Annotated in this window: 340 protein-coding genes, 5 tRNA genes, 1 rRNA gene, 1 other RNA gene, 1 pseudogene and 1 riboswitch (1 of these 349 cut by a window edge); of the genes and pseudogenes, 127 read left to right on the top strand and 221 right to left on the bottom strand. The window is 52.6% G+C overall.

What is annotated here, in order from left to right; all coding sequences use genetic code 11:
* Positions 1-34: 34 nt before the first annotated feature.
* Positions 35-150: ribosomal RNA gene (rrf, locus tag DOQ08_RS05475) — 5S ribosomal RNA — on the top strand.
* Positions 151-210: 60 nt separating this feature from the next.
* Here rrf and DOQ08_RS05470 read toward each other — a convergent pair.
* From DOQ08_RS05470 to DOQ08_RS05440, 7 genes are all read right to left on the bottom strand, one after another.
* Entirely contained in the window at positions 211-3,063 is a 2,853-nt protein-coding gene (locus tag DOQ08_RS05470) for a bifunctional diguanylate cyclase/phosphodiesterase (protein WP_114333848.1), read from the bottom strand.
* A gap of 18 nt (positions 3,064-3,081) precedes the next feature.
* A complete protein-coding gene (locus DOQ08_RS05465; protein ID WP_114333847.1) occupies positions 3,082-4,317 on the bottom strand; it encodes a hypothetical protein in 1,236 nt (411 codons plus the stop codon).
* Positions 4,314-4,766 (bottom strand): type 2 periplasmic-binding domain-containing protein, encoded by a 453-nt coding sequence (locus tag DOQ08_RS15940; RefSeq protein ID WP_114333846.1) that lies wholly within the window; start codon positions 4,764-4,766, stop codon positions 4,314-4,316. Before DOQ08_RS15940 ends, DOQ08_RS05465 begins: the two co-directional genes overlap by 4 nt.
* Positions 4,767-4,795: 29 nt before the next feature.
* Entirely contained in the window at positions 4,796-7,120 is a 2,325-nt protein-coding gene (locus tag DOQ08_RS05455; RefSeq protein WP_114333845.1) for a xanthine dehydrogenase family protein molybdopterin-binding subunit, read from the bottom strand.
* Positions 7,113-7,616 carry a (2Fe-2S)-binding protein gene (locus DOQ08_RS05450; protein WP_114333844.1) on the bottom strand — a complete coding sequence of 168 codons (504 nt, stop codon included), beginning with the start codon at positions 7,614-7,616 and terminating at the stop codon, positions 7,113-7,115. The genes DOQ08_RS05455 and DOQ08_RS05450 overlap by 8 nt, the downstream gene beginning before the upstream one ends.
* A gap of 36 nt (positions 7,617-7,652) precedes the next feature.
* A complete protein-coding gene (locus tag DOQ08_RS05445) occupies positions 7,653-8,939 on the bottom strand; it encodes a cytochrome c (protein WP_114333843.1) in 1,287 nt (428 codons plus the stop codon).
* A gap of 119 nt (positions 8,940-9,058) precedes the next feature.
* Entirely contained in the window at positions 9,059-9,985 is a 927-nt protein-coding gene (locus DOQ08_RS05440) for a LysR family transcriptional regulator (protein WP_114333842.1), read from the bottom strand.
* A 113-nt stretch (positions 9,986-10,098) separates the two neighbouring features.
* Between DOQ08_RS05440 and DOQ08_RS05435 the strand changes: the two genes are divergently transcribed.
* Positions 10,099-10,545 carry a DoxX family protein gene (locus DOQ08_RS05435; protein ID WP_114333841.1) on the top strand — a complete coding sequence of 149 codons (447 nt, stop codon included), beginning with the start codon at positions 10,099-10,101 and terminating at the stop codon, positions 10,543-10,545.
* A gap of 77 nt (positions 10,546-10,622) precedes the next feature.
* Positions 10,623-11,603, top strand: coding sequence for a glutathione S-transferase family protein (locus DOQ08_RS05430; RefSeq protein ID WP_114333840.1), 981 nt, complete (start codon positions 10,623-10,625; stop codon positions 11,601-11,603).
* Between the two features lie 57 nt (positions 11,604-11,660).
* Here DOQ08_RS05430 and DOQ08_RS05425 read toward each other — a convergent pair whose 3' ends face one another.
* The 4 genes from DOQ08_RS05425 to DOQ08_RS05410 form a co-directional block, all read right to left on the bottom strand.
* Positions 11,661-12,824, bottom strand: coding sequence for a heme biosynthesis HemY N-terminal domain-containing protein (locus DOQ08_RS05425; protein ID WP_133297158.1), 1,164 nt, complete (start codon positions 12,822-12,824; stop codon positions 11,661-11,663).
* Positions 12,825-13,095: 271 nt separating this feature from the next.
* The gene (locus tag DOQ08_RS05420) at positions 13,096-13,545 is read right to left on the bottom strand and encodes a hypothetical protein (protein WP_114333838.1); all 450 of its coding nucleotides are present in this window, start codon (positions 13,543-13,545) and stop codon (positions 13,096-13,098) included.
* Positions 13,542-14,198: an anti-sigma factor family protein gene (locus tag DOQ08_RS05415; protein WP_133297157.1), complete on the bottom strand. Its 657-nt coding sequence runs from the start codon at positions 14,196-14,198 to the stop codon at positions 13,542-13,544. The genes DOQ08_RS05420 and DOQ08_RS05415 overlap by 4 nt, the downstream gene beginning before the upstream one ends.
* A 10-nt stretch (positions 14,199-14,208) precedes the next feature.
* Positions 14,209-14,796 (bottom strand): RNA polymerase sigma factor, encoded by a 588-nt coding sequence (locus tag DOQ08_RS05410; RefSeq protein WP_114333836.1) that lies wholly within the window; start codon positions 14,794-14,796, stop codon positions 14,209-14,211.
* 272 nt (positions 14,797-15,068) lie between these two features.
* Here DOQ08_RS05410 and DOQ08_RS05405 point away from each other — a divergent pair, with 272 nt between their 5' ends.
* The 7 genes from DOQ08_RS05405 to DOQ08_RS05375 all read left to right on the top strand — a co-directional run bounded on the left by DOQ08_RS05405 (position 15,069) and on the right by DOQ08_RS05375 (position 26,740).
* Complete coding sequence (locus DOQ08_RS05405; protein WP_114333835.1) at positions 15,069-18,032, top strand: hypothetical protein; 2,964 nt, start codon at positions 15,069-15,071, stop codon at positions 18,030-18,032.
* Between the two features lie 132 nt (positions 18,033-18,164).
* Positions 18,165-20,057, top strand: a complete 1,893-nt coding sequence (locus tag DOQ08_RS05400; protein ID WP_114333834.1) for a DUF1302 domain-containing protein — start codon at positions 18,165-18,167, stop codon at positions 20,055-20,057.
* Between the two features lie 34 nt (positions 20,058-20,091).
* Entirely contained in the window at positions 20,092-21,447 is a 1,356-nt protein-coding gene (locus tag DOQ08_RS05395; RefSeq protein ID WP_406565345.1) for a DUF1329 domain-containing protein, read from the top strand.
* A gap of 76 nt (positions 21,448-21,523) precedes the next feature.
* Positions 21,524-22,066 carry a hypothetical protein gene (locus tag DOQ08_RS16235; RefSeq protein ID WP_114333832.1) on the top strand — a complete coding sequence of 181 codons (543 nt, stop codon included), beginning with the start codon at positions 21,524-21,526 and terminating at the stop codon, positions 22,064-22,066.
* A 141-nt stretch (positions 22,067-22,207) separates the two neighbouring features.
* Positions 22,208-23,767, top strand: coding sequence for a mucoidy inhibitor MuiA family protein (locus tag DOQ08_RS05385; protein WP_114333831.1), 1,560 nt, complete (start codon positions 22,208-22,210; stop codon positions 23,765-23,767).
* A gap of 131 nt (positions 23,768-23,898) precedes the next feature.
* Positions 23,899-25,872: a diguanylate cyclase domain-containing protein gene (locus DOQ08_RS05380; protein ID WP_114333830.1), complete on the top strand. Its 1,974-nt coding sequence runs from the start codon at positions 23,899-23,901 to the stop codon at positions 25,870-25,872.
* 28 nt (positions 25,873-25,900) lie between these two features.
* Positions 25,901-26,740 (top strand): putative RNA methyltransferase, encoded by an 840-nt coding sequence (locus tag DOQ08_RS05375; protein ID WP_114333829.1) that lies wholly within the window; start codon positions 25,901-25,903, stop codon positions 26,738-26,740.
* Positions 26,741-26,765: 25 nt separating this feature from the next.
* Here DOQ08_RS05375 and DOQ08_RS05370 read toward each other — a convergent pair whose 3' ends face one another.
* The 3 genes from DOQ08_RS05370 to DOQ08_RS05360 are packed head-to-tail and all read right to left on the bottom strand — an operon-like array spanning position 26,766 to position 29,052.
* Positions 26,766-27,458 carry a pseudouridine synthase gene (locus DOQ08_RS05370; RefSeq protein ID WP_114333828.1) on the bottom strand — a complete coding sequence of 231 codons (693 nt, stop codon included), beginning with the start codon at positions 27,456-27,458 and terminating at the stop codon, positions 26,766-26,768.
* A 13-nt stretch (positions 27,459-27,471) separates the two neighbouring features.
* On the bottom strand, positions 27,472-28,182 hold the full coding sequence (locus DOQ08_RS05365; RefSeq protein ID WP_114333827.1) for a DUF3581 family protein: 711 nt from the start codon (positions 28,180-28,182) through the stop codon (positions 27,472-27,474).
* 9 nt (positions 28,183-28,191) lie between these two features.
* Positions 28,192-29,052 (bottom strand): PA4780 family RIO1-like protein kinase, encoded by an 861-nt coding sequence (locus DOQ08_RS05360; protein WP_114333826.1) that lies wholly within the window; start codon positions 29,050-29,052, stop codon positions 28,192-28,194.
* A gap of 166 nt (positions 29,053-29,218) precedes the next feature.
* Between DOQ08_RS05360 and DOQ08_RS05355 the strand changes: the two genes are divergently transcribed.
* The gene (locus tag DOQ08_RS05355) at positions 29,219-30,457 is read left to right on the top strand and encodes a sensor domain-containing diguanylate cyclase (protein WP_264756343.1); all 1,239 of its coding nucleotides are present in this window, start codon (positions 29,219-29,221) and stop codon (positions 30,455-30,457) included.
* An 82-nt stretch (positions 30,458-30,539) separates the two neighbouring features.
* Here DOQ08_RS05355 and DOQ08_RS05350 read toward each other — a convergent pair whose 3' ends face one another.
* The 6 genes from DOQ08_RS05350 to DOQ08_RS05325 form a co-directional block, all read right to left on the bottom strand.
* Positions 30,540-30,746, bottom strand: a complete 207-nt coding sequence (locus tag DOQ08_RS05350) for a cold-shock protein (RefSeq protein ID WP_011784828.1) — start codon at positions 30,744-30,746, stop codon at positions 30,540-30,542.
* Between the two features lie 258 nt (positions 30,747-31,004).
* On the bottom strand, positions 31,005-32,564 hold the full coding sequence (locus DOQ08_RS05345) for an FGGY-family carbohydrate kinase (protein ID WP_114333824.1): 1,560 nt from the start codon (positions 32,562-32,564) through the stop codon (positions 31,005-31,007).
* 1 nt (position 32,565) lies between these two features.
* Positions 32,566-34,146 carry a glycerol-3-phosphate dehydrogenase/oxidase gene (locus DOQ08_RS05340; protein ID WP_114333823.1) on the bottom strand — a complete coding sequence of 527 codons (1,581 nt, stop codon included), beginning with the start codon at positions 34,144-34,146 and terminating at the stop codon, positions 32,566-32,568.
* A 7-nt stretch (positions 34,147-34,153) separates the two neighbouring features.
* Positions 34,154-35,758, bottom strand: coding sequence for an FAD-binding oxidoreductase (locus DOQ08_RS05335; protein ID WP_114333822.1), 1,605 nt, complete (start codon positions 35,756-35,758; stop codon positions 34,154-34,156).
* 117 nt (positions 35,759-35,875) lie between these two features.
* The gene (locus DOQ08_RS05330) at positions 35,876-36,535 is read right to left on the bottom strand and encodes a transglutaminase-like cysteine peptidase (protein WP_114333821.1); all 660 of its coding nucleotides are present in this window, start codon (positions 36,533-36,535) and stop codon (positions 35,876-35,878) included.
* An 8-nt stretch (positions 36,536-36,543) separates the two neighbouring features.
* Positions 36,544-37,200 carry a type II secretion system protein N gene (locus tag DOQ08_RS05325; RefSeq protein WP_114333820.1) on the bottom strand — a complete coding sequence of 219 codons (657 nt, stop codon included), beginning with the start codon at positions 37,198-37,200 and terminating at the stop codon, positions 36,544-36,546.
* A 205-nt stretch (positions 37,201-37,405) separates the two neighbouring features.
* Here DOQ08_RS05325 and gspE point away from each other — a divergent pair, with 205 nt between their 5' ends.
* From gspE to gorA, 10 genes are all read left to right on the top strand, one after another.
* The gene (gene gspE / locus DOQ08_RS05320) at positions 37,406-38,914 is read left to right on the top strand and encodes a type II secretion system ATPase GspE (RefSeq protein WP_114333819.1); all 1,509 of its coding nucleotides are present in this window, start codon (positions 37,406-37,408) and stop codon (positions 38,912-38,914) included.
* A gap of 3 nt (positions 38,915-38,917) precedes the next feature.
* On the top strand, positions 38,918-40,129 hold the full coding sequence (gspF, locus tag DOQ08_RS05315; RefSeq protein WP_114333818.1) for a type II secretion system inner membrane protein GspF: 1,212 nt from the start codon (positions 38,918-38,920) through the stop codon (positions 40,127-40,129).
* 73 nt (positions 40,130-40,202) lie between these two features.
* Complete coding sequence (gene gspG, locus DOQ08_RS05310; RefSeq protein WP_114333916.1) at positions 40,203-40,655, top strand: type II secretion system major pseudopilin GspG; 453 nt, start codon at positions 40,203-40,205, stop codon at positions 40,653-40,655.
* A gap of 6 nt (positions 40,656-40,661) precedes the next feature.
* On the top strand, positions 40,662-41,192 hold the full coding sequence (gene gspH, locus DOQ08_RS05305; protein WP_114333915.1) for a type II secretion system minor pseudopilin GspH: 531 nt from the start codon (positions 40,662-40,664) through the stop codon (positions 41,190-41,192).
* A complete protein-coding gene (gene gspI, locus DOQ08_RS05300) occupies positions 41,186-41,563 on the top strand; it encodes a type II secretion system minor pseudopilin GspI (RefSeq protein WP_114333817.1) in 378 nt (125 codons plus the stop codon). The genes gspH and gspI overlap by 7 nt, the downstream gene beginning before the upstream one ends.
* On the top strand, positions 41,560-42,300 hold the full coding sequence (gene gspJ / locus DOQ08_RS05295) for a type II secretion system minor pseudopilin GspJ (protein ID WP_114333816.1): 741 nt from the start codon (positions 41,560-41,562) through the stop codon (positions 42,298-42,300). Before gspI ends, gspJ begins: the two co-directional genes overlap by 4 nt.
* Entirely contained in the window at positions 42,297-43,304 is a 1,008-nt protein-coding gene (gene gspK / locus DOQ08_RS05290) for a type II secretion system minor pseudopilin GspK (protein ID WP_114333815.1), read from the top strand. The genes gspJ and gspK overlap by 4 nt, the downstream gene beginning before the upstream one ends.
* Positions 43,305-43,306: 2 nt before the next feature.
* Positions 43,307-44,614 (top strand): type II secretion system protein GspL, encoded by a 1,308-nt coding sequence (gspL, locus tag DOQ08_RS05285; protein WP_114333814.1) that lies wholly within the window; start codon positions 43,307-43,309, stop codon positions 44,612-44,614.
* A 3-nt stretch (positions 44,615-44,617) separates the two neighbouring features.
* Positions 44,618-45,151, top strand: a complete 534-nt coding sequence (gene gspM, locus DOQ08_RS05280; protein ID WP_114333813.1) for a type II secretion system protein GspM — start codon at positions 44,618-44,620, stop codon at positions 45,149-45,151.
* A 35-nt stretch (positions 45,152-45,186) separates the two neighbouring features.
* A complete protein-coding gene (gene gorA / locus DOQ08_RS05275; protein WP_114333812.1) occupies positions 45,187-46,548 on the top strand; it encodes a glutathione-disulfide reductase in 1,362 nt (453 codons plus the stop codon).
* Here the strand turns inward: gorA and DOQ08_RS05270 are convergent.
* From DOQ08_RS05270 to DOQ08_RS05260, 3 genes are read right to left on the bottom strand one after another with little or no spacing between them, the layout of a single operon-like run.
* The gene (locus DOQ08_RS05270) at positions 46,526-48,037 is read right to left on the bottom strand and encodes a sensor histidine kinase (protein ID WP_114333811.1); all 1,512 of its coding nucleotides are present in this window, start codon (positions 48,035-48,037) and stop codon (positions 46,526-46,528) included. The genes gorA and DOQ08_RS05270 overlap by 23 nt on opposite strands.
* Entirely contained in the window at positions 48,030-48,977 is a 948-nt protein-coding gene (locus DOQ08_RS05265; protein WP_227537495.1) for an ABC transporter substrate-binding protein, read from the bottom strand. Before DOQ08_RS05265 ends, DOQ08_RS05270 begins: the two co-directional genes overlap by 8 nt.
* Positions 48,974-51,202 (bottom strand): TonB-dependent receptor plug domain-containing protein, encoded by a 2,229-nt coding sequence (locus DOQ08_RS05260; RefSeq protein ID WP_114333810.1) that lies wholly within the window; start codon positions 51,200-51,202, stop codon positions 48,974-48,976. Before DOQ08_RS05260 ends, DOQ08_RS05265 begins: the two co-directional genes overlap by 4 nt.
* Before the next feature lie 127 nt (positions 51,203-51,329).
* On the opposite strand from DOQ08_RS05260, the gene DOQ08_RS05255 reads away from it, so the two are divergent.
* Positions 51,330-51,959, top strand: a complete 630-nt coding sequence (locus tag DOQ08_RS05255) for a J domain-containing protein (RefSeq protein WP_114333809.1) — start codon at positions 51,330-51,332, stop codon at positions 51,957-51,959.
* On the opposite strand, the gene DOQ08_RS05250 is transcribed toward DOQ08_RS05255, so the two are convergent.
* From DOQ08_RS05250 to DOQ08_RS05215, 8 genes are all read right to left on the bottom strand, one after another.
* Positions 51,912-52,934, bottom strand: coding sequence for a bile acid:sodium symporter family protein (locus DOQ08_RS05250; protein ID WP_114333808.1), 1,023 nt, complete (start codon positions 52,932-52,934; stop codon positions 51,912-51,914). The genes DOQ08_RS05255 and DOQ08_RS05250 overlap by 48 nt on opposite strands.
* Before the next feature lie 2 nt (positions 52,935-52,936).
* Positions 52,937-54,433 carry a flavin-containing monooxygenase gene (locus DOQ08_RS05245; protein WP_114333807.1) on the bottom strand — a complete coding sequence of 499 codons (1,497 nt, stop codon included), beginning with the start codon at positions 54,431-54,433 and terminating at the stop codon, positions 52,937-52,939.
* Positions 54,434-54,554: 121 nt separating this feature from the next.
* Positions 54,555-55,676: a sulfate/molybdate ABC transporter ATP-binding protein gene (locus tag DOQ08_RS16140; RefSeq protein ID WP_114333806.1), complete on the bottom strand. Its 1,122-nt coding sequence runs from the start codon at positions 55,674-55,676 to the stop codon at positions 54,555-54,557.
* Between the two features lies 1 nt (position 55,677).
* Positions 55,678-56,535 (bottom strand): sulfate ABC transporter permease subunit CysW, encoded by an 858-nt coding sequence (cysW, locus tag DOQ08_RS05235; RefSeq protein ID WP_114333805.1) that lies wholly within the window; start codon positions 56,533-56,535, stop codon positions 55,678-55,680.
* Entirely contained in the window at positions 56,536-57,408 is an 873-nt protein-coding gene (gene cysT, locus DOQ08_RS05230) for a sulfate/thiosulfate ABC transporter permease CysT (RefSeq protein ID WP_114333804.1), read from the bottom strand. It abuts the gene before it with no gap.
* 9 nt (positions 57,409-57,417) lie between these two features.
* Positions 57,418-58,419, bottom strand: coding sequence for a thiosulfate ABC transporter substrate-binding protein CysP (gene cysP / locus DOQ08_RS05225; protein ID WP_114333803.1), 1,002 nt, complete (start codon positions 58,417-58,419; stop codon positions 57,418-57,420).
* Positions 58,420-58,531: 112 nt separating this feature from the next.
* Positions 58,532-59,500, bottom strand: a complete 969-nt coding sequence (locus DOQ08_RS05220; protein WP_114333802.1) for a beta-ketoacyl-ACP synthase III — start codon at positions 59,498-59,500, stop codon at positions 58,532-58,534.
* Between the two features lie 81 nt (positions 59,501-59,581).
* Positions 59,582-60,637, bottom strand: a complete 1,056-nt coding sequence (locus DOQ08_RS05215; protein WP_114333801.1) for an NAD(P)-dependent alcohol dehydrogenase — start codon at positions 60,635-60,637, stop codon at positions 59,582-59,584.
* A gap of 120 nt (positions 60,638-60,757) precedes the next feature.
* On the opposite strand from DOQ08_RS05215, the gene DOQ08_RS05210 reads away from it, so the two are divergent.
* From DOQ08_RS05210 to DOQ08_RS05200, 3 genes are all read left to right on the top strand, one after another.
* Positions 60,758-61,336, top strand: a complete 579-nt coding sequence (locus tag DOQ08_RS05210) for a hypothetical protein (RefSeq protein ID WP_227537494.1) — start codon at positions 60,758-60,760, stop codon at positions 61,334-61,336.
* Positions 61,337-61,454: 118 nt separating this feature from the next.
* On the top strand, positions 61,455-62,939 hold the full coding sequence (locus DOQ08_RS05205; protein WP_114333800.1) for a malate:quinone oxidoreductase: 1,485 nt from the start codon (positions 61,455-61,457) through the stop codon (positions 62,937-62,939).
* Positions 62,936-63,853: a pirin family protein gene (locus DOQ08_RS05200; protein WP_114333799.1), complete on the top strand. Its 918-nt coding sequence runs from the start codon at positions 62,936-62,938 to the stop codon at positions 63,851-63,853. The genes DOQ08_RS05205 and DOQ08_RS05200 overlap by 4 nt, the downstream gene beginning before the upstream one ends.
* A 24-nt stretch (positions 63,854-63,877) precedes the next feature.
* On the opposite strand, the gene DOQ08_RS05195 is transcribed toward DOQ08_RS05200, so the two are convergent.
* A complete protein-coding gene (locus tag DOQ08_RS05195) occupies positions 63,878-65,206 on the bottom strand; it encodes an ATP-binding protein (RefSeq protein WP_114333798.1) in 1,329 nt (442 codons plus the stop codon).
* Positions 65,193-65,858, bottom strand: coding sequence for a response regulator transcription factor (locus DOQ08_RS05190; RefSeq protein WP_114333797.1), 666 nt, complete (start codon positions 65,856-65,858; stop codon positions 65,193-65,195). The genes DOQ08_RS05195 and DOQ08_RS05190 overlap by 14 nt, the downstream gene beginning before the upstream one ends.
* Before the next feature lie 170 nt (positions 65,859-66,028).
* Here DOQ08_RS05190 and DOQ08_RS05185 point away from each other — a divergent pair, with 170 nt between their 5' ends.
* From DOQ08_RS05185 to DOQ08_RS05175, 3 genes are read left to right on the top strand one after another with little or no spacing between them, the layout of a single operon-like run.
* On the top strand, positions 66,029-66,556 hold the full coding sequence (locus DOQ08_RS05185) for a cupredoxin domain-containing protein (protein ID WP_114333796.1): 528 nt from the start codon (positions 66,029-66,031) through the stop codon (positions 66,554-66,556).
* A gap of 42 nt (positions 66,557-66,598) precedes the next feature.
* On the top strand, positions 66,599-68,323 hold the full coding sequence (locus DOQ08_RS05180) for a copper resistance system multicopper oxidase (protein ID WP_114333795.1): 1,725 nt from the start codon (positions 66,599-66,601) through the stop codon (positions 68,321-68,323).
* Between the two features lie 47 nt (positions 68,324-68,370).
* A complete protein-coding gene (locus tag DOQ08_RS05175) occupies positions 68,371-69,069 on the top strand; it encodes a copper resistance protein B (protein ID WP_264756352.1) in 699 nt (232 codons plus the stop codon).
* A gap of 7 nt (positions 69,070-69,076) precedes the next feature.
* Here DOQ08_RS05175 and DOQ08_RS05170 read toward each other — a convergent pair whose 3' ends face one another.
* Entirely contained in the window at positions 69,077-70,348 is a 1,272-nt protein-coding gene (locus DOQ08_RS05170; RefSeq protein WP_114333793.1) for a tyrosine-type recombinase/integrase, read from the bottom strand.
* Positions 70,349-70,588: 240 nt separating this feature from the next.
* Between DOQ08_RS05170 and DOQ08_RS05165 the strand changes: the two genes are divergently transcribed.
* Together DOQ08_RS05165 and DOQ08_RS16215 are read left to right on the top strand one after the other, a co-directional pair.
* The gene (locus DOQ08_RS05165; protein WP_206074775.1) at positions 70,589-72,304 is read left to right on the top strand and encodes a protein adenylyltransferase SelO; all 1,716 of its coding nucleotides are present in this window, start codon (positions 70,589-70,591) and stop codon (positions 72,302-72,304) included.
* Positions 72,305-72,513: 209 nt separating this feature from the next.
* A pseudogene (locus DOQ08_RS16215) lies at positions 72,514-72,630 on the top strand (LysR family transcriptional regulator); the annotation flags it as partial.
* Positions 72,631-72,772: 142 nt separating this feature from the next.
* Here the strand turns inward: DOQ08_RS16215 and DOQ08_RS05150 are convergent.
* From DOQ08_RS05150 to DOQ08_RS05135, 4 genes are all read right to left on the bottom strand, one after another.
* Positions 72,773-73,222 (bottom strand): DUF1499 domain-containing protein, encoded by a 450-nt coding sequence (locus tag DOQ08_RS05150; protein ID WP_114333792.1) that lies wholly within the window; start codon positions 73,220-73,222, stop codon positions 72,773-72,775.
* A 204-nt stretch (positions 73,223-73,426) separates the two neighbouring features.
* Positions 73,427-74,149 (bottom strand): RNA polymerase sigma factor, encoded by a 723-nt coding sequence (locus DOQ08_RS05145; RefSeq protein ID WP_165823613.1) that lies wholly within the window; start codon positions 74,147-74,149, stop codon positions 73,427-73,429.
* A gap of 14 nt (positions 74,150-74,163) precedes the next feature.
* Positions 74,164-74,607, bottom strand: coding sequence for a plastocyanin/azurin family copper-binding protein (locus tag DOQ08_RS05140; RefSeq protein ID WP_206074774.1), 444 nt, complete (start codon positions 74,605-74,607; stop codon positions 74,164-74,166).
* A gap of 86 nt (positions 74,608-74,693) precedes the next feature.
* Entirely contained in the window at positions 74,694-75,107 is a 414-nt protein-coding gene (locus DOQ08_RS05135) for a hypothetical protein (RefSeq protein WP_114333790.1), read from the bottom strand.
* Positions 75,108-75,217: 110 nt separating this feature from the next.
* Positions 75,218-75,357: riboswitch (yybP-ykoY riboswitch) on the top strand.
* A 37-nt stretch (positions 75,358-75,394) separates the two neighbouring features.
* On the opposite strand from DOQ08_RS05135, the gene DOQ08_RS05130 reads away from it, so the two are divergent.
* On the top strand, positions 75,395-75,952 hold the full coding sequence (locus DOQ08_RS05130) for a manganese efflux pump MntP (protein WP_114333789.1): 558 nt from the start codon (positions 75,395-75,397) through the stop codon (positions 75,950-75,952).
* Positions 75,953-75,965: 13 nt separating this feature from the next.
* Here DOQ08_RS05130 and DOQ08_RS05125 read toward each other — a convergent pair whose 3' ends face one another.
* A complete protein-coding gene (locus DOQ08_RS05125; protein WP_114333910.1) occupies positions 75,966-76,823 on the bottom strand; it encodes a DMT family transporter in 858 nt (285 codons plus the stop codon).
* 286 nt (positions 76,824-77,109) lie between these two features.
* Between DOQ08_RS05125 and DOQ08_RS05120 the strand changes: the two genes are divergently transcribed.
* The 6 genes from DOQ08_RS05120 to nhaD all read left to right on the top strand — a co-directional run bounded on the left by DOQ08_RS05120 (position 77,110) and on the right by nhaD (position 84,368).
* A complete protein-coding gene (locus DOQ08_RS05120; protein ID WP_114333788.1) occupies positions 77,110-79,218 on the top strand; it encodes a TonB-dependent receptor family protein in 2,109 nt (702 codons plus the stop codon).
* Complete coding sequence (locus tag DOQ08_RS05115) at positions 79,218-80,144, top strand: ABC transporter substrate-binding protein (protein ID WP_227537492.1); 927 nt, start codon at positions 79,218-79,220, stop codon at positions 80,142-80,144. The genes DOQ08_RS05120 and DOQ08_RS05115 overlap by 1 nt, the downstream gene beginning before the upstream one ends.
* Positions 80,144-81,145, top strand: coding sequence for a FecCD family ABC transporter permease (locus DOQ08_RS05110; RefSeq protein WP_114333787.1), 1,002 nt, complete (start codon positions 80,144-80,146; stop codon positions 81,143-81,145). Before DOQ08_RS05115 ends, DOQ08_RS05110 begins: the two co-directional genes overlap by 1 nt.
* 4 nt (positions 81,146-81,149) lie before the next feature.
* Positions 81,150-82,193 (top strand): FecCD family ABC transporter permease, encoded by a 1,044-nt coding sequence (locus tag DOQ08_RS05105; RefSeq protein ID WP_114333786.1) that lies wholly within the window; start codon positions 81,150-81,152, stop codon positions 82,191-82,193.
* Positions 82,194-82,199: 6 nt separating this feature from the next.
* On the top strand, positions 82,200-83,000 hold the full coding sequence (locus DOQ08_RS05100) for an ABC transporter ATP-binding protein (RefSeq protein WP_114333785.1): 801 nt from the start codon (positions 82,200-82,202) through the stop codon (positions 82,998-83,000).
* 114 nt (positions 83,001-83,114) lie between these two features.
* Positions 83,115-84,368: a sodium:proton antiporter NhaD gene (nhaD, locus tag DOQ08_RS05095; protein ID WP_114333784.1), complete on the top strand. Its 1,254-nt coding sequence runs from the start codon at positions 83,115-83,117 to the stop codon at positions 84,366-84,368.
* A gap of 52 nt (positions 84,369-84,420) precedes the next feature.
* Here the strand turns inward: nhaD and DOQ08_RS05090 are convergent, their stop codons facing one another.
* Positions 84,421-84,963, bottom strand: coding sequence for a porin family protein (locus DOQ08_RS05090; RefSeq protein ID WP_114333783.1), 543 nt, complete (start codon positions 84,961-84,963; stop codon positions 84,421-84,423).
* 242 nt (positions 84,964-85,205) lie between these two features.
* On the opposite strand from DOQ08_RS05090, the gene DOQ08_RS05085 reads away from it, so the two are divergent.
* Positions 85,206-86,624 (top strand): TrkH family potassium uptake protein, encoded by a 1,419-nt coding sequence (locus DOQ08_RS05085; RefSeq protein WP_114333782.1) that lies wholly within the window; start codon positions 85,206-85,208, stop codon positions 86,622-86,624.
* A 22-nt stretch (positions 86,625-86,646) separates the two neighbouring features.
* Here the strand turns inward: DOQ08_RS05085 and DOQ08_RS05080 are convergent, their stop codons facing one another.
* Positions 86,647-87,852 carry a 1-acyl-sn-glycerol-3-phosphate acyltransferase gene (locus DOQ08_RS05080; protein WP_114333781.1) on the bottom strand — a complete coding sequence of 402 codons (1,206 nt, stop codon included), beginning with the start codon at positions 87,850-87,852 and terminating at the stop codon, positions 86,647-86,649.
* A gap of 160 nt (positions 87,853-88,012) precedes the next feature.
* Here DOQ08_RS05080 and recQ point away from each other — a divergent pair, with 160 nt between their 5' ends.
* Positions 88,013-89,881, top strand: coding sequence for a DNA helicase RecQ (recQ, locus tag DOQ08_RS05075; protein WP_114333780.1), 1,869 nt, complete (start codon positions 88,013-88,015; stop codon positions 89,879-89,881).
* Here the strand turns inward: recQ and DOQ08_RS05070 are convergent.
* Positions 89,872-90,426, bottom strand: a complete 555-nt coding sequence (locus DOQ08_RS05070) for a YiiD C-terminal domain-containing protein (RefSeq protein ID WP_114333779.1) — start codon at positions 90,424-90,426, stop codon at positions 89,872-89,874. The genes recQ and DOQ08_RS05070 overlap by 10 nt on opposite strands.
* Positions 90,427-90,599: 173 nt before the next feature.
* Between DOQ08_RS05070 and DOQ08_RS05065 the strand changes: the two genes are divergently transcribed.
* Positions 90,600-91,529, top strand: coding sequence for an ABC transporter substrate-binding protein (locus DOQ08_RS05065; protein WP_206074773.1), 930 nt, complete (start codon positions 90,600-90,602; stop codon positions 91,527-91,529).
* A gap of 45 nt (positions 91,530-91,574) precedes the next feature.
* On the opposite strand, the gene DOQ08_RS05060 is transcribed toward DOQ08_RS05065, so the two are convergent.
* Positions 91,575-93,464, bottom strand: coding sequence for a methyl-accepting chemotaxis protein (locus tag DOQ08_RS05060; RefSeq protein ID WP_114333778.1), 1,890 nt, complete (start codon positions 93,462-93,464; stop codon positions 91,575-91,577).
* 187 nt (positions 93,465-93,651) lie between these two features.
* Between DOQ08_RS05060 and DOQ08_RS05055 the strand changes: the two genes are divergently transcribed.
* From DOQ08_RS05055 to DOQ08_RS05045, 3 genes are all read left to right on the top strand, one after another.
* Positions 93,652-95,187: a bifunctional GNAT family N-acetyltransferase/carbon-nitrogen hydrolase family protein gene (locus tag DOQ08_RS05055; protein WP_114333777.1), complete on the top strand. Its 1,536-nt coding sequence runs from the start codon at positions 93,652-93,654 to the stop codon at positions 95,185-95,187.
* Between the two features lie 103 nt (positions 95,188-95,290).
* Positions 95,291-95,689 (top strand): hypothetical protein, encoded by a 399-nt coding sequence (locus DOQ08_RS05050; protein ID WP_114333908.1) that lies wholly within the window; start codon positions 95,291-95,293, stop codon positions 95,687-95,689.
* Between the two features lie 41 nt (positions 95,690-95,730).
* The gene (locus DOQ08_RS05045; protein ID WP_114333776.1) at positions 95,731-96,366 is read left to right on the top strand and encodes a helix-hairpin-helix domain-containing protein; all 636 of its coding nucleotides are present in this window, start codon (positions 95,731-95,733) and stop codon (positions 96,364-96,366) included.
* Here the strand turns inward: DOQ08_RS05045 and senB are convergent.
* On the bottom strand, positions 96,363-97,334 hold the full coding sequence (gene senB, locus DOQ08_RS05040; RefSeq protein ID WP_114333775.1) for a selenoneine biosynthesis selenosugar synthase SenB: 972 nt from the start codon (positions 97,332-97,334) through the stop codon (positions 96,363-96,365). The genes DOQ08_RS05045 and senB overlap by 4 nt on opposite strands.
* Before the next feature lie 170 nt (positions 97,335-97,504).
* On the opposite strand from senB, the gene DOQ08_RS05035 reads away from it, so the two are divergent.
* The 4 genes from DOQ08_RS05035 to DOQ08_RS05020 all read left to right on the top strand — a co-directional run bounded on the left by DOQ08_RS05035 (position 97,505) and on the right by DOQ08_RS05020 (position 101,251).
* A complete protein-coding gene (locus tag DOQ08_RS05035) occupies positions 97,505-98,377 on the top strand; it encodes a putative selenate ABC transporter substrate-binding protein (RefSeq protein WP_454544843.1) in 873 nt (290 codons plus the stop codon).
* A complete protein-coding gene (locus DOQ08_RS05030; protein ID WP_114333773.1) occupies positions 98,377-99,027 on the top strand; it encodes a phosphonate ABC transporter ATP-binding protein in 651 nt (216 codons plus the stop codon). The genes DOQ08_RS05035 and DOQ08_RS05030 overlap by 1 nt, the downstream gene beginning before the upstream one ends.
* A 17-nt stretch (positions 99,028-99,044) precedes the next feature.
* Positions 99,045-100,511, top strand: a complete 1,467-nt coding sequence (locus DOQ08_RS05025) for a PhnE/PtxC family ABC transporter permease (RefSeq protein ID WP_114333772.1) — start codon at positions 99,045-99,047, stop codon at positions 100,509-100,511.
* A 122-nt stretch (positions 100,512-100,633) separates the two neighbouring features.
* Positions 100,634-101,251: a hypothetical protein gene (locus DOQ08_RS05020; RefSeq protein ID WP_227537489.1), complete on the top strand. Its 618-nt coding sequence runs from the start codon at positions 100,634-100,636 to the stop codon at positions 101,249-101,251.
* Here the strand turns inward: DOQ08_RS05020 and DOQ08_RS05015 are convergent.
* Together DOQ08_RS05015 and DOQ08_RS05010 are read right to left on the bottom strand one after the other, a co-directional pair.
* Positions 101,244-101,540, bottom strand: coding sequence for a hypothetical protein (locus DOQ08_RS05015; protein ID WP_114333770.1), 297 nt, complete (start codon positions 101,538-101,540; stop codon positions 101,244-101,246). The two genes, DOQ08_RS05020 and DOQ08_RS05015, sit on opposite strands and share 8 nt — an antisense overlap.
* A 37-nt stretch (positions 101,541-101,577) precedes the next feature.
* Positions 101,578-101,979: a hypothetical protein gene (locus DOQ08_RS05010; RefSeq protein ID WP_227537488.1), complete on the bottom strand. Its 402-nt coding sequence runs from the start codon at positions 101,977-101,979 to the stop codon at positions 101,578-101,580.
* Between the two features lie 183 nt (positions 101,980-102,162).
* On the opposite strand from DOQ08_RS05010, the gene DOQ08_RS05005 reads away from it, so the two are divergent.
* The 3 genes from DOQ08_RS05005 to DOQ08_RS04995 are packed head-to-tail and all read left to right on the top strand — an operon-like array spanning position 102,163 to position 104,369.
* Positions 102,163-103,083: an ABC transporter ATP-binding protein gene (locus DOQ08_RS05005; RefSeq protein ID WP_114333768.1), complete on the top strand. Its 921-nt coding sequence runs from the start codon at positions 102,163-102,165 to the stop codon at positions 103,081-103,083.
* Between the two features lie 24 nt (positions 103,084-103,107).
* The gene (locus tag DOQ08_RS05000; RefSeq protein WP_114333767.1) at positions 103,108-103,869 is read left to right on the top strand and encodes an ABC transporter permease; all 762 of its coding nucleotides are present in this window, start codon (positions 103,108-103,110) and stop codon (positions 103,867-103,869) included.
* Complete coding sequence (locus tag DOQ08_RS04995; protein WP_114333766.1) at positions 103,866-104,369, top strand: DUF192 domain-containing protein; 504 nt, start codon at positions 103,866-103,868, stop codon at positions 104,367-104,369. Before DOQ08_RS05000 ends, DOQ08_RS04995 begins: the two co-directional genes overlap by 4 nt.
* Here the strand turns inward: DOQ08_RS04995 and DOQ08_RS04990 are convergent, their stop codons facing one another.
* From DOQ08_RS04990 to DOQ08_RS04980, 3 genes are all read right to left on the bottom strand, one after another.
* Positions 104,370-105,152 carry an enoyl-CoA hydratase gene (locus tag DOQ08_RS04990; protein ID WP_114333765.1) on the bottom strand — a complete coding sequence of 261 codons (783 nt, stop codon included), beginning with the start codon at positions 105,150-105,152 and terminating at the stop codon, positions 104,370-104,372.
* A 70-nt stretch (positions 105,153-105,222) separates the two neighbouring features.
* Positions 105,223-106,923, bottom strand: coding sequence for an assimilatory sulfite reductase (NADPH) hemoprotein subunit (gene cysI, locus DOQ08_RS04985; RefSeq protein WP_114333764.1), 1,701 nt, complete (start codon positions 106,921-106,923; stop codon positions 105,223-105,225).
* Positions 106,923-108,722: an assimilatory sulfite reductase (NADPH) flavoprotein subunit gene (locus tag DOQ08_RS04980; RefSeq protein WP_114333763.1), complete on the bottom strand. Its 1,800-nt coding sequence runs from the start codon at positions 108,720-108,722 to the stop codon at positions 106,923-106,925. Before DOQ08_RS04980 ends, cysI begins: the two co-directional genes overlap by 1 nt.
* A gap of 283 nt (positions 108,723-109,005) precedes the next feature.
* On the opposite strand from DOQ08_RS04980, the gene DOQ08_RS04975 reads away from it, so the two are divergent.
* From DOQ08_RS04975 to DOQ08_RS04965, 3 genes are all read left to right on the top strand, one after another.
* Positions 109,006-110,235 (top strand): NAD(P)/FAD-dependent oxidoreductase, encoded by a 1,230-nt coding sequence (locus tag DOQ08_RS04975; protein WP_114333762.1) that lies wholly within the window; start codon positions 109,006-109,008, stop codon positions 110,233-110,235.
* Positions 110,236-110,366: 131 nt separating this feature from the next.
* Positions 110,367-111,794 carry a hypothetical protein gene (locus tag DOQ08_RS04970; RefSeq protein ID WP_206074772.1) on the top strand — a complete coding sequence of 476 codons (1,428 nt, stop codon included), beginning with the start codon at positions 110,367-110,369 and terminating at the stop codon, positions 111,792-111,794.
* A gap of 99 nt (positions 111,795-111,893) precedes the next feature.
* Positions 111,894-113,105: a GGDEF domain-containing protein gene (locus DOQ08_RS04965; RefSeq protein WP_114333761.1), complete on the top strand. Its 1,212-nt coding sequence runs from the start codon at positions 111,894-111,896 to the stop codon at positions 113,103-113,105.
* A 6-nt stretch (positions 113,106-113,111) separates the two neighbouring features.
* On the opposite strand, the gene DOQ08_RS04960 is transcribed toward DOQ08_RS04965, so the two are convergent.
* The 6 genes from DOQ08_RS04960 to DOQ08_RS04935 all read right to left on the bottom strand — a co-directional run bounded on the left by DOQ08_RS04960 (position 113,112) and on the right by DOQ08_RS04935 (position 116,020).
* Positions 113,112-113,438 carry a hypothetical protein gene (locus tag DOQ08_RS04960; RefSeq protein ID WP_114333760.1) on the bottom strand — a complete coding sequence of 109 codons (327 nt, stop codon included), beginning with the start codon at positions 113,436-113,438 and terminating at the stop codon, positions 113,112-113,114.
* Positions 113,439-113,555: 117 nt separating this feature from the next.
* On the bottom strand, positions 113,556-113,972 hold the full coding sequence (locus tag DOQ08_RS04955; protein ID WP_114333759.1) for a GNAT family N-acetyltransferase: 417 nt from the start codon (positions 113,970-113,972) through the stop codon (positions 113,556-113,558).
* A gap of 103 nt (positions 113,973-114,075) precedes the next feature.
* Entirely contained in the window at positions 114,076-114,363 is a 288-nt protein-coding gene (locus tag DOQ08_RS04950; protein ID WP_098420643.1) for a HigA family addiction module antitoxin, read from the bottom strand.
* A gap of 10 nt (positions 114,364-114,373) precedes the next feature.
* Positions 114,374-114,652, bottom strand: coding sequence for a type II toxin-antitoxin system RelE/ParE family toxin (locus DOQ08_RS04945; RefSeq protein WP_114333758.1), 279 nt, complete (start codon positions 114,650-114,652; stop codon positions 114,374-114,376).
* Between the two features lie 130 nt (positions 114,653-114,782).
* Positions 114,783-115,259, bottom strand: a complete 477-nt coding sequence (locus tag DOQ08_RS04940; protein WP_114333757.1) for a hypothetical protein — start codon at positions 115,257-115,259, stop codon at positions 114,783-114,785.
* 83 nt (positions 115,260-115,342) lie between these two features.
* Positions 115,343-116,020 (bottom strand): SAM-dependent methyltransferase, encoded by a 678-nt coding sequence (locus DOQ08_RS04935; protein ID WP_114333756.1) that lies wholly within the window; start codon positions 116,018-116,020, stop codon positions 115,343-115,345.
* Between the two features lie 625 nt (positions 116,021-116,645).
* Between DOQ08_RS04935 and DOQ08_RS04930 the strand changes: the two genes are divergently transcribed.
* The 6 genes from DOQ08_RS04930 to DOQ08_RS04905 all read left to right on the top strand — a co-directional run bounded on the left by DOQ08_RS04930 (position 116,646) and on the right by DOQ08_RS04905 (position 123,083).
* Complete coding sequence (locus DOQ08_RS04930; protein WP_206074771.1) at positions 116,646-117,692, top strand: HIT domain-containing protein; 1,047 nt, start codon at positions 116,646-116,648, stop codon at positions 117,690-117,692.
* An 8-nt stretch (positions 117,693-117,700) separates the two neighbouring features.
* The gene (locus DOQ08_RS04925) at positions 117,701-118,906 is read left to right on the top strand and encodes a tyrosine-type recombinase/integrase (RefSeq protein WP_114333755.1); all 1,206 of its coding nucleotides are present in this window, start codon (positions 117,701-117,703) and stop codon (positions 118,904-118,906) included.
* A 75-nt stretch (positions 118,907-118,981) separates the two neighbouring features.
* Positions 118,982-119,839 carry an OST-HTH/LOTUS domain-containing protein gene (locus tag DOQ08_RS04920; protein ID WP_114333754.1) on the top strand — a complete coding sequence of 286 codons (858 nt, stop codon included), beginning with the start codon at positions 118,982-118,984 and terminating at the stop codon, positions 119,837-119,839.
* A gap of 248 nt (positions 119,840-120,087) precedes the next feature.
* The gene (locus DOQ08_RS04915; protein WP_133297156.1) at positions 120,088-120,786 is read left to right on the top strand and encodes a hypothetical protein; all 699 of its coding nucleotides are present in this window, start codon (positions 120,088-120,090) and stop codon (positions 120,784-120,786) included.
* Between the two features lie 118 nt (positions 120,787-120,904).
* Positions 120,905-121,102 (top strand): helix-turn-helix transcriptional regulator, encoded by a 198-nt coding sequence (locus DOQ08_RS04910; RefSeq protein WP_114333752.1) that lies wholly within the window; start codon positions 120,905-120,907, stop codon positions 121,100-121,102.
* Between the two features lie 217 nt (positions 121,103-121,319).
* On the top strand, positions 121,320-123,083 hold the full coding sequence (locus DOQ08_RS04905) for a replication endonuclease (RefSeq protein ID WP_165823611.1): 1,764 nt from the start codon (positions 121,320-121,322) through the stop codon (positions 123,081-123,083).
* A 44-nt stretch (positions 123,084-123,127) separates the two neighbouring features.
* Here DOQ08_RS04905 and DOQ08_RS04900 read toward each other — a convergent pair whose 3' ends face one another.
* The 3 genes from DOQ08_RS04900 to DOQ08_RS04890 all read right to left on the bottom strand — a co-directional run bounded on the left by DOQ08_RS04900 (position 123,128) and on the right by DOQ08_RS04890 (position 126,124).
* Positions 123,128-125,170 carry an NERD domain-containing protein gene (locus DOQ08_RS04900; RefSeq protein ID WP_133297155.1) on the bottom strand — a complete coding sequence of 681 codons (2,043 nt, stop codon included), beginning with the start codon at positions 125,168-125,170 and terminating at the stop codon, positions 123,128-123,130.
* A 134-nt stretch (positions 125,171-125,304) separates the two neighbouring features.
* Positions 125,305-125,391, bottom strand: a tRNA-Leu gene (locus DOQ08_RS04895).
* A gap of 112 nt (positions 125,392-125,503) precedes the next feature.
* A complete protein-coding gene (locus DOQ08_RS04890; protein WP_114333749.1) occupies positions 125,504-126,124 on the bottom strand; it encodes a class I SAM-dependent methyltransferase in 621 nt (206 codons plus the stop codon).
* 188 nt (positions 126,125-126,312) lie between these two features.
* Here DOQ08_RS04890 and DOQ08_RS04885 point away from each other — a divergent pair, with 188 nt between their 5' ends.
* Genes DOQ08_RS04885 through cydC form a run of 4 tightly spaced genes read left to right on the top strand, consistent with a single transcriptional unit; the run spans position 126,313 to position 132,027 of the window.
* Positions 126,313-127,758: a cytochrome ubiquinol oxidase subunit I gene (locus tag DOQ08_RS04885; RefSeq protein WP_114333748.1), complete on the top strand. Its 1,446-nt coding sequence runs from the start codon at positions 126,313-126,315 to the stop codon at positions 127,756-127,758.
* A complete protein-coding gene (gene cydB / locus DOQ08_RS04880) occupies positions 127,758-128,759 on the top strand; it encodes a cytochrome d ubiquinol oxidase subunit II (RefSeq protein WP_114333747.1) in 1,002 nt (333 codons plus the stop codon). Before DOQ08_RS04885 ends, cydB begins: the two co-directional genes overlap by 1 nt.
* Positions 128,760-130,433 carry a thiol reductant ABC exporter subunit CydD gene (cydD, locus tag DOQ08_RS04875; protein ID WP_114333746.1) on the top strand — a complete coding sequence of 558 codons (1,674 nt, stop codon included), beginning with the start codon at positions 128,760-128,762 and terminating at the stop codon, positions 130,431-130,433. It begins immediately after the preceding gene.
* Entirely contained in the window at positions 130,426-132,027 is a 1,602-nt protein-coding gene (gene cydC / locus DOQ08_RS04870) for a thiol reductant ABC exporter subunit CydC (RefSeq protein ID WP_114333745.1), read from the top strand. The genes cydD and cydC overlap by 8 nt, the downstream gene beginning before the upstream one ends.
* A gap of 4 nt (positions 132,028-132,031) precedes the next feature.
* Here the strand turns inward: cydC and DOQ08_RS04865 are convergent, their stop codons facing one another.
* Complete coding sequence (locus tag DOQ08_RS04865) at positions 132,032-133,270, bottom strand: saccharopine dehydrogenase family protein (RefSeq protein WP_114333744.1); 1,239 nt, start codon at positions 133,268-133,270, stop codon at positions 132,032-132,034.
* Between the two features lie 167 nt (positions 133,271-133,437).
* On the opposite strand from DOQ08_RS04865, the gene DOQ08_RS04860 reads away from it, so the two are divergent.
* Positions 133,438-133,767: a hypothetical protein gene (locus DOQ08_RS04860; protein WP_114333743.1), complete on the top strand. Its 330-nt coding sequence runs from the start codon at positions 133,438-133,440 to the stop codon at positions 133,765-133,767.
* Positions 133,768-133,778: 11 nt separating this feature from the next.
* Positions 133,779-134,234, top strand: a complete 456-nt coding sequence (locus DOQ08_RS04855; protein ID WP_114333742.1) for a hypothetical protein — start codon at positions 133,779-133,781, stop codon at positions 134,232-134,234.
* Between the two features lie 27 nt (positions 134,235-134,261).
* On the opposite strand, the gene DOQ08_RS04850 is transcribed toward DOQ08_RS04855, so the two are convergent.
* Both DOQ08_RS04850 and DOQ08_RS04845 read right to left on the bottom strand, forming a co-directional pair.
* Positions 134,262-135,203, bottom strand: a complete 942-nt coding sequence (locus tag DOQ08_RS04850; protein WP_114333741.1) for an electron transfer flavoprotein subunit alpha/FixB family protein — start codon at positions 135,201-135,203, stop codon at positions 134,262-134,264.
* Positions 135,204-135,953, bottom strand: coding sequence for an electron transfer flavoprotein subunit beta/FixA family protein (locus DOQ08_RS04845; protein WP_114333740.1), 750 nt, complete (start codon positions 135,951-135,953; stop codon positions 135,204-135,206).
* A gap of 327 nt (positions 135,954-136,280) precedes the next feature.
* Between DOQ08_RS04845 and DOQ08_RS04840 the strand changes: the two genes are divergently transcribed.
* Positions 136,281-137,933, top strand: a complete 1,653-nt coding sequence (locus DOQ08_RS04840; protein ID WP_114333739.1) for an electron transfer flavoprotein-ubiquinone oxidoreductase — start codon at positions 136,281-136,283, stop codon at positions 137,931-137,933.
* A gap of 115 nt (positions 137,934-138,048) precedes the next feature.
* On the opposite strand, the gene DOQ08_RS04835 is transcribed toward DOQ08_RS04840, so the two are convergent.
* From DOQ08_RS04835 to DOQ08_RS04805, 7 genes are all read right to left on the bottom strand, one after another.
* A complete protein-coding gene (locus DOQ08_RS04835) occupies positions 138,049-138,510 on the bottom strand; it encodes an FKBP-type peptidyl-prolyl cis-trans isomerase (protein ID WP_114333738.1) in 462 nt (153 codons plus the stop codon).
* 200 nt (positions 138,511-138,710) lie between these two features.
* Positions 138,711-139,277: a DUF1285 domain-containing protein gene (locus tag DOQ08_RS04830; protein ID WP_114333737.1), complete on the bottom strand. Its 567-nt coding sequence runs from the start codon at positions 139,275-139,277 to the stop codon at positions 138,711-138,713.
* A 33-nt stretch (positions 139,278-139,310) separates the two neighbouring features.
* Entirely contained in the window at positions 139,311-140,207 is an 897-nt protein-coding gene (locus tag DOQ08_RS04825; protein WP_114333736.1) for a radical SAM protein, read from the bottom strand.
* 44 nt (positions 140,208-140,251) lie between these two features.
* Positions 140,252-140,701, bottom strand: a complete 450-nt coding sequence (gene sixA / locus DOQ08_RS04820; RefSeq protein ID WP_114333735.1) for a phosphohistidine phosphatase SixA — start codon at positions 140,699-140,701, stop codon at positions 140,252-140,254.
* 27 nt (positions 140,702-140,728) lie between these two features.
* The gene (locus DOQ08_RS04815) at positions 140,729-141,760 is read right to left on the bottom strand and encodes an NAD(P)H-dependent glycerol-3-phosphate dehydrogenase (RefSeq protein ID WP_227537520.1); all 1,032 of its coding nucleotides are present in this window, start codon (positions 141,758-141,760) and stop codon (positions 140,729-140,731) included.
* Positions 141,761-141,840: 80 nt separating this feature from the next.
* Positions 141,841-142,332, bottom strand: coding sequence for an STAS domain-containing protein (locus tag DOQ08_RS04810; protein ID WP_114333733.1), 492 nt, complete (start codon positions 142,330-142,332; stop codon positions 141,841-141,843).
* A 15-nt stretch (positions 142,333-142,347) separates the two neighbouring features.
* Positions 142,348-143,556 (bottom strand): PP2C family protein-serine/threonine phosphatase, encoded by a 1,209-nt coding sequence (locus DOQ08_RS04805; protein ID WP_114333732.1) that lies wholly within the window; start codon positions 143,554-143,556, stop codon positions 142,348-142,350.
* 114 nt (positions 143,557-143,670) lie between these two features.
* Between DOQ08_RS04805 and DOQ08_RS04800 the strand changes: the two genes are divergently transcribed.
* Positions 143,671-145,149 carry an HD domain-containing protein gene (locus DOQ08_RS04800; protein WP_114333731.1) on the top strand — a complete coding sequence of 493 codons (1,479 nt, stop codon included), beginning with the start codon at positions 143,671-143,673 and terminating at the stop codon, positions 145,147-145,149.
* Between the two features lie 14 nt (positions 145,150-145,163).
* On the opposite strand, the gene DOQ08_RS04795 is transcribed toward DOQ08_RS04800, so the two are convergent.
* The gene (locus tag DOQ08_RS04795) at positions 145,164-146,180 is read right to left on the bottom strand and encodes an NAD(P)/FAD-dependent oxidoreductase (RefSeq protein WP_114333730.1); all 1,017 of its coding nucleotides are present in this window, start codon (positions 146,178-146,180) and stop codon (positions 145,164-145,166) included.
* An 8-nt stretch (positions 146,181-146,188) separates the two neighbouring features.
* Here DOQ08_RS04795 and DOQ08_RS04790 point away from each other — a divergent pair, with 8 nt between their 5' ends.
* From DOQ08_RS04790 to DOQ08_RS04745, 10 genes are all read left to right on the top strand, one after another.
* Positions 146,189-147,151, top strand: coding sequence for an acyl-CoA desaturase (locus DOQ08_RS04790; protein WP_114333729.1), 963 nt, complete (start codon positions 146,189-146,191; stop codon positions 147,149-147,151).
* Positions 147,148-147,618 (top strand): nuclear transport factor 2 family protein, encoded by a 471-nt coding sequence (locus DOQ08_RS04785; protein WP_114333728.1) that lies wholly within the window; start codon positions 147,148-147,150, stop codon positions 147,616-147,618. The genes DOQ08_RS04790 and DOQ08_RS04785 overlap by 4 nt, the downstream gene beginning before the upstream one ends.
* A complete protein-coding gene (locus DOQ08_RS04780; RefSeq protein ID WP_114333727.1) occupies positions 147,615-148,403 on the top strand; it encodes an SDR family NAD(P)-dependent oxidoreductase in 789 nt (262 codons plus the stop codon). The genes DOQ08_RS04785 and DOQ08_RS04780 overlap by 4 nt, the downstream gene beginning before the upstream one ends.
* Before the next feature lie 26 nt (positions 148,404-148,429).
* Complete coding sequence (locus DOQ08_RS04775; protein ID WP_114333726.1) at positions 148,430-149,695, top strand: NAD(P)/FAD-dependent oxidoreductase; 1,266 nt, start codon at positions 148,430-148,432, stop codon at positions 149,693-149,695.
* A 2-nt stretch (positions 149,696-149,697) separates the two neighbouring features.
* Entirely contained in the window at positions 149,698-150,582 is an 885-nt protein-coding gene (locus DOQ08_RS04770; protein WP_114333725.1) for a DUF1365 domain-containing protein, read from the top strand.
* Positions 150,570-151,844 carry an SAM-dependent methyltransferase gene (locus DOQ08_RS04765; protein WP_114333724.1) on the top strand — a complete coding sequence of 425 codons (1,275 nt, stop codon included), beginning with the start codon at positions 150,570-150,572 and terminating at the stop codon, positions 151,842-151,844. Before DOQ08_RS04770 ends, DOQ08_RS04765 begins: the two co-directional genes overlap by 13 nt.
* Entirely contained in the window at positions 151,841-152,365 is a 525-nt protein-coding gene (locus tag DOQ08_RS04760; protein ID WP_114333723.1) for a DUF2878 domain-containing protein, read from the top strand. Before DOQ08_RS04765 ends, DOQ08_RS04760 begins: the two co-directional genes overlap by 4 nt.
* Entirely contained in the window at positions 152,362-153,099 is a 738-nt protein-coding gene (locus tag DOQ08_RS04755) for a hypothetical protein (RefSeq protein WP_227537487.1), read from the top strand. Before DOQ08_RS04760 ends, DOQ08_RS04755 begins: the two co-directional genes overlap by 4 nt.
* Positions 153,100-153,187: 88 nt before the next feature.
* Positions 153,188-154,000: an exodeoxyribonuclease III gene (xthA, locus tag DOQ08_RS04750; RefSeq protein ID WP_114333905.1), complete on the top strand. Its 813-nt coding sequence runs from the start codon at positions 153,188-153,190 to the stop codon at positions 153,998-154,000.
* 17 nt (positions 154,001-154,017) lie between these two features.
* On the top strand, positions 154,018-154,647 hold the full coding sequence (locus tag DOQ08_RS04745; RefSeq protein WP_114333722.1) for a TetR/AcrR family transcriptional regulator: 630 nt from the start codon (positions 154,018-154,020) through the stop codon (positions 154,645-154,647).
* 8 nt (positions 154,648-154,655) lie between these two features.
* On the opposite strand, the gene DOQ08_RS04740 is transcribed toward DOQ08_RS04745, so the two are convergent.
* On the bottom strand, positions 154,656-155,078 hold the full coding sequence (locus tag DOQ08_RS04740) for a phasin family protein (RefSeq protein ID WP_114333721.1): 423 nt from the start codon (positions 155,076-155,078) through the stop codon (positions 154,656-154,658).
* Between the two features lie 350 nt (positions 155,079-155,428).
* Here DOQ08_RS04740 and DOQ08_RS04735 point away from each other — a divergent pair, with 350 nt between their 5' ends.
* The 4 genes from DOQ08_RS04735 (at position 155,429) to hemH (ending at position 157,944) form a co-directional block, all read left to right on the top strand.
* Positions 155,429-155,866 carry a YeeE/YedE family protein gene (locus DOQ08_RS04735; RefSeq protein ID WP_114333720.1) on the top strand — a complete coding sequence of 146 codons (438 nt, stop codon included), beginning with the start codon at positions 155,429-155,431 and terminating at the stop codon, positions 155,864-155,866.
* A 4-nt stretch (positions 155,867-155,870) separates the two neighbouring features.
* The gene (locus DOQ08_RS04730) at positions 155,871-156,296 is read left to right on the top strand and encodes a DUF6691 family protein (RefSeq protein WP_114333719.1); all 426 of its coding nucleotides are present in this window, start codon (positions 155,871-155,873) and stop codon (positions 156,294-156,296) included.
* Between the two features lie 77 nt (positions 156,297-156,373).
* The gene (locus tag DOQ08_RS04725) at positions 156,374-156,808 is read left to right on the top strand and encodes a TIGR01244 family sulfur transferase (protein WP_114333718.1); all 435 of its coding nucleotides are present in this window, start codon (positions 156,374-156,376) and stop codon (positions 156,806-156,808) included.
* A 23-nt stretch (positions 156,809-156,831) separates the two neighbouring features.
* Positions 156,832-157,944: a ferrochelatase gene (hemH, locus tag DOQ08_RS04720; RefSeq protein ID WP_114333717.1), complete on the top strand. Its 1,113-nt coding sequence runs from the start codon at positions 156,832-156,834 to the stop codon at positions 157,942-157,944.
* Between the two features lie 26 nt (positions 157,945-157,970).
* On the opposite strand, the gene DOQ08_RS04715 is transcribed toward hemH, so the two are convergent.
* The 8 genes from DOQ08_RS04715 to glpK all read right to left on the bottom strand — a co-directional run bounded on the left by DOQ08_RS04715 (position 157,971) and on the right by glpK (position 165,905).
* Positions 157,971-158,192 carry a hypothetical protein gene (locus DOQ08_RS04715; RefSeq protein WP_114333716.1) on the bottom strand — a complete coding sequence of 74 codons (222 nt, stop codon included), beginning with the start codon at positions 158,190-158,192 and terminating at the stop codon, positions 157,971-157,973.
* Positions 158,193-158,328: 136 nt separating this feature from the next.
* Complete coding sequence (locus tag DOQ08_RS04710) at positions 158,329-160,077, bottom strand: ABC transporter substrate-binding protein (RefSeq protein ID WP_114333715.1); 1,749 nt, start codon at positions 160,075-160,077, stop codon at positions 158,329-158,331.
* Between the two features lie 99 nt (positions 160,078-160,176).
* The gene (locus DOQ08_RS04705; protein ID WP_114333714.1) at positions 160,177-160,452 is read right to left on the bottom strand and encodes a DUF2160 domain-containing protein; all 276 of its coding nucleotides are present in this window, start codon (positions 160,450-160,452) and stop codon (positions 160,177-160,179) included.
* A gap of 11 nt (positions 160,453-160,463) precedes the next feature.
* Entirely contained in the window at positions 160,464-161,270 is an 807-nt protein-coding gene (locus DOQ08_RS04700; protein WP_114333713.1) for a carbohydrate ABC transporter permease, read from the bottom strand.
* Positions 161,271-161,280: 10 nt separating this feature from the next.
* Entirely contained in the window at positions 161,281-162,147 is an 867-nt protein-coding gene (locus DOQ08_RS04695) for a carbohydrate ABC transporter permease (RefSeq protein WP_114333712.1), read from the bottom strand.
* Positions 162,147-163,247 (bottom strand): ABC transporter ATP-binding protein, encoded by a 1,101-nt coding sequence (locus tag DOQ08_RS04690; RefSeq protein WP_114333711.1) that lies wholly within the window; start codon positions 163,245-163,247, stop codon positions 162,147-162,149. Before DOQ08_RS04690 ends, DOQ08_RS04695 begins: the two co-directional genes overlap by 1 nt.
* Complete coding sequence (locus DOQ08_RS04685; RefSeq protein WP_114333710.1) at positions 163,247-164,341, bottom strand: ABC transporter ATP-binding protein; 1,095 nt, start codon at positions 164,339-164,341, stop codon at positions 163,247-163,249. Before DOQ08_RS04685 ends, DOQ08_RS04690 begins: the two co-directional genes overlap by 1 nt.
* 91 nt (positions 164,342-164,432) lie before the next feature.
* Positions 164,433-165,905, bottom strand: coding sequence for a glycerol kinase GlpK (gene glpK, locus DOQ08_RS04680; RefSeq protein WP_114333709.1), 1,473 nt, complete (start codon positions 165,903-165,905; stop codon positions 164,433-164,435).
* A gap of 213 nt (positions 165,906-166,118) precedes the next feature.
* On the opposite strand from glpK, the gene DOQ08_RS04675 reads away from it, so the two are divergent.
* Positions 166,119-166,877 (top strand): DeoR/GlpR family transcriptional regulator, encoded by a 759-nt coding sequence (locus DOQ08_RS04675; protein WP_114333708.1) that lies wholly within the window; start codon positions 166,119-166,121, stop codon positions 166,875-166,877.
* A 135-nt stretch (positions 166,878-167,012) separates the two neighbouring features.
* Positions 167,013-168,500 (top strand): glycerol-3-phosphate dehydrogenase, encoded by a 1,488-nt coding sequence (gene glpD / locus DOQ08_RS04670; RefSeq protein ID WP_114333707.1) that lies wholly within the window; start codon positions 167,013-167,015, stop codon positions 168,498-168,500.
* 122 nt (positions 168,501-168,622) lie between these two features.
* On the opposite strand, the gene DOQ08_RS04665 is transcribed toward glpD, so the two are convergent.
* Positions 168,623-168,713: transfer RNA gene (locus DOQ08_RS04665), tRNA-Ser, on the bottom strand.
* Positions 168,714-169,003: 290 nt separating this feature from the next.
* Between DOQ08_RS04665 and DOQ08_RS04660 the strand changes: the two genes are divergently transcribed.
* The 5 genes from DOQ08_RS04660 to DOQ08_RS04640 all read left to right on the top strand — a co-directional run bounded on the left by DOQ08_RS04660 (position 169,004) and on the right by DOQ08_RS04640 (position 171,224).
* The gene (locus tag DOQ08_RS04660; protein WP_114333706.1) at positions 169,004-169,723 is read left to right on the top strand and encodes a Bax inhibitor-1/YccA family protein; all 720 of its coding nucleotides are present in this window, start codon (positions 169,004-169,006) and stop codon (positions 169,721-169,723) included.
* Between the two features lie 103 nt (positions 169,724-169,826).
* Complete coding sequence (gene tusD, locus DOQ08_RS04655) at positions 169,827-170,237, top strand: sulfurtransferase complex subunit TusD (RefSeq protein WP_114333705.1); 411 nt, start codon at positions 169,827-169,829, stop codon at positions 170,235-170,237.
* Between the two features lies 1 nt (position 170,238).
* On the top strand, positions 170,239-170,589 hold the full coding sequence (locus tag DOQ08_RS04650; protein ID WP_114333704.1) for a DsrE family protein: 351 nt from the start codon (positions 170,239-170,241) through the stop codon (positions 170,587-170,589).
* Positions 170,590-170,601: 12 nt separating this feature from the next.
* Positions 170,602-170,895 carry a sulfurtransferase complex subunit TusB gene (gene tusB / locus DOQ08_RS04645; protein WP_114333703.1) on the top strand — a complete coding sequence of 98 codons (294 nt, stop codon included), beginning with the start codon at positions 170,602-170,604 and terminating at the stop codon, positions 170,893-170,895.
* Between the two features lie 2 nt (positions 170,896-170,897).
* Positions 170,898-171,224, top strand: a complete 327-nt coding sequence (locus tag DOQ08_RS04640; RefSeq protein ID WP_114333702.1) for a TusE/DsrC/DsvC family sulfur relay protein — start codon at positions 170,898-170,900, stop codon at positions 171,222-171,224.
* Positions 171,225-171,295: 71 nt separating this feature from the next.
* Here DOQ08_RS04640 and DOQ08_RS04635 read toward each other — a convergent pair whose 3' ends face one another.
* Positions 171,296-172,342 (bottom strand): DUF445 domain-containing protein, encoded by a 1,047-nt coding sequence (locus DOQ08_RS04635; RefSeq protein ID WP_227537486.1) that lies wholly within the window; start codon positions 172,340-172,342, stop codon positions 171,296-171,298.
* Positions 172,343-172,731: 389 nt separating this feature from the next.
* Positions 172,732-173,319, bottom strand: a complete 588-nt coding sequence (nfuA, locus tag DOQ08_RS04630; RefSeq protein WP_114333701.1) for a Fe-S biogenesis protein NfuA — start codon at positions 173,317-173,319, stop codon at positions 172,732-172,734.
* A 241-nt stretch (positions 173,320-173,560) separates the two neighbouring features.
* Here nfuA and metH point away from each other — a divergent pair, with 241 nt between their 5' ends.
* The 4 genes from metH (at position 173,561) to DOQ08_RS04610 (ending at position 180,014) form a co-directional block, all read left to right on the top strand.
* Positions 173,561-177,259, top strand: coding sequence for a methionine synthase (metH, locus tag DOQ08_RS04625; protein WP_114333700.1), 3,699 nt, complete (start codon positions 173,561-173,563; stop codon positions 177,257-177,259).
* Positions 177,260-177,273: 14 nt separating this feature from the next.
* Entirely contained in the window at positions 177,274-177,516 is a 243-nt protein-coding gene (locus DOQ08_RS04620; RefSeq protein WP_114333699.1) for a DUF2970 domain-containing protein, read from the top strand.
* Between the two features lie 346 nt (positions 177,517-177,862).
* Positions 177,863-179,515, top strand: a complete 1,653-nt coding sequence (locus tag DOQ08_RS04615) for a nitrite/sulfite reductase (protein WP_114333698.1) — start codon at positions 177,863-177,865, stop codon at positions 179,513-179,515.
* Complete coding sequence (locus DOQ08_RS04610; RefSeq protein WP_114333697.1) at positions 179,508-180,014, top strand: DUF934 domain-containing protein; 507 nt, start codon at positions 179,508-179,510, stop codon at positions 180,012-180,014. The genes DOQ08_RS04615 and DOQ08_RS04610 overlap by 8 nt, the downstream gene beginning before the upstream one ends.
* Positions 180,015-180,081: 67 nt before the next feature.
* Here the strand turns inward: DOQ08_RS04610 and sohB are convergent, their stop codons facing one another.
* A complete protein-coding gene (sohB, locus tag DOQ08_RS04605) occupies positions 180,082-181,134 on the bottom strand; it encodes a protease SohB (protein WP_114333696.1) in 1,053 nt (350 codons plus the stop codon).
* 231 nt (positions 181,135-181,365) lie between these two features.
* On the opposite strand from sohB, the gene DOQ08_RS04600 reads away from it, so the two are divergent.
* Entirely contained in the window at positions 181,366-181,680 is a 315-nt protein-coding gene (locus DOQ08_RS04600) for an SCP2 sterol-binding domain-containing protein (RefSeq protein WP_114333695.1), read from the top strand.
* Between the two features lie 74 nt (positions 181,681-181,754).
* Here DOQ08_RS04600 and DOQ08_RS04595 read toward each other — a convergent pair whose 3' ends face one another.
* The 4 genes from DOQ08_RS04595 to DOQ08_RS04580 form a co-directional block, all read right to left on the bottom strand.
* Positions 181,755-183,461 carry a chemotaxis protein gene (locus tag DOQ08_RS04595; RefSeq protein WP_114333694.1) on the bottom strand — a complete coding sequence of 569 codons (1,707 nt, stop codon included), beginning with the start codon at positions 183,459-183,461 and terminating at the stop codon, positions 181,755-181,757.
* Positions 183,462-183,615: 154 nt separating this feature from the next.
* Positions 183,616-184,326, bottom strand: a complete 711-nt coding sequence (gene dnaQ, locus DOQ08_RS04590; protein ID WP_114333693.1) for a DNA polymerase III subunit epsilon — start codon at positions 184,324-184,326, stop codon at positions 183,616-183,618.
* Positions 184,327-184,365: 39 nt separating this feature from the next.
* Complete coding sequence (gene rnhA, locus DOQ08_RS04585) at positions 184,366-184,809, bottom strand: ribonuclease HI (protein WP_114333692.1); 444 nt, start codon at positions 184,807-184,809, stop codon at positions 184,366-184,368.
* Positions 184,809-185,609, bottom strand: coding sequence for a class I SAM-dependent methyltransferase (locus tag DOQ08_RS04580; protein ID WP_114333691.1), 801 nt, complete (start codon positions 185,607-185,609; stop codon positions 184,809-184,811). Before DOQ08_RS04580 ends, rnhA begins: the two co-directional genes overlap by 1 nt.
* 103 nt (positions 185,610-185,712) lie before the next feature.
* Between DOQ08_RS04580 and gloB the strand changes: the two genes are divergently transcribed.
* From gloB to DOQ08_RS04545, 7 genes are all read left to right on the top strand, one after another.
* Complete coding sequence (gene gloB, locus DOQ08_RS04575; protein WP_114333903.1) at positions 185,713-186,507, top strand: hydroxyacylglutathione hydrolase; 795 nt, start codon at positions 185,713-185,715, stop codon at positions 186,505-186,507.
* A 176-nt stretch (positions 186,508-186,683) separates the two neighbouring features.
* Complete coding sequence (locus DOQ08_RS04570) at positions 186,684-188,378, top strand: LysM peptidoglycan-binding domain-containing protein (protein ID WP_114333690.1); 1,695 nt, start codon at positions 186,684-186,686, stop codon at positions 188,376-188,378.
* A gap of 12 nt (positions 188,379-188,390) precedes the next feature.
* Positions 188,391-190,220 carry an extracellular solute-binding protein gene (locus tag DOQ08_RS04565; protein WP_114333689.1) on the top strand — a complete coding sequence of 610 codons (1,830 nt, stop codon included), beginning with the start codon at positions 188,391-188,393 and terminating at the stop codon, positions 190,218-190,220.
* Positions 190,221-190,266: 46 nt separating this feature from the next.
* Positions 190,267-191,352: a microcin C ABC transporter permease YejB gene (locus DOQ08_RS04560; RefSeq protein ID WP_114333688.1), complete on the top strand. Its 1,086-nt coding sequence runs from the start codon at positions 190,267-190,269 to the stop codon at positions 191,350-191,352.
* A 5-nt stretch (positions 191,353-191,357) separates the two neighbouring features.
* Entirely contained in the window at positions 191,358-192,377 is a 1,020-nt protein-coding gene (locus tag DOQ08_RS04555; RefSeq protein ID WP_206074785.1) for an ABC transporter permease, read from the top strand.
* A gap of 1 nt (position 192,378) precedes the next feature.
* On the top strand, positions 192,379-193,977 hold the full coding sequence (locus DOQ08_RS04550; RefSeq protein ID WP_114333686.1) for an ABC transporter ATP-binding protein: 1,599 nt from the start codon (positions 192,379-192,381) through the stop codon (positions 193,975-193,977).
* A 67-nt stretch (positions 193,978-194,044) separates the two neighbouring features.
* Entirely contained in the window at positions 194,045-194,830 is a 786-nt protein-coding gene (locus DOQ08_RS04545) for an enoyl-ACP reductase FabI (protein WP_114333685.1), read from the top strand.
* Positions 194,831-194,883: 53 nt separating this feature from the next.
* On the opposite strand, the gene DOQ08_RS04540 is transcribed toward DOQ08_RS04545, so the two are convergent.
* Both DOQ08_RS04540 and DOQ08_RS04535 read right to left on the bottom strand, forming a co-directional pair.
* On the bottom strand, positions 194,884-195,297 hold the full coding sequence (locus DOQ08_RS04540) for a PilZ domain-containing protein (RefSeq protein WP_227537484.1): 414 nt from the start codon (positions 195,295-195,297) through the stop codon (positions 194,884-194,886).
* A complete protein-coding gene (locus DOQ08_RS04535; RefSeq protein ID WP_114333683.1) occupies positions 195,297-197,135 on the bottom strand; it encodes a DUF1631 family protein in 1,839 nt (612 codons plus the stop codon). The genes DOQ08_RS04540 and DOQ08_RS04535 overlap by 1 nt, the downstream gene beginning before the upstream one ends.
* 178 nt (positions 197,136-197,313) lie before the next feature.
* On the opposite strand from DOQ08_RS04535, the gene DOQ08_RS04530 reads away from it, so the two are divergent.
* Positions 197,314-198,387, top strand: coding sequence for a 3-deoxy-7-phosphoheptulonate synthase (locus tag DOQ08_RS04530; RefSeq protein ID WP_114333682.1), 1,074 nt, complete (start codon positions 197,314-197,316; stop codon positions 198,385-198,387).
* A 62-nt stretch (positions 198,388-198,449) separates the two neighbouring features.
* Here DOQ08_RS04530 and cobA read toward each other — a convergent pair whose 3' ends face one another.
* From cobA to leuC, 20 genes are all read right to left on the bottom strand, one after another.
* Entirely contained in the window at positions 198,450-199,298 is an 849-nt protein-coding gene (gene cobA, locus DOQ08_RS04525; RefSeq protein ID WP_114333681.1) for a uroporphyrinogen-III C-methyltransferase, read from the bottom strand.
* Positions 199,295-200,569 carry a serine--tRNA ligase gene (serS, locus tag DOQ08_RS04520; RefSeq protein ID WP_114333680.1) on the bottom strand — a complete coding sequence of 425 codons (1,275 nt, stop codon included), beginning with the start codon at positions 200,567-200,569 and terminating at the stop codon, positions 199,295-199,297. The genes cobA and serS overlap by 4 nt, the downstream gene beginning before the upstream one ends.
* 113 nt (positions 200,570-200,682) lie before the next feature.
* Positions 200,683-202,017, bottom strand: coding sequence for a replication-associated recombination protein A (locus DOQ08_RS04515; protein WP_114333679.1), 1,335 nt, complete (start codon positions 202,015-202,017; stop codon positions 200,683-200,685).
* On the bottom strand, positions 202,017-202,664 hold the full coding sequence (lolA, locus tag DOQ08_RS04510) for an outer membrane lipoprotein chaperone LolA (RefSeq protein ID WP_165823607.1): 648 nt from the start codon (positions 202,662-202,664) through the stop codon (positions 202,017-202,019). Before lolA ends, DOQ08_RS04515 begins: the two co-directional genes overlap by 1 nt.
* A 10-nt stretch (positions 202,665-202,674) precedes the next feature.
* The gene (locus tag DOQ08_RS04505) at positions 202,675-205,245 is read right to left on the bottom strand and encodes a DNA translocase FtsK (protein ID WP_114333678.1); all 2,571 of its coding nucleotides are present in this window, start codon (positions 205,243-205,245) and stop codon (positions 202,675-202,677) included.
* Positions 205,246-205,268: 23 nt separating this feature from the next.
* Positions 205,269-206,492, bottom strand: coding sequence for an O-succinylhomoserine sulfhydrylase (locus DOQ08_RS04500; RefSeq protein ID WP_114333677.1), 1,224 nt, complete (start codon positions 206,490-206,492; stop codon positions 205,269-205,271).
* A gap of 27 nt (positions 206,493-206,519) precedes the next feature.
* Positions 206,520-208,061, bottom strand: coding sequence for an amidophosphoribosyltransferase (purF, locus tag DOQ08_RS04495; RefSeq protein WP_114333676.1), 1,542 nt, complete (start codon positions 208,059-208,061; stop codon positions 206,520-206,522).
* 34 nt (positions 208,062-208,095) lie between these two features.
* On the bottom strand, positions 208,096-208,665 hold the full coding sequence (locus DOQ08_RS04490) for a CvpA family protein (protein ID WP_114333675.1): 570 nt from the start codon (positions 208,663-208,665) through the stop codon (positions 208,096-208,098).
* Between the two features lie 93 nt (positions 208,666-208,758).
* On the bottom strand, positions 208,759-209,433 hold the full coding sequence (locus tag DOQ08_RS04485; RefSeq protein WP_114333674.1) for an SPOR domain-containing protein: 675 nt from the start codon (positions 209,431-209,433) through the stop codon (positions 208,759-208,761).
* A gap of 90 nt (positions 209,434-209,523) precedes the next feature.
* Positions 209,524-210,828, bottom strand: a complete 1,305-nt coding sequence (folC, locus tag DOQ08_RS04480; RefSeq protein ID WP_114333673.1) for a bifunctional tetrahydrofolate synthase/dihydrofolate synthase — start codon at positions 210,826-210,828, stop codon at positions 209,524-209,526.
* Positions 210,812-211,738: an acetyl-CoA carboxylase, carboxyltransferase subunit beta gene (gene accD / locus DOQ08_RS04475; RefSeq protein WP_114333672.1), complete on the bottom strand. Its 927-nt coding sequence runs from the start codon at positions 211,736-211,738 to the stop codon at positions 210,812-210,814. Before accD ends, folC begins: the two co-directional genes overlap by 17 nt.
* 38 nt (positions 211,739-211,776) lie before the next feature.
* Complete coding sequence (gene trpA / locus DOQ08_RS04470; RefSeq protein WP_114333671.1) at positions 211,777-212,586, bottom strand: tryptophan synthase subunit alpha; 810 nt, start codon at positions 212,584-212,586, stop codon at positions 211,777-211,779.
* Positions 212,587-212,603: 17 nt separating this feature from the next.
* Complete coding sequence (gene trpB, locus DOQ08_RS04465) at positions 212,604-213,812, bottom strand: tryptophan synthase subunit beta (protein ID WP_264756349.1); 1,209 nt, start codon at positions 213,810-213,812, stop codon at positions 212,604-212,606.
* The gene (locus tag DOQ08_RS04460; RefSeq protein ID WP_114333669.1) at positions 213,805-214,434 is read right to left on the bottom strand and encodes a phosphoribosylanthranilate isomerase; all 630 of its coding nucleotides are present in this window, start codon (positions 214,432-214,434) and stop codon (positions 213,805-213,807) included. Before DOQ08_RS04460 ends, trpB begins: the two co-directional genes overlap by 8 nt.
* On the bottom strand, positions 214,431-215,339 hold the full coding sequence (gene truA / locus DOQ08_RS04455) for a tRNA pseudouridine(38-40) synthase TruA (protein ID WP_114333668.1): 909 nt from the start codon (positions 215,337-215,339) through the stop codon (positions 214,431-214,433). Before truA ends, DOQ08_RS04460 begins: the two co-directional genes overlap by 4 nt.
* 86 nt (positions 215,340-215,425) lie before the next feature.
* Positions 215,426-218,611, bottom strand: coding sequence for a FimV/HubP family polar landmark protein (locus DOQ08_RS04450; RefSeq protein WP_114333667.1), 3,186 nt, complete (start codon positions 218,609-218,611; stop codon positions 215,426-215,428).
* A 282-nt stretch (positions 218,612-218,893) separates the two neighbouring features.
* A complete protein-coding gene (asd, locus tag DOQ08_RS04445; RefSeq protein ID WP_114333666.1) occupies positions 218,894-220,009 on the bottom strand; it encodes an aspartate-semialdehyde dehydrogenase in 1,116 nt (371 codons plus the stop codon).
* 119 nt (positions 220,010-220,128) lie between these two features.
* Positions 220,129-221,202, bottom strand: coding sequence for a 3-isopropylmalate dehydrogenase (gene leuB / locus DOQ08_RS04440; protein ID WP_114333665.1), 1,074 nt, complete (start codon positions 221,200-221,202; stop codon positions 220,129-220,131).
* A 16-nt stretch (positions 221,203-221,218) separates the two neighbouring features.
* On the bottom strand, positions 221,219-221,866 hold the full coding sequence (gene leuD / locus DOQ08_RS04435) for a 3-isopropylmalate dehydratase small subunit (protein ID WP_114333664.1): 648 nt from the start codon (positions 221,864-221,866) through the stop codon (positions 221,219-221,221).
* Between the two features lie 17 nt (positions 221,867-221,883).
* Positions 221,884-223,302 carry a 3-isopropylmalate dehydratase large subunit gene (leuC, locus tag DOQ08_RS04430; protein ID WP_114333663.1) on the bottom strand — a complete coding sequence of 473 codons (1,419 nt, stop codon included), beginning with the start codon at positions 223,300-223,302 and terminating at the stop codon, positions 221,884-221,886.
* Positions 223,303-223,799: 497 nt separating this feature from the next.
* Here leuC and DOQ08_RS04425 point away from each other — a divergent pair, with 497 nt between their 5' ends.
* On the top strand, positions 223,800-224,702 hold the full coding sequence (locus tag DOQ08_RS04425) for a LysR family transcriptional regulator (RefSeq protein WP_114333662.1): 903 nt from the start codon (positions 223,800-223,802) through the stop codon (positions 224,700-224,702).
* A 19-nt stretch (positions 224,703-224,721) separates the two neighbouring features.
* A complete protein-coding gene (locus DOQ08_RS04420; RefSeq protein WP_206074770.1) occupies positions 224,722-225,165 on the top strand; it encodes a hypothetical protein in 444 nt (147 codons plus the stop codon).
* Between the two features lie 2 nt (positions 225,166-225,167).
* On the opposite strand, the gene DOQ08_RS04415 is transcribed toward DOQ08_RS04420, so the two are convergent.
* From DOQ08_RS04415 to DOQ08_RS04370, 10 genes are all read right to left on the bottom strand, one after another.
* Positions 225,168-226,307 carry an MFS transporter gene (locus DOQ08_RS04415; protein ID WP_114333661.1) on the bottom strand — a complete coding sequence of 380 codons (1,140 nt, stop codon included), beginning with the start codon at positions 226,305-226,307 and terminating at the stop codon, positions 225,168-225,170.
* Positions 226,308-226,325: 18 nt separating this feature from the next.
* A complete protein-coding gene (aroC, locus tag DOQ08_RS04410; protein WP_114333660.1) occupies positions 226,326-227,420 on the bottom strand; it encodes a chorismate synthase in 1,095 nt (364 codons plus the stop codon).
* A gap of 35 nt (positions 227,421-227,455) precedes the next feature.
* Positions 227,456-228,361 (bottom strand): 50S ribosomal protein L3 N(5)-glutamine methyltransferase, encoded by a 906-nt coding sequence (prmB, locus tag DOQ08_RS04405; protein WP_114333659.1) that lies wholly within the window; start codon positions 228,359-228,361, stop codon positions 227,456-227,458.
* Between the two features lie 81 nt (positions 228,362-228,442).
* Positions 228,443-229,663, bottom strand: a complete 1,221-nt coding sequence (locus DOQ08_RS04400; RefSeq protein ID WP_114333658.1) for a patatin-like phospholipase family protein — start codon at positions 229,661-229,663, stop codon at positions 228,443-228,445.
* A gap of 2 nt (positions 229,664-229,665) precedes the next feature.
* Positions 229,666-230,580, bottom strand: a complete 915-nt coding sequence (locus DOQ08_RS04395) for a DUF4892 domain-containing protein (RefSeq protein ID WP_114333657.1) — start codon at positions 230,578-230,580, stop codon at positions 229,666-229,668.
* Positions 230,573-231,493 carry an alpha/beta fold hydrolase gene (locus DOQ08_RS04390; protein WP_114333656.1) on the bottom strand — a complete coding sequence of 307 codons (921 nt, stop codon included), beginning with the start codon at positions 231,491-231,493 and terminating at the stop codon, positions 230,573-230,575. Before DOQ08_RS04390 ends, DOQ08_RS04395 begins: the two co-directional genes overlap by 8 nt.
* A gap of 11 nt (positions 231,494-231,504) precedes the next feature.
* Positions 231,505-231,855: a PilZ domain-containing protein gene (locus tag DOQ08_RS04385; RefSeq protein WP_114333655.1), complete on the bottom strand. Its 351-nt coding sequence runs from the start codon at positions 231,853-231,855 to the stop codon at positions 231,505-231,507.
* A gap of 106 nt (positions 231,856-231,961) precedes the next feature.
* Positions 231,962-232,993, bottom strand: coding sequence for a DNA polymerase III subunit delta' (gene holB, locus DOQ08_RS04380; protein WP_114333654.1), 1,032 nt, complete (start codon positions 232,991-232,993; stop codon positions 231,962-231,964).
* Positions 232,990-235,077, bottom strand: a complete 2,088-nt coding sequence (locus DOQ08_RS04375; protein WP_114333653.1) for a transglutaminase TgpA family protein — start codon at positions 235,075-235,077, stop codon at positions 232,990-232,992. Before DOQ08_RS04375 ends, holB begins: the two co-directional genes overlap by 4 nt.
* A complete protein-coding gene (locus tag DOQ08_RS04370; protein ID WP_227537482.1) occupies positions 235,074-236,027 on the bottom strand; it encodes a DUF58 domain-containing protein in 954 nt (317 codons plus the stop codon). The genes DOQ08_RS04375 and DOQ08_RS04370 overlap by 4 nt, the downstream gene beginning before the upstream one ends.
* Before the next feature lie 308 nt (positions 236,028-236,335).
* Between DOQ08_RS04370 and DOQ08_RS04365 the strand changes: the two genes are divergently transcribed.
* A complete protein-coding gene (locus tag DOQ08_RS04365) occupies positions 236,336-236,950 on the top strand; it encodes a hypothetical protein (protein WP_114333652.1) in 615 nt (204 codons plus the stop codon).
* A 133-nt stretch (positions 236,951-237,083) separates the two neighbouring features.
* Here the strand turns inward: DOQ08_RS04365 and DOQ08_RS04360 are convergent, their stop codons facing one another.
* Entirely contained in the window at positions 237,084-238,049 is a 966-nt protein-coding gene (locus DOQ08_RS04360) for a DUF6160 family protein (RefSeq protein WP_114333651.1), read from the bottom strand.
* 185 nt (positions 238,050-238,234) lie between these two features.
* Positions 238,235-238,822 carry a hypothetical protein gene (locus DOQ08_RS04355; protein WP_114333650.1) on the bottom strand — a complete coding sequence of 196 codons (588 nt, stop codon included), beginning with the start codon at positions 238,820-238,822 and terminating at the stop codon, positions 238,235-238,237.
* Positions 238,823-239,195: 373 nt separating this feature from the next.
* Between DOQ08_RS04355 and pabB the strand changes: the two genes are divergently transcribed.
* Positions 239,196-240,362, top strand: coding sequence for an aminodeoxychorismate synthase component I (pabB, locus tag DOQ08_RS04350; protein ID WP_227537481.1), 1,167 nt, complete (start codon positions 239,196-239,198; stop codon positions 240,360-240,362).
* Positions 240,363-240,404: 42 nt separating this feature from the next.
* Here pabB and thrH read toward each other — a convergent pair whose 3' ends face one another.
* On the bottom strand, positions 240,405-241,019 hold the full coding sequence (gene thrH / locus DOQ08_RS04345; RefSeq protein ID WP_114333648.1) for a bifunctional phosphoserine phosphatase/homoserine phosphotransferase ThrH: 615 nt from the start codon (positions 241,017-241,019) through the stop codon (positions 240,405-240,407).
* A gap of 209 nt (positions 241,020-241,228) precedes the next feature.
* On the opposite strand from thrH, the gene DOQ08_RS04340 reads away from it, so the two are divergent.
* On the top strand, positions 241,229-241,954 hold the full coding sequence (locus DOQ08_RS04340; RefSeq protein ID WP_114333647.1) for a phosphoadenylyl-sulfate reductase: 726 nt from the start codon (positions 241,229-241,231) through the stop codon (positions 241,952-241,954).
* Between the two features lie 61 nt (positions 241,955-242,015).
* Here the strand turns inward: DOQ08_RS04340 and cysB are convergent, their stop codons facing one another.
* Positions 242,016-242,993: an HTH-type transcriptional regulator CysB gene (gene cysB, locus DOQ08_RS04335; RefSeq protein WP_114333646.1), complete on the bottom strand. Its 978-nt coding sequence runs from the start codon at positions 242,991-242,993 to the stop codon at positions 242,016-242,018.
* A gap of 215 nt (positions 242,994-243,208) precedes the next feature.
* On the opposite strand from cysB, the gene DOQ08_RS04330 reads away from it, so the two are divergent.
* Entirely contained in the window at positions 243,209-245,953 is a 2,745-nt protein-coding gene (locus DOQ08_RS04330; RefSeq protein ID WP_114333645.1) for a LuxR C-terminal-related transcriptional regulator, read from the top strand.
* A 248-nt stretch (positions 245,954-246,201) separates the two neighbouring features.
* On the opposite strand, the gene dinG is transcribed toward DOQ08_RS04330, so the two are convergent.
* Genes dinG through DOQ08_RS04305 form a run of 5 tightly spaced genes read right to left on the bottom strand, consistent with a single transcriptional unit; the run spans position 246,202 to position 253,035 of the window.
* Positions 246,202-248,379, bottom strand: coding sequence for an ATP-dependent DNA helicase DinG (dinG, locus tag DOQ08_RS04325; RefSeq protein WP_114333644.1), 2,178 nt, complete (start codon positions 248,377-248,379; stop codon positions 246,202-246,204).
* The gene (locus DOQ08_RS04320; protein WP_114333643.1) at positions 248,379-249,083 is read right to left on the bottom strand and encodes a general secretion pathway protein GspB; all 705 of its coding nucleotides are present in this window, start codon (positions 249,081-249,083) and stop codon (positions 248,379-248,381) included. The genes dinG and DOQ08_RS04320 overlap by 1 nt, the downstream gene beginning before the upstream one ends.
* A 3-nt stretch (positions 249,084-249,086) precedes the next feature.
* Positions 249,087-250,778 (bottom strand): ExeA family protein, encoded by a 1,692-nt coding sequence (locus DOQ08_RS04315; RefSeq protein WP_114333642.1) that lies wholly within the window; start codon positions 250,776-250,778, stop codon positions 249,087-249,089.
* A gap of 5 nt (positions 250,779-250,783) precedes the next feature.
* Positions 250,784-252,271, bottom strand: coding sequence for a DUF3336 domain-containing protein (locus DOQ08_RS04310; RefSeq protein ID WP_114333641.1), 1,488 nt, complete (start codon positions 252,269-252,271; stop codon positions 250,784-250,786).
* 20 nt (positions 252,272-252,291) lie between these two features.
* The gene (locus DOQ08_RS04305; RefSeq protein ID WP_264756348.1) at positions 252,292-253,035 is read right to left on the bottom strand and encodes an MlaA family lipoprotein; all 744 of its coding nucleotides are present in this window, start codon (positions 253,033-253,035) and stop codon (positions 252,292-252,294) included.
* Positions 253,036-253,166: 131 nt separating this feature from the next.
* Between DOQ08_RS04305 and DOQ08_RS04300 the strand changes: the two genes are divergently transcribed.
* A complete protein-coding gene (locus DOQ08_RS04300) occupies positions 253,167-253,574 on the top strand; it encodes an acyl-CoA thioesterase (protein ID WP_114333639.1) in 408 nt (135 codons plus the stop codon).
* Between the two features lie 6 nt (positions 253,575-253,580).
* On the opposite strand, the gene DOQ08_RS04295 is transcribed toward DOQ08_RS04300, so the two are convergent.
* The 3 genes from DOQ08_RS04295 to DOQ08_RS04285 form a co-directional block, all read right to left on the bottom strand.
* The gene (locus tag DOQ08_RS04295; RefSeq protein ID WP_114333638.1) at positions 253,581-254,702 is read right to left on the bottom strand and encodes a beta-ketoacyl-ACP synthase III; all 1,122 of its coding nucleotides are present in this window, start codon (positions 254,700-254,702) and stop codon (positions 253,581-253,583) included.
* A gap of 129 nt (positions 254,703-254,831) precedes the next feature.
* Complete coding sequence (hrpA, locus tag DOQ08_RS04290; RefSeq protein WP_114333637.1) at positions 254,832-258,764, bottom strand: ATP-dependent RNA helicase HrpA; 3,933 nt, start codon at positions 258,762-258,764, stop codon at positions 254,832-254,834.
* A gap of 139 nt (positions 258,765-258,903) precedes the next feature.
* Complete coding sequence (locus DOQ08_RS04285; RefSeq protein ID WP_114333636.1) at positions 258,904-260,580, bottom strand: long-chain fatty acid--CoA ligase; 1,677 nt, start codon at positions 260,578-260,580, stop codon at positions 258,904-258,906.
* 166 nt (positions 260,581-260,746) lie between these two features.
* Here DOQ08_RS04285 and DOQ08_RS04280 point away from each other — a divergent pair, with 166 nt between their 5' ends.
* Positions 260,747-261,232 carry a MaoC/PaaZ C-terminal domain-containing protein gene (locus DOQ08_RS04280; RefSeq protein ID WP_114333635.1) on the top strand — a complete coding sequence of 162 codons (486 nt, stop codon included), beginning with the start codon at positions 260,747-260,749 and terminating at the stop codon, positions 261,230-261,232.
* Between the two features lie 4 nt (positions 261,233-261,236).
* On the opposite strand, the gene DOQ08_RS04275 is transcribed toward DOQ08_RS04280, so the two are convergent.
* The 22 genes from DOQ08_RS04275 to DOQ08_RS04170 form a co-directional block, all read right to left on the bottom strand.
* Positions 261,237-262,199: an AgmX/PglI C-terminal domain-containing protein gene (locus tag DOQ08_RS04275; protein WP_114333634.1), complete on the bottom strand. Its 963-nt coding sequence runs from the start codon at positions 262,197-262,199 to the stop codon at positions 261,237-261,239.
* Positions 262,192-262,680, bottom strand: coding sequence for an ExbD/TolR family protein (locus tag DOQ08_RS04270; RefSeq protein WP_114333633.1), 489 nt, complete (start codon positions 262,678-262,680; stop codon positions 262,192-262,194). Before DOQ08_RS04270 ends, DOQ08_RS04275 begins: the two co-directional genes overlap by 8 nt.
* Positions 262,677-263,207 (bottom strand): ExbD/TolR family protein, encoded by a 531-nt coding sequence (locus tag DOQ08_RS04265; RefSeq protein ID WP_114333632.1) that lies wholly within the window; start codon positions 263,205-263,207, stop codon positions 262,677-262,679. The genes DOQ08_RS04270 and DOQ08_RS04265 overlap by 4 nt, the downstream gene beginning before the upstream one ends.
* A gap of 42 nt (positions 263,208-263,249) precedes the next feature.
* The gene (locus DOQ08_RS04260; RefSeq protein WP_114333631.1) at positions 263,250-263,897 is read right to left on the bottom strand and encodes a MotA/TolQ/ExbB proton channel family protein; all 648 of its coding nucleotides are present in this window, start codon (positions 263,895-263,897) and stop codon (positions 263,250-263,252) included.
* A gap of 28 nt (positions 263,898-263,925) precedes the next feature.
* The gene (locus DOQ08_RS04255; RefSeq protein ID WP_114333630.1) at positions 263,926-264,276 is read right to left on the bottom strand and encodes a hypothetical protein; all 351 of its coding nucleotides are present in this window, start codon (positions 264,274-264,276) and stop codon (positions 263,926-263,928) included.
* Positions 264,273-264,767 (bottom strand): tetratricopeptide repeat protein, encoded by a 495-nt coding sequence (locus DOQ08_RS04250; protein WP_114333629.1) that lies wholly within the window; start codon positions 264,765-264,767, stop codon positions 264,273-264,275. The genes DOQ08_RS04255 and DOQ08_RS04250 overlap by 4 nt, the downstream gene beginning before the upstream one ends.
* The gene (locus tag DOQ08_RS04245; RefSeq protein ID WP_114333628.1) at positions 264,760-267,591 is read right to left on the bottom strand and encodes a tetratricopeptide repeat protein; all 2,832 of its coding nucleotides are present in this window, start codon (positions 267,589-267,591) and stop codon (positions 264,760-264,762) included. Before DOQ08_RS04245 ends, DOQ08_RS04250 begins: the two co-directional genes overlap by 8 nt.
* Positions 267,588-269,300: a tetratricopeptide repeat protein gene (locus DOQ08_RS15975; RefSeq protein ID WP_206074769.1), complete on the bottom strand. Its 1,713-nt coding sequence runs from the start codon at positions 269,298-269,300 to the stop codon at positions 267,588-267,590. Before DOQ08_RS15975 ends, DOQ08_RS04245 begins: the two co-directional genes overlap by 4 nt.
* 360 nt (positions 269,301-269,660) lie before the next feature.
* A complete protein-coding gene (locus tag DOQ08_RS04235; protein WP_114333627.1) occupies positions 269,661-270,839 on the bottom strand; it encodes a vWA domain-containing protein in 1,179 nt (392 codons plus the stop codon).
* A 22-nt stretch (positions 270,840-270,861) separates the two neighbouring features.
* A complete protein-coding gene (locus tag DOQ08_RS04230; protein ID WP_114333626.1) occupies positions 270,862-271,704 on the bottom strand; it encodes an AAA family ATPase in 843 nt (280 codons plus the stop codon).
* 30 nt (positions 271,705-271,734) lie between these two features.
* Positions 271,735-273,516 (bottom strand): hypothetical protein, encoded by a 1,782-nt coding sequence (locus tag DOQ08_RS04225; protein WP_406565337.1) that lies wholly within the window; start codon positions 273,514-273,516, stop codon positions 271,735-271,737.
* Between the two features lie 174 nt (positions 273,517-273,690).
* Positions 273,691-274,035, bottom strand: a complete 345-nt coding sequence (locus tag DOQ08_RS04220) for a hypothetical protein (RefSeq protein ID WP_114333625.1) — start codon at positions 274,033-274,035, stop codon at positions 273,691-273,693.
* A complete protein-coding gene (locus DOQ08_RS04215) occupies positions 274,035-274,481 on the bottom strand; it encodes a YcgN family cysteine cluster protein (RefSeq protein ID WP_114333624.1) in 447 nt (148 codons plus the stop codon). Before DOQ08_RS04215 ends, DOQ08_RS04220 begins: the two co-directional genes overlap by 1 nt.
* Positions 274,478-274,771 carry a YcgL domain-containing protein gene (locus DOQ08_RS04210; RefSeq protein ID WP_114333623.1) on the bottom strand — a complete coding sequence of 98 codons (294 nt, stop codon included), beginning with the start codon at positions 274,769-274,771 and terminating at the stop codon, positions 274,478-274,480. The genes DOQ08_RS04215 and DOQ08_RS04210 overlap by 4 nt, the downstream gene beginning before the upstream one ends.
* Positions 274,768-275,919 carry a ribonuclease D gene (locus DOQ08_RS04205; RefSeq protein WP_114333622.1) on the bottom strand — a complete coding sequence of 384 codons (1,152 nt, stop codon included), beginning with the start codon at positions 275,917-275,919 and terminating at the stop codon, positions 274,768-274,770. The genes DOQ08_RS04210 and DOQ08_RS04205 overlap by 4 nt, the downstream gene beginning before the upstream one ends.
* A gap of 14 nt (positions 275,920-275,933) precedes the next feature.
* The gene (gene recR / locus DOQ08_RS04200; RefSeq protein WP_114333621.1) at positions 275,934-276,536 is read right to left on the bottom strand and encodes a recombination mediator RecR; all 603 of its coding nucleotides are present in this window, start codon (positions 276,534-276,536) and stop codon (positions 275,934-275,936) included.
* 35 nt (positions 276,537-276,571) lie between these two features.
* Positions 276,572-276,895, bottom strand: a complete 324-nt coding sequence (locus DOQ08_RS04195) for a YbaB/EbfC family nucleoid-associated protein (RefSeq protein WP_114333620.1) — start codon at positions 276,893-276,895, stop codon at positions 276,572-276,574.
* Positions 276,896-276,899: 4 nt separating this feature from the next.
* Positions 276,900-278,804: a DNA polymerase III subunit gamma/tau gene (dnaX, locus tag DOQ08_RS04190; RefSeq protein ID WP_114333619.1), complete on the bottom strand. Its 1,905-nt coding sequence runs from the start codon at positions 278,802-278,804 to the stop codon at positions 276,900-276,902.
* A gap of 71 nt (positions 278,805-278,875) precedes the next feature.
* Positions 278,876-279,913, bottom strand: coding sequence for a lipase secretion chaperone (locus DOQ08_RS04185; RefSeq protein WP_114333618.1), 1,038 nt, complete (start codon positions 279,911-279,913; stop codon positions 278,876-278,878).
* Positions 279,914-279,963: 50 nt separating this feature from the next.
* Positions 279,964-280,908 carry an esterase/lipase family protein gene (locus tag DOQ08_RS04180; RefSeq protein WP_114333617.1) on the bottom strand — a complete coding sequence of 315 codons (945 nt, stop codon included), beginning with the start codon at positions 280,906-280,908 and terminating at the stop codon, positions 279,964-279,966.
* A gap of 176 nt (positions 280,909-281,084) precedes the next feature.
* Positions 281,085-281,181: signal recognition particle sRNA small type (gene ffs, locus DOQ08_RS04175), an RNA gene on the bottom strand.
* Positions 281,182-281,260: 79 nt separating this feature from the next.
* On the bottom strand, positions 281,261-282,022 hold the full coding sequence (locus DOQ08_RS04170) for a 2OG-Fe(II) oxygenase (RefSeq protein ID WP_114333616.1): 762 nt from the start codon (positions 282,020-282,022) through the stop codon (positions 281,261-281,263).
* A 106-nt stretch (positions 282,023-282,128) separates the two neighbouring features.
* Between DOQ08_RS04170 and DOQ08_RS04165 the strand changes: the two genes are divergently transcribed.
* From DOQ08_RS04165 to DOQ08_RS04125, 9 genes are all read left to right on the top strand, one after another.
* The gene (locus DOQ08_RS04165; RefSeq protein WP_114333615.1) at positions 282,129-283,049 is read left to right on the top strand and encodes a D-hexose-6-phosphate mutarotase; all 921 of its coding nucleotides are present in this window, start codon (positions 282,129-282,131) and stop codon (positions 283,047-283,049) included.
* Between the two features lie 52 nt (positions 283,050-283,101).
* A complete protein-coding gene (locus DOQ08_RS04160) occupies positions 283,102-283,917 on the top strand; it encodes a lysophospholipid acyltransferase family protein (RefSeq protein ID WP_114333614.1) in 816 nt (271 codons plus the stop codon).
* The gene (locus tag DOQ08_RS04155) at positions 283,917-284,855 is read left to right on the top strand and encodes an SDR family oxidoreductase (RefSeq protein ID WP_114333613.1); all 939 of its coding nucleotides are present in this window, start codon (positions 283,917-283,919) and stop codon (positions 284,853-284,855) included. Before DOQ08_RS04160 ends, DOQ08_RS04155 begins: the two co-directional genes overlap by 1 nt.
* Before the next feature lie 106 nt (positions 284,856-284,961).
* Entirely contained in the window at positions 284,962-287,097 is a 2,136-nt protein-coding gene (gene prsK / locus DOQ08_RS04150) for an XrtA/PEP-CTERM system histidine kinase PrsK (RefSeq protein WP_114333612.1), read from the top strand.
* Positions 287,098-287,219: 122 nt separating this feature from the next.
* Positions 287,220-288,605 (top strand): PEP-CTERM-box response regulator transcription factor, encoded by a 1,386-nt coding sequence (prsR, locus tag DOQ08_RS04145; protein WP_206074768.1) that lies wholly within the window; start codon positions 287,220-287,222, stop codon positions 288,603-288,605.
* A 48-nt stretch (positions 288,606-288,653) separates the two neighbouring features.
* The gene (locus DOQ08_RS04140; protein ID WP_114333611.1) at positions 288,654-291,359 is read left to right on the top strand and encodes a tetratricopeptide repeat protein; all 2,706 of its coding nucleotides are present in this window, start codon (positions 288,654-288,656) and stop codon (positions 291,357-291,359) included.
* Between the two features lie 111 nt (positions 291,360-291,470).
* Positions 291,471-293,435 carry a PA14 domain-containing protein gene (locus DOQ08_RS04135; RefSeq protein ID WP_114333610.1) on the top strand — a complete coding sequence of 655 codons (1,965 nt, stop codon included), beginning with the start codon at positions 291,471-291,473 and terminating at the stop codon, positions 293,433-293,435.
* A 145-nt stretch (positions 293,436-293,580) separates the two neighbouring features.
* Positions 293,581-294,249: a PEP-CTERM sorting domain-containing protein gene (locus DOQ08_RS16035; protein ID WP_227537479.1), complete on the top strand. Its 669-nt coding sequence runs from the start codon at positions 293,581-293,583 to the stop codon at positions 294,247-294,249.
* A 37-nt stretch (positions 294,250-294,286) separates the two neighbouring features.
* On the top strand, positions 294,287-295,369 hold the full coding sequence (locus DOQ08_RS04125; RefSeq protein ID WP_227537478.1) for a glycosyltransferase: 1,083 nt from the start codon (positions 294,287-294,289) through the stop codon (positions 295,367-295,369).
* On the opposite strand, the gene DOQ08_RS04120 is transcribed toward DOQ08_RS04125, so the two are convergent.
* The 31 genes from DOQ08_RS04120 to DOQ08_RS03970 all read right to left on the bottom strand — a co-directional run bounded on the left by DOQ08_RS04120 (position 295,338) and on the right by DOQ08_RS03970 (position 332,503).
* The gene (locus tag DOQ08_RS04120; RefSeq protein ID WP_227537515.1) at positions 295,338-296,825 is read right to left on the bottom strand and encodes an exosortase/archaeosortase family protein; all 1,488 of its coding nucleotides are present in this window, start codon (positions 296,823-296,825) and stop codon (positions 295,338-295,340) included. The genes DOQ08_RS04125 and DOQ08_RS04120 overlap by 32 nt on opposite strands.
* 71 nt (positions 296,826-296,896) lie before the next feature.
* Positions 296,897-298,015: a GNAT family N-acetyltransferase gene (locus tag DOQ08_RS04115; RefSeq protein ID WP_114333608.1), complete on the bottom strand. Its 1,119-nt coding sequence runs from the start codon at positions 298,013-298,015 to the stop codon at positions 296,897-296,899.
* Positions 298,015-298,914 (bottom strand): glycosyltransferase, encoded by a 900-nt coding sequence (locus tag DOQ08_RS04110; protein ID WP_114333607.1) that lies wholly within the window; start codon positions 298,912-298,914, stop codon positions 298,015-298,017. The genes DOQ08_RS04115 and DOQ08_RS04110 overlap by 1 nt, the downstream gene beginning before the upstream one ends.
* 35 nt (positions 298,915-298,949) lie before the next feature.
* A complete protein-coding gene (locus tag DOQ08_RS04105) occupies positions 298,950-299,831 on the bottom strand; it encodes a glycosyltransferase (protein ID WP_114333606.1) in 882 nt (293 codons plus the stop codon).
* Positions 299,831-300,883 carry a hypothetical protein gene (locus DOQ08_RS04100; protein ID WP_114333605.1) on the bottom strand — a complete coding sequence of 351 codons (1,053 nt, stop codon included), beginning with the start codon at positions 300,881-300,883 and terminating at the stop codon, positions 299,831-299,833. The genes DOQ08_RS04105 and DOQ08_RS04100 overlap by 1 nt, the downstream gene beginning before the upstream one ends.
* Positions 300,876-302,804 (bottom strand): asparagine synthase (glutamine-hydrolyzing), encoded by a 1,929-nt coding sequence (gene asnB / locus DOQ08_RS04095; protein WP_114333604.1) that lies wholly within the window; start codon positions 302,802-302,804, stop codon positions 300,876-300,878. Before asnB ends, DOQ08_RS04100 begins: the two co-directional genes overlap by 8 nt.
* Before the next feature lie 3 nt (positions 302,805-302,807).
* Positions 302,808-304,322, bottom strand: coding sequence for an oligosaccharide flippase family protein (locus tag DOQ08_RS04090; protein WP_114333603.1), 1,515 nt, complete (start codon positions 304,320-304,322; stop codon positions 302,808-302,810).
* Positions 304,319-305,437, bottom strand: coding sequence for a glycosyltransferase family 4 protein (locus tag DOQ08_RS04085; protein WP_165823605.1), 1,119 nt, complete (start codon positions 305,435-305,437; stop codon positions 304,319-304,321). The genes DOQ08_RS04090 and DOQ08_RS04085 overlap by 4 nt, the downstream gene beginning before the upstream one ends.
* The gene (locus DOQ08_RS04080) at positions 305,437-306,681 is read right to left on the bottom strand and encodes an O-antigen ligase family protein (protein ID WP_165823603.1); all 1,245 of its coding nucleotides are present in this window, start codon (positions 306,679-306,681) and stop codon (positions 305,437-305,439) included. Before DOQ08_RS04080 ends, DOQ08_RS04085 begins: the two co-directional genes overlap by 1 nt.
* A 167-nt stretch (positions 306,682-306,848) precedes the next feature.
* Positions 306,849-307,910, bottom strand: coding sequence for a polysaccharide deacetylase family protein (locus DOQ08_RS04075; protein ID WP_114333600.1), 1,062 nt, complete (start codon positions 307,908-307,910; stop codon positions 306,849-306,851).
* 6 nt (positions 307,911-307,916) lie between these two features.
* The gene (locus DOQ08_RS04070; RefSeq protein ID WP_114333599.1) at positions 307,917-309,038 is read right to left on the bottom strand and encodes a glycosyltransferase; all 1,122 of its coding nucleotides are present in this window, start codon (positions 309,036-309,038) and stop codon (positions 307,917-307,919) included.
* On the bottom strand, positions 309,038-309,928 hold the full coding sequence (locus DOQ08_RS04065) for a glycosyltransferase family 2 protein (RefSeq protein WP_227537477.1): 891 nt from the start codon (positions 309,926-309,928) through the stop codon (positions 309,038-309,040). The genes DOQ08_RS04070 and DOQ08_RS04065 overlap by 1 nt, the downstream gene beginning before the upstream one ends.
* Positions 309,929-309,953: 25 nt before the next feature.
* The gene (locus tag DOQ08_RS04060; RefSeq protein ID WP_165823601.1) at positions 309,954-311,222 is read right to left on the bottom strand and encodes a glycosyltransferase; all 1,269 of its coding nucleotides are present in this window, start codon (positions 311,220-311,222) and stop codon (positions 309,954-309,956) included.
* 171 nt (positions 311,223-311,393) lie between these two features.
* The gene (locus tag DOQ08_RS04055; protein ID WP_114333596.1) at positions 311,394-312,704 is read right to left on the bottom strand and encodes a hypothetical protein; all 1,311 of its coding nucleotides are present in this window, start codon (positions 312,702-312,704) and stop codon (positions 311,394-311,396) included.
* Entirely contained in the window at positions 312,691-313,722 is a 1,032-nt protein-coding gene (locus tag DOQ08_RS04050; protein WP_114333595.1) for a glycosyltransferase family protein, read from the bottom strand. Before DOQ08_RS04050 ends, DOQ08_RS04055 begins: the two co-directional genes overlap by 14 nt.
* A complete protein-coding gene (locus DOQ08_RS04045; RefSeq protein ID WP_114333594.1) occupies positions 313,719-314,831 on the bottom strand; it encodes a glycosyltransferase in 1,113 nt (370 codons plus the stop codon). Before DOQ08_RS04045 ends, DOQ08_RS04050 begins: the two co-directional genes overlap by 4 nt.
* Positions 314,828-315,274 (bottom strand): hypothetical protein, encoded by a 447-nt coding sequence (locus DOQ08_RS04040; RefSeq protein ID WP_114333593.1) that lies wholly within the window; start codon positions 315,272-315,274, stop codon positions 314,828-314,830. The genes DOQ08_RS04045 and DOQ08_RS04040 overlap by 4 nt, the downstream gene beginning before the upstream one ends.
* Positions 315,275-315,400: 126 nt before the next feature.
* Positions 315,401-316,153, bottom strand: a complete 753-nt coding sequence (locus DOQ08_RS04035; protein ID WP_114333592.1) for an FkbM family methyltransferase — start codon at positions 316,151-316,153, stop codon at positions 315,401-315,403.
* A gap of 26 nt (positions 316,154-316,179) precedes the next feature.
* Complete coding sequence (locus DOQ08_RS04030) at positions 316,180-317,337, bottom strand: glycosyltransferase family 2 protein (protein ID WP_114333591.1); 1,158 nt, start codon at positions 317,335-317,337, stop codon at positions 316,180-316,182.
* Complete coding sequence (locus DOQ08_RS04025; RefSeq protein WP_114333590.1) at positions 317,334-318,233, bottom strand: XrtA system polysaccharide deacetylase; 900 nt, start codon at positions 318,231-318,233, stop codon at positions 317,334-317,336. Before DOQ08_RS04025 ends, DOQ08_RS04030 begins: the two co-directional genes overlap by 4 nt.
* Positions 318,234-318,263: 30 nt before the next feature.
* Positions 318,264-319,553, bottom strand: coding sequence for a porin family protein (locus tag DOQ08_RS04020; RefSeq protein WP_227537476.1), 1,290 nt, complete (start codon positions 319,551-319,553; stop codon positions 318,264-318,266).
* Complete coding sequence (locus DOQ08_RS04015; protein WP_227537475.1) at positions 319,546-320,340, bottom strand: P-loop NTPase family protein; 795 nt, start codon at positions 320,338-320,340, stop codon at positions 319,546-319,548. Before DOQ08_RS04015 ends, DOQ08_RS04020 begins: the two co-directional genes overlap by 8 nt.
* Positions 320,340-321,857, bottom strand: a complete 1,518-nt coding sequence (locus DOQ08_RS04010; protein ID WP_114333589.1) for an XrtA system polysaccharide chain length determinant — start codon at positions 321,855-321,857, stop codon at positions 320,340-320,342. Before DOQ08_RS04010 ends, DOQ08_RS04015 begins: the two co-directional genes overlap by 1 nt.
* A gap of 37 nt (positions 321,858-321,894) precedes the next feature.
* A complete protein-coding gene (locus DOQ08_RS04005; RefSeq protein WP_114333588.1) occupies positions 321,895-322,539 on the bottom strand; it encodes an XrtA/PEP-CTERM system exopolysaccharide export protein in 645 nt (214 codons plus the stop codon).
* 64 nt (positions 322,540-322,603) lie between these two features.
* Positions 322,604-324,016 (bottom strand): TIGR03013 family XrtA/PEP-CTERM system glycosyltransferase, encoded by a 1,413-nt coding sequence (locus DOQ08_RS04000; protein WP_114333587.1) that lies wholly within the window; start codon positions 324,014-324,016, stop codon positions 322,604-322,606.
* Positions 324,017-324,190: 174 nt separating this feature from the next.
* Positions 324,191-325,675: a 2-methylcitrate dehydratase gene (gene prpD / locus DOQ08_RS03995; protein ID WP_114333586.1), complete on the bottom strand. Its 1,485-nt coding sequence runs from the start codon at positions 325,673-325,675 to the stop codon at positions 324,191-324,193.
* A gap of 49 nt (positions 325,676-325,724) precedes the next feature.
* Positions 325,725-326,903, bottom strand: a complete 1,179-nt coding sequence (gene prpF / locus DOQ08_RS03990; RefSeq protein ID WP_114333585.1) for a 2-methylaconitate cis-trans isomerase PrpF — start codon at positions 326,901-326,903, stop codon at positions 325,725-325,727.
* A 107-nt stretch (positions 326,904-327,010) separates the two neighbouring features.
* Positions 327,011-329,635: a Fe/S-dependent 2-methylisocitrate dehydratase AcnD gene (gene acnD / locus DOQ08_RS03985; RefSeq protein WP_114333584.1), complete on the bottom strand. Its 2,625-nt coding sequence runs from the start codon at positions 329,633-329,635 to the stop codon at positions 327,011-327,013.
* Between the two features lie 111 nt (positions 329,636-329,746).
* Positions 329,747-330,880 (bottom strand): bifunctional 2-methylcitrate synthase/citrate synthase, encoded by a 1,134-nt coding sequence (gene prpC, locus DOQ08_RS03980; protein WP_114333583.1) that lies wholly within the window; start codon positions 330,878-330,880, stop codon positions 329,747-329,749.
* Positions 330,881-330,921: 41 nt separating this feature from the next.
* A complete protein-coding gene (prpB, locus tag DOQ08_RS03975) occupies positions 330,922-331,806 on the bottom strand; it encodes a methylisocitrate lyase (protein ID WP_114333582.1) in 885 nt (294 codons plus the stop codon).
* Between the two features lie 16 nt (positions 331,807-331,822).
* Positions 331,823-332,503, bottom strand: coding sequence for a GntR family transcriptional regulator (locus DOQ08_RS03970; protein ID WP_114333581.1), 681 nt, complete (start codon positions 332,501-332,503; stop codon positions 331,823-331,825).
* Between the two features lie 231 nt (positions 332,504-332,734).
* On the opposite strand from DOQ08_RS03970, the gene galU reads away from it, so the two are divergent.
* On the top strand, positions 332,735-333,571 hold the full coding sequence (gene galU / locus DOQ08_RS03965; RefSeq protein WP_114333580.1) for a UTP--glucose-1-phosphate uridylyltransferase GalU: 837 nt from the start codon (positions 332,735-332,737) through the stop codon (positions 333,569-333,571).
* A gap of 4 nt (positions 333,572-333,575) precedes the next feature.
* Here the strand turns inward: galU and DOQ08_RS03960 are convergent, their stop codons facing one another.
* Positions 333,576-333,992 (bottom strand): helix-turn-helix domain-containing protein, encoded by a 417-nt coding sequence (locus DOQ08_RS03960; RefSeq protein WP_114333579.1) that lies wholly within the window; start codon positions 333,990-333,992, stop codon positions 333,576-333,578.
* Between the two features lie 215 nt (positions 333,993-334,207).
* On the opposite strand from DOQ08_RS03960, the gene DOQ08_RS03955 reads away from it, so the two are divergent.
* Together DOQ08_RS03955 and DOQ08_RS03950 are read left to right on the top strand one after the other, a co-directional pair.
* On the top strand, positions 334,208-335,167 hold the full coding sequence (locus DOQ08_RS03955) for a DMT family transporter (protein ID WP_114333578.1): 960 nt from the start codon (positions 334,208-334,210) through the stop codon (positions 335,165-335,167).
* Between the two features lie 45 nt (positions 335,168-335,212).
* A tRNA-Val gene (locus DOQ08_RS03950) sits at positions 335,213-335,289 on the top strand.
* Between the two features lie 19 nt (positions 335,290-335,308).
* Here the strand turns inward: DOQ08_RS03950 and DOQ08_RS15935 are convergent.
* Positions 335,309-335,446 carry a hypothetical protein gene (locus DOQ08_RS15935; RefSeq protein WP_165823599.1) on the bottom strand — a complete coding sequence of 46 codons (138 nt, stop codon included), beginning with the start codon at positions 335,444-335,446 and terminating at the stop codon, positions 335,309-335,311.
* 48 nt (positions 335,447-335,494) lie between these two features.
* Here DOQ08_RS15935 and DOQ08_RS03945 point away from each other — a divergent pair, with 48 nt between their 5' ends.
* On the top strand, positions 335,495-337,489 hold the full coding sequence (locus DOQ08_RS03945) for an LTA synthase family protein (protein ID WP_114333577.1): 1,995 nt from the start codon (positions 335,495-335,497) through the stop codon (positions 337,487-337,489).
* On the opposite strand, the gene DOQ08_RS03940 is transcribed toward DOQ08_RS03945, so the two are convergent.
* The 7 genes from DOQ08_RS03940 to DOQ08_RS03915 all read right to left on the bottom strand — a co-directional run bounded on the left by DOQ08_RS03940 (position 337,486) and on the right by DOQ08_RS03915 (position 344,595).
* Positions 337,486-338,790 carry a sensor histidine kinase gene (locus tag DOQ08_RS03940; protein WP_114333576.1) on the bottom strand — a complete coding sequence of 435 codons (1,305 nt, stop codon included), beginning with the start codon at positions 338,788-338,790 and terminating at the stop codon, positions 337,486-337,488. The two genes, DOQ08_RS03945 and DOQ08_RS03940, sit on opposite strands and share 4 nt — an antisense overlap.
* Complete coding sequence (locus DOQ08_RS03935; RefSeq protein WP_114333575.1) at positions 338,787-339,506, bottom strand: response regulator transcription factor; 720 nt, start codon at positions 339,504-339,506, stop codon at positions 338,787-338,789. Before DOQ08_RS03935 ends, DOQ08_RS03940 begins: the two co-directional genes overlap by 4 nt.
* A gap of 148 nt (positions 339,507-339,654) precedes the next feature.
* A complete protein-coding gene (locus tag DOQ08_RS03930) occupies positions 339,655-342,312 on the bottom strand; it encodes an Ig-like domain-containing protein (RefSeq protein ID WP_114333574.1) in 2,658 nt (885 codons plus the stop codon).
* A 57-nt stretch (positions 342,313-342,369) separates the two neighbouring features.
* Positions 342,370-342,651 carry an Ig-like domain-containing protein gene (locus DOQ08_RS03925; RefSeq protein WP_114333573.1) on the bottom strand — a complete coding sequence of 94 codons (282 nt, stop codon included), beginning with the start codon at positions 342,649-342,651 and terminating at the stop codon, positions 342,370-342,372.
* Positions 342,652-342,663: 12 nt separating this feature from the next.
* Positions 342,664-343,107, bottom strand: coding sequence for a hypothetical protein (locus DOQ08_RS16175; RefSeq protein WP_227537474.1), 444 nt, complete (start codon positions 343,105-343,107; stop codon positions 342,664-342,666).
* Positions 343,043-343,963, bottom strand: a complete 921-nt coding sequence (locus DOQ08_RS03920) for a hypothetical protein (RefSeq protein WP_227537473.1) — start codon at positions 343,961-343,963, stop codon at positions 343,043-343,045. The genes DOQ08_RS16175 and DOQ08_RS03920 overlap by 65 nt, the downstream gene beginning before the upstream one ends.
* 455 nt (positions 343,964-344,418) lie before the next feature.
* Positions 344,419-344,595 (bottom strand): DUF2897 family protein, encoded by a 177-nt coding sequence (locus DOQ08_RS03915; protein ID WP_114333572.1) that lies wholly within the window; start codon positions 344,593-344,595, stop codon positions 344,419-344,421.
* A gap of 143 nt (positions 344,596-344,738) precedes the next feature.
* On the opposite strand from DOQ08_RS03915, the gene DOQ08_RS03910 reads away from it, so the two are divergent.
* Positions 344,739-345,533 (top strand): RluA family pseudouridine synthase, encoded by a 795-nt coding sequence (locus tag DOQ08_RS03910; RefSeq protein WP_114333571.1) that lies wholly within the window; start codon positions 344,739-344,741, stop codon positions 345,531-345,533.
* Here the strand turns inward: DOQ08_RS03910 and DOQ08_RS03905 are convergent.
* Genes DOQ08_RS03905 through dapA form a run of 5 tightly spaced genes read right to left on the bottom strand, consistent with a single transcriptional unit; the run spans position 345,521 to position 350,118 of the window.
* Complete coding sequence (locus DOQ08_RS03905) at positions 345,521-346,528, bottom strand: NAD-dependent epimerase (protein WP_114333570.1); 1,008 nt, start codon at positions 346,526-346,528, stop codon at positions 345,521-345,523. The two genes, DOQ08_RS03910 and DOQ08_RS03905, sit on opposite strands and share 13 nt — an antisense overlap.
* Before the next feature lie 48 nt (positions 346,529-346,576).
* On the bottom strand, positions 346,577-347,311 hold the full coding sequence (locus tag DOQ08_RS03900; RefSeq protein WP_114333569.1) for a TIGR04219 family outer membrane beta-barrel protein: 735 nt from the start codon (positions 347,309-347,311) through the stop codon (positions 346,577-346,579).
* Positions 347,312-347,346: 35 nt separating this feature from the next.
* Positions 347,347-348,060, bottom strand: a complete 714-nt coding sequence (purC, locus tag DOQ08_RS03895; protein ID WP_114333568.1) for a phosphoribosylaminoimidazolesuccinocarboxamide synthase — start codon at positions 348,058-348,060, stop codon at positions 347,347-347,349.
* A 44-nt stretch (positions 348,061-348,104) separates the two neighbouring features.
* A complete protein-coding gene (gene bamC / locus DOQ08_RS03890) occupies positions 348,105-349,205 on the bottom strand; it encodes an outer membrane protein assembly factor BamC (RefSeq protein WP_114333567.1) in 1,101 nt (366 codons plus the stop codon).
* A gap of 34 nt (positions 349,206-349,239) precedes the next feature.
* The gene (dapA, locus tag DOQ08_RS03885; protein ID WP_114333566.1) at positions 349,240-350,118 is read right to left on the bottom strand and encodes a 4-hydroxy-tetrahydrodipicolinate synthase; all 879 of its coding nucleotides are present in this window, start codon (positions 350,116-350,118) and stop codon (positions 349,240-349,242) included.
* 74 nt (positions 350,119-350,192) lie between these two features.
* On the opposite strand from dapA, the gene DOQ08_RS03880 reads away from it, so the two are divergent.
* Positions 350,193-350,660: a peroxiredoxin gene (locus tag DOQ08_RS03880; protein ID WP_114333565.1), complete on the top strand. Its 468-nt coding sequence runs from the start codon at positions 350,193-350,195 to the stop codon at positions 350,658-350,660.
* Here the strand turns inward: DOQ08_RS03880 and DOQ08_RS03875 are convergent, their stop codons facing one another.
* A complete protein-coding gene (locus DOQ08_RS03875) occupies positions 350,661-351,740 on the bottom strand; it encodes an AI-2E family transporter (RefSeq protein ID WP_114333564.1) in 1,080 nt (359 codons plus the stop codon).
* A gap of 15 nt (positions 351,741-351,755) precedes the next feature.
* Positions 351,756-351,983 carry a sulfurtransferase TusA family protein gene (locus DOQ08_RS03870; protein WP_114333895.1) on the bottom strand — a complete coding sequence of 76 codons (228 nt, stop codon included), beginning with the start codon at positions 351,981-351,983 and terminating at the stop codon, positions 351,756-351,758.
* A 169-nt stretch (positions 351,984-352,152) separates the two neighbouring features.
* On the opposite strand from DOQ08_RS03870, the gene DOQ08_RS03865 reads away from it, so the two are divergent.
* Entirely contained in the window at positions 352,153-353,622 is a 1,470-nt protein-coding gene (locus DOQ08_RS03865) for a M48 family metalloprotease (RefSeq protein ID WP_114333563.1), read from the top strand.
* Between the two features lie 18 nt (positions 353,623-353,640).
* Here the strand turns inward: DOQ08_RS03865 and nadA are convergent, their stop codons facing one another.
* The 14 genes from nadA to aspS form a co-directional block, all read right to left on the bottom strand.
* A complete protein-coding gene (gene nadA, locus DOQ08_RS03860) occupies positions 353,641-354,705 on the bottom strand; it encodes a quinolinate synthase NadA (protein ID WP_114333562.1) in 1,065 nt (354 codons plus the stop codon).
* A gap of 153 nt (positions 354,706-354,858) precedes the next feature.
* A tRNA-Lys gene (locus DOQ08_RS03855) sits at positions 354,859-354,934 on the bottom strand.
* Between the two features lie 60 nt (positions 354,935-354,994).
* A tRNA-Lys gene (locus DOQ08_RS03850) sits at positions 354,995-355,070 on the bottom strand.
* 118 nt (positions 355,071-355,188) lie between these two features.
* The gene (gene ybgF, locus DOQ08_RS03845; protein WP_114333561.1) at positions 355,189-355,953 is read right to left on the bottom strand and encodes a tol-pal system protein YbgF; all 765 of its coding nucleotides are present in this window, start codon (positions 355,951-355,953) and stop codon (positions 355,189-355,191) included.
* Positions 355,954-355,978: 25 nt separating this feature from the next.
* Positions 355,979-356,560 carry a peptidoglycan-associated lipoprotein Pal gene (pal, locus tag DOQ08_RS03840; RefSeq protein WP_114333560.1) on the bottom strand — a complete coding sequence of 194 codons (582 nt, stop codon included), beginning with the start codon at positions 356,558-356,560 and terminating at the stop codon, positions 355,979-355,981.
* 48 nt (positions 356,561-356,608) lie between these two features.
* Complete coding sequence (gene tolB, locus DOQ08_RS03835; protein ID WP_264756347.1) at positions 356,609-357,871, bottom strand: Tol-Pal system beta propeller repeat protein TolB; 1,263 nt, start codon at positions 357,869-357,871, stop codon at positions 356,609-356,611.
* Between the two features lie 74 nt (positions 357,872-357,945).
* Entirely contained in the window at positions 357,946-358,926 is a 981-nt protein-coding gene (gene tolA / locus DOQ08_RS03830; RefSeq protein ID WP_114333894.1) for a cell envelope integrity protein TolA, read from the bottom strand.
* Positions 358,927-359,001: 75 nt separating this feature from the next.
* Entirely contained in the window at positions 359,002-359,448 is a 447-nt protein-coding gene (gene tolR, locus DOQ08_RS03825; RefSeq protein ID WP_114333558.1) for a protein TolR, read from the bottom strand.
* A gap of 31 nt (positions 359,449-359,479) precedes the next feature.
* Positions 359,480-360,169 (bottom strand): protein TolQ, encoded by a 690-nt coding sequence (gene tolQ, locus DOQ08_RS03820; protein ID WP_114333557.1) that lies wholly within the window; start codon positions 360,167-360,169, stop codon positions 359,480-359,482.
* A 36-nt stretch (positions 360,170-360,205) separates the two neighbouring features.
* The gene (ybgC, locus tag DOQ08_RS03815; protein WP_114333556.1) at positions 360,206-360,607 is read right to left on the bottom strand and encodes a tol-pal system-associated acyl-CoA thioesterase; all 402 of its coding nucleotides are present in this window, start codon (positions 360,605-360,607) and stop codon (positions 360,206-360,208) included.
* Between the two features lie 16 nt (positions 360,608-360,623).
* Positions 360,624-361,655, bottom strand: coding sequence for a Holliday junction branch migration DNA helicase RuvB (gene ruvB, locus DOQ08_RS03810; RefSeq protein ID WP_114333555.1), 1,032 nt, complete (start codon positions 361,653-361,655; stop codon positions 360,624-360,626).
* 143 nt (positions 361,656-361,798) lie between these two features.
* The gene (gene ruvA / locus DOQ08_RS03805; RefSeq protein ID WP_114333554.1) at positions 361,799-362,428 is read right to left on the bottom strand and encodes a Holliday junction branch migration protein RuvA; all 630 of its coding nucleotides are present in this window, start codon (positions 362,426-362,428) and stop codon (positions 361,799-361,801) included.
* Positions 362,429-362,461: 33 nt separating this feature from the next.
* A complete protein-coding gene (gene ruvC, locus DOQ08_RS03800; RefSeq protein WP_114333553.1) occupies positions 362,462-362,989 on the bottom strand; it encodes a crossover junction endodeoxyribonuclease RuvC in 528 nt (175 codons plus the stop codon).
* Positions 362,990-363,062: 73 nt separating this feature from the next.
* Complete coding sequence (aspS, locus tag DOQ08_RS03795) at positions 363,063-364,862, bottom strand: aspartate--tRNA ligase (RefSeq protein WP_114333552.1); 1,800 nt, start codon at positions 364,860-364,862, stop codon at positions 363,063-363,065.
* Between the two features lie 334 nt (positions 364,863-365,196).
* Between aspS and fabR the strand changes: the two genes are divergently transcribed.
* Positions 365,197-365,823 (top strand): HTH-type transcriptional repressor FabR, encoded by a 627-nt coding sequence (fabR, locus tag DOQ08_RS03785; protein WP_114333550.1) that lies wholly within the window; start codon positions 365,197-365,199, stop codon positions 365,821-365,823.
* On the opposite strand, the gene DOQ08_RS03780 is transcribed toward fabR, so the two are convergent.
* The 8 genes from DOQ08_RS03780 to guaB form a co-directional block, all read right to left on the bottom strand.
* Positions 365,824-366,246, bottom strand: a complete 423-nt coding sequence (locus DOQ08_RS03780) for an HIT domain-containing protein (protein WP_114333549.1) — start codon at positions 366,244-366,246, stop codon at positions 365,824-365,826. It abuts the gene before it with no gap.
* Positions 366,247-366,259: 13 nt separating this feature from the next.
* Positions 366,260-367,606, bottom strand: a complete 1,347-nt coding sequence (locus tag DOQ08_RS03775) for a UDP-glucose dehydrogenase family protein (RefSeq protein WP_114333548.1) — start codon at positions 367,604-367,606, stop codon at positions 366,260-366,262.
* 32 nt (positions 367,607-367,638) lie between these two features.
* Positions 367,639-368,628 (bottom strand): UDP-glucose 4-epimerase GalE, encoded by a 990-nt coding sequence (gene galE, locus DOQ08_RS03770; RefSeq protein WP_114333547.1) that lies wholly within the window; start codon positions 368,626-368,628, stop codon positions 367,639-367,641.
* 6 nt (positions 368,629-368,634) lie between these two features.
* Complete coding sequence (gene tadA / locus DOQ08_RS03765; RefSeq protein WP_114333546.1) at positions 368,635-369,138, bottom strand: tRNA adenosine(34) deaminase TadA; 504 nt, start codon at positions 369,136-369,138, stop codon at positions 368,635-368,637.
* A gap of 166 nt (positions 369,139-369,304) precedes the next feature.
* On the bottom strand, positions 369,305-371,374 hold the full coding sequence (locus DOQ08_RS03760) for a sensor domain-containing protein (RefSeq protein WP_114333545.1): 2,070 nt from the start codon (positions 371,372-371,374) through the stop codon (positions 369,305-369,307).
* Positions 371,375-371,697: 323 nt separating this feature from the next.
* The gene (locus DOQ08_RS03755) at positions 371,698-372,312 is read right to left on the bottom strand and encodes a PEP-CTERM sorting domain-containing protein (protein ID WP_114333544.1); all 615 of its coding nucleotides are present in this window, start codon (positions 372,310-372,312) and stop codon (positions 371,698-371,700) included.
* Positions 372,313-372,501: 189 nt separating this feature from the next.
* A complete protein-coding gene (guaA, locus tag DOQ08_RS03750; RefSeq protein ID WP_114333543.1) occupies positions 372,502-374,079 on the bottom strand; it encodes a glutamine-hydrolyzing GMP synthase in 1,578 nt (525 codons plus the stop codon).
* 65 nt (positions 374,080-374,144) lie between these two features.
* Positions 374,145-375,608, bottom strand: coding sequence for an IMP dehydrogenase (gene guaB, locus DOQ08_RS03745; RefSeq protein ID WP_114333542.1), 1,464 nt, complete (start codon positions 375,606-375,608; stop codon positions 374,145-374,147).
* A gap of 214 nt (positions 375,609-375,822) precedes the next feature.
* On the opposite strand from guaB, the gene xseA reads away from it, so the two are divergent.
* Positions 375,823-376,905, top strand: the 5' portion of a protein-coding gene (gene xseA, locus DOQ08_RS03740) for an exodeoxyribonuclease VII large subunit (RefSeq protein ID WP_114333541.1). Its footprint extends 267 nt past the window's final position; 1,083 of the gene's 1,350 nt are visible here — the first part of the coding sequence; the start codon lies at positions 375,823-375,825; the stop codon falls past the right edge of the window.

Genomic DNA, 376,905 nt, shown 5'->3' with positions numbered 1-376,905 from the left:
TTCCATCTCGTCCCCCAGTGATCAAACCGTTTTGTCTGACGACCATAGCGGCTTGGAACCACCTGATCCCATCCCGAACTCAGAAGTGAAACAAGTCTGCGCCGATGGTAGTGTGGCACTTGCCCATGTGAGAGTAGGTCATCGTCAGACTCTTAATACCTAAAACCCCAGCTTCGAAAGAGGCTGGGGTTTTTTCATTTCTTCTGTAAATCAGCCTTTCGATTTCTTCGATTGCCCGAATCCTGTCGCGCAAAGCATATCGTCCAGTTCTGGTAGTGGCCGACCAATATAATATCCCTGTGCGTAGGCAACGCCGAGTTCTTGCAGTTTATAGAGGGTCTCGGCATCTTCCACAAATTCCGCAATGGTCTTCATGCCAAAGGCATTGACCATGTTGGTTAGGCTTTCAACGAACACCTGATTGTCGGGGTTATTTTGCAGATCTAGGATGTAAGAACCATCCAGTTTCACGTAACTGAGGGGTAGTTTCTTTAGATAACTGAATGACGAAAAGCCAACGCCGAAGTCATCTAACGCGACGAGCACGCCTGCATCGCTGATTTGTTGAAGGTTGTTGAGCACCATTTGGAAGTTTTCGATATAGGCGGTTTCTGTAAGCTCTACAACAACGTAGCGGGGTTCAACCCGGTGGGTTTTGAGTGTCCCCAAAAGGGTTTTCGGAAAGTCGGCCGATTGCAAAGTAGGGGCCGAAATGTTGATTGATAGCGTGTAGTCGGCGCCGGTTTTATGGTCGGTTGCAAGTTTCTTGATTGCGTTATCCAGTACCCATTCATCCACTAGTCGGATGAGCCCCATGCGCTCTGCCGCAGGAATAAAATCACTGGGGTATACCGCATTCCCGGCGAGATCTTTCAGCCTTAGAAGTACCTCATAATGACTGACGGTAGCTTCTTCTATCGCATAAATGGGTTGATAGTTAAGTTGGAACAGGTCGGTACGTTTAAGTGCTAGCTTTAATAGTGACGTAAGGTCGTGATCGCGCCTTAGGTTGGCTAGATCGTTGTTGTCGGGGTCAAAAATCTGCCATTGCCCGTTACCTTTTTTCTTGGCCTGGTACATGGCCATATCGGCATGAACAATGAGTTCTTGCTCGCTCTTTCCATGTGCATTGACCAGTGCTGCGCCTATGCTTACGTTGTATTCGATCGTTCTGTCTTCGTTGTCCAATATCACCTGTCCGTTCAGGTTTCGGGACAACTTCTCCAGGAAACTCTCAAGCTGCTGCGTGTCTATATGCGGTAAGATGATGGTGAATTCGTCGCCTGCCAAACGGCTGATTGAATCGCTAGCCCTCACGCTGGCACCTAGGGTTTTGGCAATTTGGATCAACACGGTATCGCCGACAGGGTGGCCATAAAGGTCGTTAATCTGTTTGAATCGATTAACATCGATAAAAATGACGGCGCCGCTTTTTTGGGTGTCGAGCAGGTTATGCAAATCGTGTTGGAAACATCTTCGGTTGCCGATGCCGGTAAGCGGGTCGTTATTGGCTAACCATTCTAACGCTTCTTCGTCCCGCTTCCGCTGGGTCAGATCAATGCCAATGGCGAGAACAGTGTCCCGACCTTTCTCATCTTCAACGATAGAGCGGGTCCAGTCGAAGTAGATGGTTACGCCCTGATCATTGACGAATTCGGCATCGAACTGAATAACTTCGCAGTCTCCCTTTCGCAGATGGTCCAATTTTCTGTGGTAGTCTACGGTGGCCGCATCGCTCGTAAACAAACGGGAAAAATTGCTCAGCGGACGTTTGAACTCCTTATCGAATCGCCCGTTGCTGGTACGAATCTCACCACTGGGTGTCATCGTGACGATGAACAAATGTGAACTGTCGATCAGCCTCTCGAGAAACGCTCTGGAACGCGACAGCATCGCAATCTGGCCTTCCAGAGAGAGGCTTTTTTCTTCTACTTCAAGGTGCAGGGTTTCCAGTTCACGGATGACATAACGGGTACTGCTTTCCAGCTGGGTCACTTCGTCTCGAAAATAGACCTGGCGCTTTGCTACTTTCTCCAGTGCCTCACGATACTGGTGCTTGGGTAACAAGGTAAGCGCCTGTACAACAGCCGTAAGGCGCCTAAGGGGCGTTAGCATGAAGAACAGCAGCACCATTTCGGAAATAATCAGTGCGAAAAGACCAATGACGACACTGGAAGTCAGAGTACTGATCAGCAGTTGGTGTTGCTGGGTTTGGTTGCTGACGGTCAGTAATATAGGTTTTTCCCCATAGGCCCAGTAATCGGCAAGATTGAGCTTATCGAACAAAAGGCGCGAACCGTTATGCTCGACCTCTCCGTTCGTGACCTCTGAAAAGGCTGTGCGCTCCTGGATCTGGCGAAGTTGCGCGAGTGATTCTTTAAAGTTGCTTGCAGCCCAAATTCGGAGCCGCCAGTTGTCGAGTATGCGTGTTTCTTCTCCGGAAGATTCGGTAATCGGAGGCAACAGTACGGCCAGATCCTGGCCAGAAATCTGATGAAAACGCAGGATGATGTCGGCCATGTTCTGAGCGCTCACGATCAGAGCCTCTTCACCACTGTTCAGGACAAAGGGCTCTACCACGAACTGCGAGCAACCGGTAAAACAGAACAGAAAGGAATCCGGAGAGCTTTCTCTGTTTGTCTTCATTGCTACCGAGATGGCCTCTTCGAGGGCCTTGGTGTTTCGAAATAGCTCGTGGTTGTAACCACTGGCAATATGAGTGCCATCCGTGCCGTATATCCCAATGAAATCGAGGCCGGTGTTGATGTTCAGTTGGCTCCACTCCTGTTGGAGAGCATCGGCTAGGGCAGAAGGCGCCTCTTTAAAGTTTGCTCCCTGAATGGCTGGAATTTCAGCGATTAGCTGGGACAGCTGAGATAGTCTCAGGAAATTATCATCCAGCAACTGCATCAGTAGCTGCTGTTGCTTTATGTGGTTTTCCTCAACGCGGTTATCATAGGTTTTCAGGGTGTTATACACATGGTGTGAAACCCAGGCACCGGTTATCAACAAAAATACGAGGCTCAGAAAGATTACCGCTTTCCATTTGACGCTCATGAACATGATCGTGCTTCCTGCGGATCAGAATTGGTAGTTCAATGACAGTACATAGTAGTTCCAGTACTTTTGAATCTGTTCGTTTTCAATGCCCTTGAAGTCGGGTAACCAAGCGGTTCCTTCGTTAAAACTTGCTTGTCCGATCAACAACCAATCATCAGCAAATTTCCACTGGCCGCTGACGGTCCAGCCTTTACCGTAGCTTCTATGCGGATTGTATTCGAGGCTGCTCTTACCATCGCCGAACTTCAGTTCTTCGTAGCGAACCAGCCAGGTTGTGCGGGTCGTCGCCAACCATTCAGCCTGAACGTAAAATCCATGACTTTTCTCGCCGTTCTCTACGGGCGAACCGACAATTTCACCGTCGAACTCGGCATCGAGGTGGAGATACTCCGAGGTGAGTATCCAGTCCTTGAGGCTGTATTGCACAGAGAAGGTCGCCAGAAGTGCTTCAAATTCTGCCGCTGTAATGTACCGGTGTCGGTTAGCCTGTACGTCGCCTGGCGGTGACATCATCATCCGCTGTTGTGCTTCTGCAACAGAGAGGGACGTATCAAAGTCGATGGTTGTCGATACAACGCTGGCACCGAGACGCAGATCGCGCAAAGCGGAAGGTATAAAATTAAGATTCAGCAGATAGATAGGCACATCGTCCGCGTCACCGTCTTCGAGAGGATAACCAAACGTAAAGTACTCGAAGTCTTCGCTATCGATTCCTCTACGGCCAATCGTGGCTTCCCATGTGAGCTGATTGTCGTAGATCAGCGCCGAACCGTATAAATTCAACCCGTCTGTAGACAGGAGAGGGTCGCGGAATGCGTCAAAATAAATGGAATCCGGCACGTTGTAGCCCGGTCGTGCTGATGGAATGTCTCGAATGGAATTGTAAAACCCGATGTTGTTTTTAACCCTCCCGACTCGCACTCCAAAAGCTGCATACTGATTGCTCCAAATCAGGTAGTCCGCTAAAAGGAAATCTACGCGAACATCACCGTCATCCAATTCGTCCCGTTGACGGCTGAGGATCTGGCCGGCGAATCGCAATCCGGAATGAAACTCGATATAACCGTTGAGGCCGATCTCACGGAATTTGACTGAGCCGTTATTGGCATCGTTTCCGGCATAGGGGTTGTCCGGGCTATACAAGGCTGCCTGATTCACAAACCCGTGTACGTGTATGGCCTCGTGAAATTCATGCGCACTGGAGTGGGTGCAAATCATAAACATGAGCATAAGCAGGTTTAATTGGTGTTTTCTCATTGTTTTTTCTCTCCCAGCACGTGCACATTCTCAACCGGGTAATCTGCCGAAAGGTAACCGATTGCTCCTGGCGTGGTTCGAATTTTCAGGTACATGTCACGTTCGGAGTTGACGACTGTTGGGGGTTTGCCTGTGCCGGTAAACAGCATGCGATTCCATATACGATCCATCTGATGAGCCTGGATTTTCAGGTGATTGACCACAAATTCCCTGTGTTTGGGATCCGTGCTCGGTAAAACAAAAACCTGAATCGGTGTGCCGTTCGGCCAGCGTCGGATTTGCATCGCGAATATTTGATTCAGGTACGATGTGTCAAAATTTCGGGTGGGAACGTCGTTGCTGATCAGCACTTTCGTTTCTGCGAAAGCACCCCCGCCAGAGAACAAGCCGATACACAAAGCCAGTGCAAAAGCAGGGGGTATCCGGTGCCATTTAAAATATTTTCGCATTATTGTATTTTCACGTTAGTAAACGATCGTTATGCGTTTAAAGCTTTGCGTACCGCCTCTGGCGTAATGGGGATTTCTCTTATTCTCACGCCGATAGCGGCGTGAATGGCGTTGGCGATAGCCGGTCCGGTTACTGTGGTTGCCGGTTCACCCAACCCGACGGGCACTTCGGTGCTATCTATAAACTCAAGTTCCATCTCGGGTACGTCTCTGATGCGCATAGGCGTGTAGGTATCCAGGTTTCTATCAACAGGCTCACCTTTCTCATACCGAGATCCTTCATGGAGCGCCATGCTTGCTCCCCATAATGCAGCGCCCTCAACTTGAGCCCGGGCACCATCGGGGTGAACGACTGTGCCTGCATCGGTTACCAGCGTCAGTTTCTCAAGTTTCACGTGGCCGGTATCGCGGTTTACATGGACTCTGGCCACACAGGCCGTCCATGTCGGCATATTGCGCTCCTGGCCGTAAGACGTGGCTACGCCGAGGCCGGTATCTTTTGGGAGATCTTGCCCCCAGCCTGAGAGTTCGCGAACACGCCGCAAAACGTTCGCTTGGCGAGATGCTCCGCCGACCGAATTGGGTGCTTCACCGGCGTTTTTACCCTCGGTTTTGAGCAGTTCCAGCCGGAATTCGATCGGGTCTTTATTGGCATGGCGAGCTGCCTCGTCCATAAAAGATTCAAGAGCGAAGTTAATCCAACCGGATCCGACAGACCTCAACCAACCGGGTCGGAAGGTTGCATTGGCAAGGTCGTTTGAAATGGCGCGTACGCGGTGTGGCCCCACGGTATACCAATGCGCAGCGCCCTGAATTGAGAAAGGATCATACGGTTCATCGTTTGCTCCTTTGGGCATAAAGAAGGGGGCCATCACTTCGGTTGGCCAACCTGCAGTGGCGTGATGCTCCATGCCTGAGGGTTTGCCGTTATTATCGAACGCCATACGCATGCGCTGATAAGACGCAGAGCGGGGGGAGTCAAAGCGCGTATCGTCTTCTCGTGTGAAGACCAGCTTGACCGGCTTACCCAGTTTTTTCGAGGCGAGGGCGGCTGGTACCGCGTAATCTCCGTTCAGTCGGCGCCCGAATCCACCGCCCAACATATAGGTACGCATAACCACCTTGTCTTCTTTTACTCCCAATGCCTTTGCGAGTACCGGAATGATCAAGGATTGCCATTGATTTCCGGTATGAATCTCCCAAACGCCCTCTTTTTCATAAGCCAGCGCATTCACCGGTTCCATTTGGACGTGGAGAACGGTGTGAGTGATGTAGTCCTGCTCAATGATATCCGCTGCGTCGTTGAAGGCTTCGTCTACGCCATCGTCCGGGAACATGATGGAGCCTTTGTCCGACGACTCGATCAGTTTCACGCCATGATCGAGAATGTCTTGCTCGCTGACATCGGCGGTATCTCCAGCGGCCCAATCGACCTTAACTTTCTCCGCGGCTTTATTTGCGGCATGGAATGAATCGGCAATAACCACGGCCCAGCCCGGGACTGTGTCGGTCGGATCCTCCAGAACGATGGTTTGTTGATAGCCTTTTATGGATTTGGCTGCGCTGTCATCAATGTTGTTAATGGTCGCGCCATAACGAGTGGGTGGAATAAGAGGTCGGCCATAAACCATACCGTCTACTTTTGCGTCCAGGCCGTAGCGGCTGGCACCGTCGGTTTTATCCGGTATATCCAATGCCCGGGATTCACGGCCAATGAGACGACGCTGGGTTGCCGGTTTGATGGGCATCTTCTTGAGGTCGTCTGCGGTGTAGGTACGGCTAAGATCGCCGCGGCTAACGATGTCGCCATAACTGATGGATTGATCGCCCGCTATAATTTGGCTGTTGCGAGCTTCGCATTGATCCGGGCTCACGCCGAGCAAGCGTGCCCCTTCTTCGATGAGGGCTATACGTCCGGCTGCACCGGCCTGACTCAGCGGTGTGAAATTTTCCCAAACAGACCAGCTGCCTCCGGTTACCATCAATCCCCATTTAGGGTCGCTGTCCACATGATTGAGTTCTACCATGGACCAGTCAGCTTCAAGTTCATCAGCGACGATGCGGGCGAGGGCAGTACCGACATGCTGCCCCATTTCGGCCTCGGCGATGTTAACGATAATGCGCCCGTCTGGCTCAATTTGATACCAGATAGTGGGCTCGAACGTACCGTCCTTAACCACATCTTCGGGTTGCGCAAAACTAAGGCCAGCACGGAAAAACGCTAGGGTAAATCCGGCTCCGGCAGCTCCAATCAGAAAACCGCGACGACTAACCCGCATGCCTTCATCGGAATCCTGGTCAGCTTTTGTTTTAACGCCTTCAGGCTGATTGAGATAACGATAGAACTTACTCATTAGCTGCAGCTCCTGTTTCCTGTGCGGTGTTGCCGCTGGTATTCATCTCTTTGGCGGCCATCTTGATGGCTTTGCGAATGCGCACATAGGCCATGCATCGACACAGGTTTCCTCCCATGGCGTTATTGATCTGCTCGTCGGTTGGGTTAGGGAAATCTTTCAACATGGCAGCCGCCTGCATGATTTGACCGCTTTGGCAGTAACCGCACTGGGGCGTTTGAGTTTCAATCCATGCTTTTTGGAGCGGGTGTTGTCCGTCAGGGTGCAAGCCTTCAATGGTGGTGATGGTTGCGCCAGATACTGCCGCCACCGGAGTAATGCAAGAACGAGTCGCACGGCCATTGACCAGTACGGTGCATGCTCCGCACATCCCGATACCGCACCCGTATTTTGTGCCGGTCAGGTCAAGGTCATCCCGCAGAGCCCAGAGAAGGGGAGTGTCGTTTTCAATATCAACGGTCACGGGCTGACCGTTGAGTTCGAATTCTGTAGCCATTCTACTTGCTCCGTTTCATGGTTACTTTGTCTGGGTTTAGGGGCGCTGGTCGCGAACCTGTTGCTCTAAATTTGCCCAGGCGGGCTGGTCAGTGTGGGTAGCCCTCAGATACGCCAGCAGGCTCGCAATTTGACGGTCGCTCAGAGCCTCACCGAAACCTGGCATCATTGCTTCCGCTATGCCTTCTTTAAGCGATACGCCATTTAGCGTTACCCGGATGAGATTGACCGGAGTGGGCGCGCTGATGGCGCTATTCAACGCCATGTCTGGGCGCAGAGTGTTGGGAGTTTCCGGTTCGTTATAATGGCAGGCAGCGCAAGCGTAGGTGAACAAGCGCTCGCCTTCATCCATCACGGTTGACGGGTTTTGGGTGTTCTGAACGGTGCGAATAGCGCTGGCTGAACGCTCGCTCGCTTGCTGCTCACCGGGTGCTTGGGCCAGATCGCTGAGCCAAACGGCTAAAGCTTTAAGATCGCTGTCTGGCGCTCGCTTTAATCCGTCATGAACAACATCCGCCATTGACCCGACTGCAACTCCGTGGAACGGAGAGCCACCGTTTCGCAGGTACTGGTAGGCTTCTGTTTCCGTCCAACCTGCCGGTGTAGGGTTGCTGGCATTCAGAGCCGGCGCGTACCAGTTGTTAATGATGGCGCCTTCCCATGCTTTGCCCGTATCTTCAGCTCCAAGCGCATTGCGCGGAGTGTGACAAGCACTGCAATGGCCCGGCCCTTCGGCGATGTAAGCACCACGGTTCCACTCGTCGCTTTTACTGGAAACGGTTTCGTAGCGGCCTTCATCAAAGAACAATAACTTCCAACCAGCAAGCAGTAGCCGAATGTTAAAAGGGAATTCCAGGGTGTTCTCGGGTGGCTCAGCCTGAATGGCTTGGCGAGACATCAGATAAGCGTATAAATCGGAGATGTCGTCATCCGGCAGTTTGGTGAAATGGGTATATGGAAATGCAGGGAATAGGTGCGAGCCTGATCGCGATACGCCTTCTCGCATGGCTCTGGAAAAGGCGCTTTCTGACCATTGGCCAATTCCAGTTTTGGGATCTGGCGTAATGTTAGTGGAATAGAGAGTGCCGAAAGGCGTCGGCATCGCGCGCCCGCCCGCAAAAGGCTTGTTTGCATCAGTTGTGTGGCAGGTTTCGCAATTGCCTAGCCCTGCCAGCACTTCGCCACGCCTGATTTGCTCGTCACTGAATGCGCCAGGATTGGCGGTGTTAATAGGGTCTATGGACGATTCCCAGGCAATTAAAAGGAAAATGCCGAGAGCCAGAGCGCCGAACGCGAGCAAGCCTCCAAGGATTTTTTTAAACACTGCTGTTCTCCTGTCTGGGCCTGATGGCGTTGCTTGGTGCACACCAGGCCGATGAGTGGCGACGGGATTTGAACAATAAGTGTAGTTAAAAATGAAGAGCTTGCAGGACTTTGGTGATATTAATCTTCCTTCGCCTTGACGATAACGCCGTGTTCCGGATCAAAATGCATTTGTTTTAAGCGGTCGACAAACCACTTCAGGCCTTTACCGGTGTTACCGCGGGGCCACGCAACCGAAATTTCAGAAGGTGGGCGAGGTGCGTCCAGAGTCAGAATCTCCAGCCGGCCATCGGCCAGTTCCTCGGTAATCCTGTGGTGCGGCAAATAGCCAACGCCAAGCCCTTTGCACTGCGCGTCGATTTTATGGTCGATGGTTGGAACGATGATTCTACTTCGGCCGTCAAGCAACCCCGATGAGCGCGCTGGTAGGTGTCGTGAACTGTCGGCTACGATAACGGTGGGGTAGTCTTGAATCGCGCTGGTCGGGATCGGCTGGGGCAATTCGGTCAGCGGGTGCCCCGAAGCTACCGCAAAATCGAAACCGACATGGCCTAATGAATGGATCGAAAAACCTGAAGATGGAGGGGCACCCGAAGCGCCGATGACTAAGTCGCATCGATCGTCGCTTAGGGCATCCCAGCTGCCGCCAAGAACCTCTTCTGTCAGTATCATCTCGGTTTTGGGCTGAATATGCTGGAATTCTTCGATGAGTTTGTAGAAAGGGGCGCAGTCAAGCACGCTGTCGATAGCAATTCGCAGCTCCACTTCCCAGCCATCAGCGGCCCTTCTGGCCATGGCAGTCAATTCATCGGTTGCCTTAAGAATTTGCCGACCTTGCTCCAAAACCAGTCGCCCGACCGGGGTGAGTTCCGCTTTACGCCGGCTTCGATCGAAGAGCGGGACACCCAGATCTTCCTCCAGCTTGTTGACCGTGTATGAAATTGCAGACGGTACCCGGAAAAGCTCTTCGGCGGCGGCAGCAAAACTGTGCCTACGCTCGATTGCGTCTAAAGTGAGCAGGGCATCCAGTGTAATCGGGGAAATCATAGTTCAGTTTTCCTGATGATATGTATCAAATCGTTCCGCTATTTTCTTAAAGTTCCAGAAACTATAGTACTTCCATCGAACAACGCAATTGAACTTTAAATGGAGATCACATCATGAACAACACACTCATTCAGCGCACTCTTGAAACCAACGATAGCCTGGCCGGTTTGGCACTTCGTATTCCTGCCGGCATTATATTTATTGCACACGGTGCCCAAAAGTTGTTTGGTGCATTCGGTGGATACGGTCTGGAAGGTACGGGGCAGTGGATGGCTTCTATCGGCCTTGAACCAGGTTACTTGATGGCGCTGGGTGCGGGTAGTGCTGAGTTCTTCGGTGGTATTGCGCTCTTGCTTGGCCTGCTGACCCGTCCCGCGGCCTTTGTGCTGGCCATTACGATGCTGGTAGCCATTTTGACGGTTCACGTGTCTAACGGGTTGTTTATGAGCAACAACGGTTATGAGTTCGGCCTTGCCCTGATCAGCATTTCGGTAGCCTTGCTGTTCAGTGGCGGTGGAAAGCTCTCATTGGATCGCAAGTTGCAAAGCTTGCTGAAGTAATCCGCCGGATTTGTTAGCTCGGGCTAGGGGCTGGTTGTCCTTGGCCCTTTTTATTTAAACGACAGAGGAGCCAAACAATGGGACTTCTTGTAGAGGGCAAATGGGTTCATCAGTGGTATGACACGAAATCTACTAACGGTCGCTTTGCCCGAAGTGAATCGCAGTTTCGTAACTGGGTAACTGCCGATGGCAGTGCCGGGCCAACCGGTGAGTCAGGCTTCAAAGCGGAAGCAGGCCGCTATCATTTATACGTTTCTCTGGCTTGTCCTTGGGCACACAGGACACTGATATTTCGCAAGCTGAAAGGGTTGGAATCGATGATTTCGGTGTCCGTCGTCAACCCGCTGATGCGCGAGCACGGCTGGACCTTCGATCCAGACGAAGGGGTGGTGCAAGACCCGATTCATAAAGCTCAGTTTATGCATCAGATCTACACCGCGGCCGATCCTGAATACACCGGGCGGGTAACGGTGCCCGTTTTGTGGGATAAGAAAGAAAACCGTCTGGTCAGCAATGAGTCAGCCGATATCATTCGGATGTTTAACTCTGCGTTCGACGGTATAGGTGCCAATCCGGGTGATTATTACCCCGAAGTGCTGCGAGTTGAAATCGATAGCATTAACGCTGAAGTCTACGATCAGGTGAATAACGGCGTCTACAAAGCAGGCTTTGCGACAACCCAGGAAGCCTACGAACAAGCGGTGTACCCTTTGTTTGAAGCTTTGGATTCCTTAGAGCAACGTTTATCGACCCAGCGTTATCTGGTAGGTGATACCCTTACCGAAGCCGACTGGCGCTTGTTTACTACGTTGATTCGTTTTGATGCGGTATATCACGGACACTTCAAGTGCAATCTCAAACAAATTGCAGATTATCCGAATCTGACCGATTACATACGAAAGCTTTATCAGTGGCCGGGCGTGGCTGAAACGGTTGATATGCAGCACATCAAGGATCACTACTATCGCAGTCACGGAACGATCAACCCGACAGGTGTCGTTCCGGTGGGGCCGGCGTTTGATTTCGATGCACCCCACAACAGAGCTCAGCTTGGCTAAGCCCAGTTGTTGAGTAATTAGAAGAGAACGGCTGTGGCACGTCTAGTGCCGCAGTCGCTACAGGCGAACGTTAACACCCAGCGTAACGGTTTCCCGGTCGTACTGGTAACGATCAATGTTGCTTTCGTTACTGAGTCGGCCAAGCTTAGTGGTGACGGCGAAGGTGTGGTCAAACTGGTATTGAGCGTTCAGATGATAGGTTAGCCGTTGGTCTGATCTCGTTATGGTTTCGCCGCTGTTAAATCGGTGTGCATGGGTGTAATCGCTTTGTCTGAAGCTCGCATCAGTGCCAACCGTAAAGGCACGGGTTATTGCATAGGAAAGCTTGAAACCTAACGTGTGCCTCATCGGAGATACGCTGAAAAACTCATCCCCGATGTCTCGATCTTTCCGATCGTTAAAATCAAACCGATACTGCAATTCACCCGACCAGTCGCCGTATCGCGCCCGATAACGGGTATCCAGCCGATAATGCTGGCCTTCGTACGCCTCAAATTGTGGCTTGTCGGCGAAGATTTGTTCAGCCTCGAGTTTAATCTGGCACCGTGCACTCAGCGATCTGGTAGAGCAGGATGGTGTAATCCACGCTGCGACCAGTCGAGCTCTTTGTTCCCGGGATGAATCGGCTAACCAAAGCTGGTCCCCCTCAAGGCCTAAGCTCATTCTGTTACGACCCGCATCATGATTCCAGGCGGTACCAAGTCGAAGCAGGTGCGTGTTGAAGTCGTCTTCTTCGAAATAATCCCGAATATAGAACTGAGCTTTCCATTTGATGGCATTTTTGCCGTCTTGATAGGCGTAACCTGAAGCGGCACCGATCGACTCGAGAAAGCCGTCTTCAAGCGTGCTGGCGGCCGTGTCCGGAAATAAACCTAAATTGTCTTCATAACCTGCGGCTAGCGACAAAAATGCCTGCCATTGCTTGGGCGCGGGGGGCGTGCTGCCGAGTTTTTGGAGCTGAGCGTGGGCGAGCTTAGTGAGTTTGGGTTGATCACTATTGGCGGCCACTACCTTGAAGTGATTTCTGGCCGTTGCTGAGTCGCCTTCAGCCAGTGCAATTAATCCCAAATTATAATGCGCTAAAGACGACTGCTTTGTGCCAACAAGCTGTGCAAACGCTTGTCGCGATCGACCGTATTCGGCCAGTTTGTAGTAGACCACGCCAAGGTTGTAGCTTAGAGAGAGTGACTTGACGCCTTTATTCTGGGCGGATTCGAGCAATTGTCTCGCTAAGGCTAAATCCCCTTGTTGAAAGGCCTGCACGCCAGAACGAAAATTCTGTTTTCCATCTTCAGGGTTGCCTGCCGCAACCGCGGAGCACACGCTCAAACCAAGAGTGAAAAGCAAAGATTTAGTGAGTCGAGACGACAAAAGAAGATCCCTTAATACTGGCAAGGTGCTGGCGCATTAAGGGATAGCTTATCGTATTAGCCGTGAGAAAGAGAAGGTACTTGTAGATCGCAGGTATTTTTCGTGATCGATCTCTGAAATATCAGGGCGTTGTTGTTTGCGGCAATTCGACCGGTGTATCGATGGGTAATTCCAAATCGGGATCCGGAAGATTGTCCGTAGGCAACTCAATGCTGGGCAACTCCGGCTCCGTCAATTCCAGTTCCGGCAAATCAGAGGGCTGCTCTTCAGGCAGTTCTAATTCGAGAGCGTCTCGGGTTTCCCGCGCCTCGGAAGCAAGAGACTCCTGCATTTCTAGAGCTTCGTTTTTGAAGTCGTCGATGTCGGGTGTTTCAAAGGATTCTCCAAGTGTCAGCTCGTTAACCGAATCTGGAAGTTCCATTTCCTGGACAAAGGAATCATCTAATGATTCATCGTCCATCACCATGCGCATGGTTACATCCAGATCCGGTTCGGCATTAGCCGCCCCAGAGCCGAGCGCCAAGCCCAATGCAAAGGCTGCGTAGATAAGTGGGTTTAGCTTAGTCATCATGTTGACGGCTCCTTTGTCTTGCCGATGTCGGCACGGAAGGTTTTCCTCTTGTTGCCATCATCGAGGTGTGCAACCAGCGTGCCTGCACCGGGGAAAAGTACGTTCAGCGGAAGCGCTAATAAGTTGTCGCCGGGCTTTAAATCAACCTTCCAGCTCACACGGTGCCGGCCGGGGAAAGGGGTCAGCTCCATATTGGGAGGCAACTCCAGCGTAAGGGTTACGTTTTCCACGGCTTCGTGAGAATTGAAGGCCAGTTTTACTGTTTGTTGCTTCGGCGTTGTGCCGGTCGTTCCTACCGAAGAAACTGACTCCTGCGCGACGACAGGTTGGTTTTCCGGGGTAGGGGTGGACAATTCGCCCCCAATAAAGACACCAACCACCAGCGCTGCGGCTATGGCACCGCTCCACGCAGGGATATGCCAGTGACGGTTGCCGGTCTTTGATTCGCCACCGGTGGCCGCCGCTAACACCCGGCTTTCAAAATCACGGGTAGGCTCCGGTATGGCCATGCCTTGGAGGCCTGCCTGGAGCTCCTGAGCTGCGCGCAATGCGCGTGCGCATGCAGTGCACGTGTCTGCATGCTGCTTCATGTCGGCCGTCAGGTCGCACTTGGCTTCAGTATCGATGTTGGTAATAAAAGTTTCGCAGTTCATTTTGTCCACCTTACTGAAGCTCACGTTGCCCACCTTCAAAAGGTTCCAGTTCTGCTTGTAAAAATTTTCGAAGCGTGGCCCGAGTGCGATGTAACCGAGATTTAATGGTGCCTACAGCCACTTCCAGAACCTCAGCAATGTCATCTTGCCGCCAGTCGTCCACATCGTGAAGAAGTATAAGTGTGCGCTGGTCTGGTGTCAGTTGGTTCAGTGCACGAGTCAACGCGACATTGTTTGAAGCCTGGGCCATGCCGGTAATGGGGTCGGCTGCATCGCTTGGCAAAGTGTCCAGGTAAGGCGTTGCCGATTCGGTGTCGTCCATTGCGCTGGTATTCACTTCCCGACCGGCCGGGCGTTTGCGGATTGAATCAACAAATTGGCGGTACAGCACCCGGTTTAGCCAAGGGCGTAACTGATCCACCGCCTCAAGCTCATCCAATTTTGAATACAGCTTCACCACCACATCTTGTACCAGATCTTCTGCATCGTGCTGCCGGCCCGTCAACCGATACGCGAAGGCATACATGGCTTTTAGATGTGGTTGTACAAGACGCTCGAAACGCTTTGATTTGGACTGGCGAAAAGGAAGCAGGGCCAATCGGGTACCTCAGTGATGCGCCGCTGAAAAATAACAGAGCGGTGATTGTTTTAGTTCTGAGCCTATAGTACCAGTCTGAGCGCTTTCAGGGTATCCGGATGGATAAAAAATTTTTCCAGAATTTTTATCTACCAATCAATGAGTTAATTACACAACTGGGCGGGAGCTGCGCGAAAAACTTGAAAAATCGGGAACCTTTGGCATTAGACCAACGTGGGGGCTACTAAAGGCGCATAAGATGCCGAATTACAAGAAACCCCGAGGTATAAACTATGTTCATCCGCAATGCCTTAATTGCCGCTATCTCTACGGCTTCACTGGGACTCACTGGCTGCTTGGACAGCGGTGGTCAAACCAATAAAAATGCTAACCCGGTTTACAAAATTAACGGCGGACCGAGCGTAGAGCGCGGTACCCACCCTTTATTTTCTCCTCTGGATACAGAATTCGTCATTCCGAGCGACGCGCTTTTTTATCTGAGTGATGTTGATGACGGCACCATGCTGAACGGCACCGATCCAGCTAACCCGGTGACCCAAGGTATCGGTTATCTTGACGGTGCGTCGGTTCTCGCTCCTATCGATATTAAGATCAGTGCCAGCCTGGACGCCGGGCAAACTCTGGATGCGAACGAATTTATCTTGTCCGAGGATGGCAAAACCATCCCGAACCCGAATCAGAATGTCTTCCTGATCCCCGTTGATTATGCCGGTGGCGATCCGCTGGAAAAGCTGGACGGCGAAGCGCCCGGTCTGACGACTGCCGCACGTTACCGGCAGGCGCTGAGGCTTCAGGAAGCAGGGGATACTGCCGGAGCTGAAGCAATTTTCGCCGAGCTGCGCGCCGAAAAGCTGCGTGTTGAGTTGTTAGATATCGACGGCGGCACGGACAATCTGATCCGCGTATTGCCACTGACACCGCTGTCCGAAAAGACTCAGTACGTATTGGCCTTAAGTGACTCGATTGTAGACGCTGAGGGTAAGCCACTGGTCGGTTCTGTTACTTACCAAAGTGTTGCCAACCCAGATCGCGTACTGTCGAATCCGCTGTATCAGCCATTCCGCGATGCCATGTTGCCAGCCCGCAAACTGGCTGCTGATTACTTCGACTTCAAGCGTGAGCACGAAGCATCGGCCGGCTTTAAAGCAACCTTCGCTGACATTCCATACGCCACCATGATTACCACCACGGCAGTGGATGATGTGCTGCTGGCGAATGCGGCGCCGGTCACTTATTTCAAGGAAATGTTGACCATCGAGCAGCGTAAGAGCGATCTGCAAAAGCTGTTTGACGGGTTTTATAACCTGAGCGGCCAAACGCTGGCGGAAGGGAGTGCAGCCGAGCAAAACTTGAACGCACAGCTATATGCAGATCTAACCGACTCAAGCTTTGAATATTATGATGCCGAGCTGGCCGCAATTCTGGAGGCCGCAAATGCGAACGGTGTTGCTGTGGCTTACGGCGATGTCATCGTCAACGCAGAGCGCGATCGCCGCTTGGCCCACGCTATTCAGGCAGCCGCAGCGCAAGCCAGTGACGAAAATATGGATGTTTCCGCAGATGCTCAGAGTATGGCGGATGCAGCTGATGTAATGCTGGATACGCCTAAGCCCAGAACAGTTAAGGTTTTCAGTCAGCGCCCCGGTGGTGATGTTAACCCGGCGCTGGAACAAGATCCTACGGGTGTGACACCGATAAACATTCGTGTTTATGAAGGCGAGATTACTCTGCCTTATTTCCAGGCATTGCCCGAAGATGGTGACGGGTCCGTGCTTAAAACCAGTAATTGGTTGCCAGCCGATTTTAGCGCTGACAATTCTCTTGATCAGGCCCCGTCTGATCGCATCAGTTACCGGTTCCCGTTTGCCGCTAAAACGGCTGATACCATCGTGCCAATTGTGGTTGCCGCTCCGTCAACGACGTCGCCAACTCCGACCAATGGTTTCCCGGTGATCATCTACCAGCACGCAGCTACTCAGGACCGGTCGGCGATTCTGCCGATGGCGACAGCAGCAGGCCTCACGTGTATCTCTAATACAGCTGACGATTGCTTTGTGACGATTGGTATCGACCAACCGTTGCACGGCATTTTTGAAGAAGATGGCGGAGCCGTCGGTCTAAGCCCAATTTCGACTCAGGCGGGCGCCTCTGCTGAAGCAACAGAGCGTCACTTCGGATTTGCGGCTGACGCGGAATTGAACGCAGTGCCCGCTGCGAGCCTTGAAGAGCCAGGCTCTGGAGATTTGTTCCTCAACTTCGCGAACTACGCCAATACCCGCGACAACATGCGCCAGAGTGCGATCGATTTACTCAACGTGAACGCATCGTTGCAAAATCTTGAAGATGCCATCAATGCGTGCTCCACGTGTGACAATACTCTGAACATCGACCCAACCCGCGTTTACTTTATGACGCACTCCCTCAGTGGCATGGGTGGTGCGGCAGTGCCTCACCTTACTAACGTGGCAATCGACGAAGGCAACAATACCGACTTGAACCGCATCCAGGCTTCTGTGTTCTTTAACACTGGTGGCAATTTCACGCGCCTGATCGAGAACTCTCAATCGGTAGCCCCTCGCGTATTGCCGGGTCTGGATGACGCTTCCGATGGCCTGCTTGCGCAAGGTCGTACCGAGTTGAATATCTACTTCAACGTGTTCCAGGCGCAACTGGATTCGGTTGATCCAACGGCATTCGCACCGTTCTATAAAGAGCAGCCTGTGCTATTGACTGAGATCGCGGGTGACCCGGAAGACCCTGAGAAGCCCACCGATAACACCGTTCCGAATGCCGCTGATGAAGAAGCTGCTTTGCCACCGCTTGAAACCACAATTGCCGAGACCGGTTTTGTGATCAAAGGGGAAAACATGCCGCTGGCGGGGACTGACCCTCTGGCCGCTGCGATGGGTGCTTCAGCCATAAAGGCTAGCAGCAATACCTTACCGGTCATTACCCGTTACACCGAAGGTGCGCATGGCAACCCCATTTCTGCCGGTACTAAGAGCGCTGAACCGTACTCCTCGAGTGCAGTCTTTAGTGAGATGACCGCACAGATGCTTGAGCTGTTTACTGACGGCACCGTCTCTGTTGACAACGGCTGTGTGGTTCAAGGAGTTGCCGGCAGCAACTGCGACGATCCCGAAAACAGTGATCCAGGTGAAGAGCCCGGTGACGGAAATGGAGGAGGAGACGGTGGTGACAATGGCCAGATCCCCATTCCGATTCCAGGGTTTTAATCAAAACACGTGATAACAGCGCCGCGAATATTCGGCGGCGCTCATAAATCTCTCACAACGACAACGATAACCAAGGCGTGTAACCCGCTTGACGGGGACGCTTGCGCCAGAAAAATGTGCGGAGTAACTGCAATGACAACAAAAAAGTCCATTTTAGCGAGGTCTATTCAGCTAGCGCTGACGACCCAGATCGCGTGCCTTGCACCAACCGCAGCCGCTTTCGACTTCAGTTTCTACGAGATTGATGCATCGTTCAGCACCACACTGACAGTGGGCACCGCCTACCGGCTGGAAGACCAGGATCCCGACCTGATCACTCAGGGTAACTTGGGGCCGGAGTATGCCTACAGTGATACTGGTGCATCTTCCAATAACTTTGATGACGGTAACCTTAACTTCAAAAAGGGCGACCCGTACTCAACCATCGCACGTGGTCGTAGTGAGTTGTTCCTGGACTATGTTCCAGATAGCGATGTACTGACCCGTGTCGGCTTCTTGGGCCGGGCCAGTTATTACTACGATTTCGAGCTTAAAGATAACGAGCGCGCCGTTGACCCCGTTGGTCAGCAACGTGAGCTGAACCCGGAAGCGAAAGATAACGCGTCCGGAATCGACTTGCTGGATGCGTATGTTTTCACAGACTGGCAAGTAGGGGACGTTCCGGTAGCGGTACGCTACGGTCGTCAGGTGGTTAACTGGGGCGAAAGTACCTTCATCCTGGGGGGCATTAACGCCATAAACCCCATTGACGTTCCGGCGTTTCGTGCGCCCGGTGCGGAGCTTAAAGACGTGCTTCTTCCGGTCGAGATGCTCTATACCTCGGTCGGGCTAACGCCGGAAGTAACCGTAGAAGCCTTCGTCCAGACGGATTGGGAACCGTTCCGCATCGATGACTGCGGCACCTTCTTCTCTACGGCCGACGTTGCCGCTGATGGATGTGGCCCGGTATTGCTGGCTGGACAAGTTCCGGATTCACAAGCCTTTAACGAAGGCTTTATCTCACCTCGAATCGGTGACAGAGAGCCTGGCGATAAGGACCAGTTCGGTGCAGCGGTGCGTTGGTATGTTACCGAGCTAGAGGCCGACGTGGGCTTCTACTACACCCGGTATCACAGCCGCCTGCCGTACATTAGCGGTGTGGTGAACAACCCGGCTTCGCCTGAAGGCAGCCAGATGCGCGACGACAGCAAAGAGGACTCGCGCTTCCCGAGCTACTTTATCGACTATCCCAAGGGCATCGATCTGTTCGGCGTGAGCTTTAACACCACGTTGCCCACCGGTACGTCCTTGGGCGCGGAGTATAGCTACCGCCCGAACATGCCCATTCAGTGGAATACCTTTGAGCTGATTTACGGTGGTCTGCAGCAGCGTGGGCCGGATGGACAAGTGATCAGTAAGCTGGAGAAGCGTGAGCAAGCCAAGGGTGGCAATTACGCAGGTAAAGCGGTGGATGGCTACGACCGTTATGGCGTATCCCAGTTCCAGACCACTCTGATTCATTTTATTGATCAGATTATGGGGGCAGACCGTTTCATCATCGTGGCCGAACTTGGTGCCACTTATGTACACGACCTGCCTGACTTGTCGGAAGCCCGTTATGGCCGCTCTGGCATGTTCGGTGTGGGACCGGTTCCCCTCGACGGGCCCAACTTCTCTGGCGATTTCTGTAGCCAGGGCACAGACAGTGAGAAACGCCTTAACATTAATGCCACAAATTGCACGAATGATGGTTTCACCACGGATTTCTCGTGGGGCTACCGTGCACTGTTTGTTTGGGACTACCCAAGTGCAGTGGCCGGTGTGAACTTGCGTCCTAAGCTGTTCCTCTCGCACGACGTTGAAGGTTATGCGCCGGATCCCGGTGGCAACTTCAAAGAAGGCAACAAGTCGGTAGGGCTTGGCTTGGATGCGACCTATCAGAATGCCTATAAGGCTTCCATCAGTTACACCAACTATTTCGGTGGCGATTTTAACGAAACCAACGACCGCGATTTCGTGGCCGCTTCAATCTCTTACGCATTTTAATACCCGGGAACTCAAGGAGACCTGACCCATGAAAATGATACGAACGTTCTTATACAGCGCAGTAGCCAGCGCTATGTTGGCTGGAGGCTCGGCTTCTGCCGCCGTGTCGCAGGATGAAGCCGCCAAGCTTGGCGATTCACTGACCCCCATGGGTGCGATCAAGGCAGGTAATGGCAACGAAATTCCTGCTTGGGACGGTGGTTTGGTAACCCCACCGGCAAACTACAAAGGCGATGGCCGCTACGTTGACCCGTTCCCGAACGACAAAGAATTGTTCCGAATTGATCAATCGAACGTTGACCAATACGCCGACAAACTGACCCCGGGTCAGGTTGCGATGATCAAAACTTACGACAGCTATTTCATTCCGGTGTACGAAACCCGCCGGACCGGTGCCTACCCGGAAGTTGTTCAAAATAAAACCAAAGAAAATGCCACGAACGTTTCACTTATCGAGAGCGGCAACGGACTGAGCAACTACCAGACTGCGATACCGTTCCCGATTCCCCAAAACGGTCTTGAGGCAATCTTCAACCATATCACTCGCTACCGTGGCGGCTCCGTAACCCGTAACGTCGCGCAGGTGACTCCTCAGCCCAACGGTGATTTCAGTGCCGTTAAGTTCACCGAGTCGTTCACCGAGCGAGTCCAGTTGAAGGATTATGATCCGTCTGAAGACGAGAACGTAATGTTCTACTTCAAGCAGACCATCACAGCACCGTCTCGATTGGCTGGTAACGTGCTGCTGGTGCACGAAACCATTAACCAGGTTAAAGAACCGCGTCGTGCGTGGTTGTACAACTCAGGCCAGCGTCGTGTTCGTCGTGCCCCGAGTGTTGCTTATGACGGGCCAGGTACTGCAGCTGACGGCCAGCGTACGTCAGACAACCTTGATCTGTATAACGGTGCGCCGGACAAGTACAACTGGGAGCTTAAGGGCCGTAAAGAACTTTACATCCCTTACAACTCCTACCGTATGGCGAGTGAAAACCTTAAGTACAAAGACATCATTAAGCCGGGTCACGTGAATCAGGAACTGGCGCGCTACGAGCTGCATCGTGTATGGCACGTAACTGCGACCCTGAAAGACGGCGAACGTCACGTGTACAAAAAGCGTGACTTCTATATCGATGAAGACACCTGGCAGATTGCCGTGGTTGATCACTACGACGGCCGTGACAACCTCTGGCGTGTAGCGGAAGCTCATGCGATGCAGGTTTATGATGCGCGCATTCCGGCATACGCCTTTGAAACACTGTATGACCTTTTGTCTGGTCGCTACCTGGTGATGGGTATGACCAACGAAGAGAGCGATCCGTACTCGTACGGTGTCGAGCGCAGCTCGCGGGAATACACCCCGGCTGCTCTGCGCCGCGCCGGTGTTCGTTAATCGGTTGACTGAGTGAAGCAGGCCCCGCCCGGTGTACGCATCGGTCGGGGCCCCTATCCAAGGTAGGAGTTCACCAATGTACATACTCGATATACAAGCAAGTGGCACCGGTGCCGAAAGTTATCCGGCTGAGATTGCTTGGTGCCGTATGGACGGATCTGAGTCTTATTCCACTCTCATAAATCCCGATAGTGTGGATGGCTGGAAAGCATGGAGTCATCATGCAGCGCGTTACGGGCTGACAAGACAAGAGTGTTGCGAGCGAGGTGACACGGTCGCCTACGTAGCAAGACGTGTTGGGGATCTATTAAAAGACTATCCGGTTTATTCTGAATCTCCAATCCAAGACCAGCAGTGGCTCGATAAACTGTTCATGTCTGCAGGCAAACGATGTCCTGCAAAGCTGGTATCGATAGAGCACGCCGTGCCTTCCCCAAGACGACTCGAGCTGCATCGCTATCTCATGGCGCGCCGTGACGAGCACAATGCGGCCGCAAATAGCCTGCTTTTAGCTCGCGCTATACGACAAATCAAAGGCACGGCCACGCCTCGCAGCCGTAACCAAAGCGCTCTAAGTTCGCCCTTTAAGTGGTTGAAAGGTTTCTCGTTTGTAACCTGAGATTGCGTTTTTTAATCTCGTCCTGACGCTCGTTCTGCTATTCTTCCTTGCAACGCTCTGATTCCCATTGTCATCGCAAGCTTTTCTATTCACTAGAGTTTGCGTTGTTATTGAAATGGCTGCGAACACAAGGAACCTCCCATGAAAAAACTCAGCTTGCTGGCATTCGCGATCTCGATCTCGGCCACTCCGATGATGGCACTGGCAAAGATTACGGCGGCAACGCTGTATCCCTCTCATGCTGAGTTAACGTGGAAGGAGACTGGTCAGGTCAGTGCCGGGGCGGGAGCAATCGAAATCAAGGGGCTCCCATTGAGCCTGCAAGATCAGTCGTTACAGGTGATGCTCGAAGGTCTTCCGGGTGCGACGTTGCAACAGATTCAGGTGGTTAGAGCCGAGCGTGAAGAGTTCGTGGCCGAAGAAACCCGCCGACTACGGCAGGCGTTGTCTGAAGTAAATCTTCGGATCCAGGAGCACGAAGATCTCATTAGTGCCTGGAAGCAACAAGTCACCCTGATGAATCATGCGGCCGAATCACCTAATGAGGTAACTGCTTCGGAGTTGAGTAAGCTGGCAGTTGCCCTGAAAGAAACGACGCAGTCCGCGTTAGCGGAAATACGCCAAATACGGGAAAGCATGAAGGACGATCTGGCTTTGAAAGATCGTCTTACGCGCGAGCTTTCCCAAACTACTCAAAACGCAAAAGCGACCAAGAACGTGAAGGTGTATTATCGGGCACCGAGCAGTGGTTCGGTACAAATAAAACTTCGGTTCCAGACGTCCGAGGCCCGTTGGCACAGCGAATACAATGCGCGTTTGAACACGGAAGTGGGCACCGGCGGTGAACTAACCCTGGAACATATGGCGGTTGTCCAGCAGACGACGGGTACCGATTGGGACGATGTTCAAGTGCAGCTCGCAACCGCAAATGCCCGAAAGGGAACGTCCATGCCCCCCGTTAACCCATGGATTGTAACACCGGGTCAGCCTGAACGATTCCAGTCCAAGGCGTTCGCGCCGATGGCCGAAATGCGCGCAGGCTCGTCAATGGCCGATTCTGCAGTTGTTGAGCAAGCCAGCACGTTTACCCAAAGTTACCGCCTGCCTGAGCCGGTTCAGATTCCAAGTGATGCCTCCGGTCAACGCTTTAGAGTGGCGGACCACGTTCTGCCTGTCGAAGTAGCGGTGTGGTCTGCACCTGTATTGGACCCAACCGGTTACATCCATGCCAAAGGCGTATTCAAGGGTGAAGTGCCGATACCGGCAGGACAAACCACTCTGTATAGAGATGGCCAAAGTGTCGGCCAGTGGCATCTTGGCGAACTTTCACCCGGCGAAGACATTGCCCTGGGCTTTGGTGCTGATCAAGCAGTGAACATTACGGTGGTAAATGAGCTTGAGCGAACCGGGGAGGAGGGCATTTGGAAAAGCGAAAACGTTCAGCGTCGCCAGAATCGCTTTGATGTCACCAACCATCATGACAAACCCGTTCAAATTAAATTGTTCGACCGGATTCCAGTCTCGGAGCAAGACGTGCTAACCGTCAAACCCCTTACAATCAGTGAGCCTGTGCAACGTAACTTCGAGGACAAAAAGGGCGTTTTGGTTTGGGATCGTGAGGTGCCTGCAGGCGAAACGGTAAGTGTGAAATCCGGGTTCGAGATGCGGGTTCCGGAAGGAACCACATTGCCACGGCTGTGAATGTGAATTGAACGTCCAAGGGGTGGATGGGCCGGTTAAACACGCCTTTTCACCCTAAAATCCTGCATATTCACGTGTTATGCCTCATAATTGTTTAATCACTCCGCACGTTTAGGTTGTACGACTGCGCTATGGAAATTACCTTCTTGAAGGAAAAAGGATTCGTAAAATCAGCTCTGACAACCGGGCTTGTTTGCGTATTGGTATTTACGTTAATGGTCTACGGTGCGCTTCAATACCAGGCGGCGCTCCAAATCGACGATTTAAAAGTTGCGGAGCAGGCAAAAACCCGCATGACATCGGGGCTCCTTGAGCAAGTTTTCGAGTATACCGCGAATGATCTTCTTGCCATAGCAAGCTTGCCCGCAGCAGTTCGGTTCAATAGTGGTCGCTCTGAGGAGTGGAAAGAGGCGCTGCAAACGGTTTTTCGGGTTCAGCTGGCGCAAAAAAACGACTACAGCCAACTGCGATTTCTCGATCACGACGGCACGGAACTCGTCAGGTTAGAAAAGACCAACCAACGAGTTTTTAATAGACAAGACACTGCCATGCAGTTTAAAGGCGAGCGGTATTATGTCATCGAAACTGCCGCGCTCTCAGAGGGCGAAGTTTACGTTTCACCGCTGGATCTGAATGTCGAAAATGGGCAAGTCGAAGTGCCATATAAGCCCATGATCCGTTTCGGGACTCGGGTTGTCGATGAGGGATCAGGCAAGCAGGGTTTAGTCGTTCTGAATATGAAAGGTGAGGCGCTGCTGGACACCTTTGAGACGGGTATGGCTGGCTCTTATCCCGCGTTTCTCCTGAACGATGAAGGCCACATTATTGCCGGGCCAGATGAGAATGACGAGTGGGGCTTTATGTTTGGCCTTCCGTCGTCATTTGCCCGGGATTTTCCAGAAGCACTCGAACGTATTTTAACGGATGATTATGGCTGGATTGAAACAAGCAAAGGCCTCTTTGTTTACGAGACGGTCCATCCGTTGAAACAGTCCCAAAGTAGCCAATTGGCGGAGCAATACACCTGGAAGACGGTTTCGTTTATTCCAAGCTCGGCACTGCCATCGTCTACACTGTTGAGCCATTCTTGGGTGGTAGGCTTTTACATCATTGGCGTGCTTCTGACGCTTGTTATTTCTTTTTATACCCACTTCCTGATCCACAAAAGGCGTGAGCTTCGGCGTGCAAATGTACAGCAATCCAAACGATTCTGGAAGATCTCCAGTGTATTGGGTGATGGTTTGATTGTGATGGATAAATACGGCGTACTGACGTATATGAACCCGGAGGCGGAGCGGATATTAGGGTGGGACGCGAACGACCTTGTCCACAAGCGAGGGCATGAAGTATTCCATGTTCACGAGCAAGACAACCCTGATTGTTCCGTCATGGAGGTTATGAAAACACGCCAGCTTTACCGGAGCAAAGACGAAGAATTTCGTCGTAAAGACGAGTCAACCATACCGGTAATTCTCAATGCGGCACCCCTTACCAGCGATACCGGTGATGAAGGGGTAGTGATCTCGTTTCAGGACTTTTCGGAGATCAAAGAGTACCAGGAAACCATTCATAGCCTGGCTTTCCAAGACAGCTTAACCGGCCTTCCAAACCGTCGCGTGCTGGAAGATCGTATGCAGTTGGCTATCGCCTTATCAGGTCGCCACGCCCGTCACCTGGGATTGATGTTCCTCGATCTAGACCATTTCAAACAAGTCAACGATACGTACGGCCACGACGCAGGCGATATATTGCTCAAAGAAATCGCCGAGCGTTTAGAGCGCAACGTTCGGGAAACCGACACCGTCGTCAGAATGGGGGGCGATGAATTTATCGTGCTCCTGCCGGAGGTATCCTCTACAGAAAACGCAAAGGTGGTAGCCGAGAAAATTCTTGCTGCCGTATCACAACCTGTGGTGTTGCCTTTAGGGGTTGCGCGAGTGGGCGTTAGTATTGGTATCACAATAGCGCGGGGCGCGGGTTTAACAATTGAAGGCGTCATGCAAAGTGCTGACAAGGCTATGTATGAAGCTAAACGCAGGGGAAAAAACCAGATTTACGTGAACGAGTATCTTTTGCCGAGCAACGACGCTGACCGCCAAAGTTAAATGTCTTTCTTAGATTCAGGAATCACTCATGAGTGTTGTACCCTTCGAGCACCTGGCATGCCCGTTATGTGGCCTGCCTCTTTGTGGTGAGGAAAAAAGCTGGCGGTGTGAAAGTGGCCATAGTTTTGATGTTGCAAGACAGGGTTATGTCCATCTGCTTCCCGTACAGAAAAAACGCTCCAAAGATCCGGGTGACAGTAAGGCCATGGTTGCTGCGCGCCAGCGCTTTCTTGAAGCAGGGTATTATCAGCCGATTGCTGAAGCGGTAACAAAAGCAACCTTAGCAGGCGCTCCTGATGGTTCTGTCCTTAATTGTCTGGATGCGGGTTGTGGTGAGGGCTATTACCTTCGCGAGCTCGGGCGGAATACTGAGGGCACCGAGTTAACCTTGCTAGGTCTCGATATATCAAAGTGGGCGGTATTATCGGGTGCTCGGCAAGATCGGCGAGTTAGCTGGGTAGTGGGCAGTAATGCGAACTTGCCGGTGGTATCCAAATCACTAGACAGGATCTTATGCTTGTTCGGTTTTCCAGTGTACCCGGAATTCGCTCGGGTGCTCCGCCCGGGTGGGCGGTTGATTCAGGTGGATGCCGGGCAAGATCATTTGCGTGAACTCAGGCAAATCATTTATCCGGAAGTCCGAACCGAATCCAAGAAGGTCTCAGGCGCTCCTGAGGGTTTTCGCCGGATCGCGAGTGAAGATATTCGTTTCCCACTGCATCTGGCTGGTGCCGGGTCGATTGCTGACTTGCTCGCAATGACCCCTCATCTATATCGGGCAAGCCAAGAGGGCAGGGCAAGGGCTGCCGCTTTAGAATCTTTGTCTTTGACGGTTGATGTTTGCTTGCACACGTTCGAGCGGATTTGAACCACAAACAGCCCTATGGCCGGGTTCAGACAGAGGCGATTTCTTCGGCGGTGAGTAGTCTGTACTGACCAGGAGACAGATCGTCGTTGAGTTGTATATTACCCATGCGTTCCCGGTGAAGAGAAGTGACCCTGTTACCAACGGCGTGAAACATGCGCTTGACCTGATGGTATCGGCCTTCGTAAATTGTGATCCGGGCTTCGCACTCCTGAAGCTCTTCAATCTGAGCTGGCGAGGTGGTCAGTTGTTCGTATTCGAACCAGATGCCGTCTGCAAATCGTTGGTGAGTTTCTGCAGTGATCGGTTTTTCCGTCGTTACTCTGTAGACCTTGGGAATCTTGATGTGCGGCTCGGTCAGGCGACGAGACCAGTTACCATCGTTCGTCAGTATCAATAGACCGGTACTGGCACGATCCAGGCGACCACCTATGTGGAGTTCGTCCTGAAGCTCCGGCTCAATTAACTCAAGCACGGTCGGATGGGCATCGTCCACGGTTGCGCTTAGGTAGCCCGCGGGTTTATTGAGCATGAGGTACCGGGAAGGTCTGGCCGTTTGAATAACCTCGCCATCTACGGTCACCGCACAAAACTCGCTGACATCGTGACTCGGGTCCCTGCATAGGTTGTTGTTTACGGAAACACGACCCGTGGCAATTAAGGCGTTAGCGCGTTTGCGACTAACGCCGTTTTGATTGCTGACAATGCGCGATAGCTTCATGAGGCACGAACGGTTAAACGCCGGTTCCCTTAGCCTTTAGACGATAAAACTCTTCTATAACCTGTTCCATCGCATCGGCGCAGTATTCCCGCAGGCCGCCCAGCATAATGTGTTTGGATACGTCGCCCACCGCCTCACCGTTTGACAAAAATTTGTAATCCAGCGTGACGTTACCTCGTTTCCCGGCGGCTTCGAGCTTTGTGTTGCTCAACTCCAAATCCGGATTCGAGGTATTTAGTTGCTTAAGAGACAAGCTCATACTCTGGTACATCACCATCGGACGATCAGGATTGAACATCACGCCATGGGACTCCATGAGCGGCTTGAGTGTGTGGGGGAAGTTTTTGCCGGACGTGGAAACGTAGCACCGGATAAACTCCTCAACGGCTGTCTCGTCGAGCGTTCGTTCACCGCTGCGGCTTACTTCGATGTAGACCTTGCCGGCTTCGTCGCATACTTCTATCGTGCCATCTTCGCTTTCACGAAACTCAAGCGGCACCTCAGCGCCCAGCAGGTTCTGGAACGTGAAACTCATGGTGCTGGACAAGCCAAATCTGGACAACACAATGGCAAACAGGAGGTCACCGGGCACGCAGAATCGGCGTGCATCCACATCGTGGATCGGGTTGAAATCTCCGGCTATTTCCTTGGCAAAAAGGCTCGCCTGCCGCGCTGTAATAATGATGCGCTCGTTTTCTATAGAGTAAAAGCGGTCTAAAAACATAGTTTTCCTTTAGTCATTACCAGCTTCCGCCTCTTGCAGGCGTTCTTGGCGATCCCGTTCTTCTTCCTTAGCGGCTTCGATGATTTCGATAAGCTCGTCCACATCCGCACTTTTGGTGTTGTGTTCAAAGCAACCGGTAAGTTTGGTATCCGGGTAGAGTTCACCCGCTTCATACAGGGCCCAGATTTCTTTACCATAGTCCGTATTCAACAATTCCGGGGCAAAGCGCCCGAAATAACGGCACATGTTATCGATATCACGCTCTAGCATTCGTTCGGCGTTGTTGTTTCCCGAGGCGTTAACCGCTTGCGGCAGGTCGATGATAACCGGGCCGTCCGGGTCTACAAGCACGTTGAACTCAGACAGATCCCCGTGGATCAAACCGGCGCACAGCATACGAACCACATCGGAAATAACCTGAGCATGGTAAACCCTGGCTTGCTCCGGTGTTAGTACCACATCGTCTAATCTCGGGGCGGCTTTTCCGTCTTCATCCGCGATCATTTCCATCAACAGGACACCATCTACGAATCCGAACGGCTCGGGCACCCGAACGCCGGCTTGTGCAAGACGGTACAAGGCATCTACCTCAGCGTTCAGCCAGGCATCCTCCTGTTCTTTTTGGCCGTATCGTGTTTTCTTGCTCATCGCCCGGGCTCGACGGCTATTCCTGACCTTTCGGCCTTCCTGGTATTGAACAGCCTGCTTAAAACTGCGCTTTTGAGCCTCTTTGTAGACTTTCGCGCAACGAACACCGTCTCCACAGCGAACCACGAACACTTGAGCTTCTTTGCCGCTCATCAACTGATACAGCACTTCATCTACCATGCCGTCATCGACTAGGGGCTGTAATCGCTTGGGTATTTTCATAAAACTCGGAGCTGCCTGATTATGTCTGTTCGGAAAACCACGTTTGTCAGCATGTCTAAACGTATACTACCTCATAATGAAGCTGGTACTCTGCTGGTTGCGATAATCAGTTCATTATTCGGGCGTGCCTTGGTCAATGGATTCAATGATTCCTCCTGAGAGTTTTATGGATTTGCTGTTGGACGCCTTATTCATCGTCGACCGCGATGGCTATATTCAATACGTCAGTTCTGCGAGCTACCGGATTTTTGGATACCGACCAGAGGAAATGGTTGGCCGCCCCGTTCTGGATTTTGTTCATCCTGAAGACCAGCAACGAACAGCCGATGTTGTTCAAGAAATTTTGCAGGGTGATCTAAAGCCACACTTTGAAAACCGCTATATCCGCAAAGATGGCTCGACAGCTCACATTATGTGGTCGGCGCGGTGGTCAAGTGACAAGCAGGTCCGCGTTGCCCTGGCGCGAGACATCACCGAACGCAAACGGAGTGACGCCAGGCAGTCTGCTGTTTACGCGATTTCAGAAGCGGTTCATAGCGCGGATGATTTATCGTCACTGTTCAAGGCGATACACCGCATCGTTGATGGTTTGCTCGCAACGCCGAACTTTACGGTTGCACTTCTTGATCCTCGTGATGGGGGCATGGACGTTCACGATTTCTCTGATGGGCCAACGCTCGAGTCTCACTCTGAGCCAGTAGTAAAAAAGCTGTGCTTAGAGTTGATTCATTCGGGCCGCTCCAAACTTGTCCAATCTCACCTGCTAGGTGTTTCGCTACGCTCGAACGACAAAATTTATGGAGCGGCGTTGCTGCACAGAAATGCAGGAACGGATCACTTTTCGGAACAGGATGTAGAGTTGCTCGAGTTTTTGGGAGAGCAAATTGCAACGGCGGTAGAGCGCAAACGGATGCATTCCCAGCTAGAGTATATGGCCAGTTACGATCAGCTCACGGGGTTGCCCAACCGGCATATTGTGCTCGATCGAATTCAGAATGCCATCGCCCGGGAATCCAGAAGACGGGGTATCTTGGCGATTTTGTTTCTCGACCTGGACAAGTTCAAAGAGATTAACGATACCTACGGGCACAGTACAGGCGATGAGGTTTTGGCTTTGGTTGCTGCTCGTATGAATGAATGCGTTCGTGAATCAGATACCGTGGGCCGTATAGGTGGGGATGAGTTCGTCGTGTTGCTGGATACGATTAAGCAGAAATCTGATGTCATCGGTATTGCTAACAAAATTCGTACCGCACTCAGTGCGCCTTATCAACTAACGTCGGTTACTCTGCACTTAACACCGAGCATTGGGATGGCGTTTTACCCAGAGCATGGACAAGATATCGAAACATTGATTTCGTCTGCCGACAGCGAGATGTATTTGGATAAACAGGGCAGGCATTAACAGCTTCTAAGAATAAACGGGATTCCAGAAACACAAAAAGGCAGCCGAAGCTGCCTTTTTTAAAACGCTGAAGGGCTGTAAATTACAGACCTACTACGTTTTCCGCCTGAGGACCTTTCTGGCCCTGAGTTACGGTGAACTCAACCTGCTGGCCTTCTGCCAGAGTCTTGAATCCGCCGCCTTGGATGGCGCTGTAGTGAACGAAAACGTCAGGGCCGCCTTCGCGAGTGATAAAACCAAAACCTTTGGATTCGTTGAAAAACTTAACAGTACCGGTAACAGTAGACATATATATAATCCTGAACTCAATCATTTTATTTGCCGTCTGATCGTCTACATGACGTCAGATCAGCGGGTTGTGCGGAAACAAAAAACTTGCGTGATCAAAAACAGGACGATGCGCTACTGATGACAACAGGTATACGTCTTATTGATGAATGCTTTGCTAAATCTTTCCAACGACCGCCACTGTACCCTTACTGGATGAGTTTGCAAAGTTTTTTTTGATAGGCACTAACCCATAGCCGGAAAGCCGTTCACTGGCGGTTTACTTCGGGTATCCGGTGATCTTTCGTATCTTTCGATACAACGGTTGTAAACGGTCATACATTTCAAGATACACATCGGAATACAGCTGCTCGTAAAGTGCAGAGTCTTCATCAGACGGTTCGAAAACTTCCCCGACACGAGTCATGGCGCGCACTGCTGTTTCAAAGTCTGGATGGAGTCCCAAACCAACAGAGGCATCGATCGCAGCGCCCAGCCCCGAGGTCTCATAAGTGTGTGGCCGCTCGGCGGGCAACCCGAAGATGTCGGCCGTTAGCTGCATAGCGGCATCACTTTGCGACCCGCCACCTGCAACCCGCAATCGTTTAATGGCTTTTCCGTTGCGTTTTTCGAGCCGTTCTTTTCCCTCGCGGAGCGCGTAGGCCAAGCCTTCCAGAATGGCTCGGTAAATATGTGCTCGTGTATGCACATCGCCAAAGCCGATGATGGAACCCTTTGCTTCCGGCCCGGGTTGTCGAACGCCGGGGCTCCAGTAGGGTTGCAGCATCAATCCCATGGAGCCGGGTGGCACTGAATTTACCAGCTCATCAAACAACGCCTCTGCCTCAATGCCTTTTTGTTCGGCGATACGCTGTTCGCGTAAACCAAATTCCTGCTTGAACCAGCTAACCATCCAAAAGCCCCTGTAGATCATGACCTCGGAGGAATAGTGGCCCGGTAGCGCCGACGGGTAGGGGGGCATCAAACGGGTGGGCTCAACGTATTTATGGTTAGTCGTGTTGATGGTGGCGGTGGTGCCGTAACTCATGCACGCAGTGTCCGGAGCCAAACCGCCTGAGCCGAGAATCTCGCAAGCTTTGTCTGAGGCTGCCGCAATAACTGGCAAACCAACCCGCAAGCCCATGTGCTGGGCTGCTTCCGGCAACAGTTCACCCAGCTTTTCGCCGGGCTTGACCAGATCCGGCAACATGTCGCGCCTAATCGGCGTGATCTGCCATTTGAAGTCGTGCCGGCCAGCCCACTGGTGGCGCTTGTAATCAAATGGCAAATAGCCGACTTGGCTGCCAGTGGAATCGCGGTACTCTCCTGTCAATCGGTAGTTCAAATATCCGGAAAGTAGCAGGTACTTATGGGTTTTTGCCCAGATATCAGGTTGGTTTTGAATGATCCAATTAGCCTGAGTGTTTTCCCGAAACCGTTTGATCGGCTCTTCGGCACCGATCAGTTTTAACACGACGCCCCAAAGGCCTTTCACCGGGCCGTCTACTTTCGCGTGCCGTTGATCCAGCCAAATAATGGCGGGGCGCAGTGGGTTGCCGTTCTTGTCAAGATTGATGACGGTGCCGCGCTGGGTAGTGACTGTAACCCCACGAACCTGTTCGGGCTTAGCTTCGGTACTGCGCCACAAGGCATCGCAAGCCAACCCGAGGTTCTCCCAGAAGTATTCCGGGTGCTGCTCCGCCCATCCCGGCTGATCTGAAAAGTAAGGTTCAATCTCTTGTTTGCCTTTGCCGACAAGGTTGCCGCGCTTATCAAACAGCAGTGCCCGAACGCTTTGAGTGCCGTTGTCGATGGCTAAAATCAATGAGTCATCAGCCATCTCAGGCATCTCCATTGCTAGGTAAGCTGTAGGATTGGCGATACAGGGTCAGGTAGCGGTCAACTTCGGCTTGCCATTGGGCCTCGCTCCAGCCAAGCAGGGGCTGGCACCGGTGACGCAGTTCGGGCAAGAGCGTTTCAGCGCCATTCGGCAATACCAGCCCCAGTCGCGTCCGGCGTAGCAGCAAATCGTCGAGATGGACAACGTATTCCTTGGCGCAAGCCCATTCCAGTTCGGCCCACAAGGTGGTGGTGCCGGGCACGCAGTCCTGTTGTTTTCCGGTAAGCAATGAGGCTAGCTGTTGTCCGTAAAAGCCTTTTAGCCGGTTGAGAGTTAGCTTGTTGGCCATTTGGATGGCGGGTGTTTCCGATGACGCCGAAAATACTCGGGCGCGCTCATCTCTTAAAACCGATGTGTCGCCACCAAAAACCGCTACCAAGGCTTCACGGGCAATTTGGCGGAAGGTTGTGAGCTTTCCGCCAGCAACGCTAACCAGACCTTTGTCGTTTCGCAGTGCGTGCTTACGGTTTTCTTTGGAAGGCGATTTTCCGTCGCCGCTGGTAACGACGGGGCGTACACCCGCCCAGCTCGATAATACGTCCTGAGCTGAAACCGATGAGCTCGGGAAGAGTTTGGATGACACTTTTAGCAGGTAATCGACCTCCGCCCCGGAAATGCTTGGCTCGCGATTCAAATCTTCTTTGTGGTCAAGATCCGTCGTGCCCAAAACGGTTGTATCGCGCCAGGGGAAGGCAAATACCGGGCGGCCATCCTCAGGGTGCAGAAGTGAGACTGCGCAGGTTACCGGAAGCCGCTGCCACGGAAGCACCAGATGACTGCCGCGCAAAGGCCGGATATGCAACGGAGCGTCGTGAGGGCCCTGCTTTTGTAACCGGTCTGCCCAAGCACCGGTTGCATTAATCACACGGTTGGTTTGAATGTGGATGGCGTTTTCGCCTTCCGGCGTTAGTTCGATGCCGCTGACATGACCATTCTCGTCACGTGTAATTGCCGATGCTGCTACGTAATTCAGGCATATTGCGCCATCGGCTTGAGCTTCAGAGATCAAACGCTGCACCAGCCGTGCATCGTCAGTAACGGCGTCAGTAAACCGGCTGGTAGCAATCAGGTTGTCTTGCGCGAGCCCGGGCACCCACTGAAGGGTTTCGCCGGGGCTGAGTTTTTGCCGTGTACGAACACCTGCAAGCTTGTCATACACCGCGAGCAACATTTGGAAGATACGAGGGCCCGGAAACCGGCCTTTAAAATGGGGCATTAGAAACGGTAAAGGCTCAACCAGCCCGGGCGCCTCTTCCATCATTCGTTGCCGTTCGCGCACCGCTTGGCGGGTTAGGCCAATGTGACCGCTGCCCAAGTAACGGAGGCCGCCGTGTACCATTTTGGACGACCGGCTAGAGGTGCCCCAGGCAAAGTCTTTTTGCTCCACCAACAGGGTACGTAAACCGCTGCCTGCCGCTTCACGAGCAGCACCCGCTCCAGTAATGCCACCACCAACAATGACAACATCAAATAGAGAGTTGCTATTCAGTTCTGCCAGTAATTCCTGCCGCGTCTTAGCCATGGCCCGATCAATCCAATAGCGTGGTCGGGTTCAGTCGTTTATCCGGGTCGAAGCTGGTGGTCAGTGCCCGGATAGCCCGCATTCCCAGTTCACCTTTCTCTATTGGCATGAAGGGCGCGTGGTCTTTGCCGACCCCATGCTGATGGCTGATGGTGCCGCCGTTACGAACGATGATTTCAGACGTGGTGTTTTTAAGATGCTTCCAGCGCTCAAGTGTCTCAGCGTAGGTGTCGGCAACACGGAACACGTAAGTGGTGTATATCGAACAGCCTTGACCATAAAAATGAGACAGGTGCGTGAAGACGTGTGACTTCTCCTGTTTATCCTCAAGCCCGGTGCGCAAGCTGGTTTCCATCTTCTCCAGCAAGCGGTCAACGTTCTCCCAGTCTGTTGCTGTCTCCAGCGTGTCAACGGCATAGCCCATCTGCCAGAGCGCTTCGCGAAGGTAGGGCATGGTAAAGCGCTTTTCAGCCCATTTAGAGCCCAGCTTGGTGCCGGTGTATACGCCGTCGTATTCCTTACAGACTTTACGGGCCTGCTTCAGGCTAGCCGATGCTTGGTCTTTCGAGCCGGTCACACCAAAGGTCATCATGCATTTGCCGTCATCCGCGCCACGAAGTGACAAGAACTTCTCTAGAAGACTGATCAGGCCAGGGTGCCCGGCCAGCGCTAGCTGGGTTTCGGTTTCGATTGCATTGCTCAGACGAAGCATGGAAAGCTGAATTCGGTTTTGGACCAGCTTCCGGGCAGCTGTGCGTGCTTTGTCCCAATTTGGGAAGAACACCACATGGAATCGCTCGTGTTCGGGTAGTCGGGTAATACGTGCTTTAACTTCCGTAATCAACCCAAGCCGGCCTTCGGACCCCAGGATCATTTCACGAATATCCGGGCCGGCGCTTGAGGCCGGGATGGTCGGGATTTCAAGTGTTCCCTGAAGCGTTTCGATACGACCGCCCGCAAATAGCTGTTCAATGCGGCCATAACGCAGCGACTGTTGGCCGCTTGAGCGCGATGCAACCCATCCGCCGATAGTGGACAGCTCGAAAGACTGGGGGAAATGCCCCAGTGTGTATCCGTGAGCGCGAAGTTGCGATTCAACCAACGGGCCGGGGGTGCCTGCACCAAAGGTGGCCAGCTGGCTGTCACGATCGAGATCAATTAGGCGATTCATATTGGCCAAGCTCACCGTGAGCACAGGCTTACCTTGATCAACAGGGTTGATGTGGCCGGCCACGCTGGTGCCGCCACCGTACGGAATCAGGTGAACATCGTTCTCCTGAACGTACTTGAGAAGTTTCTGCACTTCTGAATTGGTGCTAGGCAGGGCGACCCCATCCGGGAAAAGACCAATTTCTCCGCTGCGCATCGCCAGCCAATCTGGAAGGCTTTGGCCGCGAGCGTGGCGAACCCGAATTTCAGGGCTCGTATCGATCAGATCGCTCAAGCCGTCAAGGGAGGGGAGGCGAGATTCCGGAACTTTGGCGCACACATCCTCAAGTGTGCAATCGTTCAGCGCACTGGCTTGCCCGATACGTTCAGCCAGAAAATCCTGGCCGCCCTCTGGGATATCCAAGTTAAATTTGTCATCACCCCAACCGTTCCAGCGTCGCATCTATGCCTACTCCATTATTTGTAAGTTAGCGGCATTCTATAGAGTAGCGGGTAAAAGTGTGTGTCGGTGGGCGACAACCTGACTGTCATTTTGCGACAGTTGTCGTAAAAACATAGTTCAGGGGGTAAGGGCGCTGTTCAGTCGTTCATTGAGATCCTGCCAGCGCTCAAGCTTTTTGGCATCTCCAATTCTGGAGCGGCCCCCAGACTCTTGATTGAGCCAAAGTCCGTCGCCGTTAAAGCTGTAAACTGGTTCCAAATCAGTGCGTTGGGAAGCAGGTTTAATCTCGTTTATAAGGTTGTCGAGTACCAGCGGATCCGAGCTTGGGGTCTGGTACCAGGCAAGCACCATGTGCGCCTGGTTCAACTCCAGAGCCTTAACGTACACGATTCGCAGTTGCTCATCGGGAACGCCCATGGCGCGTAAGGTCAGGTACTTGGCGATCGAAAAATCTTCGCAGTCGCCACCGTTTGTTGTGAGTAGCTCTATGGGAGTTGCCCAGTAATCTTCCTCGCCCCAATGCCGAATGTCACTGATGAAACGAACTCGATTAAAGAATGAGTTCACCAGTTTCAGTTGTCGGTCTACGGGTGCGTTGGCGGCGAGGGCGTGCAGGCGCTGCCAGTTTTCCAGGCGTTGATGTGCTTCTTGTCCGAAGTCTCTAAGTACATAGTTCATCAGCTGATCGCTGAGTTCCAGCGCGCTGGCGAAGGTTACTGCTAGCAATAAAGGCAGAATGAAGGAACGGCGTGGGCGGAGTATGGCGGCCGTTTCCATAGGAAGCCTCAGTTATTATTCCGTAGCCGCTGGCGCAATTGCTCCAAGCGCTTTCGGATTTCTTCCCGTCGTTGCTGCTGGCTGGTTGATTGAGGATCAGGAGCGCTTCGTTGTGCTTGCTCTTGCTGTTGAATAGGCGCTGTCGTGGTTTGTTGGTTTGTTTCTGTATCAGCCATGAATACCCCCGTGCTTTTTTCCGCTTCGGGGAAATACAGATTTTCCAGCTTGCCTTGGCGCTCAATGATCACGCGATTCGGAAACACGGTTCGAAGCGTTGCATTGCCGGGAAGCGGTTTGCCTACGAGGTAGGCCTCGGTATTGCCCTTATCATCCTCGATCAAAGCGCTGCCAGGGAATTCTCCGTCAGCTGCCAAAACGCCTCTTAGGGACAGTCTAAGATTGGTTTCCGGCAGGTTTTCCGTAGTTTCATTTGGAGCTTCGCCAGAGGCAGAGGGGCTGCCAAATACCGGTAAACTAGCCAGCTGCACTTGGGGAACGTTGTTGCCTGAATTAGCCGTTGCGTCGGCAGTTTGGATCGGCTCGGGTATCGAGGCCTGTTGCTCGGATTGCCAGAATTGATAACCCTGCCAGGCGGTTATGCCAACCATGGCCAGCGCAACAGCAATAGTAAGAATAAGTGAAATCTGTTTTGGTGTGGCTAGCATCAGCAATCCTGAACACGATTGGCGTGAACTTTAAAAAGCCCACAGGTTATCAGACTGAACGTAATTAGTGGCAGTATAGTGTACAGAGTTGTTTAGTGGTTCCCATTCCTGTGGTAGCCTTTTTGAATGCTGACAGTATGACAGGTTGGGATAACACTGGCCCTATAACAAAAACCAGTGAACAGACGGATTTAACGAGGGAAAGTTGATCACCGAAACCGAAATTCAGCCGCAAGATTCGCCGCTGGGCAGACTTCCGTTCACCTTTGCCAAGCGTAACGGCGTAATCCTCACCCGGAACGAACAAGGCGATCCGGTGATTCTTGTTCGGCCTGGTGCTTCCCATACCGCCCTTGCCGAAGCCAATCGGGTGAGTGGTGGTCGTGCCCGCTTTTCCACCATTGAAGCCAGTCGGTTCGACGAAGCCCTTAACGCTGCTTACCAGAATGATTCTGCTGAAGCGATGCAGATGGTCGAGGGTATTGGCGATGATATGGACCTGGCATCGCTGGCAGATTCGGTGCCTGAGACAGAAGATCTTCTGGAGCAAGAAGACGACGCTCCAATCATTCGTTTGATCAACGCCATCCTGACCGAGGCTGTTAAAACCAGTGCATCAGACGTTCACATCGAGACCTATGAAAAGCACTTGATCGTTCGCTTCCGTATTGATGGTGTATTGCGAGAAGTCGTGCAGCCGAAGCGTGCGCTGGCACCTTTGCTGGTCTCTCGTATCAAAGTTATGGCAAAGCTCGATATTGCGGAAAAGCGAATCCCGCAAGATGGCCGAATTGCACTGCGGGTTGCCGGCAGAGAAGTGGATATCCGGGTGTCTACCATGCCTTCTTCAAGCGGTGAGCGCGTGGTACTGCGCTTGCTGGACAAACAGGCCGGCGCTATTCGTCTTGAATCGTTGGGCATGGGCGAAAACGATCTGAAAACCCTGCGTAAGTTGATTCATCGTCCTTACGGAATTCTGCTAGTCACCGGGCCAACCGGCTCTGGTAAATCCACATCGCTGTATGCGGGCCTACAAGAAATTAATGACCGCAGCCGAAACATTCTGACGGTCGAAGACCCGATCGAGTATAACTTGCCCGGTATTGGCCAGACCCAGGTAAACCAAAAGGTGGATATGACCTTTGCCCGGGGGTTGCGGGCCATTCTTCGTCAAGACCCTGACGTGGTCATGATTGGGGAGATCCGGGATCTGGAAACGGCAGAGATCGCGGTGCAAGCGAGTTTGACCGGCCACTTGGTGCTATCCACCTTGCACACCAATACGGCCGTCGGCGCGATTACGCGGTTGATGGATATGGGGATCGAACCTTTCCTGATTTCATCCAGTCTGGTGGGCATCGTTGCCCAGCGATTGGTGCGCGTATTGTGCGATCAATGCCGTGAACCCTACATTCCTACGGAAGAACATTGTGAATTCTTGCAGCAGGATCCTGCCAATCCGCCCACCATTTTCCGTGCCAAAGGGTGCGAGCACTGTAATCAGTTAGGGTATCGAGGCCGGGTTGGTATCTATGAGGTTGTAGAGGTCACCGAGGCGTTAGGCGCTCAGATTCACAAGCGGGCAGGGGAGCTCGAGCTTGAACACGAAGCCCGTAAAATGAGCCCAAGCATTCACTCTGACGGTGTCCGGAAAATTCTTGATGGCGTGACCACCGTGGAAGAAGTACTGCGCGTTACCCACCGGAGCAAATAATCCATGCCGGCATTCGAGTACAAAGCGCTGGACCCGAGGGGTAAGCAAAAGCAGGGTGTTGTCGAAGCCGATGCGGCGAGGGCAGTGCGCCAGCAATTGCGTGAGAAAGGCCTGACACCCCTGTCGGTGCAACCGGCAGTTGAAAAGCAAACACGAAGCAATCCGTTAAGTAGCCGTGGCTCTTTAACGGCTTCAGACCTGGCGTTGGTAACCCGCCAACTGGCAACGTTGATTCAATCCGGCATTCCCATCGAACAGGCCCTGAGTGCGACAGCCCAGCAAACTGCGAAACCCCGTATTCGGGGCATGTTAATCGCTATTCGTTCCAAGGTGATGGAAGGCTATACGCTGGCGGACAGCTTTGGCGAATTCCCCAAGGCGTTCCCGCGCCTGTACCGTTCGACCGTCGCCGCGGGTGAGCATGCAGGGCACCTGGATCTTGTTTTGAACCGGTTGGCGGATTACACCGAAAGCCGGCAGGAAGCTCGGCAGAAAATACAGCTTGCTGCCATTTATCCGATCATTCTAAGTATCGTCGCCATTTCCATCGTGGTGTTCCTGCTGACCTACGTGGTGCCAGACATCATTGAAGTGTTCTTGAAACAAGGACAGGAATTGCCCGGCCTAACGATGGCTATGCTGGCTGTGTCGGATTTTTTGGGCAGTTTCGGTGTCTATCTTCTAATCCTGTTGGTACTTGGAATCATCGGATTCCGGGTTGCCTTAACCAAACCGCGGTTTAGGTTAAAATTTCATAAACAGCTTCTGCATTTGCCGATGTTTTCTGGCATGGTGCGCGGGGTGAATACTGCTCGTTATGCCAGCACACTAAGCATTCTCACGACAAGTGGGGTGCCATTGGTTGAAGCCATGCGCATTGCCGGTGAGGTGTTATCGAATGATTTTCTTCGACAAGAACTACGGGAAGCGGCTCGCAAGGTAAGCGAGGGCGGTTCGTTGCATCGGGCTTTGGATCAGACCGGTTACTTTCCTCCGATGATGCTGCATATGATTGCCAGCGGGGAGTCCAGTGGTGAACTGGACAGCATGCTGGAGCGAACGGCACGAATGCAGGAAAATACCCTTCAATCCAAAATCGCCGCGATCGTTGGCCTGTTTGAACCAATGATGCTGTTGATCATGGGGGTGGTGGTATTGATCATCGTTCTTGCGATCATGCTGCCGATTCTGAACATGAGCAATTTGGTGGGCTAACCTGAGCCCGCCCACCAGCAGGCATTCCGAACGCATTACAATTAAGATCCACCAGTAAATGACGAGTGACATTATGAGCAACAGACTGAACCGGAAATTAGCCACGTCAAAAGGCTTCACGCTGATCGAAATCATGGTCGTGATGGTCATACTGGGCCTGTTGGTCGCCATTGTGGCGCCAAACATAATGGGGCGAAGTGATCAGGCGAAAGTAACCGTTGCCGAAACCCAGCTAAGCAACATCGCCAACGCGTTGGATTTATATCGTCTCGATAACAGCCATTACCCGTCCACCCAGCAAGGACTGGAAGCACTGGTTCGTAAGCCCAGCGGTAGCCCAGAGCCTAAGAACTGGAACCCGGACGGTTACCTGAAAGCTGTTCCTGAAGATCCTTGGAACAACGAATATCAGTACGTTAGCCCGGGCACGGAAGGGCCCTACGATCTGTATTCTTATGGATCTGACGGGCAGGAAGGCGGTGATGGTGATGCCGCAGACATCAGTGTTTGGAATACCGAGAAGTAATTGTTTGTGAACCCCAGGGCAACTCATTCAGGCTTTACGCTGATCGAAATACTGGTTGTCCTCATTATTGTCGGGCTGCTGGCATCGCTTGCCGTCTTTAGCATGGGCGGTAATTCTCAGCAACGGGAGCTCGAAAGCCACGTTCGCGAGCTTTACCTGCTTATGCAGACCGCTTCAGAACAGGCCGTTCTCAACAACCTGGAACTGGGTTTACTACTGGAAGACGACGGCTATCAGTTTGTCGCGTTCCAGGATGAATCCGGTGACTGGAAACCGTCTGGAGAACGGCTGTTTCACCAGCGGACCTTCCCTGAATGGATGGCTGTTACAAAATTCGTTGAAAGTGATGCCCCCCGCTTAACATCGGCAGAGGATAAGCTCCGCCCCACCATCGTGTTTTTTTCCAGCGGAGAAAGCACGCCTTTCGAAATTGAGTTCACCATTGGAAGCGATAGCGATCTGATGCACTCTTTGGCTTCGGATGGCGTGTCACCGCTCGAGTGGCGCGAGCCGGGTTCTGAGGACGAAGAATGGTAAAGCTGCAGAAGGGCTTCACCTTACTGGAAGTGCTCATCGCACTGCTCGTATTCAGCCTCATAGCAACCGCGGCTGCGGAAGTGGGGAGTCAGTATATTTCCAGTTTCGAGAGAGTTCGGGATAAAACTCTTGCTGGCTGGATTGCCGAAAATCGAATTAATGAATTGCGTCTTCAGGAAACGCTTCCCGGCACCTCTGAGAGCTCCACTGATACAGAATTTGGCACCTACCGTTGGCAAGTCACCACGGTAGTGCAAGGCACTGCCGAACCCTCTATGAGGCGGGTAGAGGTGACCGTTGCGAAATACCCCGAAGAGAAGAATGATCCCTATCCGGTACACTCTTTGTCCGCGTTCTTGGGGGAAAAATGATGCATCCGAACGGCTTTCAACGCGCGCAGTCGGGCTTCACCCTAATGGAAATGCTCATCGCTGTGACCATTACGGCCGTGATTGGTTTGGGCGTGTGGCAGGTCGTCAGCAGCGTGGTGAACTCCAGAGACAGAGTCAATGCATTAGCCGGGCAGTTTGACGGTTTGCAAAAAGCCATGCTGTTACTGGAAAGAGACATCACCCAAGTGGTGAACCGGTCAGCACGAGATGTATACGGAGACTTCAAACCATCATTAACCTCCAGAGAGGATGCATTCGAACTGCTACTTACCCGGCAAGGCTGGCGCAACCCCCTGGGATTAAGGCGAAGCGGTCTACAACGTGCAGGGTGGGAATACACCGGTACAGAGCTTCGGCGCCGGTATTGGCCCGTTGTAGATCAAGGTCAGGATGAAGACAGTCGAGACATTCTGTTGCTGGAAGATGTCGATACGTTCGAAATTCGTTTCTTGGACGAAGACGGCAAGTGGCACGACACTTGGCCGACCGATCAAACCGTGGCGACTATGACTCCCGGCCAAAGGCCGGTCATTGCACTACCCATGGGATTGGAAGTCACGCTCGAGCACAAGCGATTCGGAGAGATTGTTCGGCTGTTTACGTTACCCGATTTCTCGCAAGATCAGGCTCAGTCGGTGGTTAATCAGCAACTTGAAGGCGCATCAGACGATGCAGCAGAAGGTACGGATGAAACCGCTGCCGAGGGTGGATCATGAGTTCGTTAAACCCCATCAACCGAAAAGGTCAGTCGGGTGTGGCACTCATCATGGTTCTATTGGCCATGGCGCTGGTGGTTCTGCTTGCGACGGGTATGACCAAGCAACAAAGTCTACGCATATACAAGGCCGGGCATTATCTTGCTCAGCAGCAAGGGCACAGCATTGCTCTGGGCGCTGAAGAATTTGCCAAGCGAATCCTGATTCGCGATTACGAAGAAGACAAAGAAGACGGCAGCATGGTGGACAGCCCGGACGAGTTTTGGGCGATGCACGCGGCCGTACTGCCCCTTGATGAAAACGGTGTGGTTGAAGTCCAGATTGATGATCTCGGGGGGCGAATCAATCTCAACGATTTGATCGCAACCAATGGCGAAGTGGACCCGCTCACGAAAGATCGCCTCTCACGGCTCTTGATTGCGTTGGGTATCAATGGGCTGAATGTGGATACCCTGATTGATTGGATTGATTCAGACGACCAAACTGTCAGCGCCTATGGCGCTGAAGATGGCCAGTATTTGATGGCCGATCCCGGTTTCAGGACTGCAAACCAGCCTTTTGTCTCAGTTACTGAACTAAGATTGATTGAGGGCATGACAGAAGAGATTTATGTCGCACTTCGTCCTCACGTAGCCGCGCTGCCGGTGACGGGTATTGGCATTAACGTTAACAGCGCCACAGCACCGGTGCTGATGTCTCTACACAGTGAGCTTAACCAAGCTCAGGCAGAGGCAATCATTGCCAAAAGGGAAGAAGAGCGGTTCGAAAACATTCAGGATTTTCTGGCCTTACCCGAATTCTCCGGGTTGGGCTTAAAACGAAATGGCTTAAGCTTGCAAACACGCTTTTTTGAAGTTGTATCACGGATTACCTACGATAATCGTGTCGTAAATATGGTCAGCACGGTGTTTCGTAATCCGGAAGGTGAGGTCCGAACGGTTCACAGGGATACGGGACAAAAGAACAGGATCTCCAAGGAACCTTACACTTTCTCAGAAGGATAACCATGTCTTATCGTCTCTATGTGCGACCACTGTCGCCATTTGCCGACCCGGAGCAGAGCCCGGATGCCCAGCTTTATAGCTGGGTATTGCACGATGCCAGCGGCGACGCTCAGGCGCGGGGCAGTGCTGACCCCAAAGCCGTGATCGAACAGACATTGGCACAGAACGCGCTGGATAAGGTGCTGCTGATCGGCTTGATCCCGGGTGATGAAGCCGCGTTTTGCATAGCGGATATCCCGGCCAAACAAAGCCGGTTTGTTCAGCAAGCGCTACCGTATGCGGTTGAAGAGCAGATTGCCCAAGACATCGAAACGGTTCATTTGGCTCTGGGAAAGCATACCGACGAGGGCTATTTGGTTGCAGCAATTGATTTAGCCCAAATGGAGCGTTGGAAGAACCTGTTCTCGGGTTGGGATCAGGTGCGGCTGGATGCGATTTACCCGGATGCCTCTTTACTACCTGCTCCCGATTCGGGCTGGATGATGTGCTTGGACGACGACTTTGTGCTCATGCAAAGCGAGCGAGGGGAATGGCTAAGGATGCAAGCCGATAATCTGCCTTTGTTCGCTATGACCATGGCGGCGCCATCGTCGGAAGAAGTTGTCGCTGAAATCCCTGTGCAGCTATACGGTGTTGAAACCGAACTAGAGCGCCAGCAACCCTTGGTGAACGAGCTATCAGGTTCCACGGGCCGTGTGGACGTTCAGCAGAAAGCTTTGGAACTTTCTGTCCTTGAATTTCTGGCGTGGTCTCACCATCAGCATTTATGCCATCCGGTGAATCTGTGTCAGGGCGTTTTTTCGGTAAAAGTTTCCGGTTCGAGTCCGTTAAAGCCTTGGAAACCCTTAATTGCGGTTGCCTCGCTTTGGTTCGTGATTCAAGTTGGCCTGAATATCGGGGTAGGAACGTATCACCAACAACAGGCTGATGAACTCAAATCTCAGGCGATGGCCATTTACCGGCAAGCCTTTCCCGCTGATCGCCGTACTCACGCCGGAAATGTTCGGCGCGTCATTGAAGGGCAGTTGCGGGTGGCTGGATCTCAGGGTGCAGATGTCGATTTCATAACGCTGATGAAGTTTACCGGCGACCAGTACGGCCGTCTGGCGGGCGCTGGAGCGGTGACGTTTAATTCGATTAATTACAGCCGCACTCGTGGTGAGCTGGTGGTTGATGTTCGGGCTGACAGCTATGATCGCCTCAGTCGCTTGCGCAATGGATTGGCCGACCAAGGCTTGCAGGCGCAGATCGGCTCGGTGGTTAATGAATCGAACGGTGCTCGCGGTCGTTTAACGGTTTCAGGAGGATAAACGATGTTTCAGCGCCTAAAAGATCATCCCGCCATTGAAAAAATGGTAGCCCGATACGATCAATTACCGCAAAGGGATCGTCAGGCTTTGACAGTTCTGCTTATAGCCTTGGCAATTGCGGTACTGTATTTTGCGATTTGGCGACCGGTTTCGGATTATCGCAGCAGCGCAGAAACCAGTCGCGAGAATGCCGGTGAATTGTTGGCCTGGATTCAGGCAAACGAAAACACCATACAGCGGCTTGGTAGCGCAGGATCCGGCAACTCGGCTTCCAGTGCAACCGATCGCCCGGAAGATGGCCGTGCGCTGATGGCTCTGGTGACCCGGTCTGCCGGGGAAGCGGGCCTTTCGCTGCAGCGCTTTGAACCGTCGGGCAACAACGCCATTCGGGTATGGATGGAAGATGTTCCGTATGCGGATGTAGCCGCTTGGTTGGAGCGTTTGGATGCTCAGCATGGAATTCTGATCGATCAAGCCGCCATGGATAAAGGTAATGAACCCGGGAAGGTATCCGTCCGACTGACTCTTGCCATCTGATTTGTTGGCTTTTTATAGGATTTACAGGAGACAGAGTGTCTAGTTCCCACGATTTTGACCTGATTATTATTGGCGCCGGTTCCGGCGGAGTTCGCCTGGCCAGAATGTCGGCGCAAACTGGTGCAAAGGTAGCGGTTGTTGAATCCCGCTATCTCGGTGGAACCTGCGTAAACGTGGGTTGCGTGCCTAAAAAGCTGTTTGTATACGGTGCTCACGTCAGGGATGAATTGGAAGACGCACAAGGCTATGGCTGGAACATTCCCTCCGATGATGTGAGTTTCGACTGGCCAACACTGGTTGCCAACAAGAACACCGAAATTGAGCGGCTTAACGGGATATACGGCCGGATGCTCGAAAATGCCGGTGTTACGATCATTGAAGGTACTGCCAGTATCGTTGATCCGGAAACCATTGCGGTGGGAGACAAGCAATACTCCACCAAACACATCACGATTGCGACCGGTAGTTGGCCGGTTATTCCGGACATTCCCGGGAAAGAGTGTTTGCTCACCTCGAATGAAATGTTTTATCTGCCACAACTGCCCCGTCATGCCGTGGTCTGGGGTGGTGGGTACATAGCGGTCGAGTTCGCTGGGATTCTCGCAGGGCTTGGGGTAGAAACCACTTTGTTGTATCGCGGGGATTTGTTCCTTCGTGGTTTTGATGACGATATTCGCCGCTTTACCGAGCAGGAAATGCGCAAAAAGGGCATAGACTTGCGCTTTAACGTGACGATCGACTCCGTAGAGCCCGATGATGCCCTCTACAAAGTAAACTTAAGCGATGGCAGTAGCCTTAAGACAGGCCTGGTCATGGCAGCAACCGGCCGCCGCGCTTTGGTTGATGGGTTAGGGCTTGAGAAGGTCGGAGTCGAGCTCAATGAGTCGGGTCATATTGTCGTCGATGAACATTTCCGTACGTGTGTTCCGTCAATCTCAGCACTTGGTGATGTGATTGGTACCCCGCAACTTACTCCGGTTGCTTTGGCGCAAGCGATGGTACTCACTCGTCGCCTGTTTGGTGATGGTCAGGGGGACATGGATTACAGCGCTATTCCGACCGCCGTGTTCTGTCAGCCTAACATTGGCACCGTGGGTTTAACCGAAGAGGAAGCGATTGCAGCGGGTTATCGTTTGCGGATATACCGGTCTGATTTCCGCCCGATGAAATACACCTTGAGCGGCCGTGATGAACGGTGCCTGATGAAGCTCGTTGTTGATGATCAAACAGACAAGGTGCTTGGTGCTCACATGGTTGGGCCTGATGCTGGGGAAATCACTCAAGGTTTAGCCGTTGCAATTAAAGCTGGGGCAACCAAAGCTCAGTTTGACTCGACATTGGGTATCCACCCAACGTCTGCAGAAGAGTTCGTGACTATGCGCTCGCCTGTTCAGTAGCTGGCAAATCAAAGGGTATCTCGAAACGTAACGAGGTACCCTGACCCATATCCAGCTCAATCTGAACGTGCCCGCCCATCAGTTCGACCAACCTCTGAACCATCGCCAGATTAAAGCCCGGCCCGCCGAATCGAGAGTGTGTGTGCGGGTTGTGAATGGTGTTGGCGTTGTGAGTGCTCGAGCTGGAATCACGTAGCGTGCAAGACATCAAAACATGCTGTTCATCTATGCTCACCCACGTAGTCCGTACCGTGATGAAGCCATTACTGGTCATCTCAAGCGAGTTATCGAGTAATCCGCTAAGCACCTGTCTGACGCGCGGCGCATCTCCTATTACCGTAGCCGGTTCCGGCCAGTCACCTAAATACAGAGATTCAAGAGACAGCTCTTGTAGTTCCGCGGCATGGCGGTAAGAAGCAACGCAGTTGGAGATCAGCTCCCGGAGGTCAAACGGTTTAGCGTCCAATGCTTTTGCCTCAGTGTCCAAGTGGGCATAATCCAACATATTGGAGATGACCGTTAGCAAGTCCTGAAGCGACTTTTTCGCGGTAGTGAGATAATCCTTCTGTTGCGGAGAAAGTTCTTCTTGCTCGATGTGTTTGATCATGCCGATCACACCAGTCAAAGGTGTGTTGAGCTCTTGACGCATGCTCGCCAGAAACTCTGATTTCACCCTGTTCGCGTGCTCTGCTTTAGCCCGCTCTGATTCTGAAACAGAGAGGGTTTCGTCACGGGTTGTTTTCAAATCCTGTAGGCGTTCAGCCAACTCATTAAGTTGGTGTTGCAAATCGACAATTTCACCCGCGACACCCTTTGTATTTATAGGTTCAAGGCGATAGTTGCCACGAATAAGGCTGCCAACCCGGCTGCCGAGGTTTTGCATCGAACGAAGAATATTGCCCAGAAACAGTTGTACTAACACGATGGCGAACAAAAGCGTACCGCCGCCAACTGCTAAGGAAGACCACCATATGTTTTGAAGCTTCAGGTCCAAAGCTTCGGTTCTCACGGCGACTTGAACACTGCCTATTCGCAGAATACCTGCACCGGACTCCCATCCGGATTGGAACCATTTCCCCCCGTCGTTCTCCTCAAGCATCAATGGTTCCTGAAAAATTTCAGACTCGAACACTTGGTACTGGGGAGCGGTGATATCGATGCTCTGCTCTTCCGCACTGGCGAAACCTATTTCCTCACCGACGACATCTATCACTCTTACCCAATGCGCATCGCTGTGCTCAAGGGCATTATCGAGAACTTGTTCCAATGCAAAGCTGTTGCCCGAGACAATCGCGTATTCAAGAACCGGAGCGAGGTTGTCGGCCAATAGCTGGCTGCTCTGCGCCATTGAACTTCGCGCATCATCCATCCTGACAGAGGTGAAAAAAGCGACAAGAACAGTGAACATCAAAACCGCAGGTAAAAGACCGAGCAATAACAAACGTCGTGATAGTGAAAGAGATACGGTGCGCTTTCGAGGTTTAATCATCGAAAAGCTCCTGAGACGGATTCAGGAGTAACTTATTAATGATATTTGAAATTTCCTCAGGCTGGCCCAAGGGAATGTTGAGCGAGTGCGCGACCTGTTTGTTGACTTCAACGTTGTAGGTTTCTGGATAGCTCGCTGGTGGGAACTCTCCGTTTTTTAGGTAGTAGATCAGGAATTCAGCGGTTTTATCCGCCATTGAAGAATAAGTGGGGTAGCTGGATGCGATTGATCCGGCCTTTACATAGGCCTGGCTCGGCCCGACCAATATTTTGTTTCGCCGATAGGCGGTGAGGAGGATATGTTTGATGTTCCGTGGATGATAAATATCCGGGTCTGGCGTGCCTAAAAGGAAGTCGCCGTAGTTCAACGCTCGTATAAGAGTAGGTATAAGCTGATCTTGCTTCGTTACGAAAAACACCTGGCCTTGCAACCCATAGTCTGGGAGACGTTCTAATAAAGAAGCATACAGAGATCGGTTATGAGGGCTGGCTAACACAGCCACTTTGGTCGCGTGTGGCAGAATGGCTTTGCCTGTGAGTGCTTGGCGTAGCAAAGGTACATCGTAGAGTATGGCGCTTATCTTTCCCGAGGTTTCATGGGGGTATTTGTCGAGAAACTGTTGCTCAATCAGGGTGCCAAGTATGGGTACATCCCGCTTTGCACGGTACAAACGGTCAAATGCTTTTGGGCCTATGGTAATGACAGGCTGGTTGGGCAGCGTCCCCAAGTCAGCGCTAGGGGGGACCAGGTTCAGCTCAACATTCGGACCCACTCGATCTTCAATCAAACCGATGAAATAGGCATCCAGTGCCTGCTTCCCTGAACCAATGACCGTCACCGGATGAGCACCGTTGTATTCAGTTTGAGAGTGGGCGCTCAGAGGCCATCCTGACCAAAGGATACATATGGCGACTAGGTTCAGAAGGAATTTTACGTTCAAAATCTAACGCCTGCTTCTACGAAGAACTGGTTGTGGTCTTCAATATTGTTGTCTGAGCTAAGCTCTGGCTCCCGGTTCAGGTAGTGCTGCATCGTAACCGCAATTTCGGCCGTATAATCCGTTCGAAAAAACTGTTTCGCCAATCGAACATCGATGCGTTCAAATTGGTTTTCGGTGCGCAGAAACTCGTCGGCCCAGTAGAATGCGGACGATGCTTTCAGATCAAAGGGGAAATCCTGGATGATCGAAAAACTGCCCGAGTGTCGGGTAGACATTCGGGAAAGCAGGCCTTTCTGGTACTCATGCTGCTTAGTGTCCACTTCACCTGAAGCGTCTAGAATCGGTGGGCCAACGTAGCGTGAATCCTGATCAAGATAGGCATAGGTCGCTCGCAGTGCTGTGTTCGGGTAGGCGAGCGTCGCCTCCACTTCAAATCCTTTTTGGTCAACATCAACATTGTTGCCCAGTGTCCATTGGGCCAACTGAATAACGCCGCTGATCATATCGCGCATCTGATCTTTAAAGCCGCGCACCTCTACAGAAAGTAGCGCAGACTCTAGCGGGAACTGGCCGAAATAGCTGATCTCATGGGATGTAATACGCTCCTCGTCGAGATCCCTGCCGAGCGTTAAAGCATGGGGCGCCTGAGCAGCATCAACAATGGTTATCCGGCGCCCTTCGAGATCAGAATACATGGCAGGAGCTACGTTGGTGAGTGTAAACCCTGTATTGGGGCTCTGTTCGAAGGAGTCCGGGGTTCTTACTGCCTGAGAGTATACGAACCGAATTGCGTGGTGGCTATTGATAACAAAATTGGTGGCAACCCGTGGTGAAAAATAGCCTTCATCGGTGGTACTGGAATGCTCCCAGTTGCCACCTACGTTCATGGTTACCCAGGTCCAGGGCGTATACTCCAGATTGCCGAAGTAACGAGACTGATAACTGTGTTCACGGCCATTGAAGTAGGTTTCAGATCGAAGAATATTTTTTCGAAAGCCTGCACCAGACACCAGTTTCAGATCGTCGTTGAAGAGTAGGGTGTCTTGAATTTCCAGCTCCAGCCTTGTGTCTTCGTAATCCGCATTGACGTTCGCGCGAAGCGGCGTTTCCCCGGGGATTGGAACCTGGCAAGGTTCCAGGCGGCTGCCATCGTTTGGATCTTGGGTGCGGAAATAAAGCGATGGGCCATTCGGATTCCGCAAACAATTGACAGCCGACTCACCGAGCTCTATGTCATAACGATCTCGGCGATTGAAATTTGAAACACTCGCGAGGACATGAAAAAAGTGATGTTCGGATGTGCTGTGGTTGAACTGACTTTGAATGAAATAATCCCGCACATCAATATTTGGGTGTTCGATGGGGTCTAGCTCACCGCTTTTTCCTTTGTCCTGCTGTTTGATGCCATCTGTGACCCCCGCTTTCACCTCAATGTTCGTACTTCTATTGAACTTGAAGCGAGAGTCATAACCGAACGAATTGATGTTGTGGCCGTCATTGAACGAAACGTGCTCATCACCATCCTCTTGGTAATCGAACCCATCGAATTTGCGTTTCTCATACGAAAGCCGCCAATCTACCGTTTGTCCGGCACCGCCGACTGAAGCGAATGTGCGGATATGGTTACGGGAGCCTCGTGTGACCCGTGTTTCCGCACCCGCTGTGTCCGCCGGGTCACGCGTGATGATATTGATCGTGCCTAAAAAGGCGTTAATACCATAGGCTGCCGAGTTCGGGCCTCTGGCAACTTCTATGCGTTCGATCAACTCTAGTGGCACTGGCATGGTTTCCCAGTCCATGTCCGAAAGTGTGGCTCGGTGGGCCGTTCTGCCATCAACCAGCACCTGCATGCGCCTTTGCTCATAGTGAACCGTGCCATGATAAGTAACGACGGGTTGATGGCTCCCGACAAAGTTAACGGTCATCCCTGGTACCAGCCGAAACACTTCGTACAGATTCATAATGCCAAGATCGCGGATCTTGTCGCCCTGAATGACCGTAGTGCTGCCTGGCACCCGGGTTTTTGGTTGCCTGAGGCGGGTAGTGGTGAGAACTTGAGGAATGTCGCTGTCAAACTCGTGCAGCCCATCGTTGAAAGAAGGGTTCTCGGCGCTCGCAGATAGGGGTACGGTGAACCCTAAACCGCTGACTATTATTGACCAACCAACATGTTTTGCGAATTTCTTGGTATTCAGAATGCGGTACAAGCAATTCGTCTCTGGCATAGTAGTCGTTCTATAATTAGGAATTCATCGTGCGAATTTAGTTGCATATATTCTCCAATCCTAGGAGAACCAAAATCATTTGTCTCTATAAAGTTTACAGAGGCGACATATTCGGAGTGATTGTTGTATGAGCTGCTGGGAGATTCTGGGCATTGAGCCGACGAGTGATCGTGAGGAAATTCGTCAGGCTTATGAGCGCCAGATGAAATTTGCGTCAACCGAAGAAGCTCGTAGGCTGGACGAAGCCTACCGGGAGGCGGCAGGGGGCGAACCCATGGCTACGCCGGCGGCGGTTGCGGCGCCGGAACCCAGTCCGATAGCCGATCATCAGTTAGACGCTAACGAATCCCAAATAGTGCGCGAGGTTGTTATTCAGATTAAGGCTCTGATGAATGATTCAGGCCGCCAGCAGGATGTAGGTATCTGGAAAGCAATACTCTGCGAGCCACCCGCGGATCAGCTGCCGCTTCGCCGCGAAATTGGCCAACAGTTAGAGTCCTGGATTCGTCCCATGGCTGAGAATGGATCGTTCCCGCAGCCAGTCGCCCGCTTTTTAGGGGAGTGGTTTGAATGGTTCACCGTTCAGGAGGCGATTACCGAGCAGGAACAGCAATCAACCGCGCTTGAAGAGAATGACCCCCGGGACGAAATAGAACCGCTGTCCCAAACCGCTAACTTTTGGCCAGCGGTTATAGGCTGGATCATCGGGTTAGTGATTCTGACCATGATTTTCGGTGGCATGGGCGTTGGCAGCTGAGGCCTGCTCAATCTTTACCCGGTACTTCTGCGCCAGTATGGCGCCCACGATCACCTGAATCTGGTTGTAACACATGATCGGCAACACGATCATCCCGAAGCCAGGATGCCCTGAAAAGAGCACCTTAGCCATCGGCAAACCAGAAGCCAAACTCTTCTTTGAGCCGCAGAACACCACTGCGGCTTCGTCTTCTAAACTGAACCCGAATCGTCTCACCATGACGGTTGCCGCCAGCATAAACAGCCCCAGCAGTCCGAAACACAGCACAATAGCCAAGATGATGGCCTGAACTGGAAGGTTCTGCCAAAGGCCGCTGACCACCGAATGAGAAAACGCAGAGTAGACGATAATCCAGATAACGCATTGGTCGTACCGTGACATAAGAGACTCATTACGACCAAGGAAACCTCCGAGCCACGGCCTCATGGCATGGCCAACAGCAAAGGGCAGTAATAGCTGCATTACGATATCTTTCAGGGCTTCTGCCACTGAAAAGTTGCCATCGCCAGAGGTAGACACCAACAAGAGCAGCAGGAAAGGGGTCAGCATCATGCCGAATACATTGGATGCTGCGGCACTGCATATGGCGGCAGGTACGTTGCCTTTGGCCATCGCGGTATAAGCGATGGACGACGAAACAGCTGATGGCAACACCCCGAGATAAAGGAAGCCGAGGCCAAGGTCTTTGGGCATCCATTCCGGAATGATGCTACTCAGGCCGTTGATGGGCAAAACCACGAGCGGGAAGAAAACGAAGGTTAGTGAGGTGATCAATATGTGCAAGCGCCAATGGGTTGCGCCGTCGATTATCTGTTGGCGGGAGAGGGCCGCACCATGAAGAAAAAACAGCAATGCCACCGCCCAGGTGCCTAACGTTGCGAGGGCATCGGCCGCACCGCCCGTTACCGGTACAAAAGATGCTAAAACGATCGCACCCAGCAGTAGCAAGGTGAAGGTGTCAATACGAAACTTCATGATTAAACCTTAAGTCCATTACCGGAGCCCGGAGTGAAAAACCGATAATCAGCGGTATCTATCGAGCGCGTGGCAAAACGATAGCTAAACGTAAAGCCAGGCCAAAGGGCTGTGTTTCTTCCGGATTCGTCTAAATACCAGGACTGGCAACCCGAGTCCCAAACGGTACCGCCCAATCGTTCCTGAACCACCGAGCAATAGCGGGTTTGACGGTCTTCTCGCACATCGATCGCGGAATTTGGATACTTTGCCAAAGCATTCAGCGCGCTGATGACATAACTGAACTGGGATTCGAGCATATACAGAATCGAGTTGTGGGCCAAGTTGGTGTTCGGACCATAAAGCATAAACAGGTTCGGAAATCCGTTTACGGTTATGCCTTTGAACGCTTTAGCGCCATTCGCCCAGGCATCGTTCAGTAATACGCCATCGAGCCCTGTGATGGTGATAGGGGACAAGTATTCGCTGGCCCGAAACCCGGTTGCGAATATGATGGCATCCGCGGGACGGTGTTGACCATCGGTGGTGACAATGCCCGTTTCATCAACCTCGGATATGCCATCGGTAATCAAATCAAGGTGGGGCTGATCGATGGCGGGATACCAGTCATTGGAAATAAGAATGCGCTTACAGCCAATTTGATAATCGGGGATGATGTGCTGCCGTTTAGTGGGGTCCGAGACTTTGGCCTTGGCCTCTTTCACAGCTTGGCGAGCTACAAAGTCCAGGAGTTTTCTAAAGCGGGTAAAGGCCAATGCACGGGATTCATTTTTCACATAAATCAATGCGCGGTAGGCCCGATCCCATAATGGCATTTTCTGAAACAAGTTGTGTTCAAGCGGGGTAAACGGCCGGTCGGATTTCGGAACGACCCAAGCGGCCGAACGCTGGTACAAGTCCAGCTTTGCTACGGCCGGCACAATGTTTGGGACAAACTGAATAGCACTGGCACCGGTACCAATCACGGCAACCCGTTTACCGGACAAGTCAAAATCGTGATCCCAAGTAGCCGAATGAAAGGTGTGGCCTGTAAACCGTTCAATGCCAGCGATAGACGGGACTGCAGGACGGTTTAATTGCCCTGTGGCAGCGATCAATACGTTCGCTGTGTAGGTGTCGCCAGATGCGGTTGTGACGGCCCATGAATTAGTCGCGGCATCAAAACGGGCACCGGTTACAGCTTGATTAAAACGGATGTACGGCTGCAATCCATACTTGGTAATACAGTGCTCGATGTAGCCTTCGATTTCAGCCTGCGGCGCAAATTTTCGGGTCCAGTCATGCTTTGGCTCAAAAGAATATGAATAAAGATGGGATTGCACGTCACATGCCGCACCGGGGTAGGTGTTGTCGCGCCATGTCCCTCCCGCTTTAGGTGCTTTTTCAAGAAGGGTGAGGTCGGTATAACCGGCTCGTTTGAGCTGGATGGCCATGCCAATACCACCAAAGCCTGTACCAATAATAATGACAGAAAGTTTGCGCTGATTACGCCGTTTCATGGTTACTGCCTGATTGTTATTGTGTTGCCAGACTATAGCGTTCATTTCAAACAACAAAAAGCCCCGAACCTGTCTTAAGGTGTCGGGGCTTTTTGGTAAACAGTGCTTTGTAACCAGTCGTTTACATGCTGCTGGCGTTAGCGGCGTTTTGAAAATCCCAATTAACGGCGCGTGGTTGATGGCTATCCGCCTCAAACAAATGGCCTACATTGGGTACGGCATACCAAAGCTCGCCACGTGTAGGATTTTGCCGGGCAAACTCCGCGTGGCTCATGCCGGTTTCCCACAATTCATGACTTTCCCAGCCCTCGGGTGCCAACTCCAGACGAACTTCCGAGCCAATCAGACTGATGGACTGGATACGTAAGGGTAGCCGGGCATGGGTGGCGGGTGATCGGGACAACTGAACTTCATGGGGGCGAAGGTAAAGTTGGGCTTCTTGATCGCCTTTGGTGCCGGGTAGCGATACCCAAGCGTCGCCTTGCACCAGTTTTTGGCTTTTGACCACACCCGACAGTACGTTCACATGGCCAAGGAAGTCGAACACGAAACGGCTGTCGGGCCGAGCGTACAATTGCGCAGGGCTATCGACTTGTTCGACTTTGCCTTGGCTCATCACGACAACTTGATCGGACAGCTCCAAAGCTTCTTCCTGATCATGAGTCACGAAAATGCTGGTGAAATGATATTCATCGTGTAACGCGCGCAGCCAACGGCGCAGATCCTTACGAACTTTCGCATCCAGAGCCCCAAACGGCTCATCCAACAGTAATATTCGGGGCTGTGTGGCCAAAGCGCGCGCCAGTGCAACCCGTTGCTTTTGACCACCAGACAGCTGGGAAGGAAAACGGTCGGCCAGTTGCGGCAACTGGATCATCTCCAACAGTTTCTCAACGCGCTGGGCAATTTCCTGTTTAGAAGGGCGTTCTTTGCGTGGCAGCGATTCCAGCCCGAACGCAATGTTCTGGGCGACTGTCAGGTGGCGGAACAAGGCATAATGCTGGAACACGAAACCGATGTTGCGATCCCGCACGTGTAAATGGCTGACATCTTCGCCACTAAACAAAATTTTCCCGGCATCGGAAGATTCCAGCCCCGCAATAATCCGCAACAAAGTGGTTTTTCCCGAGCCGGAGGGGCCGAGTAGAGCGGTTAATTTACCTTCCGGAATCTTCAAAGACACATCGTTAAGCGCCTGAAATTTTCCGAAGGTTTTGTTGATGTTCTGGATAGTGATACTCATGTCAGACACCTCTGGTTTCCGGCGCGGAATGTTCTGATTTAGCCTGTTTCCATTCGACAAAGGCTTTGGCGACCAGCGTAAGAATCGCGATGGCGGCAAGCAGCGAGGCACTGGCGAATGCCCCGACAATGTTGTAATCCTGATACAGCAGCTCAACGTGCAACGGTAAGGTATTGGTTTGGCCGCGAACGTTCCCCGAAACAACCGACACTGCACCAAATTCGCCGACCGCACGGGCGTTGGTGAGAATCACGCCGTATATAAGAGCCCATTTAATATTCGGCAGTGTGATCTTACGGAAAATGCGCCAACCCGACGCCCCCAGAACCACGCCCGCTTCCTCTTCTTCGCTGCCTTGTTGTTGCATCAACGGTATCAGTTCCCGTGCGACAAACGGGCAGGTTACGAATACGGTGACCATCACAATGCCGGGCCAGGCGAACATTAACTGAATATCGTGAGTACTCAGCCAGCCGCCAAGCCAACCGTTTCGGCCGTAGAGCAACAGGTAAAGCAGGCCTGCCACAACCGGGGAAACAGCGAACGGAATGTCGATCAACGTGATCAGCAACTTGCGCCCCGGGAACTTGAAGCGTGTGACCGACCATGCCAATGCCGTACCAAAGATGAGATTCAGTGGCACTGTTAGCAGTGCGACAAACAGTGTTAGCCCGATCGCATGCAGGGTGTATTCATCCAGAATGTTACCCGCAAGCGTGCTCCAGCCAGCACTGAGTGCCTGAGTGAAGATCACTACCACCGGTATCACCAGAAAAATCACGGTTAAAACCATGGCTAAGCCAATGAGTGTCCGGCGTACCCACGGCTGATCACCAACCCTATTTCTGTGGAGTGACATCTATCGACCCTCCAAACGGCGCAAGTAACGGCTCTGCCAGAGATTGATCGCAAACAACAAGATCAACGACGCAAGTAACACCATCGATGCAATCGCACTAGCGGCTGCGTAGTCGTATTCCTGCAGGCGAATAAAGATCATCAGGCTGGTCACTTCACTGACGTAGGGCGTGTTACCCGCGATGAAAATGATCGCGCCGAATTCGCCGAGGCTGCGAGTAAACGACAGCGCCACACCCGTAACCAATGCAGGCCACAACGAAGGGAAAATGACTTTACGGAACACCCGGCTATCCGAAGCACCCATACTGACAGCCGCTTCTTCGTCGGCGGGAGAAAGCTCCTCGAGCACCGGCTGAACCGTGCGGACGACAAAAGGGATACTCGTAAAGGCCATCGCCACAACAATGCCGATGGGGGTGAAAGCCACCTCGATTCCCAGTTTGTCCAGCCACTGGCCGTACCAGCCGTTTTGGGCGAACAATGTAGCCAGGGTGATGCCTGCTACCGCAGTTGGCAACGCGAAGGGGAGATCCACAACCGCATCAATCAACCGCCTTCCGGGGAATTCGTAACGTACCAAGACCCAAGCGAGTAATAACCCGAACACGCCGTTAAACAACGAAGCGGCCAGCGCGGTCCACGCGGTTACTTTATAGGATTCGATCACTCGCGGATCGGTGATGGTGAACACGAATTGATCCCACGTCATACCAGACGTTTCCACCACCAAACCGGTTAGTGGCAAAAGCAGGACCAAGCTTACGAAAAACAGCGAGATGCCGAGACTCAGCCCGAATCCTGGCAAGACCCGTTTGCTACGACCGGAAAAGCGCCGCACTGAGGCGACGCTTGTTTGAGCAGGAGCAGACATTAGAGTGTCTTACCGCCGACGCTGAAGCTGGTCGAGCTTACCGCCACTGGCGAAGTGGGCTTTCATAGCGTTTTCCCAGCCTCCGGCGATTTCATCGATGGACTTCAGTTTGAGGTCACGGAAGCGGTCCGCGTTCTCTTTCAAGACGGTTTCGTTCTGAACCCGGTAGTTGAAGCTAGCCAACAAACGCTGGGACTCTTCAGAGTAGAGGTGGCTCAGGTATTCTTTCGCCAGTTCTTCGGTACCGTTCTGCTTGGTGTAATCGTCAATCCAGGTGACCGGGAATTCAGCCAGGAAACTGACTTTCGGGGTAACCACTTCGTATTCACCTTCCAAGCGATCCGCAATGTTCAGTACTTCGGATTCGAAGGTCAGCAAAGCATCACCGATACCGCGCTCAACAAAGGTGGTGGTTGCACCACGGCCGCCGCTGTCAAAAACACGGACTTGGCCCAGCAAAGAGGCAAGGAAATCATCAATCTTGTCTTGATCGTCGCCGAACTGATCCTGCGCAAAACCTAATGCTGCCAGATAGGTGTAGCGGCCGTTACCTGAGGTTTTAGGGTTAGGCATCACCAAAGAAACGTCTTCGCGAATCAGGTCATCCCAGTTTTGAATGTTCTTGGGGTTACCTTTGCGAACCAGAAACGCCATGGTGGAATAATAAGGAGAGCTGTTGTTCGGCAGACGCTCTGCCCAGTTCTCAGGAATCAGACGGCCTCGGGTGTGAAGGATGTCGATGTCAGTAACCTGGTTGAAGGTAGCAACATCGGCCTTCAGGCCTTGGATAATGGCTTGAGCCTGCTTGGACGAGCCCGCATGAGATTGCTTGATCTCAACGGTTTCGCCTGTTTTCTCCTGCCAGTGCTTCTGGAACTCGACGTTATAGGCGGCAAAAAGCTCGCGGGCAATGTCGTAGGAGGTATTGAGAAGCTCCCGATCAGCAGAAAGGGCTGGCTGAGCAGAGAGTAGGGCAGCGCCGAGTGCGATGCCTTTTAAAAACGTTTTCATGTAAAGCTCCTCAGAACCTATTGGGTGAATCTGAAGAGCAATTTAACAAAGCTTGCTAAGAACTAAAAAGACTTTAAAAGACTATTCAAATTACTATTTAACATATTGAAAATTAGTAGCGAAGCAGTGCAGAACCCCACGTGAAACCGCCTCCAAAGGCTTCTAGAAGCACAATCTCACCGCGCTTGATGCGCCCGTCACGCACGGCTTCATCAAGGGCTAGAGGAATCGAGGCGGCGGATGTATTGCCATGGCGATTAACCGTTACCACAACCTGTTCCATCGACATATTCAGCTTTTTAGCGGTGGCAGAGATAATTCGTAGGTTAGCCTGATGCGGCACCAGCCAGTCTATGTCGGATTTCTCCATCTGGTTTGCTTCAAGGGTTTCATCAACGATCTTGCCGAGCGTGTTCACGGCCATCTTGAACACTTCGTTGCCCTTCATTTCAACGAACGCCTGGCCCGCTTTCACTGCATCGAAATCATTGGCTACACCACAGGGAACGTGCAATAAGGTTTCGTAACGACCATCGGCGTGCAAATGGGTCGATAGAATGCCCGTTTCTTCGCTGGCTTCGAGTACGACCGCGCCTGCACCATCGCCAAAGAGCACGCAGGTGGTTCGGTCTTCCCAGTTCAGAATGCGTGAAAACACTTCGGCCCCAATCACCAGTGCTTTTTTGCTGCTACCTGATCGGATGAACTTCTCGGCTGTTGCCAAGGCGTAAACAAACCCGCTGCAAACCGCTTGAATGTCAAAGGCTGGGCAGCCGTTAATGCCCAGTCGTGCCTGAAGAATACAGGCGCAGCTGGGAAAGACTTTGTCAGGAGTGGTGGTAGCAAAGACGATTAGATCGATTTCTGACACATCAATGCCGGCCGCTTCAATCGCACGCAAGGCGGCCTGCTCAGCCAAATCGACGGTCGTTTGGCCGGGCAGGGCAATGTAACGTTGCTCGATGCCGGTACGATCGCGAATCCACTGGTCGGAAGTATCTACCTTCTTTTCCAGATCGAGATTGGTGACAACGTTGTCCGGCAAGTACGAACCGGTTCCGGCAATGCGTGCGTAAGTCATGGGTGGCGTCCAAGGTCAAATGCGATCATTAATAACCTCATGCTAACCTTGCGCCACCGGAATCGTTATTAGCGGTTCGTCTCAGCCCTCTTTCAGGGTTTTCATATCAATGACAAAGCGGTATTTCACGTCGCCTTTCTTCATGCGCACGTAGGCATCGTTAATGTCCCGGATATCCAACATCTCCACATCGCATGTGATGTTGTGCTCCGCACAGAAATCCAGAACTTCTTGGGTTTCCGGCATTCCGCCGATTAATGACCCTCCAATCACCCTACGTTTAAGCAACAACAGTCCGGCGTTCACCGGCGGCTCAATAGCGGAGAGAAGTCCCACTAGAATGTGCGTACCGTCATGTTTCAGGCATTTCAGGTATGGGTTCAGGTCGTGGGCAACGGGAATCGTGTCGAGCAAGAAATCGAACGAATTTGAAACCGCTTTCATCTGGCTGCGATCGGTTGAAACCACCACGTGGTCGGCGCCTTGTTTTTTGGCTTCGGCGACTTTGCTTTCAGACCGGGTGAACAACGTCACCTCAGCTCCGAGTGCTTTGGCAAACTTCACGCCCATGTGGCCTAGGCCACCCATACCAAGAACGCCCACTTTGTGGCCTTTGCCAACGTTGAAGTGCTTCAGCGGCGAGTAGGTGGTAATGCCGGCACACAGCAAGGGTGCCGCGCTGGCCGGATCGAGCTTTTCAGGAACCCGCACCACAAAGCGCTCACTGACAACAATGTTGTCGGAATAGCCCCCCATGGTGACCGAACCGTCGTGTCGATCTATTCCGCCGTAGGTTGCTGTCATGCCTTCATCACAATACTGCTCTAACCCGGTATCACAGGCAGAACAGCTACGGCAGCTGTCAACCATGCAGCCAACCCCCACTAGATCGCCGGTTTTATAGGTGGTCACGGCGGCGCCTACAGCAGTAACACGGCCAATGATTTCGTGGCCGGGAACCACAGGATACTGCGAACCGCCCCAGTCGTTTTCGACTACATGAACATCGCTGTGGCATACACCGCAGTAGTCAATCTCGATGGCGACATCGTCGTCACGCAGAGCGCGGCGTTCGAAATTATAAGGTGCCAATCCGGAATCGGCCGATTGGGCCGCATAGGCGCGGGTGTTGGCCATGAAAATCTCCTTAATATTTGTAAGTTTTTCTACCGAGCGCACGGTACTTGCACTTGAATATAGATAATGTCACGTGTAACCGAATGTAATTTCACTCTTAAATTTTTCAGGAATGAAATAATGAGATTGCCTCTGCCATTGATGAAAATGAAGCTCGCAGCGTATGGCGCCGCCTGTACCTTCATGCTCGCCGGATGCATGCCCGGGACCATAGCCACAACTGTGGGCACTGGATACGTTTACGAGCAGAAACAGGATCAGAAATATAAGCACGATGTAGAACGGGCTGTCGATCAATACCAGCAAGATCACGCCGATTCGCCCTGTCAGCATGGCGAAGACCGCATTATGGAGCCCGCCATCAAGATCATCAAAGAACACCGTTTAACGGGTGTTCATGAGGTGTTGGAACGTTTGGATACCATTTACAAAGATTCCACACAACCTGACAACGTTCGTGCGGGCGCGCTTTATAATATGGCGGTGCTGGAATCCCGCAGAAAATCGCCCAACAAAGCCAAAGCTCGTGACCACTTCAAGCAGCTGTACGCTCAATTCCCGAGCGAATACCGCTGCATCTTCGAGGAGTCGGAGTGGCGGAATCAGATGATACAAAAACAGTTACTGCTGCCGGGAGAAACCGTTGATTCATTCTTGGAAAACGCCCGTCGCGATGCCGAGCGTCGTCGAATGCAATAAACCTGCTCGCCTGCCGTAACCCCCTTTGTACACCGGCAGGGCACCAAGTTCCGTGCTACTTTTGAGGGAGAGGGCTGCAAAATCAGTCGTATAAACTCACCTGTAGCGAGTGGAATCTATGAACCTGATCATCATCGGTGCCGGCATTATGGGGACCACCCTTGCAGTGCTGGCAAAAGAGATGGTTCCCAATCTCGAAGTGACTATTCTTGAAAGGCTAGACGGCCCCGGATCAGGCAATTCCTGGGCCTTCAACAACGCTGGAACCGGGCATGAAGCCAACTGCGAGCTGAATTACACGCCGGTTGATGAAGAGGTAATTTCGGTTGAGAAGGCGTTAAAGATTCACGCTCAGTTCAATGTCGCCAAACAGTTTTGGGCCTACCTCGTCCGTAAAGGTGCCATCGAAGACCCCACCTCTTTTATCAATCCGACCAAGCACTGCACCATTGTTTCAGAATCGTCGATTAACATGTTAAGGCTGCGCTTCAAGGAGATGTCTGCCCATCATTTCTTCGAGCACATGAAGTACTCAGAAGACTTCGATGAAATTAAAAGCTGGATTCCTTTCACCATGGAAGGTCGGTCACGGGATGAAAAGATGGCCGCGACAGCGATTGAAACCGGCACGGACGTTAACTTTGGCGCGCTAACCGAACAAATGGCGGCCTATGCGGTACGTGAGCTGGGCGTTCAAATTGAGTTTGGCACCCATGTAAGACGAGTGCATAGAAGCCCGGCTGGCCAATGGTTAATAGAAGCGCAGAATGACGCGGGGCCAATTCAGCATAAGGCGGATGTGCTGTTCGTGGGGGCGGGCGGCGGCGCTTTTCCGATTCTAAAGAAAAGCTTGATGCCGTTCCGAAGCCGTTTCACTGGTTTCCCGGTGGGAGGGCGGTTCTTGCAAGCTGCCATCACCCCCGAGCAAGCCGAACAATACCGTGCCAAAACCTACGGAAAAGCGGAAGTGGGCGCACCTCCGATGTCTGTGCCGCATTTGGATTTACGGATGATAGATGGCCAGCATTATCTCTTGTTCGGTCCGTTTGCCTCATTTAAGCCCGTACTTGAGAAAGGCCGAGGTTTCTTCGATTACCTGACGTCCCTTCGGTTACACGACATTCCGGGGCTATTAAATGTCACACTGGATCATTTTCCGCTAGTAAAGTACCTGGTTTCTGAGAGCTTCAAGGGCAAGAAAAGCATGTTCGCTGAGCTGGAAAAATTTGCGCCTGGGCTGGGTGAAAAATTCGATTGGGCACCGATCGAAGCTGGTCAGCGGGTACAGATTATCAAAGATGGTGCTTTGCAAATGGGTACAGAAATCATTGTCTCCACCGATAGAACTTACTCTACATTGCTGGGCGCATCGCCAGGGGCCTCGGTCTCACCGGAGGTTATGCTGCGCTGCTTGGAGCGATTGTTTCCATCGGTTTTAGCGGATGAAAGTGCTGTGCGCAAAAAATCAGAGATGTTCCCCGAAGATGATCTTGAAGTTTTGGCCCGCGACCCAGACCGTTACCGCGAGATTCGTGATTCGGTCAACCAGACACTGGGAATAACCACTCCAGAAACACAAAAGATGTCAGGGGATAAAGGATGAGTACGCAAAGAAAAGAGGTTTTTGACCAAGAGTGTCAAAGGCCGGATGGGTGTCAGAATATTGATCTTTTGATTGAAACCCGTCAAAAAGATCTCGGCGGTTTTAGAGTGCGCCGTGTTCTGCCAACGATCAAGCGCCGCATGGTAGGGCCGTGGATTTTCTTCGATCACATGGGGCCCGCCGAATTCCCAGCCGGTGAAGGGATCAACGTGCGGCCGCACCCACACATCAACCTGGCAACAGTGACCTACCTGTTCGAAGGGGAAATACTGCACCGGGATTCGGTGGGCAGCTACCAGACCATCCGCCCGGGTGATGTGAACCTCATGGTGGCAGGCAAAGGCATAACCCACTCTGAACGGGAGCGTCCCGAGGTTACGGAAAAGGCGCACCGCCTGCACGGACTGCAGCTCTGGCTGGCGCTGCCAGAAGCCGATGAAGAGGTTGAACCGGCTTTTTATCATTATCCCGATGCCGAGATTCCTCGAGTAGACGTTGATGGCGTCCCTGTTCGAGTGATTATGGGCAGCGCTTACGGGAAAACCTCCCCGGTGAAAGTCTACGCAGACACGCTTTATGTCGAAGCGCACTTAAAAGCCGGCCAGAGCATCGTGGTTCCAGATGCGGAAGAGCGAGCCGTTTACGTCGCTGAAGGCGAGGTTGCGGTGAAGGATGCCACCATTCACGAGTACTCCATGGCGGTGTTTACCAATGAGAAGGGAATTGAGCTGACGGCAAAGCGTGATTCTCGCATCGCGTTTGTCGGTGGTGAGAACCTGGGCCATCGGTATATCGAGTGGAACTTTGTCTCGACTCGCCGCGAACGTATTGAACAAGCGAAAGCTGACTGGAAGGCCCAAAACTTCCCGAAAGTCGTGGGTGATGACGACGAGTTCATTCCGTTGCCGGAGTAACGTTCTACGGCGTGATTTCGTTCGTTAGACCATTACTCGAACTTCCAGACCGTGTCGAGCGCGCAATGAAAAGGTGACGATTCCGCCATAGCGTTCGACAATATCGCGCACGATAGCCAGGCCCAGACCGTGGCCTGGTGTTTGCTCGTCCAGCCTAACCCCTCGCTGTCCAAGATGAGCAAGTTCCGTCTCTTGAACGCCGGGGCCATCATCCGCCACAGCAATCATCGGGGATCCCGCAACCTCCTCTAAGGTCAGTTCGACGTAATGTGCGGACCATTTGCCTGCGTTATCCAGTAAGTTGCCCATTATTTCGTTGAGGTCGTGCTCCTCAATGGCCCAGCGGCAATCCTCAGGTAAAGAACTGGAAAGCTCAAAGGACTTGTTTGGGTAAAGCCGGCCGAGCATCCATAGCAAATCCCGGGCTTGCTTTAGCGGATAAGCGCTCATCCCAATTTGGGGGCCAGCGAATCGACTGCGACGCATCTCCGCCTCAAGTTGAGTGTCGATAACGTCTAGGCGGTTGGCCATCTGTTTTCGCAGTTCGCGATCCAGAGGGCGATCAGCATCTTCGAGGATCTGCCGAACGGCGGCGATCGGCGTTTTTACGCTATGGGACAGGTTGGCCAAAGCATCGCGAGATTTCTCCAACCGCTGATCAAGGGAATCCAGTAGCTGGTTGAGCTGTTTGACCAAAGGATCGAATTCTTCCGGGGCCTGCATATCAATCCGTTTGATTTGGCCACTCTGAAGCCGCGTTAAAGCACTTTTGAGCTTGATGACAGGGCGCATGGCCAAATTGATGCCGAGCCATATCACGACGATTAACATCAGAATTAAGATAATGGAAACAACCGCAGTCCAAACGTGCAGCTCCATTTGACTGTGTTTTAGAGCTCCGAAATCTTCCGACACAATCACAACAATTGGCATTCCGTTCACCGAGAAGGCCTTTCGGTAAGCCACCATATCCGAGGTCGGTTCCGGCCCCGTTTGGCCTTGGACGTGAATCGGCCCACTTTCACTATGATTTAGTAATGGGGTTAAGATTGGCTTCGAACTTATTGGTAATACGAGGGTTTTCGAGGGTGTCTGTATGGCGAATGCGTGATGAAATACGTCCTGGAAATAATCTCCGGTGTTTAGCTGATCGACATCGCCGTTTGTTTTGCGTATTTGGTGCTCCAAAAACGCCACCTCATCTTTGAGCCGGTCTTCAACAAATTCCCGGGACATCCTATCGAGCAAATAACCGTGAACAATCCACGCAACCGCCATCAGGGCGATACCTGCCGGCAGCAAGCACAGGAGCAAAGTGTTTTTTACCGACCATGGCTTCTCAAACAACCTCATTAAACAGATACCCCTGGCCGCGCCGCGTTAGGATGGATTCGGCTCCCACTAGCTTTCTTAGCCTTCGAATATAAGCTTCGATAACGTTTTCATTCGGCGTGTCGTTCAGGCTGTAGAGTTGTTCCATCAACTGGTCTTTGGAAAAGACTTGGCCCGGGCGGCTCATCAGGCAGCGTAATAGACGAAACTCGGTACCCGTAAGGCTATGCTCGGTGCCGTCGGCCGTTTTTAAAACCTGTCGGTTTTCATCAAGCTCCAAACGGCCGGCTTTGAGTGTGGAATCCACGCGACCTTCGCTGCGGCGTATGATGGCGTTGAGCCGGGCTATGAGCTCTTCCAATTGAAAGGGTTTGGCCAGATAGTCGTCCGCACCCGCTTTAAGCCCGCTGACCTTGTCCTGCCAGTCTCCTCGAGCGGTAAGAATCAGCACCGGACAATGAACTTGCTTTCCCCTCCAGGTTTTAAGTACTTCCAGCCCATTCCCGTCTGGTAATCCGAGATCCAGCACAACACCTCGGTAATCCTCTTGCACACCCAAGCTTGTGGCATCTTTCGCGGTTTTAGCCCAATCGACGCTAAACCCGGCTTTTTCAAGTTGGCCAATCAGTCCCTCGGCTAATAAACGATCATCTTCTACCAACAGTAGGCGCATGGATTGGGTGTTACTCCGTGAGAAGGGGTGGTCGAGAGTATGAGGCAGCTACCTGAATCTGGCCTGAATGGTAAAACATCTGCAATTTTCAGCAAGGATTCAGGTTGGTAAGGGACAGTAAGAACCTCTAAAGCGCCACGTTCTTCCCAACCTTTGATAGGAGAATAGTTATGACTTTGACAAAAAGCATGGTTCTGGCATCTGCTGTTGCATTGTCGCCGGCCGTTTTAGCGGGCGGAACACACGGTCATGGGCATGGATCCTCAATTGGCGAACCTGGTGTAGCTTCGGAGGCCAGCCGCACCATCACTGTTGAACTGTACGATAACTACTACGAGCCTGAACAGATCGAGGTGAGTGCAGGGGAGACCGTTCGGTTCGTCTTGGAGAACAAGGGTAACTTGGTGCATGAATTCAATATCGGCACGCCGTCCATGCACGAAGCGCATCAAGAAGAAATGATGATGATGGTTGAGCACGGTGTTATTCAGGGGGGCAAGCTTAATCACCATATGATGGAAATGGACATGGGAAATGGCCATTCCATGAAGCACGACGACCCCAACAGCGTGCTGATTGAGCCTGGCAAAAGCGGGGAGATCGTCTGGACGTTCAGCAACGAAAGCAACATCGAGTTTGCCTGCAATGTACCCGGCCACTATCAGGCTGGAATGTATGGTGATGTCACGTTCAAGTAAGTCGTTTTCTTAATTTGCTAACGGATATACGGAGTGGATCTCATGAGAAAGCGCCTTTTGACGGGGCTTTTCAGCCTTTTTGTTCCCGCGCTGGTGTTCGCTGGGGAATATAACCTGACGGTAGACCGTGTCACGATTGATACCGGCGATTTCATCAAAGAAGGTATTGGATATAACGGAAAATCCCCAGGCCCTGTGCTTCGGTTCAAAGAAGGGGAAAACGTCAAAATCAATGTCACGAACAACTTGGATGAAATGACCTCCATTCACTGGCACGGCCTTATTCTGCCGTTCCAGCAAGATGGCGTGCCAGGTATTAGTTTTCCGGGTATTAAAGCAGGCGAGACCTTCACCTACGAATTTTCTGTGGTGCAGGCAGGCACCTACTGGTTCCACAGTCACTCTGGCTTTCAGGAACCTGACGGCGCGTTTGGCTCGATCATTATTGAGCCAAAAGGCCGCGAGCCATTTCGCTACGACCGGGAATACGTAATCCAGTTAACGGACAAACACCCCCACACTGGAGACCGGATCATGCGCAATCTGAAGATGATGCCGGATTATTACAACCGTGAGCAGCAAACGGTTGGCGAATTCTTCAGCGATGCTAAGACGAACGGCCTGATGAACACGCTCAAGGACCGGATGGCTTGGGGAGACATGCGCATGATGAAGGCGGATGTGGAAGATGTTCAAGGCTTTACCGGCATGATCAATGGCAAGGGACCGGAGCAGAACTGGACGGGGCTGTTTGAGCCAGGTGAGCGTATCCGTTTACGTTTCATCAACTCCTCTGCGATGACCTACTTTGACGTTCGTATTCCCGGGCTGAACATGACGGTGGTTCAGGCCGATGGCAACAACGTACAGCCGGTTAACGTGGACGAATTCCGCATCGGGGTTGCTGAAACCTACGATGTCATCGTTCGGCCGCGCGATGCACAGGCTTATACGATTTTCGCCGAGTCCATGGGGCGGTCCGGGTATGCACGCGCAACGCTAGCCCCGAAAGAGGGCATGGAAGCGGCAGTTCCAACCATGCGGAAGCCAGCCCGACTCACCATGGCCGACATGGGTGGCATGCACGGCATGGATCATGGCGATATGGACCACGGAAGCATGAATCACGGGGCCATGGACGAGATGGATCATAGTGGAATGTCTGGCATGGATCATGGATCGATGGCGGCCATGGACCACTCTACCCACGGCAGCATGGGGGCCGACAAGGAGAAACCAGACGATCCGTTCTACGCCAAAGGCAGCGGCATCATGCCTGAAGCCGCCAATGGCGGAAAGTTTCTGTCTTACGCGGATCTCAAGGCCCAAAAACCTCTGTATGAGGAACGCGAGCCAACCCGCGAGATTGAACTCCGCCTGACTGGCAACATGGAGCGCTATACCTGGAGCATCAACGGCGTTAAATACGCGGACGCGGACCCCATCCGGTTGCAATACGGCGAGCGTGTCCGGTTTAAGTTCGTCAACGAAACTATGATGACGCACCCGATGCACCTTCATGGTATGTGGTCTATCCTCGACGTTGGTGCAGGTCAATGGAACCCTGTTAAGCATACAGTGAGTGTTCAACCGGGCACGACTGTGTTCATGGAGACGGAAGTGGATGCACCGGGCCAATGGGCATTCCATTGCCATCTTTCGTACCACGCCGCTGCCGGTATGTTCCGTAAAGTCGTGGTGGAAGGCGCTCCGCAGGCCTCTCAGGTTTCCGCCGAGTTGGTGACGAACGAAGGAGGCGGCGCATGAGCTTTTCTCGCTTCTGGTTTACAGCTGGCTTCGTCGGCTCGGTACTAATGCCAGGTTTGGCTTTCGCTCAGGGAATGATGGAAGACACCACGGAACGCAAACAGCCGCTCGAGATATGGGGTATCCAGTTTGAAGAGTTTGAATACCGCTACAGCGATGATGATGAAGAACTCGGCGTCTGGAACGGAGATTTCTTTTACGGAACTGACGCACTGAAAGTCCGGTGGCTTACTAAGGGTGAGTACGCCATAGAAGAACAAGCGTACGAAGGCTTGGAGAACCAACTGGTAGGCCAGATTCCGATCTCAACCTTTTTCGATGCTAAAGCCGGTGTTCGCTTTGATACGCCGGAAGGTCCTGATCGCACTTATGCCGTTTTAGGCGTTTCCGGGCTGGCTCCTCAGTGGTTTGAAGTAGACGCAAACCTCTATGTTAGCGACGAAGGTGACACCTCTGCCGAGGTAGACGCCGAATACGAGTTGCTATTGACCAATTACTGGATTCTGGCTGCTACGGTCGATGCAACGGTTGCCTTTAGCGAGGACCGGGAGATCGGTATCGGCAAGGGGCTGGTTTCTACGGAAACGGGCTTGAGGTTGAGCTATGATCTGATCGACCGATCTGTCTCGCCCTATGTCGGCGTGGTTCACGAGCGAAAGTATGGTGATTCTGCCGATTTCGCCGAATCGGCCGGCGGGAGTACCGAAGATTGGTTCGCGGTTATTGGCGCTAGAATCGCATTCTAATTGCGCATTACACCCGCCGTTTCCGCCCGGCAAAACGCCGCATCGCCTGATCTGAATTGACGTAAACCGATTCGGTGAAGGCGGCGCTGGCGTGGCCGAGTTCTTCGCTGATATGCCGAATGTCGGCACCGGCCTCAATAGCCTGGCTGGCACCGGTATGGCGGAGATAGTGTGTTTCGGTACGAATGCTTTCGAGTTGTCGTGCTTCCTCGGAACGGCCTTCAGTGTCTAGTCTGTCGACGGCTAGCATGATTGCCTGTTCATACACACGCTGGATCTGGCGCTTGCTTAAGGCTCCGCCTTTAGCCGAGGGCAGAATCGGGTGGTTGTCACCCTGTACCGGCATCGCTGTCAAGCAACCAAGGTGTTCTCTCCAGCGCTGTAGATAGGGCAGGTATTCATCGGGCAGGGTGATCGTGCGATCCTTGTCGCCTTTACTGAACACGTAATAGGCCCAGTATTCCTCGCCTTGCACGAATTTGCGTTTGAAGTCGCCAAACACCGGTGTTCTTGTTGATCCGTTTTGCCTCTGCCTTGGCGCTAATTCGCTCACCCGCAAAAACAACGACTTCATGGTCACGACAACGAACAGGTGCCGTTCGTATTTCCGGTTTTCATCGGCCGCCAACATCAGCGACTCCAACAAATAAGCCCACTGCATATCCGAAAGCCGCCGAACATCGGTTTCAGTATCCACATCATTAATGGTCTGAACCTTTTGGTCTCGCTTGCGCATGCCAATCATCGGGTTTTTCTGCACATAGTCCTGTATCAGCAGGTACTTAAAAAAGGTTTGAAGGGCGGTCTTGCTGGCGTTGAGCGAAGCTTGAGTGATTGCGTAGCTTACCGTGTCTTCGGCAGCTCCTTTCGTGGTGCGAATCGCAAACGGACGCCATTGTGCGTTCGGCAGACGAAGTCCCTGGCGATCCTGGAAGGCGGAGTAGATACCTCTGCTGATCCAGCTTTTCGGCGGCATGGTCAGTGTTTTGAAATACGCCGTCATCACGTCGGAGTCGGTTTGCACTAAGGTGCGCTTCGAGGTGACCCAAAGGTAATTGAGGAAGCGTTGAACCTCTGAGCGGAAGCGAACGAAGGTGCCCTGGACATCCGAGTATTTGAGAAGAAACTTGCGGGTGATCTCGTAGTCCGCACGCAATAATTCTGAGGGGATGCTAAGGCTTTCAAAAAACTCTGGTATTGAGGGGTGCCGGTGAAAATCGCCTTGGTCTTCAAGGTTTTCGGCGGTATCAAAAAGTGGATGTCCTGAAAATGATGGCATCTGGAACCTGTCTGAATTCTTATCGAACAAACACGGAACTGGCGAACTCCGTGGACATTACATTGAACTAAATACCTATCAACCCAGTTAGTTTACCATATAAAATTAAAGTAAATTCTAGGATTAGATGCCTAACCCAGTGCCATCACAACGTGCTCACCTCGGTAGATTGCGATGCTCGAATTAAACGGGAAGGGTAGAATGCTCTTATTTCCGGCACAGTTTATAAAAGGAGCACCAATGACCATGCGACGCCACGGTGAAACACCAGAACTGGCTGCAACCCTCGTTGATCTCGCACGGTTGGCGGACTATTCATTCATGGACACGCTTAACTGCGATCCTGAAGGCAAAGCTAACGGAGCCGACCACGAACCACGGCAGGTGTTCACGGGCCACTATGTACCGGTCAAACCCACACCCATCGAACACCCTGAGTACGTCGCGCACAGCCAAGACCTGTTCCGCGAACTGGGTTTCGACGACAGCCTGGCGCAATCAGACGACTTCGTTCGCATGTTCTCCGGAGACCTGTCGGAGCTTCCGGAGCCTCTGCGCAAGGTTGGATGGGCGAGTGGTTATGCGCTTTCAATCTACGGCAATGAATTTTACCGGAATTGTCCGTTTCAGACCGGCAATGGGTATGGCGACGGTCGCGCCATTTCTGTGTTAGAGGCAGTCACCAACGGTCAGCGCTGGGAAATGCAACTAAAAGGGGGAGGGCGTACGCCCTACTGCCGCGGCGGGGACGGCCGGGCAGTTCTGCGGTCAAGTGTGAGGGAATTCCTGGCTCAAGAACACATGCACGCATTGGGTGTACCCACCTCAAGATCTTTAAGCCTGTACGTATCGAAAACCGAGACAGTCCGGCGTCCATGGTATTCGGAGGGTACTCGCTCAATCGATCCCGATATTCTGGTATCCGAGCCTGTGGCCATCTCTACGCGTGTGGCCCCATCGTTCATTCGGGTAGGGCAGCTCGAACTCTTTGGTCGTCGCGCCCGTAAGCAGGAACACCCGCAGGCGATGGAAGAACTGGAAAAGCTCGTGCTGCACCTGATCGATCGAGAGTACGGTAAAGAGATCGATCAGTCGCTGCCCACTCCCGACAAAGTCGTGCGACTTGCAGGTGAGTTCCGTAGTCGGCTGACATCACTCGTTGCCAACTGGATTCGTGTTGGTTACTGCCAAGGCAACTTCAACAGTGACAACTGTGCAGCAGGTGGTTTCACGCTCGACTATGGTCCCTTTGGCTTCTGCAATGTGTTTGATCCGCATTACCAGCCCTGGACGGGCGGCGGACAACACTTCGCATTCCTCAATCAACCGGCAGCTGCGGAACGCAATTTTTACTCGTTTTGCGCAGCGGTGCGGCCCTTGTTGGAGAACAATCCGGAAAGTTTGCGACAGCTCGAAGAAATTCAAAGTGAATTCCCGAAATTCATGCAAGCACAAATGCAGCTCATGTGGGCTGCCAAACTGGGGCTGGATCATTTTGACGCGGATCTGTTCATTGAGCTGACAAGACTGATGGCGGAAACGCCTGTCGATTACACCCTGTTTTTCCGGGAGCTTTCGTTGTTGCCTGGCAACATTGAGCCACTTAAGAAGAGCTTCTACCCAAGCCAAGCTTATCATGCACATCCTGAGAAGCTGAACGAGCGTTGGTCCGCGTGGCTCGCGAAATGGCAGTCGCTCATTCCGGCCGATAATCGTGAGCAGCTTTCCAGCCAGATGAAGCAGGTCAATCCGAAGTACAGTCTGAAAGATTGGTACGTGGTGCCTGCGTATCAGCAGGCAGCAGCGGGTGACTACACACTGCTACGAGAGCTGCAGAGCGTGATGACTCAGCCATACGCTGAGCAATCGGAAGACATTGAGCAGAAATATTACCGGCTAAAGCCGTTAGAACTATTTGATGTGGGCGGATGGTCGCACTATAGCTGTTCGTCGTGATTGGTTAGACCACCACGAGAGAGCACTAAACCTTCATCAGGCTAAATTTCGGCTAACGAAACAACCAGCTTGCAACCAGCCGAACCACGCGAGGCATGATCAGATAAACCACAAGTGCCACGATGATAGCTGCAACTAAACCATGACTGACGCCCCACAAGGCAAGAACAGGAACCCGATCAAAAAGAGGCTGCAGCATCATCGGCACAATCAATCATGCCGTGTTTCCGTCACGCCGAGGGCTATTGCCAGCGATTCGTACGTTTCTGGATTTTCTGGAAGAGTCTGTGGATGAGGTCGATTTTGTATTGCCTGGTGACGGGTAAGCCGCTGATTGGCCCAAAATGTCCAATACACCTAAATATTGGACATTCTCCAATGGCCTGTCTGAAGCGGCCTAAGCTTCATTTTTAGTTCGGCTTTTAATACCGCTCCGGCCCCAATTCATATTGGCGTGTGCGACCTTCATTAATTGATAGCAATGCCACGCTCGACCAGTTGGCTCCGCAGCAATTCGACCCTGCGGCGGTTCACGCCCATGTCGTAGAAACCAAGCAGCGATTGTGAGCGAACATTCAAGCGCTGCTTGTCTGCATCAATCAGAACCTCGAAATAATCCGGAAAACCAACCGTATCGCTGTAGCAGGTAATATCCGCGTAACCATAGCGAGCCTCGTTTAGAGAAGCGCCTGGCAGTTCGAGAGCTTCCGCTTTGATGATTGCCCAGGTTGATTCGCTCAAAGGCTCCACCAGACGAATAGGTTCGATGGCGTAATAACTCACCGTGGAAGACGTTGAGACGCAGTTTAGAAACGGCGTGCAGCCATCCAGCGTAAACTGTATTCCCGTGGGCGGAACGTTACGGGTTGAGGCGCAGCCGGAAAGAAGCAGTATCGCGAAAGCCGTAATGTAGCGCATGTTGTGAAAAGTTCCTTTCAACGGCGTTAATGGGAAATCAGGGATTGGGCAAGACAAAGGATTGGCGGGTGATGCTGCACCTCTGGCTACCGAGTATACAAACTTCTGCTCCATCCACAACTGCGCATAATGTATATTATGTTAAATTGTATGTTAGCATCGATAAACGATATTGGTGATTTGCACTCTCCTACGTTGTTCTTATCACTCTGATCGTGTCGTCTGGAAAACATCCGGGAGCAGCTCAACCACAGAATCCGCCATATGAGCGCAACGAGCGCCGTCAAATGGATACACGTTTTCAAACCCTCCCTGTATATGCGACTCCAACAACTTTTTCATATGTCGCCTGGCACGGAAAAGGCGCGTTTTTACTGTCATAACGGTTATACCAAGATCCGCTGCTATGTCGGCTATCGCCATGCCTTCTGCCTCCCTGAGAACAAACACAATCCGAAGATTGCTTGGCAACTCAGAGACCGCTGATTCCACCCACTCTCGAAACTGCGTAACTCCGTGCTCACTTTCCGGCGATCGCTGTGGCGCACTCGGAAACGCTATCACAGACGCTGTCTGGTGAAGCTGCTCCGAAACCGAATCATATTCCTGAGTTGGATGGCGTTTGCGCAATCTCATTTTGGCTGCGTTCAACGCAATTTTGGTGATCCAGGTCGAGAGTTTGGAGTCGCCGCGAAACTCTTCAATTCGGGTAAAAGCAACCAGATAGGTTTCCTGGACGATTTCCTCGGCCTCGGCACTGTTATCCAAAATACCCCGAGCGATACGAAACAGACGAGGATTCAGTCTTCGAATGATCTCTCGTACGGCGACTTCTTCTCCCTGCTGGGCAAGTTTGACGAGCTCTTCTTCAGAAGTTTGCGGGTCTACGCTGGTTTTAGGTGATAAAGAGTCAACAGGGCTTTTCATAAGCATGCCTTTTGTCATCTTGCATTGAAGATAGCGCGGACTGAAGGGAATTGCGCACTGACATCTCCCCTCACTCCCCCCGCACCCAACGCGGAGTCATCCCAGTCTTCTAATGCTGGTGATCCAACGATAATTCGCCCAACCATAGCCGCCATCTCATGCGGGACACAGTAATAGTCATACACTCCAGGAACCGTCAGAGTTAGGCTGAACGTTTGGCCAGGAAGTAAGTAGCCGCTATCAAATGGTTTAGCTGCTTTCGGAATCCGTCGAACACGATCAAAAATTTCAGGGTGATAAGCAGTAACGGTGTGGGAGTTACCCGGATCCCGATTAATGAAAGTAACGGTTGTGCCCGGCTCTATTGCAACACCTTTCGGCTCAAACCAAACTCTTTCACCCCGATGTGTGCCTTTCATGGTGATAACGACATCGTTATCACCATGAACTTCGTTCACTACACAGCTTAAAAGTAGGAGCGAGCCCGACAACCTCAGCAATCTACGTCTTGAACAGTTCATAGTATGATCGCCAGTTACAGTGCCTATTTGGCCAAGCGGTCTTTGGCCCCCTTATCGTGGAAGAGCACGACGTGCGCGTGTGGACTCTCGACTCCGGGATGCCCAGCGTTGTAGTAGATATCGACAGCCGTAACTTCATGAGATCCAACCGCCAGATCGTCGTAAGCAACGCCGTTTTTGAGTTCCTCAAGAGGTGTCATATAAACGGTAGCAGACAGCTTTCCATCACGGTCGTAGCTTAAGAATGGGCCGGCGGGCAAGGTATCCGGATCGACGAAGAGTATTCCAAGGCCCGGCAGAAATGCAGGCAGCGGTAACACATCGTTCACCTGCACGTACGGTCCTTCCGGAGGCATTTGGGCAAGCTTGCCTTCATCATGGGCCAGTACGCCCGCCGCCAGACTCATGCCCAACAACCCGATCAGTAACGTTTTCATAGCCATTCCCCTTTCGCGAATAATTAATGTGGCAATGAAACAGATGCAGTTCCGGCGGAAAGGTTTCAGAATTTTTATCGATTGATATCGGACTAACACGCTGGTAAATTACCCTCCTCTTTGGGGAGTAGCCTGCTTCCGTTCCTCGGAAGAGTTCGCATCAACATACTTGGCCACATGCCATGGTGCGGACACCACTTCGGTTGGCGAGACCATCGATATACCCATGCCTTTGGTCGGGCGTGTGGCTATATCGTGGACTCAACAAGCCCGGCCGGAGTTAAAGAATGAACCCAGTAGCCCTCATTTTACTTGCCTTTGCCATGTCCACCGATGCCTTTGCCGCTGCTATTGGTAAAGGAGCAACCCTCAGAAATCCGCGATTCTTTGACGCCCTGCGCATGGGCCTGATTTTTGGAACTATCGAAGCAATCACGCCACTTATAGGCTGGCTGATTGGCCGCACTGCCTCCAGTTATGTTGAAGCTTGGGCTCATTGGATTGCGTTCTTCTTGCTCGTGGGCTTAGGCGCTCACATGATTTATGAAGGCCTGAAGCCAGGTTCTGAAGACGTCGAAAAACCCACCAGCCACTCTCCATTAAAAGTGTGCCTCACCGCAGTTGGCACCAGTATTGATGCCTTGGCTGTGGGTGTTGGCCTGGCGTTCATCAACGTCAACATCTGGATAGCGGCCGGTTTGATAGGTGCAGCGACCACTCTCATGGTAACCATGGGCGTTCTGCTGGGTAGGACAGTTGGCTCCCTACTCGGCCATCGGGCTGAAGTCTTTGGCGGCCTCACGCTCGCAGGCGTGGGAGTGTGGATACTGGCAACGAATTTATAGAACGTTGACGTGGCTACTTGTCTCTTTTAATGACAACCAACGCCACCCCTAAAACCGATAGCAGGCCGCCACATAGTGCGAGCACACCCAGTCGCTCGTCGAAAAGAATATAGGCCTGCAGGGCGGTAACCGGAGGCACGAGATAAAACAAACTCGCAACGTTGGACGCAGCACCACGGCGAATCAATTGCATCAAAAGAAGAATGGCGCCCACTGATAAGCCCAGGACCAGCCAGCCTGTTGCCAGTATGAGCTGCATGTTCCACGACACCTCGCGCGATTCAAACGCGAAAGCCCCCAGAGCAAACAGAACCGATGCCGCGCAGTACTGAATAAAGGCGCCCGGCACCAAATCGACTCTCTGGCAAAAACGCTTTTGATACACCGTACCGATCGAAATACCTGCAAGTGCGATCAAAGTCCAAAGCAATGCCGAGACGGGAAAGCCTGAAACTTGGCTCGTACCCCCCATTTTCTCCAATATAACCAAACTGACGCCGATCAGTCCCAGCACCAACCCTGACCACTGACGAAGGGTGATGGCTTCCCGCAGGACAACAACGGCCACTGCCGCAGTCACCAAAGGTTGCAGGCCGACAATAATGGAAACAACACCCGCAGGCATACCATCGTCAATCGCATAGAACACGCCGCCCAGATACAGCCCGTGTACCAGCAAACCAGTAATCGCTGTGTGTGCCATGCCGCTTACTGATGGCCACTTGGATTTTAGCCACCACGCAATCAGGCCCAGCACGACCAAAGTCGAAAGCATTCGGTATAACAACAATGTAAAAGGTTCGGCGTACGGGAGTCCGTATTTTGCGCCGATAAAGCCGGTGCTCCACAACCACACGAAAACCGCCGGCATCAAACCAACCGTGAAACGCCCAGTACCTTTAAGTGGTTTATTGCCTGAACGGCCGGTAAAAGTGGTCAATCCAAGTCTCCTGATCAAAGCTGTTTGAGTGTCCCGGGGAATGTGGCGGTATGGTTAACTAATGCCTTTGTCAGTTAATGGCCGGAGTGTATCCGCAAAAATCGCAACTTGGTACAGGAGATCATTAGATAGCTCAGCATCGCCTTCTTTCTAGATTGTAATGAGAACGCTTCTCAGTATAATGCGCATCTTCTTTCCTTGAAGTGCTGGAGCCCCCATGTCAAAACGAGAAGCTAAAAAGCCGCTAAATCGCCACCCATTGGCCGTTGCCATCTCACTCATACCTATGTCCTTTGTGGCAATCGGTGCTGCGCCAGCAATGGCTCAAGACCCGGCCAACAACTCTACCCTGCTTCCAGGATTAACCGTCACCGCGGATTGGTTGGGGGCTCCAACCAAAGAATCTGAGAAAACCTACACCGGGGCGCGCACCGTTGTAGAGAAGGACCAGCTGCAAAATTCTGGCGCTCTGAACCTAGAAGATGCCCTGCGCCCTGTCGCAGGGATAACCGTTTTGGATGAAACCGGCACCGGTATTTTGCCGAACATTGGCGTTCGTGGGTTGAACCCGTTAAGAAGTGAGCGGTTGCAACTGCTGGTCGATGGTTACCCAATCGCCATCGGACCGTACAGCAACGTGGGCGTTTCGTTGTTTCCGGTCACCCTTCCCAGCCTGGAAGTCGTAGACATCGTGCGGGGCGGCGCTTCGGTGCATTACGGTCCCAATAACGTGGGCGGGGTGGTCAACATGGTGACCAAGCCTATCCCCGCCGAAACCTCGCAAACACTGCGCGAGCGCATCACGATTGCCGAAGAAACCGGTAATGTGTTCACAGACACGTATTACCGTGTTGGAGGGCGAGCCACAGATAATCTCGACCTACAACTCCAGGCAAATGTGCAACGTGGTGACGGATTCCGCGATCACTCCGACACACAAGTCGACAACCTGATTCTGGACGCTCGTTATTACCTGAACGATCAGCACGAGCTGGCATCCCAGCTTCAGTACTATCGCGTAGAAGCCGACTTGCCCGGCGCACTCTCACCAGAGGCCTATAAGGAAGATCGTACCCAGAGCCAGCGGCCCTACGATGGCTATGAAGCTGACATGACCCGTGCAACCTTTACCTGGACCTACACGCCATCCGACAACGTTGAGTTTCAATGGCGCAATTTCGTCCACGATGCCGATCGTACGTTCTTCTTTGGTCAGAACTTCAGCAATGGCGGCCACTGGGCAGATCCGGCGGACGAATCCACGCTTGTTGCCGATTCACCGCGCTTGTTCACGGTCTACAGCACCGAGCCCAGACTGGCGATCAAGCACGGCCGTCACGACATTACCGTTGGCGCGCGTTTCGTTAGTGAAGATGTTGAATTCGACGTAAATCGGCTTACTCTCGCAACCAACGAGCGGAATGTTGCGCGCGACTGGCACTTGGACACCCGTGCCATGGCGTTTTACCTCAGCGACACCGTGTCCTTCCTGGATGACCGCCTGACCGTAACACCTGGTATTCGTTACGAAGATGTTGCCATGGATTTTCGAGACAACCTCAACGACCAAACAGAAGAAAACAATGCTGAAGAATGGTTGCCGGGGCTGACCGTTGGCCTGCAAGCATCGGATGACCTATTCGTATTCGCCAACAGCCAGCGTTCACTCGTACCCGTACAGATCGCCCAAACCACCCGCGAAGGCGAAGTCGCTAACGAAACCGCGTGGAACCACGAGCTGGGCGCTCGCCTTCAGGTGACGCCGGACCTTCTATCTTCAGCGACGCTATTCCGAATCGACTACGAAGATCAGATTCAGTTCAATCGCGCCAATAGCCGGTACGAAAATCTTGGCGAAACCCGTCACCAGGGTATCGAACTGTCGAACCGCTTCTACTTGAACAACGCTGTGGAGCTGGGGCTTGGTTACACCTTGCTAGACACCGAACAGCTATCCGGCGACAACGAAGGTAATGAGCTGCCTAACGCGCCTCGCCACAAAGTGAGCGCGGATGCAGTCTATAACTACCAAGCGTGGGATGCCCGCGTGAACTGGGTGTACGTTAGCTCAAGCTACAGCGATGCTGACAACACCGAACAGGAAACCGACAACGGCAGCGCCGGAAAGCTTCCGCACTACCATCTGGTCAATGCGCGCGTTGGTCGCGATTTCGCGATGGGTAGCGGCAACGTGCTGAACCTCGGCTTAGCGGTCAACAACTTGTTGGATGAAGATTATTACTTCCGCGGCGTAGACGTTAGCCCGGTTGGGCGCGTGCCGCAGCCTGGCCGAAGCTTTGTTCTTGAAGCCCAGCTTGATTTCTGATGTTTGATTTCCGAAATCTGGCAACAGCCTTACTCTTTGCTCTGGTTGTGCCGGCCGTTTTGGCGAGCGACCAGAGTATAGAGCTGACCGATGACCGCGGGGCCACCCTGCAGCTATCGGCAGCGGCAACCCAGCCGGCCGCGATTTCAACCTTCGGGGCGGATGTGTCGTTGGCCCTTGGAGTCGTGCCGGTCGCGGTGACGGATTATGGGCTTCAAGGTGTGCCGGACTATTTGTCCGATCAGCTGAAAGGGGTCCCAACTGTGGGGCCTCGGCATCAGCCCAATCTGGAAATACTGTCAAAGCTTTCACCAGATCTGGTTATTGCCATTCGGCGTTATACCGAGAAAGATGGAGCGCATATTGAATCCATCGCTCCCCTACTCGCCCTGGACCTAATATCATTACAAGACAGCCTTCGGGCTGTGGAGTTGGCGGGGCGAGCACTGGGTGCACACGAAAAAGCGGTTGAGTTGAATGCGGAATTTCTGGACCGGATTAAAAAGCTTGCGGCAGCCAGCAAAGAAAAGCCCGCTAAAACCATTGCCTTGCTGACCAGTGGCAGCGAAACCCCATTCATTTACTACGACCATTTTTTAGCGATCGCGCTGCTGGAAAAACTCGGCTTCAATAGCGTTGGCGGTGCGCTGGCAAATCCCGAAGAAAGCATTCCGTTGGGCTACAGGGTCAGTCTGGAGGCGTTACTGGAATTGAACCCGGACATCATCCTGATGCTACCGACGAGTCGGCAGCGCGCCTTTACGATGAATCCTGTCTGGCCGTATTTGAAAGCCGTGCAGAATGACCGGGTTTTTGAAGTACCGCACTACTGGAAAGAAGGTGCAGGCCCGATCGCTCGGGAGCGCATTCTCGATGACATCGAGCGGTTGCTACTTTCTAACCCTGCAAACCGTTCAGATAACTAATGGCCAATCAAACTAACGTGCCTCTATATAGAGTATACGGTACAGCCGTTTTGGTGCTGTCGATTTTGTTTGTGCTGGGCTTAATGGCCGGTTCCCGATGGGTGTCGCCTTCCTCTTTATGGGCTGTGTTGAACGGTGGCGGAGATATACTGACTAAAGTCAGTGTGATGGAGCTACGGCTCCCCCGAAACCTACTCGGCATGCTAGGTGGTGCCGCGCTTGGTATGGCGGGCGCTGTCATGCAAGGGGTTACGCGCAACCCACTTGCATCTCCCGGCCTGACCGGCGTAATTGCATGCGCAGCACTGGCGGTGGTTTCGCTTAGAACACTGGCGAATCCCGATGCGTTCTGGCTTCCGTTAATGGCGCTTGCCGGAGGCTTTCTTGGCGGCGCTCTGACGTTTGTGATCGCTGGCAGGCGCCAGCTACAGCCCGAGCGAGTTGTACTCGCGGGCATCGCCGTTACTTCCTTGGCGACTGCAGTAACCACAGGTTTGTTGCTAGTATCAGGCGCTGAAGCGGCCGAGCTATATTATTGGCTGGCTGGAAGTTTGATGGGCCGCGGCTGGGTTCAGCTGGAATTGGTGTTGCCTTGGCTCGTGTTACCAATGGCCGCACTGTTAGCCATGCACCGCCCGTTTAAATTACTTCAGCTCGACGACGACCTTGCACTCGCAATGGGTTTGGCTGTCGGGCGCTGGCGCCTCATTTTCTTGCTGCTGGCTTTACTCATTGCCGCCGCGCTTGTGGCGTTTACCGGACCTATTGTCTTCATTGGGCTGGTGGCGCCACACATTGCCAAACGAATGATCGGCAGTGAGATCAAACACTGGCTACCTCTAACCGCACTCCTTGGTGCCCTGCTTTTATTATCCGCTGACATACTCGCACGACAGCTCGCGTTCCCCCAGGAATTGCCCGTGGGTATGTTGACGGCTCTGATTGGGGCCCCATGGCTTATCTACTTGCTGAATACCACAAAATCAGTCCGGAGCGCATAGAGCGATGGCGACCGAAACCGCACTGCAACCATACAGTCGCGTGGCTTCAGGCCTGGTAATGGGCACGATTGGGATATTTCTGGCCGTGGCGACCGGTATTCAGGCCGGAGCCGTCGATCTTTCGTGGCCCCAAATATGGGCCGTGTTCGCGGGTGACAGCACGGAACACGTACAGCGGGTCGTTTTCGACATACGATTGCCCAGAACGCTGGTGGGGTTGTTGATTGGTGTTCATTTTGCGCTGTCTGGTTGGTTGTTGCAGCTGCTCAGCCGAAACCCATTGGCGGAACCCGGTATTCTAGGCATCTCAGCCGGTGCCAGCCTGGTGGCGGTGATTGCCTTCATCGTCGGAGACTGGCTGTTTTCCAGCGGAAATCCGTACAACAACGCGTCTCCCGCATTAGACTACTTGCCACTGTTCGCGATGGCCGGTGGTTTGGTCGCGGCCGTGGCGGTGTATTTTCTAGGTTTGAGCAATGGCCTGCTGTCTCCACTTAAGATGACGTTAACCGGTGCCGTCATCGCTGGTATGCTGCACGCACTAACCACCGGCACATTGGCCTTCTGGGGCCATGCTCATACTGAATTAGTGGCGCAATGGCTGGCTGGTTCTTTGTATGGCGCGAAATGGGACCATCTCAGCTCACTGTTACCGTGGACAATCATAGGATTAGCCGGCGCAGGGCTACTTCTACGGCCTCTCAAAGTGATGCAACTGGACGATGAACACGTTCAAACACTCGGGCTGCCGCTTAATCGCTGGCGAGCGTTTGCTCTGCTGATTGCCACTCTGATGGCGGCCAGCGCCGTTGGCGTTGCCGGCCCCGTTGGTTTCATCGGGTTATTGATTCCACATATTAGCCGCAAGCTCGCCGGGCCCGGTCTTTCGGCACAACTGCTGCTATGCGTTGTGCTCGGAGCTTTGCTCACAGTAGGTGCCGATGTACTCGGACGAACGCTGTTTTCACCCTATGAAGTGCCCGTAGGCGTTGTGTCCGCAATTCTGGGCGTGCCTTTCTTTCTTTATCTGTTATCACGGCAATCCTGAGTCACCATGATACAAACTGAAAATCTATCATTAGCTTATGGCGCAACTCCGGTTGTAAACAATGTCTCGCTGGCGATTCCTGAAGGAGCGATCACCTGCTTATTAGGACCTAATGGCTCGGGGAAGAGCACGTTACTCAAAAGTTTCGCTGGCTTGTTGCCGGCCCGATCCGGGCGCGTATTACTGGATGGGCAACCGCTAAATGAATGGGACCGTCAACAACTGGCACTGCGTCTCGCCATGTTGCCGCAAAAGCCAATCGTTCCAGATGGCATTCTGGTAAAAGATCTGGTGACTCTGGGTCGCTTTCCCCACCGCAAATGGTGGCAAAAGAATCAGGCTGAGGACAATCGAATCGCCCATGATTCGATGGCGATGACAGGCGTAGCCGAACTGGCTGACCGGCCGGTGGAAGCACTCTCGGGCGGACAGCAGCAGCGGGTATGGATCGCCATGGCGTTGGCACAGGAAACCAGTATTTTGCTATTGGATGAACCCACCACGTTTCTTGATTGGGGTTATCAGCTGGAGGTTTTGGAGCTATTAGCCAAACTGAACCGTGAGCAAGGGTTAACGGTGGTTATGTCGTTGCACGACTTGAATCAGGCTGCGCAATTTGCAGACCATATCGCGATCATGGCAAAGGGCGAATTACAGGCCATAGGAAGCCCGAGCGAGGTTATTACCGAATCGCTGATACAACGCGTTTTCAGGGTCGAAACTAAGGTAACCTCCGAAGCGAATGGCCGGCCATTCTGTTCAGGTTATGCCGCTGCCCTCAAAGCCCCGGAAATCGCCCCAACATAAATCATGTTCGGCACACTCAAGTGATAGCTTGCTCACCATCAAAGGTATAAAATTTCGCCTGTTCGGGCTGACCCCAGTCCCCTTTCGATAACTAGTATCAGGCGCCCTAGCCTTATGACCGCTTTAGATATCACTCTTATCTCGCTTGCCATTCTCGCGCTGCTTGGCGTTATCTTTGAAGAAGTCATTCACGTTAACAAAGCAAAAACGACCCTATTTTTCGGAACACTCAGCTGGATGCTGCTTTTTTTGTTCAGCGGCGGCTCTGAAGAAACGGCAGTCATTGGAACGGGGCTTTCTGAAAGCATCGCGGAGATTGCAGGCCTGTGGCTGTTCCTGGTTGCGGCGATGACATTTGTCGCTTACCTGAACAAGAAAGGCATGATCGAGAACATGATTTATCTGATTATGCCCCGGCACGTTACGGAGCGGCGCTTACTGTTCCTAACTGGGCTTTTCTGTTTCGTGTTTTCATCGTTAGCGGACAACATCACCGCCACGCTGGTGTCATGCTCGCTTATTCTTTCCTTAAACCTAGAGCTTAAGAAGCGTCTCCAGTTCATTGTTTTAGTGGTATTTGCTGTTAACTCAGGAGGCGTTTCGCTGATCACCGGCGATGTCACCACCCTGATGATTTTCCTGGCCGAGAAGGTTGAGATTCTAACCTTGCTCACGCTCGCCATTCCCGCGTCTATTACGGTATTCATTCTGGCGGTGCTTTTATCTCGGGGCTTAGACGGTACGGTTGAGCTGAAAGCCAATACCAACGAGGTTCGAACGGTAGACGCCGTGATTGCCGGGCTCTTTCTGGTCACTATTATCGGGACGATCACTGTCAACGCGCTGTTCAGTGTGCCACCCGTGCTGACTTTCCTGTTCGGCCTTTCGATCATGTTCCTGGTGTCCCGCTTTATGAGCGACGACAACGACCTGGATCCGATCCTTGAATACATTCGGGTGATCGAGTTTGAGACCTTGCTGTTCTTCCTTGGCATTTTATTGCTGGTGGGCATGCTTAAAGAAATTCATGCACTGGATTCCCTAGTAGCGATTTATGACGTGCTACCGCCCATCTATGCGAACTACTTGATGGGGATTTTCTCGGCAGTGATCGATAACGTGCCGTTAACGGCTGCGCTGTTGAAAGCGGGCATCGATATGAGCCCAGCTGAGTGGATGGGCTTAACCTATGCCGTAGGAGTTGGCGGCTCGTTGCTGGTGATCGGGTCTGCCGCTGGCATTGTTGCCATGAGCAAGATCGATGGCCTGACCTTCGGTGCCTATATGCGTTATGCCCTGCACCTGCTGCTGGCTTATTCGATGGGTTATGGTGGCGTGTTACTGTTAGGGCGTTTCATATTGGCTTAACGAAAAATGCCCGCGAGCTTTCGGCGCGCGGGCATTTTTAAGACTAGACGATTTAGAAGTTAAACTGAACGCCTAAGCCGATTCCGTCTACGGTCACGTCGTCATCATCGTAGTACCGCATGTATTCGAGGTTGCCTGATACGTTTTGGGCCATCTTGAAATTTAGACCGGCACCATAAGAAAAATCTGATCCATCATCTGACTCTGAGCCAGCCTCAAGTTCGGCGCGGGTAAAACCTAACACCGCGTATGGTGTAACGGGACTTTCGTTCACCATATTGAATGTTGCGTATCCACCGAAGAAGTTGTCAATTTCAACATCGACTCCATAGATGTCGTCATCATTGGCGCCAAAACCTGCTCGCGCCTCTAGGCCAACATATTCGTTAGCCATTACACCAACCTTGCCCGACAGTGTTCCTACATCTGCATCTTTGTTGATTTCGTCAAAGTCGACATTCATGAAGGTATAGTTAAAACCAGCATACAAACCGCCAACTCCAGACTTATACATGTCCGCAGCCGATGCCGTACCAGCCAACGCAAAACCGGCGGTGGCAATGGATGCAATGAGCATGTTTTTTCTAATAGTCATCAGCGTTCTCCTCAGCATGAACAGAGTTGTTGTTGCTTCTCCTTTTAACTTGGACGATCAGAGCTGATATAGCCATAGGGGAAACCGAAATTTAACGTCTTTTAATTTACCGTTAATGCTTGGCCGAGCGCCCTGTTTCCTTGCGGTTGCATGGAACGGGGGGTATCCTTCCGCATCTTACTGTTAGCTGTTTTGGGCGTCTCTTGAGAAACCTTAGTCCTGTCATTTTAATCGTCAGCATCATGTTTATACTTCTCAGTGTATTCATGACGTTACCGGTTGCTTTGCTATCTTTCACGCCCGACGGTGCGCCTAATGCTGCCGCCTTCGCGGAATCGGCTGCCCTGGTTTTCCTTCTCGGCGTAATCGGCGTGCTCAGCACACGCCGAAAATCGCGGGACCTGAAACCCCGCTACATGTTCGTGTTAACTGTTTCAAGCTGGTTCATCATTTCGGCGCTGTCATCACTTCCCTTTTACCTCAGCGACAACGGGTTATCTCTTGCAGATGCCATATTTGAAGGCACGTCTGGCATCACAACAACTGGCGCAACCGTATTAACGGGGCTCGACGACTTCGATAAAGACCTATTACTTTGGCGATCGATTCTTCAGTGGCTTGGTGGCATTGGTATCATCGGTATGTTCGTTGCCGTACTTCCTTTCCTGCGTGTGGGTGGTATGCGCTTGTTTGCCACCGAATCGTCGGAATGGACAGACAAGGCCCTGCCCCGCATGAAAACCTTGAGTCGGGGCCTGTTGATTGTATATGCAATCCTGACGACCGTTGCGGTACTCACTTACTGGGTATCGGGCATGTCACTATTCGATGCCTTCAACCACGGCCTGACCAGTATCGCCACCGGTGGTTTTTCAACGTCTGACTTCTCCATGGGCAAGTTCAACGACTTAATACTGGCAGAAGCCACCTTGTTCATGATTCTGGGCAGTTTGCCGTTCTTCCTGTTCGTGAGGGAAATGCACGGCCAACACTTCGCCTTGTTCAGGGATCAGCAGGTTCGGCTTTTTCTGACCATCCTGCTTACCGTTCCGGCACTGTTAACGCTGTACCGATGGTGGGTATCGCCGGTTCATTTTGATCCGCTGCATAATTACATCTCGGTGCTGTTCAACGTAACGTCAGTGATCAGTACATCCGGCTACGCCTCTGAAGATTATTCTGCGTGGGGGCCGTTGGCGTTCGTGGTGTTTTTCTTTTTGATGTTCGTCGGTGGGTGTTCTGGCTCAACGGCCGGCGGGATGAAAATATTCCGCTTCCAACTGTCTCTGATCGTTCTGCGTGAGCAGTTAATGCGGCTGTTACACCCTCGAGCGGTGTTTACACGAAACTATAACGGCCGCGCCGTCAGTGATGAAATTATTTCATCAATGATTGCCTACACGTTTATGTTCCTGCTGTGCTTGCTGTTAATCACCATACTGTTGGCTTCGTTACAGCTAGACTTCATCACATCGTTGTCCGGTGCGTTGACCTCTTTGACCAACGTCGGCCCGGGCCTTGGCGACATCATCGGCCCTGCCGGCACATTCGGCCCGTTGCCTGACGCTGCAAAGTGGATTCTTTCGGTAGGTATGCTAATGGGGCGGCTGGAAATTCTGAGCGTCGTGATTGTGCTTTCACCGGGCTTCTGGCGCGGCTGATCCTGCCGCGCCAGAAGGCCAGTCAATCAGTCTCGGTTTCGGTGCTTTCTGCATGCCGGCGTGCTGCCAGAGCATTAACAACCGGGTTGGCGTACATGTCCAGCAAATACTTCCTGCTAGCTTCATCACACATTTCCAAGCGCCTGGTGATTTCAGCCTTCGCCTCTTCTCGCTCTTCGTTCGAATAAGCACCTGCAGCAATAGCATCAATACCCAGACGGTTTGCCGTTTCCGGTGTTTCAACTTGCAAGCTGCGCATTTCGTAAGCGGCCAGGTTTGAAGCGTGCAAATGGTAATTGGCGTGCATTTCGTGATCGATATGTGCGGCTAGCGCTTTAGGCGTATCCGGCGCTTTGGATATAGGCGTCCCAAAATGCACATGTACGTGACCTTTCGGCCCGGTCATCCCTTTCATGATTTGTGCGGAATCTTCGCCTTCCGCCTTCTGATACTCCCCGGTACGCTCACGGATCTCTAATTCTCGGGCTTTATCAACATCGCACGGGTCGTATTCATAGGAGATAGACACCGGCACGATATGCAGCCGGCTGAGCGCCTCATCAAAACTCAAACCCGACTTTTTCTTGCTCATATAGAACATTTTAATTATGGCCGGATCTGTAGCGTCGATACCGTCTTTCGCACGGCCCTCGCGCTGAGCAATCCAAACGCTGTTGTTGGTATCAATGCTGTGATTGATGAACCCCGAAAGGGTCAAGTACGCATCGCGCATCTCGCGCGGACTGGTGATGTTACGTCGTACCAGGAAGCTCTTGTTGAGCTTCATCATTTCGGCGAAGACCCGATTGGACAACAGGTTGTCGCCGATCGCGATCCGAGTGGTCTGGAATCCGTTCTGGAATAGCAGGTAGTTCACGATCATCGGATCACACACGATATCGCGATGGTTCGAGATAAACAGATGGGCGCTGGTCTTGCTAAGGTTCTCAAGGCCGCTGTGTGTCACTTTCAACGTAGTGCTTTCAACCAGGTCACCCACGTAACCGGATACGCTCATTTGGAGGTCATCTATCGTATGGATATGACCAAAGCTTTTAAGCAACCAGCGACGTATAAAGAACCTCAGCGGCGCAGGTGCCCAAGCAGCCAATCGAGGCGACCTGAATCGACCGATCATATTCAGGAATTCAGAATCATTAGCCAGACGTTGGATAGTGGGAGCAGCTTCTTCGTCCGAATAGGGTCGAATTGAGTCAAATTCCTGCATGCGGGCCCTGTTGTTGTTCGCGGATGTTAATCGGATATTTTAACGGTGCGATATTGTAGCCGGTCTATCACCGCTTTTCCTCCACCTAAACGCCTTGGACCTCTATATCTGGTATGATTCCCAGCCTGAAATTTACCCTGCCCAAAGGCCAGCGCCCATCATGTACCAGGATCATGACTTCGAGCAATTAGCCAAAGAGCGCCCATCGGTTTCCGAGAAAAGTCCGGAACAGGTGCTCCATGAGGTTTTTGGCTATGAAAGTTTTCGCCCGTTACAGGGTGACATCGTTCGAGAGGTCATTAATGGTGGCGATGCACTGGTACTGATGCCCACAGGCGGCGGCAAATCGCTTTGCTACCAAGTGCCTGCGCTGGTCCGAACCGGCACGGCGATTGTGATTTCCCCCCTGATTGCGTTGATGCAGGATCAGGTGAACGCACTGCGCGAACTGGGAGTGAAAGCAGCTTTCCTGAATTCCTCAATGGACTTCGAGCAAGCTCGCGCTACCGAATACGCTTTGATGACCGGCGAGCTGGATCTGCTTTACTGTGCACCCGAACGGCTGATTCAGCCCCGCATCGTTGAGTTGTTACACAACGCTTCGCTTTCTATGTTCGCAATTGACGAAGCGCACTGCGTGTCGCAATGGGGACATGATTTCAGGTCGGATTATCTTCAGCTCAGTATGCTGGCAGAAGAATTCCCCGGTGTGCCCCGCATCGCTCTGACCGCCACTGCCGATGAGCGCACTCGTAAAGAAATCGCAGAGCGTCTCTCGCTAACCAACGCCAGGCATTTCGTCAGTGGTTTTGATCGCCCGAATATTCAATATCGCATCACACCAAAAACGAATGCAAACAAGCAGTTATTAGACTTTATCAAAGCTGAGCATCAAGGTGATTGTGGTATCGTCTACTGCCTTTCACGCAACAAAGTAGACGCGACCGCAAAACTGTTGGCGGATAAAGGTTATACCGCTCTGCCCTACCATGCCGGTTTGTCCAGCGAAGAGCGATCGCGAAATCAAGAGCGCTTTCTTCGGGAAGATGGCGTTATTGTGGTTGCGACCATTGCCTTTGGAATGGGCATCGACAAGCCCGATGTGCGCTTCGTTGCTCATCTCGATTTACCTAAAAGTCTCGAAGCCTACTATCAGGAAACCGGCCGTGCGGGGCGTGACGGGAAGCCTTCCACCGCCTGGATGGTGTACGGCCTGCAAGACGTCATCAAGCTGCGCCAGATGCTGGAAACGTCTCAGGGGAACGATCAATTCAAGCGGGTTGAACGTCAAAAACTGGATGCCATGCTGGGGCTCTGCGAAGTTACCCAGTGTCGTCGGCAGGTACTCCTTCGCTACTTTGGCGACACCTTGGAGGAACCTTGCGGCAACTGTGACACCTGCCTGACTCCACCGGAAACCTGGGATGGTACCGTTGCCGTGCAGAAAGCCCTGTCCTGCGTCTTCCGGACCGGTCAGCGTTACGGCGTGACCTATCTGATTGATGTACTGCGAGGCTCAAGCAACGAACGCATCCTTCAGGCCGGTCACCAAGCCATATCAACCTTCGGCATTGGCACCGAGTTGTCAGCCAGCGAGTGGAAATCGGTATTCCGCCAACTGGTGGCAAACGGCTACCTGCGAGCAGATCCAGACGGGTACGGTGCCCTCCAATTAACCGAGATGTGTCGTCCGTTATTAAAAGGCGAACAAAAGATCGAGCTACGAAAAGATCCGGTCGTGAAGAAATCGTCCGGTAGTGGTTCCGGCAAGCCCAGCGGTGCCAACGTCAAAGACCAAATCACCGACCAGGCTGGCTGGGATGCGTTACGGGCTTGCCGAAAAGAACTGGCGGACAAGCAAGGTGTACCGCCCTACGTCATCTTCCACGACACCACGCTGTTCGACATGCTGGAACGTCGGCCAAACTCGCTGGACGAGCTGGCCGAAGTCAGCGGTGTTGGTGCAGCAAAGCTGGAGAAATACGGTGACATTTTCCTGCAAACGCTGCGCGAGATTGCTCAGGCCTGAGGCTTGAAGCCTTTCTTGCGGACACGGTATTGGGCATAAGACGTGGCCACATGGTTACCGTCTTTGTCTCTTAGAATGCCTTCGAGAGTGAATTTTCCGCGCCCTGTTGCATCGGCTTCCGCCAATACCGCGGCTACAGTTTCTTCAGGAAGGGTAAATTCCACCTCTACATCTGAGTCCGCAGGCTGCAAGAATTCCAGAGTCATGCTTTTCAGAATCGGGGTGTAGGCAGGGCCAAGATCAAACAAGGCCAAAATACCTCCCGGGATTTCAGCCACCAGAAAATACGCGCCTGCGTAAAGGCTGCCGAAGTGGTTTTTGTTGCCTTTGAGTTTTACCCTTGCGCGAACATAACCCGGGCGCACTTCTTGCACCGAGAAACCGTTCCGGGTGGTAAAAGGAATGGCCATGCCCACAATACGATTGATTGCGGTGTAGCTGCCGGTTTTCTTAATCCACTCCAAAGGCTGCAGCGGTGTTGCATTTGCATCGGTGTGACCTACCCACTGTCCCGCAGCGCCGATAAGCTTATCAATAACGGCCATAGTGTGGCTCCTGAAATTGTTGAGGCAGGAATAATTGCAATACTGTCGGTTTGATTCAAGAAACTTCGTGAATTATCACGTACATTTAGTGAAAATGCGGTATTTTGCACTAACCTGAAAACCAGCACTCTGAACGAGTGACCGTGTTCCATGCTAAAAGAAGGACTTTGAGCTTGGCAGCCCTGAACAGGAAAAGACCCTTTAAGGCACGAAGTTTACTTCGCCTGCTATGTGCTGTGATTTGCCTGCCGCTTGCCGCAGAAGTGCGAGTTACGGATATCTCGAAAGACTACACTCTCTGGTATAGAAATTACGACAACCCGGCTATACACAGCCTTGTTGAGCTGGCGCTCAAGAAAACACCGGAATACGGTAGCTTTCGCCTCATCCGAAGTGAGGAGCTAAGCCAAGGTCGCGTACTCAGAGAACTTGCCAGCAACAACTCCAAACTGGTCGACATTGCAAACGTAGCCACCTCACCGGATCGCGAAAGCGAACTCACCCCAATTCCAATTCCCGTAGACGGTGGGCTGTTAGGCTTTCGAGTCTGTCTGGTCTTGCCAGAGAACCTTAGAAAATTTCACGGCATCACCAACATAGAAGATCTCTATTCTCGCAATATCCGCATTGGACAAGGAGCCCATTGGCCAGACACCCCTATTCTGGAGAGTAACGGTGTAAACGTGATCACCCACACTCGTTATGAAATCCTGTTTGGCATGCTGAAAAATCGACGCTTCGAATGCTATGCCCGAGGCGTCAGTGAGGTGATGTTCGAGATGGAGCGTGACGACGCGAAAGGGTTGGTTATCGAGCCCACCCTTTTACTGGCTTATCCGATGCCATCCTATTTGTTCGTAGCTCCCAACGACCATGAGACCGCCCAGCGTATACAACTGGGATTGGAACGCGCGATCAATGACGGTAGCTTTGCGGAATACCTGAAGCATTCTTTTGGTGAGAGTGTCGCCAGCCTAAACCTAAATCGCCGGACGGTGATCGCGTTGAAAAATCCGCACCTGACGGACGATTCCGAATACGTCGCCCGACGCATTCTGGACAATCTTAAGCGCCGGATTGATTACCTGACCGACGACTCATAAGCACTTAACGAGGCCATCCTTGGCCTCGCCGAATATCTGTCCGAACTAGTCCACTTTAAAACGACTTACTCGATCGTTAAGTGTGTGACCGATGGTTTCGATCTGACTGCTGTACACGTCATTCTCGCTTGTGGCTTCCGCTGCGGCTTGGCCTTGTTCCGCAATGCGCGTAATCGACGCGTTCAACTCTTCGGTAACAGACGTTTGCTCTTCGGACGCTGTGGCAATCTGAGAGGTCATCTGGCTAATCGACGTGATGGCTTCTGCGATTCGATTCAAAGACTCCATCGCATCCTGAGCTTTTTCCATGCTCACGTTCGATACCGCCGTGGAAGCCTTCATTACATCAACCGCATCATTGGCGCCTTTCTGCAGACGTTCGATCATGTTGTTGATTTCTTCAGTGGACGCACGGGTGCGTTGTGCCAGATTTCGCACTTCATCCGCAACAACCGCAAAGCCTCGCCCGGCTTCACCGGCACGGGCCGCTTCAATGGCCGCGTTCAGTGCGAGCAAGTTGGTTTGTTCGGCAATGCCCTGAATCACCTCAAGAACCGTAGTGATTGAGGAAACATCCTGGCCAAGCTTATCAATAACCTCGGCCGCTGCCGTGATCTCATGGGACAGCTTTTGAACCGCATCTCGAGAGGCTGCAACGGTTTCTCGTGAATCCAGACTCTCGTGGTCCGCTTGCTCGGCGGCTTCCGCAGTCTGCTGCGCACTTTGGGCAATTTCATTGGCAGCGGCTGACATCTCGTTGATGGCCGTGGCGACCATATTAATCTCGCCCTGCTGCCCTTCTACACTGTCGCGACTATTGCTGGAGGTTTGACGGAGTGAGGTCACATTCCGGGACAACTCTTCGCTGCCCTCTTTTACTTCACTTACCACCTGCTGAATATTCGAAACAAACTTATTGAAGTTGCCCGCAAGCATCCCGAATTCATCGCTAGCGCTATCATCAAGACGCTGTGTGAGGTCGGCATCACCAGACGCAATGTCAGACATGGCACCATTCAATCGACGCACCGGAGCCATCAATGTACGAATGCCAACGTGCAGAATGATCAGCGCTAGAATCAAGCCGACAAAGGTAATGACCAGGCTGGCCATTCGTGCATCTACCACAGGCTCAGTAATTTGATCCCAGTTAACGACCGAACCGATGTACCAATCCACGCTTAGGGCATCGGATATTGGGAAAAACGCAACGCTCCACTCAGTGCCGTCACGTTCGAATTTTGCCGGTGTACCGTCTTTCTCGGGCTTGTATCCCAAAAATTTCTGGGCACTTTTACCAATCAACGACGGGTCCGGGTGAAACAAAATGGTGCCATTATCATCCATCAACATGGCGTAACCGGCATCACCAAGGGTGATATCGGCCAATAGCTTCTGGATGACGTTCAAGCTGATATCCATGCCCGCAACGCCTTCAAAGTTCCCTGAAGAAACCGGCGCGATGGCAGAGATCAACGTTTCACCCGATTGCGCATCCTGATAGGTGCCGGTGAAAGACACTCTTCCTTCTGCACGGGCCTGCTTGTACCAAGGGCGCTCCCGTGGATCAAAGCTGGCGCTCAGAGCTTGTTCGGACGCTCGAGACCGCATAATCATACGGCCATCGGTGGTGCCAACGTAGACATCCTTCGCGTTAGCTCCTTCGGTCATCGTATTTAGCAACAGACGAGCTTGCTCGTCTGATTCGATACTGGAAAGCGCTTTCGCCGTGGCGCTGGTCATATCCAAGCGGGTGTTCAACCAGCCGGCAATGCTAGCGGTGCTCTGTTCAATGGCCCCATCTAACATGGCTAACACATAAGTGTCTGTGGTTTTCTGGAGTTGGCGATCAGAAGTAAAGGTGAAAACAGCCATGATGACGGCGATCAGAACGCCGACAGCAACCAGCAGCTTCTGGCCGAATGAAAGTTGCACGATGAAAGTTCCTCCGAGGAATAAGCGGTGCGCGAGTTTAATCCAGTTGCCCCGCGGGCACAGTTACCAAGTGTATCGGCGGCCACCAAAGGTTCTTTAGGTGAACGTGTAGGTGTCTGCATACTCTGCTAATATTCGACGCATCATCGTCTTTTGCCGATGCTGAACCCCAACGGAGAGAGCTTGCATGGCCCACGAAGATCTACACCTGAATCTGAGAAACCTCACCCTCGATGACTACAGCGAATTGCAGGCATTGATGGACGATGTGTATGACGATATCGGCGGTGCCTGGCCAAAAGACACGATCAAAACTCTGGTTGAACAGTTCCCGGACGGGCAGGTTTGCATTGAGGAAAGCGGAAAACTCGTTGCGGTCGCACTAACCGTTTGCGTGAAATACGAAAGATTCAGTAACCCGCACGCCTACGACGACCTGATTCTCCGCAACGAAAAGATTTGGCATAACCCCAATGGCGACTCGCTGTATGGTTTGGACGTTTTCATCCATCCCGAATACCGCGGTTACCGGTTAGGGCGTCGCCTGTATGAGGCGCGCAAAGAGCTTTGTCGCTCCATGAACCTGCGCGCAATTCTTGCCGGCGGCCGAATCCCTAACTACTTCAAATATGCGGAGCAATACACGCCGGAAGAATACATTCAGCGGGTAGACCGGAAGGAAATCTACGATCCGATTCTGAGTTTCCAGCTCTCCAATGATTTCCAGGTTACCCGGTTAATGCACAAGTACCTGCCGGAAGATGAGAAATCGTTGGGCTACGCCACCTTACTGGAATGGCGCAACATCCTTTATCTGCCACCCACATCGGTTCTCGACGTAAAGAAAACCCAGGTTCGTATGGGTGCGGTTCAGTGGCAAATGCGAGAGTTCACCTCGGTTGAGGAAGTACTTAAGCAGGTTGAGTATTTTGTTGACGCATTATCGGATTACAAAAGTGACTTCGCGCTGTTTCCGGAGTTCTTTAATGCGCCATTGATGGGCCTAACGGACCAAATGGATCAGACTCGGGCCATTCGTTTCCTGGCCGGATTCACTGAGCAGTTCCGAAACGAAATGTCGGATATGGCCGTCAGTTACAATATAAACATCATCACCGGGTCTATGCCCCTTATAGAAGACGACCGCGTCTATAACGTGTCTTACCTGTGCCACCGCGATGGCCGTGTTGACGAGCAACGTAAGATTCACATTACCCCGCACGAACGTCGTGACTGGGTGATCGAAGGCGGCCACGAGTTTAACGTGTTTGAAACCGATGCTGGTCGGGTGGCCATTCTCATCTGCTACGATATCGAATTCCCGGAGCTGGGCCGCATCGCCGCTGAAAAAGAGGTTGATATCATTTGTGTGCCCTTCTGGACCGATACCAAAAACGGCTATCTCCGAGTCCGGCACTGTGCGCAGGCCCGCGCCATTGAAAACGAATGTTATGTTGTGATTACCGGCAGTGTGGGCAACCTGCCGAAGGTGGAAAATCTGGACGTTCAATACGCCCAATCATCTGTGTTTTCGCCGTCAGACTTTGCGTTCCCCCACGATGCGGTGATGGCAGAAACAACACCGAATACAGAAATGATCATGTTTTCCGACATGGATCTCGACAAACTCAAGTTGGTGCGGAATGAAGGTTCTGTGACCAACCTGTTGGATCGCCGGGTCGATCTGTATCAAATTAAAACTCGCGAAACATCGGTATCATAAATACCGTGGAGACTGGGGGTAATTGCCAAATGCGGAGAGTCCGTCTATGGTTCAAATTACGCCCGTTTCACGTTGTCGCCACTGGAAGCAGAGAATAGGTTTCATGAATAACGCTTTACCCGATCTTGTCGCCCACTTTCGTTACCGACATAGCTTCTTCCGCCGCGAAGACGTTCATGCCCGGTTATACGAGCTGGACAGTTTCGGGTGCGTGATGAAAACCGATAAGCCTTTCGAACCTGGCGATACCGTCACGCTTGATCTTGTGATGAAAATGCCTCTCGATGATATTCGGGCTGAGGGAATATCCGGCCTCGTCACCGAGAAGAGAAAACACTGTAGCAACTTCTTTTACTCGATTGATTTCATTCAGCCTGATTCGAATGAAAACACTCCGTCAAGTCAAAAACTACGCCGCATCCGAGAAGTGCTCTATAAAAAGCAAACTCTCAGGTCGCGCAGGGCTGCTGGCCCTACAACATGGTCACGGCAAACAGCCTGAATTGTTTTCTAACGACGCCTATTCCGCAAGGAGATAGCCTGATGGCAAAGAAATCCAAGCCAAGCATTGACGCAATCGTTAAATCGGTGAACAAAGAGTTTGATAAAGCCTCTGGTCAAATCGAAAGCTTAATCAACGATGCTCTTAAACAGTTGGACCAACTGCAAACTCACGTTCAGGAGCCCGTTCGAAAGCTGCTGAAGGAAGTTGAGGAGTTGAAAGAGCGTGAAATCGGGCGTTTTAACGACGAGCTTGAGCGCCGCATGAATGATTTTCACGAACTGCAAACCAGCTTGCTTGACAAGCTGGGGCTCGCGTCGAAAGAAGTTGAAACCGACGTTAAAAAGGCCGCGAAGAGTACGGTAAAAAAGGCAAAGAGCGTCACCAAGCAGGCCAAGCCCAATGCGAAGAAACCGGCGGCCAAAAAAGCGCCCGCCAAGAAACCCGCAGCCGCGAAAAAACCTGCTGCAAAAAAAGCCGCTAAGCCGGTCGATAAATCCGATCTGACCTTGGTGAAGGGCATTGGCCCGGCAACGGCCAAAAAGATGAAAGAAGCCGGCATTACCTCGATTGAACAAATCGCCAATCCTAGCGATGCCGACAAGAAGAAACTCGAAAACTTTAAGAGCGTGAAAGGCTTCGATAGCCTTTCCAATGAAGCGAAAAAAGTACTTTAATCTTTCGCAGCCACGACAAGCGCCAGAGCTTTTTCCAAGCTCTGGCGTTCTTGTTCCGGCCGAAAGGTTTCGGCAAGAGCAATCACCCTCTTCTTAAGCTCAGCCAAAAAAGCACCATCATTTTCAGTACGCGCCATCAGCTCCGCTAAAGCTTTATCGTCTTTTACGGGGAAATAACCCGGATAATCATCGCCCAGCAAACCTCTGTTTCCAGGGATGTCAGACGCCAGTATCGGCAGCTCCGCTCGACATGCTTCGGAAATGACATTCGCGCCCCCTTCCATGATTGAGCTAATAACCATCACACTGCTAACCGCTATCAGGGTTGCCAGCTCCGGGCGATTCAACTCCCCTAACCAGTGAAATCGAGGGTTGCTTCGGCTTTCCTGTAAGGCCAATTCCCGCCATTTGTCGTTATGGGGTTTTCCGGCACAAGACACAATGATGTTCGAGTCCTCGGGCAAATGATGGCTGGCGATGGCAGCCCTCAACGAATCTTTCTCATCCCGAAGGTGCCCGAGTACACAAATATGAAACTGCCCGGACTCCAACCGAGAACCACCGAAAACATCCGGCTTGTCGGCTGATTGGCGCAACGTCAGTAGTTTGTGTGCATAGCGTTCGGGAATATCCCGGGCAACGAGATCATGCAAACCAATTAAAAGATCCGAAAGATCCATCGACTCGTAAGTTAAATCAGGGTATTCATGCTGGTGGTAGTAAATGTCTGTGCCCGTTAGCGCCACAATGAGCGGCGATTCCGGCCATGCAGCCTTGAACGCTTTAATGGCATTCGCGCTGCGCCATGCATGAAGAGCAATGAGCAGATCACATTGCGCACCCTGATATTCCGTTTCGACCCTAACCTGATGCCCAGATTGCTGAAGCAAACGCTGCCATCGAAGTGCTGTTGCGCGGTTGCCTGCTTTGGAATCCGGCCCTGCCGGGGTAATAATGATGATATTCATAATCGCCACGTTCAGAGGTTTCAAGGATTCTGCATCGGTAGATGCGTTAGGTAAAGTATTGACTTGGAAAGCTGTTCATCAATAACGTAATTCAAGGTATCCTGAAGCGGATATTGGCACCCGCCTTTCCCTCGCTGATCTGAAATAACAAAGGAATGAATTCCATGGCGATGAAACAATTACGCAAGTGGTTAGCCACTGGCCTTATCTCAATGTCTGTGTTTTCAGCAGCTCAAGCAGAAACCTTTATTTTCACGGCAATCCCTGACGAAGACGAAACCAAACTGGTTGAACGTTTTCAGGGCGTAGCGGATTATCTGGAAGAACAGCTGGATGTAGATGTTCGTTATATCCCGGTGAAATCCTATGCCGCTGCGGTGTCGGCATTCCGCAACAATCAAGTACAGCTAGCGTGGTTTGGCGGCCTGTCTGGTGTTCAGGCTCGCCGGTTGGTTGATGGCTCCGAAGCTATCGCCCAAGGCGTAGAAGACGAAGCGTTCGAAACGTACTTCATCGCCAATACCGAAACCGGTATCGAGCCTTCCGATTCTTTGGAAAGCCTTGAAGATAAGCTTCGTGGCAAAACCTTTACCTTTGGTTCCAAAGGCTCTACTTCCGGTCGGCTGATGCCAGAATTCTACATTCGCGATACGTTCGGCGAAGCGCCGGATTCCGTTTTTTCCCGCGTTGGCTTTAGCGGCAACCACACCCGTACGCTTCGCCTGGTTGAAGCTGGCACCTACGAGGTTGGCGCGCTGAACTTCCAGGTTTGGGAAAAAGAGTTGGCCGACGGCAACATCGATACGGACGCTGTTCAGGTTATCTGGAAAACTCCGGCCTACCCTGACTACCAGTGGACCATCCGTGGCGATGTTAACGAAACGTTCGGAGAAGGCTTCAAGGACCGCGTGACCAAAGCCTTACTGGAACTGGATGACCCCGCGCTGCTGGAAAGCTTTCCCCGGTCCGGATTTATCCCCGCCTCTAACGACGATTACGAGCCGATTCGTAAAACAGCCGTTAACATTGGAATTCTGGATTAATGTCAGAGTTTGACTTCCATGGCCTGACAGCCAGTTTTGAAGGACAGCGGGTGATCGGCCCGCTGTCTCTTCACGTCAATAAAGGCGAACACGTTGCATTGGTCGGCAAAAGTGGTGCGGGCAAATCAACGCTGATTAAAGTAATTTACGAACGCCTGCAACAAGAAGCGTCACTGATCCCGCAAGGTTTAGGGCTGGTTAATGCCCTGCCCGTGTTTCACAACGTGTTTATTGGCCAGCTTGACCAACACCCAACCTGGTATAACACGCTGACATTGCTTCGCCCCTTTTCGAAGGACAAAAAGGCCGTCAAAGCCTTGCTGGACGAACTTTCGATTTCAGAAAAGCTTTGGATACCGGCTGCAGCACTGTCTGGCGGTCAGCGCCAACGTGTGGCGATTGCCCGTGCACTTTACCGCCAAGCGCCCATACTGTTAGCTGACGAACCCATTTCCGCTCTGGATGGTCCTATGGCTCATACTGCCATGCAATTACTGACAGGCCGCTTTCATACCAGCATTGTTGCTCTCCACGATGTGGACATGGCGCTGGCCTACTGCGACCGGATTATCGGCATTCAAGATGGCCAGATTGCGTTGGATGAACCAGCAGCCAATCTGGTAGCGTCTGACATTGCTTCGATTTACTGACCGGTCGCTCTGAATCCATGTTCGCCTACCCTACCGTCCGCACCAGCTTTATCTTCCTGGCCATAGCGCTTGCAGGATTGTTGGTGGCCGATATTGCCATTACCACAGCAAACCCTTGGCAAGATCTAGGTAGATTGTTCTGGGGTGTTGTAACCCCCAACTTTTTCAGCACAGAAGGCCTTTTAACAGCGCTTCTGCGCACGGTGGCATTTGCGTTTGTGGGCGTCGCGCTTGGCAGCGTGTGCGGTTTCGCGCTCTCGCTGGTGTATCGCTTTTTACCTGTACGCATGTTCTGCGCGTTCATTCGTTCTATTCATGAACTGTTCTGGGCGCTGATCTTTTTGCAGTTTTTCGGCTTTCACCCACTCACCGGCGTATTGGCGATTGCTATTCCGTATGCGGGCATTTTTGCCAAAGTGTATTCGGAAATCTTCGAAGAATCCGACCCCGAACCGAGCCGACTTCTGCCGCCTGGCACGCGGTCTATTCCTGCTTTTCTTTACACCAAAATTCCCGATTGTTGGGTACAGCTGAGAACCTACACTGCGTATCGCCTTGAATGCGGCATGCGTTCTTCCGCCATTCTCGGGTTTGTTGGACTACCCACACTGGGCTTCTACCTGGAGTCGTCCTTCTCGCAAGGCCTGTATTCCGACGCTGGCGCCATGCTGGTACTGTTTTACATTTTGATCGCCACCATGCCCCTGTGGGTGCGCCCCAAGCTGCTTCCGGCCTATGTACTGGCAGCACCGTTCTTCCTTGGCGATGGCATGCCCATCATTTGGGGCAACGTAAAACGGTTCTTTACCGAAGACATTGTTCCGGCCCCCATTCGCAACGGTGAAGGCTTAGTCGGACTTTCCGAATGGATGGGCGATGTCTGGATAAACGAGGCTCTGCCCGGAATCTGGAACACCGTAGTCCTCACCCAGATCGCTCTGGTGGCTACCGGCATTTTGTCACTATTAGCCTTCCCTCTGATATCCAGGCATTTCGGGGGCCCGGTTCGACGCACCTCTGGCCATATCTTGTTAGTAATCGCCCGTTCGACCCCCGAATACATTCTTGCGTATATCCTGCTTCAGCTTTGGGGGCCCTCCATGCTTCCCGCAGTGGTTGCATTGGCGCTCCATAACGGCGGCATTATTGGCCATCTGATTGGTCGGCAGACCAACACCATTCAGCTTCGCCCCGATGCACCAACCGGCCTGTCTCGCTATAGCTGGGAATTGGTACCCCGCGTGTACCGATCGTTTTTGGCGTTCCTGTTCTACCGATGGGAAATCATCATGCGAGAAACCGCAATCTTGGGCATTTTGGGCATCTACACCCTGGGATTCTATGTAGACAGCGCCATTCAGAACATCCGCTTCGACCGGGCAATGGTACTGATCCTCATCACCGCACTACTGAACATTGGCGTGGATGCACTTGGTCGTTACATTCGCCGAAAACTTGCCCTCAAAACCATGCCCACCTGCTGAACTGCCCAAGCCATTGGGACGAGTGTCACAGATCAGGAACACCACCAACAATCCGCCGTGAACTGTCGATTGAGTTACACCTCAATTTCGTTACTCAATGTTACAATTCCTGATATTTAACGATGCATCAAACTTGGTATCAGGAACTTAACGCGATGGTCTTCAGCGTGGTGGCAGTAACTCAGATCGGGCTTCTGTTATTGGTCGGCCTGTTAGGTGTGCGCATGTACTCCTTGAGTCGGAGAGAGCTTGCCGGGCCTCAAGGTGTCATTTCGTCAAGCAGATCTGATTGCGCCCTTGTACCGGGCAAACGCCCCCGGAAACAAACGAAAGACAAACGGCCGCTGGCATTGGACCGCGCAGAACTCAGCTCAAAACTGCATATTCTGGCAGGTTTGCAGGAACGGGATTGCCAACTGAAGGGGTTGAACTTAACGGAGGCACCACAAGCGGTTCGTACCTATGCAACCGCATGGCTATATGGCGCGAGCTGCTCATTGTGCCCAAAAGTTGTACGCCATTCTGACGGATTGGCCGGTATGGTTGCAGGTATTGCCAGCCGCAAAACCGGCATGCGCCAATCGGAAGCCATACAAACCATTTCAACACTGACATCCAGCAGTATTCTGCTGGCCTGCTATCGGGCGGGGCTTGAAGGCGCAGAGTTTTGGGAAGAAAACCACCATGTACCCGAGCCTTCAAGCTTGTATGAAGCCGTCACAAGCAATGCCTTTATCTAGACTTTTCCAGCTCCCAATCAGTGCCTAGTGAGACAACCTCGGTAACGGCTTTCGAATCAGCTAATACACCGGTCAGGGCTGGCTTGCTGTAACCGCCCTCTTCCGTATGGCCCATAGAATCAACATCCACCGCCCGCACTATCCAGCACTGGCCGTTCGCTATTACCCGCGAGCGATGGCTCAATCCGAACACGAAGCGGCAGTAATCAAGCTTGAGCTGCAACAGATCTTGTTCGGTTTTTCGAATTTTCCGCAGCAGTACTTTCTGTACGCTTTCGCCGTAATCCATCACTCAATCTCCGGAAATAAAACCATCGGAAATTTAACTACGTTTTCGCTTGAAAGAATAGGATCGGCGACACACTTCCCAACTTTTCCTGCCCGCTTTGCAAATCGATTTGCCACACCATCTCGGAGCCGGTCGCACATAGGGGCGCTTCGAATTCAGCAACAAATCGGGAGTCTGATTGCTGTTTCAGGGGCACTGGGTATTCGCCCATGTACATGGAACGCCCCCGTAACACGGCCAGAAAGCGTTCAGGCGCACCGGGGGCTTCCACGGCCAGAGAATAAAGATGCTGCGCCGGGCTACCCTGCCGGGACTCCAGACTCACCTGCCATTGCCCCTCGGCGGTGCTCCAGATACAGGGGCCAGCCAGCAGATCGCATTCAGCGCGAGCGACTTCGTCTTCCGGGTTACCCTCAGGCTTCAGGGCCCAAAACGCCATTCCAATCACCGCGATCAGACAACCGAACACACTTACAACACGTAACATCATCAGCCCCAGTTTGTATGCAAGCTCACATTATGGGGATATGTGCGCACAAGGCAAAGGTTTCTAAACTGCCGCCACCATGAGAAAATGTGCGGCTTTCTGGTTTGAGTCACCCACATAAACAGGACACTAGCCGTGCAGCCGGATATCTCCATAAAGAACCTGAACAAGATTTATGAAGGTGGTTTTCAGGCGCTCAACGATATCAATCTGGACATCTACCCGGGCGAAATCTTTGCCCTACTCGGCCCTAACGGTGCCGGTAAAACAACGCTCATTTCCATCATTTGTGGCATCGTAAACAAAACCAACGGTCACGCGACCGCTGCCGGCCACGACATCGTCAAAGAGTATCGGAAAGCCCGGGAGGCCATCGGCTTGGTGCCCCAGGAACTGAACACCGATTCGTTCGAAACGGTCTGGCACGCGGTGTCATTCAGCCGAGGCCTGTTCGGTAAACCTCCGAAGCCGAGCCACATTGAAAAAGTTCTGAAAGACCTGTCCTTGTGGGACAAACGCGATAGCCGAATTATGGCTCTCTCGGGCGGCATGAAACGCCGGGTTATGATCGCCAAGGCGTTGTCCCACGAGCCGCGCATTCTGTTTCTCGACGAACCCACAGCAGGCGTAGACGTAGAGTTGCGCCGCGATATGTGGGAAATGGTTCGTAAACTTCGGGAAAACGGCACCACCGTCATCCTGACGACCCACTACATCGAGGAAGCCGAAGAAATGGCCGACCGGATCGGGGTGATTCGTCAGGGTAAGATCATTCTGGTGGAAGATAAAGATCGATTGATGTCGAAACTCGGTAAGAAGGAACTGCGTTTGCACCTCCAGAACAAGCTTGACGCGGTACCCGGCGAACTGACACTGGAACCGGTAGAGCTATCAGACGATGGCTACCAGCTGATTTACACGTTCGACTCTCAGAAGCAACAAGCAGGTGTGGCCAGATTGCTACGTACTCTGGGTGATTTGGGTATTGAGTACCGTGATCTTCAGACACGGGAAAGCTCTCTGGAAGAGATTTTTGTTGGCCTCGTGAACGAATAAAACCGCGCCCGCACGGAGATAGACATGAATTTGTACGGTGTTAAAGCAATTTATAAGTTCGAAATGGCGCGCATGCGGCGCACGCTGATGCAAAGCGTGTTATCGCCAGTGATTTCTACCTGTCTGTACTTTGTGGTGTTCGGCTCGGCCATTGGTTCGCGCATGGGCGATATAGACAGCATCAGTTACGGCGCGTACATCATTCCCGGGCTGGTTATGCTGTCGCTGCTCATGCAAAGCATCTCAAACGCCTCGTTTGGCATCTACATGCCAAAGTTCTCCGGCACCATTTACGAAGTGCTGTCTGCGCCGGTGTCCTATTTCGAAATCGTATTGGGCTACGTAGGTGCGGCCGCCACCAAATCGGTTTTGCTCGGGCTGATCATCCTCGCGACTGCGCGTTTGTTTGTTGATTACTCAGTGCTCCACCCGTTCTGGATGGTGGCATTCCTGACACTCACCGCGGTTACCTTCAGTTTGTTCGGGTTTATCATCGGTATATGGGCAGACGGTTTCGAGAAACTGCAAATCGTGCCCATGATGATCGTGACCCCCCTCGTGTTCCTGGGCGGCACTTTCTACTCCATCGATATGCTCCCTGAAATCTGGCAAACCATCAGTTTGTTCAACCCCGTGGTGTACCTGATCAGCGGCTTCCGCTGGGCCTTCTACGGCGTGTCAGATGTTCATATAGGCGTGAGCGTGGGTATGACACTGATGTTCCTGACCATCTGTCTAACCACCATCTGGTGGATCTTTAAAACCGGCTATCGTTTGCGTTCATGAAAGCTCTTAAAGCTCTAATTCCTGCCTGCACACTGGCATTGACCGGCTGCGGCGCTGCCGAAGCCGGCAAAACCGACACCCCCGTTACACTGCCGCAGGTACAGGCCTGCTTTGTGAGTAATAACGAGGGGCATGCGGTAACGGTCGAAGTTGCCACAGAGTCGGAAGACCGCAAGACGGGGCTGATGGGCCGGCGTGACTTAGCCGAAAACGCAGGTATGGTATTCGAATACCAGGAACAGCGCCCCGCCCGGTACGGCTTCTGGATGTATAAAACCCTGATACCGCTCGACATCGCATTTCTCGATGAGAGCGGCGTGATTGTCAGCATCCGGCACATGCTACCGTGCACGTCGTCTCGTGCTTCAGATTGCCCCATTTACCCCGCGGGCAAGCCGTTTCGCAGCGCCGTGGAAATGAATGCCGGTTACTTCAAAGCTCACGGCATTGATGAGGGTGACCGCTTCATCTGGCCATTAGAAAGCGCCTGCCCACCCTGATTATTTGTGGCGCCACTCGGGCTGGCGCTTATCCAGAAACGCAGAAATACCTTCTTTGGCATCGTGTGACACCACATTGCTTGCCATCACGTCTGCGGTGTAGTGGTAGGCTTCATCGAGCGGCATTTCCAATTGACGGTAGAACGCTGTTTTGCCCACGTTCAAAGTGTGAGCGGACTTTCCCGCAATGGTCGCAGCTATGGTGTATACCGTTTCATCCAGCAACTCCGGCGCCACAACTCGGTTCACCAGCCCAATTTTCTCGGCCCGTTCTGCGTCAATCATATCGCCTGTCAGCAGCATCTCCATTGCATGCTTGCGCGAAACGTTGCGCGACAACGCAACCATCGGCGTGGAACAGAATAATCCGATATTCACACCCGGTGTTGCGAACCGCGCACCGTTTTCTGCCACGGCCAAATCACAGCTGGCCACCAATTGGCAACCGGCTGCGGTGGCCACCCCGGCAACGCGTGCGATGACCGGTTGGGGCAGATGAACGATTTGCTGCATGACCTCGCTGCACTTTTCAAACAGCTCTTTTTGGAACGCATAGCTGCCAAATTGCCCGCGAATTTCTTTCAGATCGTGGCCAGCACAGAATACATGCCCGGCCGCCGATAAAACGACAACCCTCGACGCATCATTCGCGGCCACATCCGAAAGGGCATCGCCCAAGGCGCGCAGCATGTCCAGAGAAAGGCTGTTTCGCCGTTCCGGTTGATTCAATGTAAGAGTGGTTATGCCCTCATCATTGGTTACTTGTGTCAGCAAATTAGTCATTAATCACCTTTCGTTTCACATCGCCTCTACCGACTTAAGCAACCGATTTAACCGCCGAAGTGGTAAGGCCTCATTTAATCGCTTGGTGAAGCATAGCTGGTGTTCTTTCAGCTTCCACTACACCTGTGCGCACCAGAAAATCCCCGAAATACTCATTCTCTAGCCTCTTCTCACGGTAATCGCGCAAAAGCGGGCGCAGCTCAGCCAGTATCGTCTCTACGTCGATGTTTTCACGGTACAAACGGTTCATCCGTTGGCCCGAAAAATCAGCGCCCAAATACAGGTTGTACTTGCCCAGAGCTTTGCCCGTTAGGCCAATCTCGCCCAGGTACGGCCTGGCACAGCCATTCGGGCAGCCGGTAATACGAACATTGATGGCATCAGGCTCCAGCCCTTCCTCACTCATCAATTGTTCGATCTGCCCGACAAATCCCGGCAAGAACCGCTCGGATTCGGCCATTGCCAGCCCACACGTGGGGAACGCAACACAGGCCATCGAATGCTGGCGCAGCGGAGTGCTTCGATTACCGGCATCCAACCCATACTCTTCGACAATAGCGTTGATTTTCGGCCGCTGTTCCGAAGATACGCCCGCAATCACCAGGTTTTGATTACAGGTGATTCGGAAGTTGCCGTCGTGAACTTCAGCAATTTTTCGAAGCCCGGTCCGTATCTGGCCGCCCTCTTCGGTGTCCGCCACACGGCCTGTAGGAATCAGCAAAGTAAGATGGTGTAAATCACCCTCGCCTTCGACCCATCCAAATCGGTCGCCGTTACTCGTCAGACTAAAGCTCCGTGGGCGTTCGAATGACGTGCCATGGTACTCGGTGAAACGCTCTTGGAACCAATCCATCCCATGATCATCGACGGTGTACTTGAATCGCGCATGGGCACGGTTGGTACGGCAGCCGTAATCTCGTTGGATTGCGCAGATGGCTTCACACGCATCGACAATTTTTTCCTTCGGTACATACCCTGCCATCGTCGCCAGGCGTGGGTAGGTAGCCGGATCGCCATAGGTCAGCCCCATGCCGCCGCCCACTACAACGTTAAAACCAAGGATACGCCCTTCGTGAATGATGGCTATTAGGCCAATGTCGTTAGCGAATACATCGCAGTCGTTCTCCGGTGGAATCGCCAGTGCAATTTTGAATTTACGAGGCAGGTATTTGTGGCCGTAAAAGGGTTCTTCCTCCTGGCCCAACTCCGCCACTCGTTCTTCGCCCAACCACACTTCACCATAGGCACCCGAACGCCAGCGTAGACGGTCGCTGATCGCCAGGGACAAATCATGGACTTCCTGATGCAAGTGCGAGAGCTGTGGATTAACATTGCTGATTACATTTCGGTTTACGTCGCCGCACGCTCCCCGTGTGTCCAGCCCAAGGTGGCTCACCATCCGCATGAACGACTGCATTTTTTCTTTGAAAATGCCGTGGAACTGGAACGTCTGCCGGGTCGTTAGCCTCAGCGTAGAATTGGCGCATTCATCGGCGATCTTGTCCAGGCCCAACCACTGTTGGCTCGATAACACCCCGCCGGGCAACCGCAACCGAACCATAAACTGGTACAAAGGTTCCAGTTTCTGTCGGCGACGTTCGTCTCGAAGATCCCGGTCGTCCTGCTGGTAGCTACCGTGGAATTTCGTGAGTTTTGTATCGTCTTCGGGCAAGGCTCCTGTTGCCTTATCGGCTAAGCCTTCAAGTATGGTTCCCCGCAGATAGTCACTTTCGCGTTTGATCACTTCCGCTTCTGGTAGTTTCTCGGTCATCAGTACACATCCCGTTGGTAACGTTTGTCGCGGTTCATCTGGCGAAGAAAATCTTCCGCTTGTTCTGCCGTCATATTGCCGTGTTCGCTAACAATGCTTAGCAATGTCTGGTGCACGTCGGGTGCCATCTTGTCTGCATCACCGCACACGTATATAGCTGCTCCCCGGTTTAGCCACGCCCACACATCGGCTCCTTGCTCCACCAAGCAATGCTGCACATACCGCTTCTCTTGTTGATCACGGGAGAAGGCAACATCCAGTTTTGAAAGCAAGCCTGACTCGCGCCACTTCAGCCATTCAGTTTGGTATAGGAAGTCCGAACGGAAACTTCGATCACCAAACAGGAGCCAGTTGTCTCCGGTTGCATCCCGCTCTTCCCGTTCCTGCATGAAGGCACGGAAAGGCGCTACACCCGTACCGGGGCCAATCATGATGACGGGTGTTTCGTCGTTATCCGGTAACGCGAAGGTTTTGTTGGAATCTATATAAACAGGAACCTCGGCACCTTCTTCTAAACGGTCAGCTAACCAGGTTGACGCCACGCCAGCCCGATCCCGGCCATGGCTGCTATAACGAACCGCCGCTACCGTGATATGCACTTCGTCTTCATCAGCCGCTTGGCTTGAACTGATCGAATACAACCGGGGGGGAAGCTTGCGCAATGAATCAACCAACTGCTGAGCGGTTAACTTCTGAGCCGGCCACTGTCTAATCAGATCAAGAAGGTCGCGCCCTTCAGACCATCTGCGAAGCTCTGCGGTATCACTGACCAACGCGCACAATTCATCGCTATCGGCTAATTCGGCCCATTGTTTCAGCAATGGCGGGGTCAACAAGGTGATTTCACGGTAGTGTGTCAGCGCATCTTGAAGGCTATGTTCATCATCCGCGAGATTCACCCGACCATTCGGATCAAAGCCCAGAGCCCGTATCAATTCAGATACCAGCTCTGGGGGATTCTCAGGACACACCGCAAGCGCGTCGCCGGGTTTGTAATGAAGACCAGAACCCTCAAGCGAGAATTCAATATGGCGCACCTCTTTGCTTGAACCTCGGCCATTTAACAGCTGGTTCGTCAGTACCGTAGCCTTAAACGGATTCTTTCGGTTGTAAGTACTTTCGGTGGCCGTTGCAGCGGAGGAGCTAAGGCCGCTCACAGTCGGGCCCGAGCTACCAGATTGCTCTGAAATGGTATGCAGAAGCTTGCTGATCCATTGCTCCGCAAGCTCTTCATAATCAACGTCACAATCCACACGTTCCGTGATTGCTGTTCCTCCAAGCTCCGAAAAACGCTGATCAAGCTGTTTGCCGGTTTCACAAAAAAATTCATAGCTTGAATCACCCAAAGCCAACACGCTGAACTTGAGAGAATCCAGCTTGGGTGCTTTTTTGCCCATCACGTATTCATGGAAATCTAAGGTGTTATCGGGCGGCTCACCCTCACCATGAGTAGAGGTCACTAACGCGAGCCATTGTTCCTGCTTAATTTGTTTTGGCTTGTAGTCCGCAAGATCAACAACCTTAGCGACAATGCCTTGATCGTTGGCTTGAGCCGCTAACTGCTCAGCAATGCCCTCTGCATTGCCTGTTTGTGAACCAAACAAGATGGTCAGTTCAGGCTTGCTAGTTGTCTGTTCAGGCGCACTTGGCACTGCCCCTCGCTCAGAGGGGGTTGCGCAATAAGCTGAAAGATAACCCGCCAGCCAATAGATCTGATCGGTTCGAAGCTCAGCCAATAATTGGCTAAGCCGCTGCTGTTGTTCCCCAGAGAAAGGGGACGTACTGAAATCTGTTGTCATATAGCACCGCCAGTACATGTCGTGAAGGGGCCCCGGAATTGAACGAAGCTGTTGAAAATGTCGTCGGCACTGTAGAAAAAAAATACAACCCTCTTAAATCAGATTATTTTTGTGCATCCAATCTACAAAATCGATATACAGCTCAATATATTGAATTTATTGATGTTTATGGATATTCGAAAACGATACTGTGCAGTTGATCTCGATCATCTGCGATTTTTTGGTTTTAGCCACATAATCTTTAAAAACTTTTCGACATAACATCTCAGGAGACTCTCGCTTCATGGCGCATTCCCACCATCACCAAATCGTCGTCGTTGGAGCTGGCGCTGCCGGCACCAGCGTGGCCGCCTCCCTACTCCGGCAAAACCCTCAACTCGAGGTTGCCATCATTGAACCCAACGACATTCATTACTATCAGCCTGCGTTCACTCTGGTCGGCGGTGGTGCATATGCCCTATCGAAAGCCGCACGTCCCCAGGCCCAAACCTTGCCGGAAAAAGCGCGTTGGGTGCGTGCATCCGTTGAAAGCATTCAGCCAGACAGTAATGCCTTAACACTCAGCGATGGCCGAGTACTAGGTTATGACGTATTGGTGGTTACGCCGGGCCTAAAGCTCAATTGGGATGCAGTTGAAGGGCTACGGGAAACGCTCGGTAGAAATGGCGTTTGCAGTAATTACGATCCGTCGCTGGCGGAATACACATGGAAATGCATTCAGGAATTTAGTGGTGGCAAGGCCCTATTCACTCAAGCACCGGCACCGATTAAATGTGCAGGTGCACCACAGAAAATTGCATACCTGGCAGCGGACCATTTCAATAAGAAGGGATTGGGAAACGCTTGCGAACTGAAGTTCTATGCAGCAGCTGGAGCCCTGTTCAGCGTACCTGATTTCGTGCCTCCATTAACCCAAGTAGCGAAACGCCATAACATCGGCCTCTTGATGAATCACAACTTGATTGCCATTGATGGCGAAAAGAAAGAAGCCCTCTTCCGGTTTACCAATAGCCAGGGCGAGATTACGGATGTAAAAGAAACCTTCGACCTGCTGCATGTAACGCCGCCTCAATGCGCGCCGGACTTCCTGCAAGGCAGTCCTCTCGCGAACGATGCCGGATGGGTTGATGTTGATCAGTACACCCTTCAACACGTGCGCTTCGCCAACGTTTTCAGTCTGGGAGATGCCAGCTCATTACCCACATCCAAGACCGCAGCAGCAGTGCGCAAACAATCACCCGTTGCGGCAGCCAACGTTCTTTCCTTCATTAAGGGTGAAAAACTTAAAGCGCAGTACGATGGCTACACGTCCTGCCCGGTGGTAACCGGTTACGGCAAGGTGATGCTGGCGGAATTTGTATACGGAGGCAAAGTAACACCCACGTTGCCGCTGAGCCCATTCAAAGAATCCCGCTTCTACTGGCAAGTGAAAAAGCGCGTTCTACCTCCATTTTATTTTGATTACATGCTAAAAGGTAAAGAAGGAGATATTGCCCATAGGCCTTTGAACTAACGCCAATACTTTGGCCTACTGGCGCTATTGCAGACTTTTCCGATACTCTCCTTATAACAGCGTTCAGGCGTTAAATCGCTTGAGCGCATCGAGCGGCACTTCCATGTGTATCCGTTGTTTAAGGGAGCAGTGTGTTTTTACTGAAACGCAAAGGTAATCATCGCCTTCAGCTGACTCGCACGGTATCAGAGCCGGGGCGCTACCAGGTAGACCTGTACCTGTTCACCCCGCACGAAGACAGCCTGACCGCCTGGACGCTATCAGAGCAGCAGTTTTTGTTTACCTCGATCGAGCATCGGTTCAGTTTGCTTGGCCTGCCCGAGCAGGACCGTATCGGCAAATCCAACCAGGCTTTCGCCCTGCTCTCGCCCCACTACGAAATTACCTTTGGCTCTTGGCTGTTTCAGTACCGCGCCTCCATGGAGCGTCTGCGGCAGCAAATCGACAACTCTGGCCTGAGCGTTGATCTGATCAACCGGGCCCTACGCCTAAGCCGCAATTTTGCCCAGCGTTTACGCAACTCCTCCCCGGCCAAAAGCAGCCAGCAGCGCTACTACCGATTGGCCGACATTTATTACTCGTGGCATACCGAGCAATTCCTGCTGGAATGTCTGGCGATGGAAGGATTTGACGAGCTGGGGGAAGAGGTTCGCAACTCGATCATCGAATTTCTGGAGCGGGAGTACCAGCACCGCCAAGAGCACGAATACCAGAGCAGCTTTAAAGGCAACGCCACACGGGTATGGAACCGAATGGGCCTTTATCACCGACTGCTTGAGTATCCAGTGCTACTCAGACCAAAAGTAATCGAGCTTGGCGAGGGAACACGAAAACTGGTTAAGGCTGTGTCTACCACGCTGATTATGGCGCTGTTCACTTACATACTGTTCAACACCCGTACCATCAGCGAACAGTTGTCACTGAGTTTGTTATTCGGCATCGCACTGATCTACGCCGCAAGGGACTTGTTGCGCGATGACATGATCACCGCGATCACCCGCTGGTTACGTAAGGGCAAACCTCGTTGGAAAATCCGCCTGCTAACGCCCTACACCAACAAACCGTTCGCGGGTAAACGCGTGTGGCTGGATTACCGAAAGCGCTCAGACCTTCCCAAGCAGGTGAAAGAAAGCTCTGGAAAATGGGTAACAAACGAAGCCCAGCAAATCGTGTGCTACCGCTCAGTGACTTACTTTGATCATTCGGCACTGGAGAAAAGCCATCTTCAGGAGCGCCTGAGTCTGGATTGTGAAGCCCTGTGCGAAATGATTCAGCCCACCAACAACAAGCTGTATACCTGGAGTGAAAAAGGCGACTTTACCTCTGAAATCAAAGCGCACCCCATCGAGAAACAACACGACTACGACCTGCTTCTGGTGTATTCCCAGACCGGCCAAGAACACCCGGCGGCCCAACGCTGGAGCCTGCGGTTAAGCAGCAGCGGCATTGTAGAGTGCGAAAAGAAGAAGGCGAACTGGCCCAAGCCGGAAGGTCAGGAAAAGGGTAAGAAGAAAAAAGACACAGAGAAAAACAAAGAAACGTGCCAAAACGGCAATTGAGGCGCAGGCAATTATCGGCTGCAAAGAGTGTAGTTAAATCATACAATAAAGTCTTTTAGGGGCGCTGGACGCTGCTGCCGTACCTTCACAGGAAAGCCCATGTCAATCCAGCTTGATTTTCGCACCCTCAGCCTGACCTTAATGCTGTTTAGTATTGTGTTCGGGCTCGGCATGTTCGCTTACGCCAGAGAGCATGCCAAATTCTCCGGTATTAAAACGATCGGTGCCGGTTATTTTCTGATCGGTGGCGGTTGCGTGCTACTCGGCCTACGCCATTTCATTCATGATTTTGCCTCCGTTGTGATTTCCAACCTGGCAATCATTATGGGCGTAATCCTGATCTACCGGGGACTGTTCCGGTTTCTGGGTATCTCACTGCGCTTTGAGCGTTGGCTAAGCCCTGCCCTTTTGGTGCTTCTTGCACCGGTTTTGTATTTCTATACTTTCCACGCTCCCGATGTCAGCATGCGCATTCAAGCATTCTCAGCCACTTTTGCTATCGCTTCTTTTATCGGTGCCTGCGGGTTATTACAGCAGCCTGAAACCCGAAGCCGTTCGGTCGCAAGAATGCTTATTGCCATGTTTCTGACGGTGGCTGCCTTTTTTATCTTCCGTGTGATTTGGTCGTTTTATGACATTCCGCCGGATGACTTCATGAATGCCGGCTTACTCAGTTCTTTGGCGGTACTCGCCGGTGAATTTGTGGTGATTTCATCGTCGTTTGCCACGATCTGGATGGCTTCCGATGAGTTGCAAAAAGAACTGTCAGAAATCGCCCGCATCGACCCATTAACGGGGACGTACAACCGACGGGCATTCGACGAAGCCTGTGAAATCGAGTTCAGCCGATCACTGCGTTCGGGCAGCGCGTTCACCATCATCATGTGCGACTTGGATCACTTCAAGAAAGTAAACGATCAGTACGGCCATCATATAGGTGACCAGGTTCTGAGACACTTCGCCGATATCCTGAAAGATCGTGTGCGCCAGCATGATGTAGTTGCTCGATTTGGCGGAGAAGAATTTGTGTTGCTGCTACCAAACAACAACACCGAGCAAGGAAGGCTCGTTGCCGAGCAACTCAGAGCGAAAACGGCGGCAACCCAGATAGCACTTGGCCGTGATATTAACCTGGCGATATCAGCGAGTTTTGGCGTGGCCCAATACTGCATTGGCGACAGCGAGTGGAGTGCGGTGCTGCATCGTGCCGATAATGCGCTTTATGAGGCCAAAAAACAGGGCCGGAACCGCGTTGTTGTATCGGCTTCAGCCGATCAGAGCTTGGAAGCTGACCCTGCCCCCGTGAAATAAACGGCGCTACTTTTGTGCCTTTTTCTCCAATCTGGCTTTGGCTGCCATGTATTTAGGCGTGCGCCCAACGTCTTCGTATATGGGTTCACCCTCTTCTACCCGGATCACTTTGTCGCCAGGCACGTAGGGCATTTGTTCTTCAATCCCCAACAAGGTGGTGCTGATAAGATTGGCCAGTAAATCATTGGCCGGTAAATCATAAGTTTCAGCAAGCGCTTCTATCTTGATCAGGTCCACCTTATTGAGAACAACCTCGGTACTTACCTGCTCTTGGACCTGGTTCGAACGTCGGTCCCAATCATCGAGCATGTTCTTGATTAAGTTGCTGGTCATCTTGGACTCCAATTTCTTTTAGGGAACCGGGGTAAACCGTTGCTTCCTGGAGCGTAAAAACAGTTCCTACAAAGAGCGTAGCACTGATTAGACGAGTTACTTAACCAAGCGCGAAGACTAATTGCCAATGGTCACTCCCGCATCCAAAACCCAGCAGCGATCATTGTGCGAGTATCCAAGCTGACCATAGTACGAATTAGCTGCTGGTACTGCGATGAGTATCAATTTGCAGAGCGGCCCGAGTTGATCCTGGGTCAATGACTGTAATCGTTTGCCTATTCCTGATCTTTGGTAGCTCTGATGAACCGCCAAATCTGACAGGTAGCAGGCATAGTGAAAATCCGTAACGCAGCGAGCGATGCCCACCAACAAATCACCATCCCATGCGCTTACGACGAGATTGGAGTTGGAAACCATCCCCTCCATACATGCTCGGTCATGGGTTGGCCGACGCTCCCCGAGGGTCGAACTTTCCAGCAAACCGATGAATTGATCGGTGGTAATGGGGTGATTCACCTTGAAACTGATAGTCATACCTCTCCTTGGCAATTAACGCTTTCAGCATGCGCGCCTACGGAATGGAGCCGAAGGCGCAATATAGTGGGTGTCGCCGTGCCTGCACTGGTTATGTGCTGCCTTAAGCCGCAACAAGCCTTTTCACGTTGAGCTCTTTGCGATGTTGTTCGGCATGCCAGAGCTCATATTGGGACTGTTGGTTCAGCCAGCTCTCTGCAGAGGTATCAAAAGCGATAGAGAGCCGGATAGCCATCTCGGGACTGATACCGGCCTTGCCGTTCAGCACGGCACTCAAAGTCTTGCGGCTAACGCCCAAAGCTTCTGCAGCCGCCGTGACAGAGATGCCGAGTGGCTCAAGACAAAGTTCTCGCAATACTTCACCAGGGTGTGGGGGGTTATGCATCAACATTCGCTGTACCTCAGTGATAATCTTCATAGTTCACAATCTCGGCATCTCCATCTTCAAATCGGAAGGTCAATCGCCAGTTACCGCTAACAGTGACTGACCATATACCAACGCGATTGCCGGAGAGTTCGTGCAATCGAAGACCGGGCAAGTCCATATCTTTGGCATCCGATGCTGCGTTCAATCTACCGAGAATAAGCCGAAGCCTTTTTGCGTGGGCGGCCTGAATTCCTGTGGTGCTGCCGGACTTGAAAAATTTGGCCAAGCCCTTGTGTTTGAAGCTTCGTATCATTTCCTGAGCGTACCCTGTAACGTATCAGGTGTCAATCTGATGCAACGCGAAGATAAGCGGTGGCCCGACAGGAACGTCCGGTGGAGGTCAACGGCCGGAACGAACTTAATCGACTTGTTAAAACCTGCCATCAGGGTCCACCGGGCTTAACCAGGCGCACCGCAACGTTACTGTGATGCGATCCAGTTTGGGTCTCATTCTGTGAGCCGAAAAGATTTACCCACTGACCCTGAACCAACAGCAACTCGCCGTTGGCAGCACTGTTCCCATTACTCGTAGAGTGATTGCCAGCATAGTTGAATTGAAATTGGTCGGGCGAGCCTGCAACTGGCTTGAGTTTGTAACCTATGGCCAACTCGCTTGAAGAAGCAAAGCCATCATCCTTGCTCGACACACTAACCTTTAAGAGACTGGACTCCCTGAGAAAACTTGGCAGCAGGTCGGAGGGTGCGCCATCGGTTTTGGTGGCGAGGCACTCACAGTACCTAACCTCCAATACCAGCTGTTGATTTGCGAGATAGTCCTCAGGAGCCGAGTTTTCGGCAAGGGCAATAATGGGGATCAAAGATAAAAAAAGCAGAGTAGTTTGCGATGCGATCCGTTGCATGTGACCTCCTGTGTTTTCATTTTAACGCTTGGCTTTGCGGCGTGCCGGAGCATAGCGTAGGCCCTTCCGCGAACAGCCTCTGGTTATACGGACTTTGCCACCAACATCTCAGTAGCACCCTTTTGAAACCGGTAACTAACAGGCTGCAATGAGACATCCATTCCATCGGCAGATAATGCGGTCAATACCTGATCTAAATATTTCGAGACCTCTCCGTCTAAGGACACAACAGGAAAGACACGGACTTCGGCCGCCACTCTGCATAGCTCCCGCACTGATGCGAGGTGAGTTGCCCCATCCACATGGTCACTGTAGAGGAAAAGATAGTGGGAGCAGAGTGCCAAATCGAACTCGGAATCGGAAAACGGCAGCTTCGGCAAAGACGCCGATAGATACCGCCCTTGCTGAAAACCCGCCTCAAAGTCGGCCAGGAATCTCGACATGGCATTCATACGGATCTCGCCAAGTTGCTCGACGCTACTCAGTGACTCCCAAATATACTTGTCTGCGTCCTGTCGCATCTTAGTCATGATTTCCGGGTACACTTCATCAATCCGGCGACGTATTTCGTTGACTTGAAACTGGTAAACCGGATCACAGGAAGTGACTTGGCAGCCGCGGTCTGTTGCCTCTACATTGAAGCTTGCTGGGCCATCACCGCAACCAAGGATACGCTTGTTCAGGTCATCCTCGGACAATCCGAACATCGCCTGATACTCTTCAAAAGACCGGCCCCACGGGACTACATTGGTTAGCTTCAAATGTGACTCTCCATAGTCTGTATAACAGCAATTAGACCGCGTTCCACGATATTGCAAAAAAGTGCGTTCTACATAACTCCGCACCACCCTTTCCTTTCGGGCATTCAATTTACCAACCTAAACAATAGCTTAGTTTATTGCAGTTTTGGCAACAAGTAATCGCGTGACCTCTCATTTTTGCTCATTCAATAATGACTGGTTGCGCTTCAGCGCGGCTACGAATTGGCGATGCCGAGGGGGAGGCAAGATTTCATTAGGGAATCATTGGGCGACATGGATAAAACAGGTTACTTAAGATGGGGCTTTAAAACGCAGGCGTAGGTTCCGTAAGAAAACACAGCCGAAGCGGTCTACATTAGGTCTGATTAGCGAGAACGAAGACGGTTAACCTAGGAGGGAATCGGCTAACTCGTTGATTTAAATGGTGCCCGGAGCCGGAATCGAACCGGCACGACCGTGAGGTCGAGAGATTTTAAGTTATTAGCGCCCTTCTTTGAACAAATTTGAATAAACCTTATTATCAATTTAAAAACAACCACTTAATCGGTATCCTTGAAAACTTATGTTTGCGGTTGTTTGAAGAGATCCGCTAGAATTTGATCGATTTTGTCTACATGGCGTCTACATGAAGACGCAAGAGACTCAGAGGGAACTGCTAGTGGATCACGTTAAAACGACGTTTGACCGTCTCCAATCCTTCATCGACTCGGGTATGTCGATGTCACACATCTACCAGCCGGTGATGCTCGCGTACTTGCTCGAACATCAAGGCGAAGCCTCTGCCGAAGACATTGCCGAGTCGATCTTGTTACACGATGACTCCCAGCTTCGATATTACAGAGACATTGTGAAAAAGATGCCGGGCCAGGTGCTCGCCAAACACGGTGTGATAGAGAAGGGACCAAAAGGCTCCAATCGATTTTTCCTCAGAGGGTATGACGAGCTCTCCCCGTCCGAACGCAAGAGACTTCAGCTCCAGTGCGAGATTAGGCTCGCTGAATACGTCGAAAAACGAGGTAAAGCGGCAATCTTTGCTCATCGAGATCATTCCCGCGACGAGATCCCCGGCTCTTTACGTTACGACACCCTTAAGGCGGCGGAATTTCGGTGTCAGCTCTGCGGTATCCCGGCATCGGATAAAGCCCTGGAAGTGGATCACATCATTCCCGTGAATCACGGCGGCACCAACGTCCCACACAACCTTCAGGCGCTCTGTTACTCCTGCAACGCCATGAAACGGGACCGGGACGACACCGATTTCCGCCAGTGGCCAGAGCAATACGCCCACCGGCAGCCGGACTGTTTGTTCTGCGATCCTGCCGGGAATCAAATTGAGGTGCTAGCTGAGAACGAATTGGCGCTGCTATTGAAAGATAACTTCCCGGTATCGCAGGGGCACTGCCTCGCGATCCCTAAACGGCACGCCGAAACCTATTTTGATTTGAACCCCGCCGAGCTGAACGGCATCAACCACCTACTCCGGGATCAGCGAGAAGCCCTAATGGCGGAAGACGCCAACATCACTGGCTTTAATATGGGCACCAACGCCGGAGCCAGCGCGGGCCAGTCGGTGTTTCACGCTCACGTGCACTTGATTCCCCGCCGCGACGGAGATCAAGAGAATCCTAGAGGTGGCGTCCGGAAGGTATTCCCGGATAAAGCTGACTACTGAGGCGCGACATGAGAATCACCAAAAGCTTTGTCGATAAAGTCGATATTCCCTTAGCAATGCCTGATGGTAAGGGCCGTCAGGCGTTCTACCGCGACACAGCAATTCCGGGATTTGGTCTAAGAGTGACGAGTGGTGGCGTTAAATCCTTTATCGTTGAGAAACGTGTGGACGGGAAGGTCAAACGTATCACTCTAGGCCGCTACGGTAACCTCACTGTCGAACAGGCCAAGAAAGAGGCCATGAAATTTCTAGGCAAAGTGGCCACCGGCGTGAACCCGATTCGAGAAGCTCAGGAGCAGCGTGTCCAACGGATCACTTTACAAGATGCCTTTCAGGACTACCTCGCGACACGAAAGAATCTCAAGCCCAACACTCTGAACGACTATCAACGCTCCATGCGTGAGATGTTCAAAGACTGGCAGAGCAAGGCGCTCAAGGATATCAGCCGAGATATGGTGCTGAGTCGCCATGCGGAATACGGTCAACGCAGCCCGGCGCGGGCCGACAACGGGATGCGGATTCTACGTGCGGTATTCAATCATGCTCTGCAACGTTACCAGGATGCTTCCGGTAAACCCTTTCTGGTCGCGAACCCGGTCGATGTCCTGAGCCACCAACGCGCCTGGTACAAGGTCGAACGGCGCCAGAGCCTCATCAAAGATCACCAGCTCAAAGCCTGGCACGACGCAACGATGCAGTTGAACACGCAAACCACGCGGGATTACCTGCATTTGGCGCTGCTCACCGGCCTCCGTCGCACCGAGGCGGCAACCCTGACTTGGGACCAGGTGGACTTCAAAGAAAAGACTCTGACTATTACCGATACCAAGAACGGGCGGGTCCATCGCCTGCCTTTCAGTGACGCTATCGAAGCGCTTTTAAAGCGCCGTCATGAAGTCCAGGAGAGCCCTTTTGTGTTTCCCAGCGACGCAGAGCGTGGACACCTCTCAGAGCCCCGCACCGCGATCAAGCGTGTGTGCGAACTTTCGGGTGTGACGTTCACTATGCACGATTTACGGCGCACCTTTATTACGGCCGCCGAACGGCTCGATATTCCGGCATACGCCCTCAAACGGCTCATGAACCACAAAGACCCGAACGATGTCACAGATGGCTACATCATCTTCGATGTCGAACGTCTACGAGGACCCATGCAAAAAATAACGGACTTTTTTGAAGCTCAGTTCAAATTGGACGATCATACTCAATCCTAAATTCGTAGTCGCAGCTCCCTGATGAACTCGGACCAAACGGATAGAGATACAACCAACGGAAGGCGAGAAGACATTATGTCTGATGAGTGCGACAAAACAACTGAAGAACTCAGAACGCAAGTCTTCGAGACGCTAGGCCGGTGTGTGCTGAACCTGCAAAAATACGAACTTGGAATGAAAGGGTTTCTTTCAGTGTTGGAGATGGAAGGTACCCCCAAGACCTGGCAAACAAATCTCCATAAGCGACAATCCCATTACAGCACTAAGACCCTTGGTCAGTTGATAAGCGACTTTACCGGTAGTCATATATCGTCCGAGACTGGCAATGAGTCGGAATCGGAAATAGACGATTCGGCACTTCCGACGGATGCAGTTCATTTTAAGACAACATATAGCATTGTCGCAGGCGAAGACGACTATCAGACGTTACTTGATGATTTGACCTACCTGGTCGAAACGAGAAATGAGCTGGTGCATCATTTCCTTCAGCGCTTTCCTTTGGACGATCAAGATTCCTGTCTGCAGGCTATCGACCACCTTGAAACCGTGCGACAAATGCTCAAGTCTCATATGGAACGGCTCCAAAGTTGGGACCAAGCGAGGGTAAGAGGTATGTCCGCGCTGAAGGGTTTCCTCCTCTCGCCGCAGTTCGATGCATGGATCAAGTTAGGTTTTATCCCCGGAGAAAATATTGACTGGCCCAGCGCCCGTGTCGTCGAGGAATTGAAGCGCGCAGAATCCACGCTTGGTAAAGACGGGTGGACGGACCTGACGCTCGCCATTGAAGTTATTAAGAGTCGAAACCCTGACCTTACTCCCAAGGCACACGGATGCGTCAGTTGGCGAAACCTGCTCCATACCTCGGATCTCTTTGATATTCGCCGGGAACGAGGGCAAGCCGCAACTTCCATCACGTTTTTTAGGAGCCGGTGACTCCAACCTTCAACTTCAGTTTGGACCTAGCCAAGCTGCTAACATCTTCGAACCTCAAGGACAATTCGATGCTGCATTCCGACATTGACCACCTAAGCATCTGGGAAGTCGCCCATCGGTGGTACGATCAGGATCCAAATAATTCGGATCCGAGCGCTCTACCCCTGCCTGTTCAGGATATGCTCCGGACGGTTACACGAATGCAATACCGGCACGATATTCAGGTTTGCAATGAGAACGGAATCGTCTTGAAGGATGAAAAAACCCTTGTCGATTTCGAACACTACGTTGATTTCGAATCATCCGTCACTGAAGAAACAACGCACGAAGAGATCGATGAAAAAACTGGAGAGCCCAAGACCGTCACTGTCTCGATGATTTATGAAGATCCAGAGAACCCTTTGACCGACGATGAGCGCTGGGAACGGTATCAGGAGTTCTCGGAGAGATGGTTGAGGCGACATGCGACCGCAACGAAAGATTTCCCTCAATGCTTTAAGAACCGCATTTTTGAGCGACAAACGCTGGAGCGGGTACATATCAACAAGAACAGTGTTTGCGACCTGTGCGAAATCCTCAAGCTTCCACTTCCTTCTTTCTGGTTTACCGAGATTGAGCGTCAGGAGCATCAGAACAAACTGACTGGCCAAACCGGTGACGATGAAAAGGATATGCTGCCAGGGCGAATCAAACAGGACCAGATCGACAAATTTTGGTCCAAGCTTGCCGACAAGCAAAAGCATCGCGTTTTATGCCGGGAAATCGCCCAGGAACTCTGGAAGGCGTCCCCGAACCTCAGTATTGCCGATATCTGCAAGCATGAGGCAATCCGACGTTTTGGCGGTGGGCGTTACTATACGAAACCCGACACCTTAAGGGATTGGATTAAGGACCTAGATCCAAGACCAGCGGGAAGCAAGAAAGGCGGCAGACCCCGATCAAGCTAAAACTAAAACTCCCCGTCTAGCGTCAGAAACTCCCCGTCTGAACCAGACGGGAATATTTACTTTCCCCGCTTAACGTCAATGTGTCTCCGACAGCAACAAACTCTGTTGGAGACACGCAATGAACAAAGCACTTTTCACAACTAAAGAAGCCGCGGAGCTTCTAGGTGTCAGCAAAGCCTTTCTTGAAAGAGATAGGTGGGCCGGTGCCCGAGTCCCGTTTGTCAAAGTTGGCAGCCGGGCAGTTCGTTACCGTCTATCGGATCTTGAGAGTTACATCGAGCGCCAGATACGTCACTCAACCTCTCAGGTGGCCTAATGGCCGAGGTGATCATAACGTTAACGGATCGAACTACCGTCAACCGACCGTTACGGAGAGTTTTTCCTCACAGGTTCGTTAACGGACAACGAGCATCCGTTAGTTCGTTAACGACCCTCCCTGTACCTTATAGGGTACACCCCCAACAATCAGCAGGTTCACCAGCCCCTACCCCTGCCCTATTATGGGCAGGTACACGTTATGTTCTGGGGGTTGCATGACACCCTCAGACCAAAGGCAATTTGCGTTCTATCGAACCAAGGGCCGGTTATACACCATCGGCACGCGCCAAACCCGACAAGCGGTAACCCGGTTCCGTAAACGGTTCCCTAGGGTATTCCCTAAGCTCGAACCCCACCTGTACCTAATAGGTCAGGATCGGGGGTGCATTGCGTTGGAAATGGCCTTGGAGGATCTGGAATCAAAACTACAACGACGGGATCTGAAGTTCACCATAGACGATACCGAGCTAAAGGACTTTGCTAGAACCAAGGCAAAAGCCTGCGGCGAAACCAGCGTGCGAATCAAAGACACGAAAGAAGCGCTGCGAGCCATCGCCAGACTGTTAGATCGTTACGCATTTAACCTCCCAAACAGCCACACGGACAAAGGGTGCATCGAACGAACAAAATGTGAAAGGTGGTGGCGCCGCCTTATTCGGAAAGAACAGAAACGGGTATTGGACAACGTAGCCCGTGAGTATGGCCTCGTTTCCAAGCAAAAGGGCGTTTATGTATCCGATTGGGGGTTAAAACTCCATCAGGAACAGCTAACCCGCAACCGTTCCCTGCTTGAAGAAATGATCGCGGTTAACGATCAGTGCCAGGAATACACCCTCGCGGAACTGTCAGCGCTGTCGGTTAGCAATCCATATGTTCGCCGATCAGAGCTAATCGTTCGTGCGTCCGGCTTTGAGAAGATCGCCCAAGACATGGGCGATGCTGGGGTATTCCTGACCTTAACCACACCCAGCAAATACCACCCCGTCAAAATAAGTGGTCAACCGAACCCCAAATATAACGGATCGACACCCAGCGAAGCCCAGAGTTACTTGAATTCGGTGTGGGCGCGCATTCGAGCCCAGCTAGACCGAGACGAAATCCGAACCTATGGGTTAAGGATCGTAGAACCCCACCATGACGGAACCCCGCATTGGCACCTGATGCTGTTCGTTGAACCCAAACACAAAGCGCGCATGGTTGAAATCATGCGGGACTATGCCTTGGAGGAAGACGGCGACGAACCGGGAGCACAAGAAGCCCGGTTCGAGGCGGTTGATATTGATTATGACCGAGGGTCAGCAACCGGCTACATCGTTAAGTACATCTGCAAGAACATCGACGGCGAGTTTCAGGAAAACGGCGAGGATGCCGAAGACTGGTATGGCAACCTGACTAAAGATGTTGCTGCACGTGTCCGCGCCTGGGCCAGTATCCATGGAATCCGTCAGTTTCAACAACTCGGCGGGCCACCTGTAACCGTCTGGCGTGAGTTACGTCGCTTGGATCATGCCGATGACGAGGTTGTAGAGAAAGCCCGACAAGCAGCGGACAAAAGCGATTGGGCGGGTTTTATCGAGGCGATGAATGGCCCGTGTGCCAAACGAGCGGATCAGCCCATTAAAACAGCAAAATGGCTAGAGTTTGATCAGGATACAGGCGAGTACCTGGATAGCCCAGTTAATCAGTACGGCGAACCGGCTAAAGGCAAGCTGTTTGGCCTGTTTGCTCAAGGCCGATATTGGATCACGCGAACGCTGCGATGGGAGATCAAGCGACCGAAGAAGGCAGAGTCCGAGATTAATCCCGGTTCCTCCTGGCTGGATCGCCTTCAGCAACTAACCCAGGTCCGGGAACCTACAGAAGCGGAAATCGCCGCATTGCCCGAGGACACCGCGTATACCTGGGAGAAGCTGAGTGGTGAGGTTCATCCGCCACCTTGGAGTTCTGTCAATAACTGTACGGCATCGAGCCGGCGATAGTAGGCCAACTTATCAGCTCTAAACTCATTCACTAAGCCTATGATCTACTTATTTACTATAAGCGGAAAACCGAAATCGGTGTTCAAAATAGTATTTAACTCATGCTCTTGACTAACTTCTAACCGACGCAGAACGGCCTTTGAACCAGGAATTATTTGTATTGAAGATTCATAATAAGCACAAAAAAGCGCATCCTTCATCAAGCGGAGCTGAGGCGGATTTGATAGGTATTTCTCTATTTTGTCCTGCGCATCTGAAGAAGACTTGTAAATCTCAACCTCAACTTTATGAGAAATTGAGGTCCCAGCATCATGGGAAAGGATTGGAATTAGTCCTTTCTTAATAAAAAAAGCCTCAAAAATTAACTGGTCTGTGATGGAAACCCCATCTATAACGCAGCCAGCACAAATAAAATTACTTACGAAAACGAGCGGTACGGTTTCAAGTTCATCCGCCTCAATATCTAGATTATATCTAGAAACAAATTCATGCCTGTTATTTTTTATGAATTCACTCTTTCTTTTGGCCTGCTCTACTCCTTCCTTAATTCTCCTAGAAGCAGTTCCAAACGAAACCGGGCTATCAACTGCCACAATATTCTTGATCTCGATTACCAACGCCCTGTTGCCGATAAGAACTAACGAGTCAATTTCCTCAAACTGACCAGAAAACCTAATCATCTTTTCAGGCACCTGGAAGCTTGTCGCAGAAAGTGGGGAATTCTCAATTGATTTATTAATTCTATTTCTTATGTATTCCTCGAATCCATCACCTTTATTACTAAGAGATATATTTAACTGGCGAAGCCAAAATTCTGCGTTCCTACTAAGAACAGCCTCCATAAAAGGCGCAATAAGGACGAAGCTCTTACTGTCATTCTTTTTGATGAATGGATTGGACCATAAGTCGTAGTCACTACCAAAATCGAAGTGCAGAAATTCGAGAATTTTCTTGGTCTTATTTTTCGGGAATCCAACACATGTCGAAACTACCTGTGCAAGTTTTCCTATATCAACTTCAAAATTAAATCTCGACAAATCACCTTTTTTGAAGTAAGACGTATTGTTACTTAACGTTCCATACTTCCATGCCGAAAAAATCCTCAACGATAAGAATACGTCGAAAACATCACTTAGAGAAAACCCAAGCTCAGAAGACTCTTTTGAGCAAACACTCTCTGAAATAGAGTCCTTGATGTCACCAATATCATTTTTGGCGCTAGCATAAATTCCCTGCAATTCGAAATCTTGATCTTTCAACTGGACTGCGCGATATGATACACCTTTGGACTTTTCCGCCTCGATAGGGAACTTGTAATCCATTGAAGCTTGGCGGTTTTTAACAAAAGATCCTGTAATCGCCGAAACTGCTGCTCTATGATTTTCCATCCTCATCAAAGAAACAGTTTTTGCTACATTAAGTTCATTAAATACTGGATTAAGTAATAGAAGATTCTTTGAGGTGTCGTAAAGGGGAATGTTTTCCTCATATACAACTAAATGCCAATAAGATTCCAGCAAGTCATATAGGGCAGAGCCCATTTCTTGAAAATGAAGCCATTCCATTTCGTCGAGTGGCTCAAAACTTTCTTCACATTTATCGACTTTTCTACGTGCAAGCAGGCTGCCTAATATAAGTCGGAAATTGTCTACCATTTGATGCGCACTATCAGTGATAGTGAGATGGCCGTTATTAGAATCCTCGGGCCCGATCGCGGCTCCAGGTAGGCCTGACAGGTTATTTATTATGACGTCGTCGGTTTGATTCGATGCCGAAAATTCGTCAAAACGCTGTTGCATTTGCTGAGCGAAGGCCTTTCTGTGTCGATTGCTCAAACTCACGAAATGCCTTCTCAATACCCCGTTATTCAGTGACGCGGGTTTTCGTCTATCAAGTTCGGTCAACCAATCTCGTAACAATTCGAGTGTCTGGAAAAGAATAGTTCCGAACGAATGGGCTGCCTGAGATTGCCGTTGATGGAATTCGTATTCGAGCTCGTGCTTTTTCCAAGTGGCGAGTTTGAACCCTCGTTGCGTTGGATGTTTGATTTTAATCTTCGGCGATTGAAGAGCTTCTATAAATTCCATCTTTTCACTTCCCTGAGCAACCATAGGCATATAGAGCCTGCCACAACGAAGCGGTTGGTGTCTACATAGCGTCTACACGAAACAAGATGCACTTAAAAGAAGGCAGGAGAAAAATTCTAAGATATTGTTTTTAATGGTGCCCGGAGCCGGAATCGAACCGGCACGGCCTTACGGCCGAGAGATTTTAAGTCTCTTGTGTCTACCAATTTCACCATCCGGGCATCGGAGGGAAAAATCTGAAGGCCGAGATTGTATAAGGCTCCGTTGCCTAACGCAATTCCGATCTTGAACTTCCTGCCCAAGCTGTTTATTTTGCGAACAATTTTGGTGATTTTAGGCGTTCGTGGCGACACCCTTGTAGATGTAGCCTGCTATTTTTGGCGCTTTAGGGATGTACAGGTTCTCGAGTTCCTGAATTTGGAAACCGCCCTGCTTCAATAACTCCGCGATGTTGCGGTTCAGGTGGCAGCCTCCTGCAAGTTTTTTCCAGCCCGGAGTGATCCGGTGCTGCCATTTGCAGGTACCTTGATCAGGAGATTCACCGTGTTCCAGGAACAGCAGCTCCCCACCGGGCTTGAGTACCCGCTTCATTTGTTTAAGAGCGGCTTGCCAATCCGGGATGGTGCACAGGGTGAATGTCAGCAGAATGGTATCTACAGAGTGATCTTCTAGCGGTATTTTCTCGCCAGGAAGGTCCAACCATTCTACTTTGATAGACGAGCGGTTGAGGTTTACTTGGGCTTTACGGCGCATGCCTTCAGATGGTTCCAGGCCGTACACCATGTCTACACGGTCGGGATCGTAGAATTCGAGGTTGATCCCAGAGCCCATGCCAACCTCCAGAACTCGGCCTTTGGCACGGGGAACCACCTGGCTACGAAGCTTCATCACCTGCCCCATTGAGCAGGCTTTGTCGATGATGTGAGGGAGGATGCGGTTTTCGTAAAAACTCATTGGTTCACCGTATTTGGCTCGATTTGTTGTTGTGATATGTCAAGAGTGCGACAAATTGTCTCGCGTTTCTCTGGTATGATCACGTTAGCATTACCGTAACCGCTGGTAATAACAATATTACAAAATGCACCAGGCTGTTGCTGTGCGGGCTATGCCCTTTTGTAAGCATGTCATTGCTGGAGGTTCCAATGGAGCTAGATCCCCTCATCCTATCGCGAATCCAGTTCGCGTTTGTCGTGTCATTTCACGCCATTTTCCCGGTGTTCACTATCGGGCTTGCATCCTATATCGCACTGCTTGAAGGGCTTGGCTACAAAACCAAGAATCCGGTGTGGATCACCCTGTCTGCCTTCTGGACCAAGGTGTTTGCGGTGGTGTTCGGTATGGGCGTGGTGTCGGGCATCGTGATGTCGTTCCAGTTTGGTACCAACTGGAGTAACTTCGCGCAGGCTTCGGCCAACTTCTTGGGGCCTATACTCAGTTATGAGGTGCTCACGGCCTTCTTCCTTGAAGCCGCTTTTCTGGGGGTTCTGCTGTTTGGGCGAGATAAGGTGCCACCCGGGGCGCATCTGTTCTCCGCCATTATGGTCGCCATCGGCACGCTCATTTCTACATTCTGGATTTTGTCTGCTAACAGTTGGATGCAAACGCCTGCCGGCACCGAATTCAGAGACGGCGCGTTTCACATTTTGTCGTGGGGCGAGGCCATTTTTAATCCTTCCTTTAAGTTCCGTTTGATGCACATGGTGCTGGCCTCTTTCTTGACCGGCAGTTTTGTGGTGGCCGGTGTGAGTGCTTGGTACTTGCTTAAAGGCCGCGAAGTCGAAGCGAACAAAAAAGCCCTTTCCATGTGTTTGTGGCTGCTGCTGTTCATTGCGCCGGCTCAGGCAGTTGTGGGCGATTTCCACGGTTTGAACACGCTGGAACACCAGCCGATGAAGGTAGCTGCGATGGAAGGTCATTGGGAAACCTCCACCAATGTGCCCCTTCTCCTGTTCGCCATTCCTGATCAGGAAAACCAGACCAACCATTTCGAGATTGGCATTCCCAGCCTTGCCAGTTTGATTCTCACCCACGATTTCGATGGTGAGATTCTTGGCTTGAATGAGGTGCCCGTTGAAGAGCAACCGCCGGTGGCCATTGTGTTCTGGTCGTTCCGGGTGATGGTCGGCCTTGGCATGTTGATGATTCTGGTTGCCATTACTGGCTTGGTGCTGCGCAAAGACGGCCGCTTGTATAAAACACGCTGGTACCTGCAAGGGCTGCGGGCCATGAGTATTGCGCCGTTTCTCGCGGTACTGACAGGCTGGTTCGTAACCGAAACGGGCCGTGCGCCCTGGTTGGTGTACGGCATGATGACGCAAGCAGAATCAGTTACCCCGTCACTCACCGGCGGCATGGCCCTGTTTACACTGATTGGCTACGTGTTGGTGTATGCCTCTATCTTCTCTGCCGGCTTGTACTACCTGATGCGGGTTCTGTATGTAGGGCTTGAAGGCGATGGCGGTCATACTGAAGACGAAGCCGACCGCCCTGCCCGCCCACTATCGGCGGCACACGTGCAGTTTGAATACGATTCGGAAGAGAAATCGGCAAATCCGGCGAAAACCGCCAATGAAGGGGGGCAGCAATAATGGAAGTGTTCGACTTAGCCCTCATCTGGGCATTTATTATCGGTTTTGGAATTATCATGTACGTCCTGATGGACGGCTTTGATCTGGGCATCGGAATCTTGTTTCCCTTTGCACCTTCGGAAGAAGATCGGGACACCATGATGAATTCGGTGGCACCGGTCTGGGACGGCAATGAAACCTGGCTGGTGCTGGGCGGGGCCGGATTGCTGGCTGCGTTTCCGATGGTGTACAGCATCATTCTTCCGGCGATGTACATTGGTGTGTTTTTGATGCTGGCGGGTTTGATTTTCCGGGGCGTTGCCTTTGAATTCCGGTTCAAGGCGCGCAGCTCTCGCTACCTTTGGAACTGGTCGTTTGCGGGCGGCTCTACCATTGCCACTTTCGCTCAAGGGGCCGTGGTTGGCGCTTATATTCAGGGTTTTAACACCGTGGATGGCGTGTACGTTGGCGGCGCGCTGGACTGGCTAACGCCCTTTACCGTGTTAACCGGTTTGGGCACCTTGGCGGGCTATGCCTTGCTCGGCTCAACCTGGCTGATCCTGAAAACCGAAGGTCGCCTGCAAGACTGGGCTTACCGCATTACTACGCCGCTGTTGTTCACCGTACTGATGGTGTTTGGCATCATCAGTGTGTGGACGCCCTTCGTTGACAACTTTGTTTGGGAGCGCTGGTTCTCGAATCTGGGTATTATCTGGATTCTGCCAGCCATCACCTTGCTGTGCGCGTTCCAGATCTGGCGTTCGGTTCGCAACCGCTTTGAAGGCATGCCGTTCGTGGCCACCATGGGGCTGTTCATCACCACTTACCTGGGCTTGATCGTTAGCCGTTGGCCGTATGTGGTGCCACCCGACTACACCCTATGGGATGCCGCCTCGGCTCCGGAAGCGCAGCTGTTCTTGTTGCTCGGGTTGCTGTTCGTTATTCCGATCATTCTGGTTTACACCGCATGGACCTATTGGGTGTTCCGCGGCAAGGTACGCGCCGGAGAGGGGTACCACTAAGTGGACTCGTCAGACCCGGCCCGTGTCCGGCGCTGGCTGTCTGGATTAACCAAGAGCAGCCAGCGCTGGATACGCGCCACGGTGTTAGCCGGCGTATGGGTTGGGCTGGCAACCATCGTACAGATGGCGCTGCTGGCCTGGCTGGTATACCAAGGGGTTATCGAGCACCAGCCGGTAGCCAGCCTTACTCCTGCATTTCTCGTTTTGGTAGCGGTGCTCGTACTGCGCGCCCTTGGCCAAGGCTTACAAACCCGCTTTGCCGCACGCTGCAGTGAAGAAGTGCGCCGCGATGTTCGCCGGCAATTGCATCGCAAATGGCAAGCCCTCGGGCCTGTGGCTCTGGCAGACGCGTCTGCCGCTTCCCTTGCCCGGGAATGGCTGGATCACGTTGAAGCCCTGCATGGCTACTTCGCCCGTTTTCTTCCGCAAATGATGTTATCGGTGATTGTACCGTTGATGATTCTGGCCGTGGTGTTCTGGCTGGATTGGCTGGCGGGTATTTTCCTGGTGTTATCCGCGCCCTTGATTCCTTTATTCATGGCTCTGGTGGGCATGGGTGCAGAGAAGGTTAACCAGCAACATTTTGAAACCGTCAGCCGGCTTTCCGGCCAGTTTCTCGACAAGGTTCGGGGGCTAACCACCCTCCAGTTATTTGGGCAAACGGCCCAAGCCAGCGCCACGCTGCACCAGCGCTCCGATCAATTTCGCCTGATTACGCTAAAGACCCTGAAGATTGCCTTCCTGTCGTCTGCGGTGCTGGAGTTCTTTGCATCGGTGGCCATTGCAGTGATTGCGATCTACATAGGTTTCGGGCTGTTGGGCTATATCTCGTTCGGGCCAAGTTCAGAGCTTACGCTGTTTTCGGGCTTGTTGATTTTGTTGTTGGCTCCGGAATTTTTTCAACCCCTGCGGACTCTGTCCCAGCATTACCACGATAGAGCAGCCGCCCTTGGTGCCAGCGCAGAGATTCTGGCGCGCCTTGATCAACCGGCTTCGCCCACCAAAACAACCGGCTCGTCGAGTACAAATGATGCTGCTGTGATCGCAATCCAACGTGTGTCTCTATGCTACGACACTGGCCCGGAAGTCATCAGGAACGTGACACTGACCATTAAAAAGGGTGAAACCATTGTGCTGACCGGCCCTTCCGGTGGCGGCAAGTCGTCGCTGCTACATATGCTGGCGGGATTTCTGCAACCGGTTTCCGGCTCAATCTCGATATTTGGCAAGCCCGCCGGTGAGCAACCCTTCGGCTGGCTCGGCCAGAAAGGTTTCTGGATTCAAGGCAGTTGGGCCGACAACTTGCGAATGACCAGTCCGGACGCCTCGGATATTGCCATTGAAAGAGCCCTTCATCAGGTTGGCTTGGCCGATTTGGTTGAACACCGGGAGCAAGGTATCTACAGCAAAATTGGCGAAGACGGCCAGGGCCTGTCAGGTGGCCAAGCCCGGCGCTTGAGTTTGGCCCGGATTTTTCTGGCCGATTACGACTTGGTGATTCTGGACGAACCCACCGCCGGTTTGGATGCCACCAGTGAAATCCACGTGCTGGAAGCGCTGCACAAACTGTCGGAAGCAGGCAAAACCGTGATTCTCTCCACCCATCATCAAGCCCTGATGACGCTGGCCGATCGGCTGTTGATCGTTCACGACGGCGAGGTGAAAGATGCGTGAGCTTCGCCCCTGGCTCAATCTGATACTGCAACGCCGTGGTCGCTTGGTGATTGGCGCGCTGTTGCTGTTAGCCACCTTGATTTCCGGCATTGCCCTGCTCGCTTTGTCCGGCTGGTTTCTCACTGAAACGGCTTTAGTGGGTTTGCTGTTTGCGGCGGGCATTCAGGCCTACATCAATTTGTACGTGCCCGGTGGTGGCATCCGGTTCTTTGCGGTGTCGCGCACCGTTGCCCGCTATTTCGAGCGGCTGTATAACCACAACACGGTTTTGCGCCTGCTAACCGATATTCGCGTAGCGCTGTTTGATCAAATGGCACAAGCCGGCCACCGCGACAGAGGGCTCCAAAAAGGCGCCCAATGGCTATCGCGACTCACGGCCGATGTCGATGCGTTGGATACCCTGTATCTAAGGCTTGTGGCTCCTACCGCTCTGGCCGCGGTGGTCACCTTACTGGTGGTATTACTGGTTTGGCTTCTGCTTGACCTTGAGACAGCTCTTACTGCACTGGGCTTTCTGGCAACGGCGTTTGTGATGGCCAGCTGGGCGCTGTATCGCCGAACTCAAGCACTTTCGGGCGAGCTGAATGACCGCCATGAGCATCTGCGCAGCGACGTTATTGAACATCTGGAAGGGTTTTCAGAACTGACCGCCGCAGGGCGAATCGGAAAGCACGCCGCGCTGCTAAAACGACAATCACTCGCGCTCGACAAAGATCAGGCAGTCATCGAAACGCAGGCCGGCTGGCACCTTTCAGCTGCTCAGTTATTGATCAACCTCTCCGCAGTGTTTGTCCTCTGGTCAGGTTTCGCGCTCTTTCATAAGGGGGCGGTGTCCGGTCCGGTGTTGGTCATGCTACCTATCGTGCTACTGGGGCTTAACGAAGTCTATGCCATGCTCCCGGATGCGTTTGGAAAACTGGGAGCAACTCTGGCCGCTGCGAGGCGCCTGAACAAAGACGTTGAACCCTCTGCAGTTCAACCGGTGAGCCCAGCCACAAGCTCCACGCTGATAGCGTCGGACCTTACCATTGGCTACCCCGGCAATGCGCCGGTCATGACGCATTTCTCGCTCACTGTACAAGAAGGTGAACGCCTCGGAATTGTTGGCGCATCGGGAAGCGGCAAATCTTCCTTGGCGGATACCTTTGCGCGGGTGACGCCCGCTTTGACCGGAACCCTTGAATGCCCGCCATGTGCCTACCTCACTCAAAGCACCGTGGTGTTCGAAGACACCTTGAAAACTAACCTGCTGCTGGGCAATCCCAACGCAACCGATGCAGATCTATGGCGGGTGTTAGAGCTGGTGGAACTGGCAGAGAGATTTACGCGGGAAAACGAGGGGCTGGACACATGGCTGGGAAGCGGTGGTAACCGGCTATCCGGAGGGGAAGCCCGCCGCTTGGTGTTGGCCCGGGTACTGCTATCAAACGCGCCTTTGGTTATTCTGGACGAGCCGTTCACCGGCGTAGACACCGATACACGCAAACGCATTACCCCGCTGATTGACCGCTGGCTTGAAGGCCGCACGGTCATCAGCCTGGGGCACGGGCCGGAAGCGCTGTTGCCTTCCGACCACGTACTGCACCTGAATTAGGCGCTTAGCGGGTTTCCACCACCTCGAAGGTCAGGCCAGCGTTGCTGGTCAGGCGCTCAAGGAGTTTGCCGTCCATAGCTGAAGACGGTGTCCAGAAACCGCCGGGCAATTCGTCACCAATCTCCTGAGCCAGGCAGACTCCGGCTTCACCCAGCATTTTAGCGGTTGAACCGTAGCCGGGGTCCCGGTCACCGGTTACTTTGGTGATCATGGTTTTGCCGGTTTGTGTGCGGCCAATAAAGCGAATGTCATAAAACCCGGCTTCCTGGGCTTCAGGAGTTGGACCTTCACCTGGCTGAGGCACCAGCTTCTCGACGACCCAGCGGGTGGGCTTTATCGCAGAGGCGGCAAGGAAGGTGCCTAACGCAGCGACCACACCGTAGGCAGTTAACCGGCCTTTGGCGCCCTGCCCTGTCATGATGGCTTCATCGTAGGTGAACTCTTTGCCGTAGCGCGCGCCCTGCAATGCGTTCGAACGGTGAACCACACGGGTGTTAATGGCCCCCATCACGAACGGCGCTAACCAAACACCGAAATCTTTGTCGAACTCGGCAGACTTCAAACTCGGCTGCCGTGTCTTTGAGCGATGCTCCGGCGGGCAGATTGAGAACGGATTCGCCAGCTCTTTACGCAGTTTGGGATCAGCACCCATTTCTTTCGCGATATTGATCATGGAAGCAACGGTGCCCCCAGACAGGCCGCCCTTGGCCACTTTTACTCGCATACGAACGTCTTGGCAGGGCTCGCCAAAGGTTTCCTCGGCATGTTTCTGAAGGAACCAAACACCCATATCGGATGGAATCGAATCAAACCCGCAACAATGCACGATACGCGCGCCACTTTCCTTAGCCTGATCTTCGTAACGCTTGATCATTCGGCCGATCCACTGAACTTCGCCAGTCAAATCACAGTAATCGGTGCCCGTGCTCACACACGCTTTGATCAGCGGCTCACCATACAGCGCGTATGGGCCCACGGTTGAGATCACGAGTTTGGTTTGCTCGCACAGAGCAATCAACGCGGTTTCGTCGCTGGCATCGGCAATCAGCACAGGCAAGTCTGCAGCGTTAGAACCTAATGTGGCCTTCACGTCATTCAGTTTGCTTTCGGAGCGACCGGCAATGGCCCACTTCAGATCACCGTTTACGCCGTAATTTTTGGCAAGGTAATCGGTTAGGATTTGGCCAACAAAACTGGTGGCACCAAATACAATCAGATCGTAGTTTGCCTGTGTGGTTGTCATTGCGTGTCCTTGTCTTTATTGGATTTTATGATGGAAACGATGGTAACAGGTTTAATCGTGCGTGTTACTTTCATCTTTTCATGAAAATTGCGTCCTTCCGGCCAATCGTTTAACCGCCAAGCAGGTTCAAACTGGTACTACCTTAGCAAATACCCCGGAGGACATACGTGACTGTATTCCTGGTTATAACGAGTTTCGTTCTTGCGGCCCTGAGTGGCCTTTTACTCTGGCAACTGCTGGAGCAACGCAAGATGATTAATCAAATGCTTGAACGTGAAAATATTCCGGCACAGCAACCCGACCCGGAACTGGCGATTGTTCTGAAAGTAACCGACCCTATCGGCCTGGCCAAGCGGGAATCAAGAGCCGGTCGCCTGATTGGTGACCGTTTGCCAACCATGGCAACCAAAATGGTGTATCAGGAAGTTCTCAAGGAGTTAACGAGCGAACTGGAAGAGCGGGAAATTGATGTTGATATGCAGATTGAATACCGCTGAGGCAAACCAACATGATGACATTGATAGCCACTGGGGTGGGTTTAACGGTGAGCGGATGCCTGCTGGCTGCAGGTTTCAAGCAGTCCGCCGAATCTCGTAAAAAACTACGCATTCTGAACGCTAGCCGGCTACAGACTCACAGCCGTATTCAGCAAAAAAGAATGGAGCTGCTTGAGGTGCGAAATCGTGCCAAGCTGATGGAAGACACGGTATCCGGTGGTACAACCGCCGTTGAGAAAGTACACAAGGTCATCGCCAATACCACCTTTGGTTTGATTGACCGGTTCGCCAAAGATGAAGAATTCAAAAACACCGCCCGCAAGGTCAAGCAAACCCATCACGAGAAAAGCGAACAGGTGTATCAGGTGGTGAGAACCACCAATAAAGCGGTGCACATTCTGGCCGACAGCTTGTTCATCGGTAAAGCCGAGAAGCGAATTATCTCCAAAACAAAAAAGGCACCCTAGGGTGCCTTTTTCTAAGAGATCAGCAAGTTACAGAACTTTCTTCAGCTCTTCTTCAAGCTGAGGAACAGCTTCGAACAGATCCGCTACCAGGCCGTAATCGGCAACCTGGAAGATCGGAGCTTCTTCGTCCTTGTTGATCGCAACGATCACTTTGGAGTCAGACATACCTGCCAAGTGCTGGATAGCACCAGAGATACCAACCGCTACGTACAGCTGAGGCGCAACGATCTTACCAGTCTGGCCTACCTGCATGTCGTTCGGTACGAAGCCAGCGTCAACTGCGGCACGGGAAGCACCTACAGCAGCGCCCATCAGGTCAGCTACTTGCTCAAGCATCTTGAAGTTTTCGCCGTTCTGCATGCCACGGCCGCCGGAGATAACAATGCCGGCAGAGGCCAGGTCAGGACGGTCAGACTTAGCCTTTTCTTCGCCTACGAAAGACGACAGTCCAGCGTCTTTAACAACGTCAAGCTGTTCTACAGAAGCAGAACCGCCTTCAGCAGCTACCGGGTCGAAACCAGTCGGACGAACAGTAACAACTTTGATGCTGTCGCTAGCTTTAACAGTCGCGATGGCGTTACCCGCGTAGATCGGACGAACAAACGTGTCTTCAGATTCAACACGGATGATGTCAGAAACCTGGGCAACGTCCAGCAGCGCAGCAACGCGAGGCATGAAGTCTTTACCAGTGGTGCCAGCAGAGGTCAGGATGTGGCTGTAGCCCTTACCTACTTCAGCAACAAGCTCACCCAGGTTTTCAGCCAGGAAGTGGCCGTAGGCAGCGTTGTCAGCAACCAGAACCTTGTTTACGCCTTCGGCTTTTGCAGCGGCTTCAGCGACGGCACCTACGTTTTCACCAGCAACCAGCACGTCGATGTCACCACCGATGGCCTTGGCTGCCGCTACAACGTTCAGAGTAGCCTGCTTCAGGCTGCTGTTGTCGTGTTCAGCAATTACCAGGATGCTCATTTAGATCACCTTCGCTTCGTTCTTCAGTTTATCCACCAGCTCAGCAACGTCAGCCACCTTGATACCAGCCTGACGTGAAGCAGGCGCTTCTACTTTCAGGGTGGACAGACGAGGTGCGATTTCAACGCCCAGATCAGCTGCGCTTACTGTCTCGAGGGGCTTCTTCTTGGCCTTCATGATGTTCGGCAAAGAAGCGTAGCGCGGCTCGTTCAGACGCAAGTCAGTGGTAACAACCGCTGGCAAGTTCAGAGCAACAGTCATCAGACCGCCGTCTACTTCACGGGTTACGTTAACTTTTTCGCCGTCAACAACTACTTCAGAAGCGAAAGTACCCTGACCCATGCCGGTCAGAGCGGCCAGCATCTGGCCAGTTTGGTTGTTGTCGGAATCGATGGACTGTTTACCCAGAATAACCAGCTTCGGCTCTTCTTTCTCAACGACAGCTTTCAGCAGCTTGGCCGCTTCGAGGGACTGTACTTCTTCGTCAGTCTCGATGTGAATACCACGGTCAGCGCCCAGTGCCAGAGCGGTACGGATTTGCTCCTGGGAGGCCTTCGGGCCAATGGATACAACAACGATTTCGGTGGCAACGCCTTTTTCTTTCAAACGAACCGCTTCTTCAACTGCGATTTCGCAGAACGGGTTCATTGCCATTTTGACGTTGGCGAGGTCAACACCGGTGTTGTCCGGCTTGACGCGCACCTTTACGTTGTAGTCGATAACTCGTTTTACAGCGACCAGAACCTTCATAGATTCCTCGTTCTTCTACAATGGGTTTAATGATGCACAGTGCTAAAAAGAGCGCCTGCCACATAAAGCATGACAATACTGCAGGTTAAAACAGAAGGGGGAATTGCCCCATCCGACGCTCCAGGCCTGCGTTCACGGCCAATCGACCGGGTTGACCCGGCCAGGCAATGAGACGATACTAAAAATCGACTCAAAACACACGATATTTCGGTGTATACGTACAATGCCAAAGGTGAATGCAAATTTCAAACAAACGTTTGTTTGATTTGTCAAATGCGTTATCCTTCGGAAAATAACATTCATTAAAGCTGTAGTGAGGAGACCAACGTGGAACGCGAATCGATGGAATTTGATGTTCTGATCGTAGGCGGCGGCCCTGCGGGACTGTCGGCAGCCTGCCGAGTCATGCAACTGGCCCAGGAAGCCGGTGAAGAACTGACTGTTTGTGTAGTAGAGAAAGGTTCCGAGGTTGGTGCACATATCCTCGCCGGTACCGTTTTCGAACCGACCGCTCTGAACGAACTCTTCCCTGACTGGAAAGAAAGAGGCGCGCCTCTGAACACTCCGGTTACCCGGGACGATATTTTCCTGCTGAAAGATCAGGAAAAAGCCACCAAGATTCCGAACGCGTTTGTGCCCAAGAACATGCACAACCACGGCAACTACATCATCAGCCTTGGCAACCTGTGCCGCTGGTTGGCCGAACAGGCCGAACAGCTGGGCGTAGAGGTATACCCAGGCTTCGCCGCTTCAGAAACCATCGTAGAAGATGGCCAGGTTAAAGGTATTATCACTGGCGATATGGGCGTAGCCCGTGACGGCTCCCAGAAAGACGGCTACATGCCGGGCATGGAACTGCGCGCCAAGTACACCCTGTTCACCGAAGGCTGTCGTGGTCACCTGGGCAAGCGCCTGATTAACGATTTCAAGCTCGACGAAGGCAAAGATCCACAGCATTACGGCATCGGCATCAAAGAACTGTGGGACATCGATCCGGCTAAGCACGAGCCAGGCCTGGTTGTTCACACCACTGGCTGGCCGCTGAACGAATCCGGCTCTACCGGCGGTTCTTTCCTGTATCACCTGGAAGGTGGTCAGGTGTATGTGGGTCTGATCACGGACCTGTCTTACAGCAACCCGCACCTGAGCCCGTTTGAAGAGTTCCAGCGCCTCAAGCATCACCCAGAAGTGAAGAAGTACCTGGAAGGCGGTAAACGCGTTGCTTACGGTGCTCGCGCTATCACCAAAGGCGGCTACAACGCTCTGCCGAAGATGAGCTTCCCGGGTGGTCTGCTGCTGGGCTGTGACGCCGGTACGCTGAACAGCTCCAAGATTAAAGGTTCCCACACCGCCATGAAGTCTGGCCTGTTGGGCGCTGAAGCGGTATTTGAAGCGTTGAAAGAAGGCAAAAACGGCGAAGAGATCACCAGCTTCGCGAAGCGTTTTGAAGACAGCTGGTTGTACAAAGAGCTATACGCTGAGCGTAACTTTGGCCCGGCCATGCACAAATTCGGCAACTTCGTTGGCGGCGCTATTGCCTTCGTTGAACAGAACATCCTGCGCGGCAGCCTGCCGTTCACGTTCCGTGATACCACGCCGGATTACGCAACCATGAAGCCTGCCGCTGAGTGCAAGCCGATCAACTATCCGAAGCCGGATAACGTGTTGACCTTCGACCGCTTGACCTCTGTGTTCATTTCGAACACTAACCACGAGGAAGATCAGCCGATTCACTTGAAGCTGACCGACCCGGATATTCCGTTGCAGGTTAACCTGCCGAAGTACGACGAGCCTGCGCAGCGTTACTGCCCGGCTGGCGTGTACGAAGTGGTTGAGGCCGAAGACGGAAGCGGCAAGAAGTTCCAGATTAACGCCCAGAACTGTGTGCACTGTAAGACCTGTGACATCAAGGATCCTTCACAGAACATCACTTGGGTGACGCCAGAAGGCAGTGGCGGACCAAATTATCCGAACATGTAAGAAAATGTTCTGATATAACCAAAAAAGCCGGGATTTTCCCGGCTTTTTTGCGTTTTACAAACATAAAAAAAACGGCTCCCAAAGGAGCCGTTTTTGATCAACCTTTCGGAAGAGATCAGTGCACGTGACCGTGCTCTTGCTCTTCGTCAGTTGCTTCGCGAGCTTCTACAACTTCCACGTCGAAGTGCAGAGTCTCACCCGCCAGCGGGTGGTTTGCATCGATCGTGACAGTTTCTTCGCTCACTTCAACAACACGAACAACCTGAGGGCCGCCCGGAGTCTGTGCTTGGAACTGCATGCCCGGCTCGATGGTGTCTACACCTTCGAAAGCGGAGCGAGGAACAGGCTGGATCAGCTCTTCGTTAACTTCGCCGTAGCCTTCAGCAGGCGCTACAGACACTTTAACCTGATCGCCAGCGTTCTTTTCGTTCAGTGCGCTTTCCAGTCCACCGATGATGTTCTGTGCACCTTCCAGGTAAGACAGAGGCTCACGGCCTTCTACACGGGAGGAGTCAAGCTGCTCTCCCTGGTCGTTGGTAAGCGTGTAATGGATGGTGACAACACGTGGTTGGGCCATGTGATCTCCTTGCAAGTCGCAGTGACTATGTATTTAAAATGGAGGTAATCGAAAGGAACGTGAACAGATGCACTGCACAGAGGGACTAACGACCACCGGCCTCGTTAGAGAGCCTGGCTCGATAACAAGAAAGAAACCACAGTTTAACAAGTGACAGACTGCGTTTTCTACCTTCATTTATGGAGACGGCTCAGGGCTTTTCAACCGCCCTGCCCGATTTTCCAGAAATTTCCGCGACTCATCACACCTACAACGGTGATTCCGTCGATCTCGTGCTCTTCAGCAACCGCCACCAAATCGTAAAAAGCACTGGTTTGCAGGCGGGCTTCAACCCCATGACGCACAAGAATTGTGGGCCTGGGCTCCTCGGAATCGGGATAGCTTTCAACCCGCAAAACATGGTCGCTGCCAACTTCTAGGGTTTCACCCATGTTGGTTGTGAGACTCAGGATTTGGTTCTCGCCTTCTCCCGCTGCTGTGAGCGTGTGCGCCAGCAAGGGTGTATCTTCTACCTGAATACGCCATTTTTCGACAGGGGTGACAAGATAATAGTGACCGTCGTCTTCACGGCGTAAAATGGTCGAGAAAAGCTTCACTATGGCTTCCCGCTCAATCGGGTTGCCCTTGAAAACCCACTGGCCATCACGCGTGATCACAAGATCCATGTCTCCGGATAGCTCCGGGTTCCATTTATCCAGCGGCGGCAGGCTGCGCTCATTCGAGTGCTCGCTAACAACCTTGGCAATGTCTTCTGGCTTTGTGCTCACGGGTGAACTCCTTTTACTTGGGAACGGGCCATATCACAGACCTCGCATAGACTCTGGCCTCAAAGGTACGGCACCCGGCTTGGTGATGGCGAGATTCACCTGATCCAGTAAGCGCTGTTTGTCTTGGCCTAACGTCCCTTTGAGCACCAGATAGTTCGAGGCATGATCGCTTCGGAAGGTGGTGTTCTCCAGCTCTAAGTGCTCGAGGAACACTTGAATTTCTTCAAACAGCCCACGCTGATCAAGCGGCTCGAAATCGTCGCCAAACCCCTCACGGAAGCGTTCTTCGCCCTGAGGAAAACTGACAACCAATGTCGACAGAAAATCCGGCTGGGTTTCGTTACACAAAGTCGCGGTGTTAATCGCGTGCTGACGTGACAAGGTTTTACCGCCTAGCCCGTTAAGCACCATCACGGAACTGGTTAAGCCCGCTTGTTTGATCTTTTCCAGGGCTGAACGGGTAGATTCCCAGGTCTCGCCTTTATTGATTCGGCGCAGTACTTCGTCGTCACCGGACTCCATGCCAACGTACAGAATGCCCAATCCAGCTTCACGAAGAGCTATCAAGTCCTCGACGGACTTCTTAGCCAAATTTCGTGGCAAACAGTAACTGGAGACTCGCTGCAGCCCCGGAAAAGCCTCTTTCAATTCGTGGAGGATTTCGAGTAACCGTCGTGTCGGCAATACCATGGCATCGCCATCGGCCAGAAATACCCGGGGAACGCTGCCGAATGCCTTGGCTGCTTTTTCTATGTCCGCCCGAACATCCGCAGGCTTTCTGGCTCGGAATTTCTTTTGGGGCTGGGTATACATCTCGCAGAACGTACATTGGTTCCACGAGCAGCCATTCGTCACCGGTAAGATGAGAGACTTTGCTTCACTTGGCGGCCGAAAGACGGGCTCAATGTATTCAATCGGAAAACTGTACATAACGGCTCAGTAATCTAGAGAAATAAGGACGGCAGGAAGAACAATCAGGGCAAAAACTGAGTTTTCAAGGTGGCACAGTCCGGGCCTACCACCGGCATATCGAGCACAACCGCCTGTGCCGTCATGAACGGCATGCCATTGCGGTGGCCGTCCGATAACAGCGTGGTGAGACTGCCCACCAGGGGCATGTGGGATACCAGCATCAACGGCGACTCTTTGTTTTCGAGCAACGCATCCAGACACCGCCCCGGGTCATCATCCGGTGTGATGAAGGATTTCTCTTTCACAGGAACGCCCAGTATGTCGCCGACGATAGCCGCCGTCTGCCGTGCGCGGATGTATGGACTACACCAAATAACGCTGGGTTTGGAATCGGATTGCGCAATTTTCTCCGCCACATTGGCGGCCTGCTTTCGCCCGACTTCGGTCAGCTCCCGCTCGTGATCAAGGGAGTGCCTGCCTGCCTCACCGTGGCGCATGATGATCAGTTGCATAAGACTCTCCTCGTCCAGTTCGCTGGATTACTGGGCCACTGTACGAGGCAGAATGAATTCTACATCCGAGTTTTGAACGGCATTCATCAGATTTTTGATAACGACCTCAATCGGCGCATCGTTGTATAGAATCTCGTACAACCCTCGTACCAACGGCATGTGAATGCCAATCGCTTCAGATTTCTCTCTTACTAACTTAAGAGTATAGATGCCTTCTGCAACCTGACCCAATTCTTCAGCCGCTTCATCCAGTTTCTTGCCCGTACCCACGGCGTAGCCCACCCGAAAGTTCCGGCTTTTGCTCGAGGTGCAGGTAGCAATCAGATCGCCCACGCCGGCTAATCCCATGAAGGTCATCGGGTTAGCTCCCAGGCTCACCGCAAACCGGCTCATTTCCGCCAGCCCACGAGTAATCAGCATGGCTTTGGCGTTCTCGCCAAGATTTTGAGCCGATGCCAACCCAGCCACGATGGCGTAGATGTTTTTAAGAGCACCCGCCAACTCAACCCCGTAAACATCAACGTTGGCGTACACCCGGAAGTAATCGCAGCCAAGTAACTCCTGCACAGTATGGCGAACAGCCGGATCTTTCGCGGCAATTACCGTTGCAGTCAACTCACGGTTAACGATCTCGCCCGCCAGGTTGGGCCCGCTCAGTACACCGGATCGGCAGCGCGGAATTTCTTCAAGCAGAATTTCGCTCATCAGCTTGAAGCCTTGTTGTTCAATGCCTTTGGTCAGGCTGACGACAATCTGGTCGTCTTTGAACACGCCGCTGTTGTCTCGAATCACCGAACGGAACGCCTTCGACGGAATGGCCACAAAAACCACATCGGCGCTTTCGACGGCTTTAGCGAGATCCGTTGTGGGCAAGATCTCGCCTTCAAGAACGATGTCGGGCATGTAGCGTGCATTTATACGGGTGGTGCGTATTTCTTCAACCTGCCCTTCGTCGCGCATCCAAAAATGCACGGCATGGCCATTCTCACCAAGCACCTTGGCCATAGCAGTTCCGAAACTGCCGCCACCAAGGACTGCAACGTTTTGCTTTTTCGCCACATCAGATTCCGGCGTTACGTTTTCTGGCATAGTGTTTCCGTAGGTTCGTGTCAGGCAAGACCCGGCTTTGGAAGGTTGAATCAGCCGGGCTCTTCACACTCAAGTGCTTTGACGAGGTTCTTGAATTCTTCCCGGTTTTTGCTGTTCATGCCCATCAACACCTTGTGAGCGTCGAGCACTTTTTCGCGAACTTGTTGTTCGCTGGCCTTCAGGACAGGAATTTCTTCAAGGTCTTCAATGCGGGAAGCGGGTTCGCGAACAATGATAAAAATCTTGTCGAAGCCCATAGACGAGATGATGCGTGTGACATCAGGATTAGTAGATATCAGAGTCGGAAGAAAGTGGCTCTGTTTGTATGCCGCCAACGCTATCTTGGCTAGCAGCCCGAGCGTTGTACTATCAACGATCTCCGTTTCAGTGAGATCGATCACGACCGTTTTGAAGTCCGGGTCCCGGGTGATGGACTCGACGAGATTGTCCAGCGTCGAACACAGGTTCAGCCGGATTTCTCCAATAAACTTCAGGACGTATATTCCCTGCTTATCTGCTTGCAGGATTTTATAACCAGCCATTTTTTTACAGTGCCACTAAGTCGACGACGTTTGATCTGAACCAGTTAACTGGTCAGTTACCGATACTATCGCTATATCGTCTGGCAGCTCCGAGATGTTTTTTAACCCCAAAGCCTCGCTCAGCGATGCGATAGTGTGACTACCTCCTGATACGAGTTCAAGTAGCGTACGCTCCTTTTCATCAAGACTTTTGTCTGGAATGACTTCCAAAATGCCATCCGAGAACAGTAAAAGCCGGAACGGCCGGTCAAGTTTAACCTGATATAACTCCCACTCCGGGTCTTCAAATAAACCGACGGGCAGGCCGCTGCCTTCCAAAAACCGTGTCTCGCCATCGTCAAAAGACAATATGGGCATGGGGAAATGCGCCCCCACCGCGTAACTCAGTGTTCGCTCAGACAACGTAATAATGCCGACAAACACAGTCACGTGTTTGCCCAACCCGGTGTCCATCAACTCTGAGTTAATACGCTCCAGAATGCGTTGCGGATGCATGATGTCATCGCTGGACTGTCGCCGCAGATTGCGCTTCAGCCGGTTGGTCAGGTTTTTGAGCAATACCGTGACGAACGCGGAGCTTGCACCGTGGCCGGATACATCGGCGATGTACACCAGGACTTTGTCTTGCGTTAGCCGGATGTAGTCCAGGAAATCACCGCTCAAGTACAAAGACGGTTTGATCAGGTAATCGGCATGCAGCCCGCAAATTTCCTGACGATGGTCAGGCAGCATTTTCAGCTGCACCTTCCGGCCTGCGTTTTGATCTGCCCGAAGTTCGGCAATACCGCTACGGAGATCGACGTTCGCTTCTTCAAGCTCTTCCCGATAAAGCTTGTTAAGGCGATTCACGCGAATCCGGTCGAACAGTTTTTCGATGACATCATCCAACACGTCTTTGCTGTCATGACAGGGCTTGAGCACAATGTCCTCGGCGCCTGCGCGAAGCAGCTCGACCACCTCGATACTGGAGGTACTATCGGTATAAGCGACAATGGGCGTATAGCTGCCGATCGAGTCCAGGCGGCGATTGAGGTCTTCGATAACACCGGGGGGCAAGTCGGCAAAAATGACGTCGGGAATGTTCTCGGTGAACAAGCTGCGGGCCGCACCAATATCCGGACAAGCACTCACATAGAAGCCTCGGGCTTCCAGGTATCTTGACAGGTCCGAGCGGGCCCGTTTATCGGCGTCAATGATCAAAATGCGCTCGGTGCGCGAGTTCATGTTAGTTGCCCTAAACTACCAGCGGTAAAAGAAAAACAGGCGTTATAACGTCTATTCTGGCATGACCTTGTGATATAACAAGGCCATACTGATCTTTTTGGGGGATTTGTAACTATGCGACGTGCCGTCAACGACCTTTTGGGTGCCTACGACAAACTGATCATGGACCCTGTCCACGGCGGAATCCCGCTTTACCGGCACGAAATTCAGGTTATTGACCACCCTCTGTTCCAGCGTTTACGTAATATCTGCCAGAACGACATCCTCAGTTTGGTGTTTCCGGGGGCGACCCACTCCCGTTTCCTGCACAGCATAGGTGTGATGCACGTGGGTACTCGCATGTTCCGCGCCATGATTGACGCCTACCTACGGGAACGGCAGCTAAGCGAGCAAACGGAGCTGAGCCTCAATCAACTCGATGCCATTGATTACCTCGCCAAAATCATTCGTTTAGGCTGCCTGTTGCACGACAGCGGGCATTCCAGTTTTTCTCATCAGTTCACTCAGGCCCGGCGAATTCGGGAACTTATGTCCCGCCCGGAGCGCTTTCGTGAGCTTTGGCGGGGCGAAGATTTCAGCCGTTATCACGCCGAGGAGCCGGAAGAGCTGGAGCACGAACACTACTCAGTGCGGGTGGCCCATGAGGTGCTTTCGTCAGTCGATCTGGAGGCGGCTGGCCTGTATGTCGAAGACATCATTGGCATTATGGAAACCACCCAGGTAACGCCGAGTGATACCTTCTGCCGCCACGCCCATACCTTCCTTGCTTTCATTGCGGGCGATCAGACACTCGCAGAATCCAAGGGCGACCAAGAAGTGCCGGAGATGGTGATGGGTTTGTTGTCGTCTATCGTGTCTGGTGAAATTGATGCAGACCGAGCCGATTACATGCTCCGGGATGGCTTCCACAGTTCCGTAACCATCGGTGGGTTTAATCTGGACCACTTGCTGAGCAACTTGCGCTTTGGCTGGGATGTTTCGGAACCCTGGATGGGGCTTGCCATCACCCAGAAAGGGTTGGGCGCTCTGGAGGATTTCGTTTACAGCCGCTACCAGATGTATCGCAAAGTATACGGCCACAAAACTGCCCTTGGCTTTGACTGGCTCCTTCGGGAAGCCATTAACGAAGTGTTGGAAGACCCTGAAAGCTTTGAGTGGATTGACACCTGCCTCAGCGATATGAGCTTTTTTGCCGAACTGACAGACAGCTTCTTCTGGGAAGCGTTCCGTAAAGTTGCCCGCAAGCAACCCAAGAGTTACTCGTTCCTGATCGTTAACCGGGTCAAGCTCAAGCATTTGGATACGCGTGAGAATTTAAGCAAAGCAGAGATCCAGAATCATAGTAACTGGCTGGCGGGCGAGCTGGGGTTATCGGCAGACGACGTGGTCACCTGCACCATGAAAGCCCGGTTCTCCAACATTCAGGACAACTTCAACGGGATCAAAGTGCTCAAAAAAGACCCGATTACCCGAAAACGCTCACTTAAAAAGATTACCGACGTGAGCGCGTTCTTTTCAAAATTCGAGGACGGCACCATCATCCACTTTTATAGGCAGCCCGATGTCGCAGCAGCACCGGACCTCACCCGATAACGCCGATGGCCACATCAGCCAGCCTGCATAGCCTCTGCTAGCTGGCTGGCACTTTCCCACGCACCTTCAACGCGCCCACCTTCAAGCCAATCACCGGCGATACCCACGCCCTGCCCTTTGTCCCATACAAAGCCTGGCTGTTCGGAAGATGCTGAACGCGCATACAGCCAACGATGCGTAACCAACTCAACCGGGGTTCCGTCAAAGCCGGTTAACTGCCTGAACGCCGCCAGCAACTCGTTACTGACCGCTTCGGGTGTCGCATCCACATTGGCTTCGGTCCACTCAGGGGTCGCATGAAGCACCCACCACGGACTCGCATCGCTCCGGCCCGGCTTTGAGGAATTGTTTGCGACCCAATACAGCACGTCAGAATCAGGCCGCATTGCGTCGAATCTGGCCGCAGGTGCCTCCGAAAAATGCACCGCAACCGCCCAACAAGGCAGTATGTCGCCGCCCGGAGCTTGGGATTCACTCAGCAATTGCGTCAGCCCGCTCGCCGCCAGTAGTTCTTGAGTCTGAGCAGGAGGCGCAGTTATCACCACTTGATCAAACTCTCCGTGATCCTTGCCCTCTGTGCAGATGAGTTGCCAGCGCGTACCCATTCGATTCAGGCGGGCGATGCGAACCTGAGGCGTCAATTCCACATGGTCGGAAAGCCCACGGGTTATCGCGGTCATCCTCGGAATACCCACGTAACGGGTTTCGTCAGGAAACGGCTGCCAGCCTTCTTGCGCACTCTGAAAGCCAAATGTCCCGTGCCACGGCCCGAAACGATCCGCTCCGGCATAGTTTTCCAAAAAATCGAGAAACGCCGGATTCCGGCCCGTAAAGTACTGCGCACCCACATCTACAGCCCCGCCTGGCACCCTTTTCGATGACATCCGACCACCCGGCCCCCGGCTTTTTTCAAACACCTTCACCTGTTGGCCTGATTTGCCAAGCATAATAGCTGCGGTTAATCCCGCCATTCCTGATCCGATGACGGCAACGTTGCGTATGCTAGAAGTATCTAAGGTTTCACTGTCCATGGTTCAATATGACCCGAGTTAATGATTTGTTTACAAACATTCTAAGATGGTTCGACTCTGAAGCGGGTTTGGATCACCTCGACACCCAATGCCGAAAGCTCAACATCGTCAGGATCCTTCCGTTTTTAGCCTTGCACGTTGCCTGTCTTCTTGCACTGTATACCGGAACCAGTGCCTTTGCTCTCGGCTTCGCTGCCGCGTTTTTCGTGGTGCGAATGTTTTCGATCACAGCCTTCTACCACCGGTATTTTGCTCATAAATCTTTCAAAACCAGCCGCACAGCGCAGTTCATTTTTGGCATTCTCGGAGCCAGTTCCGCCCAGCGAGGCCCCCTTTGGTGGGCGGCGCACCACCGCCACCATCACCAGCATTCTGACCACCCCGAAGATCTGCACTCTCCGCACCATGGCGGTTTTTGGTGGTCGCATATGGGCTGGTTCACCTGCGACGCCGGTTTTGTTATGGATGAACGTCGAGTTCGGGATTGGCTCAAATTTCCGGAACTTCGGTTCATCAACCGCTTTGATTCGCTGGTTCCCGCGGTCTTCGCCGTATTGATCTATCTTTTCGGAGAGGCGTTGGCCAAATGGGCACCGGGCCTCGAGACTAACGGTTTGCAGTTGCTCGTTTGGGGCTTCTTTATTTCAACCGTCGCACTGTTCCACGCCACCGTGTCCATTAACTCATTGTCCCATGTTTGGGGCAAACGCCGCTTCGACACGAATGACGACAGCCGTAACAACTTCTGGCTAGCGTTGCTCACGCTGGGCGAAGGCTGGCACAACAATCATCACCGCTGGCCACAGTCTGCCCGTCAGGGGTTTCGTTGGTATGAGATCGATATCACTTGGTACGGCCTTTGGTTGCTTTCCAAGCTCGGTATTATTTGGGACTTGGCACCCATTCCGCCGCACATCGTTAGAGAAACGCTGGCCACTGACCAAAACCGATCAAGGAAGCCAAAACAATGACTCCTCCAGATAACGTTGTGGAAGTTGGCTCCAAAGACAGGACCATGCAAATAACGCTGAGCGCCTTTTGCGGCCTTTACAACAAATTGGATAAAGGCCACCTGCATGAACTGGCTGCGGTGTACGCTGAAGACATCGAGTTTCAAGACCCGTTCGGGCAGGTGACAGGGCTTGATGCCCTCACCGAATACCTGGCAAGCGCCTACCAAAACGTTATTCGATGCCAGTTCCGTTTCGGGGACCCTATCTTGCAGCACCCTCGGTGCTGTATCCCTTGGGTAATGGAGCTAAGCCACAAGCGTATTCAACGCGGCAAGCCTGTTTACGTCGAAGGCATGAGCCACTTGGTCATTCGCAATGGAAAGGTACATTCTCATCGGGATTACTTCGATGCGGGTGAACTCCTTTACGAGCACCTACCGGTAGTGGGAGGCGCGATACGCTGGGTCAAGAGGCACGCGGGATGAACAAGCGCGTGTTGTCTGATTCCAACATCTGGCTGACGGGTGCGTCGTCTGGCATAGGTGAGGCGCTGGTGCGCGAGCTGGCCAAATATGGGCACAAACTGGTGATTAGTGGTCGGCGCCAGCAACCTCTAGATGCCCTGGCCGAGGAATGGCCTGAACAGATCCATACCGCAGTGGCCGATACAACCAATCGGGAAGAACTTTCGTCGCTCGCCGGTTCATTGACTCATTTTGGCGATTTGGACATGGTCATTTTGAACGCAGGCACGTGCGAATACCTGGAAGTAGCGGAGTACGACAGCTCAGTGATCGAGGCCAACCTCACCACTAATGTGCTGGGCACCGCCCGTTGTCTGGATATTGCCCTACCGGCACTGCGGGCCACTCGGGCCAAGGGTAATCCGGCCAGTGTCGTGATTGTCAGCTCCTCCGCCTGGTGGTTTCCCTTCAGTCGGGCCGAGGGCTATGGCGCTTCCAAGGCTGCCCTTACCTATTTCGCCCAATCCCTGCGAGCGGATTTGGCAGCAGAAGGAATTGAGGTTGTCGTGGTTTCCCCCGGTTTTGTAAAAACCCCTTTAACCGACCGAAACGATTTCCCCATGCCCTTTATGGTCAGTGCCGACGAAGCCGCACGCCGCATTCACCAAGGCCTCGCCAAAGGCAAACGGGAAATTGCCTTTCCCCGACGCTTCGCATGGACTCTGAAAGCACTTGGCTGTTTACCACAGAGGGTGATTGACCGTATAGCGGCCTCTATGGCTCGAAGATCAGAAAACCACGTTTGAACAGATCTGCTACAGGAAATGCATTGATGAATCAGGAACGCCAACGGATTGCAGTAATCGGGGCCGGAGTGTCAGGCTTAACCGCAGCGTGGATGCTCAGCGAACATCACGATATTGAACTCTTCGAGGCCGCCGATTACGCAGGGGGGCATACCAATACCGAACAGGTCCCATTGGGTGGAAAAACCTGGCCGGTGAATACCGGTTTTATTGTGTTCAACGACTGGACCTACCCTAATTTCATTAAGTTAATGGATCGGCTGGGAGTCGCCTCCGAAGTTAGCACCATGAGTTTTAGCGTGGATTCCCAAGTCACCGGATTGCAGTACAACGGCACCAGCCTGAACACGCTTTTTGCGCAGCGCAGAAATCTGTTTAACCTCAAGTTCCTGAAAATGGTCAGAGAGATTCTCCGATTCAATAAGGAATCCCGGGCCGATCTGGCGGATGGTCAAATCCCCGAAGGTGAAACCTTGGGCGAATATTTAAACCGAAATCGCTACAGCCTTTACTTCCGAAAGCACTACATCGTGCCCATGGGCGCGGCAATCTGGTCTGCCCCGGAGCTTGTTCTCGAACAATTCCCGATTCGTTTTTTCCTGCAGTTTTTTAATAACCACGGCATGTTGTCTGTGGATGACCGGCCAACCTGGCGGGTCATTTCCGGGGGCTCGGCCACCTACGTAACACGGATGATGGAACGACTCGGGGACAAAACACATCTCAACAGCCCAGTATCGGAAATCCAGCGTGACGAAGACGGCGTCAGCATCGTTTCGAATGGCCAAAGCCATCGATTCGATCAGGTCATTCTTGCTTGTCACAGCGATCAAGCCTTGGCAATGCTGAGCAACCCGACCGAAAAAGAGCAAGCCATTCTCGGCGCAATCGGCTACCAGAAAAATGATGTGGTACTCCACACCGATGCCAGTGTATTGCCCTCAAATTCGCTGGCGTGGGCCGCATGGAATTACAGGTTGCCGGAACACAGTACTCAACCGGTATCGGTCACCTACAACATGAATATCCTTCAGAACTTTGAAGACGCGCCGGAAACCTTTTGTGTCACCCTGAACCGTAACCGGGATATCGATCCTGAGAAAATCATCAAACGCTTCGAATACGACCACCCGGTGTTTACGATGGATGCGGTAAACGCTCAAGACCGTTACCACGAAATTGGTGACCATAACCGCACCCATTTTTGCGGTGCCTACTGGTTCAACGGTTTCCATGAGGACGGTGTTCGTAGCGCGCTACGGGTGGCGAAAGCCTTTGGTGTGGAGCTCTGAGCATGGCCACCGAATGGCTAGAGGGCACTATAAGACACAGGCGTAAGTTACCGACACAACACCAGTTTAGCTACAACATTGGCATGCTGGCACTGGATGTCGATGACTGGAACACAGTCACTGATACCAGCCCGCTATTCTCGCTGGAACGGTTTAACTGGATGGGGCTACGTCGTAAGGATTACCTGGATCCCGACGAGCCGAATTTACGCGAAGCGGTCAATCAACGGGTTCTAGCGGCTACCGGCTGGCGACCGGATGGTCCCATTCAACTCATTACCCACCCAAGGTATTTCGGCCACATCTTTAACCCGGTCAGTTTTTATCTGTGCTACGAACATGACCAAAACCCGAGCCGCGGCGATGTGCCTAAAGTCATCCTCGCCCAGATCACCAATACTCCGTGGAAAGAGCGGCACGTGTACTGTCTGGAATGCCAACAGCCCGGCCCCCATTCCGGGCAATGGCAAACCGAGCGTTTCGCGTTCAGCAAGCGCTTCCATGTCTCACCCTTCAACGGTATGGACCAGCATTATCAGTGGCTGTTCAGCTTTCGGGGTCCCGAACTGCGCATCCACATGAACGTGGAGCAGGAACAGCAAAAACATTTTGATGCCACGTTGGTAGTCCAACGTACCGCCTTGAACCGTATAACCCTTCATAAGAGCCTTCGCAGGTTTCCGCTGGAAACCCTTAAAGGGGTAGCCGGTATTTATTGGAATGCCTTGAAACTAAAACTGAAAGGCACCCCCTTCTATACCCACCCGGACAAGCTAGACGCTCAAGCGTCAGATTTTCGCAGGGGAACAGAAGATCTGGGCAGAGACATCACCGAGTCGCATTCCGAAACAACTTTAACAGGAAGGGTAACCTCATGGAGAACGTGAACACCGCCACCAGCAAAACAAGCCTGCCGACCGGGCGTCTACCATTGATCAGTCGTGTGGCGAAGCGGCTGGTTTGTCATCAGTTGGGGCAACTCGGCAAAGGTTCTCTCCGAATTCGAGAAGCGGGCTTCGATGATCTGGTGTTTGGCGACAACGATACGGCTTACCCTTCAGCCGAGCTGATCATTCACAATCACAGCACTTGGCGAGACTTAGTGACCGGCGGCAGCGTGGGAGCGGCAGAGGCATTCGTCGCGGGCGACTGGAGCTCTCCGGACCTTGTGGCCTTACTGCGGTTTTTCACTCGCAATCTAGACACCATGAACGCGTTCGAGGACAAATTCAGCTGGATTAGCAAACCTGCACTGAAAGGTCTGCATTGGTTGAACAGGAACACGCCCGAAGGCTCCCGAAAAAACATCAGTGCCCACTATGATCTGGGCAACGATTTATTCAGTCAGTTTCTTGATCCGACCATGATGTACTCATCGGCAATCTATCCTAGCCAAGACGCGTCGCTCGACGAAGCTGCTGTTCATAAACTCGATGTGATCTGCCAAAAACTGGATTTGCAGCCCGACGATCACGTAATGGAAATCGGCACCGGCTGGGGAGGCTTCGCCATACACGCGGCCAAGCACTACGGCTGCCGCGTAACCACCACAACGATTTCCAAAGAGCAGCTGGAACTGGCTAAAGAGCGCGTCCAAGCCGAAGGTCTGGAAGACAAGATCACCCTGTTATTTGACGATTATCGCGACCTGAGCGGCCAATTCGACAAACTGGTATCGATCGAAATGATTGAAGCGGTTGGCCCCGAGTTTCTGGACAGTTACCTGAGCCAAATCAGCGCCCTGCTCAAACCATGTGGTCTTGCGTTGGTTCAAGCCATCAACATGCCGGAACAGCGTTATGAACGCGCCTTAAAAAACGTCGACTTTATTCAACGCTACATATTCCCGGGCAGCTTTATCCCGTCTTTTGGCGCCATTTTGGGCTCGATGAGCCGAGGCTCCGACCTGGTACTGACGCAAGTAGACGATTTCGGTTTCCATTACGCCCGGACACTGCACGATTGGTGCGAACGCTTCATGGCTAAAAGGGAGGCACTGGCGGAGCAAGGTTACGACACACAGTTCCAGCGCTTATGGCAGTTCTATTTTGCCTACTGCGAAGCGGGCTTCAGCGAACGGGCCATCGGTGTTGCTCATGTAGTCATGGCCAAGCCCGCCAACAAGCACAGCGCCATTAACGTTACATGATTCAGTCGAAAACCGGTCGCAACACCCTCAATTTTGTACTGTTTCAGGCCGGCTGGCTCCTTTGTGTGTTGTACCCTGGCCATGCAGCTGCGGCGGTGGCCGTGGTGATCCTGGCCTTACACATGTTATGGGTAAGCACTCGCCGAAGGTCAGAATTTCTCTTCATCGCGATTGGTATCGTACTTGGCAGCTTGCTGGATTCGCTGTGGTTGCAGGCTGGCATTCTTGCCCTCGAAGGTGCGGAAACGCCTCCATTTGCACCAATATGGCTTATTGCCATCTGGGGCCTTTTCATGACGACCTTGTGCCATTCACTAAGCTGGGTTGCTCAGCGAGCGTGGCTTCCGTACGTTCTGGCTCCCCCTGCCGGGTCGTTTGCCTATTGGTCCGCCAGCAAGCTGGGTGCGGTGACCCTTCCTGACCAAACCATTTCCCTGCTGGCCATCGCAGCCGGCTGGCTCGTTCTGTTCCCGCTGTTGCTGCTTATTCGTAAACATCTGACCTTAAGGCTCGCCTCATGATTCGATGGGCTGTGGGTGCAATGTGTATTCTGACGACCGGATTGGCTGCGGCCGCCACATTTGAATTTGTTGGAACAGCCCAATCAATCGACAGCCAAAAAGAACTCTACGAGGAGCGGCACCAGGTAACAGGAAACTGCTCGGAAACAGGGTTTGAACCCAGAGAGCATTCCGTGACTTACCACAAAGGCTCCGACGATCGCCGCTTTGCCTTCAAAACATTGCAATATGGCGAACACCCCAGCCGACCCAGAGTCGATTTCAGCCAGCCGGACTTTGGCGAATCGTTGGAGATTTCTTACCCGGATTCAACACAACTCATCGTTGACTGGCAAACCCCAGTTGAAAGCCCAAGACGCTTCCGCGTGAGCTACGATAATCGTTTGGTTGTCGATGCCGGTTTCGATCAGTTTGTCAGGGCTAACTGGCAAGATGTCACCGCCGGGAAATCGATCCCTTTCCGCTTTCTGGCTCCCACCCGCGGGGATCACTACGGATTTGTTCTGGAGCCAGCACCAAACACGATGATCGACGCCGATGTGGCGGTGCAGATTCGCCCCACCAGTCTGGTTTTGCGGTTTCTGGTTGATCCCATCATTCTGGGCTACAACCAAAACGGCGCATTGACCCACTATCAGGGACTAACCAACATCCGGGCTAACCGCGAAACAAACTACACCGCACTCCTTCGCTATCGCATTACCCAATACCCGGGCTGCGACCTGACTTTGTAAAGTTCTCCCGTGCGGCCGTTCGGCCAAACGGTTATGCCCCCTTGGTGTGGTAAACTCCGGGCCAAACTGATTCGGAGATTCCATGACCATGATGTTCGTGTCGTTCAACGTGAACAGTATCCGCACTCGCTTGCACCAACTCGAGGCTGTTATTGACCAGCTGAACCCTGATTTCATAGGGCTTCAAGAAACCAAGGTCAGGGATGAAGAATTCCCCGAGGAGGCCATTCGGGAGCTCGGATACCACGTGCATTTTCATGGTCAGAAGACCCACTACGGTGTCGCGCTGCTTTCTAAACAAGCGCCCGATGAGGTGGTGAAAGGTTACCCAACCGATGACGAAGACGCGCAGCGCCGGCTCATTACCGGGCACTTCACCGTCAACGGCGAACCGCTTACGGTTATAAACGGCTACTTCCCGCAAGGGGAAAATCGAGACCACCCCACCAAATTCCCGGCCAAACAAAAATTCTACGCCGATCTGATGGATTTGTTAGACGAACTAAACAAACGCCCTGGCCACGTTGTCCTGATGGGTGATATGAACATCTCGCCAACCGACAAAGACATCGGAATTGGCCCGGACAACGCTAAACGCTGGCTACGTTCCGGCAAATGCAGCTTCTTGCCGGAAGAGCGGGAATGGTTGGGGCAAGTTGAGGCGCGCGGATTTACCGATGTGTTCCGGCACTTGAACCCCGAAGAAGCCGATACCTACAGCTGGTTTGATTACCGCAGCAAAGGCTTTGAGCGCGAGCCCAAGCGGGGCCTTCGCATCGACCTTGTTATGGCCAACGACAGCCTTTTGCCCAAAGCCAAAGATGCCGGCGTCAGTTATGAGATTCGGGCTATGGAGCGCCCCTCTGACCACTGCCCGATCTGGGCCAGTTTCGAACTCTGATAGGCTGACAATCCGCCATGAAGAAAATAAAAACCAGGGACAGGATACTGAACACCAGCTTGCAGCTTTTCAACAGCTTGGGTGAGCCAAACGTCACCACCCTGTTGATCTCGGATGAGTTGGACATCAGTCCGGGCAACCTTTACTACCACTTCAAAAGTAAAGGCGACATTGTTGAAGAGCTCTTCGAAAGCTTTGAAGCTGAAATGCTGGATTTGCTCGCAGTTCCGAGCAATGCGGACGTACCTGTAGACCAGTTCAGCTTCTTCCTGCACCTCTTGTTCGAAGCAGTTGCCCGCTATCGGTTCCTGTACCAGGACCTGGTGAACGTGCTGTCTCGATACGAACAGCTACAAGTGCGCTTTCGGCGGATACTCAAGAAGAAAACTCAGGCTTTCGAGTCGCTGTGCACCAGCTTTAAACGGCAGGGTTTGATGGTGAGCGGCCCGTCAGAGCTAGACGCCCTGTGCCAGCAGCTCACTCTGACCGTTTGCTACTGGAGCAGCTTCGACACACTCTCGCATCTGGATGATCGGGATTTCGTCGATCCCGGTAAAGGGGTGTATCAGATCTTGCACCTGATACTGCCCCATCTTACCGAAGATCACAAAGAGGAAGTCAGACTGATCAGCGAGACGTATCTGTAAGGCTCAACTTATTCCTCTTCATCGTTATCATTCGATGAACTTCCACGGAGTTTGGCCAGCTCGGCTTCCAGGTATTCAATACGGCTCTCTAGTGCCTGAATGTCTTCCTTACGATGAATACCCAGTCGGCGTAAGGCTCCCGAAACCCGTTGGTCGAACATATGTTCAAGTTTATCCCAAGTGCCGGTTGCACGCTCGCGTACTTCGCCAACCCGATCTTCTACCGTGCGGATCTGCTTACCGACAACGCCCCGGGTTTTTGATTCAAGCTGTTCGCCTTCCTGAACCAGGCGGTCGAAGAATTTACCGGCATCTTCCTCGGCTTTGGTGAAGGCACCAAGCCCGGCCAGCCAGATCTGGCGAGCAGAGTCCTTAATCTTTCCCGGCAGCTGCGGATCTGTCTCGGGTGTTTGGTCATCGTGCTCAGACATGAGTACCTCTTAAATACGAGCAATAGGATTAATTAGGCATTATATTACACCCACCTTTTGATTGCAGTGATTGCGGCACCCCGCTGAAACCCGCATAGCGACGGGCCGCAATATAAAGAACGCAAACATATGAAGAAATGTTTTCAAAGGAATCGGGGCAAAGCTTGAGTTGTACGAAATATGGTCAATACTTCTCAATACCGGTGTCCCCGTTGATGCCGGTTTGTCTGGAAGTCTTTCATGGATACTACTCGCACGCCTCTGCCCGGCCTCCCAAGCCGGGCTTTTTTTGAGCTTATTTCCTGTTATTATATGCTTATTCCAAAACGAACACTTTATCGGAGTTGTGCATGATAGACATTGCTTGGAGTCAATTCACCCCCGTCAGCGCTCTAGCTGGCGGTATTCTGGTCGGCCTTGCCGCCGCCAGCTTTTTGTTGTTGAACGGCCGCATTGCCGGTATTAGCGGAATTCTGGGTGGACTGTTATCCCCTACGCGCAACGATATGCTCTGGCGCATGGCGTTTCTCGGTGGTTTGATCGGAACCCCGATCGTTTGGAAGCTGTTTGGTGAATTACCGCCAATTGAAGTCGATGCGGGCTTCCCGGCTATTATCATTGCAGGTCTGCTTGTGGGTGTTGGCACGCGCTATGGTTCCGGGTGCACCAGTGGTCACGGCGTGTGCGGGCTATCAAGGCTGTCGCCTCGCTCGCTGGTTGCCACTCTGAGCTTTATGGCAACGGGTTTTATTACTGTGTACGTTATTCGCCACCTGATCGGAGCCTGATTTCATGAAATACAACCTGACCTCTCTGATTGCTGGTCTGATCTTTGGTTTGGGCCTTCTTGTTTCCGGCTTGGCTAACCCCGCCAAAGTGCTGGGCTTTCTTGATCTTGCGGGCCTCTGGGATCCATCACTCGCACTGGTTATGGGCGGCGCGATTCTTGTAGGCTTGGTGGCTTTCACGGTTGCCAAAAAACGTACCTTATCGTTGCTTGGCTTCAATATGAAACTGCCAACCAGCACCAAGATTGATAAACGCCTGGTTGGCGGCAGTTTAATGTTCGGTGTGGGCTGGGGCGTTGCTGGCTTCTGCCCGGGGCCTGCGCTGGTTGCGGTTGGTGCCGGCGAAATTAAAGGGATAGTCTTTGTCGCGTCCATGGTGGCAGGTATGATGCTCTTTGAACTCATCGAACGGAAACGTGCACAATCCTGACGCGATTCCAGCGATTTCGCTCGTATCCGTGCCGGGCTTATCACTAGCCCGGCTAATCCAACCTTTGGAGAAGCCCCATGGATATCAGAAGAATTGACGACACTATGTCTGTCGCGCCCCAGATTGCCATCGAAGACATCCCTGAAATTGCCCGCCTTGGTTTCAAGACCCTGATCGCTAACCGCCCCGACGGTGAAGAATTTGGTCAGCCACCAATGACCGACATCAAAGCAAGCGCCGAGGAACATGGGTTAAAATGGGTGTATCTGCCTGTTGCATCAGGCCATATTACTGATGAAGATGTCGATGCGTTTGCACCTATGTTCAAGGCAGCGGAAAAGCCTGCTTTGGCCTTTTGTCGGTCTGGCACGCGCAGCGCAGTATTGTGGGCGCTGAGTTCAGCCCGGGAACAAGATCCACAAGACTTGCTCTCGAAAGCTTATCAAGCCGGTTATGATCTCACCGGGCTAATTGGCCGTATGCATACGCAGCAGCAGAACCACCAAAGTTAACACCCCACAACCGGAAAGTTTCAATGCCATACAAAGGGACTGAAAATTTCAGCCATAACCAGGCGGAACGCCTGGGTGTTCTTGTCACTAATCTGGGCACACCTGACGCCCCCACACCCTCAGCGTTAAGAAAGTATCTGGCTGAATTTTTATGGGACCCGCGCGTTGTGGAAGTACCTCGCCCACTCTGGTGGCTGATACTGCATGGGGTCATCCTGCGCATTCGCCCAAGACGCAGCGCAAAAGCCTATGCGGGCGTTTGGTCGCCGGAAGGGTCGCCATTACTGGTGCACACCGCCAAACAAGCAGAGGGTATCAGGGAGGCACTGCAGGCCAAATACGGGAGCAATGTTGTAGTGGGCTTTGCCATGCGCTACGGCAACCCGTCCATTCCCCGAGTACTGGATGAGATGCAGCAACAAGGGGTGACCAAACTGCTGGTCCTTCCCCTTTATCCGCAATATTCTGCGTCAACATCCGCCTCCACCTTCGATGCAATTTCCAAGGACTTCATGGGGCGTCGCTGGCTTCCAGACTTCCGTTTTGTATCCCATTATCATGACTTTCCTGCCTATATCGAAGCGATGGCTCAGCATATCGAAGCGCATTGGGCCGAACACGGGCGTAAGCAAAAGCTGATTCTTTCTTATCACGGGATACCGCTTAAATACCTGCTGAATGGCGATCCGTATCACTGCGAGTGCCATAAAACCTCGCGTTTGCTCGCAGAACGACTGGGGTTAAAAAAGGACGAGTACCTCACCACATTCCAATCCCGTTTTGGCCGTGAGGAATGGCTTAAACCCTATACCGATGAAACGCTGAAATCTTTGCCTGCAACCGGCGTTAAGTCCATAGACGTTTTCTGTCCGGGCTTTTCTTCCGATTGTTTGGAAACCGTTGAGGAAATCGATGAGGAAAATCGAGAGTACTTTATGGAAGCTGGCGGTAAAGAGTTTGCTTACATCCCCTGCCTGAATGCCTCACCGGGGCACATCAATGCACTTGTGCAGCTTATTGAAGAAAACATCCAAGGCTGGGCCGTACCCACCAACGATGGCGAGCAACTGGAAGCTCGAGCGAAACTGGCAGAAGCGCGGAAACAGGCCACCTTCCCTGGCCGAAACGACATCTGATCTTGCTCCGCCGAGGGCCATCACTCTTAATCAGGGTGATGGCTTTTGGTAACTTCAGCCTTCGCTACTTCGCCTTTGCGTTCCGTGTCAGGCAAGGCCTGGCAGAACGTGCATTCCTCCGTATCAACCGCCGCACCGCCCGATTCTACGTAGCGAATACGGTGGCTCGCATTGCCACGATTGGCTGATACTGAAAAACGACGATCTTTGCGCTTGTCCTGCTCAGAAATCTTGTCAACGTGCGTCATGGAGCACCTCCGTTCAGTTCTCACTTATGGTGATAAAACCGAGAAGCGAAGACAATACGAGGATAGACGGACCGGGCTTGAAGGGAGAAGCATCTGCCCGCCTTATACAAAACCGGCGGGCAGATTCGTTCAGAAGTTAGCTCTCACGAGCGTCTTCCCAGGTTTTCAGCAGTTCTTTATAAGGCACCGTCTTACCCGGTACTTTTTCGTTCGCCAACTTCGGCTTTGGTGCGCCAGGCTGATCCAACCAGTACTGAGGATCGCGAGGTTTGTTCAGCTTGGGGCCACAGTTAGGCATAACATTAGCCCGTTCCAAACGCTCCATCACACGGTCCTGTGCATCGGCAAGGCCATTCAGGGCTTCCTGAGGCGTCGCTTCGCCACTGGCTGCCTGAGCAATGTACTGCCACCAGAGTTGCGCCAGTTTCGGATAGTCCGGAACGTTGGTGCCGGTCGGCGTCCACTGGACACGAGCCGGGCTGCGGTAGAATTCGACTAACCCACCGAGTTTCGGGGCCAACTCGGTCATGTAGTCCGAGTTGATGTCCGAGTCACGAATGGGCGTAAGTCCAGCAATGGTTTTCTCCAGCGACACGGACTTGGCAACCGTGAACTGGGCGTAAAGCCAGGCAGCCAAACGGCGTTTCTCAGGCGTCGAATTCAGGAATGTCCATGATCCCACGTCCTGATAACCCAGTTTCATGCCTTCTTCCCAGTATGGGCCGCGAGGCGAAGGTGCCATGCGCCATTTCGGCGTGCCATCTTCATTCACCACCGGCAAGCCATCTTCAATCATGCTCGCTGTGAAGGCGGTGTACCAGAAAACCTGCTGGGCAATATTACCTTGAGCCGGAACAGGGCCGGATTCGGAGAACGTCATACCGGTTGCTTCCGGTGGCGCGTATTTCTCCATCCAATCTACGTATTTGGTGGTTGCGTAAACGGCCGCTGGCCCGTTGGTGGCACCTCCGCGTGACACGTTCGATCCGACCGGGTGGCAACCCTCAACACGAATGCCCCACTCGTCTACCGGCAACCCGTTTGGAAGCCCTTTGTCGCCAGCACCAGCCATAGAGAACCAGGCATCGGTAAAGCGCCAACCGAGAGACGGGTCTTTCTTGCCGTAGTCCATGTGACCATAAACTTTCTTGCCGTCGATTTCCTTTACGTGAACGGTGAAGAACTCGGCAATGTCTTCATACGCAGACCAGTTGATGGGAACACCCAGCTCGTAGCCATAGCGGTCTTTAAATTGCTTTTTCAGGTCTTCCCTTTCGAACCAGTCCGCGCGAAACCAATACAAGTTGGCAAATTGCTGACTGGGCAGCTGGTACAGCTTGCCATCTGGCCCGGTGGTGAAATCGAGCCCGATAAAGTCATCAAGATCGAGCGTTGGCAGGGTCAGATCTTTGCCTTCGCCCTTCATGATGTCTTCAACCGCGACCACCTTGCCGTAGCGGACGTGGGTACCGATCAAGTCAGAGTCGTTTACATAACCATCGTAAATATTCCGGCCGGACTGCATTTGGGTCTGCAGTTTTTCGATAACGTCGCCTTCCTGAATCAACGTGTGGTTGAGTTTGATGCCGGTGATTTCAGTGAACGCTTTGGCTAAAACGTTGGATTCGTATTCATGGGTTGCAATGGTTTCAGACACCACGTTGATTTCCATACCGCGGAAATCTTTCGCAGCGTTGGTGAACCAGGCCATCTCCTCCAACTGCTGCTCTTTGGTCAGGGTCGATCGTTTGAACTCGTTCGATACCCACTTTTCAGCGGCGTCTGAGTATTGATCCGCGTAGGCTTGCAGGCTAAGGCCCATCGTCGCTGCGGCGATGGCCGCACTTAGTATCAGGGCCCCGGGATGTTTTTTATTCTTGGACATATCCGACCTCATTGACTGTTTTTATTGACAGAGCGTTTTCAAACACTGCTTACAAGCTAGTTCGCAAACGAACCCTTTACAAATTGGATCGCCCCGCTCTTAGCCCCATCGGAGCAGCACTAACAACCAAAGCACCGAAACACCCAAGGCGACCCATAAACTGATATTACTGACCGCCAGAAAGGCGAGATGAATGTAGGCTGCCGACAACAAACCAATGAAGAGGCGGTCCCCGCGAGTCGTTTCAATGGGTAGAAAGCCTTTGCGTTCCGTACACGGTGAAATAATTTCGAATACGGTCATAACCGCCAGTAAGGCCGCAATCACCGCAAAGAAAATGGCCACACTGGGCGTCCAGTTCATCCACGCAATCATACGTTTTCTCCTTAAACGCGCCCGAGCGCGAAGCCTTTCGCGACATGGTTACGAACAAACCAGATCACCAACAAGCCGGGAATAATAGTCAACACTCCGGCTGCCGCCAGGACACCCCAATCAATACCGCTGGCCCCGATGGTGCGGGTCATGATGGCCCCGATGGGCTGGGCATCCACAGAAGTGAGCGTTCTTGCCAACAGCAGCTCAACCCACGAGAACATAAACGCAAAAAACGCGGTTACACCGATACCGGAGCGAATCATCGGCAGAAACACCTTTATGAAAAACCGCGGAAAGCTGTATCCGTCGATGTAGGCCATTTCGTCGTATTCGCGGGGCACCCCTTTCATAAACCCTTCAAGAATCCAAACTGCCAGAGGCACATTGAACAGGCAGTGAGCCAACGCAACGGCAATGTGGGTATCGAACAAGCCTATGGATGAGTACAGCTGGAAGAACGGCAGCAAAAACACCGCCGGTGGTGCCATGCGGTTACTGAGTAGCCAGAAGAACAGGTGTTTGTCACCCAGAAATTTATACCGACTGAACGCATAAGCCGCGGGTAATGCTACCAGCAAAGTGATAATAACGTTGATCGTTACGTAGGCCATGGAATTGAGATAGCCGTTGTACCAACTTGGGTCGGTGAAAATCACCACGTAATTATCCAGGGTGAAATTCTCTGGCCACATGGTCAGCCCCCCAAGGATTTCCTGATTGGTTTTGAACGACATGTTCAACAGCCAATAAACAGGCATCAGGAGCAAGGCAATAAACACAGTTATCGCGACATTTTTCGAGCGGGCTTGCTTCATCACACTCTCCTTATTGTTCTTTGTCGGCGTGAGTGATTGCGGTGAAGAACAACCATGAAATCAGCAGAACGATCAGGAAATATATCAGGGAGAAAGCCGCCGCTCGCCCCAGATCAAACTGCCCTATCGCCATGGTCGTCAGGGTTTGGCTCAGAAAGGTAGTCGAACTGCCCGGGCCACCTCCGGTCAGCACAAACGGCTCGGTATAGATCATGAAGCTGTCCATGAAGCGCAGCAGAACAGCGATAATCAGCACGCTTTTGAGTCTTGGCAGCTGGATATAACGGAATACCGCCCACTTGGATGCCCGGTCTATCTCCGCCGCTTGATAAAAGGCTTCCGGAATCGCGCGCAGGCCGGAATAACAGAGCAACGCAACCAAAGGCGTCCAATGCCAGACATCCATCAACAGGACCGTTAGCCACGCATCGACGGTGCTACCGGTGTAGTTATAATCAATGCCTAACTGGTTAATGCCCCAGCCAAATAAACCAATATCGCCCCGAGCAAAGATCTGCCAGATCGTACCAACCACGTTCCAGGGAATCAGCAGCGGTATGGCGACCAAGATCAAGCACAGGGAGCCTTTGATACCCGACTTTGGCATCATCAGCGCAACGCTGATGCCCAAAGGTATCTGGATCAACAATACCGCACCGGAAAACAAAAACTGACGCAGCAAAGAATCTTGCAAACGTTCGTCAGTGAGCACTTCTTTGAACCATTCTGTACCGACAAAATACGCTTGCCCCGGCCCGAAGATATCCTGCACTGAATAGTTAACTACGGTCATCAGCGGGATGAGTGCCGAAAACGCCACCAACAAAAACACCGGCAGCACCAACCACCAGGCTCGATTGTTTGGAATCTTATCCATCACGATTGCTCCTGTATCAGGAATTCGTCGACGTACAGCATCGTCCACTGAGACGGCATTGAAAGGTGGAGGCGACTGCCAATTGCGACCTGGAAGTCCTCATCCACTCGTACCTTGAGTGTCTGCGCCTCAAGCCCTACATCGACGATCTTGTACGTACCAAGATCTTCCATATCCATAACCTCGACTTCATAAGAATCATCGAGAGGTTTCATCTCTAACCTTATGAATTCAGGTCGAATACCAATCTTGATATTGGTTGAGTTAAGGCGCGCCAATTGCTCTACCTGCCAAGGCGACAAAGTAATCTCGGTTGACCCGAAACGAACCCCCGTAGCACTCCGCTCTACATCGATGAGATTCATGCCGGGGCTGCCAATAAAGTAGCCAACAAAGGTGTGATTGGGTTGTTCGAACAATTCGGTCGGGGTGCCGAACTGTACAATCTGGCCGTCATACATGACCGCTATCTTGTCGGCAAAAGTTGAGGCTTCCAATTGATCGTGGGTCACGTAGACCATGGTGATATCGAATTGCTCATGGATTTGCTTGAGTTTGCGACGCAACTTCCATTTAAGCTGAGGATCAATCACCGTGAGTGGTTCATCGAACAAAATGGCGGACACATCTTCTCGCACCAGCCCTCGCCCCATTGAGACCTTTTGCTTTTCGTCGGCGGTCAGGTTCTTGGCTTTTTTGTGCAGCTTGTCCTCTATCTCCAGAACTTCGGCAATCTCCTGCACGCGCTCCTTGATACGTGCCGATGGGACCTTATTGTTCTTCAACGGAAACGCGAGGTTTTGGTAAACCGTCATCGAGTCATAAATTACCGGAAACTGGAATACCTGGGCGATGTTGCGGTCCCTTGGCGAAAGTGCATTGACGCGTTTGCCATCAAACAGCACCTCACCTTCCGATGGCTGCACCAACCCCGAGATGATGTTCAGCATCGTGCTCTTGCCACATCCGGACGGTCCGAGAAGCGCATAAGCACCACCTTTGTGCCAGACATGGTCGAGCTGCCGAATCGCGTAATCTTCTGGGCCTGAGGGCGATTTGCTGTAGCTGTGGGCGAGTGACTTCAGGTGAATCTCTGCCATTACACTTCCCTCCCCGAGGCCAGCGACGGCGTGTGCACCAGTTGTTCGTGGGTGTCGAACACAAACAATTTGTTCATCGGCAGGTACACCTTGATCGGGGCACCTGTGTGGTATTGGTGCACACCCATCGACTGAGTCACCATGTCGAAATGACGGCTTTCAACATGCATGAAGGTTTCAGAGCCACTGATTTCGCTCAGCGCCACTTCCACGGGAATTTCAAGATCGTCATCGTTGGCGGGCGCCAAAGCGATATGGCTCGGACGGATGCCGAACCAGTAATCGCCCGGTTTGAGGTTGGCCAGTTCCTGCGTCAGTGCATGGCGGGTGTCTTCACCAAACGAAAGTTCCGTATCGAAAACACGGCCACGTACCAGGTTCATCGGCGGTTCGCTGAACAGCTGGGCTGCCAGTGTGCTCACCGGCTTGCGATACACGTCCATCACGGGGCCGCTTTGCACCACATGACCTTCGTGAAGCAGTGTGGTTGTTCCCCCTAAAGCCAAGGCTTCGTTCGCCTCGGTTGTGGCGTAAACCGCAATACACTGGCGTTCCCGGAACAGATCCCGAAGCTCGGCCCTCAGCTCCTCCCGAAGTTTGTAGTCGAGGTTCACAAGGGGTTCGTCGAACAACACTAAAGTGGCATCTTTCACCAAGGCACGTGCCATGGCGGTGCGTTGCTGCTGACCACCAGAGAGTTCCAGAGGAAACCGCTTCAAAAGCGGTTCGATTTGCAGCATGGCTGCGGTTTCTTTCACTCGCCGGTCGATTTCCGATTCCGGCATTTTCGCCAAACGCAGGGGCGAGGCGATGTTTTCGTACACTGAAAGGTTCGGGTAATTGATGAACTGTTGATAGATCATCGAAATATTGCGGCGTTGAACACTTTGGCCGGTGACATCTTCGCCGTTATAGATCAACCGGCCTCCTGTCGGCTTATCCAGCCCCGCCATCAGACGCATCAACGAGGTTTTACCTGCGAGCGTCCGGCCCAGCAGTACATTGAACGAGCCAGCCTCAAACGTCAGGTTGGCGTCCCGAATGTAATCGACACCATCGACAATTCGGGAAAGGTTCTCGAGCGTTAAGGACATGTGTCTTCCTTGTTGTTTTTGTGAAAACGTGTCCGGGCACTGTTTGGTGCAAGCAGCGGTGAGGGCTTAAGTTAAATAAGCCCTCACCTGCCTATAGCTTTTGCACAGCATTAATCCAGCCCTCGTACAATCGATCGCGATGCTCTTTCGTCATCATGGGCTCAAACCTACGATCACAACGCCACAAATCCGACAATTCATCCAGAGATTGGTACACACCGGCTTTCAGCCCAGCCAGATATGCCACCCCCAAAGCGGTGGTCTCGACCAGTGACGGGCGGTCTACGGTGGCCCCCAGAATGTCAGCCAGGAACTGCAGTACCCAACTGTTGGCAACCATTCCTCCGTCCACCCGCAGTGTGGTCGGACGAATACCGTCCTTTTCCATCGCCTTCTGCAAATCTTTGGTCTGGTAACACACAGATTGCAGCCCGGCGGTCACAATTTCTTTGATTCCGGTATCTCGCGTTAACCCAAAGATAGCCCCTCGCGCGTCAGGATCCCAGTATGGAGCACCAAGGCCCGTAAACGCAGGCACCAGATACACACCGTGGTCAACAGGCGTTCCTTGAGCCAATGGTTCTGTATCGCAGGCGTTATTGATCAGTTGCAGGCCATCCCGCAACCACTGGATCGCGGCGCCGGCAATAAAAATACTGCCTTCCAACGCATAGGTTGTTTTACCGTCTAAACGATAGGCCACGGTGGTAAGCAAGCGGTGTTCTGAACGCAGCGCCTTATCACCGGTGTTAAGCATCAAAAAGCAGCCCGTGCCGTAGGTGCTTTTTGCCATACCCACTTCAAAACAGGTCTGCCCGAATAAAGCGGCTTGCTGATCACCGGCGATACCGTACACAGAGGATCCATTAAGCGCCCCACCCTCCGTGATTTCGCCAAAGTCATCGGATGAATCCATCACCTCTGGCAACAAAGATGCGGGGATGTCGAAAAACTCCAAAAGATCTTCATCCCACTGCTGCGAGTGGATGTTAAACAGCAGCGTTCGGCTGGCATTGGTAGCATCGGTTCGATGTACCCGGCCACCCGTGAGCCGCCAAAGAATAAAGCTATCGACCGTGCCGAAAGCCAACTCTCCCCGCTCCGCGCGCTCCCTCGCCCCGGAAACGTTCTCGAGAATCCAGCGAATCTTCGTAGCCGAGAAATAGGGGTCGATCAAAAGGCCGGTTTTTCCATGTACCCATGGTTCATGGCTGCTCAGCTTGAGGGATTTACAGTAATCCGCCGTTCGCCTGTCTTGCCAAACAATGGCGTTGTAAACGGGTTTACCGGTTTTTCGATCCCAGATAATGGTGGTTTCACGCTGATTGGTGATGCCCACGCCAAGCACTTCGTCATCTGTACCAAATTCTTCAGCCATCACGGCATCGCAGGTTCGCTGAACCGTTGACCAAAGATCCTCCGGATTGTGCTCAACCCAGCCACTGTCGGGAAAATGCTGAGGAAATTCCTCTTGTCGAACAGCGTGTATATTGCCTTCGAGATCAAACAGAATGGCCCGGGAGCTGGTGGTTCCTTGATCAATGGAAAGTAGATACTGACTCATGTGTTATCGGCCTCGGCTTCATTTTTGGTCGCATTTTTGCTTTTTTGAAAAAGAAATACCAAGAATTTTGCCTCACCCCCCATATATAGCAGTCAATTTGACATCCAACCCACCGGGGAAGCTGCAGAAAACCCTTAAAACAACTAAACTTTCCGAAAATGTTCGTTTTCACGCAAAATCGAACAGAAAACAGCCAGTTTCGGAGGAGATTGAATGGCACAGCGGCACCGACAGGAACTCATCCTGGAATTGATCCAGGAGAACGGTTTCGTCACGACCGATCAATTGGTCGAACAGTTTCAGGTTACGCCGCAGACCATACGCCGGGACTTGAATGAACTGGCCAAACATAAAAAATTACGCCGCCATCACGGTGGAGCTGGCATAGACTCGAGCATCGAAAATACCTCTTACCAAGCCCGAAAGATTATGGACCTTGAGGCCAAAGAGCGGATTGCGGAAGCGATGGTAAAGCTCATTCCGGATAATTCCTCATTATTCATCAATATCGGCACGACCACTGAAACCATAGCCAAAGCACTCCTGACGAAAAAAGGGTTGCAGGTGGTCACCAACAATCTTCACGTAGCGTCTATCCTTTCAGCTAAAGAAGATTTCCGCGTCATCATCGCCGGCGGCGAAGTTCGGAGTCGTGATGGCGGAATTGTTGGTGAGGCGACCCGCGACTTCATTAACCAATTCAAGATGGACTTCGGCGTTATCGGGATCAGCGGCATTCACAACGACGGATCGCTTCTTGACTTCGACTATCGCGAAGTTCGTGTTGCTCAGGCCATCATAGCGAATTCGAGCCAAACCCTTCTCGCAGCAGACCATTCCAAGTTCGGCCGAAACGCCATGGTACGGCTAGGCAGTATCACTCAAGCAGATCACGTGTTTACTGACGAAAAACCACCCGTAGAAATTGCGAAAATGCTGAAAGAGCACAACGTTACGCTGCATTTGGTCTGACGCAGACCTATTTTCTATTTCGAAAACATCTCTCGCCCTTGACGTTCGTTTGTTTTCTTATTTTCCTTTACGAACATCTAATACTTTCGCATAATAACCAAACGAATATACTATGGCGTCGGGAGAGCATCAGACATGTCAGCAGAACACCCCCATTATGATGTCGTTGTCGTGGGCGGCGGCATTAATGGCACAGGCATCGCAATGGATGCCGCAGGCCGAGGCTTAAAAGTTCTGCTATGCGAAATGAATGACCTGGCCTCTGCCACGTCTTCTAACAGCAGCAAACTGATCCACGGCGGGCTGCGCTATCTGGAGCACTACGAATTCCGACTGGTACAGAAAGCGCTGGCTGAACGGGAGTCGTTACTGCGCAATTCCCCGCACATCATGCACCCCATGCGATTTCGCCTGCCCCACCGCTCGCACCTCCGTCCGGCCTGGATGATCCGAACAGGGCTGTTTCTGTATGACCATTTGGCCAAGCGCGAAATGCTTCCCGGTTCTCGCTCGATCCGCTTTAATGACTCCGGCCCGCTCAAACCTGAAATGACGCGTGGCTTTGAGTATTCAGACGGATGGGTTGACGATGCCCGACTGGTTGTTCTGGCGGCCACAAAAGCGAAACAGGCCGGCGCGACCATTATGACTCGCACCAAATGCGTAAACGCGAAGCGCGGAGCCAACGAGTGGCAGATTACGCTTCAGGATACCCTCACAAATAACGAACAGACCGTCACCGCAAAAGCGATTGTAAATGCCTCCGGTCCTTGGGTTAGCTCTTTGTTCGGTGAGGCGCTCGCCATGAAAGCCCCCAAGATGATTCGCATGGTGAAAGGCAGTCACATTGTGGTGCCACGACTGAATCAGGAAGACGAAGCCTACATTCTGCAAAACGAAGATGCGCGTATTGTTTTCGTGATCCCCTACGAAGATAACTTCTCACTCGTCGGCACCACCGACGTTGAATACGAAGGCGACCCGTCGAAAGCAAAAATTTCACCGGAAGAAACCAACTACTTACTGGATATCGTCAATGATCACTTCAAAAGGCAACTACAGCCATCAGACGTGATTTGGTCGTATTCCGGTGTGCGCCCGTTAATGGATGACGAAGAAGAGAACGCCCAAAAGGCTTCGCGGGACTATGCCTTCGAGGTGAATGACGAAAAGGGCCAGGCACCTCTGATCTCGGTATTTGGTGGCAAAATAACCACCTACCGCAAGCTGGCCGAAGCAGCTACCGATAGGCTTTGCAACTACTTTAAGGGTGCCGGTAAGCGCTGGACGAAGACCGCCATCCTGCCCGGCGGTGATTTCGACAACCAGAGCAACCTGGAAGCGTCGCTCAAGCAAGAGTACCCCTGGCTCCCTGATGCACTTGTGCGCCGTTACGTGCGAACGTACGGCACACTATCCCGCAAAATTCTAAACAACTGCACGTCGATTGAAGACCTGGGCCAACACTTCCTCGGCACCCTCTATGAACGGGAAGTGAACTATTTGGTGCAAGACGAATGGGCAATAACCTCTGAAGACATCTTATGGCGCCGCACCAAGCAAGGGCTTTATGCCAAGGCAGGTGAAGTTGAAGCGCTTGATGCGTATCTGGAAAACCAATAACTAAGTGCTTGCTACAGGGCGGATACCACAACGCCCTGTGGCTATACCTGAGCCCAGACGGTGTTTCGAAAAGCAGAAGAATCAAGAGAAAAGCCGGGAACTTACTGATAAGAAAGAAGAAATGGCGGTGGGCCAGGGATTCGAACCCCGGGAAGGCTATTAACCTTCGGCGGTTTTCAAGACCGCTGCATTCAGCCGCTCTGCCAGCCCACCGCATCTTTCTTGCCGTCATCTCGACAGCGGTGTGCATGATACCGGAATCGCCTATGCTGTCAACGGTTTGTATCGAAATTTCTAAAATTCTCGTAGACTCTCTTCTGATTGATCATCCTTTCACCAGCACAAAGCAGGTGGACGAAGTGTAATGAACTTCTTCCCCCTGTTTATTGTCACAAATGATTGAAAGTTGCGTATACAACCTTATTATGGAGTTCAGGTTAGAGGGAAGCGGAAAGGCGTAATCGCCCACCCCTCCCCGCCGTTTGATAAATTCGGAGACGAGAATGGATAACAGGCAATACAACGTTCAAAGCCAGGGTGGCATCCAAGTCGCTCGCGGCAGCGCGACCGGCGCCATCAGCCCGGAAGCCACCAAGGTTCTACGTAACACCTACACCCTGCTGGCAATGACACTGCTATTCAGTGCTGTCATGGCGGGTGTTTCCATGAGCATTGGCCTGAGCCAGGGCGTAAGCCTCGTTTGCAGCTTGGGTGCACTGGCACTGGTATGGCTAGTTCTGCCACGCACAGCCAATAGCGCGGCCGGTATCGGTGTCGTTTTCGCCTTCACAGGACTGCTCGGCTTATCTCTGGGCCCGATCCTGATGCACTACCTGCAGTTTGCTAACGGCAGCCAGATCGTTATGCAGGCACTGGGCGGCACCGCGGTGGTGTTCCTTGGGCTGTCAGGCTACGTGCTGACCACCAAAAAAGACTTCAGCTTCATGCGTGGCATGCTGGTGGCAGGCATGATGGTGGTTATCGTTGGCATGCTTGGTGCCTTTGTCGCCAGCTTGTTTGGCGTTCAGGTAACTGCATTTAGCCTGGCGATGAGCGCAGCGATCGTATTCCTGATGTCTGGCTTCATCCTTTACGATACCAGCCGTATCGTGAATGGCGGTGAAACCAACTACATCATGGCAACAACCGGGCTGTACCTGAACATTTACAACCTGTTCGTCAGCTTGTTGCACCTGATTGGCGCCTTCACTGGCGAAGACTGATTCAGAAAACTGAATTAGCCTCAAGAAACCCCGGCGCTTTGCCGGGGTTTCTGCTTTAGGTACACTCATAACCTGCATCTATCGACTACCAGAACTCTGACCCATGCCGAATTCGCTTACTTATACGCTGGTTATCACAGGCGCCCCGTGGACTACCCAGGCACCCCAAACCGCCTTGATGTTCGCGAGAGCAGCCCTCTCGGCCGGGCACAGAATCGACCGCGTATTCCTGTACGGTGAGGGCGTGCACCTCGCGTCCAACCTGAGCTCTCCCCCCTCCGATGAAATTCACTGGCCCCATGAGTGGGCAGGCTTCCTCACGGAACATGGGATACCCGCTGCGGCCTGCATTGCCTCTGCCTTGCGCCGAGGCCTTGTGGACGAAACGGAACAGGCTCGCTATGAACTTACCGCCAACAATCTTCGCTCGCCGTTCGTGATTGCCGGCCTGGGAGAATGGGTAGAAGGCAACCTGACCTCCAACAAGGCCCTCTACTTCCACGGGGGAAACTGATGTGACCACGCTCATTGTGATCGACCAAGCACCCTACGGCTCCTGGGCCGGGCGTGAAGCGCTGGATATGGCCTTTTCGCTGGCCGCGTTCGACCAGCCTGCAGCTATGCTGTTCACGGGCGCAGGTGTTAACTGGCTCCGCAAAGGTCAGCAGCCCGCCAGCGTGGGCCAGAAGTCTGCAGAAAAAAACCTGTCTGCTGCTCCCCTGTTCGGAATAGAAGTCTTAGTGGCCGACAAGCGCGCTTGCCAGCACTACGGACTGGATGAAGCGGAAATGCTGTCCGGCGTAGAGTTGTCAGATAACATTCAAGACCTATTAAGCAGCCACAACCAAGTGGTCTTCGCAGGCTAAAGAGCAGACATTATGACCGGCAACGCATCGAGCCACCCTACACTTCATATTTTGAACAAATCTCCTGAGCACCCAAGGTACACCACCTGCATGCAGGTGCTGGCTCAGGAGGACACCCTGGTATTGATCGAAAACGGTGTATTTGCTGCTGCCATTGCCCAGCCGGAGTTCCCCTGCCAAGTCTTTGCTCTTGCAGCAGACATCAAAGCCAGAGCACTCGAGCGCTCATGTGGAGACATCAAAACGATCGATTACGATCGGCTGGTACAGCTAACGGCAAATCACGAAAAGATAATCAGTTGGTAAACATGAGCAATTCAAATCTACCCGAAAGAAATAACGAAGGTTTTCTGGAAGACGCAACCAGCTGGACATCAGATGTTGCCGCTATAATTGCAGCCGAAGACGACATCGCCCTTAGCGATAATCATTGGGAAATCATAGAGTTTCTAAGAGAGTTTTATAAAGCACATGAGATGTCACCCCCGTCTAACCGGCTATTTGTGAAAGCCGTCAAGGATGCACTGGGTGAGGAAAAAGGTAACAGCATTTACCTGATGCAGTTATTCCCCGGCACCCCCGCAAAAACCGCCTGCAAAATAGCCGGCTTACCCAGACCAACAAATTGCCTGTGAATGAAGCAGCTCTTCATCCACATTGCACCCCCTGCGGCTCTTCACCATCAATATCCGACCTTAAGCGCCCACTAAAATAAGGGCAGATAGGTCGTTCCAAGAATTTGAACCAACCCCGCAGCGGCGCCGAATATGCCGCCAACGACCATCAGCTGGAGCTCTTCCTCTCGAAAAGCCGGGCGCAGAATGTTTTGAAATTCTTCAGGCTTCAACGATTTCATCTGCTCGGAGAGCACGGCCGCCACGGCAGGCGCACGCTCCTTTTTGAATGTCGGATCGGCAAACACATCTTTCGTTGCGATAACGGCTTTATCGTTCATGACGCGCTTTAGATCGGCATAGCCTGTCATTCCGACGCTGACTTGAGCCGCCACCTTCAGCAGCAGAGATTCGTCCAGCATGGGCCTGAGATGCTTCTGCAAAATGGCCCGTGTTCGAGTGGCTTGACGGCCATTCACCATCGCGTCGGCCACCAGCTCTACGGTAATCAATTCTTCAGCGACCAGGCGAGCCCAGACATCGCTGATTTCGTTTTGGCGTCGTAAAAACAACCCCTGAACTTTCCAAAACAGAAACCGGCGAGGCCGCAGCGGAGCAAAAATCAGATTGATAGCAAGCCAGTTCGTGACAAATCCGATCAAAAAGCCGCCCACTGGCAAAGCCCAAGGTTCCGGGTACCGCATCCAGAGCGGCAGCAACGCAGCCCCAAGCAACCCACCAATCCATGCACCCCGGTTAACCACAGACCTCAACTCAACCGCGCCGGCTTCTTTAAATATCCGGTTCATAAGGTCAGGGTTGGTTTGCAACTGCCGACTTAACAGGGCCTTTAGATCAACGAGACTGTCGAGATCATCACCAATATCATCAACCAGCTCTTCAATTCTCGAGGGTAATTGTTCACGTGCCCACCGGTATATTCTGGAACGCACAAAAAGCGGCAGGTTATCCCAGAGCACAGGCTGCACTTCATACATCATGGAATCGATGTACTCATCCAATCTTGGGGACACCAGATTAACCACATGCTCGACAATTTTGTGAGGCTCAAGCTTCCGATAGACCGAGTTGAGATCCCCAAATTGCTGAAGCGTTTGATCAACACAAATGTGCGCCATTTTCTCTGCTTTACGCGGTATAACACCCTGCCAGCCGAGAAAACCGATCCCAACAAACTGAACGGGATAGAATGACATTTGTATTGCAAGCCAATTAGTGGCCCAACCGACAAGCGCGGCCACCAAAGGTACTAATAGAAGTGAGTATTCAGACAATAGAAATGAGTATTCAGACAAGCGCAATCCCATCCATCATCCCCGCCACCCGCGGGGTATTGTTCGCAAGAAACGGCAAAATACCGCACTAAACATCCAAGTATGTGGCGAATGATGAACTAACCGGGCCCGCGCCACATTGGCCGCATTGCCAGTCAAAAAACGTGATAGTGGCAGGCGGCGGCCAGCGCCACCACCTGCTAACGGCGGGAAACTCGACGATTTAAGAGAATTTACTGGTAATACGCGTTCTCGGTTTGCGTATGATCCGTTACGTCCCGTACTGCAGTGATTTCTGGCACGCGCTCTTTCAACGTTTTCTCGACGCCCTGCTTCAGCGTGAGGCTAACCGCAGAGCACCCTTGGCAACCACCGCCAAACCGCAGCACCGCTACGGATTCGTCAACGATCTCGACCAAAGACACATCGCCACCGTGGGCGGCCAGGCTCGGGTTAATTTCAGAGGCGAGGACGTACTGGACTCGCTCAGGAAGCGGTGCATCGTCAGAAACCTGGGGTACTTTCGCGTTCGGCGCCTTGATCGTCAGCTGCCCGCCCATCTGGTCTTTCGAATAGTCCACGAAAGCGTCTTCCAGAAACGGCACGGAGTTGTGATCCAGATACAACATGAATTTTTCCAGATCTTTCGCTTCATCCGTCGGCACCACTTCATTCGGCGGACAATAAGCCAGACACGTTTCCGCATTCCGTGTACCCGGCTGGGTTACGAAAATGCGAACCCCCATGCCTTCAACATCCTGCTTTTCTATCAAGCTTGCGAGATAATCTCGTGCGGAATCTGTCACAGTTACCACGGCCATGCTTCCTACCTGTTTTCAAATGTAGCTTCCATTTTAAGAGACTTGGATGAAAGTTGAAAGACCAAGTAAAACAGTCAAGCATTTCAGACGTAACTAATTTCCCGTATTGCTGCCACCGACAGTCCTAATTTTAAGTCACTTGATAATGATCATCTGTACTAAGACCTTCTGTTGCATTTTTGCTATGATCCCGCCGCACTACGTTTATTAGATGTTATTCATGACACCGGAAGATTTATCTATGACCGATCGCAGCAGCCGTCTGGAACAACTCCATCTCGCTCTTAAAGAACGCATTCTGGTTCTCGATGGCGCCATGGGTACCATGATCCAGAATCAAAAACTGGACGAATCCGACTTTCGAGGCGATCGGTTCAAAGACTTTGCCAACGATGTTCAGGGTAACAACGATCTGCTGAACCTCACCCAGCCCGCCCTGCTCCGTAATATCCACGCGGAATATCTTGACGCTGGCGCAGACATCATCGAAACCAACACGTTCAACTCAACGCAACTGTCCCAAGCTGATTACGGCATGGAGTCGCTGGCACGCGAACTGAACGTTGAATCAGCCAAGATTGCACGACAAATTGCCGACGAGTACACGGCGAAGAATCCGGACAAGCCCCGCTTTGTAGCAGGCGCCGTTGGCCCTACATCACGCACAGCATCGTTGTCGCCAGACGTAAACAACCCCGGTTTCCGTAACGTCGATTTCCAGACCTTGGTCGATAACTATTACGAAGCCGTATCTGGCCTGGTTGAAGGCGGTTCCGACATCATTCTGATTGAAACCATCTTCGACACCCTGAACGCAAAGGCTGCCATTTACGCCACCCAACAGTTCTTCGAAGACAGCGGCATTGAATTGCCGATCATGATATCCGGCACCATTACTGATGCTTCTGGTCGCACATTGTCTGGCCAAACAACGGAAGCCTTCTACAACTCCATTGCCCACGCCAAGCCCATTTCCGTCGGCCTTAACTGTGCTCTAGGCGCCGATGCCCTGCGCCCATACGTCGAAGAGCTGGCCAACAAAGCCGAAACCTATGTCTCCGCGCATCCGAATGCGGGCCTGCCAAACGAATTCGGGGAATACGACCAAACTCCGGAAGAGATGGCCGACATCATTGAAGGCTTCGCTCGCGACGGCTTCCTGAACATCATCGGTGGTTGCTGTGGTTCCAGCCCCGAACACATCGAAGCTATTGCAAACGCGGTGGCTAAATACCCGGCCCGTAAAATACCCGACCGACCGAAATCCCTTCGCCTGTCCGGCCTGGAGCCGTTCACCGGTGACGAGAACACCCTGTTCATCAACGTGGGTGAACGCACCAACGTAACCGGCTCCAAGCGTTTCCTGCGTCTGATCAAAGAAGAGCAGTACGAAGAAGCATTGAGCGTGGCCCGCGACCAGGTTGAAAACGGTGCTCAGATCATCGACATCAACATGGATGAAGGCATGCTGGATTCAAAGGAAGTGATGGTCACTTTCCTGAATCTGGTGGCATCAGAGCCCGATATTTCTCGCGTCCCCATTATGATCGACTCCTCCAAATGGGAGGTGATCGAGGCCGGTTTGCGCTGCATTCAGGGCAAGGCGGTGGTCAACTCCATCAGCCTGAAAGAAGGCGAAGAGAATTTCATCAAGCAAGCCCGTGCTTGCATGCGTTACGGCGCAGCGGTCGTGGTCATGGCGTTTGACGAGGATGGCCAGGCCGATACCTTCGAGCGGAAAACAGAAATCTGTAAGCGTTCCTACGACACTCTGGTTGGCATAGGTTTCAATCCGGGCGACATCATTTTCGACCCCAACATCTTTGCCATCGCAACCGGTATCGAAGAACACAACAACTATGCGGTGGACTTCATTAACGCCACGCGCTGGATTAAAGAGAATCTGCCCCACGCGTCGATCTCCGGCGGCGTGAGCAACGTTTCTTTTTCATTCCGCGGCAACGATGCAGTCCGTGAAGCGATTCACTCGGTGTTCTTGTACCACGCGATCAAAGCCGGCATGAACATGGGTATCGTTAATCCGGGTCAGCTGGTGATTTACGATGAGATCGAGCCGGATCTGAAAGAGCTGGTCGAGGATGTTGTTTTAAACCGTCGCGAAGATTCGACCGACCGACTGCTCGAAGCCGCCGAGAAGTTCAAAAGCAAAGGTGGCAAGGCGCAGGAAGAAGATCTTTCGTGGCGGGAACTGCCTGTTCAAAAGCGACTCGAGCACGCGTTGGTTAAAGGCATCACCAGCTACATCATCGAGGACACAGAAGCCTGTCGTCTGGAAGCTGAGCGCCCGATTCACGTCATTGAAGGCCCGCTCATGGATGGCATGAACGTGGTGGGCGATCTGTTTGGCGACGGCAAGATGTTCCTGCCGCAAGTAGTGAAAAGCGCTCGAGTGATGAAGCAAGCCGTGGCTCACCTTATCCCCTTCATTGAAGCGGAGAAAGATGATAACCAGCAGGCCAAAGGTAAAATCCTGATGGCGACGGTAAAAGGCGACGTTCACGACATTGGCAAGAACATCGTCGGCGTAGTTTTGCAGTGCAACAACTACGAGGTTATCGACATGGGCGTCATGGTGCCCTGCGAAAAGATTCTGGAAACGGCAAAGAAAGAGAACGTTGATATCATCGGGTTGAGCGGCTTGATTACCCCATCCCTCGACGAGATGGTTCACGTAGCTCGCGAGATGCAGCGTTTAGATTTCCATTTACCGCTCATGATTGGTGGCGCTACCACTTCGAAAGCTCACACTGCCGTCAAAATTGAGCCCCACTATAAAAACGACATTGCACTGTACGTTTCCGACGCGTCTCGCTGCGTGAACGTCGCTTCCCAGCTGCTCAGCAAAACGGCCAAGCCTGCACTTGTCGAAGCGGCACGCAAAGAATATGAGGAAGTGCGTGAGCGTCGGAAGAACCGCGGCGACCGCACCAAGCTGGTTACTTTGCAAGAAGCTCGTGACCGCGCTCCGGCCATCGACTTCGAGAACTATGAACCGCCTCGCCCGAAGTTTACCGGGGTTCGCGTTTTCGAGGATTACGATTTAGCCGAGCTCGTAGACTACATCGACTGGACGCCGTTCTTTATTGCATGGGATATCTCAGGCAAATATCCGGCGATTTTTGACGATCCCAAGCGTGGCGAAGCCGCCCGAACCCTGTTTGACGACGCACAAGTCATCCTCAAGCAGATGATCGAACAGAAGCGCGTCACCGCGCGGGCCGTGGTTGGCTTCTGGCCGGCAAGCCGTCGGGGTGACGATATTGTTCTGTATACCGATGAATCCCGAACAGAAGAGCTCACCACCCTGCACCATTTGCGTCAACAGGATGACAAAGCACCGGGCAAGCCAATGATGGCGCTTTCTGACTTTGTTGCACCGGAAGACTCTCACAAAGAGGATTATGTCGGTGGTTTTGCTGTGACGACCGGTATCGGCGCGAACGACTTTTCTTTAGAGTTCAAAGACAAGAACGACGATTACAACGCGATCATGGTACAAGCCCTCGCCGACCGTTTGGCAGAAGCCTTCGCAGAACGAATGCACGAGCGTGTTCGTAAGGAGTTCTGGGGCTACGCCAATGAAGAGCAAATGGCCAACGAAGACCTGATCAAAGAACGCTACCGGGGTATCCGCCCTGCCCCCGGTTACCCGGCCTGCCCGGATCACACCGAGAAAGCGACGCTGTTCAAGTTGCTGGAAGCGACTGAAAACATTGAGCTGGAACTGACGGAGCACTTTGCGATGTTCCCGACGGCAGCAGTCTCGGGTTGGTATTTTGCTCACCCCGAATCCAAGTATTTCCCGGTTGGCAAAATTGGCGTTGATCAGGTTGAAGACTATGCTGAGCGTAAAGGCATCTCAAAAGCCGAAGCGGAACGCTGGCTGATGCCCAGCCTGGCGTACGATCCGGCAGAATAGTTCGGGAACCTCTTATGACTGACGTTGCTAAAAACAAAAATAAAAACAGCAAAAACGAAAAACCCCGGAGCCCCGGGGTTTTAAAGATCACACAGAGCATTCTTGCCGGTGCGTTTGGCGTCCAATCAAACAAAAACCGGCAAGAAGACTTTTCCAGCCATAGCCCTGCACCCTATATTGTCGCCGGCCTGATTTTTACCGGACTTTTTGTTGGAGGCCTGATACTGGTCGTCAATCTGGTTCTGTCTGGCCAATAAAATTTATTGGCCAGATACCCAAAGAACCGCGAACCCCACCACAAGAACAACCAAGACAACGGCGGCCATGGAATCTACAACACTGTCGGAACGATCTGACTGCTTCATGCGTACCTCACTCGTATAACGTCATTGTTTTTATCAAGTTGCTGGTGAAATTAAAGCAGATAACTGACATTCGTCCAGCCGACTCGTAGCCCTTATCACCTGAATCGATAAAGATATTTTGAAATAATCGTTTTGAGAATAAAAACCTGCTGGTATCCTTCGCATCAGGAATAAGGCGCAATGTAAAATTGCCGCCATAACTATTAGCTTCTGATGTTAGCAGGCAGGACGTTCCACTATGTACGTTTACGATGAACACGACCGAAAAATTGCCGCAGAGCGCGTCGCCCAATTCCGGGACCAGACCGAACGCGCCTTGGCGGGTGAACTTTCCGAAGAGGAATTTTTGCCTCTTCGCCTACAGAACGGTCTTTATGTCCAACGCCTCGCACCCATGCTGCGTATCTGCGTACCCTACGGCATGCTCCGTTCCGAGCAGTTACGGCGCTTAGCTCGAGTAACCCGTGACTACGACAAAGGCTATGCCCACGTCACCACACGGACCAATATTCAGCTGAACTGGCCGCGCCTGGAAGATGTTCCGGATATTCTTGCCGAGCTGGCCGAAGTTGAAATGCACGCGAACCAGACCAGCGGTAACTGTATTCGCAACACCACGACGGATCAGTTTTCCGGCGTGCAGAAAGACGAAATCGCAGATCCGCGCCCGTACTGCGAGATTATCCGCCAGTGGTCAACGTTCCATCCAGAATTTGCGTTCCTGCCTCGTAAATTCAAAATTGCGGTGAACGCGTCGGAGCATACCGACCGTGCAGCAATCCAAGTGCACGATATTGGTTTGCAAATGGTTCGTAACGATCAGGGCGAACTGGGCTTCAGAGTCCACGTAGGCGGCGGTTTGGGCCGCACCCCGATGGTCGGCCCAGTAATCCGTGAATTCCTGCCAGAACTCGATCTTCTTACGTATCTGGAAGCCGTTGTGCGGGTGTACAACCGCTACGGGCGTCGGGACAACAAATTCAAAGCGCGCATCAAGATTCTGGTGAAAGCTTTGAGCCCGGCAACTTTTGCCGAGAAAGTTGAAGCAGAGTGGGAACAGATCAAGAACTCCCCGACGCGTCTCACGCTAGAAGAGATTGCCCGTGTTAAGGGTTACTTCACCGAGCCGGCTTATGAAAGCCTGGAAGACGCCACCGATACATTGAGCCAGCAGCGGTTCGAGAACAAAGAGTTTGATCGCTGGTTGACCCATAACGTGGGCGAGCACAAGAAGCCTGGCTATGCCATCGTCACGCTGACGCTGAAGAAAACCGGCACCCCGCCTGGCGACATGACCGACCGCCAACTTGAACAAATCGCTGATCTGGCAGACGAATTCAGCTTCGGTGAAGCCCGTGCGACCCACGAGCAGAACATGGTACTGGCCGATGTACGCCAAGACCGCTTGTTCGAACTTTGGCAGTCCATCACAGGCATGGGCTTCGCCACTGCTAACCTGAACACGCTCACCGACATGATTTGCTGCCCGGGTGGCGATTACTGCGCGCTGGCAAACGCGAAGTCAATTCCAGTCGCTGATGCCATCCAGCGCCAGTTTGATGATCTGGATTATCTCTACGATCTGGGTCCGATCGACCTGAACATCTCTGGGTGCATGAACGCCTGCGGACATCACCATGTCGGCCACATCGGCATTCTGGGTGTCGACAAGAAAGGCGCCGAGTTCTATCAGGTGAGCCTGGGCGGGTCATCCCAGCATGACGCAAATATCGGCAAGATTCTTGGGCCGTCGTTTGCACGGGAAGACATGCCGGCCGTTGTTTCCAAGATCATTGATGTGTTCGTTGAGAACCGGACTGAAGAAGAAACTTTCCTGGACACCTATCGCCGGGTTGGTTTGAATCCATTCAAGGAGCGGGTTTATGCCTGATGTTATTGCCGCTGACGGCACCATTCGTAACGACAATTGGGTAGTGGTTGCCCGCCCGGCCGAAGGTGACTCTCTGGATATCCCAGAGGGTCAACCGGCGCTGATTCCTGCCGATCTGTGGCTTGCAGGCTATGAACATTTCGCGGGCCGTACTGATATCGGTGTTTGGTTCGACAGTCATGACGAGCCAGAACTGCTGGAAGGCAAGGTAAACGAACTGCCATTGATTGCAGTAAACTTTCCTCGCTTCGTAGATGGCCGCGGTTACAGCATCGGCCGCCTGCTGAGAGAGAGATTTGGTTACACGGGTGAACTGCGGGCTATCGGTGATGTGCTGCTGGACCAGCTTCAGTTCATGAAACGCTGCGGCTTTGATTCTTATGTGCTTCGCGCCGATAAGGACATTACCAAGGCCGCACGTTGCCTGAATTTCTTCTCTGAGACGTATCAAGCTGCCGTGGATAACGACGTGCCGCTGTTCCGCCGCCGGGCGTCCTGATCTGAAAGTATCGCACTAAAAGAGCAGGTGCCAGCTAACGAGTTGGCACCTGCTCTTGCCTCATCTGCTATTGAATCTTCTGATTCCTGAAAGCACTCAAGACCTTCCACACGGAGCGCTCCAGCGCCGTGCTGGTCGCAATACCGATCTTCTCAGCCAGTGTCCGCTTTTGCTGGAACGAGACTGAAACCACTTCAGCACGATCGCAAGCTTCGATGAGGTACTCATCGGAGGTTTTAATTTCGTCGATCAGCTTTACGTCCAATGCACGCTTTCCGAACCAGATGTCACCATTAGCAACCGCTTGGATATCAAGGTTTGGCCTACGCTCGCTTACGTAGTCTTTAAACAAACCGTGTGTATCTTCCAGATCTTCCAGAAACTTCTGTCGGCCTTTTTCGGTGTTCTCTCCGAACATGGTGAGCGTGCGTTTGTGTTCGCCCGCAGTCAGCACTTCGAAATCGACGTTATTCTTCTCAAGCAAGCGATGGAAGTTCGGCAGTTGAGCAACAACGCCGATTGAGCCGATAACGGCAAATGGAGATGCAATGATTTTGTCAGCCACACAAGCCATCATGTACCCGCCGCTGGCCGCTACTTTATCAACGCAGGCGGTCAATGACAGGCCTTTGCTGCGTATGCGATCCAATTGGGCTGATGCCAAGCCATAGGCATGAACCAAGCCACCACCACTCTCAAGGCGGACTACTACTTCGTCTTTTTTCGGGTCTGCAACGCTCAGGACAGCGGTCACGGAACGGCGAAGCGTGTCGGTATCACTGGCCTTGATATCGCCGTCGAAGTCGATCACGTAGATACGGGATTTCGCTTCGCTTTCGTCATCGCCTTTGTTTTTAGCCGCTTTTTTCTTTGCTTTATCTTCTTTCTTCTTTTGTTTGTTCCAAGCCTTGTATTCGTCATCGGACATCAACTTGGCCTGAATCGACTCTTTCAGGTTTCGGTATTTGTCGTTAAGTTTTCGAACCTTCAGCTCGCCTTCGTCATCGTCCGAATCACTATGCTTGCTTGCGGACAAAATAACCGCGACCAAAATAATCGCCGCTACAACGAAGGTTGCAACCTTGGCAAGGAACAATCCGTAATCACTAATGAATTCCAAAATGCAGTCTCCAGTGCGCTTTATGCAAACCCCAGAGTGTACTCTGTCGCACCTTAACTGATAAGCCCGAATCAAATTAAAACAAGCGTTCGATCAAGCTTGACATGATCCTGCCGTCACCATAAAGTCGAATACTGAGGTCGGCGATACCCAGCTATCACAGAGTCCGTTTCGCTCGGGTTGTTGATCCGCCAATGAAAGATAAGACTATCACCAAAAAGGGTATAACTAATGTCTGTAGAACAGATTTTTGAGAAGCTGGAAAAGAATTTCAACGCAGACGCAGCACAGGGCATGGACCTAGTGTTCCAGTTTGATATCGAAGATGACAAGCCATACAACCTGGAAATCAAAGACGGCTCTTGCAAGTTGAACGAAGGCACTCACGACGACCCTTCTGTTACCCTGATCATGAACTCCGAAACTCTGCAAGGCATCGTTTCTGGCGAAACTGACGGCATGCAAGCATTCATGGCTGGCCAGCTGCGCGCCGAAGGCGACATGATGCTGGCTACCAAGCTGGGCGAACTGTTCGATATGGGCTAAACCCCTTTCGGAAGTTCCAAAAAAACCTGCGCAATTCGCAGGTTTTTTTAGGTCTAGAATTTATCCAGACGGCACTACAAACCAACGTCTGCCAACGATGTTTCCGCCAGGTTAAGCAAGCCAACATTACTTTCTTCCCGCCGACCTATGCTTTCGATGTAATATTCCAAAGACGTAAGCGCATCCGCCAGCGCCTCCAGCACTGCGCTCGACGGCGCTTCCTTTGCGTCGAGAAGCTGATGCTGAATAGAGTCAGCAACTCGTGCGATAACGCCGGCTGCGACAGGGTCACTGACCATCACGAGCCCGCCCCATATACTCCGCAGCGTGCCGGGCAAGTTGGCCAAGTGCAACTTATCGTAATCGGACTCAATGAAGGCGGTGATTGCACGTTTCGCCAGCGTTAATGCCCCACGGGCTTCCTCGGTCACCACCCAGATGGCTTCCTGCAGATAGACAGACTCTTCGCTTCGGCTGTTCGCACCTGCCAGTGCGTCAGTCTCAGAGGTGATGCCGCGGGTTACAATTTGCCTAACCGCGTCTTCTACCCCTAAAACCGAATCCGCCAGCTGGTACAACTCTTCTTCGGCGGGCAAACGATTCTCTGCCTCCCACTTGCGGAGCTTTCCGGCTTCACCACGGGAAATACCCGCCAAACGATTAAGGTCGAGCATAACCAGCGTATTAGCTAGCCGCTCAAGTGCATCCGCAATGGAAGAAAGCTCTGCCAGATCTGGCTCGATGCCCCGCTCGATAATATCGAGCTTATCTTTAAGCTGATTCAATTCATCCAGCAGAGCATCCGAGAGCGACTTCAGCACGTCGCTTCCCGGCCCATACAGCCGGCGGGAATGGGCTTCCATCATGGAATCAGGGAAATCAGAAGGCGGCAAATTATAACTTTGCAGCACTTTGGTAGTCTCAGGATTCGCGGACCCGCTGCGATAAAGTAAATACAACAGATCTTTGAGGATTGAATCCGGGGCGTCTTTGGCGGTTGCAACTTTTCCGACGTACACGATTTCTCGAGTGTAGCGCTCCAAGCGCATCAACAAACGCTTGCGGGCCTTGCTGAAGCCCATCGCCCGATCAAGCATGGCATCCGCTGTGATCGCAAGAAGACACCACATCTGCCCCATGGGTGCACCTTGGCAAAGCCGGGCAAAGCCACGGGCAGAGCGGGCTATCAATTTTTTGCTGACGTCCTCGTTTTTGCCCCGAAGTATGCCCAGCAAAGCAACCTGAAAGGTTAAACGCATACGTCGCGCCAACACTTCGTATTCGGCTTCGTCTTCGATGTTAGGGCGGAGCAGCAAATCAGAGCAAAAGTCCGGACGTTCCCGCACATCTACGTCGAAAAAACACGACTCCGGATAAGGCTTTTCCTTACGGGCTTCGCGCAATTCGTTAATAACGGGGAGCAATAATTCCGGATGGTCAACACGTTGCTGGTGATAATACTCAACGTATCTGCGCAAGGTGAACAGCGCACTATTGAGGGTCGTAAGTAAGATGTTTTTGTCGTCGTTTGCTCCGACGGGAACATCGTTCGCCAGATTAACAGCTTCCTGACAAATCAGTGTTCCACCGCGAAGCTCGACAAGCAGAAAAATACCGCGCAACTGGTTCAGATAATCAACACAGTTTTGCAGGTCTTCTCCACTTTCCCGATTTTCCTGAAAGCGTTCAAGGCTCGATTCCGCTTGTTTGATGGTCTGCTCAATTTCACCTTTAACCAGATCAAACGACTGCGATTTCGTCGCAAGAGACGATTGGACCATAAACGCTTCCTGTTACGTTGCGGAGACTACCGCTTCCTGTGCATGAACTTTAGCAATCCGCATAAAACCCGCGAACTTATCATTACTTATAACATAAAATTCAAGTAGCTCAAGAAAGCTGAAATGTAACAATTAGTACAGTTAGATACAGATCTCACTCCGGGGCATTAAGTTTGCCCCAGACGGACTGCCCCGCTTTCTTTTCGATCCGCTCCATCATTTCATTGTGCGCATTGATTTCGTCGTTGGTCGCTTCGATAACGGGTAAACGAACTCGTTCCGATGACAACCTTCGAATGCCCGTTACGCCCCCCTCTTCACCAGAACCAGCATCAAGAGAAAGAGCGGTTTGGCCACCGGTCATCAGCAGATAAACGTCTGCCAGGATTTCGGCGTCCAAAAGGGCGCCGTGAAGCTCTCGGTTCGAGTTATCTACGCCATAACGCTTACACAGCGCGTCAAGGTTGTTCTTTTGCCCGGGATGTTTCTTTCGGGCAATCGCCAGCGTATCGACAATGCCGCAGTGATCGGCAGTTTTCCGCACCGGCTTGAGCCGTGCAAACTCCGAATCCATAAAGCCAACGTCAAACGCCGCGTTATGAATGACCAGCTCAGCACCTTCAATAAACGCAAAGAATTCGTCGGCAACGTCGGCAAACTTTGGCTTGTCCTGCAAAAACTCATTGGTGATGCCGTGAACGGTAATCGCCTCTGCCTCAACTTCCCGCTCCGGGTTGATGTAGACGTGGTAATTCCGTCCCGTCAGCTTACGCTCGACAACTTCGACACAACCAATCTCGATAATCCGGTGCCCTGCGTTCGGATCAATACCTGTGGTTTCTGTATCCAGTACAATCTGTCTCATGCATTACCTTCCGGAGAACATCGTTCCGCTGCTGTTACTTTAACGGGCCAAGACTGTTTCAACACCCAGGTTGGCCAGTTCATCCGCCAGCTCGTTGCCTGGATCGCCTGCATGACCTTTCACCCAATGCCAATTTACGTTGTGCCGGGCCGATTCCGCATCCAGTTCCTTCCACAAATCTGAATTCTTGACCGGTTTTTTAGCCGAGGTTTTCCAGCCGTTGCGTTTCCATCCGGCCATCCATTCCGTGATGCCTTTGCGAACATACTGGGAATCGGTGTACAACTCGACATCGCAAGCACGATTCAACGCCTTCAACCCCTGGATAGCAGCCATCAGCTCCATACGGTTATTGGTTGTGTCGCGCTCACCGCCGTGCATTTTCTTTTCGGATCCGCCATAACGCAACACGACCCCCCAGCCGCCCGGGCCGGGATTACCTTTACATGCGCCATCGGTGTACATCACTACCTTGCCAGCCATTAGAACTCCGGTGAATGGTTACTGGTCTCGAGATTACTGGGCACTCTGTTTACGCAATCCCTTGATGCGCCTACCGCACCGGGGAGCGAAATAACTTTGTTCTTGCGCCAACTTACGCCTCGCTGGATCGGCGCAGGTACCCGTTTGCGCGCAAGGATACAGTAATACGCACCCACGGGAACAATATTGGCTTTGCCGAAAGACTCGCGAGTGGAGATGGAGCCACTTCGTTTTTGAATTGGCGGCCTGCAAAAATAGGTGGCGGAGGACTCAACGGAAAAACCAAGCAACCGAAGCCAGTCTTCCATGCGTGAGCGCATCATAAACCGACCGCCCCAAGGGCCTTGATGGTGCCGGGATATCAACTTACGGACTCCCCATAACCCCAAGGGATTAAAACCCACCAAAGCCATGACGCCCTCCCCTCTCAGAACTCTTGCCGCCTCACGAAGAACTTGATGAGGGTCTCGGGAGAAATCTGCGGCATGATGCAGTATGGCCAAATCGACCGAATCATTCGGGAACGGCAGTTCATCCGAATCGCAAACCGCCACCCCGTCCGGCATGTTGGGGCTCCAGGTTGGCGTGGTGATAATGCGCTGCACAAAATCTGTACCGCTGGCCAACGGCAACCTGTGACTCAAGCCAATTTGTAACTGTCGGGCACCCGTGAGGCTATTTAACTTTCTATCAAGCACGCACCGCTGGCTGGCCAGTAAAGCTCGCCCCAGCGGGCTCTGAAACCAGACTTCAAAGCTTTCATGGCGCGCTGAAAAATCAATTGGTCTAGAGTCTTTCACTGTTTATTCCTCATACTCTTTCGACCCTAGCAACGGACACCTTGGGATAGGCGCACTGTTGCTTTATCATAACAGTCACACCCATCAAGCACATGTGGTCATGATGTTTAGTATTTACCCTATTCCGGCCTTTTCAGACAACTACATCTGGTGTCTTGCAGACACATCAACAGGCAAGGCTCTTGTGGTGGACCCGGGCCAGGCTCAGCCGGTCATGGATTACCTGAAACAGGCTGGCCTGACCCTTGATACCATTCTTGTGACCCATCATCACCCCGACCACGTTGGCGGCATAGCCAAGCTGCAGGAAAATCACCCGAGCGTGAGAATCGTTGGCCCTGAAGGCTCACCATTCACCAATGTGACAGAAACGGTTAGTCATGGCGATCAAATAGAATGGCAGGCTGTACGCTTTTCGATCATGGCAACCCCGGGCCACACTCTGGATCACATCGTCTATTTTACCGACACTCTTATTAATGATGCCCCGGCGCTGTTCAGTGGCGACACCCTGTTTATCGGCGGCTGTGGACGCTTGTTTGAGGGTACACCTGAACAAATGCACCGTTCGTTAAGCTCTCTATTGGCTCTCCCAGACAACACTGCAATCTACTGTGCCCACGAATACACCCTTGCCAACCTTCGTTTTGCGCGTCATTGGTTGCCGGAGGATGCCGCGTTAATCGAATTTGAGCAGCAATGCAACGAACTGCGCCAAGCAGGCAAACCGACCGTGCCGTCCAGCCTCGAAAAAGAGAAGGCACTGAACCTCTTCCTACGCTGGGATGACCCTTCCGTTATCAAAGCCGCCGAAGCCTATGGCTCCGAACACGGCTTATCGGTAACCACCGCCACAGAAGTATTTGCGGCGGTTCGCCACGGCAAAGACCACTTCTGATTCTGACGCCACTTGAGGCGGGGTAACAATACCTCTCAAAGCGGTAACATCACGTGCCTTGACCGCCTCAAAACCCGTCCCATAGAATCTCGCTCGAACTGTATTTGAAGCATCGCATTTATCTATACGCCGGACTTTGTCACTGACGTCCGGCGCAACCTCCCGGAAGCCTAGTTATGCCGGTTAATCGCTTTTCATTGGTCTTGCTCACCACATCCTTAGCCGCAGGTTGCAGCAGCAGCCCGTTATTTGAAAGTTGGCGCGGCAACCCGCTTGAATCTGAACGCGTTGTGGTGGCCCAAGGCGACGACGAGTTGATCGCGGCGATCGATTCCAACGAAGATCTCGCAACAAATGCGCCGTTGGACGATGCCATTTCATCCGACCTGAAAGCCAAAGCAAAAGAGGCCCGAAAAAAGCTCGACGAGCCCAAATCGTCGGATTCGGGTGAACTTGCACAAACTGACATGTGGAGCCGAATGCGCGCTGGTTTCGCGATGGATCATTCGGTAGACAACCCCCGGATGCAAGCGCAGCTCGACTGGTACGCTCGCAATCCCCGCTACATTCAACGCGTCACGGAACGAGGCGCTCGTTACCTGCACCACATTCTGAGCGAAGCAGAAGCACGCGGCCTGCCGACAGAGCTTGCTTTGCTACCCGTAGTAGAAAGTGCCTTTGATCCGTTTGCCTATTCGCATGGCCGTGCTGCAGGCCTTTGGCAGTTTATCCCTTCTACTGGCAAGTACTTCGGCCTGACCCAAAGCTGGTGGCATGATGATCGACGGGATGTTCTGACCTCTACCGATGCAGCCTTGACCTATCTGGACCGGCTGGCGAATCGTTTCGACGGTGACTTCACACTGGCCCTCGCCGCCTATAACTCCGGTGGCGGCACAGTTTCAAGCGCCATGCGCCGAAACCGCAAGGCCGGCAAACCCACGGATTATTGGTCTCTACGTCTGCCTAAAGAAACCCGGCATTACGTACCCAAGTTGCTGGCACTGGCAAAGATCATCGACAATCCTGAGGCCTACGGCATCCAACTGCCGGAACTGAAGAACGAACCCTATTTCGAAGTGGTCGAGACCGGCTCACAGCTGGATCTCGCGCAAGCGGCCAAGCTCGCAGGTGTCGATATCGATGAAATTTACCTGCTGAACCCTTCATACAACCGGTGGGCGACCAATCCCGATGGCCCACACCGCTTGCTCGTGCCCACTCAAAACGCTGAAACATTCCGTGCTGCGTTGGCGAAGTTTCCCGCAGACCAACGTGTTTCCTGGAAAAACTACAAAGTAACCAAAGGCGACAACCTCGGCAGCATCGCTCGTCGCTTCTCCACCACCACGTCGGTTATACGTCAGGTAAATAAACTGAACGGCGACATGATTCGTGTCGGCCAGCAACTGCTCATCCCCTCTTCCACCAAAGGCTCTGAAGCCTATGCTTTGAGTCAGTCACAGAGAATCGAGCGCAAGCAGGACCGGAAACGTTCGGGAAGCAAGGTGCGCTACACGGTTCGCAGCGGTGATACATTCTGGGATATTGCCCGCGAACACCGGGTCAGTGTCCGCGAAGTGGCCGCATGGAACGGTATGGCACCGGGCGACCCGCTCCATCCAGGCCGGGAACTGGTGATCTGGAGTAAGGTTAAGCAACCCAAAACCGTCGCTAGCAGCGCCAGAAGCAAAGCTATGGTTCGCAAAGTTGGGTATCGTGTGCGCAAAGGCGATTCTTTGTCTACGATTGCCTCGCGTTTCTCAGTGAATGTGCGTGACATCGCATCATGGAACGATCTTAATACCAACCGTTATCTGCAACCTGGCCAAAGTCTGGTACTCTACGTTGACATAAGAAACAGCCCATAACGTGCGAGAACTATGACAAAAATACGTAAAGCACCTAGCCTGACAGGACTGGTTACGTCGCTGGCCCTAGTGGTCACATCTTTTGTTTCATACGCAGACAGTCAGCCCCCGGAGACGCCCAACCCTGTGCACGGTATAGCCATGCACGGGGAGGTGAAATACCCCTCAGATTTCGATCATTTCGACTATGTAAACCCGACCGCCCCGAAAGGCGGCCACCTCAAACTGAGTGCCGTCGCAAACGGTTTCGACAGTTTTAACCCGTTTGTTGTCCGGGGTGTTGCCGCAGCCGGCATCAGCACCTACGTCTACGACACTCTGATGGCAGCCTCTGATGACGAACCCTTCTCGGCTTACGGGCTAATCGCAGAAAGTCTGGAAGTCCCCGAGGATCGCAGCTACGTCATTTTCAACTTGCGGGACAATGCGCGCTTTCAGGACGGCGAACCGATTACCGCCGAGGACGTGGCCTTTTCTTTCCGCATCCTCACTACGGAAGGCCATCCCTTTTACCGCAATTACTACTCCGATATCCAAAGCGTCTCGGTAGAAGACAATCTCCGTGTTCGTTTCGATTTCGGCGACACAGAGAACCGCGAGCTGCCCTTAATTATCGGGCAAATGCCAATCTTGCCGGCACACTACTGGAAAGAGCGGGATTTTGAGGGTAATGGTTTAAACGTGCCAGTGGGCAGTGGCCCTTACCGCATTGCGTCGTTCGATGCAGGCCGGAGCCTTACTTTCGAGCGCATACCCGATTATTGGGCAGCCGATCTTCCTGTTCGGAAAGGCCGCTTTAATTTCAACAAAATTACTTACGAATACTACAGCGACGATACCGTTGCTCTGGAATCCTTCAAAGCGGGCAACTTTGATTTCCGGCAGGAAACTTCAGCCAAAAACTGGGCCACTGCCTACACGGGAACGCCCTTCGAGAATGGTTCGATCACCAAAGCCGCGATCGAACATCACCGCCCTACCGGCATGCAGGGCTTTATTTTCAATACCCGCAAAGCGATCTTTAAAGACCCTAAAGTCCGGGAGGCGTTGGCCCACGGGTTTGACTTTGAATGGGCAAACCGAAATCTGTTTTATGGCCAATACAGCCGTACCGACAGCTTCTTCGAAAACAGCGAACTGGCTGCAGATGGACTGCCGACTGGCCGCACACTGGAGATCCTGGAACCCTTCCGTGAGCAACTCAGCCCGGATGTCTTCGATGAAGTCTATACCCCGCCTGACACAAGCAAATCCCGCAGCGTGCGCGACAACTTGAGGCAAGCGATGAAGCTGCTGACCGAAGCGGGCTACAGCATTAAAAGCGGGAAAATGGTGCACAAGGACACAGGCGAACCTCTCACGTTCGAGATTCTTCTGGCCCAGAAGAGCTTTGAACGTGTTGTCCTACCGTTTACTCAGAACCTGAAAAAACTGGGCATCGATGTGACTGTGCGCCTTGTTGATACCAGCCAGTACATCCGCCGCGTTCGCAGCTTTGATTTCGACATGATCACCCAGGTGCTGCCTCAATCAGATTCACCGGGCAACGAACAGCGGGACTACTGGCACTCCATGAATGTGGATGTAGAAGGCTCTCGTAATACCATTGGTGTGAATGATCCGGTAATCGATGAACTGATCGATATGGTGATTCAAGCACCAGATCGAGACGAACTGGTGCATCGGGTTCGCGCGCTGGACCATGTGCTCCTGCATGGCCATTACGTGATTCCGCACTGGCACCTAAGCAAAGACAGAGTCGCCTATTGGAATCACCTGAAACGGCCCGACGTTACCCCGAAAAGCGGTATCGATCTCAATAACTGGTGGTTCGACCGCTAAACGGCCCGCTTAGAACCAAGCCGTCATGAAAGGATGCCTTCCCTAGATGGGTACATACATACTTCGTCGTTTGGCGCTGATTATTCCCACCTTGATCGGAATAATGCTGCTCAACTTCATTATTGTTCAGGCAGCACCCGGCGGGCCCATTGAACAGCTCATTGCCGAAATGGAGGGCTTGGGCGGTAATGCGCTGGCCAGGGCCGGTGGCGGCGATATGGGCGGAGAGGTTTCCGCTGCGTCGGGCGAAAGCCGTGGGGCGCGGGGGCTGCCTCCGGAGCTGCTGGCAGAGATGGAAGCCCGATACGGCTTCGACAAGCCCGCACACGAACGTTTTCTGGGGATGCTGAAAGATTACGCCACGTTCGACTTTGGCGACTCCTTCTTTCGCGACCGTTCTGTCGTGGAACTGATCATTGATAAAATGCCCGTGTCGATCTCCCTCGGGCTCTGGTCCACGCTGGTGATCTATCTGATATCCATTCCGCTGGGCATTCGTAAAGCCGTAAAAGACGGTTCCCGTTTCGATGTCTGGAGCAGCTCGGCGATCGTCGTCGGATACGCCATTCCGGGCTTTCTGTTTGCGATTCTATTGATTGTACTGTTCGCCGGAGGCAGCTATTTCGATTGGTTCCCTCTGCGGGGCCTTACCTCACCCGACTTCGACACCCTGACGTGGTATCAGAAAGTGGTTGACTATTTCTGGCACCTGGCGCTGCCCGTCACGGCCAACGTTATCGGCGGATTCGCCACCCTCACGTTACTGACCAAAAACTCGTTTCTTGACGAGATCGGCAAACAATACGTGGTCACGGCGCGGGCAAAGGGGCTGGACGAAAAGCAGGTTCTTTATGGCCACGTTTTCCGAAACGCCATGTTAATTGTCATTGCCAGTTTGCCCGGTGTGCTTGTGTCTTTGTTCTTTACCGGCTCACTACTGATCGAAGTCATTTTCTCTCTCGACGGCCTTGGCTTGCTTGGTTTTGAGGCAGCGCTGAACAGGGATTACCCGGTCATTTTTGGCACTCTGTATATTTTCACGCTTATGGGGCTGCTGCTGAAACTCATCAGCGATATAACGTATGTACTGGTGGATCCACGCATCGACTTTGAAAGCCGGGAGGGTGCGTAATTGTGATTAAACTCTCCCCCATACAGCAGCGCAGGCTGCGCAATTTTCGCAACAACCGCCGCGGGTTTTGGTCCCTGTGGCTGTTTTTGCTGATATTCGGCCTAAGCCTTGGCGCGGAGTTGATTGCCAATGATAAGCCGTTGTTGGTGTCCTACAACGGTGACTGGTATTTCCCGGTAGCCCAGACCATTCCGGAAGAAACCTTTGGCGGGTTTCTCCCCACGGAAGCAGACTATCGGGACAGCTTTATTGCAGACGAAATCAATGCCAATGGCTGGATGATATGGCCTCCCATCCCGTTCAGTTACAACACCATTAACTACGATCTCGACGTACCTTCTCCGGCACCACCCAGTGCCGTCAACTGGCTAGGCACAGATGACCAGGGCCGCGATGTGGCCGCTCGAGTGATTTACGGCTTCCGAATTTCCGTGGTGTTCGGGCTGACGCTCACCTTGGTCAGCTGCCTTATCGGTGTGGCTGTGGGGGCTATTCAGGGCTATTACGGTGGCAAGATAGATCTTCTGGGCCAGCGGTTCCTGGAAATCTGGTCAGGGCTGCCCATGCTCTACTTGCTGATTATTCTGTCGGCCATTGTTCAACCGAATTTCTGGTGGCTGCTCGGCATTATGTTGCTGTTCAGCTGGATGGGGTTGGTAGACGTTGTTCGGGCTGAATTTCTAAGGGCTCGAAACTTCGAATATGTCCGCGCAGCAAGAGCGTTAGGCCTGGAGAATCGGCACATCATGTTCCGCCATGTACTGCCGAACGCCATGGTAGCCACCCTCACCTTTCTGCCCTTTATTCTCGCGGGCGCCATTACCAGCCTGACCTCGCTCGATTTTCTAGGGTTTGGCCTGCCCTCGGGCTCGCCCTCTCTGGGCGAACTGATTGCTCAGGGCAAAGCCAATCTGCACGCTCCTTGGCTAGGCATCTCGGCCTTTGTTTCCTTGTCACTCATGCTGACGCTCCTCGTCTTTACCGGAGAAGCCGTGCGTGATGCATTTGACCCGAGAAAGAATTGATATGAACGACTTATTAACCATCTCGGATCTATCCATCCAGTTCGATAACGGCCCACTCGCCGTGCAGAACCTTTCTCTATCGATTCGGCCCGGCGAGACGTTGGCGGTAGTGGGTGAAAGCGGTTCAGGGAAATCAGTCTCGGCGCTTTCAGTGCTTCGCCTGCTGGATGAGCGGCACGTTAGCTACCCCTCCGGCGAAATTCTGTTTGAGGGCACGAATATTCTTGAGGCTTCCGAAAAGGTCATGAATACCATTCGGGGCCGGAAAATCAGTATGATTTTCCAAGAGCCCATGACGTCTCTCAACCCGTTGCACACCGTTGAAAAACAGATATCCGAAACTCTGCAAGTCCATTTGGGAATGCGCGGGCCCCAGGCACGATCCCGCTGTATCGAACTGCTTGAACTGGTGGGCATCCCCAACCCGGAACAACGTCTTTCGAGCTACCCGCACCAACTATCTGGCGGACAAAAACAACGGGTGATGATTGCGATGGCGCTCGCGAACGAGCCTGACCTGTTGATTGCCGACGAGCCAACCACTGCACTGGATGTGACGGTTCAGAAGCAGGTACTGGAACTTCTGAAATCGCTTCAGAAAAAGCTGGGTATGGCGATGCTTCTGATTACTCATGATCTGAGTCTTGTCAGGCGATATGCTGACCGGGTACTGGTCATGGAGAAAGGTATCAAGGTTGAGGAGGCCGAGACGGATCAACTGTTCGCCGCGCCTCAGCACCCCTATACACGCACATTGATTGATGCAGAACCTCCTGAGCGGCCTGTGGTACCGCAGGTTGCAGCCAAGGCTTTACTGGACGTTTCGGGACTGAACGTATCGTTCACCCTTAAGAAAAGCCTACTGGGTAAAGTCACAAAAAGCTTTCCGGCAGTGAAAGATGTCAGCCTGCAACTAGGGCGCGGTGAAACCTTGGGTATCGTCGGTGAAAGCGGTAGCGGCAAAACCACCATTGGCCACGCGCTGCTTAAGCTAACGGGCAGTACAGGCTCCATTCGCCTTGACGGCACCGAACTTTCGTCTCTGTCTCAAAAACAGTTCCGGCCCTGGCGCCGGCGCATACAAATCGTGTTCCAAGATCCGTTTGGCAGTTTAAGCCCTCGCATGTCGATTGCGGAAATCATCAAAGAAGGGCTTCAGATTCACGACCCGTCCAATGCCGAACAGCACGATGGCAAGGTTATTCAGGCATTGAAGGATGTCGGGCTGAACCCCGAAGCGCGCCATCGCTACCCCCACGAATTTTCTGGCGGGCAGCGCCAACGCATTGCGATAGCGCGGGCGCTGGTTTTGCAACCAGACGTCATCATTCTGGACGAACCTACCTCTGCGCTCGATCGAACGGTTCAAAAACAAGTAATTGAGCTGCTGCAAGAACTTCAGGCCCAGTATGGGCTAAGCTATATTTTTATAAGCCACGATTTGAGTGTTGTCCGTGCGCTCAGCCACAAGCTGCTCGTGCTGCAACACGGCGAAATTGTCGAATACGGCGACGCGGAGGCTATCTTTCGTGCGCCCGAAGAAACCTATACCAGAGAGCTGCTTAATGCGGCGTTTTTCTACAGCACTACGACCAATTGACATTACCCCCTTTGACGCGTGTCGGGGATAATGCGCCAAAATCAAGGAACATAGGGAGTTGATACCCATGGGTATTCTCAGTGGTAAGAAAGCACTGATTGTTGGTGTTGCCAGTAAACATTCCATCGCTTACGGCATTGCAGAAGCCTTCGCTCGTGAAGGCGCAGAACTGGCCTTCACGTATCAGAACGAAAAACTTCAGTCCCGCGTCGAGAAGTTTGCCGAGCAGTGGGGAAGCAAAATCACGATCCCATGCGATGTCGCCAGCGATGAAGAAATCGAGAACGTATTCACTGAACTGGGCAAGCACTGGGACAACATCGACATCATCATTCACGCCGTTGGCTTCGCGCCAGGCCATGAGTTGGATGGTAATTACGTTGATGTGACCACCCGGGACGGTTTCCGTATCGCCCACGACATCAGCTCATACAGTTTCGTCGCCTTAGCAAAAGGTGCTCGTAAGATGATGCACGAAGGCAGCAGCCTGCTGACTCTGAGCTATCTGGGTGCCGAAAAAGTTCTGCAGAACTACAACGTGATGGGCCTCGCTAAAGCCTCTCTCGAGGCCAATGTCCGCTATATGGCGGCAAGCTTGGGTAAGGAGGGCATTCGCGTCAACGGTATCTCTGCGGGCCCAATCAAGACTCTGGCAGCTTCTGGAATCAAAAGCTTCCGCCGGATGTTGGCAGAAAACGCCAAGCGTGCGCCTCTGCGTCGCAACGTGACCACTGAAGAAGTGGGTAACGCCGCTGCATTCATGTGTTCGAACCTGGCATCAGGCATCACAGGTGAAATTCTTTACGTTGACGGTGGTTTCAATATCACCGGTATGGGCGAACTGGAAGACTAAAAGATCTTTCACGGTGCATTGAATGAACAAAGCCGGCTTTTTGCCGGCTTTGTTCATTCTGACCTCGAAAATGCGTCAGCGACCGCTTCAAGCCAGTTCAAGTAATCCGTCTCATCCGAATCAAACACCCGAATGCCATTCAAATACCGGGCACCCTCCGCTTTATGCCATACAACTTCGACCATAAGCTTTAATGATTCTTGCCGCCCTGACAGATGAACCTCAGCAGCTAGCAACGACCCGATTCGTAGCGCCTCAGTAGTCACCAGACTCATCCCGCTTGCAGAGAGATCTCGAACTTCGCACGTTCGTACCGAACCCTCGAACGACGCACCACCAAGCCCGACCGGCTCCGCGGATTCAACATGTATCCGGGCCGTTGCCCGAGCGGACAATCGGTAATCTTCGCGTTTATCCGCGCCACCGGCATCAAAGGTCTCCTGACCAAAGCGGTAATCTTTGTCCATCACAACTCCCCTTCACTCCGGCCACCCCGAATTCTTCCAACGACACGACTGAGAGTCTCGTCAAAAGCCGCGCCACCTCCGAGAATTTTGATTGTACCGCCAACGATACCTGCTACTAATTCATCCCGCATGAACTGGTGGCGGTTAAGCCCTAAACGGTCAACGAATACGAACTTCCCTGATGCCGCTATTTTAACCGCTAACTTCAGGCGCAACGGTGTGCCGTTTGGCTGCTCCGGCTCAAGCAGGATCCAACCTTCAAGCCCAAGCTGATCAATTTGTTGAGCGGCATCGGCTTCAGCTTCACGGGTTAGCCTGTCGAGCTCCCGCTTTTCGTCAGCAATCCTCTGTTGTTCAGCCTCAACGCGCTGTTGCTCCAGCATAGCTTCATGGGCAGCCTGTTGCTCTGCCGCTAAGCGCTGCGCCTCTTCCTTTTCGCGGCGCAATGCCTCAGCTCTTGCGCGAACGTCCCTTGCTGCTTGCTCCCGTTGCTGTTGCTGCTTATCGCAAACCTTTACCAGCACCAGTATCGTTTCGGCTAACACCTCTCCAAACGGCTTTGGATCGGGTAACAACCGCAACGTTTGTGCACCGAGCTCGTGCTGGAATTCAGACCAATCCTGCAGCCCCAGTTTGACCCCCCAACCGTTCGTCCAGACGATCTCTTGGCTGTCAGGTAACAACGTGAAGAAAAAACGCCTCTGTTCATCTATGCCCTCGCCTTTGACGAACCAGTGTTCCAGGTAAGGCTCAACATCACTGGCTGCTAAAGCCTTTCGGTCAAGCCATCCCGGATCGCAGGTAAAGTCGCCATTCGGCGGTAAAGCCATTTCGAGATCGAGGGTCTCGCCTTTAATCCGGCTAACAATAACCTCGTTAATCGCTTCAATTTTTGCAATGGGTATGTCGTGCCTCATCGCACGGCGCCAGACATCATGAATCAGATCCCCAAGCTGCTCGCCCACTCGGTATAGTTTGCCCCGGTCTCGGTCAGAGAGTTCTGGGTCGCCTGCCCATATCAACCATTCAAGAATCTTGTTCGCGTGGCGGCAAAGCTCGCTTTCCTCGCCGTCGGCCAACACACTTTGTTTGAGTACCGAAATCCAATCATTGAGCAAAAACCCGGAAATAACAGCGGGCAGCTGACGCCCTTTCAAGGCTCTACCCACCAACGCCCTGGATATCTGCTCGGCATTGCGCTGACGCGAGAGTCCCCGCTCCGTTTCATCCAATCGTTGGCGAAGCTTATCCGTCTGACCACGTCGTTTCAGGCTGTCGTTGAGCCACTGCTGGCAATAGCCCTCAACAGACTCAACAGACTGCTGTTCAAAGCTTGCGGCCACGGCCGTCACCAAACTGTCGAGCAATTCCAGCAAGACTCTTGAAGATCGGCCGCCAGTGTCGCTCCAGCCGCGCCATTCCTGAAGATGATCGAGCCACTCCAACACGACCAGTGGAAATCCTTCGCCACCTTCTTCACCGAGACGCCATGCAAACCAAAATCTAAGACGGGCAATGCGACTGACCAAGGAGGCGTGAAGCCCACTGGTATTCAGAAACACATCCATAATGCGGTCGGCCAGGTACGCAGCATTAACCTGCCGAACACTCCAGTCGATCTGAACTGACCGCAAAACATGGGTGACGCGTTCGTCCCGCTGCTCCGACCAACACGAGAGAAGCAAAGGTCGCCAATCCGGTATAGCCGCCGGCGAGGCATTCCCTGCCGGATACGGCAGGTCCGGAACACGAATACCGGTGAGAACCTGATTGATTCGGGCAGCAACCTTTTTACGGGAAATTGGTTCTGCTTGTGGCTGCTTTGCCGTAGAGGACATCCGGTGCCTGTTGTCTGGAATCGTTGAAATGGACCTTCAAATAACGCAGTATAACCAACTCGCCGGGGTTTGCTGCAACCGTGTACCGGCGCCATTCGTGTTTATCTTCAATCACCGGGCAAAGCAACACGGCTTTGTTTCTGTGACGTAACGATTTGAGTCGGGGAACTACAACAAGATGTCGGGCAAAAAACTGGAAAACCTGAACGTGGCCAGCCAGGAACAACTGATTACTCCTGAAGCCTTAAAAGCAGAGCTGCCCTTATCCGATAAGGCTGCAGATACCGTTGCATCAGGCCGTCAGGCTATTTACGACATCATGGACGGCAAAGATAAACGTCTCTTTATCGTTGTCGGCCCCTGCTCCATACACGATCCCGAAGCAGCAAGGGATTACGCCAGCCGTCTGAAAAAACTGGCTGATGAAGTCAGCGACACGCTTCTTATTGTGATGCGCGTTTATTTCGAGAAACCTCGCACCACCGTTGGCTGGAAAGGCCTGATCAACGACCCGCACCTAAATGATACGTTCGACATTGAGCAGGGTCTGCATATTGGCCGCCGCTTGCTGCTCGACATCAACGAAATGGGCCTGCCAGCCGCTACCGAAGCGCTTGACCCCATCTCGCCTCAGTATCTTCAGGACACCATTGCCTGGTCAGCGATTGGAGCACGTACCACCGAGTCGCAGACCCACCGCGAGATGAGCAGCGGACTGTCGATGGCGATTGGCTTCAAAAACGGCACCGACGGTAACCTGGACGTTGCAGTGAATGCCATGAACTCGGTTTCACACCCGCACAGCTTTTTGGGCATTGACCAGCAAGGTCGAGGTGCGATCATCCGCACAAAAGGCAACAACTACGGCCATGTCGTTTTGCGTGGCGGCGGTGGCAAGCCAAACTACGACTCTGTCAATGTCGCCTTATGCGAGCGAGCGCTGGAAAAAGCAAAACTGCGCCAGTCCATTATGGTGGATTGCAGCCATGCGAACTCCAACAAAGACCCCGGCATTCAGCCACTCGTGATGCAGGACGTTACCCGGCAAATTATTGAAGGCAACGAGTCGATTCAAAGCTTGATGGTGGAAAGCAACATCAACTGGGGTAATCAGTCTATCCCGGAAAATCTCGACGATCTGAAATACGGCGTATCCATCACCGACGCATGCATTGATTGGGAAACAACGGAAAAGGCGATTCGTGAAATGCGCGAAAAGCTGAAGGATGTGTTGCCTAACCGCGGCAAGTAAAATAAAAGAGGCCCGGAGCTTAAACAGCACCGGGCCTCTTTATTGATCATTCACTTAAGTTCTCAGCTAACCGACCCACACCCCAGCCAGTCCAACTTCCCCCTTAAACTGACCACGTGGCCAATGATCACGATGGTTGGAGCCTGCACACCACTGTTCTTTACAATCTTTACAATAGTGTCCAGCGTGCCGGTGACCACCACCTGCTCTGGCGTTGTGCCCTTTGACACCAATGCAACCGGCATACTCGAATCCATACCATGGGCAATCAATTCACGGCAGATGATCGGTAGCCCAACCAAGCCCATGTAAAACACGAGCGTTTGGTTATTTTGAACAAAATCCGACCAAGGCAAGTTGCAGGTATCGTCTTTCAGATGACCGGTAACGAAGCGTACGGATTGAGCGTGGTCCCGGTGCGTGAGCGGAATACCGGAATAGGCAGCGCAGCCAGATGCTGCCGTAATACCTGGCACCACCTGAAACCGGATACCGGCAGCGGCCAAGGTTTCAATTTCCTCACCACCACGGCCGAATATAAAAGGGTCGCCCCCTTTTAATCGCACAACCCGGTAACCCTCTCTCGCCAAATCAACCAAACGTTGATTGATCTGATCCTGCGGAAGCGTGTGGTTGGCTCGCTGCTTACCAACATGAATTTTTTCAGCTTGTTCTGGAATGAGCGCCATGATCTCTGGCGATACCAAGCTGTCGTGGAGAACGACTTCAGCCGACTGAATCAATCGCCAGGCTTTCAGCGTGAGCAGTTCTGGATCCCCAGGGCCCGCTCCAACAAGAGCCACCTCACCTGCAGAATTGTTGGGGTTATCCGTGACCGGATTCGGCTTGAAGCGGACCGGGCCCGCTCCAACCTTCACACCTTTCCTTGGCACCTCGGTTTGTCGGCTCATTGGATGCGCTCAACGCCTCCCATATAAGATTTCAACACGTCAGGTACAACGATACTACCGTCGGCCTGCTGATAATTTTCCATAACCGCAATCATAGCCCTGCCAACCGCCAAGCCCGAGCCGTTCAGTGTATGCACCGGCTCCGGCTTGCCGGTTTCCGGGTTACGCCAGCGAGCCTGCATCCGCCGCGCCTGGAAATCGCGGGTATTAGAGCAAGAGGAAATTTCACGGTACTTGCCTTGGCCCGGAAGCCAAACCTCAAGATCATAGGTCTTGACGGCAGAGAAGCCCATATCACCACCGCACAGTGTGACCTTGCGATACGGCAATTCCAACAACTGCAAAACCTTTTCAGCGTGGCCGGTCAGTTGCTCCAGCGCCGCACTGGACTCTTCAGGGCGCACCACCTGGACCAACTCCACCTTGTCGAACTGATGCTGGCGAATCATGCCGCGCACATCGCGGCCATAGGAGCCTGCCTCACTACGGAAACACGGAGTATGAGCCACCATGCGCAGGGGCAACTCCGAATCTTCCAGAATGCTGTCTGCTACCAGGTTGGTCACCGGCACTTCCGCAGTCGGTATCAAATACAAAGGATTGTCGCCTTCCATTCGGAAGAGGTCTTCTTCGAACTTTGGCAACTGGCCAGTACCGAAGAGTGCGTTTCCGTTCACCAGATACGGCACGTAGGTTTCGGTGTAACCGTGCTCACCGGTGTGCAAATCGAGCATAAACTGCGCCAGCGCTCTATGTAGCCTCGCCAACGAACCACGCATTACCGCAAAACGGGAATGGGCCAGATTGGTCGCCTTTTCGAAATCGAGACCGTTAATGGCTTCACCCAGCGCAACGTGATCTTTGGGCTCGAAATCAAACTCTCGAGGCGTTCCCCATACAAGCGTTTCAACGTTGTCTTCTTCGCTTTTTCCAGGAGGTACATCTTCGTCCGGCACGTTCGGAATACCGGCAAAGAACGCATTCAAAGCTTCCTGTACGGAACGTAGCTCGTCTTCCGCTTCGCTGCGCTGTTGCTTTAAGCTCTCCACTTCGTCCAGCAGCGGCTTTATGTCTTCACCAGCCGCCTTAGCTTTACCAATCGATTTGGAACGCTTGTTTTGCTCGCTCTGCAAAGTCTCGGTACGAACCTGAATGGCTCGGCGGCGCTCTTCCAGCTGCTCGAAAGTGGCTACATCGAGCTCAAAGTTTTTAATGGCGAGCCGGCGGGCGATCTCTTCAGTCTGTGAACGGACACGTTTGGGATCGAGCATGGTGTTCCTGAATTATCCAGTTAACGAATGGGTGAATAGGCGAACATTATACCCGCCGTGAGTTTGCTGGCCACCATTGACCTAAACAGCCAAGCAATTCCTGATGGAACAATTTAATAGCGTTTGACAGTACTTTTCTGGTCGAGAGCATCGAGGCGCTGACGTTTCTCGGCAAGTTTGATTTCCAAACCCCGCATGACTGGCTCGTAGTACCGGCGCTGATGGATGGCTTCCGGGAGATAGTTCTCGCCTGCCGCGTACGCATCCGGCTCATCGTGAGCATAACGGTACTCTTCGCCATGGCCCATACTTTTAAGCAGTTTGGTGGGTGCATTGCGCAAATGCACGGGCACGTCGTAGTCTGGGTCGCTCTTGATATCAGCCATGCATTGGTTAAACGCCGTATAGACCGCATTGCTTTTAGGCGCCATGGCCAAATAGGTCGCGGCTTGAGCCAGAGCCAACTCCCCTTCCGGTGAACCTAAACGTTCCTGCGCATCCCAAGCCTGCAATGCGATCTGCAGTGCCCTCGGGTCCGCATTCCCTATGTCTTCACTGGCGATTCTGGCAAGCCTTCGTGCGATGTAGAGCGGATCACAGCCGCCATCGAGCATTCTACACAGCCAGTAAAGTGCACCATCGGAACTGGAACCCCGAATCGACTTATGCAACGCTGATATTTGGTCGTAAAAAACATCACCACCTTTATCAAAGCGGCGCAAGCTTGTTTGCAATACTTGCTCAAGCGTTGATGGCAGTATTTGGTTATTGCCCTGGTCGTCCGGTTCCGCCAAATCTGCTGCTACTTCAAGGATGTTCAGCGCCCGGCGGGCATCGCCCCCTGAAGCCGAAGCCATGGTATCCAGCACCGAAGGATCAACCGTTAAGGATCCGGCAAAGCCTTCGTCGCTGGAAAGCGCGCGGTTGAGCAGAGTCAGAATGTCGGCAGATTCGAGATTCTTAAGAACGTAAACGCGGGTACGAGACAGCAAAGCACTGTTAAGTTCGAAAGAAGGGTTTTCGGTAGTGGCGCCGACAAAGATGAAAGTGCCATCTTCGATATGAGGCAGAAACGCATCCTGCTGGCTTTTGTTGAAGCGGTGGACTTCATCCACGAAAAGCAGCGTGTCACGGCCTTGCGCCTGTTTACGGTGCTTCGCGCGGTCAACCACTTCGCGGATTTCTTTTACACCGCTGAGCACGGCCGACAAAGTCTCAAACGTTAACTCACCAACGTTTGCCAACAATTGCGCAAAGGTCGTCTTACCTACTCCGGGCGGCCCCCACAGGATCATGGAGTGCAGTTGACCTTGCTCTACAGCCCTGCGAAGCGGCTTACCTTCACCGACCAGATGGGCTTGCCCGACATAGTCGGCAAGGGTTGTCGGTCGCATTCTGGCAGCAAGAGGCTGAAATCCGGCCTCTTGCTGAAACAGGCTGTCCTGCATTAAGCACCGTCCCGAATAACGTCAACCTCCTCGGGATATTCCAAGGTGAAGGCGTTTTGATCCACTTCCTTGTTCAGTTCAATGGAATCAAAGCTGAGGATGCTGATCTGCGCCAGCGAATCTTCCATTCTCATTTCTTGCAGCTCGCCATCGAAGAAGCTCAGACGCAACGATACAAACAAGGAGTCTGCACCTTTAGGTACCAGCGTAAACTCTTGAGTCAATTCTCCGATCCGGCGCTGACTGACCTCATAGGTTTCGTCCAGATTGTCGACCTCACCACTAAGCAGCAGCGCGGGCGTACTTTGGACACGGTCATCCAGGTTGTGGATGGTGACTTGCTCGAGGTCAGGATCATAGACCTCCACGGTGTCGCCGTCACTCACTATGAATTGCGACAAGGGAGCGGCGGTTTCCCAATAGAACAGGCCCGGCCTTTTGGCTTTCAAGGAGCCTCGGGTTTCCTGAACGCGTCCACCGTTCTCGCCGACAACAATTTGAATAAAATCCGCTTGGTAAGTTTCGTAGCTGCTAAGAATTGATGAAAGCTCTTCGGCAGCGCCAGCTGAGGTCTCCTCAGCATGACTGATACTCGCCGTAAAGATGAGCAACACACTGGTAATCAGGGAAGACATAAATCGATTCATAATAACGCTCCTAGTCTCTTGGGGGCGGCGGTGCCAGAACTTCTCTGGCGCCATTGTGGCCCGCCGCACTAACCACACCCGCTGCTTCCATTGCATCCACCAGGTTGGCGGCGCGGTTGTAGCCGATTTTGAATTTACGCTGAACCGAGGATATCGATACCCTGCGGTTTTCGGTGACGAACGCAACCGCTTCATCAAACAGTGCATCGCCTTCATCGCCACCACCACCTTCACTCAAGGTAGGTACACCAGGCAGATGCTCACCTTCGGCCCCACTAAGCACATCGTCAACGTATTCTGGCTCGCCTCGCGCCTTCCAGGCGCTAACCACACGATGTACTTCGTCATCGTCCACAAACGCACCATGGACACGCACAGGCAAGCCAGACCCCGGCGGCAGATACAACATATCCCCGTGGCCGAGAAGCTGTTCTGCCCCGCCCTGATCCAACACCGTTCGGGAGTCAATTTTGGAGGAAACCTGAAACGAGATCCGCGTTGGAATGTTAGCTTTGATCAAGCCCGTAATCACGTCAACCGATGGCCGCTGAGTGGCCAGGATCAGGTGGATACCTGCAGCACGGGCTTTTTGGGCGATTCGTGCAATCAGCTCTTCCACCTTCTTACCGACAATCATCATCATGTCGGCGAACTCATCAATCACCACCACGATGAATGGCAATGTCTCCAGCTCCGGTCGTTCCTGCTCATCATTCGCGAGATGATCATCAGGTTTCCAGAGCGGGTCGAGAAGGGGTTCGCCCTCCGCCCGGGCATCTTTCACCTTTTTGTTATAGCCCGCCAAATTACGCACGCCCAAGCTCGCCATCAGGCGATAACGACGTTCCATTTCAGCCACACACCAACGCAGTGCATTGGCAGCTTCTTTCATATCCGTGACCACAGGCGCCAACAAATGGGGAATGCCGTCATAGATGCTGAGTTCGAGCATCTTCGGGTCAACCATAATAAAGCGAACATCTTCCGGACCGGCCTTGAGCAGCATGCTTAGCAGCATTGCGTTGACACCGACTGACTTACCGGAGCCCGTGGTACCTGCAACCAACAAGTGCGGCATTTTCGCCAAGTTGGCCACCATTGGATTCCCGCCGATGTCGTTACCCAGCGCCAAGGTAATCGGCGAGGAAGATTCCGTAAATACTCGTGCACCCAGCACTTCACTGAGTCGAACGATCTCCCGGGTTTCATTCGGTATTTCGATACCCACTACCGACTTACCCGGTATCACTTCGACCACACGAACACTGAGTACTGCCAACGAACGCGCAAGGTCTTTGGCCAGGTTGGAAATTTTGCTGACCTTCACGCCTGCTGCTGGCTTAATCTCGAAGCGAGTGATGACTGGGCCAGGGTTTACCTCAACCACTTCAACGGTGACACCGAAATCGGCCAGTTTCTCTTCCAGCAATCGCGACATGTGCTCGAGCGATTCCTCGGAATAGCCACTCTCTTTATGCTCCTCAGGCGGGTCCAGCAGGGTAATCGGTGGAATGGGGCTTTCAATATCTTCAAGCAATGAGCCTTGCTTGCTGGCCCCCTTTTTCTTTTCCGAGGCGCCCTGATCGTCTTTCTTGAAAGGCGCAATTTTCAATGCCCGGCTTAAGGGCTTCTCGGATTTTTTGGGCGTTGGCTTAGCCGCAATAGGTTCAACATCCCGAGAACTAAAGCTTTCCACTTCTGCTGGCTCCGAATCAACGGTCGGGCGACCTTCCAGCTCCGGTTCTTTCCGCACCTTTTGTGATTTAGCGCTCGCAGCCTGCTTTCCTGATCGATCTTTCTTCGAAAACACTCTGCGCCACCAAGGCAATTTCGGTTCGGTACCTGCCGCCGCTGTCTCGGGTCGGTTTTGCAAAACGGGCGGTTCCGGTTCTTTCGTTGGCTGCGGTTTTTCTGCACGCCCCGACTTGCTCGCCTGTTGCTTGAAGAACGCACTCACAGCCAAAGCCGCTTTGAGCGTCAGGCCACCCACACGGTCCATCAACCTGAACCATGAAAGCCCGATCGTCACCGTGAGCGCGAACAGGAAAATAGCAATCAACAAAAGGGTCGTTGCTGGCAGGTTGAAAAAACGCACCATCGACTCGGAAACGGCCTTGCCCAAGACCCCACCGGAGGACATACCCAACCCAAACAAGGAGTAGAGAGACAGTAAACTCGTGGCAGAAAGGAGAATCAGAATAAAACCGCCAAAACGGACCATAAACAACGGCCAATGCAGATCCAGCGGTTGGTGCCGCAAGCGGATAAGCATGAAGGCATAGCCGGCTACCATGACGGGGAAAAGCCAGGACACATGCCCGAAAAAATCCATTAACAGGCTTGCAAGCCATGCCCCGGTGCGGCCGGCGTAGTTTTCTACGTTGGTTTCATGGCCGATGCTGGCCCAACCTGGGTCGGAATGGCTAAAGGTAAAAAGCGCCATTGCCAGATAGATGCACAGCACGATCAGGCCCAGTACTGCCCCCTCACGGGCACCCTGGGCCACCAAGAGGCGAAAGCGCTTTTGTTTGCCTGTGAGTTCCGTTGGTACAGATTTTTTCGCTTTAGCGGATTCCGCCATGAATACTCAAACCGTATGTAAGTTTAGTCTTCCAGCGCCTGAAAACCCCTTTCGAGATCAGTTTTCAGGTCATCAATGGCTTCAATGCCAACTGACAGCCGGATCAGATTTTCAGTAATACCTGCTTTGACTTTATCTTCAGGTGTCAAACGCCCGTGCGTTGTTGTTGCCGGATGGGTGATTGTGGTTTTCACATCTCCCAGATTGGCGGTAATTGAAATCATGCGTGTGCCATCGATGAAGCGCCATGCTTGCTCTCTTCCGCCCTTGACCGTGAAGGACACCATTCCACCAAATCCGCTTTGCTGCTGTTTAGCCAGCTCATGCTGAGGGTGACTTTCGAGCCCTGCATAAAACACTTTTTCGACGGAAGGCTGTGATTCCAACCACTTAGCCAACTCTAACGCATTGTCGCAGTGAGCTCGCATACGAATCGGTAAGGTTTCTAGGCCTTTCTGGAAAACCCAGGCGTTAAACGGACTCATGGTGGGCCCAGCTGAGCGAATAAAGCCATACACCTCATCAAGGTATTTGGCCGGCCCAACAACGACACCACCAACACAGCGACCCTGGCCATCCAAGTACTTCGTTGCAGAGTGAATGACAAGATCGGCACCTAGCTCCAACGGGCGCTGGAGTATGGGCGTGCAAAAACAGTTATCAACCACCAGCAGCGCATCGTTATCATGGGCCAAGGCTGCCAACGCTTCCACATCAGCCACCTCGCATAACGGGTTTGATGGCGTTTCAATAAAAAGCATTCGGGTTTCGGCGCGAATAGCGGCTTGCCATTCATCAACATCCGTGAGGCTGACAAACGTGGTTTCCACACCGAAACGCGCCATGTACTTTTGGAACAACACGTTCGTGGTACCGAAAACGCCCCGAGAACAAACAACGTGATCGCCGGTTTTCAGCAATGACATGCAGGTACTGAGAATCGCCGCCATGCCAGAGGCAGTCGCGACGGCCTTCTCGCCTCCTTCCATGGCAGCAATTCGACCTTCGAACGCTTGAACCGTTGGATTGGTGAAGCGCGAATAAATATTACCCGCCTCTTCTCCACCAAACCGGGCGGCGGCCTGAGCCGCACTGCCATAAACAAAGCTCGAGGTCGGGAAAATCGCGTCGCTGTGTTCCAGCTGCCCTGTGCGAATCTGCCCTGCCCTCACCGACAGCGTGTCAACGGACATCCCTTCCAGATCAGATTCGGGAATCCATAGGTGTTCTTCACGCGTGTGGCTCATGGCATTCTCCTGGTTACTGGGCAGCGCTCAGTCTTCGTCGTTATGTAGGTCAATATTGTCGTTATCTGAGTCAGAATCCGAATCAACGTCCGTCACACTGGTCGCGTCGGTGCTGCTATCTTTCCGACGGTTCTCAAGGCGTGTCAGGTAGTTTTTGTCGATGTCACCGGTAATGTAATCACCGCTGAACACCGAACATTCCCAGCCATCGATCGCATCATTCACGTCGTTAACGCACGAGATCAGATCATCCAGTTCCTGATAGACCAGCCAGTCGGTACCGATCAGCTCACCAACTTCTTCGACGGTGCGGTCGTGAGCGATCAGCTCGGAAGCCGACGGCATATCAATGCCGTAAACGTTCGGGTACCGAACCGGGGGCGCTGCGGATGCAAAATAAACGTTGCGCGCGCCAGCATCCCGGGCCATCTGAACAATCTCTTTACAGGTGGTGCCACGAACAATGGAGTCGTCTACCAGCATGACATTCTTGCCACGGAACTCCAGATCGATAGGATTAAGTTTTTGGCGTACCGACTTTTTCCGCATTTTCTGGCCCGGCATGATGAAGGTCCGGCCGATATAACGGTTCTTGATAAAGCCTTCACGGTATTTCACGCCAAGCTGATACGCCATCTGCATCGCAGACGTGCGGCTGGTATCCGGAATCGGGATCACAACGTCAATGTCGTGGTCCGGGCGCTCACGCAGCACCTTATCCGCCAACACTTCACCCATGCGAAGACGGGCTTTGTAAACCGAAACGCCGTCCATAATGGAATCAGGGCGGGCAAAGTACACGTGCTCGAAAATACACGGGTAAAGCTTAGGTGACTCGGCGCATTGCTCCGAATAAAGCGTGCCGTCTGTCTCGATATAAACTGCCTCACCTGGTTCAATATCCCGAACCAACGTAAAGCCGGCGGCACTCAGAGCCACACTCTCGGACGCAATCATGTACTCAGTCTGACCGTTCTCGCCTTCACGAACGCCGTAGCACGCCGGTCGAATGCCGTTAGGGTCACGGAAACCAACAATGCCATAACCGGTGATCATGGCAATAACACCGTACGCACCCCGACAACGTTGATGAACGGCGCGGACGGCGGCGAAAATTTCGTCCTTGGTCGGATTCAGCTTTCCAAGTTTCTGCAATTCATGCGCAAACACGTTCAACAGGACTTCCGAATCGGAATTGGTGTTGATATGGCGCAGATCGGTGCGGAATAAATCGCTGCTCAACTCGTCGGCATTGGTCAGATTGCCGTTATGGGCAAGCGTAATACCGTAAGGGCTGTTAACGTAGAACGGCTGGGCTTCGGCAGAACTCGCACTACCTGCTGTCGGGTACCGAACATGGCCGATACCCACGTTGCCCACCAGACGGCGCATGTGGCGCGTGTGGAATACGTCTCTAACCAAACCATTGTCTTTACGCAAAAAGAAACGGTCATCTTGGAAGGTAACAATACCCGCCGCATCCTGGCCACGGTGCTGTAGAACGGTCAATGCGTCATAAAGCATCTGATTGACGTTAGAAGTACTGACAATACCGACAATGCCACACATGGCTGGACGATTCTCCGAGTGTTAGAACTGAATGTTAGCGAGAGGCAGACGTGGGTTCCACGCCTTCCGGTTCACTGGGTGCCTGGGGATTACCTGAACTACCATCTGCCGGCCCCAGAAACCGGGCAAATTCATCACCAAAGGTGCGTCGGGACCAATCTTCAACCACCGCCAAACGATCAATCATGACGGATGATTGCCACCAGGTATCCTGCGCCAGTGGGGTATAACGAGTGAAAGCTATGCCAACAATGACAACAACCACGCCACGGAGTAAACCGAACCCCATGCCCAACACTCGGTCGGTAGCAGAAAGGCCGGTGGCACGTACAAGATGGCCAATTAGATTGTTGACGATGGCACCCACGATCAGGGTGCCGAAAAACAGAATGGCGAATGCGGCCACCAAGCGAACCAGTGGTGTCTCGACGGATGATTCGAGCAGTGCCTGCATTTGCGGATGAAACGTGCGGGCGATGATGAACGCACCGATCCAGGTCACCAAAGACAGAGCTTCGCGAACGAACCCCCGCTTCAAACTGATGAGCGTGGAAACAGAAATGAGGGCGATGATGACCCAGTCAATCCAGATCAGCGATTCCATGAACAACCCGGTGGAGAAAACGAAGGAGGAATTCTAACAGGAAACGCGAGCGCACCAAACTCTCGTATTAAGAATATTCGGTTTCCGGCGGAATTATTTTCCGCCTTTGGTCACCAGACTTTTCAGACCGAACTTTTTATCCAGTTTCGCCTTAGCTTGATCCGCATCCTCGCGGTTCACAAAGGGCCCACTAAAGACACGTGTCAACGTCTTGCCGCCGCTTTCAAATTGCTGAAGATGCGCACCAAAACCCATCTCAAGCACGTTATCTCGTAACCGCCGGGCATTCGCATCGTTCCCGAAGCTGCCCAGCTGAACAACCCAAGCTCCCTCAAGGGTGCGGGTAAACTCAGCCTTTTCTTCGACTGGCTTCGCGGTGGTTTCTTCGGGTTGTGCTAACCGAGGCTTTTCTTGGACCGGCTGAGCTTCCACGGTTTCGGACTGCTTAACTGGCGTACTCTGTAACAATTCACCCGACTCTGGCGCCGTTTGCGCCTGCACGCTTTCATCTTCGATAATCCGGAACCCCTGTGCTTGTCCGGAGTCCGCTGTGACCGGGGCCGCGGTATCCGAAGATACCTCATAGCCGACAGAATCGCCCGTCGGCTCCTCAGGCATATCCACCTCGGGGAATGGCGGTTCTTCAGGGATGGTGATCGACGTGGATTTGCGCTGGGAATGGGGCTCGTCAAAAATCATTGGCACAAAGATGACAGCCAGGGAGATCAGAACCAAAGCACCAATGATTCGCTGTTTTAATCCGTCCACCTGAAAGAACTCCCTATGCAAAACTATTTGAGTTCGATAGTAACTGTGTCAAAAACAGAACTGAAGCCATATCCGGCCAATGAACAAAGTTTAAGGCGCGCCACCCAACAGCAACGCTCTGGCTTCAGCCACAGTGAAGAAAGACCCGAACACCACCACACAGTCTTCCTGCCCTGAAACTTCACTGTTGGCGTCCTCCAAAGCTTCAGAGATGGTAGCACTGGCACTGACACTGGCGCCGTCACCCACCCGGGATTCAAGCTCACCAACAGACAACCCTCTGGGCACATCCAAACCGGCCAGACACCAGTGATCAACAACCGGTGCCATGGCAGCCACAACGCCCTCAACATCTTTGTCGCCAAGCGCGGCATAGACAGCAATCACCCGCCCGCTGTTTTGCTGCTTCAATTCACTCAACTTACTGGCCAACCAACGAGCAGCATGGGGATTGTGACCCACATCCGCAATGACCAATGGCTCGCTACTGAGCCGTTCGAAGCGCCCGGGCAGGTTGACCGACTGAGCGGCCTCGCCCAAAAGCTCAAGCCCGGCATCAGGAACCAGCCGCGCCGCCATAACCGTCGCAGCCGCCACACTCTCAATGGGCAAAGGACCCGCCGGCAAGGCTACTCGCCCCTGCGCCATCACCAAATCAATGATTGAACTGTCGTCAGCACGAGGCTCAAGCTGGTAATCACGCCCCGTCAGCTGCAAATCTACTTTCTGTGCCACTGCCTGCTGCAAAACCGAAGCCGGCGGTACCGGATCGGCACAAACCGCCGGAATTCCCCGCCGTAAAATACCCGCCTTTTCGAAACCAATTACTTCCCGGTTATCGCCAAGAAATCCGATATGATCGATATCGATGGACGTAATAATCGCAAAATCGGCATCCAAAACGTTCACCGCATCAAGCCGACCGCCGAGCCCCACTTCCAGAACCCAGTCCTCAACCCCGGCCTGCTCGAACGCCACAAAGGCGGCCAGCGTACCAAACTCGAAATAGGTCAGGGACACACGCCCCCTTGCGACCTCTACCTTTTCAAAAGCAGACACCAAGGCCGCATCGGAAACATTAGTTCCGTTAATTCGGACGCGCTCGTTGTAATGCTGAAGATGGGGAGAGGTGTAGGCACCCGTGGTACGACCGGCTGCCATTAACTGGCGCTCCAACGTTGCTACGGTGGAGCCTTTACCATTGGTACCGGCAACGGTAATGATTCGGGCATTAGGCTTTTTCGGAAACAAGCGGCGAAGCACCACAAGAACGCGATCAAGCCCCATGTCGATTTCTGTGGGATGAATGGCTTCTAACCATTGAAGCCATTCATTAACCGAAGCACCCTCGCTCGGGCTCTTTACCGCCACACCTGAGTTATTGGACAGATTCATCTGCACCCGGCTTTTCGGAGATTTCAAACTCGATTGGCGCCTCGGTACCCGGCTTTTCCTGCCCGGTGAATTTCGCCAGCACGTGAGCAATGCGCTCACGCATCTGATGACGATGCAGAATCATATCGATGGCACCGTGCTCCAACAAAAACTCACTTCGCTGGAAGCCTTCAGGCAGTTTCTCTCGCACGGTCTGTTCGATAACGCGCGGCCCGGCAAAACCAATCAACGCATAGGGTTCTGCAATATTGAGATCACCCAGCATGGCCAAACTGGCAGACACACCACCAAACACAGGATCTGTCATCACCGAAATATAGGGAATACCCTCTTCTTTCATGCGCTCAAGAACCGCGGCGGTTTTTGCCATTTGCATCAAAGACAGAATGGCCTCTTGCATGCGCGCACCCCCACTGGCTGAGAAGCACACTAGCGGAATCCGGCGTTCCAGAGCAACGTTCGCGGCCTGAACGAACTTTTCACCCACAACCTGCCCCATCGAACCGCCAAGGAAGTTAAATTCAAAGGCACAAGCAACTAAAGGTACACCCAAAGTAGTGCCGCTCATGGCAACCAGGGCATCTTTTTCGCCGGTGGCTTTCTGGGCAGCCGCCAAACGGTCTTTGTAGCGCTTGGTATCTTTAAACTTCAGTCGATCGTTTGGCTCAAGATCAGCTGCAATCTCTTCTCGCCCATCTTTATCCAGAAAGATTTCAAGACGACGCCGAGCGGACACACGCAGGTGATGATTGCACTTCGGACAAACATCCAGGTTCTTTTCCAGCTCTGGTTTATATAGAAATGCACCACACTTCGGACATTTCTTCCAGAGCCCTTCCGGCACACCGGTACGTTGTCTTGATTCCGAGCGAATTTTGCTCGGCATTATCTTGTCCAGCCAGTTACTCATGCTTAGGTCCTGTCCTTTTGTGCCTGGATGCCTAGCTATCAGGCAAGGCTATCCAGCGCTTCGCGCATCGGGTACAACAGATCGTATAACGCTTGATTCAATGCGTCAGAATCTGATTGATTTCGGGCTATTGTATCCACCAGCACGCTACCCACAATTACACCATCGGATACTTTGCCGATTGCGCCTGCGGTTTCTGCATCCCGAATACCAAAGCCTACACCTACAGGAAGTGCGGTCAACTCGTGGATATGAGCGACTTTCTCGGCCACTTCATCAACATTGATCGTTGCCGAGCCGGTTACGCCCTTGATAGAAACATAGTACACATAACCGGACGAGTGCTTACTAATTGCCTTAATACGCTCATCGGTCGTGGTTGGAGCAAGCAAGAAGATCGGGTCCATATTGCGCTCGGCAAACAACGGCGCAACGTCACCAGCTTCTTCAGGCGGAAGATCTACCGTCAACACTCCGTCGATTCCAGCTTTAGCTGCTGCGTCTGCAAAGGCCTCATAACCCATAGCTTCCACTGGGTTTAGATACCCCATCAATACAACCGGGGTATCGGCATCGGTTTTGCGAAACTCTTCAACCATGGCAATTACCTGTCGCAACGACGTGTTGTGCTTCAGAGCTCGCTCACACGCCAGCTGAATAACAGGACCATCGGCCATGGGATCCGAGAACGGAACGCCAAGTTCAATGATATCCGCGCCCGCCTTAACCAGAGTGTGCATCAGGCTGACCGTTTGATCAGGATGAGGGTCACCCGCTGTAATATAGGGGATCAATGCCTTACGCCCCTGGTCTTTCAAGGACTTCAATACACCTTCAATACGACTCATGCCTGCTCCTGATACCTTCAGATCTCGATGCCATCTAACTGGGCGATGGTATGAATGTCTTTATCGCCGCGGCCCGACACGTTAATTACCACAACCTTGTCTTTATCCATGGTCGCAGCCAGCTTCAACGCGTATGCCACCGCATGAGATGACTCCAGCGCTGGCATAATGCCCTCTACCTGGGTCAGGGTACGGAAACCGGCCAACGCCTCTTCATCGGTCACTGACACATAATGAGCCCGACCAATATCCTTCAACCAGGAGTGTTCAGGGCCGACACCGGGGTAATCCAAGCCGGCACTGACAGAATGAGTGCCAGCAATCTGGCCGTTTTCATCTTCCATCAGGTAGGTACGATTACCGTGCAGCACCCCCGGACGCCCAGCACACAGTGGCGCAGCGTGATCGCCGGTCTCAATACCCAAGCCACCGGCTTCGACACCATAAAGCTCGACCGACTCGTCCGTCAGGAACGGGTAGAACATACCAATGGCATTAGAGCCACCGCCCACACAAGCAACCAGAGCATCCGGCAGTTTGCCTACTTTTTCCATGGACTGCTCACGCAACTCGCGGCCGATCACAGATTGGAAGTCGCGCACTAATAGCGGGTACGGGTGCGGCCCTGCTACGGTACCAATGATGTAGAAGGTATCGTCTACGTTTGCCACCCAGTCCCGCATGGCCTCGTTCATAGCGTCTTTGAGTGTTTTGGTGCCGCTCTCGACCGCGTGGACGGTAGCGCCCAGCAGCTTCATGCGATAAACGTTCAGAGATTGACGCTGAACATCCTCCGAACCCATGAATATGTGACATTCAAGACCCAAACGAGCGCAAACTGTCGCCGTTGCGACACCATGCTGACCGGCTCCAGTTTCAGCGATAATACGTTTTTTGCCCAAAAAGCTAGCGAGCAGTGCCTGACCAATGGTGTTATTCACCTTGTGGGCACCGGTATGGTTTAGATCTTCTCGCTTCAACCAGATTTGCGCGCCACCGGTTTCGCGTGTCAGGCGTTCGGCAAAATACAGCGGGCTTGGCCGGCCTACGTAGTCAGCCAGATCTTTATCAAATTTAGCCTGAAATTCTGCGTCATCCTTCAGCTGGAGATATTCTTTCTCCAGCGTCATTAACGAGTCCATCAGAGTTTCGGAAACAAACCGGCCACCGAAGGCACCAAAGTGACCTCTGGAATCCGGGAGTGCCTTCAACATTTCATCAGTCAGTTTTACGGACACTTTGCACCTCTTTGAAGAAATCAGATAATTTGGTGGCGTCTTTAATACCTTTGCTCAGCTCAACCCCGCCGCTGACATCAACCGCCCAGGGCCGAACCTCTTCGATGGCGCGGGCTACGTTAGCAGATGACAAGCCGCCGGCCAATATCAAAGGGATAGGACGATACTCCGGTATAAGCTGCCAGTTAAAGGATTGGCCTGTTCCGCCATAGCGATTGGGATCCCAGGCATCAACCAGCAACCCTACCGCTTTGTTATACGCAGAATAAGCTTCCGAGATCTGTTCTGAAGCCTGAACCCTTATAGCTTTAATCCATCGGCGCCCGAACGAATCACAAAACGCGGGCGTTTCATCGCCGTGGAACTGCAACAGATCCAGCGGAACCGCATCGAGCACTGCCTCGACAAAATCGGAAGCGGGATTCACAAACAACCCCGTCACCGTCACAAACGCTGGAACAGCCTCTGCCAACTCCCGTGCCTGCTCAATAGTAACGGCACGAGGGCTGGGCTCATAAAAAACAAGACCAATGGAATCCGCGCCGCTAGCTACAGCCGCTTGTACATCTTCTACCCTGGTCAGACCACAGATCTTTACGCGCGTTGTCATGATTCTGAAACCGGCTGTTTTGGATGAATATGGGTCGGAACGATTGGCAGGTTGTCTTCCCTCGAGAACCACGGAGCTACAAAAGCCGGCCCACAAAGAGCTTCAGGGATACCAAAGTGTTCAGGATACCCTACATCGACCAGATAAAGCCCGTACGGCGGCGCGGTGACCCCGGCAATCTTTCGGTCCCGAGCTGCCAGCACATTGCCAACCCACTCTACCGATTGCTCTCCAGAACCTACGGCCATCAAAGCACCGGCAATATTACGCACCATGTGATGAAGAAAAGCATTGGCCTGCACATCGATGACCACATAATCACCGGACCGGGTAACTGATATGCGCTCCAAAAAACGAACCGGCGTCCGGGACTGACAACCTGCCGCACGAAACGATGAGAAATCATGCTCACCGGTGAGTGCTTGGGCCGCTTCATGCATCTTTTGAGCGTCCAGTGGCCGAAAATTCCAGCTCACCTGCCCGCGCTGAATACCCGGACGGACCGGATTATTGAAAATCACATAGCGATAACGTCGATAAGTTGCGGAGAAGCGGGCATGAAAATCACCCACCCCATTACCTGCCCAGTGCACCGCTATGTCGCTGGGTAGCGCCGTGTTAATGCCCATGACCCAAGATCGCAGCGTTCGCACAGCCTTGGTATCAAAATGCACGATCTGAAAACTCGCATGAACACCCGCGTCTGTGCGGCCTGCACACACCAACTCAACCGGATGATTGGCAACCTTGCTAACCGCTTTGGTTAACTCCGCCTGAACCGACCGCACGCCACTCTTTTGTTGCTGCCAACCATGAAATGCCTGGCCATCGTATTCAAAAGCAATCACAACCCGACCGTCACCAATCGCGTTATCCGTAGTTAGAGGGTTCGGCTGAAGAAACAATGGAGCATCCAGTTTTTCGGGTTCAGAAATACAAAGCGCCGGCTCAAAGGCCGGCGCTGTTGCCGTTATGGATTGATTATAACGAATCAGGAGAGATTTTTAAGAAGCTCTTGCGCTTCGGCCTTCTGCTCTTCATTCCCCTCTAAAGCAACTTCTTCGAGAATGTCTCTGGCCCCGTCGCCATCACCCATCTCGACGTAGGCTCGGGCCAGATCGAGTTTAGTTGCAGCTTCGTCAGTGCCAGCGAGGAAGTCGAAATCGTCATCGTCGCCGAGATCAGCCTCATCGATCTCTAGGCCAGACAACTCTTTGTCGGTATCAACCTCGGCATCAACTTCCGGATCCAGTGAAGGAACATCATCGGCCGCGTCGGAGACTGCCTCCTCACCTTGATCGAGTTCGTCCAAAGCATCTTCAAGGCCGAGTTCCTCTTCCAACGAATCGACGCTATCTTTGGCAGGATCGTCAGCTTCAAGTTCGGCAAACTCATCCATCAAAGCCAAATCGTCATCGGAAACGTCTAACTCAAGATCATCCAAATCAGATTCACTCAAATCCAAGGGCTCAGGATCACTCTCCTCTCCAACCTTATCCAGCTCTGCGTCAAGCTCATCAAGGAAGGACTCATCAAGACCTTCGGTGCTCGAAACATCATCCAAGGACACTGCTTCGCTTTCCTCGCTAGCCTGATCCTCTGTTTCTTCCGACAGGGCTGCCAATTCATCCAGCTCACCATCAAGATCCAGGCTTTCAGTCAAATCCAACTCGGAGTCAGTCGAATCTTCAGCGTCACCCGAACTAAATACGGCCTCGTCTTCTTCGCTCAGCTCGAAATCAAGACTGAACTCGTCTTCCCCAAGAACGTCGTCCGGTTTCGCAACCTGAGAGCCCGACTCAACTTCCATTTCGAACGAAGAGAATTCAGATTCACCTGTAGTCTTATCTGCTGCCTCTTCCGCATCGTCAACCGCTGCAATGCCTGTGAGATCGTATTCAATGGCATCGTCTGGTGAACCCGCGCTTTCTTTCTTGCCTTCGAATTCATCCTCTAAATCGAGCTCGTCTAAACTCTCATCCAGACCCTGAAACTCGTCTTCCAACGGGGTTGCTGACACTTCCGGCTCATTCTCATTGTCATAGGCTTCTGACGCAAAGCCGGCCAAAGAATCAGAGCGAAGCTCGTTTTCAAGATCGTCGATACTTGGCATCGACTCTGCTTCTTGCAGCTGCTGCTTAAGCGCCACAGCTTCGGCCAGAACTTCGTCATCACCGAGGGCTTCTACTTCCCCGAATTGTTTATCAAATGACTGATAATCGTGGCTCGCTGCGTAGGTTTCCAACAACTTCAGGCGCAAATCTGTGCGACTAGGTTCACGCGAAATAGCCGATTCCAGAACTTCAGCAGCCTTATCATGCTGGCCGTAGGCGATATAGCTGTTGGCTTCCGCCAAGGCTTCGTCACCCTCCGGGACCGCCACCGCCTGGCTTGCATTATCTGCCGGGGTCAGGTCGAACCCTTCGGAATCGTTATCATCTTCCGCGCTTAACTGATCGTAAAAAGCTTTCTCGCGATTTGCGTTCCGACGAGCGACCAACAAAAGCAACAGCAGCAACAGGATCAAGCCGCCACCCAAAGCGATCTGGTACATCGGGTTTCCGACAACTGCATCCATGAACTGACCCAACAACCCTTTCTTCGATTGCTCGGTCGGCTGACTTTCTGCAGGCTGTTGAACTTCGGGGGCCGTGTTACCTGTGCTTGCGACTGGCGGGGCCGATTCTTCCATGCCTTCCGTGCCGACTTCGGCCGGTGCAGCTCCTTCAGCAACTGGTTGATCGGCAGTTTCCGGCTCAGAAGCATCGGCTTCCGCGGCATTTGCCGCCGCCTCAACAGATTCTGCAGGAGCGCCTTCTTCTGAGGTCAGCGAACTCTCTGAGCCCACCTCTTCCGCTTCAGTGCTCTCGTCCGAAGCAACCGAACCTTCATCGGTAACGGCTTCACCGGCCAATGCTTCATCAGCATTTGCTTCAACTGCATCTGCGCCCGAGGAATCTGCTACCGAAGACGAGGCTTCATCCACACCCCCCTCAACGGGTTGATCAGGCTCTACACTACCCGGTGCTGCTGATGGCTGTTCAGAAACTGCACCTTGCAAATCCGCAAGCTGGGAGCTCTTCAACTCCAGCAGACGCTGAAGCGTTTCAACTTGAGCCTGCATATCCTCAAGCTTGGAGTTCAGCTCTTCGTTCTCACGACGCGTAGCTTCAAGCTCTTCCAAGGCCACGGCGGACCCTGCATCCACGCCACCCTCGCTGGCACCATCGCCACCGGCAGACCCGCCTTGCTCTTCGGTACGAGCCTCAGCTTCATCTGCGGCAATAAGGCGAAGTTCTGCTCCGGTTTCCGCCTCTTGCTGCTTAACACTGGCCGATGGAGTCGCTTTTGCGGTTTGCGTAGCATCGACGGGACGTGGCGACTTGAGTTCTTCGTTTTGCCTTGCAACTACCCGAGACGCTTCAGCCTGGCTGCGACGCTCAATCTCGGCAAGACTCGGTGCACGCAGCACCTGCCCACGTTTCAAGCGGTTAATATTTCCGCCAATAAACGCATCCGGGTTCTTGTCCTGAATAGCCAGCATGACTTGCTGCATTGACACAGAATTGTTCGGGCGCATGCGCTGGGCGATGGTCCAAAGCGTGTCAGACGGGCCAGTAGGCCCGAAACTGTCAGCGCTATAACCGGACGCACGAGAACCTTGAACGGCTGCCTGACGGCGCACCGACTCGGCACTGCGACTGGTCCGCGTAACCGCGCTGCGCTGCGGTGCCGAAGTGGGCGCAGTTACCTGCTCTCGTATACCCGACTCTTCCGCATAGACTGGAGGATCGACTAATACGGCATACTCACGCATTAAGCGGCCGTTTGGCCAAGTAAGCTCAAGAAGGAAATTAAGGTAAGGTTCGCGGAACGGTTCACGTGATGACACGTTGATCACGAGATTTCCGTCTGCCTCTGTCACTACTTCAAATTTCAGTTTACTCAGAAACTGATGACGCTCCAGGCCGACTCGTTGGTAAGCAGCCTCAGGAGCCACGTTAACGAAGACATCACCGGGATCGACTCCACGACTTTGTCGCAACGAAATTTCAGCATCCAGCGGCTGATTCAACCAGGACTGCATCTCAATTTCACCCAGCCCCAGGGCCTGAGCCATACCCGAGCCGAGCCCTCCCGCCAACGCCAGGGCAACCGCAAGCTTGCGTACCTTCATGCTTTTTCCTTTCCAGTCTCCGTTATTCTTTGACTGCTGAATCTCAACAGAATCGGACGAGGTTGGATGACTTTCGTCTTTTTATAGTTTGGGAGTATTGTTGATAAAACCTCTTTTATCAATCAATCAGATGCTTTCCTTGCACCATTTGTTCACCACTCCCATGGAACTCATTAGTGTCCCTGAAAATAACAGGGGCGGGCACTGAAATCAGCACCCGCCCCGAACCGGCTTATGAAAAACCGGACACAGTTGGCATTAATGACCAACCTGTAACAATTTTTAACGTTCCTGAAGGATTCTCAGCATTCTGCGGAGCGGTTCTGCCGCGCCCCACAACAACTGGTCACCTACGGTGAACGCGGAGATGTATTCAGGCCCCATCGCCAACTTACGAATACGTCCGATCGGCACACTCAAGGTACCGGTTACCTTTGTTGGGGTCAGCTCCTGCATGGTCGCATCGCGATCATTCGGGATGACTTTCACCCAATCGTTGCCTTTGGCCAGAATACTTTCGATCTCGGAAACCGACAGATCTTTCTTGAGCTTGATAGTCAGCGCCTGACTATGGGAGCGCATCGCCCCAATCCGAACGCAAATACCATCGATTGGAATCGGATTGCCACTGCGACCAAGAATCTTGTTGGTCTCAACACCGGCCTTCCACTCTTCCTTGCTCATGCCGTTATCGAGCTGTTTGTCGATGAACGGAATCAGGCTGCCCGCCAGCGGAACACCGAAGTGCTCGGTCGGGAAATCACCTGAACGCATGGTGTCAGTCACCTTACGGTCGATTTCCAGAATGGCAGACGAAGTATCTTCAAGCTCCGCCTTGACGCTGTCATTCAGCGCACCCATCTGGTTCAACAGCTCACGCATGTTTTGGGCGCCGGAACCGGAAGCTGCCTGATAGGTCATGGGGGATACCCATTCGATCAGATCTTGCTCGAGCAATCCGCCCAGAGCCAACATCATCAAGCTTACGGTGCAGTTACCACCCACGTAATCCTTCACACCTTTCTCAAGTGCTTCATCGATAACGTTGCGGTTAACCGGGTCCAGAACGATAACGGAGTGATCAGCCATCCGCAGCGTAGAGGCTGCATCAATCCAATAGCCCTGCCAGCCTGCATCACGCAACTTCTCGTACACCGCTGAGGTGTAGTCTCCGCCCTGACAGGTGACAATCACGTCCATCGTCTTCAGGATGTCGATATCAAATGCATCCTGCAATGCCGGAACACCTTCCTTCCCTACATCCGGAGCGGGCTTACCCGCTTGCGATGTGGTAAAGAATACCGGATCGATGTCCGCAAAATCGTTTTCTTCGCGCATGCGCTGCATGAGGACAGACCCCACCATGCCACGCCAACCTACTAGTCCAACTCGCTTCATGTGCGACCTTTGAACCTCACATTATGCCCGCCCCTACCGTTATCGCTGGCAGGGACCGGATGGATGATCCCGCAACGGCTGCATCGCGCCGTTGTCGGGCCTCGGTTTCTGAACCAGATTTAAAGCGCACTCAGAACAGCTTCACCCATTTCACGGGTCGAAACCTTCTTGCCGCCTTCTGACATGATATCGGCGGTACGCAAACCTTGGTCCAACACCTTGCTGACCGCGGCTTCAATGGCTGCTGCAGCATCGTCTTCATTCAGACTGTACCGCAGCATCATGGCAGCACTGATGATCGTGGCCAGCGGATTCGCAACGCCCTGCCCGGCAATATCCGGCGCTGAACCGTGGCAAGGCTCATACATACCCTGCTTCTCGGAGTTCAGCGAAGCGGACGGCAACATGCCAATTGAGCCGGTCAGCATTGCAGCTTCGTCAGAAAGAATATCACCAAACATGTTGCCAGTCACAATCACGTCGAACTGCTTAGGTGCCTTAACCAACTGCATAGCCGCGTTATCAACGTACATATGTGACAGCTCGACATCCGGATATTCGCTCTTCAGCTCTTCCATGATTTCGCGCCACAACACGGTCACTTCCAGTACGTTGGCCTTATCTACAGAGCACAACTTTTTGCCGCGCTGCTGTGCCGCTTCAAACGCGACTCGGCCAATACGGCGAATTTCAGACTCGGTGTATTGATAGGTGTTGTAACCCTGACGCTCACCACTTTCCAGCTGGCGCACTCCGCGAGGCTGACCAAAATAGATACCTCCGGTCAGCTCACGGACAATCAGGATATCCAGACCGGAAACCACTTCCGGCTTAAGCGAAGACGCAGAAGCCAGTTGCGGGTAAAGAATCGCCGGGCGCAAGTTGGCGAACAGTTCCAGATTGGAGCGCAAACCCAACAGCCCTTTTTCCGGGCGCTTTGCCATGGGCAGGCTATCCCACTTGGGGCCACCGACCGCACCCAACAAAATAGCATCTGCTTTTCGCGCTTTGTCCAGCGTATCTGCTGGCAGCGGAGTGTCCTCGGCATCAATCGCCGCACCACCAACCAAAGCGCTTTCAAAAGACAATCCCAAGGAGAATTTTTCGTTTACCTTGTGCAGCACTTTTTCTGCTTCTGCAACAATCTCGGGACCTATGCCATCACCTGGCAACAACAAAACACTACGGGACATATCAGAATCCTTTTAATCAGTTTCCAGCGTTAAACAACCAAGGAGCGGTTTGGCGACGCGCGTCTTCGTAAGCTTTAATGGCATCCGCGTCCTCAAGGGTAACGCCAATGTCATCCAAACCATTCAGCAAGCAATGACGACGGAAGTTATCGACATCAAAACTGAAGGACTCACCATCAGGCGTGGTGACCGTTTGGGCTTCAAGATCCACGGTCAACTGATAGCCTTCGTTCGCTTCTACGCTCTCAAACAGTTTATCAACCACTTTTTCTTCAAGAACAATAGGTAACAGACCATTCTTAAAGCAGTTGTTATAAAATATATCTGCAAAGCTGGGCGCAATAATCACACGGAAACCGAAGTCATCCAATGCCCAAGGTGCATGTTCACGACTTGAGCCACAACCAAAGTTGGTGCGCGCCAACAGCACACTGGCATTCTTGTAGCGCTCCTGATTGAGCACAAAATCCGGGTTCAGCGGACGACCCGCGCAGTCCTGATCAGGCTTGCCTTCATCCAGATAACGCAGCTCGTCAAACAAATTCGGCCCAAAGCCTGTGCGCTTGATGGACTTCAAAAACTGCTTGGGAATAATCATGTCCGTATCCACATTGGAACGGTCCATGGGGGCAACGATGCCCTGGTGTTGCGTAAATGCTCGCATGGTGTCTCTCCTGTGGATCAGTTCATCAATTCACGGACATCAACAAAATGGCCAGTCACTGCAGCAGCAGCCGCCATCGCCGGGCTCACCAAGTGAGTACGCCCACCGAAACCTTGACGACCTTCGAAGTTACGGTTTGAAGTGGACGCACAATGCTCGCCCTGCCCCAACTTGTCGGCGTTCATCGCCAAGCACATGGAGCAACCCGGATCACGCCACTCAAGGCCCGCTTCAATGAAGATCTTGTCCAGGCCTTCTTTCTCAGCCTGCTCTTTCACCAAACCGGAACCGGGAACCACCATCGCCTGCTTCAAGCCAGCAGCAACCTTGCGGCCCTTAACGACCGCCGCCGCCTCGCGAAGATCTTCAATACGGCTGTTGGTGCAGGAACCAATAAACACACGGTCCAACTTGATGTCGGTAATCTTCTGATTCGGCTCCAAGCCCATGTATTTCAGCGCTCGAACAATGCCTTCACGCTTGATGGGATCTTCTTCTTTGGCCGGGTCAGGCACATTGGCACCCACATCGGCCACCATCTCTGGTGATGTACCCCAGCTCACCTGCGGTTGGATCTTAGTGCCATCGATTTCTACAACCTTATCGAACACAGCGTCATCATCACTGTGCAGCGTGCGCCAGTATTCAACGGCCTTGTCCCAGGTTTCACCCTTGGGCGCAAACGGACGACCTTTCACGTAGTCGATTGTGGTGTCGTCTACCGCCACCATACCGACACGAGCACCGCCTTCGATGGCCATATTACAAATGGTCATCCGGCCTTCCATGCTCAAGCCGCGAATCGCTTCACCACCGAACTCGATCGCATAACCTGTACCGCCGGCGGTACCGATCTTACCGATGATCGCCAGTACCACGTCTTTACCGGTCACACCCGCGCCCAACTTGCCGGTCACCTTGACCAGCATGTTCTTCATTTTCTTCTGCACGAGGCACTGAGTAGCCAGTACGTGCTCAACCTCAGAGGTACCAATACCGTGCGCCAAGCAGCCAAACGCGCCGTGTGTCGAGGTATGGGAATCACCACACACAATGCTCATGCCCGGCAAAGTCGCGCCTTGCTCTGGCCCGATGACGTGAACAATGCCTTGGCGAATATCCTTGATCTTGAACTCGAGGATACCGAACTCATCGCAGTTCTTACCCAAGGTTTCGACCTGGGTACGAGACACTGGATCGACAATGCCATCGATACCTTTGTCACGGTCGGTGGTCGGTACGTTGTGATCCGGCGTTGCCAGGTTCGCATCGATCCGCCACGGCTTACGGTTAGCCAACCGGAGGCCTTCAAACGCCTGTGGCGATGTAACTTCGTGCAGCAACTGGCGATCGATATAGATCAATGCTGAACCGTCATCGCGCTGTTTGACCAAATGGTCATCCCACAACTTGTCGTATAAGGTCTTGCCCGCCATGGTTCTCTCTCACTCTCTGGGGGTTTCTGTTTCATTCTGAAGTGGGGCCATCATACTATTTTGCGCCCAATAACCCCAATTCATGTTTTTCATTCATTGCATTCCAAATAGTTATCGATGATAGTTTTGGTTCGACTGGCAACCATCTTGGGTGCAGGTCACTACCGATACGGGGTGGCTTTTCAAAACACGCCTACGAGTACGTCCCTGTAGGCTCGTTTCGGGCCGTCCATGGCCCTCAACGGTTTTGAAAAGCCACCCCGTATCGATAGCGCCCCAATTCCCGCCAGGGAATTCACTTTTGGAGACAAATTCAATCACTCGACGGCATATACAGCCGCACAACTAGCGGCTTCAGCACCCCCTCCCAAAAATTTCGTAGGCCATGGATGGCCGAAGAGAAGCGCACATGGATGTGCTCGTAGCGGTTTTTGGGAGGGGGTACTGAAGCTGCGTCAACACAGTAGCCACAGTTATATACGACGGAGAAACCGCAGTTGGACGCAAACTCCCTAAAAGCATTCCTGACAATTGTTGACCAGGGCTCCTTCTCCGAAGCCGCAGAAACACTTCACCTGACACAGCCAGCCGTCAGTAAACGGCTCGCCACACTGGAACACCAACTCGGCACCAAGCTGATCGAACGAGGCCACCGGGAAATTCGCCTCACCGACGCAGGCAGCCGGCTACTCCCCCACGCCCGACAAATACTCGATGACATACACAACGCAAAAGCCGCGCTATCATCCGATAACGGCACCATCACCGGCGAACTGAACATCATCGCCAGTCACCACATCGGCCTACACCACCTGCCCAACTGGCTACGCCGCTTCGCGCGAGAATACCCCGAGGTATCCGTAAACCTGCAATTTATGGAGTCTGATGCAGCCTACAGCCAAATGGTCAAACGCAACGCAGAGCTGGCTTTTGTAACACTCAGTGACAGTATGGAAAGCCAATTCAAGGTATATCAACAATGGCCCGACCCTATGGTCTTTGTAACAGGCACGGGGCATGAGCTGACCGAGCAAAAAGCGACTACACTTAACGATCTAGCAAAGTATCCTGCGTTATTACCGGATACAACAACAGCCACCTATCGTGCTGTAAGCCGATTATTTTTAGAGGCCAAGCTGCCGCTTAAACAGCAAATACCCACCAATTACCTTGAGACCATCAAAATGATGACCAGCGTTGGTCTAGGTTGGAGCGTGCTGCCCTTGAGCATGATGGATAGCAGCTTGCATCAATTGCACACCGGCTTCTCGGTAAGCCGGGTACTCGGTGCCATCGGACTATCAGGACGCCAACTGAGTTTGGCAGGCAAGGCTATGCTGGACATTGTTCGGGAAGAAGAAGCCCATAGATCGTACCCCACTCGCCCCGGGCGTTATTAAAGATATCGCCTGGTCCATCATGGATGAAGAACAGCGCGTCGAGTTCGAGCAAGAGCTGGAGATGAACCTGGCAATGAACCTCCGGGTCTTCGTGTCGCAAAGGCTTATCCCGACCGTTGACAAGAAACGCTGTGCAGCTATCGAAATCCTTCTAGGCACTCCCACCATCAGCGATCTCATCCTGCGTGGCGAGTTTGAGAACATTAAAGCAGCCATGGAAAAATCCGCAAACCTCGGCATGCAAACCTTTGACTTGGCGCTACTCAATCTTTGGAAGGATGGAAAAATTACGGAAGAAGAGGCCTTGAAAAACGCAGACTCGGCAAACAACCTGCGGCTTAAAATCAAACTTAATGGTCAGGACGGCTCAACCGCCGACGGCCAAGGGAACAAGCCCTCGACACCAAGCGGAAGCGGCTTATCCCTGATGATCGAAGACGACGAAGATAACCCGGAACCATAGAGTTACCCGCTTGGCGGCGGGCGTAGCCCCCGCCAAGTCACCACTATCGCTACCACCATCGCTGCTGAACCACCCCAAAAGGCCGCAGACGTGCTGTAGCCATCCACCAGAAACCCTGACAACCAAGCACCCAGCGCCCCACCCGCGCCGAACGTCAGGCCGCTATACAGCGCCTGGCCCTGCCCGTGATGATGCTCCCCGAAATAACCCTGAATGTATTGCACTGAAACGGCATGCAGCACGCCGTAGGAGACTGCGTGAAGCAGCTGAGCAAAAACCAGCACCGGTACCAGCGAAGTAAGCTCGGCAATCAACGCCCAACGAATCATGGTCAAAACCAATGCACCAAGAACAATCTGACGCACCGACAATGTTCTTAGCAGCCGATGCATGACCATGAACAGGACAATTTCCGCAATCACACCGAGCGACCACAACAAGCCAATCGAAAGTTTGCCGTACCCATGCTGCTCCAGGTGGATACTGAAGAATGTGTAATAAGCTCCGTGTGACACCTGAAGTAAGAAGTTCATCAGAAAGAACGTCAATACCGCCGGATGGGTCACAATTGATTTAAGACTGCCTTTCGGGGCCTCGATCTTCCGCTCACCGCGTTCCGACGGCACTAAAAATGCTGACACCGCGATGCCTGCAAAAACCGGCAAGAGCAACCAAGGCAAGTACTGGATGGGTAACCATTCCAACATCGCACCCACCAAAGCCACCGCTCCGATAAACCCCACCGAACCCCAAAGACGAACCTTGCCGTACTTGTCTTTGTGAGCCCCCAACACGCGCAGGGTGATAACTTCATAAAGCGGAAGAATGGCGTTCCAGAAGAAGGTGAACACCAGCATCACCAAAAGCAGGCCGTAAAAACCGGGTTCAAGAAATACGCCAGCGAAGAACAAAGAGCCAGTGATCGCACCAAAGCGAACCAGGCGCACACGCTGCCCGGTGCGATCTCCAAGCCAACCCCAAAGACTGGGTGCCACTATTTTGGTTAGCTGGATGGTCGCCATGAGTGTGGCGATTTGCAGATAGGAAAAACCTTGTCCCTCCAGATAGAGGGACCAGTAAGGCAGAAGCCCCCCTAAGAGGGCAAAGAACCAGAAGTAGAGGTTAGACAGCCGCCAGTAGATGGTGTCACCTCCTTATGATCAGAGCTGGCCGATAACCGGAGTGGAGACTTCGACATCGCCATTTTGAGCTCGATGACGCAGATAGTGATCCAACAAAACGATCGCCATCATGGCTTCCGCAATGGGCGTCGCCCGAATGCCAACACAAGGATCGTGACGACCGGTTGTAATCACCTCAACAGGGTTGCCATGCACGTCGATACTCCGCCCGGGCAAACGCAAACTTGAAGTTGGCTTCAATGCAATACTGGCAAGAATCGGCTGCCCCGAGGAAATTCCTCCAAGAACTCCACCAGCTTCGTTTGACAGGAAGCCTTCTGGTGTTAGCTCATCACGGTGTTCTGTGCCTTTTTGTTCGATGCACCCGAAACCTGCACCAATCTCGACGCCTTTAACTGCATTAATGCTCATCAATGCGTGAGCCAGATCGGCATCCAATCGATCAAACACCGGCTCGCCAAGCCCCGGCGGTACACCTTCAGCCACAACATTGATACGAGCACCGATTGAATCCCCTTCTTTTCGAAGAGCATCCATGTACGCTTCCATTTCCGACACTTTGTCAGCATCCGGGCAAAAGAACGGGTTCTGATGGACCTGTTCCCAATCCAGCTTGTCAACTTTGATCGGACCTAGCTGAGACAAATACCCGCGGATACGAATCCCCAGACGCTGCTCCAGAAACTTACGGGCAACCGCGCCGGCCGCGACCCGCATCGCTGTTTCACGGGCTGAAGAGCGGCCACCACCACGATAGTCCCGATTGCCGTACTTGTGATGATAGGTGTAATCAGCGTGGGCAGGCCGAAACTGCTCGGAAATTTTGGAGTAATCTTTGGAGCGCTGATCGGTGTTCTCAATAATCAACCCGATTGGCGTACCAGTGGTTTTACCCTCAAACACACCTGAAAGAATGCGAACCTCGTCCGCTTCCCGGCGCTGCGTGGTATGGCGAGAAGTGCCCGGTTTGCGGCGATCAAGATCCGCCTGCATATCCGCTTCAGACAGTTCCAGGCCCGGTGGACAACCATCAATGATGCAGCCTAAAGCAGCGCCGTGGCTTTCACCGAAGGTGGTGACCGTAAACAGCTTTCCGAAAGTATTTCCCGACATATTTCAGCACTTTATGTAAGTTTTATAAAAAAGCTTTAAGATCTTTTTGCCTGCCATTCGCGAAGATCACGAGCGGTAAGGAGGAAAACGCCATCGCCACCGCTTTCGAATTCAAGCCAGGTCAGCGGCAAATCCGGATATGCGTCGTCCATGGCTCCCCAAGAGTTGCCCACTTCGACAATCAACAGGCCATCTTCCGTCAAATGGTCAGCAGCACCTTCGATGATACGGTGCGCAATATCCAACCCGTCTTCCCCGGCAGCCAACCCAAGCTCTGGCTCATGCCGGTACTCGTCAGGCATGTCTGCCATATCTTCGGCATCGACATAAGGCGGGTTGCTTAGAATGACATCGTAGCGACCTTCAATGTTTGCGAACACATCCGAGCGAACCGCTTGCACACGGCCCTGCAGACCGTGTAGTTCAATATTCGATTCCGCTACTTCCAGCGCGTCTTCCGATATATCAGACAGCGTGACTTCTGCTTCGTCAAACACGGTCGCTGCGCCGATACCGATGCAGCCGCTGCCCGTACACAAATCCAGCACTCGTTGAACGTAGGTGTCACCCAACCAAGGCTGCAAACCGTTTTCAAGCAGCTCGCCCAAAGGTGATCGTGGAACCAGAACTCGCTCATCAACGTTGAACGGCATCCCCATAAACCAGCCCTCGCCTAACAGATAGGCGATCGGCACACGCTCATTAATACGGCGATCAATACGATTCAGGATCAAGTCCCTTTCCGAACGGGTTAGCCGTGCATCCAGGAAAATGTTGTTGTTTTCCAAAGGCAGATGAACACTACGAAGCACCAATTGCACAGCTTCATCCCACACGTTATCGGTTCCATGGCCGAAATAGAGCGGCGACGCAGCGAAACGTGAAGCGGCATAGCGCAACAAATCTCGGATGGTGTGCAGATCATCTACGGGACTAGTCACAAAAAAACATTCCTGATCGGGGGGGTTATTTAGCGCCGCATTATACGCTGATTAGCCAAACATCTGCAGCACCCGCGGTGCTTAAAGCGCCAGCGGGCCCGAGCTACTGTGGCTGTCCTCAAATCGATCCAATGCCGCTATCATTCGCTCTCGCCCCAGCCGAATCAATTCTGGAGCTTTATGGTAGTCGTAACTTCGACTGGCGTTCTTGGGAATATTCACCAGCAGATCAGGCGGATAACCGGCGATTTTGTACTGAACCAAGGCGCTTTGCATGGTTTCGATCGTCAGGTTCATTACATCAAACTTACCAATACCCAGTTTGTCCCAATCAATCGTGGGATGCTCATCTTTTTGCTTCGCCTTACTCTGAATGCGCTCTTCTTCTTTGGCTTTCTGTTCGAGCTTTCTGTTCTCTTGAGCGGTTTTTTTCGCGATTTCCCGACTAATCTTATCTTCAGCCGTTTCATCGCTGCTCGAGCTTCGGGTGGTAAGGGACTTAATCGTATCCCAGTCAAACCAACGGGACGCTTTATCCCGTATCGCCCCAACCCATTCTTCAATATCGCTACCGTCATCGGCTTCTGATGAAAACGCTGCATCGGGCACGCGCCGCTGCTTATCATCTTCGCCGCTGAGGTTTACCGCCATTACGATATCCGCATGGGCTGAGATGGTGGGAATAATCGGAAGCGGATTCAGCAAAGCCCCATCCACCAACACGCGACCGTTGAGCACCAAAGGAGTGACCACGCTCGGAATCGCGATGGAAGCGCGTATCGCTTGATCCAACGGGCCTTCCTGGAACCAGATTTCTTTGTGGGCGAGCAAATCGGTCGCAACGGCGGTATAAGACATCGGCAAGTCTTCAATACGAGTGTCACCCAGAATATCCCGCACCACCGAAAAAACTTTCTCGCCGCGAATAGCTCCGATAGACGTAAACGTCACATCAAGCAGTTTGAGCACATCGAACTGCCCTAGCCCGGTTACCCAGTCTTTGTATTCCTGCAGCTTGCCGGCAGCATACATCCCGCCGACCAGCGCCCCCATTGAACAGCCGGAGATTGCAATGATCTTGTAACCACGTTCGTGCAGTACCTCGATCGCACCGATATGGGCGTAGCCCCGGGCACCGCCGCTGCCGAGCGTCAAAGCAACAGTCTTTCCGTTTCCGGTCTGCCTGCGGCCAGGCGATGGAGGCGATACATCTGAACTTTCAACAACGGCGCTCACTGCGTCGCGCACCGGTTCCTTGCCGTCAGAACCACTATCCGATCCCGGCTTGTCCTTTTCTGCCATAACTACGGCCTCTTGATAACAACAACTTCAATTCGGTTGCCTGAACGGTCCGGAGTAATCGGCTGCACAGCAGGCCCAACCGGCAACACTTGTATCTTGCTGCGGGACACACCAATTTTACCCAGCAACTCCGCAAAGGAGTCACCGGCTTGTTTGGAACGATCAACGGCGTCCTCGAAACCTTCACCATTGGCGAGCTCTGAAAAGGCCACCAAAATCACTTCCGCTTTCGCGTGCTCGCTCCAGGCCAACAACTGCCGCCTGTCGCCGGCCGTAAACTCGAATCGGTATGTCAGACCACCTTGCCAAGGCACAATGACCGGACCTTGAACCCGACCATTGCCCGCTTTAAACCCTGGTATGGCGGCACCATCCGTAACATTCAAATGCTCGACCCACACATACTCCCGCAAATTGCCACGAGTGACGGTATACACCGAAGTCAGCCATTGGCGCCCTTGCTCGTCTAATACGGCAACCACAAAGTAGTCTTGCTCGGTATCCCGACCCAATAACTTGGCCTGCTCGAATACCTGATTCGCCCATACGTTGCTTCGCCCGCAGTCAATACCCGAGCATTCGAAAAGCAACTGGGCGCCACGCGCCTGCAGACGTTCCAAGTAGTGATTTCTTGCGTCTTGACGACTGGCATCACGGTTAACTTCGTACAACAGCCCCTCCCCGTTTACGGGCAAACGGGCCAATACTTTGGAGCGAATTTCATTGCGTACTTCCCGGATTGGACTAAACAGCACCAGATGGCCAGAAGACTCAATGGGTTTGGTTAACTGAAGCCGAGATTGGGGGAAGGCTTCCGGCGCATCCCGAAACGATTCGGCTCCCGCGGTTAAAGAAATCCCGAACAGGACAGCAGCGACCAGACTTTGCAAAAAACGAAACCGCACAGATTCACGCATCAAAAAGGAACCTTTTTATAGCAGAAGCCACCGGAGCTGTATCACCGTCCAGATGACAATGATGCCCGCCGGGCACTTCCACAATGGTTAAATCGGGAATTAATTCGATCCGTTTATCCAATCCCTTTCGGCCGGCCAGCAGCCCTTCCTGAGCCCGCACAAACAAAGTAGGAACCGTGAGTACCGACAACGAGGCGTGCACCTGCTCTTCGGTCATCATAAGAGCGGTTGGATGCCGCAAACGCGCATCCGTTCGCCAGACAAATCCGTCTGGATGCTCCCGCATATTGCGAGGCACCAGAGTGGCAGCCGCTTCCGTGCTTAACGGGCTGAGACCGCCCTCCCGAATCTTTGCGGCGTTCTCGATAGAGGAATACACCGCCGGTGGCGCAGAACCACTTCGCTTTTTCTGCAAAGCTCGACGCAACTGCGGGATGGTCTCTTTCGCCGGGCGACTTAATGCTCCAATACTGTCTATCATCACCAACCGCCTAACCCGTTCCGGAAAAGCGGCGGCGTAAAGTGCACAAACAATACCGCCCAAGGAATGGCCGACCAAATCCAGCGGTTGTTCGCCGTTCTTAGTAAAATGAACATCAATCAATTCAGAAAGATCGGCAACATAGTCCGTTAACCAGTAGCCATACCCGGGTGGCCGATGATTGGAATGGCCATGCCCGGCCATATCGATGCCATAAACATCCGCCAACTCGGAAACTTCAGGGGCCAAACGGGCGAAGGTCATGGCATTATCCAGCCAGCCATGCACCATAATGACGGGAGGGTGACCATTTGAAGGGGTTTTCGCCGGCCAGGTAAGCCCGGCCAATGCGATATTCTGAAGGGGCCAGAGCGCCTCCCGGCAACCGGCCGGATTCGCAAGCCTGCTGCCAGCTGCCACGGCATCGTTCATTTAGAGAGATCCTACATCGTGTGCGTGGGGCGATCCGAACTCAAAGAGCCAGCAAGGTATGACTCGATTTTAGTGCGCGCGGTTTCATCATCACCATTAAACTGAACACCAATACCCGCAGCCCGGTTGCCCTGAGCACCCTTTGGAGTAATCCACACCACTTTACCAGCGACTGGAATTTTTTCTGGCTCGTCCATCAGGTTGAGCAACAGAAAGACTTCATCCCCCAACTGATATTGCTTTTGGGTGGGAATGAACAAACCACCTTGTCGGATGTACGGCATGTAGGCAGCGTAAAGAACCGCCTTATCTTTAATGGTCAGGGTCAGTATACCGCTGCGTGCTCCGAATCCGGGGCCCATATCAAACACCTTTGAATGCTAAAAGTTTCGTGACGTTATTTTATGCTATTTTTCGCCAAGAATTTCCCGATATTTCACAATCATAGCAGCTGATCTTAAACAAAGCTCAACTTGCCTTGCGCCGCACCGGCATCAACGATCGCCAAGCGATCAACAGCTGACTGGCCTCCAGTTCGGGACTGGCGTTGTATACCGCAGCACTGCGGCTTTCTTTTACTTTATCCAACAACTCATGGGCACGCCAAGCCGGATTGCTTCGGGCAAGGTAGCCAAACATATCGGCGGTTTCGGGGTCAGACACTTCCCCGCCGGCACAGCACCTCGCAAGATCTGCTGCCCAATTTTCAAACAGCCAAAGTGCGTCATCAACGCCCAAAGCTTTGAATTTCTTTGCAGCTTCACCTACGCCAACCTGCCCCTTCATGAATTGGCGGAAGGCTTCAAACGCAGCATCCCGAAGGGATAAAAATTCTCCGGTGGCATATTCAAACGCCAATCGAGGCGCGTTGCCGGAAAGCAACAAGCTGCGCGCCAGATCCCGATCCGACGGCCGGGTATCGTCATCGAGACTCGCCACCTTGGTTGCCAACCATTGGCTCGCCTGCTCGGCGGTAGGAAGCGACAGCGCAAGCGCCTGACAGCGCGACCGGATCGTCGGCAATATCGGCCGCCCGCTCTCTTGCAACAACAGCAAAGTTACATCCGGCTGCGGCTCTTCCAGGGTTTTCAGCAACGCGTTGGCGGCATTAATGTTTAGTTGGTCCGCCCGGTCTATGATGGCGACCTTATGTTGAGCGACCTGTGCCGAAGACACCGCAAACGAGGTCAACGCACGGATCTGATCAACTTTGATCATCCGTGATTTTTCAGGGGCGTAGACCCGCAAATCGGGATGAGTCCCTGCCGCCAGCAACTCACACTGTTTGCAGTGCCCGCACGCCAAGGGTAAACCTGTTGCCATCCCGCTCGGTGCTTCACACAGCAGGAGCGCGCCAACGGCTTGCGCCCACGCCTGTTTGCCAACACCTCGTTCACCACCCACCAACAGCGCGTGAGGCAGGCGCCCTTGGGTCATACGCTGCTGAACGCTTCGCCAATGATCAGCGAGCCAAGGCATTTCCTGTGCTATGTCCGTCATTTATCCGGGCCTGTGGAACGTCGTTGGCCATCATGCCGAAGCTGACGTTTGATGGCTTTTAATAATCGCTTGAGCCGCTGCAGGTCTTCACCGCCCTGCGATAACGGCTCCTGCCTATAGTAATGGCTGTTCACCGCTCGGGCAAAAGTCCTTGCCGATTCTGCTACGGCTGGCCGCGCAAGAGCCAAACGTTCGGCCTGGACCATCGGGGTCTCGCCACTGCGCACCGGGACCCCGGCTTGCTGGCAGATACGCCGCCAGCTCTCCATGGCTCTTCCGAATCCGTCACGCCGCTCACCGCTCTTCAGACTCACTCCTGAAACGATTCCGGCAATCAATAGGGCCAAACCAACAATCCCGGCCGTGATGTAACCCAGCTCCTTCAATCCCATTCCGCCCGGTAAACGAGACATAAGATCTAACTGGCTCTGACCTTGGTATCCGACTACCCAGCGTTGCCACTGGTAATTAATCCGATCCAACTGAAGCCCCACCCATTGGAGTGCCGCGAAACCCTGATAACGCTGAAGCGATGTGAAATCATTTTCAAGAAACGAGCCTTCTTCCTCTACCGCTTCTCTGAGCCCGGATTCTATTCGGCTCGGCGCAATGGCGGCCGTGGGATCGACTCTCACCCAGCCACGGCCTTCTAACCACACTTCTACCCACGCGTGTGCGTCGTATTGGCGCACGATCAGATACTCACCGCCCGCACCCGGATCACCGCCTTGATAACCTACAACGATCCGTGCCGGTATACCTGCGGCTCTGAACAAAAAGGTTGAAGCCCCGGCATAATGGGCACAAAAACCACGCTTGTTATCGAATAGCAATGCGTCTACCCCGTCCTCGGGCATGGTCGGGGGGCGAAGCGTGTAGTAGTAAGCTTGTTCACGGAACCTGCGCATGAGCTCGTTGACCAATTCTGCAGGTTCCAGCTCAGCGGCCATATCTTCCGCCAGCGCCCGGGCCCTAGGATTGCCACTGCGTGGCAACTGCAGATAACGGTTCCGTTGAACCGGGCTGAGCTCCGTTGCGTTAGACACCGGTGCCGAAGCCAACCCCATGCGGTAACGTATCGGGCTGTCTGCAGGCCGGTCGAAGCGAAATAAATCCTCACCCGCTGGAAAGACGTTGCTGGAGGCCGCGACTGAATTCTCCAGGGTAAATGCCCAACGCTGATCCGTTGGTTCCATCAATACGTCGTATTCGTTCTCGGCGAGCGGGCCTGCCCCAGCATCAGTAACTACCCGCCCCAACCGGCGGAACGGTTCCTCATCCCGTTGGCGCCAGGTTTCACCATCCAGATAATCGAGTATCAAACCTCGCCAATAGCGGTCCCTATAATCCGGATTGGAACCGCCAAATGTCACTCGAAAAGCCCTTTCGCTACTCTGGGCAAGATTGGAAATATCACCGGGCCGCATGGAGTCCGAAATACCGCTTCGCGCCTGCCCTGATACCAGAGGCACACTCCACAAAGGCGCCATTCGCGGGAAAAACACGAAAAGGAGCACCACAATGGGCAGAGTTTTAAGCAACAACAGGCCTAACCGCCTCCAGCCGGCGCGAAAATTACCCGGCAACGCCGGCGCATTCAAAATTTGAAGCCCTACCAGCAGGCACCCTATGGCAGCAAAGGTAAGCAACGCCCATACAATGTTTTGCTGAAACAGGAAATTTACCGCCGCGAGATAGACCAAGATAAAAAACAGGACATAGAAATCCCGGGCTGTGCGGGTTTCGAGCCATTTCAAACCGACCGCCAGCACAAAAAACGACGCAGCCGTATCAACCGTAAACCGGCCTTGCACTGTGGCTACATACACTGCAACCAGTACTAACATGACACCGGTTTTCAACCATCGCCCGGGCAGCCTGAATTTGCCTTGTTGAGCCAGCCAACGCCACACGGCCAAGACCGCACAAGCGCCAATCAACCACCACGGCAAACGGTCCCACTGCGGTGCCAGCAACAGAGCAAAGGCCCCAATCAACCAAAGCAAAGCGCCAGAAGGAATTGCCGGTATCGCACTATCGGCATTGTCAGCCTGGCCCAGGTTGAAATGACTCAACAGGCTCATTCCGCGGCCCCCTTATAACTGGCATCCAAAGATTTTCGTGTTCCGAAGGGCAAGGCATCCTGATCTCTGGGCGGCTTTTCGCCCCAAGCGGCAAGCGCTCGCATGCAACGGTCACCATGCGCATAACCTGAATCCGGTTCAATGATTTCACCCGGCAGGTTAAGCCCAAAGCGAGCGCCTTGCTGTACCCGATCCGCCACCAACCAAGCCAGATAACTCAATCGAAGTTCCGTATCGGCACCAGGGAAGGCATTAAAGTCCAGCCAATGCGGACTACCCTGCTCACCTTGCCAATCCGCGACCACCATCTGACCGGAACGGGCGAAGCGTTTCCACATCACACGTTGGCTCAAATCCCCCTCCCTGAAGGGGCGTAGGTCAGCGTTGTCCTGCCCAACCACCGGCTTTGCAGCTGCCGCTTCACTGCCATCATCAACCAGACTTCCCGCGTCGGGCGCAACTAAAGGGCGCGGATAGGCAAGAGCGGCCGATGAAGGCCGCAGCCAAGACCAGGCCTTTAACAATCCAAAAGGAAATCGGGTTTCGATACGAATGCGATCCGGACGCACATACCCGCGATGGGCAGACGGAACAGGCAACACCACGTCTTTGGTTGAGCCGGCTGGAATGTGAAGCTGCTCAATCACCGAATCTTCCACGGACACCTGAATCGCAACGGCCTGATCCTTGCCGGCAGTCAATCGTAGATAAAAAGGAATGTCATCGCCGGCTACGCCTTCTCCGGTCCGCGTGATTGACAGAGACAGCCCCGACAAATTGCGATGGGTTTGGTGCATAGCGCCAATAAAGACAGTGCCCAGCACGAAGGTCATCAGGTAAATAAGGCTGTTTTGGTAGTTAATACCGGTAATCAGCATGATCAGCAGCAGGATGCCAAATACCACCCCTGCCCCGGTGGGTAAAATGAAGAGGTTCTTTTGGCTGAACACTTGATGATCTGAACGGGGAATCCGGCGATTTATCCAGCCCCTCCATTGGTGTATCAAACCTTGCCTCAAGATGCCCTCCAAGCCCTATATGCTATTAACACTCATCGAGTTCGGTGCACATCAAACCACAATTGGGCACCTCAGACACAACTATACTGGTTAACTGTGGGTTCTGATCACACCTAGGGCACTTTCTGATTGAAAAAGTGTCTGACAACCAGAATACTCCGGTAAGGGAGCGTATTGGCTGAACATTGCATTCTCAGCGGCGGCTCTGAACAGACACGGTAACGCATGAGGCACAACTTATGACTCGCCCATCACTGCTTGCAGCAACCATTGCAGCAACTTTGGCCAGCCCCGCTTGGGCCGGCGTACAAACCATGAGCTCTGACGAGATGGTTGATACCTACGTTGAAGACTCCGCTGTCATCGTAGTGCCCAGAAATCAGCAAAAATCCGAAGCCGACCGCCAAAAGATTATCCGCGCCCTGACCATTTCCCCAGGTGAGCCGGTCATCACCGAAGCGGAAGAAGAGGCCTATAGGGAAGCGTTGCAGAGGTATATTGAAGATGGCCGAAAAGATGCGCTCACCGATGCAGAAGAAGAGTTTGTGCGCAAGGCACTGCTGCTTCCCATCAACGAACTGGCAAGCGCGCAACCACCAGCGGATTTTACACCACGAACACTTCCTCTGATATTTGGCCAGCAGCCCGAAATACCGGACGAGCCGTTCACGCAAACCTTCATGAACGATCAGCTAGGGCTTGGCTTTGACGGGAAGAATCTGAACTTCAGCATTGGCAACCCACCGGGGCTAAACCAGATACAGGTGCCCCACGGGATTAATGAGGGGCCGGTTACACTGACACCCCGGCCAGGTGGTGGATTTGATTTATCGATTGCGGTGCCGGATCGCTGATCGTTTTGATATAGCCCTACACGCAAAACGGCAACTTGAAGGTTGCCGTTTTTGTTTTCATGCTTTTATTTCGGGCATAAAAAACGCCCCGCGAGGCGGGGCATTTCTTCACCAATTAAGCGATCAGGTCAGATTAGTGACCGTATACTGCCAAACGGGTGTTCTGCACATGCAGGTTGTCCAAAGCAACGGTACCAATATTGGTTCCGCCGATCAGCACTTGACCTACGTTAACATCCATAACGATGTCATTGATGTCGATGCGAAGGGCGTCGGTCGCAGTAGAGGCGCCAAAGCCATTGCCTTTATATACATCCAAGTTAACTTGAGCGAACTTGGTAGCAACACCCAACTTCTTAGCCTGCTCTGGGTTAGTTGGGTCTAGGCCAAGCTCAACGTCGGGCGTATCAACAGTGCCATCACCGTTGTAGTCGAAGTTATTGCCCGCACCCGTGATGGACATACCCTTGATACCCAAAGCCAGGAACGGAACATCAAATTCCATGTTGTTCACAGTGAAAGCGGTATCAATGTTCAGAGAACCGTCACCAGTACCACCCAAGTTGGTCGCTGCATCTTCAGTGTCAACACGGATATCCAGCTTAGCCAGCATACCCCAAGCTTTCAGGCCAGAAACCAATGTAGTGCTATCGGTGCCTTCCAGCATCATGCTGTCAGCAGTCAAGCCGAAATCAATCGGCAGGCCGCTGATCGTGTGAACGGAGATTACCGCATCACCATCTGCAGCAATGTCGATGTCGATTGACAGATCGTCTAGCAACTGAGTCGCTGCAAGATCAGGCGTGCCGTCACCATTGGTGTCAAAAATTGGAGCCGCACCAGTGATAAGGCCAGCACCGCCAAGATCGATGTTGTTGACAGTGAATGAACCACCACCGATTTCATTGGTGCCACCGCCATTCGTGTCGGTGTACTTGAACTGACCGATGCTTACCTGGGTTTCCAATTCAATGGTGACACCGGCTTGACCCGTAACGTTACCCATCGCCATGTCGTTCATCGCTTGCAGCTCAGCATTGGCAGCAAAGGGCGCCGCAGCAATAGCTGTTACCAGAGCAATTTTTTTCAGGCCTTTCATATTATTCTCCTTAAAACTCTTCGTTGTTTTTATCTGAGCTTGTATTTTTTGATGCGAGATCGATGACCCCACGAGTTCATTTAAGATTGTTTTACAGTCCGATTCCGTGACTGTACTCACACTTCCTCACATCAAAGCTACGAAAACTTACAAAAGGCGCCTGCCCCACATTTCCCCAAAACATCTCAACTTTCTGTAGCACCGTCGTAAAACAGTTCATAAGGTTTTTTCTGCGATTGGGCATCACCAAAACTCAGCTCACCTTGCTGGAAGCGGTATGGAACAATCTGCAACCCCGAAATTCCAAGACGATGTTCATGCTCCACCGCCAAAACGCGGATATCATCCTCGCCGTCCAGATTACCCGCGTAGACGATTGCCGTTCCTAAAATTTTCCCGTGGCGTGCCAGCGACTTCAGCGCCGCCCGATACATCAACACCTTAATCGTTGCTGAGGCCTTGTCTCCGGTTTCCCCAAGCTTGACCCTTTTCACCTCACCGTCATTCATCATCATCCACGCTGACGGGATAACTATGCCGCTTTGCTCTAGTTCCGCACCCACTTCTTCCCGCGCGACTGTTGTCAGTTTTTGAACATGTACCGCAGCAAGCGTTGCATATTGTTTGATCTCTTCTTCCGTCAGTTTTCCGTCGGACAATGCATTGCGGTCAGGTATTGGCAACTCTTCCTCAGCTTGTGTAAACGTCACCGGCACAGTTACAAGAACAACCGTTAGCATTAACAAAAGCAGAGTTTTCATTTCTCTTATCATTATTAGAATCCTTACACGTTATCTGCAGGAGGAGCAGCGATCCAAATTGAGTTAGAATGCCGCTTTGGCTTTCTTCCCTTTTTTATTAGACCAGTGGCCTTCCTGAACCGACAATGCCGGTTTTGTGGCCTAAGTATCATTCTTCTAATTAACTGGAGCTAATTTGCCGCTTTCCGCCTCCACCCAGATCGATCGCAAAAAATACGAACGTTTACTTGCTTGGGCGGCCGAGCTAGAAGATTTCGTCTATTTGGGCAGTACAGGTTCAGGCCACAACCGCGGTTCATTTAGGGGGTTCACAGCCCTCGCGGTGGAAACGGTATGCCTCGAACCCAATACTAATCTGCTCGAAACAGATTCGCTGGCGTCAAAGATGGAAAGTATGATTCGCCGGTTCAGTATGCCCACTGGTGACACAGAGAAGATGCTGACAGGCGGCTGGATAGGCTTGCTCAGTTATGAATTCGGATACGCAAGGGAAAAACGCCTTGCCTGCGAAAACCAAATGTCATCGACACCACTTTTATACGCTGGTCTTTATTTGTGGGCGGCCAGCCATAACATCGAATCAGACACCTACCATTTATGGTTCCATCCCGAGAGCCCGAGCAAGACTCGAACTCTTATCAACTCCTTGCTAGACAACGAGGCTCCTACCCGACTCGAAAGCTGGAAAATACCGTCGGGTTTTGCAGCTACGCAAATAGCTCCGGATTTCAAAGCGAGCGCCTCTAAAGTCCTCCGCTACATCGGCGCCGGAGATTGCTACCAGGCGAACCTCTCACAAGAGTTCACAGCCCATTACAGCGGGAGCCCGTGGTTCGCTTTTCAGAAATTAGCTGAAGCCAACCCCACGCCTTACAGCGCATTCCTGAAAATTCCGACCGGTTCCGTGCTGTCTATTTCCCCCGAGCGTTTTCTGGAAATTAAAGATCGCACAGTAAAAACCAGCCCCATAAAAGGCACCCGCCCCCGCGGAACCACTCCCGAAGAAGATGCGGCACTGGCACAGGAACTACTCGCTTCAGACAAAGATCGCGCCGAGAACCTGATGATTGTCGATTTGCTCCGGAACGATCTCAGCGTGAATGCCCAACCCGGTTCCGTAAAAGTTGACGAACTGTTTGCGTTGGAGAGCTACGAAAACGTGCACCATTTGGTCAGCCATATCAGGGCTGAACTGAAAGACGGCGTGTCACCGTTGCAGGCACTGTTCGACGCTTTTCCCGGCGGCTCAATTACCGGTGCCCCCAAAATTCGAGCGATGGAAATCATTCGTGAACTCGAACCCCATTGGCGTGGGCCTTATTGCGGCTCGGTGTTTTATTACGGGTTGGACGGCAAGCTCGACAGCAACATCGCTATTCGCACCCTACTCTGTGAAAACGAACACACAGACGAAACTGGCGTGGAACATGGCACCATTCGGTGCTGGGGAGGCGGTGGAATCGTCGCAGATTCGGAACCGGAAGCGGAGTATCAGGAAACGCTGACGAAAGTTCAGCCCCTGATGAAGTTCCTGGAGGATCTAAAACTCTGACCTGCACCACCTTCTGGCGGTACAGGTCAGCCGTTTAAGCAATCAGGCGCTGTGTACGGCGCTTGCCTTCAGGAACTCTTGCTTCAGATCCTCAAAGGTTTGTACCGCCGGGAATTGCGGAAATTCTTCAATCACGTTCTGCGGCGCGTGGAACAGAATACCGGCCTCGGCCTGCCCCAGCATGGTGGTGTCGTTGTAGGAATCTCCGGCTGCAATCACGCGGTAGTTCAACAGCTGGAAAGCACGAACCGACTGGCGCTTAGGGTCACGCTGGCGCAACAAGTAGTTGGTGATCTGGCCATCCTCGGCCACTTCCAGCTTATGGCACAGCAGCGCGGGGTAACCCAGCTTCTTCATCAGCGGCATGGCAAATTCGTAGAAGGTGTCCGATAGGATCACCACCTGGAAACGCTCGCGCAACCAATCCAGAAACTCACGGGCTCCGGGAAGCGGGTCCAGCGTGCCGATCACTTCCTGAATGGCCGGCAAACCGTATCCGTGCTCGTCCAGAATACGCAGGCGCTGCTTCATCAGCACATCGTAATCAGGGATATCCCGGGTAGTTGCCTTGAGCTCCTCAATACCGGTTTTTTCTGCAAATGCGATCCAGATTTCCGGGATCAATACGCCCTCAAGGTCAAGACATGCGAGTTCCACGACGGTCTCCTGATTCATTAATTGTTGAGAGAGCACAAACGGTGCTCATCTTTCGTGCGGGTATCATATGAAAAAAGGGGCACAAATGCATCGTGTATTGGGCCAGCTCTCCTGCCGACAATGCATAAACATATAGATTGTCATTCCTTCAGGTTATGACGTGTTTGTTGTAGCCTTGAGGAATTCTGGACTAGCAATGCTGGAGCAACATGACTGATATCGATTCCCTGCGCACGGAACTGGACGGACAAAGCCCGCGTGCGATTCTAAAAGCAGCCTTGGCACGTTACGGCAACATCGCGATTTCCTTCAGCGGTGCTGAAGATGTGGTGCTCATCGAAATGGCCCACAAGCTGACCGACAACCTGAAAGTCTTCACGCTGGATACTGGCCGCCTACACCCCGAGACTTACGAGTTCATCGAGAAAGTCCGCCAGCATTACGGTATCGAGATTGAGGTCTTGTTTCCCGAGGCTGAGGCCGTACAGAATCTCGTCAGCAAAAAAGGCATGTTCAGCTTCTACGAAGACGGTCACTCCGAGTGCTGCGGCATCCGCAAAGTCGCACCGTTGCGGAAGAAACTGGCCACCGTCGACGCCTGGATTACCGGCCAGCGCCGCGACCAAAGCCCTGGCACCCGCAACGATGTACCCGTGGTGCAGGTTGATGGCGCCTTTTCGACAGACGACAAGCCTCTGGTGAAGTTCAACCCTTTGGCGAACTGGACTTCCAAGGAAGTGTGGGACTACATCCGGATGTCGGAAGCCCCTTACAACGCGCTGCACGAAAAAGGTTTCATCAGCATTGGTTGTCAGCCCTGCACCCGCCCTGTGTTGCCGGGCCAGCACGAACGTGAGGGTCGTTGGTGGTGGGAAGAAGCCACCCATAAAGAATGCGGGCTTCACGCCGGTAACCTGATTGGTAAATCCGGCTAACCCTAGCCCATAAAAAAGCCCGCCTGCGCTTCCTCAGACGGGCTTTTTATTTCGAGCTTGATCAGTACGTGGGCAATTCAATATCTTCAAACAGTGCTGCAATCTCGGTACGACTGCCCTGGTGCGCCACCACACGATCAACCATCTCTTTGGTCAGGTGCGGTGCAAACCGGTTCATGAAATCGTACATATAACCGCGCAAGAAGGTCCCTTTTCGGAAGCCCAGACGAGTGACGGACGGGCGGAACAGTTTGCTGCCATCCAGCGCTACAAGATCGGTATCCACTTTCGGGTCATAGGCCATGCTGGCAATGATCCCTACCCCTAAACCAAGCCTTACGTAGGTTTTGATCACATCGGCATCGGCAGCGGTGAACACTACTTTTGGTGTCAGCCCCTTCGACTGGAACGCTTCATCCAGCTTGGAACGTCCGGTAAAGCCGAACACATAGGTCACCAGCTGGTATTCCGCGAGTTCTTCCAAGGTCAGATCTTGCCCTTGTGCTAACGGATGGTCTTTGGGCACCACAACGCAACGGTTCCAGCGATAGCACGGCATCATCAGCAGGTCGTTAAATAATTCCATACCTTCAGTAGCGATGGCGAAATCGACAGCACCGTTCGCAGCCATTTCCGAAATCTGCATCGGGGTACCTTGATGCATGTGCAACGATACGTCGGGATACTCTTCAATGAATCCCTGAATGACCGGCGGCAGCGCGTAACGGGCCTGCGTGTGAGTGGTAGCAATACTCAGGTCGCCCTTGCGCTGATTGCTGAACTCTTGGGCAATCTTTTTGATGCCTTCCGCGCGCCGTAAAATTTCGCCCGCTTCGCGGATAATGATTTCACCGCCCGGCGTGATACGCGTCAAATGCTTTCCGCTTCGAGCGAAAACTTCCAGCCCCAGCTCGTCTTCCAGCAAACGGATCTGCTTTGAAATCCCGGGCTGGGAGGTAAAGAGGCTCTGGGCAGTGGCCGACACATTCAAATCGTGGTGTGCAACTTCCCAGATATAACGCAGCTGTTGTAATTTCATTAAATCCGTCGCTCCCCGATAAGACCTTTTACCGAATAATACGCATATAAATAGGAATTTTCATTCTTTTTGGATATACATAGATCTACATCTTCAGTGTAGCTTAATTCCCCGCTTTCACCGCCCGGCCAGTGAGTTGCATCCGTTTTACTCTTGACTTGAGCACTACATAGCACACAATCGCTTATCGAAGTTATTTAGAATTGTGCTGAACCATGCTGCTAAACACCAAGTTTCTAAGGCCATCCCCCGATCGTCGAGCGGTTTCCAGAGAGCGCTTGAACGCTCTTCTTGAGCGCTCCGGCAATAAGCGGCTAAATTTGGTTGTAGCCCCCGCAGGCTTCGGCAAATCTACGCTCGCTAGCCAGTGGTGCGCGCAAAACACCTCGCCAACAGCCTGGTTATCACTGGACACCCATGACGACCAACCCAGGCAGTTTTGGCAATACCTGATTGGCGCTTTTGAACACGCCGGTCTGATGGGGTTGGAAGAGGCAAAAAAACAGCTGTCACAAGCGTCCGGGGACGACCTCACGGCCGTCATCACTTGCCTGATTAACACACTGGCGACTGAAGACAAACCTTGGTCCTTAATACTGGATGACTACCACGCCATTTCTAATAGCGACATTCATCGTCAACTCGCATGGTTTATTGATTACCTGCCACCCGGCATGCTGGTAACCCTTGCGTCTCGTACCGAACCACCTCTACCACTGGCCCGTTGGCGCGTCCGCCGACAGGTCCAGGACATTTATCCCAGCTTGCTGGCGTTCTCCGAAGAAGAATGCCTTTCGTTCTTCCGCGATACCATGGCGATGGACCTGACGGAACCGGAAATCCGTGCCATTTGCCGGCGCACGGAAGGCTGGGTAGCTGCGATGCAGCTATCCGCTCTATCCGGTAAAGCAAGACAAGAGCCTCAGGGGCAAAGCACACTTACCACGCCTATCGCAGTTGAAGGCAAGCTGATCAGTGACTACGTGTTAACGGAGGTGCTTGAACAGCTGTCCGATGAACTTACAGATTTTTTGTTGGACACAGCCTGCTGCCCCAGGCTTTGTGCCTCCCTTTGCAATACCATTCTGGAGCGAACTGACAGTGACGAGAGGCTTGAGTCTCTGCTCGCCCAGAATCTTTTCATCATCCCACTGGATAATCGCAATGAGTGGTTCCGTTACCACGACTTGTTTCGCGAAGCCCTATTACAACGCGCGCGCATTATCGATGGTGAAAAAGCCGATGCGCTGCAAAGGCGCACCGTAAACTGGCTGCTCAGTCACGGTCATGTGCAGGAGGCCATTGCCCAGATTGTTAGCAATGAGGATACCGAGCGATTAGCCCGCGTTCTGGCGGAGCATGGCAACAACCTGATTCACGGCGGCTTTCATTTACCCGTGCTGGAATGGCTCAGGTACCTGCCCGACGAAGAGGTGCAGGAGAACCCACAACTGATGATGCTGAAGGTCTGGGGGCTCTATTTTGCTAATCGTGTTGACGGATTGGAGCCGGTTCTGAGTCAGGTAGAAGATTTATTGGATCGCCAGGTCGCCGATTCTCACCCGGATGCAGAGGGCGCGTTGGCGATCCAAGCAGAGTTATCGCTGATACGTTCGTATTTGGCCCGCAGCCGAAACGACGAACAAAACGCATCGAACCTCACTCGTCAGGCGTTGAAGGATATCGATAACAACCAGATTCCACTGAAATCCGTTACCTATTACGGGTTAGGGCTGGATTACTTCGGAAAAGGCGAGCTTAACGACGCACAGGAAGCTTTAGAAGCCGCGGTCCATTTTGGGCAAGTGGAACGCAAGCCCAGCACGGTACTCTCGTCCGGCGGTCTTTTGTCATGGATTCAATACCATCGTGGCGATACCGAACTGGCACTTGAAACCACCACACGCATACGTCGATGGGTGGATGAGCATTACTCAGACCCGAGCCAACCGAGACTGATTTCGTGCTGGCAAAATTCGGCGCTGACGGAAATATACCGGGAACGAAACGAACTCGAATTGGCGGCCAGCTATCTGGCTCCGCTGCTTGAGCATGTCGAGAACGGTACCGAGCCCGGCCAGCATGTGGTTATACAATATGTACGCGGCCACTTGGCGTTTAGCGAAGGAAACGTGGAAACGGCTATTGAAGCCCTTGAAGATGCGTTGTTTGTTGGCAACAAACGCCGCGAACATATTGTTTTCGAGCCACCGGCAGTCTCTGCCCTGCTAGCCCGATGCTATCTGGCCATGGGAGATCAGGCGAAAGCCATGCGCTGTATTGAGCCAGCCATCCGGCAACCTGCGAATAATCCGCTGAACCGTGAACAAAATCAGATCGCGTTGGCTAGAACCCTCATTTCCGGCGGACAATACCGCGAAGCCCAAGACACGCTATCAACGCTGATCCCTATTGCCGAACGCAATGCCCACAACCGGCACTTGGTCGAAATACTCTTGGTTTATGCGGAAGCCCTGCAACACGAAGGCCGATCAGAAGAAGCTATGGCGATGCTGGAACGCGCTCTGCACAAAGCAGAAGATGCCGGTTTTATGCGGCTATTCGCTGAAGAATCCGAGACACTCAAGCGCTTATTGTTCGACTTACCCCGACTGAAAACACCGGGGCGCTGGAATCGGGAGTTGCTGGCCATGCTTGAAAATCAGCAAACCGACACCCATAAACATACCCAGATGACTCCGCCCGCTGCGCGTCAGACACAGATTAAGACTTCAACGGCAAGCTCACCGCTTGTAGAACCACTCAGCCTTCGAGAGCAAGAAGTTCTTCAACTGATTAACCAAGGCTTGGCCAATAAGGACATTGCCGTGACAATGGCAGTAGCACCCGCCACTGTGAAAGCACACATTCGTAACCTGTACAGCAAGCTGGGTGTGGGCCGCAGAACCGAGGCTTTGGCCAAAGCACGAGAGCTGGGCTTACTGGACGACTCACTCTAAAGTGTGACTCGCGTCACACTTTTCTGAAATTAAGCCTACCTACTACGCCTTTAGGACGATCCTTTTACGCCCCCTTCCGCCCTATGATGAATCCATCGTGAGGTTAACGCCTCACACGAGATCTGAAACTCAGGCCTTCAGTCTCCTTGTTACGCGTTGTTTGGACGCCCGGGTTCGTTTAGAACCCTTTCTACAAGAGCCACCCCTTTCGGGCTGGCTCTTTTTTTTGGAGGAAACGGTAGGCGGGATTAGTGTTCGATTAACCGGCGGAACGGAGGCAGTGCATCCAGCAACAACTGACCATAACGCCGGGCGACAATGCGGCGATCAAGAATGGTCACACGCCCCGTATCTTGCTCGGTTCGCAGTAGACGCCCTACCGCTTGAACCAGCTTCACCGAGGCATCAGGCACTGTGATTTCCATAAAGGGATTACCACCCCGCTGAGTCACCCACTCCGCCAGGCTAGCTTCAATGGGATCGTCGGGCACCGAAAACGGCAATCGGGTGATCACCACGTGATGCAGATATTTACCCGGTAAATCGATGCCTTCAGCAAAACTGGCAACACCAAAGAGAACGCTGGCTTTACCTTCATCAATCCGGCTGCAATGAGTTCGAAGCACTTCGTTCTTGGCCATGTCGTCTTGAGTCAGAATCAGCTCGGGATATTCCGGTGCCAGCGCGTCCCTCACTTGCTGCATTTGCCGGCGAGAAGTGAACAGCACCAAAGTAGCTTTCTCGCCTGCCCATAAGTCCGGCAGGCGTTTAATCAGCGCATCGCCAAAGCCGTCATCCGTCGGCATGGCTTCAATCGCGGGTACTTCGACCGTAGCCATCTCGTTGTATTTGAACGAACTGGGCACCACCATGTAACGGCTTGCTTCCGGTAGACCAGCCCGAGACCGAAGACGGTCAAATCGCCCCAGCGCCGTTAAGGTCGCGCTGGTCAATACAGCACCATAGACTCTCGACCATAAACGGGAATACAGGAGATTGTCAGCCAACACCGGAGAACTGAACAGCGTGATGTCTTCGGCGTGCTCCCATCTTTGACGAACCGACCAACGCGCAGCCGGTGGCCCTTTGCGCGGAACCGGTTGGGCGCTTTCATCCTGATCCGGTTTTGCGGCGACGGCTCCCTCTGACCATGCCTCCCATAATCGAAGCTGCTCTTCGGCCCGACTATGAAAAGCACCAATCACCGGATACCAGGAATCAGCCGTATCACGGTCGAGTTCCGGGTCTTTGCGTTCATCGAACGCACTTTGCAATTCCTCAACCAAGGTTCCTAGGTTGCGACACAACCCGGCCGTGACAATTCGGGTTTCACCAGCCAATTCAGCCAAGCTATCGGGTAGCTCACCCTCCGGATATCGCCATTGAGCGCTTCGCCGCTCTTCGTTGAAATCCCACCCGGTATTGTGCTCGACTTCTTCGTACACCTTCGCCAGAGCAATATCGAGATCGCGCCCGGCCAAACTGATTTTTTCAACGGCCTTGGTTGCCTGAGAACCGCCCGGCAGCCAAGGCTGCATTTTCACCAAAGCCTGTGACAGCTGCTTCAGCCACTGGCGCGTCGAGTTCAGAGGCACGGAAGCGGCGAAATGGTTCAGCGCCTTATCCGGCAGATGGTGCGCCTCGTCAAAAACAAACAACGCGTTTTCCGGCTCAGGAAGAATGGCACCACCACCCAAGGCGAGGTCAGCCAGCACCAGATCGTGGTTAGCGACCACAATATCCGCGTCGTCCAGATCTTTTCGCGCTTCGAAAAAAGCACAGCTATCGAAGTAGGCGCAATGCCTATTGGTGCACTGACGGTGGTCGGTGGTGACTTGTCGCCAGATCTCGTCAGGAATTTGTTCCGGCCAGTGATCGCGGTCGCCGTCCCATTCCCGTGAACCGTAGGTGCCGAGCATCTTCTCGAACGTAGCACGGCTACTGGCTTCATCATCAACGGGGTTGTCCAACAGGAACAGCGGCATGGTGTCGCTGTCGCCATGCCCTTCATCGTGCAAGCGCGCTTCTAAGCGAGACATGCACAAGTACCGGCCCCGGCCTTTGGCAAGGGTCCAGTTGAACTTCAATTTGCTGTGTTTACGTAAGTCTGGCAGGTCTTTCAGGACAATCTGGTCTTGCAGGGCCACGGTTGCCGTAGAAATGACCAGTGTTTTACCCAAGGCCTTGGCGACGGGAATCGCAGAAATCAGATACGCCAATGTCTTACCGGTACCGGTGCCGGCTTCCACCACGCATGCCGAGGCGGGCGATGTACGTTGGCCATCATTCTCGGTGATCTCGCCCATGTACCGGGCAATTTCGGCAATCATCAAGCGCTGGCCATAGCGGGCTCGCACGCCCTTGCCAGCTAAAACATCCCGATACGCCTGCTGAATGTCCTGTTTAACGTCGTCGGTTAGCGCCATTATCGCGGGCTCACCCAATCACGAACGATTCCTACCCTAAACCGTTGGCCATTTTTGCTCAGCACCACGCCATCTTCTGTGATGTTTTCAACCAACAACGAGCCCAGGCTCTGGCCTGCGCGCAAATATCGGTTATTGATCATCACCCGGCTGGCTGAAGGGTCTGAGGAATAGATATGGCTGTTAAAGGTCAAATCAGGAACACTCTTTTGGAACGAAAGCGGCAATTCTACCAGATGCGGCACCCGCCCTTGGGGCCGTGATTGTACGGGGGCGGACACACGTTGCGGCTCGGGTTGGCTCGGCACGATTATGGTGGGTTGTTCGAACTGTGGCTCATTCAGCCCGGACTCAGCCACCGCTTGCGGCGCTTCAACCGGCTTAACCGGAACTTTAACAACGGGCTCAGGCTCAGGCGCAACCTCGGGCTGCGAACTCTCGACCGGCAAGACCGAGGAGGAAGTGCGGGCAGACTCTGCCGCAGGCACGGCTGTCGTCACGGGCTGAGGAAGTTGCCTTGCAGGCCAAAACACATACGCCAAAACTCCGGCGTTAATAATGAGCGCCAACACCACCCAAACCACCGCCGAGACCGGCTTTTTTTTGGGGCGATAGATCATCTGCACCTGCTGACCAAGGTCTGGTGCTTTACCCTGGCGGCGCTCTGCTTCGGATTTTTTTAAAGCTTCGAGTATGTATGACATAACTTAGCTGTTTCCCGCCGGTAGCTCGGCGACCAATCGCGGCACATCGGCACCCAGATCGTTATGAATCTGAATAATGGTCATGGCTCCGGGAATGCCGTCCACCGTAAGGCCTCGCAGCTTTTGATACCAGCGCACCTGATCAGCTACCGCTAATCGTTTGATGCGATCAGCTTCTTGTGCATTGCCCGCGTATCGATCCGCAAGCTCCATCATTTTTGAGCTGATCCAAAGCGTTTGGCCTTGCTTGTCGCTAAAGATGCCGTCTGCCCGCTTATAATCCGGTGCGCGCCAAAGAACCCGGAACTCGCCAAACCAATACGGTTCGATTTGTCGGAATCCGACGGTTACAGGCCCCTCGGCCGTCTTTAATATCGCGTTGCTACCCTGCAAAGTCTGCAAAACAACCTGGGTTTCCTGCCCCGGCGCTATGCGCAGATTCAGAATCGCAGGGCGGTCGAGGAATTCGAGTGTCCGGCGGGCGCCTTCTCGCTGCAAGCATTCCAGGCCCACGTTTTGGGCATGCTGGCACGGATATGGCGCCACTTCGGGATGATAAATCTGGCCCCATATATCGAAGAGTTCGACGTAAGAATCCTGTGTAGACAGCCCGTGCTGCTCCGGAACAAACTCTGTTTCATCTACGCGCGGCGACTCGTTTGGCTTTTGCGCCTCGGAAGCATTCTCTTCATCTTCCGTCGTCGCGGCCACAACCCGCTCTATGACACCCGATACTGACGGCTCATCTTCGCGCTCGGCAAGTTCTCCATTTTGCGGGATATCCAGCACCCACAGTGTACCCATAATCGCGATCAGAGCCGACGCAACCACCAACCACAAATGACTGACATTATCGCCGAACCGGTTGCGCTTACCCACTCGTTGCTTCAAGCCACCACTAACTTCCTTGGCCGCTCGTTTTATATGTAGCGGGGTAATCTGGTGATCGCCTTCCGCGTATGCACCCAGCAACGCACGATCACTGATCAGATTAATCAGACGGGGAACGCCTTGGCTGGCAGCGTAAAGTTTACGAATCGCTGCAGGGGTGAACAAATCGCCTCTTAATCCGGCCACACTCACCCGATACTGCAAATAGGCCGGCAGTTCTGCTTTGTCGATTGCATCCAAGTGGTAGCGCGCAGTCACCCTTTGGTTGAGCTGACGCAACTCTGGCAGCGCCAGAATATCCTGCAACTCTGGCTGGCCCAGCAGAACAATCTGCAGCAATTTCTTCTCGGCGGTTTCCAGGTTGGTTAACAGGCGTAGCTGCTCAAGAACATCCGCCGATAAGTTCTGCGCCTCATCAATAATCAGAACTTTATGCCGGCCAGCGGCGTGGGCTTTCAACAAGTCGGCATTGATGGCATCGACCAACACCTTGATACTTGCTTCGGGAGCATGAGCGATTTCCAGTTCATCGCAAACGGCCGACAGCAACTCACGAGCTGAAAGACGAGGATTGAGTATCAGCGCAATATCGACGTGTTCAGGAGCGTTTTCAAGAAAACAGCGGCATACCGTGGTCTTACCCGTACCCACTTCGCCGGTGATCACAATGAAACCGCCCTGCCCCTGCACACCATACATCAGGTGCGCGAGCGCTTCTTTGTGACGGTCACTCAGGTACAGGTATCGCGGGTCCGGGGCAATGGAAAATGGCGGCTCTCGAAAACCGAAAAAGTCGTAGTACATGGTTTTTAGTGCCTTGCCGGGGTGCCGCTACTGACCAACTTCAGTTCTGCAGCGCGGCGGCTTTGAGATTTCAGGCTACGCACGCAGCGTTCCAGAGTTTTCGATATACGTGCGTGAGACCGAATCATGGAGATCTTCGGCCAGGTAGACTTTTCACCCTGAAGAATCATTTCCCGCACGTATTCGGGTGTCGGGCTCGACAGTATATGGCGGTAATGGCGAAGAGAATAATTCGGCGCTATGGTCACATCTCCGGAATAGCGCTGCGCCATAATCGTATACATCTGACCGGACACTTGCCTCAACAGCTCAGGCTTGACTCGCTTCCGCAAGAAATCGAACACACCCTGCCCGTGAAACGCCACTTCCGCCTTCAATAGATGCGACGGCAAGTTCAGTAAAGACAGCTTTTCGTCTTGCCCCTTGGCGTTCAGGAACGGAATCACATGGGGATTGGTTTGGCTCACGATGGTGAAATTCACATCGTACAGGTGCATAAGCCGGTCAACAGGAAGATCACTCACCACCGAACCGTCTACAAACTTCAGGCGCGGCATGTACGGTAGAGTGTTGCCATTCAGATCTTTCTTCATCAGCGTGACCGGCGGGAACACCCCGGGCACGGCTGCGCTTGCCAACGCGGCACTCCACATCATCAGATAAGGAGAGGTATAACCACTCAACAATCGCGCTTTCTGATGAGTTTGTACCGGCGATACGCTGATATTTACACTGCGCCCTGTGCGCTGATAAGCCTCTTCAAAGGTATATTCGCCGATGTTGTCACGAAGGCACTGCTTCAGAGTGTTCTGATCCATCAACCCGTCGCCTCGAATCGCGCTGAATAAACCGCGCCACTTCCAGGCATTCAGGTTGTGGTTTTCAGGCACAAGCATTTCCGGTATTTCGGCATCGGTATGCACACCCAGAATGCCTGCAATGATGGCCCCTACACTCGACCCCGCAATCACCTGTGGCAGTAGGCCTTTCTCCCACAATGCCTTGATGACACCGAAATGGAACATACCCAGCCCCGCGCCGCCGCTGAGCAGCAGCGCCGGCCGACCAAAGCTGGTTAGGGTGTCCCGAAAAAACTGCAGCTTATCGTGCACCGAGAAATTCGGCACGGGGTGGTCACACAGGTAATCCAACGACTCACACACTTGCGTGATGTACTCTTCAACCAAGTGTTTGGTGCCTACCCGGGAGCGAGTATAAAGCGCCGGGTTACCCATGTTGCCCAAATCGTGATGAAGCCCTTCGCGCAGGGCTCGCTTCAAACGTTCAAAATCGTTTTGCTGGCGATATTGCTTAAGATTGCAGAGCCGGTCGTAGATCAGTTCGTAGTGATACAGATCCGAAGTGAAGTCTTCTTTCCACTCCACGTTGCCTTCGAGATAGTCCAACTCCAGCGCAGCCGCTTTCCACTGCTCATAATTCTGAGCATCCGCCAGCTGCTTGCGGAATCGGTTTATTCTCGGATCTTTAATCAACTTCGATCTCCCGGCGTTGCTCAGAAATCGTCGAGCATCAGGTCATCTTCGTCATCATTGGCGAAGGGGTCAGCTGTGATCTTACCATCGTTAATCAGGAATTCACGCCGCTGCAGGAAGGCATTTCTCACGAACGTGTACCGATCCCCGGAAATAATGCCTTCTGCCGGTATCAGATCCGCACGTTTGTCGACAATTTGCAGCGCTCGAAGGAAGTAAACTTCGGGCTCTTCAACCGCATCCCAAGCTGAGGGTAAAATGAAGCTGTCGGATGCCAAGCCCGTGAAATGCCGGGGGGTCGATGGCCCAAGAAACGGCAGCATCAGGTACGGGCCAGAGCCTACGCCCCAATAGCCCAGGGTTTGACCGAAATCTTCCGGCCGTTCTGGCAGATCAAAGGCCGTGGCCACATCAAAAATCCCACCCAAGCCAAATACGGTATTAAAGGTAAACCGCCCGAATGCCACTACAGCAGATTCACCCTTAAGCTGGAACAAGCTATTACTGAAATTACGAATTTCAGTCAGATTATTGAAAAAATTGGTGACACCCCGATCGACAATGTCTGGCGTAACGGTGCGGTAGGTTTTCGCGACAGGGCGAAGAACCCATTCGTCCACCGTTTCGTTGAACGAAAATACGCTTCGATTCCAGTTTTCGTAAGGATCCGCCGAATTGACGGTTGGCGCGCGCTGGCCTTCAGGCTCTTGCACGGTCTGAGCGGTGGCAGGGGTTGTGGCCGTGACGACCAAGAGCAGCAGCATTAATGCTGCGAGTATCCAATACCGAGTAGTCGTTTGAGTCATTTCAATCTCTTGGGTTGTTTAATCTGATTCCATTAGTCGACAATACCGGCGTTGTATTCTTTTTATCTCAGTCATCCGGAGGAAATTAAATGTCAGTTCAGGGAAACCTCGTCAGCTCCCTTGCCATGCCCTTACGATGGGGCGACATGGATGCATACGGTCACGCTAACAACACGGTTTACTTCCGCTTCTTTGAAGAGGCTCGTATTGTCTGGCTGGCAAAACTTGAACTTGGCGGCACAGGTGAACCTACAGGTCCCGTTATTATAAAGACCAGCGCCACGTTTCTGAAGGAATTAACGCACCCTGCCACCGTTTTGGTGGAAACATACGCAGGCAAAGCCGGAAATACCAGCCTAGATACCTACCACTTGCTGAAAGATGCCGACACGGGGGACGTGTACGCGGAGGGCTATGCAAAGATTGTCTGGATGGATAAAACCACCCGAAAATCTACCCGACTGCCAGACACTCTGAGAGCTCTGGCAGCCGAGTAAACGAACTCAGCGGTGGCGGACGACCACGCTGCCAATGGAATAGCCGGCACCGAATGAGCAGATAACGCCCAGGTCGCCGGCTTTCAGATCCTCTTTATGCTTGTGGAAAGCAATGATTGAACCGGCGGAACTGGTGTTGGCGTATTCGTCCAAAATCACCGGTGCTTCCTCAACGCTGGCATCGCGGCCCAGCACTCGACGTGCAATCAGCTGGTTCATGTTCAAGTTGGCCTGATGCAACCACATGCGCGCCAGATTGTCAGGCCCCAGCTCCAAAGATTCCAGATGGCTTTGAATCGTTGACGCAACCAGCGGCGACACTTCTTTGAATACTTTCCGGCCCTGCTGGATGAACAGCTTGTCGGGCTTGCCCACGCCGGACTCGTCCGCACGGTTCAAGAATCCAAAGTTATTCCGGATGTTGTTGGAGAACTTGGTCACCAGACGGGTACCGAGAATCTCGAAACCCTGCCCCGGTTTCACGTCTTCCTCACGCTCTACGAGCATCGCGGTGCAAGCATCACCGAAAATAAAGTGACTGTCGCGATCACGGAAATTCAAATGACCGGAGCAAATCTCGGGGCTGACGACCAGAACGGAGCGAGCCGTGCCATTCTCAACGGCATTGGCTGCAGCTTGAAGGCCAAAAGTAGCCGAACTGCAGGCCACATTCATGTCGTAAGCGAAACCCTCTATGCCCAAGGCTTGCTGCACCTCGATAGAAATCGCAGGGTAAGCCCGTTGCAGGTTTGAGCACGCCACGATGACTGCATCAACATCCGCTACGGTTTTGCCAGCTTGTTCCAGAGCTTCATTACAAGCAACCACGGCCATATCACACTGTACAGAACGCTCGTCATTGCTCCGCTCGGGAATGTGTGGCGTCATGCGTTTAGGATCGAGAATACCTTCACGATCAATAACGTGCCGGCGTTTAATACCAGACGCTTTTTCGATAAATGCAGAAGACGAGGGTTGCAGCGCCGCCAGTTCTCCGCGGCCTATCTCTTCCGCGTGCTCGGTGTTGTAAAGATCCACATACTGATTGAAAGCTTCAACCAGTTCGTCGTTTTCGATGATGGCGGGCGGCGTATACAGGCCGGTTCCGCTGATGACGGCTTTAATCACAATAACCCCACGTCATGGTTATAGAAACGGTTTTTGATAAGGCATTGCCAGAAATACTAACACAGTCCTGAGGATTTGCCCGTTGGACTATCGTTCAGTAACTGGGCTTGTCAACGCCATTGCAATTTATTAAACCCGGGTCAACGCCCATTGTTTATCCAAGCGTTTAACCGACACGGTCATCGCAGTGCCTAGCTGCTGGGCAAAAAACGACACCCGGTATTCTTCCAGCATCCAACGATACAATTCCAACTCGGGATCGCGAACACTCTGGCGCTTTTGCTGCTCCAGTTTCTTGGCATAGCGAGTCCACAGCGCATCAATGCTGTGCAGAAACTCTCGTTCTTTGCCCATTTCTCTAGGCATTTTTTCCAGCCGGATGAGCGCGGCTTCAAAGTAGATACTGAAACGGGCCAGCCATTCTGACGGCGTATCAACAAGAAATCCCGGGTAAACAAGATGTTGAAGCTGAAACTTAATGTCCGCCATACTGTTTGCCAAGGCCAGATTGATCTTGCCTTTCAATTGCTTCGCTACCTTTTGATAGCCCGTCATCGCCGCGTGAAGGCGTTCGTCGGCCAGCTCCAGCGCCGGAATAAAGTCCCCCCGATGCTGATCAAACACCCGATCAAAGCTTTCAGGATTCCTGGGAACCTCATCCGATAAAAAGTGCTCCATCACAGCGGCGACCAGCAAATCATCCAGCAACGCTTTGGCTTGCCCCACCGGGGCAAACATCAACGCAGACTGTTTAAACTTGGGCAAGCGGCGCTCCAAATCCGTTAAGGTGCTGCCAAACCGATTAATGATCAACCGAGCAATACCTCGGCGCATGCTGGTTTCTGCAGTTAGCGGATCAAGGCATCGAATCGCCCTGACCTGCTTGCCAAGATCTTCCAGTGCCGGGTAAACGGTCACTTGCATACCGCCTTTTTCGGTCTGAATCCGCTCTGGCAGCTCACCAAACTGCCAATCCGCGTGTTCAACGACCTTGGCATCATCCGTATCGTCTGATGCAGCCGTTGTCAGCGCCTTCTCCGCTTGCTCGCCAAGTTTTGCCTGAAGGTCATCCGCGCTGCGACTTTCAGCCATGACCTTGCCCTTGTTACCGGTCACCTTCAGGTTCATTCGCAGATGCCGGGGCAGCTCTTCCTCTGGCCAGGCTTCAGGGTTTATCTGCACACCCGTCATTCGCCGTAACTGATCCGCGAGCTTAACCGTCAAAGGTTCGTTGCTGGGCTGCATGTTCTCGAGCGCGGCATCCACAAAATCCGGCACCGGTACAAAGTTACGGCGAACCGATTTAGGCAGCCCCTTAACCAACGCAATGCATTTTTCCCGCAACAACCCCGGCACCAGCCATTCCAAACGACGGGCCGGGATTTGTTTCAGAGCCATCAACGGCACATTCAGCGTTACGCCATCTCGCTCACTGGTTGGCTCGAACTCGTAGCTCAAGGGGTATTTAGCCCCCTCCCATTCCAGATAATCCGGATACAGGGCTTCCGCCGACTGGTCGACCGGGCGCTGCAAGACATCGGTTTCAGTGAGCTCCATGTTTCGTAACGCTTCGGCGGACAGGTTTTTCCACCAGCTTTCGAAATGCCGACCACTAACAATGTCGTCTGGCAGACGTTCGTCGTAAAACGCCACCAACACTTCGTCATCCACCAACAAGTCGCGGCGCCGTGTCTTCTTTTCCAGATCTTCAACGGTATCCAGCATTGCCCGGTTTCTGGAAATAAACGGAGCCTTTGAGCGTAGCTCGCCTTCCACTAATGCCCGCCGGATGAAAAGATTCCGGCATTCGGCCGGGTCCACAGTGGTGTAGGGAATTCGGCGCTTGGGCACCACATCCAGCCCGTAAAGAGTGACCTTTTCATAGCCCATTACCTGAGCGCGCTTTTGCTCCCAGTGGGGCTCGAAATAGTGGCGTTTAACAATGTGCCCGGCCAACGGCTCTACCCATTCCGGCTGAATACCGGCCACCATGCGGGCGAACACTTTACTGGTTTCAACAATTTCGGCGGCCACAATCCACTTCGGACCGGATTTCGCCACTTTCGAACCCGGGAAGATCATGACTTTGCGATTACGAGTCGCCAGATATTCCCGTTTTTCGACTTTCACAGCAATTTGGCCCAACAAACCCGCCAAGATGGGTTTATGAATAGCATCGTAGTTAGCCGGTTGCCGGTTCATGGCGAGCTTTTGGTCTCGGCAAATCAACGTGAGCTGCCGATGAATATCTCGCCACTCGCGCATGTGCATCCAGCTTAGAAAGTTTTTCTGGCAGAGTTTTTTGAGCTGATTCTGGGACAACTCCTGGCGCTGCTCCTCAAACCAGTTCCAAATATTCAGCAGCGTTGCGAAATCCGATTCTTTATCGTTAAACGGCGCATGGGCCTGATCGGCAGCCTGCTGTTTTTCTTGGGGTCGCTCGCGAGGGTCCTGAACGCTAAGCCCTGCAATCACGATCAACACTTCCGCCAAACTGCCATGATCCGCCGAGGTGACCAACATTCTGGCCAGCCTCGGATCAAGGGGCAGTCGAGACATGGTGCGCCCGAGCTTGGTCACTCGCCGCTTTTCATCCACTGCGCCGAGCTCTTCCAGCAACTTATAACCATCATTGACCTGGCGATTATCCGGAGCCTCCAAAAACGGGAACCGACGGATTTCGCCCAAGCCAGAGGTAGCCATCTGCAGGATGACCGAAGCCAAGTTGGTGCGCAGGATTTCCGGATCCGTGTATTCAGGCCGGTTGATGAAGTCGGCTTCATCGTACAGGCGGAAGCAGATACCGGGCGCAACCCGGCCACAACGCCCCGCCCGCTGGTTCGCACTGGCTTGGGAAACGGGCTCTATGGGTAAGCGCTGAATTTTCGAGCGCACACTGTAACGACTGATCCGAGCCACACCGGTGTCAATGACATAGCGAATACCCGGCACCGTGAGCGAGGTTTCCGCCACGTTGGTGGATAGCACAATCCGCCGCCCGCGGTGTGTTTGGAAGACGCGATTCTGCTCTTGATTACTCAAGCGGGAATACAACGGCAATACTTCGGTGTGACGCAGTTCTGCATGCCGGAGCACTTTGCTGACAGCTCGAATTTCCCGCTCGCCCGGCAGGAACACCAACACATCCCCCGGAGGCTTTTTCTCCGAGCGTTCGTGCTGTTCGATTTCCTCAATGGCAGAAAGAATGCCGTCGGTCCAGCCTTGATCCTTGTCGTCCTCGTCACCGACCAACGGGCGATAGCGAACATCTACGGGGTAGGTCCGACCGCTCACCTCTATCACTGGGGCTTTGTCGAAAAACTCGCTGAAACGCTCTACCTCTATGGTTGCCGAGGTAATGATCACTTTCAGATCCGGGCGCTTTGGCAAAAGCTGTTTGAGGTAGCCCAGAAGAAAATCAATGTTCAGGCTTCGCTCATGGGCCTCATCAATGATCAGCGTATCGTAGCGATCCAGAAACCGGTCATGCTGTACTTCCGCCAGCAAGATACCATCGGTCATCACTTTGATTTGCGAATGCTCCGAGGTGTTGTCGGTAAACCGAACCTGGTACCCCACTCGCTGCCCTACTTGCTCCCCCAATTCTTCTGCAATGCGGCTGGACACGCTGCGCGCCGCAATTCGCCTGGGCTGGGTATGCCCGACTAAACCACGCACACCCCGGCCAAGATTGAGGCAAATCTTGGGTATCTGAGTGGTTTTTCCCGATCCGGTTTCACCAGCAACAATGACCACCTGATGCTCTTCAATGGCTTTGCTGATGTCATCAACCCGAGTACTAACGGGCAAACCTTCAGGAAAACTGGCAGGCTTGTGCAGCGCCTGTCGCTGTCGAACCTTCTCTTTGCCCCGCTCCAACCACTCGCTCATCACAGCCAAATCTTTTTCGCCGGGTAGGCCTTTGCTTCGCCCCAAGCGCCGGACAATGCTTGCCGCTTCTTGCTGATTGCATTCAGCAAGTTGACGTTTGAGTGCAGCCACCGCCGCTTTGGGGTCGGTCACACTGGATGCGGAAGCTTTATTCGGGGTTGAATCAGACATTGCTCGCCATTGGCTCTCAAAGTTTCAATCAGTGTCATCAGGCGCCACAGTCTAGCCGGAAAGGCACACTGTATAAACACAAAAACCCTGCCGAGGCAGGGTCTTTAGCTGCGGGGTTAGCCCCCGCCGGGCGCAGGGTTTACGCCTTCGCTTCTTCGTCTCGCAGTTCACGGCGAAGAATCTTGCCCACGTTACTCTTAGGCAGTTCTTCACGGAACTCAAAGTGCTTGGGCACTTTGTACGCAGTCAGGCGCTCACGGCAGAATTCTTTCAGCTCGTTTGCAGACACACCTTCCTTCGTCGCAACAACGTAAACCTTAACCGCTTCACCGCTCTTGGCGTCTTCAACACCAACGGCCGCGCACTCCACCACTTTAGGGTGGCTGGTTACCACGTCTTCGATCTCATTCGGGAACACGTTGAAGCCAGACACAATGATCATGTCTTTCTTACGATCCACAATGCGGATGTACCCGTCTTCCTGGATCAGCGCAATGTCGCCGGTCTGAATAAAGCCGTCTTCGGTAAACGACTGACGGGTGTCTTCAGGGCGCTGCCAATAGCCGCGCATAACCTGCGGGCCCTTAACGCAAAGCTCACCTGGCTCACCCACGGGCGTTTCGTTGCCTTCATCATCAATGGTCTTAACGATGGTAGACGGAATCGGAAGACCAATGGTGCCCAGCTTAATGGCGCTGCGTGGGTTAAAAGTCACCACTGGAGAGGTTTCGGTCATGCCGTAACCTTCACTGATTTCACAACCGGTGACACGCTCCCACATCTTGGCTGCATCGCTGGTCAGAGCCATACCACCAGAGGCTGTCAGCTTCACACCCGAGAAGTCCAGCTTCTGGAAATCTTCGTTGTTGCACAGAGCAACGAACAAGGTGTTCAGGCCGATGAAGGCTGTGAACTTATGCTTCTGCAGCTCTTTCACGAAACCGGGAATGTCACGCGGGTTTGGAATCAGGATGTTATGCGCGCCTGCTTCCAGCATGATGCCGCAGTTCAGCGTGAAAGAATAAATATGGTAAAGCGGCAGTGGCGCGATAACCACTTCTTCACCTTCGGAAACCTGATCTTCCAGCATAGGGCGAACCTGAGTCAGGTTAGCCACCAGGTTAGCGTGAGTCAGCATGGCACCTTTCGCCACGCCGGTTGTGCCGCCGGTGTACTGCAGTACCGCCAGATCGTCCAGCTTGATTTCAACCGGGCTGAACTTTTCACGCGCACCTGCACTCAATACCGCTGGCAGCTTGTGGGCACCCGGAATGTTGAACGGAGGCACCATCTTTTTAACGTGCTTCACCACCGCGTTCATCAGCTTACGCTTGATGGGTGAATGCATGTCGGCAACTTCGGTGACGATAACGTGTTCAATGCCAGTGTGCGGAAGCACTTTCTCGGCGTTCTCAGCCATGTTGGCAAGAACCACAAGCGCTTTAGCACCGGAATCGTTAAACTGGTGCTCCATTTCCCGCGTGGTGTAAAGTGGGTTGGTGTTCACCACAATCAAACCAGCACGCATGGCACCGAAAACAACGACCGGGTACTGGGTGACGTTCGGCATCTGAACAGCAATGCGGTCGCCAGGCTTCAGGTCGGTTTTGTTTTGCAGCCAGGCCGCGAAGTTGCGGCTCTGAGTATCAAGATCTTTATACGTCAGAGTCACGCCGACCGCACTGAACGCAGGCTTATCTGCGTACTTCTTAACGGCCTGCTCAAAAACATCTACCATGTTTTTGTACTTGCTGAGATCTACCTCACGGGGTATGCCCGCTGGGTATTTGTCTTGATAGAACTGCTCAAAATCCATCACCATCTCCTGTCTGATAGGTGGCAATCGGGCCAAAAGAGCAACCCGACTAAAGTCTCAATCCTTAAAAGTGGAGAGAGAATAGCAGTTTTGGTAACGATGAGGTAGCTTTCAAAATTCTATCCTTCTACATCCACCAACGAGCCCTTAACCACGTGAGGTCACAATGAGCGATACCTTAGATATTCTTGAAAATATTACCTACAACGAACTGAACGAAGGTGATTCCGCGACCTTCACGCGCACCCTCACGGAAGACGAACTGATTTTGTTTGCTGCGGTATCGGGTGACGTAAATCCGGTGCATTTGGATTCGGAATTTGCTGCCGACACCATGTTTAAAGAACGCATCGCTCACGGGATGTGGAGTGGCTCTTTGATCTCAGCAGCTCTGGCAACTGTGATGCCTGGCCCGGGCACGATCTACTTAGATCAGAGCCTTTCCTTCAAGCGCCCCGTAAAACTGGACGACACCCTGACCGTGCACCTAACCGTCTCAGAAAAGGGCGCTAAAAACCGGGTCACACTGGCTTGCGATGTTCGCAATCAAAACGGTGATCAAGTGGTTGTCGGTGAGGCGAAAGTTATCGCACCTACTGAAAAGGTATCGTTGCAAAAACCCCGACTGCCGAAAATTACCATCGAAGGCTAACGGGCTAGCCCGGAAGGAAGTCAATCGGGAACTGAACCTTCCGGGCGGTAACCTGCGCCGCCCCGAAATTAAACATCTGTACCCTCATCGCAATGCGCTGCTCCAAGGTTGGATTGCTCAACTCGGACGCCACCACCCGGCAGGCTGATACGGAACCGTTCGGCTCGATCGTCAACTCCAGTGTCACCTTGCCCTCGAGGGTAGGATCTTTCCTAAGCTCTCGCTGATACAGCGAATAGAGAACGCTCTTTTGGGCATCGAAGACCTGCCGAATATTACTCATCGCGCGCTGCTTCGCGGGCTTGCGAGCGGGCTTTTCAGCCTTCGCCACAACGACTTCTTCCGGCGCTTTAACATCGGCAACCTGGTGGCCCGCGACCGCAACCTCCCGCGCCGGGCCTTCTCCGGTTTCTACACCACCACTGTCGGCCAGTACTTGAGCGCTCGGCGAATCCACCGACAGCCCGGTAGCTTCAGTGCCCGATACGTTCGCGCTCAATGTTCGGTTACGCTTCGGCTCGGTTTTGGTTAAAGCCTGCAAGCGATTCTTCATCGCGAACAAACCAGACTTCGAGGCCGTTTCACGGGCCTGCTCTGTGGTTTGAACGGGCTGTTCTGCTATTTTCGGACGTGGCTGCGGTTGCTCAGGCTTAGGAGCCGGCTCCGCTTTGGCCACCTCTTGCACTTTCTCGGGCTCAGGTTCCGGATCAGGCTGCGGTTCTTGCACCGGCTCGGGCTGCTTTGGCGGTTCCGGGGGTGGCGGAGCCACAAGCTTGGCAAGCCGCGGGGGTATACGCTCAGCTTCGGCACGATCAATTTCCGGAACGTCAAGATAGGGAATCAGCGCGGCCGGCACCATAAACAGGCCCATCACCAAAACCACAATAGCAACGAAACGCCAGCTCTCAGCGCGGTCACGACTCCACGGCAAGCGGGTATCACCGCGACCTGCGAAGCGATCAACCATTGCTCACCTCCGCCTCAACCGCGAGCCGAACCTGACGGAACTGCTCATCGACACAGGTTTGCATAATACGGCGCAACAAGCGGTAATCAGTATCTCGGGCTGCCATGATGGTAATTTCCAAACCCTGCTCAGGCACTTCGTCCCAGCGGCTGCGACGGTAAGCCAGCTCTTCAGACAAGCCGGCTATCCGAGTGCCGGTCGTTTCGATGCCCTCAAGAGTCGCAACTTCGCGCCCCTGCACAAGTATCGACTGCCCACTGACCTGTACCGTTAGGGTTTCAACCGCCTCCTGTTCCGCCGAAGAGGTCGGCAAGGGAACGTCGGCGTTGTTTTGCATCACTTTCACATCAGAGGAATTCACCATCAGAAAGAACACCAAAATGGTGAAGATATCCATTAACGACACCAGGTTCAGGCCACCCGCTTTGTGCATCCGGCTGTAGTGCCGTTTCCGCATCCGAGCTCTTCGGGAAGTTTTCATACACCCTCCCCTTCTGCCGCTTTAGGGCTTTGCGCCAACACACGGTTTTCAGCCGCATCCATCAATGAAATATCAGGGAATAACTCCGCCTCAACAACACTGGTCGCCACAACCGCAGGGTAGGAGCGTACCGTGTCCATCACCGATACCAGCGTTTGATAATCAACGTCGGGTCCGACTTCCAGAATCACGTCGGTTTTATCCGGAACGTGGCGTTTAATCTGTTGTAGAACGGAACGCAGCCCTTCGTAATCTTGTGCCTCACTCTTTGCAGGCAACACCTCGATAAGGCCGCGGTCGCTGTCGGCAATTTCCAAACCAGTGGGGATGACAGTGACAACCAATCGCAAGTCTTCCGCTGCGGGCGCTTCACCGGCTTTCATCCCCGGAAAGTTAAGCTCGATCATCCGAATCTGGCTGAAGACCATGCCCAGCAACAAGACTGGCACAAGCACAATCATCAAATTCATAAAGGCCGTGATGTCCAGTTCCGCTTCGGTTGTTAGCCGGCGGTGTCGACGTCTCATATCGCCCTACTCCTGTTTTATCTGGCTTGCGGGTCTACAGTGTCACGCTGTGGCGCTGCGAGCTTCAGGCTCCGAGACAATATTCAGGAGTTTGACGCCGGCCATTTCAAAGCTGTCGACGATTTCGTTGGTTCGGGTTTGCAGTAGCGCGTGGAACAGCAACAAAGGAATGGCTGAAATCAAACCGAATGCGGTGGTGTTCATTGCCACGGAAATACTTTCAGACAGCAGGCTCGCCTTTTGTGCCGGGTCTGCAGCGGCCACCGCCGTAAATGCTGCGATCAAGCCAATGATGGTGCCAAGAAGGCCGAGCAAGGTTGCCACGTTCGCCAGTGTCGCCAGATACTGAGTGCGTTTTTCGAGTCTCGGAAGCACTTCCATCAGCCCTTCTTCCATCGCGTACTCAATATCTTCACGGCGACTGTTATTTAGCAAGCGGGCAATACCTGCACCGAGAACAGAAGCAATTGCACTGTCCGAACTGCTTGCGGCTTTCATCGCTCGGGAATAATCCCTTTTTTGCAGAGCCGGCAATATGCCCCGTTCAAAAGCCATACGGTTTCGGCGACGCACCGAGCCCAGGTATATAAATCTCTCCAGCGTGATAGCCAATCCAATCGCCAGCACAACGGCAATCGGATACATGAAAGGACCGCCTTCCTGGAAGAATCGGATAATGGTGTCGAGCATGATGTTATTCTCCGTTGTTACTGCTGAGTCACGGTTTATCCCGGACGGGAGCCACGTTCGTTGGCTCCAGCACCAGTGGGTTCAGGGTTTCACGAAACAGCCGATGATTTTCAATGGCTGTCGCGTTAACCGAGTGTGTTAGTTCAGGTATTTGGTGATTCAATTCCGCCCTTGGCCTTCTCGGCAAGCTAGGACCTTGCCATGGCAAGATATAAAGAATTCGCGGGTCGTCCTCGCCCGAGTTGGCAGATAGTCCAGCCACTTCCAACACAGGAGCCTGAGTTTCCTCGACGGGTTTCGCTGGGTTCGCGCTTACGGGCATCCCGATCAACAACGCAAGACTGAACAGAAGTCCTGCTCTCGCAGTCACAAGCATCATTGAAGCCTCCGTTCCAAATCAGCAATCCAGCCGGCAACCGATTTATCTTCTGTGCCAGATAACTGCTGATACCGCTTGTAGTGCACCAATGCCTTATCTAACTGGAGCAAATACAGCTCGGAGATCACCGCGAGGTTGTAATGCAGCTCCGCGGTTTCCGGCGAGGCCCCTACGCCTTTCTCTAACAGGTTTGCCGCCTCTGAAAACCTGTTTTCGTCTTTCAGAACAAGCGCCAGGTTATTAACTGTCACCGCGTCGGCAGGGTTGAGCTCAACCGCGCTTTGCCACGTTTGTATGGCGGTTTCTACGTCGCCCCGGTCGTAGGCCTGCTTGCCCTCAAGAGCCAACACACTCGCCCGCTCCGGCGAATACACGGGGTTGAGTTGAGCCGTTTCCGAACCGGGTCCGTTACTTGTGGCGGCACATCCCGAGATAAGGGTGACCGCTGACAACAGTAGGCAAAGGCCTGTTTCACGTGTGCCGTTAAACACCGTCGTTCTCCTTTTCTGCCCATGTCATCCAACGCAGGTTTCGGCTATACCGGCCCGGATGCATGGCGGCCAGCGCTTCCAGACTCTGCCCAACCCATTCGTCGTAGCCGTGGGTCCTGATCTTTTGGTGATTCTGAGTGTGCAACTCCATTGCCCGCTCTTCGACCGGGTATGCTTCTTCCTCAAGCAACATCTGGTACTGCATGGTTTCCAGCTCATTAAGCTCGGCCGGCACCTCTGATGCCATCAAATCGGCTGCCAGTACACGGTAGAGCTCTGCTCGCCTAAACAAGACCTCCGTTACCACAGCCTCACCCGCAAATGTTTCGGCTTCGAGCAGGTAATTCTGCGCTCGCTCCAATGCGGCCTGCTTACTCACTAAGGTTTCTTCCAACGGATGAACCAAACCGATAGCTGCAAACTCTTCTGCAGCTCGCACCCCGAGAGTCAACGCGGCATCCGCAGCCCATGAAAGCGTTTCGTCGGAATGCCACTGGCTTTCAGACTCAATGGCGACCAAAGCCTGTAAAGTCCCAGAATCCGTTGCGCCAGATTTAATTAGCCGCTGCCGCATTGTTTGTTGTTGTACATGTTCACCCGCGGTCGCAGGGCGTGGCGCAACAGAGAGCCACTCGCGGTACAACTCATTGCGACGTTCGGTTTGATTAGATTCGTGGTAAATAGCCGCTGCGCGCAAACGCTGAGGCCAAGGATCAGGCAACCGGGAGGCGGTGGCGAGAAGTTCGTTAGCAGCCTTTAATGGCTGGCCAGACTGCTGATAGGAATAGACCAGTTTCTCGCTGACCTGCTCCGCCAAAGGGTGCTCTGCATAATCGCCTCGAAACCGATTTAACTCATTGATTGCGGCCAGCCATTCAGCGGCCTTCAACAAGGTATTTGCGGCATCAAAACGGGATTTAATGGCCAGCTCTGAGCCGGGAACCACATGTACGACCCGCTGAAAATGTGCAACAGCTAGGGCCGCGTTGCCCGCTGCTGCCGCTTGCTCACCCTGCTTGTATATCGCTACCGCCAACTGCTCGCGGATATCATTTTGCTCTTGTGCGGGAACGGCCAACTGGTTTTCGGTTTCTGCAAGAGTGAGCGCTTGTCGCCACGCTCGCTCAGCCAGGCCGAACTCGCTCTTGTGCTGTTGCACCCGGGCGATGACCAGCCATGCTGCATACCGTTGTTCAGAGTTTGGCGAATCCCAATCCAGTGTTTTCTTCGCATAAGCCAGCGCTCTCTGGTAGTCGCCCCGGGCATACCAGCGGTTCGCCAAATCGGCACGCAAGGCCGACACGCGCTCATCAACCCCAAAGGCCTGAGAATAACGTTGTTCTTCCGCACTGAGCGTTGCTAACGCTTCCGATTGATCGGTGGCTCCCGGGCTTTGGCCCCCTTCTGTCAGCACGCTTCTGAGCAAGGTGATGGCAGCCCATCCGGCTTCATTTGCTCGGTCATAGCCTGCATCGTAGGCTGCCAGTCGGAAATTGGTTAGGGCTTGTGTGCGATGCTCTGCCAGCAATCTGGCGTCACCCGCCAAATGCATTAACTCACCGTCTGCCACCGAGCGCCCACCCAGCATTTCGTAATATTCCGCTGCCTTAGCCCAAGAACGCTTCGCTTCAACACCCTGCCCGTCAGACTGATACCTTGAGCCAGAAGCGTAATAAAAGTCCGCTAATGTACGGCCATACAACTGCCAACGCTGCTGATGTTGAACGGGCAGTTGCTGGAAGTCATTTGCAGCAAGATACTCTGCCACGAACGTCTCTTTGGCCTGCCTGACTTGGCGAGGCTGTCCCGCCATTTCCCAGAACTCAACATTTTGAATCAGGAAATCCGGTTTGGACTCATGTTCCGTGTACGCACGGACAAAACCATTATTTACGGCTACAGCTTGGGCATATCGGCCTTCGACAGCGTGCAAATCGGCCAATCGATCGTAAAGGAGATAAAACCACGGTGATTGGGATCGGCTGGCTAACCAACGCTCAAGAGTTTGGGCATCGTCCAACCGTGAAGCCATCAGTGCCAGCACCCGGAAACTGTCTTCGACCATATCGAGGCTGGAGTGGTGAGGCTGCTGGATCTGTTCAGAGCTGGGCAATTGTTGGTCCAACAGCTCCATGAACGTTCCCGCCGCTCGGCCCCAGCTCTGCTCACCCTGCTTGAATTGACTCCACCCCTGCATGTAACGGGCTTTGGTGGCCAGCTCGGAACGCGCACCTGCCGTGATCAAAGCCCGGTACCCGTTTTCGGCCTCAAGGTAGCGTCCGGCTGAAAACTCAGCCTCGGCGATGCGGAAGCGAGCTTCAGGAACCAGCTCCGATGTTGGGTAGAGCCCCACCAATTGCCGCAATCGTTGAATAGATTCCTGATGCTGCCCTGTCAGGGCGTGCGCTTTTGCCATTTGATAAAGCAGCTCGTCTAAGCGCCCCGAAAAGGAGCCTCGCGACAGAATGTTTTCATAGCTGCCTAATACGTCTTCGTAGATTTCAGCCTCTTTCTCTTCCGAGAAGCCAATATTCTCCCCCGAACGGTCGCGTATGTTATTCAGGCGATTCAGCGCGTCGATTCGTACCTCTGGCTCGTCTGAATCTTCAAACAACTTCTGATACCGGCGGGCTACTTCAGCGGGAGAAATAGCAGGCAAAGGACGGGATTCAAACTTCAAGAACACCGGTCGCATATCACGCAGCGTTTCGCCATCTTTCCCAAGCTCTACCCGGAATGATTCCTGAGCGAACACATGGCCATGCCCTACCAATGCCACCACCAACAGGGGCAGAAGCCGTTTAAAAACGAAACGAGGGCTCATCGTGCATCCTCCCCTAACGTTTCCAGAGCGAGGTATTCATAGAGATGCGCAATTTGCTGTTCCGTTTTATCGAGAGCGTGTCCCATCAACTGAGATTGATGATCAACAAACTCCAGTGCAAAGCTATCCAAGACTGCCGCAGCCTGTGCCCTAGCCTCGTTTACTTGTGCTTGTAACCGATGTATCTGGCCTTTCAAGTTTCGTGAGTCAGACAACATGTTCTTGATGGCAGGACCCGAACTTCCCCCTTCCAACAAGTCCGTCAGCGCAACCACAAACACCGAGAGGTCATGGGCATTGCGGTTTAGCTGCGCTGTCATCTCGTCAAGATGGGCCACTCGCCCAACCGCATCCTGAGCATGAGGCTGTTCGAGAAACTGCAGCAAATACGCCATCCGGGGCTGCGTTAACGTTCGGCTATCCGCCAAAAACCATTCGGGGCCGGTGTTTCGGGCATCTTCAACCAAAGCCTTGTAAGCGCCCTGCTTTTGAATTCTTTGACCGAGCTCGTTCAGAGTCACGCGCTCACCCTGATAGGCAGCATTAGCCGCCAACCAGGACTCGCCGGCCTGCCCCGGGTAACCCGCCAGATCGTAACCCCGCCCCATACCGATCCAAGCATCAGTCACACCGGGAAACGCCAATGGAAACTTCTTGGCACGATGCCAACTTTGCATGGCGGCCCGGTGATTGCCTTTATTTGCCAGCGCCAGTCCATGAAGATACAAAGCTTGAGGCGCGTAATAGCTATCAAGCGTTACCTTCTCGAGCAGAGTAATCGCTTTGTCGTGATCGTCGCTCTTCAGCGCAAGGTATCCAGCCCGTAGGTGCAATTGATTGAGGAGGTTGATACGGCGCTTTTCATTGGGATCTTTAGCGGCCATTGCCATTGCCACTCGGAGAGACACAAGCGCTCTTGTCGAATTCAAGTCGTCCCGGGCAAAGTCATTGGCAAGATTGAGATAGCCCAGTGCCGCCCAGTACCCCTCGTTCATCTTGGCGAGGTAGCGCCCGGCAGCGTCTGTTCTACCTTTGGCCCGTTCCTGCTCCGCCAGCTCGAATAGTTCGTGTTCTCGCCGTTCACGATGAAGGCGATTCGCTTCGGCTTGCTGCGAGGGCCGAGCGGGTTCAAGGGATGCCGCTGTGCCAGTAGGCGCACCGTCTCCATCAGAAAACCGTGCTTCCGGTTCAAATTCGGGTGCTGTGGCGTGCAAAGCCATGTGCAGTTGCTTTATGACTGACTGCTTAACAAAACGGTGGACCAATTCCCGGCGCACAAACCGGTTATCGTCAGTGCGAGCATTGACCACGGCTTTGAGGCGATGAGAACCGCTGGACAGATTCCCTTGATACAACGGCAATGATTGCCCCTGCGCCAAGGCATTTCGCTCGTTTTCGGTGTAGCGATGAGAGGTGACAAGCTGATTGTCGAGATAAAGCTCCAGCGAGTCGACGACCAGTGTTCTCGGCGTGGCAATAGCAAAAGCCAACGCCACACGGGTATCCGCATGAGGCAAAAGTTGCTGCTCTACCGCACGCACGCCCTCGGTATGTCGCGCAACCATATCGGTAAGCTGCCTCACCTGAGAGTCAATCGATGCAGCGTGAACACTGGCTACCATAAACAAGGCCAGCGATCCGGATATCCAACGCTCCAACATCCTTGGAGCAATAATCCGGCACAGTTGTGATTTTTGTTTGCCGAACATAGTTGTCCTGTGGTGTCTGGCCGCAACGACGACGGCAGCCGTGTAACAATTCGAAATAAAGAGTAACACCGGCTAACAACCAAGAACGGTATCCATTTCACCAAATGAACATTTGAAGTGTCAGCACTGGAAGAACTGTCGATATATTTGACAGATTGTGCCTGAAAAGGACGTTAAGAGCAGACGACCAAGGGCAGGAAGAAACATCAAGTTATTGATTTACTGGGATATCAAGGGGGTGTGGCCTAATCCCTGCTTACTCTATGCAAGCGGGCGCGCCATCAGGCTGCACCCGCTTGAATATGCCGAGCTTTGCCGATGCTGCAATACGCATCGGCTTTTTTATGGGCGATCGAAAGGCTATTTGGTCAGCTGTTTCATGGCTGATTCCAGACCTTCGATGGTCAAAGGGAACATATGGTCGTTCACCAACTGCCGGGTAATACCCAGAGAACCTCCAGTGCCCCAATAGCTTTCCGGCAACGGGTTCAACCAAACTACTTTGTGGAAATGCTCGGTCACACGCTGCATCCAGGTTGCGCCGGCTTCTTCATTCCAGTGCTCGATAGACCCGCCAGGATGGGTAACTTCATAGGGAGCCATGGTGGCATCACCCACAAAAATCACTTTGTAGTCCGGCGTGTATTTATGAAGAATGTCCCAGGTGCTGGTGGTTTCGTTCATGCGACGAATATTGTTCTTCCACACACTTTCATAGATGAAGTTGTGGAAATAGAAATATTCCATGTGCTTGAACTCAAGCCTGGCCGCTGAGAACAACTCTTCGCATACCCGGATATGCGGGTCCATAGAGCCGCCCACATCGAAGAAGATCAGGACCTTCACGGCGTTATGCCGTTCTGGCACCATTTTCAGATCCAAATAACCGGCATTTCGAGCCGTTGACCGTATGGTGTCATCGAGATCGAGCTGATCGGCCGCCCCCTGGCGGGCAAACTTGCGTAAGCGACGTAGGGCTACTTTGATGTTGCGAAGGCCAAGAGTGATGCTGTCGTCCAGGTCTTTGTAGTCCCGCTTCTCCCAGACCTTCACCGCCCTTCCTTGGCGGCCATTTTTCTGGCCAATTCGAAAACCTTCCGGATTGTAGCCATTGGCCCCAAAAGGCGACGTACCTCCGGTGCCAACCCACTTGTTTCCTCCCGCATGGCGCTCTTTCTGCTCTTCCATACGTTTTTTAAAGGTTTCGATCAGTTCTTCAAGGCCACCAAGCGACTCAATTTTTGCCTTTTCTTCTTCGCTTAGGTGCTTTTCGAACTCAGCTCTCAGCCACTCGTCGGGGATTAATGCCTCGAGCAAATCGTCGAGGTTTTCGATGCCGTCAAAGTAGGCCTTGAATGCCCGGTCAAACTTGTCGAAATGCCGTTCATCCTTAACCAGGCAGACACGGGCGAGATAATAGAACTCTTCCATATCGGCAAACGCCAGACGCTGCTGGATAGCTTCCAGCAGGTCCAGAAATTCCCGCAGGCTGGCCGGTACTTTCGCGCGGCGGATTTCGAGAAAAAAATCAATCAACATAAAGCGGTGCTCTAGCCAGCAATCAGTTGCGACGACGCGCCATAAACGCCAGTCTCTGCAGCAGATGAACGTCTTGCTCGTTTTTCACCAGCGCACCGTATAGCGGTGGTAACGCAGAGCTGCTGTCTTTTTCCTGCAGTGCTTTGGCAGACAACTCATCGGCCATCAATAGCTTCAGCCAGTCGATCAGCTCAGATGTGGATGGTTTTTTCTTCAGGCCGGGCACTTTGCGCACGTCGAAAAACACTTCCAACGCGTCACGGACTACCTGCTGCTGCAAACCCGGGAAATGGACATCCACGATGTCTTTCATGGTGTCGTGGTCCGGGAAGCTGATGTAATGGAAGAAGCAACGACGCAAGAAAGCATCTGGCAGCTCTTTTTCGTTGTTACTGGTGATCACGATGATCGGACGCTTCTTGGCTTTTACGAATTCTTGGGTTTCGTAAACAAAGAACTCCATGCGGTCGAGCTCTAGCAACAAGTCGTTCGGGAACTCGATGTCGGCTTTGTCGATTTCATCAATCAGCAGGATCACCTGCTCATCAGACTCGAAGGCTTCCCACAATTTGCCTTTAACGATGTAATTGCGGATGTCTTTAACTTTCTCATCGCCAAGCTGGGAATCACGCAGCCGTGACACGGCATCGTACTCGTACAGGCCTTGTTGAGCCTTGGTGGTTGATTTGATGTGCCATGGAATGAGCTTCATTCCCAGAGAGGCCGCCATTTCTTCCGCCAACAAGGTTTTGCCGGTTCCGGGCTCGCCTTTGATCAGCAACGGGCGCTGAAGCGCGATGGCTGCATTAACGGCCATTTGCAGGTCGTCGGTGGCTACGTATTTTTCGGTACCGGTAAACTTCATGTGTCTAGTTCCTGTTAGTTACTTTAAAACTTAATCTTTTTTGGTTTTGTCGTCAGGCAGATCGTCGAATTCTGACAGATCGAAATCCTCTAAACCAAATTCTTCCAATTCATCTTTGTATGATTCCGGCTCAGGCTCGATCGTCTCGGTCACTTCGGGGATCTCGTCTGCTGCTTCAATTACAGCTTCTGGCGCCAACTCAGGCACGTTTTCGAGCTCTGGCTCTGGCTCTGGCTCTGGCTCTGGCTCTGGCTCTGGCTCTGGGACAGTTTCCTCAAGAACCGGCAGCACTTCTTCAGGCACTTCTTTCTCTTGTTTACGGCGCACGGCAAATATTGCAAGCCCCACAATGATAACGATCAGGGCCGCAATTGCACCCAGTAGCCAGACAGGAATACCCCACAAGGTACCTTTCTCGGGTTCGTGAATCGGTTGCGCTTTAACCTCCGGTGATTTCGGTTCAACCGGTTCCGGAAGAGGCTGGCTGACGACCACCGTTTCACTCGGTGATTCAGGCTCTACGGCAGGCTCGGTTTCCTGTGCCGGTTCAGGCTCGGTATTGTCGGCATGTTCAGGAACTGAGGCATTGGCCATTTCCTCGCCATTCAGAGACAGGGTTTCCAAGGGCTGACTCAAGTCCGGTACCAGGGGCTCTGACACCACCGCGACCGGCGGCTCTTCGCCCGGAATAACAAAACTGGTGTCGGCGCTGAACTTTCGGGCAAAGGTGCCGCCATCGGCGACCACTTCAACCCGATAAACTCCCGATTTGGACAATTGTTTCAGTGATTCGCGGTAAACTCCATCTGCAGGTGGCGGCCCAGCGGACAGCACTTTGGAGCCCTTTCGCTTGTTACCGGAACTGAGCGACAGCGTTACTTCCATCACATCGAGGAAGCCGGGATCTTTCAACGGCTCGTTGTCCTCGTAAAAAGCCACTTCAATCTCGAGCGGTTGTTCCGTGCTGAATTGCGACGGAATCGGGCTGACAACCATCCTCAGATTGCTCACCACCGTGACGCGGCTACCCTGCCCCAGCTCACCGTCAATCTTCCATTCGCCCGCTTGAGGGTCGGTCACGGTAATCAAATCGTATCCCGGCTCGGCCAACCAGCGAACGCTATCGGGCGCTTCCGAAACGGTGAACAATTCGCCACCCGGTTGAGCCAAGCGGAGCTGACTCTGCTCCGAAGATGGCCCGCCGGTAAAAATGAGGGCAGTAAACTCTTCGACACCCTCATCGACTGAGAACTGATTGCCTTCAATAGGGAGTTGCGCCTGGGGGGCTGCGGCGTTCAAGGCATTAGCAAACGCCAGATTCAAGGCTTCGGCCGAACGCGCCAACCGGAACGTTCCGCCGGTTTCCTTCGCCAAAGTACGTAGAAATGAAACGTCGGCAAACTCCGACAAGCCCACCGTGTGCACGGTTAACCCTTTCGCCTTCAACCCCGGCAGCATGGATTCAAGAATCCGCTTTTCCTCAGCACGGCTGGCCGCCTCGCCGTTCGGAATATCGACTTTACCGTCACTCAAAAGAATCAGGTGGGTGTGTTCGAGGGTGCCACCCGACAGCCAATCATTGCTGGCCTTTTCAATCGCCAACCCAAGATTGGTGTGCAGAGCAACGGAATTAATCTGCTCTGAGCGCTCAACTGCGGTGGTGCGCCACGCCTCATCAACCGAATCATGGGGCACCAGCATGTTCACGTACTGGCCAAACGTCCATACCCCCGCATCCGCTCCGTCGGGGAGCAACCCCGCCAATAACCTAACGGCTGGGCGCCGAAGGTTATCAGGATCCGTCTCTTTCATAGATCCCGAGATATCGACAACAAGCCGAACATCGATGGGCGGTGAACCGGCTGCCGTTTCAGCTGCGGACGCCTGCCATGGCATCAAAATAAGAAAAACGACTGACAACAGACTAGTTATTCGGTTACTTATCACGGGTCGCCCACCAGTTATTATTTGGATCGTTGCCAGAGGTTATTTGCGCACGAGTCGGTATCGGACCAAGTCAAGAATCCACACCAACAGCATCACTGCAGCCGCCAAGCCAAAATTAAACAGCGCAATACCCGCGGCATCAATATCCCCAAGAATCAGTTCGTAGCCTGCATACAGCCATGCAGGAATCCACCATCCTGCAAGGTCTGGCGATTCAACCGGCGTAAGCACCAGAACCGTCAGAGCCGCCAGCAACAGTGTACGAAAACCATAGAATGGCAAAAATCGAAACACCGCCTTCATCATGAAAAACAGCACAAGAAACGCAACAGCGTATGCGCCCCAGAAAATGGCATAAGCCAAAGAAGCATCTGCATCAATCATTAGATAATCCAGTGAATTATATGTTCTTCCCATTCCTCTTCCGGCACATCGCTTTCGGAGGTTACTCTACCTTGTATGGACAACCCGGCCTTGCGCACCGAATCCGGGTCACCCGACCTTAGCGGGTGCCAATCGGCCAGTGGTCGCCCTTCGGCGAGCGTTCGATAGGCGCAAGTATGGGGTAGCCAAGCATACTCACCAATCGTATCGGGCGTTAGCACCGTGCATTCCGGAACCACATCCGACCTATGAGAATAGACCGTGCACTGGCCATTTTCGATGTTCATACACCGGCAGACCAGGTCTGTGTGGTACACGTCGCCGGTTTCTTCATCTTCAAGTTTTTGAAGGCAACATTGGCCGCAGCCATCACACAAAGACTCCCATTCTGACGGGGTCATTTCATCGAGGCGCTTACGCTGCCAGAATGGGATCTGAGCGCTCATTTTTTATGCTGCTCTACCTTGCGCTTGAAATCGACAATGTAGGTATCCTGCTCTTCGGGCATTTGCAGGAAAAATCCTTTTTCTTCCAGCGCATCCAATACTTCTTTGCCGGTTGTTCGGGCCAGCTTTTTGTCCGGCGTCAGCAGCAAATCCATGGCATGGGCTGGCTGACCAAAAATCGACCGGAGAGCTTCAGGAAGCTCTTGCCAGTCGTGACCTCGACGAACATAAATGTATGTGTCCATTTTCTTGGTACTGCGAAACACCGATACAAATTCACGGGTGGTCATGGCTTTACAAGTTCCTCAATATCTCTAACGACGGACCCTAGCAGTGTTGCGCGCCAGCCCTCGAAAAAAGCTTGCCCCTGCAGCGACTGGTCTTGAATCACTTTCTCGATCCGCTTTCTAGGCGCCATGATTTCTATCGGTATATCATGGTGTTCAGCGACTTTCTTAAAATATTTTTTAACACTTTTATAGAGCGCTTGCTGGTCTCGGGTAAGCGGTCTTTGGATGGCTTCAAAGCCAGAGGTATCGGCTTCTTTGCCTGCACGAACGAGTGTCAGCAAGTGTTCACCGTAACGTTTAACAACCCCACCAGGAACACCCTGCACATCGTTCAGCTCGCTCAAAGAGTTGGGGCTTCGTTCTGCGATGGCAATTAACAGCGCATCACTCAGAACGCGATTTCGGGGGCGATCCACTTTGTGACATTCTTGCTCACGCCATGCCGCCAAACGCTGAAGCACGGCTTGCTGCGAAAGAGTCAACGTCCAACCGCCACGAAGCTTGAGATAATGCCGGTCAACATCTTCAGGTGCAGCGGCTTCGTCTGCAAACCGGCGCGACTCTTCAGCCAAGGCGTGCTCCAAATTGCGCTCTTTCAGCTTGGCGATCACCCAGTTTGCCAGCGGCTCAAGATACCGAATGTCGTCTACCGCGTAACGTTCTTGCTCGGGAGAAAGTGGGCGCGATAGCCAGTCTGATCGTGTAACAGACTTGTCCAGACTTTCCCCAAACAGAGACTCAACCAATCGTGCATAGCCTACAGAGAAGCCCGCACCGGCCAGTGCTGCGCCAATCTGCAGATCGAGAAGACCTTCGGGTGCCACCTGCAGCCAGTGCCGAAACAACTCGAGATCCTCACTCATGGCATAAAGCAATTTGGGGCGCTCGCTGTCTGACAGCATCTGGCGGAAATTGGTTGAGGCCTCCGCTACATTTGGCTCAACAAGCCAGAAATCACCTGCCCCGCCCAATTGCACCAAACCTGGGATTGGATGGAAGGTGGAAACCCGCTCGAATTCGGTATCAAGCGAAACGGGCGAGCCGGCAGGGAGACTGGTCAGCCACTGGTCAAGCTGCTCCGGAGTGTCCAGCCAGCGAATGGTTTCCGGCGCTGGCGGAACCGGCAAGGCCGTATGGCGTTGAGTCATAAATTAACCTGGAACTATTCAGATAGGGGTTTGCGGCCCCGGAAGGCATGCGTGAGGGTAAATCCATCGACATAACCCAACTCGCCGCCTACCGGTATACCGTGCGCGAGACGGGTGATCAAAATGTTTTGGCCATCCAGACGATCAGCTATGTAATGGGCAGTCGCTTCGCCTTCAACGGTAGGGTTAGTCGCCAATATCAGCTCGGCCACTCCTTCTTCGCGAATCCTTTGCAATAGCCGCTCAATACCGATTTCTTCAGGCCCCACTCCGTCGATGGGAGATAAATGGCCCATGAGTACAAAATAACTGCCGCGATAATCGCCAGCCTGCTCGATGGCCAACAAATCCGAGGGGCTTTCGACAACACATAGGGTTCCTGTGCGGCGCTCGGGTTTGGCACAAAGCTGACAGATCTCGGTGTCCGAGAAGTTCTGGCAACTGCTGCACCGGCGAACATTATCCATCGCCTGATTCAAGGCACCGGCCAGACGGACTCCGCCTGAACGGCCCCGCTCAAGCAAATGGAACGCCATACGCTGCGCGGTCTTCTGGCCTACGCCGGGTAAACAGCGAAGGGAATCGACCAATTCATCAACCAAAGGGCTGAATGCCATGAATACTCCTCAAACAACAACGAAACCGCGCTCGGTTAGAACGGCATTTTGAAGCCCGGTGGCATGCCCATTCCAGACATCAAGCCGGACATTTTGTCTTTCTGGTTTGCTTCGACCCGACGGACGGCGTCATTCACCGCAGCAGCCAGCAAATCTTCCAGAATTTCCTTGTCTTCAGACAACAGCGAAGGATCAATGTCGACTTTACGAACATCGTGACGGCCATTCATCGTGACCTTGACCATGCCTGCACCGGACTCGCCCGTCACTTCCGCTTTTGCGGCTTCTTCCTGGGCCTTTTGCATCTGCTCTTGCATCTGCTGGGCCTTTTTCATTAGATCGCCCATATTATTCATCATGCGGTTATCTCCTACCTGTCTCTATCGGGCGGATGCTTTCTTCGACAACCCGCCCTTCAAACCGTTCAACAATATTCTGTACCAACGGGTCTTTACGAATCGATTCCACGGCTGCCTTCAGGCGCGCCACCCGCTGTCGTTCTTCAAAGGCAGCCGGTGTATGCAAACCCGGCTCACCCTCTTCCACTTTCAACTGTGTGGCGTCACCAAAGCGCAATCTCAAGGCCGCAAGAATTTTTTCTTCGTGCCGTTCATTCAAAAGCCGGGCATGGCCTTCCTCGAGGGTTAATACGACGGTATCACCATCACGCTTCATTGCGCTGTAGCTGGCAAGATTCCCGGGCATTCCGTTAATGTCCAAAGACCGGTAGTCTCGCTCCCAAACGAAGCCATCCTCACTGACAGGAGGCGCCAACTCAATGTTCGGCGATTCATTCGTATGCTCGGTGACAGACTGCGGTTCCGGTTCAGCCTGCTGCGCCTCGTCAGGCATCGGCTCGGGTTCTATGACAGCCGTGACGGGCTCCTCTGCAACGGCAGCAGGCACGGGTTCCTGAGGCGCTGTCGCAAACCCCGGTTCATTTGGTTCAGGATCCCACGGTGGCGCATCATCCATGACCTGAGGCGGCACCGGCTCAGGTTGCAGAGCGGGCTGCGGTGCAGCGGATGCACTTGCCTCTGGCACAACAGGTTTTGGCTCAGGCTGAGGTGCTTGCTGAGCGACAGACGGTGCTCGCGCAGGCTCCGGTTCGGGCTCTGCCCGTTCTGTCCGCCCCGCACTTTCATTACCACTTGAAGAAACAGCGGGCGGCGCTCGACGATCAGCACCGGGGCGGAACGCCAACATGCGCAGCAGAGTCATTTCAAACCCCATCCGTGCATCCGGGGTAATCGCAAGATCTTTTCGACCCATCAACGCAGTTTGATAAAACAGCTGGGCATCTTCGGCACTGAGCTTGCGCGCCAGTGCTTGGGCTTGAGCGGCATCCCCCATAGCATTATCAGCGCTGCCCGGCACCACTTGCTCCATCGTGACACGGTGGAACAGAGATAAGAGGTCGGCCAGAATAACATCGTAGTCCGGCGCAAAATCAGAGATGCGATTGATCTCGGCCAGTAACCCCGGACCATCCCGCTCTACCAACGCATCAACAATGCGCTCAATGTCTTGCTTGTCAATGGTACCCAGCATCGTACTGACGTCGCTTGCAGCCAGCTTCTGGTTTCCAAACGCTATAGCCTGATCAGTCAGACTCAACGCGTCGCGCATACTGCCATCCGCCGCTCGGGCCAATAGCCACAACGCCGGATCTTCGAAAGGAATTTGCTCTTCCGCCAGCACCTTTTGCAAATGCCCCACGATGTGCTCGGGTGTCATTCGCTTGAGATTGAACTGCAAGCAGCGAGACAACACGGTAACGGGCAGTTTCTGGGGATCGGTCGTCGCCAGCAGGAATTTTACATGCTCAGGGGGCTCTTCCAGCGTTTTCAGAAAGGCGTTAAACGACTGGTTGGTGAGCATGTGGACCTCGTCGATGAGGTACACTTTGTAGCGGCCGCGCGATGGCGAATACTGAACGTTATCGGTCAGCTCTCGCATGTCGTCCACCCCGGTTCGGGATGCCGCGTCAATCTCGATCAGATCAACAAACCGCCCGTCCAGGATCTCTTTACAACTGCCACATTCGCCGCAGGGATTGGCCGTAATCCCCGTTTCGCAATTCAGACAACGGGCCAGCAAACGACCAATGGTGGTTTTACCAACACCGCGAGTGCCGGTAAACAGATAAGCATGATGAAGCCGCTGGTGCTCCAACGCGTGTACAAGTGCCTGAAGCACATGCTCTTGCCCCACCATATCTTCGAAGGTACGGGGACGCCATTTTCGGGCTAAAACCTGGTAGCTCATGATCCGCCAACTGCTCTGAAATCAGGGCTTAACAATACCATGGACCCGTTGCCAGAAGAAGGATGATCACGCTAGCCTGCCGTTTCCGCCATCTTGTCCAGAGCACGAATACGGCGCAACTCATGCCCTTCAAACATAGACTCCCTCAATAACCGAAGCGCCTCGGTTCGGTCTTGCGGTGCCAAACCTTCACTTTGCATCACTGCCTGTTTACGCTGCTGGTAGTCAGCAAGCCGCTTTTGCCATTGCTGACGCTCTCTATCCACTGCTTCAAGCCTGGCGGTTGCTTCGGCACCGTATCGCTCCAACCTTAAAGCACGCACCTCAGCTTCGCTTGCTCCGGCTTCTCGTAACTCCTGTACACGAAAAACGGTGCTGACCACCGCCTCTGAAGTCTCTTTTGATCTCCGAACGTGCTCAGGAAGATTTTGATCAATCTGCGCCAGCGCCCTACTTTTTTCGGCATCGCTTAAACTGTCATCCGCCATCACGCGCTGACGTTCGAGCGCCAAACGTAAACGACGCTCCTCCACACCGTAGAACCCTTCAGCCACATCAGACCCCAGATACTCCCTGCGCAAACCGTAGACAATATCAAAAGCCGCAAAAATATCGGCCGACGATGTGCCTGCATCAGGCTCCATCTGCTCGGCAGCTTCGCGATAGGCAAGATACCGGTCGAGAATATCGAAAACTTCGTGTTGCACCGATTCCGGAACGCCCTTTGCAGCCATCACGGCTTGCATCCGCTGCCTCATTGCAGCCTCATACTGCCGCCCCGGAGCAAGTCCGATAAAAAAATCGAGAAAGCGGCGAAGCTGTCGGTCCAGGACCAGGTTTCCGTTCATATCGACCCGAACCGCGCCATCGATATCAATATCGGAGACACGCTCATCCCTTGGTAACGCAGGCAGTTCTTGCGTTTGATCGGGAGACGTTAAAGCAGGGACAGGACTCTCGGCATGACTGACAACAAACGGATTTTGATCAACAGACGCTGTGCCTGCCCCTTCGCTGAAATCCGCATCAGCGTACCAATAGAACAACCCCGTGCCCGCCGCCACAAAGAGCAATACACCAAAACAAACAAAGATGTAACGCTTACTCATGAACCACCTCTAGGGCGGGCCGAACAGGCCCGCCCGGCATAAAGACCGTATCAGAGCCCCAGATTCTTGAGGCGATTGGCCTGCTGTCGATACAGCTGCACCGGATCGGCGGCATTGCGCCCGACCAATCCAAACAACAGATTCACCTGATCGAGATGGTTATGGGCGTAATCAACCCCAAGCACCTTACCGACTTTCATGCTGCAGGCCGGCACCAGGCCGTCTGTCGGCTCGTCAAACATCGGCTTCAGCGCCAGTAGCAACGCGTCACTGGCATCCAACACATTGGTCCAGACCTTGTTGCCGCCCCAGGAGTAATAACGCACTCCATCAACGACTTCTTCACCATCGTTGCCGCAGTAGGTAGAAGGCAGGCCGGCAGGGAACTGCGCGTTAAACGCGAGGGAGCCGTCTGTGCTGAGTGATTCGATCGCTGCTCCGGTATCCTGCGGCAACCCGCCACCACCTGAGAAGGTGTCAATCAAGCCAAAGAAGAAATTGCCCAGACCGTCCAACGCACCATTATTCGCGGCATCCGCAACCGGTGTTCCCCAGTTAACGCCACCGACACTGGAAACCGAAGCCACGAGGTCAGGCCGAACTCCGGCGACGTAACGAACGGTGGGCCCACCATGACTATGACCAATCAGGTGCACCTTTTCAGCCCCGGTCACCGCCACGTACTCTTCGATTTGGGCAAGCAGTTGCTCACCGCGAACCTCGGTGGAATTTGCTGCCGACACTTGAGGCACGAACACTTCAGCCCCGCTTTCGGTCAACGCCTCAGGAATGCCATTAAAGTATTCAACGAAACCCAAGAGCTTGTTAAAGCCAGACAAACCGTGCACCAGCACAATCGGGTGTTCCGTTTGAGTGTAGGTATCGGCTGTTTTTCCGAATAGCCAATCGAACCATCCGGCAGATGCAGATTGCGAAGACAAACCAATAGCGAAGGCGCCGGCCACAACAGCCAGCTTTCGATTCGAGCGTTTCATTTCATCACCTGTTTTTTTGTTTTAGTTCAGAATGCAACATATCGAGCCAAATCAGCTTAGCGCACAAGCATGGCTGGATTTGCGAACATGGTCACAAGTGCTGAACAGACAAACAGGTCTTAAGGGGCCAAAAGAATCTGGAAACGAAAGATGTTCAAGGGAGGAAATGGGGGTGACCCCACCAGCAATTCTCCGGCACACAATTCCACCGCTTCGGCTGCTCCCTTCCGGGCCTGACCGGGTTCACGGTTTCATGTTGCGGAGGCACCAATGGGGCCACCATAACGGCGTTTCAGAAGAATTCCCTGAAAGCGGCGCGAATAGTATCAGAGAGTTACAGGGACTACAACGCCTATAGCGGTAAAGGCACTTCATCTTGTCGAAACCAACAGGCAATGCTGTATCGGGTGCGCCGTGCTGGCAAGACTTCATGGGGAACAGATTCGCTCAGGAAGAACGCGGCACGCCCGGTTTCCGGCCTCAACAAGCCGACTGGCGACTCTTGATCGACGACATCAAATACCCTCAACTCCCCGCCGTCCTCGAGCCCCCAATTGTCGTTCAAATAGAGCACCAGACTGATCATTCGGGACGCCCTGCCTTTGAAACTGTCAACGTGCCTCTTGTAGAAATCTCCCGGCTGGTACGTTGAGTAATGCGCCTCATACCGCTTCAAACCCAAAAACAACCGCCGGTTCAAGCCGTCACGTACCTGATCAAAAAAACGAAATAGCTCTGCCTGGGGTGCGCTGGCTCCATCCATCCAAACTATCTTGTCGCGCCGTACGCTGCGGTCTTTCAGCAAATCGATGCCTCGACCGATGCCCGCCCGGGTCATGGCTTCCGTTTTATCGAGAATCTCTACCTCTCGCTTTAACTCGCTCAATAACCCCGAGGGCAAGCGAGCACCCAGGTCGCACTCAACCCAAGCCGTGCCTGCAAGACCATCCGCGAGCTCATCAAGCCAAGATTCATCCACTAGGCTCGGTGCGGAGGAAGACTCTCCGATGCTTTTCGGGTCATCGCCGGCTAATCGATCCATGGCTTCACCACCTCGTTCAAGCCTTGGCTCAACCAGCGGCACCACAACACCCTTTGTCTTCTCTGAGTCCATTAACAGCGCTCCAGCAATTTGAGATATTGTATGACTAAAGTCGCCGAATTGGCGCTTTTATTTTAACCTGATAGTACGCAAATGCACCTAAACAAACGGCACCACCATGGCTGAACGCAGCGACAAACCTTCGACTACTTTGGCTCCCGGCCAATGGTCTTTCACTCGTTGGAAAACCATTGGCCAACTGGAAGCTCTGGAAGTACAGCATCCCTTGTTTGAAGCAGCGATCACCCTGCAGGGGGCGCACTTGGTGCATTTTTCTCATTCCAACGAGAAAAACTGGCTTTGGTTAAGCGATCTCGCGCGGTTTCAGCCGGGACGGGCCATTAGAGGTGGCATCCCCGTATGCTGGCCTTGGTTTGGTGACCCGGCTCGAAATCCGCCGGCAATCCGCGCTCACGTTAAAACGCCCTCGGCCCACGGTTTTGCCCGCACAGCACTGTGGCAACTGGAAGATGTGAGCGAGAGCGCCCACGAAGTGGAAATCAGCCTGTCTTTGAATGCAGGCGACGAGTTTCACGAGGTGTGGGAAGGTCATGCGTTGGCGCTGATCACATTCCACTTTTCACTCCGCGGTTGCCAAATCGCCCTTACAACAACCAATCTTGCTCACGCACCTATGGCCTTAAGCCAGGCCTTGCACACCTATCTGCCCACTCCTGACATCACCCGCACACGGCTTCTCGGCCTGGGCAACAGTCAATACATCGATACGTTAAAAGACTGGAACTATGCGACTCAGGACGGCCCCGTTTACTTCATGGGAGAAACCGACCGGATTTATGAATCCGGCGACGTGCTGGTCGCAACAACACCCGAAAGGCGCACCAAGCTGATCGGATTTGGCAGTGACTCTACGGTTGTTTGGAACCCGGGTCCTGAAAAAGCTCAACGGCTTTCGGACTTCCCTGATACTGGCTGGCGAAACATGCTGTGTGTCGAAACGGCCAATGCGGCCGGCGACTATCGAGTATTAAATATCGGCCAGAGCCACACACTGGGTGTATTGATTGAGCGGGGATAATTTATAACGTTAAACCGCCAGCATGAACCGGGATTCAACACAGGGAGCAGGTATGAGCCTGGCATCATTTATCAGATCAAAACTGATTTCAACCGAATCAGACAACCAGATTGACCGCATCGAAAAGCCAATCGGCACCCTGGGCTACGACCCCTGGGGCTTCAACAGCGACATGGCCAAGATGGGTATGGGACTCGCCCGCCACGTTTACGAGAAATATTTCCGGGTTGAAACCAGCGGTATAGACAACATACCAGCCGAAGGCCCAGTTCTCCTCATTGCTAACCACTCGGGCCAACTCCCCCTTGATGGCATTCTCATTGGTTATGCGCTGGCCAACCGCAAGGTCAAACCGCGCCTGCCTCGCGCCATGATTGAGCGCTTTTTCCCGACCGTTCCCTGGCTCGGCAATATGCTGAATGAAGTGGGCGCCGTTCTGGGCGACCCGGTGAATTGCGCCAAGATGCTTGAAAACGATGAAGCCATCATCGTATTCCCTGAAGGCGTTCGCGGCTCCGGCAAGCTCTATAAAGACCGTTATCAGCTTCAGCGTTTCGGTAACGGTTTCATGCATCTGGCAATGAAGTACAACGCCCCCATCGTTCCGATTGGCGTGGTTGGCTGTGAAGAAACCATCCCGGCGATAGCCAATATTAAACCATTGGCTAAAGCACTCGGCGTGCCGTACGCACCCGTTGCACTACCCTTCATATTCCCTGCAAAAGTGCACCTTAACTTCGGCGAACCTATGTATTTCGACGGTGCAGAAATCCCTGAAGAACAAGTCACCGAACGTGTAGAAGCGGTTAAATCTGAGATAAACCGGCTCATTGACAAAGGCCTAACTGAGAGAAAAAGGTTGTTCTGATGCCAGAGAAAACCAGACCACAAATTCTAGTGACAGGCGCCGCCGGTGCACTCGCCCAGCAAGTCATCAATAAACTCAGCGACACCTGCGACATCGTCGCCGTTGATTTCCGCGAACAAGTCGACTTGGGCGCCAAAGTTCCTAGCTACTGCATCGACTTCAACAAGCGCGTGTTTGAAGACCTGTTCCGAAAGTATCAGTTCGACGGCGTTATTCACTTGGGCCGCGTTCAATCCAGCGAGCTCAACCGCATGCGCCGTTACAACGCCAATGTTCTGGGTACTCAGAAACTGCTTGATTTGTCCCACAAATACGGCATTAAGCGAGTAATCGTTCTGTCTACTTATCACGTGTACGGCGCGGTTGCTTATAACCCGGCACTGATCGATGAGTGCGCGCCATTAAAAAGTGCCGGCCTGAGTGCCGACCTGGTTGATTCAGTGGAGTTGGAGAACCTGGCCAACCTGTATTTGTGGCGCTACCCCGAACTCAACATCACCATTTTGCGTGCCTGTAACATCGTCGGCCCCGGCGTACGCAACACCATGAGCCGCTTGCTGAGCAGCAAGGCCGCACCCGTTCTGGCGGGTTTCTCTCCCATGATGCAATTCATCCATATCGACGACATGGCCGATGCCATAACGCTGGCTTGGCAGAAAACAACAAAAGGAGTATTCAACGTGGCGCCCCACGACTGGGTTGCCTACCAGCAGGCTTTAAAACTTTGTGGTTGCACACGCATCCCTATCGTTTCAGTGCCGCCGGTTCTGCCCAAAACCATCGCCAAGATTCTGCGACTTCGCAGTTTCCCCCACTATCTCTTGGCGTTCTTCAAATATCCGGTTGTGATTGACGGCCGAACGTTTGCCAAAGAGTTCAACTTCACGCCCAAGCGATCGTTGACAGAAATATTCGGTTATTACCGGGACAACAAATAACCCTGTGAACGGAGCAGCTAAATTGGCAATTTAAATGGACGCAAACAGAGGTTCGAAGCTACTCTGTAGAGGTTAGTGACAGATCCGCGGTTTAAGGAAAGACCGAATGTTCAGTGACCTCAGCGTTCTCAGCTACGGCGCATCAGCGATCGTTTTTGCCGTGTTGTCCACCTTGGTAGCAACACGCTACCTGCGGCGCGAGCTTGATCGCGCTCTGTTTCTTGCGGCTTTCGTTACCACCCTTTGGGCATCCGCTTTGGTGTCTCAAAGCCTTTTGGGGGAACCCGGATTTTTCATCCGTTACCTTCTCGAGTTACTCCGCGACACTGCATGGTTGCTCCTACTTTTTGCTTTACTCAGAGACTCCTTCCGGCAAGCGGGATTTACCGGCCAACTCCGTAAAACGCTGGGGATCGCAACCTCAGTTCTGATCGTCGCTCTGCTGTCACTTGGCACGCTCGAATTTGCCTTCGATGCCGATCTGGTCAGCGGTAAAACAAAGTTAATCGGACAAATTGCTCTGTCCTTACTTGGCCTTTCATTGATCGAGCAGATTTGGCGCAACTCACCAGCATTGGGACGTTCAAGCGTAAAGTACCTGTGTATTGGTACCGCTACTATTTTTGCGTACGACTTTGTTATGTACGCCGATGCTCTGCTTTTCGGACAGGTAGCCGATTCGTTCTGGGATGCTCGCGGTTTCATTAATGCCGCCCTCGTTCCTTTATTTGCCGTCAACATCATTAATTCCCGCAAACAGCCAGTGGACTTCCAGCTGTCACGAGCCGCCGTATTCCATGCCGGTGCCTTGATTATGGGGGGCGGCTACCTGTTACTTCTCGCCGTTGGCGGTTATTACGTTCGCAGTCTTGGCGGCGAATGGGGCGATGCCCTTCAGGTACTGTTCATTACTATCGCTCTCGCTTTCCTTGTCACCCTGGTGATGTCCCGTCGAATTCGTGCCCGGATTATGGTGTTTATCAGCCAGAACTTTTTCGACTACAAGTACGACTACCGGGAAGAGTGGCTGAGGATGACCCAAGAGCTCGCCAACTTGAGTGACGAGCCGCCCCTACCCGAAAGGGCCATCCGGATTCTGGCAGATCTCGTTGAAAGCAACGCGGGCGTAATCTGGATAAAATCCGATCAAAACAACTATGAACTTAAAAGCAGCGTCAATATCGCCACGCCGAAACACACAACCATCGACGGCGACTGCGACCTTGTGCGCATGTTTCAGAACAAAGAATGGATTATTGATCTGGCCGAATACCGCGTTGACCCGCTTAGCTACGACTTAATCGAGCTACCGGACCCGATCACTAATCTTCCCGACGCGTGGCTGGTCGTTCCATTGTTTCTGGGCAGCGAACTGTACGGCATTGCGTTGATTGGGCGCCCCTATGCCAAAGTAGTTTTGAACTGGGAGAACTTTGACCTGATCAAAGTTGTGGCGCGCCAAACATGTAACTTGTTAGCCCAAGCCGATGCCCAAAACCGACTGTCACGAGCCATGCAGTTTGAAGCGGTCAGTAAAGCATCCGCATTTATGGTGCATGATCTGAAAACACTCATCGCCCAGCTGTCACTGTTGGTTAAAAATGCTACCAAGCACCGGGGCAACCCTGCCTTTATTGACGATATGATTTCGACAACAGATCACGCTGTTCGAAAAATGTCGAATTTGGTGGATCACATAAGGAAACCAGCAACGCCCAACGACGTAGCCAGGAGCAAAATTGACCTTACCGAGGTGGTACGCTCAGTTGTGGCCAACAACAGCCAGCGTCTACCTGCCCCCCAACTGTTGGGCGACCCACCACCTATTCTGGTGTGCGCAGAACCAGAGCAGCTCAGAAGCGTACTCGGCCATCTCATCCGGAATGCTCAAGATGCAACCCCACCGGATGGCGAAATCACACTCAACCTGAAAACAGCCAAAGGCAGTGTGGTCTTGTTTATACAAGACACCGGCACAGGTATGACCAACGAGTTTATTCGCTCGCAACTGTTCAAACCGTTCGAGAGCACCAAAGGTTTGACCGGCATGGGCATTGGCGCTTATCAAGCCCGCGAGTACGTGCAGGAGCTCGGGGGCAATATCGATGTAACCAGCGAGCCGGGCGTTGGATCTTGCTTCTCTGTACGCATTCCGATGGCGGGCACAGCTAGCGAAAAAACAAGCGTCTCAGAGACACCGTCAAACTTAGAAGTGCAGGCGCAACACAAAACCGTCAACTAATCGACGCTTCATGTATTTTTTATTGCCACAGCATTGCAAAGTGTCAATCTTAAGTTAAGAATCTTGTATAGGGAGCCTGCAAAGACAAACCGAGAGCCACCAACGGAACACAAACCAAAGGAATGATTGCTGTTGTGAAGCAACTATTAATTGTAGAAGACGACCCAGGCCTTCAAAGCCAGATGCGCTGGTGTTTTAGCGACGACGTTGAAGTGTCCGTGGCATCTGACCGTGACACTGCACTGGCCGCATTGCGCCGCCTCGAACCCCAAGTGGTTACCTTGGATTTGGGTTTGCCGCCTGATCCCGGCGGAGCCACCGAAGGCTTCGCGCTTCTAGAAGATATTCTACGCCTTTCTCCACAAACCAAAGTAGTTGTCGTCACCGGCCGGGAAGACAAAGAAAATGCGGTCAAAGCCGTGGGCATGGGTGCCAGTGATTTTTATCAAAAGCCCCTAGACGCAGACATCCTCACGTTTGTTGTGAACCGGGCTTTCCGCTTGGCCGAACTGGAGCAAGAAAACCGGTTACTGGCCAGTCAAAACAACGGTACGCACATCAAAGGCATTGTCGCATCAAGCCCGGAAATGCTCACCATATGTCGAACGGTCGAGAAAGTTGCACCAACCGATGTCACCACACTGATCACCGGTGAAACCGGTACCGGCAAAGAACTGCTCGCTCAAGCGTTACACGATCACAGCCAACGGGCAGACAAACCCTTCGCAGCCATTAACTGCGCAGCCATTCCCGAGAATCTGTTGGAGAGCGAGCTTTTCGGCTTCGAAAAAGGCTCATTCACCGGGGCTACACAGAGCAAAAAAGGCAAGATCGAAAGCGCCAACGGCGGCACTCTATTCCTCGATGAAATCGGCGATATGCCCATGCCCCTGCAGGCGAAATTACTGCGGTTTTTGCAGGAACGGGTGGTCGACCGCGTGGGGTCCGTGAAACCTATTCCGGTGGACGTTCGAGTGGTGTGTGCGACTCACCGAAACGTGCAAGATTTGATCGCTGAAGGCGCATTCCGCGAAGACCTCTATTACCGCATCAGCGAAATCACGCTGGATGTGCCCGCCCTGCGTGACCGAGAGGGCGATGCGATCGTTATTGCGCAATCGCTGCTGATGAGTTTGGGCAAGCAAATGGATCGCCCTAACCTCTCTTTTTCCGAAGACGCAGCTTTGGCAATCAGCGCCTATGCATGGCCAGGCAACGTTCGTGAAATGATCAACAAGGTCAAACGGGCCATCATCATGGCGGACGATAAGCGCATTACGGCTGAAGATCTGTTACTTCCCTATGAGCAGGCTTGCGACTCTGATTACCAGCTAAACCTTCGGCAGGTTCGCGAACACGCCGAGCGAAAAGCAATTCTTCAGGCGCTCTCGAGTTGCGGACACAACATGGCCCAAGCCTCACGCCTGCTCGGCATCACACGGCCAACGCTTTACAACTTGACTGACAAGTACCGGATAGAGACATCAACCGCTACCAACGGTACCTGAGAGCCTCGAACGGAATAAGAAAGACCCGACATAAAAAAGGAACAGGGCATGAACATGAACAACATTGTGCGCGCGTCATTACTCTCAGTTGCCATCGCTTCGATCGGCCTAGCAGGTTGCAGCAACGAACCTGACATGTCGCAGGACGACATTCAGTACATCAGCCACGTTGACCAAGCACGCTTTTTCCAGAGACAGGGCGAGCTAAAAGCAAGCACCATCGAGGCTCGGAGTGCCATACAGCTCCAGCCAGATCGGCCCGCGCCCTACTTTGTCATTATCGATAACTTATTAACGGCCGGCGATGCCGCCAATGCCGAGCGTCAAGTAGACAAGCTGGTCGATGAAATCGGTGCCGATCAGTTAACTCAGGCAGATAAAAACAAAGCCGCCCTGATTCGCGCCAAAGCAAGGGCACTGAGCGGTAAAACCGAAGGGGCCCTCGAAGCCCTCAAACAACTCAAATCGCCGTCCCCCGATCAGTCGCTGGAAGCCGACAATCTGAAAGGCCAAGCCTGGTTGATCAGTGGCGATCTCGAAAAAGCCGAACAGGCCTACCAACAAGCCATCAGTAATCACACAAACAATGCATTGGGCCACATCGGATTATCCCGAGTAGCCGCCGCTCGAGAAAATTTCGAAAGCGCCAAAACACATTTGGGCCACGCCGAAGGTATAGACCCGGAACACGAAGAGGTCTGGCTCTGGAAGGCTCAGCTGTCGCATATACAGGGTAACTGGGCAGCAGCGGAGCAAGCGTATATTCGAGCCCTGGAAACCATTGGGCAGTATGACGTAATGACCTTCCAAAAGTACCAGACCATTTCGGCTCTGGTCACAGTCTTGCGCCAACAAGGAAAATCCGCCGAAGCCTTCGTCTACGAAGAAATTTTGGCAAAATCCGCACCGGGAACCATCAAGAGCAACCTTGAAGCTGCCACCGCCGCCTACACAGACGGGGATTTCGACACAGCCGGCCGTTACCTACAAGAAGTATTAAATCAGGCTCCAGGCCATGAACAAAGCACCCTGATGCTGGGTGTTGTTCGGTTTCGACAAGGGCGAGCTGAAGAAGCCGAAAAGCTACTCGAGCCTTTGGCGAAGATGGAAGATGCCGATGGGGTCCGAAAGTTACTGGCCGCAACACGAATTTCAATGCGTGACCCTCAGGGCGCACAGTCCATACTCGATAACATAGACAACAAAGATTCAGACCCACAAACCCTCGCTCTAGTCGGCATCGCTGCGCTTGCATCGGGCGACGACCAAACTGGTCGCCCACTGCTGGAAAAGTCACTGGAACTAGACCCAAACAACCACAACCTCAGAATTCGCTACGCTGCCTACCTGACACAAATGAACGAATACGAGCCTGCGCTCAAACAGGTGCGCGAAGTACCGAAAGAGGCTGACGAAGCATTACAAGCGCAACTCCTTACCGCCCGCATTCAAACGCTCTCCGGCGATGCCGACAGCGCCCGGAAAACTCTGGACAACTGGCTTGCAGACAACCCGGAGAGCATCCGTGCTCTTCTCGCAAGAGGTCATCTAGCAAACAGTCTGGAACAGTTTTCAGAGGCTGACAAATATTACAAAACCGCGCAAAACAAAGCGCCCGAAAACCCTGCCCCGCTCGTCGCGCTGGGTAACTTAGCCAAAAGTTCAGGTAACACCGAGCAGGCCATAGAGTTCTATAAGAAAGCGATTACTCTTGACCCCAACCACGCCGCTGCCATTCAGGCTGCTGCAGTTACCATGGGCCGGGACAAGCTGACCGCTTTCATGCAGAAGATTAACGAAACAAACCCAAAAGCTGCAGGCCCTCGCTTGGTGATGCTTGAGTCTGCGCTGATCAACAACGAAGCCACTCAAGCGGATGAACTCACCGCCCAACTCATGGAGCGCGAGCAGGAAGACCTGCCCAGCCCCAACGAGCCGATGGTTGCCACAGTCTATGAAGGCATTGCCACCCAAATGGCGCAGCGTGGGAATTTCGAACGAGCACTAGAGATACTGAATAGAGGCCGCATTCTATTCCCGGAATCAGAAAGCATCTCTCTCAAGCTGGCTGCGGTTGAATTCCAGCAGGGCAACACATCAGAAGCGCGAGATGCTTTGCAAGACGTGAAACAACGCCACCCAGACTCCCCCGCCCCTTACCAGGTTGAAGCTAACTTCTACGAAAATACCGGCAAACACCAGCAAGCGGCCGAACTCTATGAGCTGGCAATCGAGAAGCGCCAAACCCCCGAGCTGGAAGTTGCTCACGCGCGCGCCCTCGCTCGCTCCGGCCAAGCTCAAAAAGCACTGGAGTCTCTGGAAGCTGCATCTCAGCAGTTCCCTAACAACCAGCCCATTCTTTTAAGTTTGGCGATGACCCATCAGCAGCTTAACCAGCCCGAAAAGGCCATTGCGCGGTATCAGTCACTGATGGACATTAACCCTGACAACCCTTTAGTACTGAACAATTTGGCTTGGCTGTATTACGAGAAGGGGGATAGGCAGGCAGCTAACCTCGCTCAGAAAGCCTATAAGCTTGCACCGAATAATGCAGCCATTGCTGATACTTATGGGTGGATTTTATTCGAGACTGGGAGGCAACCCGAAAGCCTGCCCGTGCTCGAAAAGGCTCATGAGCTGGATCCGGAATCCCAGGAAATTGCTATGCACTTAGTGGAAGCTTATCGCTCAGCCGGCAAAACAGATCAGGCTAAACAAATCATGGCCAAATTCGAAGAAACCAGCAAAGGGTAACTCGTATAACCGCACCGGCGTCATAACCAAACGTTCCTAATCGCCGGTGGCGGCCCCCCTCTTTCGCAACAATACTTTACTTAATGTTTCAAAACATAATAAAGGTGAGGTATGGCTACTATAAAAGCATTGGGGCTAGGCACGATGGTGGTAGTAGTCAGCGGATGTCAGAGCTGGCAGTTCAGGGATATTGAAAAGCTCCCACCGACGGCCGCGGTTCCTGAAGTGAGCACCAAGGGCCAGGTAGACGTTTGGTACTACGATTCGGTATCCGGCAACAGCGTTCAGAATCTTCTGGACTCAAACAAATACCCTGATGCTCCCGATGAAGTGACCACGTTTACCGAACTTCGGCAATCGGCCAGCCGCGGTAACAACTACGGGACACTCATTCAAGGCTTCCTCGCGCCCCCCACCACTGGCGAATATACCTTTTACCTAAGCGGTGACGACGAAACTCAACTATGGCTCTCTGAAACCGAGAATCCTGACGCCGCAGTTCAGATTGCTATGACGATGGCCACACCCTTAGACAACTTTTCGAGGTACAGCTCCCAAACCTCTGGCGTGCATTTCCTTGAAGCCGGCAAAAAGTATTACTTTCAGCTTCGCCACAAAGAAGGCGGTTGGGACGACCACTTCACGGTAGCCTGGTCTGGCCCCGGCATCTCACAACAAGTGATTCGGGGCGAACATCTATACAGTTGGGCTAAAACTGCACCGGATGCCAAGCCTGAATTGGGGGCAGCTGAAGCCTATAAACTTGGCTATAAAATCGGTTACTTCGATGCTGAACAAGGCTTGAGTTTCAATGATACTTATCCGCCACTCGACGAAGATGGCGACAACCTATACGACAATTGGGAGACACTACACGGCCTAGACCCACGTAACCCAAGCGATGTGAATTCAGATACTGACAACGACCTAATGACCGCGCTGGATGAATACTGGGCAGGAACAGATCCTAACGCGGAAGATACCGATGGCGATGGCATACCCGATGGATATGAATACGCCTTTGGAATGGACCCAACCAACCCCGCTGATGCCAGCTATGACACCGACGGAGACGGCTACAGCGCTCTCGATGAATACTTGGCCAATACGAATCCCGACGATGCAACCGATGCACCGCTTGCCGAACCCGTGTACGAGCCAGGCTTTGTTGGTCAATACTTTACAGGAACCAACTTTGACCAGTTTGTTTACAGCCAAAAGGACGCAGAGATCGATTTCAGCTGGGGAAATGGTGGACCTTCCCCTGACATGCCAAAAGACAGGTTCAGTGTCCGCTGGCAAGGTTGGTTTACTCCACCCCACAGTTCAGGCACGAAAGAGTATACGTTTAGCACCACCACCGACGATGGTGTGAGGTTATACGTAAACGGAACATTGGTAATCGACCAATGGAAAAACCAGTCGCCCACAGAATACACGGCGACCGCCAGCCTAGGTGCTGACCAGCCTGTTGCTGTCAACATGGAATATTTCGAATCCGGCTGGGGTGCCGCGGCTAAACTCACCATCAGCGAAACCGACACCGGCAAGATTCTCGCTCCGCAAAACGTTATTCAACAACTTGCACTAAACAGCGAGTTTGCTGAAAGCAGCATAGGAGACGGAATAGATGACCTTTACAAGTTGCGCTATGGTTTACCCCTTTTAAAGCCGGTCGCCACACAGGTATTTAACAACAGCGGCGTCACTGTTTTGGATGCCTATCAATCCGGGCTTCACCCTTACACTCTCGAAACTGTTTCGGCCCCCGATGCGCCCAACACAGCGGAGCCGGCTCCCAGCGATCCCACGCTCGGCAGCGTTACTCTGTCATGGACACCACCCGGCACACGTGTAGACGGCAGCAGCATCTCCCTCAGTGAAATCAAGAACTACAAGATCTCATACGGCCAAAACGTCGAAACATTAAACCAATCGCTGGACGTGGCAGCAGGGACGACAACCACCCAGATTACTGGCCTAACCGCCGGGGTTTGGTTCTTCACGATCCAGGTGATTGACAATAACGGGCTGAGTAGCGAGCCCTCTGAACCCGTTCAATATTCTGTTAAGTAAGAATACAGGTCGTCGAGATACTTTACATAGCACTCAAGTAGCCCGAATTTAACGACTAAATTTCAACAAGTTATATATTGGCATAGTGCATGCTTAGTGAGTTATTGAAGTATTTATAAGATCGCTCACTGGAGGAGTGGACAACATGAAAAAGCTTACTCAAGGTTTAGCACTGGCGGCGGCGATGGGCGTTACAGGTTTTGCTCAGGCTGCTTATATTGACGTTGTTGCAAACACAGGCCCTGCAGAGGCACCTGTTGCAGTTTCAGCAGATAACGACTACGCAAACGGAAATGGGATCCCAAACGGAGATTTCATCGGACCCCAACACTACAGCCTCGCGGATACCGTGCTGCTGTCTCATTCGCTTGAGTCAGTATCGAGCGACCCATTCAAGCTTACGTTCACGTACCTAGGTAAGGAAGCCGGTTATACAGGCTCCTTCCTGTACGAAGGCTCAGAAGTCTTTAACACCGGTACCAGTGCGCTGGGAGATACATTCAGCGTTGTTTACGGTGGCGGTTTAGCGAAACTCGATTTTGGTTTCTCTTCCGATGCTTGGGGAAATCCAGCCGGATCAGTATCCAATATGGGTACAGGTAATGTAGCCAACGGCTATAACTTCTCTATCTTTGATGCAGGAGAAGACTGGTTCATCCTGAGCCTGGATGATAACAACCAAGTCGACGATAACCACGACGACATGCTTGTAATGGTTAAGGCTGCTGCTGTTCCTGAGCCGGGCACACTTGCCTTGCTTGGTCTGGGCTTAGCCGGTATTGCGGTTCGTATGAGAGGCCGTAAAAAAGCATAACATCCATGGTATTGTGCTATGGTTTAAGGCCCTGCATTTGCAGGGCCTTTTTAATTGGCTCGATGAAATGAAGATACGGGTTGTATACGCCGGCAGCGGCCGTGGTCTACAAAAAGATGCCGAAATACTATCCATGGCATTGACACAACTTGGGCACAAGTGCGAGCTGTGTTGCGTACCGCCGACCCCACCATGGCGCAACAAGCTTTCCCGATTGCGAGGCCTCGCCTTCGAAAGAACTCTCCCAAAGGCTGTCGCCTCCCGTTATTACCTATGTAGAAGATGGTTAATGGTGCGCTTAAGCAGGTCTGCCCGAGACATTAACTTGGTCATCCATCTTGAGAACGTGCGCCCCTCGGAGTTACACCTCAACGCAACGCACTGGCTAATTCCGAATCAGGAATGGTTTATAGAATCCCGCTTGCCTTACTTACGGTTTATTGATCAGATTCTTTGCAAAACCCACCAGGCTGTCGAAATTTTTTCCAGTAAGCACTCAAACTCACGATACCTTGGATTCACCGGCTCCATTTGCCCAGATAACCCTGAACCGCTCCATAAAGACTATGAGCTCGCCCTGCATGTTGCGGGCAACAGCCAATTCAAAGGCACGGATGCTCTGGTTAACTGTTGGAAAGATCACCCGGAATGGCCGAAGCTGGTAGTGGTATCACAACACCTACAAGGAGTTTCAGCTCTTTCCACCAATATTCAGCATCATCAGTCGCTCCCTGAAAAGGATCTAACGGTGCTTTGGGAAAAGGCTGGACTAGCGATCATACCGTCAGAAGTAGAAGGTTACGGGCAAGTTCTAGCGGAAGCCATGGCTCACGGCTGCGTCACCATTACAACCGATGCCCCGCCCATGAATGAAGTTATCCACCGAAAGCGCGGCTTCTTAATTACACCCCTAAGGAATGAACCATTCCGGCTCGGCACTCGTTATTTCGTCTCTCAGACAGCCATTGAGAAGGCCATGGCAGAAGTCTTGAATGTAAACGAACACACGCTCAAAGAACTGTCTACAGCGTCTATCACTTGGTACCGCTCAAACCATAGTGAGTTCATTCAGCGATTGCAGGCCTATCTCAATCAGATAACCCGGCAACCTCCTGGTTAATAGAAGACACAGATTGCGGGAACGTTGTCTCCACAAAGTTCAACAGGCTCTCCTGAGGTGTACAATCACCACAACGGACAGCCGCAATTAGAAGGCTTGCGTCACTTCGCTCACTGAAAAAGCCAAGCACCTGCGCCAATTTTGCCCGCCATTGATCCGTCTCCCATCGCCCTTCCACCATATAACTGTATGCGATATGGATCTTCTCGCCCGTCGCCAGGCTTTTCAGAGTGATTCCTTGTATCGGGATATTTAGCTTACTCGGCACCTTATAAAACTGCTCCGGCACCCATAAATTCGTGTCATAAAGACGGTTTGTATACTGGACCAGCTCAGCACGATGGCGCTGAAACTCATAGGTAAAAACGCCCAAGTAGAATTGTTCATCCAGGCTACCGTCGGTAGAAATCTGCTGACGATCAAATAGGGTTTGCGCATAGGCCCAGTCGGGGTTTTGAATTTGAGGGCGCCAGCCTGCAAGCTGTGCCCCAAATACCGGCGCGTACCGCTCCTGAATGTCGATACCGTAGCTTTTGGGTTGATCCAAAACCGATGACCGCTTATCTGGTAGCGCAGCATAAGTGACGCCAACGCAAAGCAAAACAACCCCGAGCGACACGCCAACTGCTTTTCTTTCTTGCACAAACGTAGTTTCAGTGGATGTATTGCTCTCACATTTTTCGTCTTGTAGCTCAAGCCGCCGGGCAATAAAGTACAGTGGCACCAAAGTGGCTGCAAACACCCACCAGCCAAAATTATCGTGATCTTCTATTAAGCTGGACTGCATGTTGGTTTCGTAGCCCATATAGATAATGACAAACACCCGAATCCAATTGGCAACCAGAGCAAACGCAACTCCGCAACAGAAGAGCAAGACTCGAGAACGCACCCGTGAGAGATACAACTCACCGTAGATCAATACCAACGCCTGACCAACCAGCAAATACCGCAAGCCTGAACAGCCGTGGGCGACCTCGAAGGTGCCTACGCCAATCAAATAGACAAATACGCCTTCAACCTCGAAATCAATATCCAGTAACCCAAGCAGAAACTTGTTCACTGCCACAGTAATCAGTTGAAGATTCCACGATAAGAAATCCCAAACGGGAATTGTAAAAAACAGGAGCCCTACGGGGATAATTAGCCATCGAACTTGCCGCCAACCCATTAAAACTGCCAATGCGCTAAGCAGCATTGGCACTAAGGTAAGCTGTTGCAATGCCTGTAAACGAATGAGGCCGCCAAGCCAATAGCCCAACAAACACAAACACAAAGGCACAAGCCAAAACGGATAGAAGCCGGCAACAATAGGGTGACGTTTAACGGCCTGTACGGTCAGGAAAACTGAAACCGCCAGCAAAAGAAAGCCATGAGAGTAGGATTCATCCAGCTTAAGCCAACGCGAAACCACGCCCTCAAGAGTCGGTAGGACTAACAGCACAACCCCAAACAGCATTACGAGATATGGCAACAGTTGCCTTACAACACCGCGCCCTAGAATCCCTTCCCTATTCATAAATGCCCTGTTTATAGTCTGAAAAAGCGATTAACGGACGATACCAAGCCCTGCGGCAGATACCCCCTCGCACCGTAGGCCATCTTTAAGACAGAAGAACGTACATATTCAACTGTAGTGAATCGAACAGTTTGGCCCTTAAAATGGCTCTTGTAGAATGTGTTTTTGCCTGATCCAGCCAACAAATCATAACTGGCAACATCCATGCATCTAAACGCAGCCTCAATGCAGTAACCCAAATGCAAAGTACCCACCGATATCTTAGGGTGGAACTCCTCAAGAAACCCCGCCTGCAAATTGTATACGCGGTCCCCAGCACGAATGTCATAGAGAACCGACAAGATTTTTCCATCAGACTGCAATACAGAAAGCTGTGCTCTTTGATTGTCAGTCAGCCTATCTAAAAGGAGTTGGTGAAATCGTACCGCGTCTTGGTCAAAACACGGCTTCCCCCACCGGGCCACGTGGAAATTATTCAGGAGTTCCAAAAAGGCGCCAGGATCTTCCCAGGCTTGAAACTCACCGCCCAACTGCCCTTCAAAGAGTGACCGACGGTTATAGACTTTAAGCCGCGTGTTTTTGCCAAGACTCGTAAGCCACTCGTCATACCCCCCCCTTGTGTCAACAGCGACCCCCTGAGCCTCACTGCGAACGTGGCAGGTGACGTTAACCTGTTTACCAAGTGCTTGGGCCCAACTTTCTATCTCACTCCCCAACGCATCCGCAAGAATAAGCTCATCCCAAGCTTCACCCTTTAAATAGTCAGACAACGCCTCAAGCGCCTGCGGCTTGTGCTGAGTGTCACAGATACATCCAATATATTCAGTGCGTACGGTGGGGCCCAACTTCCATGCATTACCAATTATGTGCAGGCGTTTTAAGTCCCATCCAATCGGAGTTCTGTACCGGCTAAAGTATAAAGGTGCCAGCGCGATAAGCCGGCCCGCGTCGTCATATACTGCAAGCAACAACAATTTCAGCTGTAGCTTGTGCCCCCAAACTTCCCACCAAGACGCCTGCCATGGCCAGCTCATAAACAGAGGGTCTGCATCGCTTCGCGAGAGCAATTGCCCCCAGTCGTTCTTAAGAGCGAAAAACTGTGCCTCGCTGAGCGCCCGAACGGTGTACATTAACTCGCTCCGCCGCGGAGCAAATGAACGGCCAACTTAGCAGCCAGCCGCCATGGGCCGGACCAAACAGGATACTGCAACAATGATCGCCCTAGGTCCCGCCCGGCACTCCTGGAGCGGCCTACCGACAGTTCGTAACGCCCTTTTCGATGATAAAAACGACTCAAGCCCTGACGAACCTCTAGTGAATCGAGTGCATCCGGGTATGCCTTCAAAAACTCCAAAATGAGCTCTTCATTTGCTTTAAAGCGACTGTCCTTATCACTGGAAATTTGATCTTCCATAACCCGGTAATATCCCAGAACTTCGGGTAAATACAAAAACTGATAGCGAGTCGAAAAGCGCAGCCACAGGCCATAGTCCTCTGCGAGCCGATCATTGCTATCAAAGGCCCCCATTTCGTCGAAACAGTGCCTACGAGTCATGGTCGTGTTCATGCTTACAAAGTTGTCGCAAATCAGCATTGGGGTTATCCGGCCAGAATAACGCGTCATCCGATTGATGCCCAACTCACGCCCTTCAGCATCGATGACTACATAGTCGCCGTATACAACATCCGCTTGAGGATTCTCGTCAAACGCCCGCAGGGAAGCCGCCAGCTTCGTTTCAACCCAGGCATTATCCGAATCCAGAAAACAGATAAAGTCTCCGACTGATTCAGCAACACCACGATTCCGCGCCACACTCTGCCCCTGGTTCGGCTGCTGAACATAGCGAACCCGAGAGTCGTTCGAATACCCCTTCATTAACTCTGGTGTGCCATCAGTTGAGCCATCGTCAATCACGATCAACTCAAAGTCACCGAATGTCTGTGCGAGCACACTGTCAATCGCGACTGGCAGATAGTCTGCCCGATTAAACGTTGGCGTGATCACCGATACCCGAGGCTTATTTTCCATGACTGCTACGCTTCCTTGTCCTGCCTACCCGATTTTCACTTGAGCAATACGGCTAAAAAAGATCGCCATACGGCATATTCCCTAGGCGCATACCGAATCGCCTTAACGATTTCCTTCAACCCTGCTGTTTTGTTTCCTATGCTTCCCAAGTAGCGCCCTTTGCGAAGATAAAAATGCGCAAAGCCGAGATCGAACTCTTTAACCGACAAGGCATCAGGAAAGTCACGCCGGAAATCACGAATAATCTCTTCGTTAACTATAAAGCGCCGGGTCTTATCGGAAGAAATCTGATCCTCCATCACCCGATACCAGGCCCAATATTCTGGCTCATACCGAAACAGGTACCTGGCTGACAAGCGAAGCCACAAATCGTAATCATCCGCAACCCGTCGCTTACCGCTCATGCCCCCCATCTCATCAAAACAGCGCCGGCGGGCCATGGTTGTGTTCATCGCCACGCAATTATCCTTAATCATCTGGCGCGCAATCCTGCCCGAGTAGCGGGACATATTTTTACGGCTGAGCTCACGCCCCTCTGCATTGATAATGACATTATCGCCATAGAGCACGTCTGTTTCCGGATATGCTTCAAACAACCGAACTTGCTGTTCAAGCTTTTCCTTTGGCCAATAATTATCGGAATCCAGGAAACAAATGAATTCCCCTGTCGCCTCGGCCAAAGCCAAATTTCGCGCTACACTCTGCCCTTGGTTCTCTTGCCGGAACAGCTTGATCCGGCTATCGCTCAAGTATGGCGCCAGCACTTCCGAAGTGTTGTCATCAGAGCCGTCGTCAACGATCAAAAATTCAAAATTCGGGTACGTCTGAACCAAAACACTATCGACCGCCTCGGCTATAAACTCAGCTCGGTTGTACGTTGGCGTGATGATGCTCACTAAAGGCTGATGATCCGACATTACACCTGTTCCCTGTGATTGATTTGCTCACTCCAAGACTCTCTCGCGGCTTGTAACAGCTCACCATCGGAATCTCCCCCCATAATGAACCAACCTTGAGTGTTCCGTTCACACTCACCCGAAGTGAAGGCTCTTTCGGATGTCCATACATAGAAACGTGGTTGTTCACGCCCCTGGTAAAAGCCCAGCGACTTCATAACTTTTTTGAACTGCGAGTCCGACGTCATCGCAGAGAAAGCCTTAGCATCAGACCAACTATTTAGCACTCCTTTAACCAAGGCTCGTTTAACGGCTATATCTTGGGCGGGCCCCATGTAGTCAACAAGACGTACCTGCCCACCAGAGGCCCGAACGATACCAATGGCTTTTAATTGGTTGGCTCTGTTCTTTAACTCGAGAAAACGGTAAGAAGCCAAAGGATGCGTTTCATAACGCCAATGCAGGTAGGACCAGTTTCGAACAACCACCTTGTCATAACCGGTTTTCACCTCATCCCACAGAGCGTCAACGTCGGATTGCTTGGGAAGTGAATCTTGCACTGAAACGGAGTACTCATCTCCTCCAGACGTCCAATTAACAGCCGAAGTCAAACACTGGAAAACAGAAAGCGCGTGGTCCCGAACGGAAGATGGGCACCGAATCTTTTTAAGAAAGTGAACGTCCTTATTCGCGTGCCAGCCCATACGCTCCAGAACAATGGCTGCGACTGGGCTAATACCAAAAGAGATGAGTATCGGAGATCGTTGAGCAAGCTCCTCTTTGATTAAGCGCCCGACGCCCTTACCCCGAAGTTCACTGCAAACTTTGAAATCACAACTCCACAGACCTTCCCGAACCTGACCGTTCCAAAGCATGGCCACCGGAACCACACCATTAAAACCGACAACACGTTGTGCATTTACCGCAATCACAGGGCTAAAATTGTGCTTCATCGCTCCCGGATTCAATAAAAACTGGTATTCCCATAGGTCCCTTTTAAAGGGTACATCAGGAAACAACGCCAATACTTGGTCTCGATGTAATTGATCGTTATAAGGCGAGATTTCAACCAAGGGACTGCTCCAGCCAAGCAAGAAACATTAGAATCCCCCACAATTCCGAGGAGTAGTCCTCCCGCCCGCGCAAGTGCTCACGCCAAAAGGCCATCACAACTTCTTCATCCAAGAAGTCTTGCTTACGAAATACAGAAGGCTCTAGTAAAGATTCTGCCCAATCGCGCAACGGCCCTCGTAACCACTGACCAATTGGCACCGCAAAACCTTGTTTGGGGCGGTCAACCAGAGCTTGTGGCACATGCCGAAAAAGGACGCTGCGCAACACCTGCTTCCCAACACCACCTTTAACGTTATAGCTCAAGGGTAGTGATAGCGCGAAAGCGACCACTCTCGGGTCCAGCATTGGGATGCGCGTTTCCAAGCTGCAAGCCATTGCAGATCGGTCTACTTTGACCAAAATATCATCCGGTAAATACCAGTTAAGATCTCGCCACATCAGAGTCTTCATACTGTTGTCTGGCACGCTTTCTGGTAGAGAGTTATTTAACCCATAGCCACCCTCAGGAAATGGCTGAGTAAAGCACTCCGGCTCATTCCAAAATGATACCGACTGACGATAGAACTCAGAGAGATCACCTGCTTTTGCCATGGCACGCTCTGCTTTCAAGCGATGGGCAACCGCCAAATGTGAACGCCCTTTCTGCGAGGGTACAGCTGCTCGTATGGCCCTGCTTGCCAGAGCCTCTGGCAAGCAGGATGCAGCTTTGCGCCCAAGGGATTTCGCACCAAACCGGTTCTGCCAACGATTAAACACCGATTGATAACGGGTGTAGCCGCAAAACAGTTCATCACCACCATCCCCGGAAAGCGCAACGGTAACGTGCTTACGGGTCATTTGGCTGACCAAAAAGGTTGGCAACTGAGAGGAGTCTGCGAAGGGTTCGTCATAAAGCTCTGGCAATCGAGGAACCAGCTGCAAAGCATCCTCTGGTTTTACGTATAGCTCGGTATGCTGGGTGCCAAGATGGCACGCCACTTCTGCTGCATGAATCGCCTCGTTGAAACCGGGCTCATCAAACCCAATACTGAACGTCCGGACTGAATTTGAGGCCCGAGACTGCATCAGCGCAACGATTGTTGAAGAGTCAATACCACCTGAAAGGAAGGCTCCTAAAGGCACATCAGACACCATCTGATCTTCTATCACATCGCCCAACAAACTCTCGAGTTGCCGACTGCTCTCTGCAAATGTGCCCGTTGCCCGAGCAGCGAAACAACTTTCAAGGTGCCAGTAACGTTTAGGGGCTGGAGTCAGCCCGGGAGTTGGGCTCGTTAAATCAAAAGAAATCAGCGAAGCAGGTGGTAACTTGAAAATCCCGGGGTGAATACTCCATGGGGCTGGAATAACGTTATGGCGCAGCAACAGGGCCAACGCTTTCGGCTCTATGCCTCCTTTCCAGTCCGGATGCACACGCAGCGCCTTTAACTCAGACCCAAACAGTAGTGTTTTCCCCTGCCAACCGTAATACAGGGGCTTCTCCCCCATACGGTCCCGCGCTAGGACGAGCCTTCGTTTATGGGTATCTACCAAGGCAAAGGCAAACATTCCTGAGAAACGCTCGAGGCTAGTTTCTAGCCCCCAGTTTTCAATAGACGCAAGCATGACTTCAGTATCTGAGTGCCCTCTGAAACCGCAGCCATGTTTTTCTAACTCGGCCCGAATCTGTCGGAAGTTATAAATCTCACCATTAAACGCGATAACATAACGGCCAGAGGCCGATGCCATGGGCTGTGCCCCTGCCGGAGACAGATCCTGAATAGCCAAGCGCCGGTGAACTAAGCCCACACCCAACCCTTGACCAACCCAAACGCCATCTGCATCAGGCCCACGATGAGAGATTGCCCGGCCCATCCCCCGTAACGTATTTTCTGCTAGCCCAGCATCCAGAGAGCTTACGAACCCGGCAAAACCACACATCCCTTAGTTCCTTCCCGCCATGCGAACAATTCGACCGCGCAGATACGTTCGCTCATCCCTGCTTAACACTAACAACCAAAACGCCACCAGCCAGGCAGAACTGCTCAAAAGCGCGCCGGCGACAATATCAGCGTAGGAATCGTAGATCAGATAATCCCCCATACCCAACAAAATCAAAGCCATAATCCCTGCCGGCAAAAAGGCAGGAAGCACAGACCAACGAAGATACTCCCTCACTGGGAGCTCCAAATGTTTACAGGTATAGCGGAGATACAAAGGTACAAAAATCAAACCTGGCACCACTGATGCGAAAGCCACGCCCTCCAGACCAAAAGGTTGTACCAGAACCAGACTAAGCCCGATATTCATGGTCGCTGCTATGGGAGTAAGCCTGGCAAAAATACCATGCTTATTTATCGCGGTGAGATAGCGGCTGGCAAATGGATTGATAAACGGAAGAACGGTGAAGAAAACCAGAAAAACAATCAGATACTTAGCCTTCTCACCAAACTCAGAGCCAAGCCAAATATTGATGAACGGGACGCCCAAAACCAGCGCACCCGCCCCCATGGCAAATACAATGCTGACCACGTATCGGGATGACATAAGAAATACCCGACGGATCATCTCGTCTTCTGCCTGGGCGCTTAACCCACTGAACAGGGGCATAAAAGCATGAGTCAACGTCCAGCCCAGTCCACGAATGTGTTGTGTTAGGTTTGCGGGTATGCTGTAAAACGGCACCACAGCGGGCCCCAGAATCAAGCCTATAACCAGAACGTCTGTCGCATTCTCAACACGGGTCGCTATACCCTGAACAAACGACTTGAATCCGAATACGATGAGCTCCCGAAGCCTAAAGGAGGAAAACATCTCCCATTGGGCGCGAACAGCACCGTAGGCCGGGCGCGCGAGAACCCACATGAACAGCAGATACTTAACCGTGAGCCCAATCGCATTAATGCCCGCGAGAAGCACCAATCCGTTCTCCGGTGTAATCAGGCTATATAGCAGTACAGATCCCACCACCGAGTTCACAATGGTGATGTTGTTTTTCAGGTAATACTTCTGAAAGCCTTCAAGATAACTTTCGGCCACGTATCCCGGAAAAGAAATCAGAAGATAGGCGCCAATAATAATCAGGAACAACGTGTACTTTTGATGGGGTTCACCCTCCGGGGCCAGTGTACCGCCAAACCAAAATCCCCATGAGAAAAAGAACACAAACAGCAGTAGGCCGACCACCGCCATGAAGGCGAGCGCAGACATATAGACAGACTGAAGTGCGGTTTCATCCTTCTCTGCCAGATGCCTGGCGGCATAACGGCTTATAGCGGGGCGGAGGCCAAGATCGAGTATGCCCATATAGCCAATAACCGCACCAATCATTTCCCAAAGGCCGTAGTCGTATTTGCCCAGGTTGTGGACAAATACGGGGGTCATAATGAAAGTAATGACTAGCTTTACGAACATGACTAGGACGTTTGAGCCAGTATTAACGAGCAAAGTACGTATCATGAAGCTTGACCGGTCAACTCGTCATAGAGTGCACGCAGCTCGCTCGCTGGGCGACCAATGTGAAAACGCGCGATGGCGGTTTGCTGATAGTCCGAAAAACGATCTTTACTCGGGTCAGCGACCTCCGCTTTGATGGCGAGAGAAAGACCTTCAGCGCTACCGGGCGGAAAAATCCTTGTGGGCGAACCTGCAACCACTTCTCGAAGGCCGATGCAATCAGTCGAAAGCAACGGGACACCAGCAGAAAGCACTTCCATAGCCAACAAACCACAAGCCTCCCAACGAGAAGGCATAACGACCATGTCTACCGCTTTTATCATCGCGGGCATATTGTCTGTCCCGGGCATTTGAACGAACTCGTCAGCCAATCCCAGACTTGTCAGGTACTCGTAGTCTTCCCGGATAAAACCACCCCAACCAAAAGTCAGCACACGGGGTAAGGGTTCAATACCTTCTTGCTTTATTGCCAACATTGCATCCACAAGAGTACGAAAACCTTTCTGGCCCATAAACCGACCGAAAAAACCAATGAGAGGCGTTGATGCTGATATACCAAGTTCAAAGCGAAGATCTGCTGGCTCACCCTGACTGAAAAAATCCGTATCCACACCGTGCAAGATTGGCTTTAGCCGCTCAGCACGAACGCCGGGGAAAAACTCGCTGAAGTTTCTGGTCGCGTCCTCTGTTACCGTGTGAATACGTTCTATTCGACCAAAAAGCCGCGCCATAGCCAGTTTGCGAACCTTTCCTTTCAAACCTCCAAATTGTGAGTCAAGAAAGACATCATGAGCCGTCATCAAGTGTGGCGACTGGCTGGAGAGGGTTCTTACAATTTCGGTTAGTACACCTGCGCCAAATCCATGGGAGTGAACCAAATCATGCTCTCTGGATTTCAAGACGCCTCTCAGTGCAACAGCGAAATCCCACGAATTCTGAGGAGCAGGAATTACCTCAATTCGATCATACCCAACCACAGCATTAAGGTATGATGACAATCCATTGTCTGGCGCATACAGGACAAACTCGCAGTCATCAAAGCAAGGTTGGGAATATACGTACCTGAGAAATGTCTTTATGCCCCCGCCTGGCTGAAGAGCAGCCATTAAAACCTTCATTAGCATCGTTCCTGATTTTCATTCAATGACTTCCATGCTCGTACTTCTCTGGGATGCCTATTTTGCAAACTCGAAGCCAGACGGTAATGGTGGTTTACTGCATCCTCTCCATTCAAACCCTCGTTTCTTTCGATCTCATCTGCAGATGGGATTAGCCTTCCGAAAGCAATCACAAGGCCCGCAAATAGGTACCAGTAATACTGAGAAAGCCCCCAATAATTAATGCTGTATACAATATACATCCAAAAAATACAGAAAAGAACCTTATTTAATCGCAAAAAATAGCTACCGGAATCTGAAACAATGCCGGTCATCTTCGCCCTAACTGACTTTAGTTTCTTAGCGATTTTCACCAAAAACATCGTAAATATAATAAAACCAACAACACCGAGCTCAATTAAAACTTCAGCATATAAGTTATGACTTGCCTGTCTTGACCCTAGCTTATGTGTTTTGGCTTCGGGAGTTGTTCCCAAACCATGACCGACAATTGGCCTGCTCAACCCCACTTTAAATTCATTAACCATTCCACGAATTCTTCCTTCTGCCGAAGCTCCGCCAGCAGTATCCCTATCGATAAGCGATAAATATCTATCTTTTTGGATCGGTGTCATAACGCTAAACGCACAAACAACAACTATGACACCTAGCGCAATTAATCCAGCCTTTCGCCTTGACTCCTTAAACACAAAAAAAGCAACTACCAGTAGAGCAATAAATCCACCGCGAGACATAGTAAGTATCAGCGCATAGAGAAGCAAAGGAATCAGGGCTAAATATACCCCCTTACTAAACCAACCCTTGGGCCAAAGCAAATAATGTAGGAATGGAATGACTGTGGCTATAACAAATCCCAATTCATTCGGATTAATTACATCAGCTGGCGCACCTGAAAGCCTGTTTGCAAACTCAGCACCCTGAAGGTGTGTTGCACTCCCCCAGTATCCCTGGGTTATATTAAGATACAATGGTTCCAGAACACGAAATATCTGACAAAATACGAATACAACGACGAACCACTTGAGACGTTTTTCTGTATCTATAGTTAGCGCTGTAAAGAACAGAAAAACCACAGCCTTCAGAAAGGTTTCCCAATTACCTTTTATAACGCTCCCCGGCCACTCTACCAAGGGCAAAGTCAGAATAATGTACCCCACCAGAAGGAAAAACCCACGAAAAACAGGATCATCGAAACGCCCTTTGAATTTTTCTCGTTCGACAAACAATAGCGTTGAGAGAATCAAAATCCCTATTAGGGTCGGCCTCAGAGTACTGTAGCCGGGAATCCGTACTGAAAACCGAAGGAAGTAATCTACGATAAAATACAAATAGAATAAAAATGTAAAGGTACTGACAGTCTGCGTCGAAAGTCTCGCCCTAGAGAGAGTTGACGCTCCAACCGCCAAGACCATTACGCATTTACTCCAGGGCTTGCAATATCAGTAGTGCCAAGAAAAAAATCTCTCCGCAGTCTTATATCCCTCCTTAGCCTATGCCCCAGCAATTCAACGCCAGATGTAGCCTTGAAGAATTGAAACATGTCATCGCCACTCACATGACGCCGCATTAAAAACGGATCTTTTGTCCCATTCGCATCAGGGAATGCCGTCACTGCGCCGAGGAACCCTGAGTCTTCAACCAACGCAGGCAGGAAATACTGGAAATCAGATGGCTGACCATTTGGGTAGCAAAAAGTACGCGAGCGCCGCCCCAAGTTTTCGTTCAATGCATTACTACACCCGACTATTTCTACTTTAGCCTGAGATTGACTGACCCTCCCCAACGAAGGGTGGGTAACTGTATGGCCTCCAATTTCAACACCATTCTGCTGCATCTCCGCAAGCTCATCCCAGCTTAACGGCTCAAACTCCGGGGGAATCGCCTCGGGAATAGCCTTTCCGAGCTGGCGGGCCAACTCATCGATGAACCAATGTTTCTCATCATCAGGCAACGACAAAGCGTGATCGTTCCATTGCTGCCAATAGACTTGACGTGTTTCGGCATTCACCGGTCCAGCCTCACTCCTTAGAGCATCGATCGTTACTGCTTCCTGAATATAGTCGACCTGGCTCAACAGCCAGGTAATCTTATCCGGCCACAGCCAGAGTTTACGTTCTATAAACCCCGTGGTAACAAACAGCGTGGAAGGTACCTGGTACTTCTTGAGGATCGGATAAGCATACTGATAAAAATCGCGGTAACCGTCATCGACGGTAATGACAACCGCGTGAGAAGGCATGCGACCGTGCTCACGCTTATACTGCATTAATCCAACCAGCGAAAACGGATTGTAGTTATCCTTGATGTGTCGGACCTGCTGTTCGAAGAAGTGTGGACTTGCCCACCCTTTGACCGGCGGATCCGAAAACCGGTGATACATAAGGATGCGTGGCTGGTTCCGGCAGATCTGCCTGGCTAGCTGATAGCCGCCCCAAGGGCCCAGCGTGCGAATGGTTTTCGAGAACAACCCCATACTGCATTACTCCTTGTTCAGCAGAGAGCCATAAACTTCCTGATGCTGCCGAACCATCGTGTCCATACTGAAGCGCTGTCTTGCATTAACGCTGGCATTTTCTCCCAAACGGGCACGGAGATCACCATCAAAAGCCAATGCTCTGAGGCGTTCCGCCAACTCACTCACATTACCACAGCCATACAAAAAACCGGTTTCTCCGTGGGCAATCGCTTCCGGATTGCCCCCCACGGCGCTACAAACCACGGGCAATCCCGCCTGCATATACTCTACCACGGCGTTAGAAAAACCTTCGGATTCAGAACATAACAAGCCGATATCCAGGCCGGCGAGACAACCCCTCACATCCCTACGCGCGCCCAGGAAGTGTACCTGCCCTTCAATTCCCAGCTCTTTTGCCACTGCTTTGAGGTCCCCGGGCTCCCCATCTCCAATGATAACCAGGTGTAAGGCAGGACGTTGCCCTGACAGCAACCCTACCGCTCGTATCGCATCTTCCATCCGTTTTATCGGACGGATGTTGGCGACAATTCCAGCGAATACTGCATTTGGATGCCCCACTCGCAATTCCTGTAGATCGGAAGGTATTGAGGGTTGCACCTCCTCAAACTCGTATCCATTGTAGATCACGTGAGTATTTTCTGAAGAAACAGGCTCATGCCGAAGCGTCACTTCCTTAACCGCCTCGCTGTTGGTGATCGCAGCGGCAACAAAACGACCACTTAGGTTCAACAAAGCCAGATACTTGCGCGTGTACCAATACCCCATATCCCGCCTGGAGATAATCGTTTCGATGCCAAGCAAACGGAAGATCGGCGGACAGACGACCGAGGAATCATTAAAAAACACATGAGCCAAGCGACCACCAGAAGCTCGAAACCGCCGGGCGGTTTGCCAAAGCGCATACCAGGTAGCCACAGAAAGAATACGATGCTGTCCCAAAACCGAGTAATCACAAGGGAATCCGCCAACCTGAAGAAACTCCGAATCCCGGAAGACCAGCAGGTGAGGTTTGAACCTGGTTCGATCCAGGCCTCTAACCAACTGGAAGAGCTGTCCCTCAGTACCAGCATTGGGATTGCGGAAGTGGTCGATAACAAAGAGAATGGGCTGCGGTGCGGAATCCATTAAACCTGCTCTCGCCCTATCAGAACCATCAAGGCACGGGCGGGGTCAAGCAAACCTGAAGAGATAAGGTGGGGTAACGCCTTGGCCTTGCGCCGTTCTCGCCAATAGGTCTGCCCTAATCTGAATTGAAGAACCGCTTTGCGTTTTCGAATTGTGCTTCTCATGTAGGGATACCGTTCATTCGCACGGCGAAGAATTTCCAACCCAGTAAGCCAGCGACGTTCGAGCCCTTTAACACTAATGGAGTCATCATGTTTTCGGTAATAGAAAGCAAGCTTCGGCAAATAAGCGCATTTAGTCGCTTCCATGATCCGAATAGCCATATCGTGATCCTGGCCGGCCCTAAAAGATTCCTCAAATAAGCCAGCCTTCTCAAATACCGAACGACGAACAAGTGATCCCCCTGGCAGCGCCATGTAACAATCCAGGAGTAGCCGGTTAGGATCACTCAGTTCCTGATGACCATCACCGGGAACTTTGAACAAGAAATTGCCATCAGCATCTACTGCATGACCTTGGCCATAAACCATACCTGTTTCGGGGTTAGCTTCCAGGAATGCTACTTGATCGGCCAATTTTTCTTTGGCGAACATGTCATCACTGTCCAGAATTGCAATATAGCTACCGGCCGCTTGGTGAATACCCAGGTTGATTGATGCAGACTGGCCCCGATTCCTTCGCTCAGGGTGAGTCAGAAGTACCAGTTCTCCTCGTTCTTCCCATTGTTGTATCTTTTCATAACTGCCATCCGTCGATCCATCATCCACGACAATAACCTCAACCGGACCGTAAGTCTGGTCAAGCGCCGAGTTAATGGCAGCCTCAATATAGGCTGCACGATTATAGGAAGGGATAATTACGGAAACCAATTCATTGGATGACGACGGCACAACACTATTCCTGGAGGGCATGGAATTAAGAAAACCTCGGAAACCGGACACCTAGCTCGGATAAATACCTGTAATCATCAGCCAGACGATCACGACTTTCATCATTAAAATAATGAAAGTCGAGTCGCTGGCTGTAGAATGGTTCTATATCAACCGTCCAGGCCTTGCCATTATTGATTGACCAGTCCCGGAGCATATCGTTAAGTTTACGGGAATTAGCCTGTGCACTGATATTATCTATCGCAGTCTGTCGAACCTGATCGTGCCCTTCAAAGTTCCTGTACTCCAGTATTTTCTGCCGTAACTCCCTGACAGACTTCACCAGTGCGCCAGTCTTTTCATTGATCAGGGTTTTAGTACCAATATGCGCATTGCTGAACATGAGCACAGGGGTGCCAGACATCAGAGACTCGGCAACGGCAATAAACGACCCTTCTCGGTAAGACATCGCACAGAACATCTTGGCCATCCGAAAATATCGTCTCAGCTCTTCCTGACTCGGATCCTCAACTATCGTTACCTGATCCGATACCCCGTATTCCGCTGCCTCCTGACGAATGCTCTCAGCGGTCCGGGAACCCAGCGGAACACCCACACAGGTAACCTTAATATCCTTAGGCAACCCCTTTAACGCCTTGAATAACAACCAATGCCTTTTGAAACTTGCGAAATTTGCAACCATCAGGCAGTCAATATCTCTTGGTTGAGCTGGCCCATCAAAGAACGCAGGATTAACCCAGCTGGCCGCATTAAATGGGAGCGAGTGACAATTAGCGCCAAGAGTTGGGACCAGCTCCAACTCATGACTATGAACTGGCATAACAAAGACAGGCTGTTGATCAGCTGCAGCGACCAACCTGAACAATTCTTTTGAGTACAGGCCACTCCATGAAGGGATAAAAACAAGCTGATACCGAGCGAGAACCCGATCAATACCGCCGAAGTCAACCAACTGGGCCAACTGATTCTCAAAAGAAACTAACAAAATCCCTTTTTCGGTATTCGAGACGTAGCACTTAATCACCGCACAGTACGACAGAGATACGGCCCGCGAGCGCTCTACCGAACGATTGAGACTAACAGCTAATTTTCGAGCCTCTACTAACTCAATTTTATTTGACCAATTTCTCGGAAAATGAGCTAAATGTCCCGCTAGCTGAGATAGCCTACCCTCAGGATCTATTGTAAAAAGGCTCATAATACGGCTGCGCCACTTACCTACCATGAACCGCCAGCCCGAAAGATCTAATTCGCGCGCAAAATTAAGTGTTTCTCGCACCAACTTCCCTGTCATAAACAACCTCAAGAGATCAGTTACTACATAAAAAATTAAAACTTCCTTGACATGAACCGCAATCATAATCTGTTTATATTAATTCGAAGAGCAAACATGATGCTCGCCTATACGCGTATCTGGAGCCCCGCTTTCGTCACAATATAAAGCCCAAAGAAAATGCGACCCTTACTATTCCACCATCAATTCAACTTTAGAGGGGCTTGCAGCTAATGGAAGCGGATAACCTGTTGGATTTACCATATTATCGCCATCTAACACATACAAATATAATGGACCAGACGGAATTAAACTTTCTCTAAACTGGGCTACAATTTTTTGATTATCCCATTCGATGGGGATCAATATCTCTACGTTGGAACATTCATCATATTTTGGCCTATCACAAAAAATTATTCGATGCCAAGAGTCATCTACATATAGACTGTCATAATAGATAAATGATCCCTTTTGTGCGCCATTAGACACTTGGCTTTGAGCCACTCGATCATAGCGACCAGGCCTTTCACTAGTTCTCGCTTTGAATAATTGGTCAAAGTTCAGAACGCCATCGGTTCGCACAACTAGGCGAGCGTCGTTCTGATCAATTGAGCCAGAGTAAACGAGAAACTCCTCAGTGAGCCATTTTCCTGGAGTCATCCTTTTAATACTTTGCCAATCATTAGACCATATCGAGCCGGATGTATACTCGGGCGTCATTTTCATTTCATATGCACCCTGATGATCAGGGCCAACGAATACATTATTAATTGTCTTCTCCGCCCAGAACCGAATAATTTTATAATTAAAGGTCCTATATGTCCCAGTGGGGTATATATCTGTACCCTCACTATTACGCGCAGCGGCAGTATCAGAAACTAACTTTTCCCCATACATAAAATCGTTACGAGGTTCCGAATTTATACTTCCTTCAACATTTTTATAGAAGATAGAACCACTAGTATTATCAGAATTAACATTCACGCTCTCAATAATTCCAGTAGCTCCTGAAGTTAAGCCACGAACTAACTGACCTTCCCTAAACTCCCCACTAAGCCGATCAAAACGGGTACGAATTGCTAGATCTTTAGTAGTGTCAAAATCTGAGAGTTTCTTACGAAATACATAAACATGAGAACTATTGTAATCAACCCACTCTAACGCCTTACCCGAGGACGCCCCGTGATCCCAAGCCACACTCGCTTTAGACGTAGGATGAACAACCTTTTTTGATATCTCCCCATTGAAAGAGCTTCCTGACCAGCCCTGGCGCGCCAAATCAGTTCTCGGCAGGATTCCATTATTCGCAGACCAATAGAACAAAGGACGATCATTCGTTTTATCGCCGAAGGACTTACCAGAGATAACGATCTTGCCTTCTGGCTTGATTTCACCTTCCACGTTGCCGATGGAGGGAGCTGCAGAAACAGATGCTGCGATGAACAGTGCTGGGAGTCCCAGAACCTTGGCGCTCCACGGAATCAACTCATTATTGAATTTCATGACTTTTGCCCCTTGCTCTGAAAACAGCATCTTTGAATTTTTGCAGGCTTTTCAGTAACTTGTCATTGAAACCTGATTTACTAGCCCTTACTCCAGCATAGAAAAACTCTATATTATCAGCCAATAACAAAACATTATTTAAAATATCGTCTTTTTCCGGTTTGCTATAAAGATAACCTTCACCGAACGTGCTTCTCATCATTTCACTATCAGAGAGTATACCAGTCTTCCCGACCGCAAGCGCCTCGTAAGCTCCACATGTCAGGCAATCATCTCTATTTGTTAACACCAGAACTGCGTCGCATTTGCACAGCAAATCAAAGTAGTCCTCGTCGGAAATAAATCCGGTAAGAGAAATGTTTTTGGGTATCCTAGTCCCTTTCAGGGAATGGCCAGGGCTGCCAGTGATGTAACACGAAACTCCGGAGAGTCGATGATCTGCGAACGCTTCTATCACCTCATTGTATGGTTCATCTTGCGCCCAGCTACATATGAACAAAAACTTCACATCACCATCCAGATTCCAGTGATTTGCATCGATGATATGGCGACTGCCAGCAGTGTAGTAGCTATCTCGATCTGGCAAAGGATCCGGAATCACCAAAATGACTTCGAAGTAGCTTTTGAATTTTTCTTTTAAATTTTCATTCGATACAATAACAATATCGGCGATGGCGTTAACTTTTATAAAAACATAATTAAGAATTCTGTACGCCCCCTCCTTCGGATATAATCCAGAATTATGGCAGTCAATAATAAGTGTATACTTCAGAAAGGCCCTAAGAATAATGCAGAGTGTTACCAATACAATTGAAGGATTCTGGCAAACAACATTGTCAGGCTTAACTCTTAACAACAAAACAGTGGTTTTAATAGCTAGCTCGCAGTATCTTGCGAGCATACCCTTATCACTAACCAGTTCGAACAACTCAAAACCAAGACATTTGCTTAACGACCGGTTTCTTCTTTGATGCTCCCACGAAAGCCAAATATTCTTTTCTTCTTCATTGACTTTCATTGCATCACCATCTGATAGACTTCTCGATACAGTTTTTCCATATTCTCAGCGCTAAATTTAGCAATCAGCCTTCGACCTGCTCCATGAACCATCAACTTGCGCTTTTCATCATTCTGAAGCAAATCGACTATGTCCTTCGCGCACTTCTCGGGCGGTCCATCCAGCCGACAACCAAACTCTCCGCCATTCAACACATAGTCAATGTCACCTACGTCACGGTACGCAACGATTGTTGAGTTTTTCATCGCCTCTAGCAACGTGATAGGAAGGCCTTCCGATTTTGACGAGATCATCAGCATATCTGCACACCTAATTAGTACCTCCGCATCCGTTCTGTAGCCCAGAAAGGTGACTTTTTCCCCCAGCCCTAGCCTGTCCGACAACTGCCTCAAAGCACCCAACTCCGGTCCATTACCAACAACCCACAAAAGCGAATTGGGCGCAGCTTCCAGAATATGACTGAAAATTTTTATCGCCTCGGAAAAATTTTTTTCGGGCGACAATCTTCCAACACAAATCAGATTAAATCTGTTTTCCTCGAACCGAACATCTGAATTTTCAATATTTAGCTCACCGGCATCACTAAAACTGGAAATTCCGTTCCTTATTACGGATATTGGCACAGAACCCTTTAAAGAAGTTTTAAGGCTTTGCTTGGTTCGATCTGAAACACATACAATATGATCATATTTTCTAAGGAATTTTCGATCCAGAAAATAGTAGATTCGCAATGCGCTGAATATGGGAGGCAAAAGGTAGCCATGCGCAGTAGAAACCAATCTACAAGTATTTCCCTTTGGCTTGCACAATACTGAATAGATATTCGCCTTGTAGTTATGGGCATGAATAATATCCGGACGCCCTTTTTCGAACAGAGCCTTCAGGCCCGAGACCTGCCGCCGACTTACTTTTTCTTCGAATGGGATTGAAAGATATTTGAGGTTATTTCGTGAAAATTCTTTCTCAACGGTATCAGAGCCATCCCCGGTGTTAAGGCTAACAATTGTCACGTCCAACCCAATTCTCGCCTGTGTAGCAGCGAGGTCAATAAGAGCCTTTTCAGCGCCGAACAACCCTCCACTAGCGGTAACGTGAAAGACCCTCATCATCCGTTCCTCGCATTCAAGTCAGCCTCTTTTTCGCCCTTCAGGGATGGAAACGATGCCTGAAACGAAGCCAGATTAAGCAAAATTAAGCAATAGAAAAGTGCAATAACCGTAGATAGAGATTGCCCGCGCTTCTCTTTCTGGTAGCCCGCCCACGCGAAATAGAGAAACAGTGCGTAACCTACTGCGTTTAATACATAGAGCGCTTTAACATGAGCCAGATACCAAGCCAAAATCGCTAGCATTAACAACTGTGCAAAGGTGGCGCAACGAGCCAGATTAGAGCAAATAACCTGCCAGAAAAACCGCGGTTTCGTGATAGGATTCATTAGCTGCGTCATATCTTTCAGCGCCCAGAGCGCACGAAAGCCGACAGGCACGCGCATGCTGCATTCGTTGCCACCAACACTATAGACCTCATCCTTTCGAAATACCTGAGGTTCCATAAAACTAACCTACAACTTATATTTTATTCTAACAGGAAATCTTCAAATTCCGAATCTAAAACATTCACTTATCAAACAAACACGAGAAACAAAATATAAAACTAAACCTATTCCTTACGACCATACCTAAGACGACTCTAGAGACGCTAATGTATCACTCCCCATCACATTGACAAAATAACCTTTCTCCGTCAAAAAATCTAAGAGCTTTCTACTGCGATCAAGACCTAATGCTGTTGACTCGAACACAATCCAGCGGGGCTTATACAGCTCAAATGATATCCCATATATTACAGAGTCATCATGCCCTTCCGCATCGATAAATATCAGATCTGGAGATGTACCGTTCAAATAACACTTAACAATCTCAGAAATTGTTAATATGGGCGTATTAAAATTTACAATACAATCATTTGTTACTGTTTTATTTGTAATTGTCTCAATTTTTCCAGCTATGAAATTTTCATCAACTGAGGACATTCTCAGCCAAAACAGTTGCTGATCAATATCCATTCCTTCAAGAAACTTTTTCGAACAAGACCAAAATTTCAAAGTGCCCCCAGTCTGATGGGAAATTGCTGCATTCACGAACTGAAGATTATCGTTCTTGGAAAAATAGTAATAATTTTTCTTCAAAAGCTCATATACTAATGGTAGAGGTTCTACCAAAACACCTCTCCATTTATTCTTGACAATATGTTTCCTAAGTGGATCCCACCGCAAACCATCTGAAGCCCCAACTTGTATGAAATTAATAGGGCCAAATTTTTCCAGTGAGTTTAACCACTCTCCTAACTCTCCATGCGTAGTTCTTTTATTGTTTACAAAGTCATATAATCTGGGATGCCGTTTAATAAATTTCGTTACCAGTTGCTTCATTATTTACTCCTTCAAAGAAATACTTATCACCCCTTCCTCGGGCTCCAAATCACCTTCTTCTCCCCTTTAGAGAAAGCAACAAACGCCTGGAAAGATGCTAGGTTTAACAGCATGAAGTAGTACGGCAACGCATAAAACGCAGGAAGAGCTTGAGCCCTGCTTTGTTTCTTGTGACCCAACCATGCAAAATACAGAAAAAGCGCATAACCTGTGGCCGCCAAGGCATAGAAGCCTTTAACGGGAGCCAGATAAATCGCTGCAATCGCAAGGGTTACCATTGGTGCAAAGGCTGCGTAGCGAAGCAATTTGTGGGAGATAAGCTGCCAGGCAAACACTGGATCGTTGGTCGGGCTCATGAGCTGTTTCATGTCTTTGAGCGCCCACAGCGCACGCAGGCTTACCCGCACCCGCATGCTGAATTCGCTTCCTCCGTCACTCAATGCTTCTTCCTTAAGCAAAGCATCAGGCTCGTATACAACGCGGTATCCCTGTTCAACCACTTTGAGTGGCTGAACGAAGTCGGGCAACTGATCAGCACTCAACTCAGAATGCAGTTCTTTACGCATGGCATCAATGCCACCATCAACGCCCACCACGGAACCCACCAGAGTTTCTTGCGCTCTCAGCCAGTTCTCATATTTCATGTAAGCGCTGCATCCGTCGCCTATCAAGGCACCCTCCGGGTTCACGTAGACCATTTTTCCGGTTACGTAGCCCACACAAGGGTCATTGAAATTGCTCACTAGTGCCTTCAAGGCCTGCGAATCCCACTCGGAATTGGCATCCGAAAACGCGAGGATGTCACCTTTCGCATGTTGGCTGATAAGGTTGAGGCCCGCAGTCTTGCCTTGGCGCGGTACCTGACGGAACAGTTTGATTGGGAAAGGCGCATCAGCTGCAACCGCCTGAACTATCTCGTCGGTTCCATCGTCCGACTCATCCGATACAACCAGGATTTCCAATTGCTCGGCGGGATAGTCCAATCCAAGCTTGTTCCTGAGGGTTGCTTCAATATCGTTGGCCTCGTTATAGGCCGCGATAAGAATCGAGACTTTCGGCAGGTGAGCGGCGCTTTTGTTCACTGGCAAAGGTCGTGCGGATGCCACCAGTTTGATGCAGATTGGATAGCCAAAATATATGTAAACCAATCCCAAGAATGAAATCCAGAACAGCGCAACCATCATGCCATCCCTGTTACGGTGCGAGGAGCAGTTTGTGCAGGTGCTGGATCAAGAACCCCTTCACTCTCTAGAACTTCGCTCATAGTCGTGAAGCTGAAGTCTGTCAGCAATTGGGCAAGCCGCTGCTCACAAACATCCAGATTATTGTAATGACGGAATCGCGAGAACCATTTAACGTCAAGCCGAGGTTGGTCCGGATCGACTTCCCACGGGTGAAGGTAAAACACAAATGGCTTCCCTTGGCGATTAATCGACCCCAGTCCCATTCGGCTGAACCAGTACGGAAATAGGCGAAAATATCCACCACCCGCAATGGGTAAGGTGTAGCCAGGAAGTTTTAGGGTGCTGAGCGGAAATTCCGCAAGTTCATAACCTTTATCGGTTGTTAAGCGATGCGGCCATCTTGGGGTGCCGGGCATGCCGTATCTGTCGTGATGTACCGGGAAGATTGAGGAATCCCAAGTGAAGCCTTGCTCGGCTAAAATATCCAGCGCCCATCGCGACTCGTTCGTGATGGAGTAACTGGCTGCGCGGTAACCGGTTACAGGAGCTTGAATAATGTCCTCAAGGATTCCTTTTGATCGGATGGTTTCTTCACGGAATACTTCGGGCGTTTGATTGTAAATTAGCTGGTGGCTATACCCATGGCTGGCGACTTCATGTCCGGCAGCGGCGATGCGCCTAACCAGCTCGGGGGAACGTTCAGCCACCCATCCCAGAGTAAAGAAGGTGGCTTTTACATTAGCCTCGTCAAATAGCTTGAGTATTCGATCGGTGTTGGCCTCAACCCGATACTCCATGCTAGACCAATCATCGTAATTTACGGCTTCCGCTAGCGCAGCAACCTGAAAGTAGTCTTCCACATCAATGGTTAATGCATTCTGAATTCGCTGCGTCATAGTGCAAGCCTCTCGCACATCCTGTGCGTGTTAACGGAATCGGTATTCCAAACCAAACAACACCCAGTTCTCGTCATACTCACTGGTGGGTGCATCACTGACCTTGTTTTGATGGCCAACTTTCGCTGTTAGGCTCAAATCGCTGGAAGCCTGGTGTTCGGCCCCCACTTCGATCCGTGTAATCCGTTCATCCAACTCGTCGCTGGCGTATGTTAAATAGTCGTACCCCAGCCCAAGATACCCTGTGGTGCGCTCAGCAATCGGCCGACCGTACCTGAGGTTCATGCCACCACCATCTTCGCGTTCAGGGTCATCAATATAGTCAGATTGGTTGCCATAAAGCTCGACGTTCAGCGTAGCGCCATTGGAGAAGCGCTTGTCAACGCCCGTCGAAACCGTCGTCGTCTCAACGGTGATCGAATCTTCCAAGCTGAACTGGAAATTTTCGAACACGAAGTCCAGATTCGAGGTTCTGTCCGTTAATTGATGGGCTGCGCGCAGATACCAATCCGAGCTGGGGGTAAGCGCTCTTTGAAGAGTTAGTTCACCCACAACCCCATCACTGGATTGCGATGAATTCCCGGCCTTGGTTTCAATTTCACTCACACCTATTGCGCCCGACACATCCATGGTCGGCCAGTTTCTGCTGAACGTCACGTTGACTGTTTTGACGTCAACTTCAGCGCCGGTATCGTATTCGGTACGGCTATAGTTGGCGCTCAAGCCGCCATTGAAGGTTTTACTGAAGGCATGGTTCCAAGCGGCGGATCCCAGATAACGTTCCGTGTCGCTTGTATCTCCTTCAGAAAACTCGGTGTTCTCATAGCGTGTGGAAAGAGTGAGCCAATTTGTCTCGTTAATTCGCCAGTTGTATCTTGGCCCGGTGCTAAACACGTTTTTCCGGGTGCGGTTATCCGGCGTATCGCTTGACCGGCTACTCTGGGTCACTTCACGAAGGGTATTAGCCACATCCCAGTACAGCTGATTGGCTAATTCGCAGTCGCCAAGAAAGTCCATCTCTCCATAGGCTTCGTCATCAAAGGTACCGTCCAACCAGTTTGAATAGCCCAGTGTTCCGGAAAATGTCGCGTTGCAACGCCCTGGATCACTGGTGTAATCAGCTTTGATATATACCCGAGACTCGAGATCACTCTCTTCATCTCGGCTGGCCTTGCTCGCGTTGTCGGTATACCTGGAATCCAAGCCTCCGGTAAGTTCTACTTGAGCCTGAGCACTCGGCATCGATGTACCGGCCACTGCCAACACCAAAATCATTGGGGCTATGCTACGGTGAACCCTCACGTTCTGCGGCCTATCCATTGATCACAGCTCCAACGAATTTGTCGGGATTGAACGCCATTGCTGCATTTTCCGCAGTAGTGGCTGTAATTTTGCCGTGAGGCACCACAAGCATGGCGTAATCACAAAGCTCAGTGAGAATGCGTGCGTCTGGCGATTCCGAGATGGGTGCCGTATCCAAAACAATGAAGCGATCCGGGTAACGCCGGCGAACCGCCTGCAAAAACTGCTTCATGCGAAACGAGGTAAAGAATTCGCCGGGAGTTTCTCGCCGGCTTCCGGCCGGAATCAAACGTAGGCGAGGGATACCGGTGGGATAGAGAATTCGGGCGATATCAAAGTCTGGATCATCAAGGAAGTCGGTTAATCCCGTTTCCGGCATAACATCCAGCGTACTATGTAGAGATGGATCTCGAAGGTTGCAGTCGATGATCAAAGCAGTTTTCGACTGATCAAAGGCAAAGGCGGCCGCCAAGTTTAGTGCCACGAAGGAAGTGCCCGCACCGGGGCTTGCACCACTGACAACCAGCGTGAAGTTGTTTCCTCCGGACAGCTCTAGCAGCTTGGTTCTTAAACTCCGGAATCGGTTGACCAAGGCCCGGTCACGAGATTCCGGATATATTACCCGCCGTTCGTCCAGGTCATCCGGTGTTAACTTTCGGGGTTCCTGCATCCGGACGATCTGTTTGCTAATCACATATTTATCGACAGCACCCGGCCCCAATTCAAGCGAACTGGGTACCAGCAAACGAGAATCTTCTTCGTCGCGCTTCTGCATCTCGGGCTGCAGGTTCCTTTGTTCAGGCATCAAACCACTCCCAGATAAGCAAGTACGACAACAGCAATGTAAATAACGGCGGCCAAGAGCGCGAAAACACCCACAAGTAGCGTCACCTTGCGATCGATGCGCTTTTCATAAGGCGTTCGCACTTTAGGAATTTCGATGAGCACAGGAAGCCCGATATCATCTTCCAGCTGTTTAGAAGCTCGTATGCGCGGGTCAACCTGGAGAACACCCGCTAGCGCTCCGAAAGGGGCGGCCATGCCTAACAACAGCCCTGCAATTGCGAACATTGAGAACTTAGGGCCTTTAGGCTCTCGAGGGTACTGAGCAGGCTCGTTAATACGGTAATTCAGGCCCTGCCCTTCAATGTCCAAATGCATCGAAACTCGCGCTTTTTCCCGACGCTTCAGCAAGTCATCGTATATTTCACGATTCACTTCCATATCTCTGGTTAACTCGGAATAACGCGCTTTGTTAGCTTGGATCCGCTCCATTCTGAGCGTCTGCTCTTCCATCAGTTTCTCGAGAGAAGAGATGCGGGTTTTAACCGTGGCCATATCAGCCCGAGTCGTTGAGAGCGCAGCGCTGAGTTCTTGATATAGGGGATTAACGGCATCTTCGCCGGCCAAGCTCCGACGAGTGTTAGGCCGCCGTGCTGCTGCTCGTTGTTGCTTTCTAAGCTCCGCAAGTTGCTCTTGAAGAATAACAATATCGGGATAGGTGTCGTGGTATTGCAGTCTCAGCGAATCCAACCGCTCTTCAAGGATTCGAATTCTCTCGCTATAGCTATCCTGGCTTCGCCCCTGTCGAATAGTCGGGCGCACCCCGGCCAGCTGATCTTCCAGTGAGGCAGTTCGGGTTATCAGCTCTTCTTGCTCCAGCTTGGCCAATTCAAGCTGATTCCGAAGCTGTGCCATACGGGCATTGCCCTGTTGTTCGGTTCCATCATTATGTTCCGACAAAAACTGCTTAAGCCGGTTTTCAGCCTGAGTCAGCTGCTGTTCGTACCCTTTTACCTGTTTATCAATAAACTCGTAGGCACCACGACTTTCAATCCGCTTACGGTCTTTGGTTTCTTCGATAAACAACTGGGCAAGGCGCTGGGCGGTTCGGAAAGACTCCATTTGAGAAGTGGAGATAAAACCAATACTGAAATAGCTGTCTCCTCGAGGGCGAATGGTAACGCCTGATCGCACATAAGCGATTCGTTTTTCGATCGACTCTTGGTCTGAAGGCTCACCTTCAAAGATGCTGGGATCAACAGCCACCTTCTCGATCACGCTCCGGCTGAGCAGAAGCTCCCTCGCGGCGGAGATTCGATCGTTTATTTCCGTTGTAACTGCCCTGCCTTCCATGAGCGGGGTAATAATGTTCTGATCATCAACAAAAATGATGACATCCGACTGGTATTTGTAAGGCCACAAAAAGCCCGCACCAAGAATCGCAAAACTCACGACAACAAACAGGAAGAACGCAAGCCATTTACGGTTGCGTACCTCCCTGATAACTTCCTGCGGTATCTGTGAGAGCGGTAATGCCATATCTATTTAACCTTGTGTGTTCCGAAGGAACCGCCCATCAAAACCGCCGTTCAGGAATGGTGAGAATATCCCCGGGGCGCATGGAATAATTGGTGGTTACTTCGCCTTTACTCAGGATGTCATCAACGTTGACGGGAATGGCGACAATCTCGCCATCTAATTTCCGGTAAAGCATGGCGTCATTCAAAGACGCGAACTCGTTCGCTCCGCCTGCGCTTAGAAAAACATCCAGCACCGTCATTCCACTGCGATGTGGCACGGATAGGGGCTGACGAACCGCGCCCGTTACCCGAACCCTGTCGGTGAATTCGTGGCTACCCATGGAAGTGACCACCACGCTGACCTGCGGTTCTCGTATATATTCAGCCAGTGACGCTTTGATATTACTGGCCAACTCTTCCGGTGTGCGCCCGCTGGCCTGCACATCACCAACCAAAGGAACCGAGATTTTGCCATCCGGCCGAACGGGAACGGCAATGCTCAGATCATCGTTTCGCCATACCGACACTTGAACGACATCGGTCGCTCCAAGGATGTACTGATCAACGCTGTCTCGGGTTTCGACCGCGAGCGCACGTTGAATTTTTTCAGGAGATGAGGCGGATGGGCCGGCACAGCCGGAAAACAACGCTACCGCCAACAAAGAGACAATAAGCCCTTGGGAGAGATACTTCCGTGACATCTTATATCCTCGCGTCTGAGGTCCGTGCTTCATTCCATGTCCCGGGTAAAGCTTTATCCCGAAACTACCGTGATCCTTTCTTGAACAACACCACTTCGACTGTCTGAATAATAACCAGAAGATCAAGAAGCAGGCTTTGATTCTTGATGTAGTATAGGTCATACCTGAGCTTTTCTCGGGTATCTTCCTCGTTATCTGCATAGGCAAAACACAATTGTGCCCACCCGGTCACACCGGGCTTTACACGATGCCGCTCCGAGTAAAACGGGATGCTTTCCGAGAGCTGTTCCACGAACACCGGCCGCTCTGGGCGAGGCCCAACAAAAGCCATTGTTCCGTTGAGCACATTAAAAATTTGCGGAAGTTCATCGATTCGAACCTTCCGGATAAACTCACCGACTCGCGTAACCCGGGAGTCATTCTTTTTGGCCCATACCGCACCATGCTTTTCCGCATCGGTTGTCATAGACCGGAATTTATAAACACGAAAGACCCGGTTATTCAGCCCCACTCGCTCCTGGCTATAGAGCACAGGTGCTTTCAATCCATCTTCTATCTTGATCGCAAGCGCTGTCAGCAACATGATCGGGAAAGTGGCTAGCAGCAAAGTGCAGGCAGCCAGGATGTCCAGGCCGCGTTTTCCTGCGCCGTAAACTGAAGAAACGGTGAAGCCATCCGAGAACACAAGCCAACCCCGCGTGATCATTTCCAGCGCGACCTTTCGGGATTCCCGTTCGTAAAAACTCGCCCCGTCGATGATCTGCACGCCTTCCATCTTGCACTCCAGAAGGTCTTCCATTGGGAGCCCTCCCCGCCGGTCATCTACTGCAACCACAATTTCCCTCACCGGATGGCGCAACACATAATCGTGGAGCGTAACGGGGACATTCAGCAGATGCTCCTCGGCCACTTGCACCTGCTCATCGGGCATGGGCACGAAACCGTCCAGTTTGAAACCTTTTCGATTGAAGGGGGTGGTGAGATCTTCAAGCATCTGCTTTGCCCGGCGCCCGGCGCCCAGCACCAACACGCGCCGCTTGAAGACATCGCTGCCAACCATGGCAAAAAACAGGACACGAACAATGCCCAGTGAAAAGATGGAAAGCACGGTTGCCGAGGTAAGCACACCAAAACTGCCAAGATACCAAAGCCAATCATCAGCAATGAAATAAGCAAACCCATGAACTGGAATAGCAAGAATCATGGCCATGATGGTGCGCAGCATCATTCCGGACATGCCTTCTTCAACGCTGGCTTCGTGCACACCGAGCGCGATCATCACAATAAGATTGGCTAACGCGAAAACAAGAATTGAGGGAAGAACGAAGAGAAAACTTTCAGCAAAGAAATCCACTTCCCCGAAAAAGCGGAAAAAAGCCGCCAGTGAAAATGCGAGGCTTATGACAACAAAGTCAATCAAGCCAAGAATAACAAAAGGCAGGTGGATATAGTGTCTGAACAACCTGACGTGGGCCACGCCATCTCCTTGTGCGGTTCATACTACACTGTACTGCTAGCGTCCTTTGCTACACACCGTAACAAACCGTAACAAGATTGTACGTCAATTAGTTGAAACTTCAATCATCTCATGGGTGAGATTTGATTTTGTTTTACAATTGCGTTACAAAACGCAGAGGCACAAGCCTCCGATTTACTCCCCAAATAACCCCACAAACTCATGCACCGGCATAACCTCCAGCGCCCCTAAGTCCGCACAACTGGCCATGATCGCCTGGCACTTTCGAGGCACGAATCGGGTCTTTAAGCTGCTCTCGAATTTCTCCACCAATAGCGGCATGCCCTCTTCCCGTCTGCGCCGATGCCCAATCGGGTACTCCACCGCCACCTTTTCCGTGCTGCTGCCATCGGTGAAAAACACCTGAATGGCGTTCGCGATGGAACGCTTGTCTGGCTCCAGATACTCTCGGGTGTACCGCTCATCTTCGATCACCTGCATTTTGTCGCGAAGTTGATCGATTTCGGGATGGGCATGGTGAAAGCTGTCTTCGTAGTGCTCGGCGGTGAGGTTGCCAAAGATCAGTGGCACGGCGGTCATGTATTGCAAACAGTGATCCCGGTCGGCCGGGTTGGCCAATTCACCTTGCTTGGAGATGATGCGTATGGCGGATTCGTGGGTGGTCAATTCGATGCGGTCAATTTCATCGAGCCGGCCTTTCACTTCCGGGTGAAGTTTCACAGCGGCCTCGGCCGCGGTTTGGGCATGGAACTCCGCCGGGAACGAGATTTTGAACAGCACGTTCTCCATCACGTAAGAGCCAAAGGGCTGCGGTAATGAGAACTTCCGGAGCGCATCCGGCTTTAACGCCTGATCGCGGTTGGTTTTACTGAACAATACATCGTAAAACCCCCACTGATTGGCAGTCAGTGCTCCGGGCACACCCATCTCGCCCCGCATGGCGATGTCAGCCAGGCGCACACCCCGTGATGCTGCATCACCCGCCGCCCAAGATTTTCGTGAGCCGGCGTTGGGGGCGTGGCGGTATGTGCGAAGGGATTGCCCGTCTACCCAGGCGTGGGACAAAGCCGAGAGCATTTGTTCCCTATCCGCCCCCATCAATTTGGCACTGACGGCGGTGGAGGCAACCTTTACTAGTACTACGTGATCCAGCCCGACCCGGTTAAACGAGTTTTCCAGAGCGAGAACGCCCTGAATTTCATGGGCCATGATCATGGCTTCCAGCACCGCTTTCATGGCAAGGGGCGCGTGCCCGTTAGCAACACGTTTTTGGGAAAGGTGATCGGCAACCGCGAGAATGGCACCGAGGTTATCAGAGGGGTGGCCCCATTCGGCCGCCAGCCAGGTATCGTTATAGTCCAACCAACGGACGATGCAGCCGATGTCCCATGCGGCTTTGACAGGGTCTAGCCGATACGGCGTGCCGGGCACCCTGGCCCCGTGGGGAACCACGGTGCCCTCCACATAGGGGCCAAGGTGTTTGGTGCATTCCGGAAATTTTAAGGCGAGAAGCCCGCAGCCAAGGGTGTCCATCAAACAGTAACGGGCAGTCTCCCATGCCTCGTCACTGTCGATTTGGTAATTGAGGACATAGTCCGCAATTTCCTGTAACACCTCATCGTAATCAGGACGTGTGTTCTGGTCTACGTTGGCTCCCATGGCAAAATCCTCCTATTTCCGGAATCGTCAGGGTATGCCTCAGCTTAGTTCAGAAACTGTCTTGAGGCACCCTCACCCAACCTTCCATGATAATCCGCGCACTGCGGCTCATGATGGCTTTGGTTGCAGTCCACTGGCCATTCACTTCTTTGGCTTCCGCGCCTACGCGCAAGGTGCCTGAAGGATGGCCAAAAGTCACTTCAGTACGGTCACCACCGCCAGCTGCCAGGTTCACCAATGTGCCCGGGATAGCCGATGCCGTAGCGATAGCCACCGCCGCCGTGCCCATCATGGCGTGGTGCAGCTTGCCCATGGACATGGCCCGTACCAGCAGGTCAATTTCCGATGCCTTGATCTGCTTGCCACTGGACGATACGTAATCCACCGGCTTAGCGACAAACGCCACTTTCGGCGTGTGCTGGCGATTAGCCGCTTCAGCGATGTCGTTGATCAAGCCCATTTTCAACGCACCGTGGGCGCGAATGGTTTCAAACATGGCCAGTGCTTTCGGGTCGCTGTTGATGTCACCCTGAAGTTCACTGCCTTTGTAACCAATGTCTTCCGCGTTCACGAAGATCGTGGGAATACCGGCGTTGATCATGGTCGCTTTGAGCGTGCCTACGCCCGGGACGTCCAGATCGTCTACCAGATTACCCGTTGGGAACATGGAGCCTTCGCCATCGGCTGGGTCCATAAACTCGATCTTCACTTCGGCTGCGGGGAATGTCACCCCGTCCAACTCAAAGTCGCCGGTTTCCTGTACTTCACCGTTGGTGATGGGTACATGGGCAACGATGGTTTTCTTGATGTTCGCTTGCCAGATGCGAACGGTGCAGATGCCATTTTCGGGGATTCGCTCTTGGTCCACGAAACCGCCGTTAATAGCAAAGGCGCCGACAGCCGCCGTCAGGTTGCCGCAGTTACCGCTCCAGTCAACAAACGGCTTGTCGATGGACACCTGACCAAACAGGTAATCCACGTCGTGGTCCGGTTGAGTCGGTGCCGCGAGAATCACGGTTTTGCTGGTACTGGAAGTGGCGTTGCCCAAACCGTCGATTTGCTTCTCGTAGGGATCGGGGCTGCCGATGACTCTCAGCAATAGCTTATCGCGGGCCTCACCCGGCACCTGGCAAGCTTCTGGCAGGTCTTGCAGACGGAAGAACGCGCCTTTACTGGTACCGCCACGCATGTAGGTCGCAGGTACTTTAATTTGTTGGGGGAAACTCATGAAATGCCTCTCTTTGAAAGCATTTGGATGGGTGGGGTCTGACCCCGAGGGGTCAGACCCCTTTGCCAATCTGGCATCGGAGTCAGAGCTAGAACTCTACTCGTTGTTTACGCGGCGCCTTCGGCTTCCAGGAAGTCCTGGGCGAAGCGCTGGAGTACGCCACCCGCTGAATAGATGTTCAGTTCAGCGAAGGTGTCCAGACGACACTTAACAGGGACTTCTACGGACTCGCCGTTTTTACGGTTAATCACCAGCGTGAGCTCCGCACCCGGGGCGATTTCGCCTTTCACATCGAAGGTTTCAGTACCGTCGATGTTGTAGGTGTGGCGAGTGTCGCCTTCACGGAACTGCACCGGCAGTACGCCCATGCCAACCAGGTTGGTACGGTGAATACGCTCGAAGCCTTCCGCGACAATCACTTCCACACCGGCCAGACGAACGCCCTTGGCCGCCCAGTCACGGGAGGAACCCTGGCCGTAATCCGCACCGGCAACGATGATCAGTGGCTGCTTGCGCTCCATGTAGGTTTCAATAGCTTCCCACATACGGGTCACTTGGCCTTCCGGCTCAATGCGAGCCAGTGAGCCCTGCTTCACTTCGCCGTTTTCATCCCGAACCATTTCGTTCAACAGTTTCGGGTTGGCAAAGGTCGCACGCTGAGCGGTCAGGTGATCGCCACGGTGCGTTGCGTAGGAGTTGAAGTCTTCCTCCGGCACGCCCATTTTATGCAGGTATTCGCCAGCAGCCGAGTCCATCATGATGGCGTTAGACGGCGACAGGTGGTCGGTGGTGATGTTGTCACCCAGAACCGCCAGCGGGCGCATGCCTTTCATGGTCCGCTCTGCCGCCAATGCACCTTCCCAGTATGGCGGACGACGGATGTAGGTAGACATCGGGCGCCAGTCGTACAGCGGGCTCTTGGCTTGCTCTACGGCATCCAGATTGAACATCGGGATGTAGACTTCTTTGAACTGCTCGGGCTTCACGAACTCGCCAACGATGCGGTCGATTTCTTCATCAGAAGGCCACAGGTCTTTCAAAGTAACCGGCTTGCCGTCTTTGTCGTAACCCAAGGCGTCCCGCTCGATGTCGAAGCGCACGGTACCGGCAATGGCGTAGGCCACAACCAGCGGCGGTGATGCCAGGAAGGCTTGCTTGGCATACGGGTGGATACGGCCATCGAAGTTACGGTTACCTGACAGTACGGCGGTGGAGTACAAATCGCGGTCGATGATTTCCTGCTGGATTTTCGGGTCCAGCGCGCCAGACATACCGTTACAGGTGGTGCAGGCGTAGGCCACGATACCGAAGCCCAGCTTTTCCATTTCTGGCAGCAGGCCGGCTTCTTCCAGATACAGACGAGCCACTTTGGAGCCCGGTGCAAAGGAAGACTTCACCCACGGCTTGCGGACCAAGCCTAACTCGTTGGCTTTTTTCGCCAACAAACCCGCTGCTACCACGTTGCGGGGGTTCGAGGTGTTGGTGCAAGACGTAATCGCCGCGATAATGACAGCACCATCCGGCATCAGGCCTTTTTTCTCTTCTTCCAGGGCCTTGTCCAGATTTACGGCAATTCCACGCTCTTCCAACTCTGACGTTGCCACACGACGATGTGGGTTGGACGGGCCAGCCACGTTACGAACAACCGTAGACAGATCAAATTCCAGCACACGCTCGTACTGGGCCTCGGTCATTTCAGTGGCCCACAGGCCGGTTTCTTTCGCGTACTTTTCAACCAGATCAACCTGCTCTGGCTCACGGCCGGTCAGCTTCAGGTAATCGATGGTCTGTTCGTCGATGTAGAACATACCCGCGGTGGCACCGTATTCCGGTGTCATGTTGGAGATGGTAGCCCGGTCGCCGATGGTCAGGCTGGAGGCACCTTCTCCAAAGAACTCCAGATACGCGCCAACAACGCGTTCTTTGCGCAGGAATTCGGTAATGGCCAGAACGATGTCGGTTGCGGTGATGCCAGGCTGGCGCTTGCCGGTCAGTTTCACACCTACGATGTCCGGCAGGCGCATCATGGATGGCTGACCCAACATAACCGTTTCAGCTTCCAGACCACCCACACCTATCGCAATAACACCCAGCGCATCGATGTGCGGGGTGTGGCTGTCGGTGCCGACACAGGTATCCGGGAAGGCAATCGGATGCCCGTCTTCATCTGGGCGATTCTGGATCACCGGAGACATCTTCTCCAGATTGATCTGGTGCATGATGCCGTTACCAGCCGGAATCACGTCCACATTGCGGAAAGCGGTGCGTGTCCAGTTGATGAAGTGGAAACGATCTTCGTTTCGGCGCTCTTCAATCGCACGGTTTTTCTCAAAAGCATCCGGGTCACAACCCGCGGCTTCAACCGCCAGGGAATGGTCCACAATCAGCTGGGTCGGAACAACCGGGTTTACCTTGGCGGGGTCACCGCCCTTCTCGGCGATGGCATCACGCAGGCCGGCCAAGTCAACCAATGCTGTCTGGCCAAGAATATCGTGGCAAACCACACGCGCCGGATACCACGGGAAGTCGAGATCGCGCTTACGCTCAATCAGTTGCTTCAAGGAATCAGTCAGTGATTCGGCGTCGCATCGACGAACCAGTTGTTCAGCCAGAATCTTCGATGTGTACGGCAGTTTGGCGTAGGCGCCGGGCTGAATGTCTTCAATAGCCTGGCGGGTGTCGTAGTACTTCAGGTCAGTACCCGGAAGCGGCTTTCTGTATTCGGTGTTCATCTCGTGTCCTCTAATTCGGAGATCGGCTCAGGCAAAATACGGTTGGGGTCTGCCCCCCCGAGGGGACAGACCCCTGCGGGGAGTCAGTAAATCCCTTTGATTGCCGGGCCTTTAGCTGCGCTTTTCGATCGGCAGCCATTCCTGATTTTCCGGGCCGGTGTAGTCCGCGCTTGGGCGGATGATACGGTTCTTGGCACGCTGCTCTTTCACGTGCGCGGTCCAACCGGATACTCGCGACATCACGAAGATGGGCGTAAACAGTTCGGTCGGGATGCCCATGAAGTGATAAGCCGAGGCGTGGAAGAAATCCGCGTTGCAGAACAGCTTCTTCTCGCGCCACATAACTTCTTCACAACGAACCGAAACCGGGTACAGAACGGTATCGCCCACTTCTTGCGCCAGCTTCTCGGACCACTGCTTGATAATACCGTTACGGGGATCCGAATCGGTGTAGATCGCGTGGCCGAAGCCCATAATCTTTTCTTTGCGCTCAAGCATGCCCATCAGGCCGGCTTCGGCTTCATCCGGGGTTTTGAAACGCTGGATCAATTCCATAGCGGCTTCGTTGGCACCACCGTGCAGCGGACCACGCAAAGAGCCGATCGCGCCGGTCACACAGCTGTGAATGTCTGACAGCGTTGAGGCGCATACGCGAGCCGTAAAGGTGGAGGCATTGAATTCGTGCTCTGCGTACAGAATCAACGACACGTTCATTACACGCTCATGCAGCTCGCTCGGCTTCTTGCCGTGCAACAACTCCAGGAACAGGCCACCAATGGAATCGGATTCGCTGTTCGCGGTATCGATGCGCACGCCTTCATGAGCGAAGCGGTACCAATAAGTAATGATCGCCGGGAACGCCGCCAGCATGCGGTCGATTTTATCGTCCTGCTCGCTGAAATCGTTTTCGGTTTCCAGGTTACCCAACATGGAACAACCGGTACGCATCACATCCATCGGATGCGCATTGCTCGGGATTTGCTCCAGAACCGTTTTCAGAGCATCCGGCAGTGTGCGCAGGCTCTTGAGTTTGGTTTTGTAGGCATCCAGCTCTTGCTGGTTCGGCAATTTGCCCCGCAGCAGCAGGTACGCCACTTCTTCGAACTGAGCATGCTCTGCCAGATCTTTTACGTCGTAGCCACGATAGGTGAGGCCCGCTCCGGTTTTACCCACAGTACACAACGCAGTTTCACCAGCTACCTGGCCACGCAGACCTGCTCCACCTAGTTTCTTTGCTTCAGCCATGTTGGTCTCCCTCAATGTTCAGTTATTAGAGTTTTAACGATTCAGTCTTTTTTCTGAGTGAACAATTCGTCCAGCTTCTGCTCGAAGTCGTGGTAGTTCAGGAAGTCGTAGAGTTCCATGCGGGTTTGCATCAAGTCTACTACGTCTTTCTGATCACCTTTTTCCAGAATGTTCTGGTACACGGTCAGCGCTGCTTTGTTCATCGCACGGAAGGCACTCAGCGGGTACAGAACCATCGCCGCGCCAGCTTCGGCCAGCTCAGCCTTGTTGTATAGAGGCGTCGCACCGAACTCGGTGATGTTCGCGAGAATCGGAGCATCGATGGCTTCGGCAAAGGCCTTATAGTCAGACAGCTCGTGGACTGCTTCGGCGAAGATGCCATCCGCACCGGCTTCGATGCAGGCTTTCGCACGATCAATGGCAGCTTCCAGACCTTCTTTCTGGAAGGCATCGGTTCGGGCCATGATGAAGAAATCTTTATCCTCACGAGCATCGGCTGCTGCTCGGATACGATCCACCATTTCTTCTTTCGAAACAATTTCCTTGTTCGGGCGGTGGCCACAACGCTTCTGGGCAACCTGATCTTCAATGTGAACAGCGGCCGCGCCTGCACGTTCCATTTCGCGAATGGTGCGGGCAATGTTGAATGCGCCGCCCCAACCCGTGTCGATGTCGACCAACAGCGGAACATCCGTAGCTGCGGTAATACGGCGAACGTCTTCTACAACGTCGTTCATGCTGGTCATGCCCAGATCCGGCAGGCCGTAGGAAGCGTTAGCAACACCACCACCTGACAGGTAAATGGCCTGATGCCCTACCCGCTCAGCCATCATGGCCGCGTAGGCGTTGATCGTACCAACGATCTGCAGCGGTTGGTTTTCTTTCAGAGCCTTGCGAAAACGAGCACCTGCGGAAAGCTTAGCCATAACAATTACCTCTTAATCAGATGGTTAGAACGCCTTCTTGAATCTTTTTCTCAATATTTTGACGGGCGGCGTTGATGTGTCTTTTCATTAGAAATTCGGCGAGTTCACCATCGCGTTGTGCAATGGCTTCGACGATACTGCGGTGTTCACCCAGCGCCATATGGGGGCGCCCGGCGGATGTACTTAACCGGTAACGGTACATTCGTACCATGTAATAAAGGTCACCCAAGAGCATCTGGGCCAACTTGGTGTTTCGACTTCCGGTGGCAATTCGGTGATGGAAGTCGTAATCGCCTTCTGCCTGATAATAGGCTTGCCCTTGCGCTTCTTCGATCATCGCTTCATGGCTATCCAGCGTCGCGAGTAAGTCCCGGATTTCTTCATCGGTCATGCGTTCGGCTGCCTGCCTGGCCGCCAAGCCTTCCATCACTTCACGAATCCGATACAGCTCGATCAACTCATCCGCACTGACAGAAACTACCTTGACTCCGGCATGAGGCCGGCGCACTAGCAAACCGCGAGACTCCAACCGACCCAGCGCTTCACGAAGTGGCCCACGCGTCAGGTTGAACCGAGAGCAAAGCTCGACCTCTCCGATTTTCTCACCCGGCGCCAAATCACCTTTAACGATCGCCGTTTGCAAACAATCGAATGCTTCGTCGGCACGGGTTTGTGTTTGCAACTGAACTTCAGCCATGTTTTGTTAACAATCCGAGTTATGATGGTTCGAAAACTACGCCTGAATAGCCGGATTGTCAACAATACACCTTGCGGCTAAAGTCTAATTGTTAGCAGATCGACGGCCGAAAACGAGCCGCCCTCTCTTTATACCCGCTAAACCCTCCATTTAGGCGCACAACTTCGCTACACTTAGCGCACTTTGTGGGAAGGCTCCCAACAAGCCCGAATCGAATAAAGGATGAACCCTATGATCAAGAAGTGTCTCTTCCCCGTTGCCGGTTATGGCACACGCTTCCTCCCGGCCACCAAGGCCATGCCCAAAGAAATCCTGCCGGTTGTTAACAAGCCGCTGGTTCAGTACGGCGTAGAGGAAGCCGCCGACGCTGGCATACACGAGTTTGGTTTCGTGACGGGCCGTGGTAAGCGTGCAATCGAAGACCACTTCGACATCAGTTACGAGCTGGAACATCAGATCGCCGGTACAGGCAAAGAAGGCCTGTTGACCTCCATCCGCGATTTGATTGACAACAACACCTTCGCCTTCACCCGCCAGAGCGAGATGAAAGGGTTGGGACATGCCATTCTGACCGGCCGCAACCTGGTCGGCGACAACCCGTTCGCAGTGGTGCTGGCCGATGACTTTTGCGTGGGCCCGGAAGCCGACGACGGTGTATTGAGCCAGATGGTGAAACTGTACAACCAGTTCCGCTGCTCGATTGTCGCTATTGAAGAAGTGCCTATGGACGAAACCCATAAGTACGGCGTGATCGCCGGTGAATCCATGAAAGACGGCCTGTACCGCATCACCGACATGGTTGAGAAGCCTGCGCCCGAGAATGCGCCGAGCAACCTCGCCATCATTGGCCGCTATATTTTAACCCCGGATATCTTCGACATTCTGGAGCGCACTCCTCCAGGCAAAAACGGCGAAGTACAAATCACCGACGCCTTGCTGGAACAAGCCAAGAACGGCTGCGTGCTGGCGTATCAATTCAAAGGCAAACGTTTCGACTGCGGAAGCATTGATGGCTTTGTTGACGCCACCAACTACGTGTACGAAAACATCTACAAGAAAGGCAAGTAAGGGGTTAGCCCCCTAACAACTGCAACACCATGCGCCGGTTATCCGTTGAGGCTTTGCGGAACCGGCGCAGAATTTCCATTTCTTCGTCTGACAGTTGTACGCGTTCTATTTCCTGCTCCAACTCTTTCAGCGCCTCCGCCAGACCGTCACCGTTACTGACAACCAAACCCGGCAACTCCATCTGATCAGCGTCGCTGTCCTCGTTCATGTCCAGCAATTGCTCGAGAGGCGTTTCTGTTTTTACACACAAATCCAGCAGTTCGGCCACGCCCGGGTATCTACGTTGCTTTAACTCCGGGGCTTCCCAACGCTGAACCACCGCTTCCTCTACACCGCACATGACGGCAATGTCGGAACAAGATAGCTGGCCCGCTTCGCGTAGATAGCGTAAGCGACGATGAAATGATTGCAGGTACCGCATCCTGTTGCCTCTGACCTGTTAGACGCGACCCTATCAGAGCCACGGAGTATTTTTCGTGATAGCGAACATTATGACGAAATGTATCGTATATGTCGCTTTAGGCACAACGTACTGACACGTACATGGCGCCTCCCCTCGGTTTTCGCTGCTTTCTTTTTTAGCGACCTAACGATAAATTGGGCCACCTTTTTTATCGATGCAGGCTTTACTCAATCATGTCTGACGCTCACAAATCCGACCTTCTTTTGGTTGTCGTCACTCTTCTTGCGGCAGTCGGCTGGATGTTTTCGAAAGAAGCGGTACTCATGATGCCACCGCTGTTGTTTATGGCAATCCGCTTTTTAATTGCTGGCGGCGTACTGTTTCTGTTGGCTTTGCCGTCTTTGCGCCGCCTGAGCATGGATCAGATTCAACGCAGCATTGGTGTCGGCGCAGTGTTCGGAATTGCCATGACCTGCTGGATTATGGGGCTTTTTCACGGCGACAGCATGGGCGAAGGCGCCTTCCTGACCAGTTTGGGCGTTGTGATTGTGCCCATCCTGGCAAGGGTAGTGTTTGGTGAAGCGCAGCCCATAAGCACATGGCTAGCGATACCCATTGCGGTAGCGGGCCTGGCCCTGCTTTCACTGGAAAACGGCTTCCGACCAGACCCGGGCCAACTTTACTTTGTGATGGCCGCGTTTATCTTCGCGCTCTATTTCACTTTGAACACCCGCACCGCTAACCAACGGACCGTGGTAAACAAGCACGGCGAAACCATCGAGAAAAAGAAAGTACCCGCCCTGCCGCTCACCGCCATGGCACTTCTGACCGTAGGCGCAGTCACCCTAGCGGAATCCGCCATCACCGAACCTTGGGCAGCCACCCTCACCAATCCGCCGCCTATTCTATACGTGTGGGTACTGGCCAGCGCCATCATCGCCACCGCGGGTCGTTTTTTGCTGCAAACCTATGCTCAGAGCCTGTCAGCACACAGTCATGGAGTGGTGATTCTTATATTAGAACCGGTATGGGTCGCGCTGTTTGCCGCAGTATGGTTTAGCGAGAGTATGACTCTCCTCCAGATCGGCGGATGCGGCCTTATATTTGCTGCGTTATTGGTCAACCGCTGGAATGCCTTGCGCCGCGCGCTTAAAGGCTTAGTGAAAATGAAAAATACGCCTCAAAGTAGTTGACCAGTAACGGGATAATCAGTATATTTCGTCCCCGTTGCAGGACATAGGACCATAGCTCAGTTGGTTAGAGCGCTACCTTGACATGGTAGAGGTCCCCAGTTCGAATCTGGGTGGTCCTACCATTCCCTGCAAGCAGAAAAGTCACTTAGGCAAAAGCCAAGTGGCTTTTTTTGTGCCTCGAATTTGCCCCCCCTCCATACTGCCCTCGTCCAGTTTGACATTTTCTTGATATTTTCCTGAACCGTTGCTGACACTCCCCGCTTTATCCTGATCCTGCATTGCGACTCCTAGCGAGTTCTGGCTAATTCATCCGCTTAAGGTAAATGCATGGGTTCGTTCGATTCATCTCGTAATACTTCTAATTCCGCCGGTGTTAACCGTTGGCTGAACTGGGCCGGGGCGTATTCCCCAATTGTCATACTGTTCATCTCAATACTGGTAATTGGCGGCCTATCCCGCATGCTGCTGGTGGCCTGGCAATTGGACCGAGTGATAGAAACGCCTGTTTGGCCCAGCATATTTATAGTCGGGCTGCGGGTTGATCTGATCATGGCCGGTATGGCCGTTGCGCCACTCGTATTATTGCTGCCACTGTTAGGCCACCGCTTCAGCTGGTCTTTCTGGAAGCGACTTACAGGCCTGTGGTCTCTCGTCGTCGTTTTCGCCTTTCTTTTTATGGAACTGGCAACTCCAACGTTCATTAATGAATACGATACCCGGCCAAATCGCCTGTTTATCGAATACCTGAGCTACCCAAAAGAAGTCTTTAGCATGCTTTGGGAAGGCTACTTGCCTAGCGTTATTTTAGGGCTCATTCTTTGCTTCTCAGTTACCTATCTGTTTGCCCGTTTCTTCAGGGCATCGATGCGAAATGCTAAGCCGGGCAGTTATCGCAAAGCGATTTTAGTGTGGCCCATCGTGGTGATCGCGGTATTTATAAGCATTCGCTCGACCACAGGCCATCGCCCTGCAAACCCGGCGATGTTTGCCCTTACATCCGATGCGCTTGTGAATTCCCTGATCATCAACTCAACTTGGTCGGTGGCCTTTGCCATCTACAATTTGAAACATGAAGACACTGCGACTGATAGTTACGGCGAGATGGCATTGGCTGACATTGTTAATGAAGTCCGAAGCGAGCCATGGCTCCGCAACGAAGCGTTCAATTCTCAACAATTCCCAACGCTGCACCAACAACGACCGGCGAAAGAACGAACACGCCCTTTAAACCTTGTTATCGTTCTCGAAGAAAGCCTCGGCGCGACATTCGTTGAATCACTGGGCGGAGCGCCGGTCACACCACGACTGGAAGCCCTGAAAGACTCGGGGTGGTGGTTCGATAATCTTTACGCGACGGGTACCCGGTCGGTTCGAGGTATTGAAGCAGTGGTCTCTGGCTTCTTACCCTCCCCTGCTCGCAGTGTTGTGAAGCTTTCCCTTTCTCAATCAGGGTTCTTTACGCTGGGCTCATTACTCAAAAGTAAGGGCTACGACACCGGGTTTATCTATGGCGGGCAAGCGCATTTCGACAACATGCGCAGCTTTTTCACGGGCAACGGGTTTGACCAGATTATCGATCAACAAAATTACACCAACCCCGCTTTCACCGGAAGCTGGGGCGTCAGTGATGAAGATCTGTTCGCCAAAGCCCATGAAGATATCTCAAAGCTGCACAACACTGGCAAGCCATTTTTCCGGTTAGTGTTTTCGTCATCCAATCACACCCCATTTGAATATCCCGACAACAGAATTGAGCGTTACGATGAGGAAAAGAATACCGTCTACAATGCCGTGAAATATGCCGACTATGCCTTAGGCGAGTTTATAGACACCGCACGAAAGAGCGACTACTGGAAGGACACCCTGTTCCTCGTCGTGGCAGACCACGACGCGCGGGTTTGGGGCGATGAATTGGTGCCTATCAAGAACTTCCAGATTCCCGGGCTCATACTGGGAGCGGATATTGAGGGGCGGCACATTAAAACAATAGCCAGCCAAGTGGACCTTGCCCCGACGCTGCTCTCGCTCATGGGCGTAGCTGGAGAACATCCCATGATCGGTCGGGATTTCGCTAAATTCCCGGATGAGCCGGGCCGTGCAATTATGCAATTTAATGACTATTACGCGTGGATGGACAGTGAATTCAAGGTGACGGTATTAAGGCCAGAAAACTCTCCCTTGTCTGGTGTTTATTCTCCAGAAACCGGAAACACTGATTACCGATCAGACGCACCCAAACAAGCCGACTTGAAGAAGGCGTTGGCCCATGCGATTCTGCCGCTGAAACTGTACCGCGACCAAGCGTATGGGGTACCGAATTAGTTCGCGCCGGGTAAGTTCGAAACATGAATTACAAACTCTGTCCCTTGACTGTCAGACTGCGGAATTTCTAAACGCCATCCCAGCTTTTCGCATACCAGCCGGACAATTAGCAACCCAAAAGTGGTATTGCTGAATTGCCCGGCCGAGGTTGCCTTCTGACTAGCATTATCCTGAGCTTTCAGCTCCTCAGCTATATGAGCCGGAAGCCCCGAGCCGAAATCCCGTACAGAGAGGCTGCTACGGGTCAATCTGACTTCAACTTTCCCATGGGTATGACGCAGTGCGTTCTGCAACAGGTTACGCAGCAACATGCGCACAAGAGCAGGTTGCGCTATGACCTCAAGCCCCGCGACATCCTTATAGAGTTCGACCCTGCCCGCATCGTCTGGGTGCCCGTGCTCTAGCTCTTCAACAGCATTTTGAGCGAAGCCCAGCACATCAATAGTTTTGACATCGCTTTCGGTTACTTCACTGCGCGCAAGTTCTAGCAAAACATCGGTATCGTCACGCATGGTTTGCATCGCCCGCCGGATTCGAGCAAGGGTTTTCTGATCAGCGGCAGAGAGGCTTTGCCGCTGATCAAGCACATTCAAGGCACCACTCATCACCGATAAAGGCGTACGAAGCTCGTGGCTGGCGAGTTTCACAAATGATTTTTCTCGCTCGATATGTGCCTCAATCTCAGATAGGAAACGGTTAAACGCATTGGCGATGTCGCAAAATTCTCGGTCTCTATAGTCGGTGGCGATTTGCCCCATAGACAAGCTGCGGCTTGGTACCGTGTTAGACACGTCTAGAGTCAGCTTTTTGAATGGCCGCACCAGATACTGCGCTCCCGCTCGGGCGACGAAAAAGCTGACAATGAGCATAAAACCAGCCACGCCCAGCAGAACAAGCTGAACCATGCCCATGCGCCCTTCCATGATGCTGATATCTTGAGCTAAAAAGAGCGTACCACTTGGTTCTTCAATCGGTTCGCCAATAATCAGTAGCGTGGTATCCCCCACTTCTATTTCTTCCGAAAACGGCAGGGGGCGATTCTGAAAATACTGTGGAAGTACTGCCTCGCCCTCTCCTTGGGCAAGAAAGGTCGCCTCTAGACGCCCCGTTTTGACTGGCTGAAAACTGCCCTTACCGAGTTGCTCCGTGAAATACTGTGCATCGGCTTTGAGTTCACTACTCAGAATCGTCTCCTCCACATCCTCAACAAACATTTCAACCACGAACATCGAGGTTGCGGTCGTCACGACGATAAGGAAGAACAGCGTTCGGGTTAAACGCGCGGTCAAAGAAGGCTTCATGGCGTATCAGTCACTCCAAGCAGAGGGGAACTCAAGCAATACCCTCGACCATGGATCGTTTTCACCAGACCATGGCCCAATCCAGCCTGCAATGCTTTTCTCAACGTATAAATATGAGTGCGCAGGCTGTTTACTTCGGCCTCTTTCTGGTGGGAACCCCACACGGCTTCGCTTAAAGCCTCGTGGCTTGAAAAGTTCGGGTAGGCTCGCATCAATAACTCGAAAATCCGCGCAGGAGTACCAGACAAAGTCACCTTGATGCCATTGAGCTCTACCTCCAATGTACCGGGATCGAACCGGATATCACCGGCCATCAACACTGACCGTTGTGGCGAATATCGTCGATTCAGCGCATCAATTCTGAGCTGTAACTCTCGCAGTTCAAACGGTTTCACCAAGTAATCATCAGCACCGCATTCAAAGCCCTTCTCCTTGTCATTCAGCGCACCCAATGCGGTCATCAGAATAACCGGGGTTTGGCACTGCAAGTCTTCACGAATGCGCCGACAAATCTCGTAGCCATTCACCCCCGGAAGCATCAGGTCTAGTACGATCACGTCATAACTTTGTGTCGCCAATAAATGCAATGCGGTTAGCCCGTCGGCAGCGAAGTCGAGGACGTAGCGGTCCTCACCTAGAAACTCGAACAGATTCTCCGCGAGATCCACTTGATCTTCGACAATTAATAGCCGCAGTCGTGCATGGTGTGATGTCATTTGCGCCAACTCCGTTAGTGGGTGGCATTCATCGCTGCCCCACTAGTATTTCAAATAGAACTCTTCCCGGCCTGTTCATGCCGACAATGAAAAACCCAGCGCTGCAAGCAGGGCTGGGCGAATATCATATTGTACTGTAGATGACGACTTAGGGCTTTACCTGATAAGCCTCCGGCATCTGTTTAATCGGAAGCGAAATCAAGTTCAAATTCGCCCCGCCGGCTGGAATGACCAAGGGGATTTCGACCATACCCCGAAAAATCTCGAGTATATTCTTAAAATCCACATTGGCCGACAACTCCACCGCCTTCAAGGTTTCGAGAGTCACCAGCAATCGCCCATCATCAACTAGACGAACAGGGCCCGAGAGCTCCAGCACAAACTCCTTGCTGTATATATCGTGATCCAACAACCAAGTGCCATCCACTCCTGCCAGCTTTAGCCTCAGGTTAGGCGCATCCAGATGCGCAGGAGCCGTCGTGGTGAATCTGAGCCCACCGTCCGGGCCTTCGTCAATCAAGCCCACAAGATGCCCTTGGGGATTGTCTTCGGTGGGGACGTGCCGAATCCGGACGATGGCTGGCCCGGTATTCTGCTCCCCTACCCCAGACAAAAATACACTAACCCCTGTGGTGGCAATGATCGTCGGATACACTTTGACTTCAACGCCTTCTTTCCCGAACACGTCTGGGTCAATCGGCCCTTCGAATTCAATGTTCAGCCCGTAGGTTTTGTACAAAATCTTGTCTTCAGGACAATCTCCGCTTTTTGATGGAGCACACCCGATCCTTGTCGGAATCGAAGGAACACCCAGGAACTTGGAGTTGCCACCAGCCAGAATAGTGGTCGCATTCTCGCTGGGCCGGCATGGCGTTGGTGCATCCGCGCCGCGAGGATCCAGTTTATGGTTAAACGGCTCCAGGCAGTTATCCGCCGACTCACAATCAATCATATAGTTGGAGTTTACATCGCGCACCGGAACACTTCGCAGCGGCACGAACACGGAGTCGGTCCTCGGCCCACCGCGGAAATAGATTTCCAAATCCGGGCCGCCAATATCTTCAGGGTCAACCAGCAGGTCAGTCTGAACGGGCAACCCACCGCCGTTTTGATCTGGTTCAGAGCAAATCGCGCTCGTACAGCTCCCATCCTGACTGGACGCTATGGTATAGCGATACAGCCCATCTACTTTCCAAGGTTCTGCAGGATAGAACTGGATACGTTGATTGCTGAATTCCAACCGGCCGGGAAGATTCTCGGTGAGAACAGTCCCATCGTCGTTAACCGCATCAACTCTAAAGGTCTCCCCTAATCGCACTGTAGTTTTATCGAGTGATTGTGAAAACAACACGGAAATTGGGCGATCCTGAGGCAAGATGCTCAGGGGTATGACTTCACCGAGCGGCGCACCGTCGTCCTCACTGGACTTGTCGATACATTGGCCGTGCTTGTTGTTGGCTAAATCCTGCCCTGTCGTTACACAGGGGTACCCCGGATAGGCGGTCAGAACAATCGGCGACACCCTGGCAACATCCTGCCCCAAATCGGGCAATTCAAACTCCAGAACCTGCTGCGGCATACCATTACCCGCAAGATCAGTAAGGTTTGAGTTAATCTCTAATGCGTAACGAACGCCGTGTTGCAACCCACCCTCAGGGTTAAAATTCACCGATGCGCCGTCCACCCAATACTTAACAGGCACTTTGCGTGCTCCATCTTTCAGGGTGACACCAGATTCAACCGATGAGGCTAAAATGGGCTCATCGAAAAACAGGGTTACCGGATCGCCGGGTCGGTGCATTTCATCCCGATCGGGCATGAATTCGTATTTCCCGTCAGGCCCGGGTGACCAACTCACAAGCTTCGGCGGATCACGGTCCGGCGCTCGGTTGTCAAACGCTTTCATCTGCGCATCGATAAACAATCGAACATGGCTCGGCGCTTCGACATCATCGGTATACGGGTTCGGGATCAGATAACCCGTGGCATCGGTAATCGTAATAACATTCAATGCACCAGAACGAAGGGACTGGCCGGTATCGGCATCAAGCACCGAGACAGTGCCATTGGCTTTCATTTCAATGGAACTGCCAATCAACCGAGTCCCCCGCGGCACTCGGATCGGCAAAGGCTCGTCGGCTCCGAATGCTGGCGCATAGGCTAACTCACTGTACAGGCCACCGCTGCTCTCTGAGGCATCAGTAGTGCCAAGCAACATCGAATTCAAAATGACTCCGTTGACCGGCTGACCGTTCAATTTCGACAAAATCAAGTTGGCACTACCTTCCGTAATTCCCGGGTCCGTCACATTCTGAAACTGTACAACCGTAGGCTCCGTTTTAATGGCCTTGAATTCAGTTTTGCTGCTTAGATGCTCCCCGGTGACTGATGGAAGCGATTGAATGTTGAGAGTGTAGCGTTCGTCACTGGTCAGCTTATCCCCTGGCAAGCCGCAGTTAGCGGCATTGTCCGCAACGCAGGGGTCAACGGTAATCCGACGGTCCTGAACAAACACATCTGCCCGCACCGGATTGCCCTCGCCGTCCAAAAGCTCAATCTTACCGCCAAGCTTTTGCCAATCCGGATGGATCGGATGAGTCAATTCAACTCGAAACGAAGCGAAGTCTGACGGTTCGAACAGAGTGTTCGGAGCGGGGGTCATAGCGGCGATCGCGAATGCCTGCGCGGTAGCGTCTTCATTGGCCAGCCCCGTGAGGCCGCCTCGGGTTACGAACTGTATGCCCGGTACATCGTTAACAAGGTTGTCGTTCAGGTTTCGAAATGGCCGCCCGTTCTCGGAGAGCACGGTTTCGTCGAATACAAGTTCATACTCGGCTCCAACGCGGAGTGGCTCTACCGGCGTTCAGCTGACGCTGTACCCTCCATCTGTTCGCTCAAGCGAGTAATCGACCACGTCTGTGCCTGCCGTCAGCTTCGCACTGGCCTTAAGCGATTCCGTATCGACCGGTTCCGAGAATCTCAGGATAACCTGCGCAGCCGGGCTTACGTTGCGTTGCCCATCGGTGGGGTAAGAAAACACAAGATCAGGGTTATCTGTTTTCGCCTCAATCTCGAGGGTGTCACTGTCACCACAGGCGGCAACAAGAAGGGCTATAACGGGCAGTGCTAGTAGCTTCGTTTTCACCTGGCGGCCCCTTTAGAATTTGAAGGTAATTGAGGTACTAACAACGTGTATATCGCCATCTGCTACAACCGGTGTTTCGTTACCGCTACCATCAACAACGATGAAATCCCGCTCAAGCAACCGTTGGTATTGGTACGCTAAGTCGAATCGAACCGGGTAGCTAAACACACGCGTCTGGTCGTATACCGCCGTTAATCCCAGCCCTAACACGGCCTTGTCGTTATCGAAATAGTTAAGCCCGGGATTACGCTCGGTTTCCAAGGGAGATTTCTCAAAGGCAAACCCTGCACTGGCCGAGCACCGGTCATTGAACTGGTATTGAGCGCCTATGCGAGGAACAACAATGTCTTCAAACTGAATACGCTGAGACGGGGGAAGCTCAGCCTGATCCTTAATGGTATCGCCTGAGAACTCGTCGGTCAGCTCGGACCATCGCTGATACTCGCCAACGGTCATTCTGATATTGAAAACCCGCGTTGTAGCTTTCCGGCTGAAACGCTTCGATGGTCGTTACCGCTAAAGACAGGCCGGGCTCTGCTATTGTGCGGTTGACGACCACATTAGCGTCGATCGTGGTCGACGATGACGACTTGGTTTGGTACACCACCGCCGCTTCCCAGTCATCCCAAAAACACGCGGTATCACAGAACAACGCTGAGGGCTCTATGGTCGCCCCTAAGATTGCCTTCAACGACGGCTGGGCATTTACCTGCAAACGCTCTTGGCTGGTCTCGCCTTCAAGCGTTGAGAAAGCTTTCAATTCTGCCCGGGATTTCAAGGTTAGCCGCACGGAAGCCCCGACAGAAACCCCCTCGGTAAGCACGGTCGCCCCCCCGAGATTCAGAAACAAAGGCTGTTTTCCAAACTTCAGATACTGCCCGGAGTCTGAGGTTTCGGAACGGAATGCCAACATCTCTTTACCGTACTTTTCCAAGCCAAGCATCACGCCTACGTAAACGGGGTGGCTTTTCCGGGTCAAAGACGCAAGATTCGTTTTGAAACCGAGCAGTACGTGTTGGGTGGGGGAGTTCGACAATACGTTCCCTTGTGCATCAGGGCGTGTTGTCCTGAGCTCTTGTTCGGCGTGGAGAATACCCGCCGTCATCTCTCCACGCTTATCAGTGGTTATGTAAGAGGGGTTGTAATAAGTAGCAGAAGCCTCGCTGTTGAATAACGAAAGGCCTTGCGCGGTGGCGACATCCTGCGGCATTAATCCGTAGCTGGTCCCCAAATTACCCATGCTAGCATCGGCATTCGGTACGATTAGCCCGCACGTAAGAACGGCGCACAACTGCACTGCGCGCCTTGGCATGTTTTCAAATCCTGCTTTCTTATTTTAGGTTTTAGGCGCGAATATCCGTAATCATTAAATGACTACCGCAACAATACAGCCTGTCTTAGCGGAAATCAGCATTTCTACGCATTCTTAATAGGCCAAAAAACGAACGGCCTTTATTCTGAGATTCGGTTATGCGCAAAAAAAAACAGAAAAAAACTGGATGCTCGGGCTGTGTCTACTATTCTTCTCATACGCACCTTCAATATGTAGCCAACCTAGACACATTGAAAGCTCAACTGTAGTTTGCTTAGAAGGAGTTAAGCGTGGGAAAAGGAAAAAAGTGCACGTATGCAGCTTGTATCATGGCCTTGGCAGTGGTCTCGGATCACCCCGAACTGTTTGATTCCAAGTACTTAGATCCATATTACTACTACGACTGGGCTTTCTATCTCGCTCAAGACTACGTGCTGTTGGCAGGATTCTGACGTTTAACCCTCTCGTTTTTCCTCCTCCCGCTCTTCTTTTTCAAGTTGAGCTTTGCGAGCGCGGATTTTTTCCAGCTTGTCTTCCGGAATTTTCATATTGGCACTGTCTCTTAGGAATAACAGGCTACCAATAACCATGGCAAACGCCGCTAATATGAACAACCATCCTATGAGTGGCATTTTCGTTCTCCTTCGTAGCTTTTACATTCAGTGTACACCCTACCCTTCGATTAATTAACTCAGCCTCGCAGTACAAAACCTCTTGTCCCGCGTTCTGTAGCTTCGTACCATTGCCCCGACATCCGCAGCCTCCTGGACCCCCGATGCGCAAACAGATTGATATCACCGTTGAATCCGCTCAAACCGCCGTGGATGCACTGGCGCACGCATCGGGACTGCCCAAACAGCGTATAAAAGACGCAATGGCAAAAGGAGCTTGCTGGTGGACACAGAAAGGTAAGAAGGTTCGGCTTCGAAAGGCTAAACGGGAACTGAAGCCTGGTGCGCGCATCGAGCTTTTTTATGACGATCAAGTACTATCGAAGATCCCCGAGCCGCCGAAATTGGTACAAGCCCTTCGGAGTTACAGCGTCTGGTTCAAACCCCACGGCCTTCTTTCCCAAGGCTCCCAGTGGGGGGATCATTGCAGCCTGCTTCGCCTTGCGGAAATCGAACTGAATAAACCCTGCTTTCTAGTTCATCGCTTAGATGGCGATGCCGCTGGATTAATGTTGGTTGCTCATGACGGCAAAGCCGCAGGCGCACTTTCGCAACTTTTTTCAGGCCGCACAGTAACGAAGATCTATCAGGCTACAGTGTCAGGCCGGCTGGATGCGGATAATTTAGTAATTGATGCGAAACTGGATGGCAAGGAATCGATCAGCCGGGTAACAACGTTGAGCGTTGATGATGAAGCAAACACTACGGTGGTGAAGGTAACCATCGAAACCGGCCGAAAGCATCAGATTCGAAAGCACCTTGCGGGCATCGGCCATCCTATTGTCGGAGATAGGCTTTATGGCAAGCCAGATGCATCAGGACTTCAGCTTGAAGCCGTGCACCTGGCTTTCGACTGCCCGCTGATGAAGCGCAGGCAGACCTTCGGTCAGACCTTGTAGAAATCCCGATACCAGTCAACGAAGTTGGCAATACCCTCTTCAACCGGTGTGGCCGGCTTGTAGTCTACATCGTTGATCAGATCATCAACGTTGGCGTAAGTAGCTGGCACGTCACCCGGCTGCAGCGGCAACAGGTTCTTCTGCGCTTTCTTACCCACCCGGTCCTCGATGATTTCAATAAAGCGAGACAACTCTACCGGGCTGTTGCTGCCGATGTTGTAGATACGGTATGGCGCCTTGCTAGTTCCCGGGTCTGGCTGAGCTCCTGACCAATCGGGGTTCGGTTTCGCTACGTGGTCCAGCGTGCGGATTACGCCTTCCACAATGTCGTCAATGTAGGTGAAGTCGCGTCTGTGCTGGCCGTGGTTGAACACATCAATCGGCTCACCTGCCAAAATCTTCTTGGTGAAGATAAACAGTGCCATGTCCGGGCGCCCCCAAGGGCCATAGACGGTAAAGAACCGCAATCCGGTGGTCGGCATGTTGTACAGATGGCTGTAGGTATGGGCCATCAGCTCGTTGGCTTTCTTGGAGGCAGCGTAAAGGCTCAACGGATGGTCTACGTTGTCGTGTACCGAGAACGGCATGGTCTCGTTGGCACCGTAAACCGAGCTGCTCGACGCGTACACCAGGTGCTTTACATCGTTATGGCGACAGCCTTCCAGGATATTGGTAAAGCCCACCAAGTTGGCATCAATATACGCGTGCGGGTTTTCCAGGGAATAGCGAACACCGGCTTGCGCTGCCAAGTGAACCACCCGCTCAGGCTTGTGCTTCTGAAAAAGCGCTTCCATTGCCTCACGATTAGCCACGTCTTCCCGCACTTCGGTGAAGCCCGGCTTATCCAGCAGCCTTGCCAGCCGCGCCTCTTTGAGGTTGACGTCGTAATAGTCGTTAACGTTGTCCACACCAATCACTTCATCACCGCGATCCAGCAGCCGATGAGCAAGGTGTGAGCCGATAAAGCCGGCGGTGCCCGTTACGAGGATTTTCAAAATCTATTCTCCAAAAAAATGGCGCCCGGAGGCGCCTTAATAACTTGCTTAGAAGTCCACGCCGATACTTGCAAACGGGCCGGACAGTTTCACATCCAGCCGATCGTCGTCGTCTTCGTAATCAATCGCCATCTCACGGTAACCGGCGCGCAGGCGCAGTACCGCAACGTCAAATTGACCGTAAACATTAACGTCGTACAAAGAGTCGCCGCTGTAGGAAATCACGTTGCCTTCGCCACCAACGGATACTCCCGTGAACGGCAGGTCGAAGCGAACGGACGCGTAGCCTAAGGGGAGAACAGCATCAACTTTGGTTTCGCTGACGTCATAGAAACCTCTGGTGTCGCGAACGATTAGCTCACCATCAAATTTACGAACAGTCAGGCCCAGATCCAAGTTTACCCAGTTATCCAACACTTCGTAGTAGAAAGTCGCATCCAGCTGCTCGATATCCAACTCAGAGTTGACGTCAGCATTAACAATGTCTCCAAACTTAGAAGGGCCAATTTTACCACGACCACTCTGAGAGATATCGGTGTAGTTCAACCGCACGTTCGGCAGAACCGGAATCGGGTGCTCAAAGTTAGCGGTAAAGTTGGCGTTGCCGTCGCTGCTCATGTTGAGGTCTTTGTCGATATCGACAACGTCGCCTTTGTTGACCACATCACCGGAAAAATCCGAGTTCCAGTAGCTAACACTTGCACCCGCACCAACTACATCAGCGCTGGCCAAAGGAGCGGCAAGTACCAAAGAGCCACCCACAGCAATCATCAATTTACGCATAACACACCCTGTCGTTTGGTTATTTATTATAGTGATCAGTCAAAACTGATGCCGAGACGACGACCTACTTCTTCGTAGGTTTCGATCACGCTACCCAGCCCCTGACGGAACCGGTCTTTATCCATCTTTTTACGGGTTTCCTTATCCCAGATACGACAGCCATCCGGGCTGAATTCGTCACCCAAGACGATCTTGTCTTCACTACGGCCAAATTCCAGCTTGTAGTCCACCAGCAGCATGCCAGCTTCATCAAACAGGGTTTTGAGCACGTCATTCACTTTGTAGGTCAGCTCTTTCATCTGCGCCAGCTCGGCTTCTGACGCCCAGCCAAAGCTAACCGCCAAAGATTCGTTGACCATAGGGTCATGCAGGGCATCATTTTTCAGGAACAGCTCGTAGGTCGGCGGATTCAGTTCGACGCCCTCTTCCACGCCGATTCTGCGGCACAGGCTACCGGCTGAGATGTTGCGCACAACACACTCTACCGGAATCATATCGAGTTTTTTCACCAAAGACTCGGTGCCCGACAGCAGCCCTTCAAAATGAGTGGGCACACCGGCCGCCTCAAGCTTCTCCATGACGAAGGCATTGAACTTGTTATTCACCATGCCTTTGCGGTTCAGCTGTTCTTTCTTCTCGCCGTCGAAGGCGGAGGTGTCGTCCCGGAATACCAGAACGAAACGATTGGGGTCATCGGTGCGGTAAACAGATTTTGCCTTGCCCGCGTACAGTTCTTCGCGCTTTTCCATTAGGGTCTCCAAACGGTCGGCAGCCTACTCGGCCGCCCCGTTAATCAGTACAGATGTTCAAACAGTTTAGTAAGCAGGTCGGCACTGGTTTGTTCACCATTATAGGTGTCAACGCGGTCTGCCGTAACCACCATGGCAGGGGCTGCCTGGCTGATTGTTACCGTGTGGGTATGAGTGAGCTTTTCATCGTGACTGAACCAAGAGAACCAGCCGGGCGAACGTTCGTCTTCAGTGCGGAAATCCACCTGAACCCAACCAGCACTACGGTCAATATCGACAATGTTTGCACCTATTTCTTCGAGTGAGCGATTCACTTCAGCCCAAGTGCGGCCGTAATCCAACTCGACTTCAATAGCTTTCGCCTGCTCGTCTTCAGACACCAGGCGAACCAATGGCTTGGCTACCATGCCTGAAGCCGCCCGGGAAAACGATTTGCTGTCCTCTCGCTGTTTCAGAAACTCTGCCAGCTCACCCAAGAGCTTTTTTTGAAGCGCTTGCGATGGTTCAATATCCGTTGAATCCGCATTCCAGGCCACCAAACCCTCTGCCTCTGGTTTTTCATCGAGCTCTACAACATGAGCGCGAATTTCCGTGGTTTTGCGGCGAATACCGGGGGCCAACCTGAGCTGTACAAGCACTTTCGGCTCAGACGCTGCAGGAGCATTATCCAACTCAAGCAGAGCACGAGCTGCCATGCTGAAATTGGCTAGTTCGCTTTGCAAAACTCCCAACTGAGGGCTGTCGTGCGCAACGCCCAAGCCAGACTGGTTCATCCACGCACTTGCGGCAGGCCACAGGCGCCCCGGCACATCGTTCACCAACAACCACAATCGACCGTCCAGCTCTTCGATAACGTAGTTCTCATCGAGAATATCAGACGTCATATCGGGAGGACGGGGAATGGAAGACGGGTACATTCGGCGGGAGTCGTCAGCACGAATGCTGCGAATCGGCATGGCTTCACCCAAACGGGTATTGTCGTAGCCGGCAGGCACCTCAATCGGCTTGCCTTCAGGAGCATTCACGTAATCTTCAGAACGATCGTGCAATAAGCCACAGCCAGCCAGTGCGCCAGCAAACACAAACCCGGCAACAGGCCGGGCTAGGGATACAAGTTTGTAACGGGTTCTTCCAGGAACCTGCATCGGGTTACTCCGGTTGAAGGAAAAGGAGTTGGCCTCAGAGAACACCTGAAGCCTTGAGTGCGTCTTCCACCTCGCCGTGGAACTTCTCGCTGAGTGGCGTCAGCGGCAGACGAATCCCTTCACCAATCATGCCCATACGCTGCAGAGCCCACTTAACCGGAATCGGGTTCGCTTCCAGAAACAGCTTGTGGTTTAGCGGTGTCAACTGCTCGTTCAGGCGGCGAGTCTCTTCTTCGTTTCCTGCGATGGCCGCTTCACACAACTGTGACATGCCCTTTGGTGCCACATTCGCAGTGACTGACACGTTCCCTTTGGCGCCCGCCAGCATGAGTTCTGCGGCCGTAGCATCATCTCCGGAGTACACCGCCAAGCGCCCGGCCAAACCTTCAATCAACTCGATTCCGCGCGGGATATTACCCGTGGCATCCTTGATGCCGACAATATTGGGAATATCAGCAAGGCGTAGAACCGTTTCGTTAAGCATGTCGCAGGCAGTACGCCCCGGCACGTTGTATACGATCTGACTCATACCCGGCACGGCTTCTGCGATGGCCTTGAAGTGCTGATACAAGCCTTCCTGTGTTGGCTTGTTGTAATAAGGCACAACCAACAGACAAGCATCGGCACCCAGCTTATGCGCTTCGGTGGTTAGATCAATCGCTTCCCGGGTACTGTTACCGCCACTGCCGGCGATTACAGGAATCCTGCCATTCACTCGTTTTATGATATGGCCGATAACCCGACAATGCTCTTTCGGGTCCAAGGTGGCGGACTCACCGGTGGTGCCCACAGCCACAATGCCATGAGTGCCATTTTCGATATGAAAGTCCACTAGTTTGTCCAAATCTTCCCAGTGGATGTCACCATTGGGATGCATGGGCGTAACTAGTGCGACGAGGCTACCCGTAATCATAAAAACTCCGTCCGAATAAAACCGATATGGTAATGTTGGGCTCGAACTGACACAAGGGAATTAAAGGAGATGTCATGTCATCCGTAGCATTGAATAAGCCTGTACCCGATTTTCAGGCCCAGGCCACCGGTGATCAATCCATTACCCTGGCTGACCTAAAGGGTAAAAACGTTATTATCTACTTTTATCCGAAAGACAACACCCCCGGATGCACCACCGAAGGTCAGGATTTTCGTGATCGCATGGAGCAATTCACGGCTCTGAACACAGAAATCTTCGGCGTTTCCCGCGACAGCTTACGGGTGCACGAGAACTTTCGAGCCAAACACGAGTTTCCGTTCCACCTGATTTCAGACAAAGACGAAGACCTGTGCAAGCTTTTTGATGTCATTAAGCTCAAAAAGCTCTACGGAAAAGAGTACATGGGCATTGAACGGAGTACGTTCCTGATTGATCAGGAAGGCATACTCCGTCAAGAATGGCGTGGCGTAAAAGTGAAAGGCCACGCCGACGAAGTGCTGGATGCCGTCAAAGCACTGTAGTCACTTCGCCTGCACTGCCGGTGAGGAGGCATCATTCTTCACCGGCCAGGCAGCAAACACGGCCTTTAGCATGGTCGCCAAAGGAATGGCAAAGAAAACACCCCACAACCCCCAAACACCACCGAAAAACAGCACTGCCACAATAATCGCGACCGGATGAAGGTTGTTCACTTCCGAGAACAACACCGGCACCAAGACATTACCGTCTAGCGCCTGGATAATGCCGTATACCACCATCACCCAAATAAAATGGCTGCCCCAACCGAACGCAAACAACCCGATGACCGCAACCGGAATCGTGACCACTGCCGCGCCAATATAGGGAATGACGACGCTCAAGCCCACCAACAACGACAGCAAGGCCGCGTAAGGCATACCTAAGACCTTAAACGCAATGTAGGTCACCGAGCCGACAATCAAGATCTCGACGGCTTTACCTCGAACATAATTGGCACACTGCAGGTTCACCTCATGCCAAATACCGATCATCATCGGGCGCTGCTTAGGCAACATGCGAGCGAAGGCGTTAACCAAAAGCTCCCGATCCTTCAGAAAGAAGAAGACCAAAATCGGCACCAAGACCATGTAGATCAGAAGCGCGACCAAATCCGGAATGCTGGACAACGAAAACGACACCAGCCACTGGGTTATATGGGCTACCTCAGTGGACACTTGCTGATAAACGGCATTGACCGCATCCGCGGAGATCAGATGCGGGTACTCATCAGGCAACACGGCCAAATAGGATTGGAGTTCTCGAATAATTCTTGGCGCTTCTTTCGCAAGATTCGACACCTGCGACCAAACCAATGGCAGCAAGCCAAACAGAAACCCGACCAGCACACCCAAAAACATCAGGAACACACTGATAACGGCAACGAAATCGGGTACACCCCACCGTTGCAGCTTGAGCACCAGCCCCTGCAAAATAAAAGCAACAATCAAGGAAGCAATAGCGGGTGCCAGCATGGCCCCGAACCATACAATAAAAACAGTGCCCGCTAACAAGATAAGAAACAGTACTACCGCTTCTTCATCTGAAAAATATTTGTTCGCGAGATCTCGCAAGACTCTGATCATGAAACGCTCCGACGATTAACCGCCGCACTCTATCACGAACCGGTATTCACCGTTATCTTCCTTATAGCTAAGGAGTTCGTGAGCGGATAATTTGATATAGGCGGGAATATCCCGTGCTGACCCGGCATCCGTAGCGATAACCTCCAAACGCTCGCCAGAGGCCATTGCATTAAGCTCTAACTTGGTTTTCAGTAGCGGCATAGGACAACGCAGCCCGCTTGCATCCAGAGTTCTGTCAGCCATGTTGGGAAACACCATTAATATTCATTCAATAATGGGCAGGCATTATGCCGACAGTGTTACTCTAATGCATCAAAACAGTTGGTAATACTGCCCGGACCTTTTGCACAAGACACCATAGAACCGTTTGCAGAAAAAACCACACACTCATGTTGAGGCGACACCAAAATCCATGACGCTCCTTCGTAACAATCGCCGCACCCATCTACTTTTCAGTGCGGCAGTTCTGCTCACAGCCTTTCTAGCAATTCCTGCGGCAAAGGCCGAATCAACGGACCTACCCTCGTTCGGCGGCAGCGGCGGGCTGATCGCTGGCCAACAGGAGGCCAGCATTGGCGAGCAGGTTATGACGTCTATCCGGCGTTCAGCGCCGCAGGTACAAGACCCCTTAGTGTACGACTACCTATACAGCGTGATTTATCGGCTAGTACCGTTCGCCCCGCTCGATAACCGAAATCTTAAACTGGTACTCATCGACAGCCCGGCACTTAATGCCTTCGCCGTGCCGGGAGGCGTCGTCGGAGTGAATGGCGGACTCTTCCTGAGCGCCACCACAGAACAGCAGTTTGCTTCGGTACTCGCGCACGAATTGGCGCACCTGAGCCAGCGCCACTTCGCGCGACGCATGGAGCAACAGGAAACCAGTGCACCGTTAACACTGGCGGGCATGATTGCAGGCATCGTCCTCTCTGCCGTTACTCAATCCGACATCGGCATAGCCGCCATCGCAGGCACGCAGGCCATGGCCATTCAAAACATGCTGTCCTACAGCCGAGCCCATGAGCAAGAAGCCGACCGTGTGGGCCTGGACATTCTGGCCAGCGCCGGCCTCGACCCCAAAGGCATGCCGGAGATGTTCGAAATCATGATGCGTCAGAACCGCCTGCAAGGGAACCAGATGCCAGAATACCTCTCTACCCACCCCCTAACGCAAAGTCGCGTATCCGACACTCAAAACAGAGCTGAGCAATACCCAATCAAAACCGTACAAGACAGCCAGGAATATCACCTGATGCGGAGCCGTTTACAGGTACATTACGCCAAGTCCCCCGCATCCGCGGTCGAGGTGTTTGAGTCGTATGTGAACCGCGACGATGCCAAACAGCATGATGCGATCAGTTACGGACTTGCCGTTGCCTACAAAGAAAACAAGCAGCTGGATAAAGCCGAGAAAATCTTACAGAAACTTTTGTCTAAAAATCCGGGAAGGATTACGTTTCAGGTTTCTCTCGCTGAAGTCTACACCGAGCAAAAACGCTACGACGATGCTCGGCAGATCTTGAAAACAGCACTTTCAAGAAACCCTCGCAACTACCCTATTACCTGGGCCTTGGCTGGGCTTGAGATTGCCGATGGCAATGGCTCTGCCGCCGCCAGCTATTTGAAAGAACTGGCCCGCCAGCGCCCTTCCGGCGATCAGATTTGGCTCCGGCTTGCGGAAGCGGAAGGCATGGCCAGAAACATCGTTGGCGTTCATAGAGCGAGGGCGGAATACGATGCTCTGCGAGGAGATTACCGTTCAGCTCAGCGCCAGCTGCGCCAAGCTCAAGAGAAACTGCCAGCGGGTTCTGCGGAACGGCAAGTGGTTAGTGAGCGGCTGAGCGATATCGCCAGCCGCATCCAACAAGCCAACAGGTCCTGATCTGGCGTTATAAACCGATCAGGAGGCGTTGCCCGCCGCTTTCAGGTTCATACCTGCCGTAAAGTCCAGCATGCGCTTAAGTGGGCGCAGAGCGTCTTCACGAAGGGCTGGGTCAACGTGAACTTCCTGATCACCGGTTTCCAGCACGTGAAGCAGGTTTTCCAAGCCGTTCATCGCCATCCATGGGCATTGTGCACAGCTACGGCATGTCGCCCCGTTCCCCGCCGTGGGCGCCTCAATCAACGTTTTATTGGGTGCCAACTGCTGCATTTTGTAGAAGATGCCGTTGTCAGTAGCCACAATAAATTCTTCATTGGGCATGCTTTGCACGGCATGGATCAACTGCGACGTTGAACCAACCACATCGGCCATCTCCACAACTGCATCAGGGGACTCCGGGTGCACCAGAATGGCGGCATTCGGGTAAAGCGCCTTCAGATCTTCAAGCCCTCTCGACTTGAACTCTTCGTGAACGATGCAGGACCCGTCCCACAAGAGCACGTCAGCGCCGGTTGTTTTCTGAACGTAATGACCCAAATGCTTGTCTGGCGCCCAAAGAATCTTTTCTCCCTTGGCATCCAGGTCTTCTACAATCGCCTGCGCACAGCTTGAGGTGACTACCCAGTCTGCCCTCGCCTTAACGGCCGCGGAGGTGTTGGCGTACACCACCACGGTTCGATCAGGGTGCTGATCACAGAAGTCTGAAAATTCGTCTGCCGGGCAGCCTACGTCTAGCGAGCATGTCGCTTCCAGCGTTGGCATCAGCACGCGTTTTTCAGGGTTTAGAATCTTAGCTGTTTCGCCCATAAACCGGACACCGGCCACTACCACGGTCGTGGCTGAATGCTGGTTACCGAAACGCGCCATTTCCAAAGAGTCAGCCACACAACCACCCGTTTCTTCAGCCAATCGCTGGATATCAGGGTCGGTGTAGTAATGAGCAACCAGCACAGCATCTTTGTCTAAAAGTACCTGTTTGATGCGGGCCTCAAGCTCGGCTTTCTCGCTAGTGCTGAGAGGCTTAGGCTCAGCGGCATGAGCCAGGTGTTCCTGAACAAGGATACGGTCTTGCGCTCGTGTCATTGATGGATCTCTGCGTTGAACGTTACAGGCCGAGTATATCACTTCCCCATTTGAATTGAGGACAGTGAGACATCTCCCCAAAAACTGCAGGCAAAAAAAAAGAGCCCGAAGGCTCTTTTTTCGAGCAAAACCACTATTCCGGCTTTGCTGTGTTGGTGGGTCGTGATGGATTCGAACCATCGACCAATTGGTTAAAAGCCAACTGCTCTACCAACTGAGCTAACGACCCATAACTGGTATTGCCGGTTTTTCACCCGACGAACAACGGACAAATCCGGTGTTCTGAAATTGGTGGGTCGTGATGGATTCGAACCATCGACCAATTGGTTAAAAGCCAACTGCTCTACCAACTGAGCTAACGACCCAATGGAGACGCGTATAGTAATGATATTTTTTTGCTGATCAACCCCTTTCTCAGGGTTTTTTTGATTTTTTTTAGTTACTGCTTAAATGGCAACCAAATTGATGGATGCGTGAACAACTTCACGCTTCACCAAGGAACTGTCGAGCAAGATCGGCCGCACTGGAATCCGGGTAATGGTCCACGACCATCTGCATTCGGCGTTTAGCTTCACCTTTTTCGCCCAGCTTGTCGAGTGTCACACCCAATTTGTAAACCGCATCGGCCGCTTTTCGGTGATCATCGTAACGCGTAGCAACAATGGTAAAGGCCTGCTTGGCTTGCTCAAGCTGCGGCTTCGCCAGGTAAACCTCGCCCAACCAATAGTAGGCATTGACGGTTAAGTCCCCTTCCGGATACTTATCCACGAACTCATAAAGTTGAGTAATGGCTTCGTCGTAAGCCTTTTGATTGCGGATCAGATCAATAATCTGATTGTAGGCTTTCCGCTCTTCTGCATCGGGTGCCCGATAGTTCCGAACCTTTGGCTTACTACCGGAAGTCTCCGGTTTGTTTGCCGCTGCATCGGGTACAGAGGCTCTCTCATCCAACGCTTTCGACAAATCCAATATCCGCTGATCGAGATCCACGTAGCGATCCCTACCCTGCTGCTGCAGCTTGCGGATTTCGTACTGCTGTTCTTCTACTTTACCCTGAAGCCGCCGCACATCGCCCTGGAGCTGCTGAATCATGTAAAACAACTCGGCAGTTGCCTGGCTGTTTCCAGCCTTACGCTGGGCTTCTGAGGCAGTGTTCTGGTACGCAGGCGTCGACGACTGTGCGGAAACGGCACCCGCCAGGCCGAAGCCTAGCGGGATGAGCACGGCCGCCATGAGTGTGTGTCTCATGGGTCAGTCCGGTTATTAACGTTAATTACTTGAAAATCAGCTCAACGCGACGGTTCTGGGCATACGCGCTTTCGCTGGAGCCACGAACCACCGGCTTCTCTTCACCATAGCTTACGGTTTCAATCTGGCCACGTGAAGCACCATTCACCACTAGGAAACGCTCAACGGCTTTCGCACGACGCTCGCCCAGTGCCAGGTTGTATTCCTTGCTACCACGCTCGTCTGCGTGACCTTCAAGGCGAACCTGCTGGCGCGGGTTGCTGGACAGAAAACGCGCATGGGTAACCAGCGCATTGCGGGCTTCCTGCTTGATTTCCGAAGTATCGAAATCGAAGTAGAAGGTGGTGATGTTGCGCAACGCTTCCTGCTCGGCTTTCGCTCGGGCCTCGGCACGTTCTTCATCACTCAGAACGGAAGAAGAAACGCCTTCTCCGTCTTCACCGCCATAAACAGTAGAGCCGCCTTCCTGATCAATTGCAGCAACGTCTGAGCCGGAATCGTAACCGTACCCATCTTCTTCCATGGTGTCACCGGTCGAGCTACAGCCCGCAACCAGTCCAAAGGACAACAGCATGGCAAACGCTTTGTTTTGTGCAGACACTTTCATCATTACCTTCCTTTTCGTGACATTGACTTTCTTTAAACGATATCGAGGTTAGCGTGTAATCGGCCCCCAAGCGGGCTCTCTCACTTCACCCTCTGAGGCTGGCAGGCTGTAAGCAGCTCCGCCATCAGCAGAAACCACGGTCAGTACACCTTTGCCGCCTTGCTCAGTGGCATAGATCAGCATGCGGCCATTCGGCGACACACTGGGAGACTCGTCCGTTCCGGTACGAGTAACAATAAACTCTTCATCGGTTTTCAGATTTCGGCGCGCAATGTGAAACGAGCGCTCCCGCTGATGCACGTAGTACACATACTCACCTTTCGAATCCGGGCGCGCTCGAGCGTTATAACGGCTGCCAAATGTGATTCGGCGTGCTTCGGCACCGGGACGCTCCATGTAATAGATCTGCGGCCCACCAGAGCGATCAGAAGTAAAGAACACGCCCTTTCCCGCATGATCCCAAGCCGCTTCGGTATCGATCGCCCAGTGGTTTGTAAGCTTGGTGATCTTGCCACTGGCCAGATTCTTTTCATAAACCTCGGCATTACCGTCTTTGGATAACGTCATTAGCAAAGACTTTCCATCAGGTGACCAGGCGGGCGCTGAGTTCAGACCCGGGAAATCCGCGGCTTTGGTGCGTTTGCCTGTGGCCAATTCATGGATATAAATAACCGGCTTGCCGGTCTCGAAAGACACATAAGCCAACTTCTTGCCATCGGGCGACCAGGCCGGAGACAAAATCGGCTCTCCACTCTCCAGGCGCACTTTCGAGCGCTGTCCGTCGATGTCGCTGATATGAAGGCGATAGACACTGTTTTTACCCGACCCCGTCAACGTTACGTAGGCCAATTTGGTAGAAAAAGCACCAGGCTCACCGGTGATCGCTTCATACACGCGATCACTGATGTGATGAGCTAACGAACGCACATTGCCGGCCGGTGCCGCGGCGGTTTCGCCCAAAATTCGCTGCTCGCGGTTCACATCAAACAACTCGTAACGCGCTTCAACACGGCCACTGTTACTGGTTAGCTGACCAACCAAAACATAACGCTGACCCAGCATCCGCCAGTCACGGAAATACACCTCCGAACGCTCGGATGGAAGGCTCAGCATCTTTGAAGGATCCAGCGGCTTGAATTCGCCACTCATCGTCAGGTCCGCTTGCACGATACTGCTGACCTTATCGCCGGCCGGCATAGCGCCGCTTTCTGCAAAGGGTACAACAGCCACCGGGATAGCCGAATTTGCGCCTTCGGTGATGCGAATCAGCAATTCAGCCCGCGCGCTCGATGCAACGAAACACATAGCCATCAACCAGCCGATGACGGTCAGGTTTCGCTTTGCCAGTCCGCGTTTTGAATTTTGCTTCTTAAACATGATCTGCCTCACCGCAACCGTTTGGGGTTGAATTCAATTGTAAACTGCCGGAAATATCGCTCGAACGTATCTCTGTCGCCAGGTACCGGGTAGCGATTCAAAGAGCGCACCGCGCTCAGTGCCGAATTATCAAACGCCGTATTCCCGCTGCTGCTGACCAAAGTGACACCTTGCAACTCGCCGGTCGGCAACAATGTAATCTGTAAGCGTGCCACCATATTTTCTGTGGCTGAGGCCGGTGGGTACCACGCCTGGGCCAACCGGTCGCGAATAAGGGCCTGATATTTTTCACTATCAGTCAACATCTGCGCTTCGCGGGCCCGGGCAGCAGCTGCCTCTCGCTGACGACGCGCTTCACTTTCGCGGGCTTCTTCAGCTTCTTCTGCCAACGCGTTAAGCTGCTGCTCTCTTAGCCGCCGTTCAGCTTCTTTCCGCTTTCGTTCAGCTTCTTTGCGAGCCTCTTCTTCTTTACGCTTACGCTCCGCTTCCTCGGCACGACGCTGCTCTTCCTGGCGCTTCTTCTCTTCCTCGGCTTTGCGCTTGGCCTCTTCCTGACGCTTTCGTTCCTGCTCTGCCTTCTGGCGTTCACGCTCTTTCGCTTCAGCTTCCGCCTTTTTGCGGGCGGCTTCTTTCGCGCGCGCCTGCTGCTCGGCCTTTTCACGAGCTTTGGCTTCTTGCTGCTTGCGCTCTTGCTCTATTTTTCGAGCCTTTTCCTGAGCCGCTTTTTCAGCCGCCTTACGCTCCGCTTCCTGCTGAGCTTTTCTACGTTCCGCCTCGTCTTTTTCGCGCTGTTTTTCTGCGGCCTGCTCCCGTTTATCAGCTTCATCCCGCTGATCTTGCTCATCGACGACAGGGCTCGGCTTCGGTTCCGGGCTAATCAGCCTCGCGGAAATACTGCGCGGCTCCGGCTCTTGCATCGGATTGGTCCACGACCACCCCGCAAGCGCAACCACAACAATCAGCAAGTGCAACCCAAGCGACATCGCGATAGGCGATTTCAATGAGATGCTCTCTTTATTTACTGTGTCCCGTTCGTGACCCTTCACAACAATCCCGCCACCTGATTAAGGCTGTTCCTGAGGTGCATCGGTAATCAGGCCAATGCCAGAGGCACCGGCAGCCTGAAGCTCTGCCATCAAGCGCACGACCACGCCGTAATCCACAAATTCGTCACCGCGGACCATCACTTCCGCGTTTGCACGCTGTGACAAGATTTTCGACACCTGTGCCCGCACATTCTCCAAAGACATAGGCTCACTGCTGTTGTCACCCACTTCCAGGAAATAAGCGCCGTTGCTGTCCACCGACACGGTGATGGTTTCAACATCTTTGTCTTGAGTGATCGGGTCCGAGGTGGTTTCCGGCAAATCCACCTTCACGCCTTGAGTGAGCATAGGTGCCGTCACCATGAAAATAACCAGCAGCACCAACATGACGTCAATGTAGGGCACCACGTTGATTTCCGACATGGATTTGCGCGGTTCCCGGGACATCATCCCCATACCTTTCATCGGACTACCCTCCCTTTACCGTCAAAACCCATCACGAACCGGCCTGTTCGGAGTTGTGCACTCGGCGATGAAGAATGCTGGAAAACTCGTCTGCGAACGTTTCGTAGTTCTTCAGGAGCGCATCAGACATCGTCGAGAAGCGGTTGTATGCGATGACGGCGGGAATCGCTGCGAACAAGCCCATCGCTGTCGCAATCAATGCTTCTGAAATCCCCGGAGCAACGGTTGCCAAAGTAGCCTGTTGCACCTGTGCCAATCCACGGAAGGAGTTCATGATGCCCCATACGGTGCCGAACAAACCGACGTACGGGCTGGTAGAACCAACCGTAGCCAGGAACGGAAGGTGCATGTCCAGGCGCTCATGTTCCCGGGAGAAGGCAACACGCATGGCCCGCTGAGTTCCCTCCATGACCGCATCGGCGTCGCGGCTTTGCTGACGAAGCCTCGAGAACTCTTTAAAGCCTGCACGGAAAAGCGACTCCATACCCGAATTCGGCGTTGGGTTGGCATTCACATCTTTGTACAACTGGCCAAGATCCATGCCGGACCAAAAGCGTTCTTCAAACGCCAACTGGGCCTGTTTCGCTTGGCGGTAGATCTTCACTCTCTGAAAGATCAGCGCCCAAGACACTACAGACGCCAACACCAGTAGCAGCATAACGAGCTGTACCAGAAGCCCTGCGTTCGCAATCAGATGCCAGACTGATAGTTCGGATCCCACTGTACACTCCCAAAAAGTTTCTATGTTTTCAGCTAATTAAAGCATGTTCTTCAGAATTACACTCATATTTTCTGGCAAACGCCGCGGCTTGCCGGTATCCAGAGATACACAGGCCACCCTCACCTCGGCATCACAGAGCAAAGCTCGGCTATCGGCCTTAAGTACCTGCTGGCGAAAGGTCATCCAAACACGGGACGAGGCAATCGGCACCGCAGTCACCAACAACTGATCATCCAGCTTGGCGGGCGCTGCGTAATGCAGCGTCATTTTCTGCACCACATAACTCACGTTTTGTTCGAGCCCTGCCCGCAATTCCACACCCTGACTGCGAACCCACTCTGTGCGTGCGCGCTCCATGTAATGGAGGTACTTGGCATGAAACACAATGCCGCCGGCGTCGGTATCTTCGATATAGACGCGAATCGGCAATTCAAACATAGGGGCTGCAGCTATATCACTCAAACCCGCTACTCTCTTTTTCGGACTTCGGCGGTACCACGCCAAAATGCTGATACGCACTCGATGTGACCATACGGCCTCTTTGTGTCCGTACTATGTAGCCTTGCTGGATCAAGAACGGCTCGAGCACGTCTTCGATGGTGCCCCGTTCCTCACTGATGGCTGCAGCCAGACTCTCAACACCCACCGGGCCGCCGTCGAACTTTTCAATCATCGCCAACAGCAACCGGCGATCCATATGGTCAAAGCCTTGGCTATCGACCTTCAACATGTTCAGTGCCTGGTCCGCGATCTCGGCGGTAATCCGCCCATCTGACCGCACTTCGGCGAAATCACGTACCCGACGTAACAAGCGGTTGGCAATTCGCGGCGTACCCCGGGAACGGCGGGCAATTTCAAAAGCTCCGCCGTCATCAAGGGTAACCGAGGACAGCCGGGCCGATCGGGCGATAATATGAGTCAAGTCGGCCGTGTTATAGAATTCAAGGCGCTGCACAATGCCAAAGCGATCCCTGAGCGGCGAGGTCAGCAGACCCGCTCGCGTAGTTGCTCCGACCAATGTGAACGGCGGCAAATCCAGTTTAATAGAGCGAGCTGCCGGCCCTTCACCGATCATGATATCCAGCTGATAATCCTCCATGGCCGGATACAACACCTCTTCAACCGCCGCACTGAGGCGGTGAATCTCGTCGATAAAGAGGACATCCCCTTCCTCGAGATTGGTCAACATCGCAGCCAAGTCGCCCGCTTTTTCAAGCACCGGTCCGGAGGTGGTTTTGATGGCGACTCCCATCTCATTGGCAATGATGTTTGCCAATGTTGTTTTACCAAGGCCAGGCGGGCCAAAAATCAGGGTGTGATCCAAAGCTTCCTGGCGGGCCCGCGCGGCGGAGATGAAGATCTCCATCTGCTCACGCACCGTCGGCTGACCAACGTATTCAGACAAAAGCGTCGGGCGGATGGCGCGATCATGCACCTCTTCATATTCTCCGGCTTTGGCCGTTATCAGTCGGTCCGATTCAATCATGGCATTATCCACTTACTGGGAATAAACAACGTGCCTACTGGTCGCCCTTGGCTTTGAGTGCCCTAATTGTACAAAGGGCGCAGGCTGAGTCACGTTAAGCTCTATACACATTAGCGTCATCTTACGACACAAAAAAGCCGGGCTTACCCGGCTGGAATCATGTTTCTCAGTGCAAGCCTGATCAACTGTTCGCTACTCATGTCTGGTTCCGCCACTTTACTGATGGCTTTCGCGGCTTCCTGAGGTTTGTAGCCAAGTGCAATCAATGCGGCTTCCGCCTCCTCTCTGGGGTCTGACCCCGTTACTGACGCACCGCTCGCTGCCCCGGACACCAACTGTTCCGGCACTGCCGGCACGAACTGCCCTTCCAGTTGCTTGATACGGTCTGCCATATCGATCAACAAACGTTCAGCGGTTTTTTTGCCAACACCGGGCAACTTCACCAACGCATTCACGTCCCGCGCTTCTACACACTGAATAAACTGCTGTGCGTCCAGCCCCGACAGGATGCCGATGGCCATTTTAGGCCCCACGCCGTTCACCTTAATCAGCAATCGAAATAGATTACGATCAAGCAAAGAAGCGAAGCCGAACAGGCTTTGTGCATCTTCGCGCACAGCAAAATGGGTATGGAGAGTCACCTCTTGGCCGGTGTCCGGCAGGTGAAAAAACGTGGTGTATGGAATATCAACTTCATAGCCCAGCCCTGCGCATTCCACCAACGCCTGACCTGGGGCCTTTTCAACCAGCAATCCGCGAATACGACCTATCAAAGCCCGTCTCCTCTGGCTCTCATCAACCTTTGTTTATTGCCGGCGGACGCGGCCGCCCCGAACCTTGCCACCAACACCGGCAAGCTTAAGCGTACTTTGGTTCATGTGTGCATGACACAGTGCAATGGCCAAGGCATCTGCCGCATCTTCCTGTGGCTTACGTGACAAGCCCAGCAACGCCTGAACCATATGCTGTACCTGAGACTTATCGGCACCTCCAGTACCCACAACGGCTTGCTTCACCTGCCGTGCAGAATACTCATGAACCGCCAAACCACTGTTGGCTGCACTAACGATGGCCGCCCCTCTGGCCTGCCCCAACTTAAGCGCAGAATCCGGATTGCGAGCCATGAACACCTGCTCAATGGCGAACTCTTCCGGACGATACTCGCCAATCAGCAGCGCAAGACTCTGAAAAATGGTTTGCAAACGTTCTGCCATGGGTTTCTGGCCAACTCGAATGCAGCCACTATCAAGATACTCGGTTTGGCGACCATCCACGCGGATGATTCCGTAACCGGTGATTCTGGAACCGGGGTCTACGCCCAGAATGATTGGCATCCACCTAACCTCAACTCTGTGAGAGGATCACCAAAACAAAGAGGCGGCCAAAGCCGCCTCTTGTCGTTAGCACTTACGCTTTATCTTCTGCCTTTCCGCCGTCAGCCGCTTTGGCTGAGCGTCGCAAACGAATGTGCAGCTCTTTCAGTTGCTTTTCATCCACTTCACCCGGCGCCTGAGTCATCAAGCACGTAGCACTCTGCGTTTTCGGGAAGGCAATCACGTCACGAATAGACGAAGAGCCGGTCATCAACATCACCAGACGGTCCAGACCAAAAGCCAGACCACCGTGCGGCGGGCAACCGAACTTCAATGCATCCAGCAGGAAGCCGAATTTCGCACGAGCTTCTTCTTCACCAATACCCAGAATACGGAACACAGTTTCCTGCATGGCGCCGTCGTGGATACGGATGGAACCGCCACCCAGCTCAGTACCATTCAACACCATGTCGTATGCACGGGACAAAGCGTTCGCCGGATCAGCCGCCAACTCTTCCGGCGTGCACGAAGGTGCGGTGAACGGGTGGTGGATAGCGGTCAGGCCGCCATCAGACGTTTCCTCGAACATCGGGAAGTCAACTACCCACATCGGCGCCCATTCGCAGGTCAGCATGTTCAGGTCGTGGCCCACTTTGATGCGCAGCGCGCCCAAGGCTTCGTTCACAACGGTAGTCTTGTCTGCACCGAAGAATACGATGTCGCCGTCTTCTGCACCCACACGCTCCATAATTGCCATGGCAACGTCGTCGCCCAAAAACTTCACAATCGGAGACTGCAGGCCTTCAACACCCTTGGCCAGTTCATTGACCTTGATGTAAGCCAGACCTTTGGCACCGTAGATACCCACGAACTTGGTGTATTCGTCGATTTGCTTACGGCTAAGCTCGCCACCTTTCGGTACACGCAACGCGGCAACACGGCCTTTCGGATCTTTCGCCGGGCCGGCAAACACTTTGAAATCGACGCTTTCGACCAGATCGTTTACGTCTTGCAGCTCCAGCGGAATACGCAGGTCCGGCTTATCACTGCCGTAACGCTGCATAGCTTCGGAGTACGGCATGCGTGGAAATTCAGGAAGCTCAACGTCCAGCACGTCTTTAAACAGCGTGCGGATCATGTCTTCGTTCAGGCTCATCAGGCTTTCTTCATCAACAAATGAAGCCTCGATATCCACCTGAGTAAACTCCGGCTGCCGATCGGCACGAAGGTCTTCGTCGCGGAAGCACTTAGCAATCTGGTAGTAACGGTCAACACCCGACACCATCAGCATCTGCTTGAACAACTGAGGAGACTGCGGCAGCGCAAAAAAAGAACCGTCGTGAGTACGGCTTGGTACCAGATAGTCACGGGCACCTTCAGGGGTGGCACGAGTCAGGATGGGAGTTTCCACATCCATAAAACCGCGGCTGTCCAGGAAGTTACGGATATAACTGGTTACACGGGAACGGAAACGCAAACGGTTGATCATTTCCGGACGACGCAGATCGATAAAGCGGTAGCGAAGACGAACGTCTTCACCTACGTCTACGTGCTCATCCAGAGGGAACGGAGGCGTGGCGGCGGCATTCAGGATAACCAGCTCTTTACCCAGCAGCTCAACCTGGCCAGTAGGCATGTTGTCGTTTTCAGTGCCCGCAGGGCGGCGACGCACGAGGCCGGTCACTTTAACAACGTATTCACTCCGGACTTTTTCAGCCAGAGCAAAGCTTTCCTCGGTATCCGGGTCAACGACGACCTGAGAAATGCCATCCCGGTCCCGCAGATCCAGGAATATGACCCCACCGTGGTCACGGCGACGGTGTACCCATCCACAGATTGTAACTTCCTGATCAATGTGAGATTCGTTGATCCCACCGCAATAATGACTGCGCATACCGGTTCCCGTAGTTTCTGAATGTGTGCGTTAATTCGTTAAGTCTGGGCAAGCAGGTGGAGATGGCTTTCCGAAACCGTGCGGAGCCATGGATGGCGGAGCCGAGCGTACACGGATGTATTCACAGCGTGTTTCGGAAAGCCATCTCCACCTGCTTGCTTGCAGCAAAATATTGGCCGCTGAAATTTTTTGCGACCTTACTGGAAAAGCCGCCCATTATAAACACAATGACGCCGAAAATCAGGCGTACAAGAACGCATTTAAGACACTCTGATGACTCTGTGGTGGCAGGCGGCTAGAATGGCCATCTTTAGCCGCAATTGGAGCTGCCGTTTTGGCCACCAGAGCAGAGCAAAAACTTAAAACCCGACGGGCACTGATGGACGCCGCCCTGGCCCAACTGAGTGCAGACCGGGGCTTCGGCAGTTTGAGTTTGCGCGAAGTGGCCCGCGAAGCGGGCATTGCCCCCACCTCGTTTTACCGGCACTTCTCGGAACTGGACGAGTTGGGCCTGGCACTCGTCGATGAAGGCGGCGTTGCGCTTCGGCAACTGATGCGCCAAGCGCGGAAGCGCATCGTGCGGGATGGCAGTGCCATCTCCACGTCGGTGGATACCTTTATGGAGTACCTTGGCAACAACGCCAACCTGTTTCGTTTGATGTTGCGCGAACGCACGGGTGTATCCAAGCCGTTCAGAACTGCCGTAAGAGCCGAGATCGAGCACTTTGTCACGGAGTTGGCCGCCGACCTGCGCCGTTTCGCTGAAGAACAAAACAAGCCCATTTCAGATGCCCGGACGGTAGCCGAAGCCATGGTCACTTTGGTGTTCAATCAAGGTGCAGAAGCCTTGGATGCCACCCCCAAAGAGCGGGAAGAGCTAAAAGCAAAACTGAAAATCGAACTGCGGATGATTTTGGTGGGGTCCCAGACCCTGGCTCAATGGCAACAGGGTCGGGAATAATCAGATACTGGGCAAAGCCAACGATTCGAGCACTGGCTGAAGCTTTTCAATGACACGCTCCAGCTCTTCATCGCTGTAGGGCACAGGCGCCTGCGTGCCCCAGACCGGCCCCGGCCAAGCCGGATCATCCTGAAACCGGACAATATGATGAAGATGCAGTTGCGGCACCATATTACCCAGTGCAGCAACATTCATCTTGTCGCCTTCGAAGAGCTCCATCATCCCTTTGCTCAATGCCGACGATTCTTTCAGCAGTTGCATCTGTTGGTCAGCCGTAAGCTGATAGATTTCCCGGACACCGGACACCGCCGGCACCAGAATAATCCACGGCCAGGTACGATCGTTCATTAACCGCACTTCGCACAATGCGGACTGGCCCAAGCTATGGGTGTCGGCCGCTAGTCGTTCGTGGAGCTCAAACATGGTTTGCCCTTAATCAGCCCGCCGAATGAAACTGGTTTTGACCGCGCCCGATGGCGTAATAGGTCAGACCATAGCGCTCCAGCATTTCCGGCTCATACAGGTTTCGACCGTCAAACACCGCTGGCTCTTTCAAAGTGCCGGCAATGGCATCAAAGTCCGGGGAACGGAACTCTTTCCATTCTGTGCAGATGACCAACACATCTGCCCCTTTCAACGCCTGTTCTTTGGTGCCGCACAAGGTCAGGCCGTCATGGTCGCCATAAATGCGCTGGGTTTCATTCATCGCTTCTGGATCGAAAGCCTGAACCTTTGCCCCAGCCTTCCACAAGCTTTCCATCAACATTCTGGATGAGGCTTCACGCATGTCATCGGTGTTCGGTTTGAACGCCAAACCCCAAAGAGCGACTACTTTGCCTTCCAGATTTCCCTGGAAGTAGTGACTGATCTTATCGAACAGCACGTGTTTTTGAGCATAGTTCACCGCTTCAACCGCGTTCAACAGCTTGGCGTCGTAATCGCAATCACGAGCGGTGCGGGTCAGAGCTTGAACGTCTTTCGGGAAGCAGGATCCACCATAGCCACAGCCGGGGTAAATGAAGTGATACCCGATACGAGGATCTGACCCGATCCCACGGCGCACCGCTTCGATATCCGCACCCAAACGCTCAGCCAGGTTGGACATCTCGTTCATGAAACTGATTTTTGTGGCCAACATGGAGTTTGCAGCGTACTTGGTCAACTCCGCCGAACGGATATCCATAAAGATCATGCGATCACGATTCCGGTTGAACGGGTAATACACTTCCCGAAGCAAATCGGCCGCTTGCTCGCTATCGGTACCAATCACAATTCGGTCGGGCTTCATGAAATCATTAATGGCCGCCCCTTCTTTCAAGAATTCGGGGTTGGAGACCACATCGAACTCCAGCTCAAGACCGCGCTTATCCAATTGCGCGCGCACGGCAGACTTGACCTTGTCACCAGTGCCTACGGGCACCGTGGACTTATCAACCACGACTTTGTACCCGTCCATGTATTGGCCGATGGATTTCGCCACGGCCAATACGTACTGCAGGTCGGCCGAACCGTCTTCATCCGGCGGTGTTCCGACCGCGATGAACTGCAAAGTACCGTGCTTAACCGCATCTTCAACATCGGTGGTAAAGGATAAGCGGCCGGCTTCGAACGTGTGCTTGACGATCGACTCCAGGCCCGGCTCGTAGATAGGAATCTGGCCGTTTTTCAGCTTATTAATTTTGCCCTCGTCCACATCCATGCACAGCACGTCGTGCCCCACATCCGCCAGACAAGCGCCGGTCACGAGGCCAACATAACCTGTTCCAAAAATCGTAATTTTCATGAATTCTTTCTCGAAAACAATGAATTAAAGCGTTACTTCGCAGCTTTTTTCTCAAGCCAGATCTTTTCCCACGCCAAGGCGGTGCGCACTATCGTATTAAGATTATCGTAATCGGGCTGCCAACCTAGTACTTGTTTGATTCTGGCGTTATCGGCCATGAGCGCTGCCGGGTCGCCGGGTCGCCGGCCAGTGGTTTCAACCGGAAAATCAACGCCCGATTCCTCTTTAACCACATCAATCACTTCGTTAACCGTAAACCCGCTGCCATAGCCACAATTAAGTACCTGAGAATCGCCGCCACCTGCCATGTAACCCAGCGCCATCACATGAGCCTTAGCCAGATCTTCAACGTGGATGTAGTCACGAACACAGGTTCCGTCGCGGGTTTCGTAGTCTGTTCCGAACACGCTCATGCCTTCGCGCTGGCCGGTCACACACTCACAGGCCACTTTAATGAGGTGCGTTGCTTCAGGCGTCGCCTGCCCCAAAAGACCGTCCGGATTGGCTCCCGCAACGTTGAAGTAGCGCAACACCACGTAACTAAGGCTAGACGCTGCGGCCAGATCCATAATCATCCGCTCGCTCATCATTTTTGATGCGCCATACGGATTGATCGGAGCCAACGGCATGTCCTCGGTCAGTACGGTTTGCTCAGGCATTCCATATACTGCTGCGGTGGACGAAAACACCATATAAGGTGTTTTATGGCGCTCAATCGCTTTGAGTAGATTCAGGGTATTGCGAGTATTGTTGCTGTAGTACTTCAGAGGATTGCTAACGGACTCCGGCACCACAATATTCGCGGCAAAATGCAAAACGGCCTCGAAATCGTGGGCGGCAAACAGCGCTTCAATGGCTGCCTCGTCGCAGAGATCTCCCACCACCAGTTCACCTGCCGTTACCGCCCAACGGTACCCTGTGGACAGGTTATCAAACACCACAATGTCATGACCGGCTTCGGCCAACTGACGGACAGCGTGGCTGCCGATATAGCCGGCACCGCCAGTCACAAGTACTTTCACGTGAAATTACTCCTTCCCTGAATGTTGTTTACGCTGACGACGGATTTCATCTCGCCGGCGGCTGAAAAAGTCACTGATAATTTGCCCGCATTCATCGGCAAGAACCCCACCGACCGTCTCGACTTGCCAGTTGAGAAAAGGCTCCTCAAGGGTGCGCCGTGCTGATTCGACGGCACCCGCTTTGGGCTCTAGTGCACCGTAAACAATGCGGCTTACACGGCTATGAACAATAGCCCCTACACACATGGTACAGGGCTCTAGCGTAACGTAAAGCGTTGCTCCACTCAGCCGATAGTTTCCAGCTCTGGCTGCGGCATCGCGCAAGGCACGCACTTCTGCGTGGGCTGTCGGATCGCACCCGGTAATCGGCGCATTATAACCCACCCCTAACTCACGACCATCGCGAACGACAATCGCACCGACCGGAACTTCATCGACCTCTGCGGCTTGAGCAGCTAACGACAAAGCGCGAGCCATCCAGTATTTATCAAGGGCGTGTACTTCGGGCATAAACGAGGTTCGTCTGATAAGGGCTTAACAATCGCAATAGCGGGCTCTTCAACAACGCGGAAAATACCACCATTCCGTCTCTCAACCAACCGTGGCGCGCCAAACCCTCTTCAAACCCTGGATCATAAACAAGGCTCGGTCACAAAAAATCGCCCCGCCCACCGATTCAGCATTCGACCTCGAAGCGCTCCTTCAATTTGAACGCTTTCATCTCAAGTGCGGGGATGGGTTTGCTGAAATAGTATCCCTGCGCCACATCACAGCCCAACTCATTCAGTAACTTAAGCTGTTCACCTGTTTCGACGCCTTCAGCAACGACATCCAGGTGTAAGCTGTGCGCCATCGCTATGGTCGCCGTTACAAGGTCTCGATCCTCTTGGTTCGCCGTGATACCACTGACAAAACTGCGGTCTACCTTCAGGAGATCGAAGTTGTACTGCCTGAGATAGCTCAACGATGAATACCCGGTTCCGAAATCATCCATCGACAATTTCACCCCTAAAGCGTTTAAGGCAGATAGAACTTCATCCACGCAGGACTGCCCTATCATTAAAACACCTTCGGTAATTTCAAACTCCAAGCGCTCCGGTGTAACATCGCATGAACCAAGGCACTCTTTGACAAACTCAACGAAGCCCTGATCTCTGAACTGCCTCGGCGAAAGATTGACCGCCATGGTGTAATCCTGCCGATGCGCCTGACTCCATTCGTTTAAAAACGCCAAAGCTTGAGCGAGCACATACTTGCCAATGGGTTCGATCAAGCCGGTATGCTCGGCAATGGGTATAAATTCATCAGGTGCAACCTGTCCCACCAACGGGTTATGCCAGCGCAGCAGAGCTTCAGCGCCCATAACTTTTCGGTCTTTCAAATTAATTTTCGGCTGATAGTAGACCTCGAATTCGTTACGCTCCAGCGCACCGTAAAGCTGTTCTTCGATTTCCAGCCTGCGCAAAATCATCTCATTCATTTGCTTAGTGAAAAACGAATAAGTGTTCCGGCCCTGCTCTTTGGATTGATACATTGCGGCATCTGCATTTCGCAGTAGGTCAGAGGCGCTTGTACCGTTATCCGGATAGACAGCCACACCAATGCTCGTAGTCAGTATCAGCTCCCTTCCGTCAATCCTGAAAGGCTCCCTGAAGACATCGAGCAGTTTCTCTACAATATCAACCGCATCATAGCTTTCAGCCAGAGACCCCAACAGCACAATGAATTCGTCGCCACCCAATCGGCCCACGGTATCCGAATCTCGAACGGTCGAACTCAGCCTGTTGGCTGCCTCAATGAGGACCTTGTCTCCTACGTCATGACCTAACGAGTCATTTATCTTTTTAAAATCGTCAACATCCAGGAAAACCACTGCAGCTTTTTCACCGCTTCGCTCCAGCTCTTTGACCATTTGCGACAAGCGATCCAGCGATAAAAAACGGTTCGGAATGGAAGTCAAAGAATCGAAATACGCCTGCTTCCGAATGAGCTCCGCGGTCTCATGGGCTTCTGTGATATCCCGAGCGATGATCACGAGCTGTTTTTGACCTGCCAAATGGCTGATTCTTGCCTCGAAATACGCTTTGCCGATGGGAAGATCTAAACAATATTCAAAGCTAAGTACTCCACCTTCCCGCATCGCTTTTTCGAAGTAATTACGGAACTTGGCCGCCACTTCTTCCGGCAAAAAATCAGCCATATTTTCGCCCAGTATATTGTCATACTGAACATACAGCTTCCGACTGTCGCCTGCGTGACATTCAATGATACGTCCGTCTTCCGTCACCAGGAAAAACAAATCGGGAAGCGATTCAAACACACCCTTTAGCAGCTCTTCCTTCGAAACAGCTTGTGACTGAGCTTTTTTTACATCACCCAAATCCACATCAATGCAATACATTTCGCACTCGTCACGCGCGTTCCGGAACATGACATGGCTTGAATAAACGCTGACATCCCGGCCACTCTTACTCCGCAAGACAAGCTCGGCCGCTGGTATTTCAACACCGTTAACGACCCAATTATGATGCGACGACACAACGCCTTCGCGCAGATGGTCAGGGATAATCAAGTCTTCCAGTTTTTGCCCTATCGCTTCTGCGGCGGTATAGCCGTATAGTTTTTCACTACCTATGTTCCAATAAACAACTCTCCGCTCTTGGTCGTACCCTTGAACGGAAATCGCATCAACGCTATCAAATAGCTGACGTACAGCGTCCCTTGTATCTTCGTGATGATTTTCCATATCCCCACTCTTTTGTTATTGATCAAACTCTACAACCTAAGCCCCGCCGCCATTGTAGCTTCAACACAACAGCTCACTCCTCGCTACACCCTGCTCCCAAGCCGTTCGCAGAGGAGAACAACCCTATAAACAGGAAGCATCAAGAAAAGTGTAGCATCGAGGATTTAAGTTGCAGGAATACTGTTCAAATGCGTGAATTTACCGTCACAATCCGAGGTCTTAGCGCCTTACCACTCTCTCATACGATTCCTAGGCATAAAAAAACGGGGCCAGACTTTCATCTGGCCCCGTTACAGCACTCATTGAATATTACTGAATGGCTTTCAGCTTACCAAACGACGACGGGCACGCAGCCCGAAGCCTAGAAGGCCCGCGGCTAACAGCCCCAAAGTGCCCGGCTCTGGTACCTGACTCGCGTTGCGAACAAGAGTGATGGTAGCTTTAACCTTTGCACCATACTTTTCTCCGTCGTTAATTCCGAACAATCCTTTATTGAACTTCGTATCAGATAGACTTACCTCTAACAGGCCATCTCCGAGCGCTCCAAACACCAATTGCAGCGGCGCGCCCCATGACAGATACCCGCCCTGGAAAAGTCCACCAATCCACTTTTTACCGATGGTATTTCCGTTTGCTGAACCAGACACCAGCGCTGGCGAGGTAAAGTTAAAATCAACTGAGATAGCTTTTGCGACCTGATCATCACCGTTGACTGCAGTCTCATCCGTCCAAATTTTAAACAACTTGAACGTTGTGCTATCGCCCTCGTTTAACGTGAAGGAGAACGGATTTGCGGCAATGTCTGCAGAATCAACGACCAGCCCCGGGTCTGAATCGTTAAGATTTACCTGAAAGCCAGCCGATATGAGTGCAGCGTTTGCCAGACCCGGCAAACACATCGAAACGAAAAGTACTAGAGCGAGTTTAAAGTGTCGCATAGAAGCTCCCTGGGTTTCCCCAATTTCATGGTATGAGTACTGCTCGCTCCCAATAGGCACTTCCTGTGCCTAAATTGAAAAAAATCCGGAATTCAACTCGTTAGCAGCCACTAAGAGCAACTGCACCGGAAGCTTGTAAAATAATTGGACACATCATTCAACATCTTCCGGCATTCATTTGCTAACCAATCACTCCCACTCAATCGTCGCAGGCGGCTTGGACGACACGTCGTAGGTCACCCTTGAAATACCACTGATTTCATTGATGATCCGGTTAGAAACGGTCTCCAACAGCTCGTACGGCAGGTGCGCCCAACGAGCGGTCATGAAGTCGATGGTTTCAACAGCACGCAGTGCCACAACCCATTCATACCGGCGAGCATCACCCACAACACCGACAGATTTAACCGGCAGGAAGACAGCGAACGCCTGACTGGTTTTGTGGTACAGATCAGCACGGTGCAATTCTTCCAGGAAGATGGCATCGGCGTGACGCAAGATGTCGGCGTATTCTTTCTTCACTTCACCCAGAATACGAACACCCAGGCCTGGCCCCGGGAACGGATGACGGTAGACCATGTCGTAGGGCAAGCCTAACTCAAGACCGATTCTCCGCACTTCGTCTTTGAACAACTCACGCAGTGGCTCAACCAGTTTCATCTTCATGGTTTCTGGCAAACCGCCCACGTTGTGGTGGGACTTGATCACATGTGCCTTACCCGTCTTCGACGCAGCTGATTCAATCACGTCTGGGTAAATCGTGCCCTGAGCCAGCCAGTTCACATCTTTGATCTTGGCTGCCTCTTCATCGAACACTTCAATAAACGTGTTACCGATGACTTTCCGCTTTTGCTCGGGATCGCTGACACCCTTCAACTTCGACAGGAATAGATCTTCTGCATCAGCGCGGATGACTTTCACCCCCATGCTGCTGCCGAACATATCCATTACCTGATCACCTTCGTTCAGGCGCAACAGGCCATTGTCCACGAACACGCAGGTCAGCTGATCGCCGATGGCCTTGTGCAACAGCGCCGCGGTTACCGACGAATCAACACCGCCAGACAGACCAAGCAGTACTTTATCAGTGCCCACCTGCTCACGGATCTGGCGCACCGCATCGTCTACGATTTTGGCCGGAGTCCACAAGGCTTCACAGCCACAGATATTCAGAACAAAGTGCTCAAGAATCCGTTTACCCTGAAGCGTATGAGTGACCTCGGGGTGGAACTGCACACCGAACAGGTTGCGGGACAGGTCCTGCATCGCGGCGATCGGAGCGCTTTCGGTAGAAGCCAGTAGTTCGAACCCTTCAGGCATCGCTACCACTTTATCGCCGTGACTCATCCACACATCCAGCAAAGAATCGCCGGCAGGTGTCAGGTGATCGGTAATATCGTTCAACAATGGCCCTTTGGCGCGCACTTTGACTTGTGCATAGCCGAATTCGCGTTTCTCCGAGCTGGCGACACGGCCGCCCAGTTGCTCCGCCATGGTTTGCATGCCGTAGCAAATACCCAGCACCGGAATACCTTTATCGAACAGGCTCTCTGGCGCTCGCGGCCCACCCAATTCGGTAACCGATTCCGGCCCACCCGCTAAAATGATGCCTTTGGGGTTGAACTCGTTGAGTTCTTCGTCGGTGATATCAAAGGCTTTAACTTCGCAATACACGCCAATTTCCCGCACACGGCGAGCAATCAATTGGGTGTACTGGGAACCGAAATCGAGAATCAGGATACGGTGGTCGTGAATGTTCTGAGCCATGGAGTCCTCGGGCTGAAGAGAAACAACACAGCCCGGAAACCGGGCTGTGTCAAATCAAGCAATAATTAACCGATGCGGTAGTTTGGAGCTTCTTTGGTGATGGTCACGTCATGGACGTGGCTCTCACGCATACCCGCATTGGTAATACGGACAAATTCCGGTTTAGTGCGCATTTCTTCGATGTTCGCGCTTCCGGTATACCCCATAGAAGCACGCAAACCACCAATCAGCTGGTGAATGATGTTGCGCATAGGGCCTTTGCAGGCAACGCGGCCTTCAATACCTTCCGGCACCAGTTTCTCAATACCTTTACTGGCATCCTGGAAGTAACGATCACTGGAGCCCTGCCCCATTGCGCCAAGGGAGCCCATGCCACGGTAGGCTTTGTAGCTACGGCCCTGGAACAATTCGATCTCACCCGGTGCCTCATCGGTACCCGCCAGCAGACTACCGATCATGACGCAGTTAGCGCCCGCTGCAACCGCTTTGGCAATATCACCTGAGAAGCGCACGCCACCATCCGCGATCACCGGAACGCCGCGGTCCTTAAGAGCGGCAGCAACATTTGATACCGCTGAAATCTGGGGTACACCGATGCCCGCGACAATGCGCGTTGTACAAATTGATCCGGGGCCAATACCAACTTTAACGGCATCGGCGCCGGCCTCTACCAACGCAATGGCCGCGTCAGAAGTCGCGATGTTACCGCCAATCACTTGCAGCTGCGGATAACTTTCCTTAACCCAACGAACACGTTCAATCACGCCCTTGGAGTGGCCGTGCGCGGTATCCACTACAATCACATCGACGCCAGCTTCCACCAACGCTTGTACACGTGCTTCCGTGTCACCGCCAGTGCCCACAGCAGCACCTACCCGCAACCGACCCTGATCGTCTTTACAGGCCATCGGGTAATCTTTGGCTTTCTGGATGTCTTTAACTGTAATCAGGCCGCGCAGCTCGAAACTGTCGTTAACAACCAGAATCTTCTCGATACGGTGTTTGTGAAGCAGCTCTTTAACCTCATCGAGGTTGGCACCTTCTTTGACCGTCACCAGATTTTCTTTTCCGGTCATAATATCTCGAACCGGGGTGTCCATCCGGCTTTCAAACCGGATATCACGGCCCGTAACAATACCCACCAATTCGTCACCATCAACCACCGGCAAACCGGAAATGTTGTTAGCCATGGTGATATCAACCAGCTCGCGAACGGTGGTATCCGGGGTAACAGTAATGGGATCTTTCACCACACCACTTTCGTGCTTCTTAACTCTGCGCACTTCAGCGGCCTGCTGCTCCACCGTCATGTTCTTATGCATGATACCGATACCGCCTTCCTGGGCCATCGCGACCGCCAGCTCGGCGTCGGTGACCGTATCCATAGCGGCAGATATCAATGGAATGTTCAGAGTGATTCCCTTGGTCAACTGAGTTTTCAGGTCAACCTGGTGAGGAAGCACTTCGGAATATCCGGGCACAAGCAGAACGTCGTCAAACGTGAGGGCTTCTTCGGCAATACGCAGCATTTGGGTCCGCCTTTTGATCATGCTAAGTTGGGAGTTACTAAGCTACATCTGAAGCGATGTAACAGAGCAAAATCCTTAATCGATCTATTATAAAGTGGTGACAGAACACAGTAAACCACGGGGTTCTTACCATCAGGTTGCATCTTTCTGAATTTCCGTTATTTTTACCCGTCACCTTCTCGGCTATTGCGTATAAAATCCACGGAGCCCGACTTTGACCCCCGCCTACCCGGACACCCGCCCCCATGCTTTGAGCGTCAGTGAACTCAACCGTCAGGCTCGCCGCCTGCTGGAAACCAGCTTTATGCAGGTATGGGTGGAAGGCGAAATATCAGGGCTATCCCGGCCGTCTTCGGGGCATTGGTATTTCTCCTTAAAAGATCAAAAATGCCAGATCCGCTGCGCCATGTTCCGAGGTGCCAATCAGCGGATCCGCACCCCGCCCCGTGAAGGCGACCAAATACGTATTCGGGGCAAGGTCACCCTGTACGAAAACCGCGGTGACTTTCAGGTCATTGTCGAGCACCTGGAACCCGCCGGCCTCGGCGCTCTACAGCAAGCGTTCGAAGCGCTCAAAGCCAAGCTTCAGGCCGAAGGGTTGTTCGAACCAACGCGCAAAAAACCACTCCCTGCCACACCCAGACACATTGGCGTGGTCACCTCGCCCACGGGCGCTGCGATTCACGACATCCTGACCGTGCTCGCCCGGCGGTGCCCCGCGATTCCTGTCACGCTCTACCCGACCGCCGTTCAGGGCAAAGCGGCCACCAGCGAAATCGTGAACGCCATTGCGCGAGCGCAACAACACAACGTGGCGGATGTTTTGATCATTGGTCGAGGCGGCGGTTCACTCGAAGATTTGTGGTGTTTCAATGAGGAAGCGGTAGCCAGAGCAATAGCCGGCTGCCCTATCCCCACGGTCAGCGCCGTTGGCCACGAAGTTGACGTCACCATTGCAGACTTTGTCGCTGATTTACGGGCCCCGACCCCCTCGGCGGCTGCCGAGAAAATCTCTCCGGATCAACAAGACTGGCTGCGCCGCCTGAACGAGCAACGAGTTCGCTTGGGACACTCTGCCCAACGCTTATTTAAACGACTGGATAACCAGCTTGGTCACCTGAGCGCACGACTGCGGGACCCGCGCCGGGAATTGCAAGATAAAGCTCAGCGTATGGACGAACTCGACATGCGCCTGAATAAGGCCATGCGGCAAAAACTGGAACACCAGTTACTCGCAACCGGCCATCTGAAACAGAGACTGGGAACCCAATCTCCCCAAAAGCTTATCACCAGCACA

Origin of the sequence: Marinobacter litoralis, from assembly GCF_003336705.1 — a bacterium.
In the GTDB taxonomy this organism is placed as follows: Bacteria; Pseudomonadota; Gammaproteobacteria; order Pseudomonadales; family Oleiphilaceae; genus Marinobacter; species Marinobacter litoralis.
Note: the sequence above shows the minus strand (reverse complement) of the source record. Positions and strands in the feature narration are given on the sequence as shown.

Coding starts and splice junctions, on each gene's coding strand:
- DOQ08_RS04270 (WP_114333633.1), bottom strand. CDS start 262,680: ATGAAAACTTCCCGAAGAGCTCGGATGCGGAAACGGCACTACAGCCGG.
- gspG (WP_114333916.1), top strand. CDS start 40,203: ATGAGCAACAGACTGAACCGGAAATTAGCCACGTCAAAAGGCTTCACG.
- DOQ08_RS05055 (WP_114333777.1), top strand. CDS start 93,652: ATGGCCCACGAAGATCTACACCTGAATCTGAGAAACCTCACCCTCGAT.
- DOQ08_RS04905 (WP_165823611.1), top strand. CDS start 121,320: ATGACACCCTCAGACCAAAGGCAATTTGCGTTCTATCGAACCAAGGGC.
- dapA (WP_114333566.1), bottom strand. CDS start 350,118: ATGATTACGGGTAGCCTCGTCGCACTAGTTACGCCCATGCATCCCAAT.
- DOQ08_RS04545 (WP_114333685.1), top strand. CDS start 194,045: ATGGGTATTCTCAGTGGTAAGAAAGCACTGATTGTTGGTGTTGCCAGT.
- DOQ08_RS04745 (WP_114333722.1), top strand. CDS start 154,018: ATGAAGAAAATAAAAACCAGGGACAGGATACTGAACACCAGCTTGCAG.
- DOQ08_RS05395 (WP_406565345.1), top strand. CDS start 20,092: ATGATACGAACGTTCTTATACAGCGCAGTAGCCAGCGCTATGTTGGCT.
- recQ (WP_114333780.1), top strand. CDS start 88,013: ATGTACCAGGATCATGACTTCGAGCAATTAGCCAAAGAGCGCCCATCG.
- purF (WP_114333676.1), bottom strand. CDS start 208,061: ATGTGTGGCATTGTCGGTATTGTCAGTACTTCTAACGTCAATCAGATG.
- DOQ08_RS05380 (WP_114333830.1), top strand. CDS start 23,899: ATGGAAATTACCTTCTTGAAGGAAAAAGGATTCGTAAAATCAGCTCTG.
- DOQ08_RS04805 (WP_114333732.1), bottom strand. CDS start 143,556: ATGAACTCGCGCACCGAGCGCATTTTGATCATTGACGCCGATAAACGG.
- DOQ08_RS04760 (WP_114333723.1), top strand. CDS start 151,841: ATGATTCAGTCGAAAACCGGTCGCAACACCCTCAATTTTGTACTGTTT.
- DOQ08_RS04540 (WP_227537484.1), bottom strand. CDS start 195,297: ATGGACAAAGATTACCGCTTTGGTCAGGAGACCTTTGATGCCGGTGGC.
- DOQ08_RS03870 (WP_114333895.1), bottom strand. CDS start 351,983: ATGGCTGACAGAACTCTGGATGCAAGCGGGCTGCGTTGTCCTATGCCG.
- DOQ08_RS04305 (WP_264756348.1), bottom strand. CDS start 253,035: ATGCTGCTGCTCTTGGTCGTCACGGCCACAACCCCTGCCACCGCTCAG.
- DOQ08_RS04930 (WP_206074771.1), top strand. CDS start 116,646: ATGAAGACGCAAGAGACTCAGAGGGAACTGCTAGTGGATCACGTTAAA.
- DOQ08_RS05180 (WP_114333795.1), top strand. CDS start 66,599: ATGAGAAAGCGCCTTTTGACGGGGCTTTTCAGCCTTTTTGTTCCCGCG.
- DOQ08_RS04685 (WP_114333710.1), bottom strand. CDS start 164,341: ATGTCCTTAACGCTCGAGAACCTTTCCCGAATTGTCGATGGTGTCGAT.
- pal (WP_114333560.1), bottom strand. CDS start 356,560: ATGAAAGTGTCTGCACAAAACAAAGCGTTTGCCATGCTGTTGTCCTTT.
- DOQ08_RS04075 (WP_114333600.1), bottom strand. CDS start 307,910: ATGGGGTTGTTCTCGAAAACCATTCGCACGCTGGGCCCTTGGGGCGGC.
- tusB (WP_114333703.1), top strand. CDS start 170,602: ATGACCGGCAACGCATCGAGCCACCCTACACTTCATATTTTGAACAAA.
- DOQ08_RS04490 (WP_114333675.1), bottom strand. CDS start 208,665: ATGGAATCGCTGATCTGGATTGACTGGGTCATCATCGCCCTCATTTCT.
- gspK (WP_114333815.1), top strand. CDS start 42,297: ATGAGTTCGTTAAACCCCATCAACCGAAAAGGTCAGTCGGGTGTGGCA.
- gloB (WP_114333903.1), top strand. CDS start 185,713: ATGTTTAGTATTTACCCTATTCCGGCCTTTTCAGACAACTACATCTGG.
- DOQ08_RS04135 (WP_114333610.1), top strand. CDS start 291,471: ATGGCTACTATAAAAGCATTGGGGCTAGGCACGATGGTGGTAGTAGTC.
- gspF (WP_114333818.1), top strand. CDS start 38,918: ATGCCGGCATTCGAGTACAAAGCGCTGGACCCGAGGGGTAAGCAAAAG.
- DOQ08_RS05120 (WP_114333788.1), top strand. CDS start 77,110: ATGTCAAAACGAGAAGCTAAAAAGCCGCTAAATCGCCACCCATTGGCC.
- DOQ08_RS05105 (WP_114333786.1), top strand. CDS start 81,150: ATGGCGACCGAAACCGCACTGCAACCATACAGTCGCGTGGCTTCAGGC.
- DOQ08_RS05270 (WP_114333811.1), bottom strand. CDS start 48,037: ATGATTAAACCTCGAAAGCGCACCGTATCTCTTTCACTATCACGACGT.
- DOQ08_RS04180 (WP_114333617.1), bottom strand. CDS start 280,908: ATGAAACGCTCGAATCGAAAGCTGGCTGTTGTGGCCGGCGCCTTCGCT.
- DOQ08_RS04850 (WP_114333741.1), bottom strand. CDS start 135,203: ATGAGCATCCTGGTAATTGCTGAACACGACAACAGCAGCCTGAAGCAG.
- DOQ08_RS04890 (WP_114333749.1), bottom strand. CDS start 126,124: ATGAGTTTTTACGAAAACCGCATCCTCCCTCACATCATCGACAAAGCC.
- DOQ08_RS04055 (WP_114333596.1), bottom strand. CDS start 312,704: ATGAAATTCAATAATGAGTTGATTCCGTGGAGCGCCAAGGTTCTGGGA.
- DOQ08_RS05130 (WP_114333789.1), top strand. CDS start 75,395: ATGAACCCAGTAGCCCTCATTTTACTTGCCTTTGCCATGTCCACCGAT.
- DOQ08_RS04010 (WP_114333589.1), bottom strand. CDS start 321,857: ATGGCATTACCGCTCTCACAGATACCGCAGGAAGTTATCAGGGAGGTA.
- leuB (WP_114333665.1), bottom strand. CDS start 221,202: ATGTCCCGTAGTGTTTTGTTGTTGCCAGGTGATGGCATAGGTCCCGAG.
- DOQ08_RS04040 (WP_114333593.1), bottom strand. CDS start 315,274: ATGGAACCTCAGGTATTTCGAAAGGATGAGGTCTATAGTGTTGGTGGC.
- DOQ08_RS05110 (WP_114333787.1), top strand. CDS start 80,144: ATGGCCAATCAAACTAACGTGCCTCTATATAGAGTATACGGTACAGCC.
- DOQ08_RS04375 (WP_114333653.1), bottom strand. CDS start 235,077: ATGAGCCTGTTGAGTCATTTCAACCTGGGCCAGGCTGACAATGCCGAT.
- hrpA (WP_114333637.1), bottom strand. CDS start 258,764: ATGTCTGATTCAACCCCGAATAAAGCTTCCGCATCCAGTGTGACCGAC.
- DOQ08_RS04265 (WP_114333632.1), bottom strand. CDS start 263,207: ATGAGACGTCGACACCGCCGGCTAACAACCGAAGCGGAACTGGACATC.
- DOQ08_RS05085 (WP_114333782.1), top strand. CDS start 85,206: ATGTTTATACTTCTCAGTGTATTCATGACGTTACCGGTTGCTTTGCTA.
- DOQ08_RS04990 (WP_114333765.1), bottom strand. CDS start 105,152: ATGACTAATTTGCTGACACAAGTAACCAATGATGAGGGCATAACCACT.
- DOQ08_RS04460 (WP_114333669.1), bottom strand. CDS start 214,434: ATGACAACGCGCGTAAAGATCTGTGGTCTGACCAGGGTAGAAGATGTA.
- DOQ08_RS03970 (WP_114333581.1), bottom strand. CDS start 332,503: ATGGCTGAAGTTCAGTTGCAAACACAAACCCGTGCCGACGAAGCATTC.
- aroC (WP_114333660.1), bottom strand. CDS start 227,420: ATGTCGGGAAATACTTTCGGAAAGCTGTTTACGGTCACCACCTTCGGT.
- DOQ08_RS03955 (WP_114333578.1), top strand. CDS start 334,208: ATGTCTGACGCTCACAAATCCGACCTTCTTTTGGTTGTCGTCACTCTT.
- purC (WP_114333568.1), bottom strand. CDS start 348,060: ATGGAAAAGCGCGAAGAACTGTACGCGGGCAAGGCAAAATCTGTTTAC.
- gspI (WP_114333817.1), top strand. CDS start 41,186: ATGGTAAAGCTGCAGAAGGGCTTCACCTTACTGGAAGTGCTCATCGCA.
- DOQ08_RS04980 (WP_114333763.1), bottom strand. CDS start 108,722: ATGACAACAGATTTCAGTACGTCCCCTTTCTCTGGGGAACAACAGCAG.
- DOQ08_RS04730 (WP_114333719.1), top strand. CDS start 155,871: ATGAAATACAACCTGACCTCTCTGATTGCTGGTCTGATCTTTGGTTTG.
- cysP (WP_114333803.1), bottom strand. CDS start 58,419: ATGAAAACGTTTTTAAAAGGCATCGCACTCGGCGCTGCCCTACTCTCT.
- DOQ08_RS04050 (WP_114333595.1), bottom strand. CDS start 313,722: ATGAAAGTCAATGAAGAAGAAAAGAATATTTGGCTTTCGTGGGAGCAT.
- DOQ08_RS04775 (WP_114333726.1), top strand. CDS start 148,430: ATGAATCAGGAACGCCAACGGATTGCAGTAATCGGGGCCGGAGTGTCA.
- rnhA (WP_114333692.1), bottom strand. CDS start 184,809: ATGGCTGGCAAGGTAGTGATGTACACCGATGGCGCATGTAAAGGTAAT.
- DOQ08_RS03780 (WP_114333549.1), bottom strand. CDS start 366,246: ATGTTTGAGCTCCACGAACGACTAGCGGCCGACACCCATAGCTTGGGC.
- DOQ08_RS04960 (WP_114333760.1), bottom strand. CDS start 113,438: ATGACCAGCAACTTAATCAAGAACATGCTCGATGATTGGGACCGACGT.
- DOQ08_RS05325 (WP_114333820.1), bottom strand. CDS start 37,200: ATGCTAGCCACACCAAAACAGATTTCACTTATTCTTACTATTGCTGTT.
- ybgC (WP_114333556.1), bottom strand. CDS start 360,607: ATGTTTGAATTGCCGATTCGCGTCTATATCGAAGATACCGACGCCGGC.
- DOQ08_RS05185 (WP_114333796.1), top strand. CDS start 66,029: ATGACTTTGACAAAAAGCATGGTTCTGGCATCTGCTGTTGCATTGTCG.
- DOQ08_RS05385 (WP_114333831.1), top strand. CDS start 22,208: ATGAAAAAACTCAGCTTGCTGGCATTCGCGATCTCGATCTCGGCCACT.
- hemH (WP_114333717.1), top strand. CDS start 156,832: ATGCCATACAAAGGGACTGAAAATTTCAGCCATAACCAGGCGGAACGC.
- DOQ08_RS04420 (WP_206074770.1), top strand. CDS start 224,722: ATGGATGAAGAACAGCGCGTCGAGTTCGAGCAAGAGCTGGAGATGAAC.
- DOQ08_RS04900 (WP_133297155.1), bottom strand. CDS start 125,170: ATGGAATTTATAGAAGCTCTTCAATCGCCGAAGATTAAAATCAAACAT.
- DOQ08_RS04235 (WP_114333627.1), bottom strand. CDS start 270,839: ATGTTGATTGATTTTTTTCTCGAAATCCGCCGCGCGAAAGTACCGGCC.
- DOQ08_RS04885 (WP_114333748.1), top strand. CDS start 126,313: ATGGAGCTAGATCCCCTCATCCTATCGCGAATCCAGTTCGCGTTTGTC.
- DOQ08_RS03945 (WP_114333577.1), top strand. CDS start 335,495: ATGGGTTCGTTCGATTCATCTCGTAATACTTCTAATTCCGCCGGTGTT.
- DOQ08_RS05350 (WP_011784828.1), bottom strand. CDS start 30,746: ATGTCTACTGTTACCGGTACTGTTAAGTTTTTCAACGAATCCAAAGGT.
- DOQ08_RS05125 (WP_114333910.1), bottom strand. CDS start 76,823: ATGCCGGCGGTTTTCGTGTGGTTGTGGAGCACCGGCTTTATCGGCGCA.
- DOQ08_RS04165 (WP_114333615.1), top strand. CDS start 282,129: ATGGCTGAACGCAGCGACAAACCTTCGACTACTTTGGCTCCCGGCCAA.
- DOQ08_RS03915 (WP_114333572.1), bottom strand. CDS start 344,595: ATGCCACTCATAGGATGGTTGTTCATATTAGCGGCGTTTGCCATGGTT.
- tadA (WP_114333546.1), bottom strand. CDS start 369,138: ATGCCCGAAGTACACGCCCTTGATAAATACTGGATGGCTCGCGCTTTG.
- DOQ08_RS04320 (WP_114333643.1), bottom strand. CDS start 249,083: ATGTCATACATACTCGAAGCTTTAAAAAAATCCGAAGCAGAGCGCCGC.
- DOQ08_RS04640 (WP_114333702.1), top strand. CDS start 170,898: ATGAGCAATTCAAATCTACCCGAAAGAAATAACGAAGGTTTTCTGGAA.
- DOQ08_RS04205 (WP_114333622.1), bottom strand. CDS start 275,919: ATGACTCAACGCCATACGGCCTTGCCGGTTCCGCCAGCGCCGGAAACC.
- dinG (WP_114333644.1), bottom strand. CDS start 248,379: ATGGCGCTAACCGACGACGTTAAACAGGACATTCAGCAGGCGTATCGG.
- gspL (WP_114333814.1), top strand. CDS start 43,307: ATGTCTTATCGTCTCTATGTGCGACCACTGTCGCCATTTGCCGACCCG.
- DOQ08_RS04365 (WP_114333652.1), top strand. CDS start 236,336: ATGACTCGCCCATCACTGCTTGCAGCAACCATTGCAGCAACTTTGGCC.
- prsR (WP_206074768.1), top strand. CDS start 287,220: ATGATTGCTGTTGTGAAGCAACTATTAATTGTAGAAGACGACCCAGGC.
- leuD (WP_114333664.1), bottom strand. CDS start 221,866: ATGCGAGCATTTACGCAACACCAGGGCATCGTTGCCCCCATGGACCGT.
- gspJ (WP_114333816.1), top strand. CDS start 41,560: ATGATGCATCCGAACGGCTTTCAACGCGCGCAGTCGGGCTTCACCCTA.
- DOQ08_RS04660 (WP_114333706.1), top strand. CDS start 169,004: ATGGATAACAGGCAATACAACGTTCAAAGCCAGGGTGGCATCCAAGTC.
- acnD (WP_114333584.1), bottom strand. CDS start 329,635: ATGAACACCGAATACAGAAAGCCGCTTCCGGGTACTGACCTGAAGTAC.
- guaA (WP_114333543.1), bottom strand. CDS start 374,079: ATGGCTCAGAACATTCACGACCACCGTATCCTGATTCTCGATTTCGGT.
- guaB (WP_114333542.1), bottom strand. CDS start 375,608: ATGCTGCGTATTGCCGAAGAAGCCCTCACGTTTGACGACGTTCTGCTT.
- DOQ08_RS04340 (WP_114333647.1), top strand. CDS start 241,229: ATGACTGATATCGATTCCCTGCGCACGGAACTGGACGGACAAAGCCCG.
- DOQ08_RS04500 (WP_114333677.1), bottom strand. CDS start 206,492: ATGAGCCACACGCGTGAAGAACACCTATGGATTCCCGAATCTGATCTG.
- DOQ08_RS05165 (WP_206074775.1), top strand. CDS start 70,589: ATGACCATGCGACGCCACGGTGAAACACCAGAACTGGCTGCAACCCTC.
- DOQ08_RS04385 (WP_114333655.1), bottom strand. CDS start 231,855: ATGGGCCCCGGATTCGGAGCACGCAGCGGTATACTGACCCTGACCATT.
- cydC (WP_114333745.1), top strand. CDS start 130,426: ATGCGTGAGCTTCGCCCCTGGCTCAATCTGATACTGCAACGCCGTGGT.
- DOQ08_RS04865 (WP_114333744.1), bottom strand. CDS start 133,270: ATGACAACCACACAGGCAAACTACGATCTGATTGTATTTGGTGCCACC.
- DOQ08_RS04390 (WP_114333656.1), bottom strand. CDS start 231,493: ATGAACGATGCCGTGGCAGCTGGCAGCAGGCTTGCGAATCCGGCCGGT.
- senB (WP_114333775.1), bottom strand. CDS start 97,334: ATGAATATCATCATTATTACCCCGGCAGGGCCGGATTCCAAAGCAGGC.
- DOQ08_RS04045 (WP_114333594.1), bottom strand. CDS start 314,831: ATGATGAGGGTCTTTCACGTTACCGCTAGTGGAGGGTTGTTCGGCGCT.
- DOQ08_RS05330 (WP_114333821.1), bottom strand. CDS start 36,535: ATGGAAACGGCCGCCATACTCCGCCCACGCCGTTCCTTCATTCTGCCT.
- DOQ08_RS04230 (WP_114333626.1), bottom strand. CDS start 271,704: ATGAAGTTTACCGGTACCGAAAAATACGTAGCCACCGACGACCTGCAA.
- DOQ08_RS05190 (WP_114333797.1), bottom strand. CDS start 65,858: ATGCGCCTACTGTTGGTAGAAGATGATCGTTTATTAGCCGAGGGACTG.
- DOQ08_RS05415 (WP_133297157.1), bottom strand. CDS start 14,198: ATGAACTGCGAAACTTTTATTACCAACATCGATACTGAAGCCAAGTGC.
- prpC (WP_114333583.1), bottom strand. CDS start 330,880: ATGGCTGAAGCAAAGAAACTAGGTGGAGCAGGTCTGCGTGGCCAGGTA.
- DOQ08_RS04260 (WP_114333631.1), bottom strand. CDS start 263,897: ATGCTCGACACCATTATCCGATTCTTCCAGGAAGGCGGTCCTTTCATG.
- DOQ08_RS04315 (WP_114333642.1), bottom strand. CDS start 250,778: ATGTACTACGACTTTTTCGGTTTTCGAGAGCCGCCATTTTCCATTGCC.
- DOQ08_RS04330 (WP_114333645.1), top strand. CDS start 243,209: ATGCTGCTAAACACCAAGTTTCTAAGGCCATCCCCCGATCGTCGAGCG.
- DOQ08_RS04115 (WP_114333608.1), bottom strand. CDS start 298,015: ATGTACACCGTTCGGGCGCTCAGCGAGGCACAGTTTTTCGCTCTTAAG.
- DOQ08_RS05260 (WP_114333810.1), bottom strand. CDS start 51,202: ATGCCAGAGACGAATTGCTTGTACCGCATTCTGAATACCAAGAAATTC.
- nadA (WP_114333562.1), bottom strand. CDS start 354,705: ATGACACGAGCGCAAGACCGTATCCTTGTTCAGGAACACCTGGCTCAT.
- DOQ08_RS05210 (WP_227537494.1), top strand. CDS start 60,758: ATGAGATTGCCTCTGCCATTGATGAAAATGAAGCTCGCAGCGTATGGC.
- DOQ08_RS05245 (WP_114333807.1), bottom strand. CDS start 54,433: ATGAAACGGCGTAATCAGCGCAAACTTTCTGTCATTATTATTGGTACA.
- DOQ08_RS04845 (WP_114333740.1), bottom strand. CDS start 135,953: ATGAAGGTTCTGGTCGCTGTAAAACGAGTTATCGACTACAACGTAAAG.
- DOQ08_RS05200 (WP_114333799.1), top strand. CDS start 62,936: ATGAGTACGCAAAGAAAAGAGGTTTTTGACCAAGAGTGTCAAAGGCCG.
- DOQ08_RS05025 (WP_114333772.1), top strand. CDS start 99,045: ATGTTCGCCTACCCTACCGTCCGCACCAGCTTTATCTTCCTGGCCATA.
- DOQ08_RS04725 (WP_114333718.1), top strand. CDS start 156,374: ATGGATATCAGAAGAATTGACGACACTATGTCTGTCGCGCCCCAGATT.
- DOQ08_RS05035 (WP_454544843.1), top strand. CDS start 97,505: ATGAAACAATTACGCAAGTGGTTAGCCACTGGCCTTATCTCAATGTCT.
- DOQ08_RS04105 (WP_114333606.1), bottom strand. CDS start 299,831: ATGTCGGATCATCAGCCTTTAGTGAGCATCATCACGCCAACGTACAAC.
- DOQ08_RS04785 (WP_114333728.1), top strand. CDS start 147,148: ATGACTCCTCCAGATAACGTTGTGGAAGTTGGCTCCAAAGACAGGACC.
- DOQ08_RS04355 (WP_114333650.1), bottom strand. CDS start 238,822: ATGATAAGAGAAATGAAAACTCTGCTTTTGTTAATGCTAACGGTTGTT.
- DOQ08_RS04060 (WP_165823601.1), bottom strand. CDS start 311,222: ATGACAGGGAAGTTGGTGCGAGAAACACTTAATTTTGCGCGCGAATTA.
- dnaX (WP_114333619.1), bottom strand. CDS start 278,804: ATGAGCTACCAGGTTTTAGCCCGAAAATGGCGTCCCCGTACCTTCGAA.
- DOQ08_RS04565 (WP_114333689.1), top strand. CDS start 188,391: ATGACAAAAATACGTAAAGCACCTAGCCTGACAGGACTGGTTACGTCG.
- DOQ08_RS05465 (WP_114333847.1), bottom strand. CDS start 4,317: ATGAGAAAACACCAATTAAACCTGCTTATGCTCATGTTTATGATTTGC.
- bamC (WP_114333567.1), bottom strand. CDS start 349,205: ATGCAGGTTCCTGGAAGAACCCGTTACAAACTTGTATCCCTAGCCCGG.
- DOQ08_RS04035 (WP_114333592.1), bottom strand. CDS start 316,153: ATGAAGCAACTGGTAACGAAATTTATTAAACGGCATCCCAGATTATAT.
- DOQ08_RS04705 (WP_114333714.1), bottom strand. CDS start 160,452: ATGATTGCGTGGATGAACTGGACGCCCAGTGTGGCCATTTTCTTTGCG.
- DOQ08_RS04285 (WP_114333636.1), bottom strand. CDS start 260,580: ATGGATTTTGAGCAGTTCTATCAAGACAAATACCCAGCGGGCATACCC.
- DOQ08_RS04635 (WP_227537486.1), bottom strand. CDS start 172,342: ATGGCGCACATTTGTGTTGATCAAACGCTTCAGCAATTTGGGGATCTC.
- DOQ08_RS05195 (WP_114333798.1), bottom strand. CDS start 65,206: ATGAGGTTGTTTGAGAAGCCATGGTCGGTAAAAAACACTTTGCTCCTG.
- asnB (WP_114333604.1), bottom strand. CDS start 302,804: ATGTGTGGTTTTGCCGGGTTCGTAAGCTCTCTGGATGCTGGGCTAGCA.
- DOQ08_RS04855 (WP_114333742.1), top strand. CDS start 133,779: ATGATGACATTGATAGCCACTGGGGTGGGTTTAACGGTGAGCGGATGC.
- DOQ08_RS04275 (WP_114333634.1), bottom strand. CDS start 262,199: ATGGTTGATCGCTTCGCAGGTCGCGGTGATACCCGCTTGCCGTGGAGT.
- DOQ08_RS03880 (WP_114333565.1), top strand. CDS start 350,193: ATGTCATCCGTAGCATTGAATAAGCCTGTACCCGATTTTCAGGCCCAG.
- DOQ08_RS05045 (WP_114333776.1), top strand. CDS start 95,731: ATGGCAAAGAAATCCAAGCCAAGCATTGACGCAATCGTTAAATCGGTG.
- DOQ08_RS04160 (WP_114333614.1), top strand. CDS start 283,102: ATGAGCCTGGCATCATTTATCAGATCAAAACTGATTTCAACCGAATCA.
- DOQ08_RS04795 (WP_114333730.1), bottom strand. CDS start 146,180: ATGGACAGTGAAACCTTAGATACTTCTAGCATACGCAACGTTGCCGTC.
- DOQ08_RS05010 (WP_227537488.1), bottom strand. CDS start 101,979: ATGGCGTTTTGGGCCCTGAAGCCTGAGGGTAACCCGGAAGACGAAGTC.
- serS (WP_114333680.1), bottom strand. CDS start 200,569: ATGCTCGATCCCAAACGTGTCCGTTCACAGACTGAAGAGATCGCCCGC.
- DOQ08_RS03775 (WP_114333548.1), bottom strand. CDS start 367,606: ATGAAAATTACGATTTTTGGAACAGGTTATGTTGGCCTCGTGACCGGC.
- cysB (WP_114333646.1), bottom strand. CDS start 242,993: ATGAAATTACAACAGCTGCGTTATATCTGGGAAGTTGCACACCACGAT.
- DOQ08_RS04740 (WP_114333721.1), bottom strand. CDS start 155,078: ATGTCTGAGCACGATGACCAAACACCCGAGACAGATCCGCAGCTGCCG.
- DOQ08_RS04530 (WP_114333682.1), top strand. CDS start 197,314: ATGTCGGGCAAAAAACTGGAAAACCTGAACGTGGCCAGCCAGGAACAA.
- DOQ08_RS03920 (WP_227537473.1), bottom strand. CDS start 343,963: ATGCCAAGGCGCGCAGTGCAGTTGTGCGCCGTTCTTACGTGCGGGCTA.
- DOQ08_RS03910 (WP_114333571.1), top strand. CDS start 344,739: ATGCGCAAACAGATTGATATCACCGTTGAATCCGCTCAAACCGCCGTG.
- DOQ08_RS04020 (WP_227537476.1), bottom strand. CDS start 319,553: ATGGATAGGCCGCAGAACGTGAGGGTTCACCGTAGCATAGCCCCAATG.
- DOQ08_RS05205 (WP_114333800.1), top strand. CDS start 61,455: ATGAACCTGATCATCATCGGTGCCGGCATTATGGGGACCACCCTTGCA.
- DOQ08_RS04280 (WP_114333635.1), top strand. CDS start 260,747: ATGAGCGATACCTTAGATATTCTTGAAAATATTACCTACAACGAACTG.
- tusD (WP_114333705.1), top strand. CDS start 169,827: ATGCCGAATTCGCTTACTTATACGCTGGTTATCACAGGCGCCCCGTGG.
- DOQ08_RS05420 (WP_114333838.1), bottom strand. CDS start 13,545: ATGATGACTAAGCTAAACCCACTTATCTACGCAGCCTTTGCATTGGGC.
- DOQ08_RS05400 (WP_114333834.1), top strand. CDS start 18,165: ATGACAACAAAAAAGTCCATTTTAGCGAGGTCTATTCAGCTAGCGCTG.
- DOQ08_RS05345 (WP_114333824.1), bottom strand. CDS start 32,564: ATGGCTGATGACTCATTGATTTTAGCCATCGACAACGGCACTCAAAGC.
- pabB (WP_227537481.1), top strand. CDS start 239,196: ATGGAAAGTATGATTCGCCGGTTCAGTATGCCCACTGGTGACACAGAG.
- DOQ08_RS04950 (WP_098420643.1), bottom strand. CDS start 114,363: ATGTTGATGCATAACCCCCCACACCCTGGTGAAGTATTGCGAGAACTT.
- DOQ08_RS15940 (WP_114333846.1), bottom strand. CDS start 4,766: ATGCGAAAATATTTTAAATGGCACCGGATACCCCCTGCTTTTGCACTG.
- DOQ08_RS04765 (WP_114333724.1), top strand. CDS start 150,570: ATGGAGAACGTGAACACCGCCACCAGCAAAACAAGCCTGCCGACCGGG.
- DOQ08_RS04800 (WP_114333731.1), top strand. CDS start 143,671: ATGCGACGTGCCGTCAACGACCTTTTGGGTGCCTACGACAAACTGATC.
- DOQ08_RS04015 (WP_227537475.1), bottom strand. CDS start 320,340: ATGCCTGAACAAAGGAACCTGCAGCCCGAGATGCAGAAGCGCGACGAA.
- DOQ08_RS16235 (WP_114333832.1), top strand. CDS start 21,524: ATGTACATACTCGATATACAAGCAAGTGGCACCGGTGCCGAAAGTTAT.
- DOQ08_RS04155 (WP_114333613.1), top strand. CDS start 283,917: ATGCCAGAGAAAACCAGACCACAAATTCTAGTGACAGGCGCCGCCGGT.
- DOQ08_RS04185 (WP_114333618.1), bottom strand. CDS start 279,913: ATGAGTAAGCGTTACATCTTTGTTTGTTTTGGTGTATTGCTCTTTGTG.
- DOQ08_RS04225 (WP_406565337.1), bottom strand. CDS start 273,516: ATGAAAGAGACGGATCCTGATAACCTTCGGCGCCCAGCCGTTAGGTTA.
- DOQ08_RS04975 (WP_114333762.1), top strand. CDS start 109,006: ATGGCGCATTCCCACCATCACCAAATCGTCGTCGTTGGAGCTGGCGCT.
- DOQ08_RS04070 (WP_114333599.1), bottom strand. CDS start 309,038: ATGGATTCCGCACCGCAGCCCATTCTCTTTGTTATCGACCACTTCCGC.
- DOQ08_RS03865 (WP_114333563.1), top strand. CDS start 352,153: ATGACGCTCCTTCGTAACAATCGCCGCACCCATCTACTTTTCAGTGCG.
- DOQ08_RS04610 (WP_114333697.1), top strand. CDS start 179,508: ATGCCTGATGTTATTGCCGCTGACGGCACCATTCGTAACGACAATTGG.
- DOQ08_RS04920 (WP_114333754.1), top strand. CDS start 118,982: ATGTCTGATGAGTGCGACAAAACAACTGAAGAACTCAGAACGCAAGTC.
- DOQ08_RS05000 (WP_114333767.1), top strand. CDS start 103,108: ATGAATTTGTACGGTGTTAAAGCAATTTATAAGTTCGAAATGGCGCGC.
- folC (WP_114333673.1), bottom strand. CDS start 210,828: ATGAATCTGTCCAATAACTCAGGTGTGGCGGTAAAGAGCCCGAGCGAG.
- DOQ08_RS05340 (WP_114333823.1), bottom strand. CDS start 34,146: ATGGCTAAGACGCGGCAGGAATTACTGGCAGAACTGAATAGCAACTCT.
- DOQ08_RS04925 (WP_114333755.1), top strand. CDS start 117,701: ATGAGAATCACCAAAAGCTTTGTCGATAAAGTCGATATTCCCTTAGCA.
- DOQ08_RS04835 (WP_114333738.1), bottom strand. CDS start 138,510: ATGGCCCAACCACGTGTTGTCACCATCCATTACACGCTTACCAACGAC.
- DOQ08_RS04215 (WP_114333624.1), bottom strand. CDS start 274,481: ATGAGCGCTCAGATCCCATTCTGGCAGCGTAAGCGCCTCGATGAAATG.
- DOQ08_RS04170 (WP_114333616.1), bottom strand. CDS start 282,022: ATGGACTCAGAGAAGACAAAGGGTGTTGTGGTGCCGCTGGTTGAGCCA.
- prpF (WP_114333585.1), bottom strand. CDS start 326,903: ATGAGTTTCCCCCAACAAATTAAAGTACCTGCGACCTACATGCGTGGC.
- DOQ08_RS04910 (WP_114333752.1), top strand. CDS start 120,905: ATGAACAAAGCACTTTTCACAACTAAAGAAGCCGCGGAGCTTCTAGGT.
- DOQ08_RS03935 (WP_114333575.1), bottom strand. CDS start 339,506: ATGACATCACACCATGCACGACTGCGGCTATTAATTGTCGAAGATCAA.
- DOQ08_RS05150 (WP_114333792.1), bottom strand. CDS start 73,222: ATGCGCTACATTACGGCTTTCGCGATACTGCTTCTTTCCGGCTGCGCC.
- DOQ08_RS04195 (WP_114333620.1), bottom strand. CDS start 276,895: ATGATGAATAATATGGGCGATCTAATGAAAAAGGCCCAGCAGATGCAA.
- DOQ08_RS03940 (WP_114333576.1), bottom strand. CDS start 338,790: ATGAAGCCTTCTTTGACCGCGCGTTTAACCCGAACGCTGTTCTTCCTT.
- nfuA (WP_114333701.1), bottom strand. CDS start 173,319: ATGGCCGTGGTAACTGTGACAGATTCCGCACGAGATTATCTCGCAAGC.
- glpK (WP_114333709.1), bottom strand. CDS start 165,905: ATGAGTCAGTATCTACTTTCCATTGATCAAGGAACCACCAGCTCCCGG.
- DOQ08_RS04535 (WP_114333683.1), bottom strand. CDS start 197,135: ATGTCCTCTACGGCAAAGCAGCCACAAGCAGAACCAATTTCCCGTAAA.
- DOQ08_RS05135 (WP_114333790.1), bottom strand. CDS start 75,107: ATGAAAACGTTACTGATCGGGTTGTTGGGCATGAGTCTGGCGGCGGGC.
- DOQ08_RS04570 (WP_114333690.1), top strand. CDS start 186,684: ATGCCGGTTAATCGCTTTTCATTGGTCTTGCTCACCACATCCTTAGCC.
- DOQ08_RS04550 (WP_114333686.1), top strand. CDS start 192,379: ATGAACGACTTATTAACCATCTCGGATCTATCCATCCAGTTCGATAAC.
- DOQ08_RS05145 (WP_165823613.1), bottom strand. CDS start 74,149: ATGAAAAGCCCTGTTGACTCTTTATCACCTAAAACCAGCGTAGACCCG.
- DOQ08_RS05080 (WP_114333781.1), bottom strand. CDS start 87,852: ATGCAGGAATTTGACTCAATTCGACCCTATTCGGACGAAGAAGCTGCT.
- DOQ08_RS05050 (WP_114333908.1), top strand. CDS start 95,291: ATGAATAACGCTTTACCCGATCTTGTCGCCCACTTTCGTTACCGACAT.
- DOQ08_RS05015 (WP_114333770.1), bottom strand. CDS start 101,540: ATGGATTACGGCGAAAGCGTACAGAAAGTACTGCTGCGGAAAATTCGA.
- DOQ08_RS04395 (WP_114333657.1), bottom strand. CDS start 230,580: ATGCGTGAATCTGTGCGGTTTCGTTTTTTGCAAAGTCTGGTCGCTGCT.
- DOQ08_RS04695 (WP_114333712.1), bottom strand. CDS start 162,147: ATGGATAAGATTCCAAACAATCGAGCCTGGTGGTTGGTGCTGCCGGTG.
- DOQ08_RS05255 (WP_114333809.1), top strand. CDS start 51,330: ATGAGCTGCTGGGAGATTCTGGGCATTGAGCCGACGAGTGATCGTGAG.
- DOQ08_RS04600 (WP_114333695.1), top strand. CDS start 181,366: ATGTCTGTAGAACAGATTTTTGAGAAGCTGGAAAAGAATTTCAACGCA.
- DOQ08_RS03875 (WP_114333564.1), bottom strand. CDS start 351,740: ATGATCAGAGTCTTGCGAGATCTCGCGAACAAATATTTTTCAGATGAA.
- gspM (WP_114333813.1), top strand. CDS start 44,618: ATGTTTCAGCGCCTAAAAGATCATCCCGCCATTGAAAAAATGGTAGCC.
- galU (WP_114333580.1), top strand. CDS start 332,735: ATGATCAAGAAGTGTCTCTTCCCCGTTGCCGGTTATGGCACACGCTTC.
- DOQ08_RS04735 (WP_114333720.1), top strand. CDS start 155,429: ATGATAGACATTGCTTGGAGTCAATTCACCCCCGTCAGCGCTCTAGCT.
- ybgF (WP_114333561.1), bottom strand. CDS start 355,953: ATGAGACACACACTCATGGCGGCCGTGCTCATCCCGCTAGGCTTCGGC.
- DOQ08_RS04675 (WP_114333708.1), top strand. CDS start 166,119: ATGGCACAGCGGCACCGACAGGAACTCATCCTGGAATTGATCCAGGAG.
- DOQ08_RS04945 (WP_114333758.1), bottom strand. CDS start 114,652: ATGATACGAAGCTTCAAACACAAGGGCTTGGCCAAATTTTTCAAGTCC.
- holB (WP_114333654.1), bottom strand. CDS start 232,993: ATGACGGACATAGCACAGGAAATGCCTTGGCTCGCTGATCATTGGCGA.
- DOQ08_RS04245 (WP_114333628.1), bottom strand. CDS start 267,591: ATGAGCCCTCGTTTCGTTTTTAAACGGCTTCTGCCCCTGTTGGTGGTG.
- DOQ08_RS04220 (WP_114333625.1), bottom strand. CDS start 274,035: ATGATTGATGCAGATGCTTCTTTGGCTTATGCCATTTTCTGGGGCGCA.
- DOQ08_RS04515 (WP_114333679.1), bottom strand. CDS start 202,017: ATGCAGGACAGCCTGTTTCAGCAAGAGGCCGGATTTCAGCCTCTTGCT.
- DOQ08_RS04780 (WP_114333727.1), top strand. CDS start 147,615: ATGAACAAGCGCGTGTTGTCTGATTCCAACATCTGGCTGACGGGTGCG.
- DOQ08_RS04995 (WP_114333766.1), top strand. CDS start 103,866: ATGAAAGCTCTTAAAGCTCTAATTCCTGCCTGCACACTGGCATTGACC.
- DOQ08_RS05220 (WP_114333802.1), bottom strand. CDS start 59,500: ATGACTTACGCACGCATTGCCGGAACCGGTTCGTACTTGCCGGACAAC.
- DOQ08_RS04400 (WP_114333658.1), bottom strand. CDS start 229,663: ATGGCAGAAAAGGACAAGCCGGGATCGGATAGTGGTTCTGACGGCAAG.
- DOQ08_RS05355 (WP_264756343.1), top strand. CDS start 29,219: ATGGATTTGCTGTTGGACGCCTTATTCATCGTCGACCGCGATGGCTAT.
- DOQ08_RS05020 (WP_227537489.1), top strand. CDS start 100,634: ATGCATCAAACTTGGTATCAGGAACTTAACGCGATGGTCTTCAGCGTG.
- DOQ08_RS05405 (WP_114333835.1), top strand. CDS start 15,069: ATGTTCATCCGCAATGCCTTAATTGCCGCTATCTCTACGGCTTCACTG.
- DOQ08_RS05170 (WP_114333793.1), bottom strand. CDS start 70,348: ATGCCATCATTTTCAGGACATCCACTTTTTGATACCGCCGAAAACCTT.
- DOQ08_RS04090 (WP_114333603.1), bottom strand. CDS start 304,322: ATGATACGTACTTTGCTCGTTAATACTGGCTCAAACGTCCTAGTCATG.
- DOQ08_RS03755 (WP_114333544.1), bottom strand. CDS start 372,312: ATGCGACACTTTAAACTCGCTCTAGTACTTTTCGTTTCGATGTGTTTG.
- DOQ08_RS05470 (WP_114333848.1), bottom strand. CDS start 3,063: ATGTTCATGAGCGTCAAATGGAAAGCGGTAATCTTTCTGAGCCTCGTA.
- lolA (WP_165823607.1), bottom strand. CDS start 202,664: ATGAATCGATTTATGTCTTCCCTGATTACCAGTGTGTTGCTCATCTTT.
- DOQ08_RS05175 (WP_264756352.1), top strand. CDS start 68,371: ATGCCAGGTTTGGCTTTCGCTCAGGGAATGATGGAAGACACCACGGAA.
- DOQ08_RS04825 (WP_114333736.1), bottom strand. CDS start 140,207: ATGTACAGTTTTCCGATTGAATACATTGAGCCCGTCTTTCGGCCGCCA.
- DOQ08_RS05335 (WP_114333822.1), bottom strand. CDS start 35,758: ATGCGACGCTGGAACGGTTGGGGTGATGACAAATTTAACTTGGATATC.
- DOQ08_RS05115 (WP_227537492.1), top strand. CDS start 79,218: ATGTTTGATTTCCGAAATCTGGCAACAGCCTTACTCTTTGCTCTGGTT.
- DOQ08_RS04700 (WP_114333713.1), bottom strand. CDS start 161,270: ATGAAGCAAGCCCGCTCGAAAAATGTCGCGATAACTGTGTTTATTGCC.
- DOQ08_RS05030 (WP_114333773.1), top strand. CDS start 98,377: ATGTCAGAGTTTGACTTCCATGGCCTGACAGCCAGTTTTGAAGGACAG.
- DOQ08_RS03900 (WP_114333569.1), bottom strand. CDS start 347,311: ATGCGTAAATTGATGATTGCTGTGGGTGGCTCTTTGGTACTTGCCGCT.
- DOQ08_RS04210 (WP_114333623.1), bottom strand. CDS start 274,771: ATGACCACCCGTGAATTTGTATCGGTGTTTCGCAGTACCAAGAAAATG.
- DOQ08_RS04940 (WP_114333757.1), bottom strand. CDS start 115,259: ATGCAACGGATCGCATCGCAAACTACTCTGCTTTTTTTATCTTTGATC.
- cysW (WP_114333805.1), bottom strand. CDS start 56,535: ATGTCACTCCACAGAAATAGGGTTGGTGATCAGCCGTGGGTACGCCGG.
- trpA (WP_114333671.1), bottom strand. CDS start 212,586: ATGAGTCGTATTGAAGGTGTATTGAAGTCCTTGAAAGACCAGGGGCGT.
- DOQ08_RS04255 (WP_114333630.1), bottom strand. CDS start 264,276: ATGATGCTTGTGACTGCGAGAGCAGGACTTCTGTTCAGTCTTGCGTTG.
- sixA (WP_114333735.1), bottom strand. CDS start 140,701: ATGCAACTGATCATCATGCGCCACGGTGAGGCAGGCAGGCACTCCCTT.
- glpD (WP_114333707.1), top strand. CDS start 167,013: ATGTCAGCAGAACACCCCCATTATGATGTCGTTGTCGTGGGCGGCGGC.
- DOQ08_RS04965 (WP_114333761.1), top strand. CDS start 111,894: ATGTCAATCCAGCTTGATTTTCGCACCCTCAGCCTGACCTTAATGCTG.
- DOQ08_RS04755 (WP_227537487.1), top strand. CDS start 152,362: ATGATTCGATGGGCTGTGGGTGCAATGTGTATTCTGACGACCGGATTG.
- leuC (WP_114333663.1), bottom strand. CDS start 223,302: ATGGCGGGCAAGACCTTATACGACAAGTTGTGGGATGACCATTTGGTC.
- DOQ08_RS05370 (WP_114333828.1), bottom strand. CDS start 27,458: ATGAAGCTATCGCGCATTGTCAGCAATCAAAACGGCGTTAGTCGCAAA.
- DOQ08_RS05100 (WP_114333785.1), top strand. CDS start 82,200: ATGATACAAACTGAAAATCTATCATTAGCTTATGGCGCAACTCCGGTT.
- cysT (WP_114333804.1), bottom strand. CDS start 57,408: ATGTCTGCTCCTGCTCAAACAAGCGTCGCCTCAGTGCGGCGCTTTTCC.
- xthA (WP_114333905.1), top strand. CDS start 153,188: ATGATGTTCGTGTCGTTCAACGTGAACAGTATCCGCACTCGCTTGCAC.
- DOQ08_RS05440 (WP_114333842.1), bottom strand. CDS start 9,985: ATGATTTCCCCGATTACACTGGATGCCCTGCTCACTTTAGACGCAATC.
- DOQ08_RS15935 (WP_165823599.1), bottom strand. CDS start 335,446: ATGCAGGATCAGGATAAAGCGGGGAGTGTCAGCAACGGTTCAGGAAAA.
- asd (WP_114333666.1), bottom strand. CDS start 220,009: ATGAAGCGAGTTGGACTAGTAGGTTGGCGTGGCATGGTGGGGTCTGTC.
- prsK (WP_114333612.1), top strand. CDS start 284,962: ATGTTCAGTGACCTCAGCGTTCTCAGCTACGGCGCATCAGCGATCGTT.
- DOQ08_RS04715 (WP_114333716.1), bottom strand. CDS start 158,192: ATGACGCACGTTGACAAGATTTCTGAGCAGGACAAGCGCAAAGATCGT.
- DOQ08_RS04595 (WP_114333694.1), bottom strand. CDS start 183,461: ATGGTCCAATCGTCTCTTGCGACGAAATCGCAGTCGTTTGATCTGGTT.
- DOQ08_RS04790 (WP_114333729.1), top strand. CDS start 146,189: ATGACCCGAGTTAATGATTTGTTTACAAACATTCTAAGATGGTTCGAC.
- DOQ08_RS05430 (WP_114333840.1), top strand. CDS start 10,623: ATGGGACTTCTTGTAGAGGGCAAATGGGTTCATCAGTGGTATGACACG.
- DOQ08_RS05215 (WP_114333801.1), bottom strand. CDS start 60,637: ATGGCCAACACCCGCGCCTATGCGGCCCAATCGGCCGATTCCGGATTG.
- DOQ08_RS04085 (WP_165823605.1), bottom strand. CDS start 305,437: ATGAAGGTTTTAATGGCTGCTCTTCAGCCAGGCGGGGGCATAAAGACA.
- DOQ08_RS05360 (WP_114333826.1), bottom strand. CDS start 29,052: ATGAAAATACCCAAGCGATTACAGCCCCTAGTCGATGACGGCATGGTA.
- cobA (WP_114333681.1), bottom strand. CDS start 199,298: ATGAGCCGACAAACCGAGGTGCCAAGGAAAGGTGTGAAGGTTGGAGCG.
- DOQ08_RS05450 (WP_114333844.1), bottom strand. CDS start 7,616: ATGGCTACAGAATTCGAACTCAACGGTCAGCCCGTGACCGTTGATATT.
- DOQ08_RS16140 (WP_114333806.1), bottom strand. CDS start 55,676: ATGAGTATCACTATCCAGAACATCAACAAAACCTTCGGAAAATTTCAG.
- accD (WP_114333672.1), bottom strand. CDS start 211,738: ATGAGTAACTGGCTGGACAAGATAATGCCGAGCAAAATTCGCTCGGAA.
- DOQ08_RS05365 (WP_114333827.1), bottom strand. CDS start 28,182: ATGTTTTTAGACCGCTTTTACTCTATAGAAAACGAGCGCATCATTATT.
- cysI (WP_114333764.1), bottom strand. CDS start 106,923: ATGACCGAGAAACTACCAGAAGCGGAAGTGATCAAACGCGAAAGTGAC.
- ruvC (WP_114333553.1), bottom strand. CDS start 362,989: ATGCCAATCATTCTGGGCGTAGACCCCGGTTCCAGAATCACCGGTTAC.
- prpB (WP_114333582.1), bottom strand. CDS start 331,806: ATGGCTAAGCTTTCCGCAGGTGCTCGTTTTCGCAAGGCTCTGAAAGAA.
- DOQ08_RS05090 (WP_114333783.1), bottom strand. CDS start 84,963: ATGACTATTAGAAAAAACATGCTCATTGCATCCATTGCCACCGCCGGT.
- DOQ08_RS05375 (WP_114333829.1), top strand. CDS start 25,901: ATGAGTGTTGTACCCTTCGAGCACCTGGCATGCCCGTTATGTGGCCTG.
- DOQ08_RS04560 (WP_114333688.1), top strand. CDS start 190,267: ATGGGTACATACATACTTCGTCGTTTGGCGCTGATTATTCCCACCTTG.
- DOQ08_RS05070 (WP_114333779.1), bottom strand. CDS start 90,426: ATGGCCGTTATTGATAAGCTTATCGGCGCTGCGGGACAGTGGGTAGGT.
- ruvB (WP_114333555.1), bottom strand. CDS start 361,655: ATGATTGAATCGGACCGACTGATAACGGCCAAAGCCGGAGAATATGAA.
- DOQ08_RS16035 (WP_227537479.1), top strand. CDS start 293,581: ATGAAAAAGCTTACTCAAGGTTTAGCACTGGCGGCGGCGATGGGCGTT.
- prpD (WP_114333586.1), bottom strand. CDS start 325,675: ATGGGAGCCAACGTAGACCAGAACACACGTCCTGATTACGATGAGGTG.
- DOQ08_RS04690 (WP_114333711.1), bottom strand. CDS start 163,247: ATGGCAGAGATTCACCTGAAGTCACTCGCCCACAGCTACAGCAAATCG.
- DOQ08_RS04140 (WP_114333611.1), top strand. CDS start 288,654: ATGAACATGAACAACATTGTGCGCGCGTCATTACTCTCAGTTGCCATC.
- metH (WP_114333700.1), top strand. CDS start 173,561: ATGACCGATCGCAGCAGCCGTCTGGAACAACTCCATCTCGCTCTTAAA.
- DOQ08_RS04030 (WP_114333591.1), bottom strand. CDS start 317,337: ATGATGGTTGCGCTGTTCTGGATTTCATTCTTGGGATTGGTTTACATA.
- aspS (WP_114333552.1), bottom strand. CDS start 364,862: ATGCGCAGTCATTATTGCGGTGGGATCAACGAATCTCACATTGATCAG.
- DOQ08_RS15975 (WP_206074769.1), bottom strand. CDS start 269,300: ATGTTCGGCAAACAAAAATCACAACTGTGCCGGATTATTGCTCCAAGG.
- tolR (WP_114333558.1), bottom strand. CDS start 359,448: ATGAAAGGTATGGGGATGATGTCCCGGGAACCGCGCAAATCCATGTCG.
- DOQ08_RS16175 (WP_227537474.1), bottom strand. CDS start 343,107: ATGACCGTTGGCGAGTATCAGCGATGGTCCGAGCTGACCGACGAGTTC.
- DOQ08_RS05435 (WP_114333841.1), top strand. CDS start 10,099: ATGAACAACACACTCATTCAGCGCACTCTTGAAACCAACGATAGCCTG.
- DOQ08_RS04025 (WP_114333590.1), bottom strand. CDS start 318,233: ATGACGCAGCGAATTCAGAATGCATTAACCATTGATGTGGAAGACTAC.
- DOQ08_RS04360 (WP_114333651.1), bottom strand. CDS start 238,049: ATGAAAGGCCTGAAAAAAATTGCTCTGGTAACAGCTATTGCTGCGGCG.
- DOQ08_RS04955 (WP_114333759.1), bottom strand. CDS start 113,972: ATGACTATCAGTTTCAAGGTGAATCACCCCATTACCACCGATCAATTC.
- DOQ08_RS04005 (WP_114333588.1), bottom strand. CDS start 322,539: ATGTCACGGAAGTATCTCTCCCAAGGGCTTATTGTCTCTTTGTTGGCG.
- DOQ08_RS04450 (WP_114333667.1), bottom strand. CDS start 218,611: ATGAAGGTACGCAAGCTTGCGGTTGCCCTGGCGTTGGCGGGAGGGCTC.
- DOQ08_RS04505 (WP_114333678.1), bottom strand. CDS start 205,245: ATGGCGGAATCCGCTAAAGCGAAAAAATCTGTACCAACGGAACTCACA.
- nhaD (WP_114333784.1), top strand. CDS start 83,115: ATGACCGCTTTAGATATCACTCTTATCTCGCTTGCCATTCTCGCGCTG.
- DOQ08_RS05250 (WP_114333808.1), bottom strand. CDS start 52,934: ATGAAGTTTCGTATTGACACCTTCACCTTGCTACTGCTGGGTGCGATC.
- DOQ08_RS03760 (WP_114333545.1), bottom strand. CDS start 371,374: ATGGAAAATCATCACGAAGATACAAGGGACGCTGTACGTCAGCTATTT.
- DOQ08_RS04710 (WP_114333715.1), bottom strand. CDS start 160,077: ATGTCCAAGAATAAAAAACATCCCGGGGCCCTGATACTAAGTGCGGCC.
- tolB (WP_264756347.1), bottom strand. CDS start 357,871: ATGGCTATGTGTTTCGTTGCATCGAGCGCGCGGGCTGAATTGCTGATT.
- DOQ08_RS04620 (WP_114333699.1), top strand. CDS start 177,274: ATGACTGACGTTGCTAAAAACAAAAATAAAAACAGCAAAAACGAAAAA.
- cydB (WP_114333747.1), top strand. CDS start 127,758: ATGGAAGTGTTCGACTTAGCCCTCATCTGGGCATTTATTATCGGTTTT.
- DOQ08_RS04770 (WP_114333725.1), top strand. CDS start 149,698: ATGGCCACCGAATGGCTAGAGGGCACTATAAGACACAGGCGTAAGTTA.
- DOQ08_RS04810 (WP_114333733.1), bottom strand. CDS start 142,332: ATGGCTGGTTATAAAATCCTGCAAGCAGATAAGCAGGGAATATACGTC.
- DOQ08_RS04615 (WP_114333698.1), top strand. CDS start 177,863: ATGTACGTTTACGATGAACACGACCGAAAAATTGCCGCAGAGCGCGTC.
- DOQ08_RS05455 (WP_114333845.1), bottom strand. CDS start 7,120: ATGAGTAAGTTCTATCGTTATCTCAATCAGCCTGAAGGCGTTAAAACA.
- recR (WP_114333621.1), bottom strand. CDS start 276,536: ATGGCATTCAGCCCTTTGGTTGATGAATTGGTCGATTCCCTTCGCTGT.
- DOQ08_RS03960 (WP_114333579.1), bottom strand. CDS start 333,992: ATGCGGTACCTGCAATCATTTCATCGTCGCTTACGCTATCTACGCGAA.
- DOQ08_RS04120 (WP_227537515.1), bottom strand. CDS start 296,825: ATGCTGTTTGGGGTTGTGCTGTTAGTCCTACCGACTCTTGAGGGCGTG.
- DOQ08_RS04110 (WP_114333607.1), bottom strand. CDS start 298,914: ATGGAAAATAAGCCTCGGGTATCGGTGATCACGCCAACGTTTAATCGG.
- dnaQ (WP_114333693.1), bottom strand. CDS start 184,326: ATGAGACAGATTGTACTGGATACAGAAACCACAGGTATTGATCCGAAC.
- DOQ08_RS04300 (WP_114333639.1), top strand. CDS start 253,167: ATGTCAGTTCAGGGAAACCTCGTCAGCTCCCTTGCCATGCCCTTACGA.